This is a genomic window from Solirhodobacter olei (assembly GCF_004010155.1).
Taxonomy (GTDB): Bacteria; Pseudomonadota; Alphaproteobacteria; order Rhodobacterales; family Rhodobacteraceae; genus Solirhodobacter; species Solirhodobacter olei.
This window is the reverse complement of sequence record NZ_RRYH01000002.1, coordinates 1-449,314: the sequence shown is the minus strand read 5'-3', so window position 1 is coordinate 449,314 and position 449,314 is coordinate 1. Positions and strand designations below refer to the sequence as shown.

The 449,314-nt window shown below is 67.8% G+C and carries 420 protein-coding genes, 5 tRNA genes, 1 other RNA gene, 3 pseudogenes and 1 riboswitch (1 of these 430 cut by a window edge); of the genes and pseudogenes, 259 read left to right on the top strand and 170 right to left on the bottom strand.

The window, feature by feature from the left end:
• Together EIP85_RS02155 and EIP85_RS02150 are read left to right on the top strand one after the other, a co-directional pair.
• A protein-coding gene (locus EIP85_RS02155; RefSeq protein ID WP_127900484.1) for a DUF1223 domain-containing protein crosses the window boundary here: on the top strand, positions 1–307 show its final stretch. It extends 539 nt beyond the left edge of the window; 307 of the gene's 846 nt are visible here — the last part of the coding sequence; its start codon lies off the left edge, out of view; it ends in the stop codon at positions 305–307.
• A 293-nt stretch (positions 308–600) separates the two neighbouring features.
• On the top strand, positions 601–1,494 hold the full coding sequence (locus EIP85_RS02150; protein ID WP_127900483.1) for a DUF1194 domain-containing protein: 894 nt from the start codon (positions 601–603) through the stop codon (positions 1,492–1,494).
• Positions 1,495–1,581: 87 nt separating this feature from the next.
• Here the strand turns inward: EIP85_RS02150 and EIP85_RS02145 are convergent, their stop codons facing one another.
• From EIP85_RS02145 to EIP85_RS02135, 3 genes are all read right to left on the bottom strand, one after another.
• A complete protein-coding gene (locus EIP85_RS02145) occupies positions 1,582–2,466 on the bottom strand; it encodes a lysophospholipid acyltransferase family protein (protein ID WP_127900482.1) in 885 nt (294 codons plus the stop codon).
• Entirely contained in the window at positions 2,463–3,389 is a 927-nt protein-coding gene (locus tag EIP85_RS02140; RefSeq protein ID WP_127900481.1) for a DMT family transporter, read from the bottom strand. The genes EIP85_RS02145 and EIP85_RS02140 overlap by 4 nt, the downstream gene beginning before the upstream one ends.
• A 190-nt stretch (positions 3,390–3,579) precedes the next feature.
• Complete coding sequence (locus tag EIP85_RS02135) at positions 3,580–3,993, bottom strand: DUF6314 family protein (RefSeq protein ID WP_127900480.1); 414 nt, start codon at positions 3,991–3,993, stop codon at positions 3,580–3,582.
• Positions 3,994–4,114: 121 nt separating this feature from the next.
• On the opposite strand from EIP85_RS02135, the gene purB reads away from it, so the two are divergent.
• The 4 genes from purB to EIP85_RS02120 all read left to right on the top strand — a co-directional run bounded on the left by purB (position 4,115) and on the right by EIP85_RS02120 (position 7,511).
• The gene (gene purB, locus EIP85_RS02130; protein WP_127900479.1) at positions 4,115–5,422 is read left to right on the top strand and encodes an adenylosuccinate lyase; all 1,308 of its coding nucleotides are present in this window, start codon (positions 4,115–4,117) and stop codon (positions 5,420–5,422) included.
• A gap of 85 nt (positions 5,423–5,507) precedes the next feature.
• The gene (locus tag EIP85_RS22715) at positions 5,508–5,675 is read left to right on the top strand and encodes a hypothetical protein (RefSeq protein WP_164871618.1); all 168 of its coding nucleotides are present in this window, start codon (positions 5,508–5,510) and stop codon (positions 5,673–5,675) included.
• Between the two features lie 65 nt (positions 5,676–5,740).
• Complete coding sequence (locus EIP85_RS02125; RefSeq protein ID WP_241559863.1) at positions 5,741–6,793, top strand: flagellar motor switch protein FliG; 1,053 nt, start codon at positions 5,741–5,743, stop codon at positions 6,791–6,793.
• A gap of 82 nt (positions 6,794–6,875) precedes the next feature.
• The gene (locus tag EIP85_RS02120; RefSeq protein WP_127900477.1) at positions 6,876–7,511 is read left to right on the top strand and encodes a biotin transporter BioY; all 636 of its coding nucleotides are present in this window, start codon (positions 6,876–6,878) and stop codon (positions 7,509–7,511) included.
• Positions 7,512–7,685: 174 nt separating this feature from the next.
• Here the strand turns inward: EIP85_RS02120 and EIP85_RS02115 are convergent, their stop codons facing one another.
• On the bottom strand, positions 7,686–8,849 hold the full coding sequence (locus EIP85_RS02115; RefSeq protein ID WP_127900476.1) for a Do family serine endopeptidase: 1,164 nt from the start codon (positions 8,847–8,849) through the stop codon (positions 7,686–7,688).
• Between the two features lie 254 nt (positions 8,850–9,103).
• On the opposite strand from EIP85_RS02115, the gene EIP85_RS02110 reads away from it, so the two are divergent.
• The 8 genes from EIP85_RS02110 (at position 9,104) to EIP85_RS02075 (ending at position 19,884) form a co-directional block, all read left to right on the top strand.
• Positions 9,104–9,775, top strand: coding sequence for a winged helix-turn-helix domain-containing protein (locus tag EIP85_RS02110; RefSeq protein WP_127900475.1), 672 nt, complete (start codon positions 9,104–9,106; stop codon positions 9,773–9,775).
• Positions 9,776–11,125 carry a HAMP domain-containing sensor histidine kinase gene (locus tag EIP85_RS02105; protein ID WP_127900474.1) on the top strand — a complete coding sequence of 450 codons (1,350 nt, stop codon included), beginning with the start codon at positions 9,776–9,778 and terminating at the stop codon, positions 11,123–11,125.
• Positions 11,126–11,432: 307 nt separating this feature from the next.
• Complete coding sequence (locus EIP85_RS02100) at positions 11,433–12,110, top strand: DUF1223 domain-containing protein (RefSeq protein ID WP_206615425.1); 678 nt, start codon at positions 11,433–11,435, stop codon at positions 12,108–12,110.
• A 73-nt stretch (positions 12,111–12,183) separates the two neighbouring features.
• Positions 12,184–14,025 carry a dihydroxy-acid dehydratase gene (gene ilvD / locus EIP85_RS02095; RefSeq protein WP_127900472.1) on the top strand — a complete coding sequence of 614 codons (1,842 nt, stop codon included), beginning with the start codon at positions 12,184–12,186 and terminating at the stop codon, positions 14,023–14,025.
• 157 nt (positions 14,026–14,182) lie between these two features.
• On the top strand, positions 14,183–15,751 hold the full coding sequence (locus tag EIP85_RS02090; protein ID WP_127900471.1) for a gamma-glutamyltransferase: 1,569 nt from the start codon (positions 14,183–14,185) through the stop codon (positions 15,749–15,751).
• Positions 15,751–17,142, top strand: a complete 1,392-nt coding sequence (locus EIP85_RS02085) for a M20 family metallopeptidase (RefSeq protein ID WP_127900470.1) — start codon at positions 15,751–15,753, stop codon at positions 17,140–17,142. Before EIP85_RS02090 ends, EIP85_RS02085 begins: the two co-directional genes overlap by 1 nt.
• Before the next feature lie 4 nt (positions 17,143–17,146).
• A complete protein-coding gene (locus tag EIP85_RS02080; protein WP_127900469.1) occupies positions 17,147–18,364 on the top strand; it encodes an NAD(P)/FAD-dependent oxidoreductase in 1,218 nt (405 codons plus the stop codon).
• Positions 18,365–18,378: 14 nt separating this feature from the next.
• Positions 18,379–19,884: an amidase gene (locus tag EIP85_RS02075; RefSeq protein ID WP_127900468.1), complete on the top strand. Its 1,506-nt coding sequence runs from the start codon at positions 18,379–18,381 to the stop codon at positions 19,882–19,884.
• Here the strand turns inward: EIP85_RS02075 and EIP85_RS02070 are convergent.
• From EIP85_RS02070 to tal, 3 genes are all read right to left on the bottom strand, one after another.
• Positions 19,869–20,666: a DODA-type extradiol aromatic ring-opening family dioxygenase gene (locus EIP85_RS02070; protein WP_127900467.1), complete on the bottom strand. Its 798-nt coding sequence runs from the start codon at positions 20,664–20,666 to the stop codon at positions 19,869–19,871. The genes EIP85_RS02075 and EIP85_RS02070 overlap by 16 nt on opposite strands.
• 56 nt (positions 20,667–20,722) lie before the next feature.
• A complete protein-coding gene (locus tag EIP85_RS02065; RefSeq protein WP_241559862.1) occupies positions 20,723–21,724 on the bottom strand; it encodes a zinc-dependent alcohol dehydrogenase family protein in 1,002 nt (333 codons plus the stop codon).
• A gap of 82 nt (positions 21,725–21,806) precedes the next feature.
• Positions 21,807–22,748: a transaldolase gene (gene tal / locus EIP85_RS02060; protein ID WP_127900466.1), complete on the bottom strand. Its 942-nt coding sequence runs from the start codon at positions 22,746–22,748 to the stop codon at positions 21,807–21,809.
• Between the two features lie 132 nt (positions 22,749–22,880).
• Between tal and EIP85_RS02055 the strand changes: the two genes are divergently transcribed.
• The 5 genes from EIP85_RS02055 to EIP85_RS02035 all read left to right on the top strand — a co-directional run bounded on the left by EIP85_RS02055 (position 22,881) and on the right by EIP85_RS02035 (position 28,979).
• Positions 22,881–25,340 carry an alpha-ketoacid dehydrogenase subunit alpha/beta gene (locus EIP85_RS02055; RefSeq protein WP_127900465.1) on the top strand — a complete coding sequence of 820 codons (2,460 nt, stop codon included), beginning with the start codon at positions 22,881–22,883 and terminating at the stop codon, positions 25,338–25,340.
• A gap of 12 nt (positions 25,341–25,352) precedes the next feature.
• Positions 25,353–25,580, top strand: a complete 228-nt coding sequence (locus EIP85_RS02050) for a biotin/lipoyl-containing protein (RefSeq protein ID WP_127900464.1) — start codon at positions 25,353–25,355, stop codon at positions 25,578–25,580.
• Positions 25,577–26,314 carry an alpha/beta fold hydrolase gene (locus EIP85_RS02045; protein WP_127900463.1) on the top strand — a complete coding sequence of 246 codons (738 nt, stop codon included), beginning with the start codon at positions 25,577–25,579 and terminating at the stop codon, positions 26,312–26,314. Before EIP85_RS02050 ends, EIP85_RS02045 begins: the two co-directional genes overlap by 4 nt.
• Entirely contained in the window at positions 26,311–27,222 is a 912-nt protein-coding gene (locus EIP85_RS02040) for a sugar-binding transcriptional regulator (protein ID WP_127900462.1), read from the top strand. Before EIP85_RS02045 ends, EIP85_RS02040 begins: the two co-directional genes overlap by 4 nt.
• Before the next feature lie 311 nt (positions 27,223–27,533).
• Positions 27,534–28,979 carry an NCS1 family nucleobase:cation symporter-1 gene (locus EIP85_RS02035; RefSeq protein ID WP_127900461.1) on the top strand — a complete coding sequence of 482 codons (1,446 nt, stop codon included), beginning with the start codon at positions 27,534–27,536 and terminating at the stop codon, positions 28,977–28,979.
• 55 nt (positions 28,980–29,034) lie between these two features.
• On the opposite strand, the gene EIP85_RS02030 is transcribed toward EIP85_RS02035, so the two are convergent.
• The gene (locus EIP85_RS02030; RefSeq protein ID WP_127900460.1) at positions 29,035–30,015 is read right to left on the bottom strand and encodes a sugar-binding transcriptional regulator; all 981 of its coding nucleotides are present in this window, start codon (positions 30,013–30,015) and stop codon (positions 29,035–29,037) included.
• A 128-nt stretch (positions 30,016–30,143) separates the two neighbouring features.
• On the opposite strand from EIP85_RS02030, the gene EIP85_RS02025 reads away from it, so the two are divergent.
• The 8 genes from EIP85_RS02025 (at position 30,144) to cysE (ending at position 38,538) form a co-directional block, all read left to right on the top strand.
• A complete protein-coding gene (locus tag EIP85_RS02025) occupies positions 30,144–31,118 on the top strand; it encodes a Gfo/Idh/MocA family oxidoreductase (RefSeq protein WP_127900459.1) in 975 nt (324 codons plus the stop codon).
• A 190-nt stretch (positions 31,119–31,308) separates the two neighbouring features.
• Positions 31,309–32,571: a beta-ketoacyl-ACP synthase II gene (fabF, locus tag EIP85_RS02020; RefSeq protein ID WP_127900458.1), complete on the top strand. Its 1,263-nt coding sequence runs from the start codon at positions 31,309–31,311 to the stop codon at positions 32,569–32,571.
• A complete protein-coding gene (mltG, locus tag EIP85_RS02015) occupies positions 32,571–33,752 on the top strand; it encodes an endolytic transglycosylase MltG (RefSeq protein ID WP_127900457.1) in 1,182 nt (393 codons plus the stop codon). The genes fabF and mltG overlap by 1 nt, the downstream gene beginning before the upstream one ends.
• A gap of 211 nt (positions 33,753–33,963) precedes the next feature.
• Complete coding sequence (locus EIP85_RS02010) at positions 33,964–34,287, top strand: hypothetical protein (protein WP_127900456.1); 324 nt, start codon at positions 33,964–33,966, stop codon at positions 34,285–34,287.
• On the top strand, positions 34,277–36,661 hold the full coding sequence (locus tag EIP85_RS02005) for a phage tail protein (protein WP_127900455.1): 2,385 nt from the start codon (positions 34,277–34,279) through the stop codon (positions 36,659–36,661). The genes EIP85_RS02010 and EIP85_RS02005 overlap by 11 nt, the downstream gene beginning before the upstream one ends.
• The gene (locus EIP85_RS02000) at positions 36,654–37,364 is read left to right on the top strand and encodes a DUF2793 domain-containing protein (protein ID WP_164871617.1); all 711 of its coding nucleotides are present in this window, start codon (positions 36,654–36,656) and stop codon (positions 37,362–37,364) included. The genes EIP85_RS02005 and EIP85_RS02000 overlap by 8 nt, the downstream gene beginning before the upstream one ends.
• On the top strand, positions 37,364–37,705 hold the full coding sequence (locus EIP85_RS01995) for a DUF7742 family protein (protein ID WP_127900453.1): 342 nt from the start codon (positions 37,364–37,366) through the stop codon (positions 37,703–37,705). The genes EIP85_RS02000 and EIP85_RS01995 overlap by 1 nt, the downstream gene beginning before the upstream one ends.
• Positions 37,706–37,728: 23 nt before the next feature.
• Positions 37,729–38,538: a serine O-acetyltransferase gene (cysE, locus tag EIP85_RS01990; protein WP_127900452.1), complete on the top strand. Its 810-nt coding sequence runs from the start codon at positions 37,729–37,731 to the stop codon at positions 38,536–38,538.
• 105 nt (positions 38,539–38,643) lie between these two features.
• On the opposite strand, the gene EIP85_RS01985 is transcribed toward cysE, so the two are convergent.
• The 5 genes from EIP85_RS01985 to EIP85_RS01965 all read right to left on the bottom strand — a co-directional run bounded on the left by EIP85_RS01985 (position 38,644) and on the right by EIP85_RS01965 (position 44,577).
• Positions 38,644–39,954, bottom strand: a complete 1,311-nt coding sequence (locus tag EIP85_RS01985; RefSeq protein ID WP_127900451.1) for a pyruvate dehydrogenase complex dihydrolipoamide acetyltransferase — start codon at positions 39,952–39,954, stop codon at positions 38,644–38,646.
• A gap of 10 nt (positions 39,955–39,964) precedes the next feature.
• The gene (locus EIP85_RS01980; protein ID WP_127900450.1) at positions 39,965–41,335 is read right to left on the bottom strand and encodes a pyruvate dehydrogenase complex E1 component subunit beta; all 1,371 of its coding nucleotides are present in this window, start codon (positions 41,333–41,335) and stop codon (positions 39,965–39,967) included.
• A gap of 11 nt (positions 41,336–41,346) precedes the next feature.
• Positions 41,347–42,336: a pyruvate dehydrogenase (acetyl-transferring) E1 component subunit alpha gene (pdhA, locus tag EIP85_RS01975; protein ID WP_127900449.1), complete on the bottom strand. Its 990-nt coding sequence runs from the start codon at positions 42,334–42,336 to the stop codon at positions 41,347–41,349.
• Between the two features lie 139 nt (positions 42,337–42,475).
• A complete protein-coding gene (locus tag EIP85_RS01970) occupies positions 42,476–44,125 on the bottom strand; it encodes a Na/Pi cotransporter family protein (protein ID WP_127900448.1) in 1,650 nt (549 codons plus the stop codon).
• Between the two features lie 152 nt (positions 44,126–44,277).
• Entirely contained in the window at positions 44,278–44,577 is a 300-nt protein-coding gene (locus tag EIP85_RS01965; protein WP_127900447.1) for an FtsB family cell division protein, read from the bottom strand.
• Between the two features lie 121 nt (positions 44,578–44,698).
• On the opposite strand from EIP85_RS01965, the gene EIP85_RS01960 reads away from it, so the two are divergent.
• The gene (locus EIP85_RS01960; RefSeq protein ID WP_127900446.1) at positions 44,699–46,333 is read left to right on the top strand and encodes an acyl-CoA dehydrogenase family protein; all 1,635 of its coding nucleotides are present in this window, start codon (positions 44,699–44,701) and stop codon (positions 46,331–46,333) included.
• A gap of 41 nt (positions 46,334–46,374) precedes the next feature.
• Complete coding sequence (locus EIP85_RS01955; RefSeq protein WP_127900445.1) at positions 46,375–46,869, top strand: heme-degrading domain-containing protein; 495 nt, start codon at positions 46,375–46,377, stop codon at positions 46,867–46,869.
• A gap of 233 nt (positions 46,870–47,102) precedes the next feature.
• Here EIP85_RS01955 and EIP85_RS01950 read toward each other — a convergent pair whose 3' ends face one another.
• Positions 47,103–47,537 carry a PPC domain-containing DNA-binding protein gene (locus EIP85_RS01950; protein WP_241559861.1) on the bottom strand — a complete coding sequence of 145 codons (435 nt, stop codon included), beginning with the start codon at positions 47,535–47,537 and terminating at the stop codon, positions 47,103–47,105.
• Complete coding sequence (locus EIP85_RS01945) at positions 47,534–48,463, bottom strand: class I fructose-bisphosphate aldolase (protein WP_127900444.1); 930 nt, start codon at positions 48,461–48,463, stop codon at positions 47,534–47,536. The genes EIP85_RS01950 and EIP85_RS01945 overlap by 4 nt, the downstream gene beginning before the upstream one ends.
• A 122-nt stretch (positions 48,464–48,585) precedes the next feature.
• Between EIP85_RS01945 and EIP85_RS01940 the strand changes: the two genes are divergently transcribed.
• Both EIP85_RS01940 and EIP85_RS01935 read left to right on the top strand, forming a co-directional pair.
• Entirely contained in the window at positions 48,586–49,332 is a 747-nt protein-coding gene (locus EIP85_RS01940) for an alpha/beta hydrolase (RefSeq protein WP_127900443.1), read from the top strand.
• An 86-nt stretch (positions 49,333–49,418) separates the two neighbouring features.
• Positions 49,419–50,141: an alpha/beta fold hydrolase gene (locus EIP85_RS01935; protein ID WP_127900442.1), complete on the top strand. Its 723-nt coding sequence runs from the start codon at positions 49,419–49,421 to the stop codon at positions 50,139–50,141.
• A 214-nt stretch (positions 50,142–50,355) separates the two neighbouring features.
• Here EIP85_RS01935 and phaZ read toward each other — a convergent pair whose 3' ends face one another.
• On the bottom strand, positions 50,356–51,624 hold the full coding sequence (gene phaZ, locus EIP85_RS01930; protein WP_127900441.1) for a polyhydroxyalkanoate depolymerase: 1,269 nt from the start codon (positions 51,622–51,624) through the stop codon (positions 50,356–50,358).
• 86 nt (positions 51,625–51,710) lie between these two features.
• Between phaZ and EIP85_RS01925 the strand changes: the two genes are divergently transcribed.
• From EIP85_RS01925 to phaR, 3 genes are all read left to right on the top strand, one after another.
• Positions 51,711–53,507: a PHA/PHB synthase family protein gene (locus EIP85_RS01925; protein ID WP_127900440.1), complete on the top strand. Its 1,797-nt coding sequence runs from the start codon at positions 51,711–51,713 to the stop codon at positions 53,505–53,507.
• A 132-nt stretch (positions 53,508–53,639) separates the two neighbouring features.
• Complete coding sequence (locus EIP85_RS01920) at positions 53,640–54,089, top strand: Phasin (protein WP_127900439.1); 450 nt, start codon at positions 53,640–53,642, stop codon at positions 54,087–54,089.
• A gap of 268 nt (positions 54,090–54,357) precedes the next feature.
• Positions 54,358–54,909, top strand: coding sequence for a polyhydroxyalkanoate synthesis repressor PhaR (phaR, locus tag EIP85_RS01915; RefSeq protein ID WP_127900438.1), 552 nt, complete (start codon positions 54,358–54,360; stop codon positions 54,907–54,909).
• A 7-nt stretch (positions 54,910–54,916) separates the two neighbouring features.
• On the opposite strand, the gene EIP85_RS01910 is transcribed toward phaR, so the two are convergent.
• Positions 54,917–55,285, bottom strand: coding sequence for a hypothetical protein (locus tag EIP85_RS01910; RefSeq protein WP_164871616.1), 369 nt, complete (start codon positions 55,283–55,285; stop codon positions 54,917–54,919).
• Positions 55,286–55,298: 13 nt separating this feature from the next.
• Positions 55,299–56,666: an aminotransferase gene (locus EIP85_RS01905; protein WP_127900436.1), complete on the bottom strand. Its 1,368-nt coding sequence runs from the start codon at positions 56,664–56,666 to the stop codon at positions 55,299–55,301.
• A 206-nt stretch (positions 56,667–56,872) separates the two neighbouring features.
• On the opposite strand from EIP85_RS01905, the gene EIP85_RS01900 reads away from it, so the two are divergent.
• A complete protein-coding gene (locus EIP85_RS01900; RefSeq protein WP_127900435.1) occupies positions 56,873–57,838 on the top strand; it encodes a LysR family transcriptional regulator in 966 nt (321 codons plus the stop codon).
• A gap of 66 nt (positions 57,839–57,904) precedes the next feature.
• Positions 57,905–58,492, top strand: coding sequence for an ATP-dependent Clp protease proteolytic subunit (locus EIP85_RS01895; RefSeq protein WP_127900434.1), 588 nt, complete (start codon positions 57,905–57,907; stop codon positions 58,490–58,492).
• Positions 58,493–58,633: 141 nt separating this feature from the next.
• On the opposite strand, the gene rlmJ is transcribed toward EIP85_RS01895, so the two are convergent.
• From rlmJ to dddP, 3 genes are all read right to left on the bottom strand, one after another.
• Positions 58,634–59,413: a 23S rRNA (adenine(2030)-N(6))-methyltransferase RlmJ gene (rlmJ, locus tag EIP85_RS01890; RefSeq protein WP_127900433.1), complete on the bottom strand. Its 780-nt coding sequence runs from the start codon at positions 59,411–59,413 to the stop codon at positions 58,634–58,636.
• A 66-nt stretch (positions 59,414–59,479) separates the two neighbouring features.
• A complete protein-coding gene (locus EIP85_RS01885) occupies positions 59,480–60,712 on the bottom strand; it encodes an MFS transporter (RefSeq protein ID WP_206615422.1) in 1,233 nt (410 codons plus the stop codon).
• A 176-nt stretch (positions 60,713–60,888) separates the two neighbouring features.
• On the bottom strand, positions 60,889–62,214 hold the full coding sequence (gene dddP, locus EIP85_RS01880; protein WP_127900432.1) for a dimethylsulfonioproprionate lyase DddP: 1,326 nt from the start codon (positions 62,212–62,214) through the stop codon (positions 60,889–60,891).
• 118 nt (positions 62,215–62,332) lie between these two features.
• On the opposite strand from dddP, the gene EIP85_RS01875 reads away from it, so the two are divergent.
• Positions 62,333–63,127, top strand: coding sequence for a heme-dependent oxidative N-demethylase family protein (locus EIP85_RS01875; RefSeq protein WP_127900431.1), 795 nt, complete (start codon positions 62,333–62,335; stop codon positions 63,125–63,127).
• Between the two features lie 30 nt (positions 63,128–63,157).
• On the opposite strand, the gene EIP85_RS01870 is transcribed toward EIP85_RS01875, so the two are convergent.
• The 3 genes from EIP85_RS01870 to EIP85_RS01860 form a co-directional block, all read right to left on the bottom strand.
• Positions 63,158–64,105 carry a hypothetical protein gene (locus EIP85_RS01870; protein WP_127900430.1) on the bottom strand — a complete coding sequence of 316 codons (948 nt, stop codon included), beginning with the start codon at positions 64,103–64,105 and terminating at the stop codon, positions 63,158–63,160.
• A gap of 447 nt (positions 64,106–64,552) precedes the next feature.
• Positions 64,553–65,959, bottom strand: coding sequence for a type I glutamate--ammonia ligase (gene glnA, locus EIP85_RS01865; RefSeq protein WP_127900429.1), 1,407 nt, complete (start codon positions 65,957–65,959; stop codon positions 64,553–64,555).
• Positions 65,960–66,018: 59 nt separating this feature from the next.
• Complete coding sequence (locus EIP85_RS01860; RefSeq protein WP_127900428.1) at positions 66,019–66,357, bottom strand: P-II family nitrogen regulator; 339 nt, start codon at positions 66,355–66,357, stop codon at positions 66,019–66,021.
• 174 nt (positions 66,358–66,531) lie between these two features.
• Here EIP85_RS01860 and EIP85_RS01855 point away from each other — a divergent pair, with 174 nt between their 5' ends.
• Positions 66,532–68,193 carry an NAD(P)H-hydrate dehydratase gene (locus EIP85_RS01855; protein ID WP_127900427.1) on the top strand — a complete coding sequence of 554 codons (1,662 nt, stop codon included), beginning with the start codon at positions 66,532–66,534 and terminating at the stop codon, positions 68,191–68,193.
• A gap of 60 nt (positions 68,194–68,253) precedes the next feature.
• On the opposite strand, the gene EIP85_RS01850 is transcribed toward EIP85_RS01855, so the two are convergent.
• Positions 68,254–68,736, bottom strand: coding sequence for a Hint domain-containing protein (locus tag EIP85_RS01850; protein WP_127900426.1), 483 nt, complete (start codon positions 68,734–68,736; stop codon positions 68,254–68,256).
• Positions 68,737–68,927: 191 nt separating this feature from the next.
• Between EIP85_RS01850 and EIP85_RS01845 the strand changes: the two genes are divergently transcribed.
• Both EIP85_RS01845 and tig read left to right on the top strand, forming a co-directional pair.
• Positions 68,928–69,012, top strand: a tRNA-Leu gene (locus tag EIP85_RS01845).
• Positions 69,013–69,035: 23 nt separating this feature from the next.
• Positions 69,036–70,370 (top strand): trigger factor, encoded by a 1,335-nt coding sequence (tig, locus tag EIP85_RS01840; RefSeq protein ID WP_127900425.1) that lies wholly within the window; start codon positions 69,036–69,038, stop codon positions 70,368–70,370.
• Between the two features lie 87 nt (positions 70,371–70,457).
• Here the strand turns inward: tig and EIP85_RS01835 are convergent, their stop codons facing one another.
• The 7 genes from EIP85_RS01835 to EIP85_RS01805 form a co-directional block, all read right to left on the bottom strand.
• Positions 70,458–71,306: an EamA family transporter gene (locus EIP85_RS01835; RefSeq protein WP_127900424.1), complete on the bottom strand. Its 849-nt coding sequence runs from the start codon at positions 71,304–71,306 to the stop codon at positions 70,458–70,460.
• Positions 71,307–71,435: 129 nt separating this feature from the next.
• Positions 71,436–72,017, bottom strand: coding sequence for a 50S ribosomal protein L9 (gene rplI, locus EIP85_RS01830; RefSeq protein ID WP_127900423.1), 582 nt, complete (start codon positions 72,015–72,017; stop codon positions 71,436–71,438).
• 10 nt (positions 72,018–72,027) lie between these two features.
• On the bottom strand, positions 72,028–72,255 hold the full coding sequence (rpsR, locus tag EIP85_RS01825; RefSeq protein WP_127900422.1) for a 30S ribosomal protein S18: 228 nt from the start codon (positions 72,253–72,255) through the stop codon (positions 72,028–72,030).
• 29 nt (positions 72,256–72,284) lie between these two features.
• Positions 72,285–72,641, bottom strand: a complete 357-nt coding sequence (gene rpsF, locus EIP85_RS01820; protein ID WP_127900421.1) for a 30S ribosomal protein S6 — start codon at positions 72,639–72,641, stop codon at positions 72,285–72,287.
• 301 nt (positions 72,642–72,942) lie between these two features.
• Positions 72,943–73,317, bottom strand: coding sequence for an MliC family protein (locus tag EIP85_RS01815; RefSeq protein WP_127900420.1), 375 nt, complete (start codon positions 73,315–73,317; stop codon positions 72,943–72,945).
• 170 nt (positions 73,318–73,487) lie between these two features.
• The gene (locus EIP85_RS01810; protein WP_127900419.1) at positions 73,488–74,015 is read right to left on the bottom strand and encodes an SRPBCC family protein; all 528 of its coding nucleotides are present in this window, start codon (positions 74,013–74,015) and stop codon (positions 73,488–73,490) included.
• Positions 74,016–74,046: 31 nt separating this feature from the next.
• Entirely contained in the window at positions 74,047–74,418 is a 372-nt protein-coding gene (locus EIP85_RS01805; RefSeq protein ID WP_127900418.1) for an ArsR/SmtB family transcription factor, read from the bottom strand.
• A 127-nt stretch (positions 74,419–74,545) separates the two neighbouring features.
• Between EIP85_RS01805 and fabD the strand changes: the two genes are divergently transcribed.
• The 4 genes from fabD (at position 74,546) to EIP85_RS01785 (ending at position 77,349) form a co-directional block, all read left to right on the top strand.
• On the top strand, positions 74,546–75,478 hold the full coding sequence (gene fabD, locus EIP85_RS01800; RefSeq protein WP_127900417.1) for an ACP S-malonyltransferase: 933 nt from the start codon (positions 74,546–74,548) through the stop codon (positions 75,476–75,478).
• 99 nt (positions 75,479–75,577) lie between these two features.
• A complete protein-coding gene (gene fabG, locus EIP85_RS01795; protein WP_127900416.1) occupies positions 75,578–76,315 on the top strand; it encodes a 3-oxoacyl-ACP reductase FabG in 738 nt (245 codons plus the stop codon).
• Between the two features lie 196 nt (positions 76,316–76,511).
• Positions 76,512–76,745 carry an acyl carrier protein gene (locus EIP85_RS01790; RefSeq protein ID WP_127900415.1) on the top strand — a complete coding sequence of 78 codons (234 nt, stop codon included), beginning with the start codon at positions 76,512–76,514 and terminating at the stop codon, positions 76,743–76,745.
• Between the two features lie 70 nt (positions 76,746–76,815).
• Positions 76,816–77,349 carry a GNAT family N-acetyltransferase gene (locus tag EIP85_RS01785; protein WP_127900414.1) on the top strand — a complete coding sequence of 178 codons (534 nt, stop codon included), beginning with the start codon at positions 76,816–76,818 and terminating at the stop codon, positions 77,347–77,349.
• 340 nt (positions 77,350–77,689) lie between these two features.
• Here the strand turns inward: EIP85_RS01785 and EIP85_RS01780 are convergent, their stop codons facing one another.
• The 9 genes from EIP85_RS01780 to ssrA all read right to left on the bottom strand — a co-directional run bounded on the left by EIP85_RS01780 (position 77,690) and on the right by ssrA (position 86,779).
• Complete coding sequence (locus EIP85_RS01780; protein WP_127900413.1) at positions 77,690–79,063, bottom strand: aspartate aminotransferase family protein; 1,374 nt, start codon at positions 79,061–79,063, stop codon at positions 77,690–77,692.
• Positions 79,064–79,088: 25 nt separating this feature from the next.
• Complete coding sequence (locus EIP85_RS01775; protein WP_127900412.1) at positions 79,089–80,564, bottom strand: NAD-dependent succinate-semialdehyde dehydrogenase; 1,476 nt, start codon at positions 80,562–80,564, stop codon at positions 79,089–79,091.
• A 327-nt stretch (positions 80,565–80,891) separates the two neighbouring features.
• Complete coding sequence (locus EIP85_RS01770) at positions 80,892–82,934, bottom strand: ASKHA domain-containing protein (RefSeq protein WP_127900411.1); 2,043 nt, start codon at positions 82,932–82,934, stop codon at positions 80,892–80,894.
• A gap of 190 nt (positions 82,935–83,124) precedes the next feature.
• Entirely contained in the window at positions 83,125–83,334 is a 210-nt protein-coding gene (locus EIP85_RS01765; RefSeq protein WP_127900410.1) for a ribbon-helix-helix domain-containing protein, read from the bottom strand.
• Positions 83,331–83,510, bottom strand: a complete 180-nt coding sequence (locus EIP85_RS01760; RefSeq protein WP_127900409.1) for a DUF4169 family protein — start codon at positions 83,508–83,510, stop codon at positions 83,331–83,333. Before EIP85_RS01760 ends, EIP85_RS01765 begins: the two co-directional genes overlap by 4 nt.
• Positions 83,511–83,686: 176 nt before the next feature.
• Positions 83,687–85,081 carry a class II fumarate hydratase gene (fumC, locus tag EIP85_RS01755; RefSeq protein WP_127900408.1) on the bottom strand — a complete coding sequence of 465 codons (1,395 nt, stop codon included), beginning with the start codon at positions 85,079–85,081 and terminating at the stop codon, positions 83,687–83,689.
• A 93-nt stretch (positions 85,082–85,174) separates the two neighbouring features.
• On the bottom strand, positions 85,175–85,630 hold the full coding sequence (locus tag EIP85_RS01750; RefSeq protein WP_127900407.1) for an SspB family protein: 456 nt from the start codon (positions 85,628–85,630) through the stop codon (positions 85,175–85,177).
• Between the two features lie 135 nt (positions 85,631–85,765).
• Complete coding sequence (locus EIP85_RS01745) at positions 85,766–86,308, bottom strand: hypothetical protein (RefSeq protein ID WP_127900406.1); 543 nt, start codon at positions 86,306–86,308, stop codon at positions 85,766–85,768.
• Between the two features lie 116 nt (positions 86,309–86,424).
• Positions 86,425–86,779, bottom strand: a transfer-messenger RNA (tmRNA) gene (gene ssrA, locus EIP85_RS01740).
• 106 nt (positions 86,780–86,885) lie between these two features.
• Between ssrA and EIP85_RS01735 the strand changes: the two genes are divergently transcribed.
• From EIP85_RS01735 to EIP85_RS01690, 10 genes are all read left to right on the top strand, one after another.
• Positions 86,886–87,875: an MDR family oxidoreductase gene (locus EIP85_RS01735; RefSeq protein ID WP_127900405.1), complete on the top strand. Its 990-nt coding sequence runs from the start codon at positions 86,886–86,888 to the stop codon at positions 87,873–87,875.
• A gap of 200 nt (positions 87,876–88,075) precedes the next feature.
• A complete protein-coding gene (locus EIP85_RS01730; RefSeq protein WP_127900404.1) occupies positions 88,076–89,305 on the top strand; it encodes an aminotransferase class V-fold PLP-dependent enzyme in 1,230 nt (409 codons plus the stop codon).
• 16 nt (positions 89,306–89,321) lie between these two features.
• Complete coding sequence (locus tag EIP85_RS01725) at positions 89,322–90,734, top strand: cryptochrome/photolyase family protein (RefSeq protein WP_127900403.1); 1,413 nt, start codon at positions 89,322–89,324, stop codon at positions 90,732–90,734.
• Between the two features lie 86 nt (positions 90,735–90,820).
• A complete protein-coding gene (locus EIP85_RS01720; protein ID WP_127900402.1) occupies positions 90,821–91,261 on the top strand; it encodes a TrgA family protein in 441 nt (146 codons plus the stop codon).
• 1 nt (position 91,262) lies between these two features.
• The gene (locus EIP85_RS23380) at positions 91,263–92,420 is read left to right on the top strand and encodes an NUDIX domain-containing protein (RefSeq protein WP_127900401.1); all 1,158 of its coding nucleotides are present in this window, start codon (positions 91,263–91,265) and stop codon (positions 92,418–92,420) included.
• Positions 92,421–92,538: 118 nt separating this feature from the next.
• Positions 92,539–93,570: a cysteine synthase A gene (locus EIP85_RS01710; protein ID WP_127900400.1), complete on the top strand. Its 1,032-nt coding sequence runs from the start codon at positions 92,539–92,541 to the stop codon at positions 93,568–93,570.
• The gene (locus EIP85_RS01705; protein WP_127900399.1) at positions 93,570–96,020 is read left to right on the top strand and encodes a DUF3772 domain-containing protein; all 2,451 of its coding nucleotides are present in this window, start codon (positions 93,570–93,572) and stop codon (positions 96,018–96,020) included. Before EIP85_RS01710 ends, EIP85_RS01705 begins: the two co-directional genes overlap by 1 nt.
• Before the next feature lie 5 nt (positions 96,021–96,025).
• Positions 96,026–96,754, top strand: a complete 729-nt coding sequence (locus EIP85_RS01700; RefSeq protein ID WP_127900398.1) for an alanyl-tRNA editing protein — start codon at positions 96,026–96,028, stop codon at positions 96,752–96,754.
• Positions 96,755–96,965: 211 nt separating this feature from the next.
• The gene (locus EIP85_RS01695; RefSeq protein ID WP_127900397.1) at positions 96,966–98,900 is read left to right on the top strand and encodes a potassium transporter Kup; all 1,935 of its coding nucleotides are present in this window, start codon (positions 96,966–96,968) and stop codon (positions 98,898–98,900) included.
• 23 nt (positions 98,901–98,923) lie between these two features.
• Positions 98,924–100,870, top strand: coding sequence for a potassium transporter Kup (locus EIP85_RS01690; protein ID WP_206615420.1), 1,947 nt, complete (start codon positions 98,924–98,926; stop codon positions 100,868–100,870).
• Positions 100,871–100,925: 55 nt separating this feature from the next.
• On the opposite strand, the gene EIP85_RS01685 is transcribed toward EIP85_RS01690, so the two are convergent.
• The 9 genes from EIP85_RS01685 to EIP85_RS01645 form a co-directional block, all read right to left on the bottom strand.
• Positions 100,926–101,363 carry a hypothetical protein gene (locus EIP85_RS01685; RefSeq protein WP_127900396.1) on the bottom strand — a complete coding sequence of 146 codons (438 nt, stop codon included), beginning with the start codon at positions 101,361–101,363 and terminating at the stop codon, positions 100,926–100,928.
• 96 nt (positions 101,364–101,459) lie between these two features.
• On the bottom strand, positions 101,460–102,548 hold the full coding sequence (locus EIP85_RS01680) for a 2'-deoxycytidine 5'-triphosphate deaminase (protein ID WP_127900395.1): 1,089 nt from the start codon (positions 102,546–102,548) through the stop codon (positions 101,460–101,462).
• Positions 102,549–102,630: 82 nt separating this feature from the next.
• Positions 102,631–102,708: transfer RNA gene (locus EIP85_RS01675), tRNA-Pro, on the bottom strand.
• A 62-nt stretch (positions 102,709–102,770) separates the two neighbouring features.
• A complete protein-coding gene (locus EIP85_RS01670; RefSeq protein ID WP_127900394.1) occupies positions 102,771–103,439 on the bottom strand; it encodes a MerR family transcriptional regulator in 669 nt (222 codons plus the stop codon).
• A gap of 13 nt (positions 103,440–103,452) precedes the next feature.
• Complete coding sequence (ihfA, locus tag EIP85_RS01665; protein ID WP_127900393.1) at positions 103,453–103,755, bottom strand: integration host factor subunit alpha; 303 nt, start codon at positions 103,753–103,755, stop codon at positions 103,453–103,455.
• Positions 103,756–103,841: 86 nt separating this feature from the next.
• Positions 103,842–104,813 carry a beta-ketoacyl-ACP synthase III gene (locus tag EIP85_RS01660; protein ID WP_127900392.1) on the bottom strand — a complete coding sequence of 324 codons (972 nt, stop codon included), beginning with the start codon at positions 104,811–104,813 and terminating at the stop codon, positions 103,842–103,844.
• Positions 104,810–105,928: a phosphate acyltransferase PlsX gene (gene plsX / locus EIP85_RS01655; protein WP_127900391.1), complete on the bottom strand. Its 1,119-nt coding sequence runs from the start codon at positions 105,926–105,928 to the stop codon at positions 104,810–104,812. Before plsX ends, EIP85_RS01660 begins: the two co-directional genes overlap by 4 nt.
• A gap of 25 nt (positions 105,929–105,953) precedes the next feature.
• Positions 105,954–106,160, bottom strand: coding sequence for a 50S ribosomal protein L32 (rpmF, locus tag EIP85_RS01650; RefSeq protein WP_127900390.1), 207 nt, complete (start codon positions 106,158–106,160; stop codon positions 105,954–105,956).
• A 230-nt stretch (positions 106,161–106,390) separates the two neighbouring features.
• On the bottom strand, positions 106,391–106,948 hold the full coding sequence (locus tag EIP85_RS01645) for a YceD family protein (RefSeq protein WP_127900389.1): 558 nt from the start codon (positions 106,946–106,948) through the stop codon (positions 106,391–106,393).
• Positions 106,949–107,059: 111 nt separating this feature from the next.
• Between EIP85_RS01645 and EIP85_RS01640 the strand changes: the two genes are divergently transcribed.
• From EIP85_RS01640 to EIP85_RS01630, 3 genes are all read left to right on the top strand, one after another.
• Positions 107,060–107,527, top strand: a complete 468-nt coding sequence (locus tag EIP85_RS01640) for an outer membrane protein assembly factor BamE (RefSeq protein WP_241559859.1) — start codon at positions 107,060–107,062, stop codon at positions 107,525–107,527.
• Between the two features lie 101 nt (positions 107,528–107,628).
• Entirely contained in the window at positions 107,629–108,384 is a 756-nt protein-coding gene (locus tag EIP85_RS01635; RefSeq protein ID WP_127900388.1) for a GNAT family N-acetyltransferase, read from the top strand.
• Between the two features lie 64 nt (positions 108,385–108,448).
• Positions 108,449–110,272: an ABC-F family ATP-binding cassette domain-containing protein gene (locus tag EIP85_RS01630; RefSeq protein ID WP_127900387.1), complete on the top strand. Its 1,824-nt coding sequence runs from the start codon at positions 108,449–108,451 to the stop codon at positions 110,270–110,272.
• Between the two features lie 290 nt (positions 110,273–110,562).
• Here the strand turns inward: EIP85_RS01630 and EIP85_RS01625 are convergent, their stop codons facing one another.
• Both EIP85_RS01625 and EIP85_RS01620 read right to left on the bottom strand, forming a co-directional pair.
• Positions 110,563–111,174: a hypothetical protein gene (locus EIP85_RS01625; protein WP_127900386.1), complete on the bottom strand. Its 612-nt coding sequence runs from the start codon at positions 111,172–111,174 to the stop codon at positions 110,563–110,565.
• Positions 111,174–111,920: an SDR family NAD(P)-dependent oxidoreductase gene (locus EIP85_RS01620; protein WP_127900385.1), complete on the bottom strand. Its 747-nt coding sequence runs from the start codon at positions 111,918–111,920 to the stop codon at positions 111,174–111,176. The genes EIP85_RS01625 and EIP85_RS01620 overlap by 1 nt, the downstream gene beginning before the upstream one ends.
• A gap of 231 nt (positions 111,921–112,151) precedes the next feature.
• Here EIP85_RS01620 and EIP85_RS01615 point away from each other — a divergent pair, with 231 nt between their 5' ends.
• Positions 112,152–112,742 (top strand): outer membrane protein, encoded by a 591-nt coding sequence (locus EIP85_RS01615; protein WP_127900384.1) that lies wholly within the window; start codon positions 112,152–112,154, stop codon positions 112,740–112,742.
• A 63-nt stretch (positions 112,743–112,805) separates the two neighbouring features.
• Here EIP85_RS01615 and EIP85_RS01610 read toward each other — a convergent pair whose 3' ends face one another.
• A complete protein-coding gene (locus EIP85_RS01610) occupies positions 112,806–114,194 on the bottom strand; it encodes a pyridoxal phosphate-dependent decarboxylase family protein (protein WP_127900383.1) in 1,389 nt (462 codons plus the stop codon).
• A 328-nt stretch (positions 114,195–114,522) separates the two neighbouring features.
• Positions 114,523–114,993: a YbaK/EbsC family protein gene (locus EIP85_RS01605; protein ID WP_127900382.1), complete on the bottom strand. Its 471-nt coding sequence runs from the start codon at positions 114,991–114,993 to the stop codon at positions 114,523–114,525.
• Between the two features lie 92 nt (positions 114,994–115,085).
• Between EIP85_RS01605 and EIP85_RS01600 the strand changes: the two genes are divergently transcribed.
• The 3 genes from EIP85_RS01600 (at position 115,086) to EIP85_RS01590 (ending at position 118,589) form a co-directional block, all read left to right on the top strand.
• Positions 115,086–115,460 (top strand): nuclear transport factor 2 family protein, encoded by a 375-nt coding sequence (locus tag EIP85_RS01600; RefSeq protein ID WP_127900381.1) that lies wholly within the window; start codon positions 115,086–115,088, stop codon positions 115,458–115,460.
• Positions 115,461–115,528: 68 nt separating this feature from the next.
• On the top strand, positions 115,529–118,330 hold the full coding sequence (locus EIP85_RS01595; RefSeq protein WP_127900380.1) for a [protein-PII] uridylyltransferase family protein: 2,802 nt from the start codon (positions 115,529–115,531) through the stop codon (positions 118,328–118,330).
• A complete protein-coding gene (locus EIP85_RS01590; protein WP_127900379.1) occupies positions 118,320–118,589 on the top strand; it encodes a hypothetical protein in 270 nt (89 codons plus the stop codon). Before EIP85_RS01595 ends, EIP85_RS01590 begins: the two co-directional genes overlap by 11 nt.
• Positions 118,590–118,736: 147 nt before the next feature.
• On the opposite strand, the gene gltA is transcribed toward EIP85_RS01590, so the two are convergent.
• Positions 118,737–120,050 (bottom strand): citrate synthase, encoded by a 1,314-nt coding sequence (gltA, locus tag EIP85_RS01585; protein WP_127900378.1) that lies wholly within the window; start codon positions 120,048–120,050, stop codon positions 118,737–118,739.
• 74 nt (positions 120,051–120,124) lie between these two features.
• Positions 120,125–121,555, bottom strand: coding sequence for a glutamate--tRNA ligase (gene gltX / locus EIP85_RS01580; RefSeq protein ID WP_127900377.1), 1,431 nt, complete (start codon positions 121,553–121,555; stop codon positions 120,125–120,127).
• Between the two features lie 78 nt (positions 121,556–121,633).
• Here gltX and EIP85_RS01575 point away from each other — a divergent pair, with 78 nt between their 5' ends.
• Positions 121,634–123,748: a ComEC/Rec2 family competence protein gene (locus tag EIP85_RS01575; RefSeq protein ID WP_127900376.1), complete on the top strand. Its 2,115-nt coding sequence runs from the start codon at positions 121,634–121,636 to the stop codon at positions 123,746–123,748.
• An 82-nt stretch (positions 123,749–123,830) separates the two neighbouring features.
• On the opposite strand, the gene EIP85_RS01570 is transcribed toward EIP85_RS01575, so the two are convergent.
• Positions 123,831–124,325, bottom strand: coding sequence for a DUF1993 domain-containing protein (locus tag EIP85_RS01570; RefSeq protein WP_127900375.1), 495 nt, complete (start codon positions 124,323–124,325; stop codon positions 123,831–123,833).
• Positions 124,326–124,543: 218 nt separating this feature from the next.
• Between EIP85_RS01570 and EIP85_RS01565 the strand changes: the two genes are divergently transcribed.
• From EIP85_RS01565 to EIP85_RS01525, 9 genes are all read left to right on the top strand, one after another.
• Positions 124,544–125,965 carry a UbiA family prenyltransferase gene (locus EIP85_RS01565; RefSeq protein WP_241559858.1) on the top strand — a complete coding sequence of 474 codons (1,422 nt, stop codon included), beginning with the start codon at positions 124,544–124,546 and terminating at the stop codon, positions 125,963–125,965.
• Complete coding sequence (locus EIP85_RS01560) at positions 125,962–126,381, top strand: GtrA family protein (protein WP_127900373.1); 420 nt, start codon at positions 125,962–125,964, stop codon at positions 126,379–126,381. Before EIP85_RS01565 ends, EIP85_RS01560 begins: the two co-directional genes overlap by 4 nt.
• Positions 126,378–127,700 carry an FAD-binding oxidoreductase gene (locus EIP85_RS01555; RefSeq protein WP_127900372.1) on the top strand — a complete coding sequence of 441 codons (1,323 nt, stop codon included), beginning with the start codon at positions 126,378–126,380 and terminating at the stop codon, positions 127,698–127,700. The genes EIP85_RS01560 and EIP85_RS01555 overlap by 4 nt, the downstream gene beginning before the upstream one ends.
• On the top strand, positions 127,697–128,434 hold the full coding sequence (locus EIP85_RS01550) for an SDR family oxidoreductase (RefSeq protein ID WP_127900371.1): 738 nt from the start codon (positions 127,697–127,699) through the stop codon (positions 128,432–128,434). Before EIP85_RS01555 ends, EIP85_RS01550 begins: the two co-directional genes overlap by 4 nt.
• Positions 128,431–129,774: a glycosyltransferase family 87 protein gene (locus tag EIP85_RS01545; RefSeq protein ID WP_127900370.1), complete on the top strand. Its 1,344-nt coding sequence runs from the start codon at positions 128,431–128,433 to the stop codon at positions 129,772–129,774. Before EIP85_RS01550 ends, EIP85_RS01545 begins: the two co-directional genes overlap by 4 nt.
• Positions 129,775–129,778: 4 nt before the next feature.
• A complete protein-coding gene (locus EIP85_RS01540; RefSeq protein ID WP_127900369.1) occupies positions 129,779–131,020 on the top strand; it encodes a glycosyltransferase family 87 protein in 1,242 nt (413 codons plus the stop codon).
• Between the two features lie 579 nt (positions 131,021–131,599).
• On the top strand, positions 131,600–131,737 hold the full coding sequence (locus EIP85_RS22710; protein WP_164871615.1) for a hypothetical protein: 138 nt from the start codon (positions 131,600–131,602) through the stop codon (positions 131,735–131,737).
• A 197-nt stretch (positions 131,738–131,934) separates the two neighbouring features.
• Positions 131,935–132,882: a DMT family transporter gene (locus EIP85_RS01530; protein WP_127900367.1), complete on the top strand. Its 948-nt coding sequence runs from the start codon at positions 131,935–131,937 to the stop codon at positions 132,880–132,882.
• Positions 132,883–133,105: 223 nt separating this feature from the next.
• Positions 133,106–133,330 carry a hypothetical protein gene (locus EIP85_RS01525; RefSeq protein WP_206615417.1) on the top strand — a complete coding sequence of 75 codons (225 nt, stop codon included), beginning with the start codon at positions 133,106–133,108 and terminating at the stop codon, positions 133,328–133,330.
• A 44-nt stretch (positions 133,331–133,374) separates the two neighbouring features.
• Here the strand turns inward: EIP85_RS01525 and EIP85_RS01520 are convergent, their stop codons facing one another.
• Complete coding sequence (locus EIP85_RS01520) at positions 133,375–133,971, bottom strand: cation efflux transmembrane domain-containing protein (protein ID WP_206615416.1); 597 nt, start codon at positions 133,969–133,971, stop codon at positions 133,375–133,377.
• A 253-nt stretch (positions 133,972–134,224) separates the two neighbouring features.
• A riboswitch (TPP riboswitch) is annotated at positions 134,225–134,320 on the top strand.
• Positions 134,321–134,363: 43 nt separating this feature from the next.
• Here EIP85_RS01520 and thiM point away from each other — a divergent pair.
• From thiM to EIP85_RS01490, 6 genes are read left to right on the top strand one after another with little or no spacing between them, the layout of a single operon-like run.
• Positions 134,364–135,149: a hydroxyethylthiazole kinase gene (gene thiM / locus EIP85_RS01515; RefSeq protein ID WP_127900366.1), complete on the top strand. Its 786-nt coding sequence runs from the start codon at positions 134,364–134,366 to the stop codon at positions 135,147–135,149.
• The gene (gene thiE / locus EIP85_RS01510) at positions 135,146–135,769 is read left to right on the top strand and encodes a thiamine phosphate synthase (protein ID WP_127900365.1); all 624 of its coding nucleotides are present in this window, start codon (positions 135,146–135,148) and stop codon (positions 135,767–135,769) included. The genes thiM and thiE overlap by 4 nt, the downstream gene beginning before the upstream one ends.
• Positions 135,766–136,569, top strand: a complete 804-nt coding sequence (gene thiD / locus EIP85_RS01505) for a bifunctional hydroxymethylpyrimidine kinase/phosphomethylpyrimidine kinase (RefSeq protein WP_127900364.1) — start codon at positions 135,766–135,768, stop codon at positions 136,567–136,569. The genes thiE and thiD overlap by 4 nt, the downstream gene beginning before the upstream one ends.
• A complete protein-coding gene (locus EIP85_RS01500; protein WP_127900363.1) occupies positions 136,566–137,501 on the top strand; it encodes an ABC transporter substrate-binding protein in 936 nt (311 codons plus the stop codon). Before thiD ends, EIP85_RS01500 begins: the two co-directional genes overlap by 4 nt.
• 5 nt (positions 137,502–137,506) lie before the next feature.
• Positions 137,507–138,202, top strand: coding sequence for an ABC transporter ATP-binding protein (locus tag EIP85_RS01495; protein ID WP_127900362.1), 696 nt, complete (start codon positions 137,507–137,509; stop codon positions 138,200–138,202).
• On the top strand, positions 138,199–138,915 hold the full coding sequence (locus EIP85_RS01490) for an ABC transporter permease (protein WP_127900361.1): 717 nt from the start codon (positions 138,199–138,201) through the stop codon (positions 138,913–138,915). The genes EIP85_RS01495 and EIP85_RS01490 overlap by 4 nt, the downstream gene beginning before the upstream one ends.
• Positions 138,916–139,227: 312 nt before the next feature.
• Here the strand turns inward: EIP85_RS01490 and EIP85_RS01485 are convergent, their stop codons facing one another.
• From EIP85_RS01485 to EIP85_RS01450, 8 genes are all read right to left on the bottom strand, one after another.
• Positions 139,228–140,115: a 2-oxo acid dehydrogenase subunit E2 gene (locus EIP85_RS01485; RefSeq protein ID WP_127900360.1), complete on the bottom strand. Its 888-nt coding sequence runs from the start codon at positions 140,113–140,115 to the stop codon at positions 139,228–139,230.
• 10 nt (positions 140,116–140,125) lie between these two features.
• Positions 140,126–141,556: an NAD-dependent succinate-semialdehyde dehydrogenase gene (locus tag EIP85_RS01480; protein WP_127900359.1), complete on the bottom strand. Its 1,431-nt coding sequence runs from the start codon at positions 141,554–141,556 to the stop codon at positions 140,126–140,128.
• A 14-nt stretch (positions 141,557–141,570) separates the two neighbouring features.
• The gene (locus EIP85_RS01475; RefSeq protein ID WP_127900358.1) at positions 141,571–142,911 is read right to left on the bottom strand and encodes a biotin/lipoyl-containing protein; all 1,341 of its coding nucleotides are present in this window, start codon (positions 142,909–142,911) and stop codon (positions 141,571–141,573) included.
• Positions 142,901–143,896 carry an alpha-ketoacid dehydrogenase subunit beta gene (locus EIP85_RS01470; RefSeq protein WP_127900357.1) on the bottom strand — a complete coding sequence of 332 codons (996 nt, stop codon included), beginning with the start codon at positions 143,894–143,896 and terminating at the stop codon, positions 142,901–142,903. Before EIP85_RS01470 ends, EIP85_RS01475 begins: the two co-directional genes overlap by 11 nt.
• Positions 143,897–143,906: 10 nt before the next feature.
• Positions 143,907–144,902, bottom strand: a complete 996-nt coding sequence (locus tag EIP85_RS01465) for a thiamine pyrophosphate-dependent dehydrogenase E1 component subunit alpha (RefSeq protein WP_127900356.1) — start codon at positions 144,900–144,902, stop codon at positions 143,907–143,909.
• A 90-nt stretch (positions 144,903–144,992) separates the two neighbouring features.
• Positions 144,993–146,294 (bottom strand): M24 family metallopeptidase, encoded by a 1,302-nt coding sequence (locus EIP85_RS01460; protein ID WP_127900355.1) that lies wholly within the window; start codon positions 146,292–146,294, stop codon positions 144,993–144,995.
• A gap of 81 nt (positions 146,295–146,375) precedes the next feature.
• Complete coding sequence (locus EIP85_RS01455; RefSeq protein WP_127900354.1) at positions 146,376–147,182, bottom strand: SDR family NAD(P)-dependent oxidoreductase; 807 nt, start codon at positions 147,180–147,182, stop codon at positions 146,376–146,378.
• 10 nt (positions 147,183–147,192) lie between these two features.
• Positions 147,193–148,956, bottom strand: a complete 1,764-nt coding sequence (locus EIP85_RS01450) for an ABC transporter substrate-binding protein (RefSeq protein ID WP_127900353.1) — start codon at positions 148,954–148,956, stop codon at positions 147,193–147,195.
• Between the two features lie 265 nt (positions 148,957–149,221).
• On the opposite strand from EIP85_RS01450, the gene EIP85_RS01445 reads away from it, so the two are divergent.
• The 8 genes and pseudogenes from EIP85_RS01445 (at position 149,222) to EIP85_RS01410 (ending at position 158,031) form a co-directional block, all read left to right on the top strand.
• On the top strand, positions 149,222–150,172 hold the full coding sequence (locus EIP85_RS01445) for a sugar ABC transporter substrate-binding protein (protein WP_127900352.1): 951 nt from the start codon (positions 149,222–149,224) through the stop codon (positions 150,170–150,172).
• 70 nt (positions 150,173–150,242) lie between these two features.
• Positions 150,243–151,040 (top strand): SDR family NAD(P)-dependent oxidoreductase, encoded by a 798-nt coding sequence (locus EIP85_RS01440; RefSeq protein WP_127900351.1) that lies wholly within the window; start codon positions 150,243–150,245, stop codon positions 151,038–151,040.
• A gap of 116 nt (positions 151,041–151,156) precedes the next feature.
• Positions 151,157–152,131: an ABC transporter permease gene (locus tag EIP85_RS01435; protein ID WP_127900350.1), complete on the top strand. Its 975-nt coding sequence runs from the start codon at positions 151,157–151,159 to the stop codon at positions 152,129–152,131.
• An 11-nt stretch (positions 152,132–152,142) separates the two neighbouring features.
• On the top strand, positions 152,143–153,132 hold the full coding sequence (locus EIP85_RS01430; RefSeq protein WP_127900349.1) for an ABC transporter permease: 990 nt from the start codon (positions 152,143–152,145) through the stop codon (positions 153,130–153,132).
• Positions 153,129–154,645, top strand: a pseudogene (locus tag EIP85_RS01425) (sugar ABC transporter ATP-binding protein). The gene EIP85_RS01430 and the pseudogene EIP85_RS01425 overlap by 4 nt, the downstream one beginning before the upstream one ends.
• 688 nt (positions 154,646–155,333) lie before the next feature.
• Positions 155,334–156,137: an ABC transporter substrate-binding protein gene (locus EIP85_RS01420; RefSeq protein WP_127900348.1), complete on the top strand. Its 804-nt coding sequence runs from the start codon at positions 155,334–155,336 to the stop codon at positions 156,135–156,137.
• A gap of 71 nt (positions 156,138–156,208) precedes the next feature.
• The gene (locus EIP85_RS01415; RefSeq protein ID WP_127900347.1) at positions 156,209–156,883 is read left to right on the top strand and encodes an amino acid ABC transporter permease; all 675 of its coding nucleotides are present in this window, start codon (positions 156,209–156,211) and stop codon (positions 156,881–156,883) included.
• 20 nt (positions 156,884–156,903) lie between these two features.
• Positions 156,904–158,031 carry an aminotransferase class V-fold PLP-dependent enzyme gene (locus tag EIP85_RS01410; protein ID WP_127900346.1) on the top strand — a complete coding sequence of 376 codons (1,128 nt, stop codon included), beginning with the start codon at positions 156,904–156,906 and terminating at the stop codon, positions 158,029–158,031.
• A 60-nt stretch (positions 158,032–158,091) separates the two neighbouring features.
• Here EIP85_RS01410 and EIP85_RS01405 read toward each other — a convergent pair whose 3' ends face one another.
• Genes EIP85_RS01405 through EIP85_RS01380 form a run of 6 tightly spaced genes read right to left on the bottom strand, consistent with a single transcriptional unit; the run spans position 158,092 to position 165,207 of the window.
• Positions 158,092–159,642 carry an indolepyruvate oxidoreductase subunit beta family protein gene (locus tag EIP85_RS01405; protein WP_127900345.1) on the bottom strand — a complete coding sequence of 517 codons (1,551 nt, stop codon included), beginning with the start codon at positions 159,640–159,642 and terminating at the stop codon, positions 158,092–158,094.
• Positions 159,639–161,789, bottom strand: coding sequence for a thiamine pyrophosphate-dependent enzyme (locus EIP85_RS01400; protein WP_127900344.1), 2,151 nt, complete (start codon positions 161,787–161,789; stop codon positions 159,639–159,641). Before EIP85_RS01400 ends, EIP85_RS01405 begins: the two co-directional genes overlap by 4 nt.
• A gap of 15 nt (positions 161,790–161,804) precedes the next feature.
• A complete protein-coding gene (locus EIP85_RS01395) occupies positions 161,805–162,353 on the bottom strand; it encodes a VOC family protein (protein ID WP_127900343.1) in 549 nt (182 codons plus the stop codon).
• A gap of 13 nt (positions 162,354–162,366) precedes the next feature.
• Positions 162,367–162,849, bottom strand: a complete 483-nt coding sequence (locus EIP85_RS01390) for a MarR family winged helix-turn-helix transcriptional regulator (RefSeq protein ID WP_127900342.1) — start codon at positions 162,847–162,849, stop codon at positions 162,367–162,369.
• Entirely contained in the window at positions 162,846–164,414 is a 1,569-nt protein-coding gene (locus EIP85_RS01385) for a phytoene desaturase family protein (RefSeq protein WP_127900341.1), read from the bottom strand. Before EIP85_RS01385 ends, EIP85_RS01390 begins: the two co-directional genes overlap by 4 nt.
• A gap of 4 nt (positions 164,415–164,418) precedes the next feature.
• Positions 164,419–165,207 (bottom strand): cyclase family protein, encoded by a 789-nt coding sequence (locus tag EIP85_RS01380; RefSeq protein ID WP_127900340.1) that lies wholly within the window; start codon positions 165,205–165,207, stop codon positions 164,419–164,421.
• Positions 165,208–165,325: 118 nt separating this feature from the next.
• Here EIP85_RS01380 and EIP85_RS01375 point away from each other — a divergent pair, with 118 nt between their 5' ends.
• The 6 genes from EIP85_RS01375 to EIP85_RS01350 all read left to right on the top strand — a co-directional run bounded on the left by EIP85_RS01375 (position 165,326) and on the right by EIP85_RS01350 (position 172,064).
• Entirely contained in the window at positions 165,326–166,900 is a 1,575-nt protein-coding gene (locus EIP85_RS01375; RefSeq protein WP_127900339.1) for a phytoene desaturase family protein, read from the top strand.
• Between the two features lie 46 nt (positions 166,901–166,946).
• Positions 166,947–168,476 carry an ABC transporter substrate-binding protein gene (locus EIP85_RS01370; protein ID WP_127900338.1) on the top strand — a complete coding sequence of 510 codons (1,530 nt, stop codon included), beginning with the start codon at positions 166,947–166,949 and terminating at the stop codon, positions 168,474–168,476.
• A 62-nt stretch (positions 168,477–168,538) separates the two neighbouring features.
• Positions 168,539–169,549 (top strand): ABC transporter permease, encoded by a 1,011-nt coding sequence (locus tag EIP85_RS01365; protein ID WP_241559856.1) that lies wholly within the window; start codon positions 168,539–168,541, stop codon positions 169,547–169,549.
• The gene (locus EIP85_RS01360) at positions 169,542–170,393 is read left to right on the top strand and encodes an ABC transporter permease (protein WP_127900337.1); all 852 of its coding nucleotides are present in this window, start codon (positions 169,542–169,544) and stop codon (positions 170,391–170,393) included. Before EIP85_RS01365 ends, EIP85_RS01360 begins: the two co-directional genes overlap by 8 nt.
• Positions 170,390–171,262, top strand: a complete 873-nt coding sequence (locus EIP85_RS01355) for an ABC transporter ATP-binding protein (protein WP_127900336.1) — start codon at positions 170,390–170,392, stop codon at positions 171,260–171,262. Before EIP85_RS01360 ends, EIP85_RS01355 begins: the two co-directional genes overlap by 4 nt.
• Positions 171,255–172,064: an ATP-binding cassette domain-containing protein gene (locus EIP85_RS01350; RefSeq protein ID WP_127900335.1), complete on the top strand. Its 810-nt coding sequence runs from the start codon at positions 171,255–171,257 to the stop codon at positions 172,062–172,064. Before EIP85_RS01355 ends, EIP85_RS01350 begins: the two co-directional genes overlap by 8 nt.
• Before the next feature lie 48 nt (positions 172,065–172,112).
• Here the strand turns inward: EIP85_RS01350 and EIP85_RS01345 are convergent.
• The 4 genes from EIP85_RS01345 to EIP85_RS01330 form a co-directional block, all read right to left on the bottom strand.
• Positions 172,113–172,189 (bottom strand) — tRNA-Arg (locus EIP85_RS01345).
• A gap of 85 nt (positions 172,190–172,274) precedes the next feature.
• Positions 172,275–172,574, bottom strand: coding sequence for an ArsR/SmtB family transcription factor (locus EIP85_RS01340; protein WP_241559865.1), 300 nt, complete (start codon positions 172,572–172,574; stop codon positions 172,275–172,277).
• Positions 172,575–172,846: 272 nt separating this feature from the next.
• Positions 172,847–173,398, bottom strand: a complete 552-nt coding sequence (locus EIP85_RS01335; RefSeq protein WP_127900333.1) for a flavin reductase family protein — start codon at positions 173,396–173,398, stop codon at positions 172,847–172,849.
• A gap of 39 nt (positions 173,399–173,437) precedes the next feature.
• Positions 173,438–174,595, bottom strand: coding sequence for an LLM class flavin-dependent oxidoreductase (locus EIP85_RS01330; RefSeq protein ID WP_127900332.1), 1,158 nt, complete (start codon positions 174,593–174,595; stop codon positions 173,438–173,440).
• 101 nt (positions 174,596–174,696) lie between these two features.
• Between EIP85_RS01330 and EIP85_RS01325 the strand changes: the two genes are divergently transcribed.
• The 4 genes from EIP85_RS01325 (at position 174,697) to EIP85_RS01310 (ending at position 177,804) form a co-directional block, all read left to right on the top strand.
• Positions 174,697–175,398: a GntR family transcriptional regulator gene (locus tag EIP85_RS01325; RefSeq protein WP_127900331.1), complete on the top strand. Its 702-nt coding sequence runs from the start codon at positions 174,697–174,699 to the stop codon at positions 175,396–175,398.
• A gap of 12 nt (positions 175,399–175,410) precedes the next feature.
• Positions 175,411–176,517 carry a Gfo/Idh/MocA family protein gene (locus EIP85_RS01320; RefSeq protein ID WP_127900330.1) on the top strand — a complete coding sequence of 369 codons (1,107 nt, stop codon included), beginning with the start codon at positions 175,411–175,413 and terminating at the stop codon, positions 176,515–176,517.
• 283 nt (positions 176,518–176,800) lie between these two features.
• Positions 176,801–177,298 (top strand): RrF2 family transcriptional regulator, encoded by a 498-nt coding sequence (locus EIP85_RS01315; protein WP_127900329.1) that lies wholly within the window; start codon positions 176,801–176,803, stop codon positions 177,296–177,298.
• 50 nt (positions 177,299–177,348) lie between these two features.
• A complete protein-coding gene (locus EIP85_RS01310) occupies positions 177,349–177,804 on the top strand; it encodes a carboxymuconolactone decarboxylase family protein (protein WP_127900328.1) in 456 nt (151 codons plus the stop codon).
• A 1-nt stretch (position 177,805) separates the two neighbouring features.
• Here the strand turns inward: EIP85_RS01310 and EIP85_RS01305 are convergent, their stop codons facing one another.
• On the bottom strand, positions 177,806–178,951 hold the full coding sequence (locus EIP85_RS01305; RefSeq protein WP_127900327.1) for an amidohydrolase family protein: 1,146 nt from the start codon (positions 178,949–178,951) through the stop codon (positions 177,806–177,808).
• A gap of 115 nt (positions 178,952–179,066) precedes the next feature.
• Positions 179,067–179,759 carry a DUF1045 domain-containing protein gene (locus EIP85_RS01300; protein WP_127900326.1) on the bottom strand — a complete coding sequence of 231 codons (693 nt, stop codon included), beginning with the start codon at positions 179,757–179,759 and terminating at the stop codon, positions 179,067–179,069.
• A 228-nt stretch (positions 179,760–179,987) separates the two neighbouring features.
• On the opposite strand from EIP85_RS01300, the gene EIP85_RS01295 reads away from it, so the two are divergent.
• Positions 179,988–180,923 carry a PHP domain-containing protein gene (locus EIP85_RS01295; protein ID WP_127900325.1) on the top strand — a complete coding sequence of 312 codons (936 nt, stop codon included), beginning with the start codon at positions 179,988–179,990 and terminating at the stop codon, positions 180,921–180,923.
• Positions 180,924–181,120: 197 nt separating this feature from the next.
• Positions 181,121–182,968 carry a hypothetical protein gene (locus EIP85_RS01290; RefSeq protein WP_127900324.1) on the top strand — a complete coding sequence of 616 codons (1,848 nt, stop codon included), beginning with the start codon at positions 181,121–181,123 and terminating at the stop codon, positions 182,966–182,968.
• A gap of 238 nt (positions 182,969–183,206) precedes the next feature.
• On the opposite strand, the gene EIP85_RS01285 is transcribed toward EIP85_RS01290, so the two are convergent.
• Positions 183,207–185,246 (bottom strand): NADH:flavin oxidoreductase, encoded by a 2,040-nt coding sequence (locus EIP85_RS01285; RefSeq protein WP_127900323.1) that lies wholly within the window; start codon positions 185,244–185,246, stop codon positions 183,207–183,209.
• A 178-nt stretch (positions 185,247–185,424) separates the two neighbouring features.
• Between EIP85_RS01285 and EIP85_RS01280 the strand changes: the two genes are divergently transcribed.
• The 6 genes from EIP85_RS01280 to EIP85_RS01255 all read left to right on the top strand — a co-directional run bounded on the left by EIP85_RS01280 (position 185,425) and on the right by EIP85_RS01255 (position 191,435).
• A complete protein-coding gene (locus tag EIP85_RS01280) occupies positions 185,425–187,029 on the top strand; it encodes a fatty acid--CoA ligase (RefSeq protein WP_127900322.1) in 1,605 nt (534 codons plus the stop codon).
• A 104-nt stretch (positions 187,030–187,133) separates the two neighbouring features.
• Positions 187,134–187,997 (top strand): FAD binding domain-containing protein, encoded by an 864-nt coding sequence (locus EIP85_RS01275; protein WP_127900321.1) that lies wholly within the window; start codon positions 187,134–187,136, stop codon positions 187,995–187,997.
• Positions 187,994–188,467, top strand: a complete 474-nt coding sequence (locus EIP85_RS01270; RefSeq protein ID WP_127900320.1) for a (2Fe-2S)-binding protein — start codon at positions 187,994–187,996, stop codon at positions 188,465–188,467. Before EIP85_RS01275 ends, EIP85_RS01270 begins: the two co-directional genes overlap by 4 nt.
• Position 188,468: 1 nt before the next feature.
• Positions 188,469–190,712: a xanthine dehydrogenase family protein molybdopterin-binding subunit gene (locus tag EIP85_RS01265; protein WP_127900319.1), complete on the top strand. Its 2,244-nt coding sequence runs from the start codon at positions 188,469–188,471 to the stop codon at positions 190,710–190,712.
• Between the two features lies 1 nt (position 190,713).
• Positions 190,714–190,959 carry a MoaD/ThiS family protein gene (locus tag EIP85_RS01260; RefSeq protein ID WP_127900318.1) on the top strand — a complete coding sequence of 82 codons (246 nt, stop codon included), beginning with the start codon at positions 190,714–190,716 and terminating at the stop codon, positions 190,957–190,959.
• Positions 190,960–190,976: 17 nt separating this feature from the next.
• Positions 190,977–191,435 (top strand): GNAT family N-acetyltransferase, encoded by a 459-nt coding sequence (locus tag EIP85_RS01255; protein WP_127900317.1) that lies wholly within the window; start codon positions 190,977–190,979, stop codon positions 191,433–191,435.
• Between the two features lie 108 nt (positions 191,436–191,543).
• Here the strand turns inward: EIP85_RS01255 and EIP85_RS01250 are convergent, their stop codons facing one another.
• From EIP85_RS01250 to EIP85_RS01220, 7 genes are all read right to left on the bottom strand, one after another.
• Positions 191,544–192,608, bottom strand: a complete 1,065-nt coding sequence (locus EIP85_RS01250) for an ABC transporter ATP-binding protein (RefSeq protein WP_127900316.1) — start codon at positions 192,606–192,608, stop codon at positions 191,544–191,546.
• A gap of 2 nt (positions 192,609–192,610) precedes the next feature.
• Entirely contained in the window at positions 192,611–193,654 is a 1,044-nt protein-coding gene (locus EIP85_RS01245) for a carbohydrate ABC transporter permease (protein ID WP_127900315.1), read from the bottom strand.
• A complete protein-coding gene (locus tag EIP85_RS01240; RefSeq protein WP_127900314.1) occupies positions 193,647–194,615 on the bottom strand; it encodes a carbohydrate ABC transporter permease in 969 nt (322 codons plus the stop codon). The genes EIP85_RS01245 and EIP85_RS01240 overlap by 8 nt, the downstream gene beginning before the upstream one ends.
• Before the next feature lie 68 nt (positions 194,616–194,683).
• Positions 194,684–195,958 (bottom strand): ABC transporter substrate-binding protein, encoded by a 1,275-nt coding sequence (locus tag EIP85_RS01235; protein ID WP_241559854.1) that lies wholly within the window; start codon positions 195,956–195,958, stop codon positions 194,684–194,686.
• A 47-nt stretch (positions 195,959–196,005) separates the two neighbouring features.
• Complete coding sequence (locus tag EIP85_RS01230; protein ID WP_127900312.1) at positions 196,006–197,091, bottom strand: Gfo/Idh/MocA family protein; 1,086 nt, start codon at positions 197,089–197,091, stop codon at positions 196,006–196,008.
• Positions 197,088–198,101 carry a Gfo/Idh/MocA family protein gene (locus EIP85_RS01225; RefSeq protein ID WP_206615414.1) on the bottom strand — a complete coding sequence of 338 codons (1,014 nt, stop codon included), beginning with the start codon at positions 198,099–198,101 and terminating at the stop codon, positions 197,088–197,090. The genes EIP85_RS01230 and EIP85_RS01225 overlap by 4 nt, the downstream gene beginning before the upstream one ends.
• Entirely contained in the window at positions 198,098–199,135 is a 1,038-nt protein-coding gene (locus EIP85_RS01220) for a Gfo/Idh/MocA family protein (protein ID WP_127900311.1), read from the bottom strand. The genes EIP85_RS01225 and EIP85_RS01220 overlap by 4 nt, the downstream gene beginning before the upstream one ends.
• A gap of 120 nt (positions 199,136–199,255) precedes the next feature.
• Here EIP85_RS01220 and EIP85_RS01215 point away from each other — a divergent pair, with 120 nt between their 5' ends.
• Positions 199,256–200,038, top strand: coding sequence for a GntR family transcriptional regulator (locus tag EIP85_RS01215; protein WP_206615413.1), 783 nt, complete (start codon positions 199,256–199,258; stop codon positions 200,036–200,038).
• Between the two features lie 54 nt (positions 200,039–200,092).
• Positions 200,093–201,019, top strand: a complete 927-nt coding sequence (locus EIP85_RS01210) for a sugar kinase (protein ID WP_127900309.1) — start codon at positions 200,093–200,095, stop codon at positions 201,017–201,019.
• A 232-nt stretch (positions 201,020–201,251) separates the two neighbouring features.
• On the opposite strand, the gene EIP85_RS01205 is transcribed toward EIP85_RS01210, so the two are convergent.
• Both EIP85_RS01205 and EIP85_RS01200 read right to left on the bottom strand, forming a co-directional pair.
• Positions 201,252–201,328: transfer RNA gene (locus EIP85_RS01205), tRNA-Ile, on the bottom strand.
• A 43-nt stretch (positions 201,329–201,371) separates the two neighbouring features.
• Positions 201,372–201,893 (bottom strand): cupin domain-containing protein, encoded by a 522-nt coding sequence (locus EIP85_RS01200; RefSeq protein WP_127900308.1) that lies wholly within the window; start codon positions 201,891–201,893, stop codon positions 201,372–201,374.
• Between the two features lie 123 nt (positions 201,894–202,016).
• Between EIP85_RS01200 and purM the strand changes: the two genes are divergently transcribed.
• The 3 genes from purM to rnd all read left to right on the top strand — a co-directional run bounded on the left by purM (position 202,017) and on the right by rnd (position 204,958).
• On the top strand, positions 202,017–203,060 hold the full coding sequence (purM, locus tag EIP85_RS01195; RefSeq protein ID WP_127900307.1) for a phosphoribosylformylglycinamidine cyclo-ligase: 1,044 nt from the start codon (positions 202,017–202,019) through the stop codon (positions 203,058–203,060).
• Positions 203,057–203,647 carry a phosphoribosylglycinamide formyltransferase gene (gene purN, locus EIP85_RS01190; protein ID WP_127900306.1) on the top strand — a complete coding sequence of 197 codons (591 nt, stop codon included), beginning with the start codon at positions 203,057–203,059 and terminating at the stop codon, positions 203,645–203,647. The genes purM and purN overlap by 4 nt, the downstream gene beginning before the upstream one ends.
• 144 nt (positions 203,648–203,791) lie before the next feature.
• Positions 203,792–204,958: a ribonuclease D gene (rnd, locus tag EIP85_RS01185; RefSeq protein ID WP_127900305.1), complete on the top strand. Its 1,167-nt coding sequence runs from the start codon at positions 203,792–203,794 to the stop codon at positions 204,956–204,958.
• A 95-nt stretch (positions 204,959–205,053) separates the two neighbouring features.
• Here the strand turns inward: rnd and EIP85_RS01180 are convergent, their stop codons facing one another.
• Positions 205,054–205,530 (bottom strand): hypothetical protein, encoded by a 477-nt coding sequence (locus tag EIP85_RS01180; RefSeq protein WP_127900304.1) that lies wholly within the window; start codon positions 205,528–205,530, stop codon positions 205,054–205,056.
• Between the two features lie 193 nt (positions 205,531–205,723).
• Here EIP85_RS01180 and EIP85_RS01175 point away from each other — a divergent pair, with 193 nt between their 5' ends.
• On the top strand, positions 205,724–206,152 hold the full coding sequence (locus tag EIP85_RS01175; protein ID WP_127900303.1) for a SufE family protein: 429 nt from the start codon (positions 205,724–205,726) through the stop codon (positions 206,150–206,152).
• 27 nt (positions 206,153–206,179) lie between these two features.
• Here the strand turns inward: EIP85_RS01175 and EIP85_RS01170 are convergent, their stop codons facing one another.
• A complete protein-coding gene (locus EIP85_RS01170; protein WP_127900302.1) occupies positions 206,180–206,833 on the bottom strand; it encodes a DUF1638 domain-containing protein in 654 nt (217 codons plus the stop codon).
• A 220-nt stretch (positions 206,834–207,053) separates the two neighbouring features.
• Between EIP85_RS01170 and EIP85_RS01165 the strand changes: the two genes are divergently transcribed.
• Complete coding sequence (locus tag EIP85_RS01165) at positions 207,054–207,575, top strand: Hsp20/alpha crystallin family protein (RefSeq protein ID WP_127900301.1); 522 nt, start codon at positions 207,054–207,056, stop codon at positions 207,573–207,575.
• Between the two features lie 69 nt (positions 207,576–207,644).
• Here EIP85_RS01165 and EIP85_RS01160 read toward each other — a convergent pair whose 3' ends face one another.
• Positions 207,645–208,340 carry a corrinoid protein gene (locus tag EIP85_RS01160; RefSeq protein WP_127900300.1) on the bottom strand — a complete coding sequence of 232 codons (696 nt, stop codon included), beginning with the start codon at positions 208,338–208,340 and terminating at the stop codon, positions 207,645–207,647.
• 159 nt (positions 208,341–208,499) lie between these two features.
• Between EIP85_RS01160 and EIP85_RS01155 the strand changes: the two genes are divergently transcribed.
• On the top strand, positions 208,500–209,606 hold the full coding sequence (locus EIP85_RS01155; protein WP_127900299.1) for a PA0069 family radical SAM protein: 1,107 nt from the start codon (positions 208,500–208,502) through the stop codon (positions 209,604–209,606).
• Positions 209,607–209,768: 162 nt separating this feature from the next.
• Here EIP85_RS01155 and bmt read toward each other — a convergent pair whose 3' ends face one another.
• Together bmt and EIP85_RS01145 are read right to left on the bottom strand one after the other, a co-directional pair.
• On the bottom strand, positions 209,769–210,779 hold the full coding sequence (gene bmt, locus EIP85_RS01150) for a betaine--homocysteine S-methyltransferase (protein WP_127900298.1): 1,011 nt from the start codon (positions 210,777–210,779) through the stop codon (positions 209,769–209,771).
• 206 nt (positions 210,780–210,985) lie between these two features.
• The gene (locus EIP85_RS01145; RefSeq protein WP_127900297.1) at positions 210,986–211,300 is read right to left on the bottom strand and encodes a DUF1476 domain-containing protein; all 315 of its coding nucleotides are present in this window, start codon (positions 211,298–211,300) and stop codon (positions 210,986–210,988) included.
• 172 nt (positions 211,301–211,472) lie between these two features.
• On the opposite strand from EIP85_RS01145, the gene EIP85_RS01140 reads away from it, so the two are divergent.
• The 8 genes from EIP85_RS01140 to EIP85_RS01105 all read left to right on the top strand — a co-directional run bounded on the left by EIP85_RS01140 (position 211,473) and on the right by EIP85_RS01105 (position 221,359).
• The gene (locus EIP85_RS01140) at positions 211,473–212,228 is read left to right on the top strand and encodes a phosphoribosylaminoimidazolesuccinocarboxamide synthase (RefSeq protein ID WP_127900296.1); all 756 of its coding nucleotides are present in this window, start codon (positions 211,473–211,475) and stop codon (positions 212,226–212,228) included.
• 11 nt (positions 212,229–212,239) lie between these two features.
• Complete coding sequence (purS, locus tag EIP85_RS01135; RefSeq protein ID WP_127900295.1) at positions 212,240–212,479, top strand: phosphoribosylformylglycinamidine synthase subunit PurS; 240 nt, start codon at positions 212,240–212,242, stop codon at positions 212,477–212,479.
• A 1-nt stretch (position 212,480) separates the two neighbouring features.
• A complete protein-coding gene (locus EIP85_RS01130; RefSeq protein WP_127900294.1) occupies positions 212,481–213,521 on the top strand; it encodes a zinc-dependent alcohol dehydrogenase family protein in 1,041 nt (346 codons plus the stop codon).
• Between the two features lie 276 nt (positions 213,522–213,797).
• Positions 213,798–214,466 (top strand): phosphoribosylformylglycinamidine synthase subunit PurQ, encoded by a 669-nt coding sequence (gene purQ, locus EIP85_RS01125; RefSeq protein WP_127900293.1) that lies wholly within the window; start codon positions 213,798–213,800, stop codon positions 214,464–214,466.
• Positions 214,467–214,512: 46 nt separating this feature from the next.
• Positions 214,513–216,285, top strand: a complete 1,773-nt coding sequence (locus tag EIP85_RS01120; protein ID WP_127900292.1) for a sensor histidine kinase — start codon at positions 214,513–214,515, stop codon at positions 216,283–216,285.
• 4 nt (positions 216,286–216,289) lie between these two features.
• Entirely contained in the window at positions 216,290–217,621 is a 1,332-nt protein-coding gene (locus EIP85_RS01115) for a sigma-54-dependent transcriptional regulator (protein WP_127900291.1), read from the top strand.
• A gap of 187 nt (positions 217,622–217,808) precedes the next feature.
• Positions 217,809–218,069 carry a hypothetical protein gene (locus EIP85_RS01110; protein ID WP_127900290.1) on the top strand — a complete coding sequence of 87 codons (261 nt, stop codon included), beginning with the start codon at positions 217,809–217,811 and terminating at the stop codon, positions 218,067–218,069.
• A gap of 500 nt (positions 218,070–218,569) precedes the next feature.
• Positions 218,570–221,359 carry an Rne/Rng family ribonuclease gene (locus EIP85_RS01105; protein WP_127900289.1) on the top strand — a complete coding sequence of 930 codons (2,790 nt, stop codon included), beginning with the start codon at positions 218,570–218,572 and terminating at the stop codon, positions 221,357–221,359.
• A gap of 277 nt (positions 221,360–221,636) precedes the next feature.
• Here EIP85_RS01105 and EIP85_RS01100 read toward each other — a convergent pair whose 3' ends face one another.
• Positions 221,637–221,882, bottom strand: a complete 246-nt coding sequence (locus EIP85_RS01100) for a sulfurtransferase TusA family protein (protein WP_127900288.1) — start codon at positions 221,880–221,882, stop codon at positions 221,637–221,639.
• Between the two features lie 115 nt (positions 221,883–221,997).
• Here EIP85_RS01100 and EIP85_RS01095 point away from each other — a divergent pair, with 115 nt between their 5' ends.
• From EIP85_RS01095 to EIP85_RS01080, 4 genes are all read left to right on the top strand, one after another.
• Positions 221,998–222,753: a cytochrome c biogenesis CcdA family protein gene (locus EIP85_RS01095; protein WP_127900287.1), complete on the top strand. Its 756-nt coding sequence runs from the start codon at positions 221,998–222,000 to the stop codon at positions 222,751–222,753.
• An 85-nt stretch (positions 222,754–222,838) separates the two neighbouring features.
• The gene (locus tag EIP85_RS01090; protein ID WP_127900286.1) at positions 222,839–224,047 is read left to right on the top strand and encodes a hypothetical protein; all 1,209 of its coding nucleotides are present in this window, start codon (positions 222,839–222,841) and stop codon (positions 224,045–224,047) included.
• A complete protein-coding gene (locus EIP85_RS01085) occupies positions 224,044–225,387 on the top strand; it encodes a cytochrome P450 (protein ID WP_127900285.1) in 1,344 nt (447 codons plus the stop codon). The genes EIP85_RS01090 and EIP85_RS01085 overlap by 4 nt, the downstream gene beginning before the upstream one ends.
• 122 nt (positions 225,388–225,509) lie before the next feature.
• Positions 225,510–227,057: a trimethylamine methyltransferase family protein gene (locus EIP85_RS01080; RefSeq protein ID WP_127900284.1), complete on the top strand. Its 1,548-nt coding sequence runs from the start codon at positions 225,510–225,512 to the stop codon at positions 227,055–227,057.
• Positions 227,058–227,182: 125 nt separating this feature from the next.
• Here the strand turns inward: EIP85_RS01080 and EIP85_RS01075 are convergent, their stop codons facing one another.
• Genes EIP85_RS01075 through EIP85_RS01065 form a run of 3 tightly spaced genes read right to left on the bottom strand, consistent with a single transcriptional unit; the run spans position 227,183 to position 230,312 of the window.
• Positions 227,183–228,418: a sensor histidine kinase gene (locus EIP85_RS01075; protein WP_127900283.1), complete on the bottom strand. Its 1,236-nt coding sequence runs from the start codon at positions 228,416–228,418 to the stop codon at positions 227,183–227,185.
• Positions 228,415–229,578 carry an FIST N-terminal domain-containing protein gene (locus tag EIP85_RS01070; protein ID WP_127900282.1) on the bottom strand — a complete coding sequence of 388 codons (1,164 nt, stop codon included), beginning with the start codon at positions 229,576–229,578 and terminating at the stop codon, positions 228,415–228,417. Before EIP85_RS01070 ends, EIP85_RS01075 begins: the two co-directional genes overlap by 4 nt.
• A gap of 38 nt (positions 229,579–229,616) precedes the next feature.
• Positions 229,617–230,312 (bottom strand): response regulator transcription factor, encoded by a 696-nt coding sequence (locus EIP85_RS01065; protein ID WP_241559853.1) that lies wholly within the window; start codon positions 230,310–230,312, stop codon positions 229,617–229,619.
• A gap of 130 nt (positions 230,313–230,442) precedes the next feature.
• On the opposite strand from EIP85_RS01065, the gene EIP85_RS01060 reads away from it, so the two are divergent.
• Genes EIP85_RS01060 through EIP85_RS01045 form a run of 4 tightly spaced genes read left to right on the top strand, consistent with a single transcriptional unit; the run spans position 230,443 to position 234,746 of the window.
• Positions 230,443–230,997 carry an SRPBCC family protein gene (locus EIP85_RS01060; RefSeq protein ID WP_127900281.1) on the top strand — a complete coding sequence of 185 codons (555 nt, stop codon included), beginning with the start codon at positions 230,443–230,445 and terminating at the stop codon, positions 230,995–230,997.
• Positions 230,998–231,036: 39 nt separating this feature from the next.
• Positions 231,037–231,522 carry a (2Fe-2S)-binding protein gene (locus EIP85_RS01055; protein ID WP_127900280.1) on the top strand — a complete coding sequence of 162 codons (486 nt, stop codon included), beginning with the start codon at positions 231,037–231,039 and terminating at the stop codon, positions 231,520–231,522.
• A gap of 58 nt (positions 231,523–231,580) precedes the next feature.
• A complete protein-coding gene (locus EIP85_RS01050) occupies positions 231,581–233,950 on the top strand; it encodes a xanthine dehydrogenase family protein molybdopterin-binding subunit (RefSeq protein ID WP_127900279.1) in 2,370 nt (789 codons plus the stop codon).
• Positions 233,951–233,960: 10 nt separating this feature from the next.
• Positions 233,961–234,746, top strand: a complete 786-nt coding sequence (locus tag EIP85_RS01045; RefSeq protein WP_127900278.1) for an FAD binding domain-containing protein — start codon at positions 233,961–233,963, stop codon at positions 234,744–234,746.
• Between the two features lie 139 nt (positions 234,747–234,885).
• Here EIP85_RS01045 and EIP85_RS01040 read toward each other — a convergent pair whose 3' ends face one another.
• From EIP85_RS01040 to EIP85_RS01030, 3 genes are read right to left on the bottom strand one after another with little or no spacing between them, the layout of a single operon-like run.
• Entirely contained in the window at positions 234,886–235,851 is a 966-nt protein-coding gene (locus tag EIP85_RS01040) for a glucokinase (RefSeq protein ID WP_127900277.1), read from the bottom strand.
• Positions 235,852–235,864: 13 nt separating this feature from the next.
• Complete coding sequence (locus EIP85_RS01035; protein WP_127900276.1) at positions 235,865–237,187, bottom strand: GH1 family beta-glucosidase; 1,323 nt, start codon at positions 237,185–237,187, stop codon at positions 235,865–235,867.
• A gap of 2 nt (positions 237,188–237,189) precedes the next feature.
• The gene (locus EIP85_RS01030) at positions 237,190–238,221 is read right to left on the bottom strand and encodes a substrate-binding domain-containing protein (RefSeq protein WP_127900512.1); all 1,032 of its coding nucleotides are present in this window, start codon (positions 238,219–238,221) and stop codon (positions 237,190–237,192) included.
• A gap of 283 nt (positions 238,222–238,504) precedes the next feature.
• Between EIP85_RS01030 and EIP85_RS01025 the strand changes: the two genes are divergently transcribed.
• The 6 genes from EIP85_RS01025 (at position 238,505) to EIP85_RS22705 (ending at position 245,108) form a co-directional block, all read left to right on the top strand.
• Positions 238,505–239,869: an ABC transporter substrate-binding protein gene (locus EIP85_RS01025; protein ID WP_127900275.1), complete on the top strand. Its 1,365-nt coding sequence runs from the start codon at positions 238,505–238,507 to the stop codon at positions 239,867–239,869.
• A 66-nt stretch (positions 239,870–239,935) separates the two neighbouring features.
• Positions 239,936–240,916: a carbohydrate ABC transporter permease gene (locus EIP85_RS01020; protein WP_127900274.1), complete on the top strand. Its 981-nt coding sequence runs from the start codon at positions 239,936–239,938 to the stop codon at positions 240,914–240,916.
• Positions 240,916–242,061, top strand: coding sequence for a carbohydrate ABC transporter permease (locus tag EIP85_RS01015; RefSeq protein ID WP_127900273.1), 1,146 nt, complete (start codon positions 240,916–240,918; stop codon positions 242,059–242,061). Before EIP85_RS01020 ends, EIP85_RS01015 begins: the two co-directional genes overlap by 1 nt.
• A gap of 6 nt (positions 242,062–242,067) precedes the next feature.
• Positions 242,068–243,714 (top strand): alpha-amylase family glycosyl hydrolase, encoded by a 1,647-nt coding sequence (locus EIP85_RS01010; RefSeq protein ID WP_127900272.1) that lies wholly within the window; start codon positions 242,068–242,070, stop codon positions 243,712–243,714.
• A 16-nt stretch (positions 243,715–243,730) separates the two neighbouring features.
• Positions 243,731–244,819 (top strand): ABC transporter ATP-binding protein, encoded by a 1,089-nt coding sequence (locus EIP85_RS01005; protein WP_127900271.1) that lies wholly within the window; start codon positions 243,731–243,733, stop codon positions 244,817–244,819.
• A gap of 145 nt (positions 244,820–244,964) precedes the next feature.
• Complete coding sequence (locus EIP85_RS22705) at positions 244,965–245,108, top strand: hypothetical protein (RefSeq protein WP_164871614.1); 144 nt, start codon at positions 244,965–244,967, stop codon at positions 245,106–245,108.
• A gap of 234 nt (positions 245,109–245,342) precedes the next feature.
• On the opposite strand, the gene speB is transcribed toward EIP85_RS22705, so the two are convergent.
• Complete coding sequence (speB, locus tag EIP85_RS01000; protein ID WP_127900270.1) at positions 245,343–246,302, bottom strand: agmatinase; 960 nt, start codon at positions 246,300–246,302, stop codon at positions 245,343–245,345.
• Positions 246,303–246,443: 141 nt separating this feature from the next.
• Between speB and guaB the strand changes: the two genes are divergently transcribed.
• The 3 genes from guaB (at position 246,444) to EIP85_RS00985 (ending at position 251,556) form a co-directional block, all read left to right on the top strand.
• The gene (guaB, locus tag EIP85_RS00995; RefSeq protein ID WP_127900269.1) at positions 246,444–247,892 is read left to right on the top strand and encodes an IMP dehydrogenase; all 1,449 of its coding nucleotides are present in this window, start codon (positions 246,444–246,446) and stop codon (positions 247,890–247,892) included.
• 55 nt (positions 247,893–247,947) lie between these two features.
• Positions 247,948–249,126: an RsmB/NOP family class I SAM-dependent RNA methyltransferase gene (locus EIP85_RS00990; RefSeq protein ID WP_127900268.1), complete on the top strand. Its 1,179-nt coding sequence runs from the start codon at positions 247,948–247,950 to the stop codon at positions 249,124–249,126.
• A gap of 147 nt (positions 249,127–249,273) precedes the next feature.
• On the top strand, positions 249,274–251,556 hold the full coding sequence (locus tag EIP85_RS00985) for an ATP-binding protein (RefSeq protein ID WP_241559864.1): 2,283 nt from the start codon (positions 249,274–249,276) through the stop codon (positions 251,554–251,556).
• A 42-nt stretch (positions 251,557–251,598) separates the two neighbouring features.
• Here EIP85_RS00985 and EIP85_RS00980 read toward each other — a convergent pair whose 3' ends face one another.
• The 5 genes from EIP85_RS00980 to EIP85_RS00960 all read right to left on the bottom strand — a co-directional run bounded on the left by EIP85_RS00980 (position 251,599) and on the right by EIP85_RS00960 (position 255,820).
• A complete protein-coding gene (locus EIP85_RS00980; protein WP_127900266.1) occupies positions 251,599–252,783 on the bottom strand; it encodes a vWA domain-containing protein in 1,185 nt (394 codons plus the stop codon).
• 70 nt (positions 252,784–252,853) lie between these two features.
• Positions 252,854–253,021 carry an apolipoprotein acyltransferase gene (locus EIP85_RS00975; protein ID WP_127900265.1) on the bottom strand — a complete coding sequence of 56 codons (168 nt, stop codon included), beginning with the start codon at positions 253,019–253,021 and terminating at the stop codon, positions 252,854–252,856.
• A 4-nt stretch (positions 253,022–253,025) separates the two neighbouring features.
• Positions 253,026–254,306, bottom strand: coding sequence for a DUF2927 domain-containing protein (locus EIP85_RS00970; RefSeq protein ID WP_241559851.1), 1,281 nt, complete (start codon positions 254,304–254,306; stop codon positions 253,026–253,028).
• 116 nt (positions 254,307–254,422) lie between these two features.
• On the bottom strand, positions 254,423–254,875 hold the full coding sequence (locus EIP85_RS00965) for a GNAT family N-acetyltransferase (protein WP_127900263.1): 453 nt from the start codon (positions 254,873–254,875) through the stop codon (positions 254,423–254,425).
• A gap of 105 nt (positions 254,876–254,980) precedes the next feature.
• A complete protein-coding gene (locus EIP85_RS00960) occupies positions 254,981–255,820 on the bottom strand; it encodes an AAA family ATPase (protein WP_127900262.1) in 840 nt (279 codons plus the stop codon).
• 179 nt (positions 255,821–255,999) lie between these two features.
• Between EIP85_RS00960 and dksA the strand changes: the two genes are divergently transcribed.
• Both dksA and EIP85_RS00950 read left to right on the top strand, forming a co-directional pair.
• Positions 256,000–256,422 carry an RNA polymerase-binding protein DksA gene (dksA, locus tag EIP85_RS00955; RefSeq protein ID WP_127900511.1) on the top strand — a complete coding sequence of 141 codons (423 nt, stop codon included), beginning with the start codon at positions 256,000–256,002 and terminating at the stop codon, positions 256,420–256,422.
• A gap of 87 nt (positions 256,423–256,509) precedes the next feature.
• Positions 256,510–257,685, top strand: coding sequence for an FAD-dependent monooxygenase (locus tag EIP85_RS00950; RefSeq protein WP_127900261.1), 1,176 nt, complete (start codon positions 256,510–256,512; stop codon positions 257,683–257,685).
• 6 nt (positions 257,686–257,691) lie between these two features.
• On the opposite strand, the gene EIP85_RS00945 is transcribed toward EIP85_RS00950, so the two are convergent.
• Positions 257,692–258,150, bottom strand: coding sequence for an Lrp/AsnC family transcriptional regulator (locus tag EIP85_RS00945; RefSeq protein ID WP_127900260.1), 459 nt, complete (start codon positions 258,148–258,150; stop codon positions 257,692–257,694).
• Between the two features lie 136 nt (positions 258,151–258,286).
• Between EIP85_RS00945 and EIP85_RS00940 the strand changes: the two genes are divergently transcribed.
• Positions 258,287–258,493 (top strand): DUF6356 family protein, encoded by a 207-nt coding sequence (locus EIP85_RS00940; protein WP_127900259.1) that lies wholly within the window; start codon positions 258,287–258,289, stop codon positions 258,491–258,493.
• Positions 258,494–259,288 (top strand): class II glutamine amidotransferase, encoded by a 795-nt coding sequence (locus EIP85_RS00935; RefSeq protein ID WP_127900258.1) that lies wholly within the window; start codon positions 258,494–258,496, stop codon positions 259,286–259,288.
• Between the two features lie 72 nt (positions 259,289–259,360).
• On the opposite strand, the gene typA is transcribed toward EIP85_RS00935, so the two are convergent.
• Positions 259,361–261,181, bottom strand: a complete 1,821-nt coding sequence (typA, locus tag EIP85_RS00930; RefSeq protein ID WP_127900257.1) for a translational GTPase TypA — start codon at positions 261,179–261,181, stop codon at positions 259,361–259,363.
• A gap of 242 nt (positions 261,182–261,423) precedes the next feature.
• Between typA and EIP85_RS00925 the strand changes: the two genes are divergently transcribed.
• Positions 261,424–261,753 (top strand): ASCH domain-containing protein, encoded by a 330-nt coding sequence (locus tag EIP85_RS00925; RefSeq protein WP_127900256.1) that lies wholly within the window; start codon positions 261,424–261,426, stop codon positions 261,751–261,753.
• Positions 261,754–261,854: 101 nt separating this feature from the next.
• On the opposite strand, the gene EIP85_RS00920 is transcribed toward EIP85_RS00925, so the two are convergent.
• The 4 genes from EIP85_RS00920 to EIP85_RS00905 all read right to left on the bottom strand — a co-directional run bounded on the left by EIP85_RS00920 (position 261,855) and on the right by EIP85_RS00905 (position 264,883).
• Positions 261,855–263,069 (bottom strand): NADP-dependent isocitrate dehydrogenase, encoded by a 1,215-nt coding sequence (locus EIP85_RS00920; RefSeq protein WP_127900255.1) that lies wholly within the window; start codon positions 263,067–263,069, stop codon positions 261,855–261,857.
• A 108-nt stretch (positions 263,070–263,177) separates the two neighbouring features.
• Complete coding sequence (locus EIP85_RS00915; RefSeq protein ID WP_127900254.1) at positions 263,178–263,786, bottom strand: HD domain-containing protein; 609 nt, start codon at positions 263,784–263,786, stop codon at positions 263,178–263,180.
• Between the two features lie 178 nt (positions 263,787–263,964).
• Positions 263,965–264,222, bottom strand: coding sequence for a hypothetical protein (locus EIP85_RS00910; protein WP_127900253.1), 258 nt, complete (start codon positions 264,220–264,222; stop codon positions 263,965–263,967).
• Between the two features lie 7 nt (positions 264,223–264,229).
• Positions 264,230–264,883, bottom strand: a complete 654-nt coding sequence (locus EIP85_RS00905) for an alpha/beta hydrolase (RefSeq protein ID WP_127900252.1) — start codon at positions 264,881–264,883, stop codon at positions 264,230–264,232.
• Positions 264,884–265,065: 182 nt separating this feature from the next.
• On the opposite strand from EIP85_RS00905, the gene iscR reads away from it, so the two are divergent.
• The 10 genes from iscR to EIP85_RS00855 all read left to right on the top strand — a co-directional run bounded on the left by iscR (position 265,066) and on the right by EIP85_RS00855 (position 274,734).
• A complete protein-coding gene (gene iscR / locus EIP85_RS00900; RefSeq protein WP_127900251.1) occupies positions 265,066–265,527 on the top strand; it encodes a Fe-S cluster assembly transcriptional regulator IscR in 462 nt (153 codons plus the stop codon).
• A 68-nt stretch (positions 265,528–265,595) separates the two neighbouring features.
• Complete coding sequence (locus tag EIP85_RS00895) at positions 265,596–266,639, top strand: cysteine desulfurase family protein (RefSeq protein ID WP_127900250.1); 1,044 nt, start codon at positions 265,596–265,598, stop codon at positions 266,637–266,639.
• A 39-nt stretch (positions 266,640–266,678) separates the two neighbouring features.
• Positions 266,679–268,202, top strand: coding sequence for a Fe-S cluster assembly protein SufB (sufB, locus tag EIP85_RS00890; RefSeq protein ID WP_127900249.1), 1,524 nt, complete (start codon positions 266,679–266,681; stop codon positions 268,200–268,202).
• An 86-nt stretch (positions 268,203–268,288) separates the two neighbouring features.
• Positions 268,289–269,044 carry a Fe-S cluster assembly ATPase SufC gene (gene sufC, locus EIP85_RS00885; protein ID WP_127900248.1) on the top strand — a complete coding sequence of 252 codons (756 nt, stop codon included), beginning with the start codon at positions 268,289–268,291 and terminating at the stop codon, positions 269,042–269,044.
• Positions 269,044–270,333 carry a Fe-S cluster assembly protein SufD gene (gene sufD, locus EIP85_RS00880; protein ID WP_127900247.1) on the top strand — a complete coding sequence of 430 codons (1,290 nt, stop codon included), beginning with the start codon at positions 269,044–269,046 and terminating at the stop codon, positions 270,331–270,333. The genes sufC and sufD overlap by 1 nt, the downstream gene beginning before the upstream one ends.
• Positions 270,333–270,818 (top strand): YIP1 family protein, encoded by a 486-nt coding sequence (locus EIP85_RS00875; protein WP_127900246.1) that lies wholly within the window; start codon positions 270,333–270,335, stop codon positions 270,816–270,818. Before sufD ends, EIP85_RS00875 begins: the two co-directional genes overlap by 1 nt.
• Positions 270,815–271,402 (top strand): Yip1 family protein, encoded by a 588-nt coding sequence (locus EIP85_RS00870; protein WP_127900245.1) that lies wholly within the window; start codon positions 270,815–270,817, stop codon positions 271,400–271,402. The genes EIP85_RS00875 and EIP85_RS00870 overlap by 4 nt, the downstream gene beginning before the upstream one ends.
• The gene (locus EIP85_RS00865) at positions 271,402–272,622 is read left to right on the top strand and encodes a cysteine desulfurase (RefSeq protein WP_127900244.1); all 1,221 of its coding nucleotides are present in this window, start codon (positions 271,402–271,404) and stop codon (positions 272,620–272,622) included. Before EIP85_RS00870 ends, EIP85_RS00865 begins: the two co-directional genes overlap by 1 nt.
• A 319-nt stretch (positions 272,623–272,941) precedes the next feature.
• Positions 272,942–274,285, top strand: a complete 1,344-nt coding sequence (locus EIP85_RS00860) for a tyrosine-type recombinase/integrase (RefSeq protein ID WP_127900243.1) — start codon at positions 272,942–272,944, stop codon at positions 274,283–274,285.
• Positions 274,286–274,374: 89 nt separating this feature from the next.
• Positions 274,375–274,734, top strand: coding sequence for a BRCT domain-containing protein (locus EIP85_RS00855; protein ID WP_127900242.1), 360 nt, complete (start codon positions 274,375–274,377; stop codon positions 274,732–274,734).
• A gap of 228 nt (positions 274,735–274,962) precedes the next feature.
• Here the strand turns inward: EIP85_RS00855 and EIP85_RS00850 are convergent, their stop codons facing one another.
• Positions 274,963–275,208 carry a hypothetical protein gene (locus EIP85_RS00850; protein ID WP_127900241.1) on the bottom strand — a complete coding sequence of 82 codons (246 nt, stop codon included), beginning with the start codon at positions 275,206–275,208 and terminating at the stop codon, positions 274,963–274,965.
• A 323-nt stretch (positions 275,209–275,531) separates the two neighbouring features.
• Here EIP85_RS00850 and EIP85_RS00845 point away from each other — a divergent pair, with 323 nt between their 5' ends.
• The 7 genes from EIP85_RS00845 (at position 275,532) to EIP85_RS00815 (ending at position 283,290) form a co-directional block, all read left to right on the top strand.
• Positions 275,532–276,158: a hypothetical protein gene (locus EIP85_RS00845; RefSeq protein ID WP_127900240.1), complete on the top strand. Its 627-nt coding sequence runs from the start codon at positions 275,532–275,534 to the stop codon at positions 276,156–276,158.
• Positions 276,151–276,663, top strand: coding sequence for a hypothetical protein (locus EIP85_RS00840; RefSeq protein ID WP_127900239.1), 513 nt, complete (start codon positions 276,151–276,153; stop codon positions 276,661–276,663). Before EIP85_RS00845 ends, EIP85_RS00840 begins: the two co-directional genes overlap by 8 nt.
• Positions 276,660–276,944, top strand: a complete 285-nt coding sequence (locus tag EIP85_RS00835; RefSeq protein ID WP_127900238.1) for a hypothetical protein — start codon at positions 276,660–276,662, stop codon at positions 276,942–276,944. The genes EIP85_RS00840 and EIP85_RS00835 overlap by 4 nt, the downstream gene beginning before the upstream one ends.
• Positions 276,937–277,473 carry a hypothetical protein gene (locus tag EIP85_RS00830; protein ID WP_127900237.1) on the top strand — a complete coding sequence of 179 codons (537 nt, stop codon included), beginning with the start codon at positions 276,937–276,939 and terminating at the stop codon, positions 277,471–277,473. Before EIP85_RS00835 ends, EIP85_RS00830 begins: the two co-directional genes overlap by 8 nt.
• The gene (locus tag EIP85_RS00825) at positions 277,466–277,843 is read left to right on the top strand and encodes a hypothetical protein (RefSeq protein WP_127900236.1); all 378 of its coding nucleotides are present in this window, start codon (positions 277,466–277,468) and stop codon (positions 277,841–277,843) included. The genes EIP85_RS00830 and EIP85_RS00825 overlap by 8 nt, the downstream gene beginning before the upstream one ends.
• A 574-nt stretch (positions 277,844–278,417) precedes the next feature.
• Complete coding sequence (locus EIP85_RS00820; protein WP_127900235.1) at positions 278,418–281,900, top strand: bifunctional DNA primase/polymerase; 3,483 nt, start codon at positions 278,418–278,420, stop codon at positions 281,898–281,900.
• A gap of 703 nt (positions 281,901–282,603) precedes the next feature.
• Positions 282,604–283,290: a recombinase family protein gene (locus EIP85_RS00815; protein WP_127900234.1), complete on the top strand. Its 687-nt coding sequence runs from the start codon at positions 282,604–282,606 to the stop codon at positions 283,288–283,290.
• A 247-nt stretch (positions 283,291–283,537) separates the two neighbouring features.
• Here the strand turns inward: EIP85_RS00815 and EIP85_RS00810 are convergent, their stop codons facing one another.
• On the bottom strand, positions 283,538–284,974 hold the full coding sequence (locus tag EIP85_RS00810) for a caspase family protein (protein ID WP_164871613.1): 1,437 nt from the start codon (positions 284,972–284,974) through the stop codon (positions 283,538–283,540).
• 185 nt (positions 284,975–285,159) lie between these two features.
• Here EIP85_RS00810 and EIP85_RS00805 point away from each other — a divergent pair, with 185 nt between their 5' ends.
• Positions 285,160–285,738 carry a hypothetical protein gene (locus EIP85_RS00805; protein ID WP_127900232.1) on the top strand — a complete coding sequence of 193 codons (579 nt, stop codon included), beginning with the start codon at positions 285,160–285,162 and terminating at the stop codon, positions 285,736–285,738.
• A gap of 14 nt (positions 285,739–285,752) precedes the next feature.
• Here EIP85_RS00805 and EIP85_RS00800 read toward each other — a convergent pair whose 3' ends face one another.
• Both EIP85_RS00800 and EIP85_RS00795 read right to left on the bottom strand, forming a co-directional pair.
• A complete protein-coding gene (locus EIP85_RS00800) occupies positions 285,753–286,337 on the bottom strand; it encodes a hypothetical protein (protein ID WP_127900231.1) in 585 nt (194 codons plus the stop codon).
• Positions 286,338–286,490: 153 nt separating this feature from the next.
• A tRNA-Arg gene (locus tag EIP85_RS00795) sits at positions 286,491–286,567 on the bottom strand.
• A 208-nt stretch (positions 286,568–286,775) separates the two neighbouring features.
• Here EIP85_RS00795 and EIP85_RS00790 point away from each other — a divergent pair.
• A complete protein-coding gene (locus tag EIP85_RS00790; RefSeq protein WP_164871612.1) occupies positions 286,776–287,888 on the top strand; it encodes an ATP-grasp domain-containing protein in 1,113 nt (370 codons plus the stop codon).
• A 66-nt stretch (positions 287,889–287,954) separates the two neighbouring features.
• Here EIP85_RS00790 and EIP85_RS00785 read toward each other — a convergent pair whose 3' ends face one another.
• From EIP85_RS00785 to glmU, 4 genes are all read right to left on the bottom strand, one after another.
• Positions 287,955–288,914: a response regulator gene (locus EIP85_RS00785; protein WP_164871611.1), complete on the bottom strand. Its 960-nt coding sequence runs from the start codon at positions 288,912–288,914 to the stop codon at positions 287,955–287,957.
• A gap of 234 nt (positions 288,915–289,148) precedes the next feature.
• Entirely contained in the window at positions 289,149–289,700 is a 552-nt protein-coding gene (locus tag EIP85_RS00780) for a pyridoxamine 5'-phosphate oxidase family protein (RefSeq protein ID WP_127900228.1), read from the bottom strand.
• The gene (gene glmS, locus EIP85_RS00775) at positions 289,700–291,520 is read right to left on the bottom strand and encodes a glutamine--fructose-6-phosphate transaminase (isomerizing) (protein WP_127900227.1); all 1,821 of its coding nucleotides are present in this window, start codon (positions 291,518–291,520) and stop codon (positions 289,700–289,702) included. Before glmS ends, EIP85_RS00780 begins: the two co-directional genes overlap by 1 nt.
• Positions 291,520–292,866, bottom strand: coding sequence for a bifunctional UDP-N-acetylglucosamine diphosphorylase/glucosamine-1-phosphate N-acetyltransferase GlmU (glmU, locus tag EIP85_RS00770; RefSeq protein WP_127900226.1), 1,347 nt, complete (start codon positions 292,864–292,866; stop codon positions 291,520–291,522). Before glmU ends, glmS begins: the two co-directional genes overlap by 1 nt.
• A 137-nt stretch (positions 292,867–293,003) precedes the next feature.
• Here glmU and EIP85_RS00765 point away from each other — a divergent pair, with 137 nt between their 5' ends.
• From EIP85_RS00765 to EIP85_RS00610, 32 genes are all read left to right on the top strand, one after another.
• Positions 293,004–293,672, top strand: coding sequence for an HAD-IA family hydrolase (locus EIP85_RS00765; protein ID WP_127900225.1), 669 nt, complete (start codon positions 293,004–293,006; stop codon positions 293,670–293,672).
• Positions 293,673–293,682: 10 nt separating this feature from the next.
• Positions 293,683–294,897, top strand: a complete 1,215-nt coding sequence (locus EIP85_RS00760; protein WP_127900224.1) for a DegT/DnrJ/EryC1/StrS family aminotransferase — start codon at positions 293,683–293,685, stop codon at positions 294,895–294,897.
• Between the two features lie 136 nt (positions 294,898–295,033).
• Positions 295,034–296,197 carry an isovaleryl-CoA dehydrogenase gene (locus EIP85_RS00755; RefSeq protein ID WP_127900223.1) on the top strand — a complete coding sequence of 388 codons (1,164 nt, stop codon included), beginning with the start codon at positions 295,034–295,036 and terminating at the stop codon, positions 296,195–296,197.
• Complete coding sequence (locus tag EIP85_RS00750) at positions 296,194–297,798, top strand: carboxyl transferase domain-containing protein (protein WP_127900222.1); 1,605 nt, start codon at positions 296,194–296,196, stop codon at positions 297,796–297,798. The genes EIP85_RS00755 and EIP85_RS00750 overlap by 4 nt, the downstream gene beginning before the upstream one ends.
• A gap of 121 nt (positions 297,799–297,919) precedes the next feature.
• Positions 297,920–299,857, top strand: coding sequence for an ATP-binding protein (locus tag EIP85_RS00745; protein WP_127900221.1), 1,938 nt, complete (start codon positions 297,920–297,922; stop codon positions 299,855–299,857).
• On the top strand, positions 299,854–300,507 hold the full coding sequence (locus EIP85_RS00740; protein WP_127900220.1) for a glutathione S-transferase family protein: 654 nt from the start codon (positions 299,854–299,856) through the stop codon (positions 300,505–300,507). The genes EIP85_RS00745 and EIP85_RS00740 overlap by 4 nt, the downstream gene beginning before the upstream one ends.
• Positions 300,500–301,354, top strand: coding sequence for a hydroxymethylglutaryl-CoA lyase (locus EIP85_RS00735; RefSeq protein WP_127900219.1), 855 nt, complete (start codon positions 300,500–300,502; stop codon positions 301,352–301,354). The genes EIP85_RS00740 and EIP85_RS00735 overlap by 8 nt, the downstream gene beginning before the upstream one ends.
• Positions 301,355–301,366: 12 nt before the next feature.
• Complete coding sequence (locus EIP85_RS00730; RefSeq protein ID WP_127900218.1) at positions 301,367–302,149, top strand: crotonase/enoyl-CoA hydratase family protein; 783 nt, start codon at positions 301,367–301,369, stop codon at positions 302,147–302,149.
• Between the two features lie 229 nt (positions 302,150–302,378).
• Complete coding sequence (locus tag EIP85_RS00725; protein WP_127900217.1) at positions 302,379–302,744, top strand: NADH-quinone oxidoreductase subunit A; 366 nt, start codon at positions 302,379–302,381, stop codon at positions 302,742–302,744.
• Positions 302,735–303,268, top strand: a complete 534-nt coding sequence (locus EIP85_RS00720; RefSeq protein WP_206615412.1) for a NuoB/complex I 20 kDa subunit family protein — start codon at positions 302,735–302,737, stop codon at positions 303,266–303,268. Before EIP85_RS00725 ends, EIP85_RS00720 begins: the two co-directional genes overlap by 10 nt.
• A gap of 10 nt (positions 303,269–303,278) precedes the next feature.
• On the top strand, positions 303,279–303,899 hold the full coding sequence (locus EIP85_RS00715; RefSeq protein WP_127900215.1) for an NADH-quinone oxidoreductase subunit C: 621 nt from the start codon (positions 303,279–303,281) through the stop codon (positions 303,897–303,899).
• Positions 303,899–304,789, top strand: coding sequence for a sulfotransferase (locus EIP85_RS00710; protein WP_127900214.1), 891 nt, complete (start codon positions 303,899–303,901; stop codon positions 304,787–304,789). Before EIP85_RS00715 ends, EIP85_RS00710 begins: the two co-directional genes overlap by 1 nt.
• A gap of 2 nt (positions 304,790–304,791) precedes the next feature.
• Positions 304,792–306,006: an NADH-quinone oxidoreductase subunit D gene (locus EIP85_RS00705; RefSeq protein ID WP_127900510.1), complete on the top strand. Its 1,215-nt coding sequence runs from the start codon at positions 304,792–304,794 to the stop codon at positions 306,004–306,006.
• The gene (locus EIP85_RS00700) at positions 306,003–306,284 is read left to right on the top strand and encodes a hypothetical protein (protein ID WP_127900213.1); all 282 of its coding nucleotides are present in this window, start codon (positions 306,003–306,005) and stop codon (positions 306,282–306,284) included. The genes EIP85_RS00705 and EIP85_RS00700 overlap by 4 nt, the downstream gene beginning before the upstream one ends.
• Entirely contained in the window at positions 306,281–306,658 is a 378-nt protein-coding gene (locus tag EIP85_RS00695) for a hypothetical protein (protein ID WP_241559850.1), read from the top strand. The genes EIP85_RS00700 and EIP85_RS00695 overlap by 4 nt, the downstream gene beginning before the upstream one ends.
• The gene (gene nuoE / locus EIP85_RS00690; protein WP_127900212.1) at positions 306,658–307,698 is read left to right on the top strand and encodes an NADH-quinone oxidoreductase subunit NuoE; all 1,041 of its coding nucleotides are present in this window, start codon (positions 306,658–306,660) and stop codon (positions 307,696–307,698) included. The genes EIP85_RS00695 and nuoE overlap by 1 nt, the downstream gene beginning before the upstream one ends.
• Positions 307,699–307,833: 135 nt before the next feature.
• Positions 307,834–308,058, top strand: a complete 225-nt coding sequence (locus tag EIP85_RS00685) for a DUF5337 family protein (RefSeq protein ID WP_127900211.1) — start codon at positions 307,834–307,836, stop codon at positions 308,056–308,058.
• Between the two features lie 10 nt (positions 308,059–308,068).
• Positions 308,069–309,367, top strand: a complete 1,299-nt coding sequence (nuoF, locus tag EIP85_RS00680; RefSeq protein ID WP_127900210.1) for an NADH-quinone oxidoreductase subunit NuoF — start codon at positions 308,069–308,071, stop codon at positions 309,365–309,367.
• Positions 309,368–309,871 (top strand): DUF3291 domain-containing protein, encoded by a 504-nt coding sequence (locus EIP85_RS00675; protein ID WP_127900209.1) that lies wholly within the window; start codon positions 309,368–309,370, stop codon positions 309,869–309,871. It abuts the gene before it with no gap.
• Positions 309,872–309,874: 3 nt separating this feature from the next.
• A complete protein-coding gene (gene nuoG / locus EIP85_RS00670) occupies positions 309,875–311,896 on the top strand; it encodes an NADH-quinone oxidoreductase subunit NuoG (protein ID WP_127900208.1) in 2,022 nt (673 codons plus the stop codon).
• 2 nt (positions 311,897–311,898) lie between these two features.
• Entirely contained in the window at positions 311,899–312,309 is a 411-nt protein-coding gene (locus EIP85_RS00665; RefSeq protein ID WP_422067200.1) for a hypothetical protein, read from the top strand.
• Between the two features lie 24 nt (positions 312,310–312,333).
• Positions 312,334–313,371 (top strand): NADH-quinone oxidoreductase subunit NuoH, encoded by a 1,038-nt coding sequence (gene nuoH, locus EIP85_RS00660; RefSeq protein WP_127900206.1) that lies wholly within the window; start codon positions 312,334–312,336, stop codon positions 313,369–313,371.
• 1 nt (position 313,372) lies between these two features.
• Entirely contained in the window at positions 313,373–313,864 is a 492-nt protein-coding gene (nuoI, locus tag EIP85_RS00655; RefSeq protein WP_127900205.1) for an NADH-quinone oxidoreductase subunit NuoI, read from the top strand.
• Positions 313,861–314,271 (top strand): carboxymuconolactone decarboxylase family protein, encoded by a 411-nt coding sequence (locus EIP85_RS00650; protein WP_127900204.1) that lies wholly within the window; start codon positions 313,861–313,863, stop codon positions 314,269–314,271. Before nuoI ends, EIP85_RS00650 begins: the two co-directional genes overlap by 4 nt.
• A complete protein-coding gene (locus EIP85_RS00645) occupies positions 314,268–314,882 on the top strand; it encodes an NADH-quinone oxidoreductase subunit J (RefSeq protein WP_127900203.1) in 615 nt (204 codons plus the stop codon). The genes EIP85_RS00650 and EIP85_RS00645 overlap by 4 nt, the downstream gene beginning before the upstream one ends.
• Before the next feature lie 91 nt (positions 314,883–314,973).
• Positions 314,974–315,279 carry an NADH-quinone oxidoreductase subunit NuoK gene (gene nuoK, locus EIP85_RS00640; protein ID WP_127900202.1) on the top strand — a complete coding sequence of 102 codons (306 nt, stop codon included), beginning with the start codon at positions 314,974–314,976 and terminating at the stop codon, positions 315,277–315,279.
• Between the two features lie 7 nt (positions 315,280–315,286).
• Complete coding sequence (gene nuoL / locus EIP85_RS00635) at positions 315,287–317,296, top strand: NADH-quinone oxidoreductase subunit L (protein WP_127900508.1); 2,010 nt, start codon at positions 315,287–315,289, stop codon at positions 317,294–317,296.
• Entirely contained in the window at positions 317,296–318,846 is a 1,551-nt protein-coding gene (locus EIP85_RS00630) for an NADH-quinone oxidoreductase subunit M (protein WP_127900201.1), read from the top strand. Before nuoL ends, EIP85_RS00630 begins: the two co-directional genes overlap by 1 nt.
• Positions 318,847–318,856: 10 nt before the next feature.
• A complete protein-coding gene (nuoN, locus tag EIP85_RS00625) occupies positions 318,857–320,296 on the top strand; it encodes an NADH-quinone oxidoreductase subunit NuoN (RefSeq protein WP_127900200.1) in 1,440 nt (479 codons plus the stop codon).
• Positions 320,286–321,041 carry a biotin--[acetyl-CoA-carboxylase] ligase gene (locus tag EIP85_RS00620; RefSeq protein WP_127900199.1) on the top strand — a complete coding sequence of 252 codons (756 nt, stop codon included), beginning with the start codon at positions 320,286–320,288 and terminating at the stop codon, positions 321,039–321,041. The genes nuoN and EIP85_RS00620 overlap by 11 nt, the downstream gene beginning before the upstream one ends.
• Positions 321,042–321,053: 12 nt before the next feature.
• Positions 321,054–321,833, top strand: coding sequence for a type III pantothenate kinase (locus EIP85_RS00615; protein ID WP_127900198.1), 780 nt, complete (start codon positions 321,054–321,056; stop codon positions 321,831–321,833).
• Positions 321,830–323,503 carry a ribonuclease J gene (locus EIP85_RS00610; protein WP_127900197.1) on the top strand — a complete coding sequence of 558 codons (1,674 nt, stop codon included), beginning with the start codon at positions 321,830–321,832 and terminating at the stop codon, positions 323,501–323,503. Before EIP85_RS00615 ends, EIP85_RS00610 begins: the two co-directional genes overlap by 4 nt.
• A 12-nt stretch (positions 323,504–323,515) precedes the next feature.
• Here the strand turns inward: EIP85_RS00610 and EIP85_RS00605 are convergent, their stop codons facing one another.
• From EIP85_RS00605 to EIP85_RS00595, 3 genes are all read right to left on the bottom strand, one after another.
• A complete protein-coding gene (locus EIP85_RS00605; RefSeq protein ID WP_164871610.1) occupies positions 323,516–325,777 on the bottom strand; it encodes a S8 family peptidase in 2,262 nt (753 codons plus the stop codon).
• Positions 325,778–325,902: 125 nt separating this feature from the next.
• A complete protein-coding gene (locus EIP85_RS00600; RefSeq protein ID WP_127900195.1) occupies positions 325,903–327,450 on the bottom strand; it encodes a DEAD/DEAH box helicase in 1,548 nt (515 codons plus the stop codon).
• Between the two features lie 364 nt (positions 327,451–327,814).
• Positions 327,815–328,411, bottom strand: coding sequence for a 2-hydroxychromene-2-carboxylate isomerase (locus EIP85_RS00595; protein WP_127900194.1), 597 nt, complete (start codon positions 328,409–328,411; stop codon positions 327,815–327,817).
• A 169-nt stretch (positions 328,412–328,580) separates the two neighbouring features.
• On the opposite strand from EIP85_RS00595, the gene EIP85_RS00590 reads away from it, so the two are divergent.
• From EIP85_RS00590 to EIP85_RS00570, 5 genes are all read left to right on the top strand, one after another.
• Entirely contained in the window at positions 328,581–329,006 is a 426-nt protein-coding gene (locus EIP85_RS00590; protein ID WP_127900193.1) for an OsmC family peroxiredoxin, read from the top strand.
• Between the two features lie 273 nt (positions 329,007–329,279).
• Entirely contained in the window at positions 329,280–329,984 is a 705-nt protein-coding gene (rpe, locus tag EIP85_RS00585) for a ribulose-phosphate 3-epimerase (RefSeq protein ID WP_127900192.1), read from the top strand.
• Positions 329,984–330,535 (top strand): thioredoxin family protein, encoded by a 552-nt coding sequence (locus EIP85_RS00580; protein ID WP_127900191.1) that lies wholly within the window; start codon positions 329,984–329,986, stop codon positions 330,533–330,535. Before rpe ends, EIP85_RS00580 begins: the two co-directional genes overlap by 1 nt.
• A complete protein-coding gene (gene gph, locus EIP85_RS00575) occupies positions 330,532–331,176 on the top strand; it encodes a phosphoglycolate phosphatase (protein ID WP_164871609.1) in 645 nt (214 codons plus the stop codon). Before EIP85_RS00580 ends, gph begins: the two co-directional genes overlap by 4 nt.
• A gap of 123 nt (positions 331,177–331,299) precedes the next feature.
• Complete coding sequence (locus tag EIP85_RS00570; protein WP_127900189.1) at positions 331,300–332,043, top strand: helix-turn-helix transcriptional regulator; 744 nt, start codon at positions 331,300–331,302, stop codon at positions 332,041–332,043.
• Between the two features lie 379 nt (positions 332,044–332,422).
• Here EIP85_RS00570 and tsf read toward each other — a convergent pair whose 3' ends face one another.
• Both tsf and rpsB read right to left on the bottom strand, forming a co-directional pair.
• On the bottom strand, positions 332,423–333,310 hold the full coding sequence (tsf, locus tag EIP85_RS00565; RefSeq protein WP_127900188.1) for a translation elongation factor Ts: 888 nt from the start codon (positions 333,308–333,310) through the stop codon (positions 332,423–332,425).
• 81 nt (positions 333,311–333,391) lie between these two features.
• Positions 333,392–334,153 (bottom strand): 30S ribosomal protein S2, encoded by a 762-nt coding sequence (gene rpsB, locus EIP85_RS00560; protein WP_127900187.1) that lies wholly within the window; start codon positions 334,151–334,153, stop codon positions 333,392–333,394.
• A 262-nt stretch (positions 334,154–334,415) separates the two neighbouring features.
• Here rpsB and EIP85_RS00555 point away from each other — a divergent pair, with 262 nt between their 5' ends.
• Positions 334,416–335,315 carry a PfkB family carbohydrate kinase gene (locus tag EIP85_RS00555; RefSeq protein WP_127900186.1) on the top strand — a complete coding sequence of 300 codons (900 nt, stop codon included), beginning with the start codon at positions 334,416–334,418 and terminating at the stop codon, positions 335,313–335,315.
• A 3-nt stretch (positions 335,316–335,318) separates the two neighbouring features.
• Here the strand turns inward: EIP85_RS00555 and EIP85_RS00550 are convergent, their stop codons facing one another.
• Positions 335,319–335,753, bottom strand: a complete 435-nt coding sequence (locus EIP85_RS00550; RefSeq protein ID WP_127900185.1) for a hypothetical protein — start codon at positions 335,751–335,753, stop codon at positions 335,319–335,321.
• Between the two features lie 5 nt (positions 335,754–335,758).
• Positions 335,759–336,037: a hypothetical protein gene (locus EIP85_RS00545; protein ID WP_127900184.1), complete on the bottom strand. Its 279-nt coding sequence runs from the start codon at positions 336,035–336,037 to the stop codon at positions 335,759–335,761.
• A 123-nt stretch (positions 336,038–336,160) separates the two neighbouring features.
• On the opposite strand from EIP85_RS00545, the gene EIP85_RS00540 reads away from it, so the two are divergent.
• The 3 genes from EIP85_RS00540 (at position 336,161) to EIP85_RS00530 (ending at position 338,559) form a co-directional block, all read left to right on the top strand.
• The gene (locus tag EIP85_RS00540) at positions 336,161–337,087 is read left to right on the top strand and encodes a pseudouridine-5'-phosphate glycosidase (protein WP_127900183.1); all 927 of its coding nucleotides are present in this window, start codon (positions 336,161–336,163) and stop codon (positions 337,085–337,087) included.
• Positions 337,088–337,168: 81 nt separating this feature from the next.
• Complete coding sequence (locus EIP85_RS00535) at positions 337,169–337,921, top strand: DUF502 domain-containing protein (RefSeq protein WP_127900182.1); 753 nt, start codon at positions 337,169–337,171, stop codon at positions 337,919–337,921.
• Positions 337,922–337,977: 56 nt separating this feature from the next.
• Positions 337,978–338,559 carry a LysE/ArgO family amino acid transporter gene (locus tag EIP85_RS00530; protein WP_241559848.1) on the top strand — a complete coding sequence of 194 codons (582 nt, stop codon included), beginning with the start codon at positions 337,978–337,980 and terminating at the stop codon, positions 338,557–338,559.
• An 18-nt stretch (positions 338,560–338,577) separates the two neighbouring features.
• Here EIP85_RS00530 and EIP85_RS00525 read toward each other — a convergent pair whose 3' ends face one another.
• Positions 338,578–339,351 carry a 3-hydroxybutyrate dehydrogenase gene (locus EIP85_RS00525; protein WP_127900180.1) on the bottom strand — a complete coding sequence of 258 codons (774 nt, stop codon included), beginning with the start codon at positions 339,349–339,351 and terminating at the stop codon, positions 338,578–338,580.
• Between the two features lie 310 nt (positions 339,352–339,661).
• Between EIP85_RS00525 and EIP85_RS00520 the strand changes: the two genes are divergently transcribed.
• Together EIP85_RS00520 and EIP85_RS00515 are read left to right on the top strand one after the other, a co-directional pair.
• On the top strand, positions 339,662–341,479 hold the full coding sequence (locus EIP85_RS00520; protein WP_241559847.1) for an extracellular solute-binding protein: 1,818 nt from the start codon (positions 339,662–339,664) through the stop codon (positions 341,477–341,479).
• A 4-nt stretch (positions 341,480–341,483) separates the two neighbouring features.
• Positions 341,484–341,597 (top strand): entericidin A/B family lipoprotein, encoded by a 114-nt coding sequence (locus EIP85_RS00515; RefSeq protein ID WP_127900179.1) that lies wholly within the window; start codon positions 341,484–341,486, stop codon positions 341,595–341,597.
• A gap of 27 nt (positions 341,598–341,624) precedes the next feature.
• On the opposite strand, the gene EIP85_RS00510 is transcribed toward EIP85_RS00515, so the two are convergent.
• Positions 341,625–342,248: a helix-turn-helix domain-containing protein gene (locus EIP85_RS00510; RefSeq protein WP_127900178.1), complete on the bottom strand. Its 624-nt coding sequence runs from the start codon at positions 342,246–342,248 to the stop codon at positions 341,625–341,627.
• A gap of 137 nt (positions 342,249–342,385) precedes the next feature.
• Between EIP85_RS00510 and EIP85_RS00505 the strand changes: the two genes are divergently transcribed.
• Positions 342,386–343,072: a DsbA family oxidoreductase gene (locus EIP85_RS00505; RefSeq protein ID WP_127900177.1), complete on the top strand. Its 687-nt coding sequence runs from the start codon at positions 342,386–342,388 to the stop codon at positions 343,070–343,072.
• 114 nt (positions 343,073–343,186) lie between these two features.
• A pseudogene (locus tag EIP85_RS00500) lies at positions 343,187–344,416 on the top strand (multidrug effflux MFS transporter); the annotation flags it as partial.
• 18 nt (positions 344,417–344,434) lie between these two features.
• Here the strand turns inward: EIP85_RS00500 and mfd are convergent.
• On the bottom strand, positions 344,435–347,908 hold the full coding sequence (gene mfd / locus EIP85_RS00495; RefSeq protein WP_127900175.1) for a transcription-repair coupling factor: 3,474 nt from the start codon (positions 347,906–347,908) through the stop codon (positions 344,435–344,437).
• A 262-nt stretch (positions 347,909–348,170) separates the two neighbouring features.
• Complete coding sequence (locus tag EIP85_RS00490) at positions 348,171–348,698, bottom strand: component of SufBCD complex (RefSeq protein WP_127900174.1); 528 nt, start codon at positions 348,696–348,698, stop codon at positions 348,171–348,173.
• Between the two features lie 134 nt (positions 348,699–348,832).
• Between EIP85_RS00490 and hemB the strand changes: the two genes are divergently transcribed.
• Together hemB and EIP85_RS00480 are read left to right on the top strand one after the other, a co-directional pair.
• Positions 348,833–349,837, top strand: coding sequence for a porphobilinogen synthase (hemB, locus tag EIP85_RS00485; RefSeq protein WP_127900173.1), 1,005 nt, complete (start codon positions 348,833–348,835; stop codon positions 349,835–349,837).
• Positions 349,838–349,988: 151 nt separating this feature from the next.
• Entirely contained in the window at positions 349,989–350,570 is a 582-nt protein-coding gene (locus tag EIP85_RS00480) for a lipid-binding SYLF domain-containing protein (protein WP_422067199.1), read from the top strand.
• A gap of 121 nt (positions 350,571–350,691) precedes the next feature.
• Here the strand turns inward: EIP85_RS00480 and EIP85_RS00475 are convergent, their stop codons facing one another.
• Positions 350,692–351,564: an NAD(P)-dependent oxidoreductase gene (locus tag EIP85_RS00475; RefSeq protein WP_127900172.1), complete on the bottom strand. Its 873-nt coding sequence runs from the start codon at positions 351,562–351,564 to the stop codon at positions 350,692–350,694.
• Positions 351,565–351,643: 79 nt separating this feature from the next.
• Here EIP85_RS00475 and EIP85_RS00470 point away from each other — a divergent pair, with 79 nt between their 5' ends.
• A complete protein-coding gene (locus EIP85_RS00470) occupies positions 351,644–354,115 on the top strand; it encodes a penicillin acylase family protein (protein ID WP_127900171.1) in 2,472 nt (823 codons plus the stop codon).
• Positions 354,116–354,122: 7 nt separating this feature from the next.
• On the opposite strand, the gene hflX is transcribed toward EIP85_RS00470, so the two are convergent.
• The 7 genes from hflX to dusB all read right to left on the bottom strand — a co-directional run bounded on the left by hflX (position 354,123) and on the right by dusB (position 363,044).
• Entirely contained in the window at positions 354,123–355,373 is a 1,251-nt protein-coding gene (gene hflX / locus EIP85_RS00465; RefSeq protein ID WP_127900170.1) for a GTPase HflX, read from the bottom strand.
• A gap of 31 nt (positions 355,374–355,404) precedes the next feature.
• Positions 355,405–355,638 (bottom strand): RNA chaperone Hfq, encoded by a 234-nt coding sequence (gene hfq, locus EIP85_RS00460; RefSeq protein ID WP_127900169.1) that lies wholly within the window; start codon positions 355,636–355,638, stop codon positions 355,405–355,407.
• A 145-nt stretch (positions 355,639–355,783) separates the two neighbouring features.
• The gene (gene ntrX / locus EIP85_RS00455; protein ID WP_127900168.1) at positions 355,784–357,202 is read right to left on the bottom strand and encodes a nitrogen assimilation response regulator NtrX; all 1,419 of its coding nucleotides are present in this window, start codon (positions 357,200–357,202) and stop codon (positions 355,784–355,786) included.
• 21 nt (positions 357,203–357,223) lie between these two features.
• Complete coding sequence (locus EIP85_RS00450; RefSeq protein WP_127900167.1) at positions 357,224–359,518, bottom strand: sensor histidine kinase NtrY-like; 2,295 nt, start codon at positions 359,516–359,518, stop codon at positions 357,224–357,226.
• 99 nt (positions 359,519–359,617) lie between these two features.
• The gene (locus tag EIP85_RS00445) at positions 359,618–360,982 is read right to left on the bottom strand and encodes a response regulator (RefSeq protein WP_127900166.1); all 1,365 of its coding nucleotides are present in this window, start codon (positions 360,980–360,982) and stop codon (positions 359,618–359,620) included.
• Positions 360,982–362,064 carry a two-component system sensor histidine kinase NtrB gene (locus EIP85_RS00440; protein ID WP_127900165.1) on the bottom strand — a complete coding sequence of 361 codons (1,083 nt, stop codon included), beginning with the start codon at positions 362,062–362,064 and terminating at the stop codon, positions 360,982–360,984. The genes EIP85_RS00445 and EIP85_RS00440 overlap by 1 nt, the downstream gene beginning before the upstream one ends.
• Entirely contained in the window at positions 362,061–363,044 is a 984-nt protein-coding gene (dusB, locus tag EIP85_RS00435; protein WP_127900164.1) for a tRNA dihydrouridine synthase DusB, read from the bottom strand. Before dusB ends, EIP85_RS00440 begins: the two co-directional genes overlap by 4 nt.
• Positions 363,045–363,233: 189 nt before the next feature.
• On the opposite strand from dusB, the gene EIP85_RS00430 reads away from it, so the two are divergent.
• Genes EIP85_RS00430 through EIP85_RS00420 form a run of 3 tightly spaced genes read left to right on the top strand, consistent with a single transcriptional unit; the run spans position 363,234 to position 365,349 of the window.
• Positions 363,234–364,373, top strand: coding sequence for a bifunctional 2-C-methyl-D-erythritol 4-phosphate cytidylyltransferase/2-C-methyl-D-erythritol 2,4-cyclodiphosphate synthase (locus tag EIP85_RS00430; protein ID WP_127900163.1), 1,140 nt, complete (start codon positions 363,234–363,236; stop codon positions 364,371–364,373).
• On the top strand, positions 364,370–364,882 hold the full coding sequence (locus EIP85_RS00425) for a phosphatidylglycerophosphatase A family protein (RefSeq protein WP_127900162.1): 513 nt from the start codon (positions 364,370–364,372) through the stop codon (positions 364,880–364,882). The genes EIP85_RS00430 and EIP85_RS00425 overlap by 4 nt, the downstream gene beginning before the upstream one ends.
• The gene (locus tag EIP85_RS00420; RefSeq protein ID WP_127900161.1) at positions 364,879–365,349 is read left to right on the top strand and encodes a CinA family protein; all 471 of its coding nucleotides are present in this window, start codon (positions 364,879–364,881) and stop codon (positions 365,347–365,349) included. Before EIP85_RS00425 ends, EIP85_RS00420 begins: the two co-directional genes overlap by 4 nt.
• A 43-nt stretch (positions 365,350–365,392) precedes the next feature.
• Here EIP85_RS00420 and EIP85_RS00415 read toward each other — a convergent pair whose 3' ends face one another.
• Positions 365,393–365,857 carry a type II toxin-antitoxin system RatA family toxin gene (locus tag EIP85_RS00415; protein ID WP_127900160.1) on the bottom strand — a complete coding sequence of 155 codons (465 nt, stop codon included), beginning with the start codon at positions 365,855–365,857 and terminating at the stop codon, positions 365,393–365,395.
• A 68-nt stretch (positions 365,858–365,925) separates the two neighbouring features.
• On the opposite strand from EIP85_RS00415, the gene hpt reads away from it, so the two are divergent.
• Together hpt and EIP85_RS00405 are read left to right on the top strand one after the other, a co-directional pair.
• Positions 365,926–366,474: a hypoxanthine phosphoribosyltransferase gene (hpt, locus tag EIP85_RS00410; RefSeq protein WP_127900159.1), complete on the top strand. Its 549-nt coding sequence runs from the start codon at positions 365,926–365,928 to the stop codon at positions 366,472–366,474.
• A complete protein-coding gene (locus EIP85_RS00405; RefSeq protein ID WP_127900158.1) occupies positions 366,471–366,659 on the top strand; it encodes a hypothetical protein in 189 nt (62 codons plus the stop codon). The genes hpt and EIP85_RS00405 overlap by 4 nt, the downstream gene beginning before the upstream one ends.
• A gap of 7 nt (positions 366,660–366,666) precedes the next feature.
• On the opposite strand, the gene lipA is transcribed toward EIP85_RS00405, so the two are convergent.
• Together lipA and EIP85_RS00395 are read right to left on the bottom strand one after the other, a co-directional pair.
• The gene (lipA, locus tag EIP85_RS00400) at positions 366,667–367,620 is read right to left on the bottom strand and encodes a lipoyl synthase (protein ID WP_164871608.1); all 954 of its coding nucleotides are present in this window, start codon (positions 367,618–367,620) and stop codon (positions 366,667–366,669) included.
• A 153-nt stretch (positions 367,621–367,773) separates the two neighbouring features.
• A complete protein-coding gene (locus tag EIP85_RS00395; protein WP_127900156.1) occupies positions 367,774–368,907 on the bottom strand; it encodes a DUF6456 domain-containing protein in 1,134 nt (377 codons plus the stop codon).
• Between the two features lie 213 nt (positions 368,908–369,120).
• Between EIP85_RS00395 and EIP85_RS00390 the strand changes: the two genes are divergently transcribed.
• Positions 369,121–369,396: a DUF6477 family protein gene (locus EIP85_RS00390; protein ID WP_127900155.1), complete on the top strand. Its 276-nt coding sequence runs from the start codon at positions 369,121–369,123 to the stop codon at positions 369,394–369,396.
• A 7-nt stretch (positions 369,397–369,403) separates the two neighbouring features.
• Here EIP85_RS00390 and EIP85_RS00385 read toward each other — a convergent pair whose 3' ends face one another.
• From EIP85_RS00385 to EIP85_RS00365, 5 genes are all read right to left on the bottom strand, one after another.
• Complete coding sequence (locus EIP85_RS00385) at positions 369,404–371,053, bottom strand: ABC transporter ATP-binding protein (protein ID WP_127900154.1); 1,650 nt, start codon at positions 371,051–371,053, stop codon at positions 369,404–369,406.
• Complete coding sequence (locus EIP85_RS00380) at positions 371,046–371,864, bottom strand: ABC transporter permease (protein WP_127900153.1); 819 nt, start codon at positions 371,862–371,864, stop codon at positions 371,046–371,048. The genes EIP85_RS00385 and EIP85_RS00380 overlap by 8 nt, the downstream gene beginning before the upstream one ends.
• The gene (locus EIP85_RS00375; RefSeq protein WP_127900152.1) at positions 371,861–372,817 is read right to left on the bottom strand and encodes an ABC transporter permease; all 957 of its coding nucleotides are present in this window, start codon (positions 372,815–372,817) and stop codon (positions 371,861–371,863) included. The genes EIP85_RS00380 and EIP85_RS00375 overlap by 4 nt, the downstream gene beginning before the upstream one ends.
• A 4-nt stretch (positions 372,818–372,821) precedes the next feature.
• Positions 372,822–374,405 (bottom strand): ABC transporter substrate-binding protein, encoded by a 1,584-nt coding sequence (locus EIP85_RS00370; protein WP_127900151.1) that lies wholly within the window; start codon positions 374,403–374,405, stop codon positions 372,822–372,824.
• Between the two features lie 119 nt (positions 374,406–374,524).
• Positions 374,525–376,513 (bottom strand): CocE/NonD family hydrolase, encoded by a 1,989-nt coding sequence (locus EIP85_RS00365; RefSeq protein WP_127900150.1) that lies wholly within the window; start codon positions 376,511–376,513, stop codon positions 374,525–374,527.
• Positions 376,514–376,659: 146 nt separating this feature from the next.
• On the opposite strand from EIP85_RS00365, the gene betC reads away from it, so the two are divergent.
• The 17 genes from betC (at position 376,660) to EIP85_RS00280 (ending at position 396,297) form a co-directional block, all read left to right on the top strand.
• The gene (gene betC / locus EIP85_RS00360; protein ID WP_127900149.1) at positions 376,660–378,168 is read left to right on the top strand and encodes a choline-sulfatase; all 1,509 of its coding nucleotides are present in this window, start codon (positions 376,660–376,662) and stop codon (positions 378,166–378,168) included.
• A gap of 94 nt (positions 378,169–378,262) precedes the next feature.
• Complete coding sequence (locus EIP85_RS00355) at positions 378,263–379,174, top strand: DMT family transporter (protein ID WP_422067198.1); 912 nt, start codon at positions 378,263–378,265, stop codon at positions 379,172–379,174.
• An 85-nt stretch (positions 379,175–379,259) separates the two neighbouring features.
• Positions 379,260–380,390: an OmpP1/FadL family transporter gene (locus tag EIP85_RS00350; RefSeq protein ID WP_127900148.1), complete on the top strand. Its 1,131-nt coding sequence runs from the start codon at positions 379,260–379,262 to the stop codon at positions 380,388–380,390.
• 110 nt (positions 380,391–380,500) lie between these two features.
• Positions 380,501–381,451 (top strand): DMT family transporter, encoded by a 951-nt coding sequence (locus tag EIP85_RS00345; protein WP_127900147.1) that lies wholly within the window; start codon positions 380,501–380,503, stop codon positions 381,449–381,451.
• A 60-nt stretch (positions 381,452–381,511) separates the two neighbouring features.
• Positions 381,512–382,372: an ATPase gene (locus EIP85_RS00340; RefSeq protein WP_127900146.1), complete on the top strand. Its 861-nt coding sequence runs from the start codon at positions 381,512–381,514 to the stop codon at positions 382,370–382,372.
• 41 nt (positions 382,373–382,413) lie between these two features.
• Positions 382,414–383,334, top strand: a complete 921-nt coding sequence (gene metA / locus EIP85_RS00335) for a homoserine O-acetyltransferase MetA (protein WP_127900145.1) — start codon at positions 382,414–382,416, stop codon at positions 383,332–383,334.
• Entirely contained in the window at positions 383,321–384,280 is a 960-nt protein-coding gene (locus tag EIP85_RS00330) for an alpha/beta fold hydrolase (RefSeq protein WP_206615410.1), read from the top strand. The genes metA and EIP85_RS00330 overlap by 14 nt, the downstream gene beginning before the upstream one ends.
• Before the next feature lie 44 nt (positions 384,281–384,324).
• Entirely contained in the window at positions 384,325–385,194 is an 870-nt protein-coding gene (gene ppk2 / locus EIP85_RS00325) for a polyphosphate kinase 2 (RefSeq protein WP_127900144.1), read from the top strand.
• Entirely contained in the window at positions 385,187–385,804 is a 618-nt protein-coding gene (locus EIP85_RS00320; RefSeq protein WP_127900143.1) for a TetR/AcrR family transcriptional regulator, read from the top strand. The genes ppk2 and EIP85_RS00320 overlap by 8 nt, the downstream gene beginning before the upstream one ends.
• A 220-nt stretch (positions 385,805–386,024) precedes the next feature.
• The gene (locus tag EIP85_RS00315) at positions 386,025–387,590 is read left to right on the top strand and encodes an ABC transporter substrate-binding protein (protein WP_127900142.1); all 1,566 of its coding nucleotides are present in this window, start codon (positions 386,025–386,027) and stop codon (positions 387,588–387,590) included.
• A gap of 61 nt (positions 387,591–387,651) precedes the next feature.
• Positions 387,652–388,683, top strand: a complete 1,032-nt coding sequence (locus EIP85_RS00310; RefSeq protein ID WP_127900141.1) for an ABC transporter permease — start codon at positions 387,652–387,654, stop codon at positions 388,681–388,683.
• 13 nt (positions 388,684–388,696) lie between these two features.
• A complete protein-coding gene (locus tag EIP85_RS00305) occupies positions 388,697–389,680 on the top strand; it encodes an ABC transporter permease (protein WP_127900140.1) in 984 nt (327 codons plus the stop codon).
• Positions 389,677–390,702: an ABC transporter ATP-binding protein gene (locus EIP85_RS00300; RefSeq protein ID WP_127900139.1), complete on the top strand. Its 1,026-nt coding sequence runs from the start codon at positions 389,677–389,679 to the stop codon at positions 390,700–390,702. The genes EIP85_RS00305 and EIP85_RS00300 overlap by 4 nt, the downstream gene beginning before the upstream one ends.
• Entirely contained in the window at positions 390,686–392,038 is a 1,353-nt protein-coding gene (locus EIP85_RS00295) for an ABC transporter ATP-binding protein (protein WP_127900138.1), read from the top strand. Before EIP85_RS00300 ends, EIP85_RS00295 begins: the two co-directional genes overlap by 17 nt.
• A 994-nt stretch (positions 392,039–393,032) precedes the next feature.
• Positions 393,033–394,112, top strand: a complete 1,080-nt coding sequence (locus EIP85_RS00290) for an OmpA family protein (protein WP_164871607.1) — start codon at positions 393,033–393,035, stop codon at positions 394,110–394,112.
• A 246-nt stretch (positions 394,113–394,358) separates the two neighbouring features.
• Entirely contained in the window at positions 394,359–395,618 is a 1,260-nt protein-coding gene (locus EIP85_RS00285) for an NAD(P)/FAD-dependent oxidoreductase (RefSeq protein ID WP_127900136.1), read from the top strand.
• Positions 395,619–395,784: 166 nt separating this feature from the next.
• Entirely contained in the window at positions 395,785–396,297 is a 513-nt protein-coding gene (locus EIP85_RS00280) for a peptidoglycan-binding domain-containing protein (protein WP_127900135.1), read from the top strand.
• A 137-nt stretch (positions 396,298–396,434) separates the two neighbouring features.
• Here the strand turns inward: EIP85_RS00280 and EIP85_RS00275 are convergent, their stop codons facing one another.
• The 4 genes from EIP85_RS00275 to EIP85_RS00260 all read right to left on the bottom strand — a co-directional run bounded on the left by EIP85_RS00275 (position 396,435) and on the right by EIP85_RS00260 (position 400,693).
• Positions 396,435–396,887, bottom strand: coding sequence for a host attachment protein (locus EIP85_RS00275; protein ID WP_127900134.1), 453 nt, complete (start codon positions 396,885–396,887; stop codon positions 396,435–396,437).
• A 204-nt stretch (positions 396,888–397,091) separates the two neighbouring features.
• On the bottom strand, positions 397,092–398,570 hold the full coding sequence (gene der / locus EIP85_RS00270) for a ribosome biogenesis GTPase Der (protein WP_127900133.1): 1,479 nt from the start codon (positions 398,568–398,570) through the stop codon (positions 397,092–397,094).
• A gap of 46 nt (positions 398,571–398,616) precedes the next feature.
• Positions 398,617–399,969 carry an outer membrane protein assembly factor BamB family protein gene (locus EIP85_RS00265; protein ID WP_241559845.1) on the bottom strand — a complete coding sequence of 451 codons (1,353 nt, stop codon included), beginning with the start codon at positions 399,967–399,969 and terminating at the stop codon, positions 398,617–398,619.
• 70 nt (positions 399,970–400,039) lie between these two features.
• Entirely contained in the window at positions 400,040–400,693 is a 654-nt protein-coding gene (locus EIP85_RS00260; RefSeq protein WP_127900132.1) for a tetratricopeptide repeat protein, read from the bottom strand.
• A 342-nt stretch (positions 400,694–401,035) separates the two neighbouring features.
• On the opposite strand from EIP85_RS00260, the gene alr reads away from it, so the two are divergent.
• The 7 genes and pseudogenes from alr to EIP85_RS00225 all read left to right on the top strand — a co-directional run.
• A complete protein-coding gene (gene alr / locus EIP85_RS00255; RefSeq protein ID WP_127900131.1) occupies positions 401,036–402,085 on the top strand; it encodes an alanine racemase in 1,050 nt (349 codons plus the stop codon).
• A complete protein-coding gene (locus tag EIP85_RS00250; RefSeq protein ID WP_422067197.1) occupies positions 402,082–402,864 on the top strand; it encodes an MlaE family ABC transporter permease in 783 nt (260 codons plus the stop codon). The genes alr and EIP85_RS00250 overlap by 4 nt, the downstream gene beginning before the upstream one ends.
• A complete protein-coding gene (locus tag EIP85_RS00245; RefSeq protein ID WP_127900130.1) occupies positions 402,861–403,607 on the top strand; it encodes an ABC transporter ATP-binding protein in 747 nt (248 codons plus the stop codon). Before EIP85_RS00250 ends, EIP85_RS00245 begins: the two co-directional genes overlap by 4 nt.
• Positions 403,608–403,740: 133 nt before the next feature.
• The gene (locus EIP85_RS00240) at positions 403,741–404,175 is read left to right on the top strand and encodes a c-type cytochrome (RefSeq protein ID WP_127900129.1); all 435 of its coding nucleotides are present in this window, start codon (positions 403,741–403,743) and stop codon (positions 404,173–404,175) included.
• A gap of 49 nt (positions 404,176–404,224) precedes the next feature.
• The gene (locus EIP85_RS00235) at positions 404,225–404,650 is read left to right on the top strand and encodes a paraquat-inducible protein A (RefSeq protein WP_127900501.1); all 426 of its coding nucleotides are present in this window, start codon (positions 404,225–404,227) and stop codon (positions 404,648–404,650) included.
• A 420-nt stretch (positions 404,651–405,070) separates the two neighbouring features.
• The gene (gene radA, locus EIP85_RS00230; RefSeq protein WP_127900128.1) at positions 405,071–406,432 is read left to right on the top strand and encodes a DNA repair protein RadA; all 1,362 of its coding nucleotides are present in this window, start codon (positions 405,071–405,073) and stop codon (positions 406,430–406,432) included.
• A 17-nt stretch (positions 406,433–406,449) separates the two neighbouring features.
• Positions 406,450–407,052 (top strand): annotated as a pseudogene (locus tag EIP85_RS00225) (CvpA family protein); the annotation flags it as partial.
• Positions 407,053–407,300: 248 nt separating this feature from the next.
• Here EIP85_RS00225 and EIP85_RS00220 read toward each other — a convergent pair.
• Positions 407,301–408,107 (bottom strand): transferrin-binding protein-like solute binding protein, encoded by an 807-nt coding sequence (locus EIP85_RS00220; protein ID WP_127900126.1) that lies wholly within the window; start codon positions 408,105–408,107, stop codon positions 407,301–407,303.
• Between the two features lie 333 nt (positions 408,108–408,440).
• Here EIP85_RS00220 and purF point away from each other — a divergent pair, with 333 nt between their 5' ends.
• A complete protein-coding gene (gene purF, locus EIP85_RS00215; protein ID WP_127900125.1) occupies positions 408,441–409,925 on the top strand; it encodes an amidophosphoribosyltransferase in 1,485 nt (494 codons plus the stop codon).
• Positions 409,926–409,986: 61 nt separating this feature from the next.
• Here the strand turns inward: purF and EIP85_RS00210 are convergent, their stop codons facing one another.
• Complete coding sequence (locus tag EIP85_RS00210) at positions 409,987–411,498, bottom strand: amino acid permease (protein WP_127900124.1); 1,512 nt, start codon at positions 411,496–411,498, stop codon at positions 409,987–409,989.
• A gap of 428 nt (positions 411,499–411,926) precedes the next feature.
• On the opposite strand from EIP85_RS00210, the gene EIP85_RS00205 reads away from it, so the two are divergent.
• The 4 genes from EIP85_RS00205 (at position 411,927) to EIP85_RS00190 (ending at position 415,499) form a co-directional block, all read left to right on the top strand.
• Complete coding sequence (locus EIP85_RS00205) at positions 411,927–412,574, top strand: SDR family NAD(P)-dependent oxidoreductase (protein ID WP_127900123.1); 648 nt, start codon at positions 411,927–411,929, stop codon at positions 412,572–412,574.
• Positions 412,575–412,783: 209 nt separating this feature from the next.
• Positions 412,784–413,569, top strand: coding sequence for a 5'/3'-nucleotidase SurE (gene surE, locus EIP85_RS00200; protein WP_127900122.1), 786 nt, complete (start codon positions 412,784–412,786; stop codon positions 413,567–413,569).
• Positions 413,566–414,207: a protein-L-isoaspartate(D-aspartate) O-methyltransferase gene (locus EIP85_RS00195; RefSeq protein WP_127900121.1), complete on the top strand. Its 642-nt coding sequence runs from the start codon at positions 413,566–413,568 to the stop codon at positions 414,205–414,207. Before surE ends, EIP85_RS00195 begins: the two co-directional genes overlap by 4 nt.
• Positions 414,208–414,257: 50 nt before the next feature.
• Positions 414,258–415,499 (top strand): LysM peptidoglycan-binding domain-containing M23 family metallopeptidase, encoded by a 1,242-nt coding sequence (locus EIP85_RS00190; RefSeq protein ID WP_127900120.1) that lies wholly within the window; start codon positions 414,258–414,260, stop codon positions 415,497–415,499.
• 301 nt (positions 415,500–415,800) lie between these two features.
• On the opposite strand, the gene EIP85_RS00185 is transcribed toward EIP85_RS00190, so the two are convergent.
• The 5 genes from EIP85_RS00185 to EIP85_RS00165 all read right to left on the bottom strand — a co-directional run bounded on the left by EIP85_RS00185 (position 415,801) and on the right by EIP85_RS00165 (position 419,412).
• Positions 415,801–416,637 (bottom strand): ATP-binding protein, encoded by an 837-nt coding sequence (locus EIP85_RS00185; protein WP_127900119.1) that lies wholly within the window; start codon positions 416,635–416,637, stop codon positions 415,801–415,803.
• The gene (tatC, locus tag EIP85_RS00180; protein WP_127900118.1) at positions 416,634–417,470 is read right to left on the bottom strand and encodes a twin-arginine translocase subunit TatC; all 837 of its coding nucleotides are present in this window, start codon (positions 417,468–417,470) and stop codon (positions 416,634–416,636) included. Before tatC ends, EIP85_RS00185 begins: the two co-directional genes overlap by 4 nt.
• Positions 417,467–418,288, bottom strand: coding sequence for a Sec-independent protein translocase protein TatB (gene tatB / locus EIP85_RS00175; RefSeq protein ID WP_127900117.1), 822 nt, complete (start codon positions 418,286–418,288; stop codon positions 417,467–417,469). The genes tatC and tatB overlap by 4 nt, the downstream gene beginning before the upstream one ends.
• A 38-nt stretch (positions 418,289–418,326) precedes the next feature.
• A complete protein-coding gene (locus tag EIP85_RS00170) occupies positions 418,327–418,518 on the bottom strand; it encodes a twin-arginine translocase TatA/TatE family subunit (protein WP_127900116.1) in 192 nt (63 codons plus the stop codon).
• A gap of 117 nt (positions 418,519–418,635) precedes the next feature.
• On the bottom strand, positions 418,636–419,412 hold the full coding sequence (locus EIP85_RS00165) for an SDR family oxidoreductase (RefSeq protein ID WP_127900115.1): 777 nt from the start codon (positions 419,410–419,412) through the stop codon (positions 418,636–418,638).
• Positions 419,413–419,596: 184 nt separating this feature from the next.
• Between EIP85_RS00165 and EIP85_RS00160 the strand changes: the two genes are divergently transcribed.
• On the top strand, positions 419,597–420,631 hold the full coding sequence (locus EIP85_RS00160; RefSeq protein ID WP_127900114.1) for a Hint domain-containing protein: 1,035 nt from the start codon (positions 419,597–419,599) through the stop codon (positions 420,629–420,631).
• A 32-nt stretch (positions 420,632–420,663) separates the two neighbouring features.
• Here the strand turns inward: EIP85_RS00160 and EIP85_RS00155 are convergent, their stop codons facing one another.
• Positions 420,664–421,416 (bottom strand): hypothetical protein, encoded by a 753-nt coding sequence (locus EIP85_RS00155; protein WP_127900113.1) that lies wholly within the window; start codon positions 421,414–421,416, stop codon positions 420,664–420,666.
• 316 nt (positions 421,417–421,732) lie between these two features.
• On the opposite strand from EIP85_RS00155, the gene EIP85_RS00150 reads away from it, so the two are divergent.
• Entirely contained in the window at positions 421,733–423,331 is a 1,599-nt protein-coding gene (locus EIP85_RS00150; protein WP_127900112.1) for a peptide chain release factor 3, read from the top strand.
• A gap of 40 nt (positions 423,332–423,371) precedes the next feature.
• On the opposite strand, the gene EIP85_RS00145 is transcribed toward EIP85_RS00150, so the two are convergent.
• Complete coding sequence (locus EIP85_RS00145; protein ID WP_127900111.1) at positions 423,372–424,421, bottom strand: Glu/Leu/Phe/Val family dehydrogenase; 1,050 nt, start codon at positions 424,419–424,421, stop codon at positions 423,372–423,374.
• Positions 424,422–424,552: 131 nt separating this feature from the next.
• Here EIP85_RS00145 and EIP85_RS00140 point away from each other — a divergent pair, with 131 nt between their 5' ends.
• The gene (locus EIP85_RS00140) at positions 424,553–425,020 is read left to right on the top strand and encodes an Lrp/AsnC family transcriptional regulator (protein WP_127900500.1); all 468 of its coding nucleotides are present in this window, start codon (positions 424,553–424,555) and stop codon (positions 425,018–425,020) included.
• A 91-nt stretch (positions 425,021–425,111) separates the two neighbouring features.
• Here the strand turns inward: EIP85_RS00140 and EIP85_RS00135 are convergent, their stop codons facing one another.
• The 4 genes from EIP85_RS00135 to EIP85_RS00120 all read right to left on the bottom strand — a co-directional run bounded on the left by EIP85_RS00135 (position 425,112) and on the right by EIP85_RS00120 (position 430,712).
• Positions 425,112–426,266: a DUF4340 domain-containing protein gene (locus EIP85_RS00135; RefSeq protein WP_127900110.1), complete on the bottom strand. Its 1,155-nt coding sequence runs from the start codon at positions 426,264–426,266 to the stop codon at positions 425,112–425,114.
• Positions 426,263–429,160, bottom strand: a complete 2,898-nt coding sequence (locus EIP85_RS00130; RefSeq protein WP_127900109.1) for a Gldg family protein — start codon at positions 429,158–429,160, stop codon at positions 426,263–426,265. The genes EIP85_RS00135 and EIP85_RS00130 overlap by 4 nt, the downstream gene beginning before the upstream one ends.
• Positions 429,150–430,067, bottom strand: coding sequence for an ABC transporter ATP-binding protein (locus EIP85_RS00125; protein WP_127900108.1), 918 nt, complete (start codon positions 430,065–430,067; stop codon positions 429,150–429,152). The genes EIP85_RS00130 and EIP85_RS00125 overlap by 11 nt, the downstream gene beginning before the upstream one ends.
• A 333-nt stretch (positions 430,068–430,400) precedes the next feature.
• Positions 430,401–430,712, bottom strand: a complete 312-nt coding sequence (locus EIP85_RS00120) for a hypothetical protein (RefSeq protein ID WP_127900107.1) — start codon at positions 430,710–430,712, stop codon at positions 430,401–430,403.
• Positions 430,713–431,136: 424 nt separating this feature from the next.
• Here EIP85_RS00120 and EIP85_RS00115 point away from each other — a divergent pair, with 424 nt between their 5' ends.
• The 11 genes from EIP85_RS00115 (at position 431,137) to EIP85_RS00065 (ending at position 441,130) form a co-directional block, all read left to right on the top strand.
• On the top strand, positions 431,137–431,316 hold the full coding sequence (locus EIP85_RS00115) for a Flp family type IVb pilin (protein ID WP_206615408.1): 180 nt from the start codon (positions 431,137–431,139) through the stop codon (positions 431,314–431,316).
• 72 nt (positions 431,317–431,388) lie between these two features.
• A complete protein-coding gene (gene cpaB, locus EIP85_RS00110; RefSeq protein WP_127900106.1) occupies positions 431,389–432,198 on the top strand; it encodes a Flp pilus assembly protein CpaB in 810 nt (269 codons plus the stop codon).
• Between the two features lie 74 nt (positions 432,199–432,272).
• A complete protein-coding gene (locus tag EIP85_RS00105; RefSeq protein WP_127900498.1) occupies positions 432,273–433,739 on the top strand; it encodes a pilus assembly protein TadG-related protein in 1,467 nt (488 codons plus the stop codon).
• A gap of 5 nt (positions 433,740–433,744) precedes the next feature.
• Positions 433,745–434,263: a TadE/TadG family type IV pilus assembly protein gene (locus EIP85_RS00100; protein ID WP_127900105.1), complete on the top strand. Its 519-nt coding sequence runs from the start codon at positions 433,745–433,747 to the stop codon at positions 434,261–434,263.
• Positions 434,260–434,913: a TadE/TadG family type IV pilus assembly protein gene (locus EIP85_RS00095; protein ID WP_127900104.1), complete on the top strand. Its 654-nt coding sequence runs from the start codon at positions 434,260–434,262 to the stop codon at positions 434,911–434,913. Before EIP85_RS00100 ends, EIP85_RS00095 begins: the two co-directional genes overlap by 4 nt.
• 29 nt (positions 434,914–434,942) lie before the next feature.
• Entirely contained in the window at positions 434,943–436,139 is a 1,197-nt protein-coding gene (locus EIP85_RS00090) for a CpaE/TadZ family protein (protein ID WP_127900103.1), read from the top strand.
• 12 nt (positions 436,140–436,151) lie between these two features.
• On the top strand, positions 436,152–437,534 hold the full coding sequence (locus EIP85_RS00085; RefSeq protein WP_127900102.1) for a TadA family conjugal transfer-associated ATPase: 1,383 nt from the start codon (positions 436,152–436,154) through the stop codon (positions 437,532–437,534).
• Positions 437,531–438,499, top strand: a complete 969-nt coding sequence (locus EIP85_RS00080) for a type II secretion system F family protein (protein ID WP_127900101.1) — start codon at positions 437,531–437,533, stop codon at positions 438,497–438,499. Before EIP85_RS00085 ends, EIP85_RS00080 begins: the two co-directional genes overlap by 4 nt.
• 12 nt (positions 438,500–438,511) lie before the next feature.
• The gene (locus EIP85_RS00075; RefSeq protein ID WP_127900100.1) at positions 438,512–439,525 is read left to right on the top strand and encodes a type II secretion system F family protein; all 1,014 of its coding nucleotides are present in this window, start codon (positions 438,512–438,514) and stop codon (positions 439,523–439,525) included.
• Between the two features lie 272 nt (positions 439,526–439,797).
• Positions 439,798–440,649, top strand: a complete 852-nt coding sequence (locus EIP85_RS00070) for a helix-turn-helix transcriptional regulator (protein WP_127900099.1) — start codon at positions 439,798–439,800, stop codon at positions 440,647–440,649.
• Between the two features lie 10 nt (positions 440,650–440,659).
• Positions 440,660–441,130, top strand: a complete 471-nt coding sequence (locus EIP85_RS00065; protein WP_164871605.1) for a prepilin peptidase — start codon at positions 440,660–440,662, stop codon at positions 441,128–441,130.
• 26 nt (positions 441,131–441,156) lie between these two features.
• On the opposite strand, the gene EIP85_RS00060 is transcribed toward EIP85_RS00065, so the two are convergent.
• From EIP85_RS00060 to EIP85_RS00040, 5 genes are all read right to left on the bottom strand, one after another.
• The gene (locus EIP85_RS00060) at positions 441,157–441,981 is read right to left on the bottom strand and encodes an ABC transporter permease (protein ID WP_127900097.1); all 825 of its coding nucleotides are present in this window, start codon (positions 441,979–441,981) and stop codon (positions 441,157–441,159) included.
• Positions 441,978–442,856 carry an ABC transporter permease gene (locus EIP85_RS00055; RefSeq protein ID WP_127900096.1) on the bottom strand — a complete coding sequence of 293 codons (879 nt, stop codon included), beginning with the start codon at positions 442,854–442,856 and terminating at the stop codon, positions 441,978–441,980. The genes EIP85_RS00060 and EIP85_RS00055 overlap by 4 nt, the downstream gene beginning before the upstream one ends.
• A complete protein-coding gene (locus tag EIP85_RS00050; RefSeq protein WP_127900095.1) occupies positions 442,853–444,097 on the bottom strand; it encodes a polyamine ABC transporter substrate-binding protein in 1,245 nt (414 codons plus the stop codon). Before EIP85_RS00050 ends, EIP85_RS00055 begins: the two co-directional genes overlap by 4 nt.
• Positions 444,090–445,268, bottom strand: coding sequence for an ABC transporter ATP-binding protein (locus EIP85_RS00045; RefSeq protein ID WP_127900094.1), 1,179 nt, complete (start codon positions 445,266–445,268; stop codon positions 444,090–444,092). Before EIP85_RS00045 ends, EIP85_RS00050 begins: the two co-directional genes overlap by 8 nt.
• 444 nt (positions 445,269–445,712) lie before the next feature.
• On the bottom strand, positions 445,713–446,594 hold the full coding sequence (locus EIP85_RS00040) for a hypothetical protein (RefSeq protein WP_127900093.1): 882 nt from the start codon (positions 446,592–446,594) through the stop codon (positions 445,713–445,715).
• 486 nt (positions 446,595–447,080) lie between these two features.
• On the opposite strand from EIP85_RS00040, the gene EIP85_RS00035 reads away from it, so the two are divergent.
• Both EIP85_RS00035 and EIP85_RS00030 read left to right on the top strand, forming a co-directional pair.
• Positions 447,081–447,977 (top strand): hypothetical protein, encoded by an 897-nt coding sequence (locus EIP85_RS00035; RefSeq protein ID WP_127900092.1) that lies wholly within the window; start codon positions 447,081–447,083, stop codon positions 447,975–447,977.
• 151 nt (positions 447,978–448,128) lie between these two features.
• Complete coding sequence (locus tag EIP85_RS00030; RefSeq protein ID WP_127900091.1) at positions 448,129–448,716, top strand: hypothetical protein; 588 nt, start codon at positions 448,129–448,131, stop codon at positions 448,714–448,716.
• Between the two features lie 145 nt (positions 448,717–448,861).
• Here EIP85_RS00030 and EIP85_RS00025 read toward each other — a convergent pair.
• On the bottom strand, positions 448,862–449,314 hold a 453-nt coding region (locus EIP85_RS00025; RefSeq protein WP_164871604.1), incomplete at its 5' end, for a helix-turn-helix transcriptional regulator.

Here is a 449,314-nt window from a genome sequence, read left to right as displayed (position 1 = left end):
GCTGAAGCTTGCCCGCAAGGGGGGGCGGGTCGTTATCGACGCCAAGTCGACCCAGACCTTCCCGAAGGGGCTTCTGGTGCAGATCGTCCGCTATGTGCCTGAAAAGACGGTCTCTATCCGGCGCGGCGAGAATGCCGGGCGGACCATCACCTACCACAACATCGTGACCACCTGGGACACCGTCGGCCATTGGGACGGCGCCGCCCCGATGAGCATGATCGCCCCGGCGGACGGCGACGAGCCGGTGGTGGTGATCCTGCAGGAGCCGGGACCGGGGCAGATCCTGGCCGCCGCCAGCCTACGCTAGGGCCGGGGTTTCTGAGAACGCGAGACGTCAGGCCGGCCCCGCTTGCGGGGCCGGTTAACGTCGTCTTGACGCGGCGTTCCGGGGGCGTTGGCCGCCAGATGAGATTTCGGGGGCAACGCGTTAAAAAGGCAGGGAAAACCCGATACCGTAATTGCACCGCTTTCGCGCCGCTTTCACACCGGCATGCACCGGCGTCGCGCGCGGCACCCCTGCCTGCCTTCGCGGGCGCAGATCCGGCTTGGTGGCGGGCCGGGGCGGTGCGATACTCCCCGCAGGAGGCATGAGGTGCGGCGATGCGCCGGAATGCGAGGTCTTCCCGGGGAATATCGGCGCTGGCCGCGCTTCTCTGTGCGGGCCTGACCGGGGCGGCGGCTGCCCAGAGTGCCCCCGGCCAGACGACTCCCAGCCTGACAGCGCCCGGTCAGACCGCGAAGCCCGAGATCCGGGTGGGGGTGGAGCTGATCCTCGCCGTCGACGTTTCGCGCTCCATCGATCCGATCGAGCAGACGATCCAGCGGCGCGGCTATGCGGCCGCCTTCCGCAGCCCGGAAGTGCAGGCGGCGATCCTCGAGGGCGGCTGGGGCCGGGTTGCGATCACCTACCTGGAATGGGGCGGGGCCGCGAACCAGGTGGTGCTGATCCCCTGGACCCTGATCGACAGCCGCGCCGCCGCCGATCGTTTCGCGGCCCGGATCGAGGCGGAGCCGCTGACGAGCCTGTCGCGGACCTCGATCTCCGGCGCGATCCGCTACGCGGTGCGGCTGTTCGACGGCAACGGCTATCGCGGCCTGCGCCGGGTGATCGACATCTCCGGCGACGGGCCGAACAACGCGGGCGAGCCGGTGACGGTGGCGCGCGATGCCGCCGTGGCCCAGCGGATCACGCTGAACGGCCTGCCGCTGATGACCAACACCGACGAGGTGACAACGCCGTTCGGCAACTGGGGCAACATCCCCCACCTCGACCGCTACTACGCCGATTGCGTGATCGGCGGGCCGGGGGCGTTCTCGCTGCCGGTGACGAGCTGGGAGGCGTTCCCCGGCGCGGTGCGCCGGAAGATGGTGCTGGAACTGGCCGGGCGGATGCCCGCGCCCCGCGCCAGGGTGGTGCCGGCGCAGGCGGAGGCGCCGGTCGACTGCCTGATCGGCGAGAAGATGTGGCGACAGCGCTGGGGCGGGGGAAACTGAAGCCGGCCTATGGCCTGGTCGGTGGGCCGCATGGTGGAAGATCCGGGGAGCAGGCGGGCGGGGGCCTTCAGCGGTGAAGGCGGGGCCTCAGGCGGTGCCCTTCCAGCGGCGGTGGATCCAGAACCACTGGTCCATGTGTTCGCGGACGAGCTTGCCGAGGCTGTCGTTGAGGGCCTGGGTCATCTCCTCCGGCGAGCCGTTGGGGATCGGGGACTCTACCACCACGTCGAAATCCAGCCCGTCGGGGCGGCGGATGCCGTAGGTCGGGATCACCAGCGCGTTGTATTTCAGCGCCAGCTCGGCGGCGGCGAGGCTGGTCAGCGCGTCGCGGCCGAGGAAGGACAGGCGGGCGCCATCGGACATGTGCTGGTCGATCACCATGCCCAGCATGCCGCCGGAGCGCAGGAAGCGGATCATGTCGGCCAGCCCGCGCTTGCCGCGCGGGAAGAGCGGCGTGCCGATCTGGGAGATCGCCTTGACGTAATGGTCGTTGAACCAGCCGTTGTCCATCGGGCGGTAAAGCCCGCCGACGCGGTAGCCGCGGGCGATCAGCGCGGCGCGGGAGGCGTCGTAATTGCCGAAATGGCCGGTGACGAGGATGACCGGCCGGCCGGCCCGATGCGCCGCGTCGAGCGCGGCGAGGCCGGGGCCGGAGAGCGGCTGGCGGGTGACGTGTTCGACGAAGCCCTTGCCGGAGTAGAGCTCGATCAGGGTGCGGCCGACATTGTCGGGCACCTTGCGGGCGAGGCGGGCGACCTCGACCTCGTCAAGGTCGGGCACGATCAGGGCGAGGTTGTCGCGCACGCGCTTGTCGTATCCGGCGAGCGGGGCGACGACATGGGCCAGCACCCAGCCCGAGAGCGGCACGCGCCAGCGGTAGGGCAGGCGCAGCAGAATGCCGAGCAGAAGCCGGTAGAGCCGGTCCTGCAGCCAGAAGGCACGGGAGTAGCGGGGATCGTCGGCGCGTCTCATCGTCCGTTGGTCGGTCCCTTTCGGCCGTTCCGGCGGGGCGCGCGGCCGGCGCGGGTTTCGCGGTGCCAGACATAAAGACCGGCGGAGGCGATCACAAGCGCGCCGAGGATGGTCCAGTCGTCGGGCACCTCGGCGAAGAAGATCAGCCCCCAGGTCGCGGCGAAGAGAAGGTCGGTCTGGGTGAAGGGGGCCACGACCGAGGCTTCCGCCAGCGTCAGCGCGCGCAGCGTGCAGGCCTGCCCGGCGATGGCGAGAAGGCCCACGGCGACGAAAAGCGGCAGGTCGGCCGTTGCGATCGGGTGCCAGACGGTGGGCAGCGCGGCGGTCGTCACCAGCGTGCCGATGGTGGTGGAGAAGAGAAGCGCCGTTCCCAGCGGCTCTGACTGGCCGAGCCTGCGGGAGATCAGCACGTAGCCCGCCATGCAGAAGGCGGCGGCCAGCGGCAGCAGCGAGGCCGGGGTGAAGACCTCCGATCCCGGGCGGATGATGATCAGCGCGCCGATGAAGGCGGCGGCGATGCCGGCGGCGCGGCGGGGGCCGATCTTCTCGCCCAGAAACAGCGCCGCGCCGAGCGCGATGATCAGCGGCGAGAGGTCGGCGATGGCGGTGGCGGTGGCCAGATGGACGTAGCGCAGGCTTGCAAAGAACAGCGCGGTGGCGCCGAACTGGCAGGCCGAGCGGAAGACGTGGAGCCAGGGATGGCTGGTGCGGGCGATGCGGCGCAGGCTGCGCGCCTGCCAGAGCGCCACGGCGACGATCTGGAACGCGTAGCGCGCCCAGACGACCTGGATCGTGTCGTAGCGCGCGACGAGGGCCTTGGCCACCGCGTCCATCGCAGTGAAGACGACGACCGCCGCGAGCATCAGGAGAATGCCCTGTGCCGTCGCGCCGGGGCGCGGGCCGGAGGTGACTGCGATGGTCATGTCTTTGCCTATGACGCGGGGCGCGGGGTTTGGCAACTGGGCCCGTCAGGGGGCCGTGGCGTCACCCCGGGGGGAGGGGCGGCCGCCCCGCCTTTTGGCATGACATCTCGTCGAAGCGGGATCGGCCCGTGGTGCTGCCGCGCCAGGCGGAGCCCTCGGGGATGCTGGTGCGGCGGGCGGGCCGGGGCCTTCACCGCCGGTAAAAGCTCTCCATCCGGTAGTCCTTGCGGGGGCCCGTCACGTCCCAGGTCGCCTGCCACTCGGGCCAGCGGGTCAGGTCATAGGCCACGCGGTAGTCGTCGGGGTCGCACCAGTGGCTGGCGGCGGGGGTGCCGGTGGCCGGGTCGAAGCCGTGGAACGGGCGGCCGTCGGCGAAGCGGACGGCGATCAGGCCGCCGGGGGCCTCGGCCCAGAAATAGCGCCGCTCGGCCGTCATCGGGGGCGCCGTGCCGAGGGTCAGGAGGCCGGTTTCCGCATAGGCCAGTCCCGCGCCCCCGGGGGTGAGGGTGGCGGTGCCTTCGAACCGTCCCTCGGCGCCTGCGCGGCGGTCGAGGATGCAGCGGGTGAGCTGCCAGCGGCCGGCGAAGTCGCGCAAGGCGGGCATTGCGGGTCCTCCCTGTCTTGTCGGCCCCGTCTTGTCCGCAGCGCGGCGCCGGTCTAAGAGGGCCTCGTTCTTGGAAGCCTTTTGCCGCTTCCGCAAGCCTCCCCTTGCGAAAGGCCCGCCGATGATCCCGCGCTATTCCCGCCCCGAGATGGTCTCCATCTGGTCGCCGGAGACGAAATTCCGCATCTGGTTCGAGATCGAGGCCCATGCCTGCGACGCGCAGGCCGCCCTCGGCGTGATCCCCAAGGCCAATGCGGAAGCCGTCTGGAAGGCGAAGGACGCCACCTTCGACGTCGCCCGCATCGACGAGATCGAGGCCGTCACCAAGCATGACGTCATCGCCTTCCTGACCCATCTGGCCGAGATCGTGGGCAGCGATCAGGCGCGGTTCGTGCATCAGGGGATGACCTCGTCCGACGTGCTCGACACCACGCTGAACGTGCAGCTTGCCCGCGCCTCCGACCTGCTGCTGGCGGGGATGGACCGGGTGCTGGCCGCGCTGAAGAAGCGCGCCTTCGAGCACAAGATGGATGTCCGCATCGGCCGCAGCCACGGCATCCATGCCGAGCCGGTCACGATGGGCCTGACCTTCGCGCGTTTCCATGCCGAGATGGCGCGGGGCCGCGAGCGGCTGGTTCGCGCCCGTGAGGAGATCGCCACCGGCGCGATTTCGGGCGCTGTCGGCACCTTCGCCAATATCGATCCGAGCGTCGAGGAGCATGTCTGCGCGCAGATGGGTCTCGTGCCGGAGCCCGTCTCGACCCAGGTGATCCCGCGCGACCGTCATGCGATGTTCTTCGCCACGCTCGGCGTCATCGCCGCCTCCATCGAGAACGTCGCGATCGAGATCCGCCATATGCAGCGGACCGAGGTTCTGGAGGCGGAGGAGTTCTTTTCGCCCGGCCAGAAGGGTTCCTCGGCCATGCCGCACAAGCGCAACCCGGTGCTGACCGAGAACCTCACCGGCCTGTCGCGGCTGGTGCGCTCGGCGGTCACCCCGGCGCTGGAGAACGTGGCCCTTTGGCACGAGCGGGACATCAGCCATTCCTCGGTCGAGCGCGCGATCGGGCCGGATGCGACGATCACGCTGGATTTCGCGCTGAACCGGCTGGCCGGCGTGATCGAGAAGCTGCTGGTCTATCCGGAGAACATGCAGCGCAACCTCGACCGGCTGGGCGGGCTGGTGCATTCACAGCGCGTGCTGCTGGCGCTGACCCAGAAGGGCGTGAGCCGCGAGGATGCCTATCGCCTGGTCCAGCGCAACGCGATGCGGGTCTGGGAAGCGGGCGCGGATTTCCGCACCGAGCTGAAGGCCGATGCCGAGGTCCGCGCGGCGCTGAGCGAGGCCGAGATCGACGAGAAATTCGACATGGGCTACCACACCAAGCATGTCGACACGATTTTCGCCCGGGTCTTCGGCGAAAGCTGACCGATTTCGCCGGGCCTGCGGTCGCGGGCCTTGCGGCGAATCGGGAACGGGGCTGTGCTTCCTTCAGGGATGATGGAGGCATGCTATGAAGGCAGTTTCTTTCGCCGTTGCGATCCTGGCCCTGGCCTCGGCGCTGTCGCCGGCCTGGGCCTGCGCGTTCCATTCGGGGGCGACGAAATCCTCCGACGCCTGCCCGGCCGGGCAGGTGTGGGATGGCGCGTCGCAGGCCTGCGTGAGCCGGCAGGCGAGCTGAGCCGGGTAAGCCGGCCTTAACGCCGAGATGGCAGCCTCGGGTCCGGGGCTGTCATGGAGGCATCTTTGACCCAGCACTTGAGCCGCGCGCAGGGGCATCCCGGGGCGGCATCCGGGCCGCTGACCAGCCGGCAGAAGGCGGCGGTGATCGTGCGGCTTCTGGTGGCCGAGGGCGTGCCGCTGCCGCTGTCCAGCCTGCCGGAGCATCTGCAGGCGGCGCTGACCGAGCAGATCGGCCTGATGCGCAGCGTCGATCGCGAGACGCTGCGCGCCACGGTCGAGGAGTTCCTGGAGGAGCTGGAACGGATCGGCCTTTCCTTCCCGGGCGGGCTGACGGGCGCGCTAGACATGCTGGACGGGCAGCTTTCGGCCTCTGCCGCCTCGCGGATCCGGCGGATGGGAGGCGGGGGCGACCGCAACGACGCCTGGGACCGGATCGCCGCGCTGCCTGTGGAGCAGCTGATGCCGGTGCTGGAGGAGGAAAGCCCCGAGGTGGCGGCGGTGATGCTGTCGAAGCTCAATGTCGCCAAGGCGGCGGAGCTTCTGGGCAAGCTGCCGGGCGAACAGGCGCGGCGGGTGGCCTATGCGATCTCTCTGACCGCGCGGATCGACCCCGACACGGTGATGCGGATCGGCCAGTCGCTGTCGGCCGGCCTTGACGCGCTGCCCCCGCAGGCCTTCGAGGGCGACCCGGTGGAACGGGTGGGCGCGATCCTCAACATCTCGCCCCAGGCGACGCGGGAGGAGGTTCTTGAGGGCCTCGACGCGGCGGATGCGGAGTTCGCGGGGCGGGTGAGGAAGGCGATCTTCACCTTTCCCCACATCCCGGCGCGGGTCGAGGGGCGGGATGTACCGAAACTTCTGCGCGTGGTGCCGCAGCAGGTCCTGGTGCAGGCCTTCGCAGGCGCGGCGGGGGACGAGGCGGGGCAGGCGGCGGTGGAGTTCCTGCTGGAAAACATCTCGCAGCGCATGGCCAGCGCGATCCGCGAGGAGATGGGCGGAGCGGGCAAGGTGAAGCCGAAGGACGCCGAGGAGGCGCAGGCCGCGGTGGTGGCCGCGATCCGCGAGCTGGAGACGGCGGGAGAGATCGTTCTGGTCCAGCCCGAGGAGGCGGGCTGACGTGCTGCACTGCGGCGGGGCTTGCGCTGGAGGGGGTCCTGGGGCACAACCTCGTGACGGAGTTCAGCAGGGAGATGGCGTCATGGCGCTTTCGATGACGGACAGGGCATTGGCCGAGCGGGTGACCCCGGCGGGCCGCGACGGGATCTACGCGCAGGTCGCGCTGGTGGCGCTCGGGATCGCGATCCTGACGCTTTCGGCGAAGATCCAGCTTTACATCTGGCCCTCGCCGGTGCCGGTGACGATGGGCACTTTCGCGGTGCTGGCGCTGGGCGCGGCCTATGGCCCGCGGCTCGGGCTGGCGACGATCCTCGGCTACATGGGCCTCGGCGCGCTGGGCGCGGATGTCTTCGCGGGCTCGGGCAGCGTGCACGGGCTGTCCTACATGATGGGCTCCACCGGCGGCTACCTCGCGGGCTACGTGCTGGCGACGGCGGCGCTGGGGATCGCAGCGCGGGCCGGCTGGGACCGCTCGGTGGTGAAGATGGCGGGCGCCATGCTGATCGGCAACGCGCTGATCTACGTGCCGGGCGTTCTGTGGCTGAAGCATGTGATCGTGGCCGGCGGGCTTTACCATGCCGACCAGTTCTCCAGCGTCTGGGCGCAGACGATCGCCTGGGGCGTGACGCCCTACCTGATCGGCGACGCGATGAAGCTGGCGCTGGCGGCGCTGCTGCTGCCGGGCCTGTGGAAGATCGCCGGCCGCCTGCGCGGCTGAGCCGGTCGACCCTTCCGACCTGAAAGAGGTCCCGTGGAGCCAGGCGCTGCGCGGGGCCTTTTTCTTTTTGCGGGCATCGCCGTGAAGCGGGCCGACGCCCGCCCGCCCCAAAAATTAACGGGCCGCGCCGGTGGGGGTCCGGCGCGGCCCGAAGGCCTGACAGGGAGAGTGGGTTCAGGCCTTCTTCGGGGTCTTCATCGTGCCGACGTCGATGGTGAGCTGCTCTTTCTTGCCGGCGCGCAGGATGTCGACCTTGGCCTTGGTATTGGGCTGGGTCATCGCCACCACGCGGGGAAGGTCGTTCACATGCTTGATGGTGGTCCCGTCGAAGCTGGTGATGATGTCACCCGCCTTCATCCCCGCCTTGGCGGCCGGGCTGTCGGGGTTCACCTGCGCGACCATCGCGCCCTGGGGCTTGGCCATCCCGAGCGCGCTGGCCACATCGGACGAGACGCGGCGGATCTCGATCCCGAGCCAGCCATGCGCGACCTTGCCGCCATGCTCGAGCTGGGCCACCACGTTCTGGATCACGTCGGAGGGCACGGCGAAGCCGATCCCGACCGAGCCGCCCGACGGCGACATGATCGCGGTGTTCATCCCGATCACCTTGCCGGCGTCGTTGAAGAGCGGCCCGCCGGAGTTGCCCTTGTTGATGGCGGCATCGGTCTGCAGGAAGTTGTCGTAGGTGCTGCCGCCGATGTCGCGCGCCTTGGCCGAGATGATGCCCGTGGTCACCGTGCCGCCGAGGCCGAACGGGTTGCCGACCGCCATCACGTCATTGCCGACCTCCATCTTCTTGGAGGAGCCGAACTGGACGTAGGGAAGCGGCTTGTCGGAGTTCACCTTGATCAGCGCGACGTCGGTCACCGGGTCGGTGCCGAGGACCTTGGCGGTGTAGGTCTGCCCGTCCTCCAGCGTCACCTTCACCTTGGTCGCGCCGGCGACGACGTGGTTGTTGGTCACGATCAGGCCGGTCGGGCTGATGATGAAGCCGGAGCCGACGCCATGCATCACCGGGCGATGCTGCTGCTGTTGCTGCTGCTGGCCGCCATTGCCGTTGCCATTGCCGTTCTGGCCGGGCATCGGGATGCCGAACTGCTGGTAGAACTGCCAGAAGGGGAAGCCCTCGGGCATCGCGGCCTGGGCCGGGCCCTGCTCGGTCACCTCGATATAGACGACGGCGGGGGAGACCTTCTTCACCAGGGGCGCGTAGCCGCCGACGGGTTCGGCCGTGGCGGTGACCGGGGCGACCGCCACGGCGGCGGAGGCGGCGAGCACGCTGGCAAGCGCGAGGCTCATGAACTTGCGGGGACGCTTGGTCGGAGATGTGCTGTGCATCTGCTGCTCCTCTCGGATGGCTTTGATTGGCTCTGCTTCGGCCGGGGCGACCCGACCGGATGGCAAAGAGATGGCGCAGCCGCCTCGCAAGCCGCTCTCGGGTGCATTACAAATCTGCAAGAAAGGGTCACGCTGCGATCACGGCTGCGGGAACGGGGCGGGGCCGAGATTGCAGAACTGTCATGCCGGCGACAGGTTCGGCCAAGCCGCATGTGAGAAGGTCGGGACGGACCCGGAGGAAAGGACGACAACAGATGCGCATCCTCGTGGTGGAAGACGATCCGACGACGGCGGGCTATATCGCCGACGGCCTGCGGCAGGAGGGCCATGCCGTCGACCAGCTCTCCGAGGGGCGCGAGGCGCTCGTGCGGGCCGCCACCGAGGAATACGACGTGATGGTGGTCGACCGGATGCTGCCGGGGCTCGACGGGCTGTCGCTGGTCAAGTCGCTGCGGGCGGCGCAGGACCGGACGCCGGTGCTGTTCCTGACCTCTCTCGGCGGGGTCGACGACCGCATCGAGGGGCTGAACGCGGGCGGTGACGATTACCTGGTGAAGCCCTTCGCCTTCGGCGAGCTATCGGCCCGGGTCTCTGCGCTCGCGCGGCGGCCGCAGATGAAGGAGGCGGAGACAGTGCTGAGCGCGGGCGACCTGCGGATGGACCTGCTGAGCCGCCGGGTGGTGCGGGCGGGCCAGGAGATCGAGCTTCTGCCGCGGGAGTTCGCGCTTCTGGAGCAGCTTCTGCGCCGCAAGGGCCGGGTCGTCACGCGCACGATGCTGCTGGAATCGGTCTGGGACATCCGTTTCGATCCGCAGACCAACGTGGTCGAGACCCATATCAGCCGGCTCCGCGCCAAGGTGGACCGGCCGTTCGACCACGAACTTATCAGGACCGTGCGCGGCGCGGGCTACCGGATCGAGGGCTAGGTGCGGCTGCGTCTGCCCTCCATAAGGCGCTCGACGCCGCTGCGCCTTGCAGGGTTCCTGCTGGCGCTCTTCGCCTGCGTGAGCCTGGCGAGCTTCGGGGCGACCTATCTGCTGATCCGCTCCAGCCTGATGGCCGGGATGAAGGATGACCTGCAGCGGCAGATGGCGGGGTTCTCGGCTGCGCCCTCCGCCTCGGCGCTGGCCGCGCTGATCGCCAACCAGGGGGCGGTGACGGATCCGTCGCGGATGATCCTCAGCTACCTTGCGCCGGACGGGCAGGTCTATGGCAATGCCGCGCTGTCGCGAGGGCCGCAGGGGTATCTGCAGATCGACCTCGGGCCCGGAAAGAAGGGCAATCCGCGGAACTATTTCGGGCTGGCGGGGAATTTCTTCGGCGGGCAGCTGATCCTGGCCGAGAGCCGGGAGCCGCTGGAGGCGCTGGGCGCGACCTTCCTTGACGTGCTGTTTCTCAGCCTGCTGCCGACGATTATCATCGCGCTGGGCGGCGGGCTTTACCTGGCGCGGCGGAGCGATGCGAAGGTGGCGCGGATCACCGCGACGCTCGACCGGCTGACGGCGGGGGATCTTTCGGCGCGGGTGGCGGGCCTGCCGCGGGCCGATGACCTGGCGGCGATCGGCGACGGGGTGAACCGGATGGCGGCGGGGCAGGAGGCCTCGACCGAGGCGCTGCGCCAGGTCTCTGCCGATATCGCGCACGACCTGAAGACGCCGATCCAGAGGCTTGCGCTGATGCTGGACCGGCTGGCGGGTCAGGAGGGGCTGGCGGAGCCGGAGGCAGAGCTGGCGGGCCGCGCGCGGGAGGAGGCGGAACGGATCGTCGCGACCTTCCAGTCGCTGCTGCAGATCGCGCAGATCGAGGGCGGCAGCCCGAAGGCGCGGTTCGGGCCGGTGGACCTGGCCGAGGTGGCGCGGACCTTCGCCGAGATCTACGAGCCCTCGGCCGAGGACAGCGGCCAGAGCCTGGAGCTGGCCCTGCCGGAGGGGGCGACCGAGGTTTCGGGCGACCGCGGGCTGCTGGGGCAGGCCTTGGCGAACCTGATCGAGAACGCGCTGCGCCATACGCCGCCGGGAAGCCGGATCTTCGTGCGTGTGCGCGTCGAGGCGGGGGGCGTGGTGCTGGAGGTAGCCGACACCGGGCCGGGCATTCCCGAGGAGGAGCGCGGCAAGGTGCTGCGCCGCCTCTACCGGCTGGAGCGGAGCCGGACGACGCCGGGCTCGGGGCTGGGCCTCGCGCTTGTGGCGGCGATCGCGGAGGTGCATGGCGCGGAACTGGAGCTTGGCGACGCGGCGCCGGGACTGGTCGTGCGGTTGCGGTTTCCGGCGGCGTGAGGGGGCGGGGCGCGGTGCGTAATGAATGCGCTGCGTGGTGAGGAGGGGCAGGGCCCGTCCGCGGGGGGGCGCTGGCTGCGGCTGAGGTCTGTCCGTTTATGGCTTAATCGCCCCCTTCTTCTCGTCGGGAACCTGACTCACCAAAAGCGCCCGCCCTTGGGGGCGGACGGGCGCTGCCCCGGCGGTGCTAACGCACCGCTGTTTCGGGCCGGGGGGGATGCCCGGCCTCAAAGGGGCGCCGCCTTCTGTAACGTCTCTGCCTTCGGCGCGTCCTCTGACAATGGGATCCCGCATGGAGGACGCGCCGATGACCTTTGCCCCGAAGCTCTCCGCCCTTGCCGCCCTCGCGCTGCTCGCTGCGGGACAGGCCAGCGCTGCGGACCGGCTGCACCCGACCGTGGTCGAGGAATTCCAGAGCCAGGGCTGCAATTCCTGTCCGCCCGCCAACGCCAACCTCAACGCCATTGCCGGGCGGGCGGATGTGCTCGCGCTCTCCTTCTCGGTCACCTATTGGGACTACCTCGGCTGGAAGGACACCTTTGGCCGCCCCGCCTATACCGAGCGCCAATGGGACTACGCCAAGGCCGGCGGGCGCAGCACCGTCTACACGCCGCAGATGATCGGCAACCGGGCGGGAGAGATCGACCGTGCGATCCGCACCTATGACCGGGGCGCGGGCGGGCCGAGGATCGGCTGGGAGGGCGGGCGGCTGAGCGTCGCGGGTGCGGGCCCGAAGGGGGGCGCCGTGGTCTGGCTGGTGCGCTACGATCCCCGCACGCTCGATGTCGCGGTGCGGGCGGGCGAGAACGCGGGCCGCACCCTGCCGCATCGCAATATCGTCAAGGAGCTCGTCCGCCTCGGGTCATGGCAGGGGGGCAGCGCAAGCTTCGCCCTGCCGCCGGCCGGAGATCCGGTCCTGAAGACGGCGGCGCTGGTGCAGGCGGGGCCGGGCGGGCCGATCCTTGCGGCGCAAAGGATGCCGTGAGCGACTGACGGCGCCTCTGGTCGAGGCGGGGCTCGCCTGCTATGTCGTCACCGCAAGACAGGAGGATGAGCCGATGCCCCAGTACCGTTCCCGCACCACCACCCATGGACGCAACATGGCCGGCGCGCGCGGCCTCTGGCGGGCGACCGGGGTGAAGGAAAGCGATTTCGGCAAGCCGATCATCGCGGTCGTGAACTCCTTTACCCAGTTCGTGCCGGGCCACGTGCACCTCAAGGACCTCGGCCAGCTGGTCGCCCGCGAGATCGAGCAGGCCGGCGGCATCGCCAAGGAATTCAACACCATCGCCGTCGACGACGGGATCGCGATGGGCCATGACGGCATGCTCTATTCGCTGCCTTCGCGCGAGATCATCGCGGACTCGGTCGAATACATGGTCAACGCGCATTGCGCCGATGCCATGGTCTGCATCTCGAACTGCGACAAGATCACGCCCGGCATGCTGATGGCGACGATGCGGCTGAATATCCCGGTCGTCTTCGTCTCCGGCGGGCCGATGGAGGCGGGCAAGGTCACCTGGAAGGGCAAGACCAAGGCCGTCGATCTGATCGATGCGATGGTCGTGGCCGCCGACGACTCGGTGAGCGACGAGGAAGTGCAGGTGATGGAGCGTTCGGCCTGCCCGACCTGCGGATCCTGCTCGGGCATGTTCACCGCCAATTCGATGAACTGCCTGACCGAGGCGCTGGGCCTCGCGCTGCCCGGCAATGGCTCGACGCTGGCCACCCATGCCGACCGCAAGCGGCTGTTCGTCGAGGCGGGGCATCTGATCGTCGATCTGGCGCGCCGCTACTACGAGCAGGACGACGAGAGCGTGCTGCCGCGCAACGTGGCGTCGTTCGAGGCGTTCGAGAATGCGATGTCGCTCGATATCGCGATGGGCGGGTCGACCAACACGGTGCTGCACCTGCTGGCCGCGGCGCAGGAGGGCGAGGTGCCCTTCACCATGGCCGACATCGACCGGCTGTCGCGCCGGGTGCCGTGCCTGTGCAAGGTGGCGCCCGCGAAGTCGGACGTGCATGTCGAGGACGTGCACCGCGCCGGCGGCATCATGGGGATCCTTGGCGAGCTTGACCGCGCCGAGCTTCTGAACCGCGACGTGCATATGGTCCATGCCGAGACCCTGCCGGAGGCGCTGGGCCGCTGGGACGTGAAGCGGACCGACAGCCCGTCCGTCCACCAGTTCTTCAAGGCCGCCCCGGGCGGCGTGCCGACGCAGGTGGCCTTCAGCCAGGAGATGCGCTGGGACGACCTGGACCTCGACCGTGAAAAGGGCGTGATCCGCGACAAGGAACATGCCTTCTCCCAGGACGGCGGGCTTGCGGTGCTTTACGGCAACATCGCCGAGGACGGGGCCATCGTGAAGACGGCGGGCGTGGACGACTCGATCCTGAAGTTCTCGGGCCCCGCGAAGGTCTACGAGAGCCAGGAGGCCTCTGTGGCGGCGATCCTCGGCGGCGACGTGAAGGCGGGCGACGTGGTGGTGATCCGCTACGAGGGCCCGCGCGGCGGCCCGGGGATGCAGGAGATGCTTTATCCCACCAGCTACCTGAAGTCGAAGGGGCTGGGCAAAGCCTGCGCGCTCTTGACCGACGGGCGCTTCTCCGGCGGGACCTCGGGGCTGTCGATCGGCCATGTTTCGCCCGAGGCGGCGGAAGGCGGGGCGATCGCGCTGATCCGGCCGGGCGACATCGTCGAGATCGACATCCCGAACCGCAAGCTGGACCTCGCGATCTCGCCCGAGGAGCTGGCGAAGCGTCGGGCCGAGCAGGCGGAGAAGGGGTTCAAGCCGGCCAACCGGAAGCGCAAGGTTTCGACCGCGCTGAAGGCCTATGCGGCGCTCACCACCTCTGCTGCGCGCGGCGCGGTGCGGGACGTGTCGCGCTTCGAGGACTGAGGGCCAAGGGACGGTTTCCGTCCGCGGGAGCGGGCGAGCGGTGCGCAATGAATGCGCACCCTACGCGAGGGGGCGCCGATCGGCGTTCGCTTCTCGACCTCCGGTGATTGCCTTTGCTTCTCTGCCGCGTCACTAGTTGCGGCAGGGGAGACCAGAGATGCACAGTTTTTCGAAGAGCCAGATCACCCGCAAACCCACGCGGGCCACGAAGGGCGGCGTGGTCGCCAGCCAGCACCGGCGGGCGGCCGAGGTCGGCGCGGCGGTGCTGGCCGCGGGGGGCGACGCGGTCGATGCGGCGGTGGCGACCTCTTTCGCGGTGTCCGTCCTCGAGCCCTGGATGAGCGGGCCTGCGGGCGGCGGCGCGATGATGATCTGGCGCGCGGCCGAGCAGCGGGCGGAGACGGTGTTCTTCGGGATGCGCTCTCCCAAAGGCCTCGACCCGAGGGACTATCCGCTGGCCCCGGGCGGCAAGGCCTCCGACCTTTTTCCCTGGGCCGCGGTGGAGGACGACCGCAACATCCGGGGTGCCACGGCCATCGCCGTGCCGGGGACGGTCGCCGGGGTGGAACTGGCCCATGCGCGGCATGGGAAAATGCCCTGGCGCGAGCTTCTGGCGCCGGCGGCGGAACTGGCGCGCGAGGGGATGGTCGTCGACTGGTATGCCTCGCTGATGATCGGTTCGGCGGCGCGCGACCTGGCGCGCGACTCGGATGCGGCGGCGCTTTTCCTTGACGAGGGCACCTGGCCCAAGGGCGCGGGCTGGACGGCTCTGAGCCAGCAGCGGCTGGATCAGAGCCAGCTGGCGGCAACGCTGGCGCGGCTGGCCGAGGCAGGGGCGCGGGACTTCTACGAGGGCGAGATCGCGCGGGCGATGGTCGCCGACGTGCAGGCCAAGGGCGGGTGCCTGTCGCTGGAGGACCTTGCCGCCTACCGGGCGCGGGCGACGGGGGCGATCTCCGTCCCCTATCACGGCGGGGTGGTCCACGCGCCCGAGGGGCTGACGGCGGGGCCGAACCTGGCCGAATGCCTCGGCCTTATGGCCGGAACGACGCCGGGGGCGCGGCCGGACGGGGCGGGCTATGCCGCCATGGCGCGGGCGCTGTCGGCCACCTACGAACGGCGTTTCAGCGAGATGGGGGATCACGAGGCGCCCAATGCCCCCGCCTGCACCACGCATTTCTCGGTCGTGGACCGCGAGGGCAACATGGTGGCGGTGACGCAGACGCCGCTTTCGGTCTTCGGCTCTGGCGTCGTCTCTCCCGCGACGGGACTGGTGATGAACAACGGCATCATGTGGTTCGACCCGGAGCCGGGGCGGCCGAACTCTCTGGCCGCGGACAAGGGCTGCCTGATGAACGTCTGCCCGACGCTGGGCGAGATCGGCGACCAGCGCTTCGCCATCGGCGCCTCGGGCGGGCGGAAGATCCTGCCGGCGGTGCTGAACCTGTCGTCCTTCCTGATCGACTACGGGATGACGCTGGAGGAGGCCTTCCACCAGCCGCGGATCGACAATTCCGGCGGGGGCACCATCGTCGCGGACGAGAGCCTGCCGGCGGAGGTCGTCGGCGCGCTGGAGGCCGTCGCGCCGGTCGTGACGGCGAAGCGGACGGTCTTTCCCTATGCCTTCGCCTGCCCGGCGGGTGTGATGCGGGACGGCGGGCTCAACACCGGCTGCACGGAGATCATGTCGCCCTGGGGCGACGCGGTGGCCGAGGAGGACGTCTGATGCCCACGCGGACCGGGGCGCTGAAGCGGATCGAGGCCTATCTCGACGGCGGGGCGTTCCTGTCCGAGCTGGGCGATATGGTCGCGGTGGAGAGCGAGAGCCAGGAGCCCGCAAAGCGGGCCGAGCTTCGGCGCTACCTGCAAGAGCTGATGGTGCCGCGGCTGGCGGGGATGGGGTTTTCGACCACGATCCTCGAGCGTCCGGAAGCCCCGGGGCTGCCGTTCCTCGCCGCCGAGCGGATCGAGAATCCGGGCCTCGAGACGGTGCTGATCTACGGCCATGGCGACGTGATCCGCGCGCAGGAGGGGCGCTGGCGCGAGGGGCTTTCGCCCTTCCGGCTGGTGGTCGAGGGCGACAGGGTCTACGGCCGGGGCACGGCCGACAACAAGGGCCAGCATTGCATCAACTTCGCAGCGCTCCGCGCGGTGATCGCGGAGCGCGGGCGGCTTGGCTTCAACTGCCGGATCGTGCTGGAGACGGGGGAGGAATGCGGCTCTCCCGGTCTCGGCGCGCTTTTCGCGGCCGAGCGGGCGCGGTTCGCGGCAGATGTGCTGATCGCCTCGGACGGGCCGAAGCTGCATCCGGAGCGGCCGACGCTGTTCATGGGGTCGCGCGGTGCGGTGAATTTCGACCTTCGGGTGAAGTATCGCGAGGGCGCGCATCACTCGGGCAACTGGGGCGGGCTGCTGAAGGACCCGGCGCTGGTGCTTGCGCATGCCATCGCGTCGATCGCCGACCGGCGGGGGCAGATCCTTGTGCCGGAATGGCGGCCCACCAGCCTGACGGCGGAGGTGCGCGCAGCACTGGCCGATTGCCCGGTGGGCGGGTTCGAGGGCCCGCAGGTGGACGTGGACTGGGGTGAGGAGGCGCTGACGCCGTCCGAGCGGGCCTTTGGCTGGAATTCCTTCGCGGTGCTCGCCCAGACCAGCGGCGTGCCGGAGGCGCCGGTCAACGCGATCTCGGGCGAGGCGCGGGCGCATTGCCAGCTGCGCTACGTGGTGGGGACGGACCCGGAGGATATCCTGCCCGCGCTGCGGCGGCATCTCGATGCCGGGGGCTTTGGCGAGGTGGAGGTCGTGCCGGCGGACCGGGGGCTGTTCCACGCGACGCGGCTGGCGCCTGATCACCCCTGGGTCGCGCGCGTCGCCGCCTCGGTGGCGGAGACGACGGGGAAGCGGCCGGCGCTTCTGCCGAACCTGGCGGGCTCGATCCCGAACGAGTGCTTCTCGGAAGGGCTGGGCCTGCCAACGGTCTGGGTGCCGCATTCCTATCCGGGCTGCTCGCAGCACGCGCCGGACGAGCATCTGCTGCTCAGCTCGACGCGGGAGTCGCTGCGGATGATGACGGGTCTTTTCTGGGACATCGGGGCGGGACAGGGCGGCGCGGGGTGAGATGATGAGCGAGGTTCTTGTTCTCGGGGGCGGCATGGTCGGAACGGCCACGGCGCTGGCGCTGCAGGCGCGGGGGTGTGACGTGGTGCTGGTCGAGCGCGGGCTGCCCGGGCGGGAGACGAGCTACGGCAACGCCGGGATCATCCAGAGCGAGGCGGCGGAGCCCTATGCCATGCCGCGGAGCCTCGCCGCGCTCTGGCGCATCGCCCTGGGGCGCGACAATGGCGTGCGCTGGGAGCTTGCGGGGCTGCCGGGGCAGGCGGGGGCGCTCTGGCGGTATTTCCGGGCCTCGGCCCCGGCGCGGCATGCGGCGGCCTCCAGGGTCTATGCGGGGCTGGTGGTCCGGTCGACGGAGGATCATGCGCCGCTGGTCGAGGCGGCCGGGGCGGGAAACCTGATCCGGCGCGGCGGCTATCTTGCGGTGGCGCGGGAGGCGGCGGCCTTCGAGGCCGCGGCGCGGGACGCGGAACGGATGGCGCGGGCCTATGGCCTGCGGATGCGGCTGCTGGAGGGCGCTGCGCTGCGTGCGGCCGAGCCGGGGCTGACCGGCGCGCTTGCCGGGGCCGTGCAGTGGCAAGGGGCGTGGAGCTGTGCCGACCCGGGCGGGCTCGTCGCGGCCTATGCCGCGCTGTTCGAGCGGCGGGGCGGGCGGATCGTCAGGAGTGATGCCACGGAGCTGGCGCGGGCCGGGGCGGGCTGGCGGCTGGGCGAGGTGGAGGCCGCGCACTGCGTGGTGGCGCTGGGGCCGTGGTCCGCCACGTTCCTGCAGCGTTTCGGGATCCGGGTGCCGATGGTGCTGAAGCGGGGCTATCACCGGCATTTCGCGGGCGGTGCCAATCTGGGGGCGCCGGTGGTGGACGAGGCAACCGGCACCGTCGTCTCGCCGATGCGCGACGGGCTGAGGGTGCTGACGGGGGCGGAGATCGCCCGGCCGGGCGCGCCGAAGCGCAGCCAGCAGATCACCCGGTCGGAGGCGGCGATCCGGTCGCTTCTCGATCTCGGCCAGCCGGTGGAGGCGGAGCCCTGGATGGGCACGCGGCCCTGCCTGCCGGGGATGCTGCCGATGGCGGGGCCGGCGCCGGGGGTGCCGGGCCTCTGGCTTCATTTCGGCCATGGGCATCAGGGGTTCACGCTGGGCCCCACCACCGCCGCGCTTCTCGGCGAAGAGATCACCACCGGCCGCGCGCCGGTGCCCGCGCTTTCGCCTGCCGCCATCCTCTGACCGGAGTTTCCCGCATGACGACCGATCCCGCCGATCTTTCCGCCATCGCCGCCCGCGACCTGATCGGGCGCCGGGCGCTGTCGCCGGTGGAGCTGGCCGAGGCCTGCCTCGCGCGCTTTGACGCGGTGAACCCGGCGGTGAACGCCGTTGTGGCGATGGATCGAGAGGCCGTGCTGGCCGAGGCGCGGGCCGCCGAGGCGGCGGTGGCCAAGGGCGCGCCGCTCGGGCCGCTGCATGGCCTGCCGGTCGGGGTGAAGGACATGACCGACGTGGCGGGGTTGCCCACGACCTATGGCTGCACGCTCTACCGCGACAACATCGCGGAGGCCGACGATCCGATCGTCACTGGGCTGCGCGGGGCGGGCGGGGTGGTCTTCGGCAAGACCAACGTGCCGGAGTTCAGCGCAGGCGCGAACACGATCAACAAGGTTTATGGCGTGACCGCCAACCCGCATGACGTGACGCGGAGCGCGGCGGGATCGTCCGGCGGTTCGGCCGCGATGCTGGCCTGCGGGATGGCGCCGCTGGCCACCGGGTCTGACATGGGCGGCAGCCTGCGCAACCCGGCGGCGTTCTGCGGCGTGGTGGGCTTCCGCCCCTCGCCGGGCGTGGTGCCAAGCCCCGACAGCGGGACGGCGACGCTGCCGCTTTCGACCTCCGGCCCGATGGGGCGGACGGTGGCGGATGCGGCGCTGATGCTGTCGGTCATGGCGCGGGCGGATGGGCGCGATCCCTATTGCGCAGTGGTCGGCGGGCAGACGATCTGGGCGCCGGAGGGGTTCGGGCGGCTGCCGCGGCGGGACCTGTCCTCGGCCCGGGTGGCGCTGACGGAGGATTACGGGTTTGCCCCGACCGAGAGCATCGTGCGGCGCGCCTTCCGCGCCCGGGCGGAGGCGCTGGCGCCGCTTTTCGGGCGGGCGGAGGAGACCGCGCCCGACTGCCACGACGCCGACCGCATCTTCGCGGTGCTGCGCGGGCTTTCCTTCCTCGTCAGCCACCATGCCAACGTGGAACAGCAACCGGGTGTCTTCGGCCCGAACATCCGGGCGAACGTGGCCGAGGGCCTGGGCTACTCCGCGCTCGACATCGCCCGGGCGACGGCGGCGCATTCCGACTATTACCGGCGCTGGCAGGCGTTCTTTGCCGAATGGGACTATGTGATCTGCCCGGCGGTGACGATCAGCCCGCGCGACTGGCACGAGCTCTATCCCACCGAAATCGACGGGGTGGCGACGAAGACCTATTACCACTGGCTGGCGATGGCCTATGCCTCGACGCTGGCCGGGCATCCCTCGATCTCGATCCCGATGGGGCGGGACGAGAAGGGGCTGCCCTTCGGGTTGCAGATCGTCGGGCGGCGGAACGACGATCTGGGCGTTCTGGCCGTGGCGGCGGAGATCGAGGCGGCTTTCGCTGGCGATGCCAGCCTTGGCGCGCCGCGGGTGGATCTGGCCGCGCTGAAGGCGGCGCCCCCGCTGTTGGAGGCGCCGGGCTTTCTGATGGATCAGCCGAAGCGGTAGCTTGACGCCGTCACGCCGCCGAAGAGATCGACGTCATGGTAGACGCGGGTTGCCGCGTCGCCCTCTGCCGCGCCGAGCGCGGTGAAGAGGGGGACGAGGTGATCCTCCTCCTTGTGGCAGACGCGGGCGTAGGGGGCGTCTTCCCAATGGATCAGCGCCTCGGTCCGGGCCTCCGGGGCCTTGGCGAGGGTCTCGCCCAACCAGGCGTCGAAAGCCTCCGACGGCACCTTCGCCTGCGGGCCGAAGAGGCGCAGGTTATGGTAGCTGAGGCCGGAGCCGACGATCAGCACGCCTTCCTCGCGCAAGGGCGCGAGCGCGCGGCCGAGGGCGAAATGCTCCGCCGGGTCGTAGCCATTCTTCAGCGAGATCTGGAAGACCGGCACGTCGGCCTCCGGATACATGATCGCAAGCGGCGCGAAGGTGCCGTGATCGAAGCCCTGCGTGGTGTCGAGGTGAGTCGGCAGGCCCGCGGCCTCAAGAAGCTCGACCGTGCGGCGGGCGAGATCGGGGGCGCCGGGGGCGGGGTAGACGATATGGTAGGTCTCTTCCGGGAAGCCGTGGTAGTCGTAGACCATCGGCGGCTTCGGCGCGGCCATGACGGCGAAGTCGGGCCCCTCCCAATGGCCGGAGATCATCAAGACGGCCTTCGGGGGCGCGTCGAGATCCTCCACCATCCGCTTCAGCGAGGCCTCGAGGTTCACGAACTGGGCGCGCATCTGCGGCAGCCAGGGCCAGGGCCCGCCGCCATGCGAGATGAAATAGGTTGGAAGGCGCTGGGACATGGGGCCTCTCCTTCGGTTGCGGTCTGTCCCAGAGATAGGCCTGTTCCGGCCCGCTGTCAGGGGATCAGGACGGCCGCGCCCTGCACATGCCCTGTGCGCAGATCGTCGAGCGCATCATTCGCCCTTGCAAGGGGATAGGCGGTCGTCGTGGCGTGGACGCCGGCCCTCGGGGCGAGGGCGAGGAACTCCGTGGCGTCGGCGCGGGTGAGGTTGGCGACCGAGAGGATCTGCCTCTCTTCCCAGAGGATGCGGTAGGGGAAGGCGGGAATGTCGCTCATGTGGATGCCGCCGCAGACGACGCGGCCGCCCTTGACGAGGGTGGAGAGCGCACGGGGCACCAGCGCGCCGACAGGGGCGAAGATCAGCGCCGCGTCGAGCCGTTCGGGGGGGGCTTCGCCGGAGCTGCCAGCCCAGCGGGCGCCGAGCCGGAGGGCCATCTCCTGCGCGGGCGCGTCGCCCTCACGGGTGAAGGCATAGACCTCGCGGCCCTGCCATTTCAGGACCTGGGCGATGAGATGGGCGGCGGCGCCGAAACCGTAGAGGCCGATGCGGCGCCCGGAGCCGGCCATCTTCAGCGATCGCCAGCCGATCAGGCCCGCGCAGAGCAGGGGCGCCGCGGCGATCGGATCGCCGAAACCCTCCATCGGGAAGGCGAAGGCGGCATCGGCGATGACATGGGTGGCAAAGCCGCCGTCGCGGGTGAAGCCGGTGAATTCAGGGCTGTCGCAGAGGTTCTCGCGCCCGCTTTCGCAATAGGCGCAGTGCCCGCAGGTGTGGCCAAGCCAGGGGACGCCGACACGGGTGCCGGGGGCGGGACCGGCGAGACCGGGGCCGAGCGCCTCGACGCGGCCGACGATTTCGTGGCCCGGGACGATCGGCAGCCGGCCGCCCGGCAGTTCGCCATCGACGACGTGAAGATCGGTGCGGCAGACGGCGCAGGCCTCGACGCGCAGGCGAATCTCGCCGGGGCCGGGGGCGGGCAGGGGCCGGTCCTCCCAGACCAGCGGCGCGCCGGTCCGGTGCAGGACCATGGCGCCCATTTTCGTCGCTTCGCTCATCCGCGCGCCCCCGAAACCAGACGGCGGCCATGCTGCCATGGCCGCCGGTTCCGGCAAAGTCCCGCGGATGTCGCGGGCAGGATCAGGCGGCGAGGCGCTCGGTGACGATCTTGCCGAGCTTCAGCGCATCCTCGTGGAACTTGCGGATGCCTTCGGCGAGCTTCTCGGTGGCCATCGCATCCTCGTTCAGGTCCCAGCGGAATTCGGGTTCTGAGATCGCCTCTGCCGTGCCCTTGGCGGCGCCGGGGGAGAGCTTGCGGGGCAGATCGCCATTGTCCTCGGACAGCTTGGTCATCAGGTCCGGCGAGATCGTCAGGCGGTCGCAGCCGGCCAGCGCCTCGATCTGCCCGGTGTTGCGGAACGAGGCGCCCATGACGACGGTCTCGATGCCGTGGGTCTTGTAATGGTCGTAGATCCGGCGGACCGATTGCACGCCCGGGTCGGTTTCCGGCGTGTAGCTCTGGCCGGTGGATTTGGAGTACCAGTCGGTGATCCGGCCGACGAAGGGCGAGATGAGGAATGCGCCGACATCAGCCGCCGCGCGGGCCTGGGCCATGGAGAAGAGCAGCGTCATGTTGCAGTCGATGCCCTCCTTCTGCAGGACCTCGGCGGCCTTCACGCCCTCCCAGGTGGTGGCGAGCTTGATCAGGATGCGGTCCTTGGAGATGCCGAGCTTATCATAGGCCGCGATCAGCGCGCGGGCCTTGGCGATCGAGGCCTCGGTATCGAAGGACAGGTGGGCGTCGACCTCGGTCGAGACGCGGCCGGGGACGATCTTGGACAGTTCCGCGCCCAGCCCCACGGTGAGGTGCTGGACGATAGCGGAGACCGGGTCTGCCGCGCCGCGGCCGGCCTCGACCGCGTGGGCGAGGTGGTCGGCCATCTCGGGCGCCTGCAGCGCCTTGAGGACGAGCGAGGGGTTGGTCGTGCAGTCCTGCGGCTTCAGCCGGCGGACGGCCTGCAGGTCGCCGGTATCGGCAACGACGACGGTCATGTCACGGAGTTGGTCGAGCTTGCTGGTCATGGCGGCTCCTTCCTTTTTTATGGGACATGGACGGCTTCCGGGGACGAGTCAAGACAATATGCTTTTGCGCATCTAGATTGACAAAAGTTGCAAGGCTTGGCAGGGAGGAGGAGATGGCCGGGGGAATTTGAGATGCCGAAGGAACTGCTCGTCGATCCCTTGATCACGCATCGCCGCGGGGCGCTGCGCCTGCCCGAGATTCCGCTGCACGCCTATGACAGGCCGCTGGCGGCGGAGCGCGCGGCCCGGGGCGACGCCGCGCTGATCGAGGTGCTGCGCCACATGCTGCTGGTGCGGGAATTCGAATCGATGCTGGCGAGCTTCAAGGCCACCGGCGCCTATCGCGGCATCGAATTCGCCTATCGCGGCCCGGCGCATCTTTCGATCGGGCAGGAGGGGGCGGCGGTCGGCCAGGCGCTTGGCCTTTCGCCGGAAGACCACATCTTCGGATCCCATCGCAGCCATGGCGAGTTCATCGCCAAGGGCCTTGCCGCCATCGCCCGGATGCCCGGCGCGGAGGTGGAAACGATCCTTGCCACCCATGACGGCGGCTGGCTGCGCGACACGGTGGCCGGTGCGCTTGGCGGAAGCGGCGCGGCGCTGGCGGAGGATGTCCTGCTGTTCGGCCTGCTGGCCGAGATCTTCATGCGCGCCAACGGGTTCAATGGCGGGATGGGCGGCTCCATGCATGCCTTCTTCCCGCCCTTCGGCATCTATCCGAACAACGCCATCGTCGGCGCGTCTGCCGGGATCGCCACCGGGGCGGCCCTGCGCCGCAAGCTCTCCCGCGAGGATGCGATCTGCGTCGCCAACGCGGGCGACGGATCGACCGGCTGCGGCCCGGTCTGGGAGGCGATGAACTTCGCCTCCATGGCCCAGCTGACGCGGCTTTGGGAGGAGGAACACCGCGGCGGACTGCCGGTGCTGTTCTTCTTCACAAATAATTTCTACGCGATGGGCGGCCAGACCGCGGGCGAGACGATGGGCTGGGATCGTCTGTCGCGGATCGGTGCGGGGATCAATCCGGACGCGATGCATGCCGAGACGGTCGACGGGGCCAACCCCTTCGCCGTGGCCGAGGCCGTGGCGCGCAAGCGGGCGCTGCTGCTGGAAGGGCGGGGGCCGGCGCTGCTGGACGTGGAATGCTACCGGATCTCCGGGCATTCGACGACGGATGCCGGGGTCTACCGCTCGCGCGAGGAGATGAAGCTCTGGGAGCCGCATGACCCGATCGGCCGGCTGGCGGCAGGGCTGGTGGCCGAGGGGGTGATGACGGAGGGCGGGGTCGAGGACCTGCGCACGGGCGTGGCCGCGCGGATCGAGGCGGTGACGCGGGCGGCGGTGGACCCGGCGCTCGCCCCGCCGGTGGACGTGGCGGGCGATCCGGAACTCATCGGGCGGCGGGTGTTCTCGGGGGCGGAGATCGCCGTGCCGGAGGGGGCGCCGCCGCTGATTCAGCCGATAGAGAAATCATCTGCTCTCAGAGGTTTGGGGCGCAAAGCTCGTGCAGGACATGATGCGGATGGCAAGCTGCTGTCGGGGCTGCGCGCGATCACGCTGCGCGATGCACTGACCGAGGCGATCCTGCATCACATGTGTCATGACGAACGGCTGATCGCCTATGGCGAGGAATGCCGCGAATGGGGCGGGGCCTTCGGGGTTTACCGGGGCCTCGCCGACGTGCTGCCGCGGCACCGGCTGTTCAATGCGCCGATCTCGGAAGCCGCGATCGTGGCGACGGCGGTGGGCTATGCCATGTCCGGGGGGCGGGCGCTGGTGGAGCTGATGTACGGCGATTTCATCGGCCGGGCGGGTGACGAGATCCTCAACCAGATGGCCAAGTGGCAGGCGATGTCGGCCGGGGGGCTGCGGCTGCCGGTGGTGCTGCGTGCCTCGATCGGGTCGAAATACGGCGCGCAGCATTCGCAGGACTGGTCGGCCCTGACAGCGCATGTGCCGGGTCTGAAAATCGCATATCCGGCAACGCCTTACGATGCGAAGGGGCTGATGGCCTCGGCACTGTCGTCGGAGGATCCCGTGGTCTTCTTCGAAAGCCAGCGGCTTTATGACCAGGTGGAGACCTTCCGGGCGGAGGGGGTGCCGGAGGGCTACTACCGGATCCCGCTGGGCCTGCCCGACGTGAAGCGGGCGGGCGGCGACGTGACGGTGCTGACCTTTGGCCCCGCGCTTTATCCCGCGCTGAAGGCGGCGGAGGAGCTTTCGGGGCTGGGGGTGGAGACCGAAGTAATCGATGCGCGCTCTCTGGTGCCGTTCGATTACGCGCCGGTGCTGGCCTCGGTGAAGAAGACGGGGCATCTTCTGATCGTGACGGAGGCTTCCGAGCGGGGCAGCTTCGCGATGACGGTGGCAGCCAATGCGGCGCGTTTCGGCTGGGGCGACCTGAAGGCGCCGCCGCGCGTTCTTGGGGCGCCGAACTGGATCGTGCCGGGGGCGGAGATGGAGACGAGCTTCTTCCCGCAAGCCTATGATATCGTGGATATCGTGACCAATGAATTCTATCCCCGGACCGGCCGCAACGCGCGCGGGCTGCGCCGCTGGGATGACCTGGATCTTGCCCGTCGCGGGCTTTGAACGGAGGCGAAGATGGTGCCAGTCGTCGTGCCGCAGCTTGGCAACGAGATCAGCGAGGCGGAGGTGACCGAGTGGCTGAAGGCCACCGGCGAGACGGTCGCGGAGGGTGAGCCGATCGTGACCATCACCACCACCAAGATGGCGATGGACCTGGAGGCGCCGGCCGCCGGGGTGCTGAAGCAGATGGTCGAGGAGGGCGAGATCGTGGAGGTTGGCGCGCCCCTGGCCGAGATCGAATGAGCGCGCCGGAGGCACGGCTGGCCGTGCTGGGGGGCGCGGGGCAGGATCTTCTTCTGATCCACGGATTCGGCGCGGACCGGCTGGCCTGGCCCGCGACGGCGCCGGCCTTCTTCGCAACGCACCGGGTCTGGGCGGTGGACCTGCCCGGGCATGGCGCGGCGCCGGCGGAGGTGGGCGACGGCTCGCCCCGGGCCCTGGCGCGTGCGGTCGCGGCGGCAGTGGCGGCGGCCTTTGCCGGGCCGGTCGCCGTGGTCGGGCACTCGCTGGGCGGCGCTGTGGCGGTAGAGCTGGCCGGGATGCTGCCGGTCTCGGCGCTGGCGCTGATCGCGCCGGCGGGGCTGGGCGCCTCGGTGGATCGGGACTTCGTCGAACAGTTCCCCTGGGTCGAGGAAGAGACGCAGGCGATGGCCCTGCTGCAGCGGCTGGTCGTCCGGCCGCGGATGATTGCGCCGGGCTTGCCGGGGCATGTGCTGGCGGGTCTTGCGCGGCCGGGGCGGCGCGAGGCGCTGGCCCGGATCGGCGCGGCGGTGCTGGAGATGGCGCCTCCGGCCCTGCCGGAGGATGTACCCGTGCGGCTGATCTGGGGCGAGCACGACAGGATCAACCCGCGTGATCCGGCACGCGCGGCAGGCTGGGGGGACAGTTTCGCGCTGCTCGAAGGGGCCGGGCACATGCCCCACGTCGAGTTAGCTTCGCGCGCCAACATGCTGATACGAGAGGGAATTTCAACATGAGCGCGCGGATTCGCGCGGCCTGGCTTTACCACGGGCGGGGGATGACCCAGCGCGAGGTCGCGGAGGCGATGGGCGTGAGCCGCGCGACGGTCATCCGGCAGCTGGACGAAGCGATGCGGCAGGGCGAGGTCCAGGTCTGGATCGGTGGCGAGGGATCCGGGCCGGTGGGCCTTGCGGTGGAGCTGGAGGCGGCCTTCGGGCTGTCGGAGGCGATCGTGGCGCCGGAGGGGCCGGATCCGGCGGAGGCCGTGGGGGCCGCGCTGGGGCGGCTTCTCTCGGGCGCGCTGGCGGATGGGATGGTCGTCGGCACCGGCTGGGGGCGGGTGCTGAAGGCGGCGCTTGGCCATGTCGAGCCGCAGCGGCGCGAGGGGATGCAGGTGGTCTCGCTTATGGGCGGGCTGGTGGAATTCGGGGCGGCCAATCCGGCGGAATTCGCCTGGCGGCTGGCCGGGCTGACCGGGGCGCGCTGTCACCTGATGCTGGCGCCCCTGATCGTGGACAGCGCAGACACGCGGCTGAGGTTGCTGGAGCATTCCGGCCTGGGCCGCGTGATGGAGATGGCCGGGCGGCTGGACCTGGCGGTGATGGGCTGCGGCGATCCGCTGAGCCTGGGCGGGTCGCTTGCCACCGATCGGCTGGCGCCGGGCATCCGGGCGGAGCTGGCGGTGCAGGGAGCGGTTGCGGATGTGATGTGCCATTTCCTCGACGCCGCTGGCCGGGAGGTGGACCACAGCCTCAGGGGCCGGCTGATGGCGGCGGAGCTGGAGCTGGTGGCGCGGGCGGGCCATGTGGTTCTGGCCGCGGGCGGCGCGGCGCGGGCGCCGGCGATCCGCGCGGCGCTGCGGCGGTTTCCGGGCGCGGTGCTGGTCACGGACGAGGGCGCGGCGCGGGCGCTGCTGGCGGGCTAGGGCGGCGGACGCCGATGGCGCGAGCGGGCCCGGTCAAGCCTGGCGCTCAACGGAAGTTTGCGAAGAACTTTCAAAAAAACCCGAAAAGTGTTGTTTCGGATCGCCTGATTGTTTCGCGCGCCGATCACGATCATCGTGACACGGGTTAAGGGGTCGCCTTCGGGGTCACTGGGAGCGCTACGGATCCCGACTGTATCGGCCCCTTTACGCTTCGTCACACACCGTGATGGCCTGTGGCCGTTCGCGCCTTACGCGGACGGGTGGCGGGATCACGCAGGCCGATAACAACGATAACAGGAAGGGATGAAACAGTGCAGATCACAAATCCATCTCCGGCCCTCTACAACGAGGACCTGGCCCCCGCGACCGAGCGGAAATGGGGCGCCTTCAGCATCTTCAACGTCTGGACATCGGACGTGCATTCGCTGTGGGGCTACTACCTGGCCGCGAGCCTGTTCCTGCTCTGCGGGAGCTTTCTGAACTTCATCATCGCGATCGGCATCGGTTCGATCGTCATCTTCGGGCTGATGACGATGGTCGGGCTTGCCGGTTCGCGGACGGGCGTGCCCTATCCGGTGCTGGCGCGGGCCTCTTTCGGGACCTTCGGGGCGAACATCCCGGCGCTGATCCGGGCGGTCGTCGCCTGCTTCTGGTACGGGGCGCAGACCTCGGCGGCATCGGGCGCGATCGTGGCGCTGCTGATCCGCAACCCGGGCCTGGCCTCGTTCAACCACTCCAGCCACATGCTGGGCCATTCGACGCTGGAGGTGATCGCCTATGTCGTCGTCTGGGCGCTGCAGCTTCTGATCATCCAGCGCGGGATGGAGACGGTGCGCAAGTTCCAGGACTGGGCGGGCCCGGCGGTCTGGATCATGATGCTTCTGCTTTCGATCTACCTCGTCGTGAAATCGGGCACATTCTCCTTCGGGTCGGAGATCCCGCATGACGCGCTGATGAAGGCCACGGCGGATGCCGGCGTGCCGGGGCTGCCGGGCTCTTTCGCCGCGCTGGCCGCGGTGGCGGCGACCTGGGTGACCTATTTCGCGGCGCTTTACCTGAACTTCTGCGACTTCTCGCGCTATTCGACGGATGAGCGGGCGGTCTGGAAAGGCAACCTCTGGGGTCTGCCGGTGAACCTGCTGGCCTTCTGCCTGGTGGCCGGTGTCACCACGACGGCGGGCTATTCGGTCTATCACGAGGTGCTGATCCACCCCGACCAGATCTCTTCGAAGTTCTCCAGCCTGTTCCTGGCGACGCTGGCGGCGCTGACCTTCGCGGTGGCGACGCTGGGCATCAACGTGGTGGCAAACTTCGTGTCGCCCGCCTTCGACTTCGCCAACGTCTTCCCGAGCAAGATCGACTTCAAGAAGGGCGGCTATATCGCGGCGGCGATCGCGCTTCTGCTTTACCCGATCGCGCCCTGGGAGACCGGAGCCGCGCATTTCGTGAACTTCATCGGCTCGGCCATGGGCCCGGTCTTCGGGATCATGATGGTGGACTACTACCTGATCCGGAAGGGCAGGATCGATGTCGCCGCGCTCTATCAGGAAGACGGCGAGTTCCGCTTTGACGGCGGCTGGCACGGGCGGGCCTTCGTGGCGCTCGTGATCGGAATGATCTTCTCCTCCATCCTGCCGTTCTTCACCGACCTGCTGCCGAGCTGGTGGGGCACCTATGGCTGGTTCTTCGGCGTGGGGATCGCGGGCGTGGCCTATTACGCGCTGCGTGCGGGCCGGGCGCCGGCCTACGCCACCTGAGGCCACGAGCCTTCCCGCCGGGGCGATGGATCGTCCGTCGCCCCGGTTTGCTGCCCTAGCGCTTCGGCGCGGGCAGGTCGACCAGAGCGCGGGCCGCGGCCTCGTCCGTGATCAGCGTGTGGCAGTTGAGGCGCAGAAGCGCCGCCCGGATCGCCGGGGCGCGGGCCCTGCCGCCGGAGGCGAGCACGACATGGCCGGCGCGCGCGACGAGGTCCAGGTCGACCGACATCACCCGCTCTGCAATGTCGTTTTTCACCGGGTGGCCCTCGGCGTCGAGGAACTGGCAGAGCATGTCGCAGATCGCGCCGTCGGCGATCAGACGGTCCAGCACCCCGGGCGGCAGGAAGTCGCGGCTGAAGGAGGAGCCCTCTGGCCCGATGTCCCCGCAGCTGACCACGGCGAGGTCGAGCTTCTCGGCGGCCTTCGGGATCGCGTCGAGCCCGCAATCGGCCATCAGGCGGTGCCGTGTCTCGGCCGAATCGACGATCAGGGGCGCGAGAAACAGCAGGCACTCGGCGCCGAGCGCGGCGGCGATCTGCCAGGAGAAATCCACCGGGTTCATTGCCTGCGCCTCGAGCCGCCCGCCGAGAAGCGAGACGACGCGCACGCTCTCGCGCGGTTCGGGGCGGAAGGTGGCCAGTGCCGCGTCGAGCGTTCGGCCCCAGCCGGTGCCCACGGTCATCCCGTCGGCGATCGCGCCGGAGAGGTACTGGCCGAGCGCCGCGCCGACATCGGCGGCGGTCTCCTCCGGCGTTCCCTCGCCGGGGGTGATGATGACATCTTCCAGCCCGTAGCTGGCGCGGAGCTGCCGGGTAAGCGCCTGCAGCTCTTCCGGGGTCGGCTGGATCCAGATCTGGACCTCGCCGCGGCGGCGGGCCTCTTCAAGGAGCCGGATGACGGTGGCGCGGCTGACGCCGAGTTCGTCCGCAATTGCGCCCTGGGTGAGGCCCTGACGGAAATAGAGCCAGGCGGCGCGGAAGCGCAGGGCCCTGGTGTCCGACAGCGCCGGACGCTGCGTGCGGCCGATCCGCGTCATGCGCGGGCCAGGCCGGACAGAAGCTTGTCGAGAGGCATTCCCATCTCCTCAACTGGGATCATAAGGTGCATGCCGAGCCCCATGCGTCAAGAGAGTCGCGGGGGCGGACAAGGACGGGGGAGGCGCGGATGGATCTGGGAATTGGCGTGATCGGGGCAGGGGTTATGGGGGCGGAACATGCCCGGATCCTGCGCCGGGCGGTCTCTGGCGCGCATCTGGCCGGGGTTTGCGACCGGGATCCCGCGCGGGCCGCGGCGGCGGCCGGGGACGCGCCCGTCTTTAGCGATCCGCTGGCCCTTATCGCGGCGCCGGAGGTGGCGGCGGTGGTCATCGCCTCGCCCGACGAGACCCACGCCGAATACGCGCTGGCCTGCCTGGCCGCGGGCAAGCCGGCGCTGCTGGAAAAGCCCATGGCCCATCGCGCGGCGGAAGCGCTGAGGATCGTCGAGGCCGAGGCGGCGGGCGGGCGGCGGCTGGTGCAGCTTGGCTTCATGCGGCGCTACGATGCGGCCTATGGCGAGCTGAAGGCGGTGCTCGGCTCCGGCCGGATCGGGCGGGCGACGGTCCTGCACAACGTCCACCGCAACGTCTCTGTCCCCGACTGGTTCAGCGGGCCGATGGCGATCACCAATTCGTTCTCGCACGAGATCGACATCAGCCGCTGGCTGCTCGGGGCCGAGATCACCTCGGCGCAGGTGTTCCCGGCGGGCGACCGGGGGCTGCTGATGGTGACGATGCGCACCGATGGGGGGCAGGTCGTCTCCACCGAGGTGAACATCAACGCGGGCTATGGCTATCACGTCCATGCGCAGATCGTGGGCGAGCAGGGCACGGTGGAGATGGCGCCGCCGGGGCTGGCCCTGACCAATGCGGCCGGCGCGCATGGCTTTGATTTCCCGGCCGACTGGATCCCGCGCTTCGCGCAGGCCTACCGCGACCAGATGCAGGGCTGGGTCGACGGGATGGCGGCGGGGCGGCTTGGCGGGGCCACGGCCTGGGACGGCTATGTGACCGTCGCCGTGGCCGAACAGATCGCTGCCTCACTGCGCGATTGTCAGCCCGTCGAGATCGCGCTGCCGCCGCGCCCGGAGTTCTATCGCTGAGCGGGCGCGCGTCCATCCGGGCCCGGATATCAGCCCCAGAAGGCCCCGCCGACGGGGCCCGCGGGCCCCGGCGGGGAGGTTTTCGCCATCGGCACCGGCAGGTTCGGGCCGAGCCGGGGACGCCTTCGGATTGCGTGGCGGCAAAGGGCCGTGTATCTGGAGCCGGGTTGCGGCATCGAGAGGGACTTGCATGCGTCGGGTTGTTGTCACCGGGCTGGGGATGGTCTCTCCGCTCGCCTGCGGGGTTGAGTGGAGCTGGGAGCGGCTGATCGCCGGGCAGTCGGGAGCGCGCACGATCTCTCGTTTCGACGCCAGCCATCTGGCCACGACCTATGCCTGCGAGATCCCGCGCGGCGACGGCTCCGACGGGACGTTCAATCCTGACGAGTGGATGGAACCGAAGGACCAGCGCAAGGTCGACGATTTCATCCTCTACGGCATGGCCGCCGCCGTTCAGGCGGTGAAGGATGCCGGGTGGGAGGCTCCCTCGGAGGAGGAGAAGCTGAGAACCGGCGTGATGATCGGCTCCGGCATCGGCGGGCTGACCTCGATTGCCGAGACTGCCGTTCTGATCAAGGAACGCGGGCCGCGGCGGGTCTCTCCCTTCTTCATTCCGGGCGCGCTGATCAACCTGATCTCGGGCCAGGTCTCCATCCGCTTCGGCTTCAAGGGGCCAAACCATGCGGTCGTCACCGCCTGTTCGACCGGCGCGCATGCCATCGGCGATGCGGCGCGGCTGATCCAGTGGGGCGATGCCGACGTGATGGTCGCCGGCGGCGCCGAGAGCCCGATCAGCGAGATCGGGATTGCTGGGTTCAACGCCTGCAAGGCGCTTTCGACCAAGCGCGGGGACGCGCCGGAGCAGGCCTCGCGCCCCTATGACGCCGACCGTGACGGTTTCGTGATGGGCGAGGGCGCGGGATGCGTCGTGCTGGAGGAATACGAACACGCCAAGGCCCGCGGCGCGAAGATCTATGCCGAGGTGCTGGGCTACGGCCTGTCGGGCGACGCCTATCACATCACCGCGCCCTCCGAGGACGGCGATGGCGGCTACCGCGCCATGGACGCGGCGCTGAAGCGGGCCGGGCTGACGCCGGATCGGATCGATTACATCAATGCCCATGGCACCTCGACCATGGCCGATGTGATCGAACTGGGCGCGGTCGAGCGGCTGCTGGGCAATGCCGCGGCCAAGGCGACGATGTCCTCGACCAAGAGTTCCACGGGCCATCTTCTGGGCGCGGCGGGCGCGGTGGAGGCGATCTTCTGCATCCTCGCCCTGCGTGACCAGGTGGCGCCGCCGACCATCAACCTGGAGACCCCGGCGGTGGAGCCGAAACTGGACCTTGCGCCGCAGGTGGCGCGGAAGCGAACGATCGAGGTGGCGCTGTCCAACTCCTTCGGCTTCGGCGGGACCAATGCGAGCCTCGTCCTCGGGAGGTACGACGCCTGATGTGGCGGTCCGTCGCCTCGAACGCGCTGACGTTCTTCATCGTCATCCTGATCGTGATCGTCGGCATCGTCGGCTGGGGCGAGCGGAGCTATACAGGGCCGGGCCCGCTGAAAACCGCGATCTGCGTGCGGGTGGACAAGGGGGCGACCGTCTCCGGCCTGTCGCGGGAGCTGGCGCAGAAGGGGGCGATCCGGTCGGGCATGGTGTTCCGGCTGGGTGCGGAATATTCCGGCAAGGCGCAGGATCTGCGTTACGGCAGCTACCTGATCAAGCCCGCGTCCTCGATGCAGGATATCCTTGGCGTGCTGACCAAGGGCGGGCAGAGCACCTGCGGCACCGAAGTGAACTACCGCATCGGCGTGACCGATGAGGAGATGGTGGTGCGCCAGCTTGACCCGGCGACCGAAAACCTGGCCGAGATCGCCAAGTTCGACCCGGTCAAGGACCCGGCGCCGGAGGCCTTCACCAAGGCCGAGAGCGAGCCCGACACCCGCTACCGCGTGATCCTGGCCGAGGGCGCGACGAGCTGGCAGCTGACCAATGCGCTGGCGCATGCCGGGTTTCTGAGCGGCAAGCTGGCCAAGCAGCCCGACGAGGGGAGTGTCGCGCCCGGCAGCTACGAGGTGACCAAGGGCGAGATGCGCGCCGAGCTGGTCGCAGCGATGCAGGAGCGGCAGGCGCAGACGCTTTCCGAGCTCTGGGCCAAGCGGGCCGCGGGCCTGCCCTACAAGACGCCGAACGAGGCGCTGGTGATGGCCTCGCTGATCGAGAAGGAAACCGGGGTTCCGTCGGAGCGTCCGATCATCGCCTCGGTCTTCCTGAACCGGCTGAAGGACCATATTCGGCTGCAGACCGACCCGGCGGTGATCTATGGCATCACCCACGGCAAGGGCACGCTTGGCCGGGGGCTGAGGCAGAGCGAGCTGAGGGCGGCTACGCCCTACAACACCTATGTCGTCGAGGGCCTGCCGCCGACGCCGATCGCCAACCCGGGCAAGGCCGCGATCGAGGCGGCGCTGCATCCGGCGAACACGGATTACCTTTACTTCGTGGCCAAGAGCCTGGATCCGAAGGACGGGCATGTCTTTGCCAAGACGCTGGCCGAGCAGAACCGCAACGTCGCCAAGTTCCGGGCGATGCAGGCGGCGGGCGAGAAGGCGGGTGCCGGCTCGGGCAACTGAGCCGGGGCGGCGGCGCCTTGGTGAAGGTTAAGGGGGCGTTAACGGACCGTACGCAAGTCATTGATCTGCAAGTGTTTTGCGGTTGACTCGGCGCACGGTCCGGGGTATAGCTTCTGACATGATGCAAGAGGTGGGCAAGCGGCCCCGGGGCAACCCGGGCGCCGCTTTTTTCATCCGCCGGGGGCGACCGAGTGGGCAGGATCGAGGCCAGATGGGAACCGACACTTCCGGGAAGGGCGCCGACCCGAGGGAGATGATCTCTCACGCGGCGCTGCTTTACGAAAGCGCGGCCGATGCCTTCGCGCTGGTCATCGACGAGGCGCGGGCGGGCGAGCCGGCCGCGGCCCGGGCTGCGGCAAGCCATGCGCGGGAATTCCGGCAGGCGTTGCTGGCTGTTCTGAACGAAAGGGCGACGATTGAAAAATTCCGCACAGACGTTGAAGGTCTCGGGCCCGGATCTCTCGATTTCGACGGGGCCCGGGCTGAGATCGGGCGCCGCCTGGCTTGCCTCCGCAACGCCGGAGATGGTGGATGAGTTCCTCGACGGGCTGAGCAATGCCGCGCTGGTGGCGCTGCCGTGGATCTTCGAGTTCTGGGCGCTGCCGCATCAGCTGCCGCCGACGGGCGCCTGGCGGAGCTGGGTGATCATGGGCGGGCGCGGAGCGGGCAAGACGCGGGCGGGCGCGGAATGGGTGCGCATGCAGGTCGAGGGTGCGCGGCCCCCCGATGCGGGCGCGGCGCGTCACGTGGCGCTGGTGGGCGAGACCATCGAACAGGTCCGCGAGGTCATGGTGATGGGAGAGAGCGGGATCCTTGCCTGCTCGCCCCCCGACCGGCGGCCGGAGTGGGAGGCCTCGCGCAAGCGGCTGGTCTGGCCCAATGGCGCGGTGGCGCAGGTCTTCTCGGCGCATGAGCCTGAGAGCCTGCGCGGCCCGCAGTTCGACGCCGCATGGGTGGACGAGTTCGGCTGCCCGGCGATCGACAAGGGGACGAACGAGCCGAACAAGTTCGTCGATCCCAAATCGTCCGAATCCGCTGCCCCGCGCTATTCAAGCGGGGTGCGGGATGACCTGATCCAGCTGCAGTACCTGCGTGCGGTCATCGGCTACTGGGGGCAGGCGGGGCACAATCCCGTCTCCTCCGTCTATGGCGGGCGGATGGTGGATATGGAGCATGCCCATGTCTGGGCCTGGGACGCGCGGCCCTATCCGTACTTCCCCCTGAACACCGATCTCTGGGCGGATGGGGCGAATTATGCGACGGGGCATTGGCTGACCGGGCGGGCCTCTGGCCAGCCGCTGGCGAACGTGGTGGCGGAGATATGCGAGGCCTCGGGCGTCACCGCGCCCGATGTGGCGGGGCTTTACGGCTATGTGCGCGGCTATTCGGTGGCCGAGACGGGGAGTGCGCGATCCGCGCTGCAACCGCTTCTGATGGGCTACGGCGCGGACGTGGCAGAGCGGAACGGGACCCTGCGTTTCGCCATCCGGGGGGGCGAGCCGGCGGGGGAGGTCGATCCGGAGCGCGTCGTCGAGACCGGCGCCTCCGCCGGCACGCTGGCGGCGGAGCGCGCGGCGGCGGCGGAGACCTCGGGCTGCGTGCGGCTGAATTTCGTCGAGGCGGAAGGCGATTATCAGGCCCGCGCGGCGGAGGCGATCTTCCCCGACGCGGCGGAACATTCCGTGGCGGTCACCGACCTGCCGCTGGTCCTGACGCAGGGCGAGGGGCGGGCGATCACCGAACGCTGGCTTGCCGAGGCGCGGGTGGCGCGCGAGACGGTGAAGTTCTCGCTGCCGCCGTCGCAGTCTGCGCTGGGCGCGGGCGATGTGGTGGTGCTGAAGGGCGAACGCTACCGCATCGACCGGGTGGAGGAGGCGGAGGCCCGTGCCGTCGAGGCGGTGAAGGTCGAGAGCGCGACCTATCTGCCGTCGGACAGCGTCGCCTCCTCCGTCGTGCCGCGGGCCTTCGTGGCGCCGGTGCCCGTGTTTCCGCTCTTCCTCGATCTGCCGCTGATCACCGGGGACGAGGTACCACAGGCGCCGCATCTCGCGGTGACGGCCACACCCTGGCCGGGCGCGGTGGCGTGTTATTCGGCGGGCGAGGATGCGGGCTACGGGCTGAACCTTCTGGTCACAGGGCCGGCGATCGTCGGGGTGACGGAGGCGCCGCTTTACCGCGCAACGCCCGGGCTCTGGGATCGGGGGGCGGGGCTGCGCCTCCGCGTCTATGGCGGGGCCCTGGCCTCGGCGACCGAGGCGCAGGTGTTGAACGGCGCCAATCTTGCGGCGATCGGGGATGGATCCTCGGGGAACTGGGAGCTTTTCCAGTTCGCCCATGCCGCGCTGGTGGAACCCGGCGTCTACGAGCTGTCGATGCGGCTGCGCGGCCAGCTCGGCAGCGATGCCGGGATGCCGGATGCCTGGCCGGTGGGGAGCTACGTGGTGATGCTTGCCGGGGTGCCGCAGATCGCCCTGGCCCCGGCGCTGCGGGACGTGGCGCAGCATTACCGGGTCGGGCCTGCGGCGCGGAGCTATGACGATCCCTCCTACACTCACCTTGTCGCGGCCTTCGAAGGGGTCGGGCTGAGGCCCTACGCGCCCTGCCATCTGGCTGCGGAGGTCTCGGCCTCGGGTGACGTGGCGCTGCGCTGGGTCCGGCGGACCCGGATCGACGGGGACAGTTGGGCAGCGGCAGACGTGCCTCTGGGCGAGGCCTACGAGGGGTATCTGGTCCGCGTGATCGTGGATGGCGCCATTCTGCGAGAGGCGACCGTCGGCGCGCCGAACTGGACCTACGCGGCGGGAGACCGGATCGCGGACGGAGCGCCGGGCCGCTTCACCCTCGCCGTCGCGCAGCTTTCCGACCGCTTCGGGCCGGGCCCTTTCACGGAGATGGAGATCGATGTCTGAGACCTCGCAACTGAACCTGCCGCTGCTGGCGCCGAGCCAGGCGCAGAAGCATGTGACCGTGAACGAGGCCCTCGCGCGTCTCGACGGGCTGACGCAGATGGTTCTGGCCTCGCGGAGCCTTACCGCCCCGCCCGGCGCGGCCGTGGAAGGGGCGGCCTATGCCGTACCCCTGGGTGCGGTGAACGATTGGGCAGGGCAGGACGGCAAGGTTGCCGTCTACGCCAATGGCGGCTGGGTCTTCGCCTCTCCCAAGCGCGGCTGGCGCGGGTTTGTCGCCGACGAGAGCGTGGTGGTGCTTCATGACGGGGAGGCCTGGCGGGCGGATCTTCTGGCGCTCTCGCCCAGCGGGGCGGCGACGCTGATGCGGATCGACGAGTTCGACCACGAGATCGCGGCGGGGGCGAGTTCGACCACCACCCAGCAGATCGCCTCCGGCCTTATGGTCTTCGCGGTGACGGCGCGGGTGACGGAGGCGATCACTGGGACGCTCTCGACCTGGCAACTCGGCACTGCCGGGGTGGAGGACCGGTTCGGAAGCGGCCTCGGCCTCGCGCAGGGATCCTACGTGCGAGGGATGCTGTCGCAGCCGCTGACCTACTGGGGCGCGGCTTCGCTGGTGCTGACGGCGACGGGCGGGGCGTTCAGCGGGGGCCGGGTGCGGATCGCCGTCCACGCACTGGACCTGGCGTTACCGGGGGCGTGATGCGGCAGATCCTTCACGGTGATCTCACCGCGGCGGCGCGGGTCCTGCGGACCGTCGCACCTGCGGCGCGGGAGGGGCTTTTGCTGCGGATGATCGCTGAGGCGGAGGTTGCCGATCGCTATCTCAGCCGCCTGGGCAGGGTCCATCCGCGCTTCGGTGACGGCAGCCTGATGGCTGCGGCCTTGCGCCGGCGCCTGCGCCCGGAGCCGTTTCTTTCCGACAGCGACTACCTTTGCTGCCTTGGCCAGGTCATCGCGGCGCTCTTGGCGCGGCGCAACGCTCCGGCGGTTTTTTCCTCCGCCCCCTCTTTCCGGATGATGCGACCCCCCTATCTGGTGTAGAACGCCGGCGAAGGGAGACCATCATGGCCGAAACCAGGGCGAAAGTCGCATCCGTCGATCCGGTCTGGACCCGCATCCGCGAAGAGGCCCGCCAGGCGCTGCTTGACGAGCCGCTGCTGGGCGGGCTGATGCATTCGAACCTCTTGCATCACGCGACGCTGGAGCGGGCCCTGGCGTATCGCTTTTCGCTGAAGCTCGCCTCGGGCGAGGTCGGCGAGCAGATTCTGCGCGAGATCGCGGACGAGGCCTATGGCAGCGATCCCGACCTTGGCCAGGCGGCGCGGGCGGACCTCGTGGCGGTGTTCGACCGCGACCCGGCCTGCCACCGCCTGCTGCAGCCGGTGCTGTTCTTCAAGGGATACCAGGCGATCCAGGCTTACCGGATCGGTCACTGGCTCTGGACCCAAGGGCGGCGCGACATGGCCTATCTGATCCAGATGCGCGTGTCCGAGGTCTTCGGCGTGGATATCCACCCGGCGGCGCGGCTGGGGCGCGGGATCATGATCGACCACGCCCATTCCATCGTCATCGGCGAAACGGCAGTGGTGGGCGACAACGTCTCCATGCTGCATTCGGTGACTTTGGGCGGGACCGGCAAGGAAGATGGCGACCGGCATCCGAAGATCGGCAATGGCGTGATGATCGGCGCCGGGGCGAAGGTGCTGGGCAACATCAAGGTCGGCGACAATTCCCGGATCGCCGCGGGTTCGGTGGTGCTGCACGAGGTGCCCTGCTGCAAGACCGTGGCCGGCGTGCCGGCACGGATCGTCGGCGACGCGGGATGCGACCAGCCCTCGGTCAAGATGGACCAGATCATCGGTCAGGGCGGCTGAACGCCGCTTTCGCGGCGCGCCTCCGGCGGGGATATTTGAAGGCAGAAAATGAAACGGGCCGGAGGGATGCCTCCGGCCCATATTTTTTTGTCCGGGGCGGCTGGCTCAGGCGAGCATCGCCATCGGGTTCTCGAGGTTCTCGACCACGGCCTTGAGAAACTGGGCCCCCAGCGCGCCGTCGATCACCCGGTGGTCGACCGAGAGCGTCATCGACATCACCGTCGCGGCCTTGATCGAGCCGTCCTCTGCCACCACCGGCTTCTTCACCCCGGCGCCAACGGCGAGGATCGCACCATGCGGCGGGTTGATGACGGCGTCGAAGTTGTCGATGCCGAACATGCCGAGGTTGGAGATCGCGAAGCTGCCGCCCTGATATTCGTGCGGGGCGAGCTTCTTCGTCTTGGCGCGGGTGGCGAGGTCCTTCATCTCGGCGGAAAGCGCGGAGATCGATTTCGATTGCGCGTCGCGTAGCACCGGGGTGAAGAGCCCGCCGTCGATCGCGACGGCCACCGCCACGTCCGAGGGCTTCAGCTTCAGGATTCGGTCTCCGGCCCAGACGGCATTGGCGTCCGGGACCTCCTGCAGCGCCAGCGCACAGGCCTTGATGATGAAGTCGTTCACCGAGAGCTTCACGCCGCGGCCGGAGAGCTTGTGGTTCAGCTCGGCGCGGAAGGCCAGAAGCGCGTCGATCTGAACCTCTCTCCGCAGGTAGAAATGCGGGATCGTCTGCTTGGCCTCGGTCAGGCGGCTGGCGATGGTCTTGCGCATGCCGTCGAGCATGACTTCCTCGAAGTCGCGATCGGCGTACATCTTCAGGACCGTTTCCGTCGCCATGCCCTTCTGCGCGGCTGCAGCGGCTGCCTGGGCAGGTGCCGCGGCGGCCGCCGGTGCCGCAGCAGCAGCCGGGGCGGCCTTGGCACCCTCGACATCGGCCTTCACGATCCGGCCATGCGGACCGGTACCCTTGATCTGGGTAAGGTCGAGACCCTTTTCCGCCGCGATCCGCCGCGCCAGTGGCGAGGCGAAAACACGGGCGCCGCCGGCCTTCGGGGCCGCAGGGGCAGGGGTGGCGGGTGCCTGGGGCGCAGCAGGCGCAGGGGCTGCCGCCGCAGGAGCGGGCGTGGCCTCGGCCTTCGGCGCGGCTTTCGGGGCCGAGATCTCGGCCGGGTCCTCGCCTTCCTCGACCAGCACCGCGATGGGCGTGTTCACCTTCACGCCCTCGGTCCCCTCGGCCACGAGGATCTTGCCGACGATACCTTCATCGACGGCCTCGAATTCCATCGTCGCCTTGTCGGTCTCGATCTCGGCGAGGATGTCGCCGGAGGAGACGGTATCGCCTTCCTTCACCAGCCATTTCGCCAGCGTGCCTTCCTCCATCGTGGGGGAGAGCGCGGGCATCAGGATTTCGGTCGCCATTCTCTCCTCCTCAGCGGTAGGTCACTTGATGGACGGCCTCGATCACCTCGGCGGTGGTCACCAGCGCGAGCTTCTCGAGATTTGCCGCATAGGGCATCGGCACGTCCTTGCCGGCGCAGTTGAGCACCGGCGCGTCGAGATAGTCGAAGGCGCGCGCCATGATCGTGGCCGAAAGGTGGTTGCCGATGGAACCCACCGGGAAGCCCTCCTCAACCGTCACGCAGCGGTTCGTCTTCATCACAGAGGCGAGCACCGTGTCATAGTCGATCGGGCGCAGAGTGCGCAGGTCGATGACCTCGGCGCTGATCCCGTCCTCGGCCAGCTTGTCGGCGGCCTCGAGGGCGTATTGCATGCCAATGCCGAAGCTGACGATGGTCACGTCCGTGCCCTCGCGCCACACCTTCGCCTTGCCGAAGGGAACGGTGAAATCCTCGATCTGAGGCACGTCGAAGCTGCGGCCGTAGAGGATCTCGTTCTCCAGGAAGATCACCGGGTTCGGATCGCGGATGGCCGATTTCAGCAGGCCTTTCGCATCGGCTGCCGAATACGGCATCGCAACCTTCAGGCCCGGGATCATCGAATACCAGGCCGCGTAGTCCTGGCTGTGCTGGGCGCCGACGCGGGCGGCAGCGCCGTTCGGGCCGCGGAAGACGATCGGGCAGCCCATCTGGCCGCCGGACATGTAGAGCGTCTTGGCCGCCGAGTTGATGATCTGGTCGATCGCCTGCATGGCGAAGTTGAAGGTCATGAACTCGACGATGGGCCTGAGCCCGCCGAAGGCCGCGCCGACGCCGATGCCGGCGAAGCCATGCTCGGTGATCGGCGTGTCGATCACGCGCTTGGCGCCGAACTCGTCCAGCAGGCCCTGGCTGATCTTGTAGGCGCCCTGGTATTCGGCCACCTCCTCGCCCATCAGGAAGACCTCCGGCGTGCGCCGCATCTCCTCGGCCATCGCCTCGCGGAGCGCCTCGCGCACCGTCATGGTCTTCATCTCCGTTCCCTCGGGCCAGTCGGGCGAGGCGTTGGAGACGGGGGCGGCGGGCGCAGGGGCCGCGGCGGTCGCAGGCACGGAGGCCTCTGCCTTCGGCGCCTCGGGCGCGGCGGCGGGGGCCGAGACCTTCACGTCATCGGCACTCTCGCCTTCCTCGACAAGCACCGCGATGGGCGTGTTCACCTTCACGCCCTCGGTGCCCTCGGTCACGAGGATCTTGCCGACGATACCTTCGTCGACGGCCTCGAATTCCATCGTCGCCTTGTCGGTCTCGATCTCGGCCAGGATCATGCCGGAGGTGACGGTGTCGCCCTCCTTCACCAGCCATTTCGCCAGCGTCCCCTCTTCCATCGTCGGGGACAGTGCGGGCATCAGGATTTCGGTCGCCATGTCTCTCCCCCTCAGGCGTAAATGTCGGTCCAGAGCTCGGCAACATCCGGCTCGGGGCTTTCCTTGGAGAATTCCGCGGCATCGTTCACCACCGCCTTGATCTCCTTGTCGATCGCCTTGAGATCGTCGTCGGAGGCATGACCGCCGGTGATCAGAAGATCGCGCACGTTCTCGATCGGGTCCTTCTCCTCGCGCATCTTCTGTACTTCCTCGCGGGTGCGGTATTTCGCGGGGTCGGACATCGAGTGGCCGCGGTAGCGGTAGGTCATCATCTCGAGGATGTAGGGGCCCTTCCCGGCACGGCAGTGCGCCACGGCCTTCTGGCCCGCGGCCTTCACCGCCAGCACGTCCATCCCGTCGACCTGCTCGCCGGTGATGCCGTAGGCGACGCCGCGCTCGAACAGCGTCTTCGACTTCGTCGAGCGCTTCACCGAGGTGCCCATCGCATACTGGTTGTTCTCGATCACGAAGACCACCGGCAGATCCCAGAGCTCGGCCATGTTGTAGGTCTCGTAGACCTGGCCCTGGTTGGCCGCGCCGTCGCCGAAATAGACGAAGGTGACGCGGTCGTCGCCCTTGTACTTGTCCGAGAAGGCGAGGCCGGCCCCGATCGGCACCTGAGCGCCGACGATGCCGTGCCCGCCGTAGAAGTGCCGCTCCTTCGAGAACATGTGCATGCTCCCGCCCTTGCCCTTGGAGTAGCCGTCCGTCCGGCCTGTCAGCTCCGCCATCACCCCCTTCGGGTCCATCCCGCAGGCGAGCATGTGGCCGTGGTCGCGGTAGGAGGTGACGCGCTTGTCACCCTCGTCCGCCGCGGCCTCGAGGCCGACGACGACCGCTTCCTGGCCGATGTAGAGGTGGCAGAACCCGCCGATCAGCCCCATGCCGTAGAGCTGGCCGGCCTTCTCCTCGAATCGCCGGATCAGCAGCATTTCGCGGTAGAAGCCGAGAAGTTCTTCCTTGGATGTATTGGATTTGGCCGCAGGCTTGCGCGTTGCCATGCCGGTGCCTCCCTTCGCCGATCGGATAGTTCAACGTTAAACTATCTATAGCGTATCGGTTTTTATTGGGCGAGAGCAAATTCGCCCATGGGGGGCGGCGCTCAGTGCATGGCTCGCGCCCCCCGCCAAAGGGCCGTTTTCAGCCCTCGGCTCCGGCCTTCAGACGGCTTTCGACCAGCATGCCTTCCTCGTCGAGGATCGGATAGGCGACCGAGAAAATATGCGCGTTCACCCGCTTGAGGTCGCGCAGCATATCGAGGTGCAGCGACGAGGTGTGCAGGCTCGCCGCGTGCCCGTCGCTCAGGCGGTCGAAGTGACGTTCCGCCGATTGCCGCTCCATGTGCCGGATCTGCACCTTGGCCTCCACCAGCTGCCGGGCGAGCTTGCGGTCGCGGCTCATGAAGATCGTCTGGGCGATCCGGATGTTGTCCAGCGTGCTGAGGAACAGCGCGTTCAGCTCGCGATAGCCTTCCTCCGAGAAGCGCAGCGCGAGGCCGATCTTCTTCTCCACCTCCGGCACCAGCCCCTTGTCGATGATGTCGCCGGCATGTTCGAGGTTGATGACGTAATCCAGGATCACGATCGCCCGTCGCCGGTCCACCTCCGACGCATCCGCGCCGAGGCGGGAGAGGTAGAGCTTCACCGCCTGCTGCAGCTTGTCGACCTCGTCCTCGATCCGGGCGACCTCGACCAGCGGCGCGGCCTCGTTGCGGCGGAACGCGGTGGCGGTCAGCGTCATCATCCGCTCCACCCGGTCGCCGATCGCCAGCGCCTCGCGGCTCGCGCCGACCAGCGCCACGGCGGGCTGCTCCAGCGCCTCCTCGTCCAGCCAGCGCGGGCCTTCCTCGCCCTCCGCCGCGGTATCGGGAAGGGCGCGGGAAAGCGCCTCGGTCAGGGGGGCGACGAAGGGCAGGGCAAGTGCTGCGAGGCCAAGGTTGAAGGCCAGATGCGCCTCCACCGGCAGGCTGCCCGCGCGCAGGCCCATGCCCTGCAGCCAGTCCCCGAAGATCCCGGCGAAGGGCAGGGCGACGATGCAGCCCGCCGCCCGCACGATCAGGTTGCCGATCGTCACCCGCCGCGCGGCGGGGGCGGAGCCGAGCGTCGCCAGCACCGGCGGGATCGCGCCGCCGAGATTGGCCCCCAGTACCAGCGCCACCGCCAGCGCCGGGCTCAGCTCGCCCGAAAGGTTCAGCGACAGGATCAGCATCACCACGGCGAGGGAGGAGGAGCAGAGCACCGCCAGCACCGCCGCCACCCCGAAGGCCACCGGCAGCGCCCCCCCCAGAAGCCCGAGGAACGCCCCCAGCGCCGGAGAATCCCGCATCGGCGCCGAGGCCTGCGTCAGCAGCACCAGCGCCAGCAGCATCAGCCCGACGCCGGTCAGCGCGCGCCCCACGCCCGCCGTCGCCGGCCGGCTCTGCCGGCGCAGGACGTAGCCCGCCAGGATCAGGAAGGGAGAGATCGCCTCGATGCCCGCCGCCACCACCCAGGCGGTCAGCGCGGTGCCGAGGTTGGCCCCCAGCATCACCACCTGCGCCCGGTTCCGGCGGATCATGTCGCGCTCGACGAATCCCGCCGTCATCAGCGCCGTCGCGGTGGAGGACTGCAGCCCCAGCGTCGCCACGAGGCCCGACAGGAAGGCCCGCGGCACCGTCCGCGTGCCCAGACCCAGCACCAGCTTCAGCCGCAGCCCGAAAGCCGCGGTGATGCCCTCCCGAACCTCCCGGAGGCCGAAGAGCAGCAGCGCCACCGCGCCGCCCAAACCGATAAGGACCGCTATAGAGCCCACCCGAACCTCCGTCGCCGGGGTCAAGCCCCGCCGATCTGTCATAATTCTGTCACATTTCCTCTTGGCGCTCGCGGAAGTCAACCGCTCCCGGCCGGGAAGCGCCGCTTCGTGACCCGGGAAAGGGGCGGTTTCAGCCTGGCGGATCTTCCGGACTAGCGGATGACGATCTCGTCCGGCCGCATCAGGCCCAGCACGTCACGGGCCTGCTGGCCGAGCAGGTCGAGGTCGAGGTACTTGTCCGACAGCCGCCGCGTCTTGTTCTTCAGCGCCGCGAGCTGGGCCTGCAGCGCGTCGCGCTGGGTCTTGAGGTCCTTCGCCTCGGCCTCCACCTGGATCCGGCGGAACAGCCCGTAATCGCCCTGAACGGCCGCGAAGGTGAAATACACCCCTGCCATGAACGCCAGTGCGAAATACATCAGGGCGCCGATCGGGGGTCGCTTCTTGCTGGTCATGCTCTGCCTCGTTCCGGCCTCTTGCGGGTCGGTAGGGGGAGTCTCGCACAGCCGATTCGCTTTGTGAATCCCCTTCGCGCAAATTTCCCGTAAATTATAGGGGATTTGAGGGAGTCCGCCGATGCTGCCACCGCAATCCCGCCTCTCCGGCCACGAGGTGCTGAACCAGCCCGACCCGCGGGGCGATGCCGATCTCTGGGCCGCCGATCCGGCGCTCTCCGCCGCGGTCGGGGCCCTTGGCGGTGACGCGCGCCATCTGGCCGCCCGGGGCCGCGCGCTCGGCACGGCGGAACTGCGCGCGGCGGGGAGGGAGGCGATGCGCGTGCCGCCCGACCTGCGCCTGTTCGACGCCGGCGGACGGCGGCTTGACGAGGTCGCCTTTCACCCCGCCTATCACCGGCTGATGTCCGAAGGCCTGTCCGCCGGCTACGCCGCGCTGCCCTGGACGGGTGCCGCAGGCGGCCATGTCAGCCATGCCGCGCTGGTCTATCTCCACAGCCAGGTGGAGCCCGGCACCTGCTGCCCGATGACGATGACCTATGCCGCGGTCCCGGCCCTTGCCGCCGATCCGGCGCTCGCTGAGGTCTGGCGCCCCAAGCTCATCTCCCGCCGCTACGACCCTGCCGTCGCTCCCCTGGCAGGGAAGGAGGGCGCCACCCTGGGCATGGCAATGACGGAGAAGCAGGGCGGCTCCGACGTCCGTGCCAACGCGACCCGCGCCGAACCCGCCGATGGCGCCTGGCGGCTCACCGGCCACAAGTGGTTCTGCTCCGCGCCGATGTCCGACGGCTTCCTGACCCTTGCGCAGGCCCCCGGCGGGCTGACCTGCTTCCTCGTCCCGCGCTGGCTGGAGAGCGAACGCAACGCGATCCGCCTGATGCGGCTGAAGGACAAGCTCGGCAACCGCGCCAATGCCTCTGCCGAGATCGAATACGACCGGGCGCTGGCCTATCGGCTGGGCGAGGAGGGGCAGGGGGTGCGGACGATCATCGAGATGGTCCACCACACCCGCCTCGACACTGCCATGGCGCCGGCGGGCCTGATGCGGGCCGCACTGACCGAGGCGCATCACTGGGCCAGCCATCGCACCGCCTTCCAGCGTCGGCTGATCGACCAGCCGCTGATGGCCGCCGTCCTCGCCGATCTCGCGCTCGATTGGGAAGGCGCGACGGCCCTCGGCCTGCGCGTCGCGGCGGCCTTCGACGATCCCGCGCCCGGGGCCCGCGCCTTCGCCCGTCTCGCCGTGGCGCTGGCGAAATACCTGTCGAACAAGCTCTGCCCGCTGGTCGCGGTGGAGGCGATGGAGGTCATGGGCGGCATGGGCTACGTCGAGGATACCGCCATGCCCTGGCTCTACCGCGAGGCGCCGCTGAACGGCATCTGGGAGGGGTCGGGCAATGTCATCTGCCTCGACATCCTGCGCACGGTGGCGAAGGAACCCGCCGCCGTGGCCGCCGTCGACGCAGAGCTTGACGCCGCGAAGGGCGCCGACCGCCGCTACGACGCGGCCCTTGCCGCCCACCGCGCCCGCTGGCCCGGCCCCCCGGCCGAGGCGGAGGCACGCTGGTTCGCCGAAAGCCTCGCCACGCTGCTGACCGCGGCCACGCTGATCCGCCTTGCCCCCGCCGCCGTGGCCGACGGCTACGCCGCGACGCGCCTCGCCCGCGAGGGCGGCCGCACCCCCGGCAGCACGATGGGCCTAGACACCCGGGCGCTGCTCGCGCGCCTCGGCCCCTCGACCGCCGGGCTCGGCTGAGGCATGGTGCCGCCCGAACCCTCCCCGACCAGGATCTCGCCATGAGCCTCGAAAACGACATCGCCGCCATCGCCGCGCAGGAAGCGGCCCTCACCTTCGAGAGCTTCGACGAGGACACGGCCTTTGCCCTCGGCTGCCTGATCCGGGACGAGGCCGCCCGCCGTGCCACCCCCTGCGCGATCGACATCCGCACCGCGGCGCGGCCGCTTTTCGCGGCCACCATGCCCGGCACCGCGCCCGACAATGCCGAATGGATCCGCCGCAAGTCGAACCTCGTGCTGCGCACCCACCGCTCCTCCTACGGCTTCGGGCGGGACCTGGAGGCCAAGGGCAGGGCGCTCGGCGGCGACAGCGGCCTCGCGCCGGCCGAATACGCGTCGCATGGCGGCGGCTTCCCGATCCGGGTACGCGGCACCGGGGTCGTGGCCTGCCTCACCGTTTCCGGCCTGCCGCAGCGCGAGGATCACCGGCTGGCGGTCTGGGGCATCTGCACCATCCTGGGGCTCGACCCCGCCAGCCACGACCTGCCGGCCTGAGCCGCCAACGAAACCCCCGGCCCGAAACAGCGGGCGCAGCCCGCCGGGCCAGCGCCCGTCCGCCCGGACGGATGGGCGCTTCTGGTGAGACGGCAATCGGTCGCGGCGAAGGGGGCGATGAAACCATAAACGGACAGATCCGCCGAGCAGCAAGCGCCCACCCGCGGACGGGCGCTGGCCCTTTTTCACCGCGTAGGGTGCGCATTCATTGCGCACCGTACCCCGCGACCGCCTCAGGCCCGCCCGAAGAACAGCTCCGAATACCCCGTCCGCGCATCCGCCTCGCGCCGGAACTCCACGCCCGAGGCCAGCCCCAGCACCACCTCCGCCGTGGTTCGCACCGGCGAGCCCTCCAGCAGATGGCCGCCCGTCACCGCGCCCTCGGCATCGGCGACGGTCAGGTGCAGATGCGGCCCCTCGGTGCTGAAGCTGCCCGAGAGCGAGACGATCTCCAGCGGCCCCGGCACGGCACTTCCGCCCTCGCGCCCGGCAAAGCGCAGATGCGCCAGATCGAGGCTCCCGGCGCAGGCGGCGACGAACCCCGCCGCCTCCGGCTCGGCCGCGAAAGCGGCCTGAAGCGCCCCCCGCAGGTCCTCGCCCGGCAAGAGGCGCAGCGCCAGGAAGCGCATCGCCCCGCCGGGCCAGGTGGCGGAGAGCGCCCCGCTCACGCCTTGCCCTTGTAGATGTCGACGAGCTTGCCGAGCATCTCCAGCGCCTCCGCACGCGGCCTCTGGAACGAGTTCCGCCCGATGATGGAGCCGTTCCCTCCGCCGTCCCGGATCGCCCGCGCGTCGTCATAGACCGAATCCGCGCCCTTCTTGGCCCCGCCGGAGAAGATCACGATCCGCCGCCCGTTGAAGGCCGCCTGCATGCAATGCGCCACGCGCTTCGCCTGGGTCGAGACGTCGATCTGCTGCGCCTCGTAGACCTTCTTCGCCTCCGGCAGCATCAGGTGATCGGTGGAAAGCTTGATCTTGATGACATGCGCACCCAGAAGCGCCGCGATCTGCGCCGCATAGGCCGCCACGTCGATCGCCGTCTCGCCGTCCTTGGTCACGCCTTCGCCGCGCGGATAGGACCAGATGACCGTCGCCACGCCCTTCGCCGCCGCCTCCTCGCGCATGGCCGAGATCTCCTCGTACATGCCGAGCTGCGCGTCCGAGCCGGGATAGATGGTGAAGCCGATGGCGGCGCAGCCGAGCCGCAGCGCGTCGTCGACCGAGCCGGTGATCGCCTGGTTCTTGCCCGCCGTCTCGCTCATCAGCGAATTGGCGGAGTTCACCTTCAGGATCGTCGGGATCTGGCCGGCGTAGGTATCCGCCCCGGCCTCGATCATCCCCAGGGGCGCGGCATAGGCGTTGAGCCCCGCGTCGATGGCCAGCTGGTAGTGGTAATGCGGGTCATAGGCCGCCGGGTTCGCCGCGAAGCTGCGCGCGGGGCCATGTTCGAAGCCCTGGTCGACGGGCAGGATGATCATCTTGCCGGTGCCGGCAAGCTTGCCGTTCATCAGCATCCGGCAGAGGTTCGCCTTCACGCCGGGCGTCTCGCCCTCGTAATGGCTCAGGATCTTCTGGACGGTCCGGGTCGCTCTCATTTCCGTTCCTCGTGTTGCGGTGGGCCGCAGCCGGTTTATGAAGCGGAAGGCGGGCTGGCAAGCGTGATGCGCGCAGATGCGCGGGCCGGCGCCGCGGCTTATGGAAGCGAGTGGAGGACAGCATGGACCATCTTGAAACGCCCCAGGGCCGCCGGATCGCCTATCGTCAAAGGGCGGGGCAGGGGCCGGGCGTGGTCTTTCTCGGCGGCTTCAAGTCCGACATGGAGGGCACCAAGGCCGCCCATCTCGACGCCTTCGCCGCGCGCACCGGCCGCGCCTTCCTGCGCTTCGACTATTCCGGCCACGGCTCCTCCTCCGGCGCGTTCGAGGAAGGCGCCATCGGCGACTGGGCCGAGGATGCCGCCGCCGCGATCTCGGCCCTGACCGAGGGGCCGCAGGTCCTCGTCGGCTCCTCCATGGGTGGCTGGATCTCGCTTCTGACCGCCCGCGCGATGCCAGACCGCGTGGCGGGCCTCGTCGGCGTCGCCGCAGCCCCCGATTTCACCGAGGATTCGATGTGGGCCGGCTTTTCGGAGGAGGAGCGCGCAACGCTCCTGCGCGACGGCCGCCTCGCGCTGCCCTCCGACTATTCGGAGGAACCCTACGTCATCACCCGCCGCCTGATCGAGGAGGGCCGCGACCGGCTGGTCCTGCGTCAGCCGCTCGCCTTGCCCTTCCCGGTCCGCCTCCTGCAGGGCACGGCCGATACCGATGTGCCGGTCTCCGTCGCGCTCAGGCTTCTTGACCACGCCGAGGGGGCGGACATCCGCCTGACACTGGTCAAGGGCGCCGATCACCGCTTTTCGACCCCGGACTGCCTTTCGCTGATCGAGCGCGCGATAGAGGAGGTCCTCGCCCGCGCGGGTTGAGCAACGCCCCGCTGTAATTGCTTCCCATGGCTTGATTTTTGCCGCTCCGGCCCGGAGAGTTCCCGAAAACCTCCGAGGGGAAGTGGATGGCCGAGCCGCTGGTGCTGATACCGGGAATGATGTGCGACGCCCGGGTGTTCTGGCACCAGATGATCGCGCTTTCCTCCGAGCGCCCGGTGATGGTGGCGTCGCCCCTCGAGGGCGCCACGATCGAGGAGATGGCCGCCGCGATCCTGCCCGCGCTGCCCGAACGCTTCGCGCTGGCGGGGCAGGGCATGGGCGGCAATGTCGCGCTGGAAATCCTGCGCCGCGCGCCGGAGCGGGTGACCCGCATCGCGCTGATCGCGCTCTCGGTGCAGGCAGAGACCCCCCAGGCCGCCGCCGCCCGCGAAGAGCGCATCATCGGCGCCCAGGTCGGCCGGCTGGCCGAGATGGTCGCCCAGGACCTGCCGTCAGAGCTGCTGGCCGAGGGGCCGGGGCGGCCGGACGTCGTGGCGATGATCCGCGACATGGCGCTGACGCTGGGCGAGGGGGTCTACGTCCGCCAGTGCCGTGCGATGCAGCGCCGGCCCGATCAGCAGAAGGGGCTGCGGACGGCGATGCTGCCGGCGGTGGTGATCGGCGGCAGCGCCGACCCGTCGACGCCGCTCCGCCGGCACGAATTCGTGGCCGAGATGTTGCCCTACGGCCGTCTGGTGGCGATCGAGGGCGCGGGCCACCTGCCAAGCGTCGAACAGCCCGAGGCCGTCACCGCCGCCATCGACGACTGGCTCGCCGCGCCGCTCTACCTGCGTGTGACGAAGCGGTAGGGTCGACTGGCTCGAAGCTGGGCCCGCCAACGTTCGTCCCGCGCAAAGCTCGAACTCAGGCGGTCCCTGGCCACCATAAATGGCGATGCCCGCCAGCCTCGACGCGCCACCCCGCGGGCAGGCGCTCGCCCTGCTCAGGCCCTTCCATGTGAATTCGCCGCCCGCGTAGGGTGCGCATTCATTGCGCACCACACCCAGCGCCGCATCCCGCCGCTCAGGCCGAAACCACGCTCAGCGACCGCGGCGGCTGGTTGCCGCCATGGCTGTCGATGAACTCCAGCACCAGCGGCCGGATGTTCTGCCGCCAGGACTTGCCGGCGAAGATGCCGTAATGGCCCGCGCCGGGCTCCAGATGGCTCGCCTTCTTCTCATCCGGCAGCCCGGTGCAGAGATCGAGCGCCGCCACGCATTGCCCCGGGGCCGAGATGTCGTCATTCGCGCCCTCGACCGTCTTCACCGCAACCTGGGTGATCTTGCCGATATCGACGCGCTTGCCGGCCACGACGAACTCGTTCTTCGCCACCTCGCGGTTCTTGAAGATCCGCTCGACCGTCGACAGGTAGAACTCCGCCGTCATGTCCATCACGGAAAGGTATTCGTCGTAGAAGCGGTTGTGCGCGTCGTGGTCGGACGCCTCGCCCTTGGCCGAGCGGATGACCTGGTCGAAGAAGGCCTGCGCATGCCGGTCCGCGTTCATCGAGATGAACGAGGCGAGCTGCATCAGCCCGGGATAGACCAGCCGCCCCGCACCGCGGTACTTGAAGCCCACCCGCTGGATCGCGAGATGCTCGAGCTGCCCCATGGTGATGGCGCGGCCGAAGTCGGTCACCTCGGTCGGCGCCGCGTCCGGGTCGATCGGCCCGCCGATCAGCGTCAGCGTGCGCGGCTGTGCCTTCGGCTCCTCCTCCGCCAGATAGGCGGTGGCGGCAAGCGTCAGCGGCGCCGGCTGGCAGACCGCGATCACGTTGGTGTCGGGCCCCAGGAAGCGCATGAACTCGACGAGGTAGAGCGTGTAATCCTCGACATCGAACTTGCCGTCGGAGACCGGAATGTCGCGGGCGTTTCGCCAATCCGTCACGTAGACTTCGCAATCCGGCAGGAGGCTCACCACGGTTGACCGCAGGAGAGTCGCGTGATGGCCCGACATCGGCGCAACCAGCAGGATCCGCCGCGACTTCGGCCGCCGGCCATGGACCTTGAAATGGATCAGGTCGCCGAAGGGCCGCTCCACCAGCGTCTCGACCGAGACGACGGCATCGCGCCCGTCCTCGCCGGTCATCGTGGTGATGCCCCAGTCGGGCTTGATCACCATCCGCGCGAAGCTGCGCTCGGTGATCCGGCCCCAGGCGGAGAGCGTCTTGAAGAACGGATGCGGCACCATGCCCCAGACAGGGTAGGAGGCGAAGGCCCGCGCCGAGGCGCCCAGCCATTCATTGGTGTTCCGGGCGGCCTCCATGAGGTCGTAGGTGGCCATGTTCTTCACGTCGTATCCTTTCGGGCGAGTCCCAATTCGTCGCTTTACCCCCCGATGGGCGACGTTATGCTGATAAATAGAGAGGATTTGTTAGCATGACAACTGAGCAAGACGTCGTAGAGGCCAAGCTCGACAGGCTGAACGCAAATCTCGCCAAGATGGAGGAGCTCTCGCAGCGCCTTGTCGCCGCGATGGCCCAGAAGCGCGCGATTGATCCCAGCCTCCAGGCCCCGGGGCAGGATTTCTACATGAAAGCCGCCACCGCCTATTTCGCCGAGATGATGCAGAACCCCGGCACCATCCTCGAGGCCCAGGTCGCCTACTGGGGCAAGGCGCTGAAGCATTACGTCGAGGCCCAGCAGATGTTCGCCCAGGGCAAGCTGGAGCCGCCGGAGGATCGCGGCCCGAAGGACCGCCGCTTCTCCAACCCGCTCTGGGACACGCATCCCTATTTCAACTTCGTCAAGCAGCAGTACCTCTTCAGCGTCGAGGCGATGGAGGCCGCGATCGCCGGCATGACCCATCTCGACGCGCGCGAGAAGAAGCGGGTGGATTACTTCGCCCGCCAGATCATCGACATGATGGCCCCGACGAACTTCCTCGCGCTGAACCCCGATGCCCTGGAACGCGCGGTGGAGACGGACGGCGCCTCGCTGGTGCAGGGGCTGGAAAACCTCGTGCGGGACCTCGAGGTCAATCGCGGCGACCTTCTGGTGACGCTTGCCGACAAGGATGCCTTCAAGGTGGGCGAGAACCTCGGCACCACGCCCGGCGCGGTGGTCTACCGCAACCGGATGATGGAGCTGATCCAGTACGCGCCGACCACCGAGACCGTCCACAAGACCCCGCTGATCATCTTCCCGCCCTGGATCAACAAGTTCTACATCCTCGACCTGAAGCCGCAGAACAGCCTGATCAAGTGGATCGTCGACCAGGGCTTCACCCTCTTCGTGGTAAGCTGGAAGAACCCCGACCCCTCCTACCGCGACACCGGCTTGGACGACTACATCCGCGAGGGTTACCTGACGGCGATGGAGGAGGTGCGCAGGATCTGCGACGTCCCGAAGGTCAATGTCGTGGGCTACTGCATCGCCGGCACCACCCTCTCGCTCACCCTCGGTTACATGAAGAAGAAAAAGCTCGACTGGGTGAAGTCGGCCACCTTCTTCACCACGCTCACGGATTTCTCGGATCAGGGCGAGGTGGGGGTGTTCCTCGACGACGATTTCGTCGACGGGATCGAGCGCGAGGTGACCGAAAGCGGCATCCTCGACAGTTTCTTCATGTCGCGCACCTTCTCCTTCCTGCGCTCGAACGACCTGATCTACCAGCCGGCAATCAAGAGCTACATGATGGGCGAGGCGCCGCCGGCCTTCGATCTGCTCTACTGGAACGGCGACGGCACCAACCTTCCGGCCCGCATGGCGGTGGAATACCTCCGCGGCCTCTGCCAGCGCGACGAACTGGCCAAGGGCACGTTCCAGGTGATGGGCCAGAAGGTCTCGCTGAAGGACATCACAGTGCCGCTCTGCGCCATCGCCTGCGAGACCGATCACATCGCCGCCTGGCGGTCGAGCTTCAACGGCATCCGGCAGATGGGGGCGAAGGACAAGAGCTTTATCCTCTCCGGGTCCGGCCATATAGCGGGCATCGTCAACCCGCCGACCAAGGTGAAATACGGCCATTACGTGAACCCCGGCGCCGAGCTCACCGATCCCGACAGCTGGCGCGAGGGGGCGGAGGCCTGCCCCGGCTCCTGGTGGCCGCATTGGGGCGGCTGGCTCACGCGGCAGTCGGGGGCGAAGGTTCCCCCGCGTCAACCGGGCGATTCGGATCACAGGATCCTCGCGCGGGCGCCCGGTACCTATGTCTCCGAAGAGCCAAGCGGCTGATTCCAAATACTCTCCCGCTGCAACCCAGCGTTTTGCTGCACTGCAGCATTTAGGGTTGAATTTCTGCACTGCAGCATGTATATCCTTCTGCAGAAGCAGGGCGCACGGCCCGGCAGAAGCTGGAGAGACGAGATGGCCAAGACCCAAGATTTCACCAAGATCATGCAGGACATGATGCAGTCGTTCCCGGTTGACGCGAAAGCGTTCCAGGGTGCGTTCAAGACCCAGGCCGCCCTGGGCGAGAAGATGACCAAGGTTGCGCTCGAAGCCGCCGAGAAATCGACCGAGATTTCCTCGAAGTGGACCAAGGACGCGCTCGGCAAGTTCGGCGACATGGCGAAAGCCAAGGAAGAGCCGGCCGAGTACTCCAAGGCGCTGAGCGACTTCGCCTCTGCCACCGCCGAGATGGCTGCCGAGAACCTCGCCGCCTACGCCGAAGTGGCCAAGAAGGTGCAGATGGAAACCGTCGAGCTGATGCTCGCCGCTGGCAAGGACATGTCGGAAGACGCGACCGCCGCGGTGAAGAAGGCGACCGCCGACGTGACCACGGCTGCCAAGAAGGCCGCCACCGCCGCGAAATAATCGCGCGAAACAAGCGCGCCGCGTCGACACCTCCCCGTCGCAGGCGCCAGGGGGCGGGCCGCAAGGTCCGCTCCTTTTTCGTTTGGACGCGCATCGCCCCGTAGGGTGCGCATTCATTGCGCACCTTGCGATGCGCTTCCCCCGGCCCGTCCCCGGCCCGAGCGAGCGCAGCTCGCCGGACCCGCTGGTTTTCTTTTGTTGTCTTTTCTGCACGGGCTCGTAAGCTCGCCGCAGTGCAACAATAAAACTCGATCCGGGGGGATGACCGATGGCCGAAACGGAAAAGCCGCTGCTGATCAAGCGCTATGCAAGCCGTCGGCTCTACAACACCGAAACCTCCGACTACGTGACGCTGGAGGATATCGCCGCCTTCATCCGCGCCGGTCGCGAGGTGCAGATCATCGACCTCAAGTCCGGCGACGACCTGACCCGGCAATACCTTCTGCAGATCATCGCCGAGCATGAGAGCAAGGGCGAAAGCGTCCTGCCGATCAACGTGCTGACCGATCTCGTGCGCAGCTACACCACCCAGGCGCAGAGCGTGGTGCCCGAGTTCCTCGCCATGTCCTTCGAGATGCTGCGCGACGGCCAGTCGAAGATGATGGAGAACATCGCCTCCATGCCGAACCCGATGGCCTCCATGCCCGGGTTCGAGGCGATGCAGCGCCAGCAGCAGGCCTTCATGCGCTCGATGATGTCGGGCTGGAGCGGGCAAGGCACCGGGCCGGGGGAAGAGGGCGAGGCCGCCAGCAGCCCCGAGGACCTCGCCGAGATCAAGAAGCAGCTCGCCGAGCTGCAGGCGAAGCTTTCCAAGCTCTGAGTCGCGTTCACGGCGCGGCGCGTCTCCTGGCAAGAAGCGCCGCGCCGACGGCTCCCGCTCCATAAAAGAGCACCTCGATCACCAGGCTCGGCACCGTGTGCCAGTCGTGCCGTTGCGTGACCTCGCTGTAGACCATGTAGGCAAGCGCCGGCAGAGGTATCACAGCCAGGACCGCGCCCCGATACGGCCGGGCCGGGCCGAGGCTGGCCCAGGCGATCGCACCATAGGCGGCCCAGAACACGAAAATCACCGGGATGGAGACGTACGGCGGGGCGTAGAGGACTGCGAACATGACCGGGAAGGCGAGGATGCCCCAGATCAGATAGCCCGCCATAAGCGCCAGCATCAGCGCCCCGCGCACGGCCCATTTCACCACCGCCGGCCTTATCTCACGCCACCTCGGCGAACACCTTCTTCAGCGCGCTTTCCAGCTTGCCGAACATCTCGTCCATCTGCGCTTCCGTCAGGATGAACGGCGGGCAGAGCACGATGGCCTGGCCCAGCGGGCGGCAGATCAGCCCGGCGTCGGTGCAGGCGTTGGCGATGCGTTCCGAGACCGAGAGCGAGGCGTCGAACGGCGTCTTCGTCGCCTTGTCCTTCACCGCCTCCAGCGCGCCCATCAGACCCTTGCCGCGCCATTCGCCGATGTTGGGGTTCTCGGCCAGCCGCTTCATCCCGGCCTCGAAAAGCGGCGTCAGCGTCCGCACGTTCTCGGCCAGCCCCTCGTTCATCACCACGTCGATCGCCTTCAGCGCGATGGCGCAGCCCACCGGGTGGCCCGAGGCGGTGAAGCCATGCGGGAACTCCTCGATCGCTTCCGCGGCCGCCTGCACCCGCGCCGCAAGGTCGTCGCCCAGGATCACCGCGCCCATCGGGAAATACCCGGCCGTCAGCACCTTGGAGGAGATGATCGCATCCGGCACGAAGTCGTAGGTCTCGCAGCCCCAGGTGTTTCCGGTGCGCCCGAAGCCGCAGATCACCTCGTCGGAAATCAGCGGGATGCCGTATTTCTTCAGGATCGGCTGGATCGCCTGGAAATAGCCCTTGGACGGCGGGATCACGCCGCCCGCGCCCATGACCGGCTCGGCGAAGAAGCCCGCGATCGTGTCCGGGCCCTCCATGATGATCGTGGCCTCCAGTTCCTTCGCCATCCGGGCGGTGAACTGCTCCTCTGTCTCGCCGTCCTTACCAAAGCGCCAGTAATGCGGGCAGCCGACATGGATGAAGCCCGGCAGCGGCAGCCCGAAGACCGAATTGTAGGGCTTGCCGGTCATCGAGGCCGAGACCGCCGTCACCCCGTGATAGCTGTTGACCCGGGTGATGATCTTGCGCCGCTGCGGATTGCCCTCGGCCCCGTTCAGGAACCACAGGATCTTTACCATCGTGTCGTTCGCCTCGGAGCCGGAGTTGGTGTAGAACACCTTGCCGCTCTCGAAGGGCGAGACCTCGATCAGCTTCTCCGAGAGCATGACGGTCTGGTCGGACATGCGCCCGAAGAAGGCGTGATAGGCCGGGAAGCGATCGTATTGCGCCTTGGCGGCGGCGATCAGCCCGGGATGGTCGAAGCCCGCCACCATGTTCCACAGGCCCGAGTTCGCGTCGAGGTAGCGGCGGTTGTGGACGTCGACGACATAGGGTCCCTCGCCATGGGTGATCACCACCGCGCCGCGGTCATGGATGGTCGGCAGGTCGGTGAACCCGTAGAGCGAATAACGGTCGGCCCGGGATTCCCAGGAGTTCGGGGCATCGTCGCGCATCATGGCAGTCCTTCTGATCGGATATGGCGGCAGGCTATCGCCGCCGCCGGGGCAGTGCAACGGGGCGCGCACCTGCCCGCCAGGCTGCCCGGGAACGCGGGCGAACTGCCGGCCCTTTGCCGCTCCGGCGGGCAATCCGCCGGGTCCCATCTGCGCCATTGATCGTTCCCCGCCCCCCGGCTAGCGTCTGCGCGGCGGAGGGACGCATGGCCGAGGCTCAGGGACGGATCACATTATGGGGCGTGGAGGTCTTCCTCGCCGCGGCAGAGGAGCGTTCGGTTTCCGCCGCCGCCCGCCGCCTCGGCGCCTCGGTCTCCGGCGTCTCCCAGCAGCTCCAGGCGCTGGAACTGGCGCTCGGGGTGACGCTGATGGACCGCTCCGCCCGCCCGATGCGCCTGACGCCCGCGGGAGAGATGTTCCGCCGCCGCGCCCAGCTCATCGCCAACGAGGCAGAACAGGCCCGCGCCGAACTCGCGGCGGGGGATCTTGCCGGGCTCACGCTCCTCCGCCTCGGCATGGTCGAGGATTTCGACAGCGACGTGACCCCGCGCCTGCTGACCGCCATGGCCGCCGATCTCGCCCATTGCCAGTTCCTGCTGGAGACGGGGGCCAGCCACCGCCTGCTGGAACAGCTCGACACCCGTGCGCTCGACATGGTCGTGGCCGCCGACATGGGCGCGCCCGCGGACTGGATGGAGGTCCACCCGCTCTTGTCCGAGCCGTTCATCGTCGCCGCCCCCCGCGGCCTCGTCGACCCGGGCGGGGACGTGCTGGCCCAGCTCCGCGCGCTGCCGCTGATCCTCTACACCCAGCGCCACCACATGGGCCGCCAGATCGCCGCCCACCTCGCCCGCCAGGAGCTGAAGCTCGCCCACCGCTTCGAACTCGACAGCTACCACGCCATCATGGCCATGGTGGCCGAGGGCGCGGGCTGGACCATCCTGACCCCGCTTGGCTTCCTCCACGCCCAGCGGTTCCGCGACCGGGCGGACGTGCTGCCCCTGCCGGTGGCGCCGCTGGCGCGGACGATCTCGCTCAGCGCGCGCCGCGGCGGGCTGATGGGCATGCCCGAGCAGGTCGCGGGCCGGCTGCGTCCCCTGCTGCAGGAGCTCGTCGTCGCGCCCGCCACGGCCCGGATGCCCTGGATCGAGGGCGCCTTGCGCGTCCTCTGACGCGCGCGCCCTCTGGACACCCCCGGCGGGACGCCTAAGTTGGGCGCGAAGCACCAGGAGATCCCGATGGCCGACAAGCCCGAAGACGACAAGACCGAGAACGAGGATCTGGGCCGCAAGGCCGAGGCCCTGTTCTTCAAGAGCCGCACCGTGATCATCACCGGCGAGATCAACGACAAGCTCGCCCAGCGCGCCACCACCCAGCTCCTCGCGCTGGCCGAGGCGGGCGACGATCCGATCAACGTCTATATCTCCTCGCCCGGCGGCCACGTGGAATCGGGGGACATGGTGCATGACATCATCTCCTTCATCCGCCCGACCGTGCGCGTCATCGGCTCCGGCTGGGTGGCCAGCGCCGGCGCGCTGATCTTCGTCGGCGCCAAGCGCGAGAACCGCTACTGCCTGCCGAACACCCGCTTCCTGCTGCACGATCCCTCGGGCGGCATCGGCGGCACGGTGACCGACATGATGATCCAGGCCGAGCAGATCCGCATCATGCGCGAGCGCCTGCACCAGATCTTCGCCGAGGCCACCGGCAAGACGGCCGAGAAGGTCGCCGCCGACATGCACCGCGACTTCTGGCTGACCGCGCAGGAGGCGATCGACTACGGCCTCTGCGGCAAGCTGATCCGCTCCGTCGACGAGCTGAAATAAGGGCAGGGGGCGCGGCCAAGCGCTGCGTCCCGTCCCGAAGGAAGGGCGAGGGGCTGTCTGCCCCTCGTCACCATGGCCCGCTCGGACCGGTAGCGCGGGCCATGATGACCCCCGACGATATTTCTGGACGGAAAGTGAGCCTCAGCCAAAGAGCTTGCTCAGCCGCTGGGTCTCTTCCTCGATCCCCCAGGGCGGGTTCACGATGAAAAGCCCGCTGCCCTGCATCCGGTGGCCCGCGCGCACCGGCGGAAAGTGCACCTCGTGGCGCAGCGCGCCGGGATGGCCCGCCTCCAGCGCCGCCAGCATCGGGCCGTGCGGCGCGCCGGGCAGAAGCGGGTACCAGAGCATCAGCACCCCCACGTTCCACTTCCGCGCCACTGACGCGAAGAAGCCGGGGATCGCCTCGTAATCCGATTTCAACTCGTAGCTCGGGTCGACCACCATCAGGCCCCGCCGCGGCATCGGCGGCGCAAGCGACAGCGCCATCTGCAGCCCGTCCTGCCGATGCAGATGCAGCCCCGCCCGCGCCGGCAGCGCCGCCTGCAGCGCCGCGAACTCGCCCGGGTGCAGCTCTGCCAGATGCATCACGTCGCCCGGCCTGAGCGCCCCGGCCGCGATCAGCGGCGAGCCGGGATAGGCCGTGGCCCCCTCTGCCGCCCGAACCTCTGCCAGCCGCCGGGCATAGGGGTGATCGGCGGCAAACCAGCCCGCGACCTCGGCCCGCGCGATGCCGCCTGCCGCCTCGCCGGTCTTCACCGCCTCCGGCGCGTCGAGGAAATAAAGCCCGCGCCCGGCATGGGTCTCGAGATAGCTGAGCGGCTTGTCCTTGCGGGTCAGGTAGTCGAGCATGACCGCCAGCACCGCGTGCTTGTGCACATCGGCGAGGTTTCCGGCATGGTACAGGTGCTGGTAGGACAGCATGGCGCCTCCGATCGGGGCAGAGCTTTCGCGGCTTTCGCGCCCCGGCGCAAGCCCCGGGGCGCCGGCTCAGCCCTTGTCCCGCGTCGGCGCGGCGCCGATCTCCGGAACCGCGCGCCAGGCGGCCAGCAGCGCGGCAAGCCCAACTGCGGCGGCCAGCGCGCCGGCCAGGAACGCCGCCTGTGGCCCCGCGACCTCCCAAAGCGCACCAGCCAGCGCGCTGGCCGCGAACAGGGCAAGCCCCGTGGCCAGGTTATAGGCGCCGAAGGCAGTGCCGCGCAGCCCGGCCGGCGCGGTATCGGCGACGATCGTCGCCAGCATCCCCTGCGTCAGCCCGACATGCAGACCCCAGAGCGCCAGCCCGATCGCAAGCCCCGCGTAGCCGCTGGTGTAGGCCAGCACCAGGTCGGCCACGATCAGCACCGGCAGCGAGACGACAAGGATGCCGATCCGCCCCAGCCGGTCCGACAGCACCCCCGCCGGATAGGAGGTCAGCGCCGAGACGATATTGAACCCCACCAGTGCCAGCGGCACCAGCGCCAGCGGCAGCCCGTCGGCCCGCGCCTTCAGGACCAGGAACGCGTCGGAGAAGCGTGCCAGCGTCAGCAGGCAGGCGACCCCGGTGATCAGCCAGAACACCGGCCCGAGCCGCACCATCTCCGCCCGCGCGAGCGGGAACCGCGCGCGGGGGCCCGGCTTGTGTGGTGCCTCGTCCACGGCGAGGACCAGCACCGCGACGCAGAGAACGGCGGGCAGGCAGGCGATCCAGAAGACGGCGCGGAAGTTCCCCGCGAAAAGCCAGATGAACAGCATCGCGCCCAGCGGGCCGAGGAACGCGCCCGTGGTGTCCAGGGTCTGGCGCAGGCCATAGGCCGCGCCGCGCTGCGCGGCGGGCGTGTGATCGGCGACCAGCGCATCGCGCGGCGCACCGCGGATGCCCTTGCCGACCCGGTCCAGAAACCGCGCGCCCACGATCCAATGCAGCGTCGGCGCCAGCGGGAACAGCGGCTTGACCAGCATGGCCAGGCCATAGCCCGCCACCGCCAGCACCTTGCGCCGCCCGATCCAGTCCGACAGCGCGCCGGAGAAGATCTTGACGATCGCCGCCGTCGCCTCGGCCATCCCCTCGATCAGCCCGACCGTGGCCATCGAGACGCCCATGGCGGAGACAAGGTAGACCGGCAGCAGCGACTGGATCATCTCGGTGGAGAAATCCATCAGCATCGAGACGAAGCCGAGTGCGACGACGGCGCGCGGCAGGCGGGCAGGGCGGGACGGTTGGTCGGTGTCGGTCTGGATCATCGGCCGAGCCTAGACGTCTTCGCTGCCAGAGGGAACGCAGCAGCCGCGCGCCGGGGTGTTGCGCCAAAGGGGCCGCCACCGTCCCGATTTACGGTATCTTACGGTGCGAAAGCGGTGTTCAATCGGTGCCGAAACGGTAGGCGGATTTTCAAGACCTTCCAAGGCCTTGGCCCGGCTCAGCCGGTCAGCCGCGGATCGTAGGGATACCGCGTCAGCACCTCGTGCCCGGTCTCGGTGATCAGCACCTGGTCCTCCAGCTTGATCGAGAAGTCGCCCCCCTCGGGGCTGATCAGCGCCTCGACACAAAGCACCATCCCCGGTTCCAGTGCCACATCGTCGAACTCACCCGGCGTCCAGGCATCGGGGTAGGGGACCGACGGCCATTCGTCGCAAAGCCCGACCCCGTGCATCTTGCAGGAATATTTCTGCGCCCAGTATTCCGGGGCCAGCCGATGGCCGCCATGGGTCAGCTCGTGGATCGTGACGCCGGGCTTCAGCATCGACTGGTTCTCTCGGATATGGTCCAGCCCGTGGCGCATCGCATCCTGCATCCGCGCCGGAGCCGGGCCGTCGCCGATCCACCATGTCCTTGAGATATCGATACAAATTCCGTAGCAGCCGACAAGGTCCGTGTCGAAGGCCACGATCTCGTCCGGGCTGATGATCCGCGGCCCGCATTCCTGGAACCACGGGTTGGTGCGCGGGCCCGAGGCCAGCAGCCGGGTCTCGATCCACTCGCCGCCGCGCCGGATGTTGGACTTGTGAAGCTCTGCCCAGACGTCGTCCTCCGACATCCCGCCTAGCGGGATGCCTTCGCGCGCTGCGGCCTCCATCTCTGCGATCGAGGCCTCGCAGGCATGATGCGCGCAGCGCATCGCGGCGATTTCTTCGGGGCCCTTGACGGCGCGGACCCGCTCGGTGACCTCCTCGCCCTCCATCACCTCGAAGCCCGCGCGTTCCAGCGCCTTGAGGCCGTGGACCATGATCTTGTCCACCGCGATCCGCCGGTTGCCCCCGGCATGGGCCGCCATCACCTCCGCCACCTGTCCCGCGAACCCCTCCGCCGCCAGCGCCGTCGCGTCGCCCGCCGACATGTAGAAGAACCCCGCGCCGAACCGGACTTCCTTTACCAAGGGATTGAAATCGCACAGGAATGGCGACTGGCGGTATTCCCAGATCACCATGTGCCCATCGGCGCAGACCATCACCGCGCGGAACGGGTTGTGGCTGTTCCAGAGCTGCATGTTCGTGCTGTCAGTGGCGTAGCGGATGTTCAGCGGGTCGAACAGAAGGATCCCGCCGTAGTCCCGCCCGACCAGCGCCTCGGTCAACCGGTTCCAGCGATACTCCCGCATCCTGGGCAGGTCCGGCAGGATCAGCCCCGCCTCGCCCCATTCGGAGAGCGCGAGCTGGGTCGGCCCGATCTCCATCCGGTCATTATCGGGGGGCAGCGCCGCGGGCGGGCGGCTCGGGTCGATCTTGCGGCGGTCGGAATAGGTCATGGCATCCTCCAGCTGGCAAAGGATGATCCCGCGTCATGGCGCCGCGCCCGCCGGATTGCGACCGGCGGCATGTCGGTTTGGGCTGTTTGCCGCGCCGGTGCTCGGCTATCCGTGAGGGATGACTGATATTCTGCAGACCTCGCTGCCCTTCGCCCCCTGGACAGATCCCCGCACCCGGCGCCTGCCGGGCATCCTGCCGCTGCCGGCCGGGGAGTGGCTCCAGATCGACGACGCCTATGCCGCCCAGATGGCGGAACGCGACCGGCTGATTGCCAGTCGCCCAGGGGACGTCCATGCCCTCGCCGAACGTGCCCGTGCGGCGGCGGAGGAGCTGCTGGACCGGGTTCTGGCCGAGCTGAAGGGCACGCCGGGTATTACCCTTGGAGCAGCGCAGGTGACGCGGCCGGATGGGGTGACGGTGCCCCTCGACCGCGCCGCGCCGCTCCTGACCTTGGGGCGTCTGGTGCAGGAGGATCTCTGCATACTGGAGAAGGCGCCGGACGAGCCGGAGCATGTTCTGACCGGCGCGGTGCTCTGCTTCCCGTCGAACTGGACGCTGGCCGAAAAGATCGAGCGGCCGTTGATCCGCATCCACAAGCCTGTGCAGCCCTATGACGAGGATGTCGCCCGCCGCGTCCAGCGCCTGTGTGACGCGATCCGGCCGGAGCAGGGCCTCTGGCGGGTCAATGCCGGGCATTGCGGACGGACGGAGCTGTTCAGCCCCCGTCGCGAGGCCGATCCGCCCCGGGCCGACCGTGATGCCGCGCAGCCTTTCATCCGGTCAGAGCGGCAATGTCTGCTGCGTCTGCCCGAGAGCCGGGCGGTGGTGTTCTCGATCCACACCTACCTTGTCCGGCGCGAGAGCCTGACCCCGGACCAGGCGCGCGCGCTGGAAGACTACCCGCTGCACTGAGCGGCCAGCGGCCGATGCGCCGCTCGCCCTTCAGGCGCCGAAATGCGGGATTTGGCCGTGGAATACCAGTTTCGAGAAGGCCATGCCGATCCCGGTCAGCGCCATGACGCGCGCGGTGACGCGCGAATCCTCGCGCCCCAGCACGTTGTAAGTCAGCAGGGCTGCTCCGATCGGCATCGCCACCACCAGAAGCGTGGTGTTGAAGCTGTAGGTCGTAAGCCGGCGCACCAGCGGTTCCTTCTCGCGCCGCGGGGAGGGGCTGGCCTGCCGCTGCTCTTCTTCGGGCGGGTAAAGCGCCTCGCGGATGCGGGCCATCTCCTCGCGCATCGGGTCGAGCATGTCTGTGGGATGATCGTTGGCCGGGATCCAGGCCGGGTCGGCCGGAACGGTATCGAAAGCCGCCCCGGATGCCGCCGCGACCGCGGAGAGTGGCGGTGGCGGGGCGAGCGACTCCATCACTTGGGCCGGTTCGAAGGCCATCGCCGGGCGCATCTCGGCCCGCCGCGGCGCGTGACCTTTCAGTGCGGCCTCCAGCTCGGGCGGCAGCCTGGCCGGGCGCATGGCCTGGGCGGCGTCGATCAGTGCCTCGAATTGCTTCTCGGCAAAGACGCCCTCGATCTCGTTCCACAGGATCAGGTCGGGGCCACGCTTCCGGCGCACCTCCTCGATCACCATGTCGCACAGCGCGTGGCCGTTCCGGGCGAGATCGCGGGACCCGTCGCGGCGTGGGCTCGGCCCGACCGAGACGAGCAGTGCCGCCGCGTAGCCGCCGGGCGCGGTCTCGGCACCGCGGGCGCGGGCCTCGAGATCGGCGTAGCCGAGCACGACACGGCTGCCCTCGACGTCCATGGTGACGTAGTCGTCGGCGCCATGGACCGGCTCGATGCCGTCATGCCCGAACCGGCGCAGCGCGCCCTCCAGAAAGGCGCGGCACTCCGCGAAATCGAGGTTCGGCCGCTCGACATAGAGCAGGGTCACGCTCGTCGTTCTGCCCAACATAGCCATACTTATGGAGCCCTCCAGCCAGTTGGAAACAATATCCAAAAAGATTGGGCCGCGAATTCGGGTAACCTGTGGAAATTCCGCGGTGAGATGTGGCGAGAATTGGATGCGCTTTCGCGACGGTTTCGTTTCCGCCACGGCGACAGCGCCCGGGAGGCCGGGATGCCTTCGGTTACGGATTTGGCCGAATACAGAGTGTTTTTCGTTGCGGCCGCAGCTCAGGGTTGTGCGTCGCCCGGGAACAATCGGCACGGTTTTGGTCGGCTTCGCCTGGTTTTTGCCCCTTTTGCAGGTCGGAACCGGAAACACTGCGGTCATACTTCGGGCTTTGCCGGTTCAGGGTGGGGCGCGGCTTGCGTCAACAAAGAGAAGCCCCACCGGCGGTTTCGCCGGCGGGGCCCATGACGTTCTGACCGCGAACGATCAGCAGCTGTAATACATCTGGTACTCGACCGGGTGCGGCGTGTGCTCGTAGGCGTAGACCTCTTCCCACTTCAGCGCCATGTAGCCTTCCAGCTGGCCCTTGGTGAAGACGTCGCCGGCCAGCAGGAACTCGTGATCCTCCTCCAGCGAGGTCAGCGCTTCACGCAGGCTCCCGCAGACGGTCGGGATCGAGGCCAGCTCTTCCGGCGGCAGATCGTAGAGGTCCTTGTCCGAGGACGGGCCCGGGTCGATCTTGTTCTTGATGCCGTCGAGGCCGGCCATCAGCAGCGCGGCGAAGCAGAGGTAGGGGTTCGCCGAGGGGTCCGGGAAGCGGGCCTCGATGCGCTTGGCCTTCGGGCTTTCGGTCCACGGAATACGGACGCAGCCGGACCGGTTGCGGGCGGAATAGGCCCGCAGAACCGGGGCCTCGAAGCCCGGGATCAGGCGCTTGTAGGAGTTCGTGCCCGGGTTGGTGATCGCGTTGAGCGCCTTGGCATGCTTCAGGATGCCGCCGATGAAGTAGAGCGCTTCCTGGCTGAGGTCGGCATACTTGTCGCCCGCGAAGAGCGGCTTGCCGTCCTTCCAGATCGACATGTTCACGTGCATGCCGGTGCCGTTGTCGCCCTTGATCGGCTTCGGCATGAAGGTTGCCGACTTGCCATAGGCGTGGGCCACGTTGTGGATCACGTACTTGTACTTCTGGATCTCGTCGGCCTGCTTGGTGAGGGTCGAGAAGATCAGCCCCAGCTCGTGCTGGTTCGAGGCCACCTCGTGGTGGTGCTTGTCGACCTTCATGCCGATGCGCTTCATGGTCGAGAGCATCTCGGAGCGCAGGTCCATCCCGTCGTCGACCGGGTTGACCGGGAAGTAGCCGCCCTTGACGCCGGCGCGGTGACCCATGTTGCCGTTTTCGTACTGGGTGTCGCTGTTCCAGGCGCCGTCGATCGCGTCGACCTCGTAGGAGACCTTGTTCATCGTCACGGCGAAGCGCACGTCGTCAAAGACGAAGAATTCGGCTTCCGGACCGCAGAAGAACGTGTCGCCGATGCCGGTCGACTTCAGGTAGGCCTCGGCCTTCTCGGCGGTCGAGCGCGGGTCGCGGTCATAGGCCTCGCCGGTGTCGGGCTCGACGACCGAGCAATGCACGCAGATCGTCTTCTCGGCATAGAACGGGTCGATATAGGCCGAGGCAGTATCCGGCATCAGCTTCATGTCGGACTGGTCGATCGACTTCCACCCGGCGATAGAGGAGCCGTCGAACATGAAGCCTTCATCGAAGAAGTCCTCGTCGACGATATCGGCGATCAGCGTCACGTGCTGGAGCTTGCCGCGCGGGTCAGTGAACCGGAGGTCGACGTATTCGATCTCCTCGTCCTTGATGGTCTTGAGAATGTTATCCTTGCTCATGTCTCCATGATCCCTTCTGTTTGAGCGTGTGTCTCGGGCCCGCGCGCGGGCCGGTGATGTCAGAGTGCCTCGTCGCCGCTTTCGCCGGTGCGGATGCGGATAGCCTGCTCGCAGGGGTAGACGAAGATCTTGCCGTCGCCGATCTTTTCGGTGCGGGCCGCGGCGATGATCGCCTCGATCGCGCCCTCGACCTGCTCGTCGGGCAGAACCACCTCGATCTTCACCTTCGGCAGGAAGTCGACGACGTATTCGGCGCCGCGGTAGAGCTCGGTATGGCCCTTCTGCCGGCCAAAGCCCTTAACCTCGATGACAGAAAGGCCCTGGATGCCGGCCTCCTGAAGCGCTTCCTTAACCTCGTCGAGCTTAAACGGCTTGATGATGGCCTCGATCTTCTTCATCGCCGACTCCCCTCTGAGGTGCTGTTTCGAGTGTCTCTCAGCACTTCCGCGGCGGAGGGACAATTGCATAGGGTCGGCATAGGCCGATGCCCGCGGTGATTCCAGAGGGCGTGATTAAATTTCATGCAAACCGCCCATCGTGTGGGCGAAATGTTAAACGACAGGGGGCGAGTGGTGACTGAACTTCTGACATCTGCCCAAATGCGCGCCATTGAGCAGGCGGCGATCGGCTCTGGCGCAGTGACCGGGCTGGATCTGATGGAGCGTGCGGGCCGCGCCGTGGTGGAAGCGGTCTTCGAGGAATGGCCGGGGCTTTCGGCCGCGCCCGGCCGGGCGCTTGTGCTCTGCGGGCCGGGCAACAACGGCGGCGACGGTTTCGTCGTGGCGCGGCTTCTGCAGGAGGCCGGCTGGCAGCTGCAGGTCCTCTTCGCCGGCAGGCAGGAGAAGCTGCCGCCCGATGCGGCCGAGAACTGCCGTCGCTGGCTGGAACTCGGCCCCGTCGAGCCCTTCGACGAGGAGGCGATCCGCGCCGCGGGCGAGGTCGATCTTGTGATCGATGCAATCTTCGGCACCGGCCTGACCCGCCCGCTGGAGGGCGAGGTGGCGCGCGCGGTGAGCTTCATGGGCGGAAGCGGGGAGGCAAGCGAATTCCTGCAAGACCGCACCGTTTCCATCGATGCGCCAAGCGGACTCTGCCTCGACAGCGGGCGGTTGCTGGGGCAGGGCGCCCATCGCACCTGGGAAGGCCGGCCGCTGCGCGCGGCACTGACGGTGACCTTCGAGAGCGCGAAGGTCGGCCATTACCTCGGCTTCGGGCCGGAACTCTGCGGGCAGCTGATCGTGAAGGATATCGGGCTTTCGCGCTGGCACGGGCGGGCGGAGCCGGACGAAAGCTCCGGGCGGGTGTCGAACATCGAACGGATGGCGAGTGCGCCCTCGCGGCTGGTCGGGCGCAAGGCCATCGGGCCGCGCGCGCGCCAACGCAAGCACCGCGAGCTGGAGCAGCTTGAGAAACCGCGCCACGGCGGCGTCCACAAATACGACAGCGGCCATGCGCTGGTGCTGGCCGGAGGGCCCGGGCGGGGGGGCGCTGCGCGGCTTGCGGCGCGCGCGGCGCTGCGGATCGGGGCCGGGCTGGTGACAATCGGCTGCCCGCTCGAGTCAGAGGCCGAGAACGCCGCCCGGCTCGACGCCGTGATGCTGCGGGTGGTCGAGGACGCCGCCGCGCTTTCGGCAGTGCTGGAGGACAAGCGGATTACCGCTGTCTGCCTCGGTCCCGGTCTGGGGGTGGAGCGGGCGCGGGAGATGCTGCCGGTAGTGCTTGGCTGGAAGAAGCGCACTGTCATCGACGCGGATGCGATCACGGCGCTGGCCGGGGATCCGGACCTTTTCAAGCGGCTGCATTGGGATTGCGTGCTGACGCCGCATGGCGGCGAATTCGCCCGGCTCTTCCCGGATATCGCCGAGCGGCTCGACGCGGTGCCGACGGCGGGCCCGGCCTATTCCAAGGTCGACGCCACGCGGGAGGCCTCGGCCAGGGCCAACTGCGTGGTGCTGAACAAGGGCGCCGATACGGTGATCTCGCGTCGCGGCGGGGCCTGCACCGTCTCTGCCGCGGCCTATGAGATGGCCGTGCCCTGGCTGGCGACCGCGGGGGCGGGGGACGTGCTTTCGGGCTTCATCCTCGGCCTGCTCGCGCGGCGGCGGATGCCGATGGAGGCGGCAGAGGTCGCGGCATGGCTGCATGTGGAAGCCGCGCGCAGCTTCGGGCCGGGGTTGATCGCCGAGGATCTGCCGGAGGAGCTGCCGAAGGTCTTCCGCGGGCTGGGACTCTGAGGGAACGGCAGCCCTGCGTTTCGTGGGGCGAGGCCCCGCGAGACCGTGCGTAGCGGGCCGCTAGCAGGCTTCGGCGGGCTGACGGGCCGGGCAGTGGATCTCGACGCCATCGGCGTAGATCGTCTCCTCCGCGTCGAACTCCAGGGTGAAGATCCGCGCCTCGGCAAGCCGCTCGTGCCGGATCAGCTGGCCGTCGACCATGCGGCCGACCTCCACCATCACCTCGCGGGCCCCGAACATTGCCTTTGCCCGCCAGTCGGCAAGCCGAAGCTTCTGGTCCGTACCGAGCAGCACGTCCTGATCCGGGGCGCCGGGCGCGATCGCGCCGGGCGTCATGCGCACCACCACCGCCCCGGCGCGGCGCGTGGCCCGGATCCGCCGCAGCGCGCGGGCGCCGGAGCGGGTGACGACACGGTCCCCGGGCGTCAGATACTCCACCGGGATCTCGCCCTCCAGCGTCAGCACGCCGGTGCCGAGCAGGACCCCCTCCGCCGAGCCGCGTGCCCGGGCCTCTTCCATCCCAATGGCTGCTGGTCTTGTCATCGCGATGCCCCGTGAACTGCCCTGTCGCAACTGTCCCGCCGGATTGTGGCGAGAATGGGTTTATGGGCCGTGTTTTTGGCGGCGCTTTTTCCGCTCGCATCCCCGATGCGGCTTTGCTAGAACGGCGCCGGCTTTGGGGCGGCCCCGCCGGGCGAAACGGCAGGGCTGCCTTTGCTTCATGCAGGATTGTCGCGGGTGTGGCGGAACTGGTAGACGCACCAGATTTAGGTTCTGGCGCCGCAAGGCGTGGGGGTTCAAGTCCCTCCATCCGCACCAGAGAGGAAGAAGGACGGACATAGATGCAGGTCACCGAGACCCTGAAAGAAGGCCTTAAACGCGGCTACACCATAACGGTGACGGCCGCCGAACTCGATGCGAAGGTGGAGGAGAAGCTCGTCGAGGCCCAGCCGGAGGTCGAGATGAAGGGCTTCCGCAAGGGCAAGGTCCCGATGCCCATCCTGCGCAAGCAGTTCGGCCAGCGGCTTCTGGGCGATGCGATGCAGGACGCCATCGACTCTGCGATGAAGGATCATTTCGAGGCCACCGGCGACCGTCCGGCGATGCAGCCCGAAGTGAAGATGCAGGACGGCGAAAACTGGGAGCAGGGCCAGGACGTCGTGGTCGACATGACCTATGAGGCGCTGCCCGAGATCCCGGATGTCGACGCGACCAAGGTGACGCTCGAGCGTCTCGTGGTGAAGGCCGACGACGCCGCGGTGGAAGAGGCGCTCGCCGATCTCGCAAAGAATGCGCAGAACTTCGAGGATCGCCGCAAGGGCTCCAAGGCCAAGGACGGCGACCAGGTCGTGATCGATTTCAAGGGCTCTGTCGACGGCGAGGCCTTCGAGGGCGGCGCGGCTGAGGACTATCCGCTGGTGCTCGGCTCCGGCAGCTTCATCCCGGGCTTCGAGGAACAGCTGGTCGGCGCCAAGGCCGGTGACGAGGTCGAGGTGAAGGTGACCTTCCCGGCCGAGTACCAGGCCGCCCATCTCGCCGGCAAGGAAGCCGTCTTCGCCTGCACCGTGAAGGCGGTGAAGGAGCCGAAGCCGGCCGAGATCGACGACGAGCTGGCGAAGAAGTTCGGTGCCGAGAGCCTCGAAGCGCTCAAGGGTCAGATCTCCGAGCGGCTGGAAGCCGAATACCAGGGCGCGGCGCGCCAGGTTATGAAGCGCGCGCTGCTCGACCAGCTCGACGCGATGGTCGACTTCGAACTGCCGCCGAGCCTGGTGGAGGCCGAGGCCAACCAGATCGCACACCAGCTCTGGCACGAAGAGCACCCGGAAGAGCACGGCCATAACCACGGCGAGATCGAGATCAGCGACGAGCACAAGACCCTGGCGACGCGCCGGGTCCGCCTTGGCCTTCTGCTGGCCGAGCTTGGCCGCAAGAACGAGATCGAGGTGACCGACGCCGAGATGACCCAGGCGGTGCTGTCGCAGGCCCGGCAATACCCGGGCCAGGAACGCGCCTTCTTCGAATTCGTGCAACAGAATCCGGAGATGCAGCAGCAGCTCCGCGCGCCGATCTTCGAGGACAAGGTCGTGGATCACATCGTCTCGGGCGCCACGGTGACCGAGAAGGACGCGACCAAGGACGACCTGAAGACCGCGGTCGACGCTCTCGAAGAGCTCTGAGAACTCGCAGGATCTGGATTGCGGGGCCGTCCTTCGGGGCGGCCCTTTGCTTATTGGGGGTGTGGTCTGGCCGAGGTGCTAGCCCCCTCAGGCCAGATCGATGACCGCCGCGCCGAGCGCGATCAGGGCGACGGCGAAAAGGCTCCGCCGCCGCGGGCGCTCGCCCAGGAACCACCAGGCGAAAAGCACTCCAAAGAGCATCGCGGTTTCCCTCAACGCGGCGACGGCGCCGATCGGCGCCTTGGTCATCGCCCAGAGCGCCAGCGTGTAGGAGGCGACGGAGCAGAGCCCACCCCCGAGGCCGCGGAGCCATGCCTGCGCTGGCCGGGTGCCCGTGAAAAGGCGGGAGAGGCGCCCCCTCAGCAGAATCAGCGAGCAGGGCACGGCGGGCAGCACGAAGGTCCAGAGCGCATAGGCTACGGGGGAGTGGGACAGCCGCGTGCCGAAGGCGTCGTTCACCGTGTAGCAGGCGATGATCAGTGCGTTCAGAAGCGCGATGGAGAGCGCCCGGCCTTCGCCGGCTTCGCCCCTCAGGCGGGCCTGCAGCCAGACCCCGCCGGTGATCAGGATCAGCCCGCCCCAGCCTGCGGGCGCCAGCGGCTCGGCGAAGCCAAGGGCGGCGATGGCGGCGGCGAGCGCCGGGGCACTGCCGCGCATGATCGGGTAGGTCAGGCTTACCGCGCCGCGGCTATAGGCCTCTGCCACAAGGTTGAAATAAAGGATGTGGAGCGCGGCGGAGAGAAAGAGATGCCGCCAGACCGCGGGGTTCACCGCCGGCAGGAAGGGCAGGCCCAGTGCCCCGATCAGGGCGGCGGAGAGGGCGAGCAGGGCGGTGGAGGCACGGCGGTCGAGCCCGCCGCGGATGCCTACGTTCCAAGCCGCATGAAGCGCAGCCCCGCCCAGAACGGCGGCGACAGCGATCGGCGGAACGGTCATCGGAGGAAAATCCCGGTTTGCTGGGGGCAGCTGCCGGCGGGCCGGCTATGTGGTCCCTCGCCCGGGACAGGGTCGGGTGGGGCCGCGCCGGGGTGATCCGGCGCGACCCAAGGTCTTGACGTGCGAGGATTATTCCTCTTCGCCACCGTCGGCAGCGGCGGAACCCATCTCGTCGAAGAGCTCGGCGATCTCGAAGTCGGCTTCGGCCTCGGCTTCGGCGGCCAGTTCCTGGATCGACTTGCCGGAAGCCTGAAGTTCGGCCTCTTCGTTCGAGCGGGCGACGTTGAGGGTGATCTTCACGTTGACTTCCGGGTGCAGGGTCACGGAGACCGAGTGCAGACCCAGGTCCTTGATCGGGCGGTCGAGCTGAACCTGGCCGCGGGACAGGGTGAAGCCGGCCTCGGTGGCGGCATCGGCGGCGTCACGGGTGGTGACGGAGCCGTAGAGCGCGCCCGCGTCGGAGGCGGAACGAATCACCACGAATGTCTGCCCGTCGAGTTTCGTGGCCAGCGCCTCGGCTTCCTTGCGGGTCTCGAGGTTGGTGGCTTCGAGCTGCGCGCGGCGGGTCTCGAAGCTCTGGATGTTGACCTCGGTTGCACGGAGCGCCTTGCCTTGCGGCAGAAGGAAGTTCCGGGCGTAACCGTCACGGACGCTCACGACCTCGCCCATTTGGCCGAGCTTGGAGACGCGCTCCAGAAGGATCACTTGCATTGGTTCCTCCTCACTTCACGGCGTAGGGGAGAAGAGCGAGGAAGCGGGCGCGCTTGATGGCGCGCGCAAGCTCACGCTGCTTCTTGGCGGAGACGGCGGTGATGCGCGACGGCACGATCTTGCCGCGCTCGGAGATGTAGCGCTGCAGCAGGCGCACGTCCTTGTAGTCGATCTCCGGGGCATTGGCGCCGGAGAACGGGCAGACCTTGCGGCGGCGGAAAAACGGTTTGGTAGCCATGTGTTATGGTCCTTTTCTGAAGCCCTGGATCAACGACGGCGATCGCCGCGGTCGCCCCGCTCGTCGCGCTTCTGCATCTGGATCGACGGGCCTTCGGCGTGCTTGTCGACCTTGATGGTCAGCACGCGCATGACGTCGTCGTGCAGGCGGGCGAGGCGTTCCATTTCCTGCACGGCCGGCGCCGGGGCGTCGGAACGCAGGAAGGCGTAGTGGCCCTTGCGGTTCTTGTTGATCTTGTAGGCCATCGTCTTCACGCCCCAGTACTCGCTTTCGACGACCTTGCCGCCGTTGTCCGCGAGGACGGTGGAGAAGTGTTCAACGAGGCCTTCGGCCTGCGCGTTGGACAGGTCCTGACGCGCGATGAGGACATGCTCGTAAAGCGGCATGCGGGCTCCATCTGTCGGGCGGCTTCATAGGGCGGGCCTGACCTTCCGCGGCCCGTCCACGAGAGGCGTCGCCGGTTCATGGGTATTGCGGAAGGATGCGGGCTTATAGGAGAGGCGCGCCCGGGATGCAAGCGCGGAGGGCGCCGGTTAAGGCCGGGTTAAGGCGGGGCGCGGCGCCCTGCCGGCGCAGTCGCGGGATCGGCGGATAAAGTCCTGAAAAGCGTGAGAAAATGCAATACCGCAATTGCACCGCTTTCGCACCGCTTTCGCACCGTCAAGGACCGGCGTTCCGGCGGGGCCGTCAGCCGCCCGCGGGGGGCGCTGTCTTGCAGTCCCGTTCGGGCGCGGAACGGGTCAGGCTGCGCAGCGTCGCCGCATTGCCCTTGCTCCACCATTCCCAGGTGCCGGAGACATAGCGCGCGCCGGAAGCCGAGAGGGTCGTGACGAAGATCCGCTCGGCCCCGTCGAGCCGGATCAGGGCGAGGTGGTTCGCCGGGGTATTGACGTATTGGACGGTGAGTCCGGTGCCATCGCTGCATTGGTAACGGTCGGTGATCACCTGCGCCCGGGGGCCGAGGTCGAGCGGGATCGAGAGCACGGCCTGCGCCCCGGCGGGACCGGCGATGAGGACGGCGAGGGCGATGAGGAGGGCGCGGGCGGCGAGGGGCGGGCGCATGGAGGATCCGGTGTGGCTGCGGTCGGGGGGAGAGTGTCGCGGCCGAGGGACGCGGGCGCAAGAGTGGGGAGGCGTCGTCTTCCCTGAGCCGAAACGGCGGGCGCGGCCCGCCGGGCCAGCGCCTACCCGCGGACGGGCGCTGGCCTTGTTCCCGGGAATGGGTGGCAGCCTTACTCCGCGTAGCGGGCGGCATAGTCCTGGCGCAGGGCGTTGAAATGGTCCCAGTGCGGCTCTGGTTCGAGGCCCCGGATCCGCGCCGCGAGCAGGTCCAGATGCGCGTGCCAGCCGGCACTGACGCCAAGCCGGGTGCCCGCGTCCGGGATCCGCCGATGGGTGAGGGTCAGCAGCACCTCTTCCCCTTCGGGCGCCAGCTCCATCGTGATCTCGCCCACGCCGGGCCAGGTGTAGGAAAGGCGGCGCGGCGGTTCGGCCACCAGTACCTCGCCCGCCATGCGGTGCTCGGTGCCCATCCCGTCGGGGCGGTGGCCGGGCGGGTCGGTCAGCTCGTCGTTGCGCCAGACCAGCTCGACCGCGCCACCGGGCACCAGGTCCATCTCGCCCGCGGCAAGCCAGCGGCGGCGCAGGTCGCTTTCGGTAAGCCAGGCCCAGACCCGTTCGATGGGGCCGGGGAGCAGGCGCTCCAGTTTCAGCGTCGTGGGTTCCGTGAGGGTTCCGTAGGCGTCGAGGGTCGTGGTCATGGCAGCTCTCCGTGATGAGGGTGGGGCAGTCTCAGGATTTTGGATCGGGTTTCGCGGGCGGCGGCGGATTGGCCGCGTCCTCTGCCCGCAGCAGCGCCTCCAGCGTGTCGAGGCGGGTGTTCCAGAACCTGCTGTAGCTCTCTAGCCAGTCATGGGCGGAGGCCAGCGCGGCGGGCTCCAGCCGGCAGAGGTGGGTGCGCCAACGGATCTCGCGCCGGATCAGGCCCGCGCCCTCCAGCACCTTGATGTGCTTGGAGGCGGCGGCGAGCGACATCTCATGCGGCTCGGCCAGCTCGCTGACGGAGCGGGCGCCGGCGGAGAGGTCGCGAAGCATCCGGCGCCGGGTGGCGTCGCCGAGGGCGCGGAAGATCGCATCGAGGCGGGGGGGATCTGATTCAACCATGATGTTGAATGTGACGCGCGGGCGGGGGTGAGTCAACTTATTTGTTGAATGATGTTTTGCCCGGGCGGATTGCCTCGGGGCCGGGTGCGGGGTATGCGGGGGAAAACCAGCGAGGGGACGAGAACGCATGAGCCGGGCATTCGTATTTCCGGGACAGGGGGCACAGGCTGTCGGCATGGGCCGCGCCCTGGCCGAGGCCTATCCCGCCGCGCGGGCGGTCTTCGAGGAGGTCGACGAGGCGCTCGGCGAGAAGCTCTCGGCGCTGATCTGGGAGGGCACGGCAGAGGAGCTGACGCTGACCGCCAATGCCCAGCCGGCGCTGATGGCGACCTCGATGGCGGCGCTGCGGGCGCTGGAGGCCGAGGGTGTCACCGTCGAGGACGCGATGTTCGTGGCGGGCCATTCGCTGGGCGAATATTCCGCGCTCTGCGCGGCTGGCGCGCTCAGCCTTCCCGATGCGGCGCGGCTCCTGCGGGTGCGCGGACGCGCCATGCAAGAGGCGGTGCCGGTGGGTGTCGGCGCCATGGCGGCGCTTCTGGGCCTTGGCTTCGAGGCGGCGGCCGAGGTTGCGGCAGAGGCGGCCCAGGGCCAGGTCTGCCAGGCGGCCAATGACAACGATCCGAACCAGGTGGTGATCTCGGGCCATCGCGAAGCGGTGGAGCGGGCGGTGGAGATCGCCAAGGCGCGGGGCGCCAAGCGCGCGATCATGCTGCCGGTCTCCGCGCCCTTCCACTGCGCGCTGATGCAGCCCGCGGCGGCGGTGATGTCCGAGGCGCTGGCGGCGGTGGAGATCGCGGCGCCGGTGGTGCCGCTGGTCGCCAACGTGCGGGCCGAGGCGGTGGTGAACCCGGCGGTGATCCGGGATCTGCTGGTCGAGCAGGTGACGGGGTCCGTCCGCTGGCGCGAGTCGGTGGCCTGGATGGCGGGTGGCGGCGTCACCGAGTTCTGGGAGATCGGTGCGGGCAAGGCCCTGTCGGGCATGATCCGCCGGATCGCGCCGGAGGCCGCGACGCGGGCCGTCGGCACGCCGGACGACGTGGCCGCCGCGGTGGCCGGCTAAGCCGGACGGGCGGGGGCGCTGCCCCCGCGCCGAGGGGGTATTTGGGCCAGGGTGACGGGCATCGCGGCCCTTGCCCCCTGGCCGGACGAGGAGAGCGAGATGTTTGATCTGACGGGCAAGGCGGCGCTGGTGACTGGCGCTTCGGGTGGGATCGGCGGCGCCGTGGCGCGGGCGCTGCATGCGCGGGGGGCGCAGGTGGCGCTGTCCGGCACGCGGGTCGGCCCGCTTGAGGCGTTGCGCGACGAGCTGGGCGACGGGGCGCATGTTGTGGCCTGCGATCTGTCCGATCCGGCCTCGGTCGAGGCGCTGCCGAAGGCGGCTGCCGAGGCGATGGGGTCCGTCGACATCCTGGTCAACAATGCCGGGATCACGCGCGACAACCTCTTCATGCGGATGTCCGACGCCGAATGGCAGAGCGTCATCGACGTCAACCTGACCTCGACCTTCCGGCTCTGCCGTGGGGTGCTGCGCGGGATGATGAAGGCGCGCTGGGGCCGGATCGTGAATATCTCCTCCGTCGTCGGCGCCACGGGCAATCCCGGGCAGGGCAACTATGCCGCGGCCAAGGCCGGGATGGTCGGGATGTCGAAGTCGCTGGCCTACGAGGTGGCGAGCCGCGGGATCACCGTCAACTGCGTCGCGCCGGGCTTCATCGAGACCGCAATGACCGACAAGCTGAACGACGAGCAGAAGGCGAAGATCCTTGGCCAGATCCCGGCCGGGAGGATGGGCTCGGGCGAGGAGATCGCCGCCGCCGTCATCTATCTTGCCAGCACCGAGGCGGGTTATGTGACGGGTGCGACCTTGCATATTAACGGCGGAATGGCGATGATCTGAGTGCCCGGGGAGGGGGTCCGAAAGGGTTTGCCTTGGGCTGTGACTGTTGCTATAGGCGGCGCAGATTGGACCGGGGCGCTCACGCGTCGCGGTAGCCCCGATGCATCGGGACCAACGCCCGCGCATGCGGGGATGAGACGCTCGAATGAGCACGGGACAGATAACGGGGGCGACCCCGAAACCTATGAGGAATGACATGAGCGACATCGCGAGCCGGGTGAAGAAGATCGTCGTCGAGCACCTGGGGGTGGAAGAGGACAAGGTTACCGAAAACGCCTCGTTCATCGACGACCTGGGCGCCGACAGCCTGGATACGGTCGAGCTGGTGATGGCTTTCGAGGAAGAGTTCGGGATCGAGATTCCGGATGACGCGGCCGAGACCATCCAGACCTTCGGTGACGCGGTGAAGTTCATCTCGGAAGCCGCCTGAGGCTGACCGGGACGGTTCGGGAAACGGCGCCCTTCGGGGCGCCGTTTTCATTTGTTGGGGAGGGTCTGGCATGGTGCCCGGGATCGAGACGGAACGGCTCGCCTTGCGCGGATTCGAGCTGGCGGATTTCGACCGTTATGCCGAGATCTACACGGAGCCGGAGGTGATGCACTTCCTCGGCGGCACGCCGCGGAGCCGGGAGGAGAGCTGGGGCCGGTTCCTGAAGATCGCCGGGTCCTGGCCACTTCTGGGCTATGGCCAATGGGCGGTGACGCTACGCGGCTCGGACCGGATGCTGGGTCAGGTCGGCTTCATGATGGCGCTGCGCGGGATCGGAGCGGATTTCGACGCGGCGCCGGAATGCGGCTGGGTGTTTGCGCGCGAGGCGCAGGGGCAGGGCTATGGCGCCGAGGCGGTCGCTGCGGCGCATCGGTGGTTCGACGGGCAGGGTTTTGGCGGGCGCAGCCATGTGATGATCGATGTCCGGCACGATGCCTCGCTCCGTCTGGCGGAGAAGATGGGGTATCGCGAGATGCGCCAAGCGGAATACCTCGGGGATCCGGTCGTGCTTCTGGCGCGGGAGCGGGGTGCCGGGGCGGTTTGACCGGAGCCTGGCGCGGTGCGGGATAAAGGCGCAGGCCTTACGCGGGGAAGAGGGACGGGGCCCGTCCGCGGGGGGCGCTGACGGTGTTGCGGGTCTGTCCGTTTATGGCTTAATCAACCCCTTCGGTTTGCCGGGGCGCGACCCCATCAAGAGCGCCCGCCCTTGGGGGCGGACGGGCGCTGGCCCGGCGTCGCTACGCGACGCTGTTTCGGGCCGGGGGATGGTGGTTGGCGTTTTGCGGGGTGCGCAATGAATGCGCACCCTACGGGGATGCGCCCCCCGTTTCGGGCCGGAGGAAAGTGGGGCCGCCCGGTTGGGCAGCCCGATCCATGCGCCGGCTTCAGCCCAGCACGGTCTTCACGGCGCGCTGTGTGGCGGCGACGACGGTGTCGGCCTCCGCGCGGCTGAGGCAGAGCGGCGGGGCGAAGCCGAGGATGTCGCCCTGCGGCATCGCCCGGCCGATCACCTTGTCCTGCGCAAGCAGCGCCGCGGCGAGTGCGGGGCCGATCTTGCGGGACGCATCGAAGGGTTTGCGGGTCTCGCGATCCTCGACGAATTCCACCGCGCAGAGCATGCCCTCGCCCCGGACCTCGCCGACGTTCGGGTGATCGGCGAGCGCCGCCGCCATCTGCGCGTTCAGATAGGCGCCGGTCTCGCCGGCATTGGCAACGAGGCCCAGCTCGTCGATCAGCTTGAGGTTGGCGACCCCGGCCGCGGCACCGATCGGATGGGCCGAATAGGTCCAGCCATGGCCGATCGCGCCGAACTCGTCGGTGCCCTGTTCCAGCACCTTCCAGACCTTTTCGGACAGGATCGAGCCCGAGAGCGGCGCGTAGGCCGAGGTCAGGCCCTTGGCGATGGTGATGATGTCGGGCTCAATCCCGTAATGAGCGGAGCCGAACATGGTGCCGAGGCGGCCGAAGCCGGTCACGACCTCATCCGCGATCAGAAGGATGTCGTGCTTCTTCAGCACCTTCTGGATCGCCTCCCAATAGCCCTTCGGCGGGGGCACGATGCCGCCGGTTCCGAGCACCGGCTCGCCGATGAAGGCCGCGATGGTGTCGGGGCCCTCGCGTTCGATCAGCTCCTCCAGCTCGGCCGCGCAATGGGCGGTGAAGGCCTCTTCCGACATCGCGGCATTGGGGCGGCGGTAGTAATAGGGCGCCTCGGTATGGATCACCTGGGCCAGCGGCAGGTCGAACTTCTTGTGGAAGAGCTCCAGCCCGGTCAGCGAGCCGGTCATCAGCCCGGAGCCGTGGTAGCCGCGCCAGCGCGAGATGATCTTCTTCTTCTCCGGCCGGCCGAGGATGTTGTTGTAGTACCAGACGAGCTTCACGTTCGTCTCGTTCGCATCCGAGCCGCCGAGGCCGAAGTAGACCTTCGACATGTTCGCGGGTGCGCGCTCCAGCACCATGTGGGCGAGCGTGATCGAGGCCTCCGTCCCATGGCCGACATAGGAGTGGTAATAGGCCAGCTCCTTCGCCTGGGCGGCGATGGCATCGGCGATCTCCGGCCGGCCGTAGCCGACGTTCACGCAATAGAGCCCGGCGAAGGCGTCGAGCAGGCGGTTGCCGTCGCGATCCTCGATGAAGACGCCGGAGCCGCCGGTGACGACGCGCTGGGGCAGCTCGCCGCGGGCGAACTGGGCGAGGTGGGTGGAGGGGTGGAAGAAGCTCTCCCGGTCCCATTGCTCGAGCTGGTCGTTTCTCAGCATCTTGTTTTCCTTTCTTGCAGTCGTCTCAGGCCCAGTCGCGGCAGATGTATTTGACCTCGGTGAAGGCCTCCATCCCGAGCCGGGCACCCTCCCGGCCGATGCCGGATTGCTTCATGCCGCCGAAGGGGATCGGCGCGCCGGTGACCTTCGTGCGGTTCACCGCCACCATGCCGAACTGCAGCGCGCGGCTCAAACGGTAGATCCGCCGCGGGTCGAGGCTGTGGACATAGGCGACGAGGCCGTATTCGGTGGCGTTGGCCCGCGCGATCACCTCGTCCTCGCTGTCGAAGGGCAGGAGGGGGGCGACGGGGCCGAAGGTTTCCTCGGCCAGGATCAGGGCGCCGTCGGAGACGTCGGCGAGCACGGTCGGGCGGTAGAAGAGCGGGCCCATCGGGTCGCGCGCGCCGCCGCAGAGCAGGCGCGCGCCATGGGCCAGCGCGTCGGCGACATGCGCCTCCTGCTTGGCCACCGCGGCCTCGTTCATCAGGGGGCCGATGTCGGGGTCGTCCATGCCGGGCCCGAGGGTGAGCGCCTTCGCCGCCTGCGCGAAGCGGGTGCAGAAGGCCTCGTAGACCGGGCGCTCCACATAAATGCGGTTGGCGCCGAGGCAGTCCTGCCCGGAGGTCGCGAACTTCGCCTTCATCGTCTCTGCCACCGCGCGGTCGAGATCGGCGTCGGCGAAGATGATGACGGGGGCGTGGCCGCCCAGCTCCATGACCAGCCGCTTCACCGTCTCCGCGCTTTGGCGGTAAAGGAGGCGGCCGACCTCGGTCGAGCCGGTGAAGGAGAGCGCGCGGACACGGGTGTCGGCGCACCACGGCTCCACGATCGTCGCGGGGCGGCCGGTGACGACGTTGAACACGCCCGCCGGCAGGCCCGCGCGTTCGGCGAGCTCGGCCAGCGCGAGCGCCGAGAACGGGGTTTCCGAGGACGGGTGCGCCAGCACCGTGCAGCCTGCCGCCAGCGCCGCCGCGGCCTTGCGCGTCAGCATGGCGGCGGGGAAGTTCCAGGGCGTGATCAGGGCCGCGACGCCGACAGGCTCGCGCCAGACCTCGACCTCGGCATCGGGCAGGTGACTGGTGACGCCCTCGATATTCGGGCGCTTGGCCTCCTCGGCGTAGAACTCGATGAAGGCGGCGGCGTAGTCGATCTCTCCCCGCGCCTCGGAAAGCGGCTTGCCCTGTTCGAGGGTCATGATGCGGGCGAGGTCCTCGCGGTTCTCGACCATCAGCTCGAACCAGCGCCGCAGCAGGGCGGCGCGCTCCTGCGGCAGGCGGGCGGCCCAGGCGGGAAAGGCGGATTGCGCTGCCGTGACGACGCGGGCGCTCTCCTCGCCGGAAAGGCTCGCAACCTCGCCGAGGAAGGCGCCGGTGGCCGGGTCGGTGACGGTGACCGTCGCGCCATCGGCGGCGGCGCACCATTTGCCGCCGATATAGGCGAAGCTGCGGACGAGCCGCTTGTCGGCGATGTCGTGGCGGAGGGAAAGGGCGGTGTCTGTCATGGCTCTGTCCGGTGCGGTCGGGGACAGCATGGACCGGGCCGGGCAGGGGATGGGGCTGAAGCTGCGGGGTTTGGCAGAGGATATTTCGCGCCGTGGCGGGGCAGGCAGAGGATTCTTCTGTTTGGCAGCGCTTCCCAGTGCCCGGCCCGAAACAGCGGCACATAGTGCCGCCGGGCCAGCGCCCGTCCGCCCCCAAGGGCGGGCGCTCTTGATGAGTCCGCCTCCCCGGCAAGAGAAAGGGGTTCTTTACGCCATAAACGGACAGACCTTAGCCGGAGCGAGCGCCCACCCGCGGACGGGCGCTGGCCCTCTGCAGGGCCTAGGGGCTCAGCCGCGGCGGCGCCTGCGGCCGCCTTCGCCGCTGCCGCTGGTGTTGAAGGAGACCTCGGGCAGGGTGACGATCTTGTGCAGCTCCGGGAAGGGTGCGGTCGCGTGTGGGATCGCGTTCGCGGCGACGAAATGCTCCTGGAAGCGCGGCTCGATCGCGGTCTCCACCTTGTGGATCTCGCGCACCACGCGCTCGATCTCGTTGCGGGCGGCCACGCTGCAGAGCGCGATCCGCGCGCCGGTGCCGGCGGCGTTGCCGGCGGAGATCACCTTGTCGAGCGGCACGTCGGGGATCATGCCCAGCACCATGGCGTGCCGGGGCGAGATATGCGCGCCGAAGGCACCGGCGAGCACGACGCGGTCAACCTTTTCGATGCCAAGCTCGTCCATCAGCAGCCGCGCCCCGGCATAGAGCGCGGATTTGGCGAGCTGGATCGCGCGGATGTCGGTCTGGATCACGCTGATCAGCGGGCCGCCTTCGGCGGAGCCGTCGTGGATCACGTAGGACCAGGTCCGCCCGTCGGCGATCAGCCGCGGGCTGCCGACCTGTTCGGGCGAGCCGATCAGGCCTGAGGGGTCGATGATGCCGGCGAGGCGCATCTCGGCCACCGCCTCGATGATGCCGGAGCCGCAGATGCCGGTGATGCCGGTCTGGGCGGTGGCCTCGGCAAAGCCCGGATCGGTCGACCAGAGGTCGCAGCCGATGACCTTGAAGCGGGGCTCCTTGGTGGCGGGCTCGATCTCGATCCGCTCGATGGCCCCGGGCGCGGCGCGCTGGCCGGAGGAGATCTGCGCCCCCTCGAAGGCGGGGCCGGTGGGCGAGGAGCAGGCCAGAACGCGGTCCGCGTTGCCGCAGAGAAGTTCGGCATTGGTGCCGACATCGACGATCAGCACCATGTCCTTGGCCTTGTTCGGCTCTTCGGACAGCGCGACGGCGGCACAGTCGGCGCCCACGTGGCCCGCGATCAGCGGCAGCACATAGACCCGGGCATTGGCATTGATCGCGCCGAGGCCCAGCTCGCGCGCATCAAGCCCGAGCGCGGAGGAGGAGGCGAGCGCAAAGGGCGCCTGGCCAAGCTCGACCGGGTCGATGCCGAGAAGCAGATGGTGCATCACCGGGTTGCAGACGAAGGTCACCTCGACGATGCGGGTGGGATCTATTTTCCCTTCATCGGCAATGGATTGCGCCAGCGTGTTGATGCTGTCGCGGACCGCCGAGGTCATCTCGCGGTCGCCGCCGGGGTTCATCATCGCGTAGCTGACGCGGCTCATCAGGTCCTCGCCGAAGCGGATCTGCGGGTTCATGATCCCGGCGGAGGCAAGGACGTCGCCGGTGGCGAGATCGCACAGATGGGCGGCGATGGTGGTGGAGCCGAGGTCGATGGCAAGACCGTAAAGCCCGCCTTCGTCGAAGCCGGGCCAGAGATCGAGCAGTTTCGGCCTTGCGTCGTGGTTGCCCTGGTGGATCGCCACGGTGACCTTCCACTCGCCCTTGCGGAGCACCGGCTGAAGTTTCGACAAGACCTGAAGTCCTGGCTGCAGATCACTGATATTCCACTGTTCTTTTAGTGCAGCAGCGAGGCGTTCGAAATCGCCTGAGGGCTCGTGCATATCAGGCTCGGCGACCTCGACGTAGTAGGTGCGGGTGGCCGGGTCCATGGTGATGGCCCGCACCGTGGCGGCCTTGCGGACGACCTGCTTGTGAACCTGGCTTTCCGGCGGGACGTCGATAACGACATCCTTCAGGATCTGTGCCTGGCAGCCGAGGCGGCGGCCTTCGGTGAGGCCGCGGATGCGGTTGTAGCGCTCTTCCACCGAGTTCCAGGCGGAGAGCGCATCGGGGGCGACGGTCACCCCGTGCTTGGAAAACTCGCCGTAGCCCGGGGTGATCTGGCATTTCGAGCAGATACCGCGCCCGCCGCAGACGGAGTCGAGGTCGACCCCGAGCTGGCGGGCGGCGGTCAGCACCGGCGTGCCCGGGGCGACGCGGCCGCGCTTGCCGGAGGGGGTGAAGATGACGAGCGGGTCGCGCGTCTCGGTCATGGGGTGGTGCTCCGGCGGGAAAACATGTTGGAGGAAGTCATAATTCGCTTCGGCGGCGGGGCAAAGCCCGGGGGCGTCATTCGGTGGCGAATTGGCGTCATCAGGGGAAGTGTTGCGCCGGGGAGGGCGGCGCCCGGTGGTGCTGCGCACCACGTATCGGGCTGGGCGCTGGCCCTCCGCTGCGCGAAACTCAGCGATAGGAGCGCAGGATGAAGACGCGGATGGCGGAGGCGAGGCCGACATCGCCGCGGGCGGCGTCGATCTCGGCTGCGAGCTCGTTCAGGCCCTGCTCGCGGGCGGCGGCGATCTCGCGGAAGGCGGCCCAGAACTCGTCCTCTAGCGAGACCGAGGTGCGGTGGCCCTTCAGGGTCAGAGATCGCTTGACCGGGCGGGCACTCATGGCTCCTCCCGCTTATGGGCGTCGAGCGTCTTTCGTGCGCGTTCGGCGGCGGCCTCCTCGGCCGTCTTCTGAGCTTTTGTGCGTCCGAATTTCACAGCGTTCTCATCGGCTTCCGAGCGCTTCTTCGTGCGGTCTCTCAGCTTGCGGGCGCGGTTGAGATTGACGAGGTCTGCCATGGCGAAGGCTCCCTGGGTGCGGGGACGGTTTAGCGCATTTCGGGCGGCGCGGCTACGGGGCGGGCGCTGCGTCGGCGGTGCTCTGCGCGTGCGCCCCACGCCGTGGGACATGTCCCGACAGCACGAAAAAGGGGCGCCGGTCGGGGCGCCCCTTGGTTCGTTGGCTTTCGGACGGTTCAGTCCTTGGGGCCGATCATGTCTTCCGGGCGGACGACTCGGTCAAAGGTCTCGCCGTCGACGAGGCCGAGGGCGATGGCTTCCTCGCGCAGCGTCGTGCCATTCTTGTGGGCGGTCTTGGCGACCTTGGTGGCGTTGTCGTAGCCGATGGTGGGGGCGAGCGCGGTCACCAGCATCAGCGATTCCCGCATCAGCTTCTCGATCCGGGCCTCGTTGGCCTTGATTCCGACCACCATGTTGTCGGTGAAGCTGCCGGCGGCGTCGCCGAGGAGCTGCATCGACTGCAGGAGGTTGTAGCTCATCATCGGGTTGAAGACGTTGAGCTCGAAATGCCCCTGGGAGCCCGCGAAGCCGATCGCGGCGTCATTGCCCATGACATGGGCGCAGACCATTGTCAGCGCCTCGGCCTGCGTCGGGTTGACCTTGCCGGGCATGATCGAGGAGCCGGGTTCGTTTTCCGGCAGGATCAGCTCGCCCAGGCCGGAGCGCGGCCCGGAGCCGAGGAAGCGAATGTCGTTGGCGATCTTGAAGAGCGAGGCGGCGACCGTCTTCAGCGCGCCGGACATCATCACCATGGCGTCATGGGCGGCCAGCGCCTCGAACTTGTTCGGGGCGGTGACGAAGGGAAGGCCGGTGATCTCGGCGATCTTGGCGGCGACACGCTTGTCCCAGCCCGTCTTGGTGTTCAGCCCGGTGCCGACGGCGGTGCCGCCCTGGGCCAGCTCGTAGATCTCCGGCAGGACCGCCTTGATGCGGCGGATGCCCATGGCGACCTGATGCGCGTAGCCGGAGAATTCCTGGCCCAGCGTCAGCGGCGTCGCGTCCTGGGTATGGGTGCGGCCGATCTTGATGATGTCCTTGAATTCGTAGGACTTCGCCATCAGCGCGCCGTGGAGCTTTTCCAGCCCCGGCAGCGTCACGTCCTGCGCCTGCATCGCGACGGCGACATGCATGGCGGTGGGGAAGGTGTCGTTCGAGGACTGGCCGCGGTTGACGTGGTCGTTCGGGTGGACGGGCTTCTTGGAGCCCTTCTCGCCGCCCAGCATCTCGATCGCGCGGTTCGAGATCACCTCGTTCGCGTTCATGTTCGACTGGGTGCCGGAGCCGGTCTGCCAGACCACCAGCGGGAAGTTGTCGTCGAACTTGCCGTCGATCACCTCCTGCGCGGCGGCGGCGATGGCGTTGCCGAGTTCCGGCTCGATGTCGCCCTGATCGATGTTCACCAGCGCGCAGGCGCGCTTGATGACGCCAAGCGCGCGGATGATCTTCACCGGCTGGCGTTCCCAGCCGATCGGGAAGTTCCGGATAGAGCGCTGGGTCTGCGCGCCCCAGTACTTGTCGGCGGGAACTTCAAGCGGGCCGAAGCTGTCGGTTTCGGTGCGGGTGCTGGTCATGGCATTCCTCGAAGCACGGGCTCGGGTGATGCCGGGGGTCTAACGCCCGCGCCGGGTGAAATCAATCGGCATACCGTAGCATACGGTGGCGGATCACTTCCGGAAGCTGTCGAGGCTGACGACGTCGGCATCCTTGGCGGGGGGCTCTTCCTCCTCCGCCTCGATCATGCCGGCTTCCTCTTCGTCCTCGTCGTCGTCATGGGTCTCGAAGCGCAGGCCGAATTCGACCGAGGGGTCGACGAAGGTGCGGATCGCGTCAAAGGGGATCACCATCGGTTCGGGCTGGTTGCCGAAGTTGAGCGTGATGGAGAAGCCGTCGTCGGTGACGGTGAGGTTGTCGAACCAGTGCTGGATGACGATGGTCATCTCTGCCGGGTAGCGGTCCTTCAGCCAGTCGGCCATTTCCACGCCGGGGTGGCGGGTGTCGAAGGTGATGAAGAAGTGATGCGCGCCTGGAAGGCCGCTTTCGGCCACATCGGTGAGCACCTCCTGGATCAGCCCGCGCATGGCGCGGTGCATGAGGTTGCCGTAGTCGATGGAACGCGTCATTGGAAAATGCCTTTCACTGCCGGCTTGGGGCCAGCATAGGAGATTCGACTCCGAAGGAAAGGGGGCAAGCGCCGGCGCGCAGGGCTCCGCCGGGTTCCCGCGGGGGCGCCCCGGCGGGGCGCCCGGCGCACGCGCTCAATGCAGGCGGCGCACGAAGGAGGTTGTGCCGTTGGCGTCGACATCCGTCTCCGACAGCACGAAGCCGAGATTATCCACGGTGAAGGTGCCGCGCTGGACGAGAACCCGGCGGAGGAACCCCTGCCGGAAGAGCCTGTAGGTCGCGGTATTGCCGGAGACCTCGGTGACGCGGATCATGTTTGTGCGTTTTCCGTTCGAGTCGACCTGCTGATAATAGCACTCGCCGACGGTCAGCGAGCAGTCGTTGGGCGTGTACCACTGGGTCGTCCCGCTGCCCGAGACTGCCGTCAGCTGGTTGCCCTGGTCGGCCCACCAGAACATCTGCAGCGGCTGGCCCTGAGAGTCGTCGCGGGTGAACTGGAAGGCATAGACGCCGTCGACCGGTCCCAGATAGGTCTCCGTCGTGTTGCCGGTGGAGGTGACCCAGTTGTAGGTCGTGCCCGGTTTCAGCTGGCTGATGTCGAATCCCATCGCCCGGTCGGCGACCATGGCGAGGGCCAGGGCGATGCCCGCGGCCACGACTGCGGATTGCCGTTTCATTGTCCCACCTTCCCTTTCACTGCAACATCCGGGCCGGCGTAAGCGGCTCGGGCAGGGGCAACGCTAGGTGAGTCGCGAAAAGCGCGAAATGATTGTGGTCATCGTAAGGGTTTGGAAGTGCAGGCTTCTGTTGCCAGGTGCCTGCGAACCCCGCCTTACGCGGCTAAGCGCAAGGGCTTAAGTTTCGATCACTCGAACTGCTTACGCAGCCAGAGCCATCGGAGCATGGTTGTCGTTGGCAACTATGCGATATGCACCGATAACGGTGGTAGCTCACCGGGACAAAGCAAACCCCTTTAGACGTTCGTCGATCCTATTTCGGCCCCTCTCGCCCCCAACGAAGGGTTTCTGGTGGAGCCGCCGGGTACCGCCCCCGGGTCCGATCCGGTTATTACGAGCGCGTTTATGTCCATAGCCCCGGTTGCCCGGAACACGCTGAATATAGGCGCCGGCAGATGCACGCTCAAGGGGGGCTTTCGCGGGCTTCGGGCGCGCCCGCGGGCTTGCCTCCGCCGGGCCGGTCTGGGACAGTCGTGAGACCGGCGGCGATGGGCCCTCGGCAGTAGAGAGGGCAGCCATGTTCCGAGCTTTGGTCGTCGAGAAGGATGCTGAGGGCGCAACCCGGGCCGGGGTCCAGGAACTGGCGGATGACCGTCTGCCGGCGGGCGAAGTGACCGTCGCGGTGGACTATTCGACGCTGAACTACAAGGACGGGCTGTGCCTTGGCTCCGGCGGCGGGCTGGTCAGAAGCTGGCCGCATGTGCCGGGGATTGATTTCGCCGGCACTGTCGAGGCTTCGGACGATGCGCGCTACAGGCCCGGCGACAAGGTGGTGCTGACGGGGTGGCGCGTCGGCGAGACGCATTGGGGCGGCTATGCCGAGAAGGCCCGGGTGAAGGCCGACTGGCTGGTGCCGCTGCCCGATGCGCTGACGACGCGGCAGGCGATGGCGGTGGGCACCGCCGGGCTGACCGCGATGCTTGCCGTCATGGCGCTGGAGGATCATGGGCTGAGCCCGGAGAAGGGCGAGGTCCTGGTGACCGGCGCCTCGGGCGGGGTCGGCTCGGTCGCCATCGCGATCCTGGCGCGGCTCGGCTACCAGGTCGCCGCGGTGACCGGGCGGATGGATGCGGGCGAATACCTCCACGGCCTCGGCGCCGCGCGGATCGTGCCGCGGGCGGAGCTGGCCGAGACGGTGAAGCGCCCGCTCGAATCGGAGACCTGGGCGGGCTGCGTCGATGCCGTGGGCGGCGCGATGCTGGCCCGCGTGCTGGGGCAGATGAAATATGGCGCCTCGGTCGCCGCCGTGGGCCTGGCCGGCGGCTCGGCGCTGCCGGCGACGGTCATTCCCTTCCTGCTGCGCGCGGTGAACCTGCTTGGCATCGATTCGGTCCTGCGGCCTTACGAGGACCGGGTACGCGCCTGGAACCGGATCGCGCGGGACCTGCCGCTCGACCGTCTGGAGGCGATGATCAGCCCGGCGCGGCTGGCCGATCTGCCAGAGCTGGGCGCGGCGATCCTGAAGGGCCAGATCCAGGGCCGGATCGTCGTCGACGTCCGCCGCTGAGGGGCGGGCGCAGAGAGGGATTTACCCGCGCCGTGCCACGGGCTAGCAAGGGGACGAGTCCGCGGCCCTGAGCCCGGGATCTGCCGGTGACTTTCGATCCGATCGAAGCAGCGGCTTGGCTGGAAGACCTGCCGCACCGGGGCGCCGCCTCATGGGGCGGTCTGAGCCGGGCCGTTCTGGATCGACTGAAAGGGTCACCGATGACTGAACTCGACATCAATTTCGTCCGCAGCCGGTTTCCGGCCTTCGAGCAACCCGCGCTGCGTGACCGTGCCTTCTTCGAAAATGCCGGCGGATCATACCCCTGCCGCCCGGTCTTCGAGCGCCTCACGCGGTTCTACCGCGAGCGCAAGGTGCAGCCCTACGCGCCCTTCGAGGCCTCGGAACTTGCCGGGGCGGAGATGGACGAGGCCCGCGAGCGGCTCGCCGCGATCCTCGGCGTGGAGACGGACGAGGTGAGCTTCGGTCCCTCGACCAGCCAGAACACCTATGTGCTGGCGCAGGCCGTGAAGGGCTGGCTTCCCGAGGGCGGCGCGATCGTCGTCACCAATCAGGATCACGAGGCCAATTCCGGCGCCTGGCGGCGGCTGGCCGAGCATGGCGTCGAGGTGCGCGAATGGCGCATCGACGGAGCGACCGGGCATCTGGACCCGGAGGCGCTGCAGCGGCTTCTGGCGGATGGCAAGGTGAAGCTGGTCTGCTTTCCGCACTGCTCGAACGTGGTGGGCGAGATCAACCCGGTGGCGGAGATCGTCGCCATGGCCCATGCGGCGGGTGCCGCGGCCTGTGTCGACGGGGTCAGCTACGCGCCGCACGGGCTGCCGGACGTGGGGGCGCTCGGCGCGGACATCTACCTCTTCTCGGCCTACAAGACCTACGGGCCGCACCAGGGGATCATGGTGATCCGCCGCGCGCTTGGCGAGGCGCTGCCGAACCAGGGGCATTATTTCAACGGCGACAGCCTCTACAAGCGCTTCACCCCGGCCGGGCCGGACCATGCGCAGGTCGCGGCCTCGGCCGGGATGGCGGATTACCTTGACGAGTTGGCGGAGCATCACGGCGGCGCGGGGCTCGGGCCGCGCGAACGTGGGGCGCTGGCGCATGATCTGATGCGGGCGCACGAGGTGCGGCTCTTGCAGCCGCTTCTCGATTACCTCGGCGACCGCAACGACGTCCGCCTGCTGGGGCCGCGCGCGGCGGAGGGGCGGGCGCCCACCGTCGCCATCGCTTGCGAGCGGAAGGGCGAGGATCTGGCCGCCGCGCTCGCCCCGCACGGGATCATGGCGGGAGGGGGCGATTTCTACGCCGTCCGCCCGCTTCAGGCGATGGGGATCGATCCGGCCCACGGTGTGCTGCGTATGTCTTTCGTGCACTACACCAGCCGCGAAGAGATCGACCGACTGATCGGGGCGCTCGACGCGGTGCTCTGACCTGATCGGGACGCCCATGACCGACGCACCGCTGATCCTCTGGTTCCGCCGAGACCTCCGGCTGGCGGATCATCCGATGCTCGCCGCGGCGGCGGAGACCGGGCGGCCGGTCGTTGCCGTCGCCATTCTCGACGACCTCGCCGAGCGCCTGGGCGCCGCGCCGAAATGGCGCTGGGGCGCGGCGCTCGGCGCCTTTGCCGCGCGGCTGGAGGCGATCGGCGCGCGGCTGATCCTGCGGCGGGGCCCGGCGCTGGACGTGCTGGCCGCGCTGGTGGCGGAGACCGGGGCATCGGGCGTCTGGTGGAGCCGGCTCTACGATCCGGCCTCGAAGGCGCGGGATGCCGAGGTGAAGGCCGCGCTGCGGGCGCTGGGGATCGATGCGCGCAGCTTCCCGGGCTTCCTGCTGCATGAACCCTGGACGGTTGAGACCGGGCAGGGCGGGCCCTACAAGGTTTATTCCCCCTATTGGCGCGCGGTGCGGGACCGGGGCGTGGGCGCGCCGCTGCCGACGGTGACGCGGCTTCGCCCGCCGGCGGCGTGGCCCGAAAGCGACCGGCTGGAGGACTGGGCGCTCGGCGCCGAGATGCGCCGGGGCCTCGAGATCGTCGCGGGCCATGCCTGCGTCGGCGAAGAGGCGGCGGCCGGGCGGCTGACGGGCTTCCTGGAGGGCCGGATCGGGCGCTACGGCGCGGAGCGGGACCTGCCGGGAGCGGAGGCGACCTCCGGCCTTTCCGAAAACCTCGCGCAGGGGGAGGTCGGGCCGCGGCAGGTCTGGCTCGGCGCCGCCCGCGCGATGGAGGAGGGCGCGGCGGGGGCCGAGACCTTCCTGAAGGAACTTGTGTGGCGCGAGTTCACCTATCACCTGCTGCATCATTTCCCCGATCTCGCCCGCAGCAACTGGCGCGCGGAATGGGACGCCTTCCCCTGGCGCGGCGAGAGCCCGCAGGCCGAGCGCTGGCGGCGGGGGATGACGGGCGAGCCGTTCGTCGATGCCGGGATGCGCGAGCTCTACGTGACCGGGCGGATGCACAACCGGGTGCGGATGGTCGTGGCCTCCTATCTGACCAAGCACCTTCTGACCGACTGGCGGCTGGGGCTGGCCTGGTTCGAGGACTGCCTGATCGACTGGGACCCGGCGGCCAATGCCATGGGCTGGCAATGGGTGGCGGGGTCGGGGCCGGATGCGGCGCCCTATTTCCGCGTCTTCAACCCGGCGACGCAGGCCAAGAAGTTCGACCCGGAGGGGGCCTATCGCCGCCGCTTCGTTGCCGAGCTGTCGCGCGGCCCGGGGCCGGAGGCGCTGGCCTTTTTCGAAGCCGCGCCACGCCGCTGGCGGCTTGATCCGGGCGCGGGCTACCCAGAGCCGGTGATCTCGCTCGAGGCAGGCCGGGCGCAGGCGCTTGCGGCCTATGGGCAACGGGCGGGCTGAGGCGGGGAGCGCGGCAAAGGCTTTCCCTTGCCTCCCCCCGCGGCGCGGCGCTAACCCGGGGGCGTGAGTATTCAGGGAGCCCCGTCATGCCCACCGCCGCGAAGCTGATCGCCGCACTTGCCTTCTTCGCCGTGGCCTTCGTGGCGGCGGAGAGCTTCAAGCCGCTGATGCCCCCGGGCTCTCAATTCGGGTATTTCTCGCTGATCTGCGGGGGGATCGGCGCGGTCACCGGCTGGATGGTCAGCGGCGCCATGGCCGGGCGCGGGACGATCACGGCCATCGGCAATGGCATCCGTTCCTCTGCCACGATCGTCTTCTTCGCGCTGATCCTCTTCACCGGGCGCGAGATGGTGATACGCTCGATGCAGCACATGTATCACGGACCGATGGATGCGCTTCAGGCGATGGCGGGGATGATCGCGAAATACGCGGTGATGCTGACGGCGACGACCGAGCTTGTCGTGCTGATCGGCGGCGGGATCCTTGCCGGGCTCGTCACCGAATGGGCCAGCCGGCGGTGGCGCTGAGATGGCCGATTTCTTCTTCTACGGCACGCTGTGCCACGCGCCGCTTCTGGCCGAGGTGATGGGGCGCGAGATCGCGCTTACCCCGGCGCGGCTGGCGGATCACGCGACCTACTGGGTCGCGGGCCATGCCTTCCCGATGATCAAGTCGGAACCGGGCGGGGTGGCCGAGGGCGTGCTGGCGCGCGGGATCACCGATGAGGAAGCCGCGCGGCTCGACTATTACGAGGGCGGCTTTGCCTATGCCACGCAGCAGGTGCCGTTGGGCGTCGGCGCGGGCGAGACGGTGGCGGCGCGGATCTATTTCCCGGAACCCTCGCGCCAGACGCCCGGCGCGCCGTGGGACCTCTCGGTCTGGCAGGCGCGGGTGGGCGACGCCGCGGTGATCGCGGCGCGGCGCTTCATGGCGGGTTTCGGGCGCGTTCCGCAGGCCGAGGCGATGGCGCGCTACCCCTCGCTCCTGGCCGCGGCGGCCTCCGCCGTCCGCGCGCGGAAGGCCGCGCCGGTGACGTTGCGGCGTCAGGCGGCGCCGGGGGACGTGGAGATCACGGCACGGGCCGAGCCCTATGCGCGCTTCTTCGCGGTCGAGGAATACGACCTTCGGCACCGCCGCTTCGACGGGGCGATGAGCGGCGAGATGCACCGCGCGGTCTTCGTGAGCTGCGATGCCGCCTGCGCCTTGCCCTACGACCCGGTCCGCGACGAGGTGCTGCTGATCGAACAGTTCCGCCCCGGCCCGATGGCGCGCGGCGACGCGGAGCCCTGGATGCTGGAGGGCGTCGCCGGCCGGGTCGACCCGGGCGAGACGCCCGAGGAGGCCATTCGCCGCGAGGCGGGGGAGGAGGCCGGCATCACGCTCGGCGCGCTCCACCCTGTGGCGGGCTACTATCCGACGCCTGGGACCATGTCCGAGTACCTCTATGCCTATGTCGGCATTGCTGATCTCGGCACGGTGGCGACAGGGACGGCGGGGCTCGCCGAGGAGCATGAGGATATCCAGAGCCATATCCTGCCCTTCGCGCGGCTGATGGAGCTGGTGGCCTCGGGTGAGGTCGAGAACGGCGTGCTGTTGATCATGGCCTACTGGCTGCAGGCCAACCGCGCCCGGCTGCGGGCAGAGATCGGGGCAGGGGCATCAGCCGCCGCCAGCGCCGGGGGCTGAGCCGCGGCGCGCGCGGCGGGGCGCCGGCTTGCCCCGCGCGGGGCACGGGCTACCTGCCTTCCCCGTTGAGTTCCCCGAGACCCGCGCCTATCAAGGGGCGAAGAAGAAAGGTTCCGATATGATGATCCGCAAAAACCTCGCCGATGCGATTGGAAACACGCCGCTGATCCGCCTGAACAAGGCCAGCGAGATGACCGGCTGCGAGATCCTCGGCAAGGCGGAATTCCTGAACCCCGGCCAGTCGGTGAAGGACCGCGCGGCGCTCTACATCATCCGCGACGCGATCGCCAAGGGTCAGCTGGAGCCCGGCGGCACCATCGTAGAGGGCACGGCAGGCAACACCGGCATCGGGCTGGCGCTGGTCGGCGCCTCGATGGGGTTCCGAACCGTGATCGTGATCCCGGAGACGCAGAGCCAGGAGAAGAAGGACATGATCCGCCTTGCCGGGGCGGAGCTGGTCCAGGTTCCGGCGCTGCCCTACAAGAACATCAACAACTACATCCGCTATTCGGGGCGGCTGGCCGAGGCGCTGGCCAAGACCGAGTCGAAGGGCGCGATCTGGGCCAACCAGTTCGACAACGTCGCCAACCGGCAGGCGCATGTCGAGACCACCGGCCCGGAGATCTGGGAACAGACCGGCGGGAAGGTGGACGGCTTCGTCTGCGCCGTCGGCTCCGGCGGGACCTTCGCCGGCACCGGCATGGCGCTGCAGCCCAAGGGCGTGAAGATCGGCCTGGCCGATCCCGAGGGCGCGGCGCTTTACAGCTATTACACCACCGGGAAATTCGAGAGCCCCGGCAGCTCCATCACCGAGGGGATCGGGCAGGGGCGGATCACCGCCAACCTCGAGGGCTTCACCCCCGACATGGCCTGGCGCATTCCCGATAGCGAAGCGCTGCCGATCGTCTTCGACCTGCTCTCCGAAGAAGGGCTCTGCCTCGGCGGCTCCTCCGGCATCAACGTCGCAGGCGCGATCCGGATGGCGCGGGAGATGGGCCCGGGGCATACCATCGTCACGATCCTGTGCGACTACGGCACGCGCTACCAGTCGAAGCTCTTCAACCCCGCCTTCCTGAAGGAGAAGGGGCTGCCGGTTCCGGGCTGGCTCGATGCGATGCCGCGCCCGTTGCCCAGCGTCTTCGAGGGGTAATGGGCCGGCTGGTCCTGCTTCTCCGGGCAGCGCTTCTCCTGCTGCTCGCCGCCTCCGCCCCGGCTGCGGTGCCGGGGCTGGCGCTTGCCCAGACGCAGAACCAGCAGCATGCGCCGAACTACAAGGCCTGGGAAACCTTCGCCGACAAGGCCGAGAAGGCGATCGCCAATCCGGATACCTCCAACCTCGCGCTCGACATGCTGCGGCGGCAGGTGGTGGACTGGCGCAGCCAGTTCCAGGCGGCGCAGAACGCCAACAAGACCCAGATCGCGACGCTGCAGAGCCAGATCTCCGCGCTGGGGCCGCCGCCCGCGAAGGGCACGACCGAGGCGCCCGAGATCGCCGATCGGCGCAAGAAGCTGAACGACCAGCTCGCCACGCTGCAGGCGCCCGGGCTGGCGGCCGACGAGGCCTTCACCCGCGCCGACGGCATCGTGCGCGAGATCGACAACGTCGCCCGCCAGCGCCAGGCGGCGGCGCTGATGCATCTGGGCCCGACCCCGCTCAACCCGGCGACCTGGCCGGCCGCCCTGGCGCTTGTCACCGACACGGCCAGCACCGTCTGGACCGAGACCTCGCAGGCCTGGTCCAGCCCCTTCCGGCGCGCCGAGCTGGGATCCGCGGTGCCGGTGATCCTGCTCTATCTGGCCCTCGCCGCGCTGCTTCTGGCGCGCGGGCGGCGCTGGCTCTGGCGGCTCTTGCGCAGGCTGTCGCGCAAGTTTTCGGACGCCGGGCAGGAGGTGGCGGCCCATGCCGCCTCGATCCTGCAGGTGGCGGTGTCGATCGCCGGGGTGCTGGCGGTCTATGGCGCGCTGCTGGAAACCGGGCTGTTCGGGCTGACCGGCCTGCGAATCCTGCACGTGATGGCGGTCATGGGCGGCGTGATCTTCGTCGCGCTCTGGCTGGGCGCGGAGATGTTCCCGAGGGGTGACGGCCGCTTCGCGGTGCTGGAGCTGAGCGCCGACCGCCGGCGCGAGGGGCGGTTCCACGCGGGCCTTCTCGGGGTGCTCGTCGCACTCGACATGCTGCGCCAGGTGGCCTTTCACGGCGGGCCGAACAACGACGCTGCCAACGCGGTCCTCGCTTTCCCGATCCTGGTCCTGGCCGGATTCTCGCTGGTGCGGCTCGCGCGGCTTCTGAAGCGTCATGTGCAGAACTGCGGATCGCAGGACGAGACCGCGGGCTATCGTCACCGGCTGACCGCGTTCCTGTCGCGCGGGCTGATGGTCATCGGGATCGGCGGGCCAGTCTTCGCGGCCATCGGCTACCGCGCGGCGGCGACGGCGGTGATCCTTCCCGCCGCGGTATCGGTGGCGCTGATCGCCTTCCTCGTCGTCGCCCAGCGGATCACCGACGCCTCCTACCGCTGGATCGCGCGCGCTCCGGCGGGCGAGGATGGCGGGCTGGTGCCGGTGCTGATCGGCTTCGTTCTGACGGTCCTCTCGCTGCCGGTCTTCGCGCTGATCTGGGGCGCGCGGGTGGCCGACCTGGCCGAGCTGTGGATGCAGTTCGCGCAGGGCTTCCAGATCGGCTCCACCCATATCTCGCCGGCGAACTTCCTGACCTTCGCGATCCTGTTCGCGGTGGGCTACGGCATCACGCGGCTGGTGCAGGGGGGACTTCGCAGCTCGGTTCTGCCCCGGACCCGGATCGACGTCGGCGGGCGCAACGCGATCACCGTCGGTGTCGGCTATCTCGGCATCGTCCTCTCGGCGCTGGTGGCGATCACCGGGGCGGGCATCGACCTCTCGGGCCTGGCCATCGTCGCCGGTGCGCTGACCGTCGGCATCGGCTTCGGTCTGCAGAACATCGTGTCGAACTTTGTCTCGGGCGTGATCCTGCTGATCGAGCGGCCGGTCGGGGAGGGGGACTGGATCGAGGTCGGGGGCGTGCAGGGCACGGTGCGCTCGATCTCCGTCCGGTCGACCCGGATCGAGACGTTCGACCGCGCCGACGTGATCGTGCCGAACTCCAATCTGATCACCGGCACGGTGACCAACATGACCAAGTTCAGCCGCATCGGCCGGCTGATCGTGCCGGTGGGCGTGGCCTACGGCACCGACACCCGCCACGTCGACAAGGTGCTGCGCGAGATCGCAGAGGCGCATCCGCTGGTCGTGCTGAACCCCAAGCCGCAGATCGTCTTCACCGGCTTCGGCGCCGATGCGCTGAGCTTCGAGATGCGGGTGATCCTGCGCGACATCAACTTCGTGCTGGACGTGAAGACCGAGCTGAACCACCAGATCGCCGAGCGCTTCGCCCAGGAGGGCTTCGAAATCCCCTTCGCGCAGCGCGACATCTGGCTGCGCAATCCCGAGGCGCTGCGGGGCGAGCCCCCTGCGCCGAAGACGCAGTCCGTGGCCTCGGGGCCGCGGCCCGAGCCGGAGGAGCCGGGCGCGCTGCCCCGGTTCGATCCCGACCTCGACGGCGACACCGATGCAGAAAGGTAGATGACATGCCCACCGAGCTCCTGTTCCGCGACGATGCCTATCTCGACCAGGCCGAGGCGGTCGTCGTGGCCCATACCGAGGAGGGCGGGCTGATCCTCGACCGGTCCGTCTTCTACCCGACCGGCGGCGGCCAGCCCGGCGACAGCGGCTGGATCACCTGGCCCGGCGGGTCGGCACGGCTGGAGATCGCGGCGGCGGTGAAGGGCAACGATGGCGAAGTCGTCCTGATCCCGGCATCGCCCGCGGCGCTGCCTCCGGTGGGTGCGACGGTCACCCAGAAGCTCGACTGGAGCCGCCGCTACCGGCACATGCGGGTGCATACGGCGCTGCATCTGCTCTCCGTCGTGATCCCGCTGCCGGTGACCGGCGGGCAGATCGGGCCGGAGAAGGGCCGGCTCGACTTCAACATGCCCGAGCCGCCGGAGGATCCGGCGGAGATCGAGACCCGGCTGAAGGCGCTGATCGACCTCGACCTGCCGGTGACGGAGGACTGGATCACCGATGACGAACTGCTGGCCAATCCGGGGCTGGTGAAGACGATGTCGGTTCAGCCGCCGATGGGGCAGGGCCGGGTGCGCCTGGTACGGATCGGCGAGGGGGCGGACCAGGTGGACTTGCAGCCCTGCGGCGGCACCCATGTCGCCCGCACCGGCGAGATCGGCCGGGTAAGCCTTGGCAAGATCGAGAAGAAAGGCCGTCAGAACCGGCGCGTTTCGGTGCTGCTGGACGATTGAGCTATGCGTGAGTCCGCCAGTTCGGGCTTGCGAGGATCACGAATTCGCGCTTACGTGCGCGCTCGGGCGGGCGAGTCGCATCGGCCCCGCCCGCGCCGCGCCCTCTGCCGGGCGCGCAACACGGAGCCGGATCGGTGCGCCACGGTGCGACCAATTGCGACAAAGGCCATTGTCTGCCCAGGACGGCAGGCGGCGCTGAGAGCAGATTCTGATGATAGCCACACTTCGTGATGTGCCAGATGGCGCGGATGTCGCGCCGTTTGCGGCTGACGACGACGAGGGCCAGGACCATCGAGGCGGCCTTTTCGCGCTGACCCTCGGTGCGGTGGGCGTGGTTTACGGCGATATCGGCACCAGCCCGATCTATGCCGTGCGCGAGAGCCTGCGTGCGGTCTCCGGCGGCGGGCTGGAGCGGTCCGAGGTGATCGGCGTCATCTCCACCCTGATCTGGACGCTGGTGATCATCGTCACGCTCAAATACGTGACGCTGCTGCTGCGCGCAGACAACCGCGGCGAAGGGGGGGTGCTGGCGCTCTACACGCTGGTGCGGCTAGCCATCGGGCGGCGGTCGTTCTGGGTGCTGGCGCTCGGCATCGCGGGGGCGGCGCTGTTTTTCGGCGATGCGATCATCACGCCCGCGATCTCGGTTCTGTCCGCGGTCGAGGGGCTGACCCTGATCACGCCACAGGCGGCGGACGTGGTCCTGCCCGCCACGCTTGGCATTCTCTTCGCGCTTTTCCTTGTGCAGCGGCACGGGACCGGCGCCGTCTCTGTCGCCTTCGGGCCGATCACGGCGGCCTGGTTCCTGATCCTCGCGCTGACCGGGGTGCATCACCTGGTGCAGGATCCGGCGATCCTCGTGGCCTTCGATCCGCGCCGGGCCGTCGGCTTTCTCGTCGAGGAGGGGCCGGTGGCCTTCGTCGTGCTGGGCGCGATCTTCCTGGCCGTGACCGGGGCAGAGGCGCTTTATGCCGACCTCGGCCACTTTGGCAAGGCGCCGATCCGGCTGGCCTGGCTCGGCCTGGTCTTCCCGGCGCTGGTGCTGAACTACCTCGGGCAGGGCGCCATGGTGCTGCGCCATCCCGAGACGGTCGCCGATCCCTTCTTCCTACTCGTCTCGCCGCATCTGCTGCCGGTGCTGGTGGTGCTGGCGACGATCGCCACCGTCATCGCCTCGCAGGCGGTGATCTCGGGGGCCTATTCGATGACGCGGTCGGCGGTGCAGCTGGGCTTCCTGCCGCGCCTCCTGATCCGGCACACGTCGGAGCGGCAGAGCGGGCAGATCTACATCCCGTCGGTGAACTGGCTGCTTTTCGCGGGCGTGGTGGCGCTGGTATTCGGCTTCCGTTCCTCCGCCGCGCTGGCCTCGGCCTACGGGATCGCGGTGACCGGTACGATGGTGGTGACGACGGTTCTGACCTGCGTCCTGATGCTGCGCGGCTGGAAACGGCCGGGATGGCAGGTGGCGCTGGTCGTCGCGCCGCTACTGGCGCTGGAGGGGGCGTTCCTGGCCTCCAACCTTCTGAAGCTGCCCGACGGCGGCTACGTTCCGGTGCTGGTCGCGCTCGGTCTTGCGCTGGTGATGTGGACCTGGTGGCGCGGCGTGCAGCTGACCCGCTCGCGCGAGACCCGGCAGAAGGTGGACATGGACGGCTTCGCCCATTCGATCGCCACGTCGGAGCGCATTCTGCACGCCAAGGGCACCGCCTTCTTCTTCACCTCCGATCCCACCGCCGTGCCGCAGGCGCTGCTGCACAACCTCAAGCACAACCAGGTGCTGCACGACAGGAACATCATCCTTACGGTGGAGACGCTGCGCATCCCGCATTGCCCGCCCGAGGAGCGCATCGAATACCTGCCCATCGACGAGCGGTTCGCCCGCCTGAAGCTGCGCTACGGCTTCATGGAGACGCCGAACCTCAGCCGTGCGCTTGGCCTTGCGCGCAGGCACGGGCTGAAGTTCGACGTGATGACGACCTCGTTCTTCCTTGGGCGGCGCAAGGTGATCCTCGGTGGGCGGCGCGGCCTCGGCCGGCTGCTTGATCGACTTTTCCTTGCACTCGGCCGGTTTTCGACCGATCCGGGTGAGTTCTACTCCCTGCCGCGCGACCGGGTGGTCGAACTCGGCTCTCGCATAACTCTCTGACTGAAACTGACCAAAGGCGACCCATGGCAGCCAGCAAGCTGAGCGACGTTCCGGAGGGGACCGACATCACGGCTCTCGAGGGAGAGGCGGTACAGGAAGAGTCCCATGGCTCGCACAAGAACGGGCTCGCGATGCTGACCATCGGCGCAATCGGGGTCGTCTACGGCGATATCGGGACAAGTCCGCTTTACGCGCTGCGCGAGGCGCTGCGGCCCGTCGCCTCCGACGGGCTGACGCGTTTCGAGGTCTTCGGGGTGCTGTCGCTGCTGATCTGGTCGCTGACCATGATCGTGACGATGAAATACGTGGCCTACCTGCTGCGCGCCGACAACCGCGGCGAGGGGGGCGTGCTTGCGCTCTATACCCTGTCGCGGCTCGCCATCGGGCGGCGCTCGCTGGTGGTCCTCGGCCTCGGCATCGCGGGGGCCTCGCTGTTCCTGGGCGATTCGGTGATCACGCCGGCGATCTCGGTTCTATCGGCGGTGGAAGGCATCGGCCTGGTCGCGCCGGCCTTCGGGGAATACGTGCTGCCGGTGACGGTGGGGATCCTGCTTGGCCTTTTCTTCGTGCAGCGGCACGGGACGGCCGCGATCTCCTCGGCCTTCGGGCCGATCATGGTGGTGTGGTTCCTGGCCATGGCGGTGACGGGCACGCTGCACCTGGTGCATGACCCGGAGGTGCTTTGGGCCTTCAACCCGGTCTTTGCCGTGACGTTCCTGATCCATCACGGCTTTACCGCCTTCATCGTGCTGGGCGCGGTCTTCCTGGCGGTGACGGGGGCAGAGGCGCTTTATGCCGACCTCGGCCATTTCGGCAAGGCGCCGATCCGGCTGGCCTGGCTTTGCCTGATCTTCCCGGCGCTGGTGCTGCAATACCTCGGGCAAGGCGCGCTGGTGCTGGCCGATCCGAAGACGCTGGAGAACCCGTTCTTCCTGATGGTGCCGGACTGGGCGCTGCCGCTCCTCGTGGGGCTTGCCACCGTGGCCACGATCATCGCGGCGCAGGCGGTGATCACCGGGGCCTATTCGATGGCCCGCGCGGGGATCGCGCTGGGGCTGCTGCCGCGAATGGCGATCGTTCACACCTCCGAACGCCAGAGCGGGCAGATCTACATTCCCTCGGTCAACTGGCTGTTGCTGGGCGGGGTCCTGTTCTTCGTGCTGACCTTCCGGTCGTCTTCCGCGCTTGCCTCGGCCTACGGGATCGCGGTTACGGGCGCGATGCTGGTCGATACCACGCTCGGCATCATCTACTCCCGCCGGGGCTGGAAGATGCCGATCTGGCTGATCGCCATCGGCGCCGTGCCCTTCGTCGCGCTGGAAGGCACGTTCTTCCTGTCGAACCTGACCAAGGTGCCGGAGGGCGGCTATATTCCGCTGCTGCTGGCCTTCACCTTCGCCACGATCATGTGGACCTGGTGGCGCGGCACCCAGCTGGTTCTGGCGCGCGAGAGCAAGGAGAAGGTGGACATGGACGGTTTCGCCCATTCCATCGCCGACAGCGCCACTGTGAAGCGCGTTGACGGCACCGCCTTCTTCCTGACCTCCGACCCCTCCGCCGTGCCGCAGGCGCTGCTGCACAACCTCAAGCACAACCGGGTGCTGCACGAGAAGAACGTGATCCTGACGGTGGAGACCATGCGCATCCCCGTCGCCCCGGAGGAGGAGCGGGTGGAATTCACCCCGATCGACGAGCATTTCTCGCGGCTGCGCCTGCGCTTCGGCTTCATGGAGACGCCGAACCTTTCCCGCGCGCTCGGCCTTGCCCGGCGGCACGGGCTGAAGTTCGACGTGATGACCACCTCGTTCTTCCTCGGGCGGCGCAAGCTGATCATGGGGACGCGGGCGGGCTATGCGCGCATCCTCGACCGGCTCTACATCACGCTGGGGCGCTTCTCGGCCGATCCGAGCGAGTTCTACCACCTGCCGCGCGACCGCGTGGTGGAGCTGGGATCGCGGATCACCGTCTGAGGTCTGAGGAGGCGATGGGTGGCCCCCGCAGGGCGGGGCGCGCCCGGCCGGGCCGCTACTGGCCGAGCGGGCTGCCGAAGACCGCCTTTTCCAGCGCCACCACATCGGCCGGCACTGCATCGAGCGGGTAGCTGGCGGAACTGTCGACATAGCCCGCGTTGGTGCTGAAGTGCCAGTCGACGGTGATATAGGGCGGCGCAGGGCGCAGGGTGTCGTCCATCGAAAGCGCCTTCATCCGGTCCTGCACCGCCGCCGTGAGCAGTTTCCGCTCCTGCGCGGTGGTCGGGTGCGAGAGGCTCTTGCTGCCGTCGGGGCCGTCGATCTCGATCTCCGTGTCGCCATTGGCCAGTGATATGAACTGCGCCTTCACCGGCTCCTGGTCGGGATCGTTCCAGAGATAGACGCCAAGGCTGATCGCGCTATCGGCATGGGCGATCCGTGCCGCCGGAAGGGCGAGCAGCAGGACGGCGGCGAAGGTCGGCAGGGCACGCATGATTCGCTCCGGTCTCGGGCGGAATTATTACCGCGCCGCCGGGGGGGTGGCGCAAGGGGAAGGGCGCGGGGCGCGCTGCCCGCCCTGGCGGGCCGGTCAGACGGCGCGGAAGTGCTTGGAGAGCTTCAGCCCCTGGCCCTGGTAGTTCGAGGCGATGCCTGCGCCGTAAAGCGTTTCGGGCGGGGCGGCCATGCGTTCGTAGACGAGGCGGCCCACCACCTGGGCGTGTTCGAGCACGAAGGGTGCCTCGTGGCAGCGCACCTCCAGCACGCCGCGGGAGCCCGCGCCGCCGGCCTCGGCCCAGCCGAAGCCGGGATCGAAGAAGCCCGCGTAATGCACCCGGAACTCGCCCACCATGGCCAGGTAGGGCGCCATCTCGGCGGCGTGGTCGGGCGGGATCGTCACGGCCTCGCGGCTGACGAGGATATAGAAGGCGCCGGGGTCGAGGATGATGCGGCCATCGGCGCTGTGAACCTCCTCCCAGAATTCGGCGGGGTCGTACTGGCCGATGCGGTCGAGGTCGATCAGCCCGGTATGGGGCTTGGCACGGTAGCCGACGAGGGTGCCCGAGGCGGGCTTCAGGTCGACCGAGAAGCCGAGCCCCTCGTCGATCACCGGGGGGAGGTCGACAAGCCCGACAGAGGCGTGGAGCGCGGCAAGCTCGGCGTCGCTCAGCCGGGCCTCGCCGCGGCGGAAGCGGATCTGGTTGAGCCGCATGCCCGGCCGCACGAGGACGGAGAAGGAACGCGGGCAGATCTCGGCATAAAGCGGGCCCTCGTAGCCGAGGGGAATGCGGTCGAACTCGGTGCCGCCGTCGGTGATGGTGCGGGTGAGCAGATCGAGCCGGCCGGTGGAGCTTTTCGCATTGGCGACGGCCTGTATGCCCTCGGGAAGTTTCAGCCTTTCCATCAGCGGCACGACGTAGACGCAGCCCTTTTCCAGCACTGCACCGCCTTCGAGGCTGACCTCGTGCATGCGGAATTCCTCGATCCGCTCGGCGACGCTGCGGCCATGGCCGGCGAGGAAGGAGGCGCGGACGCGGTAGGCCTTGGGGCCGAGGCGCAGGTCGAGGCTGGCGGGCTGGATCTGCGCCGCGGTGACGGCAGGGCCGGCGGAGATTGCGCCGGCTTCGATCAGACCCTCGAGGGCCTGGGACGGCAGGACGCCGGCCTGGGATTTGCTCATGCCATCCTCCCCGAGAACGCTCCGGAGGTGCCCCCGGATACGAAACCGCCCGCCTCCGCGAGGGAAGCGGGCGGGTTCATGTTGGTCGGGCCGGTGAGATTCGAACTCACGACCTCCCGCCCCCCAGACGGACGCGCTAACCAGGCTGCGCTACGGCCCGACGGCGGCCATATAGAGCGGATTGCGCGGCGGGGGCAAGGGTCAAAGCGCATACCCGGGGGGTCAGTCGCCGTTCTTTTTCGGCGCCGCCGCCATGCGGGCGCGCAGGGCGCTCAGACGGGCGTAGATCTCGGCCAGGCGCGGGGCCTCTGCCTCTGCCGTGGCGGGGTCGAGGCCCCGCAGGCGGTCGATCAGACCGTCGCGCGACGTGGACGGCACGGGGCCGGGCGCGGCGGCAGCGGGCGCCGGGGCCGGGCGGGAAAAGAGGTCCGGCTCGCCCGCGGGTTCGGGCGCGGAGTCGGGGGCGGCTTGTGCCGCGGGCGCGGCGGTCGGGCGAAGGGGAATCGGTTCCGGGGGCGGGGAGGGCGTGGCCTCTGCCGTCTCGGCCCCGGCTGCCGCTGCGACCTCTTCCCCGCCTGCGAAGATGTTTTCTTCCTCGTTCTCCTGGGCGGCATCGCCCGGGGCGCTGCCAAGGCTCGCGACATGGCGGATGCCCTGCTCGCGCAGCATCTTCTGGACGCCGCGGATGGTCAGCCCGTCGTCATGCAGCAGCTTCTTGATGCCCGAGAGCAGCGCCACGTCGGAGGGGCGGTAATAGCGCCGCCCGCCGGCGCGCTTGACCGGACGGACCTGCGGGAACCGGCTTTCCCAGAAGCGCAGCACATGCGCCGGCGTGTCGAGCCAGTCGGCGACTTCGGAGATGGTTCGGAAGGCGTCGGGCGACTTGTCCATGCCGCGCCCGGCCTCAGTGGCCGTTGCCCGCCGCCACCCGATCCTTCATCAGATGCGACGGACGGAAGGTCAGAACGCGGCGGGGGTGAATCGGTACCTCGTCGCCGGTCTTAGGGTTGCGTCCGATCCGGGCTGCCTTGTCGCGCACCGAGAAGGTGCCGAAGGAAGAAATCTTGACCGTTTCGCCGCCGGACAGCGCGTCGGAGACGTGCTGCAGGACGCTTTCCACCAGTTGCGCGGATTCGTTTCGGGAGAGCCCTACTTCCCGGAACACGGCCTCGCTCAGGTCCATCCGCGTCAGAGTCTTGTCGCCCATTCTGGCCCCCCTGTTTTCAGGGGAGTGTGAGGCAGGCAATTTTACGAGTCAATATCAATGGCTTGCGGCGGGGGGTTCAGACGCCTTTACCAGCGTAAAACCACCGAGCCCCAGGCCAGCCCGCCGCCGATCGCCTCGGTGACGACCAGATCGCCCTGCTTGATCTGCCCGCGCGCCTTGCCGGTGGAGAGCGCGAGGGGAATCGAGGCCGCCGAGGTGTTGCCGTGATCCTGCACCGTCAGCACCACGCGGTCCATCGGCACGCCCATCTTGGTGGCCGTCGCCTTGATGATGCGCAGGTTGGCCTGGTGCGGCACGATCCAGTCAACGTCGTCGTTGGTCAGCCCGGCCTTGTCGAGCGCCGCATGGGCGGTGGCGGCGAGCTTTTCGACTGCGTGACGGAACACTTCCTTGCCGTGCATGCGCAGATGCCCGGTGGTCCGGGTGGCGACGCCGCCGTCGACGTAGAGGATGTCGCGGTAGGTGCCGTCGGAATGCAGGTCCGACGACAGGATGCCGCGGTCGGCAGAGGTTCCGGCGCCCTCGGCCGCTTCCAGCACCAGCGCGCCGGCGCCGTCGCCGAAGAGCACGCAGGTGGAGCGGTCGGTCCAGTCCATCAGGCGCGAGAAGGTCTCTGCCCCGATCACCATCACCCGGCGCGCCTGGCCGGAGAGGATCAACGCATTGGCGTTGGCAAGACCGTAGACGAAGCCGGCGCAGACCGCCTGCACGTCGAAGGCGAAGCCGTTGGTCATCCCAAGCGCGTGCTGCACCATGGTTGCGGCAGAGGGGAAGGTCAGGTCCGCCGTCGAGGTGGCGACGATGATCGTGTCCAAGTCGGAGGGTTCGAGCCCGGCATCGTCCAGCGCGGCGCGCGCGGCGCGCGTCGCCATGTCCGAGGTGGTCTGGCCCGGCGCCGCGATATGGCGGCGCTCGATGCCCGTGCGCGAGCGGATCCAGTCGTCGCTCGTGTCCAGCGCCGCCTCGAACTCTGCGTTGGGGACAATGCGTTCGGGCAGGTAATGCCCGACGCCCTTCACCACGGCGCGTATCGTCATTGCGGCTTGTCGCTCCCTTCCCCGGTCCCATCGGCCGCGGGTGCCGCATCCTGCCGTGGCAGGCCGGCAGAGGCAACCCGTGCGGCGAGACGTTCCTGGAACCCGGATTTGGCAAGCTGGAAGGCCAGCTTGACCGCGGCCGAGACGCCCGTTGCATCCGCGCCGCCATGGGATTTCACCACCGTGCCGTTGAGGCCGAGGAACACGCCCCCGTTGACCCGGCGCGGGTCGATTCTCTTCCGAAGCCGGCGCAGCGAGGTCAGCGCCAGCAGCGCCGCGATCCGGCTGAGCGGGGTAGCCGCGAAGGCCTCGCGCAGGAAATCCCCGATCAGCCGCGCGGTGCCCTCGCCGGTCTTCAGTGCGACGTTGCCGGTGAAGCCGTCGGTCACGATCACGTCAACCCGGGTGGAGGGCAGGTCGCCCCCCTCGATGAAGCCGACGTAGTCGAACCCGCCCACCTCGGCAGAGGCGGCGATCAGGTCGGAGGCGAGCTTCAGCTCGGGCCGGCCCTTGTTTTCCTCGGTGCCGACGTTGAGAAGCCCCACCCGCGGCCGGACCAGCTTCAGCCCGTTGCGGGCATAGGAGGCGCCCATCAGCGCGTATTGGCGCAGGTCCTCGGCATCGGCCTTCACATCGGCGCCGACGTCGAGCATCACGTTGAACCCGCCGGGATTGCGCGAGGGCCAGAGGCAGGCGATGGCCGGCCGGTTCACGCCGTCGATCTTGCGCAGGCGGATCATCGAGACGGCCATCAGGGCGCCGGTGTTGCCGCAGGAGACGACGACCGAGGCCTCGCCCTGGCGCACGCTTTCGATCGCGGACCACATCGAGGTGCCCTGGCCGTGGCGCATGACCTGGCTGGGCTTGTCGTCCATGGTGACGGTGCGGGGGGCGTGGCGGATGTCGCAGCGGCCGGCCAGCGCCTTGCGCCGGCGCGTCAGCCGCTTCAGGATCGCTTCGTCGCCATGCAGGATGAAGCGGATTTCCGGATTCTTGGCGGCAGACCGATCAATCCCGGCGACGACTGCCGCCGGGCCGCGATCGCCACCCATCGCATCAACGGAAATGACTATGCTCGCCGCGCCGGCCGTACGATTATCTGATCCGTTCGGCATCGGTCAGGCGCGGGACGGAGGGCGCTTACGCCGCGTCGTCGTCCAGGCCGGCGTCGACCACCGAGGCCACGACTTCACGCGAATCGTAATGACCGCAGGACGGGCAGACGTGGTGCGGGCGCTTCAGCTCGCCGCAGCTCGGGCATTCGGCCGGGTTGGCGGCGGTAAGCGCGTCATGCGCACGGCGCATGTTGCGGCGGGAACGGGTAACGCGGTTCTGCGGGACAGCCATCTGTCAACCTCGGGTCTAGGTGGGGCAGGGCCCCTTGGATTTCCTTGGGCTGGACTACTTATGCCCCGCGGGCTCGGCGCCTTCAACCCAACATGTAAACGAGGCGCGGAACATACTGGGATTCGGCTGCCGCGCAAGTGCTTTCTGCCCGATTCCGGGCGCGAATTTCCCGTAGCACGCCAAAACGGCGCAGCCCCGGCGCCGTCCCTTCGCTGGCGAGCGCGGCGCGTCTAGCCCTCCTTGCCGCCCTCTCCACCGCCCTCGCCGCCGGAATTGCCATCGAGCAGGCCCTTGAGTCCCGCGAAGGGGCGATTTCTCTCTTCCGCCACCGACTCGCCCGCCTCCGGACCCAGTTCGGCCCCCGGCGCGCGGGGGTAAAGGGGGAGCGTCAGCGCCAAGGCCTCGGCCATCACCTCGGCCAGGTCGATGACCTGAGGCAGGGGCTCGGCCGTCTCGTCCTCGGGCATCTCGACCTCCTCGCCCTCCGGCTCCGGCATCTCGGCCAGGTAGCGGCGGGCGACCGGCTCGTCGATCTTGGTGGTGACCGGGGCGAGGGTGACGACGCAGGGCTGGGTGACGCTGGCCTTCAGCCGCCCCTCCAGCGCCACGTCGCTGCGCCCGAGCGGCGAAAGCGCGCCCTCGAAGTCCAGTTTCCCGACCGCGCTGATACCCAGTTCGGCCGCCAGCGCGGCGCGATCCTCCGCCTTCGGTGTCAGCCGGAAGGCGATGCGCCGTTTTCCGGCGACATCACTGCTGCGGATGCGGTGGGGGGCGGTGTCTCGATCCATCTCGTCTCCTGACAGCCGGGTGAAGAGGGAGCGTCGTTCCTTCCTTGAACCGGCGGGCGACCTTCTATAAGTCGGATACGGGGCAAGCAGCGGCGTGGCAAGAGGGGCAGGATGGCCAAGAGGATCAGCCTGGTGCGCAAAGGTGCGGCAGGGATTCTGATGCTGGCGCTCGCGGGCTGCGCAGCAACCTTCGACGATCACGGCTACGTGCCGGCGCCGAGCGAACTTTCGCAGGTAAAGGCCGGTCAGACCAAGGCCGAGGTGCAGAAGGAGATCGGATCTCCTTCGCTCGAGGGGCTTCAGGATATCGACGCCTGGTATTACGTGCAGAGCCGCTGGCGCCATTACGGCCCGTTCAAGCCGCGCGAGGTGAAGCGTCAGGTCGTCGCGGTCAGCTTCGACAAGGCCGGCCGCGTGAAGAACGTCGAGCAGTTCGGCCTGAAGCACGGCCATGTGGTGACGATCTCGCGCCTCGAGACCGGCTCCACGGTCAAGAGCGAGGGCCTGCTGCAGCAGCTCTTCAACGATCTCGGCCACTTCAACCCGTCGAACTTCCTGCCGTCTCGCGGGTCGAACTGACCGGCGGCGCTCCGCCGCTGTCGTGGTTCCGACATCTGGTGCATGCTATATTTCCCGTTGACCGGGGTCCGCATGGCGCGGGACCGCGAGGGAGAACGGACATGCTTTCGCTTCGCAAGGGGCGCTACGCGGCACGGTTCGCCGAAGGCCCCGAGGATCTGCAGGCCGCGCAACGCCTGCGCCACCAGACCTTCATCGCCGAGAGCGGGGCGGCGCCCCGGCCGGACGGGCTCGACGCCGACCGCTTCGACGGGCAATGCCGGCATGTGCTGGTCGAGGAGGTGAAGACCGGCGCGCTGGTCTGCTGCTTCCGCCTGCTGCCGCTGCGCCGCGGGGCCGAGATCGGGCAGAGCTATTCGGCGCAATACTACAATCTCACGAGGCTTTCGGCCTTCGACGGGCCGATGGTGGAGATGGGGCGGTTCTGCATCCATCCCGACTGGCGCGATCCCGACATCCTCCGCGTCGCCTGGGGTGCGATGACCCGCTTCGTCGACGAGGAGGGGGTGGAGATGCTCTTCGGCTGCTCCTCCTTCCACGGCATCGAGGCAGAGCGGTACCACGATGCCTTCGCCATGCTGAAGGAGCGCCACCTCGCGCCGAAACGCTGGCTGCCGCGGGTGAAGGCGCCGAATGTCTTCCGCTTCGCCCGGGTGCTGCGCCGCCAGCGGCCGGATCTGAAGCGGGCGATGCTGGCGATGCCGCCGCTCCTGCGGACCTACCTCGTCATGGGCGGCTGGGTCAGCGACCACGCGGTGGTGGACCGCGACCTCAACACGCTGCATGTCTTCACGGGCCTCGAGATCCGCGCCATTCCGCCCGCGCGCAAGAAGCTTCTGAGGGGCGTGGCGGGCTAAGGCGCAGGGGTCCCCGCGCGCGGCGGGCGTTGACCTTTCGACGGGGGCCGATTAGCTCGCGCACATGGCACGCGCACCCCTTCTCCAGCTCTCCGGCATCTCTCTCGGTTTCGGGGGCAATCCCTTGTTCGAAGGGCTCGACCTTGTCGTTCAGCCCGGCGACCGGCTGGCGCTGGTGGGCCGCAACGGCTCGGGCAAGTCGACCCTGTTGAAGGTCATGGCCGGGCTGGTGGAGCCGGACGCGGGCGCGCGCATCGTGCCGGCCGGGATCCATGTGAGATACATGGAGCAAGACCCTGACATGGCGGGGTTTTCAACGCTCGGCGACTATGCCGCGAGCGGCCTGCCGGAGGCCGAGACCTACCGCGTCGCCGTGGCTGCCGAGGGGCTTGATTTCGATCCGGCACGCCCGGTCGCCACCGCGTCGGGCGGCGAGCGGCGGCGGGCGGCGCTGGCGAAGATCCTGGCGGAAGAGCCGGACCTGATGCTGCTTGACGAGCCGACCAACCACCTCGACATCGCCGCGATCGAATGGCTGGAGGCGGAGCTGTCCGGGACGCGGACGGCTTTCGTGCTGATCAGCCACGACCGCGCCTTCCTGACCGGGCTGAGCCGCGCGACGCTCTGGATCGACCGGGGCGAGGTGCGGCGGCGCGAGGCGGGCTTCGCCGGCTTCGAGGACTGGCGCGATACGCTCTGGGCCGAGGAAGACCAGGCCCGCCACAAGCTTGACCGCAAGATCAAGGCGGAGGCGAAATGGGCCGTGGAGGGGATCTCTGCCCGGCGCAAGCGGAACCAGGGCCGGGTCCGCGCGCTGGCCGCGCTCCGGGCGGAGCGCGCGACGCAGATCCGACGCCAGGGCACCGCCGCGCTGGAGCTGGAATCGGGGCCGACCTCTGGCAAGCTGGTGATGGAGGCGACCGGAATCTCCAAGGCTTTCGGCGGAGTTGGCATCGTCAACGACTTCTCGCTGAAGGTGCTGCGGGGCGACCGGGTGGCCTTCGTCGGGCCGAACGGGGTGGGCAAGACGACGCTGCTGAAGCTTCTGACCGGGGAGCTTGCGCCGGATGCCGGCACGGTGCGGCTGGGCACGAACCTGCAGCTCGCCGTCTTCGACCAGGCACGCGCCCGGCTCGACCCGGAGGCGAGCCTCTGGGAGAACCTCACCGGCGATCCGGAGATCGGCGTGGCGGGCCGGTCGGACCAGGTGATGGTGCGTGGCGCACCCCGGCATGTCGTTGGCTACCTTAAGGATTTTCTCTTCGACGAGAGCCAGGCCCGGGCGCCGGTCCGGGCGCTTTCGGGCGGCGAGCGCGCGCGGCTTCTGCTGGCGAAACTGATGGCGCGGGAAAGCAACGTGCTGGTGCTTGACGAGCCGACGAACGATCTGGATGTCGAGACGCTGGACCTGCTGCAGGACGTGCTGGGGGAATATCCGGGGACGGTCCTGCTGGTCAGCCACGACCGGGATTTCATCGACCGGGTGGCGACGACGACGGTGCTGATGGAGGGCGGTGGTCGCGCCACCGTCTATGCCGGCGGCTGGAGCGACATGCGCGCGCAGCGCGGCGCCGAGCCCGTGGTCGCGGTGGCGGAGAAGGCGAAGCGGGCGGCGGCCGTGAAAGCTTCGGCGCCCAAAGCACCGGAAAAACAGCAGAATAGCGGTTTGAGCTTTGCCGAGAAGCACCGGCTGGAGGCGCTGCCGGAGGTGATCGCCAAGCTCGAGGCGGAGATCGCCAAGCTCTCTGATCTGATGGCTGCGCCGGGGCTTTACGAGAAGGAACCCGCGAAGTTCCGCAAGGCCTCTGACGCCCTGGCGGATCGACAGGCGGCGCTGAGCGCGGCCGAGGAGGAGTGGCTCCTGCTCGAGGAAAAGGCCGAGGGCTGAGGCTTGCCGGCATCGCACCGGTTCGGCACCGGTTCGGCACCGCTTTTGCACCGTAAATCGGGACGGGGCTTTAGCGCCCCGGTAAAGCGCGCCTGCGCGGGGAGGAGGGCCGGCGGCCGTCCGCGGGTGGGCGCTCGCGGCAGGGCGGGTCTGTCCATTTATGGCTTAATCGCCCCCTTCGTCGCGCCGGGGCGAGGACTCCCCGATAGCGCCCGCCCTTGGGGGCGGACGGGCGCTGGCCCGGCGAGCTGCGCTCGCTGTTTCGGGCCAAGAAAAAGGGAGGGCTTTCGTCAGCCCGTCGCGCTGGGGTGGAGGATGGGGCGGTAGCCGTTCCGGAGCGCCTCGACGCTGGGGCTGGGCGTGAGAACTTCGGCCATCCCGCGCCCCGGGCGTGGAAGCGCGGGGCCGTAGCCCTCGGGCCGCCAGGGCAGCAGGCGGCCGGCCAGCAGGAGGAGCGGCGCGGCCTCGCCGGGCAGGCGCAGGAAGGTGCCGTCGGGCAGGCCCGTGATCGGGGCCTCATGCGCGATCTGGCGGCGGGTGGGGGTGACGCGGGCGGCGTGAAGGCGGCGGTCGATCTCGGGCGCGGGAAGGGGTTCGGGCGCGAAGGCGGCGCGATAGGCGTTATAGGCGGCGCGGCGGCACTCGGCGCAGGGGCGGTGGCCGGCGGCGAGCGCCACGGCCTCGTCAAGAAAGAACAGCTCGGTCCAGCGGTTTGGCGCCATGATCGGGCGCCAGCGGCCCTTGAAGCTGAGCGTGCAGATGATCCAGTGCGCATGGCGCCAGCGCGCCGTACCGAGCCTGCCCTCGGCATCGTGCAGGCAGCCGCGGTTGCCCATGACGAGGCCCCGGGCCGGGCTTGCGACGATCTCTCCGTCCGGGGTGACGCGGTTCTGGCGGGGCATCAGCGCATCCGCAGGGCCCCGTCGAGACGGATGACGTCGCCGTTCAGATACTCGTTCTCGAGGATCGAGAGGACGAGGGCGGCGTATTCCTCCGGCCGGCCGAGGCGCTTGGGGAAGGGGACCTCGGCGGCGAGGCTCGCCTGCACCTCGGCCGGTAGGCTTTCCAGCATCGGGGTGGCGATGACGCCGGGGGCGATGGCGCAGACGCGAATGCCGAATCCCGCGAGGTCCCGGGCGAGCGGCAGGGTCATCCCGGCGATGGCGGCCTTGGAGGCGGCGTACGCGGCCTGGCCCTTCTGCCCGTCGAAGGCGGCGACGGAGGCGGTATTGACGATCACGCCCTTCTCCTCGCCCGCGTTCTTCGCCATTTCGGCGGCGGCGAGGCGGGCGCAGTTGAAGCTGCCGACCAGGTTTACGTCGACGACTCGGCGGAAGCTTGCGAGGCCGTGCGGGCCGTCGCGGCCCAGCGTGCGCTCTCCGATCACGATACCGGCACAGTTGATAAGCGCCGTGATCGCACCCATGGCCCGGACTGCCTGGGCAAGGGCCGCGGCGACGGAGGCTTCGTCCGTCACGTCGGCCTCGGCGAACTGCGCGCCGATCTCGGCCGCGAACGCCTCGCCCGCGGCAATATTTCGATCCAGGAGAGTGACTTGCGCCCCACTCGCCCTGAGCGCGCGTGCCGTCGCGGCCCCAAGGCCCGAAGCGCCGCCGGTGACGACGGCTGCACTGTTGCCGATATGCATGGGTTCCTCCCTGAATTCATCAAGATGGTGGGCCGGCGGCGGCCTGCCGGCAAGGGCCGATTTCCGCGCAATCTCGGCCAATTTCAGCCGATCTCCGGCAAAAGTCAGCGCACAAAATTTCGTGTGGGTTTGGGGGCTTAAACCGCGTGGGAGACGCGCCTATGTCCTCGAACAGCGGGGCATCCTCAGCCCGGCACAAAGCCCTATGCAGGCAAAAACTGGAGATACGGAATGAAACGGATAACCCTCCTCGCCGTGACAACCGCTTCGGCCGCCACGCTCGCGATCCCGGCCTTCGCCGGCAGCCTGGCCGCCCCGAAAATGGAACCCGCGGTGACCGCGCCGGCGCCGGTGCAGACGCCCGCGCCGGTGATGACCAATGACTGGACCGGCGGCTACGTGGGCCTCGGCCTCGGCTACGACAAGGCCAAGAGTTCGCCCGGCGCGAGCGGGTCGAGCGGCGTCGGCAGCCTCTTCGCTGGTTACAACTACGATTTCGGCAAGTTCGTCCTCGGCGGCGAAGTCGGCGCGAGCAAGATGCACGCGAACTATGGTGCCAGCACGCTGAAGCAGACCTATGATGCCAAGCTGAAGGGCGGCGTCGATATGGGCCGCACGATGGTCTACGGCGCGCTCGGCGCGACCCATGCCCAGAACGTGCATGGCGTCGGCAAGCTGATCGGCGTCGGCCTCGACTACCAGCTGACCCACAATATCGTGGTCGGCGGCGAAGCCGATTACACCATGTACAGCAATGGCGTGGCCAACGGCACCGACCTGAAGAACACCCAGCTTCAGGCGCGGGTGATGTTCAAGTTCTGAGCCTTGTCCGGAAGGTTCGGGAGGGGGCGGCTTCGGCCGCCCCTTTTTCGTTGTGCCTGCCTGTCAGGCCGGGGCGAGATCGTCGAGCACGTCGAGCGTGGTCATCACGTCCTCGCGCGTGCAGTCGAAGGAGCCGACCTGCAGGCGGATGACGAAGCGGCCCTCGTGCCGGGTCTGGGTGAGGTAGATCCGCCCGTCGTCGTTTATGCGGGTGAAGAGCGCCTCGGTCGCCGCGTCGCCCGCGCTCAGCGCGAAGGTGAAGAGCGAGAGCGCGGGCCCGGTGGTGACCTCGAAGCCCGGGCGGGCGGCGATGGCGCGGGCCAGCTCTTCCGACCATGCGACGTGGTTGCGAATGCGCTGGCGCAGGCCGTCCAGCCCGTAGGCCCGGATCAGGAACCAGAGCTTCAGCGCGCGGAAGCGGCGGCCCAGCGGCAGGGTCCATTCGTTGAAATTGGTGACCTCGCCCGCGCCGAGGGTTTCCAGGAACGAGGGGCGCAGGCCGAGGGTGCGGATCTGGGGGACCGGGTCGGCGAGGAACTGCACCGAGCAGTCGAACTGCGCGCCGAGCCATTTGTGCGGGTTGAAGACCACCGAATCGGCGCCCTCGACACCGGCCCAGAGCGGCCGGAACTCCGGGCAGATCATGGCGGAGCCGGCCCAGGCGGCGTCGACATGGGTGTAGAGGTCCTCGGCCCGGGCGACGGCGATCGTCTCGGCCACGCGGTCGAAGGCGCCGATGGAGGTGCCGCCGCAGCAGATCACCACGCCGGCCGGCAGGTAGCCTGCGGCGCGGTCGGCGCGGATCAGGGCGGCGAGGGCGGCGGGGTCCATGGCGTGGGCGGCGTCGGTCGGGACCTTGACGAGGTTCTCCTGCCCGATGCCCGCGACGCGGACGGCCTTGTCGATGGACGAATGCGTCTCGGCGCTGGCGTAGATCCTGAGGCGCGGGGCGGCGGAGAGGCCCCTGGTCAGCCCCGCCCAGTCCAGCGCGCGTTCGCGCATGGTCAGGGTGGCGGCGAGGGTGGCCGTGGTGGCGGTGTCGTGGATCGTGCCGCGGAAGCCCTCCGGCAGGCCGAGGGCCCGGGCGAGCCAGCGGACCATCACCTCCTCCATCTCCGTGGCGGCGGGGGAGGTCTGCCAGAGCATGGCCTGGGCGGCCATGGAATTGGCGAGCTGCTCGGCCAGCATGGAGGCGGGGGCGGCGTTCGCGGGGAAATAGGCGAAGAAGCGGGGGTGCTGCCAATGGGTCATGGCGTCGGGCACCAGGCGCTCGAAATCGGCGAAGATCGCCTCCATCGGCTCGGCCGCCTCGGGCGGGGTATCGGGGAGCCGGGCGGCCGTGGCGCCGTGGTTCAGCGGGGCGCGGACGGGGCGGTCGCGCAGGCCCGCGTGATAGGCATGGGTCCAGTCCGCGGCCTTTTTCGACCAGTCCCTCAGATCGTCGTGGTTCATCCCGTCCCCCTGTTCTTCGCGGGCGGATAAAGCCATGGCGGGGGACCGGGGGCAAGGCGGGGGGCGGGCGCGCATGGGGAGGAGCGGCAGGGGCCGTTCGCGGGTGGGCAAGGGATGCGCAATGAATGCGCATCCTACGCGGAGGAGGGCCGGTGTGCGTCCGCGGGTGGGCGCCGACGCCGACTGAGCTCTGTCCGTTTATGGCGTAACGTACCCCTTCGGTTTGCCGGGGCGGCATACTCACCAGAAGCGCCCGCCCTTGGGGGCGGACGGGCGCTGGCCCGGCGTCGCTGCGCGACGCTGTTTCGGGCCAAGGGGCGGGGGTGATTCAGACCGTGAAATCCGCGATCTCGGCGCCGGTGATGCGGTGCAGCTCTCCGGGCGGGATCGAGAAGATGTGGCGCGGGGTGCCGGCGGCGGCCCAGACCGTCGCGAACTCCATCAGCCGCGGATCGAGGAAGGCCGTCACCGGGGCGATGTGGCCGACGGGAGAGACGCCGCCGATGGCAAAGCCGGTCTCGGCGCGCACGAGGTCGGCATCGGCGCGGCCCAGAGGCTCCCCGGCGAGGGCGGAGGCTTTCTCGGCGCTCACCTGGTTGCCGCCGGCGGTCAGGAACAGCCGGACATGGCCCGAGGTCTCGCCGCGGAAGATGATCGACTTCACGATCTGATCGAGCGCGCAGCCCGCGACGGAGGCCGCCTGGGCGGCGGTGCGGGTGTCCTCCTCGGCGGCGACGATCTCGGTCGTGACGCCCGCGGCCTCCAGCGCCGCCTTCACGCGTTTCAGGCTCTTGCTCATCCGCCCCTCCCTGGTTCGCGCCACCATGTCGCCTCGGGCGGGCGGCCTCAACCCCCCGTTGACAGGATCGCGGGCGCTGGCATGGTCGGGTCATGGTTATGATCGAAGATATCCTCGCACTAGAACGCGCGGTCTGGCAGGCGCTGGTGACGGGCGATGCGGCGGTGGATGAGGCGCTGCTGGAGGAGGGGTTCGTCGGGCTCTATGCCACCGGCTTTGCCGACAGGGCGGAGCACTCGGGCCAGCTCTCGGACGGGCCGACGGTCGCCGGTTATCGCCTGTCGGAGGCGCGGCTTCTCGATCTCGGCCCCGGGGTCGTGCTTCTTGCCTACCGGGCCGAGTTTCTTCGCGTCGCCAGGTCGGAATGGGAGGCGATGTACGTGGCTTCCGTCTGGCGCGAAGGGTTGGATGGCTGGCGAAACGTCTTCAGCCAGGACACGGCGGCGGATGGGGTGGCGCCCGTCTGATGACGTCCCGACGGCGGCGGCTCCCGCTTCCCATTGACCGGGCCCAAGCCGCGCCGCATCTTCGCGCCATGAGCTTCGCCGCCCGACTGACCCGCGCGCCGATCGCCTTCGACGCCGATGCCGGCGCCGAGGTGGCGGCGGAGTTTGCCGATCTCGCGCCCGAGCTGCGCGGCCTGCTGGCCGGGACCGCGGGCTGTTCGCCCTATCTCAAGGGCCTGATGGCGCGGGAGGCGGACTGGCTGCGCGACGCGCTTTCCGGCGCGCCGGAGGCGGGGATCGACGCCGTGCTGGGCGGGCTGGAGGGGCTGGAGCTCGACCAGCTCGGCCCGGCGCTGCGGCAGGCGAAGCGGCGGGTGGCGCTTCTCGCGGGGCTCGCCGATCTGGGCGGGGTCTGGGCACTGGCCGAAGTCACCACGGCCCTCACGCGGCTTGCGGACCGGGCCGTGGACCTGGGCATGAAGCGGCTGGTGGCCGAGGAGATCCGCCGCGGCAAGCTGCCCGGCGCGGCGCCCGGGGATGCCGCGACGGCGGGCGGGATGGTGGCGCTTGCCATGGGCAAGATGGGGGCGTTCGAGCTCAATTATTCCTCCGACATCGACCTTGTCTGCCTTTTCGACGAGACCCGTTACGAGGGCGCGGCGCTGGAGGCGCGGGCGGCCTTCATCCGGGTCACGCGCAAGCTGATGGCGCTGCTGTCCGACCTGACGGCGGAGGGCTACGTGTTCCGCACGGACCTCCGGCTGCGCCCCGACGCCTCGGCCACGCCGGTGTGCCTGTCGATGGGCGCGGCCGAGCTTTACTACGAGGGCGAGGGGCGGACCTGGGAACGCGCGGCCTATATCAAGGCGCGGGCCTGCGCCGGCGATATCGCGGCGGGGGAGCGGTTCCTCGCCACGCTGACGCCCTTCGTCTGGCGCCGGCATCTCGACTTCGCGGCCATCCGGGACGCGCATGACATGCGGCTGAGGATCCGCTCGCACAAGGGGCTTCACGGGCCGATCACGCTCGAGGGGCATGACATGAAGCTCGGCCCCGGCGGCATCCGGGAAATCGAGTTCTTCACGCAGACCCGGCAGCTGATCGCGGGCGGGCGCGATCCGGAGCTGCGGGTGCGCGGCACGGTGGAGGGGCTGGCGCGGCTGGCCGGGAAGGGCTGGGTCGGGGCGGAGGAGGCGGGCGAGCTGACCGCGCTTTACTGCGCGCACCGGGAGGTGGAGCATCGCCTGCAGATGGTGCAGGACGCGCAGACCCATGCGCTGCCGATGGCTGCGGAGGGCTTCGACCGGCTGGCGCGGTTCTGCGGTGCGCCCGACACGCGGGCGTTTCGCATCGGGCTCAAGGCGCGGCTGGAACGCGTCGCGGCGCTGACCGAGGATTTCTTCGCCCCCTCCGAAAGCGAGGCCCTGCCGGAGCTGAGCGAGGCGGCGGAGCGCATCGTGCGCGGCTGGCAGGGCCTGCCGGCGCTGCGCTCGACCCGGGCGGTGGAGATCTTCGACCGGCTGCGCCCGGCGATGCTGAAGCGGCTGATGCGGGCGGCGGACCCGGAGGCGGCGCTCAGGGCCTTCGACGGATTCCTTGCGGGTCTGCCGGCGGGGGTGCAGCTGTTCTCGCTCTTCGAGGCCAACCCGCAGCTGATCGACCTAATCGTCGATATCTGCGCCACCGCGCCGGCGCTTGCGGTCTATCTTTCGCGCAACGCGGGCGTGCTGGACGGGGTGATCGGGGGCGGGTTCTTCGCGCCCTGGCCAGGGCGGGCGGCGCTGCAGGCGGAGCTTTCGGCGGAGCTGGCCCGCTACGACGATTACGAGCGCAAGCTGGACGTCGCGCGGGCGCGGGCGAAGGAATGGCATTTCCGCATCGGGGTGCATCACCTGCGCGGCCTGATCGAGGGGTTCGAGGCGGGCGGGCAATATGCCGACCTGGCCGCGGCGGTCGTCGGCGCGCTCTGGGAGCCCTGCGTGGCCGAGTTCGCCGCCAAGCACGGCGCGCCGCCCGGGCGGGGGGCTGTCGTGCTGGGGATGGGATCCCTTGGCGCGGGTCGGCTGCATTCGGACAGCGACCTGGACCTGATCGTGATCTACGACCCGGCGGGGGTGGAGGCCTCGGACGGCCGCCGCCCGCTTGCCGCACGGGCCTATTATGCGCGCCTGACCCAGGCACTGGTGACGGCGCTGACCGCGCAGATGGCGCAGGGGCGGCTCTACGAGGTCGACATGCGGCTGCGCCCCTCGGGCCGGCAGGGGCCTGTCGCGACCTCGCTTGCCGCGTTTCGCGACTACCAGCGCAGCGAGGCCTGGACCTGGGAGCATCTTGCGCTGACCCGGGCGCGGCCGCTGGCCGGCAACCCGGAGCTGGGCGACGAGGTGGAGGCCTTCCGCCGCGCGCTTCTGGCCGAGAAGAGCGGCGGGGACGGGGTGCGGGCCGACGTGGCCGACATGCGCGCGCGGCTGGCCGCGGCCCATGGCGCGCCGGAGGCCTGGGACGTGAAGCGCGGCCCGGGGCGGCTGATGGATATCGAGCTTCTGGCCCAGATGGCGGCGCTGCAGGCGGCCTCTCCCGCGCGCGGGGTGGAGGCGCAGCTGCGCGCGGGGGCGAAGGCCGGCCGGCTCTCCGATGACGCCGAAGCGGCGCTTTTGGCCGCTTATCGGCTCTGCTGGCGGCTGCGATGTGCTACCAAGCTTCTGGGCACGCGGGATGTGGCGGGCCTGGGCGAAGGCGCGCGGGCGATGCTCCTGCGCGAGACCGACCAGCCGGATGTGGCGGCGCTGGCCGCGCGGCTGGCGGCGCTATGCGCGGCCGCGGCGCGCGTGGTCGATGCCGCGCTTGGAACGGAAGGAACGCGCGATGGGGAGGCGGGCCGTGAAGGCTGAAGAGGTGGACCGCAAGGGGCTGATGCGGGAAAGCTATGTGATCGAGGGGATCAGCGAGCCGGAATGCCGCTCGATCTTCTTCGACTGGGCGCTGAGCCTGCCGGCGGGGCAGGACGCGAGGGACGCGATCCGGGCCGTGTTGGCCGATTACGGCAGCCGCGCGCCCGATCATCCGATGACCAAGGTTCTGACCGAAGGGCTGGTCGCGGCGGCGCCGCCGAAGCGGCGCGGCGGACGGGCGGCGCGGGTCGGGCAGTAGGCGCGGCGTGGGCGTGGTGCGCGATGACTGCGCACCCTACGGGATCGGATCGGATGGGGCGCAGCCCGGCCCTCTGCCTTGGCTATCCCCCTCGAAACGAAAACGGCCGCCCCGGGGGGCGGCCGCTCTCATCTGGCCCAAGGCGCCTCAGCGCTTGGAGATATTGACGTAGTCGCGCTTGGTCGCGCCGACGTAGAGCTGGCGCGGGCGGCCGATCTTCTGGGCCTCGTCCGCAATCATCTCCTTCCACTGCGAGATCCATCCCACGGTCCGCGACAGCGCAAAGATCGGGGTGAACATCGAGGTCGGGAAGCCCATCGCCTCCAGGATAATGCCGGAGTAGAAGTCCACGTTCGGGTAGAGCTTCTTCTCGACGAAATATTCGTCCTCCAGCGCGATGCGCTCCAGCTCCTTGGCGACCTTGAGCGTCTCGTTGTCGTGGATGCCGAGCAGGTCCAGCACCTCGTCGGCGCTTTCCTTCATCACCTTCGCGCGCGGGTCGAAGTTCTTGTAGACGCGGTGGCCGAAGCCCATCAGGCGGAACGGGTCGTTCTTGTCCTTGGCCCGCGCGATGAACTCGGGGATCCGGTCGACGGTGCCGATCTCGCGCAGCATCTCGAGGCAGGCCTGGTTGGCGCCGCCATGGGCCGGGCCCCAGAGGCAGGCGATGCCGGCCGCGATGCAGGCGAACGGGTTCGCCCCCGAGGAGCCGGCGAGCCGGACGGTCGATGTGGAGGCGTTCTGCTCGTGATCGGCGTGCAGCGTGAAGATCCGATCCATCGCCTTCGACAGGATCGGGTTCACCTCATAGGGTTCCGCCGGGACCGAGAAGCACATGTGCAGGAAGTTCGCCGCGTAGTCGAGGTCGTTGCGCGGATAGACGAACGGCTGGCCGATGGCGTACTTGTAGGCCATCGCCGCGATCGTCGGCATCTTCGCGATCATGCGGATCGCGGCCACCTCGCGCTGCCATTCGTCGGTGATGTCGAGGCTGTCGTGGTAGAAGGCCGACATCGCGCCGACCACGCCGACCATGGTGGCCATCGGATGCGCGTCGCGGCGGAAGCCGCGGAAGAAGTAGTGCATCTGCTCGTGCACCATCGTGTGCCGCGTCACCCGCTGGCGGAATTCCGACATCTGCTTGGCGCTCGGCAGTTCGCCGTAAAGAAGCAGGTAGCAGACCTCGATATAGGAGCTCTGCTCGGCCAGCTGGTCGATCGGGTAGCCGCGGTAGAGCAGCTCGCCCTTGTCGCCGTCGATGAAGGTGATCGTCGACTCGCAGGAGGCGGTGGAGGTGAAGCCCGGATCGTAGGTGAAGACGTCGCCCTGGGCATAGAGCTTGCGGATGTCGATGACATCCGGGCCCGCGCTCGGCGAATAGATCGGCAGCTCGACCGACTTGTTGTCGAAGGTCAGCGTGGCAGTCGACTTGGCGACCGGCGACTTCTTGGCTTCAGGCATCCCTCATCCCTTTCAATGAACGCCGGGCGCGAGAGCGCGCGGCGCGGGTGTCCCAGACGGGTGCGACGGGCGGTCTAGGCCGCGGCATCAATCAGCCGCGCGACCGTCTCCTCGCGCCCCAGCACGAGCATCATGTCGAATATGCTAGGCGTAACCGTTCGCCCGGCAAGGGCGGCGCGAAGGGGACCCGCAATCTTTCCGAGGCCCATCCCCTGCGCCTCGGCCAGAGCGGCGACAATCCCCTCCAACGTCTCGCGGTTCCAGCTAGCACTTCGCAACTGCGGCGTCAATTCTGACAGTATACCACGGGATACAGCGTCCAGCGCCTTCTCCGCCGCGGCATCCGGAACCAGCGGCCGGCTTGCCAAAACGAAATGTGCTTTTTCAATTATTTGCGGGAATGTCTTCGCGCGATCCTTGAGGCAGTACATCGCCCGCGCCAGGCCTTCACTTTGTGTTGCCGACAGCGCCGGCTGGCCGGATGCCGCAAGGTAAGCTTCGAGTTCATGCAGCAGCGCGGCATCCTCCGCCGCGGCGATGTGACGGCCGCAGATGTTCTCCAGCTTCTTGAAGTCGAGCCGCGCGGGCGCGCGGGTGATGGCGGACAGGTCGAACCACTCGCGCGCCTGGGCGTCGGTGAAATACTCGTCGTCGCCATGCGACCAGCCGAGCCGGGCAAGGTAGTTGCGCATGCCCGCGGCCGGATAGCCGAGCGCCTGGTATTCCTCCAGCCCCAGCGCGCCGTGGCGCTTGGAGAGCTTCTTGCCGTCCGGCCCGTGGATCAGCGGGATATGCGCCCAGCCGGGCACGTCCCAGCCCATCGCGCGGTAGACCATCGTCTGCCGGGCGGCGTTGTTGAGGTGGTCATCGCCCCGGATCACCTGGGTAACGCCCATGTCATGGTCATCGACGACAACGGCGAGCATGTAGGTCGGTGTACCGTCCGAGCGTAAACAGATCATGTCGTCGAGCTGGTCATTGCGGAAGGTCACCGTGCCCTGCACCGCGTCCTCGATCACCGTCGCGCCTTCGCGCGGGGCCTTCACGCGGATCACGTAGGGCGCGTCGGGGTGAGTCGCTGGATCGGCGTCGCGCCAGGGGCTGTGGAACAGAGTGGAGTGGCCGGCGGCCTTGGCGGTCGCTCGGAACTCCTCGATTTCTTCCTGCGTGGAGAAGCACTTGTAGGCCGATCCTCGCGCAAGCATCTGATGCGCGACCTCGGCGTGCCGGTCCTTGCGGGCGAACTGGCTGATCGGCTCGCCGTCCCAGTCGATGCCGAACCAGGCGAGGCCCTTCAGGATCGCCTCGGTCGCCTCGGGGGTGGAGCGGGCGCGGTCGGTGTCCTCGATGCGCAGCAGGAACTTGCCGCCGCGGCCGCGGGCGTAGAGCCAGTTGAAAAGCGCGGTGCGGGCGCCGCCGATATGGAGATAGCCGGTCGGCGAGGGGGCGAAGCGGGTGACGACCTGTGCATCGCCTCGCGAGCCCGGAACATCGGACGGGGACATCTTGCTTAACCTTTCGGAAACCATGCGGGCAGTAAGCTCGGTGCCCGTGTCTAGGCATTCGGCCCGAGGAGAACAAGGGTGGCGCTGGTCGGTCCGCTGGAGGCGCTGGCGGCGCAGAGGGGGCATCTGTTCCTCTGGGCGCCGGTTTTCCTGGCGCTCGGCATCGGCGGATATTTCGGCCTGCCGGTGGAGCCGGGGGCGGCGGTTCTGGGCGGCGTGGGGGCCGCCTCGACGGCGTTCTTCCTGCTCGGCTGGCGGGCGGGGGAGCGCTGGCGGCCGCTGGCGGCGGCCCTGGCGCTGGCGTTGCTGGGCTTCGAGGCGGCGGCGTTTCGCGCCCACTGGGTGGCTGCGCCGGTGCTGCCCTTCCGCTACTACGGGCCGGTGGAGGGGCGGGTGGTCGCGCTCGACCGCTCTGCCTCCGACCATCCGCGGGTGACGGTCGACCGCCTGCGGCTGCAGCGCGTGGCGCGGGGGGAGGTACCGGGCCGCGCGCGGCTGACGCTGCTCGGGTCCGCGCCGGGGGCGGCGGTGCGGCCGGGGGCGGTGGTGGCGACGCTGGGATTTCTTGGCCCGCCGCAGGGGCCGGCGGAGCCCGGCGGATTCGACTTCCAGCGCTACGCCTGGTTCGACGGGCTGGGCGCGGTGGGCTACGGCCGCAAGCCGCTGCGGGTTCTGGCGCCCGCGCCGGGGGGCGCCGATCTGGCCTTCGCCCGGCTGCGCCAGCGCATCGCCGCGGCGGTTCGGGCGCGGATCCCGGGCGATGCCGGCGGCTTCGTCGCGGCGATCCTGACCAATGACAAGTCCGGGCTTTCGCAGGCGAGCCTCGATCACCTGCGCGTCGCCAATCTCGCGCATATGCTGGCGATCTCGGGGCTGCACATGGCGCTGGTGACGGGCTTCGTCTTCTCGGCGCTGCGCTATGGCCTTGCGCTGATCCCGCCGCTGGCGCTGCGGCTGCCGGTGAAGAAGATCGCGGCGAGCGTGGCGCTTGTCGCGGCGGCCTTCTACCTGATGCTGTCCGGCGCGGCGGTTGCGACGGAGCGGTCCTTTGTCATGGTCTCTGTCATGCTGGTCGCGGTGCTGTTCGACCGCCGCGCGATCACGCTGCGCTCGGTGGCGATCTCGGCCGTGATCCTGCTGCTGATCCAGCCCGAATGCCTGACCGAGGCTGGGTTCCAGATGTCCTATGCGGCGACGGTGGCGCTGGTCGCCGTCTTCGCCGCGCTGACACGGCGGGGCGGGGCCTGGCCGCTCCGGGGCTGGGTCGCGCCGGTGGGGGTGCTGGCGCTTTCCTCGCTGGTGGCGGGGCTGGCGACGGCGCCGTTCGCGGCGGCCTATTTCGGGCGGCTCTCGGCCTACGGGCTGGCGGCGAACCTGGCGGCCATGCCGGTGATGGCGGGGGTGGAGATGCCGGGCGCCGTCGTCGCCGGGCTGCTGGCGCCCCTGGGGCTGGAGGGGCCGGTGCTGTGGGTCGTCGGACAGGGCGCGCGGTGGATCCTCGGGGTGGCCGCGACGCTGGCGGGCCTGCCGGGGGCTGCTGTGCCGGTCGCTGCGCCGCCCTGGCAGGTGCTGCCGATGCTGGCCCTTGGGGCGCTGGTGCTGATCCTGTGGCAGGGCCGGGCGCGGGTGCTGGGCCTGGGCCTCGCGATTGCGGCGCTGGTCCTTTGGGCCCGGGCGGAGAGGCCGGTGCTTCTGATCGCGCAGAGCGGCGGCCTCGTTGGGGTGATGGGCCCGGGTGGGCGGGTTCTGTCGAAGCCGGTGGAGGGGTTCGTCGCCCATGCCTGGCTGCAGGCAGATGGCGATGCCGCCGGGGCGGAGGCGGCCTCGGCCCGGCGCGGGTTCTCGGGGCCGGGGGCCGCACGGGCCTTCGAGGTCGCGGGGCGGCCAGCGGTGGTGCTGACGGGCAAGAGCGCGGCGGGGGCGCTGGCGGGGGCCTGCCACACGGCGGCGCTGGTGGTCAGCCCGGCTCGGGCGGGGCGGGCGCATCTGCCGGGGGGCTGCGTTCTCCTTGACGGCTGGGTGCTTCGGCGGAGCGGGGCGCTGGCGCTGCGGCGGCAGGACGGGCGCCTGGTCTTCGTTTCAGCGCGGGCGGTGCAGGGGGACCGGCTCTGGACCCGGGCGGGGCACCGCTACCCGTTGCGGGTGCCGGAGATTCCGCCGATCGAGGGCAAGACGCAGTTGGCCGCACGCTGACCCCGGCCCGAAACAACGGGGCGTGGGACCCGCCGGGCCAGCGCCCACCCGCGGACGGGTGCTGGCCCTCTTCATCGACCCCTCAGGGCGTGCCGAGGTAGTCGGTCTTGCCAAGCTCCACGCCCGAATGGCGCAGCAGGTCATAGGCCGTGGTCATGTGGAAATAGAAGTTCGGGATCGCCCAGCTCGCTAGGTAGACCGCGCCGGGCATGGTCAGCTCGCCCGAGCGCAGGGTCAGCGTGATGGTGCGGTCGGCCGCGCCCTCGTAATCCGCCTCGGTAAAGCTCTCGACATGCGCGATCGTCTTGGCGACGCGGGCGCGAAGCTCGGCGAAGGTGGTCTCGGTGTCCGGGAAGCTCGGCACCTCGGCCCCGGCGAGGCGGGAGGCGGCGCCCTTGGCGTTGTCCGTCGCGATCATGATCTGCCGGGTGAAGGGCAGCATGTCGGGGAAGAGCCGGAGCGACAGCAGAACGGCGGGGTCGATCTTGCGGGCCTCGCAATGGGCCTCGGCCTTGGCGAGAATCGCGTCGAGCGCTTTAAGGGAGCGGGCGAGCGGCGGGACGATATGGGCGTACATCTGAAACTCCGTTGGCCCGCGCGGGCCGGCAGAATCGCCGGGCCGGGCGGCGCTGGGCAAGATGGGACGCGGCGCGGCGCTGACAAGGGGAAATCCGCGGGCCGCGTGCCGCCGATCCCGCTCTGCCCCCAATTTCCAGCTTCTCCTTGCCGCTTTCTTGCCGCATTAGCAGACCATAGACTGTTTCCGATACGGTCACAGTGATGCGGGGGCATGACATGGACACACGCACGCTGGTGGTGGATCTCGACGGGACGCTGATCCGCTCCGACATGCTGTTCGAGAGCTTCTGGGCGGCCTTCGCCCGGCGCTGGACCGTGCCGTTCCAATCCGCCCTGGCGCTTGGCCGCGGGCGTGCGGCGCTGAAGGAGCTGCTGAGCCGGCTTGGCCCCGTCGAAGCTGCCTCTCTGCCCTATAACGAGGCCGTCATCGCCTATGTCCGTGCCTGGCGCGAGGGCGGCGGGCGAACCGCGCTGGTGACCGCCACCGACCGCGCGCTGGCCGAGGATATCGCCGCGCATCTGGGTCTTTTCGACGAGGTGCACGGCTCTGACGGGTCGGTGAACCTGAAGGGCGGGCGCAAGGCGGAGTTCCTCGTCACGCGCTTCGGGCCGGGGGGGTTCGACTATATCGGCGATGCCGAGGCAGACCTGCCGGTCTGGGCGCAATCGGGCAAGGCGATCGTGGTCGCAAGCACCCCGGAACTGGGCGACCGGGTGAAGGCGGGGGGCCGCGAGGTGGAACGGATCGAGGGCGTTGAGCGCAGGCTGAAGCCCTACCTGAAGGAGATCCGGCCGCATCAGTGGATGAAGAACCTGCTGGTCTTCCTGCCGATGCTGGCGGGCCACCAGTTCAACGTCCCCACCTTCCTGCAGGCGCTTCTGGCCTTCGTGGCCTTCAGCCTGACGGCCTCTTCGGTCTATGTGCTCAACGATCTGCTGGATCTTTCCGCCGACCGGGCGCATCCGCGGAAGCGCAACCGCCCCTTCGCCAGCGGGGCGATCCCGATCGCGCATGGCACCTTCATGGTGCCGGGGCTGCTTCTGGCGGGGCTGGCGCTGGCCGTGCCGCTGGGCTGGGGCTTTCTGGGCGTGATGCTGGTCTATGTCGTGCTGACGACGGGATATTCGCTCTACCTCAAGCGCCTGATCGTGGTGGATATCGTAGCGCTGGCCACGCTTTACACCCTCAGGATCGTCGCGGGGGGCGTGGCTACGGGCATCGAGCTTTCGGTCTGGCTTCTGGCCTTCTCGGTCTTCTTTTTTTTCGCGCTGGCGGCGGTGAAGCGGCAGGCTGAGCTGGTCGACGGGGTCGCAACCGGGACAAAGCAGGCGGCGGGGCGCGGCTATATCTCGGACGACCTGCACCTGGTGGAGACGATGGCCACCGGGTCGGGCTATGTCTCCGTCCTCGTCATGGCGCTCTACCTCAACTCGCCCAATGTGCAGATGCTCTACACCCAGCCGGCGGCGCTCTGGGGGATCTGCATGATCCTGCTGTTCTGGATCAGCCGGATCGTGATGCTCACCCATCGCGGGCGGATGCATGACGACCCGGTGGTCTTCGCCGCAAAGGACCCGGTGAGCCTTGTCTCGCTGCTGCTGATCCTCGGCTGCGCGGCGGCGGGGATGCTGCTGTGAGCCTCGGTGCGCTGGTCCTGCGCTACGCCGCTTTCGCGGCGGTGGCGATCCTCGTGAACCTCGCCGTGCAGCGCGGCGCGCTCGCGCTCTGGCCGGAGCTTCTGCCGGCGATGGTGGCGGGCACGGCGGCGGGGCTGATCGTGAAATACGTGCTCGACAAGCACTGGATATTCTTCGACGGCGCCAAGGGGCTGGCCCAGCACGGGCGAAAGTTCATCCTCTACAGCGCCATGGGCGTGGTCACGACGGTGATTTTCTGGGGCTCGGAGACGGGCGCCTGGTACATCTGGGGCAGCGTCTTCGCGCGCGAGGCTGGGGCCGTTGTCGGCCTGACCGTGGGCTATCTCGTGAAGTTCCTGCTCGACCGGCGCTTCGTTTTCACCGATGCGCAGCTTCGGCTGAGGGGCGCGGCATGAGGATTGCCGGCTGGGGCGGAACGACCCGGCAGGATTGCCGCGTCAGCCATCCGCGCAGCGAGGCGGAGGTCGCGGCGCGCATCGCCGAAGGCCATGCCATCGCGCGGGGCGCGGGGCGCGCCTATGGCGATGCCGCGCAATCGGCGCTGAACACGGTGGACATGGGCCGGTTCGACCGGATGATCTCCTTCGACGCGGAGACCGGGCTGCTGGTGGCAGAGGCCGGGGTCAGGCTGGCCGACGTGATTGCGGCCTTCCTGCCGCGCGGCTGGTTTCCCGCCGTCACGCCCGGCACCAAGCATGTCAGCGTCGGCGGCATGGTGGCGGCGGATGTCCATGGCAAGAACCATCACCGCGACGGCTCCTTCGGCGCCTTCGTCGAGTTCATCGACTTGATGGGGCCGGATGGCGCCGTGCGCCGGCTGACGCGCGGCGACAATGACGAGATGTTCGGCTGGACGCTGGGCGGGATGGGCCTGACCGGGGTGATCCTGCGCGTGGGCTTCCGCCTGAGGCCGGTGGAGAGCGGCTGGATCCGCCAGAAATCCATCGTCGCGGGCAGCCTTGCCGAGGCCATGGCGGCTTTCGAGGCCAATGCCGGCGCGACCTATTCGGTCGCCTGGATCGACTGCCTCGCCCGGGGGGTGGCGATGGGCCGCTCCATCCTGATGCTGGGAGAGCATGCCTCCGCGGCGGAGCTTCCGGCCGAGCGCCGCGCCGCGCCCTTCGGCGTGCCCGCGCGGCGGCGGCTGACGGTGCCGTTCCACGCCCCGGGCTTTGCGCTGAACGGGCTGACGGTGCGGGCGTTCAACCATCTCTACTACGCCCAGGGGGTGAAGAAGGCGGGCGAGAGCCTCGTCGACTGGGACAGCTACTTCTACCCGCTCGACGCGATCCACGGCTGGAACAAGATCTATGGCCGCCGGGGGTTCGTGCAGTTCCAATGTGCCTTCCCGCTGGCCACGGCCGAGGCGGGGCTGGCGGCGCTGCTGACCGAGATCTCCAGGGCCGGGCAGGGCTCCTTCCTCGCGGTGCTGAAGCGCTTCGGGCCGCAGGCGAGCCGGATCTCCTTCCCGATGGAAGGCTATACGCTGGCGCTGGACTTCCCGCTTCATGCCCGCACGACGGCGCTTCTGGAGCGGCTCGACCGGATCACGCTTGCCGAAGGCGGGCGGTTCTACCTGGCCAAGGATGCGCGGATGACGCCCCATACCTTGCGCAAGGCCGACAAAAGAATGGCCGAATTCATCGCTATGCGGGAACGGACCGGACTGGCGGAGGCGTTCTCTTCCACCCAATCGGAAAGGCTGGCTCTATGACCAAGGGCGCGGTGCTCATTCTCGGCGGCAGGTCGGACATCGGCCGGGCCATCGCCCGGGCCTTCGCGGCCGAGGGCCACCCGGTCTGGCTGGCCGCCCGCAACGCGGATGGGCTGGAACCCGACCGCGCCGACCTGGAGCTGCGCTACCGGGTCGAGGCGAAATGCTTCGAGTTCGACGTGCTGGCAACCCACAGGCTGGAGGGCTTCGCCGATGCCCTGCCGGGCCTGCCGGAGGTCGTCGTGTCCGTCGTGGGCTACATGGGCGACCAGCAGGTCAGCGAGACCGATCCGGAGGCTGCCGCCCGCGTGATGCGGTCGAACTTCGAGGGGCCTGCCGCGGCGCTGGCGCTCTTCGCCAACCGCTTCGAGGCGCGGGGATCGGGCGTGATCGTCGGCATCTCCTCTGTCGCGGGGGAACGGGGACGGGCCACGAACTACGTCTATGGTTCGGCCAAGGCCGGGTTCACGGCCTTCCTTTCGGGCCTGCGCAACCGGCTGGCGAAGAAGGGCGTGCATGTGCTGACGGTCCTGCCCGGCTTCGTCGCAACCGCGATGACCGAGGGGATGGACCTGCCCGAGAAGCTGACGGCCCAGCCCGAGGAGGTCGGCCGCGCCGTCCTGCGCGCGGTGAAGTCGAAGCGCAACGTGATCTACGTGAAGCCCGTCTGGTGCCTGGTGATGGCGGTGATCCGCAACATCCCGGAGGCGATCTTCAAGGGGATGAAGCTGTGAACGACACGCCCGACCTCCAGTCCGCGATCCAGGCGGCGATCCAGGACAGCCGCCGCCCGCTTGCGCCCGGCGAGGCGCAGCCGATGCGCCCCGGTCCGCGGGTGCAGGTCGGCCGGGTGGAGGAACCCGCAGCCCCGGCCTCCGTGGCCCGTGCCGCGCGGCGGGGGCAGGGCAGGATCCTCCGTGTCGGGCCGCGGGGCATTGCCGCGCTTCTCGTGGCGGTGCTTGCCGCGGCCTTCGCCTTCAAGCTGCAGATCTACCTCGGCGCGCTTGGGCCGGGTCAGAGCGCGGGCTTCGGGAGTTTCGACCTGATGCGGATGGTCGGCGGCCTGGGGCTGACGGGCCATGCCGCCGAGGCCTATGACGCCGCCCGCCTTGGCGCGGCGGAGGCAGCCGCTGGGGGCACGGCGCAGCTCTGGGCCTTCCCGCCGATCTTCGGCGCCTTCGCCGCCGCCCTGGCGCTGCTGCCGGCCTGGATTGGGTTTGCGCTTTTCGTCGGCCTGCCGATGATCCTGTTCCTCGGGCTGGTCTGGCAGCTGTCGGAGGGCCGCCCCGCGCCGGTGCTGATCGCGGTCGCGCCCGCGCTTCTGATGGCCGTGCTGAGCGGGCAGGGCGGGGTCCTGGCCGCAGTGCTCGTCGGTCTTGCCGCTGCGGCGATGCTGCGCGGCTGGGCCCTGGCCGGCGTGCCGCTGGGGCTGCTGGCGGCGGAGCCGCACCTGGGCCTCGGTCTCGCCGTGCTGGCGGTGCTGCGGCGCGACTGGTGGGTGCTGAAGCTCGCCGTGACGGTCGCGCTCGCCGCTGCCGTGGTTTCCACCTGGGTGCTCGGGCCCCAGATATGGAACGCGTTTTCCGCCGGTCTGACCGCAGCCGCGGGTCACCTGCCGCTGTCGCGCCTGATCTCGGCCTATGCGCTGGCGCGGGGTGCGGGGGTGGCGCCCGGTGTAGCGCTGGCGGTGCAGGGCGGGGTGGCGCTGGTCGCGCTGGCGCTGCTGATGCGCGCGGCGCGGCGCGGCCCGGGCCTGCGCTCGGGCCTCGGCTTCGCGCTGCTGGCCGGGCTTCTGGTCACGCCCGTGGGCCTTGCGCAGGATCTGCCGGTTCTGGGCATCGCGCTGGCCGTTCTCTGGCCCGAGCTTGCCCCCCGCATGGCGCGGGTCGAGGCGCTGGGCCTTGGCGGTCTTGCCTTTCTCGCCTGTGGCGCCGGCCTTGCACGGATGCTCGCCGTTGGCGACACGGCCCTGATCGAGACCATGGTCCGCGCCGGCCAGCTTCCGCTGATCGAGGCGCCGGCACTGCTTCTGCTCCTCCTCTGGGCGGCGCTGATCCTGCGCCGGAAGGGCTGAGGGCGTGAGCCTCGTCGATCAACTCGCCCCGACCCGAGGGCTTAAGCTCGTCGCGGTCGCGGCAGTGCTGATGGCGGTGTTCCTTGCCGCCTGCGTGATGGTGCAGTCGCAGGCCTATCTGAAGGCCAGCGCCGGGCATGCGGCGCATCGGCTCGTCGATTTCGACGCCTTCTACATCGCCGGCACGATGGGGCGCGAGGGGCGGATGGCCGCGGCCTACGACACCAGGACGATGTATGCCGCCGAGGCCGCCGTCTCGCATGGTGTCGAAAAGCCGACGCTGCCCTGGGCCTATCCGCCGCAATTCGACCTGCTTCTGACCGCGCTCGCATTTCTGCCTGCGGGCTTGGCCTATCTGGTCTTTGCTCTGGGCTCGCTGGCCTTCTACCTGACGGTGCTGCAACGGATCGCCGGGCGGGATTTCGCGCTCGCCTTCCTCGCCGCCGGGCCCGGGCTGATGGCGACGATCTTCGCCGGGCAGAACGGGTTTCTGACCGGCGGCCTTGTCGGCCTCTTCGCGCTTCTGGCGCTGCGGCGGAGGGCCAGCGCCGGGCTGCCGCTGGGACTGATGGTGATCAAGCCGCACCTCGGGCTCGGCATTGCCGCCTGGGCGGTCATGCGCGGACGCTGGGCCATGGTTGCGGTCGCGGCAGCCACGGTGCTGGTCAGCGGGGCGCTCGCCACGCTGGTCTACGGGCCGGGGATCTGGGCGGCGTTCCTGTCCGGCCTCGACGCCACGGCGGAGATGCTGCGGACCGGCGGTTTCCGCTACTTCCGCCTCGCCTCGGTCTTCGCGGCGCTCCGCGCGCTCGGGCTTTCGACCGGGGCGGCAATGGCCGGGCAGGGGCTGGCCGCGCTGATCGGCCTTGTGGTGATCTGGCGCGCCGCCCGGCTGGGCCTGCCGCTGCGCGCGCAGCTTGGCCTCGCCACGCTCTGCGGGCTCATGATCAGCCCCTATGCCTATGACTACGACATGGCGCTTTACGGCATCGGCTTCGCGCTGATCTGGCCCGTGCTCGCCCCCCGGCTGGCGCTGGCAGAGGCGGCGGCGCTGGTTGTCGCCGGCTGGGTCGCGACGAGCCTGAGCATATGGCTCGGCGCCACGTCGCCCTCCGCGGCGGCGCTGGAGAAACAGGTCCGCGCCGGCCAGAAGCCAGCGGTGGTGGGGCTTCTGATGCTGGGGCTGATCCTGTGGATCGCACTGCGGGCGGGTGGCCGGGAGAATGGCGCCCCAGCAAGGACTTGAACCCTTGACCTCTGACTTGGATGCTTGCGAGGTCATGAAACCTTTTAACTCCTTACTGATTCCAGTCATGCCTTAGGCACGGATTGGGAAAGCTCGAAGGGAATTTCGGATCGCGCCTGCTGTGCATCAGAACGAGGTCGACCTTGCGTCGCACATCGGCCTTCTGCATCGCTGACCTGATCTGGTTGCGAACGGTCAGGCGGCTCCGACCGCGAGAATTCGCGATTTCCTGAAGGTTTGGCCCTGCTCCGAGGGCGCGAACGACTTCGATCTTCGCTCCTGTAAGGCCGAATCTATGTCTCAAGGCTTCGGTCGCACTCCTCTCTCGTCGGGGCCTCAGTACGACAACGGTCAGCGGCGCGGTTGAGCCGAAGGGGGCGGCCCAGCCGGCAATCCCCGCCACCGCATGATCGTCCAGGACGAACGCGATGAGGTCCCTGACCTCTCCGTCGCGGCCGCGCATCTACAGCGCCCCGGACCTCGCCCGGGGGCGCCTCGGCCTACCATGGATTCCCGGGTCTCGGCCTCTGGCGAGGCCAAGCGCAGGCGACCTGCCGTATCGAGGCACAGGAGATCGCCATGATCGTGCAATCGTTGGGCAGGCCCGTTGAAATGGATCGCGTAGCCCTCGTCCCGGTCTCCGATCGGATGCTTTGCAGCAGCGTCATCGCTTCGGGTCCGGACATCGGCGATGGGAAAGACGGCACCAGCGCGTGAGAAGGAACTCGAGGCCGGGCTGAAAGGATTTGTCCTCCTTCTCATCGCCCGAAGGTGCCTGCTCTTGACGCATCAGCCATGACTCCCGGGGAACAGGACAGCCTCGCGCTGAGGACTTCGTTGGCTGGCCAGGACATCCTTGGAATGGGCTGCGCGGGCCGATAGAGGTCAGGCGAGACTCCGATTTGGAATTGAAGATGACACGACATCCGTGGTTCGGGATATTGCTCGCCCTTTTCGGGGCGCTGGCGATCACACCGGATACACTGCTCATGCGGTGGTCGGAGATGAGCGGCGCCGAGATGGTCGCCTGGCGCGGCCTCCTGATGGGGTCGGCGCTGCTGCTGGCATGGCTCGTCTTCAGGCGTCGGCATCTGCGCAGCGATCTCGAGGCCGTCTCCTGCGGGGCGGGCCTGCTGGTGGTGGTCTGCCAGGTCTGCAATGCGTCGCTCTTCGCCATCGGCATCGCGGCGGCGCCGGTTCCGGTGGTCTTGTTCAGCGTCGCCACCGTGCCGGTCTTCGCTGCGCTCATGACGCGGCTGCTGCTGGGGGAGGCGACACACTGGTCCACATGGGCGGCGATCGCGGCGGTGCTGGCGGGCATCGGTCTCGCGGTGTTCGGGACGGGACCGGGCCGGGCCACGGGCAGCCCGCTCCTTGGCGCAGGGGCCGGGCTGGGCGTGGCGCTGAGCCTTGCACTGAGCTTCGTCACAATCCGCCGCAATGCACGGCTACCGATCCTGCTTGCGGTAGGGGCGGGGGCTGTTCTGGCGGGCCTCGTCGGCCTGGCACGGATCGGGCCGCAGGCGATGGCCAGCGGGCACGTTTGGGCCATCGTCGTCGCCGGTGGGCTTGTCCTGCCCGTGTCGTTCTTCTCGCTTTCCCTCGCCTCGCGCTACACTCATGCTTCGAACGTCAGCCTTCTGATGCTTCTGGAAACCATCCTCGGGCCGATCTGGGTCTGGGCCGGAACCGGGGCCGCGCCGACGCGGTCGATGCTTGTCGGTGGGGTAATCGTGATCTCAAGCCTCGCGCTCTATCTCTGGTATGCCGGATGGCGCCAGATGCGGGCGCGGAGGCTCGCCCCCAATCGGGGCGAGGCAGAGTGGCTTGCCGAGGCCGCCGTTCCACCGTTCGAGCGGTAAGGCCGGTCAGGTCAGTTGAAAGACCTTTTGCTGGCGACATGCCTCTCACGACGGAACTCGATCTGACGTCTTCGACGGAGACCACGCCCGCTGCGCACTCGGCCAACGTCTGGTGTTTTGTGATCGGAAAGGAACGGCAGGTTCAAGAACACTGCGCTGCGGCGGCGGGGACCAGATGCCTCACGGCTTCCCCGGATGCCGCCATCGCGTTAGGGATCTGGTCATGACGATGGACACCCTGACCCTGTTCGGCCTCTTCGCGGTGGGCGCCATGCTCATCTTCTACGCACTCGAGGAGCGGAGCCCCTGGTTCGTCCTCGCCTTCGCCGTGTCCTGCGTGATGGCCTCCACCTACGGCTTCCTCCAGGGCGCCTGGCCCTTCGGGCTCGTCGAGGCTGTCTGGGCGCTTGTCGCCGCACGTCGCTGGTGGCTCCGGCGATCGCACTGAGAGGCGGGTGACGGAAGGGACCGTCTGATGGCACCCGTGCAGGTTCAGGGCGCGGCGGCGTGTTCTTCGCGCGCTGCCGACCAGACCTCCCGCGCCGCATCAAGGTTCATCGCGGCGATCGCAAGGCCCACGAGCACGTCGGGCCAGAGCGAGGCGGTCCAGGCGGTGACGAGGCCCGCGGCGATGATGCCGAGATTGGCGAACACGTCGTTGCGGGCGGACAGGAACGCCGCGCGCGAGATGCTGCCTGCATGATGGCGGATCCGGGCAAGCGCGAGGGCGCAGCCCAAGTTGACGACAAGGGCGCCGAGACCGGTGACCGTCAGCGGAATGGGAGCTGGAATGGAAGGAGCCGCAAACTTGCCCCAGAGCGCCCAGAGCATCCCAAGGGCCGGTGCGAGCAAGATCAGCGACAGCGCGTAGCCAAGCCGAGCGCGGGCCCGGACAGACCAACCCAAAGCAAGCAGGATGAGGAGGTTGACTGAGGCATCCTCGAGGAAGTCGACACTGTCGGCGAACAGCGAAACGGAGCGGATGGCGAGGGCGACGGACGCTTCCACGCCGAAATAGGCGAGATTCGCAAGCGTGACGGCAACGATGACGCGTCGGAGCGAAACGGACTGAAGATCGGCTTCAGGCAATATCGGTCCCCCGGAGTTGGCCTGTGGCAAGGCACAGCTTGGGGGAAGGCCGCCGAAGGTGCAAGAACGCCGCGACGGCAGGGGGGAACGGGCGTGTCCACCGCTGCGCCGCCGCTAAGTTCGTTTGCGCCCAAGGTCGGCTCCGGGCCGCTCGTGCCGCACAGGCGATCCTGAAATCAACGCTCGGGCTCTCCCAAGACCTTTGGCTGACCGGTGCCGGCTCTTGCGCCGCATCATGGCTTCACGTATCCGGATCTCGTGACAGGGGCGTCCGGGTCGACCGGGCTGAGAAGCACCCTTTGAACCTGAACCGGATCATGCCGGCGGAGGAAGTCGCATCGGGACGGGGTCGCCCTCTCCCTTTCGGCATCCGACCGGGAGGAGGAACGACGATGGAACCCGGACGCTATCTGGCCAATATGCGCGCTACGGCGCCCCTGGTGCAGAACATCACGAATTACGTGGCGATGAACGTCATGGCGAATGTCATGCTCGCCGCGGGCTGCTCGCCCGCAATGGTCCATGCGGAGGAGGAAGCTGCCGAGTTCGCCGCCATCGCCCAGGCGGTGACAGTCAATATCGGGACTCTCAGCGGGTCCTGGGTGGAGTCGATGCTTGCCGTCGCCCGAGTTGCCGCTGCCCGGAACGTGCCCTGGGTGCTCGACCCGGTCGCCGCCGGCGCGACCGCTTTCCGCCGGGAGACCTCGGCGGCGCTGCTCGCACTCCTGCCCGATGTGGTGCGCGGCAATGCCTCGGAAATCATGGCGCTCGCTGGGGGTGCAGGCCGGGGCAGGGGAGTGGATGCCGCGGATGGCGTGGAGGCCGCCGAGGCGGCCGCGCGGGCTCTGGCCGCCGAGACCCGGGGCGTGGTTGCGGTCACCGGGCCAGTCGACTACGTGACGGACGGCCGCCGCGCCTACCGCATCGCCAATGGCAACCCCCTGATGCCGCGTGTCACCGCGCTCGGGTGCTCGCTGACCGGGGTGGTCGGGGCCTTCCTCGTGGGGCAGGACCGGCTGGAGGCGACGGTGGCGGCGCTGGCGTACTACGGTCTGGCCGGCGAAATGGCGGCGGATGGGGCCGCGGGGCCCGGCAGCTTCGCGGTTGCGTTTTGCGACGCGCTCTATCGCCTCACGCCCGAGCGGGTCGACGAGGGGGCCAGGGTGACGGAGGCATGAACCTCTCGGTCTACTTCGTGACGCCTGACGGCTGGGTTGCACGGCGCGCGGCGCTCGAGGCGTTGATCCTTGCGGCTGCCCGGGGCGGCGCGACGATGATCCAGCTCCGGGACAAGCAGGCCGACGATGCCGATATGGCCGAGGCAGCACGGCAGCTGAAAACGCTCCTTGCGCCGCTGGGCGTGCCCCTGGTCGTGAACGACCGGGTCGCCGTGATGCTCGCCTCCGGCGCGGACGGGGTGCACGTCGGCCAGACCGATGCCTCAGCTGTGGAGACCCGGCGGCGCATCGGTGCGAACCGGATCCTCGGGCTGTCGATCGAGACCGAGGTGCAGCTGGCGGCCATGCCCGCTGGGGTCGTCGACTACATCGGCGTCGGCCCCCTAAGAGCGACGGCCAGCAAGACCGATGCGGCGGCCCCGCTCGGGATTGAACGGCTTGCCGGCATCGTCCGGGCGTCGCCGGTCCCTGCCGTCGCCATCGGCGGCGTCGGACTGGCGGACATCCCGGCGCTGAAGGCCTGCGGCACCGCAGGCATGGCGGTGATTTCGGCCATCGCGGCAGCAGCAGAGCCGGAAGCGGCGGCGCGGGCATTGGCGGAGGGCTGGGCAGCAAGATGACCCCCAACGTCCTTTCCATCGCCGGGTCGGACCCTTCCGGCGGCGCCGGAATACAGGCCGACATCAAGGCCATCTGCGCGAACGGCGGATATGCGATGGCGGCGCTCACGGCCCTTACCGTCCAGAACACCCGGGGCGTGCGCGCGGCGCAGATGCTGCAGCCCGGCTTCGTCGCCGACCAGATCGCGGCGGTGTTCGAGGATATCCGTGTCGATGCGGTGAAGATCGGCATGCTGGGGACGGCCGAGATCGTCCGGACCGTCGCCGGAGCGCTTGCGCACCAGGCGGCGCCGGTCGTGCTCGACCCGGTGATGGTCGCCAAGGGGGGCGACCGGCTCCTGGCCGAGGCGGCCGTGGCGGCGCTCAGGGCCGAACTCCTGCCGCGCGCCACGATCGTCACGCCGAACCTGCCGGAGGCGGCCGATCTCCTTGGCGAAGCGGAAGCGGGAACGCGCGAGGAGATGGCGGCGCAGGCGGCACGGCTTCTGGCCCTCGGGCCTCGTGCGGTCTTGCTGAAGGGCGGGCATCTCGGCGGCGATGCAAGCCCCGACCTCTTTGCCACCGGAGACAGCGTCCATTGGCTCGAAGCGCCTCGCCTTGCGACCCGCAACACCCATGGGACCGGCTGCACGCTGTCCTCGGCCATCGCTACCCGGCTCGCCCTTGGGGAGGATCCGCTCGGGGCATGCAGGGCTGCGAAAGCCTACGTTGCCCGCGCGATTGCGGCCGCAGACGGATTGAGCGTCGGGGAGGGCCACGGCCCGACCGACCATTTCTTCATGCTGAGGACCAAAGAATGAAAAGTCTTGCTCTGCTTGCCTTTCTTGCCTTCGCGCCGGCAGCCCACGCCGCCGACAAGCTGACGATAATGCTGGACTGGTTCGTGAACCCGGACCACGGACCGATCATCGTTGCCCAGCAACTCGGCTATTTCGCGGACGAGGGGCTCGACGTGAAGATCATCGCGCCGGCCGACCCGTCGGAGCCGCCGAAGATGGCGGCGGCCGGAAAGGTCGACCTCGCCGTGGCCTACCAGCCGCAGCTGTATCTGCAGCACGATGCCGGGCTGCCGCTGGTGCGGGTCGGTACGCTGGTCGATACGCCGCTCTACTGCGTGCTCGCCAAGGCCGACGGCCCGGTCAAGACGCTCGCAGATCTCAGGGGACGGACGGTCGGGTATTCGGTTCCAGGCGTGGAGCAGGCGCTTCTGGGCGGCATGCTGAAATACAACGGGGTCAATCCGGACCAGGTGACCTGGGTGAATGTCAACTTCTCACTGGTTCCCGCGCTCGCCTCGGGAAAGGTCGATGCGGTCAGCGGCGCCTTCCGCAATTTCGAGCCGCACCAGCTTGCCGCCCTTGGCCAGAAAGGGATCTGCTTCAAGCCAGAGGACAACGGTATTCCACCCTATGATGAGCTGATCTACGAGGCCAATCCGAAGACCATGGACCGCGCCAGGGTCGTGCGGTTCATGAAGGCGACCGAGCGCGCGACGGCGCTGATCGCCTCCGATCCTGACAAGGCCTGGGCGGCCTACACCTCCTATGCCAAGGACCTCGGCGACCCGCTGAACAAGGCGGCCTGGGCGGACTCGATCCATTATTTCGACCCCCGTCCGATGGCGCTCGACGCGAAGCGCTATGCCGATTTCGGCGCGTTCCTCCAGAAGGCCGGGCTCATCAAGGCCGCGCCGGCGCCTGCCGAAATCGCGATCGATCCGTCGAAGCCTTGAACAGGTTGCCGCCCGCCAGGCTGCAAGGCGCCGCATGGCTCGGCGCGGGCCCGCTCTTTGCGGGGCTGGACCTCGAGCTGCCGGTCGGCTGGACCTGCCTGATCGGCCCTTCCGGCTCTGGCAAGTCGACGGTGCTGCGGCTGCTGGCGGGCCTTCCGACCGGGGCGCGGTTCGAGGGAACGGTCACGGCGCCGGATCGGATCGCCTATATGGCTCAGGCCGACCTGCTGCTGCCACGGCTGACGGTGATGCAGAACGTCGAGCTCGGCCAGCGGCTGCGTGGCGTAAAGCCGGACCGCGCGCGGGCCGCGAGCCTGCTGGCCAGGACCGGCCTGGCGGGCCTCGAGCGCCGGCGCCCCGCGGCCCTGTCGGGCGGTCAGCGCCAGCGCGTGGCCCTGGCGCGGGCGCTGATGGAGGACGCGCCGCTTGTGCTGCTCGACGAGCCGTTCTCGGCGCTCGACTCGGCGAACCGGCAGCGGATGCAGGATCTCGCCGTGACCGCCCTTGCCGGGCGGCGGGTCCTGCTGGTGACTCATGATCCGCTTGAGGCGATCCGGCTCGGGGCGCGGATTTGCCTGCTTGCCGGGGGGGCCTTTGCAGAGATCGAGGCGCTGCCCGGCGCGATCCCGCATGGCGCGCAGGAGGCGGGCTTCGGCCGGATTTACGAAACCGTCATGGCGCGCCTGATGGAGGCGGAATGAGAGCGGCCGCACCGATTCTGGTTCTTCTGGCGCTCTGGCAGGCGGTCGTCAGCCTGAGCGGCGCACCGGCGTTCATCCTTCCGCCACCGCTGATGGTCCTCGAAGCGGCAAAGGACAATGCCGGCCTGCTCGCCGCCAGCGCCGCCGTCACCGGCGCAGAGGTTGTCACCGGTCTGATCCTCGGGGCGCTCTTGGGCTGCAGCGTCGCAGTTTTCATGGTCTTGGCCCCGTCGCTCGGACGGTTTCTGCGACCCATCCTGCTCCTCAGCCAGGCGGTCCCGGTGTTCGCGCTCGCGCCGGTCCTGACGCTGTGGCTCGGCTACGGCATCGTGCCGAAGATTGTCGTCACGGTGATGATCGTCTTCTTTCCCCTCGCCTCGGTCTTTCACGACGGCCTCATGGCGACGCCGGAGGGCCTGCTCGACCTCAGCCGCCTGGCCCGAGCGGGACGGTGGCAGGAGTTCCGCCGGATCCGACTGCCCTCCGCGCTGCCGTCGCTCGGCGCCGGGCTCACCGTGGCGGCGGTCTACGCCCCGATCGGGGCCGTGACCGGCGAATGGGTCGGCGCGTCACAGGGGCTCGGCTATGTCATGCTGATGGCCAATGCGCGCAGCCATGCCGACCTGACGTTCGCGGCACTGATCGTACTCGTGGCCCTCACATTGGTTCTCTACGCCGCTACGCGATGGATCGAGCGGTGGCTGAGGTCATGACAGTGTGCCGCAGAGCGTTACGGCCTGTGCAGAGCCGGCAGTCCCATGTCAGTTTCGCCGAGGGCTACAGGAAGGTCCGCCCTGTGCCGCTGCCACTTTGCATTCGCGGGGACGCCAAGTGGTCGCGCTGGGCCGACTTTTCCGGCCGCTCGACGCTGCGCCTGGGACCCGACATTCCCACGTTCGAGGGCTAGCAGGCGACATAAGGGTGAAACTTGAATGTCTCCAGATCCGCCAAGCCAGCCTCCGAACGACACGGAGTGGTTCAATGCAGAGATTGCCCACGGAGATGTCCGCCCGACATCCTTGGCATCAGATGATCAGTCGTCGCAGGTCCCCTATCAGGGCAGCATACCGCGACAGGAAACGCGCGGCATCCGCCCCGTTTACCACGCGGTGGTCATAGCTCAGGTCCAGCGGGCACATCGGCACCGGCACCCAAGCATCGAGCTCCCATACCGGCTGCATCTGCGTCCGGGTCAGACCAAGGATCGCCACCTCGGGCGGATTCACGATCGGGGTGAAGCCGCTGCCGCCGATGCCGCCGAGGTTCGAGATCGACATCGATGCTCCGCCCATTTCGTCCGGGCGGACCTTGCGGGCCTGCGCGCGGGCGGCGAGGTCGGTGATCTCGGCCGCGATCACCCAGAGCCCCTTGCGGTCCGCGTCCCGGATCACCGGCACCATCAGCCCATGTGGCGTGTCAACGGCGATGCCGACATGGACGTAGTCCTTCAGGATAAGCCGGTCCCCCTCGGCCGAAAGCGAGGCATTGAACCGCGGAAACTCCCGCAGGCAGCGCGCCAGAACGGCCACGTGAAACGCCAGCGCGGTCAGCTTCACGCCGCGCGCCTGCGCCTCGGGTTTCAGCCGCGCCCTGAACGCCTCGACCGCGCGCATGTCAGCCGTGTCGTGATGGGTGACCTGCGGAATGGCGGTGTTGGCCGCCGAGAGGTTCGCCGCGGCGACCTGTGCGAACCGGGGCAGCGCCTCTTCCTCCACGGGGCCGAAGGCTGCGTGATCGACCTGCCAGTAGCGGCTGGCAGTCCAGCCCGGCGCCGGCACGGGTGCACCGCTTGCTGCACGGTCCACGTCCTCGCGGGCCAGTGTCTCGCGTCCCGTCTCGGCGGCGACGCGCGAAAGATCCACGCCTTTCTGTGCAGCGTAGGAGCGGACGGACGGGCTTGCGACATAGGTCATTTCCGCCTCCCTACCACGCGGCCGAGATGTATTGCGTTTCCATGAACTCCAGCATCCCCTCGTGACCGCCTTCGCGGCCAAGGCCGGACTGCTTGGTTCCGCCGAAGGGCGCGGCCGGATCGCTGACCAGCCCGCGGTTAAGGCCGACCATGCCGTAGTCCAGCCGCTCGCAGACCCGCATCCCGCGCCGCATGTCCTCGGTGAAGACATAGGCGACAAGGCCGTATTCGGTGTCATTGGCGCGGGCGATCACCTCGTCCTCGTCGGTGAAGGTCTGAATCGCAGCCACGGGGCCGAAGATCTCGTCACGCACGCAATCGGCGGTGTCGGGCACGTCGGCCAGGACGGTGGGCGGGTAGAAGTATCCCAGGCCCTTCGGAAGCTCGCCCCCAAGGCAGAGCCGTGCGCCCTTGGCGACCGCATCGGCGACGAAGCCCGCCACCTTGTCGCGGGTGTCGGCATTGACCAGCGGGCCCACGTCCACGCCCTCTGTCAGGCCGTTCCCGACCTTCAGCGCGGCCATCTTCGCGGTCAGCTTCTCGGTGAAAGCATCGGCCACATCCGCGTGGACATAGATGCGGTTGGCGGCCGTGCAGGCCTCGCCCAGGTTGCGCATCTTGGCCAGCATCGTCCCCTCGACCGCCGTGTCGATATCGGCGTCCTTCAGCACCAGCACGGGGGCGTTGCCGCCCAGTTCCATCGCGGGTTTCAGCACCTGGTCGGCGGCGGCATGGAGGAGCTTCCGTCCAACACCGGTGGAGCCGGTGAAGCTGATCACCCGCACGCGCGGATCGTGCAGCAGGTGATCGACCAGCGCGCCGGTCTTGCGCGAGGGCAGGACGTTCACGAGGCCCTTCGGCACCCCGGCCTCTTCCAGAAGCGGCATCAGCGCCAGCATCGTCAACGGCGTCTCTGACGCGGGCTTGATGATGACCGGGCAGCCCGCCGCCAGCGCCGGGGCGATCTTGCGCGTGCCCATCGCGGCCGGGTAGTTCCACGGCGTCACCAGCACCGCGATCCCGGCGGGCTTGTGCTGCACCACGATCCGCGCGCCAGAGGCCGGGGCATGGGTGATCAGGCCATCGGCGCGCACGGCCTCCTCGGCGAACCAGCGGAAAAATTCCGCGGCATAGGTCGCCTCTCCCATCGCGTCGGCGCGGGCCTTGCCGTTTTCCAGCGTGATCAGGCGGGCAAAATCCTCCAGCCGGGCGGTCATCAGTTCCCACGCCTTGCGCAGGACCTCGGACCGCTGGCGGGGCGTGCGCGCCGACCATTCGACAAAGGCCGCCTGCGCGGCATCCAGCGCGGCATCGGCATCGGCCAGTTCGGCCGAGGCGACAGAGGCCAGAACCTCTTCCGTTGCGGGGTTCAGCACGTCGAAGCGCGCGCCTTCCGCGCCCGGGCGCCATTGGCCGTCAATGTAAAGATCGGTGTAGTCCATCGGTGTCTCCGCTGTCAGAGGAGATGGCGCAGCGGCTCATCCAGCCGCCCGGCAAATCCGGTCATCAGGTCAAGCGCGGCCGCAGGCGTCAGCGCCCCGGCCGCAGCCTCGAGGGTGAGGGTCAGGGGATCGGCGCCCGTCAGGGTCAGCACGGGGGCCTCTTCCGCGCCAAGATGCAGGCCGGTCAGCGCGCTGCCGCGCAGGTCGCGCAGGATCAGGGCGGGGGTGCCCGCGCCGTCGGGCGCGCGGCCAAGGCCGCCGCGATCGGGATCGGCGAAAAGGCGGCGCTGGCCGAAGCTTTCGACCGCGACGATCAGCGCATCCGGCGCATGGGGGCGCAGTGCGCCCGCCGCAAGGCCTGCCAGAACCGCGCCGGGATCGGGGCGGGCACCGGCCTCCGCCGCGATCCAGTCGAGGAAGGTGGCGAGGGCCTTTGCCGCCACTTCGGCGGTCAGGTGCAGGCTGGCCGCTGCCGTGGCGGGCGCGGCCTGTTCCGCGGGCGCCGGCAGCGCGCGCAGGGTTTCGAGGTCTGCGACGTGATAGGGCTGCGGCACGCCCGCAGCCACCAGCCGCGCAAGGTCGAGGCCCTGTTCCGCCGCCAGCCGCCGCGCCTTGGGCGAGGCGAGGATGCGCCCGCCTGGAGCCGGTATTGCCCGCTGCGTCGCCGGTTTGGGCCGCGTTGGCGCAGGGGCCGCCGGTTCCGCGGCTTTCGCGGCGGGCGGCGCAGTCGGCTGCGGCGCGGCAGGGGCCGGGGCCGGGCCATCGCCGCGCGGGCGCGCCACCGGGTTGGCGGGTTTCTCAGCAGAGATGAGGGCGATGGTCTCGCCCACGGGCACCTCTTGCCCAGCTTCGGCCAGAAGGGCCGCCACGAAACCCGACACGCCGGCGGGCACTTCCATCGTGCTCTTGTCGGTCTCGACCTCCAGCAGCACGTCGTCGGCCGCCACAGCATCGCCGGGTGCCTTGTGCCAGGCGACCAGCAGCCCGGTGTCCTGTGCCATGCCAAGGGCGGGCATGATGACCGGCTGGCCGTTGGGCAGATCCTCGGCCGTGGGGGCGGATGGAGTGGCGGGCTCCGTCGAGGCCTCTGGCGCAGCAGCCGTCGCCTCCGCATCGGGACTGTCCCCGATCACGGCCACGACCCGGCCCACCGGCACGCTCGCCCCGGCTTCGGCCCGGATCTCTGTCAGATAGCCGTCGCTCTGCGCCTCGACCTCCATCGTGGCCTTGTCGGTTTCCACCTCCATCAGCGGATCGCCCGCCTTGACCGCATCACCCGGTGCCTTCAGCCACGCGACGATCAGCCCGGTGTCCTGCGCCATGCCGAGCGCGGGCATGATGACGTCATGCGGCATCGCGCGTCTCCCCCCGCACGATGCGCCGCGCGGCCTCGGCCACGCCGTCGGGCGTGGGCACGGTTAGGTCTTCCAGCGCAGGTGAGAAGGGGACCGGCACGTCCATCGCCCCCATCCGGATCACCGGCGCGTCGAGGTGGTAGAACGCCTTTTCGGAGATCCGGCTGGCGATCTCGGCGGTGACGCCGAAGCTCTGGTGGCCCTCGTCCACGACGATGGCGCGGCTGGTCTTGCGCACACTTTCAAGGATCGTCTCCTCGTCCAGCGGCACGATGGTGCGCGGGTCGATGACCTCGGCGCTAATGCCGTCGGCGGCCAGCATTTCGGCTGCCTTGAGCGAGACCTGCACCATCGACGAGGTTGCAACGATGGTGACGTCGCGCCCCTCACGCAGCACCGCCGCCTCGCCGAAGGGGATCAGGTACTCCTCTTCCGGCACAGGTGCCTTGTCGTTGTACATCAGCTTGTCTTCGAAGATGACGACCGGGTTGTTGTCGCGGATCGCCGTCTTCATCAGCCCCTTCGCCTCGTAGGCAGAGGAGGGCAGGGCGACCTTCAGCCCCGGGATATGCGCGACCAGCGCATGGAGCGACTGGCTGTGCTGCGCGGCGGACCGGCGCGTGGCGCCGAGGTTCGTGCGCAGCACCAGCGGCACCTTCAGCTTGCCGCCCGACATGTAATGCGTCTTGGCCGCCTGATTGCAAAGCTGGTCCATGATCAGGAAGATGAAATCGCCGAACATCAGGTCCACGATAGGGCGCGATCCGGTCATCGCCGCGCCGACCGCCATTCCCATGAAGCCGGGCTCGGAGATCGGGGTGTCGATAACCCGCTCGGGGCCGAATTCCTCGACCAGCCCCGAGAGGACCTTGAAGGGCGTTCCGGCTTCGGCCACGTCCTCGCCGAGCAGGAAGATGGCGGGGTCGCGGCGCATTTCTTCGGCGATGGCCTCGTTGACGGCCTTGGACAGGGTGATTTCGCGCATCTCGCTCTCCTCAGGCGGCATCGTTGTCGGCAAAGACATGCATCGTGACCTCGCTGCCCGGCGGGTAGGGGGCGTCCAGCGCATAGGCCACAGCGGCTTCGGCATCGGCGCGGATGTCGTCGCGAATGGTCTTCAGCTCCTCTTCGCTGGCGATGCCTTCCTTCGCGAGCCACGCGCCGAAGTTGACGATCGGGTCGCGTTTCTCCTTCCAGATCGTCTCTTCTTCCTTGGTGCGGTAGTAATCGCGGTTGATGTCGCCGACGTGGTGGCCGTGATAGCGGTAGGTCAGCAGTTCGATGAAGAACGGTCCCTCGCCGTTGCGGGCGCGGGCGACCAGCTTCTGCGCCAGGTCGTTGACGGCCAGGACATCCTGCCCGTCCACCTGGTGCGCCTCTATCCCGAAGGCCTCGGCCCGCTTCAGGATCGAGCCGGCGGCGATCTCGGCAGTCGCGGTATATTCGGAATAGCCGTTATTCTCGCAGGCGTAGATGACAGGCAGCTTCCACAGCGCGGCCATGTTCATCACCTCGTACATCAGGCCCTGCGCGGTCGCGCCGTCCCCGAAGAAGCAGACGGCGACATCGTTGCGTCCCAGCCGCTTGGCCGACAGCGCGGCCCCGGTTGCGATGCCCATGGAGCCGCCGACGATCGCGTTGGCGCCAAGGTTGCCGTGGCTCTGGTCGGCGATATGCATCGACCCGCCCTTGCCGCGGCAGTAGCCCTCGGCCTTGCCCAGAAGCTCGCAGAACATCTGCCTGAAATCGGCCCCCTTGGCGACGCAGTGGCCGTGGCCGCGGTGGGTGGAGGTGATCTTGTCATCATCCGTCAGCGCCTCGCAGATGCCGACGGCGACGGCCTCCTCGCCGGAATACATATGCGTCAGCCCCGGCATCTTGGCCGAAAGGTAAAGCTGGTTGGCGTTGTCCTCGAAGGTGCGGATGCGCACCATCTGGGAATACATCCGCAGATAGTCCTCGGTATTCGTCTTGCGCCGGGCGGCAGCCATCGTTGCGCTCCCTGTCTTCCTCTTGGCGAAAATATCCTCGCCGGACGCCCGATCTTTCGATGAAAGATCGCGCGCGCCCGGCGGAGGCGGTCAGTAGCGGTTGGCGATCGGAAGTTCCTCGGCCGGGAACAGGCTGATCACGGTGCAGCCCTTGTCGGTCACGACGACCTCTTCCTCGATCCGGGCGGCAGAATAGCCGTCGGCGGCGGGGCAGTAGGTTTCCAGCGCGAAGACCATGCCGGTCTGGATCTCCATCGGGTTGTCGAGGCTGACGGCCCGGCTGATGATCGGGCGTTCGTGCAGTGCCAGTCCCAGCCCGTGGCCGAATTGCAGGCCGAAAGCCGACAACTCATCCGGGAAGCCGTATTCCTCGGCCTTGGGCCAGAGGCTGGCCACCTTGTCCGTCGTCACGCCGGGCTTGATTGCGCTGATCGCCGCGTCGAGCCATTCACGCGCCTTGGTATAGGCGTCGTGCTGCGCGGGCGTCGCACGGCCGATGTTGAAGGTGCGGTAGTAGCAGGTGCGGTAGCCCTGGTAGCTTTGCAGGATGTCGAAGAAGGCCTGGTCACCGGGGCGGAACAGCCGGTCGGTGAAGTTGTGCGGATGCGGGTTGCAGCGTTCGCCCGAGATGGCGTTGATCGCCTCCACGTCGTCCGATCCCATCTCGTAGAGTAGCTTGTTCGACATCGCGACGATGTCGTTCTCGCGCACGCCGGGTTTCAGCTCCTCGGAAATCATGTGGTAGACGCCATCGACCATGCTGGCGGCCTGGTTCAGAAGCTGGATCTCGTCGATGTTCTTGATCTCGCGCGCGCTCAGCATGATCTGCTGGCCGTCCACGACGTTCAGCCCCGCCTCCTGCAGTGCGAAAAACATCGCGGTTTCGGCATAGTCCACGCCCACGGGCATGTCGGCCATCCCGGCCTTCTTGATCAGGCTCGCTATCTCTTCGGCATAGCGCTTCATCAGGCCGAAGCTGGGCGGAATCGTGCCGCGCATGCCGACGACGCCGGCCAGCATCCGCTCGGGGTCGAGCCAGTCGCAGTATTCGCGGTGGTGCACGGCGGCGGAGCCGAAGTCCCAGACATAGGGTTCTTCGTCACCCGCCAGCAGGCAGAACCGGCACATTTTGTCGCGTTCCCACTCGCCGATCTTCGTGCCGCTGATGTAGCGGATGTTGTTGACGTCAAAGAGCAGGAGCGAGCCGCAGTGGCTGTTCTTCAGCGCGGTCTTGGCGCGGCTGAGGCGGTAGCGGCGCAGCCGGTCGTGATCGACCCGGCGTTCGAAATCGACCGAGGTGTGGCCCCAGGCGGGGATGTGTTTTTCCCAGCGCCAGTTCGGGTCGATGTCGCCCGGTTGAAGGATGCGGGGATTGAGAGCTGTCGTGTTCATGTGAAATCTCCCGGCGCCTGGAGCGGGGCGCCATTTGTGGGGAAAGCGGATGGTGAGGGATGCCTGCCGCCGGTCAGCGGATCACTGGATGCACCAGCCGCCGTCGATGTGGATCATCTGGCCGGTCATGTAGTCGCTGTCCGGGCTGACAAGGAAAGCCGCTGTCCCCTTGATGTCATTGGGGTAGGAGACGCGCTTGATCTTCAGCTCGTTGTTGACGATGTCCTCGTAGGCCTGGCCTTCGCGCTCCTTGAAGCCGATGTCGATCAGGTCCTTGTCGAGCTGTTCCCAGAGCGGGGTGACGACGACCCCCGGGGCATAGCCGTTCACCGTGATGCCATGTTCGGCAAGCGCCACTGCGCCGCAATGCGTCAGCGCGAGGCAGCCGTATTTCGAAGTGCAGTAGACCGTCACGTCAACCAGCGGCTTGCGCGAGGCGATCGAGCCCACGTTGATGATCTTGTAGGGGTAGTCCTGCTTGCCCTGCTTGATCATCTGGCGGGCGGTTTCCTGCATGCCCAGCCACATACCCTTGGTGTTCACGTCCATGATGAGGTCCCAGTTGTCCTCGTCGATGTCCATGAAGAAGCGCGGCTTGTTCAGGCCGGCGTTGAACAGGCCGACGTTGATCAGGCCGAATTTCTCGACCGTGGCCGCGACGGCGGCGGCATTGTCCGCGCGCTTCGTCACGTCCATGCGGATCGCGATCGCCTTGCCGTTTCCGGCCGCGTTGATGCGGTCGGCGGTCTCCTGCGCCTTGTCCAGGTCGATGTCGCCCAGACAGACATTCGCGCCCTGTTCGGCGAAATGCTCGGCGTTGCACGCGCCCATCCCCTGGGCCGCGCCGGTGATCAGGATGTTCTTACCTTTCAGGCGATTGGGGTCCATGGTCTCCTCCTCAGAACCTTCGATGTCTCATTGCTTGTTCGGCCCGCTCTTGGGTCTTTCTCAATGCGAGGCGCGGGCTGATGACGCCGCGCAGCATCTCGTGCAGCTCCTGTCCGCAGATCTCGATCAGATCGCAGACTTCCGGCACCGGCGGACGGGGCCAGAACTGCAGCTCGTCCCGCCAGGACATGCCGTCCACCGCCTCGAAAATGGGGGAGAGACGCCTAACCTCCGGGTCCGCGCCCACCGAGTAGCGCGGCGCCGTGCGGCTGCCGTTCTGGACGTAGAGCTTCTGGGCCGCCGGCGAGGTGAAGGCGATAAGCGCCTCGGCCGCGGCGGCCCGCCGTTCTACTGGCAGGTTGGCGGGAATGCCCAGCACGTAGCCGCCGACCGGGGCCACGGGCGATCCGCCGGGCCCCGCCGCATGGGGCAGGTAGCCCGTCGTGTCATGCGCGGGCGAGCTCGGGTCGAGCTCGAAATAAGGGGCCAGCAGCGTGTAGCCGTAGGCCATCGCGACGCGGCCCGCGGCATAGGGGCGGACACGCTCATACCAGGACATCGACAGGATGTCGGGCGGCGAATAGTCCAGAAGCTGCATCAGATACTCTGCCGCCGCCTCTGCCGCCGGGGCGTCGAACTGCGGGCGCAGGTCGTCGCGATCAAGCCAGTCCGCGTCGAACCCACCCGAGATCGGGTCGAGGTTCAGGATCGGGTGACCGAAATCGGCGCAGGCCATCATGAAGGTGTGACCAAGCGCCGTGCCGCGCGCCGCGTTCCAGGCTATCCCGTAGCGCCCGCGGGCCGGATCGTGAAAACGCCTCGCGGCCTCCAGCACTGCCGCCGTGGTCGTCGGCGGTTCCAGACCGGCCTCGGCGAACATGTCCTTGCGGTAGAAGAGGAGCTCGGGCGTGGTCTGGCTCGGCACACCATACGGGCGGCCTGCCCAATGCGCCGCACGCCATCCCGCCGTGTGGAAATCGCTGGGATCGAGGCGCTGGATGTCCATCACCTCGTCCAGTGGCAGCAGCAGGCCCTGGCTTGCGAATTCACCGATCCAGGGCAGGTCGATGGCGATGATGTCGTAATGGCTGGTCCGTCGGGCGGAGTTGCGCAGCGCCTCTTCGTGCAGCCGGTCGATGGAAAAGGCCCGCTGCGAGATGTCGGTGCCGACGATCTGCTCGAACTGCCGCTTCAGCGTCTCCATGACCATGAAGGTCGGATCGCCATGCACCAGAACGCGCACCCCGCCGGGCAGCGACAGCGGCTCGGGCAGGACCGAGGGCGGCTTGATCGACTGGCCCTGCATGTAGGAGCCACCGAAGTAATAGTCCGCGTCGCGCGCCGGGCGCGCCCCAAGGTGGCGTTCGGCCAGCCGTTCGACGCGGGAGGTGAGCTGCTGCCACGACTCCAGCAGCCGCGTGCTGGCGTGAAGCGAGAAGCTCTTGCCGCTGCGGGTGCGGGGACGCTGTTCGACGAGCCCCGCAGCCGTCATGTCGGCCAGCTTCCGAACGGCCGTGGCATAAGGCACACCCGACGCCGCCACGAGCGACGACGGCGTGACGGTCCTGCCTTCCAGGTGGTTGCGGATCAGGTGCGCAGCCATGGTCAGATAGGGGTTCGGGGTTGACAGCTCGAGCGCCTCGCCGACCTCGGTCGTGAAGGCGTCGATGAAATCGAGCATGGCGAAGGGATCATGCGCAGTGGCAGCCGGGGCGGCCTTTTTGGCGCTTGCATCGCCTTGTCCGTTCTGGACGAAGTTTGCATCGGCTTTCATCACTTTGGATAATCTTTGACGGGTCGGGTGCGGACGTGTCGGCTCTTGCATCGAGCGGCTCCATCAGGATGTTCGGAATGAGAGAGAGTGGCTGCGGCGAATATGTTCAACTTGGATATTGATACATCCATTTTGGACATATTGTCGGGGGAAACCGTTTCGTCCCGACGGAATAGTGGCCGGGTGGCTGCTGGAAGATTCGTGACCCGGGGGGAGGCTTTGGGAAACGGATCCGCGGCTGGGAACCGACTTTGGGAGGAAGACAATGGACAAGAAAATGAAGGCCCTGATCGCCGGCTCGACTGCGGTCATGTGCCTGGCTCTAGCCGGCGGAGTATCCGCCAAGACGATCAAGATCGGCATCACGCAGAACAACGTGGGCGTCGACAGCTACCAGACGACCTATGAGAAGGCCTTCATCGCCGCGGCCAAGGCCGATCCCAATGTCAGCACCGTGGTGCTGGACGCCGGGGGCGACGTGGCGCGCCAGATCGCGCAGATTCAGGACCTGATCCAGCAGCATGTCGATGCCATCATCGTCTGGCCGACCAACGGCAAGGCCGTGGTCCCGGCGGTGAAGAAGGCGCATGACGCGGGGATCCCGGTCGTCATCACCAACTCGAACATTGCCAAGCAGGGAATGCCCTACATCGCGGCCTTCTCCGGCCCGAACAACATCAAGCAGGGTGAGGAAGCCGCCGACCTGATGTGCAAGGCGCTGAACGGCAAGGGGCAGATCGTGCAGATCTCCGGCAAGCCGGGCTACACCACCGCGATCCAGCGGGAGAAGGGCTTCGAGGTCCAGCTGGCCAAGAAATGCCCGGGCGTGAAGATCATGGCCACCCAGCCGGGCGACTGGAACCGCGAGAAGTCGCAGCGCGTGATGGAAGACTTCCTGGTGAAGTATCCCAAGATCGACGGCGTCTATGCCGCGGATGACAACATGGGCGTCGGCGCGCTGAACGCGGCCCTTGCCGCGCATCGCGCCAAGGACATCAAGTTCGTCGGCGCGACCAACTTCGCCGTCGGCTACGAGGCGATGGCCAAGGGCGAATACTACGGCTCTGTCTACCAGTCGCCGGTCGAAGACGCGAAGAACGCGCTGAAGACGGCCGTCGAGGTGGTCGAGGGCAAGAAGGTTCCGAAAATGAACTACTTCCCGACGCCGCCGATCGACCAGCAGAACATGAAGAACTTCTCCAAGCCGGTGTTCTGATCTCTCCTCCAGACTGCGCGGTTCCCGATATCGGGGGCCGCGCCCTTTGACAGGCACGATGGAGGAAGGAATGGGACGCGTGACCGGGCGTGTCTGCCTCGTGACCGGGGCTGCCCGTGGAATTGGCCGCGCCATAGGCGAGGCCCTGCTGGATGAAGGTGCGGATGTCTGTTTCGCCGACATCAATGGCGATCAGGTTGCCAAGGTGGCCGAGGCGAACCGCGAAAGGGCCGAAGCTGGCGGAGGACGCGTCATGTCGGCGCCCGTTGACGTCACAAGCCGCGACCAGGTGCGGGCGATGATCGGCAAGGTCGCCGATGCCTTCGGCCGGCTGGATGTGAAGTTCAACAATGCCGGGGTGAACCGGCCGATGAATTTCCTCGACGTGACCGAGGACAACTGGAATTTCATCATGGGGGTGAACGGTCTCGGCGTGCTGATCGGCATGCAGGAGGCCGCCCGCCAGATGATCGCGCAGGGCGGCGGCGGCAAGATCGTCAACACCGCCTCGATCGCGAGCCGGCAGGGCTTCGACAACGTCGCCCCCTATTGCGCGTCGAAGTGGGCCGTGGTCTCGTTGACGCAATCGGCCGCGCGCGATCTTGCCCGTCACGATATCACGGTCACGGGCTTTGCGCCCGGCGTGGTTGCCACCGAAATGTGGGACGAGGTCGACCGCGACCTGATGCAGATCGGGGCGGCCGAGCGTCCGGGGCAGGCGATGGAGGAATTCTCCGCCGGGATACTGCGGGGGCGGGTCGCCCGTCCGGCCGATATCACCGGAACGACGACATTCCTCGCCTCGCCGGAAAGCGATTACATGACGGGACAGATCGTCATGATTGACGGGGGAATGACGTTGGTCTGAGCAGTCGCGCACAGCGACCGACAGCCCGGGGAGGGGCCATGGCCGAGACTCATACAACAGCGTCGCTGGCGCCTGCCGCGACAGAACGACCACGTGGCGGCCAGGGGGAGAATGCGATGGCGGAGACGCGGCTGAAACAGATTGGAGGACTTCTGGCGCGGCAGGGCATCTTTGTGGCCTTCGCGCTGTTCATGATCGGTTTCGCGATCTTTTCCGACCGCTTCCTCAGCGTCGAGAACATCATGTCGGTCCTGCGCGCCGCGGCCATCATCGGGGTCATGGCGCTTGGCGTCACCGTCGTGGTGATTGGGGGCAACCTCGACCTGTCGGTCGGATCCATGCTGTCCTTCTCGACGGTCATGGTGGTGGACCTGCACGACAAGATCGGCCCTGGCGCCGCCATCGGCGTGACGCTGGTCGCAACCCTGGGTCTTGGCGCGGTAAACGGATTGCTGGTGGGCGTGGCGAAGCTCAATTCGCTGATCGTCACGCTGGGTATGCTGTCCGCGATCCAGGGCCTGACGCTGATCTATTCGGGCGGCAAGAACGTCGATATCGCCAATCAGGACACGACCTGGTTCAAGATCTTCGGACGCGGCTACATCGCCGACATCCCGACGCCGATCGTGATCTTCGCGCTCGCCGCCGTGGTGCTGCACGTGGTGATGGCCTACACGCCGTTCGGCCGCCGCGTCTATGCCACGGGCGGCAACCAGACGGCGGCGGTCTTCTCCGGTATCCGGCGCAATCGCGTCGTCTTCGCGACCTATCTGATCTCGGCCACCTGTGTGGCGATCTCGGCGATCATCCTCGGCAGCCGGGTCATGGGATCGCAGAACAACGTGGGGCAGGGCTACGAGTTGCAGGCGCTGGCGGCGGTGATCCTTGGCGGCACCTCGCTTCTGGGCGGGGCGGGGACGATCTGGAAGACGGTGATCGGCGTGCTGATCCTGGGCTTCATCCAGAACGGCCTGCTGCTTCTGGGCTTCGAATACTACGTTCAGTGGCTCGTCACCTGGGCCGTTATCATCCTTGCGGTCTGGCTCGACATCGCGGCCAAGCGCGGCCGCCTCTGGTCGCCTATCGCGTGAGGGAGGAAGAGATGTCCGACAACCCGCTGAAATCCGCGATGCAGTGGCTGGCCCGAAACCCGATCTGGAGCTTCATCCTGCTGATCTTCATCTTCTTCAGCATCGCGAACCCGTATTTCTTCGCGATCCAGAACTTCAAGAACATCCTCGTTCAGACCTCGACCATCGGGCTGATCGCGCTCGGGATGACGCTGGTGATGATCAACGGCAACATCGACCTGAGCGTGGGCGCCGTCGTCGCGCTGGCGGCCAGCCTGTGCGTCGATATCCAGGACTGGCACATCTTCGCAGGCTGGGGCGACTGGGCGATCCTGCCTGCCGTGCTGGCCGCCCTGGCGGCGGGGACGCTTCTGGGGGCGTTGAACGGCCTGATCGTCTGGAAGACGGGGGTGGATTCCTTCATCGTGACGCTTGGCGCGATGCTGGGGGTGCGGGGCCTCGTCTTCGTCTACACGAAGGAGCAGTCCTTCTTTGCCTCGAACTTCGCCTTCTCTGACTTCGGCTCGTCCAACATCGGGCCGCTGCCGACCTTGGCGGTGCTGTTCATCCTCTGCACGATCGTGGTGCATTTTCTTCTGTCGCACACGGTGCATGGGCGCAACATATACGCCGTCGGCGGCAACCGCGCGGCGGCCGTGAACGCAGGCATCCGGGTCGGTCCCCACATGCTGGTCAACTTCATGATCGTGGGCTTCTTCGCGGCGCTGGCCGGGATCACACTGTCCAGCCAGATGGGCGCGGCCACGCCGAACCTTGGCACGAATTACGAACTCTGGGTGATCACCTCCGTCGTGCTGGGGGGCACCAAGCTCAATGGCGGGGCAGGCGACATCATAGGCACATTCGGCGGGGTGCTGGCCATCGGCATCCTGCGCAACGGGATGAACCTGATGCAGGTGCCTGCCTTCTACGTGCTTGTCATCCTGGGCGCCATCCTGATCGCGGTGCTGTTCCTCGACAAGCAACTGAACCGCAAGGGCAAAGAGGAGCTGCGGCTATGAGCGACCAGACCCCCGCGCTGCGCCTTGAAGGCATCGTGAAGACCTTTCCCGGGGTCCGGGCGCTGGATGGCGTCAGCTTCGAGGTCATGCCGGGCGAGGTTCATGCCCTGCTGGGCGAGAACGGCGCCGGCAAGTCCACGCTGATGAAGGTGCTGGCGGGGATGTATCAGCCCGACGAAGGCCACATCTTCATCGACGGAGCGCCCGTCACCATGCGCACCCCGCTCGAGGCCAAGGCCCGCGGCGTGGTGCTGATCCACCAGGAACTGAGCCTTGCCGAAGAGATGTCGGTGGCCGAGAACATCTATCTGGGCGAGCTGCCGCGCCGGTCCTTCGGGCGCGTGGACTGGCAGAAGCTTTATGCCAATGCGCAGGTGATCCTCGACCGGCTGAACTGCAAGTTTGGGCCCAGGTCCCGCGTGGGCGACCTGTCGATCGCCAATCGCCAGATGGTCGAGATCGCCCGCGCGCTGACGGTAGATGCGAAGGCGGTGGTGTTCGACGAACCCACCGCCTCGCTGACCGATGCGGAAAAGGTCGTGCTCTTCGACATCATCAACGACCTGAAGGCGCAGGGGGGGGGATCGTCTACATCTCGCACCGGATGGATGAGATCTTCACGCTGGCCGATCGCATCTCGGTTCTGCGCGACGGCGGTCATCGCGGCACGCTGGTCGCGGCCGAGACGGACGAGGACGCGGTGATCCAGTTGATGATCGGCCGCAAGCTTGACCTGTCGCGGCGCGAGCAGGCGGCGGGAAGCCTGGGCGAGGTTGCCTTGCAGGTCGAGGGGCTGTCCTGCGGCGATCTTTACCAGGACGTGAGCTTTGAGGTGCGCGAGGGCGAGGTGCTGGGCTTCTACGGCCTCGTCGGCGCCGGGCGGACCGAGATCGCCGAGACGCTCTTCGGCCTGCGCCGCCCCACGGCCGGCACGATCCGGCTGGGGGCCGAGGAACTGAACCACATCGCGAGCCCGGCCACAGCGATTGCGCACGGCATCTCGCTGGTGCCGGAGAGCCGGAAGGAGCAAGGGCTGGTGCTGGGCATGAACTGCCGGGACAACATGACCCTGCCGCAGGTGGGGGACCTCACCTCTGGCCCCTTCGTGTCGGACGGGGCAGAGATCGCGATCTTCGATCAGTATCGCGACACCCTTCAGATCAAGACGCCAAGCTGGCGGCAGGCGGTGGGCAACCTTTCGGGCGGCAACCAGCAGAAGATCGTCATCGGCAAATGGCTGGCGATGCGGCCGCGCATCCTGATCGTCGATGAACCGACGCGCGGCATCGACGTGGGGTCGAAGGCAGAGATCCACAACCTGATCCGCAAGCTGGCGGGGCAGGGCTACGCCGTCATCGTGATCTCGTCCGAGATGCCGGAGGTGCTGCATGTCTCCGACAGGATCGTGGCGATGTACCATGGCCGCGTCATGCGGACCTTCACCGCCGACGAGGTGACCGAGGACAGCCTTGTGGCCGCAATCTCGGGGATCGATCAGGGCAGGGCGGCGTAATTGCTGCTGTGAAGGAGTGCGAGCCCGCGTGGTGAGGCAAGAAGGTCTCCGGGAACCCGGGCACGGTTCCGATCCGTTTGTTCAGGCCCTGCAGTTCAGCTCTTGAGCCGTCCGAATTCCTGCTGAGGTCCGACAACGGCCCGGTCTTCACCTCGCGTCGCTACACGGCACGCGTTCGCGGCTACGACCCCGCGCAAGCCTAAGGGGACTTGCCCGTCTTTCATGGCGAGCGTTGATCTCGCTTTGCTTGTCCTGCGCTCGAAGGCCATAGGGTTTGGGAGGCCATGGGGTTTGGAAGGCCAGGCCCGATGTCCGCTTCCGCCGTGTCGGACTCGAAAATCCGCCTGTCCGGATGCGTGAGGAGTTTCGGGCGCCGGCAGGCGTACGAAAGTCCCCGAGGAACGAACCCGCGGTCCACGGGATGAGCCGGAAAGGATGCAAGCGCAACATGTCCAGACCATCCACAATCGAGACGGTCCACTGGGCATGAAATCCCGCCGTTCGCGGAACGACACTCATCACCGCAATCAGGATCATGGCCGACCAAAGCCCAGGAAACTATGGCCCGAAGAACAAATTCAGGCTTAAATATTTCAATCCCAAAATAATTATTGCGCCGTGAGGGAAATATGTCAGCATCGGGCCAGTCCGGCGTGACAACGTGCCGGTGTGAACAGGGGAGTGTATAATGAAAATCAGCAGGAGAGGTGTTATCGGCTTTCTCGCGGCGGCGACGATGGCCGCCTCGGGGACGATGGCTCTGGCGGCCGGCGTGTTGCGGGTGGCCTCCTACCCGGCGAACCCGCCGTGGGAATTCAAAGATGCCTCGGGCAACTTTCAGGGCTTCGAAGTCGATATTGTAAAGGAGATTGCCAAGCGGTTGGACATGACGCCGAAGATTGAGGGCATGGACTTCAAGGCGCTCTTCGTGGCTTCGGCCTCGCGGCGGGTTGATCTGGTGATCTCGTCGCTGACCATCACGAACGACCGGCTCAAGAGCCAATCCTTCACCCAGCCCATCGTGGCGGGTGCGCTCGGGTTCGCTACGCTGGCGAACGAGAATATCCACGGCCTGGGCGACCTCAAAGGTAAGGTCGTCGGCTCCATTGCCACCTCGTTCGGGGAGAACTGGCTGAAGCAACGCAAGGACAAGATCGGCTACCGGTCCTACAAGAGCTATGACACCTTGTCCAACATGCTGACCGACCTGACAAATGGCCGGGTGGATGCTGTGGCCAACGACATCGTGGGCCTGCGCTACGCCATGACGAAGATGAAGGGCCTCGACGTGCCGATCGAGATCCAGACCGGCGAGAAATTTGCCATGATGATGCCGAAGAACGCACCGCTGCTGCAAAAGATCAACGATGCCATGTCGGCCATGAAGAAGGATGGCACCATGAAGGCCATCTACCATCACTGGTTCGGTGTCGATCCCAAGCCCGACAGTTACACGCTGACGGCAATGCCTGTTCCGACCGCGACGAACTAGGCTGGCAGGTCCAGGGCCCCGGCAGCGGACATGCTTTCCGCCGCCGGGGCCTGTGTTCAAGGGGCAGGGCGATGAACGCAATCGATATCTTTTTCAACGCGGAAGTTTTCCGCAAATCCTTTCCCATACTGTTGCGCGGCCTTGGCAATACGCTTCTGCTCAGCATTACGGCGATCGTGCTGGGCACGATCGGGGGCGTGCTCATCTGTCTGATGCGGCTTTACGCGCCGCGCGCATTGCGATTGCTGGCAGTGTTCTACATCGACGTGCTTCGGGCGATGCCGATGCTGGTGGTGCTGATCCTGATCTATTACGCCTTGCCCTTCGTCGGCATTACGCTGTCGTCCTTTGCCGCGGCTGCGGTTGCGCTGTCCATCGTGATGGCAGCCTATACGGCGGAATGCGTCCGCGCCGGGATCGAGGCGGTTCCCAAGGGCCAGTTCGAGGCAGCGCAGTCGCTTGGCCTGCCTTTCTGGCGCACGATGCAGAAGGTGATCTTGCCACAGGCCGTGCGGCTGGTGATCCCGCCGCTTGCCTCGAACTCGGTTTCGCTGGTGAAGGATACCTCGCTCGCGTCCGTCGTGGCGATGAACGATCTGCTGAAACAGGCGACCGACAGCCAGGCGCTGTTTGCCAACCCCACGCCATTGATCGGGGCAGCGGTGATCTATGTCGCCCTGCTCTGGCCCGCCGTCCGCCTGACCAGCCGGCTTGAGCGCCGCTTCGGCGCCCCGACCCATCACTGATCGACAAGCGCGAGAAAGAGATGCAAAGCGGAGACGCCTATTTCCTCTATCATTCCATTGGCCTTTACCCGCGAAAAGCCGCCGACCTCGCCGCTGCCATGGCGCGGTTCGCCGAGATCTGGGGGGCGGATGATGACGGCCAATGGGGCGGACTCCTTCCCCTGCGCCAGCGGTTCATCGATCGCTGGGGCGCCCTGATCGGTGCGCCGGAGGGGACGCTAACCACCACTGAAAACGTGACCGTTGCCCTGCACGCGCTGGTCACGTCCTTGCCTGCCCGGCACTTGAAGGGAAAGCGGTTGCTGGTCGCCGGGGACTGCTTTCCATCTCTGCACTTCCTGCTGTCCGGACTTGCCACTCGGCTTGGTTTCACCCTGGACACCGTGCCGATCCGGCAGGGCGAAAGCTGGGTGCGGGATGAAGACATGATCGACCGCTGGGGGGACGACGTCGGGCTGGCACTGCTGACGTGGGTGTCCTCCACAACGTCGCATCGCTGTGATCTTTCGGGACTGGTGTCGCATGGGCGCCAGATGGGAAGCCTCGTCGGGGTCGACATCACGCAGGCTGCCGGGCTTCTTCCGTTCGACGTCAAGGATCCCGCTGTGGACTTTGCCATCTCGACCAGCCTGAAATGGATGTGCGGCACGCCGGGCGCCGGGATCCTGCAGGTCGCGGCACCCCTTATCGCAGAATGCCAGCCGGAACTGCGTGGCTGGTTCAGTCAGGACAACCCGTTTTCCTGGGACCTGGAAAAATTCGCGTTCGCCCCGGACGCACGGCGTTTCGACAGTGGCACGCCTGGCATTGTGGCGGCCGTGGCGTCCGTCCCTGCGCTGGATTGGCACGCAGATCAGGATCAAGGGGCGATCTTGGCCCACAACCGGGCCTTGTCGGCACGGATAATCGAGGGGCTTGATGCGCTTCGTTTGCCGCTTGTCAGCCCGCGAGACGAAGCGGAGCGGGGCGGCAGCGTGATGCTGCGTCTGGATGAGCGCGTCGCACCAGCTGCCGTACTCGGGCGGTTCCGGGACGCACATGTCTTCGCCGATGCCCGCGGTCAGGTGCTGCGCCTGTCCCCAGGCGTCATGACAACCGCCGAAGGTGTGGAAAGGATGCTTTCCGTCCTCGGGGAGGCCGTAGCCTGATGAAGTCCCGCCGACGGGTCGCGGTGACGCGCGCCACTTGTCCGACAGGCACTACCCCGATCAAAGGAAAGAACGGATCGTTGCCAGTGCCCCGTCAAGCTGTTCGCCCTTTTCGTCCTGCATAGCGGCTTCGCGCAGGCGGCGGGCCCAGTCGGCAGCGTCCGGGCGGCCTTCAACCAGCGTGATCCCCTCCATGACGCGATCATACTTCGACAAACCGCGGGCATGAGTGTCCGAATAGCCCTTTATGAGCCGCCGCGCGCGGATGGTTTCCACGGCAAGGTCGTAGTCCCGGGCCACACGTCCCATCGCCGTAACGAACCAGCCTTCGATGTGGGCGCGCTCTTCGCGGTGACGTAGGTTTCCGCGCCGCCAGCGCCGCAGCCCGCCCAAGAGGTGGAGCTGCAGGAACGGCCAGAGCCGGTCGCTGCGCATCCGGCGGCCCTTGCCGAAATGACGGTCGATCCATGCCATCCAGCCCGGGCGCGCTTGCACCGCCGCGCCAATCCGGGCGGGCAGAAGGCCTACCAATTCCGCGGCACGGGGATGAAAGAACTCGGTCAGATGCAACAGGTTCGCATCGGTTGCCCGCATTTCCTGTGCGATGCGGCGGAAGCGGTCCGGCCGTGTCTTCAGATCGGCCACCCGGATGATGTCGTCATAGGCCATCGCGTTTGCGATGTATTTCGCCGCCTCGCGCGTCAGGACCCAAGCCCGCTGTTCGCTGTCCTGAGCCACGACCTTTTCCAGCCGGTCGAGATATTCGCGCCCATAGGCGAGGTCCTGAAAATCCACCACCTTCCGTAGACCGGCCCCGGCCATATCGCGCGCGGGTGCGGGCAGCGCGGCCACGCGGGCCATGACCTTCTGCCACTTCGCCAGAAGGCGCGCAGGCCCGGCGGGCGCGGCAGCCGCGCGCGGTCCCGGTGCAGAGACGTCCGGGCTGCCGGTGCCTTCGTCACGCGCCGCGGCAATCTCGAAGGACTTGGCGAAGGCGGCAAGGCTCGCTTCGACGCCGCGACCGCTCCCGCGGATCGCCTCTTCAAATGCGTCGCGGCCGAAGGGGAGGGCCCCGGAACCCGCAATGGCGCCCAGCAGACTTGCCGAGATCACGGTGCCATTTTCAACCGCGATATGGTCCATGTCGAAGACGACATGGCGCTGGGCTGCAACCTCGATCGCGGCCATGACCTCATCCGCGCTGGCGATGCCGTGGCCCGGGACGATCTTCTCGGACACCGCGAGCGCGCGGTGGCTGGAGGCGATCAGCGTCGTGCGGTCAGGTGTGACGAACCCCCGCATGATCGCACGGCCCGCCTCCATCATCTCGGCTGCGACCAGCACGTCCACGTCCCCGGCGGCCGGCAGCAGTGAGAAAACGGGTGGATGTTCGGTCTCGGGCGCCATTTCGATGTAGTAGATTGTGGCTCCGGTCCGCTGTGCCACGCCGGCGACCGAGGTGGCCTGTACGGCGTAACCGTTTGCGCGCGCGACAGTTTCCACCCAGCCCGTCAGGACGCCGCCACCTTGTCCGCCCACGGCCATGATCGCGAGCTTGAGGATACCGCCAAGGCGGGGATCAGGGGGCTGTTTGGCAAAAGGGGCGTTCATGCCGTCTCTCCCGTGAACGTGAGTCGCCGGGCCGCGCGCCTGGATTGCAGCCAGCCGATGACACGCGCGGCAAAGCGGGCCCGCTTTCGATCGCGCTCGCTCGGGTTGTGGACGACGTCGGCACGGTAGAACGAAGGGCACAGCACTGCGGCATCGGCCACCTCGCCGCAGTTCCCGCAGCCCACGCAACTGGTATCGATGGATGCGATCGGGTCGTCGCGCAGCGGATCGTCCAGCACCTTGAGCGACAGCGACGGGCAACCCGACAGGCGCATGCAGGCATGGTCGCCTGTGCAGATCGCCTCGTCCACGCCGAAGCGGGGCGCCTCGACCCGCCGCCCCTCGCGGATCGCCTGGTTGCGCTGCGGCCGCTCGCGCCGCTGTCGGTTCAGCATGCATTCGGACGATGCGACGATGACCTTGGGGCCCTTGTAATCGGTGGTCAGCGCCTCGCGGATGGTCGCGAGCATCTTCGGCACGTCATAGGTGCGGTCGATCTGGCGCACCCATTCGACGCCAACGCCCTTCAGGGCGGCGGTGATCGGGTGCTTGGTCGATTTCGTGGCATTGTCGGCGCGCGAAGACAGCACGTCCTGACCGCCGGTGGCGGCGGAATAGTAGTTGTCCACGATCACTGTCAGGCTGTCGGACTTGTTGAAGACCGCGTTGCCGATGGAAGAGGACAGCCCGTTGTGCCAGAACCCGCCGTCTCCGATGATGGAAATCGGCCGTCGCTCTCCGCCACCGTCAAAAGCGGCGTTCGCAGCCGGGCCGAGGCCGTAGCCCATCGTTGCGCCGCCGATCTCGAACGGGGGCAGGCAGGCGAAGAGATGGCAGCCGATATCGCCGGTGATCTGATGCTTGCCCAATTCCCCCTGCGCGAGTTTCAGCGCGGCAAAGATCGGACGTTCCGGACAGCCGGTGCAGAAACCCGGCGGGCGGATCGGGACGGTCTTGGACAGGTCCGGGATCGGGGCATTCTCGGAATTGGGGGCGAGCCGCTGGGCAGGCAGGTAAGCGGGCGCGACCGCGCGCAGGAACCCTTCGATCCCGTCCAGCATCACCTGACCGGTGTATTCCCCGGCCATTGGGAAGATATCCTTGCCGTGAAGCGCAATCCGCGCGCCGGCCTTGTAGAGCATCGCCGCGAACGCTTGCTCGATGAACTCGGGCTGGCCTTCCTCCACGACCAGAACGGCCTCCTTGCCTTCGCAGAAAGACAGGAATTCGTCAGGGACAAGGGGATATGTGACGTTCAGGACATAAAGCGGGATTTGGCTGTCGCCCGAGAGGTCGGCCAGCCCAAGTCGCTGAAGGGCACGGATCACGCCGTTGTACATCCCCCCCTGCAACACAATGCCGACGGGGGCCTGTCTGGGTCCGAACCGTTCGTTCAGACCCTGCTCCTTGATGAATTTCATCGCGGCCGGCCATCGGTTCTTCACCTTGTCCTGCTCCTGAACGAAGGACATCGGCGGCAGAACAACGCGATTGAAATCGCTGCTGGGATTGGCCAGCGCGTCTGCCACCGTCATTTCCGGACGGCGGTTGTCGCGCGTGGTGAACGTGCCGGTGACGTGACAGGACCGGATCCGCACCATCAGCATGACCGGCGTATTCGAGGCCTCCGACAGCTCGAACCCCTGTTCGACCCCCCTGACGATGGTGGGCAGGCTTGGGCGCGGGTCCATAAGCCAGACCTGGCTTTTCATCGCGAAGGCGTGGCTGCGCTCCTGCATGATGGACGAGCCTTCGCCGTAATCCTCGCCCACGATGATGAGCGCGCCGCCATTGACCCCGGACGAGGCGAGGTTGGCCAGCGCATCCGATCCCACGTTGACCCCCACGGGCCCCTTGTAGGTGACCGCACCGCGGATCGGATAGTGGACCGAGGCCGCCAGCATTGCCGTTGCCGCCGCTTCAGAGGCGTTGGCCTCGAAGCGGACGCCAAGCTCGGCAAGGATGTCCTGCGCATCGGCCAGCACATCCATCAGGTGGCTGATCGGCGCCCCCTGGTAACCCCCGACGTAGCCCACCCCGCATTCCAGAAGCGCCTTGGTGATCGCAAGGATGCCCTCGCCGGTGAAGGTCTCGCCTTCGCCAAGCCGCAGTTTCTGCACTTCCTTTGCGAATGACCGTTCTGCCATCGTCCTCTCCTGGCCTTAATGGGTGGGCGCGCGGGGCGACCAGAGCAGCGTCTTTGCGCCGGCCTCGTAAGCCATGCCTTGCGGGTAGGTGATCAGTTCCAGCTGCTGGCCCCAGGGCGCGCGGAAATAAAGGATGGACTGACCGGCCGCGGGCCCTTCAGTGATCTGAAGCGGCCCTGCGAAAACGCGCAGACCGCGCGCGCGCAACTGCTCGGCCGCGGCCGCGATGTCATCAACGTAGAAGGCAAGGTGCATGGCGCCGATGTCGCTGTTGCGCGGGGCAAGGCGCTGCTGGTCGGGGGCCTCGTACTGGAACAGCTCGATGTTGCTGCCGCTGCCGCAGCGCAGAAGCGAGATCGTCAGGATTACCGCACGCGGGTCGACGTCCAGCACATCTTGCATGAAGCTGCCGCTATCGTCGCGGAACGGGCCGAAACGGGTTACGACCTCGCAGCCCAGAACCTCGGTGAAGAAGGCCTCCGCCTGCGCCAGATCGGGCACTGTCAGCCCGACGTGATCCATCCCGCGCAGACCGGGCAGGGGGCTGGGTGGATGGTCGGGCATGCGGTTGTCTCCTTCAGAAGTCGTGTATGCGGATATTGGCAAGCATCTTCTGTAGCGTGCCCACGAAGGCACGGCGCTCTTCCTCGGGGATGCCTGCGAACATATGGGCATAGCTGTGGGCCATAGACGGCCAGAGCCGGTCGAAGGCGGCACGACCGGCTTCGGTTATCGCGACCCGGCTTGCGCGGCTGTCGCTGGCGTCGGCCTCACGCCTCACCAGCCCTTCGGTCTCCAGCGCGACAAGCGCGCGGCTCAGCGTCGATGGCTCGATCACCGCGTAGACCGCAAGGCGGCTGATTTGCAGCCCGTCGATCACGGAAAGCACCGCCAGCGTCCGCATCTTCGCCGTTGTCAGGCCGAGTGCCGCCATCTCCTGACGCAGGCTTGCGTTGTAGCGGCCCATGATGCGGTTCATCAGATAGGGGGCGAAGTTCTGCAGGCCGATTTCGCCGAGCCGCGGTGCTTCGTCGAGCGTTGGTTTGATCTGATCGTTCATGCGCCCATCCTTTTGGCCAACAGATAGCCCGAACCGCCGGCCAGTCCCGGCCCGGGATGGGTCGAGGCACCGATCTGGTGCAGGCCGCGGATGGGCGTGTTGCCGTTTACTGAATGCGCGAATGGGCGCCACAGGAAAAACTGGTCGACCGAGCAGGCGCCACCATAGGGGTCGCCCCCGACGAGATTGATGTTCATCGCCTCGAGGTCGGCCGGCGAAAAGGCGCGGCGGGCCAGCCGTATCGCCGAGAAGTCGCGGATATGGCGGGACAGGATCGCCTCGATCCGGTCGGCGAAGGCTTCGCGGGTCGCTTCGGTCCAGTCCGGCGTTGTCGGGATGATGCCTGCCGCGTCGCCCTTGATGCGGCGGGGCGCGTCGGGAATTTGCAGCCAGAGGATGGCCTGCCCCTCGGGGCAGCGCGACGGATCGAGGCTGGCCGGCTGTCCGACGCAGATCGTGGGGGTTTCGGGGAGCATACCACGTTCGGCCTCGTTCGCGGATTTCGACACCGCGTCGACCCCGTCCGAAAGATGGATCAGCGCGACGTTGTCGAGCCCGGGTGTCAGCCATTCCGGCGGCTGCGACAGCGCGAAATGGAGCTGGAGATCGCCGCGCCCGTGGCGGAACTGGCCGCTCGCGGCGCGGTCCTCGGGGCGGGCCGCATCGCCAAGCAGGCGGCCGTACAGCTGCCCCGGCGCAACCGAGGCGATGACGGACGGCGCCGCGATCTCCTCTCCCGAGGCGGTGACGACGCCGGTCACGTGGTCTTTCGACGTCAGAATCCGGGTGACGTCGGTGCCGGTGCGGATGGTGCCGCCCTGCGCCTCGATCAGCGCGCGGAAGGCCCGTGCGACGGCCCCCGCGCCGCCCTTGGCAACCGGCGCCCCCGCGGCCTCCAGCGCGAAGGCGATGACCTTGCCCATCTGGCCGGAATAGGCGGACTCCGGCGTCAGCCCGGCATGCAGCACCCAGGGCGCCCAAAGGGCCTGCACCATGTCGGAGCGATAGCTCGTCTCCAGCCAGCCGCGCGCTGGCACCAGCGCGCGGCCGACCCAGGCGGCCAGCCCGCGCGGGCCGCGCCGCCATGCCTCGCGGGCGACGAGCTTCAGTGTCGGCCAACTCCAGAGTTCACCGCCCAACAGGGAGAACAGAAAAGGAGCCTCCGCCTCGACCCCGCCCACGTCTTCGGCATGGGCCGCACCGTCGCCCGGCGACAGCGCATCGAAGGCGGCGACATTCGCCGCCCGGTCCATCGTCAGCACCAGCGCCCGCCCGTCCGGGCGCAGTACGGCGGTCGGATGCGGCGTCTGGCAGAACTCCAGCCCGTGCCGCGCCAGCGCAGGGCCAAGCGCAGCATGGGCCGGAGAGGTCAGGAACAGAACGAAGGTGGCGGCCATCACGTCATGCTGGAAGCCGGGCAGGGTAATCTCGGCCGTCTTCATGCAGCCGCCCACCTCGTCCTCGCGTTCGAGGACGAGGACGCGGGCCCCCTTGCCGGTCAGCAGCGCCGCGGCGACAAGCGCGTTGATGCCGCTGCCGATGATGACGTGATCCCAGCCTCGCATGTGCCTAGCGGGCCACCAGGGCCAGTGCGCGGATCGGGCTGCCGGTGCCGTTCACCAGCTTCAGTGGCGCAACGATGAGGATCGCGCCCTTGGGCGGCAGCTTGTCCAGATTGGCGAGGCTGGCAAGGCCATAGCGGTTTGCCTTGTGCAGAAGGTTGTGGGCGGGGAAGGGCGGTTCCATCCCGCCGGCCTGGCCCGCATCCGTGCCGATGCACTGGGTGCCCCAGCCGATCACGCCCTTGGACAGGATGTATTCGATGCAGTCCGGGGTCGGGCCCGGGGAATGCGGCCCTGTCGCGTCGGCATTCAGGTAAAGCTCTTCGGAATGCGCGCGCTTGTCCCAGTCGGAGCGCATCACAACCCATTCGCCGGCCTTGATCTCACCGTGTTCGGCCTCCCAGGCCTTCACGCCCTCGGCGGTCAGCAGGAAGTCATTGTCTTTCGCCGAGGCATCCGAGCAGTCGATGACATTCACCGGGGCCACGAAGTTCTTCACTGGGATCGTGTCGGTATAGCCGTCGGGGTAGTCCTTGCCGGTAATCCAGTGATGCGGCGCATCGAAATGCGTTCCCGAGTGCTCGCCGATCTTGAGCCAGTTCCACGCCCAGAACGGCCCGTCCTGATCGTATTCCGAAATTCTGTGAACTTCGATCTTGGGTGTGTCCACCGCCAGTTCCGGCGGCAGTTTCAGCAGTGGCGTATCTGGCCCGAGTAGGCCGGAAAGGTCCACGACCTCGACCTTGCCCGATACGAGCATGGCGGCGAGTTCATCAAGTGTCGCGGCGGCGGTCATTTCGTTCTCCCTGTTGCCTTGCGCCGCCCCACTTGGCCGGCGCGGGTTTCGCTGCCGATGATGCTAGACAAATTTATTTGCGTTTGCAATTATACTCTGACGTTGGCGAGGGGAAGAGATGACGTCCTCCTATGACGCGGTCCTGATCGGTGCCGGGCACAACAGCCTGGCTTGCGCGGCGCATCTTGCCGCGAAGGGGTGGCGCGTGTGCGTGGTCGAGCGGTCTTCCCTCCCCGGTGGAGCCGTCAAGACGATGGAGCTAACCACCCCCGGCTTTCGCCATGACTGGGGAGCCATGAACCTGTCGCTTTTCGCCGGATCTCCATTTTTTAAGCAATATGGCGAAGAACTGGGCCGACATGGCCTGGAATTCGCGCCGGTTCAGAAGTGTTTTTCGTCTGTCTTCCCCGATGGAAAGTGGATGGGCGTCGGGACGGATGTGGATGCTACCCGTCGCCGCATCGCAGCATTGAACCCTGCGGACGCGGATCGCTGGGATGCTCTTCTGGCCGGGTTTCCGGATCGGGCGGGCGATATCTTCGCCCTGCTTGGCAGTCCGATGACAATGCGTGCATTAGCAACTTTTGGATTTAAAGTATTGCGGCGAAAGGGGTTGGCGGGCAGTCTGGACCTGATCCGCTTCCTGCTTTCATCGCCGCGCAGGTGGCTGACTGAAACCTTTGCATCTGCAGAACTCCGGGCGACGCTCGCGGCATGGGGCATGCATCTCGATTTCGCCCCGGACATCGCGGGGGGCGCGATGTTCCCCTATCTCGAAGCGATGGCGAATGAGTCCTTCGGGATGGTCCTCGGAAAGGGCGGGGCGGATGCCATGATCGCATCCCTCGTTCGGATGATCGAGGCGCGCGGCGGAACGATCGAGTGCAATGCCGAGGCCGCGGGGATCGTTCACAAGCATGGCCGTGCAACCGGTGTTCGGCTGGCCGATGGGCGCATCCTGACCGGCACACGGGCGGTGATCGCCAATGTGGCCCCGGGCGCCCTGCCGGGTCTTCTCGGCGGCACGACCGGGGACGCACGGGTCGATGCGGGCCTGTCCGGTTACGCCCACGCGCCCGGCACGCTCATGATCCATCTCGCGATGGAGGATTTGCCGGACTGGCAGGCGAGTGCCGAGTTGCGTGAATTCGCCTATGTCCACCTCGCACCCTCGCTTGACCAGATGGCGCGGACCTACCAGCAGGCACGGGCGGGTCTTCTTCCGGACGAGCCGATCGTGGTGGTCGGTCAGCCTACCGCCATCGACCCGACACGCGCACCCGACGGAAAGCACATCTTGTGGATGCAGCTTCGGATGGTGCCGGCCGAAATCCGTGGCGATGCCGCCGGTCAGATCGCCGCGACCGACTGGGACGTGGTGAAAGAGGCCATGGCAGATCGCGCGCTGGACATCCTTGACCGCTATGCGCCCGGGGTGCGGGCCAAGATCATCGCCCGGCGCGTCGTCAGCCCGCTGGAGTTGCAGGCGGACAATCCCAACCTGGTGGGGGGCGACCAGGTCTGCGGCAGCCATCACCTGTCGCAGAACTTCCTGTTCCGGCCGGTGCGTGGCCACGCGGACGGATCGACGCCCATTCGAAACCTTCACCTTACCGGCGCGGGTGTCTGGCCCGGTGCCGGGGTAGGGGCGGGGGCCGGCTTCTTGCTGGCCCGCCGCCTCGCCGGGAACTGATCCAGACCGAATAACGCAGAAACACAAAACAACAGGGAACACGTCCATGCCTAATTTCTCGCGGAGATCGTTACTGAAGCTGTCCGGCGCTACGCTGGCCCTGAGCTCCGTAGGCCTGCCCGCCTTCGCAGCGCCGATCGACGAACTCGTCATCGCCTACAACGTCAACCTGCCGAGCTGGGACCCGACCGTCGGCCCATCTGCGGTGAACCCGACGATCCAGGGTGTCTACCAGTCGGTCTTCGACCAGTTCATCCTTCAGAAACCTGACCTGAGCTTCGCCCCCGGCCTTCTGACCGAATGGGGCTGGAATGCCGACAAGACGCAGGTCCACATGACCGTTCGCGACGGCGTGAAATGGCACGACGGATCGCCCTTTACCGCCGAGGATGTGGTCTGGTCGCTCCAGCGCGCCGCCGATCCGAAGACCGGCAACCCGATCCAGTTCACCTGGAAGAACCTGGCCAACTTCAAGGCCGACGGCAACAAGATCACCGCTGATGTCGTGCAGTTCGATCCCACCATCTTCAAGTGGATGTCGTTCCTGACCGGCTACGTGATGCCGAAGGCCTATTATGAAAAGGTCGGCGCCGCCGGGTTCGAGGCGAAGCCGATCGGCACCGGACCCTACATGGTCGATCACTTCGAGCGGAATTCCTATGTTCGCCTCAAGGCGAACCCGCATTACTGGGGCGGCAAGCCGGAATTTGACACCGTCACGATCAAGTTCGTGCCCGACTCCGCCAGCCGCGTGGCCCAGGTCGAATCCGGCAATGCCCATGTCACGCTGGAAGTGCCTTACGAGGAGTACGACCGCCTGAAGGGCAAGGCGCGCCTGCATGGTTATGCGCACCCGATCACCGATATCGGCATGATCTTCCTCAACAACGACAGCGTGATGAAGGATCCTAACGTCCGTCAGGCGGCCTGCCACTCGGTGAACAAGAAGCTGATCATCGACCGGCTGTTGTCAGGCTACGGAGTGCCTATCGATACGCTCGAGGCGCCCGGTTACGCGGCCTATGATGCCTCGATCAAGGTGCCCTACGATCCGGCCCTGGCCAAGAAGAAGCTGGCCGCCTCGGGCTATTCGACCAAGAAGCCCGTGAAGTTCAAGATCCAGACGACCAAGGGCTACAAGCCCAAGGATTACGAGATGATCCAGGCGATCGTCGGCATGTGGCGGAAGGTCGGGATCGAGGCCGAGATCGAGGTGTACGAGATCGCGAAGCACTTCGAGCTGCGCGCTGCGCACAAGCTTGCGCCCGCGGCCTTCTACGACTGGGGCAACTCGATCGGAGATCCCACCACGTCGACCGGCTTTGCGATGTTCGGTCCCTCGCCGCATTCCTCATGGAAGACGAAGGACGTGGACGCCCGCATCGGGCCGCTCTGGTCCGAGAAGGACGAGGCGAAGCGGATCGCGGGCTGGAAGGCGGTGGATCGCTACATCGCGGAACAGTGCGACGTGCTTCCGCTGCTCCAATACGTGCAGCCGATCCTCGCAGACAAACGCGTCAAGGTGGTGCCGCACGGGTCGGGGGCGCTGCTGCCCGCGCTGATGACGCGCGCCTGAGCCTTACCCGTGGTATCGGGGCTGCCCATCGGGGCAGCCCCGGCTGATCCGGACCGCATCTCTTGGACCTGCTTGCTCGCTTTCTCATCCGGCTTTTTTCGACTGCAATCACGCTGTTCGGCGTCGCGGTCATCGTCTTTACCGTGGTGCGCGTTGTGCCCGGCAACCCGATCGCCATGATGCTGCCACCCGGGGCGACGCCGGCCGACATCGTGCGGCTGAAGGCGCTCTACGGCCTGGACAAGTCAATCCCGCAGCAGTTCGTGATCTGGTTCTGGGGTGTGCTTCATGGCGACTTCGGCACCTCGATCTCGTTGCGCCAACCGGTGCTGGGGCTCGTGCTTGGCCGGCTTCCTGCCACGCTGGAACTGGCGACCATGGCGCTGGTCATGGCCATTCTCATCGGTGGCGCGTCGGCGCTGACGGCCGTGCGTTTTCGTGGCACGCAGATCGAGACCGGCATCGACGTGGCGAACGGCGCGGCGCTGTCGATCCCAGATTTCCTTTGGGGGCTGCTGCTCATCATCTTCTTCGGCGTTCTGATCCCGTTGTTCAGCATATCGGGGCGGATCTCGCCGGACCTGCAGCTGAACTTCGAAACCCAGTTCTACCTGATCGAGAGTATCGTCCGTCTGCGCTTCGACGTCACCGCCAACCTGTTGGCCCATATGTTCATGCCTGCGCTTGCCCTGGCGTTGCCGCTGGCGGCGATCATAGGGCAACTTCTCAAGCAATCCCTGAAGGAAACGATGGAGCTTGACTACGTCACGCTGGCCCGGACCAAGGGCTACAGCGAAACCCGCGTCATCCTGCGCGAGGCACTGCGCAACGCGATCCTGCCGACGCTGACCCTGACCGGGGTGCAGTTCACCTTCCTGATCGGCGGCACGGTAATCGTCGAGCGACTCTTTTCCTACGAAGGGCTGGGCAACATGGCGATCGACGCAGTCGTCAACCGCGATTTGCCGCTGATCCAGGGGATCGTGATATGCTTCGCGGTGATCTTCACCGCCGTGAACCTTGTCGTCGATCTCACCTATGCCGCCCTGAACCCGAGGCTGCGCCATGCTTGACGGGCGCGGTTCGATCAATCGGCGGGTCGGGGCGCGTCTCTGGCTGTCGGGGGGATGGCTGCTGATCGTCTGCTTGGCGTCTGCCTTCGCCCCGATGATCGCGCCTCAGGATCCGCTGGCGCAGGATCTCATGTCGGGGCAACTCCCGCCTTTCTGGGTGCATGGAACCGAACCGGGCTTCTGGCTTGGCACAGACAGTCTCGGCCGGGATGTCCTCAGCCGGATCATCTGGGGTGGACGTATTGCGTTGCAGGTAGCGCTCATTGCCGGCACGCTGACGGCGCTGGTCGGATCGACCCTTGGCCTTGTCGCGGGCTTCTATCGGGGCTGGGCGGATCGCATCATATCGCGCCTGGTCGATATCTGGATGGCTTTCCCGCCGGTTCTGTTTTCAATCCTGCTGGTTGCGGTTCTGGGCACGGGGCTGCGATCGATCATCATCGCCATCGTCGTGATCGACTGGACCCGCTTTGCGCGCGTGATCCGCGCCGAGGCGATGAACCAGGGCGCAATGGATTACGTTGCCGCAGCGCAGGTTGCGGGCTTTTCCCGCCAGCGCACGATGCTGACGGAAATCCTGCCAAACGTGCTGCCGACGATCGTGGCGCTGCTGTCGTTGGAGATGGGGATCGCGATCATCGTCGAGGCGATCCTGTCCTTCGTGAACCTGTCGATTTCGACCGACGCCCCGACCTGGGGCGGCATGATCGCCGAAGGGCGCACGACGATCTATCAGGCGTGGTGGGTGCTCGTCTTCCCGCTCATCGCTCTCTTTCTTACCGTTCTCAGCTTCAGCCAGTTCGGCGAAGGGCTGAAGGACCGCTTCGACCCGGTGTTGCGATGACGGCTCTTCTGGAAATCGAAAACCTCAGCGTCGCGCTGAAGAATGGCCCGCGGTTGCTGCGGTCGGTCTCGCTTCGGCTCGACAGGGGCGAGGTGCGCGGGCTGGTAGGGGAAAGCGGCGCGGGCAAAAGCATGATCGGCAAGGCGGTCCTGGGCATCCTGCCGCGCTCCGCCGAAGTGGTGGAGGGGCGCATCCTGCTCGAGGGCACGGACATTCTGACCCTGCCGCCGGCCGAACGGCGTCGCCGGATCGGGCGGATCGCGGCGCTCATCCCGCAAGATCCCCTGACCGCGCTCAACCCCTCGCATCGTATCGGGCCCCAGATCACGGACCGGCTTGTCGATATCCTCGGCTGGAAGCGCGAAAAGGCTGAGGCGCGGGCGCTCGAATTGCTGGCAGAGGTGAATATTTCCGCCCCGGCCCGCGTGATGCGCAACTACCCGCACGAGTTGTCGGGCGGGATGCGGCAGCGCATCCTGATCGCATCCGCATTCGCCGCCGAGCCCGCCCTGATCATCGCTGATGAGCCGACGACCGCGCTGGACGTGACGGTTCAGAAGCAGATCTTGAAGATCATCGCGGGAATGCAGGCCCGCCACGGCACTGCGTTGCTTTTCGTGACACATGATCTGGGCGTGGTGTCCAAGGTGTGCCAGAGCCTCTCGGTGCTTTATGCCGGAAAGGTTCTCGAAGATACGCAGGTCGCCGACTTCTTTCGCGCTCCGGGCCACGCCTATTCGGCAGCGCTGCTTGCCGCCACGCCGAAGTATACCGATCCGGAGGGAAGCCTGATGCCCGTGGGCCCGGAGGTTCTGGCCGCGGTGCAGGCCGAGGTGGACGCCGCCGACAGGGAGTGGCGCCATGTCTGAGCAATCGCTGTTCCGGGTCGAGGACCTGCGCCTGTCGTTGCCCGACCTCGTGGGCAAGTCCTTTGTCGGTCTGGCCGCGCGGATCGAGATCCTGCGCGGCATCAGCTTCACGATCCAGCGGGGCAAGGTGCTCGGCATCGTTGGCGGATCGGGATCGGGAAAATCCACTCTTGCCCGCGCCCTGGTGCGGCTGCTGGAACCCACGTCCGGACGGATCGTCTTCGACGGGCAGGACATCAGTCATCTGGACGAGCAGGCACTGCGCCCCCTGCGGCGTCGCTTCCAGATGATCTTCCAGGACCCGATGTCCTCGCTCAATCCGCGGCGCCGGGTGAAGGGCATTATAGCCGCCCCCTTGCGTCTGCACGGATTGACCGGGATCGATCGCCGGGTGGACGAGGCATTGGATCACGTCGGCCTGCCGCGCGGCTTCCGCAACCGCTATCCGCATGAGCTGTCAGGGGGCCAGCGTCAGCGCGTTGGGATTGCCCGCGCAATCGCCCTGCGCCCGGAATTCATCCTTGCGGACGAGATCGTATCGGGGCTCGACGTCTCCAGCCAGGCGCAGGTTCTTCGGCTTCTGGAGGGACTGGTGGCAGAGTTGGGTCTGACACTTGCCTTCATAAGTCACGACCTCTCCGTGATCCGCCGGCTCTGCGACGACGTCATGGTTCTTCGCGCCGGACAGATCGTCGAGATGGCACCCTCGGCCGAAATCTTTGCCGCGCCCAGGCATTCCTATACCCGCGGACTTCTGGATGCCATTCCGTTGCCCACTCTCGATCAGCCAGGCTGGAACTGAGCGGTCGAACCGCAGATGTCGGCAGGCATCCGCAACAAGCCGGCAGAATGGCGACCCCGGAAGGAATCGAACCCTCAACCTCGGACTTAGAAGGTCCTTGCTCTATCCAGTTGAGCTACGGGGCCGCACGGGCCGCTTGATAGACGGTTTGCGCCGCTCTGCACACCGAAAAAATGCCCGTGGCGCGTGCCGCGCGCCGGGGCAGGGCGCTCAGGCCTGGGCCCGGGCGCCGGGCTTGCAGAACATGTCGTAGAACAGCGCGATGGTGCGGCGCACCTTCTCGTCGGCCAGCGAATAATAGATCGCCTTGCCCTCGCGCCGGCAGGCGACGAGCCCCTCCAGCCGCAGCCGGGCAAGCTGCTGGCTGACCGCCGCCTGGCGGGAGGCGAGCAGAAGCTCCAGCTCGGTCACCGATTTCTCGCCCGAGGAGAGGTGGCAGAGGATCATCAGCCGCCCCTCATGCGCCAGCGCCTTCAGGAAGTTCGCCGCCGATTGCGCCTGGCCCGCCATCTCGTCGATCGAGAGCTTGGCGCAATTGTCGAAATCCTGCACCTGCGGTGGGACCGGGGTGCTGTCGTCCTCTCCGCCGATACGGGCTGTCGCCTGGGAGTTCATGCGCGCGTCTCCTTCCGCCGCGCCGCCCGTTGCCGCAGGAAAACGGGACCGGCGCCTGCCGATACATCATCCTATCTTAATGTGATGATGCCTTAAGGACAAGGCTGCGCCCAGCTCGGGCGTGCGCCAGGGGCCGCGGCGCCAGCCGTTCTGCCCGCTTTCTGCGATTACGGCAAGGGGGCGAGGGCACCGTAGCGGCCCTGCGAGAAGACCAGCGGCACGCCGTCGCGGAACCGCGCGCGCAGCACCCGCCCGATGACGATGACATGGTCGCCCGCGTCATGGGTCGCCTCGGTGCTGCATTCGAAGCGCGCAAGTGTGCCCTCGATCAGCGGGATCCCCTCTGGCGAGGTGGAGCAGTCGAGCCCGGTGAAATGATCGTCGGGCTGGGTGAAATGGCGGCTGATCTCCAGCTGGTCGGCGGCCAGCACATGGACGGCAAAGGCCCGGGCCTCGGTGAAGGCGCGGCAGCGGCGCGAGGATTTGGCCGGCGACCACAGCAGCAGCGGCGGGTCCAGCGAGACGGCGGCGAAGCTGTTCGCCGTCACGCCCACCGGCCCGGCCGGGCCATGGGTGGTCACCACCGTGACGCCGGTCGCGAAGCGGCCGAGCGCGTCGCGGAAGGCGCGGGCCGTCCCGGGCCCGGGGGTGAAGGCGGTTTCAGTCGCGTCGCTCACGGCGGCTCCGTTGGCAATCGGGGCGGCGTTCCGGCCGCCCATGGTTCCATCTATTGCGCCCCGGCGCCCGGCTCAACCCGCTCAGCGCCTCGGGCCGGTGCCAAGCGGCGTCGCGGGCGTGGACGCCGGCACCCGGCCATAGGCATGGGGAAGCGAGCAGGTCTTCAGCTCGGGCAGCACCTTGGTGCCGAAGTGCCGGGCCTCGTCGAGATGCGGATAGCCGGAGAAGATGAAGGCCCGGATGCCCATCTTCTGGTAGGCCTCGATCTCGCTCAGCACCTGGTCGGCCGATCCCACCAGCGCCGCCCCGCAGCCGGAGCGCGCACGGCCGATCCCGGTCCACAGATGCGGCTCGACATAGCCGAACTGGTCCGCGAGCTCCCGCGCCCGCGCCTGATGCGAAACGCCGAGGCTGCCGCTGTCATGCGCCCGTTCGCGGATCAGCCGGCCGTATTCGTCGTCGAGCTTCGAGGTCAGCTCCTCGGCATATTCCCGGGCCTCGGCCTCGGTGTCGCGCACGATCATGTGGACGCGCAGGCCGTAGTCGAGCGTGCGGCCATGCGCCTCCGCCCGGGCATGGACGGCGCGCATCCGTTCGGCCAGCTGCTCCTTCGGCTCCGGCCACATCAGGTAGACGTCGCAATGCTGGGCGCAAAGCTCCAGCGCGTCGGGGGAATAGCCGCCGAAATACATCAGTGGCCCGCCGTTCTGCTGGTAGGGCCGGGCGGGCTCGGTCGGCACGTTCTTGAAGCTGTAGATCTGCCCCTCGTAATCGATCGTGTCGCGGGTCCAGGCCTGGCGCAGGATCTCCACCACCTCGCGGGAGCGCTGGTAGCGGAAGGCGCTCTCCGCCTTCTCGCCGGGGAAGTCGGAGGAGATGATGTTGAGGATCAGCCGCCCCTCCAGCATGTGGTCGAGCGTGGCGATGGTGCGCGCCAGCATGATCGGCTGCATTTCGCCGCAGCGCACCGCCGCCAGCAGGTTGATCTTCGATGTGATCGGCGCGCAGCCGGCCACGAAGCTCAGCGTGTCCTGGCCCACCTGATAGGACGAGGGGCAGAGGATGTTGCGGAAGCCCAGCTCCTCTGCCGTGGTCACGATCTCCGAGCAATGCGCCCAGGAGGAGCGCAGCCTGCCGTCGGGCACGCCCAGGTAGCGGTAATCGTCCGAGCAGAGCGCGGAGAACCAGGCGATTTCGGCGGCCTCGAGGCCTTCGGATGTGATGGGGACGATGCTCATCGATTCCTCCCAGAATTTTCACTTGCGTAGCAGGCTGGAAAATGTAGATCAATAGTGTATCAATTATCGCCGCCCCGCTTTCACCCCGCTTTCGGACCCCCATGCCCCGCACCGGATCCCTTCCGATCTACCAGCAGATCAGCGAGCTGATCGTGCGCGATGTCGCCTCGGGGCGGCTGGCCGACGGCATGAAGCTCGCCCCCGAGCGCGAGATGGCGGCGGAGCTGGGCATCGCCGTCGGCACGCTGCGCAAGGCCCTGGCGGATCTCGAGGAGAAGGGCATCCTCGAGCGGGTGCAGGGCTCCGGCAACTACATCCGCGCAAAGGCCGATGTCGACAGCCTCTATGCCTTCTTCCGGCTGGAGCGGCCCGAGGGCGGGGGGCTGCCCACGGCAGAGGTCCTCTCTGTCACCCGGATGGAGAAGCCCGCCGACCTGCCGGCCTTCGGAACCTCGCCCGAGGCGCATCGCATCCGCCGGCTTCGCCGCCTTTCCGGAGAGCCCGCCGCGGTGGAGGAGATCTGGCTCGACGCCTCCTACGCCACGCGGATCACGGCCGAGGAGCTTTCTGAATCGCTCTACCTCTACTACCGCCGGACCCTCGGCCTCTGGGTGCAGCGGGCCGAGGACCGGATCGGCCTGGGCGAGGTGCCTGACTGGGCGCCAGCGGCCTTTGGGCCGCGCCCCGGCGCCGCCGCCCCGGTGATCGAGCGGCAGAGCCGGGCGCAGGACGGCCGCGTGGCGGAAGTCTCGCGAAGCTGGTTCGATTGGGAAAAGGCGCGCTACGTGGCGCGGTTGAAATAGGGACGAACGGACATGCTGAACTACGGGCTGATCGGCTGCGGGATGATGGGGCAGGAGCATCTGGCCAATATCGCGCTGCTGCCGGACACGCGGGTCACCGCGATCTACGAGCCGGACGCGGCCATGCGGGCGAAGGCTGCCGCGCGGGCGCCGGAGGCGCGGATGGTGGATTCGGTGGGCGAGCTGCTGGCGCGGCCCGAGCTCGACGCGCTGGTGATCGTCAGCCCCAACCACATGCATCTTGGCCAGCTGGAGGAGATCGCCCGAATCCGCCCGCTGCCGGTTCTCTGCGAAAAGCCGCTGTTCACCGACCCGGGCGACGCGCCCCGCGTCGCGGCCCTGCGCGCGGCCTATCCGGCGCCGATCTGGGTGGCGATGGAATACCGCTACATGCCCCCCGTCGCGGCCCTGCTGTCCGAAGCCGAGGCAGCGACCGGCGGCATCCGCATGCTGACGATCCGCGAGCACCGCTTCCCGTTCCTCGAGAAGGTCGGCGACTGGAACCGCTTCAACGCCAACACGGGCGGCACGCTGGTCGAGAAATGCTGCCATTTCTTCGACCTGATGCGCCGCGCGCTGGGGTCGGACCCGGTCCGCGTCATGGCCTCTGGCGGGCAGGCGGTGAACCATCTCGACGAGACCTATGGAGGCCGTATCCCCGATATCTGGGACAATGCCTATGTCATCGTCGATTTCGCCTCGGGCGCGCGCGCGATGCTGGAGCTTTGCATGTTCGCCGAAGGCGCGCGCTATCAGGAAGAGATCTCGGCCGTCGGCCCCAAGGGCAAGATCGAGGCGCTGGTGCCCGGGCCGGGGCGGTTCTGGCCGGACCGTCTCGGCGCGCCGCCGGTGCCGCAGCTGATCGTCAGCCCGCGCGACCCGAAGGGCCCGAAGGCGGTAGAGATCCCGGTCGACCCCGCGCTACTGGCGGCAGGCGACCACAACGGCTCCACCTTCTACCAGCACCGCGGCTTCCACGGCGTCCTGCACGGCTGCGGCGCGCCCGAGGTGACGCTGACCGACGGCTGGTGGGCTGTCGCGATGGGCATGGCGGCACAGAAATCCGCCGCCACCGGCCGCGCGATCGTTCTGGCCGAGGAGGGCTACGCCCCGGGCTGACCCGGGCCAGACTTGGTATGAGCCCCGCTCGCGAGGCGCGACCGCCCCGGAAGAAACACCCGTTTGTCACGAATTCTTCCCGTCACGGTCGCGTTCCCGTCGCGGAGTTGGGCCAGGATACTAGCGTCCTGACGGCTTGGAGGCCTGAGGACATTGTTTTCAGCACGAGTGCGGGCGGGTTCCGGTTCCGGGGCCCGCCCGTTTCGTTTGCGCGCTCCGGGGTTCGTGCCTATTGCGGATAAAAAAGATCCAGGATAAAAAGTAGACAGAATCGGAGGCGCGCATGAAACTCGGCGATGGCGTGGAAGCGGCGGTGCATTGCGCCGCGATGATGGTGGGGCTGGAGGGCACGGCGGTGCTGCCGGCGCAGGCGCTGGCCGAGTATCACGGCCTCAAGCCCAGCTACCTCGTGAAGCATCTGCAGGCGATGGTGGGGGCAGGGATCCTTGCCTCCGTCCCGGGCCCCGCGGGCGGCTACCGGCTGGCCCGTCCGGCCGATGCGGTCACGCTGCTCGACATCGTTCTGGCCGTCGAGGGGGCCGAGCCCGCCTTCCGCTGCGGCGAAATCCGCCAGCGCGGCCCCGGCGCCCTGCCGGCGGAGTGTTTCCGGCAGGCCTGCGGCATCAACCGCGCCATGCTTAAGGCCGAGCGCGCTTATCGCGCCGCCCTGGCCGAGGTCACGTTGGCCGAAATCGTCACCGGCTTTCTCGCCGAATCCGATCAACGCTCCATCGCTCGCGGCGCGGCCTTTGTCGCCGCCAACCGGCGCGGCGCGGCCTGATCGCCTCTCACACTCTCCCAACCCCTCACTCTCCCCGAAAGGACCCCAAGATGGAACCGAGGCTCAATTTCTTCGCCGCTGCCCCCGATCTGCTGAAGCAGGTGGCCGCCCTCAACCAGGCCGTCGAGGCCTGCGGGCTGGAGCGCAGCCTGCTGCATCTCGTCAAGCTCCGCGCCTCGCAGATCAACGGCTGCTCCTATTGCGTCGAGATGCACAGCCGCGAGGCCCGCGCCGATGGCGAGAGCGAGCAGCGCCTCTACCTCGTCGCCGCCTGGCGCGAATCGCCGCTCTTCACCGCCCGAGAGCGAGCGGCGCTGGAATGGACCGAAGCCGTCACCCGACTGTCCCAGGCCGGGGTGAGCGAGGATCTCTTCCGCGCCACGCGCTTCGAGTTTTCCGAGACCGATCTGACCCGCCTCACCGTGGCGATCGGGATGATCAATGTCTGGAACCGGCTCAGCGTGCCGTTCCAGGCGATCCACCCGGTCGCCCGGGCCGCGGCCTGATCTATTCGGCCGCCACCGCCAGCGCGCGCGGCTGGTTCTGGAACCGCCGCGCCGCCTCTCCCGCCAGATGGGTCAGCCGTCCGCCCGCGATCACTGCCTCCACCGCGCGGCTCTCGGCATTCACCGCGACGACATCGGAGCGCAAACCGGGCGTCAGCGCGCCGCGGTCCGGCATCCGCAGGATCTCTGCCGGCCGGGCGGAGATCAGCGCCCAGGCGCGGGGCAGGGTGAGGATCCCCTGCTCGACCAGCGCAAAGGCCGCCTCCGCCAGCGCCCCGGGCCGCCCGGCCGAGACCAGCGCATCGCAGAGCCCCTGACGGATCAGGTCACGCCGGGGGCATTCGCCCGGCCCGGCGATGCCGTCCGCGGGCAGCAGCACCGGGTTCATCATCGCATGGGCGGCAGCGGCGGCCTTGCGCGTCGCCGGGCAGTCGGCCACCCGCGCGCCGATCATGGCGAAGCCTTCGCGGGTCTCGCCATCGGCATCGCCGTGGCTGCCGTAGACCAGGCCCAGCCGGTCGAACGCCTCGGCCAGCCGGCAGAGATGGCGCGGCACCTCGCGTGCGCGTCCCCGGGCCGCTGCCGCCGCCGCCAGATGCTCCTCCGGCGTCCGCCCCGCCGCCCAGGCACGCAGAGCGAAGCCCGCGGGATCGGCGTGCCAGGCCTCCTCCGCCCGCTCCGCCGTGTCGCGGAAGACGACATAGCCGCCGCCCGCCGCCTCGATCATGGACAGAAGCGCCGCGCCGCTGTCGGTCAGATGGGTCTCGCAATCAAGCCGCAGCCGCAGGTCGGCCGCCAGGCTCTGTCGCGTCCGGGCCAGCTCGGCCCCCACCGCCGCCGCGCGGGCGGGCGCCCGGGGGCCGCCCTCCCAGCTCCAGCCCTGGGCAAGAAAGCCGGTGGTGATCCCGGCCGCGGCCGCGGTCCGCCCGGCCGCCTGCAGCGCCCGGGACAGCGCCGCGCTGCCCCCGGCGGGTGCGTCGAAGCAGAGATCGACGATCCCCGGCATCAGGAGGAAGCCGCCGAGGTCGACCTCCGGAAACGGCCCGGGCGCGATCCGCCCGTCGGCCAGCCCGAGAGAGCGGCGCTGCATCTCGCCATCGCGCAGGATCGTCGCGCCAGTCAGGCGCAGGGGGGGCAGGTAGACCATCGGGAAACCAGGGAACAGAGGGTGGATCTCCCCTGTGGATAACCCGAATCTGTATCGTCGTTATGACAAGGAAATCAGGCGCGAACGGGGAAATGCTGATGCGCGCGCCCGCGGCTCACCCGCCCGCCAGCGGATAGCGCCGCAGAAGCCGGAAGTAGCCGTCCGCCGCCTCGCCGAAAAGGCAGAGAGAGGAGATCGGGAAGGGCCGCGGCAGCACCGGTGCCAGCCGGGGCGCCAGCGCCGCCTCCACCGCCTCCGCCTGCCCGGGCGGCAGCCGCGCGGTCAGCGTCAGGTGGAAGCGGAACTCCTCCATCACGAAAGGATAGCCCCAGCGGTCCAGCAGTGCCTTCTGCCGCGGGCTCAGCCGCTCCGGGCGCCGCCGCGCGACCTCCTCGGGCTGCAGCGGGGCGCGGAAGCCGTCGAGTTCGCGCACGGTCTCTGCGGCCAGCCGGTCGAGCGCGGCCGTCTCCCCCTCCGCCACCAGCGCGACGAAGGCGCCGAGCCGCGCCAGCCGCAGCCCCTCCAGCGCAACCGGCGCCTGCGCGGCCGCGAAGGCCGCCAGCGCCCGGTCGAGCGCATCCGCATCCCGCCCCGCATCCAGCCGGAACGGCGCCTTGATCGTGGCGTGAAAGCCGTAGCGGTCCGGCCCCGCCACCAGCTCCTCGGCCGGGCAGGGCAGGCCGGGCACCACCTCCCGCGCCTCCGCCGCCGCGCCGCGCGTGGCGTCCCAGCCCAGCCATGCGGCGCCGAACGCCCCCAGCGCGCCCTCGGGCGCGGCATAGACCGCGTAGCGTCGATATCCCACCATGCGCGCCCTCTCCCCTCGGCCCGGAGGCGCAGGATAGCCCAGCCCGGGGACGAAGACCAAGCCGGGCCCGCGCGGCCCTCCGCCGCCACCGCACGGGGGAACCGTCCCCGCCACGGGCCGGGGCTTGCGCGCCGCGCTGATCCGTGGTGAGCCTGTCGGCGAAAACGCCCGCCGTCCGCCCCGAAGGGCCCCCGGCGACCGAGCCTTATGCCGAACAGGACGACCCCCATGACCACCACCTCGCCCGCCACCGATGCCTTCACCGCCCCCGGCCGCTTCTGGCGCGGCAACCTGCACACCCACTCCACCCTCTCCGACGGGGTGCTGGAGCCGGAGGAGGTCTGCCGCCGCTACCGCGCCGAGGGCTATGACTTCCTGGCGCTGACCGACCATTTCATCGGCCTCTTCAACTACCCGATCGCCGACACCAAGCCCTTCCGCGAGGCCGGCTTCACCACCATCCTCGGGGCCGAGCTCCATTCCGGCCCGACCTCGAACGGCTCGCTCTGGCACATTCTGGCCGTCGGCCTGCCGGAGGATTTCGCCCCCGCCAACGCGCCGAATTTCTTCCCCGTCGAGGGCGCCGAGACCGGGCCGGAGATCGCGAAGCGCGCCGTCGACGCCGGCGCCTTCGTCGCGATTGCGCACCCGCAATGGTCCGGCCTGACGCTGGCCGACGCCCGCTCGATCGAGGCCGCCCATGCGGTGGAGATCTACAACCACGGCTGCGCCGAGGGCTGCGACCGGCCCGACGGCTTCGCCATTGCCGACCTGCTCCTGTCCGAGGGGCGCAGCCTGACCATGGTTGCGACCGACGACGCGCATTTCTCCGAGCCCGACCACTTCGGCGGCTGGGTCATGGTGAAGGCAGAGGAGAACACGCCCGAGGCGCTGCTTGCCGCGCTCAAGGCGGGGCATTTCTATTCCTCGCAGGGACCGGAGATCCGCGGCGTCTCGATCGGCGAGAAGGCGGTGGAGGTCGACTGCTCCTCCGTCCGCTCGGTCATCGTGCAGGGCCACGGGCAGGCGGCGACGGCGGTGCATGGCCAGTCGCTGACCCGGGCGCGGGTGCCGCTCGACCGTTTCGCGAAGTCGAAATGGCTCCGCGTCACGGTGATCGACCATGCCGGCCGGCGCGCCTGGTCGAACCCTTACTGGCGCTGATCCCGCCCGCCGGGCGTCCGCCGCGCGGACTTACGCCTATTGCCGCGGCATAAGCGCCGATTGGCCGCACTGTTCCGTGAATAGTCACGCGGGGGGCTTGCGGCAGATCGAGGTTTGATATGGTAACTTCGCGCGCCGCGATGCGGCGAAATGGGGCCGGCAGAAGCCGGGAGCCCGAACCACAGGAGCGTACTGCCTTGCATCCCCGTATGTCCGTGCCGCCGCGCCGCGCCACCCGCGCCGCCCTGGCGCTTGCGCTGATGGCGGCCTCTCCGGCCCTGGCCCTGTCGGCCGGCAGCCAGGTGGCCGCCACCGCCCCGGCCCCGGCCACCCCCGGCGCTGCCGCATCCGCAGCCGTGGCACCCGCCCCGGGCGCCGATCCGGCCGTGCTGGCGAAGCAATGGGCCGAATACCAGGCGGTGAAGCCGAAATCGGTCCTCGAACTGCAGCCCTACCGGCAGGAAAGCGACGCCACGCTCGCCTCCGGCGCGAAGCTGCGCTTCGTCTCGCTGAACCCGAACGTAGACGCATGGTTCCTGGCCAGCGTGACGCCGAAGGATGGCGGCACGCCAGCCGCCTACCACCTGGAAAACCCGTTCCCGGCCCGCCAGAAGGTCGCCTTCTCGGGGGGCGACGCACCGGCGCTGCAGATCACCGCCCCCGACGGCAGCACCACCAGTTGCACGCCCTGGGCGGGCGACCCGTCCGAGCTGTCAAAGGCGCAGGACGCCGGCATGCCCTTCGCACCGATCTGCGGCGGCCGGCTCTACCTGCGCAACCGCTCGGTCGGCGCCAGCTCGACCCTCGAAAGCGTCACTGACTTCCTTCGCCACAACGTCTGGGGCGGCGACGCGATCGTGAATTTCGTCAAGGACAACTTCTACCAGGACGCCTTCGCCCAGACCGGCAAGGTCACCGGCGATGCGGCCGCGGCCCCCGACGCGGGCCCCGGCCACGCGGCGGTAGAGACCGCATCCGCCTCCGCGCCCTCGATCGCGGGCCGCACCGGCCTCGTGCTCACCGGCACCAGCGGCGGGCGGATGGAGCTGGGCGCCTGGTACCCGGTCACCGATCTTCCCGGCGTCTTCGCCAGCGCGATGGAGCCGGCGCTGATCGCGCCCGAGATCCTGCACGGTCCGGGCAAGACCAACCCGCTCGACAAGGTCGAGGCCCGGGCGATCGACTATTTCGTCGCCTTCGACCTGGCGAAATTCAACATCGGCTATGCCGTCGGCACGGCGCATCCGGCCGTCGACTGGTCGCCGCGCCCGCCGGCGAACATGCAGAACGCGGACCTGCCCGGCCCGGACGGGATCGGCAACACCAAGCCGCTGGTCCGGCTTGGCATGATCGATCCCAAGCTCGCGCCGCTTGCGGTCGCCACCTTCACCGGCGGCTACAAGCGTGAACACGGCGCCTTCCACCGCGGCCCGCTGGCCGAGGTCAACGCCGGCTCGCACTACGGCTTCATCGAGGAGGGGGTGATCCTCTCCAAGCTGCAGCCCGGGCTCTCGACGATCTACGTGCTGGCCGACGGCACGATCGGGATGAAGACCTGGACCGCGGCGGACAACGCGATGCTGCCGAAGATCCGCTATGCCCGCCAGAACGGCGTGCCGATCCTCGAGACCGACCCCGCCACCGGCCGCGGCGTGCCCGGGCAGTTCGTGACGAACTGGGCCGCGGGCAACTGGTCTGGCTCGGCCGAGGCGCAGCTCAGGACGCTGCGCGGCGGCGCCTGCATGAAGGTGACGCCCACGACGCGCTACCTTGTCTACGGCTATTTCTCCACCGCCACCCCCTCGGCCATGGCGCGGAGCTTCGAGGCCTATGGCTGCTCCTACGCGATGCAGCTCGACATGAACGCGCTGGAGCACACCTACCTGGCGCTCTACGTCCACCATGCGGGCGAGGTGCATATCGAGCACCTGATCCCCGGCATGGCGGCGGTCGACAAGAAGGGCAAGGGCGGCGTGCCGCTGCCACGCTTCATCGCCTTCCCCGACAATCGCGACATGTTCTTCCTGACCCGGAAGACCAACTGACCCTGTCGCAGGAAAGGGCCGCCCCCGCGGCGGCCCTTGCTTCTTCCTGGCTGAAATACTCCGACACGGCCCGGGCCAGAGGCCGGGCCGCCCCGTTGCGCAAACCGACCGACCACCGTCCCGGAATACGGTAAGTTACGGTGCTAAAGCGGTGCTGAAACTGTGCTGAATCGGTAAGAGGATTTTCAAGCCGTCCCAGACGCTTGCCGGGAAGGCCTTACTCTCCGGTTTGCTTCCGTCAAAGATCCTTCACCAGCCGCAGCGCATCGTAGATCGCCGCGTGGGTGTTGCGGGCCGAGACAGCATCGCCGATCCGGAACAGCTGGAACGTACCCTCCGGATTGCTGCGCACCGTCTGCGGCCGCCCCTCGATCAGCGCCTCGTAATCGACCTCTCCCAGGTTCGAAGATCGCGGCCTAAGCTCCTGATAAAGCTCATCAAGCGGGACGGTTCCGTGGTTCACCACGACCTGGTCGACGCTGCGGCGTTCCTCCACCGCGCCATAGTCCGACCCGATGAGGGCCGAGAGCGCGTTGCCCGCCTTCTCCACCGCCTTCAGCCGGTAGGTGACGGTGAACTTCACCGCCTTTCCCTGCAGGGATCGCATGTAAGGAACGAGGTTCATCCCCATGATTTCAGGTGCAAAAGTCCGGTCTCTGGTCATCACCTCGACGCTTCCGCCGGCAGCCGCGATCACCTCTGCCGCCTGCAGCGCCGGATGGTCGCCCGCGTCGTCGTAGATCAGCACATTGGCGCCCGGCTTCACGTCGCCCGCGATGATGTCCCAGGCCGAGACGACCAGATCCTCACCAGCCTCCAGCCCGCCGGTGTCGGGTAGCCCCCCGGTCGCCACGATCACCACCTCCGGCTCCAGCGCCAGCACGTCGTCGCCCTCGGCCCATGTGTCGAACCGGAACTCCACCCCCCGCGCCGCGCATTGCGCCATGCGCCAGTCGATGATCCCGATCATCTCCCGCCGCCGGGGCGAAAGCGCGGTCAGCCGCACCTGCCCGCCGGGCTGGCTCGCCGCCTCAAACACCGTCACATTGTGGCCGCGGGCGGCGGCGACGCGGGCGGCCTCCAGCCCCCCGGGTCCGGCGCCGACGATCACCACGCGGCGGGGTTTCTCCGCTTTCTCAATCACATGCGGCATGGTCAGCTCCCGCCCCGTCGCCGCGTTGTGGATGCAGAGCGCCTCGCCGCCCTGGTAGATCCGGTCAAGGCAATAGGTGGCGCCGACGCAGGGGCGGATGTCCTCCTCGCGCCCCGCCATGATCTTCTTCACGATATGCGGCTCGGCGATATGGGCGCGGGTCATGCCGACCATGTCGAGAAGCCCCGCCGCCACCGCGTGCCGCGCCGTCGCCACGTCGGGGATCCGCGCGGCATGGAACGTGGGCAGGCCGACTTCCGCCCGCACCCGCCCCGCGAAATCGAGGTGCGGGGCGGATTTCATCCCCTGCACCGGGATCACGTCGGTCAGCGCCGGATCGGTCTCCACCCGGCCACGGATGACGTTGAGGAAATCCACCATGCCGGACGCCTTCAGCCGGTGCCCGATCGCCAGCCCATCCTCCACCGTGATCCCGCCATCCGCCAGGTCGTCGGCGGTGTAGCGCAGCCCGACTATGAACTCCGGTCCGGTCTTTTCCCGAATGGCTGCAAGCACATCGAGGGAGAACTTCATCCGCGCTTCCAGGTCGCCGTTCCAGGGGCTTTCCAGCGCGTTCTGCCGCGGCGCCCAGAAGGCGTCCATCAAATGGCCATAGGCCTCCAGCTCGATCCCGTCGAGGCCCGCGGCCTGCATCCGCTCGGCCGCGGCGGCATAATCGCGGATGATCCGCGCGATGTCCCAGTCCTCCAGCACCTTCGGGAAGGCCCGGTGCGCCGGCTCGCGCATGCCCGACGGCGCCACCGCCGGCAGCCAGTCGCCCCGGTTCCATCCGGTGCGCCAGCCGAGGTGGGTCAGCTGGATCATCACCGCGCAGCCCTCGGCGTGGCATTCGTCCACCAGCTTGGCCATCCACGGCACCACCTCGTCCTTCCAGGCGAGGATGTTGTTGAACGCGGGCGGGCTATCGCGGGAGACCAGCGCCGATCCCGCCGTCATCGTCATGGCGATCCCGCCCCGGGCGCGCTCGACGTGATAGCCGCGGTAGCGGTCCTTCGGCAATCCGTCCTCGGGGTAGGCGGGCTCATGGCTCGTCGTCATGATCCGGTTCTTCAGCGTGAGATGCTTCAGCCTGTAGGGTTGCAGCAGGGGATCGTTCGACGGCATCGGCTCCTCCGGGTTCTGTCACCTCTCAGTCTTCACGCGGCACCCCGGGCGGGCGCAACCGTTTCCGACCGCCGGGGTTCGTGGGGGCGACATTTTCGCCCGTGATGATTGCGCGATGCGGGAGGACGCTGCATCCTCGGGCAGGGCGCGGGAAGGCGCCGAGGGGAGGAGAACGACGATGTCGGAGGTCTATGACTATCCGCTGCTGGTCAAGCAGCTCCTGCACAGCACGCTGCAGAACCGCGCGGCGGAGGAGATCATCTACCCCGGCGTGATGCGCTACAGCTACCGCGACTGGTACGCCCGCCTGCAGCGCGCGGCGAATGCCTATGCGGCGCTCGGCCTCGGCCCCGGATCGGTGATCGCGGTGATGGACTGGGACAGCCACCGCTATTTCGAAAGCTTCTTCGCCGTGCCGATGATGGGGGCGGTGCTGCACACGGTGAACGTGCGCCTCTCGCCCGACCAGATCGTCTACACGATCAACCATGCCGAGGATGACGCGATCCTGGTTCACCGCGATTTCCTGCCGCTTCTGGCGCAGGTCCGGGACCGGATTACCCGGCCGGTGAAGCTGATCCTGCTGCAGGACGCGCCCGGGGACCTGCCCGAGGGCTTCGACGGCGAATACGAGGCGCTCCTCGCCGCGGCCAGCGACCAATACGCCTTCCCCGATTTCGACGAGCGCACCCGCGCCACGCTCTTCTACACCACCGGTACCACCGGCAATCCGAAGGGGGTCACCTTCACCCACCGGCAGATCGTGCTCCACACGCTGGCGGGGGCCAGTGGCGGGCTGATGCGGCGGCGCGACGTCTATATGCCGATCACGCCGCTCTTCCATGTCCATGCCTGGGGCATGCCGTACATCGCCACGCTCTTCGGGGTGCGCCAGGTCTACCCGGGGCGGTATGAGCCGGCGCGGCTTTTGCGGCTTGTCGACGAGCATCGCGTGACCTTCACCCATTGCGTGCCGACGATTCTCTCCATGCTCCTTGCCGCGCCCGAGGTGGACGAGGTCGACCTGACGGGCTGGCGCGTCATCATCGGCGGCTCGGCCCTGCCGGAGGGGCTGGCCGCGGCCGCCGCGGCGCGCGGGGTGGACGTGATGTCGGGCTACGGCATGTCGGAGACCTGCCCGCTTCTGACCACCAGCGATACCGCCGCGATGGAGGCGGGCGCGACGATCGGCCAGCGCACCGCCACCGGCATCGCCGCGCCGATGGTGGAACTGCGCGTGGTCGACGGGGAGATGCGCGACATGCCGCCGGGCCGGACCTCGCCCGGCGAGGTCGTCGTCCGCGCGCCCTGGCTGACCATGGGCTATTTGAAGGATGCCGAGAAGACCGCGGACCTCTGGCGCGGCGGCTACCTGCACACCGGCGATGTCGGCTATCTCGACGCGGACGGAACGCTCCATATCACCGACCGGATCAAGGACGTGATCAAGTCGGGGGGCGAGTGGATCTCATCTCTGGATCTGGAAAATATCGCCAGCGTCGTACCCGGCGTGGCCGAGGTCGCGGCCATCGGCCTGCCGGATCCCAAATGGGGCGAGCGGCCCTGCCTCGTGGTGGCGCTCACCCCGGGCGCACGGATCGAGACCGTCGAGGCCGGGCTTCGCGCCGCGGTGGAGGAGGCGATCCGCGGCGGGCACCTGTCGAAATGGGCCGCGCCGGACCGGGTCGAGGTGGTCGACGCGCTGCCCAAGACCAGCGTCGGAAAGCTCGACAAGAAGGAGATGCGGGCCCGCCTTTCCGGCCCGCGGAAGGCCGCCGGGTGACGGCTTTGTTGATCCCGGTGTCGGCCACGTGTTGCATCTGCCCGGGTGCTGGTTCTAATGTCGGCCCCGGAACCTGAGGAACACTCGACAGGAAGCCGATCCCGATGCGTTATGAAAAACCCCAGACGGTGGCCGAGGCCGCGCGTCTTCTCTCGGCCGAAAAGGGCGTTGCCCGAATTCTGGCCGGCGGCACCGACATGCTGGTGCAGATGAAATCCGGCATGGTGGAGCCCGATCTCCTTGTCGATATCAAGGCGCTGCCCGGCACGCGCACCATCGTGAAGGAGGCCGGCGGCTTCCGCATCGGTGCAGGCGTCTCGGGCGCACAGCTCTCCGAGGATGCCGATCTGAAGGCGGCCTGGCCCGGCGTGGTCGAGGCGGCGAACCTCATCGGCTCCACCCAGGTGCAGGGCCGCTGCACCATGGTGGGCAACCTCTGCAACGCCTCTCCGGCTGCCGATTCCGTGCCCGCCCTGGTCGCCGCCGGCGCCAAGGTGCGCGTGGCCGGCCGTGGCGCAGGTCGCGACGTCGCGGTGGAAGAGATCCCCGCCGGCCCCGGCAAGACCAAGCTGAAGAAGGGCGAGTTCATCACCTCGGTCTTCCTGCCGGCGCGCGGTGCGCGCTGCGCGGATGCCTATCTCCGCTTCATCCCGCGGACCGAGATGGACATCGCCGTGGCCTCCGCCGCGGTGAACCTGTCGCTGGACGAGAAGGGCGTCATCAAGGATGCCCGCGTCGCCCTGGGCGCCGTTGCGCCGACCGTCGTGCTCTGCGAGCCGGCGGCGAAGGCGATCATCGGCACCCGCCTCGACGATGCCGCGCTGGAAAAGCTGGCCGCCGCCTGCTCGGCCGCGGCCAAGCCGATCGACGACAAGCGTGGCTCCGTCGAATACCGAAAGGATGTGGTGGGCGTGCTGGCCAAGCGCGCCGCCCGCATCGCCTACACCCGCGCCGGAGGCCAGAAATGAGCGTCACCGTATCCACCACCGTAAACGGCGATTCCGTCGATTTCGTCTGCGCCCCCGACGAGACGCTGCTGGACGCGCTGCGTGGCCGGCTGGGCCTGACCGGGGCCAAGGAAGGCTGCGGCACCGGCGACTGCGGCGCCTGCTCGGTCACGCTGAACGGCCGCCTGGTCTGTTCCTGCCTCGTCCTCGCCGTCGAGGCCGAGGGGCAGGAGATCGCGACCGTCGAGGGCATGGCTGCGGGCGAGACGCTGCACCCGCTGCAGCGCGCCTTCATCGACCATGCCGCGCTGCAATGCGGGATCTGCACCCCGGGCATCCTCGTCGCCGCCAAGGCGCTGCTGGAGAAGACCCCCGACCCGAGCGACGAGGAGGTGCGCTACTGGCTGGCGGGCAACCTCTGCCGCTGCACCGGCTATGACAAGATCGTCCGCGCGGTTCAGGCCGCGGCGGCTGAGATGAGGAGAGCGTGACATGGCCTTTGATGCTTACGTGAAACGCGAATTCAAGCAGGTCGGCACTCGCGTCGCCCGTCCCGACGGGGTCGACAAGGTCACCGGCCGGGCGCTCTACGGCGCCGACATGGTGGCGCCGGGGATGCTGGTCGGCCGCGTGCTGCGCAGCCCGCATGCCCATGCGCGCATCGTCTCGATCGACACCTCGGAAGCCGCGGCGATGCCCGGTGTGAAGGGGATCGTGACGGGCCGCGACTTCTCGGTGCCGAAGGACGAATTCCTTGCCGATGTCGCGGTGAACTGCCTGGCGCAGGACAAGGCGCTTTATGACGGCCATGCCATCGCCGCCGTCGCCGCGATCAACGCCACTGTCGCCCGCGACGCGCTGAAGAAGATCAAGGTCGAATACGAGGTCCTGCCGCATGTCACCGACATCGACGTGGCGGCGAAGCCCGACGCGCCGGTGGTGCTGGAGGGCAGGGCGCTTGAAACCGTCCCCGCCGGCATGGGTGCGAACGTGACCCACCGCTGCGAGTTCGGCCATGGCGACCTCGAGGCGGGCTTTGCCAAGGCCGACAAGATCGTCGAGCGCAGCTTCCGGACCGCGGCCACCCACCAGGGCTATATCGAGCCGCACGCCTGCCTCGCCTCCTTCACCACCGACGGGCGGGCCGATCTCTGGGTCTGCACCCAGGGCCATTTCTACTTCCGCACCCTCTGCTCCGAGATGCTGGGGATGGAGGCGAGCCAGCTGAAGGTCACGGCGTCGGAGATCGGCGGCGGCTTCGGCGGCAAGACGACCGTCTATCTCGAGCCGGTGGCGCTGATGCTGTCGAAGAAGACCGGCCGGCCGGTGAAGATGGTGATGACCCGCGACGAGGTCTTCCGCGCCACGGGTCCGACCGTCTCGACCTCGATCGACGTAAAGATCGGCATGACCAAGGACGGCCGGATCACCGCCGGCTGGGCCGACATGCGCTACTCGGGCGGCGCCTTCCAGTGCCTGACCTGCGAGATGGGCGCCCAGGCCGCTTTCGCCGCCTATGATCTGGAAGCAGTGCAGACGGTCGGCTGGAACGTCATGACCAATCGGCCGAAGGAAGCCGCCTACCGCGCCCCGGGCGCGCCCCAGGCGATCTACGCGGTCGAAAGCGTGGTGGACGAACTCTGCCAGGGCCTCGGCCTCGACCCGCTGGAGGTGCGCATCAAGAACGCCGCCAAGAAGGGTACCAAGGCCTCCTACGGGCCGACCTTCGACGATATCGGCCTGCTGGCGACGCTGGAGGCGGCGAAGAAGCACCCGCATTACACCGCGCCCCTGGCCGAGGGACAGGCCCGTGGCCTATCCTGCGGCTTCTGGTTCAACTTCGGCGGCAACACCTGCGTCACGATGAACGTGAACACCGACGGCACCGTCGGCATCGCGGAGGGCAACCCCGACATCGGCGGTTCCCGCGCCTCGATCAGCCTGATGGCGGCCGAGGAGCTGGGCATCCCGTACGAGAAGGTCCGCACCATCATCGCCGACACCGCCTCGCTCGGCTATGCCGACACGACGGACGGCAGCCGGGTGACCTTCGCGGTGGGCATCGCCACCATCAACGCCGCGCGCGACGCGATCCGGAAGATGTGCAAGCGCGCCGCCATGCTCTGGGGCATCGACGAGGATGCGGTGGAATGGAAGGACGGCGCGGCCCATCCCGCCGGGCCGAACGCCGGGAAGTTCCCGCCGATGAGCCTTGCCGACATCGCGGCGAAGTCGTTCCAGACCGGCGGGCCGATCGCCGGCCATTACGAGGTCAACGCCGACGGGGCGGGGGTGAGCTTCGGCGTCCACCTCTGCGACGTGGAGGTCGACAAGGAGACCGGCGCGACGAAGGTCGTCCGCTACACCGTGTTCCAGGACGCGGGCAAGGCGGTGCATCCCGACTACGTCGAGGGCCAGATGCAGGGCGGGGCCGCCCAGGGCATCGGCTGGGCGCTGAACGAGGAATACATCTACGGCGCCGACGGCCGCCTGCAGAACCCGGGTTTCCTCGACTACCGCATCCCAGTCGCCTCCGACCTTCCGCCGATCGAGGCGGTGATCCTCGAGATCCCCAACCCCGGCCACCCCTACGGCGTGCGCGGCGTGGGCGAGACCTCGATCGTGCCGCCGCTCGCGGCGATCTCCAATGCGATCTCGCGCTCCATCGGGACCCGGCTGCAGGAACTGCCGATGTCGCCGCCGCGCGTGCTGAAGGCGATCAAGGGCGCCGCCTGACGTGGTCAAGGTCCTGCTCTGGGGCTCGCTCCGGGCCCATACCGACGGGCAGGCCGAGGTCGAGGTGGAGGCCAGCACCTTCAAGGAGGTGCTCGACAAGCTGGCGGAGGCCTATCCCGGCCTCCGCCCCCAGATCGAGCGTGGCGTCTCCATGGCGATCGACGGCCGGATCTATCGCGAGGCCTGGTTCACCAGAATCAGTCCCGAGAGCGAGGTCGTGGTCATGCCCTACATGACCGGCGGCTGAGCGTGGCCGGGCCCGCCATGCGTCTGGCGGCTCAGGCCGACCTGTCCGCCGTCGCCGCTATCTGCCGCGACGCCTATGCCGTCGGCTACCTGCCGCTCATCGGCTCGCTTCCAAAGCCCGCGCTGGAGGATTACGCCCCCCGCATCGCGCGCGGCGAGGTCTACGTCGCTGAGCGCGACGGCCGTCCCGCCGCCGTCCTCGTCCTGACCGCCGAGCCACCAGTCCTCAAGATCTACAACATCGCCGTCGCGCCCGAGAGCCAGGGCCAGGGCCTCGGCACTGCCTGCCTCGCCTTCGCCGAGGCGGAGGCGCGCCGCCGGGGCCTCACCAGGCTCTACCTCCACACCAACACGCGGCTTGACGCCAACATCCGCCTCTATCGCCGCGCCGGGTTCATCCCCTCCGGTGAGCGCCCGCACCCGAGCCTCGCCGGGGAGCGTCTGATGATGCTGGAACGCGCGCTCCCGCCGAACTGAGGCGCCTGCGCCCGGACTTTTCCCTGGCCGAAATACTCCCGCCGGAGGCGCCCGGCCTGTCCGGCGGGCGCCTCCTTCGGCGATGGTTTCATCTTGATCTCAGTGCGCTCAGTGGCGCCGCAGGCTGCGCCCGTCGGCGTCGAAGACATGCGCCTCGGCCATGTCGGGGGAAAGCGCGATCTCGGTGCCCGGCTCCACCCCGGTCTGGCCGGGGCTGTGGACGGTGATCGCGCTGCCGTCGGGGGAATGGCCGTAGAGGTAGGACTCGCCCCCCAGCCGCTCCACATCGGCCACGGTCAGCGTCAGCCCCGCCGCGGCGGGCTTGAGCGCGTTGGGGCGGATGCCCAGCGTCACCTTCGCGCCCTCGCGCAGGTCGAACCGGCCCTCGGGCAGCGCGAAGGTCGGCCCGGCGGCAAGCTTCAGCGCGCCAGAGGCGACCTCGGCTGCAAAGAAGTTCATCTTCGGACTGCCGATGAAACCCGCGACGAAGAGGTTTTCCGGGCGATTGTAGAGGTCGAGCGGCCGGCCGAACTGCTCCAGCCTGCCGTCGCGCAGCACGGCGATCTTGTCGGCCATGGTCATCGCCTCCACCTGGTCATGGGTGACGTAGATCATGGTGTTGCCGATCCGGCGGTGCAGGCGCGAGATTTCGCCGCGCATCTCCACCCGAAGCTCGGCGTCGAGGTTTGATAGCGGCTCGTCGAACAGGAAGATCCGGGGCTCGCGCACGACCGCGCGCCCGATCGCCACGCGCTGGCGCTGGCCGCCGGAAAGATCCTTCGGCCGCCGGTCCAGAAGCTGGTCGATCTGCAGCATCTTCGCCGCCGCGCCCACCCGTTCGGCGATCTCCGCCTTGGGGGTGCGGGTGTTCTCCAGCCCGAAGGACAGGTTCTGCCGCACCGTCATGTGCGGGTAAAGCGCGTAGGACTGGAAGACCATGGCGAGCCCCCGCTCGGCCGGGCCCAGATGGTTGACGACATCGCCAGAGATCTTCACCTCGCCGCCCGAGATCGGCTCCAGCCCCGAGATCATCCTAAGAAGCGTGGACTTGCCGCAGCCCGAGGGGCCGACGAAGACGCAGAACTCGCCCTCGGCCACGTCGAGGTCGATCCCCTTGATCACCTCGGCAGCGCCATAGGCCTTCGTCACGGAACGCAGTTGCAGGTCGGCCATTGTCATTTCCCTCCGGTCGTGGCGATGCCGGTGGCGATGTATTTCTGCAGGAAGGCGAAGACCGCGACGATGGGCAGGAGCGTCAGCACCGTCATCGCCAGAAGGCTCGCCCAGTCGGTGTTGAACTCGCCACGGAAGGAGTTCAGCGCCAGCTGCAGGGTGAAGAATTTGGACTGCGTCAGCGCGATCAGGGGCCAGAGGAAGTCGTTCCAGCGCCACATGATCGAAAGGATCGCCAGAACCGCGATGGCCGGCGCCGAAAGCGGAAGGATGATGCGCCAGTAGATCTTCCACTCGGAGGCATTGTCCATCCGCGCGGCGTCGAGGATCTCGTCAGGGATCGTCAGCATGTACTGGCGCAAAAGGAACACGCCCGTGGGCGTCGCGGCCCCCGGGATGATGACCCCCCATAGCGAGTTGATCATTCCCAGGTCCCGCACGACGAGGAAGAGGGGCACCAGCACCACCGTCTGCGGGATCATCAGCGTGCCGATCACCAGCGCCATCACCGTGCCTCGGCCGCGAAAGGCGTATTTCGACAGGGCGAAGGCGGCCATGGAGTTGATCACAAGCGTAATCGCCGTGGCGACGACGGTGATGAAGGTGGAGTTCCAAAGGAACCGCAGGAAATCGAACCGCTTGAAGAGCTTGACGTAGTTCGAGGTGGCGAGCGCCACATGCTCCACCGGCTTGCGGTCGGCGATCGGCAGCTTGACCAGCTTGCCGGGTTCGTCGGGCCGCACGACCTGGGCGACCAGGCCGATCCGGCGGACCTGCGCCACCTCCTGGCCTGCAAGCGCCCCCTTGGTGACCTTGAAGATGGGCAGGGCGCTGTCGTAGCCCGGGATCTTTTCGGTTTTCTGGATGTAGGGCAGCAGCCGTGGCGGGTAGTGCTGCAGCTCGGCCTCGGTCTTGAACGACGACAGCGCCAACCACAGCACGGGCCCGAACATCACCACCACGCCGAACAGCAGATAGGCGTAGGACAGCCAGTCCGTCCAGTGCAGCCGCTCCTTGCCGCGGGTCCGGGTCAGGAAATTAGCCATTGGCGTTCCTCCGCGTCACCCAGAGCTGCACGGCCGTCAGCGCCACCAGCACCAGCGCCAGCAGGATCGAGGCGGCGGCAGCCAGCCCGAAGAGCCGCGGCGCGCCGGCAAAGCCCGTCTCGTAGATATACTGGATCATCAGCGTCGTGGCCGAGCCCGGCCCACCGCCTGTGAAGGCATAGAGCTCGTCGAAGGTCTGCACGCCCTTGATGAGGGCAAGCACCAGCACGACGATCATGGTCGGCATCAGCAGGGGCAGGGTGATCTTGCGGAACACCCGCCAGGGCGAGGCCGCGTCCATCGCCGCCGCCTCGTAGACGTCGCGCGGGATCGCCTGCAGCCCGGCAAGCAGGATGAGCGTGTAGAAGCCCATGTGAAACCAGACCGTCAGGAAGACCGAGAAGCCGAAGGCCCAGCTCGGGTCCAGAAGCCAGTTGTAGGGCTGGTAGCCGAGGCTGCTCAGCACCCCGTTCAGCGCGCCCTGGTCCTGCAGGATCCATTTCCACACCAGCGCCACGACGACAGGCGACAGCAGCACCGGGAAGAAGAACACCGCCCGGAAGAAGCCGCGGGCGCGGATCTTGCGGTTCAGGATCAGCGCGGTCAGCAGCGAGAAGCCGACCATGAAACCGATCTGGAGCACGATGAACCAGACCGTGTTGTGAACCGCCCGCCAGAACACGTCGAGCTGGCAGGAATTGGGGTTCAGGTAATCCTTGCAGTTCGTCAACTGCGCGAAGTTCTGCGCGCCGACGAAGGGCCGGTCGCGCAGCAGGATGTGCTCGGACCCGGTCATCGCATAGGCGAAGTTCAGGATCACCGGCAGGAAGACGAACAGGCCGAAGAGCGCCAGGTTCGGTGCCAGGAACACCCAGGCGAGCCTGCGCTGGCCGAAGCGGCTCTGGAAGGCGCGCATGGGCCAGTCGACCAGCTGCATGAGCGGCGAGATGAGCTTGTACATCGGGCCCTCCGGTCCGGGGCTGCCGGGGGCGGGCACGCCGCCCCCGGGGCAAGGTCTCGGCTCTGGGGTTACTTGGACGCGGCGACCGCCTGCTTGAGGTCGTCGCCCATCCGCGCCAGCGCCTCCTTCAGCGACAGCTCGCCCACGATCGCCTGGGTCAGCCGGGTGACGGTGATGTTGAACATCGCCCGGTTGCCGGCGTAGCCCTGATAGGCGAAGCCCACCGGAGAGATCGTCGGCACCTGCGCCGCGAAGGCGTTGAGCGCCTTGGAGGCGGCGGCGTCGGCGCCCTCGTATTTCACGCCCTTGGCGGCGACCACGGTATTGGCCGGGATCGACAGCGACTTGGCCTCAAGCACCTCGTAATTCGCGGGCTGGGCGAGGTAGTCGAGAAGCTCGGCCACGGCCTTCGGATGCTTGGTCTGCTTGAAGCCCACGAAGCCCGCGCCGCCCGGCATGCCGGAGCAGCTGCCCGCGCCCGCCGGGCCGCAGGGGGCGGGCACCACTTCCCAGTCGAAGGCGTCGCCGATCTGCTTGTCGAACTTCTGCACCTGCCAGGACCCGGAATAGTAGAACACCAGATCGCCGCTCATGAATTCCTTGGTGGCATCGGCATAGCTCGCCCCGCCCTGGCCAGCCCAGACCTGGCGGTCCATCGTGCCGTCCTTGTTCCAGGCAACGAACTGCTTGGCGGCGGCGGCGAAGCCCGGGTCGGAGAATTCGGGATTGCCCTTGGCGTCGAAATACTTGGCGCCATAGGGGATCGCGAGCCCGGCGAAGCGGTGGCCGGAGCGGTCCATCGCCATCGGGTACTTGGTGCCGGTGGCCTTGGCGACTTTGCGCGCGGCCTTGGCCCAGTCGGCCCAGGTCGCGTCCTTGCCGGGCACAGGCACCTTGGCTTGGTCGAAGAGCGTCTTGTTGATGAAGGCGCCGGTGATGGTCAGCTGGGCATGCATGCCGTAGATGCCATGGTCATTCGGCCCGCCGCGATACCAGTCGAGCGTCTTGCCGAAGGCCTTGTCCCAATAGGCCTTGTCCACGTAGGGCGAGAGGTCGAGGTAATATTTGTGCAGACCCCCGAGGTCGGTGACCTTGGCGAGGTCCGGGCCGGTGCCGGCGGCCAGCTCGACCGGCAGCGTCTCGAGGATCGCCTTGTAGGGGACCGTGTCGACCTTGACGTTGATGTCGGGGTGCTTGGCCTCGAAGCCCTTCACCAGCTGGGTCAGGACATCGCACTGGTTGCCGTCCTGGTAGCACATGAAATGCAGATCGAAGGCCTGTGCCGCCGGGGCGAGCAGGGCCGCCGTGGCCGCGGCCGCGAATGCGGTTCTGAGTTTCGTCATCATCTTCCTCCCTAAAGATGCCGGGTTTCGGGTCCCGGCTGTTTGCATCAGGCGTGCTTGCCCGAGGGTACCCCCCCAGTCGTCGGCGTCCAGCCCGCATAAAGTGGCGCGTCCGGGCCGAGCGGCAAGCGCACGGCCCGCCCCTCGCGGGCGGATTGGTAGATCGCGGCCACCAGCTCGATCGAGCGGCGACCGTCCTCCGCGGTCACCTCCCGTCCCGGCTGGCCTGCGAGGGCCGCGGCATTCGCCTCCAGGAACCCCGCGAACCCGGCGGGCCCGGGTGAGACCCCGGCCAGCACCGCGTCCACGGCCGCCTGCTCGTGCGGCGCGCGGGCCAGAAAGCGCCAGTTGCCCGTCGCCGGCGCATAGGGCGCAGAGCCCGATTCCGCCGTCAGCCCCTCGAAGCAGAAACGGATGCGGGTCTCGTCCGTCGCCGCACCGAGCGTGATCGAGGAGGTGGCGAGCGCGCCGGAGGCCATCTCGAAGCTGATCGCGGCGCAGTCCTCCGTCTCGATCCCGTTCACCCGGGTCGCGGTAAAGGCCGAAAGCCGGCTGACGGGCCCCATGACCATCATCATCAGGTCGTGGTTGTGGATCGCATGGCCGAGGACGGCGCCGCCGTTCTCGCCTTTCCAGGTGCCGCGCCAGGGGTTGTCGTAATATCCCGCGCCGCGGTTCCAGTGGGTCTCAAGGCTCGCCGCATAGGCCTTGCCGGTCAGCCCGGCCTCGGTCAGCGCGCGCAGCTGCGCCATCGCGGGGCCATAGCGGTACTGGAAAACCGGCGTCAGCCGCTTGCCCGAGGCCGCCATCGCCGCCAGCAGCCGGTCGGCATCGGCAAGCGAGGCGACCAGCGGCTTCTCGCAGATCACATGCTTGCCCGCCTCCAGTGCCTGTACGGAGACCGGCAGATGCAGATGCGGCGGCAGGCAGACGTCGATCAGGTCGATCGCCGGATCTTCCATCACCGCCTCGATCCGGCTTTCGATCCGGATCGGGCCGGGACCCGCGACGGTGCGCGCGCGTTCGGTGTCGAGGTCGACCAGGGCTGCCACCTCGTAGAGCTCGGGCAGGGCGCGGTAGCCGGCCAGATGTTCGCGCCCGATCCCGGCACCGATGATCGCGACGCGGATCATTTCAGCCGCCCCTCGGCCATCATCTGCGCGGTGATAGCCAGCTCCATCACCTTGAAGGCATGGGCCTGCGGCATGGCGGTTTCGGTCCGGTCGCGGATATCGGCGGCGAGGCGGGCGAAATAGGGAAGGCCCGCGTCGCTGCACTGGATCTTCTCGCAGCGCGTGCCGTTGACGAGGATCAGGTGATCCGTCCCCTCGACCCCGCCGACGTCGACGTATTTCCTGAGCTCGATATAACCCTCGGTCCCGAGGATCGTGAGCCGCCCGTCGCCCCAGTTCGGCAGTGCGTCGGGGGTGTACCAGTCGACCCGGATATAGCCGTGGCCCTTGTCCGAGCGCAGCACGATCTCGCCGAAATCCTGCAAGCCGGGCCATTCGGGATTGCCGTGATTGGCGACCGTCGCCCATTCCACCTTCGCATCGGTCGAGCCGGTGAAGAACAGGAACTGGTCGAACTGGTGCGAGCCGATATCGGTGATGATCCCGCCATAGGCCTCGCGCCGGAAGAACCACTCGGGCCGGCTCGGCGCGTTCAGCCTGTGCGGCCCGATACCCAGGGTCTGCACGACCTTGCCGATGGCGCCCTCCGCCACCAGCTCGGCCGCCCGCGTCACCGCGGGCACCTCGAAGCGTTCGGAGAAATCGACCGACCAGATCCGCCCGGTCTCCGCCTGCACCGCCTTGATCTCGGCAAGCTGATCCAGCGTCACGCAGCCGGGCTTGTCGACCATCACGTCCTTGCCCGCCCGCATCGCGGCGACGGCCAGCTCGGCCCGGTCGGCCGGGATCGCGGCGACCAGGATCAGGTCCAGCGTATCGTCGGCCAGGATGTCTTCCCGCGAGGCGATCCGCGGCACGTCCGCGAAGCGCTTCTCGAAGCCCTCCAGCGTCTCCGGCGTGCCCTCCGTCCACCAGCCGACGAACTCCGCGCCGGCCTCCATCATGTTCTGCGCCATGCCGAAGATATGGCGGTGGTCGATGCCGAGGGCGGCAAAACGCAAGGGCTTCATCGGGTCTCCAGGGTTATGGCGCGGCCCTCGGCAGAGGAGGTGACCAGCGCCTCGATCAGGTCATGCACGGCCAGCGCCGCGCGGCCGCTGACGGCGGGGTCGCGGCCGGTTTCAAGGGCCCCGGCGAAATCCTCGAGGATCGCCTGGTGCCACTCATGTGTGAAGGCCATCGGATCGGCCCCGCCGCCAGTGCCCGCCGCCGCGCCGATCTGTTCCACGCGGCCATCACGCCAGGTGATCTCCAGAAGCCCGCCAATCAGCCGGGCCGAGCCCTCGGTGCCATGCAGCGTGATCGTCTCCGCGCCGCCCGGGTGGCTGGCGGTGGAGGCGAAGAGGCTGCCCACCGCGCCGCTTTCGAAATCGAGCCCGGCGGTGACGACGTCCTCCGATTCCATCCGGTGCAGCTTCGTCGTGCGCGCCATCGCCTGCACCCGGGCGACCGGGCCGGTCAGGCTCAGCGCCAGGTCGAGCGTGTGGATCGCCTGCGAGATCAGCACCCCGCCGCCGTCGCGGGCATAGCTTCCGCGGCCCGGCGCGTCGTAATAGCTCTGCGCCCGCCACCAGGGCACCATGATCTCGACCAGGCCCAGGTCGCCCAGCCGGCCCTCGGCCAGCATGGAGGAAAGCGCCTTGGCAGAGGCCCGCATCCGGTGCTGCAGCACGATGCCCAGCGGCACGCCCGCCGCCTCGCAGGTCTCCACGATCGCGCGCGCGGCCGCCGCCGTCCGCTCGATCGGCTTTTCCATCAGGATCGGCTTTCCGGCGCCGGCGAGAAGCGTCACCTGTTCCATCCGCGCATTCGGCGGTGTCGCGAGGATGACGAAATCGATGTCGGGATCGGCGGCGACCTCTGCGGTATCGGCATAGATCCGCGGGCTGGCGCCCAGGAGCGGCGCGACCTTGTCGGCGAAAGCTGCGGCCTTTTCGGGGTGGGCGGAGGAAACGCCGGCCAGCTCGATGCGGCCCGCGGTCGCGGCAATCGCCTCGACATGCGTATTGGCCACCATCCCCAGCCCGATCAGCGCGACCCTCATTGCTCCCCCGGTGCTTCGAATCCTGCTTGGTCACGGGATACCATACCGGTATACTGGTTGCAATTGTCCTGTATACTGGCATACTAGTCTGGTCCGGGGGACCTTATGCCTGAGAGCAAGTTGTTGGTATCAAACACGGAATCTGGACAGGGCGGCGGCGTTGCGGAAAGCGTGACGGCGGAGGCGCCGGGACTCGTTCTGCCGCGGCTCGACCCGACGCGGCCGGCCGGATCGCAGATTTTCGTGGCGCTGAAAATGGCCATCCTGCGGATGGACCTGCCCCCGGGCTGCGCGCTTTCTGAATCCGACCTCGGCACGCGCTTCGGCGCCAGCCGCACCCCGGTGCGCGAGGCGCTGGCCCAGCTGCGCGACGCGGGGCTCGTCACGACGCTGCCGAGCCGGGGCAATTTCGTCACCCGCCTGAACGAGGACAAGATCCGCGAGGCCCGCTTCCTGCGCGAGGCGCTGGAGGTGGCCAATGTCTCGCATCTCGCCTCCAAGGGGCTGACGGCCGAGGCCGCCGCGGGGATCGAGATCACGCTGGCCGCCCAGGCCGCCGCGATCGAGGCGGGCGACGATCTTGCCTTCCAGGATGCCGATGACGACTTCCATCTGGCTCTCGCCCGCGCCACCGGCTTTCCCCGCGCCGCCCACGTGCTGGAGCATGAGAAGATGCAGCTTGACCGGCTGCGTGTCCTCTCGCTGCGCGACCGCGGCCACCTGGGAGAGCTGCTGGCCGAGCATCGCGCCATCCTCGCCGCGATCCGTGGCCGCGACGGTCCGCGCGCGGTGGCTGCCGCGCTGACCCACATGCGCTCGATCCTCGGCGTGCTCTCGACCCTGGTCGACCGCCACGCCGATTATTTCGACCGCCCGGCCGCCCCGGCACCCCTCGGCGCTTGACCTCGGCGGCCCGAGCAGGCGGTATCGGCGCGCCAAGCCCATGAGAGACCAGATATGACCAGCACCAAGACCCCGGGGGCCCCGCGCGTCGCCTGCGTCGGCGAGGCGATGATCGAGCTGAGCTTCAGCGGCCCGGGCCAGGCGGACCCGCGCATCGCCTATGCCGGAGACACGCTGAACACGGCGATCTACCTGCGCCGCGCCCTGCGTGGCGGCGCGGTCGCCTATGTCACCGCGATGGGCACCGATCCGTTCTCGGACGCGGCGCTGGCCTTCATGGCCTCGGAAAACCTCGATGTCTCGCGCATCGCGCGCGACCCCGAGCGTCTGCCCGGCCTCTACGCCATCACCACCGATGCCGAGGGCGAGCGGAGCTTCCTCTACTGGCGCGAGACCTCCGCCGCGCGGCGGATGTTCCAGACGGCAGAGGGGATCTCCTTCGCCGCGCTGGAGGGGTTCGACGTGATCTACCTCTCGGCCATCACGCTGGCGATCCTGCCCGAGGCGGTGCGTGGGGCGCTGGCCGACTGGCTGGCCGAGGCACGGGCGCGCGGCGTGCGCGTCGCCTTCGATTCGAACTGGCGCCCCCGGCTCTGGCCCTCGGCAGAGGCCGGGCGGGACTGGATCGCCCGGTTCTGGCGGCTGACCGACATCGGCCTGCCCTCGATCGACGACGAGCAGGCGCTTTTCGGCGAAAGCGACGCAGCGGTGACGCTGGCCCGCCTGCGCACCTACGGCCTGCGCGAGGGCGCGCTGAAGCGCGGCGCCACGGGCCCCCTGCCGCTTGACCCCGCAATTGCGCCCGGCAGCTACGCCCCGGCCGAGACCGTCGTGGACACGACGGCGGCGGGCGACAGCTTCAACGGCGGCTTCCTCGCGGCCTATCTTGCGGGGCAGGGGGCGCAGGCGGCGCTTTCCGCCGGCCACGAGACCGCGCGAGAGGTCGTGGGCTTCCGCGGCGCCTTCCGCGAGGCGGGCTGAGTTAACCTCACCAATGGCCCGAGACAGCGGGCGCAGCCCGCCGGGCCAGCGCCTGTCCGCCCGGACGGATGGGCGCTTTTGATGGGTTCGCCGCCCCGGCAAACCTGAAGTGTTCTTCACGCCATAAACGGAAAGATTCACCGGGCCGCGAGCGCCCACCCGCGGACGGGCGCCGGCCCTCTTCCGCGCGGTGCGTCTAGGCGCGCTGCACGGACCAGTCTGCCGGGGAAAATGGTAGGCCCGGAGGGACTTGAACCCCCAACCAAGGCGTTATGAGCGCCCTGCTCTGACCAATTGAGCTACAGGCCCGGCGCGGTCTGCCTAGCCCCGGGTGGGGCGGCGGTCAAGCGGCTCAGGGCTTCGGCCCGCCGGCCCGCCAGGCGCGCACGCGGTCGGGCAGCCCGTCATGGGCCCCGAGCGGGCGCTGCGGCGGATCTTCCCACCAGTCGTCGCGGCTCGCTTTCTGCTCCGGGTTCAGCGGATAGTAGATCCGGTTCTCCGCTTTCGGCTTCTCGCCTACGACCAGAAGCGCCACGTCCTCCCCGGTGTTGTTGAGGAAGGTGTGGCAGAGCCCGGTCCCGGCCGGAAAGCCCACCGCATCGCCGGGCCCGAGCCGGTGCAGCACCCCGTCAATCCAGACATCGGGCGTGCCGGAGATCACGTAGACGAACTCCTCCTCTGCGCTCTCGGCATGGGGGTAGGAGGTGCGGTGCCCGGGCGGCAGCCGGTCGTGGTGAATACCCAGCCGGGTCAGCCCGAAGCGGCGGCCGAAATCGGCGTCAATCTCCATCGCCTCGTCGTCGCCGCGGTAGCTCCGCGCGGTCTCTGCCTCGATCTCGCTCCAATGCGCGATGCAGTCCGGTCTCTCGCTCATCTCCGCCTCCCCCCGTGTCGGTCTTTGCGCAAGCTATCGTTCCCGCGCCCCAAGGCAAGCCTGGCGCGTTGCAGCGGCGCGCGGGATCGTCTATGCGGGCGGCGAGACATGCGAGGGCGGGCGATGAGCGCGAAGAACGGTCTGACGTACTCTCAGGCGGGGGTCGACATTGACGCCGGCAATGCGCTGGTGGAGCGGATCAAGCCCGCCGCCGCGCGCACGGCGCGGCCCGGCACCATGGCGGGCCTCGGCGGCTTCGGCGCGCTCTTCGATCTCAGGGCCGCGGGCTACCAGGACCCGATCCTCGTCGCCGCGACCGATGGCGTGGGCACCAAGCTGCGCATCGCCATCGACACCGGCAACGTCGCCACCATCGGCATCGACCTCGTCGCCATGTGCGTGAACGATCTCGTCTGCCAGGGGGCCGAGCCGCTGCTCTTTCTCGACTATTTCGCCACCGGCAAGCTGGAGGTCGAGCAGGCCGCCTCCATCGTCGAGGGCATCGCCGAGGGCTGCGCCCGATCCGGCTGCGCGCTGGTCGGCGGTGAGACGGCGGAAATGCCCGGCATGTACGCCAGGGACGACTTCGACCTCGCCGGCTTCGCCGTCGGCGCGATGGAGCGTGGGGCCGACCTGCCCGCCGGCGTGGCGGAGGGCGACGTGCTTCTCGGCCTCGCCTCCTCGGGGGTGCATTCGAACGGCTATTCGCTGGTCCGCAAGGTGGTGGAACTCGCCGGCCTCGGCTGGGACGCGCCGTCGCCATTCGGGCCGGGCACGCTCGGCGCGGCGCTTCTCGCGCCGACGAAGCTCTATGTGAAGCCGGCGCTTGCCGCGATCCGCGCCGGCGGCGTCCACGGCCTCGCCCATATCACCGGCGGCGGGCTGACCGAGAACCTGCCGCGCGTCTTCCCCGAGGGGCTGGGGGCAGAGATCGACCTGGGCAGCTGGGCGCTCCCCCCGGTCTTCCGCTGGCTGGCGGAGACGGCGGGGATCGCCGAGCCGGAGCTTCTGAAGACCTTCAACGCCGGGATCGGCATGGTCGTTGTCGTGGCCGCCGACCGCGCGGCGGCGCTCGAGTCGCTTCTGACCGCCGAGGGCGAGACCGTCACCCGTATCGGCCATGTGGTGAAAGGGCAGGGCGTCCGCTACTCCGGCCGCCTGAAGTGAAGCGCATCGCCATCCTGATCTCGGGCGGCGGTTCCAACATGGTGGCGCTGGTCCGCTCGATGACAGGCGATCATCCGGGCCGGCCGGTGCTGGTTCTGTCCAACGATCCGGAGGCGGGCGGGCTGAAGAAGGCCGCCGAGATGGGCATCGCCACCGCCGCCATCGACCACCGCCCGTTCCGGGGCGACCGCGCGGCCTTCGAGGCGGCGCTGCTGGAGCCGCTTCTGGCGGCCGGGCCCGACATCATCTGCCTGGCGGGCTTCATGCGAATCCTGACGCCGGCCTTCATCGCCCGGTTCGAGGGGCGGATGCTGAACATCCACCCGTCGCTGCTGCCGAAATACCCCGGCCTTCACACCCACCAGCGCGCGCTGGACGCAGGCGACACCGAGGCCGGCTGCACCACCCACGAGGTCACGCAGGACCTCGACGCGGGCCCCATCCTCGGGCAGGCCCGGGTGCCCATCCTGCCGGGCGACACGGCCGACACGCTGGCCGCGCGGGTGCTGGTGCAGGAACACATCCTGTACCCCGCGACGCTGCGCCGCTTCGCCGCCGGTGATCGCAGCCCGATCTTCCTGCCCTGAGCGTTGAGCGGCCCTCCGCGCAGCCCGGCTGCCCGCGTGACCGGCCCGCGCAATCCAATGCTTTCAAGCTCTTCCCTTTCCGCCCGGCACAACCTATAGCGGGGCGGCGGGATGACCCCGTGGCCAACTCTTGCCGGAACCCGGATGCATCTGATCACCGAGACTGAAGACCTCGCCCGCTTCTGCGAGGCCGCCAAAGCCGCCCCCTACGTCACCGTCGACACCGAGTTCCTGCGCGAACGGACCTACTGGTCCAAGCTCTGCCTCATCCAGATGGCGATCCCCGGTGCGGAGGATACGAATGACGGCGACGCGGTCCTCGTCGACCCGCTGGCCGAGGGGCTTTCACTGGAGCCGGTCTACGACCTCTTCCGCCATGAAGGCACGGTGAAGGTCTTCCACGCCGCGCGTCAGGATCTCGAGATCTTCTATGTCGAGGGCAAGGTCTTCCCGAAGCCGCTCTTTGACACCCAGGTCGCCGCCATGGTCTGCGGCTTCGGCGAGCAGGTCGGCTACGAGACGCTGGTCAGAAAGATCGCCAAGCAGCCGCTCGACAAGACCTCGCGCTTCACCGACTGGTCGCACCGCCCGCTCAGCGAGGCGCAGCTGACCTATGCGCTGGCCGACGTCACCCATCTGCGCGTGATCTACGAACATCTCGCCGCCCAGATCGCCAAGTCCGGCCGCCAGAAATGGGTGGCGGAGGAGCTTGGCGTGCTGACCGATCCGGCGACCTATACCGTCGATCCGGCAGAGGCCTGGCGCCGGGTGAAGACCCGTACCAACTCCTCGAAATTCCTCTCGCTGGTGCGCGAGCTCGCGCGCTTCCGCGAGACCCACGCCCAGGCCCGCAACATCCCGCGCTCGCGCGTCTTCAAGGACGACGCGCTGCTGGAACTCGCCTCCACCCGCCCGACGACGCCCGAGGAACTCGGTCGTTCGCGGCTTCTGCTGCGCGAGGCGCGCCGGGGGGAGATCGCCGACGGCATCCTCGCCGCGGTGAAGGCGGGGCTTTCGGCGAAGCCGGACGCGATGCCCAAGGTGCCGAACGGGCGCGACCAGTTGCAGGTGAACCCGGCGCTGGCCGATCTTCTGCGCGTGCTGCTGAAGGCCAAGGCCGAAAGCACCGGCGTCGCGCCGAAGCTGATCGCCTCTGCCTCCGATCTTGACGCGCTGGCGGCGGGGGTGCGGGACCTGCCCGCGCTCGCCGGCTGGCGGGCGGAGGTCTTCGGCGACGACGCGCTGCGCCTCTGCCGGGGCGAGATCGCGCTCTCGGCCAAGGGCAATGACGTGAAGGTGGTGCGGCTCTAGGGCCGCGCCTGCCTCTGCGCGACGGCACGCCCGGGCCGCTCGCGTTCTTCCTGCAAACCTCGACGAATGGCGCCCGCCTGCCGGGCCCGTGCGGCTTAGCGCCGGGCGGTGCGCGCGTTGTTGGCGCCGGTCACGGTGATCGCCCGCACTCCGGCCAGCTGGAAATCGGTCAGATGCACCGCCACCGTCAGCTCGCGCGAGCGGGGGGTGGAGCTCGGCGTAGGTTCCGCTGGCGGCACGACGACGAAACGGAAGGTCAGGACGCCCTTCACCGGCTTGCCGTCATTCTCCGCCAGAAGCGCGCCGTCCCACCAGCCCTGCGTCGGCGGCAGGCCGGTGGCGCGCACGATCACGCCGCCCGGCACGGCTTCCACCCGCATCGTGGAGACATCGGCGACCAGACCGCGCGGGTCCGGCTTGGCCAGTGGTACGCCGGTCACCGGGTCGACCGTGCTGACCACGGTCTTCTTCGACGGCCCGAACCAGTTCACCGGGTTGAAACGCGATTGACCGAAGCCGCAACCGCTGACCACCAGGGCCAGTCCAAGCGCGCCAAGCAGCGGTTTCTTCATGCGTCTCTCCCCTCGCTCCGGCCTTGGGTAGCCCAATCCGCGCGAATTGAAAAGCGGCTCCGCGCGTCCGGGCCACGGGTTCCCCGCGCACGTCCCTGCGAGGGCACGGGCGCCGCCCAAGGGCACGCGGCCCGGCGAGGGCTGGACCTTTGGCCGCCCGCGGCTTACCTCAGGCCCAAAGACCGGAGAGATCATGGCCAGCCCCGCCTTCGAAGACATCGCCGACACCTTCGACTTCCTCGACGACTGGGAGGAGCGCTACCGCCATGTCATCGAGCTGGGAAAGGCGATGCCGCCGATGGACGACGCCCTGAAGGTGCCCGCGACCAAGGTGAACGGCTGCGCCAGCCAGGTCTGGATCCTGCCGCGGATCGAAGGGCAGGGCCCCTCCGCCCGCTTCGATTTCGAGGGCGACAGCGATGCGCTTATCGTCCGCGGCCTGATCGCCGTTCTCCACGCGCTCTACGCCGGGCAGACCCTGGCCGAGGTCACGGCGACCGATGCCGGGGCCGAGCTTGCCCGGCTGGGTCTGGACGAACACCTCTCCTCGCAGCGCTCCAACGGGCTGCGCGCCATGGTCCAGCGCATCCGCGAGACTGCCGCCGAGGCCGCTGCGGCCTGACCCCCTGTCCGGCCCGGCCCCCGGCCTTCAGACCCGCGCCAGCGCGCTGGCCAGATCGCCGTATCCAGTAAACCGCCGCTCATAGGCAAGGCCAAGCCGCGCCGCGCAGTCCCGCGCCTTCGCCTCCAGCGCCGGATCCTCGGTCTGCGCCTGGTAGACCAGCTTGGAGTAATTGCCGAACAGCATGTCGCGCAGCTCGGGATGGCGGCCCAGTCCCATCGGTTTCCAGACGAAGGCATCGAACTGGCGGACCAGGAAATCCGTCAGGTAGAAGGCGTCGAATTCATCCTCCGCCCGCTCGGCGAAGACGGCATTGCCCTCGAAGAAGGAATAGCAATGCGGCCCCTCGACCATCTCCACGCCCAGCTCTGCGCATTTGGCCTGCAGAAGCCCGCCGGTGCCGCAGTCGGCATAGACGACGAAGATCGTCTCGTAGGCGCCGCGGTGTTCTGCCACCGCCGCCTCCACGGCCGCGGGGATGCGGTCCGGCCAGAGGTGAAGCTTCGCGGGCAGGCACATCAGATCCAGATGCGTCCAGCCGTTCGCCCGCTTCAGCGCGAGGATCTCATGCGCCAGCGCCCCGCAGGCCAGAAGCAGCACCTGGCCACGGGCGCCGGCCCGGCCGGGGGCCTCGGGGGCAAGGCCCGTCTCGGTCAGCATCTGGTCGTCGGGCTCTGGCATGGTGCGTTCCCCTTTGCCTGTCGAGGTAGCCGTCCCGGGCCGTCCCGGCAAGTCAGCGGGCGTCATTCCGGATTTGATCTGCGTCATCGCGACTCGCCCCGTCCCGGCGCTACCCGTGCCGCAATGACAAGAAAGCCGTCCGCGGTCGAGGGCGCGGGTTCCATCTTTGTGCAAGGGCACTGCCAAGCGGGGCAGGACGCCCGAGGATACGGAGGACGAAATGGCAGAGAAATCCACGAAGCTTGAAGTCAAGACGGGCGGGCCGCCCGCCGCGCGCACGCCGGAGGTCTGGGCCCCGTTCGACGCGCTGCGGCGCGAGATGAACCGGCTCTTCGAGGACTACACACCCGGCTGGTGGCGGCCGACGGCGGCCATCCCCGCGACATGGCCTGGCCTGCCCGAATGGCAGCTTTCGCCGGCTGTCGACATCGTCGAGCAGGACGGCGGCTACCGCATCACGGCGGAACTGCCGGGGATCGACCGGAACAATGTCGAGGTGAAGGTCGCCGGCGGAGCGGTCACGATCAGCGGCGAGAAGACCGAGGAGAAGACGGAGGAAAAGACCGACTCCTACATGTCCGAACGCCGCTACGGCAGGTTCCAGCGCAGCTTCCTGCTGCCTGACAGCGTCGATGCAGACAAGATCGAGGCGAGCTTCGCCAACGGCGTGCTGACCGTGACACTGCCGAAGTCCGAAAAGGCCATCGCGAGCGAGAAGAAGATCGAGGTGAAGGCCGCCTGACCAGCCGGCCCTTCAGACGTAAAAAGGGCCCCGCGAGGGGCCCTTTCGCAAACCTTGAGTCAGCCGGCCTCAGGCCGTCTGGTTGTGCTTGCGGCTCATGAACTGCTTGGCGGTCTCGACCGCCACGGCCGCGTCGCGGCAATAGGCGTCGGCGCCGATCGCCTTGCCGAATTCCTCGTTCAGGGGCGCGCCGCCCACAAGAACGACGTAATCGTCGCGCATGCCCTTTTCCTTCAGCGTGTCGATCACGACCTTCATGTAGGGCATGGTCGTGGTCAGCAGCGCCGACATGCCGAGGATGTCCGGCTTCTCGGCTTCCAGCGCGTCGAGGTACTTCTCGACCGCGTTGTTGATCCCGAGATCGACGACCTCGAACCCGGCGCCTTCCATCATCATCGAGACAAGGTTCTTGCCGATGTCGTGGATGTCGCCCTTCACGGTGCCGATCACCATCTTGCCCATGCGCGGCGCGCCGGTCTCCGCCAGAAGCGGCTTCAGGATCGCCATGCCGGCCTTCATCGCGTTGGCGGCGAGAAGCACTTCCGGCACGAACAGGATGCCGTCGCGGAAGTCGTAGCCGACGATGGTCATGCCCGCGACCAGCGCCTTGGTCAGCACGTCATAGGGCGCCCAGCCGCGGCCGAGCAGGATGTTCACGGCCTCCTCGATCTCTTCCTTGAGGCCGTCATAGAGGTCGTCGTGCATCTGAAGGACGAGTTCGTCGTCCGATAGCTCCGACAGGATGATGTCTTCTTCGTCGGCCATGTCCCTGCTCCGAGATCGCGCTTGTCGGCCCTCAATGCGACCAAAGGTCCGATGCGACTGTCCGGATTACGACATGCACCGCGTCATCAACGACTTCAACTCCCCTGGCGGGCCGGATCGGGGGCAGGGCAGAGGAAACTTCTGGTGAAGGTTCCTCAAATGTTCCATATTTCGCCCATGCCCGACGAAGCCACGCTCCCTTCCCATCTCCGCCTGCGCGCCCGCGGCGCCGGCTCGAACGCCTCCGGGCGGTTCGAGGCCACGCGCCGGGTAAGTGAGCATGACGGCTGGGAGATCCCCGAGGAGGACCGCCTGTCGCGGACCGAGGTGACGCTGGAACGCCCGCGCTCGGCCATGTCGCGGAACGCCTCGCCCGACGTGCCCTTCGACCGCTCGATCAACCCCTATCGCGGCTGCGAGCATGGCTGCATCTACTGCTTCGCGCGGCCGAGCCATGCCTATCTCGGCCTCTCGCCGGGGCTGGATTTCGAGACCAGGCTGATCGCCCGGCCGGGGATCGGCGCAGTGCTGGCAAAGGAGTTCTCGGCCAGGCGCTACACGTCGAAGGTGCTTGCCATCGGCACCAACACCGACCCCTACCAGCCGATCGAGTCGCGCTACCGGGTGATGCGCGAGATCCTCGAGGTCCTGTCCGCCTTCAACCACCCGGTCGGCATCGTCACCAAGGGCACGCTGATCGAACGCGACATCGACATCCTCGCGCCGATGGCGGCGCGGGGCCTCGCCCATGTCGGGATCTCGGTGACGACGCTCGACCCCGCGCTCGCCCGCAGCATGGAACCCCGGACGCCCGCGCCGGCGCGGCGCCTTGCCACCATCCGGCGGCTGACCGAGGCGGGCATTCCCGTCCGGGTCATGGCCGCGCCGCTGATCCCGGCGCTCAGCGATCACGAGCTGGAGGCGATCCTGGAGGCCGGCCGCGCCGCCGGCGCCAGCACCGCGTCCTACATTTCACTGCGCCTGCCGCTGGAGGTCTCGGGCCTTTTCCGCGACTGGCTGGAAACGCATTACCCCGACCGCGCCGCCCATGTCATGGGCCGGGTGCGCGAGCTTCACGGCGGGCGAGACTACGATCCGGAATGGGGCAAACGGATGCGGGGCGAGGGGCTCTGGGCAGAGCTGATGGCGCAGCGCTTCGCGCAGGCGCAGCGCCGGCTCGGCTTCGACGCGAAGCAGGCGCCGCTCCGGACCGACCTGTTCCGCGTGCCCGCAAAGCCCGGCGACCAGCTCAGCCTCGATCTCTGAGCGGGCCGGAATACGGTCCGCACCGACTGCCACCGGCTTCGGGCCCGACGGCGCGGCACCCCGGCTGGGACGCAAGGCACAGGGCGCAAAGGAAAGGGGCAGGGGCCGTTCCCGGCCGCCCGCCCCCCTTGTCGTCCCTGAATGTCGTCCCTGAACCGGGCCTCAGCCGCGCCGGCGGCGGCGTTCGCGGGGCGCGCCCGCATCGTCGCCGGTCCCGTCCGAGGCAGAGGAGAACGGCCCGAGCACCTCGGCGATCCGCTCCAGCGTCGGGCGCGGACCGCGCGGGCGCTCGCTCAGCGCCTTGTGCATGGCCTTCAGGTGCTCCGGCATCGTGCCGCAGCAGCCGCCGATGATCTTCGCGCCCGCGTCGCGCGCGAGCACGGCATATTCCGCCATCAGCGCCGGCGTTCCGTCGTAATGGATGTGCCCGTCGTGGTATTTCGGGATCCCGGCGTTGCCCTTGGCGATGATCGGCCGCTCGGTGCCCTGCGCGACGAAACCCAGAAGCGTTCGCATCAGGTCCGACGCCCCGACGCCGCAATTGGCGCCGAAGGCCAGCGGCGGGTTCGGCAGCTTCTCGACCAGATCGACCATCGCGGCCGAAGTCACGCCCATCATCGTCCGCCCGGCAGTGTCGAAGCTCATCGTGCCGCACCAGGGCATGCCGGCCAGCCGCGCGGCCTCCGCCGCCGCGGCATATTCCTCGGGCGCCGAGATCGTCTCGACCCAGAGCACGTCGGCCCCGCCCTCCTTCAGCCCCTCGGCCTGCTCGTGGAAGATCTCCACCGCGGACTCATGCGTCAGGCTGCCCATCGGCGCCATGATCTCGCCCGTCGGGCCCATCGAGCCCGCGACGACGACCGGGCGGCCCGCCGCATCGGCGATCTCACGGCCAAGCTCGGCCGCGATCCGGTTCAGCGCGCGGGCGCGGCCCTGCGCGTTGTGCAGCTTCAGCCGCGCCGCGTTGCCGCCGAAGGAGTTGGTCAGGAAGATGTCGCTGCCCGCCTCCACCGCGCCCCGGTAGAGCGCGCGGATATTCTCGGGCTTGGCCTCGTTCCACAGCTCCGGCGCTTCGCCGGCCTCGAGGCCCATGTTGAAGAGATTGGTGCCGGTCGCGCCATCGGCCATAAGCCAGTCGCGCTCCGCCAGCAGCTTGGAGAGAAGATCGCTCATCGCGGGCCCCCGTTCATTGGGCGCCGGCCGCGCCCCGATTGACTGCGCACCCTCCTCGCATGGCGCGCGAGGGGGCGCAATGCCGCAATCCTCCTCATCATCATGCAGGGGACCCGATCATCGTGCAGCGGACCCCGGGGGGTACGGCCCGGCAGCCGGCCGGCCCGCGGCCCGCCGGCGCTTTACGGCCCGCAGGGCCGGGGCGGTCAGCCCTCGGAGGCGAGCTGCGCCTTGGCCTGGGCCAGGCATTCGGCACGCTTGAGGCGGATCGCGGCGAGGTCGGCACGATCGCCAAGCCCCTTGGCCACGAACCGGACCACGTCCTCTTCGCCGGCCTCGGCGAAATCGGATTTCACCACCAGCGCGGCATAGGCATCCGCCTCCGCGCCGGTCTTGCCCATCAGACCCGCGGCCCAGAGGCCGAGAAGCTTGTTGGCCCGCGCCTCGGCGCGGAACTGAAGCTCGCTGTCGAAGGCGAATTTCGCCTCGAAGGCGTTCTCGCGGTCGTCGAACGTGCTCATCGGTCCTCCTCCGGTGGATGTCACCTTCCGGATATGAGGATCGGCGCGCCGCCGAACAAGCCCGTCCCGGCGCTGATCGGACGGCCCCGCCTTCGCCTTGCGGCAGTCCCGGCCTTGGAATATAGCGTGCCACAGCGGCCGCACCCCCGGCGCGCGGTCATCCGGAGCACAAATGGCGCGGCGCAAGAAGATTTACGAAGGCAAGGCGAAGATCCTCTATGAGGGTCCGGAGCCGGGCACGCTGGTGCAATACTTCAAGGACGACGGCAACGCCGCCGCGCCCAACCAGCGCGACGTGGTCGAGGGCCGCGGCGTGCTCAACAACCGCCTGTCGGAATTCTTCATGACCGGGCTCAACGCCATCGGGGTGCCGACGCATTTCATCCGCCGCATCAACATGCGCGAGCAGCTGATCCGCGCGGTGGAGATCATCCCGCTCAAGGTCGTGGTGCGCAACTTCGCCGCCGGCGCGCTGTCGGAACGGCTGGGCATTCCCGTCGGCATGGCCCTGCCGCGCCCGGTGGTGGAATTCTACTTCAAGGACGAGAAGCTCGGCGACCCCCTGGTGACCGAAGAACATATCATCGCCTTCGGCTGGGCCGGCCAGCAGGACCTCGACGACATGGTGGCGCTGGCGCTGCGGGTGAACGACTTCATGTCGGGCGTGATGATGGGCGTCGGCATCCGGCTTGCGGATTTCTCCATCGAGGTCGGCCGGATCTGGGAGGGCGACTACCAGCGCCTGATCGTCGCGGACGAGATCTCCGCCGACAGCTGCCGGCTCTGGGACATGCGCGCCCCCGGCGCGACCGAGGACGAGCCGGTGGAACTTGGCGGCCCGCCCGAGGCCTATGCCGAGCTTGCCCAGCGCCTGGGCGTGCTGCCCGTCAACGTCACCCATTCCGGCAAGCCGACCCTGATCAACTGAGAGGCCCTGCGATGAAAGCCCGCGTCCACGTCATGCTGAAGGAAGGCGTCCTCGACCCGCAGGGCGAGGCGATCCGCCACGCGCTCGGCACGCTCGGGTTTTCCGGCGTCGAAGGCGTCCGCCAGGGCAAGGTGATCGAGCTCGACCTTGCCGCCACCGACCGCGCCGCGGCCGAGGCCGAGGTGAAGGCGATGTGCGAGAAGCTCCTCGCCAACACCGTGATCGAGCAGTACTCGGTCGAGCTCGCCTGAGATGCGCGCGGCGCTGCTGACCGGGTTCCGCGCGCCGCTCGAGATCGCGGCGCTGGCGGAGCCGGAATGCCCGCCCGACGGCGTGGTACTCAGCATCCTTGCCTGTGGCATCTGCCGCTCCGACTGGCACGTCTGGACCGGCGCCGACCCCTCGCCGCTGCCGCATGTGCCGGGCCATGAATATTGCGGCGTGGTGGAGGAGGTCGGCCCGCTGGTGACCGGCTGGCGCAAGGGCGACCGCGTGATCGCGCCCTTCATCCTTGCCTGCGGCAGCTGCCCGGCCTGCCGCGCCGGCCAGCAGACCACCTGCGCGACCCAGGTCCTTCCCGGCTTCAACGCGCCCGGCGCCTTTGCCGAGCGGATCGCCGTGCCGCATGCCGACACCAACCTCGCGCGGCTTCCCGAGGGGCTCGACCCCGCGCTTGCCGCCGCGATGGGCTGCCGGGTGACGACCGCCTGGCACGCGCTCACCGGGCGCGCCGCGCTGGCGCCGGGTGAATGGCTGGCGGTCCACGGGGCAGGGGGCGTCGGGCTCTCCGCGCTGATGCTCGCCAAGGCGATCGGGGCGAAGGTCGCGATGGTCGACGTGGTGCCCGAAAAACTCACCTATGCCGAACGCCTCGGCGCCGACGCCACGATCGACGCCCGCGCCGGCGACGCGGCCGCCGCGGTGCGCGAGATCACCGGCGGCGGCGCCCATGTCGCGGTGGAGGCGCTGGGAATCGAGGCCACGACCGTCGCCGCGATCCGCAGCCTGAGGAAGCTCGGCCGCATGGTGCAGATCGGCATGCCGGCGGGCGATCACCTGACCATGGCGATCCCGATGGACGCCGTCTATTCCGGCCAGCTCGCACTTTACGGCACGCGCGGAATGCCCGGCTGGCGCTACCCGAGCCTCTTTAGCCTGATCGAGGCGCAGAGGCTCGACCTCTCCCCCCTGATCGCCCGCCGCGTCGGCCTGTCCGACGCCTCGGCCGAGCTGGCCGCCTTCGACGGCCCCACCGCCCCCGGCGTCGCCGTCATCACGGACTTTTCGGCCTGAGCCACCCCACACCGAGGAGGGCCGGGGACCGTCCGCGGTTGGGCGCTCGGGGCAATGCGGATCTGTTTGTTTACGGTTTAACGAACCCTTTCGTCGCGCCCGATTGCTGGCTCACCAAACGCGCCCGGCCTCCGGGGCGGACGGGCGTTGGCCCGGCGGCGCTGCGCGCCTTGTCCCGGGCCGGGGGCTAACTGGACCTCTCCGGCCGATTTCCCCTAGCAGCTCCGCCCGTTTTGCAGTACCGCAGCCGCATCGGAGCACAGGGGAGAGCCGCCCATGAAAGCCGCCGTCATCACCTTCCCGGGATCGAACTGCGACCGCGACCTCGCCGGAGGGTTCGAGGCCGCCGGGATCGAGGTCTCCCGCGTCTGGCACAAGGACACCGAGCTGCCCGCCGGCACCGATATCGTCGGCATCCCGGGCGGCTTCTCCTTCGGTGACTACCTCCGCTGCGGCGCCATCGCCGCGCGCTCGCCGATCTCCTCCGCCGTGCTCGAACACGCGCAGAAGGGCGGCTATGTCCTCGGCATCTGCAACGGCTTCCAGGTCCTCACCGAATTCGGCCTCCTGCCGGGCGTGCTGATGCGCAACGCAGGGCTGAAGTTCGTCTGCCGCCGCACCGCGCTTTCCGTCTCCACCGCCGACAGCGCCTTCACCCAGGGCTGGAAGCCGGGCGACACCGTTTCGATCCCTGTCGCCCATCACGACGGCAACTACACCGCCGACGCCGAAACTCTCGCCCGGCTGGAAGGGGAGGACCGCGTGGCCTTCCGCTATGTCGACAATCCCAACGGTTCGATGGGCGACATCGCCGGCATCCTCTCGGCCAACCGCCGCGTCCTCGGCATGATGCCCCACCCCGAGCGCGCGATCGACCGCGCCCAGGGCGGCGACGACGGGCTGGCGCTCTTCCGCGCATTGGCCGGCGCCCTGGCGCCCGCCTGAGCCGAGGCCGCTTGAGGCGGCGCCCCGGGGGGCGTAAATTGCGGACATGAGTACCCCCGACAGCGAAGACGCTTTCCGATCGGACACCCGCCGGCGCCGCCGGTGGATCGCCCGCGGCATCGTCGGCGTCCTCGTCCTCGTCGCCATCGCGCTGGTCTACATCACCAACGCGGCGCTCACCCAGCGATTTACAGAGACCACGCGCAACCGCGCCCAGCTTCGCCTCGCGCTCTACTCCGGCAACGTGATGAGCGAGCTGCAGCGCAACTCCGTCGTGCCGCTCCTGCTTGCCCGCGACCCGGCGTTGATCAAGGCGCTGACCACGGGGGATTTCACCTCCACCTCGCAGCGCCTGATCTCGCTTCAGACCGAGATCGACGCCGCCGCGATCCTGCTTCTGGATGCCGACGGCCGCGTCGTCGCCGCCACCGACCGCAAGCGCATCGGCCAGAACCTGAAATCCACGCCCGCCTTCGTCGACGCGCAACGGTCTCAGGATTCAGTGTTTTCCGTCTATCCGCGCAAATCGGCCGGCTTCGAGTTCACCTATTCCCGGGCGCTCAGCAACAACAACAGCGTCATCGGCGTCATCGTGGTCGAGGTCGACCTCAACAAGTTCGAACGCAGCTGGGCCGGCTTCTCCGATGCCGTCGTCGTCACCGACAGCCAGGGCAAGGTGATCCTGTCGACGGAACCGCGCTGGCGCGGGCTGAAGCTGACCGACGCGCTCGCCGTGCGCGACGCGCCCTCCGCCATCGAGCGCGCCTGGAACGTCACCTCCGACTGGAACTGGACCCAGGTCAGGCCTGACGCCTACCTGCGCGGCCTCGCGGTGATGCAGAACTCAGCGGCGATCCCGTTCCGCGGCTGGAAGCTCACGTCCTTCACCCGCTACGACTCGATCCGCGAGCAGGTGAACGCCGTCCTCGCGCTCGAGATCATGGGATTCGCCATCCTGCTGGCGGTGACCTTCTATTTCCTCTCCCGCCGCGCGAACCGTAAGTCCGCGCTCTTCCAGAGAGAATCGGCGGAACTGCGCCAGCTGAACGCAAGGCTCCAGCGGGAAATCGCCGAACGCGAGAAGGCCCAGAAGGACCTCGCCGTGGCCGAGCAGACACTGGCCCAAAGCTCGAAACTCGCCGCCCTCGGCGAGATGGCCGCTGCCGTCAGCCACGAGCTGAACCAGCCGCTCGCGGCTATGAAGACCTATCTCGCCGGCGCCCGGCTCCTGCTCCTGCGCAAGCGGGCGGAAGAGGCGCTGTCGTCCTTCCAGCGCATCGACGACCTTATCGAGCGCATGGGCGCGATCACCCGCCAGCTCAAGTCCTATGCCCGGAAGGGCGGCACGGCATTCGAGCCGGTCGATGCAAGGCATTGTGTTTCAACGGCTTTGTCGATGATGGAGCCGCAGCTGAAGATCCGCGCCGTGAAGATCACCCGTACCCTGCCGCGCGAGCCGGTGATGGTGATGGCCGATCCCATCCGTTACGAACAGGTGATCATCAACCTGCTCCGAAACGCGCTCGATGCGACCAAGACCGTCGCCGAACCGCAGATCGACATCCTGCTGACGGCGGGCGAGACGGCGACGCTGACGGTCCGCGACAACGGCCACGGCATCAAGGATCTCGAGGCGCTTTTCGAACCGTTCTACACGACCAAGAAGCCGGGCGAGGGTGTGGGCCTGGGTCTTGCCATCTCCTCGGGCATCGTCAAGGACTTGGGCGGAAGACTGACCGCGCGCAACGCAGAAGGCGGGGGCGCGGTCTTCGAAATCCAATTGCCCATCCTCACCGAGGATGTGCAGGCAGCGGAGTAGGTACATGGCGCGTGCGATGAAAGTTGCGATCGTCGATGACGAGCAGGACATGCGGCAGTCGATCAGCCAGTGGCTGGCGCTCTCCGGGTTCGATACAGAGGCCTTCGGCAGCGCCGAGGATGCGCTCAAGGTGATCGGGCCGGATTTCCCGGGCGTCGTCGTCTCTGACATCAAGATGCCGGGCATGGATGGGATGACCTTCCTCAAGCGGCTCCTGAGCATGGACAGCTCCATGCCGGTCATCATGATCACCGGCCATGGCGACGTGCCGATGGCGGTGGAGGCGATGCGCCTCGGCGCCTACGACTTCCTGGAAAAGCCCTTCAACCCCGACCGGATGACGGAACTTGCCAAGCGCGCCACCCAGACGCGCAAGCTGACGCTCGACAACCGCGCGCTCCGTCGCGAGCTTTCCGACGGCACGGTGCTGATGCGCAAGCTGATCGGCTCCTCCGGCGTGATGGAGCGGCTTCGCGAGGATATCCTCGATCTCGGCCAGGCCGATGGCCATGTGCTGATCGACGGCGAGACCGGGACCGGCAAGACGCTGGTCGCCCACGCGCTTCACGCGGTCGGCCCCCGCGCGGGGCGCAAGTTCGTCTCCATCTCCTGCGCCGCCTATGCCGAGGACGCGCTCGCCACCCGGCTTTTCGGCCCGACCGAGGAAGGCACCGGCCTGCCGCTGGTGGAAGAGGCGCGCGGCGGCACGCTCTGCCTTGAGGATGTCGAGGCGCTGAGCCAGGGCCTCCAGGCCCGGCTTCTGACCTTCATCAACGATCAGGGCATGCCGGCCGAAACCCGGATCATCGCCATCTGCAATGAACATGCGCCGGAAAAGACGGTGGAGGACTCGCTCCGCCCCGACCTCTTCTACCGGCTCGCCGCGCTGAAGATCACCCTGCCGCCGCTCCGGACGCGGGGCGAGGACATCCTGACCCTCTTCACCCGGCTGACCGAGCAGTTCGCCGAGGAATACGGCTGCGCCGCGCCGCAGCTGACCGCGCAGGAGGCCGCCCAGCTTCTGCAGGCGCCCTGGCCCGGCAACGTCCGCCAGCTCGTCAACGTGGCCGAGCGCGCGGTGCTGCAGAACCGCCGCGGCACCGGCTCCATCGCCTCGCTTCTGATGGCCGACGACGACAGCCCGCAGCCCGCGATCACCACCGAGGGCAAGCCGCTGAAGGAATATGTCGACGCCTTCGAACGGATGCTGATCGACAACACGATGCGCCGCCACAAGGGCTCCATCGTCGCGGTCATGGAAGAGCTCTGCCTGCCGCGCCGGACGCTGAACGAGAAGATGGCCAAATACGGCCTGAGCCGCGCCGACTACGTCTGACGCGGCCGCGATTCGCGGACGTCTAAGCAATCCAGGGATGAACGAGCAGCCGGGGCCGCGCGCCCTGGCTGTCGCTTTTCGCGCAATTGGTGCATATCCGCATCGCCCGGCGCGTCAGCGCGCCGCCGCCAGTCACTGTTCCGCGTGCGACTCCGGAATTTGGGCGTGCGGGTGTATGATACCTCCCGTGATCCGTCCGGAGGATTGGGGGCCGGTGCGGGTTGTCATTGGTATTTCGGGATGGGTCTTTGTCATGGCACGCGATCGCGCAATTCGCGGCGTCCGTTGTCGCAACTGCGGACATGATACCAGGTTGTTTTCCTCCAGTTGCGGCCGGTGCGGACGACGCAAGACTTTCAGCCAGTCGTTGCCGGCCTATCTGGCGGGCTCCACGATGATGCTGGCGCTGCTCGGCGCCGCCTTTGCCACCGTGCATATCATGCGCTGATGGCCGCATCGCCGCGTCGGGGTAGGGCAGGGACCCGGGGCCGCACGGCCCCGCGCCCTGCCGGCGTATGCGCCGCGGGGCGGGGCGTCGAATAGCCATTGTCTTTTCCACATCCCCGCCCTTAATGTGACAAATCGGGAGGCTGCCACGACGCACCGCCCCCGACACATCGATTTCGCCGCTGATCCGGAGGCCGGGGCACCGCCCCAAGGGCCGGGGTCAGCCGGAGGATGGGCCGCAAGGCCGCAGAATTGCCCGGCCGCCAAGCGGCGGGCTCAAGTGGACGGCGGACGCGCAAGCGACGCCCGTATGGACAGAACCGCGATGGATTGCGCAGCACGGTCAGCTAGGGCGGCAGGGGGTCAGATCCGGCACTCCGCCCCCCGTTCCGGGCCGGCATCCGCGATCCCTCTCGCCTCAGCAAAATCCCCTCCGCAACGCTCCCGGCCGCCAGGAAATTCGTGGCGGTCCAACGTGTTGCAGCGGGACAATGGACCGACATGTCAACAAAGATGCTCATTGACGCCACCCACCCGGAAGAGACCCGGGTTGTGGTGGTCGACGGAAACAAGGTCGAGGAATTCGACTTCGAGACCGTCAACAAGCGCCAGCTCGCCGGCAATATCTACCTAGCCAAGGTCACCCGCGTCGAACCTTCGCTGCAGGCCGCCTTCGTCGATTACGGCGGAAACCGGCACGGCTTCCTGGCCTTCTCTGAAATCCACCCGGATTACTACCAGATCCCGGTCGCCGACCGGCAGGCGCTCCTCGAGGAGGAACGCGCCTATGCCAAGGCGATGGAGGAGGAGGAAAGCCGCCCCCGCCGCCGTAAATCCCGCGCCAAGGCCGAGCAGGCCAGCGGCGATGCCGTGACCACGGGCGAGATCGGCACAATGGATGTCGTCGACCTCGGCGAGGATCGCGGCGCCGACGCGCTGTTCGAGGCCGAGGCCGCCGAACCCGCGGCCAGCCCTGCGCCCGCCGAACCCGCCGCCGAGGCGGACGGCACCGCGCCGGAACAGGATCACGGCGCCGATCACCACCACCATCACGATCACGATCACGACGGCGATCACGATCACGATCATGCCGCCGCCGACGCGGGCTACCATGCGCTCGACCACGCCTCCGACACCGACAGCGAGATCGAGTCGATCGCCGAGGAAGACGTGGCCGAAGAGATCCGCCAGCCGCGCAAGCCCCGGCCGCGCCGCTACAAGATCCAGGAAGTCATCAAGGTCCGGCAGATCATGCTGGTCCAGGTCGTCAAGGAAGAGCGCGGCAACAAGGGCGCGGCGCTGACCACTTACCTCTCGCTCGCCGGCCGCTACTGCGTGCTGATGCCGAACACCGCCCGCGGCGGCGGCATCTCCCGCAAGATCACCCAGGCCGCCGACCGCAAGAAGCTGAAGGAAATCGCGTCCGAGATCGAGGTGCCGGAAGGCGCCGGTCTGATCATCCGTACCGCCGGCGCCAAGCGCACCAAGGCGGAGATCAAGCGCGACTACGAATACCTCATGCGGCTCTGGGAACAGATCCGCGACCTCACGCTGAAGTCGATCGCCCCCGCGCCGATCTACGAGGAAGGCGACCTCATCAAGCGCTCGATCCGCGACCTCTACAACCGCGAGATCGAGGAGGTCCTGGTCGAGGGCGTCGACGGCTACCGCACCGCCAAGGACTTCATGAAGATGATCATGCCGTCCCACGCCCGGGCGGTGAAGCAATACACCGATCCGCTGCCGCTCTTCGCGCGCTTCCAGGTCGAAAGCTACCTCACCGGCATGTTCAACCCGGTGGTGCAGCTGAAGTCCGGCGGCTACATCGTCATCGGCGTCACCGAGGCGCTGGTCGCGATCGACGTGAACTCCGGCCGGGCCACCAAGGAAGGCTCGATCGAGGATACGGCTCTCAAGACCAACCTCGAAGCGGCTGAAGAGGTCGCCCGCCAGCTGCGCCTGCGCGACCTCGCGGGCCTCATCGTCATCGACTTCATCGACATGGAAGAGCGGCGCAACAATGCCGCCGTCGAGAAGCGCCTCAAGGACAAGCTGAAGACCGACCGCGCCCGCATCCAGATAGGCCGCATCTCGGGCTTCGGCCTTCTGGAGATGTCGCGCCAGCGCCTGCGTCCGGGCATGCTCGAGGCCACCACCGCCCCGTGCCCGCATTGCCACGGCACCGGCCTGATCCGCTCCGACGACAGCCTCGCGCTCTCCATCCTGCGCCAGCTGGAAGAGGAGGGGACGCGCAAGCGCACCCGCGAGGTGCTGCTGAAGGCGCCGATCGCGATCGTCAACTTCCTGATGAACCAGAAGCGCGAGCATATCGCCCAGATCGAGCAGCGCTACGGCATGTCGATCCGGATCGAGGCCGATCCCACGCTGATCAGCCCCGATTTCGTCATCGAGAAGTTCAAGACCGCGACGCGCCCGGTGCCGGAAGCGCCGCATGTCGTCTCGATCGACGCCTCGGTGATGGAAGAGATCGACGAGGAGATCCCCGAGGAGATCGAGGAGGAAGAGGCCGAAGCCGAGGCGGCAGAGGCCTCCGAGGCCGCGACCGCCGAGGCCCCCTCCGGTCCGAAGAAGAAGCGCCGCCGGCGCCGTCGCCGCCGTGGCGGCGGGCAGGGCGGGGCCGAGGGCCAGGCCGAAGGGCAATCCGCTTCGGACGACCAGGGCAGCTCTGACGAGGACGGCGCCGAAGGCGCGGGCGAGGAGGTCTCTGCCGAGACCGCCGCAGAACCGGTGGCCGAACCGGCCAGCGCCGAGGAGGCTCCGGCCGCCGAGGTCGAGGAGGCCCCGAAGAAGCCCGCGCGCAAGCGCACCCGCAGCCGCAAGAAGCCGGCCGCCGAGGCCGAGGGCGAAGCGGCAGCCGAAGCCGCGCCCGCCGAAGCCGAGGTCCCTGCGGCCCCGGCCGAAGCCGAACCGGCCGCCGAGGCCGCGCCGGGACCCGAGGCCGAAGCGCCGAAGAAGCCGCGCCGCCGTCGCACCACCAAGAAGGCGGCCGCCGAGGCCGAGGCTGAAGCAGCTCCCGCCGAGCCGGAAGCCGAAGCCAATGCCCCGGCTGAACCGGCCCCGGCGCCCGAACCGGCCCCCGCCGCCCAGCCCGCCGAAGCGGCTGAGGCCGAGGTGACGACCGCTCCGGCGCCCGAACCCGCGCCCGCCCCGGAACCGGCCCCGGCCGCGGCGGCAGCCGAACCGGAGGCTGAGGCTGAGGCTGAGGCTGAGGCCGAAGGCGAGGGCGAACCCAAGCCCAAGAAGCGCGGCTGGTGGTCGCTCGGCCGCTGAGCCGGTCGGACAAGGACATCAAAGGGCCCGGCGCACCCCGCCGGGCCCTTTTCGTTTCCATGACCGGATCCTCGTAAACTGGCGGCCGCGCGACGCGGCTTCGGCCTGTAGGGTGCGCATTCATCGCGCACCGTCGCCCCGGCGTCTCACCCCCGTTGCGCAAGCCGGCCTACCACCGTCCCGAAATACGGTACATTACGGTGTCAAAGCGGTGCGAAAGCTGTGTCAAATCGGTTCCCCGATTTCCCAGCCATTCCAACCCCCTGCGCCCGCACCCTCACCCGGGGCGCGAGCCGCTTCCCCGCCGGATGAAAAACACCTCGCAGGCCCCCTCGCGGCTCTGGGCCAGAAGCTCATGCCCGGCCTCGGCGCAGAAATGCGGCACGTCGACGACGGAGGCCGGATCGGTCGCCAGCAGCCGCAGCACCGCCCCCTCGGGCAGCGCCATTAGCCGCTTGCGCGCCCTCAGCACCGGCAGCGGGCAGATCAGCCCCGCCGCATCCTCTTCCGCATCCCAGTCCATGCCCCCTCATTAGCCCCCGCACGCGCCGCCCGTCCACGGGCTTTTGAGGCGCTGTAACGCGGGACCGGGTGACGTGTCCCTCGAAATGGGCTATCCGGCAGAAAAGGAAGCGGAAATGTTCGGGACACATCTGATCGATGCGGGCCTTTTGCCGGCGATGGCCATCGCCCTGGCAGCCGGTGTCCTGTCGTTCCTGTCGCCCTGCGTCCTGCCCATCGTGCCGCCCTACCTCGCGTTCATGTCGGGCATCTCGATGGCCGATCTCACCGGCGCCGAAGGCCGCCCGCGCAAAAGCCCGATCGTCCCGGCCGTCGCCTTCGTTCTCGGCCTGTCCACGGTCTTTCTGTTCCTCGGCTTCACCGCCTCCGCCTTCGGGGCGTTTTTCCTGAGGAATTCCCAGACCTTCGCCGATCTCGCCGGGATCATGGTGATGGTCTTCGGTGCGCATTTCCTCGGCGTCATCACCATTCCTTTCCTGAACCGCGAGGCCCGCATCGACGCCGGGGACCAGGGCGGAACCACCTTCGGCGCCTATCTGCTCGGCCTCGCCTTCGCCTTCGGCTGGACGCCCTGCATCGGCCCCCAGCTCGGCGCGATCCTCGCGCTTGCGGCCAACGAGGCAAGCCTCACCCGCGGCACGCTGCTGCTGGCCGTCTATGCCCTAGGGCTGGGCATCCCCTTCCTCCTCGTCGCGGCCTTCCTGCCGCGGCTCGCCGGGCCGCTGCGCTGGTTCAAGGCCCGGATGGAGCGGATCGAGCGGATCATGGGCCTTCTTCTGTGGACCATCGGCCTTCTGATGCTGACGGGCGGCTTCTCCAGTTTCTCCTATTGGCTGCTCGAAAACGTCCCGGCCCTTTCTTCGCTCGGATAATGTTCCGATAATGCTCGGATGATCCCTCACTTTCGCCGAATTCAGCCCCCATCCTGACATCGAGGCAGTACCAGGAAGGGCAAGGATCGTGTACGGACGTGTAGCGCGGCGGCGAGTGTTCTATGTGCCGGGCTACGATCCCGTCCCGGCCCGCAGATACCGCGAGATCTATCGGCGCGAGGGTGCCGCGCAGGCCCGCATCTCCGGCTACGACATCGCCCTGAAACCCCGCCACGCGACCGGCGGCCCCTACGGCTGGCACGTCAGCGCGACGATCGAAGGGGCAGAGGTGGAGGCCGAGGTCGACATCCTCGCCTGGTCCGACATCGTGCGCGACTCGATGGCGCGCGGCGTCTTCGCGACCTACCTCCAGCTCGCCCGCACCGCCTGGACCTATGCCCAGTCCGGCGCGTTCCGCCGGCTCATGCGGCTGCGCAGGGGTCCCGTTCTCGCCGCGCTCTACCCGGTGGGGATGCTCCTGGTCCAGCTCGCCATCGCCATTGCCGCGGGGATCGCGCTCGCCAGCCACGCCGCGCCGGTCCTGCCGTGGGAAGCGGCCGCGCTCGCCGGTCTCGCCGTCACCGCGCTGATCCTGCAGGCGTTCCAGCGGCTCGACCGGCGGCTCTACGCCCATTACCTGATGCACGACTACGCCTTCACCGCCCGCCACGGCGGCGAGATCCCGCCCGAGCTGGACGAGCGCCTCGTGAGCTTCCGCGAGGCCATCGCCGCGGCGCTGAAAAGCGACGTGGACGAGGTGCTGGTCGTCGGCCACTCCTCCGGTGCGCATCTGGCGGTCTCGGTGCTGGCAGAGCTGATCCGCCGCGGCGAGGTCCCCAATACCGGACCCGCGCTCTCGCTTCTGACCCTGGGCCATGTGGTGCCGATGGTCTCCTTCCTGCCGCGCGCCTGGCAGCTGAGGGACGACCTGCACTACCTCGCATCCCGAAGGGAGCTCGCCTGGGTCGACGTCACCGCCCCCGGCGATGCCTGCGCCTTCGCGCTCTGCGACCCGGTCGCGGTCTCCGGCGTCTGCCCGAAGGAGAAATACTGGCCGCTCGTGGTCTCCGCCGCCTTCAGCCAGACGCTCAGCCGGTCGCGCTGGCGGCGGCTGCGCTGGCGCTTCTTCCGGCTGCATTTCCAGTATCTGCACGCCTTCGACACGCCCGGCGATTATGACTACTTCCAGATCACCGCGGGGCCGAAGACGCTGGGCTCGCGTTTCGCCGGCCGGCCGCCGTCCAGAAGCCGGATCGAGCGTTCCGTTTCACCCTATACAAGCCGGGCCGCATGATTCCACCCAAGCCCGAAGCCCGGCCTGACCAGGTGGCCTTCTGGCGCCATGTCCGGCTCTTCCGGCAGGATATCCTCTCGGCCCAGCCCGCGCGGCTCTACCGCGCCTGGATGGCCGAGTACCGCACGCCCTTCTTCCGCTCCTTCCTCTGCAACGACCCGGGCCTCGTCGCCCGCGTCCTGTCCGGTCGCCCCGGGGATTTCCCGAAGTCGGGGAGGGTGGGTGAGGGGCTCCGCCCGCTTCTCGGCCAGTCCGTCTTCCTGACCAACGGCGCGACCTGGGAACGCCAGCGCCGGATCATCGACCCGGCGTTCGAGGGCGGCCGGCTGCGCGACACCTTCCCGGCCATGCTGGCGGCGGGCGAGGCCGCGGTCGCCCGTCTCGCCGAGGGCCGGCAGGAGATCGAGGCGCCGATGAGCCACGCCGCCGCCGACGTGATCTTCCGCACGCTCTTCTCGATCCCGATCGAACACGAGGTCGCCTCGCAGGTCTTCGCCGCCTTCCGGGACTACCAGCGCAGCCAGCCGATCCTGAACCTCGCCGCCTTCCTGCCGCTGCCGGGCCTCCTGCCGCGCTTCCACCGGGCCGAGACGCGGCGCACCGCGCGGGCCATCCGCGCGCTGATCACCCGCCTGACGGCAGAGCGGGCCGAGGTCATCGCCGCGGGCACCGCGCCAGACGATCTTGCCACCAAGATCATGACGACGCCCGATCCCGTGACGGGCAGGGCCTTCGGCACCGCCGAGATGGTCGACCAGGTCGCGATCTTCTTCCTTGCCGGGCATGAGACCTCTGCCTCCGCGCTCGCCTGGGCGCTCTACCTTCTCGCCCGCGCCCCGGAGGTGCAGGAACGGGTGGCAGAGGAGGCCATGGGCCTTCCCGAAATCCCTGCCTTCTCCGACCTCTCGAAGCTCCGCCTGACCCGCGACGTGTTCCGCGAGACGCTCCGCCTCTACCCACCGGTGCCGATGATGGTGCGCCAGGCGGCGCGGGCGGAGCGCTTCCGCGACCGCCCGGTCCCGAGGCGCGCCCAGATCGTGCTCAGCCCCTGGCACCTCCACCGGCACGAGCGGCTCTGGGAGCGCCCCGACGCCTTCGACCCCGACCGCTGGCAGCGCGACGAGGCCCGCCGCTCGGCGCGCGAGGCCTATATTCCCTTCTCCGCCGGCCCCCGCGTCTGCACCGGCGCGGGCTTCGCGATGGCGGAGGGGACGCTGCTGCTCGCGCTCCTCGCGCGCCGCTTCCGGTTTTCCCCCGTCGCGGGGCGGGATCCGGTGCCGGTCGCCCATCTGACCGTCCGCGCGAAGGATGGCATCTGGCTCGACCTCGCCCGCCGCTAGGTCAGCCGCGCCCGATCCGCCCGCCCGATCCGCCGCTCACAGACCATTCGACGGCGAATCCGGCGCGGCACGCCCGGCGCCCGGGGCTATCCTTCCCTGCAAAACATAAGGGAGATGACCGGATGCCCAACAGCGATGCCCCCGCCCGCCCGCACCGCGCCGGCCGCGCCGCCCGCCGCGAGGAGCGCAGCCACCGCGGCGAAGGCCTCGGCCGCCCCTACATTCAGCGGGGCATCCCGACCTATGACGTGCTCTCCGAGGAGAACCTCCTCCGCATCGAGGCCGCCGCCGACCGCATCCTGGCAGAGACTGGGATCGAGTTCCGCGGCGACCCGCCGGTCCTCGACCACTGGCGCCGCGCCGGGGCAGAGGTGACGGGCGAACTGGTCAGGTTCCCGCCCGGCCTCTTGCGCGAGATCCTGAAGACCGCGCCCGCGCGCTTCACCCAGCACGCCCGCAACCCGGCAAATTCGGTGGAGATCGGCGGCGGAGCTGTGGTTTTCGCCCCGGCCTACGGCTCTCCCTTCGTCATGGACCTCGACCGGGGCCGCCGCTTCGGCACGATCGAGGACTTCCGCAACTTCATCAAGCTCGCCCAGTCCTCGCCCTGGCTTCACCATTCCGGCGGCACCATCTGCGAGCCGACCGACGTGCCGGTGAATAAGCGCCACCTCGACATGGTCTATTCCCACATCAAGTTCTCGGACCGCGCCTTCATGGGCTCCGTCACCGCCGAAAGCCGGGCCGAGGATTCGATCGAGATGGCCCGCCTCGTCTTCGGGCGGGAGTTCGTGGACGCCAACTGCGTCATCCTCTGCAACGTCAACGTCAATTCGCCCCTGGTCTGGGACGCGACCATGACGACCTCGTTGCGCGCCTACGCCCGCGCGGGTCAGGCCGCCGTCATCGTTCCCTTCATCCTCGGGGGCGCAATGGGCCCGGTGACCAACGCCGGCGCCATCGCCCAGGCGCTGGCCGAGACGATGGCCGGCTGCGCGCTGACGCAGCTCGAACGCCCCGGCGCGCCGGTGATCTTCGGCAATTTTCTGTCGTCTATGTCGCTGCGCTCCGGCGCGCCGACCTTCGGGACGCCCGAGCCCGCCATTGGCTCGATGGTGGTGGGCCAGCTCGCCCGCCGCCTGAACCTGCCGCTGCGCTGTTCGGGCAATTTCACCACCTCGAAACTGCCCGACGCGCAGGCGATGACCGAAGGCACAATGTCGATGCTCGCCGCCGTGCAATGCGGGGCGAACTTCATCCTGCATTCGGCGGGTTTCCTCGACGGGCTTCTCAGCATGTCCTACGAGAAATTCATGCTCGACGCCGATCTCTGCGGTGCGCTCCACTCCTACCTCGACGGGGTGAAGGTGGACGACAACCAGCTCGCCGTCGATGCCTTTGCCGAGGTGGGCCCGGGCAACCATTTCTTCGGCTGCTCGCACACGATGGCGAATTACCAGTCCGCCTTCTGGGACTCCGAGATGGCCGATAACGAGCCCTTCGAGAAATGGGAGGCCGCCGGCAGCACCGACACCGCGACCCGCGCCAACAAGGCCTGGAAACGCGTGCTGGCGGAGTACGAAGCCCCGGCGCTCGACGCGGGTATCGACGCCGCGCTTCAGGATTTCGTCGCCCGGCGGAAGGCCGAGATGGAAGACGCCTGGTATTGAGGGGATGGGGGGCTCTGCCCCCCGCCTGCGGCTCCCCGGGGATATGTCCGGACGGAAGAGAGGGGGCGGTTTCACCCTCCGTCCCTGACGATCCCTCGGGGGGAAAGCGCCCCGGGCGCCGCCGCTCATTCGGGCCAGAGCTCTGCCAGAACCGCGGCCAGGTCCGTCTCGTCCCGGGCGCCCATCGTGGCTGGCAGGACCCGCGCCGGGATCGCGCCGTGACGGGCATGGAGCCGCGCCACCGTTTCTTCTTCGCCGGAACCGGTGAGTACGGCGTCGGGCGCGATGCCGATCTCGTCGATCAGCGCCAGCGCCTCGTCCCCGCTGCGCGCGTCGAGCACGCTGACCCCAAGCCGCTCCAGCATCTGGCCGAGCGCGAGGCGGCGGCGGTCGTCGCGCTTGACCAGCAGCACGATCCGGTCGCGTGGCGCGGGCGGCTGGCGCGCGGACCGCGTGTCGGGGCGGGCAAGGCCCAGGCTCACCGCGAAGCAGGTGCCGTCCCCGGGGCTGGAGCTGAGTGTAAGCCGGTGGCCGAGCAGCGCGCAGGCCCGTTCGACGATGGCAAGGCCGAGGCCCATCCCCTCAGCCGCCGAGGCGGGCGCGTTCAGGCGGTGGAACTCCTTGAACACATTGGCCTGCTCGTGCGCCGGGATGCCAGGGCCGGTGTCATGCACCTCGATCCTCAGCGCCCGGCCGATGTGGCGCGCGCCGACCAGCACCCGCCCGCGCTCGGTATAGCGCACGGCATTGCCGATCAGGTTCTGGAGAATCCGCCGCAGGTAGGTCGGGTCGCTCGCCACCTCCGCCCGCGCCGGGATAAGCCGGAAATCCAGCCCCTTCGCCGCCGCCAGCGGTGCGAACTCGTCGCTCAGCTGCGCCATCAGCGGATGCAGCTCGACGGGCCGCATCTCCACCTCGGCCCGGCCCGATTCCAGCCGCGAGATGTCCAGAAGCGCCGTCAGGATCTGCCCCACGCTTTCAAGCGCGTTCTGCGCCTTCTCCACCGTGGCCCGGCTCGCCTCCGGGATCGGATCTTCTGCCACCTGGGCTAGGAAGAGCTTCACGGCAGAAAGGGGTTGCAGCAGGTCATGGCTTGCCGCCGCCACGAAGCGCGCCCGCGCCGCGCCCGCGCGTTCCAGCTGCGCATTCGACTGGTTCAACAGGTCCAGCGTGCGTTCGAGGTCCCGCGTCCGGTCGCGCACCTGCTCCTCCAGCAGTGCGGCGCGCTGAAACTGGGCATAGGCCGCGCCGGAGGCATCCGTCGCCTGCTCGACCCGGTTCATCAGCACCTCGGCGATCTGCGTCAGCTTCTCGATCTGCCGCTTCGGTGGGTCTGTGGAGTTGATCAGTGTGAAGCTCATGGAGCAGGCCGGTAAAGGGCGACGCCGGTCAGCGTCTGGTTCACATGCATCCCGCCAAGCTGCTCGCCATAGGTCGAGAAGCCCACCACGTGATGGCGCCGGAAGAGGGCGGAGATCGCGCCGGTCATCTGTTTCTCCTCCGCCTCCATCCGCCGCAGGATGCAGTCGCAGGCAAGGATCGCCTCGGGCGGGCCGGGATCGGCCAGCGCCGACAGCGCGCGGTCCAGATGGCGCACCATGTCCTGCGGCTCGGCCAGCGTCAGCACCAGCCCCTCGTCGATGGCAGAGAAGAAGATCAGCTCGCCGTTCGGGGCCACCTGCTGGATCGCCCGCACATGATGGCGTCCGCCGATCCGCACCACGACCGGATGGGCGGCGAAGGTGAAGGGGGTGAGCTGACCCGGGTCCTTGCCCAGGATGCGGGCGTATTCCTGCGCCGCCGGCTCTGCGTTGATGCGGCTGACGCTGCGGCGGGCGGGATCGGCCTCGGTCACGACCATCCGCACCGCCGTCGGCTGCAGGTGGTCGAGGTTGAAGACCCGCACGGGGCATTCCGTCCGCACGAAGCTCAGCGTCGCGGCATTCCTGTGCATCCGCCCCTCATGCAGCACGAAGGTCGCGCCGAACCGCCGCCCGTCCCCCGCCGAGCCGCCGAACAGTGGCACCGGGCCAAGGCCCGCAGCCAGCACCGCCGTCAGCTCGTCCTCGCGGACCGAGAGGCCGTCGACCATCAGAAAGGCGAACTCGTGCTCCCATTCCGGCCGGGCGGCGCCGAGCATCTGTCGGGCGCGGATCAGCCGGGCGATGATCTCCTGCGGTGCGAGCCGGTCTAGGTTCTCGATCAGCAGGGTCTCGGCGGCGAAATGCCGGGCTGGCAGGGCGGCGGCCACGATCGCGCCCTCGGCATAGCCCTCAGCAGAGATCTCGCCGCCAGTGGTGCAGCCGACCACCGTGGCGTCGGGAAAGCAGCCGGGCAGCGCGGCCGTCAGCCCCTCCAGATCCGCCTCGGGAGAGATGAAGAGGATGACGAGCGCATGCGGCCCCGGCCCCAGTTCGGCGCGAAGGCGCACCGCCGCATCCCCGGCCCGCGCCGGCACATGCGCCGTCCGGATCACCGGATCGGCCGTCTCGGCCCGGGCGATCCCGCCGTCTGCGTTCATTGCGGCCCTCCAACCCTGCCGGAAACCGTAGGCAGGGCTCAGCCTGCTGGCAAGTCCCGCCCGAAATCCGCCTCGCGCGCGACAAGCACGGCCTGGGTGCGGCTCAGCACCCCGAGCTTTCGCATGATCGCGGTGACATGGGCCTTCACCGTGGTCTCGGCGATGGAGAGCTCGTAGGCGATCTGCTTGTTCAGCTTGCCCTCGCAGATCAGCTGCAGGATCACCGCCTGCTGGCGGGTCAGAAGTTTCAGCCGCGCGATCGCATCCTCGCGCCGCCCGGCGTCTGGCGTCTCGGATGGGCTGAAGCCCTCGGGTAGGTACGGCCGCCCCGCCGCCAGCGCGGCGAAGGCCGCCCGGAAGATCTCGCGCGTCGAATGCTTTGGCACGAAGCCCGCCGCACCGGCGGCAAGCGCGGCCGAGATCGAGCGGTTGTCGGCCAGAGAGGAAACCACGACCACCGGCACGTCCGGCGCCGCGGCGGAGACCCGGATCAGCCCGTCGAAGCCGGTCACGTCGGGCAGGTTGAGGTCGAGCACCACAACGTCGGGCCGCGGCTCCCGCCCCATCCGCTCCAGCGCCGTCTCCAGCCGCCCGACGGTCTCCACGGCGCCGATCCCGGCCACCGCCTTCAGCGTCAGCGCCAGCGCCTCGCAGAACAGCGGGTGATCATCGACCACCAGCGCCGTGGCGAAGGCAGGGCGGGGGCGGGCGGTCTCGGTGCTCTGCATGTCCATCAACCCGTTTTGGCAAGGCTAGCAAAGCCCGCGCCCCGCCGCTACCGCGCGCGGCCCCGGCTACGACTTTGGTCAGATGGCGCCGCGGCCCGGCGCCCCGTAGACTCGGTTGCATAGGGAGTGAGGGTTCATGGAACTGGAAGGCACACGCCAGATCAGGGCGGCCCCCGATCTCGTCTGGGCGGCGATCCTCAACCCGGAGGCGCTCAAGACCTGCATCCCGGGCTGCGAGTCGCTGACCGGCTCGCCCGAGGAAGGCTTCGAGGCCGTCGTCGTTCAGAAGGTCGGGCCCGTGAAGGCGCGCTTCAACGGGCAGGTCACGCTCTCCGACATCGTCGAGGGCCAGTCGCTGACGCTGACGGGCGAAGGCAAGGGCGGCCCCGCGGGCTTCGCCAAGGGCGGCGCCAAGGTGCGGCTCGAACCCGAGGAGGGCGGCACGCTGCTCAGCTACACGGTGGAGGCCAAGGTGGGCGGCAAGCTCGCCCAACTCGGCAGCCGCCTGATCGACGGCTTTGCGAAAAAGCTCGCCGAGGATTTCTTCGAACGCCTCAAGACCGCCGTCGAACCGCCGGAGGAGGCGAGCGAGGCGGAGAAAGAGGCCGCGGAGGACAGCGAAGGCACCGGCCCGGGCGACACGCCCGAGGGCGGGCGCAAGAAGGGTTGGTTCAAACGCATGATCGGCTGAGGCCCCGGCCTCTGCCAGTCCGGATCAAGGGAGGAAGACATGCCGAAGGTGGCCATGCGCGTCAACGGGCGCGCGGTTTCGGGAGAGGTCGAGGGCCGGACGCTCCTCGTCCAGTTCCTGCGGGAGGGGCTGGGGATGACCGGCACCCATGTCGGCTGCGACACCTCGCAATGCGGCGCCTGCGTGGTGCATGTGAACGGCGTTCCGGTGAAATCCTGCACCGCCTTCGCGCTGGACCTCGACGGCGCCGAGATCACCACGATCGAGGGCATGGCCAATGCCGATGGCTCGCTCGGCCGCGTGCAGCAGGCGTTTCAGGATCACCACGGGCTGCAATGCGGCTTCTGCACCCCCGGCATGGTGATGAGCGCGGCCGCGCTTCTGGCGGAAAACCCGACGCCCAGCGAGGCGGAGATCCGCACCTATCTCGAGGGCAACATCTGCCGCTGCACCGGCTACCACAACATCGTCAAGGCCGTGCTCGCGGCCTCCGGTCAGGACCCTGCCACGATCGCGGCGGAATGAGCGGCGATTTTCACGCATCCAGGATGCGCCGCGCGCGCATCGCTTGAGGGAGGAAAACATGCCCAAGGACGGCATTGGCGCCCCGATGAAGCGGCGCGAGGACCTGCGCTTCCTGGCCGGAGACGGCCGCTACACCGACGACATCAACCTGCACGGCCAGGCCTATGTCTGGTTCCTGCGCTCCGACGTGGCCCACGGCCGTATCACGCGGCTCGACACCGCGGCAGCTGCGGCCATGCCTGGGGTGCTGCGGGTGATCACGGCAGAGGATTTCGCCCATGCCGGCGGCATGATCACCGCCTGGCAGGTCACCAACCGCGACGGCACGCCCCAGGCCGAGCCGAAGCACCCGATCCTTGCCGAGGGCAAGGTCCGCCACATCGGCGAGCCGATCGCCGGGGTGGTGGCGGAAACGCTTGAACAGGCCCGCGACGCCGCCGAGGCGATCGAGCTGGAGATCGAGGAGCTTCCCGCCGTCGTCGACATGGCCGCCGCGCTGGCGCCGGGGGCCCCGAAACTGCACGAGGACATCGACTCCAACCTCTGCTTCGACTGGGGCTTTGTCGATGACAACAAGGCCAAGGTCGACGCGGCCTTTGAGAGCGCGCATCACGTCACCACGCTGGAACTGGTGAACAACCGCTGCGTCGCCAACGCGATGGAGCCGCGCGCGGCAATCGGCCTCTATGACCGGCCGATGGACCATTACACGCTCTACACCACCAGCCAGAACCCGCATGTGATCCGCCTGGTGATGGGCACCTTCACGCTGCAGATCCCCGAGCACAAGCTGCGCGTCGTCGCCCCCGACGTCGGCGGCGGCTTCGGCTCCAAGATCTACAACTACAACGAGGAATGCTTCGTCACCCATGCCGCCAAGCTCGTCGGCCGCCCGGTGAAATGGACCGCGACCCGGTCGGAGGCCTTCATCTCCGACGCGCAGGGCCGCGACCATGTGACGAAGATCCAGCTGGCGCTCGACAAGGACGGCATGTTCCTGGCCTTCCGGACCGAGACGATGGCCAATCTCGGCGCCTACCTGCGCCTCTTCGCCACCGTCACGCCGACCTACCTGCACGGCCCAGCCGCGGGCGGGCCCTACCGCACGCCGGTCGCCCATGTTCATGTGAAGGGGGTCTTCACCAACACCGTCCCGGTCGACGCCTATCGCGGCGCGGGCCGGCCGGAGGGCAGCTACCAGCTCGAACGCGTGGTCGACAAGGCGGCGCGCGAGATGGGCATCGACCAGGCAGAGATCCGGCGGCGCAACTTCGTGAAGCCGGAGGAGTTCCCCTACCAGACGCCGATGGCCGTGGTCTATGACAGCGGCAATTACCACGCCACGCTCGACAAGCTGCTGGAGCTGTCGGATTACGCGGGCTTCGCCAAGCGCCGGGCCGAAAGCGAGGCGCGCGGCAAGCTGCGCGGCTTCGGCTTCTCGACCTGGGTCGAGGCCTCCGGCCTCGCGCCCTCGCGGCTGATCGGCGCACTCGGCGCCCGCGCCGGGCTCTACGAAAGCGCGACGGTGCGGGTGAACCCGACTGGCGGCATCTCGGTCCTGACCGGCACCCACAGCCACGGGCAGGGGCACGAGACAGTCTTCGCCCAGATCGTTGCCGACAAGCTCGGCATCGACGCGGGGCTGGTGGATATCGTCCATGGCGACAGCGACAAGACCCCCTTCGGCATGGGCACCTACGGCTCGCGCTCGGCGGCGGTCGGCGGATCGGCCATCGCCAAGGCGACCGACAAGATCATCGCCAAGGCCAAGAAGATCGCCGCCCATCTGCTGGAGGCCTCGGATGCCGACATCGAGGTGGCCGACGGTAAGTTCACCGTCGCCGGCACCGACAAGGCGGTCGACTGGGCCACGATCTGCCTGACCGCCTACGTGCCTCACAACTACCCGATGGAGACGCTGGAGCCCGGGCTGGAGGAGACCGCCTTCTACGATCCGGCGAATTTCGTCTACCCCGCGGGCGCCTACGGCTGCGAGGTCGAGGTCGACCCCGACACCGGCGCCGTGACCGTGATGCGCTTCGTAGCCGCCGACGATTTCGGCGTGGTGCTGAACCCGGTCGTGGTGGCAGGCCAGCAGCACGGCGGCATCGCCCAGGGCATCAGCCAGGCGCTGCTGGAACACACCGTCTATGACGAGAGCGGCCAGCTCGTCTCCGGCTCGCTGATGGACTACGCCATCCTGCGCGCCGGCGACGTGCCGGGCTTCACCGTGGACCATTCCTGCGTCACCCGGTGCGAGCACAACCCGCTCGGCGTGAAGGGCTGCGGCGAGGCCGGGGCCATCGGCGCGCCCCCCGCGGTGGTCAATGCCGTCGTCGACGCGCTTCAGGCCGGCGGCTACGGGATCAAGGACATCGACATGCCGCTGACCCCCTCGCGGGTCTGGGCGGCGATGCACGAGGGATGAGGAGAGAGCCATGTACGCGTTCGACTTCGTAAGGCCCAAGACCGTGGCCGAGGCCGTCAAGGCGCTCGCCGCGGAGGACGCCCAGGCCCTCGGCGGCGGCCAGACGCTGATCCCGACGCTGAAGCAGCGCCTCGCCGCACCCGCGGTGCTGGTCAGCCTCTCCGGCATCGCCGAGATGTCGGGGGTCAGCCTGTCCGGCGGCACGCTGACCATCGGCGGCGGCACCCCGCACGCCACCGTGGCGAAGGAGGCCCGCGCCGCCTATCCCGCGCTTGCGGCGCTGGCGGGCGGGATCGGCGACCCGGCGGTGCGCAGCCGCGGCACGATCGGCGGCAGCCTGGCCAACAACGACCCCTCGGCCTGCTACCCGGCCGCGGTGCTCGGCTCCGGCGCCACCATCGTCACCGACCGGCGCGAGATCGCCGCCGACGACTACTTCCAGGGCATGTTCGCCACCGCGCTGGAGCCGGGAGAGATCATCACCGCCGTCCGCTTCCCGGTCCCGGAAAAGGCGCATTATGAGAAGTTCGCCCAGCCCGCCTCGCGCTTCGCCCTTGTCGGGGTGTTCGTCGCCAGGACCGGGCAGGGCGCGCGCGTCGCCGTCACCGGGGCCTCGGCCGACGGCGTGTTCCGCTGGGCGGAGGCGGAGAAGGCGCTATCGGGCGGCTTCTCGGCCGCCGCACTCGCGGGCCTCGCCCCGCCGACGGGCGACATGATCTCCGACCTGCACGGCTCGGCCGAATACCGGGCCCATCTGGTCAAGGTTCTCACCGGCCGGGCGGTCGCCGCGGCCTGACCGGTTTCGTAGCGAGTACGGGGGCTTCCGCCTGGCGCGGGAGCCCCCATAGTACCTTGCCCCGCTGGGGGAGACCATTGGCGGGAATATCTGCACACGGATGTAAGCCGGTGCGTTGCCCGTTCACCGGGCAACGCGCTCAGGGCAGGGCGGCGAGGTAGGCGGCACAGCCGGTCAGGGCGGCGTAGTCGTCTTCGATGATCCAGACCGGGAAATTCTGCATGAAGCCGGCGAAGCGGCCCTTGTCGCGGAAGGCCTCGGTGAAGCCCATCGGGCCCAGATGCGCGGTAAAGGCGCGGGCCACGCCACCGACCAGGAAGATCCCGCCGAAGGGCAGGTGGGTCAGCGCGAGGTTCCCTGCCTCCGATCCGAAGAGCCGCACGAAGGCCCGCGCCGCCGTGGCGGCAAGCGGGTCGCTGCCATCCTCCAGCGCGGCCATGATCTCGGCGGCCTTCTTCTCCGCGGGACTGCCGGCCTCCGAGGCGACCCAGGCGTAGAGCCGTTCCAGCCCGCGGCCCGACAGCACGTCCTCGACGCCCGGGAACCCATGCGCGGTCTCGACGAAATGCGCCAGGCGCAGATCCGCCTCGGTCCGCACCGGCATGTTCACATGCCCGCATTCCGAGGCCGCGACGATCCGGCCCCCCGGCGCCTCGTGCACCGGGGCTGCGTTGAAGCCGGTGCCAACCCCGATGACCAGCTTGGCCGCATGTGCCGCCGCCTGCGGCCCCTCGACGACGGGCCGCAGGCTTTCTGGCGCCAGCGCGCCCAGCGCATGGCCCTGCGCCTGCAGGTCGTTGAGGATGGCGACCTTCTCGGCTCCCGCCGCGCGCGCCAGCATCGCGGGTTCGATGGTCCAGTCGAGGTTGGTCATATGGGCGACCCCGTCCCGCACCGGCCCGGCCGCGGCGACGCAGGCCCCGGCGCAGTCGACGCCCTCCTCCTCCTCGATATAGCGGCGGATGACGCTTTCGAGCCCGGGGAAATCCGTGTTGCGGTAGCGCCGGATCGAGCCCGGCTTCAGCGCCGTCCCCTCCGCAAGGGCCACCCGCGTGTTGGTCCCTCCGATATCGGCGACCAGCGAATAGGTGTTCGGGGGGAGCATCTCGGCCTCCGGATCAGCGCGCGAGCGCACGGGCGAGGGCGTGATAGGACGCTTTCGGGGTGCGCTGCAAGCTCTCGAAGTTGACATGGACGAGACCGAAGCGCTTCTCGTATCCCAGCGCCCATTCGTAATTGTCCATCAGCGACCAGATGTAATAGCCCGCGACCGGCACGCCCTCTGCTATGGCGCGGCGCACCTGCGCCAGATGCGCCTCGATATAGGACAGGCGCTGCGGATCCTCGACCGCCCCTGCGACCAGCCGGTCGGCGTTCGCCATGCCGTTCTCGGTGACATGAATCGGCAGGCCCCTTGCATGATCGCGATGGGCGCGGATGAGGAATTCATGGAGCCCCTCGGGGTAGATCTCCCATCCCACCTGGGTCTTCGGCAGCGGGCCTTCGACCTCGCGGTAATGCGGCCAGGGCCCGGGATCGGGGGCGATCAGCTTACGGGTGTAGTAGTTCAGCCCCAGCCAGTCGAGCGGCTGGCCGATGGTGGTGAAATCGTCCTGCCAGCCCGCCGGCAGATGCGGCTCCAGCCCCTCCAGTGTCTCGGCCGGGTACTGGCCGTTGAAGATGCCCGAAAGGAACCAGCGGTTGTAGATCGCGTCATAGCGCGCGGCGGCGGCCCGTGCCTCGGGCGTATCCTCGGCGGGCGTGGCGTATTCGAGATTGCAGACCGCGCCGAGGTTGGTCATCCCCAGCCCCCGCATCGTCTCGATCGCGCGGCCATGGGCCAGAAGCACGTGATGCATCGCCCGCGCGGTGGCGCGGATGTCGCGCAGCCCCGGCGCGTGTTGCCCGAGGAAATGCGACAGCCAGCCCACGCACCACGGCTCGTTGATCGGCGCGGCCGACCAGAGCCGGTCGCCGATCCGCCGCATCAGGACCTCGGTGAAATCGGCGAACCAGCCGGCGATGTCGCGGTTGCGCCAGCCGCCCAGATCGGCAAGCGGCGATGGCAGTTCCCAGTGATAGAGCGTCGCCGCCGGCTTCAGCCCGCGCGCCAGAAGCCCGTCGACCAGCCGGTCGTAGAAGTCGAGCCCCTCGTCATTGACCGCGCCGCGCCCCTCCGGCAGCACCCGAGCCCAGGAGGTGGAGAAGCGGTAGAGGTCGAAATTGGCCCCGGCGACGAGGTCCAGATCCTCCTCCATCCGGTGATAGTGGTCGCAGGCCACCGCGCCGTTCTCGGACCGGACGACGTTGCCCGGGGTGGCGGCGAAATCGTCCCAATGCGTCCGCCCGGCGCCACCGAAGGCATGGCCCTCGATCTGATAGCTGGAGGTCGCGGCCCCGAACAGGAAGCCCTCGGGAAAGTCCTTGCGCGTGAAAGTCATGTTTATCCTCTGGCGGGGGCGGGCCCGGTGGACATGCCCACCATCAGCTCGGCCTCGAACATCCGTGTCAGCGGCTCTTTCGCCGGGTCCTCGATCAGGTCGATCAGCATCGCCGCCGCCTGCCGCCCGGCCTCGCGGACGGAGGATCGGGTGGCGGTGAAGATCGGCAGATCCTCCCCGTTCCTGAGGTAGGAGAGTTCGTCGTCGAAGGTGATGACCGAGACGTCTCGGCCAAGTTTCAGCCCGCGCTCCTCGATCGCGCGGCGCACGCCGATCGCCGGGATCATCGAGGAGACGAGGAAGGCCGTCGGCGGGTCGGGCTGGGCCAGCAGCTCCAGCGCGGCGCGGTGGCCGTAGGTCTCGGTCATCTCGTCGGACCGCATCAGCGCGGGGTCGGGGACAAGGCCGCGCTCCTGATGCGCGTTCTCGTAGCCGGAGCGGCGGCGGATCGCGAAATCCATGTATTCGAGGCCGTTGATCAGCGCGATCCGGCGGTGCCCGAGGTCGATCAGGAAGTTGGTCGCGCGCTGGAAGGCGCGGCGGTTGTTCACGTCGAGCCAGGAATAGGGCTCCGCCGCGCCGGTCGCCCGGCCGTGGACGACGAAGGGCAGGCCGATCTCGTGCAGAAGCCCAATGCGCGGATCCTTGGCCTTGGGCGTGTGGACGATGATGCCGTCCACCGTGCCCCGGCTCTTCAGCTCGCGATAGGCGCGCGGCTCGTCTGCGTCGGTCACCACCGTCAGCAGCATGTCATAGCCGCGGCGCAGGTAGGTCTCGCCCGCGCCGGCGATGAAATCGGCGAAGATCGGGTTCACGATCTCGTGCTTGGTCGAGACGGTGATGACATGCCCGATCGCCATCGCCCGCCCGGTGGCGAGCCGGATCGCCCGCGTGTTCGGCTGGTAATGATGCTGGCGCGCCGCCGCGACGACGCGGGCACGGGTGGCCTCGTTCACCTCCGGATACCCGTTGAGCGCCCGCGACACCGTCGTTGGCGAAAGCCCGAGCGTACTGGCAAGTTCCTTCAGGTTCATCGGGGCGAAATCGTCCAAAGCGTTTTCAAATGTCGTCGGACTGTACCCAGCCCCGGCGGGGGCGTCAAAGCCATTTCCCATCGGCGGGCGGTGCTGCGCCCGCGAAAAATCCCTTGTGGCGCTGCAGCATCCGCGCCGCGGGGCCGGGCTCACCGGGCAAAACATTGACTTGTGAAGCCGGATCGGCGACGGTGGGGCACCCAAAGCGGTTTGGGAATGATTCCGAATTCACGCGCCTCGGCACGAACCGGCGCGGCACGGCATAAAACCGGGAGGAGAATTTATGTTCGGTAAACTGATGACGGCGGTTGCAGCCCTCGGGCTCGCGGCCGGCGCGGCGGGTGCGGTCGATCTGAAATACAAGGTCGACAGCCAGCCCAACCGTTTCGACTGGAGCAGCTATCACGACTTCGCCAAGGCGCACGACCTGAAGGGCCAGACCCTGACGATCACCGGCCCCTGGACCGGCGCCGACAAGGACCACGTCGAGATGATGCTGGACTATTTCCGCGCCGCGACCGGGGCGACGGTGAACTACTCCGGCTCGGAAAGCTTCGAGAGCGATATCGTCATCGCCGCCAAGGCCGGCACCCCGCCCAACATCGCCGTCTTCCCGCAGCCGGGTCTCGCCGCCGACATGGCGCGCCAGGGGTTCCTGACGCCGCTGCCGAAGGATGACACCGCCTGGCTCCAGAACAACTATGCCGCGGGCAAGTCCTGGGTCGACCTGAGCACCTACAAGGGCCCGAAGGGCGAGTCCAACCTCTACACCTTCCCCTACAAGGCGGACCTGAAGTCGCTGGTCTGGTACGTGCCGGAGAACTTCAAGGAAGCCGGCTACAAGATCCCGCAGACGATGGAGGAGCTGAAGGCGCTCACCAAGAAGATCGTCGCGGACGGCGGCACGCCGTGGTGCATCGGTCTGGGCTCGGGCGCCGCGACAGGCTGGCCCGCGACCGACTGGGTGGAAGACATCCTGCTGCGCCAGCAGCCGCCCTCGGTCTATGACGGCTGGGTCACCAACAAGGTGAAGTTCACCGACCCGCGCATCATCGACGCGATCAAGGAATACGGCTGGTTCGCGAAGAACCCGAAGTTCGTCGCCGGCGGGCCGCAGTCGGCCGCGACGACCGACTTCCGCGACGCGCCGAAGGGTCTCTTCACCTTCCCGCCGAAGTGCTACATGATGAAGCAGGCCTCCTTCATCCCGACCTTCTTCCCGAAGGGCACCCAGGTCGGCCGGGACGTGAACTTCTTCTACTTCCCGCCCTATGCCTCCAAGCCCGACCTCGGCAAGCCGGTGGAGGGCGCGGGCACCCTCTTCGGCATCACCAAGGACAACAAGGCGGCCGATGCCTTCATCCAGTGGCTGAAGACCCCGATCGCGCAGGAAGTCTGGATGGCCGACGGCGGGTTCCTTACGCCCGACAAGCAGGTCAGCCCGGCGGCCTACAAGGACGACACGCTGCGCCACGAGGGCAAGATCCTGACCGACGCGACGACCTTCCGCTTCGACGGCTCCGATCAGATGCCGGGCGAGATCGGGACGGACGCGTTCTGGAAGGCGATGGTGGCCTATACGACCGGCGACAAGTCGGCCGAGCAGATCGCCAAGGACGTCCAGGACCGCTGGAACTCCATCAAGTGATGATCTGAACATGCGCCCCGTCCGCGGCAGACCGCGGGCGGGGTCGACCTCGGGGGGAGGACTCGGATGTCGCCACTGCTTCAGGGGGCCATCACCATCGTGCTCGGCGTGGGCGGATGCGTGGCCTATTTCTACCTGTCGAACATCCTGCTCGACACCGTCATCTTCCCGGCCCGCGGGCGCGATCCGGGGCGCAACATCAACAGGGCGAACATGGTCCGGCCCTGGCTGTTCCTGGCGCCCGCGATCTTCGCCGCCGGCCTTTACCTGGCCTACCCGGTCTTCGGCTCGTTCTACCGCTCGCTCTTCAACCGCGACGGGAACCAGTTCATCGGGGCGGGCAACTACTTTGCGCTCTGGGGCGACCCGGCCTTCCGGCGCGCGCTTCTGAACAACTTCCTCTGGGTGCTGGTGGTGCCTGCGGCGGCGACCTTCCTCGGGCTGCTGGCCGCCCAGCTGACCGACCGTCTGCGCTGGGGCAACATCGCCAAGTCGCTGATCTTCATGCCGATGGCGATCTCCTTCGTCGGCGCCTCGCTGATCTGGAAATTCGTCTATGCCAACAATTCGCAGATCGGCCTGATCAACGCGATCCGCGCCTGGCTCGGCTTCGGCGCGCCGATCGACCCGCTTCAGATCCCGTTCTGGAACAACTTCTTCCTGATGGTCATCCTGATCTGGATCCAGACCGGCTTCGCCATGGTCATCCTCTCGGCCGCGCTGCGCGGCATCCCGGAGGAAACGGTGGAGGCCGCGGTGATCGACGGCGCCAACCCGTTCCAGATCTTCTTCAGGATCAAGGTGCCGCAGATCATGCCGACGATCATGGTCGTCTGGACCACGATCACCATCCTCGTCCTGAAGATCTTCGATATCGTCTACACCACCACCGGCGGCAACTTCGGAACCCAGATCCTGCCGTCGTACATGATGTCCTACATGTTCCGCGATGACGGCCGCGCCACGGCGGTGGCCATGGTCATCATGGTCGTCGTCCTGCCGGTGATGGTCTGGAACATCGTTCAGGCCCGCAAGGAGCTGCGCTGATGGATGGTATCGCCGGACAGAAGTCGTCCCTCACCTGGGCCGTCAACATCTCCGTCTTCGTGATGGTCGTGCTCTGGCTGATCCCGACGGTCGGCCTGCTCGTCTCCTCTTTCCGCACGCCCGACCAGATCGCGCGCACCGGCTGGTGGGACGCAGCCTTCCCGGTGAAGCAGGCCTTCCGGACCGAGGCGAGCATGGACAGCCTCAAGCAGGCCGCCGACGGGTCCTGGGTCTTCACCGGCAACGTGCTGAAGGACGGCCACAACAAGCTGAGCGGCGCGGATGCGGTCTCTGCCTTCGGCATCTCGGGCTTCAAGCCGGCCGAGTTCGCGCCCGGCAAGACCGCCAAGATGCGCGACGGCAGCCTGCTGACCGTCAAGCGCGACGGCAGCTTCACCGTCACCCAGACCGACAAGCCCGAATACGCGCCGCGGATCTACTTCCAGGTCGCCGTCCCGCCCAGCCTGACGCTGCAGAACTACCGCGAGGTCCTGTTCGCAGACGGCATGGGGCAGGCCTTCATCAACACCTTCACGGTGACGATCCCGGCCACGATCATCCCGATCCTGATCGCGGCCTTCGCGGCCTACGCGCTGGCCTGGATGGACTTCCCCGGCCGGGGCCTGCTGATCGCCGCGATCGTGGGGCTGCTGGTGGTGCCGCTGCAGCTGGCGCTGGTTCCGCTCCTGCGGCTCCACCAGGACGTGGGCATCGGGCAGAGCTTCCTCGGCATCTGGTTCGCGCACACCGGCTTCGGCCTGCCGCTCGCGATCTATCTCCTGCGGAACTACATGGTCGGCCTGCCGCGCGACATCATAGAAAGCGCCAAGGTCGACGGGGCGACGGATTTCCAGGTGTTCCGCCGGATCGTCCTGCCGCTCTCCTTCCCGGCGCTGGCGAGCTTCGCGATCTTCCAGTTCCTCTGGACCTGGAACGACCTGCTCGTCGCCAAGGTCTTCCTGCCGGCCAACACCGACACCAAGGTGATGACCGTCAAGATCGCCGACGACCTCCTCGGCTCGCGCGGCGGCGACTGGGGCGTGCTGGCCTCCGCCGCGTTCGTCTCGATCGCGGTTCCGCTGATCGTGTTCTTCGCCCTTCAGAAATACCTCGTGCGCGGCCTTCTCGCCGGCTCGGTGAAATGACGGAAAATGACTGATTTGACGACAGAGAAACGGCTTGCCGCCGGTGACTGGTGGCGCGGCGCGGTGATCTATCAGGTCTACCCGCGCAGCTTCCAGGATTCGAGCGGTGACGGCATCGGCGACCTCAAGGGGATCACCGCCCGGCTCGACCATATCGCCTCGCTCGGGGCCGAGGTGATCTGGATCAGCCCCTTCTTCCCCTCGCCGATGAAGGACTTCGGCTATGACGTCTCCGACTATTGCGATGTCGATCCGATCTTCGGCGCGCTGGCCGATTACGACGCGCTGATCGCCCGCGCGCACGAGCTGGGGCTGAGGGTGCTGATCGACCTAGTGCTTTCGCACAGCTCGGACCGGCACGAATGGTTCCGCGAAAGCCGCTCCAGCCGCGACAATCCCAAGGCGGACTGGTACGTCTGGGCCGACCCGAAGCCCGACGGCACGCCGCCCAACAACTGGCTGTCGATCTTCGGCGGCTCGGCCTGGGCCTGGGAAGCGCGGCGCGAGCAGTATTACCTGCACAACTTCCTGTCCTCGCAGCCCGACCTCAACCTCCACACCCCGGCGGTGCAGGACGCGCTGCTGGATGTGGCCCGCTTCTGGCTTGCCCGCGGCACCGACGGCTTCCGCCTCGACACGATCAACTTCTACTTCGCCGACAAGTACCTGCGCGACAATCCCTCGCTCCCGAAGGAGCTTCGCAACAATTCCATCGCGCCCTCGGTGAACCCCTACAACCACCAGCTCCACCTCTTCTCCAAGAACCAGCCGGAGAACCTGGAGTTCCTCAAGCGCTTCCGCAGCGTGCTGGCGCCCTTCAACGCGGCCGCCGTGGGCGAGGTCGGCGACGCCCAGCATGGGCTGGAGATCATGGCCGAATACACCTCGGGCGGCGACAAGGTGCAGATGTGCTACCCGTTCGAGCTGCTGCAGCCGAGCCGGCCCACCGCGTCGTTCCTGGCCGAGACCTTCACCCGGCTGGAGGCCGCCTCTGCCGATGCCTGGCCGTGCTGGTCCTATTCGAACCACGACGTCATCCGTCATATCAGCCGCTGGAACCTCGGCCCGGCCGAGGCACGGCTCTTCACGACGCTGCAGATGTGCCTGCGCGGCTCGGTCTGCCTCTATCAGGGGGAGGAGCTCGGCCTGCCCGAGGCGGAGCTCTCCTTCGAGGATCTGCAGGATCCCTACGGCATCGAGTTCTGGCCGGAGTTCAAGGGCCGCGACGGCTGCCGCACCCCGATGGTCTGGCAGAAGGACAACGCCAGCGGCGGCTTCTCCGCCGCGCCGCGAACCTGGCTGCCGGTCCCGTCCACCCATCTGCCGCTCGCCGTGGCCGAGGAGGAGCGCGATCCGGGCGCCCTCATCCACCACTACCGCCGCGCCATCGCCTTCCGCCGCGCCCATCCGGCGCTGATCCGCGGCAGCTCCGAGGGGATGCGGGCCGAGGGCGACGTTTTCAGCATCCTGCGCCGGGACGGCGGCGAGGCAATCTTCTGCGCCGCCAACCTCGGCGATGCGGCGGCAAGGGTCGCCCTGCCGAACGGGCGCTGGCAAGCTGTCGGCGCCGATCTCGGCGCGGTGACGGATCTGAGCGGAAATGAAGCTGCGCTAGGGCCATGGCAGATCTGCCTGGCCCGGCGGGAGGGGTGAGGGGGAGGAGGCCGAGATGGCTGATCTGATACTGAAGGACGTGGCCAAGTCCTATGGCGAGGTCCAGGTCCTGTCGCACATCGATCTGGACATCAAGCAGGGCGAGCTCATCGTCTTCGTCGGCCCCTCGGGCTGCGGGAAGTCGACGCTGCTGCGGATGATCGCGGGGCTCGAGAAGATCACCGGCGGCACGCTGGAGATCGACGGCATAAGGGTGAACGACATGCCGCCCGCCCAGCGCGGCATCGCCATGGTGTTCCAGTCCTACGCGCTCTACCCGCACATGACGGTGCGCGACAACATGGCCTTCGCCCTGAAGATCGCCAAGAAGTCGAGGGCGGAGATCGACGCCGCCGTCGACAAGGCTGCCCGCATCCTGCAGCTGACCCCCTATCTCGACCGGCTGCCCAAGGCGCTCTCCGGCGGCCAGCGACAGCGCGTCGCCATCGGCCGCGCCATCGTGCGCGACCCGAAGGTCTATCTCTTCGACGAGCCACTCTCGAACCTCGACGCGGCGCTGCGCGTCGCGACCCGGATCGAGATCGCGCAGCTGAAGGAGAACATGCCGGACTCCACCATGATCTACGTCACCCACGACCAGGTGGAGGCGATGACGCTCGCCTCCCGCATCGTCGTGCTGGCGGGCGGCGGTATCTCGCAGGTCGGCACGCCGCTCGAGCTTTACGAGCGGCCGGAAAACGAATTCGTCGCCCAGTTCATCGGCTCTCCGCAGATGAACCTGCTGGACGGGGAGATCCTCGAAACCGGCGCCGAGACCAAGGTCAGCCTCGCCTCCGGCGGCGTCGTCCGTGCGGCGATTCCGACGCAGGACAGCGACAAGGGCCTGAAGGTCCGCCTCGGCGTCCGGCCCGAGGACATGGTGCCGACCGAGGGCGAGGACCACGTCTACGAGGGCAGGGTGGACATCATCGAGGCGCTCGGCGAAGTGACGCTGCTGTACTTCGAGACCCTTGGCGAAAGCGATCCGGTGATCGCCAAGCTCCCGGGCATCCACTCCGATCTACGCCACAAGGTGATCCGCCTTGCCGCCGATCCGAAGAAGGTGCACCTCTTTGCCAACGGCCGCTCGCTCCTTTACCGCTGAGCCCGATTGACAGCGGAAGGGCGCAAGCCCACATCTTCCGCGAAGGAAGCGCGCGGGGGACGCTTCGTCCTCCGCATCCCGGCGCGCCCTTTGCCCTGCCGCCCATGGGGGCGGACCGGGGCCCAGGCCGGGGAAGGCATGAGCAATGGCCAAGGGTCAGATGCACGGCAACCGGGAAGCGAAGAAACCGAAGAAGGAAAAGCCGAAGGTCCTGGCGACCGCCGGCATGGGGGCCACTGCCAACAGCGCGACGCGCATCACCGAGTCGCAGCAGAAGGGCAAGAAGTAAGCCCCAGCTTGGGCCGGTTCCGTTTCTTCCTGGCCCATTACGCACCGTGGCCCGACAGATCGGGCGAAGCCCGCCGGGCCAGCGCCCGTCCGCCCCCCAGGGGCGGACGGTCTTAAGCTCGCGTTAATGCACCATCCCGAAATACGGTACACTTACGGTGCGAAAGCGGTGTCAAATCGGTGCTGAAACGGCAGGGCGTTTTTTCTGCAATGCTAGGCCATTACCGGCCGATCTTTATCTCCGGCCCCTGGCATGGAAGATGAACCCCAGGAAGTTCAGAAGCACCTGCGCCGCCAGGATCCCGGTCGATCCCGTCGGATCGTAATCCGGTGCGACCTCGACGAGGTCTATGCCCACCACCTCGTGTTCCCGGGCCACGCCCTGAAGGATTTCAAGCACTTCGTAGTACAGAAACCCGCCATGGCTCGGCGTCCCGGTCCCCGGCGCGATCGAGGGGCAGAAGCCGTCGATATCGATCGTCACATATAGCCGCGCCCCCTTCGGGATCCGCGCCAGAACGGCTTCCGTTCCCAGCTTCCGGACCTGCCGCACGGACAGGAAATCATCCCCCATCCGCCGCGCCGCCTCGTACCCTTCCTTCGCCGTCGACGACACGTTGCGGATCCCTAGGGCCGTGATTCCGCTCACATATTCCTTCTCTGCCGCGCGCCGCATCGGGTTGCCGTGACCATGGCGGACACCGTGACGCACATCGACGAAATCGAGATGCGCATCGATCTGCAGGATATGGATCGGCCCCTGGTCGTCGAAGGCCCGGATGCAGGGAATGTTGACCGAGTGATCGCCCCCCAGCACCACCGGCAGCGCCCCCGCCTTCAGGATCGCGCGAACCCCGGTCTCGATATTCGCATGGCTCGCCTCGGTGTCGGTATGGACGATATCGGCATCCCCGATATCGACGATCCGCACCTCCGGGCCAAGGTATGTCGCGTCGTCCTCGTGGTCGTAAGCCCCTGCGTGGCCGAAGGAAAACAGCGTCGAGGCCTCGCGGATCGCCCGCGGCCCGAAGCGCGCGCCGGCGCGGAATTGTGTGCCGAAGTCGAAGGGCGCGCCAAGCACCGCCACCTCCGCCTCGATCGCGGACCAGTCCTCGACATAGGGCCGCTTGCCGAAGGTCGAAATCCCCACGAAGGGCAGGTTCAGCCGCCCCTGTTCATAGCCATGTGCCATCATGCGCCTCCCTCTTTGCCGCCAGACTGGTCCAGCAGGCGGGCCCCGGCAAGGGCCCCGTCAAACCGCAAGATTTGGGGCTTTCCTTTCCATCCCATGCGTGAAATAGGGAACCGCCAAACGAACACTCCCCAGGAGGCTCCCATGGAGATTCGCGAGGCGCTTACCTTCGATGACGTGCTGCTGGTGCCCGCCGCATCCTCCGTCCTGCCTTCGGACGCGGATACGGCCACCTTCGTCACACGTTCGATCCGCATGAACATCCCGCTTCTGAGCTCGGCGATGGATACGGTGACCGAGGCCCGGATGGCCATCGCCATGGCCCAGGCCGGCGGCATCGGCGTGATCCACCGCAACCTTGGACTGGAGGAGCAGGCCGACGAGGTCCGCCGCGTCAAGCGCTTCGAATCCGGCGTGGTCTACAACCCGATCACGCTGACCCCGGACCAGACGCTGGCGGACGCCAAGGCCCTGCAGGCCCGTTACAATGTCACCGGATTCCCGGTGGTCGACGCCGCCGGCCATCTCGTCGGCATCGTCACCAACCGCGACATGCGCTTCGCCTCCGACGACAAGACACCCGTGCGGGTGATGATGACGGCCGACAACCTCGCCGTGCTGCGCGAGCCGGCCGACCTCGACCAGGCCAAGAGCCTGATGAAGGCGCGCCGGATCGAGAAACTCCTCGTCACCGACGGCGAGGGTAGGCTCACAGGCCTTCTGACCCTGAAGGACACCGAGAAGGCCGTCCTGAACCCCCATGCCTGCAAGGACGAGCTTGGCCGCCTTCGTGTCGCAGCCGCCTCCACCGTGGGCGATGCAGGCTTCGAACGCAGCCAGGCGCTGATCGAGGCCGGGGTGGACATGGTCGTGATCGACACCGCCCATGGCCATTCCGAAGGCGTGGCTCGCGCGGTGGAACGCATCAAGGCGCTGTCCAACGCCGTACAGGTGGTTGCCGGGAACGTGGCGACCGCAGAGGCCACCCGCGCCCTGATCGGCGCCGGGGCGGACGCGGTGAAGGTCGGCATCGGGCCGGGCTCGATCTGCACCACCCGCGTGGTGGCGGGTGTCGGCGTGCCGCAGCTGACCGCGATCATGGATGCAGCGGGTGCGGCCGGGGACATCCCCGTTATCGCCGATGGCGGCATCAAGTTCTCCGGCGATTTTGCCAAGGCGATCGCCGCGGGTGCCTCTTGCGCAATGGTCGGCTCCGCCATCGCCGGGACCGATGAGAGCCCGGGGGAACTCATTCTCTATCAAGGCCGTAGCTACAAGAGCTACCGCGGCATGGGCAGCCTCGGCGCGATGGCCCGCGGGTCGGCAGACCGCTACTTCCAGAAGGATGCGGCCTCCGACAAGTTGGTGCCGGAAGGGATCGAGGGCCAGGTTCCCTACAAGGGTTCCGCCGCCGCCGTGGTCCATCAGCTCGTCGGCGGGCTGCGGGCCGCGATGGGCTATACCGGCAACGGCACGGTCGAGGCGATGCGGAAGAACTGCCGCTTTGTCCGCATCACCGGGGCTGGCCTGCGCGAAAGCCATGTGCATGACGTGCAGATCACCCGCGAAAGCCCGAACTACCGGGTCGGTTGAGGGTGTATAAGTCTTCGGTGTCAACGGCCTGCCCGGCGATCTTCGGGTCGGGCCCATGACGCCGGCCGCCCGCGTCCAGGCCGCCGTCGAGATCCTCGACACGATGCTCGCCGGTGCGCCAGCCGAGCAGGCGCTGACCCGCTGGGCCCGGGCGAGCCGCTTCGCCGGATCCTCCGACCGGGCGGCGGTGCGCGATCATGTGTTCGACGCGCTGCGCTGCCGCCGCTCCTTCGCCGCGCTCGGCGGGGCGGAAACGGGCCGGGGCCTGATGCTGGGCGCGCTCCGCGGCCATGGTGAGGGGCCGGAGGCGCTCTTCACCGGCGCGCCGCATGCACCCGCACCGCTGACCGGGCCGGAAAAGGCGCATCTTGCCAGCACTCTGTCGCTTGATCCCGAGGTGGCGCTGGATGTTCCCGCGTGGCTCGCGCCCGAGCTGAAGCAGAGCCTGGGCCCGGATTACCAGGCGGTGATGGAGACCCTGCGCCACCGTGCGCCGGTCTTCCTGCGGGTCAATCTCGCCCGCACGAGCCGCGACGCGGCACAGGCCGCGCTGGCCCGCGAGGGGATCGAGACGATGCCCCATCCGCTTGCGAAGAGCGCGCTGGAAGTGACTGCAGGGGCGCGGAAAATCCAGAACTCGGAGGCCTATCGCAACGGGGTTGTGGAGTTGCAGGACGCGGCCTCGCAGGCTGTGGTAGAGATGTTGCCACTCGCGCCGGGCAACCGTGTTCTTGACTATTGCGCCGGCGGCGGCGGCAAGAGCCTCGCGCTCGCCGCCCGGGCGCCCGTCCGGATCTTCGCCCATGATGCCGACGCGGCCCGCATGCGCGACCTTCCCGCCCGTGCCGCACGGGCCGGGGCGGAGATCGAGACCGTCGGGACGGCAGGTATCGCGGAACGCGCGCCCTTCGATCTTATCCTGGCCGACGTCCCCTGTTCCGGAAGCGGCAGCTGGCGCCGCGCGCCGGAGGCGAAATGGCGGCTCTCGCCCGGGCGGCTGGATGAGCTTCGGGGCATACAGTACGAAATCCTTGTGAAAATCGCGCCGTGGGTCGCGCCGGGTGGCTGGCTGGCCTATGCCACCTGCTCGCTGCTCGACAGTGAGAATGCCGACCAGATCACGGGGTTTCTTTCCGCTCATCCCGGCTGGCGGCTTGAGCGGCAGCGTCGCCTGACCCCGCTGGACGGTGGCGACGGCTTTTATTGCGCACTGATGCGACGCGATAGCGCTTGATTTGTGCAACCTTTGCGTGTGAGTTTTCCGTTAATTGAGGCTTAAGCTTTTTGCCGCCGAATGGGCGGGCTCGATTCTTATAACGGAGCAAGGCACGTGTCGCACCCGGCGCTTCCTCAGCTGTCGCCGGCCGGCCCCACCGAGGGGATGATGGCCCGGCTGCGCTGGGTGGCACTGCTGGCCGCCGTCTGTCTTGGCGGGGCCGTTCTTGTCGAAAATCCGATTGGCCGGTTGGCCTTCGCCTCCACCGGCGGGGTCTTTTTGGCCATCGCCCTGCTGGCCTCGGGACTCGGGATCCTGCGCCGGCACAGCCGCCTGAAGTTGCAACGTCAGGTCATGGCCATTGTCGAGCATGACGCCGCACCCACGTTCGGCACCGATGCCGACGGTGCCGTCCTGTTCGAGAACCGCGCCGCGCAGGAGCGCTTCGGCCGTTTCGACGGGCAAAGCTTCACGCGTGCCACCGGTAACCTCTTCACCAACCCGTCGGCGGTAATGTTTCGCCTTCAATCCAAAGCCGGCGCCGTCGGTGCCGCACGCGAGGATGTCGTGACCCGCCGCGGCCATGCCCGCCTTTCGGTCCACCGTATCGCGCGCGGCAGTTTCCTCTGGCGGCTGGAGGAGATGCTGGACCGGTCCGGGGGCGTGCGCGGGGCAGAGGCGGTCGGCCTGCCGATGCTGATCGCCGAGAAATCCGGCAAGATCCTTTACATGAACGACGCGCTGCGCCGTCTGGTGGGCGGGCGCCCGAAAACGCTGGACCGGATCTTCCGGCAGCTGCCCCTTCGCAGCGGCGAGGAGGCGGTCGTCTCCACCACCAGCGGTGCCTTGCGCGCACTGGTCGCCGAGGTCGAGGGCGCAGGCGACCGGCGCGAGATCTACCTGCTGACGGCCTCGGCCATCGGCGAACGCGCGCTCGGCCCGGAAGAGGCGATGTTCGAGGAGCTTCCCGTTGCCCTCGCACGGATCTCGGCCGGGGGCGCGCTCCGGGCCGCAAACCGTCTTGGGCGAGAGCTTCTCGGCCTCGCGCGGGACGAGGCGCCGATGTTTACCGACCTGGTGGAGGGGCTGGGCCGGCCGGTGGCGGACTGGCTGACCGACACCGCCGCAGGCCGCGGCCAGAACCGGTCGGAAGTGCTCCGCGCGACCCGGTTGGGCGAAAACCGCTTCCTGCAGATCTCGCTGCGCCGCACCATCGATCATGGCACGTCCGGTATCCTCGCCGTGCTCAGCGACGCGACCGAGCTGAAGACGCTGGAGGCGCAGGTCGTCCAAAGCCAGAAGATGCAGGCGATCGGCCAGCTCGCCGGGGGCGTGGCACATGACTTCAATAATCTTCTTACCGCAATTTCAGGTCATTGCGACCTGCTCCTGCTGCGGCACGAGAAAGACGACCCGGACTATGGCGACCTTGTTCAGGTGCGCCAGAACACCAATCGCGCGGCCAGCCTGGTGCGCCAGCTTCTGGCCTTCTCGCGCAAGCAGACGATGACGCCGGAGGTGCTGGACCTTCACGACGTTCTCGGCGATCTGACACATCTTCTGAACCGGCTGGTGGGGGAGAAGGTAACCCTCGTGCGTTCCTACGACGACAGCCTTGCGCCGATCCGGGCGGACAAGCGGCAGCTGGAACAGGCGCTGATGAATCTGATCGTGAACGCGCGCGATGCGATGCCGGCGGGCGGGCGGATCTGGATCGAGACGGAAAGCCGGGAGCTGACGGAGGATCTGCATCGCGACCGGGCGGTGGTGCCCGCGGGCGACTATACCGTGGTGCGGGTGAGGGACGAGGGCAGCGGTATCGCGCCCGACCGCCTTTCGAAGATCTTCGAGCCGTTCTACACCACCAAGCGGCCGGGCGAGGGCACCGGCCTCGGCCTCTCCACAGCCTATGGCATCGTCAAGCAGACCGGTGGCTTCATCTTCGTTGACAGCATCGTCGGTACGGGCACGACTTTTTCGCTTTATTTCCCGACCCATGACGACAGTTCGGCTCCGAACCCGGGGGCTGGGCAGGAAGACCCCGCGCGCACCCCGCTGCCGGAACTGGAGGAGTGCCTCGCCGGCGGCAGCGTGATCCTACTGGTGGAGGACGAGGCGCCCGTGCGCGCCTTCGCCTCGCGCGCGCTGCGGCTCAGGGGCTACACGGTGCTTGAGGCGGAGAATGGCGAACAGGCGCTGGAGATGCTCTCCGATCCGGAGCTGAAGGTGGATGTCTTCGTCTCCGACGTGATCATGCCGGGAATGGATGGGCCAACCTGGGTGCGCGAGGCGCTGAAGAAGCGGCCCAAGGTGCGGGTGGTCTTCGTCTCGGGCTATGCGGAGGATGCCTTCTCCGACACCCAGGCCCGGATTCCGAATTCGGTCTTCCTGCCAAAACCGTTTTCGCTCAGCGAGTTGACAGCGACAGTGCAGGGGCAGGTTCACTGACCGGCAGGGCGGGGGCAGCGCCGGGGCGATCGGGCGCGTGGCCTAGTGGCCGAGCAGGCGGATTCCGCGGTTCAGCCCGTCGAGGGTCAGCGGCACCATCGCGCCACCCATCAGCGCCTGGATCATGCCGATGGAGCGGGTGAGGCCCCAGTAGGACTCTGGCACAGGGTTGATCCAGAGGCTGGCCGGCCAGTGGTCGTGCATCCGCTGCAGCCAGGCCGCGCCGGGTTCCGCATTCCAGTGCTCGGCCGCGCCACCGGCATGGCTGATCTCGTAAGGCGACATGCTGGCATCGCCGACGAAGATGCATTTCGCGGCGGGGCCGTAGCTGTGGAGGATGTCCTCTGTCCGGATCTGCTGCTCCCTGCGGCGGGCGTTCTCGCGCCAGAGGCTCTCGTAGGGGCAATTGTGAAAGTAGAACACGTCGAGGTACTTGAACTCCGATCTTGCGGCACTGAAGAGCTCTTCGACCAGCCGGACATAGGGATCCATGCTGCCGCCGGTGTCGAGGAACAGGAGAACGCGCACCGCGTTGCGCCGCTCTCGCCGTGTCTTGAGGTCGAGCCAGCCGCGCTCGGCCGTGGCGCGCACCGTCCCGTCAAGGTCGAGCTCTTCGGCCGCGCCCTCACGGGCCCAACGGCGCAGGCGGCGCAGGGCCACGCGGAGGCTGCGGGTCCCGATCTCCACCCCGTCGTCATAATCCCGGAAGGCGCGCTGGTCCCAGACCTTCACCGCACGGCCATGGCGGCCGGCGTCCTGACCGATCCGCACGCCCTCCGGATTGTAGCCATGCGCGCCGAAGGGCGAGGTGCCGCCGGTGCCGATCCATTTCGATCCGCCCTCGTGCCGCTCGCGCTGCTCGGCCAGCCGCTGGCGCAGCGCATCCATCAGCGCCTCGAGGCCGCCGAGCGCCTCGACCCTGGCCCGCTCCTCGGGGGTGAGGGCCAGCTCCCGCGCGCGCTCCAGCCAGTCGGGTGGCAGAGCGAGGGCCTCCAGCACCGCCTCTGGCGCGATCGTCTCCAGCCCGCGGAAACAGGCGGCGAAGGCGCGGTCGAAGCGGTCGATGTGACGCTCGTCCTTGACCATGGTCAGCCGGGCGAGGTGGTAGAACGCCTCCGGCTCCCCGACCGCAAGATCGGCGCGCAAGGCCGCAAGAAAGCTCAGGTATTCGCGCAGGCTGACCGGCACGCCGGCGCTGCGCAGGGTTTCCAGGAAGGGCGCGAACATCGGGCCTCTCCCCGCCGGACGACCGGCGTGATGGTCCTGCGTTTCTTGCCCGGGCGCAACTCCCCGGGCGTCAGAAATAAATCCGCTGCAGGACGATCGTCAGCACCATGCCGATCAGCCCGAAGAGGATCAGGTAGACCCCGGCATATTGCGCGATGTCGAGCCGGTTGCCCTTGCGCCGCCAGGCGCGCCAGCCCCCGAAAATTGCCCCGAGGAGCATCGCGGCCAAGACGATCATGCGTTCACTTCCCCCCCTGGCCCGCGGGTGGCGCGGGCGCGCGATCGGCGGTGAGGTCGAGGATCTCCGCCTCCTGTGCCCGCACCGCCTTGTCCGAGCCGAAGCCATAACGCGCCCAGCCGAGGCTGTCGAGCCAGAGCGCCTTTGCTGCGGCAGCACGTCCCATCCCGTCCAGCGCGCGGGACTTCAGCATCATGAAGGAGGACATCAGCGCCGCGTTCTGCGCCCGCCGCGCCGCCGGCAACCACCGGTCAGAGAGCTTGGCCGCCACCTCCCATTGATGCGCGCTCAGCGCGAAGGCCGCCATCTGCAGGGCGATATGGGCGCGGTGGATCGCGGTGGAGGGGAGGCGCGCATAGATCGTGTCGGCCTCCGCCAGCGCGGTCACCGCGGTCTCGGTCTCCCGCGGCAGGGCAAGGCGGGCGCGGACATACCAGCTGAAGGCCATCCGCGCATCGTCGAGGTGGTTGTCGAGCGCGATCCGCAGTGCGTCGCGGGCAGCGAGGTTGCGCTGCCGCACCGTACCGCGCGGCCCGAGCGCGGCCTCGATCGCATATTTCCAGCCCGGGGGCGAGGGCGGTGGGGCGGCGGTGCCGGGCTTCTCGCCCGCCGGGTTCAGCCGCGCGAGGATCGCCGGCAGCCGCGCCGCGACCTCTGCCCTGGTCATGCCGTTCGCCAGCTCGGGGCTGTTGTAGACGCGCAGCATCAGCATGTCGAAGCCGGTCAGGACGGAGTTGAAATTGTCGTCGTTGAACACGCTGTCGGGCAGGCGGTAGAGGTCGTTGACCGGGCCCATCGCCTGGGCGATCTCCTCGTTCAGGCAATCGCGGATGTCCTGGGGCGAGGTGTCGGCGGGGATGAAGACGGCGAGATGGGTGCGTCGTTTCAAGGCGGCCCAGTCGGCGCGGCGCGTGTTGCGGCTGGCCCTGTAATCCGCCCAGGAGGTTGCATTGGGCGTGACGAAGCAGGCCGCCTGCGGCACCACCGCCTGCATTGTCGCCCGCGGCAGGTATTCGACCCGGATCGAGGCGTCGCTGCCTTTCGGGGCCATTTGGATGTCAAGATGCGCCTCGCGACGGAACCGGTCGAGCAAGGCGGCCAGGTCGCGGTCGGCTATCGCAGGGTGGCGGCCGGTGACGGAAAGGGTGATCGGCCCGTCGAACCGGGTCAGGATCGGCAGCGTCCGCCCGCTCTCCAGCCGGAAGGAGAGGTCGAGAAAATCCCGGGCCATGTCGGAATTCGCCCGCTGCGGCGGCTGGGTATGAACCGGGCCGAAGCTCTTCATGGGCGGCAGCGGCTGGGCCGCAAGAGCCGGGGGCAGGGCGGGCGGCGGGCGCACGGGCTCGGGCGGCGCGGCGCATCCGGCGAGCAGCGCAAGCGCCGCGAGGGATGCCGCCCGCCTCACGGGCGGCTGTACTTGATGAAGGGCGTCAGCGTGCCGATCCGGTCATAAAGCCGGCGGGCGGTGCCGTTGAACTCCTGCGTCATCCAATAGACGGCAGGTGCGCCCTCGGCATCGGCGGCGGCATAGACCGCCTCGATCAGCGCGCGGCCGACGCCTTTGCCGCGCACCTCCGGATCGGCGTAAAGGTCCTGCAGGTAACAGACATTCTCCACCTTCCAGCCGTGGCGGTGGAACAGGTAGTGGACCAGGCCGCAGGGCCTGCCGTCGACCTCTGCGATCAGCCCGCGAAACTCGCCCGCCGCACCCGAAAGCATGCGGGCGAAGCTCGTGGCATAGACCTCCTCGGGCACCTTGCTCTCGTAGAAGTCGAGATAGGCGGTCCAGAGCCGGCGCCACTCGGCCTCGTCCCGGGCTTCGAGCGGGCGGATGGTGACGGCGGGCATGGGCATTCTCCGAACACAGGGCAGGGCGGCGCGCACCCCGGCGTGGCGTCAGCAGATCACAACCGCCCCGTTCGGGGAAGGGGCCGCTTTGCCGTGACGGGGTTTATGCGGCTAGCGCTGGCCGCGGGCGAGGAAGGCGAGCCGTTCGAAGAGATGCACGTCCTGTTCGTTCTTCAGAAGCGCGCCGTGCAGCTTAGGCAGCAGAGTCCGCCCGTCGGATTTCAGGTCTGCGGGCGAAAGATCCTCGGCCAGAAGCAGCTTGAGCCAGTCCAGCAGTTCCGAGGTGGAAGGCTTCTTCTTCAGCCCGGGCGTCTCGCGGATCTCGAAGAAGCGCTCCAGCGCGGCGGCGAGCAGCGCGGGCCTGATGCCGGGGTGGTGGACCTCGACTATCCGCCGCAGGGTCTCGGCCTCGGGAAAACGGATGTAGTGGAAGAAGCAGCGGCGCAGGAAGGCGTCCGGCAGGTCCTTCTCGTTGTTCGAGGTGATGATGACGACTGGCCGCCGGGCCGCGCGCACCGTCTCTGCTGTCTCGTAGACGTGGAACTCCATCCGGTCGAGTTCCTGCAGCAGGTCGTTAGGAAACTCGATATCGGCCTTGTCGATCTCGTCGATGAGGAGGACCACGCGAGAGGGCGCCTCGAACGCCTGCCAAAGCTTGCCCTTGCGGATGTAGTTGCGCACGTCATGTACCCGCTCGTCGCCAAGCTGGCTGTCGCGTAGGCGGCTGACGGCGTCATATTCGTAAAGCCCCTGCTGGGCACGGGTGGTGGATTTCACGTGCCATTCGATCAGCTCCAGCCCGAGGCTGGCGGCGACCTGCCGCGCCAGCTCCGTCTTGCCGGTGCCGGGCTCGCCCTTGACCAGCAGAGGCCGTTCAAGCTGCACCGCGGCATTAACGGCAAGCGTCAGATCCTCGGGGGCCACGTAGCGGTCGGTCGATGTGAATTTCATAACTGTTGCCGGGAGTTCGCCAATTTGCCTCACCCGGTTCTAGCACAGGGCGAAATTGCGGCAATGCGCTGCTTGCCCTAGTGACAACCCCCCCTCCATAGGTTATGGGAGCGCCGTAGAGGTGCCGGATGCCAATCGACCATATTTCCGCTGATGCCGGCCACAAGGAGAGGGCTGACATGAAAGCTGAGGTTTTTCTTCCTGAAGATTACCGTCCGGCCGAAGACGAACCCTTCATGAATGAGCGTCAGCTCGAGTACTTCCGCCGCAAGCTGATGATGTGGAAGGCCGACCTGATGAACGGCAGCCGGGAGACGATCGAGGGGCTGCAGGACAGCGCCCGCAACGTCCCCGACCTGGCCGACCGCGCCTCCGAGGAAACCGACCGTGCGCTGGAGCTTCGGACCCGCGACCGGCAGCGCAAGCTGGTGGCGAAGATCGATTCTGCGCTGCGGCGGATCGAGAACGGCGAATACGGGTATTGCGAGGTGACTGGCGAACCGATCAGCCTCAAGCGCCTGGACGCGCGGCCGATCGCGACCATGACGTTGGAAGCGCAGGAGAAGCACGAGCGCCGCGAACGGGTCCACCGCGACGACTGACGATGCGCCGGCTCCCCCCGGGGGGCCGAAAGGGATGATCCGCGCCGGGGCCGAGAGGTTCCGGCGTTTTACTTGGGCGGGGCAGGGATGTCGCTGATCGGACAGAGGATCACGGTGCTGGGCGGCGGCGTTGCCGGGTTGGCCGTAGCGGTGGCGCTTGCACGGCGGGGCGCGCAGGTCACCGTTATGGAACAGGCCGAGGCGATCGCAGAGGTCGGCGCGGGGCTGCAGATCTCGCCCAATGGCGTGGCGGTGCTGAAGGCGCTGGGGCTGGGAGAGGCTCTTGCGGCGGTCGGCACCCGCGCGGTGGCCGTGACGTTGCGCGACGGTCCCACGGGCGAGGCCGTCCTGCGGCTGGATCTCGCCCGCCAGAAGCCCTCGGCCGAGTATCTGTTCCTCCATCGTGCCGACTTGATTGCCCTTCTGGCAGAGGCCGCGCGCGGCGCGGGAGTGAGGATCCGCCTGCTGCAGAAGGTGGAGACGGTCACGCTCGGCGCGCATCCGCCGCGCCTGACAACCGCGCAGGGGGCAGAGATCGAGGTGCCGCTGCTGATCGGGGCGGACGGCCTCCATTCCCGCACCCGCGAGGCGCTGAACGGCCGCGTCGCGCCGTTCTTCACCCATCAGGTCGCCTGGCGGGCGCTGATCCCCTGCGAGGCGGGGGCGGAGCCGGTGGCGCAGGTCTTCATGGGGCCGGGGCGGCACTTGGTCAGCTACCCGCTGCGCGGCGGGCGGCTGCGCAACATCGTGGCCGTCGAGGAACGCCACCGCTGGGCGGAGGAGAGCTGGTCGGCCACCGACGACCCGCTGGCGCTTCGCCTGGCGTTCGAGGGTTTCTCCGGCCCGGTCCCCGGCTGGCTGGAGCAGGTGGAGGCTGTCAACCTTTGGGGCCTCTTCCGCCATCCCGTCGCCGCCCGCTGGCATGGGCACGGTGCCGCGATCCTTGGCGACGCCGCGCATCCGACGCTGCCCTTCCTCGCGCAGGGTGCCAACATGGCGTTGGAGGATGCCTGGGTGCTGGCCGCGATGCTTGCCGGCCACGACAGCGCGGAGGCCGCCTTTGCCGCCTATCAGCAGGCCCGCGCGGCGCGCGTGACCCGGATCGTCGCCGCCGCCAATGCCAATGCCCGCAATTACCACCTGAAGGGTCCGATGCGGCTGGCCGGCCATCTGGCGCTGCGGCTCGGCGGGCGTATCGCCCCGGGCCTCGCGCTCAGCCGGTTCGACTGGCTTTATGATTTCGACGTGACGGCTACGGGCTAGGAGGCGTCAGAGCGGCAGTTCCGTCGTTTCCTTGATCTCCTCCATCACGAAGCTGGCGGAGACATCTGCCAGCGCCACCCGCTGCACCAGCGCCTGGTAGAGCCGGTCGTAATCCTTAACATCTGCCACCCGCGCACGGATCAGGTAATCGAGATCGCCCGTCATCCGGTAGGCACCGAGGATCTCCGGCATGTCGCGCGTGGCCTTGGCGAATTTCTGCAGCCAGTCGGGCGTATGCGTGTCGGTGCGGATCAGCATGAAGACGGTGAGGCCAAGGCCGACGGCTTCCGGCTCCAGCAGCGCGACGCGGGCGCGGATCACGCCGGCGGCCTCCAGCGCCTTCACCCTGCGCCAGACGGCGTTGCGGGACAGACCGACACGGGTCCCGATCTCCTCCAGCGCCAGCAGCGCATCGGCCTGAAGAAGGGCGAGGATCTTGCGATCGAATGTGTCAAATCTCTCCATGCAGGAAAGACTAATGGGAAAACATCCACGCGACCAGCAGCAATACATGAAAATTTGTGACCGAATCCCGCAGCGCCCGTACTATGCTTTTGGCAGGTGAAATGCCCGGAACGGGCAGCATAGATAGGGGCAGGTCTTGCTGGGAAAACTCTTTCTCGATCATCCGCGGTCGGTCAATGAAAGCTATCTGGAGCATGCGGCCTTTGCCGGGCGCTTCTCGCTGGCGCTCTTTGCCGCCGGCTGCGCGGCCCTGGTCCATGCACTGCTGCCGTTCTGCTTCGAGCGGACGGCAAGCAAGGCGGTCGCGCGGCTCTATGCCCGCACCCATAACCGGGGGCATTGAATGTGCCGCTGGGCCGCCTATATCGGCGCGGCGATCTTTCTTGAGGATATCGTCATCCGGCCGGGCCATTCGCTGATCGCCCAGAGTCATGACGCCGTAGAAGGCAAGACGGCGATCAACGCCGATGGCTTTGGCGTCGCCTGGTACGGCGAGCGCGATGAGCCCGGGCTTTACCGCGACGTCTATCCCGCTTGGTCGGACCCGAACCTGCGCTCGCTGACGGCGCAGGTGCGCTCCCCGCTGTTCCTCGCCCATGTCCGTGCCTCGACCGGCACCGCCACCAGCCGCAACAACTGCCATCCCTTCGCGGTGGGGCGCTGGTCCTTCATGCACAATGGCCAGATCGGCGGCTACGAGCATTTCCGCCGCGACGCCGACATGATGGTGCCAGAGGCGCTTTACGGCCACCGCCGTGGGGCCACGGACAGCGAGGCCCTCTTCCTCGTCGCCCTCGGCGAAGGTCTGAATGCGGATCCTGCGGGCGCACTCGCCCGCGCGGTTGCCCGGTTCGAGGCGCTGAGCCGCGCCAAGGGCGGCACGCCGCATGTCCGGCTGACTGCTGCGCTGTCCGATGGAAAGCGCCTCTATGCCGTGCGTTACGGCACCGATGCTCACGCCCCCACCCTCTATCACCGATGGAGCGCCAGCCGCGGCGGCCGCGCCGTTGTGTCCGAGCCGCTGGAGACGGGCGAGGGCGGATGGGAGCCGGTGCCCCAGGGATCGTTCTGCACTTTCGAGGGCGAAACGGTCCGGGTGGAGCCTTTCAGCCCAAAGCCGATCTCGGTTGCGGCCTGAAAAACTCAGGGCCGCGCGCCCATCCGGCCGCGGCCCTTTTTTCTTTAAAGGCAATCGGTTGCCGGCGCTGCTTCAGCCGGTGGTGCGGGCCTGGCGCTTACGCTCATGCGGGTCGAGGAAGCGCTTGCGCATCCGCACGATCTTCGGCGTGACCTCGACCAGCTCGTCGTCGTCGATATAGGCGATCGCCTCTTCCAGGCTCATCCGCACCGGGGTGGTCAGCCGCACCGCCTCATCCGTGCCCGAGGCGCGGACGTTGGTCAGCTTTTTGCCCTTGAGCGGGTTCACCTCGAGGTCATTCTCACGGCTGTGCTCGCCGATGATCATGCCCTCGTAGATCGCCTCCTGCGCGCCGATAAAGAGGCGGCCGCGTTCCTCGAGGTTCCAGAGCGCATAGGCGACGGAGGTGCCGTTTTCGATCGAAATCAGAACGCCCGCACGACGGCCCTGGATCGGGCCCTTGTAGGGCGCCCAGGCGTGGAAGATTCGGTTCAGAACGCCGGTGCCGCGGGTGTCGGTGAGGAATTCGCCGTGATAGCCGATCAGCCCGCGCGAGGGGACATGGGCCACGATGCGGGTCTTGCCGACTCCGGCCGGCTTCATCTCGACCAGCTCGCCCTTCCGCTGACCGGTTAGCTTGTCGATGACCGCGCCGGTGAATTCGTCGTCGACGTCAATGATGGCTTCCTCGATCGGTTCCATCCGCTGGCCGTCTTCCTCGCGGAAGAGGACGCGGGGGCGGGAGATCGACAGCTCGAAGCCCTCGCGGCGCATGTTCTCGATCAGCACGCCCATCTGCAATTCGCCCCGGCCGGCGACTTCGAAGGCCTCGCCCGAGGGGGTGTCGGAGACCTTGATGGCGACGTTGATCTCGGCTTCCTTCATCAGCCGCTCGCGGATGACGCGGGATTGCACCTTGTTGCCGTCGCGCCCGGCAAGCGGGCTGTCGTTGATCCCGAAGGTGACGGAAATCGTCGGCGGATCAATCGGTTGCGCGGGAAGGCTCGCGTCGACCTCCAGCGCGCAGAGCGTGTCCGCAACGGTGGCCTTCGACATGCCGGCGAGGGTGACGATATCGCCCGCCTCCGCCACGTCGATCGGCGCCTGTGAGAGGCCGCGGAAGGCGAGGATCTTGGAGACGCGGAACTGCTCCAGCCGGTCGCCGGTGCGGCTGAGCGCCTTGATCGTCTCGCCGGCCCGCAGCGTGCCGGATTCGACCCGGCCGGTCAGGATGCGGCCAAGGAACGGGTCGGCGGAGAGCGTCGTCGCCAGCATCCGAAACGGCTCTGCCCGGCGCGCGACCTGGGTAGGCGCGGGGACATGGGCCTGGACAAGATCGAAGAGCGCGGAGAGATCCTTGCGCGGGCCGTCGAGGTCCGTATCCGCCCAGCCGGCACGGCCGGAGGCATAAAGATGAGGGAAATCAAGCTGTTCGTTGTCGGCGCCGAGGTTGGCGAAGAGGTCGAAGACCTCGTCGAGGGCGCGGTCGGGTTCGGCGTCGGGCTTGTCGACCTTGTTGAGGACGACGATGGGCCGCAGGCCGAGGGCGAGCGCCTTGGAGGTGACGAATTTCGTCTGCGGCATCGGGCCTTCGGCCGCGTCGACCAGCAGCACCACGCCGTCGACCATGGAGAGGATCCGCTCCACCTCGCCGCCGAAGTCGGCGTGGCCGGGGGTGTCGACGATGTTGATCCGCGCGCCCTTCCATTCCACCGAGGTGCACTTGGCGAGGATGGTGATCCCGCGCTCACGTTCGATGTCGTTGGAATCCATGGCCCTTTCGGCCACCGACTGGTTTTCGCGGAAAGCGCCCGACTGTTTCAGGAGCTCGTCGACCAGCGTCGTCTTGCCGTGGTCGACGTGGGCGATGATGGCGATGTTGCGCAGGTCCATGGGTCATCTCGTATGGTTCGGGCGAGGCGATAGCCGAGGTGGGGCGGAAAGGCCAGAGGAGATCGGCAGGCGGTTTTCTGCGCTGCGGCGGGAATGTCGCAGCTTGCGCCCGTAAGCGTCGAAGAAGGCTGGGAAAAGCGAATACCGTAAAAGCACCGCTTTCACACCGCTTTTGCACCGATTTGGTTTTTTGAATGTGTCGGTGCGCTTGAGCGGTCGTCGCGGGCCGGTTATGGCGGGGCATGGCGGACGATGTTCAGACCCTGCCGGTGGTGGCCAGGCTCTTCCCGGAGATCCTCAGCGGCGAGAAGACCTCGACCATCCGCTGGCGCGAGGAGGTGATCCGGCCGGGTGCGCTGCGGTTTGTCTGCGAGGGCGCGTCGGGGCGGGTTGCCGACGTCATGGTGATGCGCTGCACGGATATGCCGCTGTCGGAGGCGGCAGCGTTCGTCGGCCGCGCGGCGGACTGGCCGGACCCGGTGATGCTGGACGGGATGCGGGAGCATTACCCGGAGATCACGCTGGCGGATATCGTGCAGGTGGTGGAGTTCCGGCTGGCGGATCGAGCCTAACCCGGCCCGAAGCAGCGGTTGCTGGCCCTCTCTTCGGTCTGGCACACGAAAAACCCCCCGCCTTGCGGCGAGGGGCGTGGTCTTCCGGACTCTTGCGGCAATCAGCCGGCGAGCGCGTTGTTCAGGTATTCGTCGACCTTCTCCAGGTAGCCCATGGTGGTGAGCCACTTCTGGTCCGGCCCAACGAGCAGCGCGAGGTCCTTGGTCATGTAGCCGTCCTCGACGGTCTGGACGCAGACCTTCTCGAGCGTCTGAGCGAAGTTCAGCAGCGCCGCGTTGTCGTCGAGCTTGGCGCGGTGCTTCAGGCCGCCGGTCCAGGCGAAGATGGAGGCGATCGAGTTGGTCGAGGTCTCCTTTCCCGCCTGGTGCTGGCGGTAGTGACGGGTCACCGTGCCATGCGCGGCTTCGGCCTCCACGGTCTGCCCGTCGGGCGTCATCAGCACCGAGGTCATCAGGCCGAGCGAGCCGAAGCCCTGCGCCACCGTGTCGGACTGCACGTCGCCGTCGTAGTTCTTGCAGGCCCAGACGTAGCCGCCGGACCACTTCAGCGCCGACGCCACCATGTCGTCGATCAGGCGGTGTTCGTAGGTGATGCCGGCCTTCTTGAACTTGTCGGCGAATTCCTCGTCGAAGACCTTCTGGAACAGGTCCTTGAAGCGCCCGTCATAGGCCTTGAGGATGGTGTTCTTGGTCGAGAGATACACCGGCCAGCCCTTGACGAGGCCGTAGTTCATCGAGGCGCGCGCGAAGTCGATGATCGACTGGTCGAGGTTGTACATCCCCATGGCAACACCGGCGGCGGGAGCGTCGAAAACCTCGCGCTCGATCACCGTGCCGTCCTCGCCGACGAATTTCATCGTCAGCTTCCCCTTGCCGGGGAACAGGAAGTCGGTGGCGCGGTACTGGTCGCCGAAGGCGTGGCGGCCGACGACGATCGGCTTGGTCCAGCCCGGCACGAGGCGCGGCACGTTCCTGCAGATGATCGGCTCGCGGAAGATGACGCCGCCCAGGATGTTGCGGATCGTCCCGTTGGGCGAGCGCCACATCTTCTTGAGGCCGAATTCCTCGACGCGGGCCTCGTCGGGCGTGATGGTCGCGCATTTCACGCCGACGCCATATTTCGCGATCGCGTTGGCCGCGTCGACAGTGATCTGGTCGTCGGTGCGGTCGCGCTCCTCGATGCCGAGGTCGTAGTATTTCAGATCGACGTCGAGATAGGGCAGGATCAGCTTCTTCTTGATGAAGTCCCAGATGATCCGGGTCATCTCGTCGCCGTCGAGCTCGACGACGGGGTTGGCTACCTTGATCTTGGTCATGGGCCCCTCTCGGTTGTGCCGTGGATTCGTTGCGGCGGGTCTTAGCGGAAAAGGGGGGCGATGGGAAGGCGGTATGCGGTTGTATACCGTTTCGTTCAGAGCGCCGCTTCAACCCCGGGCGAAGACCTGCCGCAGCCGGGCGTGGAGGTGGGTCCAGATCGCCGGCGCGCCACGGGCGATCTTGACGCCGACGCGTGTCTCGATCTGGGGCAGGGTGACGCCGTATTCCGTCCAGGAGCCGCCGCCGGAGGCGAGGTTCTGCAGCACCGGCTGGGTCCGGTCGAGCGATTTGGCGAAGACGGCGTCGGGCGTCTCGGCGGCCTCGAACTCCTGCCAGAGGGCGAGGAAGGGCGCGCCGATGTCAGGCGGCAGCAGGCCGAAGATCCGCGCGGCGGCCTTCGCCTCGGCCTCCTGGATCTCGGCCGAGCCATGGGCCTGGCCGTCCTGGGAATGCAGCGGCACGTCGCCGACGTCGATCTCTACCAGGTCATGCAGGATGAGCATGCGCAGGACGCGGTTGATGTCGACCTCCGGCCCCGCCTGATCGGCAAGCGCCATGGCGTAGAGTGCGAGGTGCCAGGAATGCTCGGCCGAGTTCTCGCGGCGGGAGGCGTCGGCGAGGGGGGAGGCGCGCAGGACAGATTTGAGGCGGTCGGCCTCTGTCAGGAAGGCGAACTGGGCGGTGAGGCGGCTGGCCTGTGGGTCCGGGGTGTCCATTGGCGGGTGGCCTCCTGCGCTTTCGGGTCTGGGCGGGATGTAGCGCGGAACGGGGGGAGGGTTAAAGGCCGGAGGCTGTGGGTGGAGGCCTCGGCCCGAAACAGCGGTGCGCAGCACCGCCGGGCCAGCGCCCGTCCGCCCGGACGACTGGGCGCTGGCCCGGTGCCGTGATGGGGGCTTAGACGCTGGTGTCCCGGGGGGCTTCGGGGGCGGCGCCGTCGCCGCGATGGGCGGCCAGGGCGCGGTCCAGGAAGCCGTGGCCGCGGCGGGAGGCCAGGCTGAGGCGCATCGCCGTCATGTAGGCCTCCTGCAGGGTGGGCGAGAGCTCGCCGATGACGCGGCTGACCTTTTCGTGGAAGCGGTCGTCTCCCATCTCGTCCATCGCCGCCATGGTCTTGCGGGCGAGGTCCTCGGCCAGTTCGTCCATCAGCGCCATGGCGGCCTCAGCGGGAGGCTTCGCCGAGCCGGCGCTTCACGTAGGAGGAGACGGTGGAGATCATCGTGTCCATATGCGGTTCCTCGAAGAAATGGCCCGCGCCCTCGACTTCCTCGTGGGTGATGGTGATGCCCTTCTGCTCGTGCAGCTTGTTGACCAGCGCCAGCGTGTCCTTGGGAGGCGCCACGCGGTCGGCCGAGCCGTTGATGATCAGGCCGGAGGCCGGGCAGGGCGCGAGGAAGGAGAAGTCGTACATGTTCGCGAGCGGCGCCACCGAGATGAAGCCGGTGATCTCCGGCCGCCGCATCAGAAGCTGCATGCCGATCCAAGCGCCGAAGGAGAAGCCCGCGACCCAGCAGTGCTTGGCGTTCTGGTTCATCGACTGAAGGTAGTCGAGCGCCGATGCGGCGTCGGAAAGTTCGCCGATGCCCTGGTCGTATTCGCCCTGGCTGCGGCCGACGCCGCGAAAATTGAAGCGCAGGACGGTGAAGCCCAGGTTATAGAAGGCGTAATGGAGGTTATAGACCACCTTGTTGTTCATCGTGCCGCCGAACTGGGGGTGCGGATGCAGGATGATGGCGATCGGCGCGTCCTTTTCCTTCTGCGGGTGATATCGGCCTTCGAGCCGGCCTTCCGGCCCCGGAAAAATCACTTCGGGCATTGCGTGCCTGATCTCCTGCGTCCCTGAGCTGCCGTCATTCTTGACGGAATTGCTCGGACTTCCTAGAACCATTCCAAACCGGATCGCGCCGGGTGGCAAGGAGGTAAGGGGCCTTGCCGCCCGCGTCAATGGATTTGGCCATATCGGCCGTGGTTTTGGCCGGTCAATCTGCGGAGGAAGGCATGAAACTCTCCACCAAGGGGCGCTATGCGATGGTCGCGCTGACCGATCTGGCGCTGGCGCCGGCAGATGAGCTGGTGGCGCTGGCGGCGATCGCGAAGCGGCAGGACATCTCGCTGCCCTATCTCGAGCAGCTCTTCGTCAAGCTGCGCCGGGCGGATCTGGTGGTGTCGGTGCGCGGGCCGGGCGGCGGCTACCGCCTCGCGCGCGAACCCGCGGAGATCCGGGTGAGCGAGATCCTGGAGGCGGTGGACGAGACCGTGAGCGCGATGCACCAGGGCGCGGGGGCCTCGGGCGGGATCTCGGGCTCGCGGGCGCAATCGCTGACCAACCGGCTGTGGGAGGGGCTGTCGGCGCATGTCTACGTCTTCCTGCACCAGACGCGGCTGGCGGATGTGGTGAGAAACGAGATGCGGCCCTGTCCGGCGGTGCCGGCGCTGTTCCGGGTCGTGGACGAGGACTGAGGGATCGGGTCCTGGGGCCGTCTGCCCCCGGATCCCCGAGGATATTTCTGGACAGAAGAAGCGGGCGCGTGGCGGAACGGCTTTACCTCGACTGGAATGCGACGGCGCCGCTGAGGGCCGAGGCGCGGGCGGCGATGCTTGCGGCGATGGAGGCTGTCGGCAATCCGTCCTCGGTTCATGCTGAGGGGCGGGCGGCGCGGGCCATCGTGGAGAAGGCACGGGGGCAGATCGCGGCGGCGCTGGGGGCGGATGGGGCGGATATCGTCTTCACCTCCGGCTCGACCGAGGCGGCGGCGCTGGCGCTTGCCGGGCGGGGCCTTGCCTGTGCCGGGATCGAGCATGATGCGGTCGCCGCATGGTGCGAAGGCGCGCTGCCCGTGGCGAGGGACGGGCGGGTGAGGGTGGCGGAACCGGCGCGGGCGACGCTGCAACTTGCCAATCCCGAGACCGGGATCCTGCAGGATCTGCCCGAGGGGCTGGCCGTCAGTGACCTGACGCAGGGCTTCGGCAAGGTGCCCGTGGCCTTCAACTGGCTCGGCTGCGAGATGGGGTTCGTCTCGGCCCACAAGCTGGGCGGGCCCAAGGGCGTGGGGGCTCTGCTGCTGCGGCGGGGGCTTGATGTCGAGGCGCGCATCAGGGGCGGCGGGCAGGAGATGGGCCGCCGCTCGGGCACCGAGAACATCATCGGCATCGCCGGTTTCGGCGCCGCGGCCGAGGCGGCGGCGCGGGACCTGGCAAACGGAACCTGGGAAAAAGTTGCCGAAGTTAGAAATATTCTAGAAGACGCATTGGCCTCGGCCGGAAAGACGACTATTATTGTCGGGAAAGAGGTGCCGCGGCTTCCGAACACGATCTGCGCCATCACCCCGGGCTGGAAGGGCGAGACGCAGGTCATGCAGATGGACCTTGCCGGATTCGCGGTTTCGGCCGGGTCGGCCTGTTCGTCCGGCAAGGTCCGGCCGAGCCGGGTGCTGCGGGCGATGGGCTATGAGGACGAGGCCGCGGCCTCGGCCCTGAGGGTTTCGATCGGGCCCGGGGTGGAGCGCGAGGATGTGCTGCGCTTCGCCGAGGCCTGGGGGGCGCAGGCGCAGCGGCGCTTGCGCAAGACATGAGGTTCTGGGCGCAAGCCCATGATGTATGAAGGAAAAGATATGGTAGCTCTGGACAAGTCCGAGGTGCGCGAAGGGGTCGACCGGGAGACGATCGAGACCGTCAAGGCGATGTCCGGCACCTATAAATACGGCTGGAACACCGAGATCGAGACCGAATACGCGCCCAAGGGCGTGAACGAGGATATCGTCCGGCTGATCTCGGAGAAAAACGGCGAGCCGGAATGGATGACCGACTGGCGCCTGAAGGCCTTCCGCCGCTGGGAGCAGATGGAAGAGCCGAAATGGGCGATGCTCAACTATCCGAAGATCGACTATCAGGACCAGTATTACTACGCCAAGCCGAAGAGCATGGCGGAGAAGCCGAAGAGCCTCGACGATGTCGATCCGGCGCTTCTGGCGACCTATGAGAAGCTGGGCATCCCGTTGAAGGAGCAGATGATCCTCGCCGGCGTCGAGGGCGCGGCGGAGACGCCGGCCGAGGGGCGCAGGGTGGCGGTGGACGCGGTCTTCGACTCGGTCTCGGTCGGCACCACGTTCAAGGAAGAGCTGAAGAAGGCCGGCGTGATCTTCATGTCGATCTCGGAAGCGATCCGCGAGCATCCGGAGCTGGTGAAGAAATACCTCGGCTCGGTCGTGCCGCAGTCCGACAACTTCTTCGCGACGCTGAATTCGGCGGTCTTCTCTGACGGGTCCTTTGTCTACATCCCGCCGGGGGTGCGCTGCCCGATGGAGCTTTCGACCTATTTCCGCATCAACGCCGAGAACACAGGGCAGTTCGAGCGGACGCTGATCATCGCAGACAAGGGCAGCTACGTGAGCTACCTGGAGGGCTGTACCGCGCCGAAGCGGGACGTGGCACAGCTTCATGCGGCGGTGGTCGAGATCGTCATCCTCGAGGACGCCGAGGTGAAGTATTCCACGGTGCAGAACTGGTTCCCCGGCGACGCCGAGGGCAAGGGCGGGATCTACAATTTCGTCACCAAGCGGGCCGACTGCCGTGAGGCGCGGGCCAAGGTGATGTGGACGCAGGTGGAGACCGGATCGGCGATCACCTGGAAATACCCCTCGTGCCTGCTGCGCGGGGACGACAGCCAGGGCGAGTTCTACTCGATCGCCATCGCCAACAACATGCAGCAGGCCGATACCGGGACCAAGATGACCCATCTTGGGAAGAACACCCGCTCTCGCATTGTTTCAAAAGGGATTTCGGCCGGCAAGGCGCAGAACACCTATCGCGGTCTAGTCTCGGTCCATCCGAAGGCCACGGGCGCGCGGAACTACACGCAATGCGACAGCCTGCTGATCGGCGACAAGTGCGGGGCGCACACGGTTCCCTATATCGAGGTGAAGAACAACTCCTCGCGCGTGGAACATGAGGCGACGACCTCGAAGGTGGACGACGACCAGCTGTTCTACTGCCGGAGCCGCGGCATGGACGAGGAGGAGGCGGTGGCGCTTGTCGTCAACGGCTTCTGCAAGGAAGTGCTGCAGGCGCTGCCGATGGAGTTCGCGATGGAGGCGCAGAGCCTTGTCGCCATCAGCCTGGAAGGCAGCGTGGGCTGACGGCGGGGCGCGGTTCCCGACAGGATCAAATGCCCCGCGGGGCGCAGTTTCACCCATGCCGCGCGCATGGAGCGGATGAGGAAAAGATGCTTGAGATCAAGAACCTGCATGTAAAGCTCGAGGAAGAGGACAAGGTGATCCTCAAGGGCGTCAACCTGACCGTGGAGACCGGGAAGGTGCATGCGATCATGGGGCCGAACGGCTCGGGGAAGTCGACGCTTTCCTACGTGCTTTCGGGCCGGGACGGATATGAGGTTACCGACGGTTCGGCCGTGATGGACGGCGAGGAGCTTCTGGAGATGGAGCCGGAGGAGCGCGCGGCGGCGGGGCTGTTCCTGGCGTTCCAGTATCCGGTGGAGATCCCGGGCGTGGGCAACATGACCTTCCTCAGGACCGCGGTGAACGCCCAGCGCAAGGCGCGCGGCGAAGAAGAGATGAGCGCGGGCGAGTTCCTGAAATTCGTGCGCGAGAAGGCGAAGGCGCTGAAGATCGACGCCGAGATGCTGAAGCGGCCGGTGAACGTCGGCTTCTCGGGCGGCGAGAAGAAGCGCAACGAGATCCTGCAGATGGCGGTCCTGGAGCCGAAGATGTGCATCCTCGACGAGACCGATTCGGGCCTCGACGTCGATGCGATGAAGCTGGTGGCCGACGGGGTGAACGCGCTGCGCTCGGAAGGGCGGTCGTTCCTGGTCATCACGCATTACCAGCGGCTTCTGGACCATATCGTGCCGGACGTCGTGCATATCATGGCTGACGGGCGGATCGTGAAGACCGGCGGGCCAGAGCTGGCGCTGGAAGTCGAGAAGAACGGCTATGCGGATCTCCTCGCGGAGGTGATGTGATGGCGCTGGCGCAGGCGAAGCGCGCGGCGACCGAGGCGCGGCTGGAGGGGCTTTCGCTGCCCGCCTCCGGCGCGTGGCTGGCGCAGGCGCGGGGGGCGGCGCTGGCGCGGCTTTCCGAGATGGGGTTGCCCGGGCGGCGCGACGAATACTGGCGCTGGACCGACCCGACCACGCTGGCGGCCGCAGAGGCCCCGGCGGCGGCGCTCTTCGACGATGGCGGCGAGCGGCCGGCCTTTGACAAGATCGACCGCGTGACGCTGGTCTTCGTCGATGGCGTCTTCGATGCCGCCGCTTCGGACGATCCGGCGGCGGCCGAGGTGGAGATCACGCGGCTGGCCGAGGCCGGGGCGCAGGACATCCACTGGGCCAAGGACCTCTACGGCGCGCTCGAGGCGCGGGGACAGGCGCCGGTCGCGCGGCCCTTCGCAGCGCTGAACACGGCGATCGCCACCGATGGCGTGCTGATCCGGGCGACGGGCAAGGCCGCCAAGCCGGTGAGCCTGGTTTATCGCCACGCTTCGGAGACATCGGACGCGATCCTCCATCACTGCGTGAAACTGGAAGAAGGGGCAGAGCTGACGCTGCTGGAAAGCGGCCCCGGGGCCGCGCGCTTCTCTACCGTGCTGGAGGTCGAGGTCGGCGATGGCGCGGCCTTCCACCACATCCGCACCCAGGGCCGCGACCACGAGCGGCGCGTGGCGGCGCATCTCTTCGCCCGCCTCGGCGCCGAGAGCCGGTTCAAGACCTTCACGCTGACCGCCAACGGCGTTCTGACCCGCAACGAGACGGTGGTGGAGCTGACCGGCGACGACTCGGTCGCGCATATCGCCGGTGCCGCGATGGGCGATGGCGGTTTTCATCATGACGACACCGTCTTCATCACCCATGACGCCGAGCGCTGCGAAAGCCGCCAGGTCTTCAAGAAGGTGCTGATGAACGGGGCCGAGGGCATCTTCCAGGGCAAGATCCTGGTGAAGCCCGGCGCGCAGAAGACCGACGGCTACCAGATCAGCCAGTCGCTGCTGCTGGACGAACGCAGCCAGTTCCTCGCCAAGCCGGAGCTCGAGATCTACGCCGACGACGTGCAATGCTCGCATGGCTCGACCTCCGGCGCGATCGACGAGACGGCGCTTTACTACCTGCGCTCGCGCGGGGTGCCGGAGCGGGCGGCGCAGGCGCTGCTGGTGCAGGCCTTCCTTGCCCAGACGATCGAGGAGATCGAGGACGAGGCGCTTTCCGAAGACATCCGCACCCGGCTGGAGGCCTGGCTCGCGCGCAGGTTGGGGTGATGTCGGTCAGCGCGGATATCCTGAGAAGCTACCGGCAGCCGCGCGTGGTCATGCGCGGCCTGCTGGCGATGGGGCCGCGCGAGGATCGGGCGCTGGTGTTCCTGGCGATGGCGATCGGGATCGGGTTCCTGGCGCAATGGCCGCGGATGGCGGAGATGGCGCGTGCGGCGCCCGAAGCGGGGCTTTCGGGTTTCGCCGCGGGCGAGGTCATGGCGATCATCATCCAGGCGCTGTTCGCCTACGGGCTGGCGGCGCTGGTGCGGCTTGGCGCCAAGGCGTTTCGCGGCCGGGGCAGCTGGTTCGGCGAACGGCTGGCGCTGTTCTGGGCGATGCTGGCGACGAGCCCGCTGATGCTGGTCTGGGGCGCGGTCTACGCGATCTTCGGGCCGGGGATGGTGCAGGAGGCGGTGAGCTGGATCGTGCTGGCCGCGTTCCTCTGGATCTGGATCGGCGGCATCCGGGCCGTCGAGGGGAGAGCCGAATGAACGCGCGGACCGACTGGTGGGGACTGGCGCGGGAATCGCTGACCAGTCCGCGGGCGGCGGCGCGCGCGATCCTGAACATGAAGCTGAGCGACCTCGTGCTGTGGGAGGGGATGGTGCTGGTCGCCATCGTCTCGGTGCTGATGATCTTTGCCGAGATCTACATCGGTGGCGGCGCGCGCGGCGCCTTCGTGGTGATCGCAGGGGCGCCGCTTTTGATGGCGGCGATACAATTCGCGACGCTGGTGCTGACGGTCGCGGCGCTGGCCGGGATCGGGCGGGCCTTTGGCGGGCATGGCGACTGGTCCGGCGCCATGGCGTTGGTGGTCTGGCTTCAGGTCATCATGCTGGGCTTCGCGGCGGCGCAGACGGTACTTTACCTGCTGCTGCCGCCCCTGGCGGACATGCTGGGGCTGCTCTCCATCGTCGTGCTGCTGGGGCTTCTGACCAATTTCGCCGCCGAGCTGCACGGCTTCACCAATATCTGGAAGGTCTTCGCCGGGGTCATCGGCGCGGGCGTGGTGCTGATCCTGACGATCAGCTTCCTGATCTCTCTCTTTCTTACCGGCCTTCCGGGAGGGGCATGATGTACGACGTGAACGCGATCCGGCAGGATTTCCCGATCCTTGCCCGCCAGGTGAATGGCCGCCCGCTGGTCTATCTCGACAACGGCGCCTCGGCGCAGAAGCCGAAGGTGGTGATCGACGCGATCACCCAGGCCTATTCGATGGAATACGCCAATGTTCACCGTGGTTTGCACTACCTGTCCAACCTCGCGACCGATAAATACGAGGCCGTGCGCGGCATCATCGCCCGCTTCCTGAACGCGGCCACCCCGGAAGAGATCGTCTTCACCTCCGGCACGACGGAGGGGATCAACCTCGTCAGCTACGCCTGGGCGGCGCCGCGGCTTCAGGCGGGCGACGAGATCGTCCTGAGCGTGATGGAGCATCACGCCAATATCGTCCCCTGGCATTTCCTGCGCGAGCGGCAGGGCGTGGTGCTGAAATGGGTGGAGATCGACGCGAACGGCGACCTCGATCCGCAGGCGGTGCTGGACGCGATCGGGCCGAAGACGAAGCTGGTCGCCATTACCGAGATGTCGAACGTGCTGGGCACGCGGGTGGACGTGGCGGCGATCTGCAAGGGCGCCCGGGCGCGCGGCGTGCCGGTGCTGGTCGACGGCAGCCAGTCGGCCGTGCATGGCCCGGTCGACGTGCAGGCGATCGGTTGCGATTTCTACGCCATCACTGGCCACAAGCTCTACGGTCCCAGCGGCTCCGGCGGGATCTATATCCGCAGGGAGCGGCAGGCGGAGATGCGGCCCTTTCTTGGCGGCGGCGACATGATTCGCGAGGTGACGCGCGAGGCAGTCAGCTACACCGACCCGCCGATGAAGTTCGAGGCGGGCACGCCGGGGATCGTCAACCAGATCGGCCTCGGGGTGGCGCTGGAATACCTGATGGGTCTCGGCATGAAGAATGTCGCGGCGCATGAGCGGGCCCTGCGCGACTATGCGCGCGAGCGGCTCGGCGGGCTGAACTGGCTGCAGGTGCAGGGAAATTCGGCCGACAAGGGGGCGATCTTCTCCTTCACCCTCGACGGGCCGGCGCATGCGCATGACATCTCCACCGTGCTGGACAAGAAGGGCGTGGCGGTGCGCGCGGGCCATCACTGCGCTCAGCCGCTGATGGAGCATCTGGGCGTGACGGCGACCTGTCGCGCCTCCTTCGGGCTTTACAACACCGAAGGAGAGGTGGACGCGCTGATCGATGCGCTGGAGCTGTGCCGGGACCTCTTTGCCTGAGGCCCGGCCATGCGCGGCGCCCCGGCGCTGCCGATGCGCTGAAGCAGGACGGAACGGGGGCCGGAACGGGCGACCCCCCGTAGCCTGCGCCGGGACGCGGAATCATCCAATCGAGACGCTGTTCTGCGGTTTGAGGGGAAGTGGCGCACCCAAGAGGAATCACATACAACTAATGCGAGAGTGATCCTGTCACCGCTCGTGACATTTTTCGCATTATATAACGGTATGTTAGACCGTTACGGTTGATCTGGACAACGCCCCCGTCAGGGGGTACAGGTGCGAATAAGTACAGAAATAAGTACAGAAATGCGGGGGTAGAATGGGTGCGCTCAACCGCCTCAAGGACAGCCAGCTACGCGGCGATGGAAAGAAGGACATATGCGACGGTGGAGGCCTCTGGTTTGTTCGCGAAGGGCCCAATTCAGCAAGCTGGTACTTCCGCTGCCAGCGTCCGGGGATGCCATCCAAGACCGGACTTGGCCCGTACCCTGCGGTCTCCCTTGAACGCGCCCGACAGATCGCCGCCGACTGCCGCGCGGCGGTGGCGGCAGGTCAAAGCCCGCGCGACGTGGTTGCGAACATCAGGGGGCGTGGCCAAAAGTTCCTGACGTTCAAGGAAGCCGCCAACTTAACGTATGAGTCAAAGAAGCCCGGCCTACGAGGCAAGAACCAGTCCGGCGAATGGCTGCGCACCTTGGAGCTACATGCGTTCGGCCGCCTTGGAAAATTGCGATGCCGTGACATCACGGTTGATGACGTGGAGGCCGTCCTTAGGCCGCTTTGGCATGACAACCAGCCTACGGCTAAGAAAGTGCGTCCCCGTATCAAGGCCACATTAGAATTCGCGAAGGTGCGCGACCCCGCTGTCAACGCGAACGTCACGGACGATGTAGCAAAGCTGTTGGGGAACCACGGGCACAAGCCAGCGCACCACGCTGCCCTAAACTATTTGGACGCTCCGAAGCTCTACAAGAGCCTGTCCGAGAGCCTCGAGCACTTGGCGTTCAAATTCTACCTCTTGACTCTCCCTCGCATTCGTCCGGTCCGCACCATGACGTGGAAGGAAGTCGAAGGCGACGTGTGGTCCATGGGTGAAGGCCGGATGAAGAGTGGCAACCCCTTCGCTGTGCCGCTGTCATCGGCAGCGCAAGTGCAACTCGAACTAGCGCGGTTGCAGACCAAGAGGTATGGCCCAGATGAATACGTCTTTCCTAACTCGAAGGCGTACAAAGCTGGAATCATGACGGAAAACGTGTTCAACAACTGGCTCAAGAACTCGGGCATCCCTTCTACTGCTCACGGTTTACGCTCGACTTTCCGAGACTGGGCGGGCGAGACGGATGCCTGCGACAGGCTAACAGCGGAACTCGCCCTAGACCACAAGGTCAAAGGGGGGGTGGAGAAGGACTATTTTCGCTCAACTCTGTTTAATAAGCGCCGGGAAGTCATGGAAAAGTGGGGACAATTTGTCTCAGGCATCGACGCTGACACCCCGTTCCTGCTTCGGGCCGATCAAGACGACGCGGACCAGTCCATGTCACTTAACGACATCAAGGCCGAACGGGAATTCATTGAGAATGCAGACAAAAAGCGTCGCAATGCGGAGTGGGCCAAAGACGGCGCGGCTGTGGCGGCTTGGTATCGCGAGTCCGGCGCCGAATAAGCCGATCCTCCCGCTTCTCCCTAACACGGCAAGGTTGCATAGATGGGGGCGTTCCGACACCATGGCCATACGTTCGTAGGAGGTACGCCATGCTGTCGGACAAAGTCGTCGCCGTTTTGCGCAAGAAGGAGATTCCCGAAACCCCGGAGATGACCGAAGCCGAGGCATGGGCACTGATCAGCCAGCATGACAGGCGCCTGCGCAAGCCCAAGCCTTCAGTCAGTGTTTGCTTTTCCGGATTCACGGATGCGGAAGCCAGCGAGCTTAAGGAGGCGGCGAAGGCCAGCGGCTTCGGCGTGAATTCCGGTATCGTCCGCAGTACCACCCACCTTTGCTGTGGTCCCCTCGGCGCTGGCCGCTCGAAGCTTGCGAAGGCCGAAGAGCAAGGGGTGCGCGTCGTTGGCGCAGAGGAGTTTCGGCACATGCTGAACACTGGTGAAGTTCTGTAGGCGCCGATGCGCCTCGTCGCAGAGTCGATGAGGGCCGAGGCTGCTGCCCTCTGAATTTAGCAGGAGGTGATGTCCCTCAGCGACCGATGCAGGCGGAAGCGGTCAGGTCAAGCCCATGAGCTTTGTTCCAGCGCATACATGAGTGGTATGAGCTAAAGTAAACCAAGATCACGGCGGCGAACACGATGCACAAGCCAAGAATGATCGCGGCCTTTGTCGGGTCGCCCATCATTCGCCCACCGCATCTTTCCAGCCTTTTTGGTAGGCGGCGCGCATCAAGTTCAGGAGAGTGCCCATTCGCCGCCTTTGCTGTGCTGTGGGGTTTGGCCTCACAAACTGTGCGTCAAAGTAGGCTTTAATTTCTGGGCTCACTGGGACCTCTACTTGCCGATCATCGAGCCTGAAGCGAATAGTCGCCATTGGTCCTGAGTCGAATACCACTTCAGTGATGCTGATCTTGATCTCACCGGCCATTCCGTTCGCTCCGCCCCATTCGACTAAGGCAGCATGCCCGCAAAATTGAGCATCGGCAACTGGACACAACTTGCGGCATCATTTGGCCGCTAGCGGCGGCGACTAACCGTTCCAGCGTTGCGCCCAAGCGTCTCAGTATCCGATCACATGCGCGAGCACACTCGTGACCCGTTCTGTCCGTTTTCTTGACTTCGCGAGTGAAGTGTGAGAGAAAGGTCACACAAATACCTTGACATGGACTGCTAAATATTGCAGCCGAGTCAGCCGAATCGCTGCCGGGGGTGGCGATCTTCCCTGAAAACATAGCCCGCAAGGATCACCCCGTGCCCGGTCTCTTCACCCTAAACGTTGATTCTGTAACCGAAATCTTGAACTGCAACCCCATGACCGTGCGGCGCGCGACGGGTGATGCGCCATTTCGTCGTGCTGCCCGGGGTCGCAAGCACTGGCGCCTCAGTGAACTGACCTGTGGGTTCCGCCAGCCCCACCGCAGGGGGTTGTCTGGTGGTGACTTGCGCGAACTGGCGGTATTCGACGCCGAGGGGCGCGCGCCAGACCTCGTGGGTCGGTGGGACCTCTATGTTGGCGATCAGCCCACGGTCGCCTTGCATAGGGTCCTCACCGACCCCGAGCGCGCGCGCTTCGCCGACGTGCGCCGGGCGCTGCGCCGTGGCGCGCTGGACGCGCTCTGGACAGGTGCCGTGACAATCCCCGAGGCCGTATGGGGTCAGGCCCTCTGTGCCCCGTCAGTGCTGCGCTACGTTCTCGGCGACGACGCATCCGAGCTGCCCCGCGATTGGGCGCGGGCAGCGACAACCTTCGGCCTTCTTCATGCACCGGAGGTGATCAAGGCGATCCCCCCGGCGCCAAGGTCGGCGCCCCACGTGTTTCTCCGGCGTGGGGCGCCGGCTCAGGTCTCATCCTTCAATGAAAGTGTACAAAATGTCTGACTTCGATCTCGCCCGCCTCGTAGACATCATGGGCGCCACCACAGCCGCAGTGATGACCGACGCTGTAAACGTCGCGTCTAGCGCTGCTGCATCCCTCGGCGTCCCGGTGTCGACCGACGAGATTTTGGCCTGCCCGAGTGTTCGCACCCACATCATGACCGATGGTTCTTACCCGCTCGATACGGCGCACGTCCTATCCGAGCTGCGCTCTAATGAAGCCGTGGCACTCCGTCTGCGGGAGCACCACGAAGACGCCAAGAGCGCTGCTGAGATTGGCGCCCACGCCGCGACCATGAATCCGACCCGCAGGTTGACCTACGGCAGGCAATTGGCTGGCGACGCGCAGGCGCGGGCCAACAGCGCCAAGCGCCACCAGATCAACAGTTCCTTGCTATCGCCCGAGGCCCAGCGCGAGCGCGCCGCCGATCTGAACTCCCGATCCCCAAGGAGCCGGGCTCAAAGGATAACCGAACACCGCCGGGGGCAGGAAGCAGACCAGAAGTGACCGACCGCGATCACTCCGGCCTTCTCAGCACCTTTGAGCACGTCCTCAGTATCGCCCGGCAAATCTACGACGCGGTGTCGGCGCCGAACAGCGGCGCCACTTCTAGCCTCGTGAACCGCAGCCTCGCCAAGGTGAGTGCTGGGGCGCACCGATACCATGAACTGCGGCGCTCACTGGTGGCAGTCGATGCCGCCCTCGCCGGACCAGAAACCCCAAATGCCGCTGGCGTGCCGAGCGCCGCAGAAGTGATGAGCACGATCTTGGACGTCTACCGTGGCTGATCTGCGCCAGAGAAAACTCCGGTACGTGCCCGCCTCGAATGGTGATGGGCTTATGACTGCGCGACCGGCTGACTCCGGCTGGGAGGAAGGTCTCGATGCATTTCTTTTCACCGCGCACGAGAATGCGCGTCTCGCCGAGACCAATCTAGCCGAGGGCAAGTACAACGCGGCAGTCACAAACGTGGAGGCCTCGCTCAATGCCTGCATCTTGGCGGCTGGATACGTGGCCGAGGAACAGGCCCGGCGGAACGAGGCTGAGCGGGCTGCCGCGCGAGATCATCAACCGCGTCAGCGGGGCGAATTTCCACCGGTAGTGATCTGGCTCGGCTTCCTCGCCGCTGTCGAAGAGGAGCTGGCGCGGGACGGCCTGCACTTGCCGCCGAGACTCATCGCAGACGGCGGCGACATGCGCAAAATGATCGGCACCGAGATGGCTGCCGAGCGGCGAAACCGCATGGCCGCTGCTCTGGCACACCAGTTCGCCCGTGCCGGGCAAGAAATCCCAAGAGAAGACGAAGAAGATGACTGACCTTACACCGCTCCAAGCGTCGAAGCTGCTTTGTGCTGCGACCGACGCCCTCGACATCAACGACGCGCCCCGGCGCGGCCACCTCCTCTACGACCGGGCATGGATGGCCCGTCTGGAGGCAATTGTGACACTCCCATTCGCCGATTTCGCCGAAGCCTGCTCCTGCGTTCTGGATGTTGTCGCGGCAAATGTGCCCGCGTGGCGAACCAGCGTGTCCGCTGCATCGGTCGCATGGGGCGTTAGGTCCCACATCGCAGAATATGCCATCCGAATGACCGGTGCAGAACACCTGCCGGCGCACGGCGTCTATCAGTTCCGCCCGGGCGTCGAGAAGGTAGTTGACCTGTTCCCAAGGCAAAAGGCGGCGTGATGGCGAACGGCGAAAAAGAAAGCGCCCTTCGCGACATCTTCCCAAACAATCGCACAATTTCAGAACACTATCCCGGCAAACTCCGCTTGAAGCGGAGTTTGCCGGAACCGCAGACTTAAGTTATATTAAGCAATTTCAAGCACTTGTAAGACTTTGTCTCCCGTCATAACTTCCCCCGCTACAAGGACGGAAATCCCTATGGCGCGTAAGAAAGGAGGCACAATTGACGATGGTGAATAGCGTGGGAGCGACGCACCCGCGTGAGATGGCTCACGTATGAGCTGGAAGAACGTCCGAAGGCGCGGGCGGGCGCTTTTCGGCACGGCCAAGATGGAGCGGTTCGGTACCAAAACCAGCTCGACACCGCCGCCTAGAAATTAATCCAATCGCCCCCGCGTGGGGTGAGATGTTGATTGGCGGGTGTTGGCCCGCTGAGATCGATTGAGTGTGAGTAACCAGCGGGCGGTGCGGCCCGATGCCTCATGACGGGGCACCCCGACCAAGATCGGCGGGGAAACCAAAAAGGAGAAAGCCATGAACACGATCACCAGCAACAACTACGGAGAAAAAACGAATGACTGTTACGTCCACCACGAAGACCGCCGCTGAACTTGGCGAAGTTCATCAAGCCGCACTGACCGACAAGGCCCTTGTCGAGCAGCCGACGCAGAGCGAAGCTAAAGCCCCTACCGCTGGCGCAACCCCAATCCCGTTCGACCGGCTGCCGGTGGACAAGGTCTTTGGAGCGCCCCCACCCTGTTCCCTCTACCACACCCGTCGAGCCGCAGACGCGCGTGAGCGCGCGGTGCAGGCGCTTCCTGACCGTCTGGATCAGGCACGGGACGTTCTGCACGCAGTCGGCGGCAAGCGCGTGAATGCTGCATACGCCGATGTGTTCGACCACAACACGATGACGCTGGCATACGCGCTGGAATACGCCAACCACGGACTGACTGTCGTCGACTCTCACGCCGTCTACCCCAACAGTGGCGAAGGCACGGGTATGATCGACGGCAAGCATACCGCGAAGGTGCCACGCGGCGCGGGTTGGCAGGACCGGGCGACCATTATCGAGGATGAGATCACCGACGCATGGATTGGTGAGGGCGAGTACCCGCCGAACAAGAAGGGTAAGGCGTACCCGTACGCTAAGCCCGGCGCGCCGCGCAACGTCTCCATCGTCTTCCAGCAAGGATGCCACATGTTCGCCCTCGATGAGGATGGCGACGAGGGCATGGAGGCGGTGCGCAAGCTGGAGGCAGAGCATGGCCCGCTGCCGAAGACGGCGACATCAGTTTCCGGCTCCGGCAAGGGGCAGCACCGCCTTTTCCGGTGCAAACGCCCGATCCTGAACACCGGCGGTAAGATCGCGCCTAAGGTCGATATCCGTGGCGAAGGCGGGCAGATCATCGCTGCGCCTTCGGTCCACGAGTCCGGCGGCTACTATCAGTGGAAGCCCGGATGCGCGCCGTGGGAATGCGAGATCGCAGACGCCCCGGAATGGCTCGAAGAGCAGGCATTCGAGTGCTCGAAGGTGAGCACCGGCAAGGCAAGTACAAGTACGGGCACCCGCCGGGCGAGCAACGCCGCTCCGCGCACCTATACACCCGGTGATCGCGTCTACGGTTTTGACGCGAAGCTCGCCATCATTGGCGACGGAGACGGGCTCTGTGGCTTCGACGGGCCTATCTACAGCGCCGCCTGTTCGTGGTTCCGTAGTCGCCCACACGGCGACCCGGTCGAGCTGTTCGACATCCTGCGCAACGCCATCCTTGCGGCGCCTTGTGACGATGATCGAGCCGAGACCCGCTACGCAACAGACGAATATCTATGGCGCCGGATCGAGCAGGCGCAAGACTGGGGTGGAGTGATCACCGACGAGGCCGAAGATGAAGCGGAGGAAGCCGCGCCAGAGGTCGAGAACGTGCGGGGGCAAGCGGATGGCACCCAAACCCTAGCCGCCGGCTCACAGCCCGAGGACGCCGAGAGCGCCGCAAAGGAGGCTGAGGAAGCTGAGAACACTGGGTTGGTGCTGGATGAGGCGGAAGCGGCCGCGCGCGCGGCGGCCAAATTCGAGGCATGGGCAAAGGGCACTACCCGCAACACGCCCGAAAGGGAAATGAGGGATCGGATAGCCGAGGCCTTCGCCGCCGGGGTACCGCTCGACGCTTGGGGGAGGGCGAAAGATGATCTCGCCCGGCACAAGATCATCAATCGCAGGGTTCTTCAGAAGATGTGGGACGTCCACGCTGACGCTGCTGAGGCGCAAGAACAGCGGGAAGCCAAGACTAGGGAGAGAAACAAGCGCCGTGCTTCCGTCCGTTCAGAGCTAGTTCGCATGATCGACCTCGACGGCAAGGTGTTCCGCGTCGTCTGTGACAACGTTGCGGCAATTATGGCGGATCAGGGCGACGACCCCGAGCTGTTCCACAGCATGGGCCGCATCGTGGATGTGCAAGAAAACGAGCACGGTCTGATCCGCATCAAGAACGTCGATAAAGAGCGCTTCAAGGCCAAGATCGAAGCCCGCGTGGACTTCTTCAAAGACGACGCATCGGTTCCTGCTTCCAAAGACCTCACAAATAACGTGTTCAACCGGGACAAGACGGCGTACCCGCCGCTGCTGCGCGTGATCAGCTCGCCCGTGTACAGCGAAGACAAGTCGCTGGTGACCAAGACCGGCTACCACAAGAGCGGCCTGTACTATCAGCCTGTCGCGGGGGTGGAGGCGCTGGACGTGCCTGACGAGCCAACTGAGGCGCAGGTCAAGGAGGCGGTCACGAAGCTCGTGGATCTCCTTGCCGATTTTCCTCTGGACGCGCTGAGCCGCGAGGAAATGACCGGTCTCGACCGGGGCGGCAAGCAAACCGGCCCCGGCATCGTTGGGGGGCTGGTGTCACCGTCATTCGCACACGCTATGTCGATGGGGCTGACGCCCCTGTGCCGCGAATTCATCAACGGTCCAACGCCCGGGCATCTGGCGCGGAAAGATAAGCCCCGAACTGGGGCCAGTAAGCTGATAAGCACGGTGTCATACATCGCCACGATGGGCTACGCCGCTGCGCAGTCACTGCCTGACAGCAAGGACGAAGTCCGTAAGACCATCGTTACCGAGCTGGACAAGGGCATGCCGTTTATCTTCTTCGACAACCTGCCTGCTACCGGCAAGGTGGACTTTGGCGAGTTGGCGGGGGCGATGACGGCGTGGCCCTACTACTCGGCACGGCGTCTCAACACCAATGACACGATTGAGGCGCGTGTGAGGGCGACGTGGGCGTTCACCGGCATCCGAACTATGCTGTCCGAGGAGCTTTCTGAGCGGATGTTGCTGATCGACCTCGATCCGCAGATGGAGAATCCCGGGGATCGCCCGGAATCGATGTTCAAGTACGACCTCGAAACCCAGATAGCCAAGCGTGGCCCCGAATATCTTCGCTGCCTGCTTGTCCTCGTACAGAACTGGATCGCCGTAGGATGTCCCGAGCGGAAGGAAAAAGGGCTCGCCGGATTCGAGCGTCACTCCAAGATCATCGGTGGTATTCTCGAAGCTGCAGGGATCAAAGGCTTCCTCGGTAACCGTGCCAAGCTCCGCTCGACCACGACCACGGAGACGCCGGACACGGGGTTGATCGACGCAATGATAGCAGAACAGAAGGTGGAGGCGACGTTGTTCCGTATCAACAGCACGGAGAGGGCGCCCCAGTTTCTCAAGTCGGGTGGCGAAGGCAAAGAAAAGGCCAAGCCTTTCCCGTATGCCGGGCACCGCGTTTTGTCGATTATCGGTATACTGACGGACGAGGAGATTGCGCTGCCGGGATGCGGTTACGTCTGGGACGGCGACGCGATCAGGTATGGCGGGAAGGCGATTAACGCAGTGTCGCAGAGGATCACCAGCATGGTCGGCACGGTGCGCGAGCATGATGCCGACCATGAGGAGAGCGAAGACAAGCAAGGGCGATACATCCTGACGAAGGTTCACGCCGACAAGCACGGCGCGCTCTACGCGATGGAGCGGAAACCGCTGATCAAGGGTGACGGCGTCGAAGCCGAAACGTGACTTGGGGCGGTGGAACGGGGGCGCGTCAGCGCCCCTGATGCCGTTTCTGCTGGTAGGGCCAGAGGCCTGTCACCGACCCACCACCAGAGCGCCTTCACGTAATGCATTGATATCCAATGGATATTCTTGACGTGGTGAAGGGTCTGTGAACCGGCCACCACCCATCATCGCCCGTAAAGAATTGATAATAAAGGGTATTATTTGGACTTGGTGGCAGGACAAAAGATAAATGGTCACAAGATTCCATATCGGGAAGACATGTTCATTCGCTCCCATCCTCGGTCGCCTGAACAGGCGACGCGCGAATATGTGTGTATCTCTCCACGGGGTTGGGGCGAGACCGAAAATCGAGTCCCCATCATCCAACCCGAGAAATATGACATAAAAGTCATAGGCTTATGACCGATGATAGGCTGGTGGCAGGCGGTCGCAGGTCGATTTTTCCCTTTGTTTTCAATGCCCCCTTGCACCGACCCACCACCAGCCCATCACCACAACCGCCGCTCCGGCGCCTGCCGACGACGATCAGTTTCACTGCCCAAATCTCTCGCATTCTGGCATCAGCTCACCCTCCCGCGCCTCGGGACGTCGATGCGCCACAGCCTTCAGAAAATCGAATCAAACACTTGAAAAGGTTAGAGAATCATGCGTTTCGGGCGTAGATTTCTCGTGCAGAATCTCGACGTTCGTAGAAGGAATGGAAATGAGCCCTGATCATCGCATCGCCGGACCATTCGTTCTGTATTTTCGCGTCTCGACCAAACGGCAGGGTGCGACCGGATACGGACTCGACGCGCAGCGCCGGGACGTTCAGCTTTTCCTCGATCACTACAGCGCGGGCGCGGCCATCGGCACCTTTCAGGACATCGAGTCCGGGAAGCACGATGATCCTCGGCGCCGCCCCGGTCTCGCCGCAGCGCTGGACCTGTGCCGCGCGCAGAAAGCGACGCTGCTCGTGGCCAAGCTCGACAGGCTATCGAGAAAAGTCAGCCATATCGCGCAGCTCTTGGACGACAAGACGGTGCCATTCAAGGTCGCGTCCATGCCCTTCGCCGACAATTTCCAACTGCACCTCTACGCGGCCCTCGCCGAACAGGAGCGCGAATTCATCTCCCTGCGGACCAAGCAGGGCCTCGCCAGCGCCCGCTCACGCGGGCAGACGCTAGGGGGCCATCGTGGCGGCGCGGAAGCTCGGCAGCGGGCTGTGCAGGCCATTGCCGACACATCGGCTCTCCGGATCGCAGACCTTGTTCTGCCGCTGCGGGCAGGCAACGCGACGTTGCAGCAAATCGCGGATGCGCTGACCAAAGCAGGCATCGAGACGCCACGAGGGAAGAAGGTGTGGCACCCGTCGAGCGTGAAGAACGTGTTGGACCGGCTAGCGGCATAGCGCTGGCCCGCGTTAGCGGGCAATTAGCGCCTTCTGTGCTGCCCGTGCCTGAGCCGACCTTAACCAGATTTCTGTCCCCGCCAGAGCGAGGGCCCCAAGGCGTACGCCACTCTTCGACGCGTCAGACCCCCTGCTACTAGCAGGCGACGCGTCGCCCGAATCCCGCGTTTCTAGCGCAGGTAATTTGAGGATTCCTGCCCGTTTCGCTCGGCTCTGTGGATTCCCCACGCTTGCCCGCTTCTCGGGGTTAGCCATCCGTGAGGCGCTTTGATGTTTCGTCAATGTGGTCATGAACCGCTTTGGTGAGTGCATCGCATATCTTCGTTATGAGGAAGTCAACGCTTGCACCCCACTCCAGCGTGTACCAGCGGCGCACGACCTCGCGCCCTTCAACGTCGAAAGCGTCCCAGTTGGTCCTAGGATGCTGCGTCACCATCTCGAAGATGTAGCACTGGTTGAGGCTCGGCGCGCAGCTTAGAACAAGCTGGAGTTGTTGGAGCGCCCTGTACTTGGGGGTCAAGGTCAGCTTCAACTGCGCCCGTGACATGGTGCAGTTGAGTGCGAGGTCGTAGGTCTCGGTCCACTCCTGATTTAGCGACGCCATGAAACCCAACATCGCCCGCTCCACCGGGTTCACCTTCTTGGCGGTGCGCTTGATCTCGGCGGTCACGAGCCGATCGGGGCGCGTCTCGCCCGACAGCACCCTGATCATGAATTCCCGTATCACCGGTTCGTGGTAGTCCGAGTGCACGATGGTTGAGGTCTCGAAGAACTCGGCGAACTCAGTGTCACTGAACTTCCCGATAAGCCCATCGAACAAGTTGTCGATCAGTTCCTCGGCTTGTTCCGGTCCGCCCATACGCTTCTCCGCTACCATGAGTAGTTGAGCAGGTGTCAACGGCTCACCGGTGGTACTGGTGTTGTCGGCGCCGTTGCTCTCGTCGCCTACGTCTCCAGTGGTGCCCCAACGGCGTGCAAGCTCCGCCCGAAAGGCGGCGAGCTTCTTGGCGTCGTCTACCAGTACCTCTCGCCCGGTACCTTGATTGACGAAGAACGGGGTTTGGGCGTCGTTTCCTAGGAAGTCATCCCGCAAAGTGTTCGATATGTCGGTATAGTAGATCGTGCCATCCGTCTTGCGCACGCTAGCCTCTAGGAACGCGCGGGTGAACGCGCTCAGGCTCTCACCGCTGAGCGAAGTCTGATCGTCCATTGATGACGAAAACTGGAGAATGTTCCTCAGCCCATCCCTCACCACGGGCGGCAGCGGCAAAGAGCGGTCGCCCTTCACCAACAGCGCGCCCGAATAACACGCGTCGAAGACGGCGACTAACACCTCGGGTGCGGCAGCACGGAAGAGGTCCATTAGGTCGCCGTGCGCAAGCCCTGTCTCGTTCGGCCGACTTTCGTCAAAAGTAGTGCCCCAGAAGTAGAGACCGGGGTCAACATACTGGCCATGCCCCGAGAAATAGAAGAATACCTCGTTGTGCGTGCCGTCAGGCGGCAACGCGTCCCGAACGGCGTCGCGCATCTCATCGGCGTCGAGGTCCACGTATGCGTGGATGTTTTCGAACCGACCGGTGGCCTCCAGCAGCGCTCGCATGGCGTCAACGTCCGCGCAGCAGCACGGCAACGGGTTCCCTTGGTCGTACTCGGCATTCCCGATCAGGATCGCAGTGGAGGTCATGTTCACCCTTACAGATGTTCGAGTTTCGGTGGCTGGCGAGACTAGGGCCTTGTGAAGCACTAGACTAGGCGCGGTTGGCTGGAATCTTCCTTGGGCGTCGAAGCCCCCTGCGGTATCGCCGAATTCATCTTGACCTCGCATGCGCCCGGGTAGGATTCCACCCTTTCTTGCGATACGTCAAAACGATGACCTATCCCGACAAGCTCGCAGTTGGGCGGATGGCCCGTCGTCTAGCCACTGGCTACTACACTTTTGCGGTGGCTAATCATGTGGCAACGAACCCACTGGCCAGCGCGCTACTGCCGCCACCGCAACGCCTCGGGCCAACCCTAATCAAATATCCCACTACTGAGATCAAACGCAAAGATGGTACACACCATGGGGTCCATATGCTTCGTCACCTCGCCTTGCTGCGCGAGGATCGGGACCTGCAGGCGGACTTCCTACGCGCGTGGGCGGGAGGCGCGCTGCTAGCACTGGGTGACGAACTCAAAGTCCACAACTATTTCGATCACGCGCCGGTCCTCGAACTTGTCTACCACTTGCGCAACGCTGTCGCCCATGGCAACCGGTTCGCAATCAACGAGAGCGGCAAGAAACGCCTCGCGCATTATCCGGCCCACAATCGCCAAGCAGTGCGGAGCCCAGCAGGGACCGTGTTCGAAATCACGCCGACCACATCCGGTCCAGTTCTCTTCGATTTCATGGGCGCAGCTGATGTGATCGACCTCTTGCAAGCCGTTGAATACCACCTGACCGGCTAGGCCCAGCCATCGGCCTAGGCCTTAACGACTCGAAACCCAAATATCTTCCGCCCCTGCCGCGACCTCATGTTGATGAAATCGGTACGGAAGACATCAACGCCGTTGGGGCGTTCATCAATTGTAACCGTCTTGATGCCTGCGCGCCCAAGCGTACCTAGGATCACGCCGGGAACTTCGGCCGCAGACATGGGTCCCTCTACCCGGAGCACCTTTAGGGACTGTAGGTACACGTGGACCAAGTAGGAGCTGCCCGGATCAAGGCGCGGAGCGAGCTGCGCTGCAAGGTTCGATGGGGTTGCGTAGCCCGTTTCAGGGCGCCCCCGCGCCTGCTGGTTCGCGGTGAGGTTTGAAGGTACCCCTTGCCCCAGTTCGCGCGGGGCCTGCGCCTTTTTCTTTGCGTCCCCGTCGTACGAAGCACCGATCGCGACCACCGCGACCATCAAGAGAACACCGATGATAATTCCCGCCGTGTGGTCCTTGTGACTCTTGGCCAGCGCCGCTGTGGGCGTGAGTACCAGAACAAGCACGATCAACAGTCTTCTAATCGCCCCTTTCGAACCGACGAGCGCACCCAATGCAGTGATGATCGTTGCCCACATGCGGCTACGGTATCAGCACCCATGCAGCTCTGGCGAGCACGAATCCGGCGCCACTCGCGCCATGCCTTCACCAGCCAATAAGTACAGAAACCAGCACGGAAGCTGGTGGGATCGGATATTTATCCTTTAATTCAAGTGTGTTACGGGATGTGGTGGCGCACCCAAGAGGATTCGAACCTCTGGCCTCTGCCTTCGGAGGGCAGCGCTCTATCCAGCTGAGCTATGGGTGCCGGTCCGCGTCCTATAGCGGCAGGCTGCGGCGCGTGCAACGGGCAATCTCGCCGAAAGGATCCGCGAGGGCTGGGCCGGCCGGTGCGACTTGGCGCGGGGGCCACAGGTCCGGCCTCGCGGTGGCGCGCATGCCTGTTCCGTTTGCCTTGGCGGGGCGTCGATGATGTAGTTTCAGGCGGCAATCTTTTTCGTCGCTGGGAGCCGGGCATGACCGGGGCGTCGGGACCAGGGAGGCAGGCCGGGCCGCGGGTGCTCTTGCTCTGCGCGCAAGCCATGCTGACCGTTTCCGCGCTTTACTGCCTGAACGGGATGGGGGCGGAGATCGTCGCCGTGGGCGACCCCTGGATGGGCTTTCTTCAGTTCTCGCGCTTCTGCCGAAGGTTCGAGCCCTGCGCGGTGAAAGAGACGACGCCCGAGGCGCTGCTGGCGCGGCTGGAGGCGCTGCTGTTAGCCTACCCGGCGGATGTCGTCGTACCCGCCGACAATGACGCGCAGCTGCAGCTGGCCCGGATCGGCGGGGCGCTTTCCGTGCCGGTCTTCCCGATGCCGTCACCCGCCGCGCTGGCCGAGCTAAACGACAAGCAGAGTTTCGACGCCACCTGCCGCGCCATCGGCGTGCCGGTGCCGCAGGCGGAGTTCTTCGCCGACAAAGGCGCGCTCGACCCGGACGGGCTTGGCGCGCGCTTCGGGTTCCCGCTGATCGTGAAGCCGACGAACTGGGGCGGGTCGGACGGGGTCGTGCTGGCGCGCTCGGCCGAGGACCTGCGCCGACGGGTGATCGAGGACCCGGCCTATGTCTTCCATCCGCTGGTGGTGCAGGAGTTCATTCCCGGCCGCGACGTGGGCTTCAACGTGTTCGCGCTGGAGGGGCGGACCATCCTTGCCTCCGCCCAGACGCGGGTCGGCGAGGCGGTGCATTACCTCGACAACGACGCGCTGATCGGCTTCGGCAAGCGTTATGTGGAGGCGGTTGGCCTGACCGGGATCGCCAATCTCGACGCGCGGGTGGGGCCGGACGGGCGGATCACCTTCTTCGAGTGCAATGCGCGGATCTGGGCCTCGATCTGCCACGCCCATTGGTGCGGGGCGAACTACGTCGCCGCCGGCGTGCGCCATGCCCTTGGGCGGCCGCAGGTGGAGGCAGAGCCGCTGGCCGGGCGGTCCGTCCTTTCTCCGGCGCGGCTGATGCTGCAGCTGGCGCGCGGGCAGCGGGCGCCCTGGCGGCTGAGTCGGGCCGACCGGCGGGCGCTGGCGCAGGGGGCGGCCGATCCGGTGCTGCTGCTCCGGCGATACCACGAACGGCGCGCGCGGGCGGGCTGATGCCGGCCGCCCGCCCCGGACCGGCCGGGCAGGGCCGGGCGGGGCAGGCGGGCCGTACCGGCGGCCCTATGCGCCGAAGGCGAGGTTGGTCGACTCCGCGGCGGCGCGGACGGCATGGGCCTTGTCGATGGCGCTGTCCATCGCCAGCCGCAGGACCTTCAGCACCCCGTCGCCCGAGCGGAACGGCCCGCCGCGCAGCAGCGCGCCGCAGCAGACCGTGAGCCCTGCCGCCGCGGTCTTGCCGCGGATCTTGAGGGTGCGGTTCACATGCGCCTCGATGTCAGCCGGGTCGTGATCGCCCTGCAGTCGGGCGGAGCAGAGGAAGACCCCCTCGCCAGCGTAGGCGAAGCAGAAGGAGGCGCTGTCGAGGCAGGAGGAGATCGCCTCGGCCACTTCCTTGAGCACGGCGAGGTAGTCCTGCGCGGAGGAGGAGGCGTAGACCCGGCCGATGCCATGGATCTTGATGCCGAAGAAGCGGGTGCCGAGCAGGTGGAGCCTAGGCAGGTGCAGCGCGTTGTCGACCAGCGCGTTGTAGCTGCGGGCGGAGGGCACGTCCTGGATCGTCACCGGCGCGGCGAACTCGATCCGGGCAGGATCGAAGGCGATGCCGTTGGCGGCGGCAAGCGCCGCCGCGGCGCGCGAGGAGCTGCGCGCGGTGGCGCGTTGCGCGGCCGCAACGCGGGCGCAGAGCTGGTGGACTTCGAAAGGCTTGGCCAGGTAATCCGACGCCCCGGCCGCGAAGGCGCGGTCGATGTGCAGCTTGTCGGATCTGGAGGTGACCATGAGGATATGGGTATTGCGGTAACGGTCTTTCGCGCGAATCCGGCGGCAGAGATCGATCCCGTCCACGTCGGGCATGACGATGTCCAGCAGCATGCAGTCGAAATCCGCCTCGTCCGAGGCGAAGATCTCTTCCAGCTCTTCGGCAGAGCCCGCGAGGGTGATGTCGTCGTAACCGACCTCGGACAAGGACCCGCTGATCAGCGCCAGCATTAAAGGGTCGTCATCGACCGCTAGAATTCTCACGGATTGTCCTCCTGCCTCTGCCCCGGCATGCGCCATGTGGATACGTGAGCTGATGTCACAGTTTACCACCTTCAGTTGAAGATCTAATCCTTAATGTATGACCAAAGATTGTTGGAATTAGGAAACTATACGACAAATATTGCGGCAAATGTCGCCCTCTGCGGCAAGAATGCCGATCGGAACCGCCCGGAGACACGGGATTCGCGCCTGTGATGCGGCGCGAAGGCGTCGATTTCACGGCTTTGCGGCCGCGATCCCGGTCGGCTTGCCGTCGATGGACGTGGTGTTCTTCTCGGTCCAATAGGCCGCGACGCCCGCCGGGCCCTTGTTTTCCGCCCAGGTGTTCAGCGTCGGACGTTCCTCGCGGTACTCCATGAACGGAACAGCGTAGCCGCAGGAGGTCTGCACCAGGTCGATCTCCAGGTCGAAGATCTGCCGCGCGCCAGGCAGGGCGGGCAGGCCCGCGGCGCGTTCGGTCCAGCCGGGGGCGCCGAAATGGGTGACGCTGGCGGTGCCGAAGGAGCGGAGAATCAGCGGACGGGTGGTGAAGGAGCACCACATCAGCGTCAGCCGCGGGTTTTCCAGAAGATGCGCCGCGGTTTCGTTCCCGGAGCCGGTGACGCTGAGCCAGCGGATATGGCTGGGGGAGAGAACCTGCAGCGTGTCCATGCCCTTAGGGGATATGTTCACGCGCCCCTCGGGGCCGGCCGAGCCGGTGAAGAAGATGTGCTGCTCGGCGATGAAGCGGATCTGGTCGTCCTGCAGGCTGTCAAATTGCTTGGCCATCATTCCACCGTCACGGACTTCGCGAGGTTGCGGGGCTGGTCCACATCGGTGCCTTTGGCGATTGCGGTGTGATAGGCCAGAAGCTGGGCGGGCACGGCGTGGAGGATCGGCGCGAATTGCGGGGCGACCTCGGGCAGGGTGAGGGTCGTCCAGGTGCCCGCGCCGGCCTCTGCCACCCCCTTCGCGTCGGAGACGAGGAGCACCCGGCCCTGGCGGGCCATGACCTCTTGCATGTTGGAGATTGTCTTGTCGAAAAGCCCGTCATGCGGGGCGAAGACGACGACCGGCACATGTGCGTCGATCAGCGCGATCGGGCCGTGCTTTAGCTCGCCAGACGCGTAACCTTCGGCGTGGATGTAGCTGATTTCCTTCAGTTTAAGCGCGCCTTCCAGCGCGATCGGGAACATCGGGCCGCGGCCGAGGAAAAGCACGTCCTGCGCCTCCGCAAGGCTTGCTGCGATCTCGGCGATGCGGGGGCCGAGGCGTTCGGCATGGCTCATGAGGCCCGGCAGGGCGGCGAGCGCGTCAAGCTGGGCGGCGATCTGATCGGGGGTCATCCGCCCCTTGTCCTCTGCCGCCTTCAGCGCGAGGAGTGCGAGCACGGTCAGCTGGCAGGTGAAGGCCTTGGTGGAGGCGACGCCGACCTCGACGCCCGCATGGATTGGCAGCACGAGATCGGATTCGCGGGCCATCGAGGAGCTCGCGACATTCACCACGGAGACGACCTTGGCGACCTTCTCTGCTGCGTAGCGCAGGGCGGCGAGCGTGTCCGCCGTCTCGCCCGACTGGCTGACGAAAACGGCCCATGAGGTGGGCGAAAGGGGCGGCTCGCGATAGCGGAACTCGGAGGCGATATCGACATCCACCGGGAGGCCGGCGAATTGCTCGAACCAGTATTTCGCCACCTGGCAGGCGTAGCTGGCGGTGCCGCAGGCGACGAGGACGAGCCGGTCAACGTTGGTGAAATCCACGCCATCCGGCAGGGTTAGACGGCGATCCTGGAGCGAGGCGTAATGCGAGATCGCCTCGGCCACGACGACGGGCTGCTCTGCGATTTCCTTGGCCATGAAATGCTTGTAGCCGGCCTTCTCGATCCGCGTGGCCTCAATCTGGATGCGGGTCAGGGCGCGGTTGGCGCGGCGGCCGGCAGCGTCGAAAATCTCCACCCCCGCGCGGGTGACGAAGGCGTAGTCGCCTTCTTCCAGGTATGTCACACGGTCGGTCATCGGGGCGAGCGCGATGGCGTCGGAGCCGACGAACATCTCGCCATCGCCATGACCGATGGCGAGCGGGGACCCCTTGCGGGCGGCGATCATCAGGTCCGGCTCGCCGTCGAACAGGAAGAGGAGCGCAAAGGCGCCCTGCAGCCGGCCGAGCGTCTTGGCCGCGGCTTCGCGCGGCGAGAGGCCGGAGGTGAGGTGATGCGCCGTCAGTGCGGCCACGGTTTCGGTGTCGGTCTCGGAATCGAAGGTGAGGCCGATTGCGCTAAGTTCATCGTGCAACTCCCGGAAATTCTCGATAATTCCGTTGTGGACCACCGCGACAGGACCGACCCGGTGAGGGTGGGCATTCTTCACCGTGGGGCCACCATGGGTCGCCCAGCGGGTATGGCCGATCCCGGCGCGGCCGGCCAGCGGCTCATGCACCAGGAGGTCGGAGAGATTGGCGAGCTTTCCCACCGCGCGGCGGCGATCAAGCCGACCGTCGCGCACTGTCGCGATGCCGGCGCTGTCATAGCCGCGGTATTCGAGGCGTTTCAGCGCCTCGAGGATGATCGGGGCGACCTCGTGGTTGCCGAGGACGCCGACAATGCCGCACATCAGCGGGCTCCTTTCGCCTTGGCTTCGCGAAGCCTGTCAAAGAATTTCTTTGCAAATCCGTATTTTACAACCTGTGGCGCACGTCCGATGGCAAGCGCCTCGGCCTCCACGTCGCGTGTTACGACGGAACCGGAGGCCGTCATCGCACCATCGCCGACGCGGACGGGCGCGACGAGCATCGTGTCCGATCCGATGAAGACGTCGCGGCCGATCTCCGTCCGGTGCTTGAAGACGCCGTCGTAATTGCAGGTGATGGTGCCCGCGCCGATGTTGGTGTGCGCGCCCACATGCGCGTCGCCCAGATAGGTGAGGTGGCCGGCCTTGACCCCTTCGTCCAGCACGGAGTTCTTGATCTCGACGAAATTGCCGATGTGGACGTCCTCGGCCAGCTCCGCGCCGGTGCGCAGGCGGGCGAAGGGGCCGACGGTGGCGCCCCGGCTGACGTGGCAGCCTTCCAGGTGGCAGAAAGCCCGGATCTCGGCCCCGGATTCGATGGTGACGCCGGGGCCGAAGACGACGTTCGGGCCGATGATCGCATCGCGGCCGACGACGGTGTTGAAGGCAAAATGCACGGTGTCGGGGGCCGTGAGCGTCACCCCGTCCTCGAGCGCGGTGGCGCGGGCGCGGGCCTGGAAAGTGGCCTCTGCCTCCGCCAGTTGCGCGCGGGTGTTCACGCCCATTGTTTCCGCCTCGGCGCAGGTCACGATGCCGGCGGAAAGGCCACGGTCCCGGGCAAGTTCCACGATGTCGGTCAGGTAGTATTCACCGGAGACGTTGTCGTTCCCGACCTGGGAGACGAGATCGGCCAGCAACGCCGCATCGGCACAGATCACGCCGGAATTGCAGAGAGTTATGGCGCGTTCCTCAGCAGTCGCATCCTTGAATTCGACGATCCTGGAAAGGCTCTCACCCTCGGTGATCAGGCGACCGTAGCGGCCCGGGTCGCGCGCCTCGAACCCGAGGACGACGATGGCATGGCGGGCGCGGGCCTCCTGCATCGCCTCCAGCGTCTCGGCCCGGATGAAGGGGGTGTCGCCGTAAAGCACGATCGCGTCGCCCGAAGCGCCGGAGAGCGCCGGGGCCGCCTGGGCCACCGCATGGGCGGTGCCAAGCTGTTCCTCCTGCACGACCACCGTCGCCGTCTCGTCGAAGTCGAGCGCGGCCTTCGTCACCGCTTCTGCCCCGTGCCCCGCGACGATCACGGTGCGCTCGGGGCCGAGGGCCGCGCCCGCGGCCATGGCGTGGATGAGAAGCGGCGCGCCGGCCACCTTGTGCAACACCTTGGGAAGATCGGAATTCATCCGCGTGCCCTGGCCGGCGGCGAGGATGATCAGGGAAATGGGCATCATAACGCTTTCTTGTTCACCTTCGGACGGTTTTAGCCGATGGGCAGGGTGTCACAAGGGCGGGTTTTATCACATGTCCTTTCAGCGTGTTGCACCTGATCGGAGGAACGCGCAATTTGCGGCGCGGGGAGGATGCGATGCGCACCATTATCTTCGATCTGGACGGGACCCTGGCCGATACATCGGCCGATCTGATCGCGGCGGCCAACCTATGCTTCCGCGATCTCGGCCATGGGGATCTGCTTTCGCCCGAAGCCGATGCGCTGATCGCCTTCCACGGAGGCCGCGCGATGCTGCGGGCCGGGTTCGCCCGCACTGGCGAGCCCTGGAGCGAAGAGATGGTGGATGCACAATATCCATTGTTCCTGATGGCTTACGCAGAAGACCTCGACCGAAACACAAGGCTCTACCCGGGGGCGGAGGCCGCCGTGGCCCGGCTGAAGGGTGCAGGCTGGAAGACCGGGGTCTGCACCAACAAGCCGGAGGTTCTGGCGGAGGAGCTGCTCAAGCGGCTCGGCATCCGCGAGGCCTTCGATGCGCTGATCGGCGCCGATACGCTGCCGGTGCGCAAGCCCGATCCGCTGCCGCTGCACGAGACGGTGCGTCGGGCCGGCGGCCTCAAGGGCCGGGCGCTGCTGATCGGCGATACCGAGACCGATCGCGAAACGGCGCGGCGGGCGGGGGTGCCTTCGGTCCTCGTCACCTTCGGGCCGGAGGGGCAGGGCGTGGCGCGGCTGGCGCCGGAGGCGCTGCTCGATCATTATGATGCGCTCGACGAGGTTGCGGGGCGGCTTTTGCCCCTGTGAGGGATCAGCGATGGATCAAGCCGTGCCCGAGGTGTTCACCGGAAGCTTCACCCAGCAGGAACCGATCCCCGAAGAGGCGATCGAGGCCGCCGTCGCGGTGATGCGGCACGGGCGGCTGCACCGCTACAACACCGTTCCGGGCGAGGCGGGCGAGGTCGCGCTGCTGGAGGAGGAATTCGCGGCAGCCATGGGGGCGAAATACTGCCTCGCGGTGGCCTCGGGCGGCTATGCGCTCGGCTGTGCGCTGCGGGCCGTGGGGGTGGCGGCGGGCGACCGGGTGCTGACCAATGGCTTCACGCTGGCCCCGGTGCCGGGGGCGATCGCGGCGCTTGGCGCGGTGCCGGTCTTCGTCGAGGTGACGGAGGATCTGGTGATCGACCTCGACGACCTTGCCGCCAAGGCCGAGGCGAGCGGGGCGCGGGTGCTGATGCTCAGCCACATGCGCGGGCATCTCTGCGACATGGACCGGCTGATGGCGATCTGCGATACGGCCGGCGTCACGGTCATCGAGGATTGCGCCCATACGATGGGGGCGGCCTGGCGCGGGGTGGCGTCGGGGCGTCACGGGCGGCTTGGCTGCTACTCGACCCAGACCTACAAGCACATGAATTCCGGCGAGGGGGGCTTCATCGTCTCTGACGATGCCGAGGCGATGGCGCGGGCGGTGCTGCTGTCGGGCAGCTACATGCTTTACCCCCGCCACCGGGCGGCGCCGCCGGTGGAGGCCTTCGAGGCGGCGAAATGGGTCACGCCCAATGTCTCGGGCCGGATGGACAACCTGCGCGCGGCGATCCTGCGGCCGCAGCTGGCGCGGCTGTCGGAACAATGCGCGGCCTGGACGGCCCGGTACCGGGTGGTGGAGGAAGGGCTGCGGGATCTGCCGGGCCTGACGCTGATCGCGCGACCGGAGGCGGAGGATTTCGTCGGCTCCTCGTTCCAGTTCCTGCTGCCGGACTGGGCGCCCGAGGCGGTGCAGGAGGTGGTGCGCCGCTGCGCCGCGCGGGGGGTAGAGGTGAAATGGTTCGGGGCGGAGGCGCCCGTGGCCTTCACCTCGCGCTACGACAGCTGGCGCTATGCGCCGGCGCAGAGCCTGCCCAGGACGGACCGGGTGCTGGCGGGGCTTCTCGACATGCGGCTGCCGTTGACGTTCAGCCTGGAGGATTGCGCGGTCCTGGCGCGGATCATTCGGGCGGAGGTTTCGGCGGTTTACCAGCGCGGGGCGTAGGCGGGCCGGGCGGGCGGTGCGCAATGAATGCGCACCCTACGCGGGGGCGGGGGGCCCCTGCGGGAGGCTTGACGCGACTCGCTTTCGCGGGCATGGAAATGAACGGGTGTTCAAATAATCTCCCGGGAGGATCGCCATGTTCACCGCCTCGATGACCTTCGACCTCGGCGAGGATGTGGCCGCGCTGCGCGAGGGCGTGCATCGTTGGGCGCAGGAGCGGGTCAAGCCGCTGGCCGCGGCGGTGGATCGCGACAACGTCTTTCCCGCCGCGCTCTGGCGCGAGATGGGGGACATGGGCCTTCTGGGCATCACGGTGCCGGAGGAGTTCGGCGGCGCGGGCCTCGGCTATCTCGCCCATTCCGTGGCGATCGAGGAGATCGCGCGGGCCTCGGCCTCCGTCGCGCTCAGCTACGGCGCGCATTCCAACCTCTGCGTCAACCAGATCCGGCTCAACGGCACGGATGAGCAGCGGCGCAGCTACCTGCCGAAGCTCGTCTCGGGCGAGCATGTCGGGGCGCTGGCGATGAGCGAGGCGGGGGCGGGCTCTGACGTGGTGGGCATGAAGCTCCGCGCCGAGAAGCGGAATGGCTATTACGTGCTGAACGGCACGAAATACTGGATTACCAATGGGCCGGATGCCGATGTGCTGGTGGTCTATGCCAAGACCGATCCGGAGGCGGGGTCGAAGGGGATCACGGCCTTCCTTGTCGAGAAGACCATGAAGGGGTTCTCCACCAGCAAGCATTTCGACAAGCTCGGGATGCGTGGATCGAACACCGCCGAGCTGGTCTTCGAGGACTGCGAGGTGCCGTTCGAAAACGTGCTTGGCGCGGAGGGCCGCGGCGTGCGCGTCCTGATGTCCGGCCTTGATTACGAGCGCGTGGTGCTTTCGGGGATAGGCACCGGCATCATGGCCGCCTGCCTCGACGAGGTGATGCCCTACATGCGCGAGCGCAGGCAGTTCGGCCAGCCGATCGGGAATTTCCAGCTGATGCAGGGCAAGATCGCCGACATGTACACGGCGATGAACACCGCGCGGGCCTACCTTTACGAGGTCGCCAAGACCTGCGACCGCGGCGAGGTCACGCGGCAGGACGCGGCGGCCTGCGTGCTTTACTGCTCGGAGCAGGCGATGGTGCAGGCGCACCAGGCGGTGCAGGCGATGGGTGGGGCCGGGTTCCTGAACGACTCCGTCGTCAGCCGCCTTTTCCGCGACGCCAAACTGATGGAGATCGGCGCGGGCACGTCGGAGATCCGCCGCATGCTGATCGGGCGGGAGCTGATGGGGGCGGAGGCGTGAAGCTCGCCTCCTCGATCCTGCCGTCTTCCGAGACCTTCCGCGCCAATCGCGCGGCGCAGGAGGCGCTGCTCGCCCGTGCCGCCGAGGCCGCGGCGCTCGCGACGGCCGGCGGCGGAGAGAAGGCGCTTGCCCGCCATGTCTCTCGCGGAAAGCTGCCGCCGCGGGAGCGGGTGGGGGACCTTCTCGACCCCGGCTCGCCGTTTCTCGAAATCGGCGCGGTGGCGGCGCATGGCATGTATGGCGGCGCGGCCCCCGGCGCGGGGATCATCGCCGGCGTCGGCCGCGTCGCGGGGCAGGAGGTCATGGTCGTCTGCAACGACGCGACCGTGAAGGGCGGCACCTATTACCCGGTCTCGGTGAAAAAGCACCTGCGCGCGCAGGAGATCGCGGCGGAATGCCGGCTGCCCTGCGTCTACCTCGTCGACAGCGGCGGGGCGAACCTGCCGAACCAGGACGAGGTTTTTCCGGACCGCGACCATTTCGGTCGAATTTTCTACAATCAGGCGCGGATGTCGGCGGCGGGGATCCCGCAGATCGCGGTCGTCATGGGCTCCTGCACCGCCGGCGGGGCCTATGTGCCGGCCATGTCGGACGTGACGATCATCGTGAAGGAACAGGGGACGATCTTCCTCGCCGGCCCGCCGCTGGTGAAGGCCGCGACGGGCGAGGTCGTCTCGGCCGAGGCGCTTGGCGGTGGCGACGTTCACACCCGGCTTTCGGGCGTGGCGGATTACCTGGCGGAGGACGACGCCCATGCGCTCGCGCTGGCCCGCCGGGCGGTGGCAGGCCTGAACCGGCGCCGGCCCGAGACGGTGGCCTGGGCTACGCCGGAGGCGCCGGCCTATGATCCGGACGAGATGCTGGGCGTGGTGCCGGCCAGCCTCAGCACGCCCTACGACATCCGCGAGGTCATCGCGCGGATCGTCGACGGCTCGCGGCTTGACGAGTTCAAGGCGCGCTTCGGCGAGACGCTGGTGACGGGCTTCGCCCATGTCGAGGGCTGCCCGGTCGGCATCGTCGCCAACAACGGCGTTCTCTTCTCCGAAGCCGCCGTGAAAGGGGCGCATTTCGTCGAGCTCTGCTCGCAGCGCGGCATCCCGCTGGTCTTCCTGCAGAACATCACCGGCTTCATGGTCGGCCGGAAATACGAAAACGAGGGGATCGCGCGGCACGGCGCCAAGATGGTGACGGCGGTGGCGACGACCGAAGTGCCGAAGATCACCATGCTGGTCGGCGGCTCCTTCGGAGCGGGGAATTACGGCATGGCGGGCCGGGCCTATTCGCCGCGCTTCCTCTGGACCTGGCCGGGCTCGCGGATCTCCGTCATGGGCGGCGAGCAGGCAGCGGGCGTTCTGGCCACCGTCAAGCGCGACGGGATCGAGCGCGCGGGTGGCAGCTGGTCGGCGGAGGAAGAGGCCGAGTTCAAGCGCCCCACCATCGAGATGTTCGAACGTCAGTCGGATCCGCTCTACGCCTCCGCCCGGCTCTGGGACGACGGCATCATCGACCCGCGCCGCACGCGCGAGGTGCTGGCGCTGAGCCTTTCCGCCGCGCTCAACGCGCCGATCGAACCGACACGCTTCGGCGTGTTCAGGATGTAGTTTTCTTGCCTCCGGCGGGAGTCTTTCGGCCAGGAAGAAGCGGATCGTGTTTTTTCTGTCCGAAAATATCCCGGGGTCCGGGGCAGAGCCCCGGCTCCGGCCGGGCCACGAGGAGCAGGCGATGTTCGCGAAGATCCTGATTGCCAACCGCGGCGAGATCGCGTGCCGCGTGATCGACAGTTGCCGTAGGCTGGGCGTTGCCACGGTCGCCGTCTATTCCGAGGCCGACCGCGACGCGCGTCATGTGGCCATGGCCGACGAGGCGGTGGCGATCGGCGGCGCGGCCCCGGCGGACAGCTACCTGCGGGGAGAAGCGATCATCGCGGCGGCCAGGGCCTCGGGGGCGGAGGCGATCCACCCGGGTTATGGGTTCCTAAGCGAGAACCCGGAGTTCGTGGATGCGGTCGAGGCGGCGGGGCTGGTCTTCATCGGACCTTCGGCGCGGGCGATCCGGGCGATGGGGCTGAAGGACGCGGCCAAGCGGCTGATGGCGGAGGCGGGGGTTCCGGTCGTGCCGGGCTACCATGGCGCGGAGCAGGCGGAGGCGCATCTGGCGCAGGCTGCGGCCGATGTAGGCTACCCGGTCCTGATCAAGGCCGTCGCGGGCGGCGGCGGCAAGGGCATGCGCCGGGTCGACCGGGCGGCGGACTTCGCGGATGCGCTCGTCTCCGCGCGCGGCGAGGCCAGGACCGCCTTCGGCAACGATGCCGTGCTGATCGAGAAATACGTCCGTGCGCCGCGGCATATCGAGGTGCAGGTCTTCGGCGACGGCTCTGACGCGGTGCATCTGTTCGAGCGGGACTGTTCGCTGCAGCGCCGCCACCAGAAGGTGATCGAGGAGGCCCCCGCGCCGGGCATGACGCCCGAGATGCGCGCGGCGATGGGCGAGGCTGCGGTGCGCGCGGCGAAAGCCATCGGCTACAGCGGTGCCGGCACGGTCGAGTTCATCGTGGATGGCTCGGCCGGGCTTCGCCCCGACCGGTTCTGGTTCATGGAGATGAACACCCGCCTGCAGGTCGAACATCCCGTGACCGAGGCGATCACCGGAATCGATCTGGTCCAATGGCAGCTTCGCGTCGCCTCGGGGGAAGGCTTGCCCTGCCGGCAGGAGGATCTTTCGATCACCGGCCATGCCTTCGAGGCGCGGCTTTATGCCGAGGATGTGCCGGCGGGGTTCCTGCCTGCGACCGGGCGGCTGTCGCATCTGCGCTTCGCGGAAGCCGCACGGATCGAGACCGGCGTGCGCGAAGGTGACACGATCAGCCCCTGGTACGATCCGATGATCGCCAAGATCGTGACCCACGGCCCGACGCGGGGCGCGGCGCTGCGCCAGCTCGCCCGGGCCATAGAGGCGACGGAGGTCGCCGGGACGGTCACCAACCTGCGGTTCCTCGGCGCGCTTGCGCGGCACGCGGGGTTCGGGCGGGGCGAGGTGGATACCGGGCTGATCGAGCGCGACCTTGCCAGCCTTGTAGCGGAGGCGGAGCCGGGCCGGGCGGCGCTGGTGGCCGCGGTACTTGCAGCGGCGGGGCTTTGGGAGGATGCGTGGCGGCTTTCAGGCTTCACACTCTGGGCGCCGCTGCCGCGACGGATCACGCTCCGTCGGGGCGAGGCGGAGACAGCCGCCGTGATCCGCGTCGAGGGGCCGGACCGGGTGCGGGTGGAGATCGAGGGCCGCGAAAGCCTTGCCGAGCGGCGCGGAGACTGGTGGATCGACGGGGCCAAGGCCCCGGGGGGCGTGGTGCGGCAGGGCGCCCGGGTCGAGGTGTTCGCGGGCGGGGCCTTCGGATTCGATGTCGTCGATCCGCTGGAGCGCGACGTGGCGCATGGGGCAGGGGCGGACGTGACGCTTTCTCCGATGCCGGGTCTGGTCAAGGCGGTCTTCGTTAAGGCCGCGCAGACGGTGGCGCGGGGCGACCGGCTGGCCGTGCTCGAGGCGATGAAGATGGAGCATACGCTGACCGCCGCCCGCGACGGGGTGGTGGCGGAGGTGCTTGTCGCGGCCGGGGCGCAGGTCGAGGCCGGCGCGGCGCTCGTTCGGCTGGAGGCGGAAGCGTGATCCGTCTGCATCACGTGCCCCAGGCGCGCTCGTTCCGGGTGCTGTGGCTGCTGGAGGAACTGGGGGAGACGTTCGAGATCGTCCCGCATTCCTTCTTCGACAAGTCGCTGCGCTCGCCCGATTACCTCGCGCTCTCGCCCGCCGGGCGAGTGCCGGCGCTGGAAGTGGACGGGCAGATCCTCTTTGAAAGCGGGGCGATCCTCGAATGGCTCTGCGAGACGCGGGGGCGGCTCTGGCGGGCGCCGGGGGATGCGGAGCGCGTCGAATGGCTCGAGTGGCTGCATTTCGCAGAGACGGCGGGGCAGCATCTGGCGAACCTTACCCAGCACCATATCGCGCTGCGTGAGGACTGGATGCGCAGCCCGACGGTGATGCGGCTGGAGGCGAAGCGGCTGGAGAAGGTGCTTCAGGTGGCCGACCGGGTGCTGGCGCGGCACGACTGGCTGCTGCCATCCGGCTTTTCGGCGGCCGACGTAGCGATGGGTTTTTCGGCGCTTCTCGGGCGGCGCTTCGTGCGGTTCGATGGGATGCCGGCGCTGGCGAGCTGGCTGGAGCGGATCGCGGAACGGCCGGCCTTCCGCCGGGCGATGGCACGCGACGGGGCGGCCGAGATCTACACGCAGGACTTCTATGAGGCGCCGGATGTCTGACCGCGTCGAGATCTTCGAGGTCGGTCCCCGCGACGGGCTGCAGAACGAGGCGCGGGCGATACCGGCTGCGGCCAAGATCGCGCTGATCGACCGGCTGTCGGGGGCGGGGTTTCGGCGGATCGAGGTGGCGAGCTTCGTCAGCCCGAAATGGGTGCCGCAGATGGCCGACAGCGCCGAAGTGCTTGCCGGGATCCGGCGGGCGGAGGGCGTGCGCTACGCGGCCCTCGTGCCGAATATGAAGGGGCTGGAGGGCGCGATCGCGGCCGGGGCGGACGAGGTGGCGGTCTTCGCGTCCGCCTCCGAGGGGTTTTCGCGGGCGAACCTCAATTGCTCGATCGCCGAGAGCCTGGAGCGCTTCGCGCCGGTGATGGTGGCGGCGAAGGCGGCGGGACTGCCGGTTCGCGGCTATGTCTCCTGCGTCACGGATTGCCCGTTCGACGGGCCGGTGGCGCCGGGGGCGGTGGCGCGGGTTGCCGCGGCGCTCAGGGATCTGGGCTGCTACGAGGTGAGCCTTGGCGATACGATCGGCCACGGCACGCCGGAAACGATCCGCGCGATGCTGGAGGCGGTGCTGGCGGAGCTGCCGGCGGCGCGGCTCGCCGGGCATTACCATGACACCGGGGGCAGGGCGCTTGCCAATATCGAGGCCTCGCTGGGTTTGGGGCTGCGGGTCTTCGATGCGGCCGTCGGCGGGCTCGGCGGCTGCCCCTATGCGCCGGGCGCGCCGGGGAACGTGGCGACCGAGGCGGTCGCGGCGCGGCTGGCGGCGCTGGGGTTCGAGACCGGGCTAGACGCCCGGGTGCTGGCGGAGGCGGGCGCGCAGGCGCGGGCGCTGCGGGCCGGCTAGGGGAGAGAGGCGATGGGCGAGACGGTCGGGATCGAGATCGACGGGCGCGGCGTGGCGCGGGTCACGCTGCAGCGGGCGGAGAAGCACAACGCGCTCTCGGCCGAGATGATGGACGAGCTGACCGCGGCGGCGGCGCGGCTTGGCGCCGATTCCTCGGTTCGGGTCGTGGTTCTGACCGGAGCGGGGGAGAGCTTCTGTGCCGGTGGCGATCTGGGCTGGATGCGGGCGCAGGCGGAGACGGATGCCGCGGGCCGGGCGCGCGAGGCCGGGCGGCTCGCCGGGATGCTGAACGCCCTGAACCTGCTGCCCAAACCGCTGATCGGGCGGGTGCAGGGGCAGGCCTTCGGCGGCGGGCTCGGCCTGATCTCGGTCTGCGACGTGGCCATTGGCGTGACGGGACCGAAGTTCGGCTTCACCGAGGTCCGGCTGGGGCTGATCCCGGCCACGATCGGGCCCTATGTTGTGGCCCGCATGGGCGAGGCGATGGCGCGGCGGGTGTTCTTCTCGGCCCGGGCCTTCGGGGCGGAGGAGGCGGTGACGCTCGGCCTTCTCGCCCGCGCCGTGTCGCCCGAGGCACTGGATGATGCGGTCGAGGCCGAGGTGAAGCCCTATCTCTCGGCCGCGCCGGGGGCCGTGGCGGAGGCGAAGGCGCTGGTCCGCCGGCTTGGGCCGCTCGTTGACGAGGACGTGATCGCCGGGACGATGGCCGCGCTTGCCGCCCGCTGGGAAAGCGCGGAGGCGGCCGAGGGCATTGCCGCCTTCTTCGACCGGCGCAAGCCTGGTTGGGCGGGCTGAGTCGTCCTTTCGGCCCGCACCCGCCTTCCGATGGTGCTGCGGCGCAGCTTTGGCGCTAACGCAAGCCTACGCAATTGTATGCGAAGGCGAAAATCCCAAGCTCGCAAGGCTGCATTTCCGCCCGGCTTTGGTTGACCGCGCCAAGGTGCGGGAGTAAACGGTGCCGAGCCCATGGGCGGGCGCTCTTATGTCGCGCCGCTGGAGCCTTGAAGCCGAGAAGGAGCCGGATGTGGATCATCTGCTGAGAGAATACCTTCCCATTCTAATCTTCCTGGTGATCGCCGTTGCGCTCGGCCTCGTGCTGGTCCTGGCCGCGGTCGTCCTAGCGGTGCGGAACCCGGATCCCGAGAAGCTTTCGGCCTATGAATGCGGCTTCAACGCCTTCGACGATGCACGGATGAAGTTCGACGTGCGGTTCTACCTCGTGTCGATCCTGTTCATCATCTTCGACCTCGAGGTGGCCTTTCTCTTCCCCTGGGCGGTGGCCTTCAGCGGGCTGAGCCTGGTGGCGTTCTGGTCGATGATGATCTTCCTCGCCGTGCTGACGGTGGGCTTCGCCTATGAATGGAAGAAGGGGGCGCTGGAATGGGAGTGATGGCTGGAGCCAACACGGCCGGGGCAGACAAGGAAGTCGCCACCGAGGCGTTGAACCGCGAGCTGCAGGACAAGGGGTTCCTGCTGACCTCGACCGAGGACATCCTGAACTGGGCGCGCACCGGCTCGCTGCACTGGATGACCTTCGGGCTGGCCTGCTGCGCGGTCGAGATGATGCACGTTGCCATGCCGCGCTATGACGTGGAACGGTTCGGGACCGCGCCGCGCGCCTCGCCGCGCCAGTCGGACCTGATGATCGTCGCTGGCACGCTGACCAACAAGATGGCCCCGGCGCTGCGCAAGGTTTACGATCAGATGCCGGACCCGCGCTACGTGATCTCGATGGGGTCCTGCGCCAATGGCGGCGGCTATTACCACTACAGCTATTCGGTCGTCCGGGGCTGTGACCGGGTCATTCCGGTCGATGTCTACGTGCCGGGCTGCCCGCCGACGGCGGAAGCGCTGCTTTACGGCATCCTGCAACTGCAGCGGAAGATCCGCCGCACCGGAACGCTGACGCGCTGAGGAGAGACTGATGTCCGAAGCCCTTGCCGAGCTTGGCGCGAAGATCCGCGCGGCCCGCCCGCAGATGGTGCACGAGGTCGAGGTCGCCTTTGGCGAGCTGAACCTCACCGTGCGGGCCGATACCGTGCCGGTGCTGCTCGACTATCTCAAGACCGATCCCGATTGCCTGTTCTCGACCCTGGTCGACATCACCGCGATCGACCATCCGGAACGCCCGAAGCGGTTCGACGTCGTCTACCACCTGCTGTCGATGTACAAGAACCACCGCATCCGCCTGAAGGCGGCCGTGGACGAGGACGAGATGATGCCGTCCTCGGTCGAGGTGCATCCCTCCGCGAACTGGTTCGAGCGGGAAGTGTTCGACATGTTCGGCATCTTCTTCTCGGGCCATCCGGACCTGCGCCGGATCCTGACGGACTACGGCTTCCGCGGCCACCCGCTGCGCAAGGACTTCCCGACCACGGGCTATGTCGAGGTGCGCTATGACGAGGCGCAGAAGCGCGTGGTCTACGAGCCGGTGAAGCTGGTTCAGGACTACCGCCTGTTCGACTTCATGAGCCCGTGGGAAGGGGCCGAATACATCCTGCCGGGCGACGACAAGGCCGGTGACAAGACGGGGGCCAAGGCCTGATGGCGGATGAGCCGGCCCTCCTTCTTGGCGTCGGGGCGACGAAAGCCGGGACGAGCTGGCTTTACAGCTACCTCGCCGGCCATGCGGATTGCCGTTTCCGGGCCGTGAAGGAATTGCATTTCTTCGACGCGCTGGACGACGGATCCCGGGAGCGCCAGATCGCGCAGCTGGAGGCCGCGCGCGACGCCGCGGTGTCGAAGCAGGCCAAGGCGAAGGGCGCAGCGCGTGCTGCGCTGGAGGCGCGGATCGCCGATTTCAACGAGATGATCTCGGTCCACCGCGCCGGAAGCGAGGCGGAGGCGCTGAAGCGGTACATGGCTTATGTCATGCGCGACCGTGGCGCGGCGAAGGTGGTGGGCGACATCACGCCCGCCTATGCGCTGCTGAGCGGCGAGCGGCTGTCGATGATGGCCCGGCTGACGCCGGCGACGCGGCTTCTCTACCTGATGCGCGACCCGGTCGACCGGCTGTGGAGCCATGTGCGGATGCATGCCACCCGCTCGGCCGCGCCGGGCGAGGATCTGGCGGGCCGCGCGGTTGCCGTGTTGCGCCGGGTGCTGCGCAAGGATGCGCTGCCGGCTGTGACTCGGCGGGGCGATTACGCTGCGGCGCTGACCAAGCTGCTGGCCGCCGTGCCGGGGCCGCGGCTTTTCGTGGATTACTACGAGCGGCTGATCTCGGACGAGGGCATCGCGCGGCTCTGCGGCTTTCTCGGCATCGGCCATGCGCCGGCGCCGGTCGCCAAGCGCGTGCATGCCGGCCCGGCGATCCCGCTCGATCCCGAGCTGAGGCTCGAGGCGGCGCGGATGCTCGCGCCGCAATATGATTTCGTGGAACGGACCCTGGGCCCGCTGCCGGCGCGGTGGCAGGCCAACCGGATGGGGGAATGAGGATGGACGGCGATTTTCAAGACGCTCAGACGGGCGAGCAGAAGATCCGCAACTTCAACATCAACTTCGGGCCCCAGCACCCGGCGGCACACGGCGTGCTGCGGATGGTTCTGGAGCTTGACGGCGAGATCGTAGAGCGCTGCGACCCGCACATCGGCCTGCTGCACCGCGGCACCGAGAAGCTGATGGAGAGCCGGACCTACCTGCAGAACCTGCCGTATTTCGACCGGCTCGACTACGTGGCGCCGATGAACCAGGAACATGCTTGGTGTCTCGCCATCGAGAAGCTCACCGGTACGGTTGTGCCGCGCCGGGCGCAGCTGATCCGGGTGCTTTACTCGGAAATCGGCCGGGTCCTGAACCACCTGCTGAACGTCACGACGCAGGCGATGGACGTGGGCGCGCTGACGCCGCCGCTCTGGGGCTTCGAGGAGCGCGAGAAGCTCATGGTCTTCTACGAGCGCGCCTGCGGGGCGCGGCTCCACGCCGCCTATTTCCGCCCGGGTGGGGTGCACCAGGACCTTCCGCAGAAGCTGATCGAGGATATCGATGCCTGGGCCGAGGCCTTCCCGAAGGTGCTTGACGACATCGACGGGCTTCTGACCGAGAACCGGATCTTCAAGCAGCGCAACGTCGATATCGGTGTCGTCAGCGAGGCCGAGATCCGGCAGTGGGGCTTCTCCGGCGTGATGGTGCGCGGCTCGGGCCTGGCCTGGGACCTGCGGCGCGCGCAGCCCTATGAGTGCTACGACGAATTCGACTTTAAGATCCCGGTCGGCAAGAGCGGCGACTGTTTCGACCGTTACCTCTGCCGGATGGCGGAGATGCGCGAGTCGACCAAGATCATCCGCCAGGCGCTGGCCAAGCTTCAGGAGCCCGACGCCAAGACCGACGTGATGGCGCGCGGCAAGCTGAGCCCGCCGAAGCGGGGCGAGATGAAGCAGTCGATGGAAGCGCTGATCCATCACTTCAAGCTCTACACCGAAGGCTTCCACGTGCCGGCGGGCGAAGTCTATGCCGCCGTCGAGGCACCGAAGGGCGAATTCGGGGTCTATCTGGTCGCCGATGGGTCCAACCGGCCCTACCGGGCCAAGATCCGCGCCCCGGGGTTCCTGCACCTGCAGGCGATCGACCATATCGCGAAGGGTCACCTGCTGGCCGACGTCTCGGCCATCATCGGCACGCTCGACGTCGTCTTCGGGGAGATCGACCGGTGAGGATCAACGCGGCCCTCCTGGCTGCCGGCCTGGCCCTTGTCGCGAGCCACGCGCTCGCCGAGGGCGGGCCGCGGCCGGCCGAGATCGACGCCCTTGTGGCGGCGATCGTGGCCGCGGGCTGCGTGGTCAACGACGCCAACCAGGCCGCGGTTCTGCGCGCCTCGGGGCTGAGCACGGACGTGGCCGCGGGGGTCCTGCAGCGGCTCTCCGGCAAGGGCCTTGTCGAGACGGTGGCGGGCAGCCATGCGCTCCGCCTCAAGACGGGGGGGTGCAAGTGACGGAGCTTGGCATCATCGCGCTTGCGGGGTCTGCCATCGGCGTTGTCGCCACGGGCGCTCTGGCGGTGGCCTTCCTGCGTGACCCGGTGAAGGCGCTGGTGAAGACGACGCATCGGATGGCGGACCTGCCGAAGGTCATGACGAACCGCTACACGGCCTTCACCATGCTCGCCTGCGGCGCCACCGCCTATCGTGACCTGATGGTGATCGCCTTCCTCTTCGCCGTCTTTGCCTTCCTTGGGTTTGCCGATGCCTGGGTCTATGCCCAGGGTGGCGCGCCCTATTCGAAACATCTGATCGCCGGGATCGCGGCGGCGGCCGTCGCCGGCCTCGCGATCGCCGCGATCCTCTTCCAGCCGGGAGCTTCCGCCTGATGCTACGTCGCCTGTACCACGACCAGCCCGAAAGCTTCGCCTTCACGCCGGCCAACCAGGCCTGGGCGGAGGCGCAGATGACGAAATACCCGCCCGGGCGGCAGGCGTCGGCGATCATCCCGCTGCTGTGGCGCGCCCAGGAGCAGGAGGGCTGGCTATCGAAGCCCGCGATCGAGTCCGTGGCCGACATGCTGGGCATGGCCTATATACGCGCGCTTGAAGTCGCGACTTTCTACTTCATGTTCCAGCTGGAGCCGGTCGGCTCGGTCGCGCATATCCAGATCTGCGGCACGCTGTCCTGCATGCTCTGCGGTTCCGAGGATCTGATGGAGGTCTGCAAGAAGAAGATCGCCGCCAAGCCGCACACGCTGTCGGCCGACGGCAAGCTGAGCTGGGAAGAGGTCGAGTGCCTGGGCGCCTGCGCCAACGCGCCGATGGCCCAGATCGGCAAGGATTACTACGAGGACCTGACCGCCGAGCGGCTGGAGGAGATCCTCGACGAGATCGTCGCCGGCAAGGTGCCGGTGCCGGGCCCGCAGAACGGCCGCTATGCCGCCGAGCCCCTCTCGGGGCTGACCAGCCTGACCGGGCACGAGGCCGGCAAGCCGGAGCATAACGTCTCTGTCGAGCTGGCGATGGACAAGGGCGATACGTTGAAGCGGATCGACGGCAGCGAGGAGCCGCTGACGACGGCCTGGCTGGGCAAGTCCGCTGGCGCGAAGACCGCCGCGGCGCCGAAGGCCAAGGCAGAGCCGAAGGCGCCGGCAAAGGCGAAGGCCGAGAAGGCAGAGCCGGGCAAGCCCGAGCAGCTCAAGGCCCCGCGCGGCGGCAAGGCCGACGATCTGAAGAAGATCAAGGGTGTCGGGCCGAAGCTGGAGGCTGCGGTCAACGCGCTCGGCATTTATCACTACGACCAGATCGCCGGTCTGAACGAGGCGCAGCTCGCCTGGCTCGACGACAATCTGGACGGCTTCAAGGGTCGCGCAAGCCGCGACGACTGGATTTCGCAGGCCAAGGCGCTCTTGGCCGGCGAGGGTTGAGCGCGAGCGCTCGGCCCGGGAAGACGAAGACGAGGACGGCCGATCCTCCGAATGCCGCGCCGGTTAGAGTTGGTGCGGTTGGGGAAAAGGCCGGATAGCCCGGATTCGGGGCGCGTAACGAGGTGAATATTGGCTATGGCTGGAGAACCGACGGACGAAGAGCAGCATCAGGTGGTCCAGGCCCGGCTGGCCGCGATCGTGATCGTGGTGGCAGCGGTGGTCTGGGTGTGTGGCAATTTGCTTGGCCGGGCTTTCGGCTGGGCGCCGCGCTTCGCCTTCCTGCTCGATTTTGCGGCGATCGCCGCGTTTGTCTGGGCTTTGATCGTGGTCTGGCGGGTGTGGCGCCGCCGGGGCAACTGAGGAACCGAATATGCTGACGGATCAGGACCGCATCTTCACGAATATCTACGGGATGCACGACCGCACCCTGGCCGGCGCCAAGAAGCGCGGCGCCTGGGATGGAACCAAGGAGATCCTTGGCCGCGGCCGTGACACGATCGTGGAGCAGGTCAAGGCGTCGGGGCTGCGCGGCCGCGGCGGTGCGGGCTTCCCGACCGGGCTGAAGTGGTCGTTCATGCCGAAGCAGAGCGACGGCCGGCCGGCGTACCTGACGATCAACGCCGACGAGTCGGAGCCCGGCACCTGCAAGGACCGCGAGATCATGCGCAACGACCCGCATACGCTGGTCGAGGGCGCGCTGATCGCCTCCTTCGCGATGGGGGCGAATGCCGCCTACATTTACATCCGCGGCGAATACATCCGCGAGCGCGAGGCGCTGCAGCGGGCGATCGACGAGGCCTATGACGCGGGGCTGATCGGCAAGAACGCCTGCGGTTCGGGCTATGATTTCGATCTTTACCTGCACCACGGCGCCGGCGCCTATATCTGCGGCGAAGAGACCGCGATGCTGGAAAGCCTCGAGGGCAAGAAGGGGATGCCGCGGATGAAGCCGCCGTTCCCGGCCGCCGCCGGCCTCTACGGCTGCCCGACCACCGTGAACAACGTCGAGAGCATTGCCGTCGTTCCGACCATCCTGCGGCGCGGCCCGGAGTGGTTCGCGGGTATCGGCCGGCCGAACAATACCGGCACGAAGCTTTACGCGATCTCGGGCCATGTGAATAACCCCTGCGTGGTGGAAGATGCGATGTCGATCAGCTTCGAGGAGCTCATCGACAAGCATTGCGGCGGGATCCGCGGCGGCTGGGACAACCTGCTGGCGGTGATCCCGGGCGGGTCCTCCGTGCCCTGCGTGCGCGGCGAGAAGATGCGCGACGCGCTGATGGAGTTCGACTATCTCCGCAACGAGCTCGGCTCCGGTCTCGGGACCGCGGCGGTGATCGTGATGGACAAGTCCACCGACATCATCAAGGCGATCTGGCGGCTCTCGAAGTTCTACAAGCACGAGAGCTGCGGCCAGTGCACGCCCTGCCGCGAAGGCACCGGCTGGATGATGCGGGTGATGGACCGGCTGGTGCGCGGCGAGGCGGAGATCGAGGAGATCGACATGCTCTTCGACGTGACCAAGCAGGTCGAGGGCCACACGATCTGCGCCCTCGGCGACGCGGCGGCCTGGCCGATCCAAGGCCTGATCCGCAACTTCCGCGACGAGATCGAGGACCGGATCAAGGCGAACCGCACCGGCCGGACAAGCGCGGTGGCGGCGAAGTAAGTGCAACCGGCGGGCCATCATATCGCCGAGCTGAACCTGGGGGTCCTCCGCTACGATTGGGACGATCCCCGGGTGAAGGATTTCGTCGACGGGCTCGACCTCGTGAACGGGGTGGCGGAGCGCAGCCCGGGGTTCGTATGGCGAATGGACGAAGAGGCGATGGGGACCGCGCAGAACGATCCGGCCGGGGCGCTTGGGGGCAATCCGCGCATGGCTTCCACGATGTCGGTGTGGGAGGACGTGGCCTTGCTGGAGGCCTTCGTCTGGAACACCGTGCATCGGCGGTTCTACGAGCGCCGGGCGGAATGGTACGACGCGGTCGAAACGCCGCGGCTGGTGATGTGGTGGGTTCCCGAAGGACACCGACCGGATATCACCGAGGGAACGGAGCGGTTCCAGCACCTCGAGGCGCATGGCGATAGCGACCATGCCTTCGGCTGGTCCTACCTGAAGGAAGCGCAGTTGTGGCGGGTCCGCAACTGCAACGCGATGGCGGCGGAGTGAGACATGGCTGACCTGAAGAAAATCAACATCGACGGCACCGTGGTCGAAGTCGACGGCGCGATGACGCTGATCCAGGCCTGCGAGATCGCGGGCGTAGAGATCCCGCGCTTCTGCTACCACGAGCGGCTCTCGATCGCCGGCAACTGCCGGATGTGCCTGGTGGAAGTCGTCGGCGGGCCGCCGAAGCCCGCGGCCTCCTGCGCCATGCAGGTGCGTGACCTTCGGCCCGGCAAGGACGGCGAGCCCCCGATGGTGAAGACCAATTCGCCGATGGTGAAGAAGGCGCGGGAAGGGGTGATGGAGTTCCTGCTCATCAACCACCCGCTCGACTGCCCTATTTGTGACCAGGGTGGCGAATGCGACCTGCAGGACCAGGCGATGGCCTATGGCGTCGACTTCTCGCGCTACCGCGAGCCGAAGCGCGCCAACGAGGACCTCGACCTCGGCCCGCTGGTCGACACCTGCATGACGCGCTGCATCTCCTGCACCCGCTGCGTGCGGTTCACGACCGAGGTCGCGGGCATTACCCAGATGGGCCAGACCGGGCGCGGCGAGGATGCGGAAATCACCTCGTACCTCAACGAGACGCTCGATTCGAACCTACAGGGCAACATCATCGACCTTTGCCCGGTGGGCGCGCTCACCTCGAAGCCCTACGCCTTTACCGCGCGCCCCTGGGAACTGACCAAGACCGAGACCATCGACGTGATGGATGCGCTCGGCGCGGCGATCCGTGTCGACACCAAGGGCCGCGAAGTGATGCGGATCATCCCGCGCAACAATGACGGCGTGAACGAGGAGTGGATCTCGGACAAGACCCGCTTCGTCTGGGACGGGCTGCGCCGTCAACGGCTGGACACGCCCTATATCCGCGAGAACGGCAAGCTGCGCAAAGCCTCCTGGGGCGAGGCGCTGGAAGCTGCCGCGGCGGCGATGAAGGGCAAGAAGGTCGCGGGCCTGATCGGCGATCTGGCCCCGGTCGAGGCCGCCTTTGCGCTGAAGAACCTCGTCGAGGGGGTGGGCGGCAAGGTCGAATGCCGGACCGACGGGGCGAAGCTGCCCGCCGGCAACCGCTCGGCCTATGTCGGGACCGGCCGGATCGAGGATATCGACGCCGCCGGGGGGATCTTGCTGATCGGGACCAACCCGCGCGACGAGGCGCCGGTGCTGAATGCGCGGATCCGCAAGGCCTGGTCGCTTGGCGCGCAAGTCGGGCTGATCGGCGAGGCGGTGGACCTGACCTATGACTACCACCATTTCGGCACCGACCGGGCGACGCTGGTGGCGCATCTGAAGGCCGCCAAGGAGGCGCCGGCCGATGATATGCCGGGCCTCGTCATCGTCGGGCAGGGCGCGATCAACGAGGCGGATGGCGAGGCGGTTCTGGCCTATGCCATGCAGATCGCCGAGGCCCGCAAGGCGAAGCTCCTGATCCTGCACACCGCGGCGAGCCGCGTCGGTGCGATGGACGTGGGTGCTGTCACCGAAGGTGGCATGGCTGCCGCGATCGAGGGTGCGGAGGTGATTTACAACCTTGGCGCCGACGAGGTCGAGATCGCTGCCGGGCCGGTGGTGATCTACCAGGGCAGCCACGGCGACCGCGGTGCGCACCGGGCAGATATCATCCTGCCGGCCGCCGCCTATACCGAGGAGGCTGGGCTTTTCGTCAACACCGAGGGCCGGCCGCAGCTTGCCTTCCGCGCGGGCTTCCCGCCGGGTGCGGCGAAAGAGAACTGGGCGATCCTGCGGGCGCTGTCGGCCGAACTGGGCGCGACGCAGCCCTGGGACAGCCTGGTGCAGCTGCGCCGCGCGCTTGTGGACGCGCATCCGGGGCTGGAGGCGATCGACGAGGTTGCCGAGAACGCCTGGCAGCCGCTGCCGCTGAAGGATCCGGCCAAGGCCGAATTCCGCAACGCGGTGAAGGACTTCTACCTGACCAACCCGGTCGCGCGCGCCTCCGAGCTGATGGCGGAGCTGTCGCGCGCCCAGGCGGAGCGGCGCGCGGCGCCGATGGCGGCGGAGTGATGATGGCGATGCACCTTCTTCCGGCGATGGCCTGCCTGACCGCCTTGGCGGTCCTGTCGGGCTGCGCCGGGGATGCGGGGGGTGCATCGGCGAGAGCGGGGTTCCATCCGACGTATCTGGGCATCAAAACGGTGTTACTGGAGAACGATCTGGTGGACTTCATCGTGTCCATGAAAGGGGCGCGGAACACCGCGGATGTGGAGGCCTATGCGCGCTGCGCGGCGGCCCAGTACGCGCTGATCCGCGGTTACGGATTTGCCCGCCACGTGCGCACGAATGTGGCCAAAGAGGGTGGCATTTGGCGCGGAGATGCGGTTTACACCGTGTCGGCCGCGTTGCCCCGTGGTTACAAGACGATAGACGCCGAAGTCACGGTGCGCGACTGCGGGGCACAAGGGATACCGACGATATGAGGGCCGGTCTGAGGATGGGGCAAGATGGCTGATTTTCTGCACACAGATCTGGGCATTGCGGTACTGATCGTGCTGCAGGCGATCCTGGTCATCGCCTTCGTGATGATCTCGCTGCTGTTCCTGGTCTATGGCGACCGGAAGATCTGGGCGGCGGTCCAGATGCGCAAGGGGCCGAACGTCGTGGGGGCCTTCGGGCTGCTGCAGACTGTCGCCGACGCGCTGAAATACGTGGTCAAGGAAGTGATCGTGCCGTCGGGCGCGGACAAGTTCGTGTTCATGCTCGCGCCGGTTCTGAGCTTCGTGCTCGCCATGCTGGCATGGGCCGTGATCCCGTTCGAACAGGGCTGGGTCCTGTCGAACATCAACGTGGCGATCCTGTTCCTTTTCGGCGTCTCCTCGCTCGAGGTCTACGGCGTGATCATGGGCGGCTGGGCCTCGAACTCGAAATACCCGTTTCTCGGCTCGCTGCGCTCGGCGGCGCAGATGATCTCCTACGAGGTGTCGCTGGGGCTGATCATCATCGGCATCGTCATCTCGACCGGTTCGCTGAACTTCACCGACATCGTGATGGCGCAGAAGGGGCATCTGGGCCTGCTGAACTGGTACTGGCTGCCGCATCTGCCTATGGTGGTGCTGTTCTTCGTCTCCGCGCTGGCCGAGACCAACCGGCCGCCGTTCGACCTGCCGGAGGCGGAATCGGAGCTCGTCGCGGGCTATCAGGTGGAATATTCGTCGACCCCGTTCCTGCTGTTCATGGCGGGGGAATATATCGCGATCTTCCTGATGTGCGCGCTGATGAGCCTGCTGTTCTTCGGAGGCTGGCTGAGCCCGATCCCGGGGATCCCGGACGGGGCGCTGTGGATGGTCGGGAAGATGGCGTTCTTCTTCTTCCTCTTCGCCATGGTGAAGGCAATCGTGCCGCGGTACCGCTACGACCAGCTGATGCGGATCGGCTGGAAGGTCTTCCTGCCGATGTCGCTCGGCTGGGTGGTGCTGGTGGCGTTCCTCGCGAAATACCACGTTCTCGGCGGTCTCTGGGCCCGCTACGCGATCGGAGGCTGAGATGGGCATCGATATCAACCGTGCCGTCAAATACTTCTTCCTGACGGACTTCATAAAAGGCTTCGGCCTGGGCATGCGCTACTTCTTCGCGCCGAAGGCGACGTTGAACTACCCGCATGAAAAGGGCGCGCTGAGCCCGCGTTTCCGGGGGGAGCATGCGCTCAGGCGCTACCCTTCGGGCGAGGAGCGCTGCATTGCCTGCAAGCTTTGCGAGGCGATCTGCCCGGCGCAGGCGATCACCATCGACGCGGAACCCCGCGACGACGGCTCGCGCCGCACAACGCGCTACGACATCGACATGACGAAATGCATCTACTGCGGCTTCTGCCAGGAAGCCTGCCCGGTGGATGCTATCGTCGAGGGGCCGAACTTCGAGTTTTCGGCGGAGACCCGGGAAGAGCTGTTCTTCGACAAGGCGAAGCTGCTCGACAACGGCGACCGCTGGGAAGCCGAGATCGCCCGCAACCTTGAAGCGGATGCGCCCTACAGATGAGCGAGGATTTCGGCAAACTGTTCCAGGCGATGGTTGAGCAGGGCCAGGAGATGGTCCGCTCGTTCAACCCTGCGCTGGAGAACATGCAGCTGAAGGGCTTCGACGCGCTGATGCCCACCATGTCGAAGGACATGATGGAAATGTGGTTCGGCCGGACCTTCAACCGTGAAGGTCTGGACGCGAAAACGCGGCTCCTCGTGACGCTGGCGGCACTTACCGTGCTGGGCGCGCAGGCCGAGCCGCAGATCCGGCTCACCATCCGGCATCTGCTGGAAGTGGGGGCCACGAAACGGGAGATCGCCGAGGTGATCACCCAGATGAGCCTTTTCGGCGGCGTGCCCGCCATGACCAAGGCGCTGGAGATCGCGCAGGGCGTCTTCGGCGAAAACGAGGAGGACAGCGCGTGACTGTCGCAGCCTTTACCTTCTACCTCTTCTCGATCGTGACGATTGCCTCCGGGCTGATGGTCGTCACCGCGAGAAACCCGGTGCATTCGGTGCTCTGGCTGATCCTCGCGTTCCTCTCCTCTGCCGGGCTGTTCGTGCTGTTGGGGGCGGAATTCGTCGCCATGCTGCTGATCATCGTCTATGTCGGCGCCGTGGCGGTTCTGTTCCTCTTCGTCGTCATGATGCTCGACGTCGACTTCGCCGAGTTGAAGGCCGAGATGGTCCGCTACATGCCGGTGGGCCTGCTGATCGGGGTCGTGCTGCTGATCCAGTTCTTCATGGTGCTGGGCGTGTGGAAATCCGCCGCCGGGGCCGAGGGGCTGCGCCGTGCGATCACGCCGGATCCGGCCAAGATCCACAACACCCACGCGCTTGGCCTGGTGCTCTACGACAAATACGTCTTCCTCTTCATGCTGGCCGGCCTCGTGCTGCTGGTCGCGATGATCGGGGCGATCGTGCTGACCATGCGGCACCGCAAGAACGTCAAGCGGCAGAACGTTCTGGAGCAGATGTGGCGCGATCCGGCCAAGACGATGGAACTGACCGACGTGAAGCCGGGGCAGGGGCTTTAAGGCCCGGCCCGGGCGGGACATTGGACTGAGGCCCCGCCGTGCGCGGGGGCGACAACGGAAAGAAGCGGGCGACCGGCCCGGAGGGACGATAATGATCGGATTGACACAATACCTGACGGTGGCGGCGGCCTTATTCGTCATCGGCATCTTCGGGATCTTCCTGAACCGGAAGAACGTCATCGTCATCCTGATGTCGATCGAGCTGATGCTCCTGGCGGTGAACATCAACCTCGTCGCCTTCTCGTCGTTCCTCGGCGACTTGGTGGGGCAGGTGTTCACGATGTTCGTGCTGACTGTCGCCGCGGCCGAGGCCGCGATCGGCCTCGCGATCCTGGTGAGCTTCTTCCGCACCCGCGGGACGATCGACGTCGAAGACATCAACGTGATGAAGGGCTGAGGCCATGATCGAACAAGTCATCCTCTTCGCCCCGCTCGTCGGCGCCATCATCGGCGGCTTCGGCTGGAAGGTGATCGGCGAGAAGGGCGCGCTGCTGCTGACCACGGGGCTTCTGTTCCTCGCGGCGCTGCTGAGCTGGATCGTGTTCCTCACCTTCGACGGCGCAACCCAGCATATCGAGATCCTGCGCTACATCTCGTCGGGCAGCCTCGACACGTCCTGGGCGATCCGTCTGGACCGGCTTACGACCATCATGCTGATCGTGGTCACGACGGTCTCCTCGCTGGTCCATCTCTATTCCTGGGGCTACATGGCCCATGACGAGAACTGGACCCACGACGAGCCCTACAAGGCGCGCTTCTTCGCCTATCTCTCGCTCTTCACCTTCGCCATGCTGATGCTGGTGACGGCCGACAACCTCGTCCAGATGTTCTTCGGCTGGGAAGGCGTGGGCCTGGCGTCCTACCTTCTGATCGGCTTCTACTACAAGAAGCCCTCGGCCAACGCGGCGGCGATCAAGGCCTTCGTGGTGAACCGGGTCGGCGACTTCGGCTTCATGCTGGGGATCGCGACGCTGTTCTTCCTGACGGACTCGATCAACTTCGACACGATCTTCACCCATGCGCCGGCGCTGGCGAAGACCAACGTCACCTTCCTCTGGAGCCAGTGGAACGCGGCGGATCTGGTCGGCGTGCTGCTGTTCGTCGGTGCCTCGGGCAAGTCGGCGCAGCTTTTCCTGCACACCTGGCTGCCGGACGCGATGGAAGGCCCGACGCCGGTTTCCGCGCTGATCCACGCCGCCACCATGGTGACCGCGGGCGTGTTCCTGGTCTGCCGGATGTCGCCGATCTACGAATTCGCCCCGGCGGCGAAGGAACTGGTGCTGATCATCGGCGCCACCACCGCCTTCTTCGCGGCGACGGTCGGTCTGGTGCAGAACGACATCAAGCGCGTGATCGCCTATTCGACCTGCTCGCAGCTTGGCTACATGTTCGCGGCGGCGGGGTCGGGCGTCTATTCGGTGGCGATGTTCCACCTGCTGACGCATGCCTTCTTCAAGGCGCTGCTGTTCCTTTGCGCGGGCTCGGTCATCACCGCGATGCACCACGAGCAGGACATGCGGAACTACGGCAACCTGCGCAAGAAGATCCCCTTTACCTTCTGGATGATGGTCGTCGGAACGCTGGCGATCACCGGGGTCGGCATCCCGTTCTCCAAGGAGCTCTTCGGGATCCCGATCGGCTTCGCGGGCTTCGATTCCAAGGACGCGATCATCGAGGCGAGCTATGCCGCGGGGTCCATGTACGGCTTCTGGATGCTGGTGATCGCCGCGGTCTTCACTGCCTTCTACTCCTGGCGGCTGATCTTCATGACCTTCTACGGTCCCGAGAAGGGCGACCACCACAAGCACGAGCATGCGCATGAAAGCCCGATGGTCATGCTGATCCCGCTTGGGGTCCTCGGCCTCGGCGCTGCCTTCTCGGGGATGGTCGGCTACAACTACTTCTTCGGCAACGAGCATATGCTGGGGCAGTTCTTCAGCCTTGGCGAGCATGGGGCCCCGGGGACCGGCGCGATCTACATGGGCGCCACGAACCATGTGATCGAGACCGCGCATCACCTGCCCGAATGGGTCGGCGTCTCGGCCTTCATCGCCATGCTTCTGGGCTTCGGCGTCGCCTGGGTGATGTATATCGCCAGGCCCGACCTGCCCGCCCGGATGGCGGCGGCGAACCGGCCGCTTTACCTGTTCCTGCTGAACAAGTGGTATTTCGACGAGATCTATGACGCGATCCTGGTGAAGCCCGCCGTGGCGCTTGGCCGGTTCCTTTGGAAGAAGGGCGACGGCGAGGTCATCGACGGCACCATTAACGGCGTGTCCATGGGGATCGTTCCCTGGTTCACCCGGCTCACGGCCCGCGCACAGTCCGGCTATCTGTTCCACTACGCCTTTGCCATGGTGATCGGGATCGGCGTCCTGATGACCTGGATGACGCTCACCGGAGGGGCGCATTGATGCACGATCTTCTGTCCATCATCACGTTCCTGCCGGCGCTTGCCGCGCTGGTCCTGCTGGTCTTCCTCAGGGGCGGCACGCCCGAGGCGGCGCGCAATGCCCGCTGGCTGGCCCTGGCGGCGACGGTGCTGACCTTCCTCGTCTCGCTGAAGCTGCTGTGGAACTTCGATCCCTCGAACACGGGCTTCCAGTTCGTCGAGGACCGGCCCTGGATCCTGGGCATGCACTACAAGATGGGGGTCGACGGGCTCTCGGTGCTCTTCGTCATGCTGACGACGGCGCTGATGCCGCTGACGATCGGTGCCTGCTGGTCGGTCGAGGTGCGGGTGAAGGAGTACATGATCGCCTTCCTGCTGCTGGAAACGCTGATGATCGGCGTCTTCACCTCGCTGGACATCGTGCTCTTCTACCTGTTCTTCGAGGGCGGCCTGATCCCTATGTTCCTGATCATCGGGATCTGGGGCGGGCAGAACCGGATCTATGCCGCGTTCAAGTTCTTCCTCTACACCTTCCTCGGCTCCGTCCTGATGCTGGTCGCAATCGTCACCATGGCGGTGCAGGCGGGCACGACGGATATTCCGACGCTTCTGCAGTTCAAGTTCTCGGCCGGGCCGATCGACCTACTGGGCTGGCAGATCGCGGGCGGGCTGCAGACGCTTCTCTGGCTCGCGTTCTTCGCCTCTTTCGCGGTGAAGATGCCGATGTGGCCGGTACACACCTGGCTGCCCGACGCCCACGTTCAGGCGCCGACGGCGGGCTCCGTGGTGCTGGCGGCGATCCTGCTGAAGATGGGCGGCTACGGCTTCCTGCGCTTCTCGCTGCCGATGTTCCCGATCGCGAGCCACATCCTCGGGCCTCTGGTCCTGTGGCTTTCGGTGATCGCGATCGTCTACACCTCGCTTGTCGCGCTGGTGCAGGAGGACATGAAGAAGCTGATCGCCTATTCCTCGGTCGCACACATGGGCTTCGTGACCATGGGGATCTTCGCGGCGAACCAGCAGGGGCTTGATGGCGCGATCTTCCAGATGCTGTCGCACGGCTTCGTCTCGGGCGCGCTCTTCCTCTGCGTGGGCGTGATCTACGACCGCATGCACACCCGGGAGATCGCGGCCTATGGCGGCCTGGTGAACCGGATGCCGAAATACGCGCTGGTTTTCATGTTCTTCACGATGGCGAACGTGGGCCTGCCGGGCACCTCGGGCTTCGTGGGCGAGTTCCTGACGATCTTGGGGATCTTCCAGGTCAACACCTGGGTGGCCGCCTTCGCCGCGACCGGCGCGATCCTGTCGGCGGGCTATGCGCTCTGGCTCTACCGCCGGGTCGTCTTCGGCGATCTGGTGAAGGAGACGCTGAAGACCATCACCGACATGAACCTGCGCGAGAGGGTCATCTTCGCGCCCCTGGTTGCGATGACGCTGATCCTGGGGGTCTATCCGAGCGCGGTGACCAATATCATCGGGCCGTCGGTGCGGGCGCTTGTCACCCATGTCGACACCCAGCTCGCCGATGCGGGCGTCAAGACCACCACAATCCAGCTGGCACAGAACTGAGGACGCGGACATGAACCCTGGCGATCTTTCCACCGCCCTGCCGGAAGTCCTGATCTCGGTCTATGCAATGGCCGCGCTCCTCTTCGGCGTCTACACCGGCAAGGACCGCACGGCGGGCCTGCTGACCTGGACCACCGCGGCCGTCTTCGTGCTGGTCGCGATCTGGATCGGCACGATCTCGGGGCACCGCACGGCCTTCGACGGGCTCTTCATCGACGACGGCTTCGCCCGGTTCGCCAAGGTGACGGTCCTGCTGTCGGCCGCGGCGGTGCTGGTGATCGGGCATGACTACATGAACCGGCGCGGGCTGATGCGGTTCGAATATCCGATCGTCATCGCACTGGCCGTGATCGGCATGATGGTGATGGTCTCGGCAAACGACCTGATGTCGCTCTACATGGGGCTGGAGCTGCAGTCGCTGTCGCTCTACATCGTCGCCTCGATCCGGCGCGGCGATGCGAAGTCGACCGAGGCCGGCCTGAAGTACTTCATCCTCGGCGCGCTGTCCTCGGGTCTGCTGCTCTACGGGGCGTCGCTGACCTATGGCTTCGCGGGGACCACGAGCTTCTCCGGGATCCTGTCCACGGTGCAGCAGGGCGCGATGCCGATCGGGCTTCTCTTCGGGCTCGTCTTCCTGCTGTCCGGTCTGGCGTTCAAGGTTTCGGCCGTGCCGTTTCACATGTGGACGCCCGATGTCTACGAAGGGGCGCCCACGCCGGTGACGGCCTTCTTCGCCACGGCGCCGAAGGTTGCGGCCATGGCGCTGATCGCGCGGCTGGCCGAGGGTGCCTTCGGCTCGGCGCCGAAGGACTGGGGGCAGGTGCTTGCGCTCCTTTCCGTCGCCTCGATGTTCTGGGGGGCGATTGCGGCGATCGGCCAGCGCGACATCAAGCGTCTGATGGCCTATTCCTCGATCACCCACATGGGCTTCGCGCTGATGGGGCTGGCGGCCGGGACCGCGGGCGGCGTGCAGGCGATGCTGATCTACATGGCGATCTACGTGACCATGAACGTCGGCACCTTCGCCTTCATCCTGTCGATGCAGAAGGACGGCGAGCCGGTGACGGATATCGACTCGCTCCGGATGTATTCGCGCCGCGAGCCGCTGAAGGCGCTGGCGCTGCTGGTGCTGATGTTCTCGCTGGCCGGCGTGCCGCCGATGGTCGGCTTCTTCGCCAAGTTCTACGTGCTGAAGGCCGCCGTTGACGCGCATATGGCCTGGCTCGCCATCCTCGGCGTGATCGCCTCGGTGATCGGTGCCTTCTACTACCTGCGCATCGTCTTCTACATGTACTTCGGCGAAGAGCGCGAAGGCATCGACGCGGGTGGGATGAGCGCGGGCGCCTGGGTTGGCCTGATGGGGTCTGCCGCGATCATGCTGCTGGGGGTCGTCAACCTCTTCGGCATCGGCAGCCTGGCGCAGGCCGCGGCGGCGACACTTGTCCACTAGCGGCTGGCCCGAAGGTGTTGCCCGGCATGTGCTGGCGGTCACCGACAGCACCAATGCCGAGGCGGCACGGCTTGCCCCGTCGCTGACGGGGTCCGCCTGGATCCTTGCCCACCGCCAGACCGCCGCGCGCGGCCGGCGGGGCCGTTCCTGGGCGATGCCAGAGGGGAACTTTGCCGCCACGCTCGTGATGCGGCCGAAGGAGGCCCCGGAGGCGGTTGCCCTGCGGAGCTTCGTCGCCGCACTGGCGCTTTTCGACGCCTTCGTGGGGGCCAGCGGGCGCGCCGAGCCCTTTGCGCTCAAATGGCCGAACGACGTGCTGCTGAACGGCGGCAAGGTCGCCGGGATTCTGCTGGAAAGCATGGGGCAGGGGGCCGGTGTCTCCCATCTCGCGATTGGGATCGGGGTGAACCTCGCCGCCGCGCCCGGCGCCGACCAGGTGGAGCCGGGGGCCGTCCGCCCCGTCAGCCTTCTGGGCGAGACCGGCGCGCGGGTGACGCCCGAGGAGTTCCTCGACCTGCTCGCGCCCGCCTATGCCGGGTGGGAGAGCGTCTTCACCGGCCAGGGCTTCGCGCCAATCCGCGAGGCCTGGCTGGACCGGGCCGCCCGCATCGGCGAACCGGTCACGGCGCGGACCGGCACCGCCACCCATCTTGGGACGTTCGAAACGGTGGACCTCGCGGGTGCGCTGGTCCTCAGGACGGCCGAGGGACGGCAGGCGATCCCCGCGGCCGAGGTGTTCTTCTGACGGGAGGCGCGCATGCTTCTTGCGATCGACTGCGGCAATACCAATACCGTCTTCGCGATTTGGGATGGGGCGCATTTTCTTGCCGACTGGCGAATCGCGACCGACCATCGTCGCACGGCGGACGAGTATTTCGTCTGGCTGTCGTCGCTGATGAGCCTGAACAAGATCGACGCGATGATCACCGAGGTCATCATCTCCTCCACCGTGCCGCGGGTGGTGTTCAACCTGCGCGTCCTCTGCAACCGCTATTACGACTGCCGCCCGCTGGTCGTGGGCAAGCCGGAGTGCCGCCTGCCGGCGCCGCCGCGGGTGGACGTGGGCACGACGGTGGGGCCCGACCGTCTGGTCAATGCGGTGGGGTCCTTCGACCGGTACGGCGGGAACCTGATCGTCGTGGATTTCGGCACGGCGACGACCTTCGACGTGGTCGACACCGATGGGGCCTATATCGGGGGGGTGATCGCGCCCGGCGTGAACCTGAGCCTCGAGGCGCTGCACATGGCGGCCGCGGCGCTGCCGCATGTCGATGTGACCAAGCCTCAGAGCGCGATCGGCACGAACACGGTCGCCTGCATGCAATCGGGGATCTTCTGGGGCTATATCGGCCTTTGCGAGGGGATCGTGCGGCAGATCCGCACCGAAAGGGAGGGGCCGATGCAGGTGATCGCCACGGGCGGGCTTGCGCCGCTCTTCGATCAGGGCTTTACGCTGTTCGACAAGGTCGACAGTGACCTGACCATGCACGGCCTGACGGTCATTCACCGCTTCAACAAGGATACGGAAACCGCATGAGCGAGGCCCGCCTGATCTATCTCCCTCTCGGCGGCGCGGGGGAGATCGGCATGAACTGCTACGTCTACGGCTACGGGCCGGAGGGGCGCGAGCGGCTGATCGTCGTCGATCTCGGCGTGACCTTCCCGGACATGGAGACGACCCCTGGGGTGGAGCTGATCCTGCCCGACATCTCCTGGCTGGAGGCGCGGGCCGACCGGATCGACGCGATCTTCCTGACCCATGCGCATGAGGATCATGTCGGCGCGCTCGGCCATCTCTGGCCGAAGCTGCGCGCGCAGGTCTATTGCCGCTGCTTCACCGGCGTCATTGCCAAGCTGAAGCTCGAAGAGCACGGCCATCCCGGAACCGCCGTGACGGTCGTGGAGCCGCGGCCGGAGGCGGTGCAGGTGGGCCCGTTCCGGGTGCAATTCCAGCCGGTGGCGCATTCGATCCCCGAAAGCTCGGCCCTTATCATCGACACGCCGGCGGGGCGGATATTCCATTCCGGCGACTTCAAGCTCGACCCCGGTCCTGTGGTGGGCGAGCCGCACGACCCGAAGGCGATGGCCGAGATCGGGGCCGAGGGCGTGAAGGTTCTGACCTGCGATTCCACCAATGTCTTCAATACCCATGAGGGGCGAAGCGAAAGCACGCTGGCCGAGCCGCTGCGCGATCTCGTCGCGGCGGCGCCGGGGATGGTGGTGGCGACGACCTTTGCCTCCAACGTCGCCCGTCTTGTGACGCTGGCGCAGGCGGGACATGCCGCCGGCCGCTCTGTCTGCCTTCTGGGGCGCGCGATGAAGCGGATGGTCGCGGCGGCCGAGGAGTCCGGCGTCCTGCCGGCCTTCCCGCCGATCATTCCGCCCGAGGCGGCGGTGGAGGTCCCGCGCCAGAACCTGATGCTGATCGTCACCGGCAGCCAGGGCGAGCGGCGCGCGGCTACCGCGCAGCTGTCGCGCGGCAAGTACCTCGGGCTGGAGATGAAGGAGGGTGACACGTTCCTCTTCTCCTCCAAGACCATCCCGGGCAACGAGCGCGGCGTGATCCGGATCATGAACGCCTTCTCCGAGAGGGGCGTGGAGGTGGTGGACGACCATGGCGGGCTCTACCATGTCTCCGGCCATGCCAACCGGCCCGACCTGGAGCGGGTGCAAGAGGCGCTGAAACCGCAGATCGTCATCCCGATGCACGGCGAGCACCGGCATCTGCGGGCTCATGCCCGGCTGGCCGAGGCGCGGGGCCGGATCTCGGAGGTCGCGACCAACGGGATGATGCTGGACCTGACCGGCGACGTTCCCAAGGTGGCCGAGTATATCGAGACTTCGCGCGTCTACCTCGACGGCACCGCCATGGTTGGCGCGATGGACGGGGTGATCCGCGACCGTCTGAGGATGGGGATGAACGGGCTGGTGCTCGTCACGCTGATCCTCGACGAGGACGACCAGCCGCTGGGCGAGGCCTGGGCGGAGCTGTTGGGCCTGCCGAAGACCGGCCGCACCGGGCGCAATTTTGCCGAGGTGCTGGAGGCGGATCTGGCGGAATTCCTTGACCGGGTCGACGCGCGGACGCTGCGTGACGACGACCGGCTGGACGAGGCGCTTCGGCGGCTGGTCCGTCAGGTCGCGGTCGAGGAGGTCGGCAAGAAGCCGGAAGTGACCGTCGTCCTCAGCCGGCTTTCGGCGGAATAGGGCAGCCGCGGCCTAGAACGCCACCGTGAGGCCGAGCACGGCGCTGACCGAATGGGCGCCGGCGACGTTGCCGGCGTTCATCGCATAGGCGAAGCCGCCGCGCAGTACGGCGCCTGCATGCAGCGGGCGGGAATATTCGAAGCCGAGGTCGAGCTCGCGCGCCGAGGGGCTGAGGTTGACCGGCGTGGCCGAGAACTGCGGGCCGCTCAGCGCGAAGGAGGTCGGCAGCTCCAGCGTGGCCGCGCCGCTGGTGATGGCGACCGGCGTGCGGGCAAAGAGCGTCAGCACGTCGCCGGGCCGGGCGAGGTCCGCCTCGTCCAGCGCGAGGCCCACACGGTCATAGCCCACCGTCCCGAACGAGGTGATCACCCCGCCGGGCGTGCCCTTGGCGAGGCCGAACTCCCCCTCGGCCCGAAGCGAGAGACCGCGGGCGAGGGGGGTCGCGTAGCTGAGCTGCACCGAGGCCGCATGCGACGAGATCGCCGCCGCATCGCCCGGCGCGGTAACGCCAAGCAGGCCGCCATTCTCGACGAAGCCGGTCACGCCGAGCCGCAGCGCGCCGTTCCCGGCGGGGAAGTCCGTGGCAACCCCGAGGCTGGTCAGCTGGCCGTCGCTGCGGCCCACCGTCAGCCGCAACCCGCGCCAGACAAGGCTGCGCTGCGTCGCGCCGGAGTAGAGCGTCGCCGCATCGGGCGTGTCCATCAGGTCGGCATGGTTCAACATCGCCTCGGCCGAGCCCGTCTCAAGCGCCGCGGCGTAAAGCCCGGCCTCCCGCGCGTCGGAAGGGGAGCCGAGCACGCCCAGTTGCAGCGTGGCGGGGTCGACCTTCACGGGTGCTGCCGCGAAGGAGGCGGCGGGCGTCTGGAAGCTGCCGCCCATCTGGTCCATCACCACCACCTTCACGCCGGCAAGCGAGGAGGCGATGGCATTGCCGCTGGCAGGCGAGGAGGCGACGAGCGCCTGATTGGCGGGCAGGCTCGACCCGCTCGCCGTCGGCACGCTGGTCTTGCCGATCGGAAGGAGCGCGGCCTTGAGGTCGAGAAACCCCATTCCGAATTCGCTGTTATAACCATGCACGATCCCCGGCGCGAAGGTGACCGTGCCGGTGGCGGTATAGAAGCTGTTGTTGGCGGTGACGAGCAGCCGGTCGCGCAGTTGCTGGGGGGTGAGGGTGGGGAAGGCCTCTGCCAGCAGCCCGAGGGCGCCGGTCACCTGCGGCGCTGCGAAGGAGGCGCCGGCGCCGATGCCGTAGCCCGAGCTTTGCGAATAATCAACGATCCTGGTCTGACCGTTGGCGGCGATGCAATAGGTCGCCGCCTCGGCACAGGGGGCGGAGATGCGGTCTGCACCGGTGATCGTGTCGCCGTTCATTGAGGGGATGGCGTTGATCACGGCCAGCCAGCTGGTCTTGAGATCCGGGAAGGCGGAGGGCAGGCCGGCGAGCGCCGAGATAGACGTGGCGTTATAATCGTTCTGGGCGGCAACCACGACGACGCCGGACTGAATGTAGCTGCGCACGTCGTTCAGGTAGGTGGCCGGCCCGCCGGAGCCGAAGGCGCTTTGCAGGTCGGTGTTGGCGACCGTCGCCGTCGCCCCCGAGGCGGTATCGAACCCCCAGGAATTGTTGACCGCCAGCACGTTCTGGGACTTGGCGTCCAGCATGTATTGCCCGACTTTCGCCCAGTCGAGCGCCGAGGTGTAGCTGATCGTCCCGGCAAAGAGGTTCGAGGCCGGCGAGAAGCCGGTCATCTGCCCGTCAGAGCCATTGCCCACCATGACCGAGGCGACGCCGGTGCCGTGTCCGTCCGATGCGGGCGTGCCGGTCGACCCGTCGAGAGTGATCGTCTTGCCGGAGAATTGCCGGCTCGAGGTTCCGATCTCGTCGTCGATCATCCCGAGCGTGATGTTCTTGCCCGTCAGCCCGGTCGAGAAGGCATAGTCGAGATGCGCATCCTCCAACGCATTCGACGTCGTCACCTTGCCGTTGGCATAGGCGGGCGGAAGGGAGTCGTTCGGGTTCGAGGGCGTCGGGAAGCTGTAGGTGATCGTTGAGTTCTGGAAGGCCTGGCTTGCGCGCACGGCCATGACCTTGGCCATGTCATAGGCCTGGACGTAATAGGTGTTCCAGAGGCTTGCCGGCGTGGAGCCGCCCGACACGGTCGGCAGCGCGGCCGTGCTGTTGGAGGAGGTCCCGCTACCCGATCCGCCGCCGCCGCAGCCGCTCAGAGAGGCGAGCGCCGCGAGGAGCAGGCCAACGCGAAGACATGAAGACAAGGGTTTACCGCCCATGTGCCCTGCATTCCTTCACCCCCACGCACAGGATGGCGGGCAGGGGGCGTTGGTGCAACAGGCAAGCGCCGCCCGGCGGGGCGGCGCATAGCGTCTGTGTCCTGAGGGGCTCAGTCGGCGGAGGAGTCGCGCCGGGCGAAGCTGCGGGTCAGAAAGTCGGGCATATGGTCGCCCATGCCGACGACCTGCTCGTCCTTGCGGCGCGGTTCGGAACCGCCCCGGCGACGGTCAGATTTGTCGCCGCGCTCGGAACGCTCGGACTTCTCGCCGCGCTCGGAGCGCTCGTTGCGCTCGCCGCGGTCGGCCTTTTCGGTGCGCTTCCGCGGGCTCTTGGGCTCCTGAGCGGGGGCGGGCTGGGCCTCGACCACGGTCTTGGCGACGTCCAGCGGCTCGGTCGGCGCGGTCTCGTTATGCGGGGCGACGGGCCGGGGAGGGGTGTCGCGGCGCGGGCGGCGGCTGCGTTCCTCGCTGCGGCGGCCCTCGCGGGCCGGGCGTTCGGGGCTGGCCTCGTATTCCGGGGCGGCGCCGGGCGGGATCGGCTTTTTCAGCAGGCTCTCGATCTGGGCGACGTACTTGTCGTCGGCGGGCACGGCGATGGTATAGGCCTTGCCCTCGCGCCCGGCGCGGCCGGTGCGGCCGATGCGGTGGACGTAATCCTCAGGATGGGTCGGCACGTCGAAGTTGAAGACGTGGGAGACCGCCGGGATGTCCAGCCCGCGCGCCGCCACGTCGGAGGCGATCAGCAGGTGGATCGAACCGTCGCGGAAGCCGTCAAGCGTCTTCATCCGGGTCGACTGGTCAAGGTCGCCGTGGATCGGGGCTGCGTTGAAACCGTGCGTTTTCAGGGACTTGGCGACAACGTCCACGTCCATCTTGCGGTTGCAGAAGACGATGGCATTGGTGCAGGCCTCGCCCTCGGCCTGGATCAGGGCGCGCAGGACGGCGCGCTTCTCGGAGAAGCCGCGATCCTTGCGGGTGGGCTGGATCCGGATGAGCTGCTGCTCGATCGTTTCAGAGGCCGTGGCCTGCCGGGCGATCTCGATCCGCGCGGGGGCGTGGAGGAAGGCATTGGTGATGCGCTCGATCTCCGGGGCCATGGTGGCGGAGTAAAAGAAGGTCTGCCGCGTGAAGGGCGTCAGCGAGAAAATCCGTTCAATATCAGGGATGAAGCCCATGTCGAGCATGCGGTCGGCCTCGTCCACCACCATGATCTGCACGCCGGTCAGCAGCAGCTTGCCGCGCTCGAAATGGTCGAGCAGGCGGCCCGGGGTGGCGATCAGCACGTCGACGCCGCGGTCGATCAGCTTGTCCTGCTCGCCGAAGGACACGCCACCGATCAGCAGCGCCTTGGTCAGCTTGAGGTGCTTCGTGTAGACGTCGAAGTTCTCGGCGACCTGGGCGGCCAGTTCGCGGGTCGGGCAGAGCACCAAGCTGCGCGGCATACGGGCGCGGGCGCGGCCCTTGGCCAGCATGGTGATCATAGGCAGCGTGAAGCTCGCTGTCTTGCCCGTGCCGGTCTGGGCGATGCCCAAAACGTCTTTGCCTTCAAGGGCATGCGGAATGGCCTGGGCCTGGATTGGGGTCGGGGTCTCGTACCCGGCTTCTGCAACGGCTTTCAGGACCCGGGGGTCCAGCGCAAGGTCGGAAAACTTCGTCATCGGCGTCCTATCGGTCGCGGCATCGGGCCGCGAGAATGTCATGGGACGCGTCTATCCGGGCGCCCCGGCGTCAGGCCGTTCCCCGTCCGGGAACCAAGCGGCCATAGCTGAAATCCGCAGCGGGGTCAATTGGGCGTGACATGTTACGCCGGGACGTGACAAGGCGTTGCCGCCCCGGCGGGACCGGCGCGCGGTGGGCCGGGCGGGCGGCCGGCGGGAACATAAGGGACGCCGCGCAACGGTCTGGAAAGGAATAAGAATCCGGCCACCGTTTTCGCACCGCTTCAGCACCGCTTTCGCACCGTAAGAGACCGCAAATAGGAACGGTGGGGCGGGGTTTCGCGCAACGCCCCGAAGCCCGCGGTCAGCGGCCGTGGGTGGAGCGGTGCCAGGCCAGCGCGTCCTCCAGCCGGTCGTCCCCCCAGAAGAGCTCGCCGCCCACGGCGAAGGTCGGCGTGCCGAAAATGCCGCGGGCGCGGGCCTCGTCCGTTGCGCGGGTGAGCGCGGCGGCGATATCGGGCCCGTCGGCGCGGGCGGAGGCCGAGGCCGGATCCTGGCCCACCTCGGCCAGGCTTGCGTTCAGGTTGTCGGCGCCGCCGGCCTCCTTTCGCTGATGGAACCAGCGGCGGTAGACGGCCCGGGTGAAGGGGCGGCCCCAGCCTTCCTGCAGGCCCAGCAGCGCCAGACGGTTGGCGCGGGCGGCATTGCTGATCGGGTAGGGCGCGGGCAGGCGGGCCGGATAGCCATGCGCCGCCGCGCGCCGCTCCAGATCGCGCCACATGTAGGCGAGCTTGGGCGGCTTGTCGGCGAAGGGGACGTTCTGCATCTCCTGCATGATCTTGCGGACGTTGAAGACGCGCCAGTTGAAGGCGATCCCGGTCGCCGCGGTCACCGAGTCCAGCCGCATGATCGAGAGATAGCTGTAGGTGCTTCCGACCGAGAACCAGAAATCAATCGCCATGCAGGCAAGACTAACACGGGTGGGTGATCTCGCAACAAAGGTTCATTTCGGGTCGCGGCAACAGCGGATCCTCGCGGATCGGGTGCGCCGCGGGCGGGACATCGGGGCGCGATGCGCTATGTTGGCGGTCGGGGCGCGTGAGCCCGGGCAACTGGATGAGGAGAGGACCATGATCCGGAAATCGGCATCGGCGAACTGGGACGGCGGGCTCAAGGGCGGCAGCGGGACGATCTCTACCCAAAGCGGCGTTCTGAAGGATGCGTCCTACAGTTTCGCCACGCGTTTCGAGGACAAGGTCGGCACCAATCCCGAAGAGCTGGTCGGCGCGGCCCATGCCGCATGCTTCGCGATGTTCCTGTCGGCGCTGATGGAGGGGGCCGACGTGGCCGGCGGATCGGTCAAGGCAAAGTCCACCATCACGCTCGATCCGTCGACCGAGGGCAGCCCGACGGTGACCGCCGCGCACCTGGACGTGACGATCATGGGCGACGCACCGGACGCGACGCTGAAAGAGCTGGCGGACACAGCAAAGGCCGGCTGCCCGATCTCGAAATTGCTGAAGGCGGAAGTCACGATGACGGTGACGCTGGGCTGAGCCGCGCCACACGCCGCAGGGGGCCGTGGAGAGCGATCCGCGGCCCGGGGGCGGGTGTCCGGCGTTGGACATCCGAAATGCCTATAATCGATATTATGTAATATACTTGTCTGCCAGAGGCATAGCGGATGCTGTTACGGCATTGTGGTTTGCGCCCCGCCTGGCCCAGTGCCAGCGCGCCTCTGTCGCGGGTCGAAGGCTGGACGGCGGGCCGCGTTTCGCGCTAGAGGCTGGGCACATCCGGCTGTCATGCAGGACTGCCAAGGAGGACGCATGAGCTTCGACCGTTCGATCAGGATCGCGCCCTCGATCCTTTCCGCCGATTTCGCCGACTTCGGCCGCGAGATCCGCGCCGTGGAGGATCAGGGTGCCGACTGGGTGCATGTCGACGTGATGGACGGGCATTTCGTGCCGAACCTCACCTTCGGTCCGCCCGCCGTGAAGGCGTTCCGTCCTCATGTGAAGACAGTGATGGACGTGCATCTGATGATCGCGCCGGTGGACCCGTATATCGAGGCCTATGCCGCGGCTGGTGCCGATGTCATCACCGCGCATCTGGAGGCCGGTCCGCACGTTCACCGCACGCTGCAAGCCATTCGTGCGACAGGAAAAAAAGCCGGACTTGCGCTGAACCCCGGAACCGGGATCGAGGCGGTGGAATACCTTCTGGACATGGTCGATCTGGTGCTGGTTATGACCGTCAACCCGGGTTTCGGCGGGCAGAAATTCATCGCCCCGCAGTTGGAGAAGATCGCGAAACTCCGCGCGATGATCGGCGACCGTCCGGTGCATATCCAGGTCGACGGTGGCATTACGCCGGAAACGGCGCCGCTCGTCGCGGCGGCGGGCGCCGATGTGCTGGTGGCGGGATCGGCCGTCTTTACCGGCGGCTCGGTTTCGGCGCCGGCGCCCTATGGCAACAATATCCGGGCGATCCGCACGGCGGCGGAAGCGGCGGTTGCGGGAAAGGCTGCGTGATGGCGGCGGTGGCCCCGGTCTGTGATTTTGGATGGAAAGCCAAGGAGTTCCGGCTTCCTTCTACGGATGGGCGTGAACTTTCCCTGGCCGATGTAGCCGGTCCGCGCGGCACGCTGATCATGTTCATCTGCAACCATTGCCCCTATGTCAAAGCCGCGCTCGACCGGATCCTGCGCGATGCCCGGGCGTTGCAGGAACTGGGCATCGGCGTTGCCGCGATCTCGTCGAACGACGCGGAGGCTTATCCGCAGGACAGCTTCGCCGAGATGAAGGCGCTGGCGGAGGCTAAGGGGTTCTCCTTCCCCTATCTCTACGACGAGAGCCAGGAGGTTGCCCGCGCCTATGGCGCGGTCTGCACGCCGGATTTCTTCGGGTTCGACGCGAGTTTCGGGCTGCAATACCGCGGAAGGCTTGACGCTTTCGGCCGCAACCCGGCCCCGCCCGACGCCCGGCGCGAGCTTTACGAGGGCATGAAACTGGTGGCCGAGACCGGACATGGCCCGGCCGACCAGGTGCCCTCCATCGGCTGCTCGCTGAAGTGGAAGGCATGAGGGCGGTCTTCGATCTTGACGGGACGCTGATCGATTCCGCGCCCGATATCCGCGAGGCGGTGAACCTGGCGCTGGCGGAACTGTCGCTTGAGCCGCTCGACCTGTCCCGCGTCATAAGCTTCATCGGCGACGGGTTGCCCACGCTCTGCGATCGGGTGCGCGCGGCGCGGCAGGTGGAGGAAGCCCCTGCCCGGTTCCTGGCCCGGGTCCAGGTGCATTACGACCGGATCGCAGCGACCTCCGGGCGGATGTATCCCGGCGCGCAGGACGCGCTGGAGGCGCTCCGCGCCGCGGGCTGGACGCTCGGGCTTTGCACCAACAAGCCCTATGACGCGACGCTGGCCGTGCTGAAGCATCACCGGCTGGATGGGCTCTTCGCCTCGGTGATGGGCGGCGACAGCATGGAGCAGCGCAAGCCCGACCCGGCGCCCCTGCGCGCGGTGCTGGAGGCGCTTGGCGCGGGGCCAGCGGTCTATGTGGGCGACAGCGAGGTCGATGCCGAAACGGCGGCGCGCGCGGGCGTGGCCTTCGTTCTGCACACCGAGGGCTATCGTAGGACGCCCGAGGCGGAGCTTCCGCATGACGCGGGGTTCGCGGATTTCGGGCTGTTGCCGGCGCTTCTGGGCCGGATCGCGCGCTGATCGCGCCATCGGATCGGCGGCCTCGCGGGCGGCTTAGGCTCGACAAATCCCGTTTTCACTGGCAGTGAATATAAATGGGATGGGGTAGTACGGGCCCGCACGGGCTCGCGGTGCGGTAGTACGATGTTGGCAACCTTCGAACGGATGCTCGAGGCCGGAACGGTGCCCGAGGTCTGGCAGCTCTATCTGGAGACCGTGGCCGGCTTCGGGTTCCAGAGGGTTCTCTATGGCTATTCGCTGGACCAGCAGGGCGATCCCTACGGGCTGGACAACGCGGTCTACCTCTCGAACCACGAGGCCGCCTATATGGACACCTTCATCGGCAAGGAGATGTACCGCGACGCGCCGATGGTCCGCTGGGCGGCGGAGAACGTCGGTGCGCAGAGCTGGCGGCATGTGGCGAGGGCCTATGCCGAGGGTACGCTCAGCCCTGCGGCGCGGCGGGTGATCGAGTTCAACCGGCTCATGGGCATCGTGACCGGATATACGGTGAGCTTCAAGGACGTCTCCACCCGCTCGAAGGGCGCGATCGGCCTGGTCGGCGGGCCTGGGATGAGCCAGGACGCGGTGGACGAGGTCTTCGAGTCCAACAGACGGCATCTGATCGCACTCTCCACGCTGCTGCACCTGAAGGTGACGAACCTTCCCCGGCAGGGTCCGCGCGCCCTGACCCAGCGCCAGCGCGAGGCGCTGGAATGGGTGGCAGAGGGCAAGACGACGCAGGATATTGCGGTTCTGATGAACATCTCGACGGCTATGGTCGAGAAGCACCTGCGGCTGGCGCGCGAGGCGCTGGATGTCGACACAACCGCGCATGCGGTGGCTAAAGCCTCGCGACTCCATATGATTTTCTCCTCCGACGCGTAAGAGCCGGAGGCGGATCAGCCGCAAGGTAAGGAATCCCGGACTATCCTGACGTAACGTAAATGCGCACTTTGACAGCGTTCCGAGAGTGGTGGCTTTGGCCAAGGAACGTGACGTCGGGCGTGTTGGGATTACAGCCGGCCGCCGTCGCAGCCGATCGGGGGCCGGCGCATAGTCCACCGGTCCCCGTCGGCGCGTATCTGTGCTCTTACTTCATCCCCAAACGAGCGGGCACAGGGGAACGGTGTGGCCGGCCGGCCCACCGTTCCCACTCTTTTTCGAAGGTGTCCTGCGTCCTGCCCCGGCCTTCCTTCCTTCCCGACCTGAGAACGAAAAAGGCCGCCCCGGGGGGGCGGCCTTTCGTCAGTCTCTGGTGCCGGGATCAGCCGCCGAGGGTCTTGGCGACTTCCGCGGCGAAATCCTCTTCCTTCTTCTCGATGCCTTCGCCGACGGCGAGGCGCGCGAAGCCGGTGATCTCCACGCCCGCGTCCTTGGCCGCCTGGGCCACGGTCACGTCCGGGTTGATGACGAACTTCTGGCCGAGGAGGGTGACTTCCTCGAAGAACTTCTTCATCCGGCCTTCGATCATCTTCTCGATCACCGCTTCCGGCTTGCCGGATTCACGGGCCTGTTCGGACAGCACGGTCTTCTCGCGTTCGATCAGGGCCGGGTCGAGGTCGGCTTCGCCCAGCGAGGCCGGGTTGGTCGCGGCGACATGCATCGCGAACTGGCGGCCGATCTCTTCGGCCTTGGCGGCCGGGCCCTTCAGCGCGACGAGCACGCCGATCTTGCCGAGGCCGTCCGCGGCGGCATTGTGGACGTAGGAGACCACCGTGTCGCCTTCCAGCACGTGCAGCCGGCGCAGGGTCATGTTCTCGCCGATCCGGGCGATCGACTCGTTCAGCACGTCCTCGACGGTCTTGCCGTTGAGGTCGGCCGCCTTCACGACCTCCACCGAGTCGCCGACCTGGTGGGCAACGCGGGTGATTTCGCGCACGAGGTTCTGGAAGTCCTCGTTCTTGGCGACGAAGTCGGTTTCGGAGTTGATTTCAAGCGCCACGCCGCGGCCGTCGGAGACGGTCACGCCGACGAGGCCTTCGGCGGCGGTGCGGCCGGCCTTCTTGGCGGCCTTGGCCAGGCCCTTGGTGCGCAGCCAGTCGACGGCGGCTTCCATGTCGCCTTCGGTTTCGGTCAGGGCGCGCTTGGCGTCCATCATACCGGCGCCGGTCGAATCGCGCAGTTCCTTCACCATCGCGGCGGTGATCGTCATCACGGATCTCCTAAGGTTCTCGAATGAGTATTGCGGGCGGGGTTATCACCCCGCCCGGTCACATGACGATGACGGGGGGCCTCAGGCCTCTGCCGCGTCTTCCTCGGGGGCCTCTTCCAGGGCGCCGAGATCGACGCCGGCGGCGCCGAGCTGGGCCGACATCCCGTCGAGCGCGGCGCGGGAGACCAGATCGCAGTAGAGCGCAATGGCGCGGGCCGCGTCGTCGTTGCCCGGGATGACGTAGTCAACGCCCTTGGGCGAGCAGTTGGTGTCGACCACGGCGACGACCGGGATGCCAAGCTTCTTGGCTTCGAGGATCGCCAGGTCTTCCTTGTTCACGTCGATGACGAACAGAAGGTCCGGCACGCCGCCCATCTCGCGGATCCCGCCGAGCGAGGACTGCAGCTTCGCCTGCTCGCGTTCCATGCCGAGGCGTTCCTTCTTGGTCAGCCCCTCGGCGCCGGCGCCCAGGACCTCGTCGAGGTTCTTCAGGCGCTGGATCGACTTCGAGACGGTCTGCCAGTTGGTCAGCGTGCCACCGAGCCAGCGGTGGTTCATGTAGTACTGCGCGCATTTCTCGGCGGCGTCAGCGATCGGCTTCTGGGCCTGACGCTTGGTGCCGACGAAGAGAACGCGGCCACCCTTGGCGACGGTCTCGCGGATCACGTTCAGCGCGGCGTCGAGCATCGGCACCGTCTGGGTCAGGTCGACGATGTGGATGCCGTTGCGGTCGCCGTAGATGAACTCCGCCATGCGCGGGTTCCAGCGCTGCGTCTGGTGGCCGTAGTGAACGCCAGCTTCCAAGAGCTGACGCATCGAGAATTCGGGGAGCGCCATGTCCATGTCCTTTCCGGTTTGCGCCTCGGCGGGGTTTTGATACCGGATCGCTCCGGCACAACCGGCGGACCTTCGGGGATTTCTCCCGCTCGGGCCCAGCCCCGCCTGTGAAGTGAGCGCCGTCTATAGCGGACCGGGGCGCTTTGCAAGCCCCCGCCGCCGTTGCGCCTGTGGCGGGAGTATCCGGGGCAGGAAGACGCCGGGGGCGCGGAGCCTGGGAAGCCGTGCCCTCTTGCCAGAGGCCCCCGCGCCGGGGCAGAGGAAAGCGATGAGCGAGACCCCTGCCCTGCCCGACATCCTCTGCATCGGCTCCGTCCTGTGGGACATCATCGGCCGGGCACCGTTTCACATGCATGTCGGGTCCGACGTGCCGGGCCGGATCGAGCGGCTGCCGGGGGGCGTGGCGATGAATATCGCGATGACGCTGGCGCGCTTCGGGCTGCGTCCGGGGCTTCTGACTGTGGTCGGCCGGGATGCGGAGGGCGAGGAACTGATCGCGGCCTGCCGGCATCTGGGGCTGGTGACGGATCACGTCTACCGCTCTGCCGACCTGCCGACCGACCGCTACATGGCCGTCGAGGGCGCGAACGGGCTGATCGCCGCGGTCGCGGACGCGCATTCGCTGGAGGCGGCGGGCGCACGGATCCTGGCGCCCCTGGAAGACGGGCGGCTGGGCAGCGCGGGCGCGCCCTGGGCCGGGCCGGTGGCGCTGGACGGGAACCTGACGGTCACGCTTCTGGCCGAGATCGCGGAGAGCCCGCTTTTCGCCGCGGCCGACCTTCGGATCGCGCCGGCCTCCCCCGGCAAGGCGGAGCGGCTGAGGCCGCTGATCGGGCATCCGCGCGCGGTGCTCTACGTCAATCTGGAGGAGGCCGGGATCCTGTGCCAGACCCGGTTCGCCGAGGCCGCCGCCGCCACACAGGAGCTGTTGGCACGGGGCGCGGCGCGGGTGCTGGTCACCGATGGCGGGCGGCCCTGCGCGGAAGGCTCCGCCCGCGGGATCACCGTCAAGGCGCCGCCGCCGGTGATGGTGACGCGGGTGACCGGCGCGGGCGACACGTTCATGGCCGCCCATGTCGTGGCCGAACTGCGTGGCGCGGGGCCGGAGGAGGCGCTTGACGCGGCGCTGGCCGCGGCGGCGGATCACATCTCGGGCGATACCGGCTGAGGCCTATGCGTCGTCGTCATCGTCCTTGCGGGACGGGCCGGTAAGCAGCGTCAGCGCGAGAACCGCGAGACCCACGAAAAGCGCCGGCGTCGAGCCGCGCAGCGAGGGCAGCAGGCTGAGGATCGCCGCGTCGATCGTGCGGCGCCGCTCTGCGGCGCGAAGGGCGACGCGGCGAGCATGGCCGCGGGCCTCCAGCTTCAGCGCGATCAGAAGGATCAGGCAGATCAGGATCGAGACCGCCAGCGCAACGGCAAGCGCGCCGGCGGGGCCGAGCCAGAGCGCCAGCGCATAGATCCCCAAGGCGATCGCCAGCCCGAGGGCCAGCGCCGCGAAGGCTGCAGCCGCGATCAGAAGCCCCATCCGGCGCCGGGCATGCCCGCGCCAGAGGTCAAGCTCCGCGCCGAGGCCGGCGCGCAGGATCCGCCAGAGCGCCTTCATGCCGCTCAGCGCCGCAGCACGAGGCCCAGGACCAGCCCGCCGAGGGCCGCGAGACCGAGGACGCGCCAGGGGTGATCCCTGGTCTGGGCGAGGATCTTCTCCTCCACCCCGCCGATCGCCTCGGCGCCCTCGTGAATCCGGCCTTCCGCCGCGCCGCGCGCGGTGGCCGCACCGGCGCGGCCGATGCGGGAGACGGTGCCGGCCAGCGCCTCGATCTCCTTGCGGAGCGTCGCGATCTCGGCGCTGAGATCCGGGCTGTCGGCGGCTTTGCTGCCATCTGCCATCTGAGATCTCCTTTTCTTCTTCATCGGTACTTACTTAGGCAAGGATTGCGAAAACCCCACCCCTTGCGCAGCAGTTCGCCGCTTGGGATATGCGGGACACGTTCGAGAAACCACGAGGCAGGCATGGACATTCGATATTCCCCCGAGGTGAAGGAGGCCCGTGCCAACGGCGCGCCGCTGGTCGCGCTGGAATCGACGATCATCACCCACGGTATGCCCTGGCCGCAGAATGTCGAGACTGCGCGTAGCGTGGAGGCGGAAGTGCGCGCGTCGGGTGCGGTGCCGGCCACGATCGCGGTGCTGGACGGGCGGCTGCACGTGGGGCTGACCGGCGCGGAGCTGGAGGCGCTGGGGCAGGCCTCGGGCGTGGCGAAGCTCTCGCGCGCGGACCTTGCGGCCTGCATGGCCTCGGGCGGGACCGGGGCCACGACGGTGGCGGCGACGATGATCGCGGCGCATCTGGCGGGGATCGCGGTCTTCGCCACCGGCGGCATCGGCGGTGTCCATCGCGGGGCGGAGCGCAGCTTCGACATCTCCGCCGACCTGCGCGAGCTTTCGGAAACGCCAGTTTCGGTGGTTGCGGCGGGCGCGAAGGCGATCCTTGATCTGCCGAAGACGCTGGAGGTGCTGGAGACGCTGGGCGTGCCGGTGATCGTGGTCGGCCAGGACGAGCTGCCGGCCTTCTGGTCGCGCAGCTCCGGCCTGCCGGCGCCCTTGCGCATCGACACGGCGGCGGGGATCGCCGCGGCGCATCTGATGCGCGGGCGGCTGGGGCTGCCGGGCGGGCAGCTGATCGCCAACCCGATCCCGGCCGAGGCCGAGATCGCCCGCGAGGTGATGATCCCGGTGATCGAACAGGCCCTGGCGGAGGCCGAGGCAAAGGGGATCGCGGCGAAGGCCGTCACCCCCTTCCTGCTGCAGCGGATCTTCGAGCTGACCGAGGGTCGGTCGCTGGAAGCCAATATCGCGCTGGTGCTGAACAACGCCCGGCTGGCGTCTGCGATCGCGGTCGCCATCGCCGCTGCAATCCCCTCCGGGGTCGCGGATTGAGAGCGGGTGCAACACGCTGGAGTTGCATCCTTACCATCAACACCTTAGCGTGACGCGCGCTGACACGGGGGTGCCGGTCGAATGAGCGACGAACAGGATCACAGCCATCGCCGCGGCATTCTCGCGCGGCTGCGTGCCAATTTCCTGACCGGTCTGGTGGTGATCCTGCCGATCGCCCTGACACTTTACCTGATCTGGTCGGTGACCGGGCTGATCGACAGCTGGGTGCTGCCCTTCGTGCCCTACTCCTATCGCCCCGAGGTCTTCATGCGGCGGTATTTCGGCCCGGGGGCCGAACTGCCGATCCGGGGCCTGGGCGTCATCATCTTCCTGGTCTTCACCGTCGTCGTCGGCTGGCTGGCCAAGGGGCTGATCGGGCGCTCCGTGATCCGCCGGGCCGAGCGGCTGGTCGACCGGATGCCGGTCGTCCGCTCTGTCTACAGCGGTGTGAAGCAGATCGCCGAGACCGTCTTCGCCCAGTCCGAGAAGAGCTTCGAGAAGTCCTGTCTCGTCGAATACCCTCGCAAGGGGATCTGGGCGATCGGCTTCGTGTCCACCGCGGCAAAGGGCGAGATCCAGGAAAAGGTGCCGGGGGACGAGCAGATCCTTTCGGTCTTCCTTCCGACCACACCCAACCCCACCTCCGGCTTCCTCCTCTACCTGCCGGCCTCCGAGGTGGTGATGCTCGACATGACCGTCGAGGATGCCGCGAAACTGATCATTTCGGCGGGGCTGGTCTATCCACCCCCGAGGCAGCAGCTTGAGGAGCGGGGACGCGAGGCGGCGCGGCGGCGCGGCAAGGCCCCCGAGCCCAAGTCCGAGGAGGAGCTTTAGGGCAGGTGATGTTCGGTGCCTATGTAACTGGTTTCGCGACAGGATTTTCCCTTATCATGGCGATCGGGGCGCAGAATGCCTTCATGCTGCGGCAGGGGTTGATGCGCCGGCATGTGCTGCCGCTGATCGTGCTGTTCGGCTGTTCCGACGCCGTGCTCGTCTCTGCCGGGGTGGCCGGGTTCGGGGCGATGATGCGGTTGGTGCCGGAACTGCCGGCGGTCTTTTCCGCCGTCGGCGCGGCCTTCCTGGTGATCTATGGCGGCATGCGCTTCCGCGCCGCGCTGAGGGGCGACGGGGCGCTGGCGCTCGAGACCGACGGGCGCGGGCTGAAGGCCACGTTGATGGCCGGGCTGGCCTTTACGTGGCTGAACCCGCATGTCTACCTCGACACGCTGGCGCTGATGGGCGCGGTTTCCACGCATTTCACGGGGATCTGGCCCAAGGCGGCCTTTGCGGCGGGGGCGACGACGGCCTCCTTCGCGTTCTTCGCCCTGCTGGGCTACGGCGCGCGGCTGGTGGCGCCCTATCTGCAGAGCCGGCGGGCCTGGCGGGTGCTCGATTTCCTGATCGCGGTCATCATGTGGTCGATCGCGGCGAGCCTGGTGACCACCGAATTCGCCTGGGCGGCCCTGCACTGAGGGCCGCCCGGACGTGCTTCACATCGCGGTCCAGCCGCCGTCGACGGAGATCGTCGTGCCGGTGATCTGCGCCGCCGCGTCGGAGCAGAGGAAGACCGCGGTGCCGCCGATCTCCTCCACCGTGGCGAATTCCTTGGAGGGCTGGCGGTCCAGCATGACCTCGCGGATCACCGTCTCGCGGTCCATGTTGTGGGCCTTCATCTGGTCGGGGATCTGCGCCTCGACGAGGGGCGTCAGCACGTAGCCCGGGCAGATCGCGTTGCAGGTGATCTTGGCCTCTGCCGTTTCCAGCGCGACCGTCTTCGTCAGCCCCACGAGACCGTGCTTGGCGGCGATATAGGCGGCCTTGAAGGGCGAGGCGCGCAGCCCGTGGGCAGAGGCGATGTTGACGATCCGGCCCCAGCCGGCCTCGCGCATCCCCGGCAGCGCGGCGGCGATGGTGTGGAACGAGGCGGAGAGGTTGATCGCGAGGATCCCGTTCCATTTCTCGACCGGGAACTCCTCGATCTTCGAGACGTATTGGATGCCCGCGTTGTTCACCAGGATGTCGCAGCGGCCGGCCTTCTCGATCAGGGCGCGGCAGTCGTCGCCCTTGGACATGTCGGCCGCGATGTAACGCGCCTTCACGCCATGCTCCCGGCCGAGTGATTCGGCGAGCTCGTGATCCTCGTCGCGGTCGGTGAAGGAGTTGAGGACGACATCCGCCCCGGCCTTGGCCAGTTCATGGGCGATCCCGAGCCCGATGCCGGAGTTCGATCCGGTGATGACTGCGGTTCTTCCTGAGAGCGTCATGAAATTGCCTTTCCTGATACGGCTGCCTGCGCGAGCCTACGCAGATCACATGTCCACCGCCAGCCGTGGCTGCCAGCCCGGGTCGCAGAGACGTGACGCGACAGTGGCGGGAAAGCGGGCCAAAAAAAACGCCCGCACGAGGCGGGCGTTCAGTTATTGAGGCAGGTTTCATACAGGCAAGAAACCTATCGAGCAGTGCCCCTTTTATACGCACAACTGATCGGGAATGGAAGCTAGAAGTTTGAATTTCCACGAAAGCGCGGTTAGTCAAAGCAGCAGACAGGCAAGGGCGAAAGGAATTGTAGCCGTGATGAAGCCACTGAGTTTCCGCCCCGGCCGGGTCTTTCCGGCGCTCGCCCTCGCCCTTGCGCTGCAGCCCGGATGGGCCGGCGCGGACACGAGCTATGGCATAGCTATGTATGGCGCCCCGGCGCTGCCACAGAACTTTGTGTCCCTGCCCTATGCCAACCCCGACGCGCCCAAGGGCGGCACGCTGGTGATGGGCGATGTCGGCGGCTTCGATTCGCTCAATCCCTTCATCATCAAGGGCCGGGCGCCGTACTGGCTTTCCCCCCTGACGGTGGAGAGCCTGATGGGCCGCAGCTACGATGAACCCTTCACGCTTTACGGGCTTCTGGCCGAATCGATCACCACCCCGCCGGACCGCTCCTGGGTGGAATTCACGCTGAACCCGAAGGCCCGATTCTCCGACGGCAAGCCGGTGACGGTGGCGGACGTGATCTGGTCCTTCAAGACCGTCGGGACGGAGGGCGACGAGCGCTACCGCACCGCCTGGCGCCAGGTCTCGGGGATCGAGCAGACCGGGCCGCGCTCGCTGAAGATCACCTTCAAGATCAAGGACCGGGAACTGCCCTTGCTGATGGCGCTGCGCCCGGTGCTGGAGAAGGCGCAATGGGCGGGCAAGGATTTCACCGCCACCTCGATGACCCCGCCGATCGGCTCGGGCCCCTATGTCGTCGACAAGGTCGACCCGGGGCGCGAGATCACCTTCAAGAAGAACCCCGACTGGTGGGGCAAGGACCTGCCCTTCAACCGCGGCCAGTGGAACTTCAACGAGATCAAGGACGAGTATTTCGGCGACGGCAACGTGGCCTTCCAGGCCTTCAAGGCGGGCCTTCTGAACATCTACCGCGAGGGGAACCCCGCTAAATGGGCGAATTCCTATGATTTCCCGGCCGTCCGCTCCGGCGACGTGGTGAAATCGGAGATCCCGAGCCAGCGGCCCTCCGGCATGGCGGGCTTCGTGATGAACACCCGCAAGCCCCTGTTTTCGGACTGGCGGGTGCGGCAGGCGATGATCGACGCCTTCAACTTCAAGTTCGTCAACAGGACGCTGAACGGCGGCGCCCTGCCCCGGATCACCTCCTATTACTCGAACTCCTATCTCGGGATGGATCACGGGCCGGCCAAGGGCCGGGTGCTGGCGGATCTGGAACCGTTCAAGGCGAGCCTGTTCCCGGGCGCGATCGGGGGTTATTCGCTGCCGAATTCCGACGGGACGGAGGCCAATCGCCGCAACCTGCGCGCGGCGATGCACCTGCTGTCGGAAGCCGGCTGGAACGCCGATAACCAGGGTGTTCTGCGCAATGCCAAGGGTGAGGCCTTCGATTTCGAGCTGCTTCTGCCGCAGGGCGATGCGGACATGGTCTCTGCCGCGCAGATCTATGCCTCTGCCCTGAAGCGGCTGGGGATGACGATGCACATCACCTCGGTCGATTCCGCGCAATACGTGCAGCGGACGCTGAAATACGATTTCGACATGACCAACTATACCCTGGCCCTGTCGCTTTCGCCGGGCAACGAGCAGACGCTCTACTGGGGTTCTGAAGGCGCCAAGACGCCGGGCACGCGCAACCTGATGGGGGCAGACCAGCCGGCGATCGACGCGCTGATCGCGAAGATGGTCAGCTCCACCAGCCAGGAGGATTTCACCGCCGCGGCGAAGGCGCTGGACCGGGTGCTGATGGCAGGGCGCTACGTGGTGCCGATCTGGTATCGCCGCAGCTCCTATCTTGCCCACGCAAAGACGCTGCATTATCCGAACAAGCTGCCGATCTACGGCGACTGGCCGGGCTTCATGCCCAATGTCTGGTGGTACAAGGGATAAGCAGATGCGGATCTTCGTGCTGATGGCGCTGGTTGCGGCCCTGGGCGGCTGCAACACGGTCGCGGGCGTGGGCCAGGATATCTCCGGCGCCGCCCATGCGGTGCAGAACTCGCTTTGATCGGCGGCCCGGCGCCGTCCGGGCCGGTCAGACCAGCGACGTGACCCAGAGGATCAGCGCGTCTTCCTCCGAGGTGGAGATGACGTTGTGGCCCATTGTGGCGTCGTAATAGGCGCTGTCGCCCCGGCGCATGTCCTGCGGCTCGTAGAACTCTGTATAGAGCCGGATCGTGCCGGTCAGGACGTAGAGGAACTCCTCGCCGTCGTGCCTGACCCAGCCGTCGAATTCCTCGACCGAGCGGGCGCGGACCCGGGCACGGTAGGGCAGCATCTGCTTGGCGCGCAGCTGGCTTGCCAGAAGCTCGTGCTCGTAGGTGGCCGTCGCGTGGGCCTGCCCCTCGCCCGAGCGGGTGAAGGCCATGCGGCCGTTCACCTGGGTGTTCGAGGGCGGCGTGAAGAGCTGCGGCACCGAGATCGACAGGCCGAGCGCCAGCTTCTTCAGCGCGTCATAGGTGGGCGACATCTGCCCGTTCTCGATCTTCGACAGCGTCGAGCGCGCCAGCCCGGCCTGGACCGCCGCCTGTTCCAGAGTCCAGCCACGCTCTTTCCTGAGCTCGCGCACCCGGTGGCCGAGGTCGAGCGGCGCGGGCGTCACCTCGGCCCCGCTTTCGCGGGCGATACGGATGATGGCGGTGGGATCGGGCTTGGTCATGCAGGCTCAAATACGCCATGCGGGGGCAGGCTGGCAAGAAATCGCGCGCGGGCGGGGTTTGCCGATCCCGCCGCCCTGCCCTACAACCGGACCAGCAATGAAACCGGCCGGCCCGCGGCCGGATGACGAGGCCCTGCATGATCAAGCTCGATATCTTCTCCGATCCCGTCTGCCCCTGGTGCTATATCGGGAAGACCTATCTCGACCGCGCGCTGGAGGCCGAGCCGGGCCATATGTTCGAGATCGAGTGGCATCCGTTCCAGCTGAACCCCGACATGCCGGCGGGCGGCGCGGACCGGGCGAGCTACCTTGCCGAGAAGTTCGGCGGGCGCGAGCGGGCGGCGGCGATCTACGACCGGATCGAGCATGCCGCGCGCGAGGCGGGGATCGAGATCGACTTCTCGCGCATCACCCGCACGCCGAACACGCTGGATGCCCACCGCCTGATCCATTGGGCGGGGCTGGAGGGGCGGCAATCCATGGTAAAGGGCGCGCTGTTCCGGGCTTATTTCCGCGAGGGCCGCGATATCGGCGACCGGGCGGTGCTGGCCGACATCGGCGCGGCCTCGGGCCTTGATCGCGAGATGCTGGTGCGGCTGCTGGACAGCGACGCCGACCGCGAGGGCATCCTTGCCCGCGACGCCCACGCCCGCGAGCGCGGGGTAAGCGCGGTGCCGACTTTCGTCATCGCCAACCGCTACGTGCTGCAGGGCGCGCAGCCCGCCGACCTCTGGCGCAAGGCCATCGCCGAGCTGGCCGAGCAGGCGCAGGCCGAGGCGGAGGGGCCTTCGGAGGGGCCTGCAGAGGGGACGGCCCAGGGCTGATCCCGGCCGCGGTCCCGATCTTGGCCGCCGGGGCGTTTTTGCTCTGGCGGTGCCCGGGATCGGCCTGTAGGTCTCGCCAAAGACCAATCACTTTTTCAGGATAGGGATGCGGAGTTTCGCCTGCGGGCCTTCCCGCCCCAGGACAGAGACATGCCGACGCGCCCGATGAAGCAGCCGGAGTTCATCACCCTGATGGCGATGATGTCGGCCGTGGTTTCCTTCTCCATCGACGGGATGCTGCCCGCCCTGCCCTCGATCGCGGCGCAGCTTACGCCCGAGGACGTGAACCGCGCGCAGCTGATCGTCACCTCCTTCGTTCTGGGGCTCGGGGTCGGCACGCTCTTCGCCGGCCCGATCTCGGACACCGTGGGGCGCAAGCCGACGATCCTGGGCGGTGTGGCGATCTATGCCATCGGGGCGGCTCTGGCGGCCTCGGCCCAGTCTCTGGAGATGCTTCTGGCGGCGCGGGTGCTGCAGGGGCTGGGATCTTCCGGGCCGCGGATCGCGGCGCTGGCGCTGGTGCGCGACCTGCATTCCGGCCGCCACATGGCGCGGATCGTGTCGTTCATCATGATGGTCTTCACGCTGGTCCCGGCCATCGCACCGTCGGTCGGCACGGTGATCATCGCGGCCTTCGGCTGGCGCGGGATCTTCGGCGCGCTGATCGTCTTCGCCTTCACGATGGCGAGCTGGATGACCCTGCGCCAGCCCGAGACGCTGGCCCGCGACAAGCGCCGCCCGCTGCGCCTTGGCCCGCTGGCGGCGGCGTTCCGCGAGGTGATGACCCATCGCCCGGTGGTCACCGCCACCGCGGTGCAGACGCTGGTCTACGGCGTTCTTTTCGCCACGCTGTCCTCGACCCAGCAGATCTTCTCCATCACCTTCGGGCGGGGCGCGAGCTTCCCGTTCTGGTTCGCCGCCATCGCGCTGAGTTCGGGCGGGGCGAGCCTTCTGAACGCGACCTTCGTGCTGCGGCTGGGGATGCGGCACCTGATCACGCTGGCGCTGGGGGTGCAGGTGGCCTTTTCGGCCGCGCTGGTGGTGGCCTTCTCGCAGGGGCTTCTGCCGGGATGGCTGGCATTTCCGGCCTACCTGGCCTGGAACACCGGCGTCTTCATCATGGCGAGCCTGACCATCGGCAACCTCAACGCGCTGGCGCTGGAACCGCTGGGCCATATCGCGGGCATGGCGGCCTCGGTCAACGGGGCGATCGCGACGGTTGTCTCTGTCGGGATCGCGGTGCCGATCGGGCTGGCCTTCGACGGAACGCCGGTGCCGCTGATGGCGGCGACGGCCGGGCTGGCGGTGACAGGGTTCGGGCTGATGAAGACCATCCCGCGGTGAGGCCGGAGCGGCCGGGCGTCAGCGCGCCCCGGCCTTCGCCGGCTTCTGGTTGGGTTTGACGACCTTCTCGGCAAGATCCCTTGCGATCGCGAAGGCGCCCTTGATCCGCTCGCCCTCGCCAGGGAATTCGCGGGCGATGACGATCTTGTTGTCCTTGATCCGCGCGGCCCCGCCCTGCGCCTGCATGAATTCGACCAGGCCGGCCGGGTTGGCGAACTTGTCGTTGTGGAACTGGATCGTGGCGCCCCGCGGGCCCGCGTCCAGCCGCGAGATGCCGGCGCGCTTGCACATCGCTTTGATCCGGACGACGAGCATCAGCGTGTTCACCTCGCGCGGCAGCTTGCCGAAACGGTCGATCAGCTCGGCCGCGAACCCCTCCAGTTCCACCTTCGTCGTCAGGCCCGAGAGCCGGCGGTAAAGGCCGAGGCGGATGTCGAGATCCGGCACGTAGCTTTCCGGGATCAGCACCGGCACGCCGAGGTTGATCTGAGGCGCCCATTGATCGTCGGAGCCGCTGAGCCCGTCGATCTCGCCCGATTTGATGCGCGCGATCGTCTCCTGCAGCATGTGCTGGTAAAGCTCGTAGCCGACCTCGGTGATATGGCCGGACTGTTCCTCGCCCAGGATGTTGCCCGCGCCGCGCAGGTCGAGGTCCTGGCTGGCAAGCGTGAAGCCCGCGCCGAGGCTGTCGAGCGAGCCCAGAAGCCGCAGCCGCTTCACCGCCTGCGGCGTGAGCGGCGCGCGGGGCTTGGTGGTCAGGTAGCAGTAAGCGCGGGTCTTGGACCGCCCCACACGACCGCGGATCTGGTAGAGCTGCGCCAGCCCGAAACGGTCTGCGCGGTGCACGATCATCGTGTTGGCTGTCGGGATGTCGAGGCCGCTTTCCACGATCGTGGTCGACAGCAGCACATCGTACTTGCCGTCGTAGAAGGCGTTCATCCGGTCGTCGAGATCACCCGCCGCCATCTGCCCGTGCGCCACGACGAAGGTGACTTCCGGCACATGGTCGCGCAGGAAGGCTTCCATGTCCGGCAGGTCGGCGATGCGGGGGACGACGAAGAAGCTCTGCCCGCCCCGGTAATGCTCGCGCAGAAGCGCCTCGCGGATCGTCACCGTGTCGAACTCGCTGACATAGGTGCGGATGGCGAGGCGGTCGACCGGCGGGGTGCCGATGATCGAGAGATCCCGCACCCCGGTCAGCGAAAGCTGCAGCGTGCGCGGGATCGGCGTGGCGGTGAGCGTCAGGACGTGGATGTCCGAACGCAGCTCTTTCAGCCGTTCCTTGTGGGTGACGCCGAAGTGCTGCTCTTCGTCGATGATCAGAAGGCCAAGGTTCTTGAACTTCACCGCCTTGGCGAGCACCGCATGGGTGCCGACGACGATATCGACCGTGCCGTCGGCCAGCCCGGCCCGCGTCGCCGTCGCGTCGCGGGCGGAGACGAAGCGGGAGAGCGAGCGGACGGCGATGGGAAAGCCGCGGAATCGCTCGGCGAAGGTGCGGTAGTGCTGGCGGGCCAGCAGTGTGGTGGGGGCGACGATGGCGACCTGCACGCCGGCCATTGCGGCCCCGAAGGCCGCGCGCAGTGCCACCTCGGTCTTGCCGAAGCCCACGTCGCCGACGATCAGCCGGTCCATCGGGATGCCGCGGTCCAGATCTTCGGTTACATCGGCAATGGCGGCGAGCTGGTCGTCCGTCTCCTGGTAGGGAAAGCGCGAGGCAAAGGCCTCCCACGCCTGGTGCGGCGCCTCCAGGATCGGGGCGTGGCGCAGCTGGCGCTCGGCCGCAACGCGGATCAGGCGGTCGGCGATCTCGCGGATGCGGTTCTTCAGCCGCGCCTTCTTGGCCTGCCAGGCGACCCCACCCAGCTTGTCGAGAAGCCCCTCCTCATGGCCATAGCGGCTGAGAAGTTCGATGTTCTCCACCGGCAGGTAGAGCCGCGCGCCCTCGGCATATTCGAGCGCGATGCATTCGTGCGGCGCGCCGAGGGCCTGGATCGTCTCCAGCCCCGTGTAGCGGCCGACGCCATGTTCGACATGGACCACGAGGTCGCCCGGGGAAAGCGACTGAGCTTCGGTCAGGAAGTTCTCGGCTTTCCTGCGTTTTTTCTGGCCGCGGATGAGGCGTTCACCCAGCACGTCCTGTTCCGAGACGACCGTCAGGCCCGGGCTTTCGAATCCGTGTTCCAGCGCCCAGATGGCGAGGAACAGCCCGCCCTTGCCCTCGGGGATGGCGCGAATGTCGTCGATCTCCAGCGCGCCCTCGACGCCCTGATCCTCCATCAGCCCCTTCAGCCGCTCGCGCGCGCCCTCGGAATAGGAGGTGACGACGACCTGCCCGACCTTGCGTTTTGCGCGAAGATGATCGGCCAGAGCACCGAAAAGATTGATGCTTTCAAGCTGCCGTTCGGGGGCAAAATTGCGCCCGATACGGCCGCCAGCGTCGGCCATGCCGGGACCCGCCGCCTGGGGCAGCGGGCTCAGCTGCACGACGCGCTGGCCATCGAGCGCGGCCTCCCAGGCCGCATCGTCGAGGTAGAGGAGGCCCGGCGGACAGGGTTTGTAGACGCTGTCGATGCGGCCCTTGGCGGTCATCGCCTCGCGCCGCGCCTCGTACTGGTCGGCGATCCCCTCCCAGCGGGACAGCCGCGCCGGCGTGACCTGGTCGTCGAGCAGGACCGAGGCCTCGGGCAGGTAGTCGAAAAGCGTCTCCAGCCGGTCATGGAAGAACGGCAGCCAATGCTCCATCCCCTGGTGCTTGCGCCCGGCAGAGACGGCCTCGTAGAGCGGATCGTCGGTGCCCGCGGCGCCGAATTCGATGCGGTAGTTCTGGCGGAAGCGGGTGATCGAGGGCTCGTCGAGGATCACCTCGGACACGGGGGCGAGCTCTACCACCGAAAGCTTCTCGGTCGTGCGCTGGGAGACCGGATCGAAGCGGCGGGCGCCGTCGAGCACGTCGCCGAAGAGGTCGAGCCGGACCGGGCCGCCCTCGCCCGGCGGGTAGATGTCGATGATGCCGCCGCGGATGGCGTAGTCGCCGGGTTCGGAGACGGTGGAGCTTTGCGAGAAGCCCATGCGGGCGAGGAAGTCGCGCAGCGCGGGTTCGTCGATCCGGTGGCCGACGCGGGCGGAGAAGGAGGCGGTCCGCAGAAGGTCGCGCGCCGGAAGCCGCTGGGCGGCCGCGTTGAGCGTGGTCAGAAGGACGAAGGGCCCGGGGACGCCATGGGCAAGCGCGGCCAGCGTTGCCATGCGGGCGGCCGAGATCTCGGGGTTGGGCGAGACGCGGTCGTAGGGCAGGCAATCCCAGGCGGGAAGGGTCAGGACGACCGCTTCGGGCGCGAAGAAGGCGAGCGCCGTGCGCATCGCTTCCAGCCGCTTGTCGTCACGGGCGACATGGATGACCGGACGGCCGGTCTTCTCCGCCTCGCGGGCGAGGAGCCGGGCGTCGAAGCCCTCGGGCGCGCCGCCCAGCGTGATCCTGAGGTTGTCCGTCATCCGGCCTGAGCTAGCCGACGGGGCCGCGGTGTCAATCGAAATTGACGCCAAAGGGTTGCGCCTGTCCTTCCTGGGGGCGCAGCCCCCGCCCGATACGCGGTGCGCAGCACCGCCGGGCAGCGCCCGACCGCCCGGACGGGCGGGCGCTTCTTCACCCGCAACGGCGAGAATGCCGTCGGGGGACCTTCGCCATAAACGGACAGACCGATTACGCCGCCGCGCCCACCCGCGGTCGGGTGCTGCCCTCTGCCGCGACCCGGGTTTAGTGCCCGAACATGCTCATGTTGATGTTCTGGTACATGCCCCACATGGCGGTGACGAAGATCGCGAGGATACCGATGAACTGCGTTGTCATCCGGTGAATGTGCAGCCTGTGCTGCAGCTTCTCGCCGCTGTCCTCGCCCGCCTCGATGAAGCGCGCCGTGCGGATGCTGAGCGCGCCGACGCCGCTCAGCGGCGCGCCCAGCAGGAACACCGCCTGGGCGAATTCCACCCGGTAGTAGAAGCCCAGCACGACCAGCGTGGTCAGCACGAAGAACAAGAACGCCATGAGCCAGATCCCGGAGGTTCGGGCGATATAGAGGATCCGGTTCACGTTGATCCGGGTGATATCCTCCAGGTCGGTCAGTGCCTGTCCGCCCTGCCGCTTCGCGCGCAGGACCATGTCGTAGGGAACGCCCAGCACCCAGTGGCTGGTCGAGGACCATGCCACCGCCAGAGCGATCCAGAACCACAGATTGGAGAACGACCTGAGGTCGATCAGCTGGAAGACCATCTGGTAGAATTTCACCGCCGCCCGTCCCCTGCCTGCTGCTTGACTGTTCACCGGCGGCCCTGTGGCGCCTTGTCTCGCTACCCTATGCTTGAGATACGCCGAAATCCGTGCCACGCAAACCCTTGACATCCCTAGAGCCGAGCAAGCCGATGCCGCATTCCCCTGCCCCCTTCCCCGCAGCCCGCCTCCGTCGCATGCGCGCCAGCGCCGCGCTGAGGGACCTGGCGCAGGAAAACCGGCTGACGGTGAAGGATTTCATCTGGCCGGTTTTCGTGCGCGATGGCGAGAATATGGAGGAACCGATCGCCTCCATGCCCGGGGTCAACCGGCTCTCGGTCGACCGCGTGGTGGCGGCGGCGGAACGCGCGGCGGGTCTCGGCATTCCCGCCATCTGCCTGTTTCCCTATACCGATCCGGCGTTGAAAACCTCGGATTGCGCCGAGGCCTGGAACCCCGAGAACCTCACCAACCGGGCGATCCGGGCGATCAAGGCCGGGGTGCCGGAGATCGCGGTGATGACCGATATCGCGCTCGATCCCTACAGCGTCGACGGCCATGACGGCTTCGTGGTGGACGGCGAGATCGTCAATGACGAGACGGTCGAGGCGCTGGTGAAGATGGCCCTGGCGCAGGCCGAGGCGGGGGCGGATATCCTCGGCCCGTCCGACATGATGGACGGGCGGATCGGCGCGATCCGCACGGCGCTGGAGGCCGGCGGTCACCGCAATGTGACCATCATGTCCTATGCCGCGAAATACGCCTCGGCCTTTTACGGGCCGTTCCGGGACGCGGTCGGCGCCTCGGGCGCGCTGAAGGGCGACAAGAAGACCTATCAGATGAACCCCGGCAATTCGGACGAAGCGCTGCGGCTCGTCGCGCGCGACCTCGACGAGGGCGCCGACATGGTGATGGTGAAGCCCGGGATGCCCTACCTCGACATCTGCCGCCGGGTGAAGGACACGTTCGGCGTGCCGACCTATGCCTACCAGGTCTCCGGCGAGTACGCGATGCTGCGGGGGGCGGCGCTGAACGGCTGGGTCGATGGCGAGCGAGTGATGATGGAGAGCCTTCTGGCCTTCAAGCGCGCCGGCTGCGACGGAATCCTGACCTATTTCGCGCCCGAAGCGGCGGCGCTGATGGGCCCCGCGGCCTGAGCTTCGGCAAGGCCCCGCCGGCCCGGGCCGCGCGCGCGGAACATGATGACAGGGGCGCGCAAACGCCCTATCCTTGGTGGATAAGCCGGGCAACGGCGCAAGATCGGGCGGTTCGCCCAGAGGCAGATCAGGCATAGAAACGGGTAAGCAGATGACGACGGATCTCATGAACCTAGTGACACGGCGGCGGTTCCTCGCCAGCGGCGGTGCCGCGGCGAGCCTGGCCACTCTGGCCGCCTGCGGCAACGGCATCGGCAACTCCAACGGCGCGACGATCGACGCGCGGGTCAATGCCGAGGTGCAATATCTTCACCAGCATTTCCCCGGCACCGACGAGCTGACGCGCAAGGCGGTGGGCGTGCTCTACATGCCACTCATCACCCAGGGCGCATTCATGGTGGGCGGCGCCTACGGGCGCGGCGCGCTGCGCATCAACGGCGTGACGGTGGATTACTATGCCGCCACCCAGGCCTCCTTCGGGCTGCAGATCGGCGCGCAGCAATATGCCCATGCGCTGTTCTTCATGACGCAGCCTGCGCTGGAGGACTTCCGCAGCTCCAACGGCTGGACCGCCGGGGCGAATCTCACCTATGCGCTGAGCGACAAGGCCGGCAATGCCGGCGTCTCCACCACGACCGAGATGGCGCCGGTGGTGGCGCTGGTCTTCGGCCAGGCCGGGCTGATCGCCGGGGCCTCGCTGCAGGGGACGAAATACACCCGGATCATCCCGTAAGGGGCGAAACCGCGGGGGTCAGGCCCTCGCACCCCCGGGATATTTGCGGACGGAAGAAGGGCAACGGAAAAAAAAGGCCGGTCGCAAGACCGGCCTTTGGCGTTTACGGCCCCCCGGGGCCTCAGCTCATCCGGCGCAGGCGCTCGATCAGCGAGGAGGTGTCCCAGCGGCTGCCGCCCATGGCCTGGACCTCCTTGTAGAACTGGTCGACCAGCGCCGTGACCGGCAGCGGCGCGCCGATCTCGTCGGCGGTGGCAAGGCAGATGCCGAGGTCCTTGCGCATCCAGTCGACCGCGAAGCCATAGTCGAACTTGCCATCCAGCATGGTTTCGTGGCGGTTGGCCATCTGCCAGGAGCCGGCCGCGCCCTGGCTGATCACCTCCACCACCGCGCGGCCGTCGAGCCCGGCCTTCTCGCCGAATCGCAGGGCCTCGGCGAGGCCCTGGACCAGGCCCGCGATGCAGATCTGGTTCATCATCTTGGTCATCTGCCCCGCGCCGCTTTCGCCGATGCGGCGGCAGATGCGGGCATAGGCGTCGATCACCGGTTCGGCGCGGGCGTAATCCGCCTCCGCCCCGCCGCACATGACGGAGAGCTGGCCGTTCTCCGCCCCCGCCTGCCCGCCGGAGATCGGCGCGTCGACGAAGCCGATGCCCGCTTCGCCCGCCGCTGCCGACAGTTCCCGCGTCACCTTTGCCGAGACCGTGGTGTGGTCGACGAAGACCGCGCCCGCCTCCATCCCGGCAAAGGCGCCGTCATCGCCGAGGCAGACTGCGCGCAGATCGTCGTCATTGCCAACACAGGCCATCACGAATGCGGCACCTCTTGCCGCCTCCGCCGGGGTTGCGGCCATCGCCCCGCCATGCTTCTCCACCCAGGCCTTGGCCTTGGCTGCGGTGCGGTTGTAGACCGTCACCTCATGCCCGGCGGCCTTCAGATGCCCGGCCATCGGGAAGCCCATGACCCCGAGTCCCAGAAATGCAACCTTCGCCATGACTTCCCCCCTCCGGCGCTTTCGATTAATCCTCGACCCTACCTAACCGCTTCCCCGAAGCCGTCAAGCCGAGGCCCTCTTGATCATCCTGTTCCGCTGGCTCCTGCGTCTTTTCACGGGGATCGTCATTCTTGCCGTGGCCGCCGGCGCGCTGGCCTATTACTTTCTGTCGCGCTCGCTGCCGGATTACAACGCTTCCTATGCCGTCGCGGGCATCAATGCGCCGATGCAGATCGTGCGCACCAATGCCGACGTGCCGCATATCTTCGGCCAGACCGATGCCGACAGCTTCTACGGCCTGGGCTTCGCCCATGCCCAGGACCGGCTCTGGCAGATGACGATGATGCGGCGAACGGCGGAGGGGCGGCTTTCCGAGCTGTTCGGCAAGCGCACCGAGAAGATCGACGAGCTGATGCGGCGGCTGGACTTCTACGGACTTGCCCAGAAGTCCCTCGCCGCGCAGGACCCGGAGACCCGGCAGGCGCTGGAAGCCTATGCCGCAGGCGTCAACGCCTGGATCCATATCGTCAACACCCATGCGCTTGGCCGCGGCGCGCCGCAGTTCTTCCTGTTCTCGAACCGGATCGCGGTCTGGACGCCGGCGGATTCGCTGGCGATTCTGAAGCTGATGTCGATGCAGATCTCCTCCGGCCTGGAGAAGGAGGTGCTGCGCGCGCGGCTGTCGCTGATCCTGCCGCCGGCACGGGTGCAGGACATCATGCCCACCGATCCGCAGGACCCGGTGGCGGCGCTGCCGAATTATGCGAGCCTGTTCCCGAAGGTACAGAAGAGCTACGCCGCGCTGGACATCTCTCCCGATCCGCTGTCGCCGGTGAAGGACCGCGCCTTCCTCGGCGCCTCCAACGCCTTCGCGGCCGCGCCAGCGCGTTCTGCCGCGGGCGGCTCGCTGCTGGCCAATGACCCGCACCTGGGGTTCCAGGCGCCGACGCTCTGGTATCTCGCGCGCCTGCACCTGAAATCGGGCGACGTGATCGGGGCGACGATCCCGGGCATGCCGGTGGTGCTGCTTGGCAGGTCGGACAAGCTCGGCTGGGGGCTGACGACGACCGGGCTCGACGACCAGGACCTGCATATCGAGCAGGTGAACCCCAAGGATCCGACCGAATACAAAACACCGGACGGCTGGAAGCCCTTCGTCACCCGCAAGTCGATTATCCGCATCAAGGGCGCGGCGCCGAAGACGCTGACGCTGCGCTGGACGGACAACGGGCCGGTGCTGCCGGGATCGCTCTACAACCTCGGCGAGATCACCCCGCCGGGGGACGTGATGTCGCTGTCCTGGACCGCGCTGAGCCCGGATGACACCTCGATGACGGCGGCGATCCACCTGATGATGTCGCAGAACATCGACCAGGCGCTGAAGGCCGGCAGCCTGTACATCGCCCCGGCGCAGAACCTGATGCTGGCCGACAAGCACGGCATCGCCATGCAGGTGATCGGGCGGATGCCGAAGCGCGACGCCCGCAACACCACGCAGGGCCGGATGCCGAACCAGGGCTGGCTGCCGCAGAACCGCTGGCTGGGGATGTATCCCTATTCCGACAACCCGCGCTTCGTCGATCCCGCCTCGGGCATCCTGCTGAACACCAACAACAAGGTGGTGGACCGGCCCTTCCCCAACAACCTGACCTTCGACTGGGGCGACACCCAGCGCATCCAGCGGCTGCTGAAGCTGATGAAAAGCCGCGACGTGCAGACCCGAGAGAGCTTCATCGAGGCGCAGCTCGACACGGTCAGCCCGACGGCGCGGCACCTCCTGCCGCTGATCGCGCGCAACCTTTGGTACGAGGGCGAGCAGGCGCCGGCGGGCACGCCGAAGGCGATGCGGCAGAAGGCGCTCGCGCTGCTTGCCAACTGGAACGGCGACATGAACGAGCATATGCCCGAGCCGCTGATCTACGCGACCTGGATGTGGTTCCTGCAGGACCGCATCATCCGCGACGAGCTGGGGCCGCTGGCCGACAGTTTCCGCCATCTCGACCCGATCTTCATAGAGCGCGTCTTCCGCAACACCGATGGCGCCGCGGTCTGGTGCGACGTGAAGCAGTCGACCAAGGTCGAAAGCTGCGACGATGTCGCCAAGATGTCGCTCGACGATGCCCTTCTGTGGCTGAAGCAGCGCTACGGGCCGAACATCGAGAGCTGGCGCTGGGGCGACGCGCATCAGGCGGCGCATGACGATCCGGTGCTGGGCAAGATCCCGGTGCTGCGCTATTTCGTGAACATACGGCAGTCGGTGTCGGGCGGGGACAACACGCTGGACCGGGGGGTGTCGAAGGGCTTCGGGCCGGATCCGTTCCTCGACGTGCATGGGCCGGGCTATCGCGGGGTCTATGACTTCGCCGACCCCGACAGCTCTGTCTTCATCACCGCCACCGGGCAGTCGGGCCAGCCCCTCAGCCGGTTCTACGACAACCTCGGGGAACTCTGGCGGCGGGGCGAGTATATCCCGATGTCGCTCGACCCCGGGCTGGCGCGCGCGGGCGCGATCGGGATCACCCATCTGAGGCCGGAGAAGTCGGGGGGCTGAGACGGCCTCAGAGCCGGGCGAAGTCCGCCTTCTGGCGGGCTGTCCAGCGCAGGACCATGCGCCAGCCGTCCTCGCCCCGCTGTTCCGCCGTCACCGCGTTCTGTGCGTGGAGCCAGGCGTGGCGGCGACCGTCCGAGAAGGGCAGCTCCAGGACTTCCTCGATCCGCTCCTCGTCAAGCCGGGCGGAGATCGCGGCCAGAAGCGGGTCGAGCCCCTCCCCGGTCAGGGCGGAGCCGGCATAGACGTTCTCCGTCCGCGCGGCCTGGGTTTCGAGCGCGGCGCGCGCCTCGCCCCCGACCAGGTCGATCTTGTTCCAGAGTTCGAGCTGCGGCACCTCGGCATCAACGCCGAGACGGGCGAGGATCGTCCTCACATCCTCCGCCTGCTCCGCCGTCTCGGGATGCGAGATGTCGCGGACGTGCAGGATCAGGTCTGCCTCCAGCACCTCTTCCAGCGTGGCGCGGAAGGCGGCGACGAGTTCGTGCGGCAGGTCGGAGATGAAGCCCACCGTATCCGACAGGATCACCCGGCGGCCGGAGGGCAGCTCGATCCCCCGCATCGTCGGGTCGAGCGTGGCGAAGAGCATGTCCTTCGCCATCACTTCCGCGCCTGTCATGCGGTTGAAAAGCGTGGATTTCCCGGCGTTGGTGTAGCCCACGAGGGCAACCACGGGGAACGGCACCTTGCGGCGCGCGGCGCGGTGCAGTTCGCGGGTCTTCACCACCTTGTCGAGCTGGCGGCGCAGGCGCGTCATCTGCTCGTCGATGGCACGGCGGTCGGCCTCGATCTGGGTCTCGCCGGGGCCACCGACGAAGCCGAGCCCGCCGCGCTGGCGTTCGAGGTGGGTCCAGGCCCGCACCAGCCGAGTGCGCTGGTAGGAAAGCGCGGCAAGCTCGACCTGCAGCACGCCTTCACGCGTGCGGGCGCGGTCGGCGAAGATCTCGAGGATCAGCCCGGTCCGGTCGAGGAGCTTGAGGCCCCATTCCTTTTCGAGGTTGCGCTGCTGGACCGGGGTCACAGGCCCGTCGATCAGCACCAGGCCGACCTCCTCGGCCTGCAGCCGGTTCTTCAGCTCCTCCAGCTTGCCCTTGCCGAAAAGCGTGCCTGGCGCGACGCGCGCAACACGGACGATCTCGGCCCCGCAGAGCTCGAGATCCGGCAGGGCCTCGGCCAGCGCCACGGCTTCCGCCAGGGCGAGCGAAGGTTCCCGGCGGGAGCCGCCGGATTTCAGGTCTGGATGCAGGACGTAAGCGCGCATGCGCGGGATCTATCCCCGGCGAAGGCCCGGTTCAATCCTCGCCGTCATAAAGACTGATCGGCTGGCCCGGCATGATGGTCGAGATCGCATGCTTGTAGACCAGCTGCGACTGTCCATCGCGGCGCAGCAGGACACAGAAATTGTCGAACCAGGTGATCACGCCCTGCAGTTTCACCCCATTGATCAGAAAGATCGTGACAGGGATCTTCGTCTTCCGGACGTGGTTAAGAAAAGCATCCTGCAAATTTTGTTTGTCGGCGGCCATGTTATCTTAAGCCTTTTTCTTGGAACGCGCGGCAGCAACCATGCCGAAGCCAATGGTCTCCGGACAGAGTATGAAGCGGGAAGGGTCGAGATTCCAGCCCCAAAAACAGCCCGTTACAGCGCGGGCCTTTGACGGGGCCGGATCCTCAGATCTCGGACGTCTCCTCCTCCTCCGAATCGAGATGGGCCACACGGCCGCCGGATTTCGCCGTGGTGACCACGCCGAGCGACTTCAGCTTGCGGTGGAGGGCCGATCGTTCCATGCCCACGAAGCTCGCCGTGCGGCTGATATTGCCGCCGAAACGGTTGATCTGGGTCAGCAGATATTCCCGCTCGAACAGCTCACGCGCCTCGCGCAGGGGCAGCGTGGCAAGCCCGCCTGACAGGACCACCCTGCCCTCGCCCTCGGTCGGCTGTTCGCGGCCCGGCAGCTCGCGCGCCTCGATCGGGCCTGTGCCGTCGCCGAGGATCAGCACCCGCTCGACCATGTTCTTCAGCTGCCGGACGTTGCCGGGCCAGGGCATCGTCTGCAGCAGCGCGGTCGCCTCGTCGGAGATCTCGCGCAGCGGCAGGCCCTGGGTCTTGTTGAACATTTCCACGAAATGGCCGACCAGCTCGGGGATGTCCTCGCGCCGCTCGTCCAGCGAGGGGACGGTGATCGGCACGACGTTCAGCCGGTCGAAGAGTTCCTGCCGGAAGCGGCCGGCGGCGATCTCTGTCTTCAGGTCGCGGGTGGTCGATGAGATCACGCGCAGGTCGACCCGCACCTTGTCGGCCCCGCCGACGCGGGTGAACTGCTGTTCGACCAGCACGCGCAGGATCTTCGACTGGGTGCCGATGGGCATGTCGGCCACCTCATCGAAATAGATCACCCCGCCATGCGCCTGTTCCAGAAGCCCCTTCTCGACCCCGCGCTCCGGCGTTTCGCGTCCGAACAGCACCTCTTCCATCCGCTCCGGCTCGATCGAGGCGGAGGTGACGGTGACGAAGGGCGCCGCGGCGCGGTTCGACTGGGAGTGGATGAACCGCGCGGCCACCTCCTTGCCGGAGCCGGGCGGCCCCCAGAGCATGACGCGGCCGTTCGACTTCGTCACCTTGTCGATCTGGGCGCGCAGCGTCTTGAAGGCCGCGCCCGAGCCGATCATGTCGGCCGCCGTCACGTCGCGGCGGCGCAGGTCGGAGTTCTCGCGCCGGAGCCGCGAGGTTTCCATCGCGCGCCGCACGACGACCAGCAACTGGTCGATGTTGAAGGGCTTCTCGATGAAGTCATAGGCCCCCTGCTTGATCGCGGCGACCGCGATCTCGATGTTGCCATGGCCGGAGATGATGACCACGGGGACGTCCGGGTTGTCGCGCTTCACCGTCTTCAGGATGTCGATCCCGTCCATCCGGCTGTCCTTCAGCCAGATGTCGAGGATCATCAGCGCCGGCGCCTCCTCGTTGATCGCGTCCATGCACTCCTCGGAATTCGCCGCGAGTCGCGTCACGAACCCCTCGTCGCGCAGGATGTCCGAGATCAGTTCCCGGATATCGCGTTCGTCGTCGACGATCAGAATGCCGCTCATTGTCCTGTCTGCTCCTCTCTCTTATCCCGCCTTTGCCCGCGCTTCGGGGTCCGCCCCGTCCGCGGGGGCGGCGCTTGCACCCTCCGCCCGGCCGGTGGCCGGAAGCGGAAGGCGGATTTCGGCCATGGCGCCGGGCCGGGCGCCGTCGCCGAACGGCGGGGCATCGACCAGGTCGAGCGTGCCGCCATGTTCCTCGATGATCTTCTTGACGATGGAAAGCCCCAGGCCGGTGCCCTTCGCCCGTGTCGTCACATAGGGTTCGAACAGGCGCGAACGGTCCTCCGGCAGGCCGATACCGTTGTCGGCGATCCGGATCAAGACCATCCCTTCTTCCTCGGCCAGGCTCACGCGGACCTCCGGCGCAAAGCCCTTCGGCGCACCCTTTTCCTGCAGGCTTTCAATCGCTTCCCCGGCATTTTTCAGAAGGTTGGTAAGCGCCTGCGACATCAGCGTGGCGTCGATCTCCATCATCAGCGGCGCCTCCGGCAGGCTGGCGGAGACCTCGGCGCCATGCATCGCCTGCTCCTGCAGCACCACCGCGTCGCGCAAGAGCCGCACCAGATCGTGCTCGGCCCGTTCCGGCTCCGGCATCCGGGCGAAGCGCGAGAACTCGTCGACGATGCGGCGCAGGTCGCCGGTCTGGCGGATGATGACGTCGGTATATTGTTCCAGGTCGCCGCCCGCCTCGCCCACCATGGGGCGGAACTTGCGGCGGATGCGTTCGGCCGACAGCTGGATCGGCGTCAGCGGGTTCTTGATCTCATGCGCGATGCGGCGAGCGACATCGCCCCAGGCGGCCATCCGCTGGGCGCTGACAAGCTCTGTCACGTCGTCGAAGGCCACCACGTAGCCCTCCAGCCGCCCGTCCTCGCTGCGGCGCATCGCCATGCGCACCAGAAGCCGCTCCAGCCGGCCCTTGCGAGAGACCTTGATCTCCTCCTGCACCACCGCGCCGCCGCCCTCGCGCAGCCGTTCGTAGAGATGCAGCAGTTCCGGCGCGGCCTGGGCCAGCTCCAGCCCGTGGTCGCGCGATTCCTCCAGCGCCAGCAGCCGCTGGGCAGAGCGGTTGATGAAGTCGATGCGCCCCTTGGCGTCGAGCCCGATCACCCCGGCGGTGACGGAGGACAGGACGGAATCGAACTGCCGCCGCCGCTGCTCGGTCTGGCGGTGGTTGCGCATCAGCGCCTCGCGCTGGCCCTTCAGCTGGCGGGTCATCTGGTTGAAGATCCGGCCCAGCATGGCGATCTCGTCGTCGCCCTCCTCCTCGATCACCTGAACGTCGAGGTCCCCTGCGCCCACGCGCTGCGCGGCCCCGGCAAGCCGGCCCACGGGCTTGGCGAGCCGCTCCGCGAACCAGAGGCCGAGCCAGATCGAGGCGAGGATCAGGATCAGCGCGAAGCCGAGGTAGAGAAGCCCGAACTCGAACAAAAGCGTGCCGCGGTTCTGTTCCAGCTGCTGGTAGAGGTGGACGGTCTGCGTCGTTTCATCCAGCAGTTTCAGAAGGTTGCCGTCGACGGTGCGGGAAACGTAGAGGTATCGGTCAAGATAGGCCGGCAGCGCGATCAGCGCGCGAAGCTCGTTGTTCTTCCAGTCGTCGATCAGCACCACCTGACCGCTTGCCGCCTTGGCGATGTCGGCCTCGGTCGGCGGGTCGTAGTTGAACAGGTAGGAGCGGTCGCCACGGGCCCGGATCTTGGCCGTGCCATCGATGATGTAGGCGCCGCGCAGCCCGCGCTGGATCTGTGCCTCCCCCGTGCTAAGAAGCTGGCGCAAGTCACCGTCGTCTATGAAGAAATTCGTCTTTTTTGCGCCGTCGATGAAGATCGCCAGCGCCTTGATGTCGGTGGTCAGGTCCTTGCGGTGCTCGCCCTCGTAGGCCTGCGCCGCGGTCAGCGAGGAGGAGACCACCTCCCGCACCCGGTTGGAGAACCAGCCCTCCAGCCCGACGTTGACGGTCAGGACCGCGAAGATGGCGACGAGGATGGTCGGGATCAGCGTGATGATGACGAAGACGCCGGTCAGCCGCATGTGCAGCCGCGACCCCGCCGATTTCGACCGGCGTTCCGAGATCATCCGCGCGATGCGGTTGAGAACCAGCGCCGCGACAAGCAGCACGTAGACAAGGTCGGCCAGCAGCACGACGCGCAGCTGCGGAGAGCTCGCGACATGGCTCAGGGGCCCGAAGGTCAGATAGGTCGCCAGCGCAAGGCCCGGCCCCAGCACCACCAGAGCCAACGTCGCCGCGGTCTGGATCCGGCGTTGCCTGCGAAGCCGGTTCAACCGCTGCAGGGAAAAAGAATGCGCCGCCCGCTGCACGGGATAAATCCCCGATTTGGAGGGTGGGTTAGCCCCCGCCACCAGATTTGGATGCCGCCGAAGCGGCTGGCGCCGAATTGCAACGCCGCTGTTGCTCTTTTACATCAATTTGCGGCGCCGTGTCACGCGAATATCCAGATCTGTGATCTTTTTACGCAAGGTATTGCGGTTGATGCCGAGGAGATCGGCACATTTTGCCTGATTTCCGCCGGTTGCGTCGAGCGCGATCTCGATTAGCGGCAGTTCCACCTCGCGCAGCACACGCTGGTAGACGCCGGGCGGCGGCAGCGCGCCGCCGTGCAGATCGAAGTAGCGCTTCAGGTGGCGGGCGACGGAAGCCGAGAGCTTCTCGCCCTCCCCGCCCCCCCTGAGCGGCTCCATCGCCGGCTGGTTGCCAAGGACCTGCTCCACCTCGCCGCGGGTGATCTCGACCTCGGACGAGGTGACGACCAGCCGCCGCACGGTATTTTCCAGCTGGCGGACGTTGCCGGGCCAGGTGTAGGCGCGCACCAGCTCCATCGCCTCGGGCGAGAAGGTGCGCCGCGCGCCGGCCTCGCGGTCGCCGCGCAGCAGGAAATGCTCTGCCAGCAGGGGGATGTCGTCCACCCGCTCGCGCAGCGCCGGCACCGCGATCGCCACGCCACCAAGGCGGAAGTAGAGGTCGCGGCGGAACTTACCCCCTTCCATCTGCTGGCCGAGGTCGGCCTGGCTGGTGGCCATCACGCGCGGCGAGAGATCGCCGAGCTGGTCCAGCAGGCGGACGATCCGGGCCTGCGCCTCCTCGGTGTAATCCGCGACCTCGTCGAAGACGATAGAGCCGCCGCGGGCGCGGCTCAGCACGTCGCTCGCGCCCTCGGGCGTCGAAAGATCGGCGTTGGAGACGATGACGAAGGGCTGGCTGCGCCGGTCAGAGAAGTCGTGGATGGCCCGCGCGATCAGCGATTTGCCGGTGCCCGATTCGCCGGTGATCAGCACCGGCAGGTCGGTGTTCATCACCCGCGCGACGAGGCGGTAGAGCGCCTGCATCTGCGGCGTGCGCCCGACCAGCGGTAGGTCCTCGCCCTCCTGCGGGGCCGGCGCGGGGCGCGGGGCGACGCGGCGCTTGGTCTCCAGCGCGCGGGCGGCGCGTTTCATCAGGTCCGGCAGGTCGAAGGGCTTGGGGAGGTAATCGTAGGCCTCCGCCTCCGCCGCCTGGATCGCGGTCATGATCGTGTTCTGGGCGGAGATCACGATGACCGGCAGGCCGGGCCGCTCTTTCCCGATTTTCGGCAGCATTTCCAACCCGTTGCCGTCCGGCATTATGACGTCGGAGATGACGAGGTCGCCCTTGCCCTCCTCCACCCAGCGCATCAGGGTCGTCAGGCTGGAGGTCGCATGGACCTTGCAGCCGGCGCGGGTCAGCGCCTGGGTCAGTACCGTGCGGATCGTGCGGTCGTCGTCCGCGACCAGGACCGTGCCGTCCATCACTCCATCTCCATGCTCTTGGGAACCACCGGCAGCGACACGCGGAAGGCGGTGCGGCCGGGTTGTGTGTCGACGGCGATCCAGCCGCCATGATCGGTGATGATCTTCGAGACGAGCGCGAGGCCAAGCCCGGTGCCGTTCTCGCGGCCCGAGACGAAGGGCTCGAAGATGTCCGCCGCGATCTCGGGCGGGATTCCGGGGCCGTCGTCGATGATCTCGACCTGAAGCGGCAGCGCGTCGCGGCTGCCGTCGGGCCGGCGCACCCGCAGGGAGGGATCATAGAAGGTGTGAAGCCGGATGATTCCACCTTTTGGGCCAGCGGCTTGCGCAGCATTCTTCAGAAGGTTCAGGAAGACCTGCACCAGCTGGTCGCCATCGGCCCAGGCCGGCGGCAGCGAGGGGTCGTAATCCTCGACGATCTGCATCTTGGTGGCGAAGCCCACTATGGCGGACTTGCGCGCGCGGTCGAGTGCGTCATGCAGGTTCACCGGCCGCCGCCCCGGCGGGCGGAGATTGCCGAACTGCTCGACCTGCTCGAGCAGCTTCACGATCCGCTGCGTCTCTTCCACGATCAGGTCGGTCAGCTCGCGATCCTCGTGCGAAAGCCCCATGGAGAGAAGCTGCGCCGCCCCGGCGATGCCCGCCAGCGGGTTCTTGATCTCATGCGCCAGCATCTCGGCCATGCCGATGGCGGATTTGGCGGCGGATTTCACGTTCATCGCCCGGCCGAGCCGGTCGGCGATGTCGCGCGGCGCGATCAGCAGCAGCAGCGTGCTGGGCGCGTCGCTGAGCGGGGCGACCTGGATGTTGCATTGGACGCTGGGCCGGTCGCCCTGCCCCACGTCGACATCGTTGATGAAAAGCGGCGACTGGTTCTCTCGCACCCGCTCGAAGGCCTCGGTCAGCGGCGCGTCGATGGTGAGCCGGTCCAGCACCTTCATCCCGCGCAGCGAGCGGTCGGAGCTGTTGAGGAAGATCTCGGCGGCCGGATTGGCGTGGCTGATGGCATTCTCGGGATCGATCAGCAGCGCCGGCACCGGCAGCGACGACCAGACGATGCCGGGCGCGGGCGGCTGTGTCATGCGGCCACCCGTCGCGGCGGTGCGAAGGCGTCGCGGATGAGCCGGGCCACGGTGGCCGGCTCCTCGGCCGTCAGCAGCGCCCGGCGCAGGCCCGCGGGGTCGCCTGCCGCGTCGAGATACCAGCCAAGGTGCTTGCGCGCGACGCGCAGGCCCAGCTCCTCGCCATAAAAGTCGAGCATGGCGGCGTGATGTTCGGCCACGAGATCGGCCAGCGCCTCGCCCTCCGGTACCTCGGGACCCCGCTGGCCCGTAAGCCCCGCCGCGATCTCTGCCAGAAGCCAGGGGCGGCCCTGGATGCCGCGGCCGACCATGACGCCATCGGCGCCGGAAAGCCGCAGCGCCTCGCGCGCGCTTGCGGCGTCGGTGATGTCGCCATTGGCGATCACCGGGATCGTCACGGCCTCCTTCACCCGGGCGATCGCAGCCCAGTCGGCGCGGCCCTTGTAGAACTGGCAGCGGGTGCGGCCGTGGATCGTGATCATCCGCACACCCGCGGCCTCTGCCCGCCGCGCAAGCTCGGGCGCGTTCAGCAGGTCGTCGTCCCAGCCGAGGCGGGTCTTCAGCGTCACCGGCACATCGACCGCGCCCACCACCGCCTCGATCAGGCTGACGGCATGGTCCAGATCGCGCATCAGCGCCGATCCGGCCAGGCCGGAGGTCACGCGCCGCGCCGGGCAGCCCATGTTGATGTCGATGATCCGGGCCCCCTGCCCGGCCACCAGCCGCGCGGCCTCGGCCATCCAGTCGGCCTCGCGCCCGGCGAGCTGGATCGCCGTCGCGGCCTCGCCAAAGCCCAGTTCGGCCCGGGCGCGCGCCTCCGGCCGGGCGGTGACGACCTCGCGGCTCGCCACCATTTCGCTGACAACCAGCCCCGCCCCGAAGCGCGAGACGATGCGGCGGTAGGGCAGATCGGTGATGCCGGCCATCGGCGCCAGAAGCACCGCCGGATCGATCGAAACCTCTGCCAGATGAATCGCCAACTGCCTAATCCTTATGCGACACCCTAGCAGCTAGTCCCTCCAGCCGAGGATAGCAATCTGGCGGCCGGGCGCTACCGGGCGGGAAACCGGCGCCGCTCAAAATTTGGGCAGCCCTGCCCGATCTGCTCGCAGCGTTGTCATGGCCCGGGCCTCGGCCTATGGAGGGGGCGACAATCAGCGGTGAGGGGCATGAGCACGGTCGCCATCATCACAGCCGCCGGGCGCGGCATCCGTGCCGGGGACGGCGGGCCGAAGCAGTGGCGCGCGCTGGCCGGCCGGCCGCTTCTGGCGCATACGCTGGAGGCGTTCCGCGCGATCCCGGAGATCGACCGGCTGATCCTCGTCGTCCACCCCGAGGACGCGGCGCTGGCCGCACCGCTGCTTGACGCGCGCACCACGACGGTCATCGGCGGGGCCAGCCGCGATGCCTCGGTCCGCGCCGCGCTGGAGGCGCTCGAGGGCAGCGACGCGACCCGCGTGCTGATCCATGACGGTGCCCGCCCGCTGGTCTCCGCCGCCGTGATCCGCAGGGTGCTTGCGGCGCTGGACGGCGCGCCGGGCGCGGCCCCGGCAGTGCCGGTCTCCGACGCGCTCTGGCGTGGCGAGGCTGGCCGCGTCACCGGGCTCGCCCCGCGCGACGGGCTGTTCCGGGCCCAGACACCGCAGGGCTTTCACTTCCCCGCAATCCTCCACGCCCACCGCGCCCATCCCGGCGGCGCCGCCGACGATGTGGAGGTGGCGCTGGCCGCCGGCCTTGACGTCGCCATCACCGAGGGCGAAGAGGACAACATCAAGCTCACCTGGCCCGGCGATTTCGCGCGGGCGGAACGCATCCTGAGGGGCCGCGCCATGGATATCCGGATCGGCAACGGCTTCGATGTCCACGCCTTCGCGCCCGGCGATCACCTCTGGCTCTGCGGCGTGAAGATCCCGCATGACAAAACGCTTCTGGGCCATTCGGATGCCGACGTGGGCATGCATGCGCTGACCGACGCGATCTACGGCGCGCTGGCGGAGGGCGACATCGGCCGCCACTTCCCGCCCTCGGATCCGCAATGGAAGGGCGCGGCGTCGGACATCTTCCTGGCCCATGCGGCGGGGCTGATGCGCGGCCGCGGCTACCGGCTGGCCAATGCCGATGTGACGCTCCTCTGCGAGCGCCCGAAGATCGGCCCGCATGCCATTGAGATGCAGCGGAAACTGGAGGAGATCATGGAGGTGGAGATGGGCAGCGTCAGCGTCAAGGCGACGACAACCGAAAGGCTCGGCTTCACCGGGCGCGAGGAAGGCATCGCGGCGCTCGCCACGGCCACGCTGGTGCGGGCATGACGGGCGGGGTGAGCCGGATGCTGGCCACCGTCTTCGGCGTGGGCTACCTGCGGCCGGCCTCCGGCACCTGGGCCTCGGCGCTCGCGGTCGTGCTGGCGATGGGTCTTCACGGTGTCGGCGGCTTTCCCCTGCTGCTGGTCGCCACGCTTCTTGTCACCGCGCTCGGCTTCGCCGTGGTGAAGGCCGATCTCGCCACCCGCGCCCCGGGCGACACCGACCCGTCCGAGATCGTGATCGACGAGGTCGCGGGCCAGTGGATCGCGATGTGCGCGCCCTCGGCCGGGTTCTGGTTCGCGGGCCTGCCCAACTGGGACATGCCCTGGCCGGGCCCCCTCACCGCCTTCATCGCCTTCCGGCTTTTCGATGTGTGGAAGCCGTGGATCGTCGGGCGCGCCGACGCGCGCGGCGATGCGGCGGGCGTGATGCTCGATGACATCTACGCCGGGATCATGGCGGCCGTGGTGGTGATTGTCGCCGCCGGCATCGCCCACGGCATCTTCCACGCATGACCGCGCCCGAGCGCCTCCTCGCCGCCGCCCGCGCGAAGGGCGTGCTGATCGCCACGGCGGAAAGCTGCACCGGCGGCATGGTGTCGGCCGCGATCACCGACGTGCCCGGCTCCTCCGACATCTTCGAGCGTGGCTTCGTCACCTATTCCAACGCCGCCAAGGAGACGATGCTGGGCGTCCGGGCCGAAACCCTCGCCGCTCATGGCGCCGTCTCGGAAGAGGTCGCCCGCGAGATGGCCGAGGGCGCGCTTGCCCATTCGCGGGCCAGCCTCGCCGTCGCCATCACCGGCATCGCCGGGCCCGGCGGATCGGAACACAAGCCCGAGGGCCGGGTCTGCTTCGCGCTGGCCCGGAAGGGACAGCCGACGGTCACGCAAACCCGGGAATTCGGCGCCCCGGGCCGCGCCGCGGTCCGTGCGCGCTCTACCGAACATGCGCTGGACCTGCTGCTTTCATCCCTGGGCTGAGCGCCTCCGGCGGGAGTATTTCGGGCCAGGAAATGCCCGGGGATCAGGGCAGGCTGCGGGCGCCGTAAAGCTCTACTGCGCGGCGTTCGAAGGCGGCGACGACGCGGTGCATGGCCTCGTTGAAGACGACGCCGATGATGCGCTGCAGCACGAGGTTCTTGAACTCGAAGTCGACGAAGAACTCGACCTCGCACCCGCCCTCCGGCCGGTCCCGGAACGACCAGTTCGAGCGCATGTATTTGAACGGCCCGTCAAGGTATTCGGTGTCGATCTTCATCTGCTCGGGCCAGAGCGTGACGCGGCTGCCGAAGCGTTCGCGGAAGACCTTGAAGGAAATCACCAGATCCGCCTCCATTATCTCTCCGCCGCCGTCGCAGGGCGTGCGCGAACGGATCCGGGCAGCCGCCGTCCAGGGCAGGAATTTCGGATAGCTGGCGACGTCGGCCACGAGGTCGTACATCTCCTGGGCCGAATAGGGCAGCGGGCGGGTTTCCTGGTGTTTTGGCATGGATCCGATGGGTTGGTGACTTGGCGCGCGAACTTCTGTAACTCTGGCGCCGAAATCAAGGGGCCCTCATGTCAACGCAAGCATATGTCATCGACGAAATGATCTCCGCCAAGGCGATCGCCGCCCGGGTAGAGGCGCTTGCCCGGGAAATAAGCAGCTATTTCGCCAGCACGGAGAAGCTGGTCGTCGTTGGTCTCCTGCGCGGCTCTTTCGTCTTCATCGCCGATCTCGTGCGCGAGATCGACCTGCCGATCGAGGTCGATTTCCTCGAGGTCTCGAGCTACGGCAACAGCACCGAAAGTTCGCGCGAAGTCCGTGTGCTGAAGGACCTGCGCGGCGAGATCGCCGGCCGCGACGTGCTGGTGGTCGAGGATATCGTCGATACCGGCTACACGCTCGCCCATGTCCTGAAGCTCCTCGAGACGCGGGGCCCGGCGCGGATCGAGGCCTGCGCGCTGCTCGACAAGCCCTCACGCCGCGAGATCCCGGTGGAGGCGAAATGGACCGGCTTCACCATCCCGGACGAATTCGTCGTCGGCTACGGCATCGACTATGCGCAGCGCAACCGCAACCTTCCGCATATCGGTAAGGTCCGGTTCCTGCCCGAGGCGAAGTGAACCTTCTCTTCTGGCTGGTCAGGATGTCCGGCTGGGCGCGCCGCCCGCCCGCGGCGCGGCGGCTGGCCGTCGTGCTTGCAGTGATAGCCCTCTGCCTTGTGCTGGCAGGGATCGAGAAATACGTCGGCTGGCCCGTCTGGCTGGGCGTCAACCCGCCCATCCGCCGGGTTCCGCTTCTGCGCTGAGGCGCGATCAGGCCCGGGCCAGCTTCTCCAGCCGCGCGGTGCGGAGCCGGGCGAAGTCGTCGCCCGCGTGGTAGGACGAGCGCGTCAGCGGCGTGGCGGAGACCATCAGGAACCCCTTGCCGAAGGCCGCCCGCTCATAGGCCGCGAATTCCTCGGGCGTGACGAAGCGGGCCACCGAATGGTGCTTCGGCGTCGGCTGCAGGTATTGCCCGATGGTGAGGAAATCGACATCGGCGGAGCGCAGGTCGTCCATCACCTGCCCCACCTGCTGGCGCTCCTCGCCAAGCCCCACCATGATCCCCGACTTGGTGAACATCGCCGGGTCCAGCTCCTTCACCCGCTGCAGCAGGCGGAGCGAGTGGAAATAGCGCGCGCCCGGCCGCACCTCGGGGTAGAGCCCCGGCACGGTCTCAAGGTTGTGGTTGAACACGTCCGGCCGCGCCTCGACGACCTTCTCCAGCGCCTCCGGCCCGCAGCGCAGGAAGTCCGGTGTCAGGATCTCGATGGTGGTGTCGGGCGAGCGGTGGCGGATGGCGCGGATGGTCATGGCGAAATGCTCCGCCCCGCCATCGTCGAGGTCGTCGCGGTCGACCGAGGTGATCACGACATGGTTCAGGCCGAGCTGCTCTACGGCATGGGCCACGCGGCCCGGCTCGAAGGTGTCGAGCACGTCCGGGCGGCCGGTCGCCACGTTGCAGAAGCTGCAGCCGCGGGTGCAGATCTCGCCCATGATCATCATCGTTGCGTGGCCCTGCGACCAGCATTCGCCGACATTGGGGCAGCCCGCTTCCTCGCAGACCGTCACCAGCTTCTGCTCGCGGATGATCTCGCGCGTCTGGCGGTAGCCGGCGGAGGTCGGCGCCTTCACGCGGATCCAGGCGGGCTTCTTCGGCTGCACGGCCGCATCGGCACGGTGGGCCTTTTCGGGGTGCCGCTCGGCGGGGATTTTCAGATCACGCAAGGGCTCGCTCCTCTCAGCGCCTTTCAGGGTGACATATCCCTCGAAGGCCCCGCAGGCAACGCCCCGCAGGATCAGCCCCGCCATGCGTCTGGCACAAGCGAGGAATGCCCGCCCGCGTCGGGCGGGCCCGGGGGCAAGGCCCCCGCCCTTCCCCTACCCGATCAGCGGCCCGGCGATCCCGCCGTTCTCCTCGTAATGCCGGCGAAGCCGCATCAGCGCGATCCGAAGCACGATCTTGCCCGAGCGCGCCGACCAGCCCATGCGCCGCTCGGCCATCTCCAGCCCTTCCAGGAAGCAGCAGCAGCGCAGCGCCATGTCGCCCAGCCCGGGCCCGAGGTCGCGCAGCGCCGCCGCCACCCGTTCGCGCGCCGCCCGCGGGCCTTGCGCCGGCCCCGCGTCGGATCCGAAGCCGCCGCGCTCGGCGCCGGTCAGAAACCGGTCCCAGTTCTGTGCCACGCGGGGGCCCATCTGGCCGATCTCGAAATCCTCGCGCAGCCGCTCGGCCGCGGCCACGAGGTCGGGGGAGAGGAAGGGCTTGCCGTCCTTGTCGCGCCGCCGCCACAGCGCAACGATCGGGCTTTCGGCAAGGTTGCAGCGCACCCGGCGCGGTGCCTCGCCGCCCTCGCCCTCCACCTGCCGCTCGGCCCAGATCCGGTGCTGGTCGCCGAAGGCGGCACCGGCCTCGGCCATGCCGCGGGGCCGGCCGTCGGCGCCCAGAAGGCGCTTCAGCGCGGCGCGTCCGGCCGTGCTGAGAACGTAGGTCGAGACGCGCCCGGGCTTGCGGCAATCGATCCAGTCCTTCACCACGAAGGCCTGCGCCACGGCGCGGTCGACCACGGCCGTGCGCGCGGTGCGCCCGTCGGGGAATTCACGCAGCACCACCGCCTTTTCCATGTCGGCGGCGACGGCCAGCATCGTGTCGGGCTCCGAGAGCCGGCGCAGGATGCGGCGGGCCTCGCGGGCCAGGGCGGCCTCGTCGGTCAGGGGTGTATCTTGCGGCTTGTGGGGGCGCGGGTCTGCTCGCATCGCGGGGTCGTCCTTTCCATGCGGGGGGCAAATCCGGGCCGCATGCAGGCGGCCCAGTCGGGCCAGCGCCTCGTCCATCAACGGATCGTCGCGCCGGTTCTCGTAACGGCGCACCTGTCTGAGCACGGTGGAGGCATGGCATCCCTCGCGCCGGGCCAGCGCCCGAAGAGAGATCCCGTCCGAGGTATGTTCGAGATAGCGCCGCACCGCGTCGGGAAGCCATCCGGGATAGCCCGTCTCGATGCCCAACCTTGACGTCATGCGCGCCTCGCCTCCCACCTGGCCGATCGGTGCCGTCCGGGCCGCACGCAACCGTCGGTTGTCAAGGTTACCTGACCGTTAACATGCGAACCGGCGGATAGATTTCGTTAAGAAACCTAAAGAAATCTGAAACGGGCGCACGCCGAACGGCGCGCGGCGCAACGCCGGCCCCCCGCATGCCAGAACCCGAAGCGGATGCGACCGGAGGATGCGATGACCGATCTTGCCATGAGTTTTCAGCGCTTTGCCCGCCCGCGCCTGCTGATGCAGGCGGCCCGCTCGGGGCTCGGCGACTATCGCCGCGAACGCGACCTTCTGCGCATCGCGGGCGATGCGGCGCTGGCGCCGGAGCATGCGATGGGCCGGCTGATCGCGCTCGAGGCCGGGCATGAGGCGACCCGCCGTGCCGGCGACGCCGCCTATAGCGCCGCCGCCCATGTCGAGGTTCTGATCGCACTTCTGGCCGAGGCGCGCACCTCGGCCGTCTGAGCCGGCCTCAGTTCCCGGCCGATTCCATCCTGCGATGGGCCAGGACCTCCTCCAGCCAGCCGAGCCGCATTTCCGGCACGGAGGACAGCAGGAGATCGGTGTAATCGTCGAAGGGCGGGCTCAGCACCTGGCTCTTCGGTCCGTAGCGCACCACCTCGCCGCGATACATCACCGCGATGGAATCCGCGATCGCCTTCACCGTGGCAAGGTCATGGGTGATGAAGAGATAGGCCACCCCCTCGACCTTCTGCAGCTCCTGCAGAAGCTTTAGGATGCCATCCGCCACCAGCGGGTCGAGCGCCGACGTCACCTCGTCGCAGATGATCAGCTTGGGCTTCGCGGCCAGCGCCCGGGCGATGCAGACGCGCTGCTTCTGCCCGCCTGACAGTTCCGCCGGATAGCGGTCGATGAAGCCCTTGCCCATCTCGATCTCGTCAAGAAGCTGCTGGATGCGCTTGCGCTTCGCGTCGCCCTTGAGGCCGAAGTAGAACTCCAGCGGCCTGCCGATGATCGTGCCCACCGTATGGCGCGGGTTCATCGCCACGTCTGCCATCTGGTAGATCATCTGCAGTTCGCGCAGATCGTCGCGCGTCCGCCCGGCGAGCGTCGCCGACAGCTCGCGCCCCGCAAAGTGGATGGAGCCCTTCGTCGGCGGCAGAAGCCCGGTGATCGCCCGCGCCAGCGTCGACTTGCCGGATCCGCTTTCGCCCACCACGGCCAGGGTCTGACCCTGCCGCAGCTCGACCGAGATGTTCTTGAGCACGTCGAAGTTGGTGCCGCGGTAGCGCGCGGTCACCCGGTCCACCTCCAGCACCACGGGTGCGTCTGCGGGTTTCTCCGGATGCTCGATCTGGCGAACCGTCACCAGCGCCTTGGTATACTCCTGCCGCGGCGCGTTGATGATCTGATCGACGGGTCCGTATTCCACCATCTTGCCGCCGCGCAGCACCATGATCTCGTCAGAGACCTGGGCCACCACGGCAAGGTCGTGGGTGATGTAGAGCGCGCCGACGCCGGTATCGCGGATCGCCTCCTTGATCGCGGCCAGCACGTCGATCTGGGTCGTCACGTCCAGCGCGGTCGTCGGCTCGTCGAAGATCACGAGGTCCGGCTTCGGACACAGCGCCATCGCCGTCATCGCCCGCTGCAGCTGCCCGCCCGACACCTGGTGCGGATAGCGGTTGCCGAAGCGTGTCGGGTTCGGCAGGCCGAGCGTGTCGAACAGCCAGACCGCCCGCTTCTCCGCCTCCGACCGGCCCATGATCCCGTGCTGGAGCGAGGTCTCGATGACCTGATCCATCAGCTTCTTGGCCGGGTTGAAGGCCGCCGCCGCCGATTGCGCGACATAGGTCACGGTATGGCCGCGGATCCGGCGCAGCTTGCCCGGCCCCGCGGTGCGGATCTCCTGCCCGTTCAGCAGGATCTTGCCCCCGGTCAGCCGCACACCGCCGCGCCCATAGGACATGGCGGAAAGCCCGATGGTGGATTTCCCCGCCCCGCTTTCCCCGATCAGGCCCAGCACGCGGCCCTTCTGCAGCTGCAGCGAGACGCCGTCGACAATGGTGATGTCCTGCGGCGGCTCGCCCGGCGGGTAGGCCGTGGCCTCGATCTTGAGGTCGGTGATCTCCAGGAGAGCCCTGGCCCCTTGGTCAGCCATTGCGCCCTCCCTTCAGGCTGGTGGTGCGGTTCAGAACCCAGTCCGCGACGAGGTTGACCGAGATCGCCAGCGTCGCGATTGCGATCGCCGGGTAAAGCGCGGCCGGAACGCCGTAGACGATGCCGTCCTTGTTCTCCTTCACGATCCCGCCCCAGTCCGTCAGCGGCGGCTGCACGCCAAGGCCGAGGAAGGACAGCGTGGACAGCAGAAGCACCTGAAAGATGAACCGCATCCCCATCTCGGCGACGAGCGGCGAAAGCGAGTTCGGCAGCACCTCGCGGAAGATGATCCAGATCCTGCCCTCGCCCCTCAGCCGGGCGGCCTCGACATAGTCCATCACCACGATATCGGCGGCGACGGCACGGGCGAGACGGAAGACACGGGTGGAGTCGAGAAGCCCCATCACCAGGATCAGCGTCACCACGGTGACCGGCATAACCGACAGCACGACCAGCGCGAAGATCAGCGACGGGATCGACATGATCAGGTCGACGAATCGCGACAGGGCCTGGTCGACCCATCCGCCCACGACCGCGGCGGTGAAGCCGAGGATCGCGCCGGTGGTAAAGCTCAGCAGCGTTGCCACCGTGGCGATGGCGATGGTGATGCGCCCGCCCCAGATCAACCGGCTCAGCAGGTCGCGGCCGATCGAGTCGGTGCCGAGCCAGAACTGCGCCGACGCCGGTTGCCAGGATCCGCCGGGCGTCGCCCCCATCGGATAGGGCGCGATCAGCGGCGCGAATATCGCCGCGAGGAAATAGGCAGTGGTGATGGCAAGCCCGATGAGGGCCAATAGCGGTATGCGTTTCATTTCGGATGCCTCAGCCGCGGGTTGGCGAGGATCGAGACGACGTCCGCCACCATGTTGAGCCCGATGTAGACGGCCGCGAAGATCAGGCCCACGGCCTGCACCACCGGCACATCACGTTTGGCGACGTGGTCGACCAGATACTGCCCCATGCCGGGATAGACAAAGACCACCTCGGTCACGACAACGCCGACGACGAGATAGGCCAGGTCCACCATCAGCACGTTCACGATCGGAGAGATCGCGTTCGGGAAGGCATGCATCAGGATCACCCGGAAGGGCCTCAGCCCCTTCAGCTCGGCGGTCTCGATATAGGCCGATTGCATGACGTTCAGGATCGCCGCCCGCGTCATCCGCATCGTATGGCCGACCGAGACCATGACGAGCACCATGACCGGCAGAATGATCGCGTGAAGTTTCGCCCAGAAGCCCATGGAATCGTACACGGTCGAGACCGAGGGCGCGATCGGGTACTCGACCGCGAGGAAATAGATCAGGATATAGCCCAGCAGGAACTCCGGCAGCGAGACCCAGGCCAGCGTGATGCCAGAGAGCACCTTGTCCGGCCAGCGGCCCTCGTAAAGCGCCGAGATCAGCCCGAGGATGATCGACATGGGCGCGATGATCGCCGCCGAGACCCCGGCGAGGAACAGCGTATTGGCCAGGCGGCCCTGGATCTCGGTCGCGATGTCCTGACCATTGGCCAGCGACTTGCCGAGATCGCCGTGCATCGCGGCGAACAGCCAGTGCAGGTAGCGGATGTAATAGGGCTGATCGAGCCCCATCTGGGCCCTGAGGTTGGCCAGCGCCGTGGGCGTTGCCTGCTGGCCCAGGATGGCCTGGGCGACGTCTCCCGGCAGGATGTTGGTTCCGACGAAGATCAGAACCGAGGCCGCGATCAGCAGGAGCAGGCCCAGCGCAATGCGCTGAGCCACAAGTCTTACGACGGGATGCATCCCCTCACGCCTGCCAGCACAGGACGGCCGCTTTGCCGTTCATCATGTCCTGGTTCGGGTTGTCGTGCCAGCCGGCGACCCGATCGCTGCGATAGGCGTTGATGAAGTTGTTGAACATCGGGTTGATGAGCCCGCCTTCATCCCTCAGCAGCATGTTGGCCTCGTGATACATCTCCTTGCGCTTGGCCTTGTCCAGCTCGCCGCGCGCGTCGAGCACCAGCTTGTCGAACTTGGGGTTCTTGAAGCGGGTGTCGTTCCAGTCGGACGTGGAGAGATACGCGGTGGAGAACATCTGGTCCTGCGTCGGACGGCCGCCCCAGTAGGACGCGGAGAACGGCTCCTTGTTCCAGACGCTGCTCCAGTAGCCGTCGTTCGGCTCGCGCTTGATGGTGATGTTGATCCCGGCCTTCTTTGCAGACTGCTGGAACAGAGAGGTCGCATCGACCGCACCAGAGAAGGCGGCATCGGCCGTGCGCAGCAGGATATCGCCGCTGTAGCCCGACTTCTTGAAGTGGAACTTTGCCTTTTCCGGATCGTAGCTGCGCTGCGGCATCGGCTCGAACATCGGATAGCTCTTGTTGATCGGCGTGTCGTTGCCGACCGAGCCGTAGCCGGCGAGGATCTTCTTCACCAGCTCCTCGCGGTCGATGGCGAGCTTGAGCGCCATGCGAAGGTCGTTGTTGTCGAAGGGCGCGGTGTTGCAGAACATGTTGAAGCAGTAGAAGCCGCGCCCGGCGGACGCATCCACCGTCACATGCGGCGCGCGCTTCAGAAGGTCCGCGACGCGCGGCTCGACCGAGTTCACCATATCGACCTGGCCCGACTGCAGCGCCGCGTTCCGGGCGGTGGAGTCGTTGATGACCAGCATCACCACCGTGTCGAAGTGGCCGACATTCGGATCCCAGTAGTTCTTGAACTTCTCCATCTCGATCCGCACGCCGGGCTCGAAGCTCTTCAGCTTGTAGGCCCCGGTGAAGATGCCCGCATCCGGCTTGTCGAGGCCGCCGTTCGGCTGGATGACCAGGTGATAGTCGGCCATCAGATACGGCAGGTCGGCGTTGGCCGACTTCAGCGTGACGACGAAGTTGTCGCCGTCGACCTTCATCTCCTTGATGCTCTGGAGGATGCCGAAGGCGCCGGATTTCGACTTCTTGTCGGAATGGCGCTGGATCGTCTTGAGCACGTCATCCGGCGTCATCGTCTTGCCGTTGTGGAACTCCACGCCCTTGCGGATCTTGAAGGTCCAGGTGACGGCGTCGGGCGTGCTTTCCCAGCCGGTGGCCAGTTCGCCGACGGCTTCGCCGGTGGGCGAGACGGTGACGAGCGTGTTGCCCATCGTGCCCATGTACATGAACGGCACCTGGCTCGCGTCCAGCGCCGGGTCGAGCGAGTTGGTGCTCTCCCCCCCGCCAAGACCCATTTTCAGCGTGCCGCCGTTCTTCGGCCCGGCAGCCCGCGCGGCCGTGCCAAGCAGCGTATCCGCCATGGCGGCGGTCGCGCCAACCGCGGCGGCCCGGCCCATGAAGGCGCGGCGGCTCATGAGGCCGCGTGCGGCGCGCGCGGCAAGGTAGGCGAGTTCGTCGGACATCTGTTACTCCCTGGTAGCGTTTTTGTTGACTACTGAATCAATAACCCGCATTTGCCTTGTCGGGCAACGCTTTCTTTGCGTTCGTCCCACGCGGCACTCGCGGATGCGATGATACGCGATCACAGGTGATCGCGCGGCACCTCCTCGCGCAGCTCGCGCGTCAGGACGGCGACATCTCCTTCATAAGCTTCAAGCGTGGCGCTGAGGTGAAACGTGGTGGCATCCGCCCACATCGAACAGCGGGCCTCGGTGCGCAGGTGGATCCCGTCCCGGATCACCTCCTCGGTCCAGTGGCAGCTGCCCGTGGCCGTCAGCGGATCGTCGGGATGGATCTCCCAGCGTTCGCGGGCGACCGAGCCGGTGATCAGCCCGTGGTCGAGGTTCTCGGCCATGCCGAAGTCGTCCTCGATGACAAGGCTCACCATGCCGGTGCGCTGGTCGGTCTCGCTGCGGCGCACATGCGCTGGGGCGCGAATTTCGCGTGTCCGGAGCGCGGGCGCCGCCTCGGCCTCGGGAAACTCCCATTCCGCACCCGCCGCCACCGGGCGCACCGGCAGCTCCAGCGCGCCGCCGGTCAGCGTCAGGGTCGCGGCCTCCGGCGCGGGCCAGATCATCGGCCAGTAGCTTGACGAAACCGCGACCCGCAGCTGGTGCCCTGCGGGCAGCCGGTAGGCGATATGGTCGAGGGCCAGCCGGATCTCCATCTCCTCGCCCGGCACCAGCGCCTCCGGTTCGGCGTGGCTTGCGTGGTGGCTGAGGTTCAGCACGCCATAGGTGATCCGGGTCGAGGCGCCATCGGGATGCACATGGTTCAGCCGCACCGCGATCTGCGCCTGCGGCTTGTCCGAGCGCAGCTTCAGCCGCAGCACCGGCGCGCCGACGATGTCGGTCTCTTCCATCGGCGCGCTGTCGAAACAGGCCGAGAGGGCGTCGTCGCCGCGCTGATCCCCGGGCATCTCGGGCCCAAGCCAGATCGCGCAATACTCCCCGCCGCTTGCGCCGCAATGCTGAGGCGACGCGAGAGGGATCTCGAACCCCTCCCCGGCCCCGCCCAGCCGCCCGGGCCCGAGCGGCAGAACCTCCGTCCCGATCCCCGGCGCGGGCCAGGAGCCTTCCGCGATCCAGCGGCCGGGCCGTTCGGTATACCACGAGGCCGGGCGCACCCCGTCCATCAGGTACATCCGGTAGGCCGGGTCGTCCTCGACCCCGCTCTCGTCATCGCGCAGCCACCGGCCCCACCAGCGCACGGCCTCCTGCAGGAACCCGATCCGCGGGCCCGGCACGGCGAAATGCGGATACTTGTGGATCCAGGGCCCGACGATGCCCTTCACCGGCGCCTCGATCTTCTCGACCAGCTGCGGCACCGCGTTCTTGTAGGCATCGCCCCAGGCGCCCACGGCCAGCACCGCGGCCCGAATCGCCGGGAAATCCTCGCAGACCGAGCCATGCCGCCAGTAGGCGTCGCGCCGCTGGTGGCGCAGCCAGACCGCGGGCAGGAACGGCTCCTTCTCCAGCCGCTCCAGCCAGACCGCGCGCCAGTCGTCGCGCAGCGCCGGGTCCGGCGGACGCGAGGAATAGCCCCACATCGTCGCCCCCCAGCCGAGGTTCTCGTTCAGAAGGCAGCCGTCCTTGTAATGGATGTCATCGGCATAGCGGTCGACGGTGGAGCAGAGCGTGATGATCGCCTTCAGCGGCTCCGGCTGCAGCGCGGCCACCTGCAGCGAGTTGAACCCGCCCCAGCTGATCCCCATCATGCCCACCCGGCCGTTCGACCAGTCCTGCGCGGCGATCCAGTCGATGACCTCGCAGGCGTCGGACAGCTCCTGCGGCGAATATTCATCCTCCATCAACCCGTCGCTGTCGCCATTGCCGCGCATGTCCACGCGCAGGCAGGCAAACCCGTGACCGGCAAAATAGGGATGGGTCAGCGCGTCGCGCGCGGCAGTGCCGTCACGCTTGCGGTAGGGCAGGAATTCCAGCACCGCCGGAAACGGCCCCTCGCCCTCCGGCATCCAGACCCGCGCCGACAGCCGGCAGCCGTCCTTCAGCACGATCCCGAGGTCCTCGGTCTCCTGCACCCGGTGCGGAAATTCGGTGATGGTTTTCATTCAGGCCCCCCTCATTGGCGTCAAACCAACCCGATCCGCACCAAGTGTCAACGCCTCTTCCAGGCCTAAAAGCGTCACTTTCAGGCTAGACGCATCCCCTCCGGCGCCCGCACAAGGGCAGCGAAGTCGCATGCGAGGAGGCCCCGATGACCCGTCCCAACATCCTGATCCTGATGGTCGACCAGTTGAACGGGACGCTGTTCCCCGACGGGCCCGCCGACTGGCTCCACGCCCCTAATCTCAAGGCCCTCGCGGCCCGTTCGGTGCGCTTTGCCAACGCCTATACAGGCTCGCCGCTCTGCGCCCCGGGGCGGGCCTCGTTCATGTCCGGCTCGCTGCCCTCGCGCCACCGCGTCTACGACAACGCGGCAGAGTTCACATCCGACATCCCGACCTTCGCGCATCACCTTCGCCGCGCCGGGTATGAGACGTGCCTGTCAGGAAAAATGCACTTCGTCGGCCCCGATCAGCTGCATGGATTCGAATCACGCCTGACGACTGACATCTACCCGGCGGACTTCGGCTGGACCCCGGATTACCGCAAGCCGGGAGAGCGAATCGACTGGTGGTACCACAACCTCGGCTCCGTCACCGGCGCCGGCGTGGCCGAGATCACCAACCAGATGGAATATGACGACGACGTCGCCCACCAGGCCTGCCAGAAGATCTACGACCTGTCGCGCGGCGCCGACGCGCGGCCCTGGTGCCTCACCGTCTCCTTCACCCACCCGCACGACCCCTACGTCGCCCGGCGCAAGTACTGGGACCTCTACGAGGACTGCGAGCATCTCGACCCCGAGATCCCGGCGATCCCCTATGACGAGCAGGACGCGCATTCCAAGCGCCTGATGGACAGCTGCGACTGGCGCGCCTTCGATATCACCAAGGATCAGATCCGCCGCGCAAGGCGCGGGTATTTCTCGAACATCTCCTATATCGACGACAAGATCGGCGAGGTCCTGCAGGTGCTGAAGGACACCCGGCAGGAGGCCGTGATCCTCTTCGTCTCCGACCATGGCGACATGCTGGGCGACCGCGGACTGTGGTTCAAGATGTCCTTCTTCGAGGGCTCTTCCCGCGTGCCGATGATGCTCGCCGCCCCGGGCCTTTCGCCCGCGCGGATCGAGACGCCCGTCTCCACCATCGACGCGACGCCGACGCTCTGCGATCTGGCCGGTGTGTCGATGGAAGAGGTGATGCCCTGGACCGACGGCGAAAGCCTGGTGCCGCTGGCCTCGGGCACGCCCCGCACCAGCCCGGTGGCGATCGAATATGCCGCCGAGGGCAGCTGGGCACCGCTGGTCTGCCTCCGCGAGGGCCACTTCAAATACACCGCCTGCGGGCTTGATCCGGAACAGCTTTTCGATCTCTCCTCCGATCCGCACGAGCGCCGGAACCTTGCGCATGAACCGTCCCATGCCAGCACGCTGGCCGCCTTCCGCGCCCAGGCCGAGGCGCGCTGGGATCTCGGCCGATTCGACGCGGCGGTGCGCGAAAGCCAGGCCCGCCGCTGGGTGGTCTACGAGGCGCTCCGCAACGGCGCCTATTTCCCCTGGGACTTCCAGCCGCTGCAGAAGGCCTCCGAACGCTACATGCGCAACCACATGGACCTCAACGTGCTGGAAGAGAACAAGCGCTTCCCGCGCGGCGAATGACCGGGGGCCGACGCTGAGCCTCCGCCAACCCTCCCCGCGCCAGAGGGCCGGAACATGAGCCGCGCCGGAACCCCCCGGCGCGGCCGCGGCCGCTTTGCCCGCCCCGGGCGTGACCCCGGCGCAGGTCGCCCGCGCCGCGCTCTGGATGACCGGATCCATTGCCTCCTTCTGCGCCATGGCGGTGGCCGGGCGCGAGGTGCAGATCCAGCTCAACACCTTCGAGCTGATGACCTGGCGTTCGCTCATCGGCATTCTCATCGTCCGGACTGTCGCCACCTCCCGGGGCCGCCTGGGCGAGATCCGCGCCCGCCGCCCGGCCGAACATCTGGCCCGCAACGTCGCCCATTTCACCGGCCAGAACCTTTGGTTCTGGGCGCTGACGCTGATCCCGCTGGCGCAGGTCTTCGCGCTGGAATTCACCGGCCCGGTCTGGGTCGCGCTGATCGCGCCTCTTTTGCTGCGCGAGCCGCTGACCCGGTCGCGCGCCACGGCGGTGATCTTCGGCTTTCTCGGCATCCTGATCGTCGCCCATCCGTTCGGCGGGCCGCCCTCGCCCGGGCTGCTGGCCGCCGCGGCCGCCGCCGTGGGTTTCGCCTTCACCGCGATCTTCACCAAGCGGCTGACGCGGACGGAACCGGTGCTGTCGATCCTGTTCTGGATGACCGTGCTGCAGGCCGGCTTCGGCGCGCTCTGCGCCTTCGCCTGGGCGGGGCACCTGACCATCCCCGATGCCGCAACCGCGCCGGGGCTGCTGGTGATCGGCTGCGCCGGTCTCGCCGCGCATTACTGCCTGACCAGCGCGCTCTCCGTCGCGCCCGCCAGCGTGGTCATGCCGATCGACTTCACCCGCCTGCCGATCATCGCGGTGGTCGGGATGGTTTTCTACCACGAGTTGCTCGACCCTTGGGTCTTTCTCGGCGCGGCTGTCATTTTCATGGCGAATTTCTACAACATAAGGGTGGAAACCCGTGCAGGGGCGCCACGATCTAGAGTCAATTCGTCCTGACGCCGCGTTACGGATTGACGCAAAAACCCGCTCTCCCTACCGTTTTTCCAGCTGCCGTACGGGGATAACGGCGAAGGGAGAGACAATGAAAAAAACAACCATGATCGCCGCTGGGCTTCTCGCGGCCAGTGCAGGGACAGCGCTCGCCGGTGGCATCGACCGGTCTGGCCAGTCCGTGGCGCCGCTGTTCGAGAAGGGCAACTATGGCGAGCTGTCCTTCGGCTACGTCTCGCCCACCGTCTCGGGCACGCAGGAGCAGACGCTCAGCGCCTCTTCCACCGCGGGCGCGAAGTCAGGCGACATGGCGGGCAGCTACAACATGCCGGCCTTCGCCTTCAAGACCGACCTCGGCCACAACCTCGCCGGCGCGCTGATCTACGACCAGCCCTTCGGCGCAAATGTGGACTACCCGGCCGCGACCTCGCTGCCGGCCTATTTCCTTCAGGGCGCCCGGGCGACGCTGACCACCCACGCGCTGACCGGCCTGCTGAAATACCACTTCGAGAACAACGTCAGCGTCTATGGCGGCGTCCGCTGGCAGACCATGGCCGAGCATATCGACTCTCTGCCGCTCTCGACCCACACCTATGCCGCCCAGGGCAAAGGCCAGGGCGCCTTCGGCTATGTCGCGGGCATCGCCTATGAGAAGCCGGAGATCGGGCTGCGGGTCTCGCTGACCTACAACTCCAAGATCAAGTACAACACGCCGACGACCGAGATGCTGGACGGCGCTACGGTCTCTTCCTCCAACACGCCGATCACCACGCCGCAGTCGGTGAACCTCGATGCGCAGACCGGGATCAACCCGACGACGTTGGTCTTTGGCTCGATCCGTTGGGTGAACTGGAAGCAGTTCAACATCGACCCCACGTTCTACGAGTCGCAGGTGCATTCGCCCCTGGTCGCACTGAACGGCAACACCACGACCTACACGCTGGGCCTCGGCCACAAGTTCACCGATCACTGGTCCGGCGCCGTCTCGCTCAGCTACGAGCCCAAGGTCGGCGGCTTCTCCTCGAACCTCGCGCCGACGGATGGGCGCTCCGCCGTCGGTCTCGGGGCCACCTATACGGTGGGCAAGGTGAAGATCACCGGGGGCGTCCGGTACATCCTGATCGGCAGCGCCAATACGACCGTGGACAACACCAACACCGCCGCGCATTTCTCCGGCAACCACGCGATTGCCGCGGGTGTGAAGGTCGGCTTTACTTTCTAGACCGCAGGGTCACTTATCCCGAAAGGCCCCGCCCCCGCGGCGGGGCCTTTTGACTGCGGATGCGCAGGATACGGGTCGCGATAACGGCCCGCCTGCGTCAGGGAGGACAGATGACAGTTCAGAAGACCCTTTCGACCCGCGCCTGGGCCGAGCTCTTGCTGCTCGCGCTGATCTGGGGCGGCTCCTTCCTCGCCTACCGGCTGGCGCTGGCGGGGGTGGGCGTGCCCACGATCGTCGCCTTCCGCGTCATCGGCGCGGCCTCGGTGCTCTGGCTCTACGTGCTCGGACGGGGCCTTCCGGTGCCGCGCGGCCTGCGGATCTGGGGCGTCTTCCTGGTCATGGGGCTTCTGAACAACGCCATTCCCTTCTCGCTCATCGCCTGGGGCGAGATTCGCATCGCCTCCGGTCTCGCCGCGATCCTGAACGCCTCGACCGCGATCCTGGGCGTACTCGTCGCCGCCGCGCTCTTCAGGGACGAGCGGCTGACCGCCCGCAAGGCCGCCGGCGTCACGCTGGGCTTCCTGGGCGTCGCCAGCGTCATCGGCCTCGATGCGCTCAAGGGGATGGACCTCACCTCGCTCTCCCAGCTTGCCGTCCTGGGTGCGGCCTTCTCCTACGCGCTGTCGGCGGCCTTCGCGCGCCACGCGCTGAAGGGGATACGGCCCCAGGTCGCCGCCGCCGGCATGCTCACCGGCTCCTCCGCCATGATGCTGCCGATGGCGCTCTTCTTCGACGGGGTGCCGAGCTTTTCCTACGCGCCCTCGGTCTGGGGCGGTCTGCTCTACCTTGCGCTCGCGGCCTCGGCCTTCGCCTACCTGCTTTACTACCGCGTGCTTGCCATGGCGGGCGCAGGGAACGTCAGCCAGGTCACGCTGCTGGTCGCGCCGGTCGGCATCCTGCTCGGCGCGCTGGTGCTGGGCGAGCGGCTCGCGCCTTCCGCCTATCTCGGCTTCGTGCTGATCACGGCGGGGCTGATCGTGCTGGACGGCCGCCTGCTGCGCCGCCTCCTGCCCGCCCGCGCCGGAAGCCGCCCCAAGGACTCCACGCAAGAATCCGCGTGAACTTGCCGCCGCTTGCCGCTACCCATGTCCGGTAACGGCAAGGCGGCAAAGCGGGCGGCGATGATCTACCAAGGCGCAGAGGACTGGCTGGGAACCGAGAGCAAGCGCGTGCTCCTCTTCGGCATGTCCGGCCTCGGCAAGACCCATATCTCCAACATGCTGCGCGAGGGCGGCGGCTGGTTCCACTATTCCGTCGATTACCGCATCGGCACCCGCTACATGGGCGAGCTGATCGCCGACAATTTCAAGCGCGAGGCGATGAAGGTGCCGCTCCTGCGCGAGCTTCTGATGACGGACAGCGTCTACATCGCCTCCAACATCACCTTCGACAACCTCGCGCCGCTCTCAACCTATCTCGGCAAGCCCGGCAACCCGGCCCTCGGCGGCCTGCCCTTCGCCGAATACCTGCGCCGGCAGGAGGAGCACCGCCAGGCCGAGATCTCGGCGCTGCTAGACACCGCCCATTTCATCGAACGCGCGCGCGCGATCTACGGCTACGGCAACTTCGTCTGCGACAGCGGCGGGTCCATCTGCGAGGTCGTCGACCCCGACGATCCGCAGGACCCGGTGCTGACCGCGCTGGCCGAAAGCCACCTTCTCGTCTGGATCAAGGGCAGCGACCACAATACCGACGAGCTTGCCCGCCGCTTCGACCGCGCGCCGAAGCCGATGTATTACCAGGCCGGGTTCCTGCAGCAGATCTGGGCCGAATACCTCGCCCAGCACGGCCAGACGGAGGAGGAGGTCAACCCCGACGCCTTCCTGCGCTGGGGCTACGCGCGCCTGCTCGCCCATCGCCAGCCGCGCTATGCCGCCATGGCCGCGAAATGGGGTGTCACCGTCACGGCCGAGGAGGTCGCCGCTCTCCGCGAGCCGGCCGATTTCACCCGGCTCGTCGCCCGCGCCCTTGAGCGTCGCTGACATTCGCCCTACTTCCGCTGCCGGACCAACCGGAGTTTCCGATGCCGATCACACTGCCCGAGAGCCTGCCCGCCTATGACATCCTCGCCCGCGAAGGCGTGATGGTGATGTCCGAGATGCGCGCGGCCCGGCAGGACATCCGGCCCCTGCGCATCGGCCTGCTGAACCTGATGCCGAAGAAGATCCAGACCGAGACGCAGTTTGCCCGCCTCATCGGCGCGACGCCGCTGCAGATCGACCTGCACCTGATCCGGATGACCGAGCATCAGCCCAAGAACACCGCGCCCGAACACATGGAAGCCTTCTACCGCCCGTTCCAGGAGGTGAAGGCCGAGAAGTTCGACGGCTTCATCATCACCGGCGCGCCGGTGGAGCATCTCCCGTTCGAGGAGGTCTCCTACTGGGACGAGCTGAAGGAGGTGATGGACTGGACCCAGACCAACGTGCATTCCACCTTCGGCGTCTGCTGGGGCGGCATGGCAATGGCCTGGCACTTCCACCGGGTGCCGAAGCATATCCTCGACCACAAGGCCTTCGGTTGCTTCCGCCATCAGAACCTCGCCCCCGCCTCGCCCTTCCTGCGCGGCTTCGCGGACGATTTCGTGATGCCTGTCAGCCGCTGGACGGAGATGCGGCAGGAGGACATCGACAAGGTTCCGGCGCTGACGACGCTACTGACCTCGGCAGAGACCGGCCCCTGCCTTGTCGAGGACCCGGGCCACCGCGCGCTCTACATCATAAACCACCTCGAATACGACAGCGGCACGCTGAAGGAGGAATACGATCGCGACGTCGCTAACGGCACGCCGATCAACATCCCCGACAACTACTACCCGGACGACGACCCGACCAAGCCGCCGCGCAACCGCTGGCGCAGCCACGCCCATCTGCTCTACGGCAACTGGATCAACGAGATCTACCAGAGCACGCCCTTCGACATCTCCGAAATTGGCCGCCCTTGAGATCCTCGCCGCAGGCGCCGTCCTCGCCGCAGGCAGCGCCGCCACCGCCGCCCGTGCCCGCGCGCGCGAGGCGGCGGCCGAACGTGCCTTCCCACCGCTTGGCCGGCGGATAGATGTCGGCGGCCACAGCGTTCACGCGGTGACCGAAGGCACCGGGCCCGATCTCGTCCTCCTCCACGGCGCCTCGGGCAGCTCGCGCGAGTTCACCTGGAACCTGATGGGCCGCCTTGCGCCCCGGTACCGCGTCACGGCCTTCGACCGCCCCGGCCTCGGCTGGTCCGACGCGGTTCCCGGGGCGACCGACCCGCGCGTGCAGGCAGACGCGCTGCGCGCCGCCGCCGACCGGATCGGCATCAGGTGGCCGCTGGTGCTCGGCCAAAGCTACGGCGGCGCGGTGGCGCTGGCCTGGGCGCTGGCCGATCCCGCAACGGCGGGCCTCGTCCTCGTCTCCGGCGCCTCGATGCCCTGGAAGGGCGGCCTCGGCGCCTGGTACCGGATCGCCGAACGTCCGCTTCTCCGCCGCATGGTGATCCCGCTGGTCGCGGCCTTCGCCAGCGACCGCCGCCTTGCCGCCATCGTGGAGGGGATCTTCGCCCCCGACCCGGTGCCGCCCGGCTACGCCGAGGCCGCGGGCACGCCGCTCGCGCTCCGCCGCGCGACGCTTCTGGAAAACGCCGCCCAGGTGAACGGCCTCCTGCCCCACGTCCGCGCCATGTCCCGGCTCTACCCGGGCCTCGCCATGCCGATCGAACTGGTCCACGGCACCGCCGACACCATCGTCCCCCTCGCCACCCACGCCGAGCCGTTCTCGCGCCTCGCCCCCACCGCCCGCCTGAGCGTGATCGAGGGCGCAGGCCACATGCCGCATCAAAGCCACCCCGAGGCGGTCATCGCCGCGATCGACCGCGCCGCCGCCCGCGCCGGCCTCGACCCCGCATTGCGCTGAGCGCGCCATTCGCGATACTGGCATCCGGCAGAGCGAGGCGGACCATGGACCTTCCCTTCAACGGCGCGATCAGCAAGTACCTCGAGAAAGAGGCCCCCGACCATATCCGCAAGGCGATCGGCAAGGCCGACAAGAACGACATCTCCTCCAAGGCCTATCCCTACAAGGAGGAGATGAAGACCAAGGACTACGAGGCCCGGATGGCGGCGCTGCAGATCGAGCTGGCCAAGCTCCAGTCGCATATCCGCAAGACCGGCAGCCGCCTCGTCGTGCTGTTCGAGGGCCGCGACGCCGCCGGCAAGGGCGGCACGATCCGCCGGGTGACGGAAAACCTGAACCCCCGCGTCTGCACGGTCGCGGCGCTTCAGAAGCCGACGGACCGCGAAGCCCGCGAATGGTATTTCCAGCGCTACATCGAATGGCTGCCCGCGGGGGGAGAGATCACGCTCTTCGACCGCAGCTGGTACAACCGCGGCGTCGTCGAAAAGGTCTTCGGCTTCTGCACCGTCAAGGAGCGCGAGCATTTCTTCGCCCAGCTTCCCCAGTTCGAGGACATGCTGCTTGAAGAGGGCATGGTCCTGATCAAGCTCTGGCTCTCCGTCGACCGGGCCGAGCAGCTCAAGCGGTTCCTCGACCGCGAGCGCGACCCGCTAAAGCAATGGAAACTGTCAGAGATCGACGTGGAGGGCCTCAAGCGCTGGGACGCCTATACCCAGGCCATCGACGAGACGCTCTCCCGCTCCCATCGCGCGGCGGCGCCCTGGACGGTGGTGCTGTCGGACGACAAGAAACGCGCCCGCATCGCCGCGATCCAGACCATCCTCGGCCGCTTCGACTATGCCGGCAAGAACGCCGAGGCGGTGGGCGTCACCGATGTCGCGATCTGCGGGGGCCCGGAACTTCTGAATGGCTAAGGCCGGCTACCACCACGGCAACCTGCGTCAGGCGCTCATCGACGCCACGCTGCGCCTGATCGAGGCGCGCGGCCCGCAGGGCTTCACCCTGTCCGAGGCCGCCAAGGCCGCCGGCGTCACCCCCGCCGCCGTCTACCGCCATTTCGCCGGCCGCGACGACCTGATCGCCGAGGCGGCCCGCCAGGGCTACGAGATCTTCGCCAGCCTGATGGAATACGCCTTCAACGACGGCAAGCCCTCGGCCCTCGCGGCCTTCGAGGCGACGGGCCGCGCCTATCTCGCCTTCGCCCGCCGCTACCCGGGCCACTACATGGCGATGTTCGAAAGCGGCGTCTCGGTCAATTCCAACCCCTCGCTCGCCGCCGTCGCCGCCCGCGCCCGCGGCGTGCTGGAGGCGGCTGCGACCAAGCTTTCCGAACATATCCCGCCCGACCGGCGCCCCCCGGCTTCGATGTTCTCCGCCCATATCTGGGCGATGAGCCACGGCGTGGTGGAGCTCTTCGCCCGCGGCTCGGTCGGCTCCCAAAGCCCCTTCCCGCCAGAGGAGCTGCTGGAGGCCGGCATCGGGATCTACCTGCGCGGCCTCGGTCTGATCCCGCCCGATCGGTAAGCCTCCACCGGGCTGAAACCAAAAGAATATTCCTGGAATCGGCATTCTCGCGGTACGTCTTCCCGCGAGAATGCACCCTGCCGAACTCGCGTTCTCGTGAACATACGTCCCCGCTTTGTTCCCGGCGGCAGCCTTGACCTCACCTGACGCGGGGTCTCTGTTGGCGGCCAGCCGCACGCGGCCAAAAATCGCAACGAAACGACGGGGAGAACAAGTGTCCATGAAACATGCACATGCGCCTCTGAAACTCGCGACGGCAGCGCTCGCGCTGGCGGTCTACGCGCCCTTCGGCCAGCCCGCTTTCGCGGCCTCGCAGACGCCGGCGAACACGCTGATCGACGGCACCACCGACACGGTGACCGCGCTCGATCCGGCCGGCCAGTACGACTACGGCTCGGACACGGCGGACCGCGAGATCTTCCAGCACCTGATGACGATCCCGCCGGGCGGCGGCGCGCCGGTGCCCCAGCTTGCCACCTCCTGCTCGGCCGACGCGACCCAGGCCAACTGGACCTGCGAGCTGCGCAAGGGCGTGACCTTCCAGAACGGCGACAAGTTCACCTCGGAAGACGTGAAATTCTCGCTCGACCGCGTGGTGAAGATCCACGACCCCTCGGGCATCTGGGGGCTTCTGTCGAACCTCAAGAGCGTCGAGACGGACGGGCCCTACAAGGTGACCTTCCACCTCAAGCAGCCGCAGTCGACCTGGAACTACATCCTGACGACCGGCGCGACCTATGTGGTCGACCACAAGATCTACCCGGCCGACAAGCTGCAGCCCTCGACCAGCGCGCAGATCGGCACCGGCCCCTACAAGCTGGTGAAATACGCCCCCGGCCAGACCGCGGTCTACACCGCCTGGAAGGGTTACTGGGGTCCGCAGCCGAAGACGCCGAACCTCATCATCACCTATTTCTCCAAGTCCTCGACGATGAAGCTGGCGCTGGAGCGCGGCGAGATCGACATGGTCTTCCGCACCTTCACCCCGACCGAATACGCCTCGCTCGACAAGGAGAAGGACCTCCGCGTCGTGAAGGGTCCGGGCGTGTCGATCCGCTACCTCGTGCTCTCGACCAACCGCGCGCCGACCAACAAGCTCGCCGTGCGCCAGGCGCTGGCCTATCTCTTCCCGCGCGAGGCGATCGCCAAGGACGTCTACCACGGCTATGTCAGCCCGCTCTACTCGCTCGTTCCGGCGGGCCTGCCCGGGCATGAGGATGCCTTCTCCAAGCTCTACGGCGCCAAGCCCGACCTGGCCAAGGCCAAGGAAGTGCTGAAGAAGGCCGGTATCACCACCCCGGTCAACCTGACGATCTGGTGGACGCCCTCGCATTACGGCGCCTCCTCGGCCGAGGAATACACCCAGATCCAGCGCGCGCTGGATGCCTCCGGTCTCTTCAAGATCACGCTGAAGTCGGCGGAATGGGCGACCTACGCCAAGACGCTCGGCACCCAGTACAACGCCTTCCAACTCGGCTGGTTCCCGGACTATCCGGATGCCGAAGACTACCTGGTGCCGTTCTACGACTCCCACGCCAACTTCACGTCCAACGGCTATGACAGCAAGGCGATGGACACGATCCTGTCGAAGGAGAAGTCGGCCAAGACCGAGGCCGAGCGGCTCGGCTACGTGAAGCAGGCGCAGGAGCTGGCGGCCAAGGACGTGCCGATCATCCCCTACTTCCAGCAGTCGATGGTGGCCGTGGCCCGCAACGACGTTCACGGGCTGAAGCAGACCTTCGACACCGCGTTCCTGATGCGTTTCTGGCTGATCAGCAAATCCTGATCGGCACCCGGAAACGACAATCGACGTGCAAGACGTGACTTCGAAGGCTTGAGGGTGGATCATGGCAGCTAGCGGGTCCTCCCTCAAATCCTACCTTCTGGTGCGGATCGCGATGGTCATCCCGACCATCCTGATCCTGCTCACTCTGGTGTTCCTGCTGATGCGGGTGGCACCGGGCAACCCGGTCACCGCGGCGTTGGGCGGCCACGCCCCGCCGGCGGTGATCAAAGAGCTGACCCATCAGCTCGGCTACGACCGGCCGCTCTACCAGCAGTTCGGCCTTTACGTCTGGCATATCCTGCATGGGAACTTCGGCACCACGATCACCGACAAGCGGCAGGTGACCGAGATCATCCTTCAGAACGGCGCCGCGACGCTGGAGCTGACCGTGGCGGCCATGATCGTCGCGCTTCTGGTCGGCGTACCGATCGGCCTTCTGGCCGGCCGCTTCCGCGACCGCCCGGTGGACGCCGTCACCCGGCTCTTCGGGGTGGTGATGTACGCCATGCCCGTCTTCGTGCTGGGGCTTCTGGCGCAGATCCTCTTCGGCTCGATCCTGAACTGGCTGCCGATCTCGGGCCAGGCCAGCCCGCTGACCACGGCCCTGATGACCACGCACACAAACATCCTGCTGATGGACGCGGTGATCGACGGCAACTGGCCGGCCTTCTGGGACGTGTTCGACCACCTGATCCTGCCGGCCACCACGCTCGGTCTCGTCTTCGCCGGGGTCTTCATCCGGCTCGTGCGGGTCAACGTGATCCGCACCCTGAAGGACGACTATATCGAGGCCGCCCGCGCCCGCGGCATCCGCGAACGCGCCGTGGTCTACCGCCATGCCTTCCGCAATGCGCTGGTGCCGGTCATCACCGTGATCGGGCTGGAGGTCGCGCTGCTGATGGGCGGCGCGGTCCTGACCGAGACCACGTTCAACTGGCCGGGCATCGGCCACGCGCTCTACATCTATCTCGAGAACCGCGATTACGCCGCCGTCCAGGGCATCGTGATCGTCTTCGGCCTCGTCGTCGTCGCCTCCAGCCTGGTGGTGGACTTCATCTCCGCGCTGATCGACCCGAGGATGCGGTACAAATGAGAAGGAACGCCTGATGTCGGCGGCCAGCCCAACGCCCTCCTCCGCCGCGGCCCGCCCGCGCCGGGCCCTTGCGCCCGGCCTCGGCCGCGCGCTGAAACCCATCGCCGAGGCGCGCGGCTTCGCCCGTGGCATGCTCTGGTCCGGCGCGATCCTCACCGGCGTCTTCGTCTTCATGGGCATCTTCGCGCCCTGGCTCTCGCCCTACCGCTACGACCAGTACCAGCTGAAGGGCGCGGCCTTCCCGCAGCTCGCGCCGCCCTCTGCGCTGCACATCTTCGGCACAAACGTGCAATCCACCGACGTGCTGGCCCAGATCATCTGGGGCGCCCAGACCGAGCTGGAGGTGGTCGCGCTCGCGCTCATCTTCGCGCTGACCATCGGCGTGCCGCTGGGCCTGATCGCGGGCTATTTCGGCGGCATCTTCGACCGGATCCTGGTGCTGATCATGGACGCGATGTACGCGATCCCGCCGCTGCTGCTGGCGCTGGTGATCGCGTTCCTGCTCGGCTCCTCGATCACCTCCGGCATCGTGGTCGCCGCCTGCGCCATCACCATCGTCTACGTGCCGCAGTATTTCCGGGTGCTGCGAAACCACGTGACCTCGGTGCGCGAGGAACCCTATGTCGAGGCCGCACGCGCCATCGGCGCCGGTCCCTTCACCATCCTGCGCAAGTACATCTTCTTCAACGTGATCCAGACCATTCCGGTGCTGGCCACGCTGAACGCCGCCGACGCGATCCTGACGCTGACGGGCCTCGGCTTCCTCGGCTACGGCGTCCAGCCGACGCAGGGCGCCGAATGGGGCTATGACGTCTCCCGCGCCGTGGGCGACGCCGCCTCGGGCATCTGGTGGACGACACTCTTCCCGGGCCTTGCCATCGTGCTGCTGGTCACGGGCCTCACCCTCCTCGGCGAGGGGCTGAACGAGACCATCAACCCGGTCCTGCGCCAGCGCGCCACCACCCACATGAACATGGACGAGGAGGATCCGGCATGACCGAACCCGTCGTCTCCGTCCGCGACCTCCGCGTCTATTACGGCACCCCGCGCGGCCCCGCCCGCGCCGTCGACCGTGTGGCGCTCGACATCGCGCCCGGCGAAACCCTCGGCGTGGTGGGCGAAAGCGGCTCGGGCAAATCCACGCTCGGGCGCGGCATCCTCGGGCTTCTGCCCGAAGGCACCGGGATCGCAGGCGAGGTCCTCTACCAGGGCAGGAACCTCGTCGGCATGTCGAAGGAGGAGCTGCGCCACATGCGCGGCCCCGAGCTCGGCCTGATCTTCCAGGAGCCGATGACGCGGCTCAATCCCCTCCTGCGTATCCAGGAGCATTTCGAGGAGACGCTGCGCCAGCATCACCCGAAGCTCGACCGCGACGAGATCCGCCGCCGCGCGCTGGAGGCGCTCGGCCGCACCGGCATCCCGCCGACCCGCTACAAGCAATACCCGCACGAGTTCTCCGGCGGCATGCGGCAGCGCATCATGATCGCACTGGCGCTGGTGCTGAAGCCGAAGCTCCTGATCGCGGACGAACCCACCACCGCGCTCGACGTGATCGTGGAGGCACAGATCATCCGCCTTCTGGCGGATCTGAAGAAGACCTCCGGCACCGCCGTGATGCTGATCACCCACAACCTCGGCATCGTCGCCGAGGCCTGCGACCGCGTCGCCGTCATGTATGGCGGCAAGATCGTGGAGGAAGGCGACGCCCGAAAGGTCTTCGCCAACCCCGTCCACCCCTATACGCGAGAGCTCTTGCGCTCGACCATCTCGCTCGAGACCAAGAGCCTGCACACCATCCCCGGCGCGCCGCCGAGCCTGATCACCCCGCCCCCGGGCTGCCTGTTCCACCCCCGCTGCCCGGACGCCATGCGCGTCTGCGCGCTGAAGGCGCCCATCGAGCAGCGGCTCGAGGACGGCCGCCGGGTGCAATGCTGGCGCCACGGGCCGGCCGAGGCGATCCCCGACGGGGGCACGGAGCCGCTGGAACGAGAGGAGATCGCGGTTGCCAACGAAGCCTGAATCCGAGGTCATGGACCGCCCTGCCGCCGAAGCTGCCGGCACCGCCGCCCGCGGCTTCATCTCCGTGCGCAACCTCAAGACCTATTTCGAGATCCGCGGCAGCGTCCTCGACCGGCTCACCGGCCGCGACGCCGGCACCGTCAAGGCCGTGGACGACGTCAGCTTCGAGCTGGCCCAGGGCGAGGTCCTCGGCCTCGTGGGCGAAAGCGGCTCGGGCAAGTCCACGCTCGGGCGCACGCTTCTCGGCCTCGCACCGGCGACGGGCGGCAGCGCGACCTTCCAGGGCCGCGAGATCGTGGGAATGGGCGAACGCGACCTGCGCGCGCTCAGGGCGCAGATGCAGATGGTCTTCCAGGACCCGCATGCCGCGCTGAACCCGGCGATGACGATCGAGCAGTCGGTCGGCCACCCGCTGATCATCCACAAGCGCGCGAAGGGCCGAGAGGAGATCCGCCGCCACGTCGCAGCCGCGCTTGACCGCGTCGGGCTTTCGCCGCCGGAGACCTATCTCGACAAGTACCCCAACGACCTCTCCGGCGGGCAGAAGCAGCGCGCGGTGATCGCGCGTGCGATCGTGCTCGACCCGGTGCTTCTGGTCGCGGACGAGCCGGTCTCCATGCTCGACATGTCGGTGCGCTCGAAGATCCTTCAGCTGATGATCGACCTGAAGGACAAGCTGAACCTCACCTATCTCTACATCACCCACGACCTGGCGACGGCGAAGTTCTTCTGCGACCGCATCGCGATCCTCTACCTTGGCCGGATCGTGGAGATCGGCGAGGCCTCGGCGATCTACGAGGCGCCGAAGCACCCCTATACGCGGGCGCTCCTGACCGCGATCCCCGATCCCGACCCGACCCGCGACATTCCCCGCGACCTGCCGCGCGGCGAGATCCCGGACGCGGCCAAGCCTCCCTTCGGCTGCGCCTTCCACCCCCGCTGCCCGATGGCCTTCGCGCCCTGCGGCTGGGAGATCCGCGACCTGCGTGATCTTCTGGAAGCCCGCTGGGCCGGCATGGCCGAAGAGGCCCACCAGGCCGAACGCGCGCTTTTGGGCACCATCGAGGCCCCCGACGCGCCAGAGCCGACCTCGCGCCTGTCCGCCGCCCCCGGTGCCACGGGCGAGGCGCTTCTCGCCCTTCTCGAACGTATCCGAAACGACGATCCGGCCGAACCCTTCTGGACCGGCGTCAAGGCCATGCGCGCGGGCGACGGCTGCGTGGAGATCGACTGGCACCCGCCGGAGCGGCCGGAGCTCCTCGACCTCGGCGCGGCCCATGCCGCCTGCCATCTGCATAACGCAGAGCTTCGGGCGCGCTACGGGAAGGCGGGGTAAAGACGGGCGGGCTCCGGCTCTGGCACAGGGCCGGCAGACGCGGACATCGCGCCCGGACAAGGGTCGCCTCCACTTTCGGCCCCATTTGCTGCCTTCCCCGTTCGGACTTTGAGCGGAAAGCCGGGAACCCCGCAGTATATCGCGGCCCGACCGGCCCGAGGCGCTTCGCGTATCGAAGACCGCCGGCCGGGGCGGTCTCCGATGACGCACCTCCGTGTCGGGCACCCGGAACTGCGCCAATTCGTTGCGATCCGTCACAGCGATCAGATCGGATCCGGGGCAAGGATTCGGCGTAACACGCTTGTCCGCGATCGTTGAGGCCATGCGAAACCGCGTCTTTCGAATTAGCACGTCAGTCTGTCTTTCACTCTCGTTCCTGCAGGCGCCGATTCTGCCCGCCTGGGCGGATCAGCCCGCGAACTGCGATGCGAACGACCCGAGCTGCTGGAAGTACAAGCCGCCTCCGGCCCCGAAAACGCGCGTTCCGTCGCAACGACAGGAACGACAGGTCACGCCCCCGGCCGTCGAGCCCCGGCAGAAGCCGCAGCCACAGATCACGCCGCAGCTTCGGACTGTCCCATCGCCGAAGCCTCCGGCAACAACCGCACCGATCCCCCAGCAGCCACGGCAGCAACCCGTCCCGCAGCCGCGTGTCCTTCCCCAGCAGCGCGTTCAGCCCAGCCCGGTCCCGCAGCAGCAACAGGCACCGCAGCCGGCCCAGCCCCGGCCCCAGCTGACGCCGCGGCCAGCATTGCCTTCGCAACCTTCCGTCCCGTCCCAGCGCGTCCCGACCGTCAGGCCCACCGTCCCGCAGGAGCCGGGCCAGCGGCCGCGTCAGGACCTTGGAAACCGCGAGCAGCTCGCGCCGCAACCGACGCCAGCTCCGCAGCCGAAGAGGGTTCCAGCCCCGCAGCCCAGAACCTCGCCCGCGCCATCCACCCCGCCCTCGGGACCCGTCCCGGGAACGGTGCCGCGCCCGCAGACCACCGGGCCCGTGCCTCCCGCAAGGCTGCCCCCGGCTGGCAGTGGCGCGCCGGCACCCCTGGCCAGCCCGCCGCTCGCCGCACGCCAGACCGACGTGCGCCCCGGCCCCGACACGCATGAGTACACCGTCCCGAAGGGGGGCGTTCCCGGCAGCCGCGACACCCGCAGCCTGCGGGTCTTCGACCGGTCTCGGGACGGGCTGAGTGATTTCGAGAAATTCGGCCTGATCGCTCTTGGCGCCGCGGTGGCGGGCAGCATCCTGTCGAATGGCGTCGAGGTGGTCCAGAATTACGGCGACCAGCTGATCTACCGTGATCAGGACGGCCATTACGGGCTTTATCACGACGACGATGTCCTGCTCCGCCGCCCCGGCGCGCGGGTGACGACAGAGGTCTTCCCGGACGGGTCTGTTCTGACCCGCATCGTGCTGGTGAACCGGATCATCATCATCACGCTCCGGACCCGTTACGGCCGCGTCCTGCGCCGCCACGTCTACTATCCCGACGGCCGCGCATACCTTCTTTTCGACGACACGCGCATCCTGCCTCCGCCCGTCATTGCCATCCTGCCGCCGCGCTCCCCGGTGCATGTCCTTTATACCGAGAACACCGGGCCAGCCCTGCTGCGCGCAGCCTTCGAAGCTCGGCCATTGCAGCCGCCCGGCCGGTACTTCACGCTGGAGCAGGTCCGCTCGATACCCCAGGTGCGCTACCTCGTGCCGGAGGTAGAGATCGCGACGGTGGACTTCCCGTCCGGCTCCGCCGAGGTTCTGCCGGAACAGGCCCGGACGCTGGGAACGCTCGCGCGGGTCATGACCGACATGATTGCAGAGAACCCTTCGGAAGTGTTCCTGATCGAAGGCCATAGCGACGCCGTTGGCGATCCGGCGATCAATCTCGCCCTGTCGCAGGCAAGGGCACAGTCCATGGCCCTGGCCTTGACGGAATATTTCGGCGTCCCGCCGGAAAACCTCGTCGTCAGCGGGTATGGGGAGGGCGATCTGCGTCAACCCACGCAGGGCCCTGATCCGGTGAACCGGCGGATCATTGTGCGCCGCATCACAGCACTGCTGCAGCCGACCGCGCCTTGAGAGGGGCCCATTTCAGCCGTGAGGCTTGACTGGGCTTCCCTCTGTTCTCCTGCCGAACCCGCCCGTCGCATGACATATGTGACCCACAATCCCGGCCGTTTTCGCCGGCCATATCGAACGGTGGCCTGCGGGCGCGCTTCCGGCGTCGGGAAAATGCGCAGGTGTCCGGCGCCGCGCACCCGGAGCAGTTGCCGCTCTCCGCTGCGAATGACATCGTGCCGTGAAACCCCTGCCTGCGAGTCCGCCATGCCGCCGTTGCCTTCGCTATGGGCCTCCACCGCCGAACCGGCGCCGGAAACCCCGCCGCTCGACGGCGAGCACCGGGCCGACGTTGCGGTCATCGGCGCCGGATTTACCGGGCTTGCCTGCGCCCTGCGCCTCGCCGAAGGCGGCGCCGGGGTGATCGTCGTCGACGCGGAGGCGCCGGGGTTCGGCGCCAGCGGGCGAAATGGCGGCCAGGTCATTCCGGGGCTCAAGCTCGATCCCGACGCCCTCGACCGCCTCTATGGCGAGGAGACGACGGATTTCGTCGGCAAAGCCGCTGACACGACATTCGCGCTGATCGCCCGGCTGGGGATCGACTGCGCCGCGCGCCGCGATGGCTGGGTCCAGGCAAGCGTAAAGCGCAGCCACCTTGCCACGCTAGAGGCCAGGGCGTCTGCCTGGGCAAGGCGCGGTGCCGCCGTCGACCTTCTCGACACGGCGGCGATGGCGCGAGCAACCGGAGCCGAGGGCTTTGCCGGTGGCTGGATCGACCGGCGCGCCGGCAGTCTTCATCCGCTGAACTATGCGCGTGGCCTTGCCCGCGCGGCGCAGGCGGCCGGGGCGAGCATCCACGGCGGCAGCCGGGTCACGCGACTGCGGCGGGACGGCAAGACCTGGCGGGCCGAAACGGCCCGTGGATCCATCCTGGCCGAGCAGGTCCTGCTTGCCACCAACGGCTATACGGACGCGCTCTGGCCCGGGCTGCGGGCAACGCTGATCCCGGCCAACAGTTTCCAGATCGCCACGGCGCCCTTGTCCCCGGATGAGCGTGCCGCAGTCCTGCCCGGCGCCGCGGCGCTGTCGGACACCAGGCGGATCGGCAACTATTTCCGGCTAAGCCCCGACGGCCGCTTCATGATCGGGGGGCGTGGCAGCTTCGCCGATCCCTCCGGCCCGGCTGGCTTCGCCCGTCTCGAGGCCGCGATGCACCGCTTTTACCCGAGCCTCTCCGCCACGCCGATCGCGTACCGCTGGGCCGGCCGCGTGGCGATGACGCCAGACCATCTGCCGCACCTTCATCGGCTGGCGCCGGGTCTGATCGCCTTGCTTGGCTACAACGGTCGCGGCGTCGCGCTGTCGACCGCGCTCGGCGCCGCAGTTGGGGCACACCTCATCGACTCCGCTGCACCTCTGCCGTTTCCCTTCGCATCGGTGGCGCCCATGGCGGCCCATCGGCTGCATCCGGTCTATGCCTCTGCGGCGATCTGGTATTACCGGCTGCGGGATGCGCTGGAGACTTGAGCAGCGATCAACTGTCGCGCCCTGCTGGCCGACCGGACGGCGGGGTTGTCGGGTTTGTTATCGGATAACAGCGCGCTGCTATTGAACGACGCAGGGCGCTGGCTTAGCGACGGCCCCAGGTTCTGAAGGCGGACGACCGCCCGTAATCAACCCAAGAGGTCAAACGATGTCCCCGTATCAAAAACGCGGAAATGCTGCTCTGTTCGGACTGGCGCTGGTCGCGACGGTTGCGATGGGCGCGCTTCCCCACCCGGCCTACGCCGAGCACGGACAGGTCACCCGGGGCGTGCTGTTGGGATTGGCCGCCGGATATGTGGGCAGCCAGATCCTGAACCACAAGAACACGCCCGCCGGCTCGACGGCCCAACCCGTCATCACGCCGCCTCCCGCCGCCGCACCCACCTATTCGGCACCGGCCTATTCCGCCAATTCGCCCGACAGCATCGTCTTCAGGAATGAAGACAGGCAGGTCCGCATGGCGATCCAGTACCATCTGATGCAGGACGGCTTTTACCGTGGCTCGATCGACGGGATCTGGGGTCCCGCCACTGAAAGCGCCGTCTATCAATACGCGAACGCTCACAACGAGGTTGGCAACCTGGTATCAAAGGCAGCGTCGCGCCAGGTGTTTGCGGACATCCTGAATTCGCACCCGGCGACGAATACGAACGGCGGCTAATTCCCAGCCGCCCGACCATCTGCCTTGGTTGCCCGGACCTGCGGCCGGCGCGAGCGTCGGCCGTCCGGGTTCTGCCGAAGACAACCCCGCCTCCGGCAGACTCCACGTGGCCCGGCCAGCGCGTGATGGCGTCCCGTTCACTCTGAGGTCAGCTCGTCACGCAGCGCCTCCTGCAGCGGCAGCGGCGCCAGGTTGGCGATATTGCGTGCCACCTCCCGGCTCACCGCCTGTCGCAGCTTCGGCGGCAGCGCCGCACGCCAAAGCCCCAGCATCTCTGGTGCCGCAACGACAACGAGCCGGTCGAATGCCCCGGCAGAATGCGCCTTCTCGACCATCTCGATAATACGATCCACGAAGGCCCGCTCCGCCTCGCGTTGGGGATCGCTTGGGCTGACCATCGCCGAGCGGCGGCCACCGCTGCCGATCGAGAAACTCCGCCCCGGCTTGTCGGCCATGATCTCGCCCGGCCTTTGCGGATGGGCCTCGATGGCCTGTTCGTGCGGGGCCGGGCTTCTGGGGGCCGCGAGCCCTTCAATCAGCCGCGCGTGCGCGGCATTCATGACCAGTATCCATTCGCTTGGTTTGCGCATGACGGTGCCTCCGTTCCTTCATGGCGGAACCTGCGCCAAGGCTCGGGCAGCGGCGTTGACAGTGATCAATTGGCCGGTGCGGCCGCTGGGCGGGGGTGCATCGGACGGCAGAAACCGACAGCTGGGTCAGGACCCCTGCGCCCCCGGGACACTTACGGACAGAAGAAAAGCCCCCAGGGCACGCATTCATTGCGCACCTTTTTCCTATCGCTTGGGCGAGGGCTTCCCCGTGTGCTTCCTCAGCCGCGAGGGCGTGTGGAACTTGCGTTCCTTGAACGGATTCTTGTCGCCCTGGCTGCGGAAGGTCATCCGGATCGGTGTCCCCGGCAGGTCGAAATCCGTTCGCAGCCCGTTGACGAGGTAGCGCCGGTAGCTCGCCGGCAGATCCTCGGGATGCGAGCACATGACGATGAAGCCCGGCGGCCGCGTCTTCACCTGGGTCATGTAGCGCAGCCGGATTCGCCGACCGCCCGGCGCCGGCGGCGGGTGCGCCTCGGTCATCGCCGAAAGCCACTGGTTCAGCTTCGCCGTGCCGATCCGCCGGTTCCAGGTGGTATAGGCCTGCAGGATCGCATCGTGCAGCCGGTCGAGCCCACGCCCGGTCAGCGCCGAAACGGTGACCAGCGGCGCGCCGCGCAGCTGCGGCAGGAGCTTCTCGAACATCGTCTTCAGCTCGGCCAGCTTGCCCTGCCGGTCTTCCTCGAGGTCCCACTTGTTCACCGCGACGACCACGGCACGGCCCTCGGTCTCGGCGAAATCGGCGATGCGGAGGTCCTGCGTCTCGAAGGGCGTGTCGACGTCCAGCAGGACCACCACCACCTCGGCGAACCGGACCGCGCGAAGGCCGTCCGCTACGGATAATTTCTCAATTTTGTCCGTAACTTTCGCGCGCTTCCTCATCCCCGCCGTGTCGAAGATCCTGACCGGCGTGCCGCCCCAGTCGGCGGCAAGCGAGATCGCGTCGCGGGTGATCCCGGCTTCCGGCCCGGTCAGCAGCCGGTCCTCGCCGACGATCCGGTTGATCAGCGTCGACTTGCCGGCGTTCGGCCGCCCGATCACTGCGATCTGCAGCGGCTTGGCGCGGGTCGGCTGCGGCACCGCCGCCTCCTCGCCGTCCTCGTCCTCTTCGCCAATGGCCACATCGACCTCCGGCGCCATCTCGGGGTCGAGCCGGGCCTTCTCGGCGAATTCATCGGCCAGCGGCTGCAGCGTGCGGTAAAGGTCGTCCATCCCCTCGCCATGCTCGGCCGACATCCGCACCGGATCGCCGAGGCCAAGCCCGAAGGCCTCCAGCGCGCCGGCTTCGGCTGCCTGCCCCTCGGCCTTGTTCACGCCGAGGATCACATGTGCATTCTTGCGCCTTAGAATATCAGCGAAAACTTCGTCGGCCGCCGTCACCCCGGCGCGCCCGTCGATCAGGAACAGGCAGACATCCGCCATCTCCACCGCCCGCTCGGTCAGCTTGCGCATCCGGCCCGGCAGGCTTTCGTCGGTGGCCTCTTCCAGCCCCGCGGTGTCGATCACGGTGAAACGGAGGTCCGCCAGCCGCGCCTCGCCCTCGCGCAGGTCGCGCGTCACCCCGGGCCGGTCGTCGACCAGCGCCAGCCGGCGGCCCACCAGCCGGTTGAACAGCGTCGACTTGCCCACATTGGGGCGTCCGACGATGGCAAGGGTAAAGCTCATGGACCTCTCCGGAACCGCGAAAGCGCCCGGTTACACCCTTCGGGCCTCAGCGGAAAGCCCGAAGTTTCCCGTCCGTGGTGACGACATAGAGCGTGCGCCCGGCCACCACCGGCTCGCTCGCCGCCCCCGCCGGCATCGACACGGAGGACAGCTCCCGCCCGTTCACCGGGTCGAAGCTCAGAATCCGCCCGTTGCCGGAGGCCACGATCAGCCGCCCGCCGGCCAGGATCGGACCGTAATCGGGATAGATGTCGCGGCGGTTCTTCTCGCGCCGCACCGGCACGTAATAGGGCAGCTGCACCGACCAGATCGGATCGCCCGTCGCCGCGTCGAGCCGCTTCAGCTTCGCCTCGTCCGAGATCAGGAAGACCGAGCCGCCCGCCGGCCAGACCGGGCTCACCACGCCCTCGCGCGCGCTCCAGATCCGGTTGCCGGAGTTGATGTCGAGCGCCATCACCCCGCCAGAGGCGTTGCCGACAAAGACCGTTCCGCCGTCGACCACCGGATCGCCGGTGATGTCGGTGAAGGAGGCATAGCCCTGCCCCAGCCGCCGCCCGGCGATCGTGGTGGCCCAGATCTGCGCCCCGCCCGGCTTCAGCGCGCCGACGAGCTGTCCCGAGGGGAAGGGCAGCAGCGCCCAGCGGGGCGAAAGCGCCGGACCGGCCGCGCCCGGAACCGCGGTCACCGTCTCCGTCCCGTCAAGCTGCCAGCGGATCTTGCCGTTGCTCGCCGCGATCGCCCAGGCGGTCGAGCCGCGGGTGATGACATAGACGATACCGTTCTCGACCGTGGGCGTGCCGCTGATCGCGGAATGGAACTTCTGGCGCCAGTCCACGTGGCCGGTCGCCGGATCGACGGCCAGCAGCTCTCCGAATCCCGTGGCGACGAAAAGCTTGCCCGCGCCATAGGCCAGCCCGCCGCCGGTGGCGGCATCGGCCCGGTCGCCGGCCGGCGTCAGGTCCGCGCTCCACAGCCGCTTGCCCTCGGTAGAGGTGGCTGTGACGGTGCTGCGGCTGTCGATGGTGAAGATCCGCCCGCCGGCGACGACCGGCTCCGCGGTGATCTTGTGGCGGCGGTCGTTCGCCTTGCCGATCGGCGCCTCCCAGGCCTGGGTGAGGCTGGTGGCAAGCGCAAGCGGCGGCAGGCGATGCGTCGGCCCGCCCATGCGCTGCGGCCAGTCGGCGTTGGCCACGCCCGCGGACAGCCGGATCGGCAGCGCGCGGTTCTTCGGCGTCAGCTGCGGCTGCGGCGCGTTCGGCTTGTCGGCATCCTTCATCACCTGGTCGAGCGGCGTGCGCGCGGGAAAGCGCGGGCCTTTCAGGATAAGCGGCTTGGGCCCGCAGGAGGCGAGCGCCATGAGGCAGGCCGACAGTCCCAGCACAGCGATCTTGCGTTTCACGTCCCTGCCCTTCCTCTCCCGCCCGGCATTCTGCGGCCAGGCCCCGGCCAGCCTTCGTCCCCGGACCGCCTCATTTCCCGGCTGGGTTGCCCCCCAGGGCGACAATCATCTCAGTCGCCCGCCGACGCAAGCCCGCGGTGTTGTCGGGCTCCTGCAAAAGCTCCTTGAACGCCTTCAGGGCCCCGGCCTTGTCGCCGGCCTTGACCTTCATCAGCGCCAGCTGCTCCAGCGCCAGCGGCCGATAGGGCCGGCCGGCCTGGGCGAGGCTTTCCAGCGCGGTCTTGCGCTGCGCCGCGGGCATGCTGTCGCCCGCGATCAGCACGCGCTTCAGCTCGGCCAGGTCGCGGAAGGTCTGCGGGGCAGAGGCGTCGTTCGCCACCTTGTCGAGCGCGGCGAGCGCGGCCTTGGTGTCCTTGGCCTCCACCGCGGCGGACGCGACGAGGAAATCGAGCACGTCGGCGCGGTCGCCACTGGCCTTGATCGCCTCCAGCGCCGTGACGCGCTTGGCGGGGTCGGAGACGGCCTGGGCGGTGCTCACGGCATCGCCGAAGCGGCGCGCGGCCAGGTCGTTCTGGGCCTTGACCCATTCGCGGTAGCCGGTGGTGCCGACGATCAGCAGGATGGCGAGGATGGCGATCCAGCCGTATTTCTTGAACAGAGCGAAAAGCCGGTCGCGGCGGACCTCTTCGGTCACCTCTTCGATGAAGCTGTCACTCTCGCTCATGGGCCTTCTTTCGTCTGTCGCCGGCCGCCGGGGCGCCCCGGCAGGTCCGGCCCGTCTTACACGCAAGCCCGCGGCCTTGCCAAGCCCCGCCCCGGGCCCTTCCCGCCTGCCGCTTCGTCTTTGCCCAAATACGCCCTTCGGCCCGAAACAGCGCCGCGCGCACCCCACCGGGCCGGCGCCCGCTCCTCCCCCTCGCCCTCAACCCGTTTCTACTTGACCTTGCGCCCCCGCCTGTCAAAACGGGCGCCACGATCCGCTGCCCGCCCGGCCATCCCCCCGCGGCCGGCTTCGCGGCACCCGAGCCCCGACCGAGCCCCGACCAAACGAGCCCCGACCGAGCGCATGAGCACCGCGACGCTGACCATCGACCTCGACGCCATCGCCGAGAACTGGCGGGCCCTCGACCGGTTGACAGACCAGGCGACCCAGACCGGTGCGGTCGTCAAGGCCGACGCCTATGGCCTCGGCGCAGGCCGCGTCGCCCGCGCGCTTGCCCGCGCCGGCGCGCGCCGCTTCTTCGTCGCCCTCGCCGAGGAAGGCGCGGAGGTCCGCCAGGCCCTCGGCCCCGGTCCGCAGATCTGCATCTTCTCCGGCCACATGGCGGGCGACACCGAGATGATCGGCGATCTCGACCTGACGCCGATGCTGAACTCGCTCGACCAGATGACCCGGCATCTGGAGGCGCTGCCCGACCATCCCTTCGGCATCCAGCTCGACACCGGCATGAACCGGCTGGGGATGGAGCCCGACGAATGGGCCGCCGTGGCCGAGATCGTGCTGCCGCTGAAGCCGGAACTGCTGATGTCGCATCTCGCCTGCGCCGACGAGCCGGGCCACCCGATGAACGCCCGGCAGCTGGCGAACTTCCACGCCATGACCGACGGCACCAACGTGCCCCGCTCGCTCTCGGCCACAGGCGGGATCCTGCTGGGCCCGCAGTATCACTTCGACCTGACCCGCCCCGGCATCGGGCTTTACGGCGGCATGCCCTTCGCCGCCGCCCGCCCGGTGCTGCGGCTGACGCTGCCGGTCGTGCAGACCCGTATGCTGGAGCCGGGCGAAAGCGTCGGCTACGGCTGCACCTGGACGGCGGAGCATCCCGCCAGCATCGCCACCGTCTCCGCCGGCTATGCCGACGGGATCCTGCGCGCGCTCTCGGGCCGCGCCACGCTCTGGGCGGGAGAGACGCCCTGCCCCGTCGCCGGCCGCATCTCGATGGACCTGATCACCGTCGACGTCACCCATCTTGACGAGCCGCCGCGCGAGCTGGACCTGATCTGCCCGGAACAGACCATCGACGCCCTGGCATCGGAGGCAGGCACCATAGGATACGAGATACTCACCTCCCTCGGCCCGCGCTACACGCGCCGCTACGGCGGAGCGCAGGCGTGATCCTGACCCGCCCCCTCTCCATCACCGGGCGGCTGACGCTGGGCTTCCTCGCCGGCATCGGCCGGGCCACGCTCTTCGCCGCCTCGACCGTCGCGAACCTCGTCCGCCCGCCCTTCTACTGGCGCGAGTTCCTGACGGCTCTGATGCAGGTCGGCTACTTCTCCCTGCCCGTGGTCGGCATGACGGCCTTCTTCACCGGCGGCGCGCTGGCGCTGCAGATCTATTCCGGCGGCGCGCGCTTCAATGCCGAGTCGGTCGTCCCCTCCATCGTCGCCATCGGCATGGCGCGCGAGCTGGGGCCGGTTCTGGGCGGGCTGATGGTCGCCGCCCGCGTCGCCTCCTCCATCGCGGCCGAGATCGGCACCATGAAGGTGACCGAGCAGATCGACGCGCTGGTGACCCTCTCGACCAACCCGATGAAATACCTCACCGTGCCGCGCGTGCTGGCCGGCACGATCGCCGTGCCGATCCTCGTCGCGGTGGGCGACGCGATCGGCATCTTCGGGGGTTATGTCGTCGGCGTGAACCGCCTCGGCTTCAACTCGTCGGCCTACCTGAAGAACACCATCGACTACCTGCAGACCTGGGACGTGACCTCCGGCCTCATCAAGGGCGCGGTCTTCGGCTTCCTCGTCACCCTGATGGGCTGCTACTACGGCATGAACTCCGGCCGCGGCGCCCAGGGGGTGGGTACCGCCACCAAGGCGGCCGTGGTCGCCGCATCGATCCTGATCCTCGCCTCCAACTACCTGCTCACAACCCTGTTTTTCGCGCAATGATCACGCTGAGCGATGTCCATAAGTCCTTCGGGGCCAACAAGGTCCTCCAGGGGGTGAACCTCACCATCCCGACGGGCGAGAGCATGGTGATCATCGGCGGCTCCGGCACCGGCAAGTCTGTGCTGCTGAAATGCATCCTCGGCCTCGTCACGCCCGAACGCGGCAGGATCGAGATCGACGGCGAGGACGTGACCCGCGCCGACCGCGACGCCTTCCTGGCCCGCTTCGGCATGCTCTTCCAGGGCGCCGCGCTCTTCGATTCGCTGACCGTCTGGCAGAACGTCGCCTTCCGCCTGCTGCGCGGCGCCCAGAAGCGCCCCAAGGCCGAGGCGCGCGAGGTCGCGATCGAGAAGCTCCGCCGCGTCGGCCTCAAGCCCGAGGTGGCCGACCTCTTCCCGGCCGAGCTTTCCGGCGGCATGCAGAAGCGCGTCGGCCTCGCCCGCGCCATCGCCGCCGAGCCCGAGATCATCTTCTTCGACGAGCCGACGACCGGCCTCGACCCGATCATGGCCGGCGTCATCAACGCCCTGATCCGCGAGATCGTGGTGGAGATGGGCGTGACCGCGATGACCATCACCCATGACATGACCTCGGTCCGCGCCATCGCCGACCGCGTGGCAATGCTGCATGGCGGTCTGGTGCGCTGGACCGGGCCGGTTGGAGAAATGGACGCCTCGTCAGACCCTTACCTAGACCAGTTCATCCACGGCCGGGCCGAGGGCCCGATCGAATCCGTCCGCTAGTCCCGGGGCCGCCGTCCCCGCGGCGGGACAAATGATCACGGCGGCGTGATTTTCGCTTGCCTTCCAGTGCTGGAAGCCAGGCAGAAGACGGGCCGTATCGCGCCCCAGGGCGCCCGTTCAAACCGGATGATTCATGCCCAGAACCGCCGCCGCGGGCCTCGTGCTCGCCAGCCTTGCCGCCACCGCCACAGCCCTTGCCCTGGGGGCCGCCGATCCCACCGCCTCGCGGGCCGAGACCGCACGCGGCGCGCCCATCGTCAGCGTCACCCCGCCGGAGGGCCTCGGCGACATGGCCAGGACCGGCCAGCGCATCTTCGCGGCGACCTGCGCCGCCTGCCACGGGCCGGATGCGGGCGGGCGCGAGGGCATTGGGCCGCCGCTCATCCATCCCTACTACCGCCCCGGCCATCATGGCGACGCGGCCTTCCTGCGCGCGGTGCGCTACGGGGTGCGGGCGCATCACTGGCGCTTCGGCGACATGCCGCCGGTGCCCGGGCTGACCGACGGCGACGTGAAGATGATCGTGGCCTATATCCGCGCCGTGCAGCAGGCCAACGGCATCCAATAGGCGGCGTTGCGCGTCGGGGGCGTTTCGGCCAGAAGAGGCCATGACCCGTCTGCTGCGCATCGCCAACCTGGCGCTTCTCGTCCTGTTCCCGGTCTCCTGGTACGCGCCGCTGCTGCGCGCCGGGCTGCTGCCGCTTTTCGGACTGCACGAGATCTCGGTGCTGACCGGCCTGCGATCGCTCTGGCGCACGGATATCGCGCTGGCGCTGCTGGTGACGGTGCTGGCGATCGTCGCGCCGTACCTCAAGACCATCGGCCTCGCCCTGATCCACGCGCGGCTCCTCTCGCCCCGCGTCCTGCCCGCGATGCACCTGCTCGGGCGCCTCGCCATGGCCGACGTCTTCCTGATCGCGCTTTACATCGTCGTGGTGAAGGGCGCCGGCATGGCGCGGATCGAGACCGCCTGGGGCCTCTACCTCTTCACCGGCTGCATCCTCGCCTCGATGCTCATCGCGCTGGCAACACCGAAGCGCTGACCCCTGCCGCGCCTCCCGGGCCGAAATACTCCCTTCGGCCCGAAACAGCGGTGCGCAGCGCCGCCGGGCCAGCGCCCGTCCGCCCCCAAGGGCGGGCGCTACTGGTGCCTCGCCGCCCCGGCAACCCGAAGGGGTTCTTTAAGCCATAAACGGACAGACCCCGCCTGCCGCGAGCGCCAACCCGCGGACGGCCACTGCCCCTGCTCACCGCGCAACACCCAACGTTCCGAAATACGGTACAGTTACGGTGCGAAAGCGGTGCCAAACCAGTGCTGAATCGGCACCCCGTTTTTCCTCTCCACGCCAGCCACTTGCCCGCCTCTCCTCACGCAATGCCCCGCCACGACCCGTCGACCCATTAACCCCGCCTTAACCCTCTGCGCCGCTTGCCCCCGCCGCGCCGCTCGGGCATCAAGGGCCATGGCCAAGCCGATGCTCTTCTCCTGCACCGCCTGCGGCGCCGCCCATTCGAAATGGGCCGGCCGCTGCGACGCCTGCGGCGCCTGGAACACCATCGTCGAGGAGGCGCCGCTCTCCGCCGGCCCCGGGGCCCGCGCGCTGACCGCCAAGGGCCGCTCCATCCCGCTCGGCACGCTCGCCACCAGCGACGCGCCCCCGCCCCGCACCGCCTCGGCCCTCAGCGAATTCGACCGCACGCTGGGCGGCGGCCTCGTCGAGGGCTCCGCCATCCTCGTCGGCGGCGATCCCGGCATCGGCAAGTCGACGCTTCTGCTGCAGGCCGCCGCCGCCTTCGCCCGTGCGGGGCTCAGCTGCCTCTACCTCTCGGGCGAGGAAGCCTCCGCCCAGATCCGCATGCGCGCGCAGCGCCTCGGGCTGTCGGATGCGCCGGTAAGGCTCGGAACCGAAACCAATCTTCGCGACATCCTGACCACGCTCGACGCAGAGCGCCCCGACCTCGCCGTGATCGATTCGATCCAGACGCTCTGGTCCGACACGGTCGAAAGCGCGCCGGGATCCGTCTCCCAGGTCCGCGCCTCCGCGCACGAATTGGTGAGCTTCGCCAAGCGCCGGGGCACCTCCGTCATCCTGGTCGGCCATGTCACCAAGGAGGGCCAGATCGCCGGCCCGCGCGTGGTCGAACACATGGTCGACACCGTCCTCTACTTCGAGGGCGAACGCGGCCACCAGTTCCGCATCCTGCGCGCGGTGAAGAACCGCTTCGGCGCCGCCGACGAGATCGGCGTCTTCGAGATGACCGGCGCCGGCCTCGCCGAGGTTCACAACCCCTCGGCGCTGTTCCTCTCCGAACGCGGCCAGGCCAGCCCCGGCTCGGCTGTTTTCGCAGGCATCGAAGGCACGCGGCCGGTGCTGACCGAGATCCAGGCCCTCGTCACCCCCTCCACCCTCGGCACGCCGCGCCGCACGGTCGTCGGGCTCGATAGCGGCCGGCTCTCCACCATCCTCGCCGTGCTCGAGGCCCGCTGCGCCGTCCCCTTCGCCGGGCTCGACGTTTTCCTGAACGTCGCCGGGGGGATGAAGGTCACCGAACCCGCCGCCGACCTGGCCGTGGCCGCAGCCCTGCTCTCGGCCCGCGAAGATGTTGCACTTCCGCCAGAATGCGTGGTTTTCGGCGAAATCTCTCTCTCCGGCGCGCTTCGTCCGGTGGGCCAGACCGAAAACAGGTTGAAAGAAGCGCGAAAACTTGGTTTCACCACAGCCATCGCGCCCGCACGGTCGAAGATCGGCGGTGGCGAGGGAATGAGGCTGCGCGAGATGGCCGACCTCACCGCCTTCGTGGGTGACATGTTCGGCGCGGGCTAGACCCGGAGGGAGTGCGGATGCAGGGTTTCACCATAGTCGACGGGGGTGTCGCCGTCGTCATCCTCCTCTCCGCGATCCTGGCCTATTCCCGAGGCTTCGTACGAGAGCTTCTGGCCATCGGCGGCTGGATCGTCGCCGCAATCGTGGCCTATACCTTCGCCCATCAGGCCGAGCCGCTGATCAGGGAGGTCCCGGTTCTGGGATCGTTCCTGAAGGGGTCCTGCGAGCTGTCGATCATCGCCGCCTTCACCGCGGTCTTCGCCGTCGGGCTGATCGTGATGAGCTTCTTCACCCCGCTCTTCGCCTCGATCGTGCGCAACTCGATCTTCGGCGGCATGGACCAGGGGCTCGGCTTCATCTTCGGCGCGCTGCGCGGACTCATCCTGGTCGCGGCGGCCTTCCTCGTCTACCAGCGCACCATGGCCTCCGAGCAGATCGCAGCGGTCGCCAAAAGCCGCTCCGCCGCGATCTTCGCCCAGTTCGAAAGCCAGATCACCGCCCAGATCCCGGCCGACGCGCCTGCCTGGATCGTGGCGCGCTACGAGAACCTCGTGGGCAATTGCGGTGCCCCGGCCGGCGGCGGCGTGACCACCGGCACCACGCCCCCGGCGGCGAGCACCAACGTCGCCCCGGTCGCCCCGGTCGCACCGTCGACCAACGGTGCGACGACCGGCGGCACCAGCGGTGCGACCACGGGTGGCACCACTGGCGGTACCAGCGGCTCGGTCACCGGCAACTGACCCGCGCCGGGACCGCCATGGCCCGGCAATCGCCTGAGGTGTGAGGCGTAAGCCTCGTCTCCCCCGTCCAAAGAAGTCGCCCGCCCCTGAAGGGGACGGGCGTCGGGCCGAACGTCCCGCCGGATGACTTACTGCTTCGCCACGAAGGCGCCGGTTTCCACGAAGGTCCCGGCAGAGGTGGTGTGGTTGATCTGCACCGCGCCCACGGCCTCGTTCCCGGTCGCGCCGCCGAACTCGCCGGTAAAGATCCCCTGCGAGGTCGTGTCGGTGAAGGTCGTCGCCGCACCGCCGGTCGCCGTCCCCTTGAAGAAGCCGTTGCCGTCGATCGCGCCACCAGAGAGCGACAGATCCCCCAGCGTCGCCGTCGGCGTCGAGGTGTCGGCATTGCCATAGAAGTTGCGGTTGGTGATCGAGCCGTTCACCGTCGCCGCCCCGAAGTCGGCCTGCAGGGCGACCGAACCGCTGACCGCGCCGTTGCCGTTCAGGTTGCCGCTCTGGTCGGTGATGATCCCGCCATAGGCGCCGGAGTAGCTTGCCGTGCCGCTCGACGGGATATTGGCAGAGCCGTTGCGATGGAATTCCACCCCGGCGACCTGCGAGCCGTTGTCGGTGACCGATCCGAAGCCTGCCCAGAGCGCCCCGGACGCGCTCGCGTCGCGCCAGTAGAAGCTGTTCGATCCGTCGGTATAGGCGTGGAAATCTCCCAGATCGACCTTGGTGTCGCGCGTCAGGTTGGTGCCGTTGCTCAGGCTGATCGAATCGTTGGTGCTGTCATATGTCACCGTCGGCAGGCTCTTGCCGCTTGGCAACGTCTCGATGCTCGTCCGCGTCGCCGCGGGCGTGCTGCCGCCCCCACCACAAGCGGCCAGGGCAAAGACCGTCATCATACTCAGAACACCCGGGCCGAAACGGCCGGTCAGTCGCGGAACTAGCATTTATTTCCCCTCACTTCTCCAGAAGGCTCCCGCACAGGCCCGCACGTCCGGCCGCTTCCGGGCCAGTTCTCCGCGCATAGCTCCGCCTGCATGAGAAGCACCGTCCAACTCCCATTCCCGACTAGGCATTTCCGGCGAAGGCGGCACGCAGCGATGCCCCCGCAAAAGGGAGTAGAACCCGCCCGCGGGGGGCCCGCATTGATTTTCCACAACGGATCGGGATCATCTCACGGCCGCTTGCGCGCCTTTCGATGCGATAGTTTCGTGACAGCCGGGGCCGAACGCACTACATGGTCGGGCGAAACCTCCTCTGGATTCGGAGCCCCTCCGACGATGCCAGCACAGCTGCCGCGCCACCCCTTCGAGCCGCTCGACGACAAGCTGAAGGAGGAATGCGGAATATTCGGCGTCCTCGGCGTTGCCGACGCGGCGAATTTCGTAGCCCTGGGCCTGCACGCCCTTCAGCATCGCGGACAGGAGGCCGGCGGTATCGTCACCTTTGATCCCGAGAGCGGCTTCAACTCCGCCCGCCGCTTCGGCTACGTCCGCGACAACTTCACCAAGGCCGACGTGATGGCGACGCTGCCCGGCTCGATCGCCATCGGCCACGTGCGCTACTCCACCGCCGGTTCCAAGGGATCCACCGCGATCCGGGACGTGCAGCCCTTCTTTGGCGAGTTCGCCATGGGCGGCTGTGCGGTGGCCCATAACGGCAATATCACCAACGCCAACCAGCTCCGCCGCGACCTGATCGAGCGTGGCTCGATCTTCCAGTCGAACTCAGACAGCGAATGCATCATCCACCTGATGGCCCGCTCGATGCAGCGCACCATCCCGGAACGGATGAAGGATGCGCTGCGCATGGTCGAGGGCGCCTTCTCGGTCGTGGCGATGACCCGCACCAAGCTCATCGGCGTGCGCGACGCGCTCGGCGTCCGCCCGCTGGTCCTTGGAAAGATCGGCCCGCGCGAGGCCGAGGGCGGCTGGTGCCTCGCCTCCGAGACCTGCGCGCTCGACATCATCGGGGCGGAGTTCATCCGCGAGGTCGAGCCCGGCGAGATGGTCGTCATCGACAGCCGCGGCCTCGAGAGCTTCCACCCGTTCGAACGGGCCGCCTCGCGCTTCTGCATCTTCGAGCATGTCTACTTCTCGCGCCCCGATTCGATCCTCGGCGGCCGCTCGGTCTACGAGACGCGCCGCCAGATCGGGGTCGAGCTTGCCAAGGAAGCGCCGGTGGAGGCGGATCTGGTCTGCCCGGTACCCGACAGCGGCACCCCCGCGGCGATCGGCTACTCGCAGCAATCGGGCATCCCCTACGCGATGGGGATCATCCGCAACCAGTACATGGGCCGCACCTTCATCGAGCCGACGGAGCAGATCCGCAACATGGGGGTCCGGCTGAAGCTCAACGTCAACCGGGCGCTGATCCGCGGCAAGAGGGTGATCCTCGTTGACGATTCGGTCGTCCGCGGCACCACCTCGATCAAGATCCGCGAGATGATCATGGAAGCCGGCGCGGCCGAGGTGCATTTCCGCATCGCTTCGCCGCCGACCGCCTGGCCCTGCTTCTACGGCGTCGACACGCCGGAGCGGGCGAAGCTGCTCGCCGCGACCATGACCGAGGACGAGATGCGCGATTTCATCGGCGTCGACAGCCTGAAGTTCATCTCGCTCGACGGGCTCTACCGCGCCGTGGGCGAGGCCAAGGGCCGCAATGCCCGCAGCCCGAAATACTGCGACGCCTGCTTCTCCGGCGAATATCCCGTGGCGCCTGCCGACATGATCGAGCGGGGATTCACGATGAAGGCGGCCGAGTAACCGGCCGCCTCCCTTCCTTCTGCGGGTGGAACCGGGCCCGAAGGCCCGGCCCGGTGCGGCGTTACCGCGCCGCCCCCTCGCGCTGCTTCACCGCGAATTCCTCCTCCGGTGAAAAGACCAGCGTGTTGCGGCCGTAGACGGCGAAATAGATGATCGCCAGCGCGTACCAGATCGCCACGCCGATCACCCCCTGCCGGTAGAGCGGGTCGGTCAGCTGGAAGATGATGGTGACGATCGCGATGATCGCCGTCAGGCCGGCGCCGAGCCGGCCGAACGGGCTGCGATAGGGCCGCTCGATATTCGGGAACCGGCTTCTCAGCCGCAGGAAGGTCAGCGCCTGCAGCAGGTAGGAGAACATCGCCCCGAAGACGGCCATGTTCAGCAGCGTTCCCCCGATGAAAGTGCCCGCGGCCTGGCCGCCCTCGGCGAACCAGGTGATCAGCATCACCAGGAAGCCGACCACAGCCCCGGCGTAAAGCGCCACGTTCGGGGTCTTGTGCTCGCCATGCGTGACGGACAGGAAATGCGGGAAATACCCCGCCCGGCTCAGCGAGTAGATCTGCCGCCCGAAGGCGAAGATGATCGAGTGGAAGCTCGCCACCAGCCCCGCCACCGCGAAGAGCGCCAGCAGTTTTGCCCAGCCCGCGCCGTAGATCGCCGCGAAGCCGTCGAGGATCGGCTGGCCCGAGGAGCCATAGCCGAAGGCGCCGCCCGGGATGCCGGGGTTGATGATCAGGACGAGGAAGCCCAGCCCGATCAGCGTGAACATCCCCAGCATGATTCCCTTCGGCATGTCGCGCTTGGGATCGACCGACTCCTCAGACGCCAGCGGCAACTGCTCGATGGCGAGGAAAAGCCAGACCGCGAAGGGAAGCCCCGCAAAGATCCCCTTCACGCCCAGCGGCAGGAAGGATCCGCCGCCGCCCTTCAACTCCACCGCGTTGCCCTTGGCATCCGCGCCCACGTTCATCGCCCATCTGGCGAAGTCGAACTGGCCGGAGAACAGCGCCGAGAGAAGGAAGAAGACGAGGATGGCGATGGCGATCAGGGTGACGATGACGGTCACCTTGAAGGACAGCTCCACGCCCCGCGCGTTGAGGCCGACGAAGATCACGTAGCCCACCAGCCACCAGACGGGCTGCAACGCATCCGGCGTGCCGGTGATCTGCGTCATGTAGGTGCCGATGAAATAGACGACGACCGCCGGCGTCAGCACGTATTCGATGTTCTCGGCGATCCCGGTGATGAAGCCGCCCCAGGGCCCGAAGGCGGTGCGGGCGAAGGAATAGGCGCCGCCGGTATGGGGCAGCGCGGGGGACATCTCGGCAATCGAATAGGTCAGCCCGAGATACATGATCGCGATGATCACCGTGGCGATGAACATGCCGCCCCAGCCGCCCACGGCGAAGCCGAGGTTCCAGCCCGAGAAGTCGCCCGAGATGACCGCGCCCACCCCGAGCGCCCAGAGCGAGAAGACGCCGGCATGGCGTTTCAGCACCCGCTGCTCGAAATAATCGGCGCCGGGGATGTGGTAGCTCACGCCCCCCTCGTGCCGCTTGTTGGTGTCAGCCATCGGCACGCCCTCCCCGTTCGCGCGCCGGCCCGCCGGCGAAGTTCGAAGTCCTTCCGCTGTCCCTAGGCATGTTTGCCCCTTTCTTTGCTCGTTGTGCTTGTCGCTCGTGCTTGGTCTCTCCGTCTGCGAACCGGCAGAGGCCGAATGCGGCCCCTCCTGCGGTCATTTCCAGCGAAAGCTCCGGTTCTCGCGCCCCCGCCGGCCTGAAACGGGCAGGTTCCCACGGCATGATCCGCGCGCCCGGCCCTGCGGACATGCTACATCACGGCCCCCGTGAACGCCTACGGCGAAGATTCACCCCCCGCGTGCAGCCCCGCGCCCCGCCTCTCGCGCCCCGAAACGGTGGGCCCGGCCGCGACACCGCGCCCGCATTGACCCGGGCCCGGTTCTCGCCCACAACCGTCGCCGGACTTGAGCGGAGAAAGCCAATGCCTGCCCCCATCGCCCTCATCACCGGCGCCTCGCGCGGGCTCGGCTTCGCGCTGGCCGAGGCGCTCGGCGCCCAGGGCTGGCACGTCGTCGCCGTCGGCCGCACCGTGGGCGGGCTGGAAGATCTCGACGACCGGATACAGGCCGCCGGCGGCAGCGCCACGCTCGCGCCAATGGACGTGACGGTGCCGGAGGCCATGGCCCAACTCTGCCGCGGCATCTTCGATCGCTGGGGAAAGGCGGACCTCTGGCTTCACACCGCGATCCATGCCGCCCCCCTTACGCCCGCCGGCCATATCGACGCCAAGGACCTCGACCGCTCGCTGGCCACCAACGTCTCGGCCACCGCGACCCTGATCCGCATGGTCGAGCCGCTGCTGCGCGCCGCGCCAGAGGGCACGGCGATGTTCTTCGACGACCCGCGCGCGGGCGAGAAGTTCTTCGGAAGCTACGGCGCCACCAAGGCAGCCCAGATCGCGCTCGCCCGCTCCTGGCAGGCCGAGACCCCGCATGTCGGCCCCCGCGTCCTGATCGAGACGCCGCGACCGATGCGCACGGCCACCCGCGCCCGCTTCTTCCCCGGCGAGGAGACAGAGGGCCTGGCCCCGATCCGTGAAGAGGCCGCCCGGCTCCTCTCCCTGCTCTGAACCCTCTCGCCTCCGGCGGGAGTATTTCGGCCAGAAAAAAGCGCTCGCCCCGGCTTTCACCCCGGTCCGAATACCGCGGCCGGAGGCCCCCTTGCGCGCTGCGGGGCGCGGCGGTCCGGGCGATCGCGTAACTTCCCGGCCAGCCCGGCACGACCAGCCTTGTTCCTCGCCGCAGCCTCGACTAATCAGGGCCGAGGACGGGGGCTAGAATGCGTATTCTCATCACCAATGACGACGGCATCAACGCGCCGGGCCTCGCCGTGCTGCAGGCCATCGCCGAAGAGGTCGCCGGCCCCGGCGGCGAGATCTGGACCGTCGCGCCTGCGTTCGAGCAATCCGGCGTCGGCCACTGCATCTCCTACAGCCACCCGACGATGATCGCCGAACTCGGCCCCCGCCGCTTCGCGGCAGAGGGCTCGCCGGCCGATTGCGTGCTTGCCGGCGTCCATGACGTGCTGGTCGACCAGCACCCCGACCTTGTCCTGTCCGGCGTCAACCGGGGTAACAACGCGGGCGAGAACACGCTTTATTCCGGCACCATCGGCGGCGCGATGGAAGCCGCCCTTCAGGGCCTTCCGGCGATCGCGCTCAGCCAGTTCATCGGCCCGCGCACCCAGGTGCTGGACGATCCCTTCGACGCCGCCATCCATCACGGCGCGGCCCTCGTCCGCCGTCTGTTGGAGCATGGCCATTGGGACGAGGGCGCCTACCGCACCTTCTACAATGTGAATTTCCCGCCCTGCGCCGCGGCGGACGTCCGGGGCACCCGCGTCACCTCGCAGGGCTTCCGCGACTACACCACCTTCGGGGTGGAGCCGGTGCAATCGCCCTCCGGCCGCCGGTTCCTCTGGGTCCGCGGCGGGCGCCAGCACGAACCGACAGGCCCGGGCACCGACGTGACCGCCAATGTCGAGGGCTACATCTCCGTCACACCCATGCGCGCGGACCTGACCGCGCATGACATCCTCGACAGCCTGAGGGAGCGGCTGGAATGATCGACGCCGCGGAGCGGAAGATGCGTTTCCTCTACGCGCTCCGCTCCTCGGGCGTGACCGAAGCGCGCGTGCTCTCCGCCATGGAGAAGATCGACCGCGGCGCCTTCATTCGCGGCACCTTCGCCGACAAGGCCTATGAGGACATGCCGCTGCCCATCGCCTGCGGCCAGACGATCTCGCAGCCCTCCGTCGTGGGTCTCATGACCCAGGCGCTGGAACTCGGGTCCCGCGACAAGGTTCTGGAGGTCGGCACCGGCTCCGGCTACCAGGCCGCGGTGCTCTCGCAGCTCTGCCGCCGGGTCTACACCATCGACCGCCACCGGCGCCTTGTGCGAGAGGCAGAGGCCGTCTTCCGCGCCCTCGACCTCAGCAATATCACCGCCATGACGGCGGACGGATCCTTCGGCCTGCCCGAACAGGCGCCCTTCGATCGCATCCTTGTCACCGCCGCCGCGGAGGACCCTCCCGGGCCCCTCTTGGCGCAACTGAGGATCGGCGGTATCATGGTGCTGCCCGTCGGGCAGTCGGGGGCGGTCCAAACGCTGCTACAGGTCCGAAAATCCGAACACGGGCTGGACTATAACGAGCTTCGTCCGGTGCGTTTCGTGCCGCTGGTCGAAGGGCTCGCACAGGAATGACAGCTGAAGGCGAAACAAGGCCCGGGCCTACCGGGCGGGTTGGGGCAAGCATGGCAGGCAAACACTCGGCGTTTCACCGCAATCTCATCCTCTGCGCAGGCGTGGCGGCGCTCGCCTCCTGCGGGCAGGTGAAGGACTGGGACCTCAGGAACCTCTCCGGCGGCTTCAACACCACGAACGCCGCCGAGCAGGCGACCCTCAACCGGCCGACGCCCGACAGCCGTGGCGTGATCTCTTATCCCGGCTACCAGGTGGCCGTGGCCCGGCGCGGCGACACCGTCGCCTCCATCGCCGCCCGGCTCGGGATCTCGCCGGGCGACCTCGCCCGTTACAACGCAGTCCGCGTCGACGCCCCCCTGCGCGAGGGCGAGGTCGTGGCGCTGCCCGTCCGCGTCGCCGAAAGCGGTGGCGGCAGCACAGGGGCGGCAGGTGCGGCCGGGGCAGCCGGCGCCAATGCGGGCGGTTCGACCGCCAGCAACGGGCAGATCGACATCACCTCGCTCGCAAGCGGCGCCATCGACCGCTCGCAGGGCCAGGGCAACGCCGCCACGACCAGCGGCAGCGGCACCCGGGTCGCCGCCGCCTCGCCCTCGGGCGTGCAGCCGATCCGGCACAAGGTCAAACGCGGCGAGACCGCCTATACCATCGCGCGGCTCTACAACGTGCCCGTGCGCGCGCTGGCCGACTGGAACGGCCTCGGCCCCGATCTTTCGGTGCACGAGGGTCAGGTGCTGCTGATCCCGCCGGTCGATACCTCGGCCCAGGGCCAGTCGCAGCAGACGACCGCCACCACGGCCGCCGTCAGCCCGCCGGGCCAGCAGTCGCCCGCCCCGGAACCGCCGAGCGCCTCGCAGCCCCTGCCGGCGACCACGCCTCCGCCGGCAAGCGCAAAGACCAACCTGCCCGCTTCGCCCGACATGTCGAAGCAGCGGACCTCGGCCTCGGCCTCGAAATACATGATGCCGGTGAACGGCAAGATCATCCGGCCCTTCGGCGGCAAGAACCAGGGCATCGACATCGCCGCGCCGGCCGGCACCCCGATCCACGCCGCCGCCTCCGGCACGGTCGCCGCGATCACCCAGAACACCGACCAGGTGCCGATCATCGTGCTCAGGAACGACGGCGGCATTCTGACCGTCTATGCCAATGTCGGCGGCATCAAGGTGAAGAAGGGCGAGACGGTGAAGCGCGGCCAGACCCTCGGCTCGGTGCGGCCCGGCAACCCGTCCTACATGCATTTCGAGATCCGCAAGGGCTTCAACGCCGTCGACCCGACGACGCTGGTGCAGTAAGGCGGTCCTGCGCGCCGTCCGGCCAAACGGGCGGCGCGCAACCTCACCCGGCGTGTGAGGAAATAAACTTAAGCCATTGATAATAAGATATATTATTGCCCCTCCTGGCTGCGCCGCCCTGTCTTGACGCTGAAACACATTCAAAAACCAAAATCGGTGCGAAAGCGGTGCAAAAGCGGTGCTTTTTCGGTATCGCCTTTTTCACGCTTTTTCAGCGCATTGCGCGCACGGCATCAGACGCCCACCCGGTCTCGGGGACGCCGCATAAACACTTGCTTAAGGAAGCCGGCCGGGGCCGGTGTCAGATCACCACGCCCCGCCGCCCGGCGAGATCGGTGAAATACTGCCAGGCGACCCGGCCGGAGCGCGCCCCGCGCGTCGCCTGCCACTCGATCGCCTCGGCGCGCAGCGTCGCCTCGTCGATCTCCACGCCATAGGCGTCGCAATAGCCCCGGATCATGGCGAGGTATTCGTCCTGCCCGCAGGGATGAAAGCCCAGCCACAGCCCGAACCGGTCGGAGAGCGACACCTTTTCCTCCACCGCCTCGGACGGATTGATGGCGGTCGAACGTTCGTTCTCGATCATGTCCCGCGGCATCAGGTGACGGCGGTTGGATGTGGCGTAGAGGATGACGTTCTTCGGCCGCCCCTCGATCCCGCCGTCCAGCACCGCCTTCAGGCTCTTGTAATGCTCGTCATCATGGCTGAACGACAGGTCGTCACAGAACAGCAGGAACCGGGCCTTCGTGCCCCGCAGCATATTGAGGAGCCGCCCGACAGAGGGCAGGTCCTCGCGCTGCATCTCGACCAGCTTGAGGGGGGTGCCGCGCGCCAGAACCTCGGCGTGTACCGCCTTGACAAGGCTGGACTTTCCCATCCCCCGTGCCCCCCAGAGCAGGGCATTGTTGGCGGGCAGGCCGCGGGCGAACTGCAGGGTATTCTCCAGCAGGATGTCCCGGGCCCGGTCGATACCGACAAGAAGCGGCAGCGCGACGCGGTTGATCTCGTCCACCGGCTCCAGCCGATCGGGTTTCACATGCCAGACGAAGGCGTCCGAACCCGCGAAATCAGGCACCCGGCCCGGCGGCGGGCTCAGCCTTTCAAGCGCCGCCGCGATCCTTTCCAGCGGGTCGCTCATTCTTCGTCGTCGTCCAGCAGGCCCTCTTCGCGAAGCTGCTCATCGCGCTTCCGCTCGATCCGGCGGATCAGCAGGATGGAGATCTCGAACAGACCGTAGATCACCGTGAAGAGCGTCAGCTGAGAGACCACATCGGGCGGCGTCACCACCGCGGCCAGCACCAGGATCGCCAGCACAGCATAGCGCCGCACGCTCGCCAGCGCCTGGGCAGAGATGATCCCCGCCTTGCCCATCAGCGTCAGCAGCACCGGAAGCTGGAAGCACAGGCCGAAGGCGACGATGAAGGTGGTGGTGAGCGAGAGATAGGCCTCGATCGAGCCGTGGAAGGTGATCCCCGCCTGCGCCAGCGCCTTGCCGGTGCCCGCCGTCGCATCGCCCAGCCCCGGCTGCTGGAAGCTCAAGAAGAACCGGAAGGCCATCGGCAGGATCAGGTAATAGGCGAAGGCCGCGCCCAGCAGGAACATCGCTGGAGAGGCGATGAGGAACGGCAGGAACGCCGCGCGTTCCTTCTTGTATAGCCCAGGCGCCACGAAGCGCCACAGCTGGTAGGAGATGACCGGGAAGGACAGCACCAGCCCGCCGATCGCCGAGATCCGGATGGCGACGAAGAAGCCCTCCTGCAGCTTGATCATCTGCAGCCCGCACTCCTGATGGCGCGAGGCCATGGCATGGCAGATCGGTCGGGTCAGGAAGTTGAAGATCGGGTCGGCAACCATGTAGCAGAGCACCAGCCCCACGAGGAAGGCGCTGACCGACCAGATCAGCCGCTGGCGCAGCTCCGCCAAGTGTTCCATCAGCGGGGCGGAGGACTCGTCGAGGTCTTCTGTGCTCATGCGTCAGTGTTCCGGGACGCGGCGCGTTTGCGCGGTGTCTTGGGGGTCGCGGAGGCCGTCTCGTCAGCGCCATTGGCCCTGGTGGCCGCGGCCTTCGGCTTTGCTGCCGCCTTGGCACGGCTGCGCGGTTTCGAGGCGGCAGGCGCCTCGGCTTCGGCGGTTGCAGCCGTCGTCTTGGCCGCCGGCTTCCGCGCGGATTTTGCGGGGGTTTTCCTGGTCTTGGTAGCCGATTTTGATGCGGCCTTGGCCGTGTCGGCCGCCGCGTCTTCCGTCGCGGCTGCGGCCTTTGCGGCCGGCTTGGCGCGCGGTTTGCGGGCCTTCTTCGGCGCGGCATCCGCGCCAATGTCATGATGTTCGAACGTTGCCTCGGCCAGCTCCTCGGGCGTGGGCTTGTCGCGCAGCGCCGCCATCTCCGCCGCCCGGGCCTCGGCCTCGTCCGAGCCGGCCTTGACCTTGGCGGCGAGCGCGGCCGTTTCCGGCCCCATCTCCCCTTCGCCTTCGGTCTTTGCCTCGTCTGCGCCGGAATTCACCGCGCGCTTGGTCTGGTCCCAGGCATCGAGCTTCTTGCTGGCGCTCGAGAGCGCATCGAGCCCAAGCGACCGGGCGGAGGTCAGGTTCTTGATATCGCTCGCGACCTCATCGACCCCGGCCTCGCGCGCGGCCTGTTCCATGGCGTTCTGGAAATCCCGCGCCATGGCCCGCGCCTTGGCCGTGAACTGGCCCAGGGCGTGGAACATCTTCGGCAAATCCTTGGGGCCCACGAAAATGAGCGCCGCAATGCCGATCAGCATCAATTCGGACCAGCCGATATCAAACATTACGCGTCAGCCCGCCTCAGATTCCCGCGACCAGGCCCTCAGGCCTTGTCCTTCTCCTCGACCTTCTTGGTCTCGTCACTCGCCTGGGCGCCGTCGTTGATGCCCTTCTTGAAAGCGGTGATCCCCTTGCCGACTTCGCCCATCAGGTTGCTCACCTTGCCCTTGCCGAAGAGCACGAGGAACACCACCGCGATCAGGATCAGGCCGGGAAGCCCGATGTTGTTGAGCATGTCATCCTCCATCTCGGCACGAATTCTGCGCCCGTGCCTTCTTCTCTGACATATGGCCTCGGCGCGCCGGATCAAAGCCCGAATCCGCCGTGAGGCTGGGTTTTTTCCGCGCCCGCGTCAGATTGTTGCGTTCACCGCCCCGCCGTCGAGAAGGATGTTCTGCCCGACGATGAAACCGGCATGGACGGAGCAGAGAAAGGCGCACATCGCGCCGAACTCCTGAGGCGTGCCGTAGCGGCCGACGGGGATCGCGGCGGCGTTGGCGGCGGCCACCTCCTCGCGCGGCACGCCACGCGCCTCAGCCGCCGCGCCGTCCAGTTCCAGCGTGCGGTCGGTCGCATGGGCCCCGGGCAGGAGGTTGTTGATCGTCACCCCGCTCGGCGCCACTTGCCGAGAGGTGCCGGCAACGAAGCCGGTCAGCCCGGTCCGCGCCGTGTTCGACAGCCCCAGCTGCGGGATCGGCGCCTTGACGGAGCGCGAGGTGATGTTGACCACCCTTCCCCAGCCGCGCGTCATCATTCCCGGCAGGCAGGCCTGCATCAGCGCGATCGGCGTCAGCATGCTCTTGTCGAGCGCGTCGATGAAATCGGCACGGCTCCAGTTACTCCAGATCCCCGGCGGCGGGCCGCCGGCGTTGGTAACGAGGATATCCACATCCCCTGCCGCGGCGAGCACACGCGCCTGGCCCTCAGCCGTGGTGATGTCGGCGGCAACCGCGGTGACGCGCACGCCCTTGGCGCGCAGCCGCTCTGCCGCGGACTCGAGCGCCGCTTCGCCGCGGGCATTGATGACCAGGTCCACGCCCGCCTCGGCCAGCGCCTCGGCGCAGCCGTAGCCGAGCCCCTTCGAGGCCGCGCAGACCAGCGCGCGTCGGCCCTTGATACCAAGATCCATTCCGTCCTCCCGTCTTTTCCTCTGGCTAACACTCCGTCCGGGGGGCTGAAAGCCGGAAATCGGCGGGGGCAGATCCGGGCCCGCAGGTCTCTCAACACTTCGTTAACCTTGTTGCGCCAATCCTGCTCAAACACCTGCCGCCGACCCTGTCCGAGTTCCACGTTAGAAAGAGTGCCAAGTCCCCATGGCGGACCCATCCCATCCCGCAAGCCCCTTCGCCCTGCCACCCCGCCTCACCTGCCAGGTGTTTCCGTCCGAGGTGATCTCGGTCCGCGCCGGGGCCAATCTCGGCGATCCGCTGGGGGATCTCGAGACGCTCTGCCTCGGCGATGTCTACCAGCTCGCGGCGGGCGCGAATGCCCTGCGCCTGACCATCGCGGCGTCTGACGCATGCGTGGACAAGCGGCGACAGCCGATCGCGGCGGGTTCCGACGTTGGCCGGCCCGGCGGCTGGGTCGCGCTTTGCGCGCGGCTGACTCTGATGGCGCCGGAAGGCGACATGGTGGAACTGCTCCTCCTGTGTCCGGACGGGCCGGGGGGGCTTTACGCCCTGCCCCTTTCGCCGATGGAGCCGAAGGTAGACTACACCCTGATACGGGCGGAGGCCGATCCCGGTACCGCGCGGCTCTCCGACCTGATCTGCATCTCCTTCGGACGCGGGACGATGATCGCGCTGGCCGACGGCAGCCAGATCCCGATCGAGGGCCTGAAACCCGGCGACCGCGTGCTGACCCGCGATCACGGGGCCCAGCCGCTGCGCTGGATCGGCCGGGCAACGCTGCGGGCGCTCGGCAGCTATGCGCCCATCGTCATCACCGCCGGCGCGCTTGGCAACGCCGGCGACCTGATCGTCGGCCAGCATCACCGCATGTTCCTCTACCAGCGCGACGGCAACCGTCTGGCCGACACGGCGGAGCTTCTGGTCCAGGCCAAGCATCTGGTGGATGGCGAACGCGTGTTCCTGCGCCAGGGTGGCTATGTCGACTATTTCAGCCTGATCTTCGACCGGCACGAGATCATCTATGCCGAGGGCATCCCGGCCGAGAGCCTGATGGTCAACGACGCCACCCTCTCGCACCTGCCCGAGGCCCTGGCAGAGGAGCTCAGGACCCGCTTCCCCGGCCTCTCCCAGCGCCAGCATTTCGGGACGGAGGCCGGGCGTCGCGCCCTGACCATGCTCGGTGGCCCGGCGTTCTTCCAGCAGCGGAAGGCGGGGTGAGCGGCGTCAGCGGCGCGCCCGCCGCCCAACCTTCATTGCTTGGCGTATATCTGCACGCCGCCATCCACCTTCGCGCCATTCAGGGTGACCGTGCCGGTATTCGTGAGGAGCGTCACGCCCTGGGCCGAGGTGCCTTTGAAATCGCCCAGGGCCTGGCCGCTGACCGCGACCGTATTCCCGCCTCCTGTCAGCGTCCCCTTGTAGTTGGCGGAAACCTGGTAGGGCTGCGTCACGTTGGAACAGCCATTTGCAGTGCCAATGCAACCGTTGCTGACGGTCACGGTGCCAGCATAGTACTGGACCTTTGTCGTCGGCCTGCGGATCCCGGTCTTCGGATCGGGCGGACCGAAGGGCCCGCCGACGAAGTTCGTCGCAGACCCGCTCAACGATCCGTTGCCGAAATCCGCGGACAACTCGGCCGTTCCGGCCGCCACGATATTTGGCTGGGTGGTCACCGCGTTGTCGTAGTTGCCGTTAATTACCGCATAGCCCGTGTAGGTGGCCGTTCCGGTTGTCGGCATGGTGGTGGTGTTCGCCATCGCCGTCGCGCCGGTATAGGTATCGCCGTACAGCTCGTCGTGATAGCTGTTGTAGCCCGGCACCAGCACATTGGTGTAGTAGTCCACCGGGTCACTTGCCGCGGTGACCTGCGTGCTGCTGCCACAGCCGCAACCCGAACTCGCCGCACCCGCACCCGCCGTCACCCCCGACCCGCCACATCCCGCCAGAAGCAGCACTGCCCCGACGGCGGCCACGCGCAGGGCCGTCCTCTCGATCTTCGTCATCACTCGTCTTCTCCAAGCCCCGGCCGCAGCCGTTCCCCCGAGACCGTCCGGCCCGGGTCGTTTCAGTTCCTCTCTCTGGAAGGCGCCGCTGCATGCAGCGGCAATCGGGGGCGCGCCTTCGACCATTCCACCCACACGCTCGTCACCACCTACCGCCGAAGGCTCGCCTTCTCCGTGCCGCAATTAACCATGCTCTCGCCGCAGTTGAGTTGCACGAACCCGTGTTCACAACTCTGTTGCCAGCGGGGAAACATGCACCCGGCCCCGCGCGCATCGCGCCGCTTGCCGCCTCCCCGGCGGCGGGCTATAGGCCCCCATGCTCGACAATCGCCCCGCCCTTCCGCCCGAAATCGCCCGCCGCCGGACCTTCGCGATCATCTCGCACCCGGACGCCGGCAAGACCACACTGACCGAGAAGTTCCTGCTCTTCGGCGGCGCGATCCAGATGGCCGGCCAGGTCCGCGCCAAGGGCGAGGCGCGGCGCACCCGCTCGGACTTCATGAAGCTGGAGCAGGAGCGCGGCATCTCCGTCTCCGCCTCCGCCATGTCCTTCGAGTTCGGGAAGTACCGCTTCAACCTCGTCGACACGCCCGGCCACTCGGACTTCTCGGAGGACACCTATCGCACGCTGACCGCGGTCGATGCCGCGATCATGGTGATCGACGGGGCCAAGGGCGTCGAAAGCCAGACCCGCAAGCTTTTCGAGGTCTGCCGGCTCCGCGACCTGCCGATCCTGACCTTCTGCAACAAGATGGACCGCGAGAGCCGCGACACGTTCGAGATCATCGACGAGATCCAGCAATCGCTCGCCATCGACGTGACCCCCGCCTCCTGGCCCATCGGACAGGGGCGCGAATTCCTCGGCTGCTACGATATCCTGCGCGACCGGCTGGAGCTGATGGACCGGGCCGACCGCAACCGCGTGGCGGAGTCGATCAAGATCGAGGGTCTGGACGACCCCAAGCTTGCCGAGCACATCCCCCCGGGCCTACTCGACAAGCTCCGCGAGGAGGTCGAGATGGCGCGCGAGCTTCTGCCCGCCTTCGACCGCAAGAGCTTCCTTGAAGGGCATTTGACGCCGATCTGGTTCGGCTCCGCGATCAACTCCTTCGGGGTGAAGGAGCTGATGGCCGGGATCGGCGACTACGGCCCCGAGCCGCAGCCCCAGCGCGCCGCCGAACGCGAGATCGCGCCGGAGGAGAAGTCGGTTGCGGGCTTCGTCTTCAAAGTCCAGGCCAACATGGATCCCAAGCACCGCGACCGGGTGGCCTTCGTCCGGCTCGCCTCGGGCCATTTCGAGCGCGGCATGAAGCTGATGCATGTGCGCGCCAAAAAGCCGATGGCGATCTCGAACCCCGTGCTCTTCCTCGCCGCCGACCGTGAGTTGGCGGAGGAGGCCTGGGCCGGCGACATCATCGGCATCCCGAACCACGGCCAGCTCCGCATCGGCGACGCGCTGACCGAGGGCGAGGCGCTGCGCTTCACCGGCATCCCCAGCTTCGCGCCGGAACTGCTGCAGGGCATCCGCGCGACCGATCCGCTGAAGGCCAAGCACCTGGAAAAGGCGCTGATGCAGTTTTCCGAGGAAGGCGCCGCCAAGGTCTTCAAGCCGATGATCGGCTCGGGCTTCATTGTCGGCGTCGTTGGCGCGCTGCAGTTCGACGTGCTGGCAAGCCGGATCGAACAGGAATACGCCCTGCCTGTCCGTTACGAGCCGACGCAATTCACCTCTGCCCGCTGGGTCTCGGGGCCCAAGGCCGAGCTAGAGAAATTCGTCAACGTCAATAAGGGCCACATCGCCACCGACAATGACGGCGACCTCGTCTACCTGACGCGGCTGCAATGGGACATCGACCGGATCGGGCGCGACTATCCGGAGCTGAAGCTGACCGCGACCAAGGAAATGATGGTCTGAGCCGTCCGCTCCAGGCCTGCGACGGCCCAGAGCGTCGTCCTCAGGCGGCCTTCTCGGCGATCCGGTGGGCGACGATCTCTTCCGCCACCTCGTTCGGGCTGACCCCGGCCTCTGCCGCGCGGGTGAAGATCCTGTCCAGCGTCTCTTCCGCCGCGGCCAGCCCCTTGGCCACGAAACGGTCGCGGTCGCGGACCTTCAGGATCTCTGTTGCGACATTGATGATGCCACCCGCATTGGCGACGAAATCCGGCGCATAGAGGATGCCGCGCATCTGCAGCCGCTTGCCGTCGGCGGCGCTGGCCAGCTGGTTGTTCGCCCCGCCCGCGACGGCCGAGACCCGAAGCCGGGGAATCGTGGTTTCGTTCAGCACCGCGCCCACGGCGCAGGGCGCGAGGATGTCCGCCTCGGCCGCCAGGATCGCCTCTGGCGCGACGACCTCGGCGCCGAAGGCCGCCTTCGCGGCTTCGGCAGCGGCGGCATCGCTGTCGGCCACGATCAGGTCCGCCCCGGCGTCGGACAGCAGCGCGCAGAGGTGGAGCCCGACATGGCCCACCCCCTGAACCGCCACCCGGCGCCCCTCGAGATCGGCCGAGCCGAAGCGGTGGCGCGCGGTGACGCGGATCGCGTTGAAGATGCCCCGGGCGGTCACCGGCGAGGGGTCGCCACTGGCATAGGCCCCGTCGACCCGCCCCGCCACGAACCGCGTGCCATGCGCCACCAGCGCCATGTCATCGGGCGTCATCCCCATATCCTCGGCCGTCCAGTAGCGGCCGGTCAGGGTCTGGATGGCAAGGCCGAAGATTTCCAACAGACCCGTGGGCTTCTCCACCGCCGGATTACCAATGATCACCGCCTTGCCGCCCCCCAGGGGCAGCCCCGCGGCGGCGTTCTTGAAGGTCATTCCGCGCGAGAGCCGCAGCACGTCCTCGATCGCCTCGGCCTCGCTGGCATAGGGCCGCATCCTCAGCCCACCGGCCGCCGGGCCGAGCGCGGTCGAATGTATCGCGATGAACCCGACAAGCCCGACCGACGGATCCTCGACCCGCAGCACCTCCTCGTGGTCCGGTGCCGCTACAGGCGTCAGCTTCATGCTCGCTCTCCTTCTGTCCAGGCGCGCATAGTGCCGCTTGAGAGAGAGGGAAGGTCACCAAATGCACCTCCAAATTTGGCCAGAATTGGTGTATGACTCCAAAAATGGCGCCCCAACGTTCCCATGTCACCATGGACGACATCGACCGTCGAATCGTTGCGGCCCTTCAACGCGACGGCCGGATCACCAATGTCGAGCTTGCCGAACTGGTCGGCCTGTCGCCCACCCCCTGCGCCCGGCGCGTCGCCCGGCTGGAGGCGGAGGAGGTAATCACCGGCTACGGAGCGCGGGTTGATCCGGTCCGTGTAGGGCTGCCTGTGTCGATCTTCGTCTCGGTCGAGCTGGAACGGCAGGACCGCGAAGCCATCACGACCTTCGAACGCGCCGTGGTCACCCTGCCCGAGGTCATGGAGTGCTACCTTATGACCGGTTCGCGCGACATCCTGCTTCGGGTGGTTGCCGAGGATCTGACCACCTTCAACCACTTCCTTGAGGAACGGTTGATGCGGCTGCCGGGCATCCGCTCCATCCGCTCCAATTTCGCGCTGCGCACGCTGATCCGGCGCCAGTCCCTGCCACTCGGGCCCAACGGGTCCTGAGGCGAAGCCCCGCATTCGCTGTAGAGACGACAAAGGCCCGCCGCGGGGGGAGCGGCGGGCCAGGTTTAGGGGTTGCCCCCCGTGCGGCGCCTCAGCCGCCGCTTGCGGCGGCGGGCGCGCTTGTCTGGGGCTTGGCCGGCGCGTTAGCCGGCGTGTTGGTCGACGGGGTCTGGGCCACCGGCGTCTTGGTCGACGGGGTCGCGGCAGGCGCCGCAGCAGCTTTGGGGGCCGGCGGCGCGAAGGCCTTGTTGGCGGCGAGCTTTATCAGCCCCTTGGCCGAGTCCGGCGAGAGCTTCATCAACCGCGGCAGGTTCGAGGCGGCGAGGATGTAGCTGCCGTCCTTCTCCTCCATCACCCGGTAGTCGAGCGTTTTGCCGCCGGCGATCCCGATGGAAAGGTCGAGCTTTTCCTTCCCCTCCGGCGCGGAGGGCTTGCCGGGCGCCAGACCCTCGATCCAGAGGCTCCCGAGCTGGTCGGTCAGCGATTTGACCTCGGTCCCCGCCGGCACCGGGGCGGCGCTGCCGATCTGGACCTCCCAGCCGGGCGCGGGCTTGGCGGCCGGTTTCGCCGCGCTTGTCTTGCCGCCGGCGCCCTTGGCATCGGCCGTCTTGGTGTCAACCGGCGTGGTCCCGCCCGCCGTCCCCTCCGCCTTATGCGGTGTGCGGGTGATCTTCACGTCGCCCCACCCGATCGAGGTGATCTTCTTCGCGTCCACCTTCAGCGCGTTCGAATCCACCCAGTCGTTTGCGTTTGCGGAGACGAGGTAGAGGCCGAAGTCCATCGTCCGCACCCCTTTCTGACCGGCGCGGCGGACATAGACCTGCCGCACGCCCTGAGAATTGCCCAGGTAGACCGTGGCAAGCGGGCTCTTCTCGGGCCCGAGCACCAGCCTTCGCTCGAAGCCGTCCTGTGCCACCTTGAAGCGCTTGGGCGCGCCGGCGGTGGTGGCCACGGGCGGGCTCTCCTCGGCCTTGGCCAGGTCTTTCAGCACGGTATTTACCCGATGGCCGGCGGCCGGGAAGCCGCCCTCCTCCGGCAGGACCCAGCCCTTGTCCTTCTTCGCCAGCACCACCGTCTTGCCGTCCGCCCCGGTGATCGCCAGACGCGTGATCTTGGCGGTGGGCACGTCAAGCAGTTTGGTGCGCGCCGCCTCGCCCGCAAAGCCGCGCGAGGAGGTGTTCATCCCGATCGCCAGCGCCACCTGCGCGACCAGAAGGCCCGAGAGCGTGTAGATCGTCTTCTTCATGCCGACACCTCGTTCAGAATGCGCCCGTAGCGGGCCCGGTCGCGCCCGACGGTCCACCGCCGCCAGACCCAGACCAGGATGAGGCCGAGGATGGCGAAGGCGTAGTTCAGATACTCCCACAGCGCCTGGGTCGTGGGGGTCATCGGAAGTAGCGTGTTGGCGTATTGGGTCCGCCCGCGCAGCGCCAGAAGCGCGGGATCCTCCGTCGCCCAGTCGGCGACGTTCTGCAGGAAGTCGACCGGCTTGGTGTAGCGGGTCCCAAGCCCCTGCGAGGCCAGTGCCAGTGTCAGGTCAGACCCGAAGCTGGAGGAGGAAACCACAACCAGCTTGGCGTTTGCCGGAGAGCGGTCGATCACGCCCTGGAATTCCGGCGGCGGGGCCTTGGCGTCCTTTGCCGCCGGTTTCTTCGGCTTGACGTTCTTGTCCGGCTTGAACAGCAGGGGCGAGTCCTTGCCCGCGAAGGCAGACTTGAAACTGCCCGTCAGCGCCACCGCCAGCAGATCCGAACCGCGCGGACCCGTCACGGCGAAGCCGTTGTTGGGATGCGCCTGGTAATCCGGCGTCACGTCAAGCGTCGTCGAGGTCCAGCTTTTCGGCGAGGTCTTGACCAGCTGCACCGCCGAAAGCCCCTTCGGCACATCCTTCAGCGTGATCGGGGACGCCCAGTCCAGCGTCAGTTGCCCAAGGCTCGCGGTCACCGGGCTCGATTGCGAAAGACCGGCCCCGCGCACATCCGGGAAATGCGGATAGGGCATCATGTGGATCTCGCGCATGCTGAAGCCGCCCACCTGCTTCTCGACCGGAACCGGAAGCGAGGCGTTCTGCGGGTCAAGCACCAGCTTCTTGCCAATGTCGATCCCGTAGGTCTTCAGCCATTTGCCGAGGCCCGAGCTCTGGGGCACCACGCTCAGCGTGCCCTGTTCTGAGACCGCATAGGGCGAGGAGGCCAGCACTACGGTGCCGCCGCGCATCAGGAACTGGTCGATCGCGAAGCGGCCCTTAACGCCAAGGTTGGTCGGATCCATGACCATGAGGACATCGGTATCCGCCGGCACATGGCCGCTCGAGAGCTTCGCATCGATCACCCGCGCATCCTTGTCGAGTTGCGCCTTGAGCCGCGTGTATTGTGGCCCCTGCGGCTGCATGCCGGGGTACATCTGCTTCGGCGCAGGCGGCGTGGCGAGCGCGATGGTGTGCAGGAAGCCCGGTGCCAGGTGCTTGGCCGCGGTGAGGATGGCGCGTTTGAACGCCGCCTCGTCCAGCCCGCCCCCCTGCGGAAGCGTCACTGGCACGCTGTGCCCGCCCCCCGAAAGGCGGAGCGAGAACCAGAACGGATGCGGGTTCATCAGCCCGGCAACCTGCGGGCGCAGCCCGTACTCCTTCTCCAGCTTGTGCGCCAGCGCGCCGCCGTTCGCCTCCGGATCCTCGATCGAATAGGAGAACTTGCCGGCGGCAGCCACCTTCTCGGCGTCGATCGCCTTCATCAGCGCGTCATGCACGGGCGCAAGCCCCTGCGGCAGCTTCGACTCGTCGGAAAGATAGGCATGAAGCGTCACGCCCCCGGGGACCGAGGCGAAGGCGTCGCCGCCTGCGCGATAGGCCTGCGTCACCTTCAGGATCGCCGAGGTGACGGCGTATTCCGGATTCGCAAGGCCCACCTGCACATTGTTCATGCCGCGATCCTTCACCGCGATCAGATCGCGGAAGCCCAGCGTCTGGTCCTGCCCGCCATAGGAGATCGCGATGTCGAAATAGGAATTCACGATCGACGAGGAATAGCGGTTCGCGGTCTGGAACGGCGTCGGCCGGATACCGAATTCGGCCGCCGACTTCGCGGCCTTCGGATCCGTCGTCGGGTTCAGGAACTCGACCCGCACATTGCGCCCGCCCGCGGCAGCATATTCGCGCAGCAGGTTCCTGAGCTGCGGCACCAGCGGAGCCAGAAGCGGATGGGTCTTGGAGGAGAAATAGCCGCGGATGACCAGCGGCTCCTGCAGACCCTTCAGCGCGGTCTTGGTCGCGTCAGAGAGCGTGTAGCGATGGTTGGCAGTCAGGTCGACCCGGGCATTCGTCACCGGCGCAAGCCAGAAATTCGCCGCCAGCAGGTTCGCCGCCGCCAGCACGGCGGCCCCCACCGTCACCGCATGGGCCTTCCGGCCGCCCGGGTTCTTCGCCCAGCGAAGCCTGTGCAGTTGCAGCACGTTCAGAGCGAGGAACACGCCGACGATCGAGATGTAATAGTAGATATCCCGCAGATCGAGAACACCGCGCGTGATCGAGGCGAAGCGCGAGCCGGAGCCGAGTTCATCGAGGATCTGCGCCAGGTTGCGGTTCACAAGGCTCGTCAGCAGGTCGGAGCCTAGGAAGTAGAAGATCGCGCAGATCAGCACCGTCACGATCAGCGAGATCACCGAATTGTCACTCTGCGCCGAAACGAAAAGCCCGATCGCCACATAGGCGGCGGCCAGGCAGAGCGTGGCGACATAGCCGCCGATCACCGGACCCCAGTCGAGCGCGCCGAGATGGGCAACCGTGAACGGCAAGGGCAGCGTCAGCACCAGCGCCAATGCCACCAAGGCCTCGACGGCGAGGAACTTGCCGAAGACCAGGCTGATCGGGCGCACCGGCGTTGTCATCAGCGCCTCGAGCGTGCCGGCACGCCGTTCCTCGGCCCAGACGCGCATGGTCAGCGCACCGGCAAGGAACACCATCAGGACCGGCATCCATTGGAACATCGGCTCCACATCGGCGATGTTGCGGGCGAAAAAGCCCGCCACCCAGAACACGATGAAGAGTGTGGCGGCGAGGAAACCGCCGATGAAGATATAGGCCGCAGGCGAGGAGAAGAAGCCCCTGAACTCCTTGCGGGCGACGGCGAATGTCTCACGCAGCATGGGCGGCGCCTCCGTTCACTTCGGCAAAGACCGTTTCAAGATCGCGCCGACGCGGCTCCAGCGCGTAAAGCGCGGCGCCGCTGTCGCAGACGAGGCGCGCGACTGCGGGTGCGGCCTCTTCCGTCGCGTCGAGCCGGTAAGTGTAACGGCCGTTTGCCATCCCTTCGCGCGCCACCGCCGTGACGCCCTCGAGCGCGGCCAACGGCGCGTCGAGATCGCGGTCCGTCGCCAGCGTCAGCCCGCTGGCCCGCTCCAGCGCCTCGATCCGTTCGTCGACCTCAAGTCTGCCGGCACGCATGATCAGCACGCGCTTGCAGACCGCCTGCACCTCCTGCAGCACATGGGTGGAGACGATGACGGTAGAGGTCTCGGCCAGCTCCCGGATCAGCCCGCGCATCTCGCGCACCTGGGTGGGGTCAAGCCCGTTCGTCGGCTCGTCGAGGATGACGATCTCGGGGTCATGCAGGATCGCCTGGGCCACGCCGACGCGCTGGCGGTAGCCGCGCGAGAGCGTCTCGATTCGCGACGTGGCCTTGGCCGTCAGTGCCGTGCGCCGGATCGCACGCGCGATGGCCGCGTCCTGCTTCACCCTCGCCACGCCGCTCAGCTGCGCGTGATAGGACAGAAAATCGATCACCGTCATTTCCGGCCAGACCGGGCAGTTCTCGGGCAGGTAGCCGATCCGCGCCTGGATCGCCCTGGTATCTCGCCCCATCACCAGATCATCGACACGGATCGCGCCCGAGGTCGGCTCCAGGTAGCCGGTGAGCATCTTCATGATCGTGCTCTTGCCAGCGCCGTTATGGCCGAGCAGGCCAACGACCTCGCCCTTGCCGATCTCGAAACTGACCCCATCCACGGCGGTTAGCTCGCCGTAGACGCGGGTCAAGGATTCCACGCTGATCATGGATTACCTCCGTTGGCGTCGATATCTGGATTGTCGGTTTGCCGCGGCCAGCCGGCGGCTGGGCGCCCCCGCCAGAGACATCTCGCAGTCGCGTCGCAAATGTGCCGACTGGCTGACGGTGCGCTTATCGAGAAGGGCCGCTTGCATCCGGCTCGCTTGTAGAGACGGCCCGTAAGCTCTTCAAATCACACCTAGAACACGTGTGGGTGAGGGTTTCGGGAGCATCGTGAAGGGCGGTTTCCGCGCCCGCGCCAAATGGTTTTCGATGTCGCGATTGGCCCATGCGAAAAGAGCCCGGTGGATCGGGCAATCCTCTTCCGATGGGCCGTCGGATCAGGTCTGATCCGGCCGTAACTGCATCTCCAGCGCGTCGATCAGATAGGTCAGCGCTTCCACGCGACCCTCGTCGCTGTCGATCCCCGCGGGCGGGTGCAGTTCTTTCGAGAGCACCTCGTGCAGATCCTGCAGCACGATCTCGCGCACCGCCGGTTGGCGGGCCTCGATCACGCCGAGGAGCGAGACGAAGGCGCTTCTCAGCACCCCCAGCTCCGCCGCCCAGGCGAGCGTGGCGGCAATACTTCCCTTCTGGAGATCATGCAGCGCGCTCGCCAGCATCTCCGTCTTGATTTCGTCAGCTTCCAGCATGGCTCTTCCTCCACCACGCCGGCACCACAGAGCCCAACATCCCCAACCGTCGCGGCACCGTCCGGAGATTGGAACGAAGATCACGGGGTCTGGCGTTGATTTCCGTCATCAAATCCCGTGCCGATGCAGATTTCACGGCAGCCCGGGCGAAGTCTTGCCGAGGGTTCATGGGGAGATTCGCCTGAAACGTCCAAAACACTCTCACTGGGAGTATCTGGTGCACCTCATGCACTCCCTGGGTGCATCCCTCAAAGGCTGCCCGATAAAGATTCACCCACAGATTGTATTCTTCATCTTTTGTGACGACGCGGCGCGGGGCGAGGACGGCCCATACTGATCTCATGGCGACGCTGCTCGCCTCGGAAAAGCGGGCCGTGTGGTGGACGGTTCAAATTTTGATCCCTTCGCAATTAGGAGATGCGAAATGAAGTCCATGTTCAAGCACCTGAGCCGCTTCCGCAAAGACGAAAAGGGCACCACGCTGGTCGAGTACGGCATCGCCCTGCTCGTGGCGATCATCGTCGGCGGCGGCGGCCTCATCACGCTGGCGAATACTACCAACACCAATTTCACGAGCGCGAACACCGCTGCGACCCGGCCCTAAGCCGCTCCATCACCGCCCGCGCCGAAGCCGGCGCGGGCGTCCTCCGACAGCGTTTTTGACAGAGGTGTCCTCATGGCCATCCGCTCTATCCTCGTTGCCCTAGTCGGCGTTACGGTCGCGGGTGCCTCGGCGTTCGCCACACGCGAATACCTCAGCCTGCAATCGGCCCATGCCGCGACGGAGTCCAAGGCCGACCTCGGCACCGTTGTCGTCGCCGCCACTGATATTCCTTTCGGCCAGCCGATCCGGGCGCAATCCGTCGAAACGATCCCCTGGCCGCGTGAGGCGATCCCCGCCGGGGCGTTCCAGTCCAGCGCGAGCCTGCTGCCCTCCAATGGCAAGCCGCCGCGCCGGGCCACCCATGCCTTCGCCAAGGGAGATCTGATCCTAGGCTCGAAGGTCTCAGCCTTCGGTGCGAAAGTAACCCTGGTGCAGACCCTCAGCCCCAACGCCCGCGCCATGGCCATCAAGGTCAATGCCGTGACCGCCGTCGGCGGCTTCGTCACCCCGGGTGACCATGTGGACGTCGTCCTCACCCAGGGTCGCGACGCCAACCTAAAGGCCGTCACGATCCTGCAGGATCTCCGCATCCTCGGCGTCGACCAGGTCTCCGACCAGAACCACGACCGCCCGGATGTCGCCCGCACCGTCACCGTCGAGGTGACGCCACAGCAGGGCCAGATCCTGGCCCTCGCTCAGCAGGCCGGCATCCTGAGCCTGACGCTCCGCTCCGCCGCCAACACCTCGTCGGACACGCCGATCGCCTCGATCCGGCTGAACGACGTGCTGCGCGACAGCTCGCCCGTCGACAAGCCGCAGCCCGGGGTGACGATCAAGGTTCGCCGCGGCGACAAGCCGGTGGAGCTCGTCGAAGTCAAGTAACGCCAGACGGCGCCTGCAACGCCGCAAGCCCGGGCGCGGACCGCTCCGCCGCCCAACGGGAAAGGTCCGTGTCGATGAAACGCCACCTTCACAGCTTCGCCACCGAAAGCCGCGGGACCATTCTGGTCTTCTGGGCGATCGCCTTGGCTGCCGTGCTTGGCATCACGGCACTCTCCTTCGACATCGGCCGCGTCGCGTCCACCCATGCGGAGCTGCAGTCCTTCGCCGATCACGTGGCCCTGGCCGCGGCGGGCGAACTAGACGGAAAGCCCGATGCGATCACCCGCGCAACCAGTGCCGCCGCCGGTATGGTCAGCGGGTCGCAGAGCTTCGGTGACGGCAGTCACGCGCTCGGTGGGGCAAGCGACTATACGATCGCCTTCTACGCGACGCTCCCGCCGACCGACACCACCGCCCTCGGCACCGCCACGACCGACCCCGCCAAGGCGCAGTATGTCGCCATCACCGTCACCCCCCGCAACGTCGGGCTGACCTTCGCCCGCGCCGCCTTCGCGCTGCTGGGACAGACGGCGCCGAAATCGCTCGTCGGGGCCACGGCCGTCGCGGGCTTCACCCAATACGCCTGCGATATCACGCCGATGATGTTCTGCCTGCCGAGCCCGACCTACCGTGCCGACCAACACAAGGGCGACATGATCGTGCTGCGCTCGGGCGGCAACGGCGCGGCCTGGGGCCCGGGCGATTTCGGCTTTCTCGACCCGACCGGCTCCGGCATCACCGCCGACCAGTCCGGGCCCTGCGCCGGCCTCGCCCCCAACGGGGTGAAGTATTTCGAGTGCCTGCTCGCCGCCGAGGGCAATATCAGCCAGTGCTTCAGCCAGCGCGGCGTCGATACCGAGCCGGGCCAGAAGAACGGGATCGAGAACGCCGTCTTCAACGTGCGCTTCGACATCTACCAGTCCTCGATGAACGGCAGGAAGGCCGACAAGGCCTATCCGCCGGCACCGAATGTCATCAAGGGCAAGGTGCCGAAGGGGGGCGGCAGCTGCATCGGCCAGAACGCCGACTTGTCGCCGAACACCATGTCCCTGCCCCGAGACACATGCCTGAACGACGGCAGCTGCACCGACGGCGCGCGCTTCGGCAACGGCACCTGGGACTCGGCCGCCTACCTGGCAGAGAACTGGCCGAACGGCGCGCCGGGGGGCTGGACCAGCGGCAGCCGCTGGTCGCTCTACAACGCCGAGATCAACAACCCGACCGCCGCGAACTCGATCCTCGAGAGCGGCAAGGCCGAGACCGGCCTGCCCTCCTGCTCACCCAACATGTCGGCCTATCCGGAACGGCGGATGATCGTGGCGGCCGGCGTCGACTGCGGCGCGACCCAGATCAAGGGCAGCACCACCGACGTGCCCGTCACCGAGTTCTTCAAGATGTTCCTGACCGAGCCCGTCGGCCAGGACACCAGCTCGCCCCCGATCGTGAACATCTATGCCGAGATCATCGGCTCGGCCGAGGGCTATGGCGGCGCCGGCGGCAAGGGCGGGCTCTTCCACGACGTCGTGCAGCTTTACAGGTGACGCGGATGGCACGGCCCTCCCCCCAACCCCATGAGGCCCGCCCCCTCCGCCGCTTCCTGCGCGGCGAGCGCGGCGCGATCCTGGTGGAATTCGCCATGGTCCTGCCGATGATGCTGATCGTCTTCGCGGTGATCATCGAGGGCGCCCGGCTCCTCTGGTCCTATCAATGTGCCGTCAACGGCGTGCGCGAGGCTTCCCGCTACCTCTCCCGCATCGCGCCGGCGAATATCTGCGTGACGGGCGGAACCCTCGATGCCGATCAGGCCGCGCTCTTGGCCATTGTTCAGACCGGGATGGCAAATGCGGGCACGCCGCTTTTCCCGAGCGACGTCACCGTCGACACCGTTACCCCGAGCTACAGCTGCGATACCGGCACCTACCGCAACAGCCCGGTCGCCATCGGCTCGGTCCAGGCCGCGATCACCATCACCTATCCATTCGCGGCGATCTTCAACCTTGCCGGTGGCGCGCCGGCCTCGATCACCACCACCATCACCAACCAGTCGAGGATCTACGGGTCATGACACCGGACCGCCTGCGCAACTTCTGCCGCCGGACCGCCTCGCACGGGGCGGGCGAGGACGGCGCGGTGCTGGTCGAACTGGCGCTCGTGCTGCCGCTCTTTCTCTTCATCCTATTCGGGCTGATCGACTTCGGCCGGCTGGCCTATGCGCTGGTGATGGCGGAAAGCGCCGTCGACATGGCGGCGCGGATCGCCGTTGTGCGGGCGCCGGCCTGCGCCGGGGTGCCGACGGCGAACCTGCGTTACACTGGAAGCTCGGCGCCCGTCCCGGCGCCGCCCTATGGCACCAGCTGCAGCGCGGGCGGCAACATCTGCGCCGGAACCTCGGCCCCGCCGTGCACGGGAGTTCTCTCGAACACCACCGCTTCCGAGATCTGGAGCCGCGTCGCCCCGTTGATGCCGAGCGGCACGACCGTTGCCAACCTTCAGTTCACCTACACCTACGATCCGAAGCTGGGCTTTCTCGGGGGGCCTTACGTCCCAATGGTCACCGTCGCCCTTACGGGCGCCCAGTTCCAGTTCGTCACGCCCCTCGCAGGGCTGGCCCAGATGCTCACCGGCACGGGGCTCGGCTTCAACCAGATCGAGGATTTTCCAACCATCAGCGCCTCCCTGCCCGGCGAGGACCTCGCCCAGGGCCCGGGAACCTGAGCCATGACCGCGACCAAGGAGATCAGCCGATGACCGACCAAGCCCGATCCCTGCTGGTGATCGCGCCGGATCCCGGCCTAGCCGAGACCGTCGGCGCCGCCGCCGCAACGCTTGATGCCGTCCGCATTCAGACCGAGATCGGCACGGTTTCTGGCCTCAACGGCCGGGCGGTGACGCTTGCCGCGGGCCATGACCTCGTCATCTTCCAGTCGGACCCCGCCGACCCGGCGGAGATCGACGCCGTGCGCCGCATCGCCGCCGAAGGCCATGGCCGCACGACCTTCGTCGCTCTGGCCGACGAGCATACCTCGCTTGGCCAGATCCGGGCGCTGACCGAGGCGGGGGTGACCCAGGTCCTGCCGCTGCCCGCGGCGGCAGAGGATCTGGGCCGCGCGCTTGCCGCACTCGCGCCCCGTCCCGCGCCGGCGGCGCCCCAGCCCTCGGCCCGCGGGCGTCTCTTCGCCACGCTGCAGGCCCGGGGCGGCGTCGGGGCCACGCTTCTTGCGGTGAACCTCGCCGACCAGTTCGCCAGGGCCGCCAGCCGCCGCCAGGCGCCGCAGCGGGCCGCGCTGCTCGATCTGGACTTCCAGTTCGGCAGTACCGGCAACATGCTGGACCTTCCGGAGCAGAACACGCTGATCGACCTCGCCTTCGGCGACCGGATCCCGGACGCCCGTTTCCTTGATCTGGCGATGCAGGTGGTGCGGCCCGGCTTCTCGGTGCTGGCCGCGCCAAGCCGCCTTGGCCCTGTCGACGCGCTGAGCGCCAGACAGGTCGAGGCGCTCCTCGACCGCGCCCGCGAGCGGGCCGAGAAGGTCGTGGTCGACCTGCCCCGCCCGATGCTGCCCTGGATCGAGCCGGTGCTGAAGGCGGCCGACGCCGTGCTGCTGGTGACCGATCTCTCCGTCCCCTCGATCCGCCACTGCCGCCGGCTGATCGATTTCCTCTCGGCCGACCACCCCGGCTTGCCGATCCGGCTGGTGGTGAACCGCGAGCAGAAGCCGCTGTTCGGCGGTGCCGCGCAGAAGGAGGCGGCCCGCGCCCTCGAGCGCCCGCTCGACATCTGGCTGCCAAACGATCCCCGCGCCGCCCGCGCGGCCGGCGACCGTGGCCAGCCTCTCTCCCGCGCGGCATCGCGCGCGCCGCTGACCCGCGCGATCCGCCGCCTCGCCCGCCGACTGGAGGTCGAATTCCCCGCCGCCGTGTCGGCCCAACCTAACGCCTGAGGAGCCAGAGCCGTGTTCAAGCAATTCGTCAAACCCAGCCCGGCCCCCGCCCCGAATGTGGTGGATCTCGCCACGGCCGCGGTCAACCGCGACCTTGCCACCCCGGCACAGGATGCCGAGCTTCTCGCCCATCTCGACCTCAAGAGCCGTCTGCACGAAGTGCTGCTTGAGCGTCTGAACCTTGCTGTCATCGACAAGGTCGAGACCGCCGACCTGCGCCGCGAGGTCAGCACGCTGGTCTCGCAGGTGCTGTCCGAGGAAAAGCACCCGATGCGGGGCGAGGAGTTCAAGCAGCTTGTCGACGAGCTGCTCGACGAGGTCCTCGGCTACGGGCCGCTGGAGCCGCTTCTGGCAGATCCGACCATCACGGATATCCTCGTGAACTCCTTCCACTCCGTCTATGTCGAGCGCGGCGGGGTGCTGGAGCGGAGCCGCGCGCGCTTCCGCGACGAGCGCCATCTTCTTCGCATAATCGACAAGATTGTCAGCCGCGTCGGCCGCCGGGTGGACGAGAGCCAGCCCTGGGTCGACGCCCGGCTGGAAGACGGCAGCCGCTTCAACGCGATCATCCGCCCGGTCTCGATCGACGGGCCCTCGGTCTCGATCCGCAAATTCTCGAAGCAGCCCTACACGATGGACCGCCTTGTCGACATGGGCGCGCTGACCGGGCCGGCAGCGCTTCTGCTGAAAGCCTTCGTCGCGGCGCGGCTCAATGTGCTTGTGTCCGGCGGTACCGGTTCCGGCAAGACGACGATGCTGAACGCGATGTCCTCCTTCATCGGCGCACGCGAACGCATCGTCACCATCGAGGACGCAGCGGAGCTGCAGCTCCAGCAGGAACATGTGATCCGGCTGGAGACCCGGCCACCGGCCCCGAACGGCGGCGGCGCGGTCACCCAGCGCGACCTCGTGCGCAACGCGCTGCGGATGCGGCCGGACCGGATCGTCGTCGGCGAAGTCCGGGGCTCGGAGGCCTTCGACATGATGCAGGCGATGAATACCGGCCACGAGGGGTCGATGACCACGATCCACGCCAATACCCCGCGCGACGCGATGATCCGGCTGGAACAGATGATTTCGATGACCGGGATCGACCTGCCCGTCCATGCCATCCGCGGTCAGATCGCCTCGGCGCTGGATATCGTGGTCCAGCTCAGCCGGCTGAGCGACGGGCGCCGTCGCGTCATCGCGATCTCCGAGATCTCCGGCATGGAAGGCAATACCGTGACCATGCAGGACATCTTCGTCTACCTGCGTCGCGGCATCGGCGAGAGCGGCGAGGTGCTGGGAGAGTTCGTTCCCACCGGCGTCCGCCCGCTCTGCGTCGATCGGCTGGCCGCCGCCGGCGTCACCCTTCCGGGCGACATGTTCCTGCGCAAGGGAGTCCCGGCATGAGCGGGCTCGGAAATTTCGAAACCGGGATGCTGAGCTATATCGGGCTCTTCATCGGTGCGCTGCTGATCTATGAGGGACTCTGGCAGCTGCTGTCGCGGGCAGAGGCGCATGCCGCCACCCGCAACCGTCGCATGCGGATGATCGCGGCCGGCGCGAGCGCCGAGGAGGTCCTTGCCGTACTCAAGCCCGACGCGCCGGGCTGGTGGCTGGGCGGGCTGCCCTATCTCGGCCGCCTGCCCCAGGATATGCGCCAGGCGGGGCTCAGCTCCGACCCGACACTCTCCGCGCTGATCTGCGGCCTGGGCGCCTGCGCCACGGCACTCGCGGCCTCGCTCTACCTCTCGATCCCGGCGGCGGCGTCGATCGCCTTCGCCCTCTGGGTCGCGCTGCCGCTCCTGCTGCTGCGCCGCGCCCGGGGCCAGCGGTTCGACGCTTTCAGCCGCCAGCTGCCCGACGCGCTGGACCTGATGGCGCGCGGGCTTCGGGTCGGCCATCCGCTGAACGCCACCATCGCCTCGGTCGCAGAGGAGATGGCGGACCCGATCGCCAGCGAATTCGGCATCGCCGTCGACCAGATCGCCTACGGCGACACGCTGGTGGATGCGATGGCCGACCTTTCCCAGCGGATCCCGAACGAGGACATGCGCTATCTTTCCTCCTCGATCTCCATCCAGCACGCCACCGGCGGCGATCTCGCCCGTATGCTCGAGACGCTCTCGCGCGTGATCCGCGCCCGGATGGCGCTGCGCCGCAAGGTTCATGCGATCTCGGCCGAGGGGCGTCTTTCGGCGATCTTCCTCACCTGCATCCCTTTCGTGATGATGGGAATGGTCACCATCCTCTCACCCACCTATTACGGCGACGTCATGGGCGACCCGGCCTTCAAACCCGGCGCGGCGATCGTCTTCGGGCTGATCGCGCTCAACGCCGTCGTCCTGCGGCGGCTCGTGAATTTCCGCATCTGAGGAGGGTACGGCATGAGCCAGCTGATGACGCAATTTAACGCCTTTCTCGCCGGGTTGACGGCCCGTCCTGGCGATGTGACCACGCTCGCCATGATCGGAACCGGCTTCGGCGCTTTCCTCCTCGTCCTGGGCCTGGCTGGTGCCTTCGGGCGCCGCGACCCGGTGCTGCGACGGATCGGCGACAGCGCCCGTCCCCAGCGGGCCAGCGCGGAAACCGGCCTGCTGCAGGTCACGCCCAGCGACCCGCGCGGGATTTCCAAGGCCTTCGTCCCCTCCGACAAGGCCGAGCGCACCCGCGTCCAGCGCCAGCTGGTGCAGGCCGGACTGACCGGCCCGCACGCGCTCCGCAACTACTACCTGCTGCGCATCACCCTGGGCGTTCTTCTGCCCCTGGGGCTTCTGGCCCTGCTCATCGGTCTGCGTGCAAACGTCATCCCAGCGCCACCGCAGCTCGCCGCGCGGCTCGGCGGCCTCAGCCAGCTGGCCATGGTGCAGGTGACGGCGGTGCTGGTCGGGCTGGGCTTCTTCGGCCCGGCCTACTGGCTGCGCTCGCGCACCCAGCGCCGCCGCCTGGCGATCGAGCAAGCCTTTCCCAACGCGCTCGACCTGCTGCAGATCTCGGTCGAGGCCGGCCTCGGCCTCGATTCCGCGATGATCCGGGTGGCCAACGAGATCCGCGATGCCGCGCCCGAGATCTCTGCGGAGTTTCTTGCGGCCGAGCGCGAGATCCAGGCCGGCCAGCGCCGCGACAAGGCCCTCGCCGCCATGGCCGAGCGGATGCAGGTCGAGGAGGTCCGCTCCTTCGTCAACGTCGTCATGCAATCGGCGCGCTTCGGCACCAATGTCTCGGAAGTCCTGACGACCTATGCCACCGAGATGCGGAACGCGCGCGAGATGAAGGCGCAGGAAATGGCCAACAAGCTGCCTGTGAAGATGTCGGCGGTGCTGGCCTCGCTGATGCTTCCGGCGCTGATCATGCTTACGGTCGGGCCGGTGGTGCTGCGTTACATCCGCGCATTCGGCTGAAGGCGCGATTCGGCGCCGCGGAAAAGTTGACAGCGACGAGATACGTGAACAATCCACCGCATTTGGCTGGAATTTAACGAGTTATCGGTTCCAACCAGAGGCATATACGCCGCTATCAAGCCGCATTTCAGGCTCGTTGACGCAAAACAATGACGCCTTTCCGCCCCAATCGGAAGCTGGTCCATGAGGCAGGCGCATTCCGATGCGAACGATAAGAGGCAAGACCCGTCGCGCACCACAGGAAGTCACAGAACTTCGATAGGGGACGTGTAATGGGTGCATTCTTCGACGAGACCAAGGGGGGGACGGGCACCCCCGCACTCGCCGCGGCCTTCCCCCTCTGGGTGGAGGCCACCAGCGCCTGGTGCGCAGCAATCCGGGACGAGGTCGCGCTGGAGACGGCGCTGACAGAGCTTTTGGCCGCGGCCGGCGCGGAGGCGGGCATGATCGTCCGTACCCGCCGGCAGGACGGCCACCAATACCGGCTGGCTCTGAGCGATCGGATGGCCGCGGGCGCGATGCCGCTGCGCCAGTCCTATGCCGCTCAGGCCTTCGGGCATCACCTCGAATACGCCCGCGTCGGCACGGTCTGGGTGCAAAGCGCCTGCGACCCGGTCGAGGCGGAGACGCTGGCCAACTTCCAGGAGTCGCGGCAACTGCGCGATCTGGTGGTGCTGGTGCTCTCCAGCGGCCCCAGCCTGCGCGACCATATCGAACTGCACTTCCGGCATCCGGTGGACCCCGACATGCAGGGCCTCTTCGGCGGTGTTATGACGGTGCTGGCGCGGAACTGGGCCGGGCATAACCTGACGCTCGATGCGCGACCGCTCGCCGGGCCGGCGACGCTCTCCCGCATGCCGGCGCGGCAGGAGATGCCGAACATGCTCGCCCCCTCCAACCCCGCGCGGCTGAGCCGGGCAGAGTTCCGGGTCTGCCTGCTCCTCTCCCGCGGCCTCTCGGTGCAGGGCGTCTGCGACGCGCTTGAGCTGACAGAGGCGACGATCCGCTCCCATCTGCGCAACATCTACGCCAAGTCCGGCGCAGCGGGGCTGGTGGAACTGGTCTACCTGCTGACCTCTGACACCCGGGCGGATGCCCCCATGCCGCTGTCGCGGTCGGCCTGAGGCGGCGGAGATGGAAAACCTCGCACCCCTCGCTCTTGCCGCGCCCGTCCTGCTCGCCGCGGCGGTCTTCGACCTCAGGCACATGCGCATTCCGAACGCGTTGAGCGTTGTGCTGGCGACGATCTTCGCCGCCGCCTGCCTTGCCACCCTGCCCGGCGATTTCGCGATGCGGCTGATCGTGGCAGGAAGCGTGCTTGTCCTTGGCGCGGCGGCCTTTTTCGCCGGCCTCGTCGGCGCGGGCGACGTGAAGCTCCTGACGACGCTTCTGCTGCTGGTGCCGGCTGCCGGGATGCCGGTGTTCGCGCTGGAATTCTCGGCCGGGCTCGCCGTGACCATGGCCGCGCTCTTCTCGCTGAAGCGGCTCCCCGTAGTGGCCGGCCTCGGCTGGCGCGGCTTTGCCCCGGGGCGGGAGTTCCCGATGGGCGTCGCGATCGCCCTGGCGGGCCTCAGCCACCCCTGGGTGATCGTCGCCCTGTCCTGAGCGCGGGGCCCGAAGGCCCCGCCCCGTCAGCCCCCGTTGCGATGTGCGACGATGCTGTTGATCAGCGCGATGATCGCACCGCCGAGGAAGATCAGCGTCGAAAGCACGAAAACCTGCGGCGGAATCCCCGTCTTCACCGCGCCATAGACCCAGAGCGGGAAGGTCAGCGTCTGCCCGGCGACGAAGCTGGTGATGATCAGGTCGTCGATCGACAGCGCAAAGGCAAGAAGCCCGGCCCCCACGATCCCCGGAAGGATCAGAGGGAAGGTCACCGTCCAGAAAGCCACCCAGGGCGTCGCCCCCAGGTCCGCCGCCGCGCGGTCGAGCGAGCGGTCGAGCACCGAGACCCGCGCCCGGATCACCACCACCGCGAAGGCCACCCCGAAGGCGACATGCGCGATCAGGATCGTCAGCAGTCCGCGCGGCAGGTTCAGCGTCAGGAACAGCGACAGAAGCGAGGCGCCCACCACCACCGCCGGCGCCGCGATATCGGCGAAGATGACGATGTCGGAGGCCGACTTGCCCCGGAACCTGTAGCGCGCCAGAGCGATCGCAAGCGGCGTCGCCAGCACCACCGAGACGATCATCGACGCAAAGGCCACTTCCAGCGAATGCAGAAGCGCCCCGGTCAGATCCTCGATGGCGAAGGCATGACTGTACCAGCGCGTCGTGAAGCCCAGCCATTTCAGCGAGACCCGCCCGCTCGGGCTGTTGTTGAAGCTGAAGGCGATCATCACCGCGATCGGCAGCAGGGTATAGACCATGAAGCAGGCGGTGTAGATCACCAGGATCCTGCGGGCGAGGCCCTTGCCGGACCGGATGCCTTCTCCCAATGTGGCAGGTGCGCTCATGCCGCGTAATCCTGGATGGTTTCGGCCCCGAAGACGCGGGCGTAGAGGTAGATCGCCACAATCAGAAGGAACATGAGGATCGAGGACAGCGCGGCGGCCATCGGATAATCCTGGCTGTTGAAGAAGTTGTACTGGATCACGTTGCCGACCATGTTCGTGCCCGGCCCACCGAGGACGGCGGCGTTAACGAAATCACCGACGTTGGTGACGAAGACCAGCAGAAACCCGGCGAAAATTCCCGGCGCCGAGAGCGGCAGTACCACGCGCCAGAAGGCGCTCGCCGGAGAGGCGTAGAGGTCGCCAGCCGCCTGCACAACCCGCCTGTCCACCTTCTCCAGCGCGACATAGAGCGGCAGCACGTAATAGGCGACCGAGTTGTAGACCAGCCCGCCGATCACCGCGGTGGAGGTCGAAAGCACATAGAAGCTCCTGGGCAATAGGCCCGCGGATTTCAGCGTCCCCAGCACCAGCCCCTGGTCGGACAGGATGAACTGCCAGGCCAGCGTCCGGATCACGAAGGACACGAAAAACGGCAGCAGGATCAGGAACAGCAGGCTCGCCTTGTGCCGCCCGCCATAGAAGGCGATCCAATAGGCCACCGGGTAGGTGATGACGAGCGTGATGAAGGTCGAGAGCGCCCCGTACCAGAACGAGCGGACAAGCTGGTCCTGATAGCGCCCGATGGCATGGCCGAATTCGGCGAAATGCCAGGAGAAGACATAGCCGGTCAGCGGATTGCCGGTGGCCAGGGACATCGACAGCATGGCAACCAGCGGCACCACGAAGAATGCCGCCAGATAAAGCCAGCTCGGCAGGCCGAGCAGGAAGGGCGCCGCCCCCCTGCCCAGCCGCCGATGAGGGCGCGCCTCGCTCATCCCTGAACGATCGGACCGAAGGTATCCGTCCAGGCCTTGTTGTCGTCGTAGCTCTTGAAGACGTAGAAATCATGCACCTTCGAAAGCATTTCCTGCGACGGGAAGACCAGCGGGCTGTCGGCCACGGCCGCGTCCTTGATCACGTCCTTGATGTAGGCTTGGGCCGAGGGCACCGGGCAGATGTAGTTGACGTAATCCTCGATCGTCCCGGCGGCTTCCGGCGTGTAGTAGTAGTTCATCCACTCCAGCGCCGAGAGCGGGTTGGCCGCACCCTTCGGGATCAGCATGTTGTCGTGCCAGATCATCCCGCCCTGCTCGGGCACGATGAACTTCAGGTCCTTGAAGCCCTTGGCATGGGCCTGGAATACGTCGCCCGACCATGCCTGGCTGATCCAGGTGTCGCCATTCTCCAGCGCCGTGATGTAGCTCTGGTCGTAGTACTGGCGGACGATGCCCTTGTCCTTCTGCTCCTTCAGCGCGGCTGCGGCCTTCTTCCAGTCGTCCGGGGTCGACTTGGTCGGTTCGATCCCGAGCTTCAGCATCGCGGCGGAGCCGAGCTCGTAAAGGTCGCTCATCATGCCGACGTGGCCGGCGAACTTCGGATCCCAGAGATCGTCGAAGGATGTGATCTCGCGCCCGGTGAGCTTGGGATTGTAGGCGATGCCGGTGATGCCGGACTGCCAGGTCATCGTATGCTTGTTGCCCGGGTCATAGGCCGGGTTGATGACGCTCGGGCTCGCGTTCTTGAAGAAGTTCGGCACCTTCTCCTGCCACAGCGGCACGGCGAAGTCCTGCATCAGGATCTCGGTCAGAAGCCAGCCGTTGGTGATGACGATGATGTCGTTGCCGATCGACTGTCCGGCCTTCAGCACCGGCGCGATCTTGGCATAGAACGAGGCGTTGTCTTGGATCACCTCCAGGTATTTCACCTTGATCCCGGTCTTCTTGGTGAAGGCGTCCAGCGAAGGATGGTCGCCCTTGTCGGTCACGTCGATGTAGTAGGGCCAGTTGGCGAAGACGAGCTCCTTGGTGGGCTTCTGCTTCTTCCACCAATCGGCCCACTGCCCGCTGAGCGGCGCGGGAGAGGCGGCGCGGGCAAAGCGCGGCAGCGCCATCGCGGCCATGCCCATCGCGCCGGCGCCCAGCACGTTGCGGCGGGTGAAGCGCGACTGGGTCAGCCCGCGCACGATGGCCGGATCATCCAGCCGGTAACCGCTGTTGGTCTTTTTTTCGTCACTCATTATTCGTGCTCCCTTTGGTCCCTGTTGTGGTTGGTTTCACGACGAAAGTATGGTCCGGCCGCCAGGCGATGCGCACCACCTCGCCCTGCCCTGGCGGGCGGGCGTCACGGTTCTGGACATAGACGGTGAAGCTGCGCCCCTCGGCGTCGCGGATCGTGTATTGATGCCCGATGCCGGTGTAGACGCTCAGCTCCACCGTGCCCTCGAGGCTGTTCCAGTCCGCGCCAACCGACTCTCCTGACGGCAGCACGAGGATCTTCTCCGGCCGCACGCCCAGTCGGATGCGCGGGCCGCGCCCCTGCAACCGCGCGCTCGGCACCAGAAGCACCTGCCCGCCGGCAAGACGGACGCTGACATTGGCCCCGCTCTCGCCCTCGATATCGCCCGACATCATGTTGGAGGCGCCGAGGAACCCCGCCACGAACTCGGTGGCCGGGCTGTCGTAGACCTGATCGGGCGGGCCGACCTGCTCGATCTTGCCATTGGCCATGACGGCGAGGCGGTCGGACATGACGATCGCCTCCTCCTGGTCGTGGGTGACATAGAGGAAGGTGATGCCGACCTCCGACTGGATCCGCTTCAGCTCGATCTGCATCTGCTTGCGCAGCTTGAGGTCAAGCGCGCCAAGCGGCTCGTCGAGAAGGAGGAGCTTCGGCCGGTTCACCAGCGCCCGGGCCAGCGCCACGCGCTGCTGCTGGCCGCCGGACAGGAGCGCGGGCTTGCGCTTTTCGTAGCCCGTCAGGTCAACGAGCCGCAGGACGTCTTTCACCCGCGCCTCGATCTCGCTGTTGCCGACGCGCTTGCGGCGCAGCCCGAAGGCCACGTTCTCGAACACGTCGAGATGCGGGAAGAGCGCGTAGGATTGGAAGACCGTGTTCACGTCGCGCCGGTAGGGCGGCAGGTGGCTGACGTCGGTGCCCGAGAGGTAGATCGCCCCGCTCGAGGGTTCCTGGAAGCCGCCGATCATCGACAGGGTCGTGGTCTTGCCGCAGCCGGAGGAGCCAAGGAGGCTGAAGAACTCCCCACTCTCGATGGTGAGCGACAGATCGTCTACGGCGATCGTATCGCCGAAGCGTTTCGTGACGTTCTCTAGGCGGACGTCCATCCGCTCCTGCGAACGTCCGCGTTCGATCCGTCCGGGCGATTTCAGCTCCGCGCTGGGTGGTGTCATGATGCTCCCTGTCGCCGTTTCCCCCGAATCCGCCTGCAGGGCCGGCCGAATGCGCTTCTTTGCGTCACAATCGAAAGCCGGCCCATAGCCCGGGGCTTGGACCGATCTCATTATTCTCTGGCGCTTAGGTCAAGAGCCATCCTTGTCGAAGGCTCGCGGACCGTGCGATTCCGGTGGCAAAGCTGCACCCGGCGACGGAAAAGCACTGGCGCCGCGCGCCCTCAAGAATTCGTGAAGTGCGGCGGTTTTCTGACGAAGGATTCAAAATCGCAAGGCCCGCCACGCAGCGACCGGCCCGGAATCCGCGACACACCAGAGGGCCCGCAGCAAGGGCAAGCGGCCCGCCGCCGCCTGTCGCGGCACGGGAACGATCTGCCTCTTGCGTGGGCGTTCTGCTGAAAATCAGGGCGGCGCCGGGGCGGATCAGTTCCGCCCCGGCTTCAATCAGGCGCCGCCGCCCGCGGAAGCCATCCTGTGATCGGTGTAATCGGTGAGCATGGAAGCCATGTCCTGCTCCGTCACCGGCAGCCGTAACCCGTTCGCGCCGGTGTCCACGGAATGCGCGAGGATCGTCACGCAGAGCCTTGTCCCGGAAACCGATTTCAGCGGCACGAAGGTTATCTTGCGCGGCTTCAGTTTCGGCGAAAGCCAGGTCGCGTGGATCACCCCGATCGGGTGGCCGTCCTTGGAGAACAGGACCTGCCCGACGAAGGCGTCACTGTTGCCGAAGACGCCGCAAATCTGGTTGCGGGCCGCCAGGTATTCGCTCCTCGACGGTTCCGTCACCCCGACCAGCGAATTGCCGCCAGAGATCCCGAGGGTGCCGGTATCGGCCCCGCCCGTTGCCACGCCGCCCGAGCCGGTGCTGCCTGTGCCGGTGCCGGTACCGCCCGTCGATCCGCCGACCGAGAGCCCGGCGCTAACCCCGCCAGAGCCGATCGAGGCGCTGACGCCCACGCCGCTACTGCCGCCGACGCTCGCCCCGACGCTCGCGCCACTGCCACCGCCAAGGCTGGCGCTGGCGCTGGTGGACCCGACAGAGGCACCGACACTCGCGCCAGAGCCACCGCCGACCGACGCCCCGACGCTCGCCCCACCGACGCTGGCGCCGGCCGCGATGCCACCGGAACTCGTGCCGCCGACCGAGGCCGAAACCCCGCCCAGCGAAAGACTGAGCGCACCCGCCGCACCCGCCGCCGAAAGAACCAGCGCCCCGGACAGGGCGAGCCGCCCGGCCAGCCGCCGCAGCCCCAAATCGGCGGCTGCCTGATCCCCGTTACCGCTGTATCCCGGCATCGCGCGGGCGTTTTGAAAAGGAATTCTCATCTGGAATACTCCCATACATACCCCGGGTCCGGTCCGACGCTAATGGTTGTCGCGCAGCAACGACTCACACCCTAAGGGAGATTTTGCCAAGGCTTTGGGGCCGCTTTGTGGCCCTTCCACTCCGATTGACAGGCAGAATCCCGCGAAAGACCCCAGGTGATCCGATACCGGAACCGGCATTTGATGTGCATTTGGGTGGAATCCGATTTTTGCGCCACATTTCGCCATGAAATGAACGCCCTGTATTACAAATCGAGGCATCATACTTTCGTCCGATTGGCACCCAAGCGCAATTATCCTCGCTCTCCTTCCAAGTGATCCTGCACATGTCCGAGGCGATTATGGAATGCGCAACGAAACGGGCCAGGCCCGGCGCGCAATCCAAAGATCCTCGGGGAACGTCATCGCGGCCCACCCCCACCATTCCTTCGGAGGCGGAACCGCGATGGGTCTGGGGGCGTGCAAATAAGGCGTTGGAGACTTTCAATGATAAACTTCGGGAAAAGACAGGTTTCGGTGGTGTCGGTTGCGGCCGTCGCACTGGCATTCGGCGGGGCGTGGCAGGGCATGCCCGGCGCCGCCCAGGCGTTGACCCTCGGCCTCGGCGGCCTCGGAAGCGTCTCGGTCGGCGGCGGAGGCGGCGGGCTTAGCGTTGGCGCCACCGCCGCGGGAGAGACCGCCTCCGTCGGCGTCAACACCGGCGGCAATACGGCCAGCGTCGGGCTTGGCCCCTCGAGCGGCAGCACCAGCGGCGGCGGCACCGGTAGCGGGGGCAGCGGCACTGGCAATGGGGGCACGGGCAACGGCGGCAACGGTACCGGCAACGGAGGCACGGGTACCGGAAACGGCGGCACCGGCGGCGGGGGCAGTGGCACCGGCGGATCCAATGGCAGCGGCGGATCGAACGGCGGTAACGGATCGAACGGCGGCAACGGAACCAGCGGCACGGGCTTCACCGGCAGTGTGACCGACACCAGCGGGCACTCGGGCGGTGGCAACGGGTATCTCGTGCCTGGCGCGGACGGGATGCTCGCCTCCGCCAACGCCATGGTGCCGCCGCAGCAGATCTATCCGGTTCCCACCGGCGAAATGCACGGCAAGCTTGCCTGCAACGATGGCCGCGGCACTGGGCCGGCTTTCATCAACTACACCGTGCTTGATGCAGAGGCCCACCCGCTCGGCGTGGTGCAGGAGGCGCGGCTCTCTCAGACCGGCGCGATCAAGATGATCCGTTTCCTTGCCCTGCCGCAAGACACGCCGCGCTACAACTTCTGCGTGGCGATGAAGAACGACGGGGCCTTCCGCGTGGTCGGCGGCGCGGTGCAGGTTCCGCTGGACGGCGCTCGCGTCCGATCGATCATCCAACAGGCGCAGAACCGGTAGGGCGGCCTCCACTCTCCCGGGCGGGCCGCTGTCTTCCGGCCCGCCCGGCCCGCCTACCGGCCTTGCGCCAGAGCGCGGCCCGGCCTCGCATCCTTCCCCATCTGCCCGGCCGCGCTCTCCCCAAAACTTCGCTAGACCTCAGGAGAATAACATGACTTTCAAAACCGGATTTGTCTGCGCCGCGGCGCTGACCCTGTTGGCCGGAAGCTCGGCCGCGGCGACGCTGAACCTCGGCCTCGCCTCCGTTTCGGTTGGCAACAGCAGCGGGGGCGGGCTCTCCGTCGGCGCCAACGTCGGCCACTCCGGCTCCGTCGCCAATGCCGGCGTCTCGGTCGGCGGCGGGCAGAGTTCTGGGCTGGCGCACGCAGACGCCTCGGCCCTCGGTGGTTCGGTGAATGCCCACGTCGGCGCTTTGACCGGCGGCGCCGGCCAGGTCGACCTGCAGCATCTCGCCACCGGCAATGTCACCGTCAGCAAGCCCGGCACGCTGGCCCAGAGCCTGACCAACATCACCGACGCCGGGGGCCAGCTGGGCAGCGGCGGCGCATTGGCCGGCGTCGCGGGCGGCGCGCTTTCCGGTGTCACCGGCGGTAGCGGCACGGGGCTTGGCGGGATCGCCGGCGGCCTAGGCCCGATCGGGTCGCCGATCGACCTCTCCTCCGCGGTAACCAATATCACCACACCCGTGACCGCGGCCACGGGCGGCGGCACGCTTTCCGGTCTGAGTGGCGGCCTCTGACGAAACACAGCAATGCCGCCGGGGTTCCGGCCCGGTGCAGGACCCCCAACGCCATTCCACGCTTCGGGCCGGAGCTTTCCGCCTGGGCCGGCCTCCCCCAAGGGCCGGCCCATTTTTGACCGTACCCGGCCCTGGCCGCCTGCCGTCAGGTTTCGTCCTGAGACAGGGCTGCAAGGAGGTCTTCGATGACACCCGAGACGAGCTGCTGACGGCTGGTCAGCCCCGACTTCCTGAAGATCGACGTGACGTGCGACTTGATGGTGGATTCCGAGGAATTCCGCATGCCCGCGATCTCCCCGTTGCTGAACCCCTTTACGACGAGCAGCGCCACGCTCCGCTCGCTGGGCGTCAGGCCCCAGGCCTGGAACTGGCGCTCCACATGGCTCTGGAATTCACCGGCAACGGCAGAGATCTGATCCTCGATCCGGCGCGAGCGGCGCACCGTCAGCGCCAGCATGATAATGCTGCAGAGAACGCCGCACAGCAGGCCCAGGCTCGCCAGGATCTGCAGGATCTCGTAGGCTTCCCACGGGATGAACGGCACCCGGATCAGGAAGACGTCGGCGACGAGGCTGAAGACGAAGAAAAGCCCGCTGGC

Bases quoted from the DNA above. Each gene is read 5' to 3' on its own strand.
- EIP85_RS00395 (WP_127900156.1), bottom strand. From the start codon at position 368,907: ATGACGTCAAGGTTGGGCATCGAGACGGGCTATCCCGGATGGCTTCCC.
- EIP85_RS00810 (WP_164871613.1), bottom strand. From the start codon at position 284,974: ATGACCTCCACTGCGATCCTGATCGGGAATGCCGAGTACGACCAAGGG.
- EIP85_RS00155 (WP_127900113.1), bottom strand. From the start codon at position 421,416: ATGACGAAGATCGAGAGGACGGCCCTGCGCGTGGCCGCCGTCGGGGCA.
- EIP85_RS00320 (WP_127900143.1), top strand. From the start codon at position 385,187: ATGGCTAAGGCCGGCTACCACCACGGCAACCTGCGTCAGGCGCTCATC.
- EIP85_RS00080 (WP_127900101.1), top strand. From the start codon at position 437,531: ATGAGCGGGCTCGGAAATTTCGAAACCGGGATGCTGAGCTATATCGGG.
- EIP85_RS01340 (WP_241559865.1), bottom strand. From the start codon at position 172,574: ATGGCGGGCCAGGCGCAATCGGCGGCGAACTTCCTGAAGGCGCTGGCG.
- EIP85_RS01465 (WP_127900356.1), bottom strand. From the start codon at position 144,902: ATGGCTGCCGCCCGGCGCAAGACGAATACCGAGGACTATCTGCGGATG.
- EIP85_RS00210 (WP_127900124.1), bottom strand. From the start codon at position 411,498: ATGGCTGACACCAACAAGCGGCACGAGGGGGGCGTGAGCTACCACATC.
- EIP85_RS00840 (WP_127900239.1), top strand. From the start codon at position 276,151: ATGTCTGACTTCGATCTCGCCCGCCTCGTAGACATCATGGGCGCCACC.
- EIP85_RS01995 (WP_127900453.1), top strand. From the start codon at position 37,364: ATGCGGCAGATCCTTCACGGTGATCTCACCGCGGCGGCGCGGGTCCTG.
- EIP85_RS01945 (WP_127900444.1), bottom strand. From the start codon at position 48,463: ATGAGAGCGACCCGGACCGTCCAGAAGATCCTGAGCCATTACGAGGGC.
- EIP85_RS00245 (WP_127900130.1), top strand. From the start codon at position 402,861: ATGATCACGCTGAGCGATGTCCATAAGTCCTTCGGGGCCAACAAGGTC.
- EIP85_RS01835 (WP_127900424.1), bottom strand. From the start codon at position 71,306: ATGACCGTTCCGCCGATCGCTGTCGCCGCCGTTCTGGGCGGGGCTGCG.
- EIP85_RS00240 (WP_127900129.1), top strand. From the start codon at position 403,741: ATGCCCAGAACCGCCGCCGCGGGCCTCGTGCTCGCCAGCCTTGCCGCC.
- EIP85_RS01220 (WP_127900311.1), bottom strand. From the start codon at position 199,135: ATGAGGGTCGCGCTGATCGGGCTGGGGATGGTGGCCAATACGCATGTC.
- EIP85_RS01660 (WP_127900392.1), bottom strand. From the start codon at position 104,813: ATGACGATACGCGCCGTGGTGAAGGGCGTCGGGCATTACCTGCCCGAA.
- tig (WP_127900425.1), top strand. From the start codon at position 69,036: ATGCAGGTCACCGAGACCCTGAAAGAAGGCCTTAAACGCGGCTACACC.
- EIP85_RS00705 (WP_127900510.1), top strand. From the start codon at position 304,792: ATGGACGGCGATTTTCAAGACGCTCAGACGGGCGAGCAGAAGATCCGC.
- EIP85_RS01305 (WP_127900327.1), bottom strand. From the start codon at position 178,951: ATGGTCTACCTGCCCCCCCTGCGCCTGACTGGCGCGACGATCCTGCGC.
- EIP85_RS00850 (WP_127900241.1), bottom strand. From the start codon at position 275,208: ATGGCCGGTGAGATCAAGATCAGCATCACTGAAGTGGTATTCGACTCA.
- EIP85_RS02045 (WP_127900463.1), top strand. From the start codon at position 25,577: ATGAGCGCGCCGGAGGCACGGCTGGCCGTGCTGGGGGGCGCGGGGCAG.
- EIP85_RS01265 (WP_127900319.1), top strand. From the start codon at position 188,469: ATGGCCTTTGATGCTTACGTGAAACGCGAATTCAAGCAGGTCGGCACT.
- EIP85_RS01030 (WP_127900512.1), bottom strand. From the start codon at position 238,221: ATGAACCTGAAGGAACTTGCCAGTACGCTCGGGCTTTCGCCAACGACG.
- EIP85_RS02080 (WP_127900469.1), top strand. From the start codon at position 17,147: ATGAGCGAGGTTCTTGTTCTCGGGGGCGGCATGGTCGGAACGGCCACG.
- EIP85_RS01230 (WP_127900312.1), bottom strand. From the start codon at position 197,091: ATGATCCGCGTCGCGATCATCGGTGCCGGGATCGGGCGCGAACATCTG.
- EIP85_RS00535 (WP_127900182.1), top strand. From the start codon at position 337,169: ATGAGCGACGAACAGGATCACAGCCATCGCCGCGGCATTCTCGCGCGG.
- rlmJ (WP_127900433.1), bottom strand. From the start codon at position 59,413: ATGCTGTCCTACCAGCACCTGTACCATGCCGGAAACCTCGCCGATGTG.
- EIP85_RS01065 (WP_241559853.1), bottom strand. From the start codon at position 230,312: ATGGACATGCAGAGCACCGAGACCGCCCGCCCCCGCCCTGCCTTCGCC.
- EIP85_RS01255 (WP_127900317.1), top strand. From the start codon at position 190,977: ATGCGTCTGGCGGCTCAGGCCGACCTGTCCGCCGTCGCCGCTATCTGC.
- EIP85_RS01595 (WP_127900380.1), top strand. From the start codon at position 115,529: ATGAGCTTCGCCGCCCGACTGACCCGCGCGCCGATCGCCTTCGACGCC.
- glmS (WP_127900227.1), bottom strand. From the start codon at position 291,520: ATGTGCGGCATTGTCGGCGTCCTCGGCAACCACGAGGTCGCCCCGATC.
- EIP85_RS00055 (WP_127900096.1), bottom strand. From the start codon at position 442,856: ATGAGCGAGGCGCGCCCTCATCGGCGGCTGGGCAGGGGGGCGGCGCCC.
- EIP85_RS01775 (WP_127900412.1), bottom strand. From the start codon at position 80,564: ATGACAGACACCGCCCTTTCCCTCCGCCACGACATCGCCGACAAGCGG.
- EIP85_RS01875 (WP_127900431.1), top strand. From the start codon at position 62,333: ATGACTGATATTCTGCAGACCTCGCTGCCCTTCGCCCCCTGGACAGAT.
- EIP85_RS00075 (WP_127900100.1), top strand. From the start codon at position 438,512: ATGAGCCAGCTGATGACGCAATTTAACGCCTTTCTCGCCGGGTTGACG.
- EIP85_RS01470 (WP_127900357.1), bottom strand. From the start codon at position 143,896: ATGCGCGAAATCACCCTGTCCAAGGCCGTCAACGAGGCCATCGCCGAA.
- EIP85_RS01620 (WP_127900385.1), bottom strand. From the start codon at position 111,920: ATGCATATCGGCAACAGTGCAGCCGTCGTCACCGGCGGCGCTTCGGGC.
- EIP85_RS01310 (WP_127900328.1), top strand. From the start codon at position 177,349: ATGGAACCGAGGCTCAATTTCTTCGCCGCTGCCCCCGATCTGCTGAAG.
- EIP85_RS01900 (WP_127900435.1), top strand. From the start codon at position 56,873: ATGGCCGAGGCTCAGGGACGGATCACATTATGGGGCGTGGAGGTCTTC.
- EIP85_RS01935 (WP_127900442.1), top strand. From the start codon at position 49,419: ATGGCCGAGCCGCTGGTGCTGATACCGGGAATGATGTGCGACGCCCGG.
- EIP85_RS00910 (WP_127900253.1), bottom strand. From the start codon at position 264,222: ATGGCGCTGATGGACGAACTGGCCGAGGACCTCGCCCGCAAGACCATG.
- EIP85_RS00715 (WP_127900215.1), top strand. From the start codon at position 303,279: ATGTCCGAAGCCCTTGCCGAGCTTGGCGCGAAGATCCGCGCGGCCCGC.
- EIP85_RS01530 (WP_127900367.1), top strand. From the start codon at position 131,935: ATGACACGACATCCGTGGTTCGGGATATTGCTCGCCCTTTTCGGGGCG.
- EIP85_RS02040 (WP_127900462.1), top strand. From the start codon at position 26,311: ATGAGCGCGCGGATTCGCGCGGCCTGGCTTTACCACGGGCGGGGGATG.
- EIP85_RS00555 (WP_127900186.1), top strand. From the start codon at position 334,416: ATGAGCGAGACCCCTGCCCTGCCCGACATCCTCTGCATCGGCTCCGTC.
- EIP85_RS00970 (WP_241559851.1), bottom strand. From the start codon at position 254,306: ATGAAGAGCTTCGGCCCGGTTCATACCCAGCCGCCGCAGCGGGCGAAT.
- EIP85_RS01860 (WP_127900428.1), bottom strand. From the start codon at position 66,357: ATGAAGAAGATCGAGGCCATCATCAAGCCGTTTAAGCTCGACGAGGTT.
- tatB (WP_127900117.1), bottom strand. From the start codon at position 418,288: ATGTTTGATATCGGCTGGTCCGAATTGATGCTGATCGGCATTGCGGCG.
- EIP85_RS01035 (WP_127900276.1), bottom strand. From the start codon at position 237,187: ATGACTTTCACGCGCAAGGACTTTCCCGAGGGCTTCCTGTTCGGGGCC.
- EIP85_RS01815 (WP_127900420.1), bottom strand. From the start codon at position 73,317: ATGCGCCCGCCCCTCGCCGCCCGCGCCCTCCTCATCGCCCTCGCCGTC.
- EIP85_RS01490 (WP_127900361.1), top strand. From the start codon at position 138,199: ATGAGAGCGGCCGCACCGATTCTGGTTCTTCTGGCGCTCTGGCAGGCG.
- EIP85_RS01810 (WP_127900419.1), bottom strand. From the start codon at position 74,015: ATGACCACGACCCTCGACGCCTACGGAACCCTCACGGAACCCACGACG.
- EIP85_RS01550 (WP_127900371.1), top strand. From the start codon at position 127,697: ATGACCAAGGGCGCGGTGCTCATTCTCGGCGGCAGGTCGGACATCGGC.
- EIP85_RS02120 (WP_127900477.1), top strand. From the start codon at position 6,876: ATGGCGCTTTCGATGACGGACAGGGCATTGGCCGAGCGGGTGACCCCG.
- EIP85_RS01155 (WP_127900299.1), top strand. From the start codon at position 208,500: ATGTTCCATATTTCGCCCATGCCCGACGAAGCCACGCTCCCTTCCCAT.
- EIP85_RS01100 (WP_127900288.1), bottom strand. From the start codon at position 221,882: ATGGACTGGGATGCGGAAGAGGATGCGGCGGGGCTGATCTGCCCGCTG.
- EIP85_RS00160 (WP_127900114.1), top strand. From the start codon at position 419,597: ATGGCGGACCCATCCCATCCCGCAAGCCCCTTCGCCCTGCCACCCCGC.
- EIP85_RS01285 (WP_127900323.1), bottom strand. From the start codon at position 185,246: ATGCCGTCGAACGATCCCCTGCTGCAACCCTACAGGCTGAAGCATCTC.
- EIP85_RS00440 (WP_127900165.1), bottom strand. From the start codon at position 362,064: ATGACACAGCCGCCCGCGCCCGGCATCGTCTGGTCGTCGCTGCCGGTG.
- EIP85_RS00855 (WP_127900242.1), top strand. From the start codon at position 274,375: ATGCTGTCGGACAAAGTCGTCGCCGTTTTGCGCAAGAAGGAGATTCCC.
- betC (WP_127900149.1), top strand. From the start codon at position 376,660: ATGACCCGTCCCAACATCCTGATCCTGATGGTCGACCAGTTGAACGGG.
- EIP85_RS00445 (WP_127900166.1), bottom strand. From the start codon at position 360,982: ATGGACGGCACGGTCCTGGTCGCGGACGACGACCGCACGATCCGCACG.
- EIP85_RS00825 (WP_127900236.1), top strand. From the start codon at position 277,466: ATGACTGACCTTACACCGCTCCAAGCGTCGAAGCTGCTTTGTGCTGCG.
- EIP85_RS00090 (WP_127900103.1), top strand. From the start codon at position 434,943: ATGACCGACCAAGCCCGATCCCTGCTGGTGATCGCGCCGGATCCCGGC.
- EIP85_RS00735 (WP_127900219.1), top strand. From the start codon at position 300,500: ATGTCTGACCGCGTCGAGATCTTCGAGGTCGGTCCCCGCGACGGGCTG.
- EIP85_RS00665 (WP_422067200.1), top strand. From the start codon at position 311,899: ATGGCGATGCACCTTCTTCCGGCGATGGCCTGCCTGACCGCCTTGGCG.
- EIP85_RS01690 (WP_206615420.1), top strand. From the start codon at position 98,924: ATGGCAGCCAGCAAGCTGAGCGACGTTCCGGAGGGGACCGACATCACG.
- EIP85_RS23380 (WP_127900401.1), top strand. From the start codon at position 91,263: ATGGCCGATTTCTTCTTCTACGGCACGCTGTGCCACGCGCCGCTTCTG.
- rpsR (WP_127900422.1), bottom strand. From the start codon at position 72,255: ATGGCTACCAAACCGTTTTTCCGCCGCCGCAAGGTCTGCCCGTTCTCC.
- rnd (WP_127900305.1), top strand. From the start codon at position 203,792: ATGCATCTGATCACCGAGACTGAAGACCTCGCCCGCTTCTGCGAGGCC.
- nuoK (WP_127900202.1), top strand. From the start codon at position 314,974: ATGATCGGATTGACACAATACCTGACGGTGGCGGCGGCCTTATTCGTC.
- hpt (WP_127900159.1), top strand. From the start codon at position 365,926: ATGTCAACGCAAGCATATGTCATCGACGAAATGATCTCCGCCAAGGCG.
- EIP85_RS00030 (WP_127900091.1), top strand. From the start codon at position 448,129: ATGACTTTCAAAACCGGATTTGTCTGCGCCGCGGCGCTGACCCTGTTG.
- EIP85_RS00280 (WP_127900135.1), top strand. From the start codon at position 395,785: ATGTCCCCGTATCAAAAACGCGGAAATGCTGCTCTGTTCGGACTGGCG.
- typA (WP_127900257.1), bottom strand. From the start codon at position 261,181: ATGGACCTGCGCAACATCGCCATCATCGCCCACGTCGACCACGGCAAG.
- fabF (WP_127900458.1), top strand. From the start codon at position 31,309: ATGCGTCGGGTTGTTGTCACCGGGCTGGGGATGGTCTCTCCGCTCGCC.
- EIP85_RS01965 (WP_127900447.1), bottom strand. From the start codon at position 44,577: ATGACCAGCAAGAAGCGACCCCCGATCGGCGCCCTGATGTATTTCGCA.
- EIP85_RS01985 (WP_127900451.1), bottom strand. From the start codon at position 39,954: ATGGCGACCGAAATCCTGATGCCCGCGCTCTCCCCCACGATGGAGGAA.
- EIP85_RS01630 (WP_127900387.1), top strand. From the start codon at position 108,449: ATGGCACGCGCACCCCTTCTCCAGCTCTCCGGCATCTCTCTCGGTTTC.
- EIP85_RS02055 (WP_127900465.1), top strand. From the start codon at position 22,881: ATGCCGAAGGAACTGCTCGTCGATCCCTTGATCACGCATCGCCGCGGG.
- EIP85_RS01500 (WP_127900363.1), top strand. From the start codon at position 136,566: ATGAAAAGTCTTGCTCTGCTTGCCTTTCTTGCCTTCGCGCCGGCAGCC.
- EIP85_RS02030 (WP_127900460.1), bottom strand. From the start codon at position 30,015: ATGACGCGGATCGGCCGCACGCAGCGTCCGGCGCTGTCGGACACCAGG.
- EIP85_RS00610 (WP_127900197.1), top strand. From the start codon at position 321,830: ATGAGCGAGGCCCGCCTGATCTATCTCCCTCTCGGCGGCGCGGGGGAG.
- EIP85_RS01640 (WP_241559859.1), top strand. From the start codon at position 107,060: ATGGCCAAGAGGATCAGCCTGGTGCGCAAAGGTGCGGCAGGGATTCTG.
- EIP85_RS01780 (WP_127900413.1), bottom strand. From the start codon at position 79,063: ATGCTGAGAAACGACCAGCTCGAGCAATGGGACCGGGAGAGCTTCTTC.
- rplI (WP_127900423.1), bottom strand. From the start codon at position 72,017: ATGCAAGTGATCCTTCTGGAGCGCGTCTCCAAGCTCGGCCAAATGGGC.
- alr (WP_127900131.1), top strand. From the start codon at position 401,036: ATGAGCACCGCGACGCTGACCATCGACCTCGACGCCATCGCCGAGAAC.
- hflX (WP_127900170.1), bottom strand. From the start codon at position 355,373: ATGCGCGCTTACGTCCTGCATCCAGACCTGAAATCCGGCGGCTCCCGC.
- EIP85_RS00100 (WP_127900105.1), top strand. From the start codon at position 433,745: ATGGCACGGCCCTCCCCCCAACCCCATGAGGCCCGCCCCCTCCGCCGC.
- EIP85_RS00990 (WP_127900268.1), top strand. From the start codon at position 247,948: ATGACGCCGGCCGCCCGCGTCCAGGCCGCCGTCGAGATCCTCGACACG.
- fabD (WP_127900417.1), top strand. From the start codon at position 74,546: ATGAGCCGGGCATTCGTATTTCCGGGACAGGGGGCACAGGCTGTCGGC.
- purB (WP_127900479.1), top strand. From the start codon at position 4,115: ATGATCCCGCGCTATTCCCGCCCCGAGATGGTCTCCATCTGGTCGCCG.
- EIP85_RS00510 (WP_127900178.1), bottom strand. From the start codon at position 342,248: ATGACCAAGCCCGATCCCACCGCCATCATCCGTATCGCCCGCGAAAGC.
- thiD (WP_127900364.1), top strand. From the start codon at position 135,766: ATGACCCCCAACGTCCTTTCCATCGCCGGGTCGGACCCTTCCGGCGGC.
- EIP85_RS01440 (WP_127900351.1), top strand. From the start codon at position 150,243: ATGGGACGCGTGACCGGGCGTGTCTGCCTCGTGACCGGGGCTGCCCGT.
- EIP85_RS01355 (WP_127900336.1), top strand. From the start codon at position 170,390: ATGACGGCTCTTCTGGAAATCGAAAACCTCAGCGTCGCGCTGAAGAAT.
- EIP85_RS02065 (WP_241559862.1), bottom strand. From the start codon at position 21,724: ATGAGCGAAGCGACGAAAATGGGCGCCATGGTCCTGCACCGGACCGGC.
- EIP85_RS01485 (WP_127900360.1), bottom strand. From the start codon at position 140,115: ATGACCTATGTCGCAAGCCCGTCCGTCCGCTCCTACGCTGCACAGAAA.
- EIP85_RS02070 (WP_127900467.1), bottom strand. From the start codon at position 20,666: ATGTCCCAGCGCCTTCCAACCTATTTCATCTCGCATGGCGGCGGGCCC.
- EIP85_RS01325 (WP_127900331.1), top strand. From the start codon at position 174,697: ATGCCCCGCACCGGATCCCTTCCGATCTACCAGCAGATCAGCGAGCTG.
- EIP85_RS00045 (WP_127900094.1), bottom strand. From the start codon at position 445,268: ATGACACCACCCAGCGCGGAGCTGAAATCGCCCGGACGGATCGAACGC.
- EIP85_RS00965 (WP_127900263.1), bottom strand. From the start codon at position 254,875: ATGCCCATGCCCGCCGTCACCATCCGCCCGCTCGAAGCCCGGGACGAG.
- EIP85_RS00415 (WP_127900160.1), bottom strand. From the start codon at position 365,857: ATGCCAAAACACCAGGAAACCCGCCCGCTGCCCTATTCGGCCCAGGAG.
- EIP85_RS00285 (WP_127900136.1), top strand. From the start codon at position 394,359: ATGCCGCCGTTGCCTTCGCTATGGGCCTCCACCGCCGAACCGGCGCCG.
- EIP85_RS00170 (WP_127900116.1), bottom strand. From the start codon at position 418,518: ATGCTCAACAACATCGGGCTTCCCGGCCTGATCCTGATCGCGGTGGTG.
- EIP85_RS00300 (WP_127900139.1), top strand. From the start codon at position 389,677: ATGACCGAACCCGTCGTCTCCGTCCGCGACCTCCGCGTCTATTACGGC.
- rpe (WP_127900192.1), top strand. From the start codon at position 329,280: ATGAGCTTCGACCGTTCGATCAGGATCGCGCCCTCGATCCTTTCCGCC.
- EIP85_RS00920 (WP_127900255.1), bottom strand. From the start codon at position 263,069: ATGACCAAGATCAAGGTAGCCAACCCCGTCGTCGAGCTCGACGGCGAC.
- EIP85_RS01460 (WP_127900355.1), bottom strand. From the start codon at position 146,294: ATGAACACGACAGCTCTCAATCCCCGCATCCTTCAACCGGGCGACATC.
- EIP85_RS01405 (WP_127900345.1), bottom strand. From the start codon at position 159,642: ATGAACGCCCCTTTTGCCAAACAGCCCCCTGATCCCCGCCTTGGCGGT.
- EIP85_RS00525 (WP_127900180.1), bottom strand. From the start codon at position 339,351: ATGACGCTCTCAGGAAGAACCGCAGTCATCACCGGATCGAACTCCGGC.
- EIP85_RS01725 (WP_127900403.1), top strand. From the start codon at position 89,322: ATGACCGACGCACCGCTGATCCTCTGGTTCCGCCGAGACCTCCGGCTG.
- EIP85_RS02135 (WP_127900480.1), bottom strand. From the start codon at position 3,993: ATGCCCGCCTTGCGCGACTTCGCCGGCCGCTGGCAGCTCACCCGCTGC.
- EIP85_RS01410 (WP_127900346.1), top strand. From the start codon at position 156,904: ATGCAAAGCGGAGACGCCTATTTCCTCTATCATTCCATTGGCCTTTAC.
- EIP85_RS00420 (WP_127900161.1), top strand. From the start codon at position 364,879: ATGACCGCGCCCGAGCGCCTCCTCGCCGCCGCCCGCGCGAAGGGCGTG.
- EIP85_RS01250 (WP_127900316.1), bottom strand. From the start codon at position 192,608: ATGGCCGACCTGCAACTGCGTTCCGTGACGAAGGCCTATGGCGCTGCC.
- EIP85_RS02010 (WP_127900456.1), top strand. From the start codon at position 33,964: ATGGGAACCGACACTTCCGGGAAGGGCGCCGACCCGAGGGAGATGATC.
- EIP85_RS01175 (WP_127900303.1), top strand. From the start codon at position 205,724: ATGGCCAGCCCCGCCTTCGAAGACATCGCCGACACCTTCGACTTCCTC.
- EIP85_RS01430 (WP_127900349.1), top strand. From the start codon at position 152,143: ATGTCCGACAACCCGCTGAAATCCGCGATGCAGTGGCTGGCCCGAAAC.
- EIP85_RS00035 (WP_127900092.1), top strand. From the start codon at position 447,081: ATGATAAACTTCGGGAAAAGACAGGTTTCGGTGGTGTCGGTTGCGGCC.
- EIP85_RS01170 (WP_127900302.1), bottom strand. From the start codon at position 206,833: ATGCCAGAGCCCGACGACCAGATGCTGACCGAGACGGGCCTTGCCCCC.
- EIP85_RS01115 (WP_127900291.1), top strand. From the start codon at position 216,290: ATGGCGCGTGCGATGAAAGTTGCGATCGTCGATGACGAGCAGGACATG.
- purQ (WP_127900293.1), top strand. From the start codon at position 213,798: ATGAAAGCCGCCGTCATCACCTTCCCGGGATCGAACTGCGACCGCGAC.
- EIP85_RS00925 (WP_127900256.1), top strand. From the start codon at position 261,424: ATGGCGGACGATGTTCAGACCCTGCCGGTGGTGGCCAGGCTCTTCCCG.
- pdhA (WP_127900449.1), bottom strand. From the start codon at position 42,336: ATGGCAACGCGCAAGCCTGCGGCCAAATCCAATACATCCAAGGAAGAA.
- EIP85_RS01730 (WP_127900404.1), top strand. From the start codon at position 88,076: ATGACTGAACTCGACATCAATTTCGTCCGCAGCCGGTTTCCGGCCTTC.
- EIP85_RS01275 (WP_127900321.1), top strand. From the start codon at position 187,134: ATGCGTTATGAAAAACCCCAGACGGTGGCCGAGGCCGCGCGTCTTCTC.
- mltG (WP_127900457.1), top strand. From the start codon at position 32,571: ATGTGGCGGTCCGTCGCCTCGAACGCGCTGACGTTCTTCATCGTCATC.
- EIP85_RS00790 (WP_164871612.1), top strand. From the start codon at position 286,776: ATGACCGGGGCGTCGGGACCAGGGAGGCAGGCCGGGCCGCGGGTGCTC.
- EIP85_RS01885 (WP_206615422.1), bottom strand. From the start codon at position 60,712: ATGATCCAGACCGACACCGACCAACCGTCCCGCCCTGCCCGCCTGCCG.
- EIP85_RS01955 (WP_127900445.1), top strand. From the start codon at position 46,375: ATGAGCCTCGAAAACGACATCGCCGCCATCGCCGCGCAGGAAGCGGCC.
- thiM (WP_127900366.1), top strand. From the start codon at position 134,364: ATGGAACCCGGACGCTATCTGGCCAATATGCGCGCTACGGCGCCCCTG.
- EIP85_RS01760 (WP_127900409.1), bottom strand. From the start codon at position 83,510: ATGGCAGACCTCGTCAATCTCAACCGCGCCCGCAAGCTGAGAGACCGC.
- glnA (WP_127900429.1), bottom strand. From the start codon at position 65,959: ATGAGCAAGGATAACATTCTCAAGACCATCAAGGACGAGGAGATCGAA.
- EIP85_RS01060 (WP_127900281.1), top strand. From the start codon at position 230,443: ATGGAACTGGAAGGCACACGCCAGATCAGGGCGGCCCCCGATCTCGTC.
- ppk2 (WP_127900144.1), top strand. From the start codon at position 384,325: ATGGACCTTCCCTTCAACGGCGCGATCAGCAAGTACCTCGAGAAAGAG.
- EIP85_RS00860 (WP_127900243.1), top strand. From the start codon at position 272,942: ATGGGTGCGCTCAACCGCCTCAAGGACAGCCAGCTACGCGGCGATGGA.
- EIP85_RS02075 (WP_127900468.1), top strand. From the start codon at position 18,379: ATGACGACCGATCCCGCCGATCTTTCCGCCATCGCCGCCCGCGACCTG.
- speB (WP_127900270.1), bottom strand. From the start codon at position 246,302: ATGATGGCACATGGCTATGAACAGGGGCGGCTGAACCTGCCCTTCGTG.
- EIP85_RS00105 (WP_127900498.1), top strand. From the start codon at position 432,273: ATGAAACGCCACCTTCACAGCTTCGCCACCGAAAGCCGCGGGACCATT.
- EIP85_RS00820 (WP_127900235.1), top strand. From the start codon at position 278,418: ATGACTGTTACGTCCACCACGAAGACCGCCGCTGAACTTGGCGAAGTT.
- ihfA (WP_127900393.1), bottom strand. From the start codon at position 103,755: ATGGGCGACAAGACTCTGACGCGGATGGACCTGAGCGAGGCCGTGTTC.
- EIP85_RS00765 (WP_127900225.1), top strand. From the start codon at position 293,004: ATGCGCACCATTATCTTCGATCTGGACGGGACCCTGGCCGATACATCG.
- EIP85_RS01050 (WP_127900279.1), top strand. From the start codon at position 231,581: ATGCCCAAGGACGGCATTGGCGCCCCGATGAAGCGGCGCGAGGACCTG.
- EIP85_RS00745 (WP_127900221.1), top strand. From the start codon at position 297,920: ATGTTCGCGAAGATCCTGATTGCCAACCGCGGCGAGATCGCGTGCCGC.
- EIP85_RS01850 (WP_127900426.1), bottom strand. From the start codon at position 68,736: ATGACAAGACCAGCAGCCATTGGGATGGAAGAGGCCCGGGCACGCGGC.
- EIP85_RS01070 (WP_127900282.1), bottom strand. From the start codon at position 229,578: ATGAACGCAGACGGCGGGATCGCCCGGGCCGAGACGGCCGATCCGGTG.
- EIP85_RS00915 (WP_127900254.1), bottom strand. From the start codon at position 263,786: ATGGACACCCCGGACCCACAGGCCAGCCGCCTCACCGCCCAGTTCGCC.
- EIP85_RS00375 (WP_127900152.1), bottom strand. From the start codon at position 372,817: ATGCATCCCGTCGTAAGACTTGTGGCTCAGCGCATTGCGCTGGGCCTG.
- EIP85_RS00950 (WP_127900261.1), top strand. From the start codon at position 256,510: ATGTCGCTGATCGGACAGAGGATCACGGTGCTGGGCGGCGGCGTTGCC.
- EIP85_RS00975 (WP_127900265.1), bottom strand. From the start codon at position 253,021: ATGATCGTCTTGGCCGCGATGCTCCTCGGGGCAATTTTCGGGGGCTGG.
- EIP85_RS22705 (WP_164871614.1), top strand. From the start codon at position 244,965: ATGGCCAAGGGTCAGATGCACGGCAACCGGGAAGCGAAGAAACCGAAG.
- EIP85_RS00430 (WP_127900163.1), top strand. From the start codon at position 363,234: ATGAGCACGGTCGCCATCATCACAGCCGCCGGGCGCGGCATCCGTGCC.
- EIP85_RS00305 (WP_127900140.1), top strand. From the start codon at position 388,697: ATGTCGGCGGCCAGCCCAACGCCCTCCTCCGCCGCGGCCCGCCCGCGC.
- phaR (WP_127900438.1), top strand. From the start codon at position 54,358: ATGGCCGAAACGGAAAAGCCGCTGCTGATCAAGCGCTATGCAAGCCGT.
- EIP85_RS02050 (WP_127900464.1), top strand. From the start codon at position 25,353: ATGGTGCCAGTCGTCGTGCCGCAGCTTGGCAACGAGATCAGCGAGGCG.
- EIP85_RS00120 (WP_127900107.1), bottom strand. From the start codon at position 430,712: ATGCTGGAAGCTGACGAAATCAAGACGGAGATGCTGGCGAGCGCGCTG.
- EIP85_RS01555 (WP_127900372.1), top strand. From the start codon at position 126,378: ATGAGGATTGCCGGCTGGGGCGGAACGACCCGGCAGGATTGCCGCGTC.
- EIP85_RS01705 (WP_127900399.1), top strand. From the start codon at position 93,570: ATGGGCCGGCTGGTCCTGCTTCTCCGGGCAGCGCTTCTCCTGCTGCTC.
- EIP85_RS02145 (WP_127900482.1), bottom strand. From the start codon at position 2,466: ATGAGACGCGCCGACGATCCCCGCTACTCCCGTGCCTTCTGGCTGCAG.
- EIP85_RS00065 (WP_164871605.1), top strand. From the start codon at position 440,660: ATGGAAAACCTCGCACCCCTCGCTCTTGCCGCGCCCGTCCTGCTCGCC.
- EIP85_RS01160 (WP_127900300.1), bottom strand. From the start codon at position 208,340: ATGGCCGACGAAGAAGACATCATCCTGTCGGAGCTATCGGACGACGAA.
- EIP85_RS01745 (WP_127900406.1), bottom strand. From the start codon at position 86,308: ATGAAACGGCAATCCGCAGTCGTGGCCGCGGGCATCGCCCTGGCCCTC.
- EIP85_RS01570 (WP_127900375.1), bottom strand. From the start codon at position 124,325: ATGTACGCCCATATCGTCCCGCCGCTCGCCCGCTCCCTTAAAGCGCTC.
- EIP85_RS01360 (WP_127900337.1), top strand. From the start codon at position 169,542: ATGCTTGACGGGCGCGGTTCGATCAATCGGCGGGTCGGGGCGCGTCTC.
- surE (WP_127900122.1), top strand. From the start codon at position 412,784: ATGCGTATTCTCATCACCAATGACGACGGCATCAACGCGCCGGGCCTC.
- EIP85_RS02115 (WP_127900476.1), bottom strand. From the start codon at position 8,849: ATGCACAGCACATCTCCGACCAAGCGTCCCCGCAAGTTCATGAGCCTC.
- EIP85_RS00130 (WP_127900109.1), bottom strand. From the start codon at position 429,160: ATGCTGCGTGAGACATTCGCCGTCGCCCGCAAGGAGTTCAGGGGCTTC.
- EIP85_RS00050 (WP_127900095.1), bottom strand. From the start codon at position 444,097: ATGAGTGACGAAAAAAAGACCAACAGCGGTTACCGGCTGGATGATCCG.
- EIP85_RS00865 (WP_127900244.1), top strand. From the start codon at position 271,402: ATGTACGACGTGAACGCGATCCGGCAGGATTTCCCGATCCTTGCCCGC.
- purF (WP_127900125.1), top strand. From the start codon at position 408,441: ATGCCAGCACAGCTGCCGCGCCACCCCTTCGAGCCGCTCGACGACAAG.
- EIP85_RS01055 (WP_127900280.1), top strand. From the start codon at position 231,037: ATGCCGAAGGTGGCCATGCGCGTCAACGGGCGCGCGGTTTCGGGAGAG.
- EIP85_RS01785 (WP_127900414.1), top strand. From the start codon at position 76,816: ATGGTGCCCGGGATCGAGACGGAACGGCTCGCCTTGCGCGGATTCGAG.
- EIP85_RS00475 (WP_127900172.1), bottom strand. From the start codon at position 351,564: ATGGCGAAGGTTGCATTTCTGGGACTCGGGGTCATGGGCTTCCCGATG.
- EIP85_RS01025 (WP_127900275.1), top strand. From the start codon at position 238,505: ATGTTCGGTAAACTGATGACGGCGGTTGCAGCCCTCGGGCTCGCGGCC.
- EIP85_RS00590 (WP_127900193.1), top strand. From the start codon at position 328,581: ATGATCCGGAAATCGGCATCGGCGAACTGGGACGGCGGGCTCAAGGGC.
- EIP85_RS00985 (WP_241559864.1), top strand. From the start codon at position 249,274: ATGATGGCCCGGCTGCGCTGGGTGGCACTGCTGGCCGCCGTCTGTCTT.
- EIP85_RS00165 (WP_127900115.1), bottom strand. From the start codon at position 419,412: ATGGATCTTGGTATCAAGGGCCGACGCGCGCTGGTCTGCGCGGCCTCG.
- EIP85_RS01770 (WP_127900411.1), bottom strand. From the start codon at position 82,934: ATGACCGAGACGCGCGACCCGCTCGTCATCTTCACCCCCTCCGGCAAG.
- cysE (WP_127900452.1), top strand. From the start codon at position 37,729: ATGGCCGAAACCAGGGCGAAAGTCGCATCCGTCGATCCGGTCTGGACC.
- dddP (WP_127900432.1), bottom strand. From the start codon at position 62,214: ATGACCTATTCCGACCGCCGCAAGATCGACCCGAGCCGCCCGCCCGCG.
- guaB (WP_127900269.1), top strand. From the start codon at position 246,444: ATGGAGATTCGCGAGGCGCTTACCTTCGATGACGTGCTGCTGGTGCCC.
- EIP85_RS01300 (WP_127900326.1), bottom strand. From the start codon at position 179,759: ATGGTGGGATATCGACGCTACGCGGTCTATGCCGCGCCCGAGGGCGCG.
- radA (WP_127900128.1), top strand. From the start codon at position 405,071: ATGGCCAAGCCGATGCTCTTCTCCTGCACCGCCTGCGGCGCCGCCCAT.
- EIP85_RS01105 (WP_127900289.1), top strand. From the start codon at position 218,570: ATGTCAACAAAGATGCTCATTGACGCCACCCACCCGGAAGAGACCCGG.
- EIP85_RS00870 (WP_127900245.1), top strand. From the start codon at position 270,815: ATGAACGCGCGGACCGACTGGTGGGGACTGGCGCGGGAATCGCTGACC.
- ilvD (WP_127900472.1), top strand. From the start codon at position 12,184: ATGCCCCAGTACCGTTCCCGCACCACCACCCATGGACGCAACATGGCC.
- nuoF (WP_127900210.1), top strand. From the start codon at position 308,069: ATGCTGACGGATCAGGACCGCATCTTCACGAATATCTACGGGATGCAC.
- EIP85_RS00425 (WP_127900162.1), top strand. From the start codon at position 364,370: ATGACGGGCGGGGTGAGCCGGATGCTGGCCACCGTCTTCGGCGTGGGC.
- purS (WP_127900295.1), top strand. From the start codon at position 212,240: ATGAAAGCCCGCGTCCACGTCATGCTGAAGGAAGGCGTCCTCGACCCG.
- glmU (WP_127900226.1), bottom strand. From the start codon at position 292,866: ATGCCCATTTCCCTGATCATCCTCGCCGCCGGCCAGGGCACGCGGATG.
- EIP85_RS00315 (WP_127900142.1), top strand. From the start codon at position 386,025: ATGAAACATGCACATGCGCCTCTGAAACTCGCGACGGCAGCGCTCGCG.
- EIP85_RS01600 (WP_127900381.1), top strand. From the start codon at position 115,086: ATGGTTATGATCGAAGATATCCTCGCACTAGAACGCGCGGTCTGGCAG.
- EIP85_RS02150 (WP_127900483.1), top strand. From the start codon at position 601: ATGCGCCGGAATGCGAGGTCTTCCCGGGGAATATCGGCGCTGGCCGCG.
- EIP85_RS00350 (WP_127900148.1), top strand. From the start codon at position 379,260: ATGAAAAAAACAACCATGATCGCCGCTGGGCTTCTCGCGGCCAGTGCA.
- EIP85_RS00310 (WP_127900141.1), top strand. From the start codon at position 387,652: ATGGCAGCTAGCGGGTCCTCCCTCAAATCCTACCTTCTGGTGCGGATC.
- EIP85_RS00730 (WP_127900218.1), top strand. From the start codon at position 301,367: ATGGGCGAGACGGTCGGGATCGAGATCGACGGGCGCGGCGTGGCGCGG.
- EIP85_RS01200 (WP_127900308.1), bottom strand. From the start codon at position 201,893: ATGAGCGAGAGACCGGACTGCATCGCGCATTGGAGCGAGATCGAGGCA.
- EIP85_RS01400 (WP_127900344.1), bottom strand. From the start codon at position 161,789: ATGGCAGAACGGTCATTCGCAAAGGAAGTGCAGAAACTGCGGCTTGGC.
- EIP85_RS01330 (WP_127900332.1), bottom strand. From the start codon at position 174,595: ATGAGCATCGTCCCCATCACATCCGAAGGCCTCGAGGCCGCCGAAATC.
- tal (WP_127900466.1), bottom strand. From the start codon at position 22,748: ATGACCAGCAAGCTCGACCAACTCCGTGACATGACCGTCGTCGTTGCC.
- hfq (WP_127900169.1), bottom strand. From the start codon at position 355,638: ATGGCCGCCGACAAACAAAATTTGCAGGATGCTTTTCTTAACCACGTC.
- rpsB (WP_127900187.1), bottom strand. From the start codon at position 334,153: ATGGACATGGCGCTCCCCGAATTCTCGATGCGTCAGCTCTTGGAAGCT.
- EIP85_RS00800 (WP_127900231.1), bottom strand. From the start codon at position 286,337: ATGTGGGCAACGATCATCACTGCATTGGGTGCGCTCGTCGGTTCGAAA.
- EIP85_RS00345 (WP_127900147.1), top strand. From the start codon at position 380,501: ATGACAGTTCAGAAGACCCTTTCGACCCGCGCCTGGGCCGAGCTCTTG.
- metA (WP_127900145.1), top strand. From the start codon at position 382,414: ATGCCGATCACACTGCCCGAGAGCCTGCCCGCCTATGACATCCTCGCC.
- EIP85_RS01370 (WP_127900338.1), top strand. From the start codon at position 166,947: ATGCCTAATTTCTCGCGGAGATCGTTACTGAAGCTGTCCGGCGCTACG.
- EIP85_RS01435 (WP_127900350.1), top strand. From the start codon at position 151,157: ATGGCGGAGACGCGGCTGAAACAGATTGGAGGACTTCTGGCGCGGCAG.
- EIP85_RS00135 (WP_127900110.1), bottom strand. From the start codon at position 426,266: ATGAAGAAGACGATCTACACGCTCTCGGGCCTTCTGGTCGCGCAGGTG.
- hemB (WP_127900173.1), top strand. From the start codon at position 348,833: ATGCCGCATTCCCCTGCCCCCTTCCCCGCAGCCCGCCTCCGTCGCATG.
- EIP85_RS00935 (WP_127900258.1), top strand. From the start codon at position 258,494: ATGTGCCGCTGGGCCGCCTATATCGGCGCGGCGATCTTTCTTGAGGAT.
- EIP85_RS01765 (WP_127900410.1), bottom strand. From the start codon at position 83,334: ATGAGTGCCCGCCCGGTCAAGCGATCTCTGACCCTGAAGGGCCACCGC.
- EIP85_RS01960 (WP_127900446.1), top strand. From the start codon at position 44,699: ATGCTGCCACCGCAATCCCGCCTCTCCGGCCACGAGGTGCTGAACCAG.
- EIP85_RS02005 (WP_127900455.1), top strand. From the start codon at position 34,277: ATGGTGGATGAGTTCCTCGACGGGCTGAGCAATGCCGCGCTGGTGGCG.
- EIP85_RS01925 (WP_127900440.1), top strand. From the start codon at position 51,711: ATGACAACTGAGCAAGACGTCGTAGAGGCCAAGCTCGACAGGCTGAAC.
- nuoE (WP_127900212.1), top strand. From the start codon at position 306,658: ATGCTACGTCGCCTGTACCACGACCAGCCCGAAAGCTTCGCCTTCACG.
- EIP85_RS01145 (WP_127900297.1), bottom strand. From the start codon at position 211,300: ATGAGCACGTTCGACGACCGCGAGAACGCCTTCGAGGCGAAATTCGCC.
- EIP85_RS01920 (WP_127900439.1), top strand. From the start codon at position 53,640: ATGGCCAAGACCCAAGATTTCACCAAGATCATGCAGGACATGATGCAG.
- EIP85_RS00260 (WP_127900132.1), bottom strand. From the start codon at position 400,693: ATGAGCGAGAGTGACAGCTTCATCGAAGAGGTGACCGAAGAGGTCCGC.
- EIP85_RS00545 (WP_127900184.1), bottom strand. From the start codon at position 336,037: ATGGCAGATGGCAGCAAAGCCGCCGACAGCCCGGATCTCAGCGCCGAG.
- EIP85_RS00515 (WP_127900179.1), top strand. From the start codon at position 341,484: ATGCGGATCTTCGTGCTGATGGCGCTGGTTGCGGCCCTGGGCGGCTGC.
- EIP85_RS00875 (WP_127900246.1), top strand. From the start codon at position 270,333: ATGTCGGTCAGCGCGGATATCCTGAGAAGCTACCGGCAGCCGCGCGTG.
- EIP85_RS01380 (WP_127900340.1), bottom strand. From the start codon at position 165,207: ATGACCGCCGCCGCGACACTTGATGAACTCGCCGCCATGCTCGTATCG.
- EIP85_RS01480 (WP_127900359.1), bottom strand. From the start codon at position 141,556: ATGGACTACACCGATCTTTACATTGACGGCCAATGGCGCCCGGGCGCG.
- EIP85_RS00685 (WP_127900211.1), top strand. From the start codon at position 307,834: ATGGCTGGAGAACCGACGGACGAAGAGCAGCATCAGGTGGTCCAGGCC.
- EIP85_RS00960 (WP_127900262.1), bottom strand. From the start codon at position 255,820: ATGAAATTCACATCGACCGACCGCTACGTGGCCCCCGAGGATCTGACG.
- EIP85_RS01695 (WP_127900397.1), top strand. From the start codon at position 96,966: ATGATAGCCACACTTCGTGATGTGCCAGATGGCGCGGATGTCGCGCCG.
- fabG (WP_127900416.1), top strand. From the start codon at position 75,578: ATGTTTGATCTGACGGGCAAGGCGGCGCTGGTGACTGGCGCTTCGGGT.
- EIP85_RS00370 (WP_127900151.1), bottom strand. From the start codon at position 374,405: ATGTCCGACGAACTCGCCTACCTTGCCGCGCGCGCCGCACGCGGCCTC.
- EIP85_RS02085 (WP_127900470.1), top strand. From the start codon at position 15,751: ATGCCCACGCGGACCGGGGCGCTGAAGCGGATCGAGGCCTATCTCGAC.
- EIP85_RS01525 (WP_206615417.1), top strand. From the start codon at position 133,106: ATGACGATGGACACCCTGACCCTGTTCGGCCTCTTCGCGGTGGGCGCC.
- gltX (WP_127900377.1), bottom strand. From the start codon at position 121,555: ATGTCCCCGTCCGATGTTCCGGGCTCGCGAGGCGATGCACAGGTCGTC.
- EIP85_RS01165 (WP_127900301.1), top strand. From the start codon at position 207,054: ATGGCAGAGAAATCCACGAAGCTTGAAGTCAAGACGGGCGGGCCGCCC.
- EIP85_RS00380 (WP_127900153.1), bottom strand. From the start codon at position 371,864: ATGAAACGCATACCGCTATTGGCCCTCATCGGGCTTGCCATCACCACT.
- EIP85_RS00195 (WP_127900121.1), top strand. From the start codon at position 413,566: ATGATCGACGCCGCGGAGCGGAAGATGCGTTTCCTCTACGCGCTCCGC.
- sufC (WP_127900248.1), top strand. From the start codon at position 268,289: ATGCTTGAGATCAAGAACCTGCATGTAAAGCTCGAGGAAGAGGACAAG.
- EIP85_RS00365 (WP_127900150.1), bottom strand. From the start codon at position 376,513: ATGAAAACCATCACCGAATTTCCGCACCGGGTGCAGGAGACCGAGGAC.
- EIP85_RS00650 (WP_127900204.1), top strand. From the start codon at position 313,861: ATGAGCGAGGATTTCGGCAAACTGTTCCAGGCGATGGTTGAGCAGGGC.
- EIP85_RS00615 (WP_127900198.1), top strand. From the start codon at position 321,054: ATGCTTCTTGCGATCGACTGCGGCAATACCAATACCGTCTTCGCGATT.
- EIP85_RS00600 (WP_127900195.1), bottom strand. From the start codon at position 327,450: ATGACGAAGTTTTCCGACCTTGCGCTGGACCCCCGGGTCCTGAAAGCC.
- sufB (WP_127900249.1), top strand. From the start codon at position 266,679: ATGGTAGCTCTGGACAAGTCCGAGGTGCGCGAAGGGGTCGACCGGGAG.
- rpsF (WP_127900421.1), bottom strand. From the start codon at position 72,641: ATGCCGCTTTACGAGCATGTCCTCATCGCGCGTCAGGACCTGTCCAAC.
- nuoI (WP_127900205.1), top strand. From the start codon at position 313,373: ATGGGCATCGATATCAACCGTGCCGTCAAATACTTCTTCCTGACGGAC.
- EIP85_RS02110 (WP_127900475.1), top strand. From the start codon at position 9,104: ATGCGCATCCTCGTGGTGGAAGACGATCCGACGACGGCGGGCTATATC.
- iscR (WP_127900251.1), top strand. From the start codon at position 265,066: ATGAAACTCTCCACCAAGGGGCGCTATGCGATGGTCGCGCTGACCGAT.
- EIP85_RS01455 (WP_127900354.1), bottom strand. From the start codon at position 147,182: ATGGACCCCAATCGCCTGAAAGGTAAGAACATCCTGATCACCGGCGCG.
- EIP85_RS01700 (WP_127900398.1), top strand. From the start codon at position 96,026: ATGCCCACCGAGCTCCTGTTCCGCGACGATGCCTATCTCGACCAGGCC.
- EIP85_RS01670 (WP_127900394.1), bottom strand. From the start codon at position 103,439: ATGGACAAGTCGCCCGACGCCTTCCGAACCATCTCCGAAGTCGCCGAC.
- EIP85_RS00550 (WP_127900185.1), bottom strand. From the start codon at position 335,753: ATGAAGGCGCTCTGGCGGATCCTGCGCGCCGGCCTCGGCGCGGAGCTT.
- plsX (WP_127900391.1), bottom strand. From the start codon at position 105,928: ATGCCGAACGGATCAGATAATCGTACGGCCGGCGCGGCGAGCATAGTC.
- EIP85_RS01210 (WP_127900309.1), top strand. From the start codon at position 200,093: ATGACCAGCACCAAGACCCCGGGGGCCCCGCGCGTCGCCTGCGTCGGC.
- EIP85_RS00815 (WP_127900234.1), top strand. From the start codon at position 282,604: ATGAGCCCTGATCATCGCATCGCCGGACCATTCGTTCTGTATTTTCGC.
- EIP85_RS01420 (WP_127900348.1), top strand. From the start codon at position 155,334: ATGAAAATCAGCAGGAGAGGTGTTATCGGCTTTCTCGCGGCGGCGACG.
- EIP85_RS01450 (WP_127900353.1), bottom strand. From the start codon at position 148,956: ATGAAAGCCGATGCAAACTTCGTCCAGAACGGACAAGGCGATGCAAGC.
- EIP85_RS00780 (WP_127900228.1), bottom strand. From the start codon at position 289,700: ATGGCCAAGCAATTTGACAGCCTGCAGGACGACCAGATCCGCTTCATC.
- EIP85_RS00150 (WP_127900112.1), top strand. From the start codon at position 421,733: ATGCTCGACAATCGCCCCGCCCTTCCGCCCGAAATCGCCCGCCGCCGG.
- EIP85_RS00060 (WP_127900097.1), bottom strand. From the start codon at position 441,981: ATGAGCGCACCTGCCACATTGGGAGAAGGCATCCGGTCCGGCAAGGGC.
- tsf (WP_127900188.1), bottom strand. From the start codon at position 333,310: ATGACGATCACCGCCGCGATGGTGAAGGAACTGCGCGATTCGACCGGC.
- EIP85_RS02025 (WP_127900459.1), top strand. From the start codon at position 30,144: ATGGATCTGGGAATTGGCGTGATCGGGGCAGGGGTTATGGGGGCGGAA.
- EIP85_RS00530 (WP_241559848.1), top strand. From the start codon at position 337,978: ATGGCGATCGGGGCGCAGAATGCCTTCATGCTGCGGCAGGGGTTGATG.
- EIP85_RS00385 (WP_127900154.1), bottom strand. From the start codon at position 371,053: ATGGCTGACCAAGGGGCCAGGGCTCTCCTGGAGATCACCGACCTCAAG.
- EIP85_RS01605 (WP_127900382.1), bottom strand. From the start codon at position 114,993: ATGAGCAAGAGCCTGAAACGCGTGAAGGCGGCGCTGGAGGCCGCGGGC.
- EIP85_RS01015 (WP_127900273.1), top strand. From the start codon at position 240,916: ATGGATGGTATCGCCGGACAGAAGTCGTCCCTCACCTGGGCCGTCAAC.
- EIP85_RS00905 (WP_127900252.1), bottom strand. From the start codon at position 264,883: ATGCCCGAAGTGATTTTTCCGGGGCCGGAAGGCCGGCTCGAAGGCCGA.
- mfd (WP_127900175.1), bottom strand. From the start codon at position 347,908: ATGACGGACAACCTCAGGATCACGCTGGGCGGCGCGCCCGAGGGCTTC.
- EIP85_RS00720 (WP_206615412.1), top strand. From the start codon at position 302,735: ATGGGAGTGATGGCTGGAGCCAACACGGCCGGGGCAGACAAGGAAGTC.
- EIP85_RS00205 (WP_127900123.1), top strand. From the start codon at position 411,927: ATGCCTGCCCCCATCGCCCTCATCACCGGCGCCTCGCGCGGGCTCGGC.
- EIP85_RS00275 (WP_127900134.1), bottom strand. From the start codon at position 396,887: ATGCGCAAACCAAGCGAATGGATACTGGTCATGAATGCCGCGCACGCG.
- rpmF (WP_127900390.1), bottom strand. From the start codon at position 106,160: ATGGCTGTCCCGCAGAACCGCGTTACCCGTTCCCGCCGCAACATGCGC.
- EIP85_RS01680 (WP_127900395.1), bottom strand. From the start codon at position 102,548: ATGAGCAAATCCCAGGCCGGCGTCCTGCCGTCCCAGGCCCTCGAGGGT.
- fumC (WP_127900408.1), bottom strand. From the start codon at position 85,081: ATGACCAGCACCCGCACCGAAACCGACAGCTTCGGCCCGCTTGAAGTT.
- EIP85_RS01075 (WP_127900283.1), bottom strand. From the start codon at position 228,418: ATGAGCTTCACACTGATCAACTCCACAGACCCACCGAAGCGGCAGATC.
- EIP85_RS00805 (WP_127900232.1), top strand. From the start codon at position 285,160: ATGACCTATCCCGACAAGCTCGCAGTTGGGCGGATGGCCCGTCGTCTA.
- EIP85_RS00190 (WP_127900120.1), top strand. From the start codon at position 414,258: ATGGCAGGCAAACACTCGGCGTTTCACCGCAATCTCATCCTCTGCGCA.
- EIP85_RS01245 (WP_127900315.1), bottom strand. From the start codon at position 193,654: ATGGCTAATTTCCTGACCCGGACCCGCGGCAAGGAGCGGCTGCACTGG.
- EIP85_RS01635 (WP_127900388.1), top strand. From the start codon at position 107,629: ATGCTTTCGCTTCGCAAGGGGCGCTACGCGGCACGGTTCGCCGAAGGC.
- gltA (WP_127900378.1), bottom strand. From the start codon at position 120,050: ATGCCTGAAGCCAAGAAGTCGCCGGTCGCCAAGTCGACTGCCACGCTG.
- gph (WP_164871609.1), top strand. From the start codon at position 330,532: ATGAGGGCGGTCTTCGATCTTGACGGGACGCTGATCGATTCCGCGCCC.
- EIP85_RS01085 (WP_127900285.1), top strand. From the start codon at position 224,044: ATGATTCCACCCAAGCCCGAAGCCCGGCCTGACCAGGTGGCCTTCTGG.
- EIP85_RS00710 (WP_127900214.1), top strand. From the start codon at position 303,899: ATGGCGGATGAGCCGGCCCTCCTTCTTGGCGTCGGGGCGACGAAAGCC.
- EIP85_RS01610 (WP_127900383.1), bottom strand. From the start codon at position 114,194: ATGAACCACGACGATCTGAGGGACTGGTCGAAAAAGGCCGCGGACTGG.
- EIP85_RS01045 (WP_127900278.1), top strand. From the start codon at position 233,961: ATGTACGCGTTCGACTTCGTAAGGCCCAAGACCGTGGCCGAGGCCGTC.
- EIP85_RS00140 (WP_127900500.1), top strand. From the start codon at position 424,553: ATGGACGACATCGACCGTCGAATCGTTGCGGCCCTTCAACGCGACGGC.
- ntrX (WP_127900168.1), bottom strand. From the start codon at position 357,202: ATGAGCGGCATTCTGATCGTCGACGACGAACGCGATATCCGGGAACTG.
- EIP85_RS01710 (WP_127900400.1), top strand. From the start codon at position 92,539: ATGATGATCCGCAAAAACCTCGCCGATGCGATTGGAAACACGCCGCTG.
- cpaB (WP_127900106.1), top strand. From the start codon at position 431,389: ATGGCCATCCGCTCTATCCTCGTTGCCCTAGTCGGCGTTACGGTCGCG.
- bmt (WP_127900298.1), bottom strand. From the start codon at position 210,779: ATGAGCGATCTTCTCTCCAAGCTGCTGGCGGAGCGCGACTGGCTTATG.
- EIP85_RS22715 (WP_164871618.1), top strand. From the start codon at position 5,508: ATGAAGGCAGTTTCTTTCGCCGTTGCGATCCTGGCCCTGGCCTCGGCG.
- EIP85_RS01735 (WP_127900405.1), top strand. From the start codon at position 86,886: ATGTTCCGAGCTTTGGTCGTCGAGAAGGATGCTGAGGGCGCAACCCGG.
- EIP85_RS00505 (WP_127900177.1), top strand. From the start codon at position 342,386: ATGATCAAGCTCGATATCTTCTCCGATCCCGTCTGCCCCTGGTGCTAT.
- nuoN (WP_127900200.1), top strand. From the start codon at position 318,857: ATGAACCCTGGCGATCTTTCCACCGCCCTGCCGGAAGTCCTGATCTCG.
- sufD (WP_127900247.1), top strand. From the start codon at position 269,044: ATGGCGCTGGCGCAGGCGAAGCGCGCGGCGACCGAGGCGCGGCTGGAG.
- EIP85_RS01335 (WP_127900333.1), bottom strand. From the start codon at position 173,398: ATGGGCGGCCGGAACGCCGCCCCGATTGCCAACGGAGCCGCCGTGAGC.
- EIP85_RS22710 (WP_164871615.1), top strand. From the start codon at position 131,600: ATGATCGTGCAATCGTTGGGCAGGCCCGTTGAAATGGATCGCGTAGCC.
- EIP85_RS01080 (WP_127900284.1), top strand. From the start codon at position 225,510: ATGCCCAACAGCGATGCCCCCGCCCGCCCGCACCGCGCCGGCCGCGCC.
- EIP85_RS01390 (WP_127900342.1), bottom strand. From the start codon at position 162,849: ATGAACGATCAGATCAAACCAACGCTCGACGAAGCACCGCGGCTCGGC.
- EIP85_RS00570 (WP_127900189.1), top strand. From the start codon at position 331,300: ATGTTGGCAACCTTCGAACGGATGCTCGAGGCCGGAACGGTGCCCGAG.
- EIP85_RS00480 (WP_422067199.1), top strand. From the start codon at position 349,989: ATGACGACGGATCTCATGAACCTAGTGACACGGCGGCGGTTCCTCGCC.
- EIP85_RS00945 (WP_127900260.1), bottom strand. From the start codon at position 258,150: ATGGAGAGATTTGACACATTCGATCGCAAGATCCTCGCCCTTCTTCAG.
- EIP85_RS01905 (WP_127900436.1), bottom strand. From the start codon at position 56,666: ATGCGCGACGATGCCCCGAACTCCTGGGAATCCCGGGCCGACCGTTAT.
- EIP85_RS01320 (WP_127900330.1), top strand. From the start codon at position 175,411: ATGCTGAACTACGGGCTGATCGGCTGCGGGATGATGGGGCAGGAGCAT.
- EIP85_RS01350 (WP_127900335.1), top strand. From the start codon at position 171,255: ATGTCTGAGCAATCGCTGTTCCGGGTCGAGGACCTGCGCCTGTCGTTG.
- EIP85_RS00980 (WP_127900266.1), bottom strand. From the start codon at position 252,783: ATGTTCGCGCCCTTCCTGGAAACCCTGCGCAGCGCCGGCGTGCCGGTC.
- EIP85_RS01005 (WP_127900271.1), top strand. From the start codon at position 243,731: ATGGCTGATCTGATACTGAAGGACGTGGCCAAGTCCTATGGCGAGGTC.
- EIP85_RS02090 (WP_127900471.1), top strand. From the start codon at position 14,183: ATGCACAGTTTTTCGAAGAGCCAGATCACCCGCAAACCCACGCGGGCC.
- EIP85_RS01475 (WP_127900358.1), bottom strand. From the start codon at position 142,911: ATGCCGCATGACGTCATCATGCCCGCGCTCGGCATGGCGCAGGACACC.
- EIP85_RS01280 (WP_127900322.1), top strand. From the start codon at position 185,425: ATGTCGGAGGTCTATGACTATCCGCTGCTGGTCAAGCAGCTCCTGCAC.
- EIP85_RS00520 (WP_241559847.1), top strand. From the start codon at position 339,662: ATGAAGCCACTGAGTTTCCGCCCCGGCCGGGTCTTTCCGGCGCTCGCC.
- EIP85_RS01040 (WP_127900277.1), bottom strand. From the start codon at position 235,851: ATGCTCCCCCCGAACACCTATTCGCTGGTCGCCGATATCGGAGGGACC.
- EIP85_RS00125 (WP_127900108.1), bottom strand. From the start codon at position 430,067: ATGATCAGCGTGGAATCCTTGACCCGCGTCTACGGCGAGCTAACCGCC.
- EIP85_RS00115 (WP_206615408.1), top strand. From the start codon at position 431,137: ATGAAGTCCATGTTCAAGCACCTGAGCCGCTTCCGCAAAGACGAAAAG.
- EIP85_RS02000 (WP_164871617.1), top strand. From the start codon at position 36,654: ATGTCTGAGACCTCGCAACTGAACCTGCCGCTGCTGGCGCCGAGCCAG.
- EIP85_RS00630 (WP_127900201.1), top strand. From the start codon at position 317,296: ATGCACGATCTTCTGTCCATCATCACGTTCCTGCCGGCGCTTGCCGCG.
- EIP85_RS00220 (WP_127900126.1), bottom strand. From the start codon at position 408,107: ATGCTAGTTCCGCGACTGACCGGCCGTTTCGGCCCGGGTGTTCTGAGT.
- EIP85_RS01140 (WP_127900296.1), top strand. From the start codon at position 211,473: ATGGCGCGGCGCAAGAAGATTTACGAAGGCAAGGCGAAGATCCTCTAT.
- nuoH (WP_127900206.1), top strand. From the start codon at position 312,334: ATGGCTGATTTTCTGCACACAGATCTGGGCATTGCGGTACTGATCGTG.
- dksA (WP_127900511.1), top strand. From the start codon at position 256,000: ATGAAAGCTGAGGTTTTTCTTCCTGAAGATTACCGTCCGGCCGAAGAC.
- EIP85_RS00095 (WP_127900104.1), top strand. From the start codon at position 434,260: ATGACACCGGACCGCCTGCGCAACTTCTGCCGCCGGACCGCCTCGCAC.
- EIP85_RS01180 (WP_127900304.1), bottom strand. From the start codon at position 205,530: ATGAAGAAACCGCTGCTTGGCGCGCTTGGACTGGCCCTGGTGGTCAGC.
- der (WP_127900133.1), bottom strand. From the start codon at position 398,570: ATGAGCTTTACCCTTGCCATCGTCGGACGCCCCAATGTGGGCAAGTCG.
- EIP85_RS01225 (WP_206615414.1), bottom strand. From the start codon at position 198,101: ATGAAGCCCTTGCGTTTTGCCGCCCTCGGCATCGACCACCGCCATATC.
- EIP85_RS00760 (WP_127900224.1), top strand. From the start codon at position 293,683: ATGGATCAAGCCGTGCCCGAGGTGTTCACCGGAAGCTTCACCCAGCAG.
- EIP85_RS01625 (WP_127900386.1), bottom strand. From the start codon at position 111,174: ATGCCCCGCCAGAACCGCGTCACCCCGGACGGAGAGATCGTCGCAAGC.
- EIP85_RS01270 (WP_127900320.1), top strand. From the start codon at position 187,994: ATGAGCGTCACCGTATCCACCACCGTAAACGGCGATTCCGTCGATTTC.
- EIP85_RS00340 (WP_127900146.1), top strand. From the start codon at position 381,512: ATGATCTACCAAGGCGCAGAGGACTGGCTGGGAACCGAGAGCAAGCGC.
- EIP85_RS01720 (WP_127900402.1), top strand. From the start codon at position 90,821: ATGCCCACCGCCGCGAAGCTGATCGCCGCACTTGCCTTCTTCGCCGTG.
- EIP85_RS01240 (WP_127900314.1), bottom strand. From the start codon at position 194,615: ATGTACAAGCTCATCTCGCCGCTCATGCAGCTGGTCGACTGGCCCATG.
- EIP85_RS01415 (WP_127900347.1), top strand. From the start codon at position 156,209: ATGAACGCAATCGATATCTTTTTCAACGCGGAAGTTTTCCGCAAATCC.
- EIP85_RS01685 (WP_127900396.1), bottom strand. From the start codon at position 101,363: ATGCGTGCCCTGCCGACCTTCGCCGCCGTCCTGCTGCTCGCCCTTCCG.
- EIP85_RS01020 (WP_127900274.1), top strand. From the start codon at position 239,936: ATGTCGCCACTGCTTCAGGGGGCCATCACCATCGTGCTCGGCGTGGGC.
- nuoG (WP_127900208.1), top strand. From the start codon at position 309,875: ATGGCTGACCTGAAGAAAATCAACATCGACGGCACCGTGGTCGAAGTC.
- EIP85_RS00390 (WP_127900155.1), top strand. From the start codon at position 369,121: ATGACCGATCTTGCCATGAGTTTTCAGCGCTTTGCCCGCCCGCGCCTG.
- EIP85_RS00070 (WP_127900099.1), top strand. From the start codon at position 439,798: ATGGGTGCATTCTTCGACGAGACCAAGGGGGGGACGGGCACCCCCGCA.
- EIP85_RS00040 (WP_127900093.1), bottom strand. From the start codon at position 446,594: ATGAGAATTCCTTTTCAAAACGCCCGCGCGATGCCGGGATACAGCGGT.
- EIP85_RS01095 (WP_127900287.1), top strand. From the start codon at position 221,998: ATGTTCGGGACACATCTGATCGATGCGGGCCTTTTGCCGGCGATGGCC.
- EIP85_RS01235 (WP_241559854.1), bottom strand. From the start codon at position 195,958: ATGACGAAACTCAGAACCGCATTCGCGGCCGCGGCCACGGCGGCCCTG.
- EIP85_RS01980 (WP_127900450.1), bottom strand. From the start codon at position 41,335: ATGGCGACCGAAATCCTGATGCCCGCACTGTCCCCGACGATGGAAGAG.
- EIP85_RS01445 (WP_127900352.1), top strand. From the start codon at position 149,222: ATGGACAAGAAAATGAAGGCCCTGATCGCCGGCTCGACTGCGGTCATG.
- EIP85_RS01750 (WP_127900407.1), bottom strand. From the start codon at position 85,630: ATGACGCGTTCCATCGACTACGGCAACCTCATGCACCGCGCCATGCGC.
- EIP85_RS00755 (WP_127900223.1), top strand. From the start codon at position 295,034: ATGTTCACCGCCTCGATGACCTTCGACCTCGGCGAGGATGTGGCCGCG.
- EIP85_RS01130 (WP_127900294.1), top strand. From the start codon at position 212,481: ATGCGCGCGGCGCTGCTGACCGGGTTCCGCGCGCCGCTCGAGATCGCG.
- EIP85_RS02140 (WP_127900481.1), bottom strand. From the start codon at position 3,389: ATGACCATCGCAGTCACCTCCGGCCCGCGCCCCGGCGCGACGGCACAG.
- tatC (WP_127900118.1), bottom strand. From the start codon at position 417,470: ATGAGCACAGAAGACCTCGACGAGTCCTCCGCCCCGCTGATGGAACAC.
- EIP85_RS01395 (WP_127900343.1), bottom strand. From the start codon at position 162,353: ATGCCCGACCATCCACCCAGCCCCCTGCCCGGTCTGCGCGGGATGGAT.
- EIP85_RS01805 (WP_127900418.1), bottom strand. From the start codon at position 74,418: ATGGTTGAATCAGATCCCCCCCGCCTCGATGCGATCTTCCGCGCCCTC.
- EIP85_RS00595 (WP_127900194.1), bottom strand. From the start codon at position 328,411: ATGGCGATTGATTTCTGGTTCTCGGTCGGAAGCACCTACAGCTATCTC.
- EIP85_RS01295 (WP_127900325.1), top strand. From the start codon at position 179,988: ATGACCACCACCTCGCCCGCCACCGATGCCTTCACCGCCCCCGGCCGC.
- EIP85_RS01645 (WP_127900389.1), bottom strand. From the start codon at position 106,948: ATGGATCGAGACACCGCCCCCCACCGCATCCGCAGCAGTGATGTCGCC.
- EIP85_RS01010 (WP_127900272.1), top strand. From the start codon at position 242,068: ATGACTGATTTGACGACAGAGAAACGGCTTGCCGCCGGTGACTGGTGG.
- EIP85_RS01615 (WP_127900384.1), top strand. From the start codon at position 112,152: ATGAAACGGATAACCCTCCTCGCCGTGACAACCGCTTCGGCCGCCACG.
- EIP85_RS01120 (WP_127900292.1), top strand. From the start codon at position 214,513: ATGAGTACCCCCGACAGCGAAGACGCTTTCCGATCGGACACCCGCCGG.
- EIP85_RS01385 (WP_127900341.1), bottom strand. From the start codon at position 164,414: ATGCGAGGCTGGGATCACGTCATCATCGGCAGCGGCATCAACGCGCTT.
- EIP85_RS01895 (WP_127900434.1), top strand. From the start codon at position 57,905: ATGGCCGACAAGCCCGAAGACGACAAGACCGAGAACGAGGATCTGGGC.
- EIP85_RS01375 (WP_127900339.1), top strand. From the start codon at position 165,326: ATGACGTCCTCCTATGACGCGGTCCTGATCGGTGCCGGGCACAACAGC.
- EIP85_RS00540 (WP_127900183.1), top strand. From the start codon at position 336,161: ATGGACATTCGATATTCCCCCGAGGTGAAGGAGGCCCGTGCCAACGGC.
- EIP85_RS01790 (WP_127900415.1), top strand. From the start codon at position 76,512: ATGAGCGACATCGCGAGCCGGGTGAAGAAGATCGTCGTCGAGCACCTG.
- EIP85_RS02100 (WP_206615425.1), top strand. From the start codon at position 11,433: ATGACCTTTGCCCCGAAGCTCTCCGCCCTTGCCGCCCTCGCGCTGCTC.
- EIP85_RS01565 (WP_241559858.1), top strand. From the start codon at position 124,544: ATGGACACACGCACGCTGGTGGTGGATCTCGACGGGACGCTGATCCGC.
- EIP85_RS00185 (WP_127900119.1), bottom strand. From the start codon at position 416,637: ATGAGCGACCCGCTGGAAAGGATCGCGGCGGCGCTTGAAAGGCTGAGC.
- EIP85_RS00145 (WP_127900111.1), bottom strand. From the start codon at position 424,421: ATGAAGCTGACGCCTGTAGCGGCACCGGACCACGAGGAGGTGCTGCGG.
- EIP85_RS01315 (WP_127900329.1), top strand. From the start codon at position 176,801: ATGAAACTCGGCGATGGCGTGGAAGCGGCGGTGCATTGCGCCGCGATG.
- EIP85_RS00580 (WP_127900191.1), top strand. From the start codon at position 329,984: ATGGCGGCGGTGGCCCCGGTCTGTGATTTTGGATGGAAAGCCAAGGAG.
- EIP85_RS01940 (WP_127900443.1), top strand. From the start codon at position 48,586: ATGGACCATCTTGAAACGCCCCAGGGCCGCCGGATCGCCTATCGTCAA.
- thiE (WP_127900365.1), top strand. From the start codon at position 135,146: ATGAACCTCTCGGTCTACTTCGTGACGCCTGACGGCTGGGTTGCACGG.
- purM (WP_127900307.1), top strand. From the start codon at position 202,017: ATGAGCGCGAAGAACGGTCTGACGTACTCTCAGGCGGGGGTCGACATT.